This is a genomic window from Tenacibaculum sp. MAR_2009_124 (assembly GCF_900105455.1).
Lineage (GTDB): Bacteria > Bacteroidota > Bacteroidia > Flavobacteriales > Flavobacteriaceae > Polaribacter.
The window spans coordinates 115,343-576,715 of record NZ_FNSF01000008.1 but is presented as its reverse complement, the minus strand read 5'-3'; the positions used below and the strand labels follow the sequence as shown (position 1 = coordinate 576,715).

The 461,373-nt window shown below is 32.2% G+C and carries 440 protein-coding genes, 4 tRNA genes and 1 pseudogene (2 of these 445 only partly in view); 173 read left to right on the top strand and 272 right to left on the bottom strand.

Annotation, left to right across the window (positions count from 1 at the left end):
* On the bottom strand, nucleotides 1–965 hold the 5' portion of the coding sequence (locus tag BLW23_RS22575; protein WP_093674211.1) for a polyprenyl synthetase family protein. 7 nt of this gene lie to the left of the window's left edge; only the first 965 of its 972 coding nucleotides appear in the window; the start codon lies at nucleotides 963–965; its stop codon lies off the left edge, out of view.
* 139 nt (nucleotides 966–1,104) lie between these two features.
* Between BLW23_RS22575 and BLW23_RS22570 the strand changes: the two genes are divergently transcribed.
* The 5 genes from BLW23_RS22570 (at nucleotide 1,105) to BLW23_RS22550 (ending at nucleotide 8,866) form a co-directional block, all read left to right on the top strand.
* Nucleotides 1,105–1,710 (top strand): TetR/AcrR family transcriptional regulator, encoded by a 606-nt coding sequence (locus BLW23_RS22570; RefSeq protein ID WP_093674209.1) that lies wholly within the window; start codon nucleotides 1,105–1,107, stop codon nucleotides 1,708–1,710.
* A gap of 7 nt (nucleotides 1,711–1,717) precedes the next feature.
* Nucleotides 1,718–3,061 carry a TolC family protein gene (locus tag BLW23_RS22565; RefSeq protein ID WP_093674207.1) on the top strand — a complete coding sequence of 448 codons (1,344 nt, stop codon included), beginning with the start codon at nucleotides 1,718–1,720 and terminating at the stop codon, nucleotides 3,059–3,061.
* Nucleotides 3,062–3,068: 7 nt separating this feature from the next.
* Nucleotides 3,069–4,247, top strand: a complete 1,179-nt coding sequence (locus BLW23_RS22560) for an efflux RND transporter periplasmic adaptor subunit (protein ID WP_093674205.1) — start codon at nucleotides 3,069–3,071, stop codon at nucleotides 4,245–4,247.
* Nucleotides 4,248–4,259: 12 nt separating this feature from the next.
* Nucleotides 4,260–7,721 (top strand): efflux RND transporter permease subunit, encoded by a 3,462-nt coding sequence (locus BLW23_RS22555; RefSeq protein WP_093674203.1) that lies wholly within the window; start codon nucleotides 4,260–4,262, stop codon nucleotides 7,719–7,721.
* Nucleotides 7,722–7,942: 221 nt separating this feature from the next.
* Complete coding sequence (locus BLW23_RS22550; RefSeq protein WP_093674201.1) at nucleotides 7,943–8,866, top strand: hydroxypyruvate isomerase family protein; 924 nt, start codon at nucleotides 7,943–7,945, stop codon at nucleotides 8,864–8,866.
* Between the two features lie 39 nt (nucleotides 8,867–8,905).
* Here the strand turns inward: BLW23_RS22550 and BLW23_RS22545 are convergent, their stop codons facing one another.
* The gene (locus BLW23_RS22545; protein ID WP_093674199.1) at nucleotides 8,906–11,233 is read right to left on the bottom strand and encodes a TonB-dependent receptor; all 2,328 of its coding nucleotides are present in this window, start codon (nucleotides 11,231–11,233) and stop codon (nucleotides 8,906–8,908) included.
* 213 nt (nucleotides 11,234–11,446) lie between these two features.
* On the opposite strand from BLW23_RS22545, the gene BLW23_RS22540 reads away from it, so the two are divergent.
* The 3 genes from BLW23_RS22540 to BLW23_RS22530 are packed head-to-tail and all read left to right on the top strand — an operon-like array spanning nucleotide 11,447 to nucleotide 13,755.
* Entirely contained in the window at nucleotides 11,447–12,520 is a 1,074-nt protein-coding gene (locus tag BLW23_RS22540; protein WP_255362866.1) for a sensor histidine kinase, read from the top strand.
* A gap of 11 nt (nucleotides 12,521–12,531) precedes the next feature.
* Complete coding sequence (locus BLW23_RS22535; protein WP_093674197.1) at nucleotides 12,532–13,248, top strand: LytR/AlgR family response regulator transcription factor; 717 nt, start codon at nucleotides 12,532–12,534, stop codon at nucleotides 13,246–13,248.
* Nucleotides 13,249–13,278: 30 nt separating this feature from the next.
* Nucleotides 13,279–13,755, top strand: a complete 477-nt coding sequence (locus BLW23_RS22530) for a regulatory protein RecX (protein WP_093674195.1) — start codon at nucleotides 13,279–13,281, stop codon at nucleotides 13,753–13,755.
* 47 nt (nucleotides 13,756–13,802) lie between these two features.
* Here the strand turns inward: BLW23_RS22530 and BLW23_RS22525 are convergent, their stop codons facing one another.
* Together BLW23_RS22525 and BLW23_RS22520 are read right to left on the bottom strand one after the other, a co-directional pair.
* On the bottom strand, nucleotides 13,803–17,228 hold the full coding sequence (locus BLW23_RS22525) for a T9SS type A sorting domain-containing protein (protein WP_093674193.1): 3,426 nt from the start codon (nucleotides 17,226–17,228) through the stop codon (nucleotides 13,803–13,805).
* Nucleotides 17,229–17,340: 112 nt separating this feature from the next.
* Complete coding sequence (locus BLW23_RS22520; protein ID WP_093674191.1) at nucleotides 17,341–17,883, bottom strand: hypothetical protein; 543 nt, start codon at nucleotides 17,881–17,883, stop codon at nucleotides 17,341–17,343.
* Between the two features lie 144 nt (nucleotides 17,884–18,027).
* Here BLW23_RS22520 and BLW23_RS22515 point away from each other — a divergent pair, with 144 nt between their 5' ends.
* The 3 genes from BLW23_RS22515 to BLW23_RS22505 all read left to right on the top strand — a co-directional run bounded on the left by BLW23_RS22515 (nucleotide 18,028) and on the right by BLW23_RS22505 (nucleotide 20,221).
* Complete coding sequence (locus tag BLW23_RS22515; protein ID WP_093674189.1) at nucleotides 18,028–18,984, top strand: NAD-dependent epimerase/dehydratase family protein; 957 nt, start codon at nucleotides 18,028–18,030, stop codon at nucleotides 18,982–18,984.
* 98 nt (nucleotides 18,985–19,082) lie between these two features.
* Nucleotides 19,083–19,673 carry a thioredoxin family protein gene (locus tag BLW23_RS22510; protein WP_093674187.1) on the top strand — a complete coding sequence of 197 codons (591 nt, stop codon included), beginning with the start codon at nucleotides 19,083–19,085 and terminating at the stop codon, nucleotides 19,671–19,673.
* Nucleotides 19,674–19,741: 68 nt separating this feature from the next.
* The gene (locus tag BLW23_RS22505) at nucleotides 19,742–20,221 is read left to right on the top strand and encodes an ABC transporter ATPase (RefSeq protein WP_093674185.1); all 480 of its coding nucleotides are present in this window, start codon (nucleotides 19,742–19,744) and stop codon (nucleotides 20,219–20,221) included.
* A gap of 4 nt (nucleotides 20,222–20,225) precedes the next feature.
* Here the strand turns inward: BLW23_RS22505 and BLW23_RS22500 are convergent, their stop codons facing one another.
* Nucleotides 20,226–20,762: a hypothetical protein gene (locus BLW23_RS22500; protein ID WP_093674183.1), complete on the bottom strand. Its 537-nt coding sequence runs from the start codon at nucleotides 20,760–20,762 to the stop codon at nucleotides 20,226–20,228.
* Nucleotides 20,763–20,853: 91 nt separating this feature from the next.
* On the opposite strand from BLW23_RS22500, the gene BLW23_RS22495 reads away from it, so the two are divergent.
* A complete protein-coding gene (locus tag BLW23_RS22495) occupies nucleotides 20,854–21,351 on the top strand; it encodes a hypothetical protein (RefSeq protein ID WP_093674181.1) in 498 nt (165 codons plus the stop codon).
* Nucleotides 21,352–21,353: 2 nt separating this feature from the next.
* Here BLW23_RS22495 and truB read toward each other — a convergent pair whose 3' ends face one another.
* The 8 genes from truB to BLW23_RS22455 all read right to left on the bottom strand — a co-directional run bounded on the left by truB (nucleotide 21,354) and on the right by BLW23_RS22455 (nucleotide 26,443).
* On the bottom strand, nucleotides 21,354–22,043 hold the full coding sequence (truB, locus tag BLW23_RS22490) for a tRNA pseudouridine(55) synthase TruB (RefSeq protein ID WP_093674179.1): 690 nt from the start codon (nucleotides 22,041–22,043) through the stop codon (nucleotides 21,354–21,356).
* Nucleotides 22,044–22,838: an undecaprenyl-diphosphate phosphatase gene (locus BLW23_RS22485; RefSeq protein ID WP_093674177.1), complete on the bottom strand. Its 795-nt coding sequence runs from the start codon at nucleotides 22,836–22,838 to the stop codon at nucleotides 22,044–22,046. It lies immediately after the preceding gene.
* A 1-nt stretch (nucleotide 22,839) separates the two neighbouring features.
* The gene (locus BLW23_RS22480; RefSeq protein ID WP_093674175.1) at nucleotides 22,840–23,082 is read right to left on the bottom strand and encodes a DUF3098 domain-containing protein; all 243 of its coding nucleotides are present in this window, start codon (nucleotides 23,080–23,082) and stop codon (nucleotides 22,840–22,842) included.
* Between the two features lie 2 nt (nucleotides 23,083–23,084).
* Nucleotides 23,085–23,963, bottom strand: coding sequence for a cell division protein FtsX (locus tag BLW23_RS22475; protein WP_093674173.1), 879 nt, complete (start codon nucleotides 23,961–23,963; stop codon nucleotides 23,085–23,087).
* 150 nt (nucleotides 23,964–24,113) lie between these two features.
* A complete protein-coding gene (mce, locus tag BLW23_RS22470) occupies nucleotides 24,114–24,527 on the bottom strand; it encodes a methylmalonyl-CoA epimerase (protein WP_093674418.1) in 414 nt (137 codons plus the stop codon).
* Between the two features lie 41 nt (nucleotides 24,528–24,568).
* Nucleotides 24,569–25,114, bottom strand: a complete 546-nt coding sequence (locus BLW23_RS22465) for a hypothetical protein (RefSeq protein ID WP_093674171.1) — start codon at nucleotides 25,112–25,114, stop codon at nucleotides 24,569–24,571.
* Nucleotides 25,115–25,116: 2 nt separating this feature from the next.
* Nucleotides 25,117–25,788, bottom strand: coding sequence for a hypothetical protein (locus BLW23_RS22460; RefSeq protein ID WP_093674168.1), 672 nt, complete (start codon nucleotides 25,786–25,788; stop codon nucleotides 25,117–25,119).
* 61 nt (nucleotides 25,789–25,849) lie between these two features.
* On the bottom strand, nucleotides 25,850–26,443 hold the full coding sequence (locus tag BLW23_RS22455; protein WP_093674166.1) for a DUF2589 domain-containing protein: 594 nt from the start codon (nucleotides 26,441–26,443) through the stop codon (nucleotides 25,850–25,852).
* 635 nt (nucleotides 26,444–27,078) lie between these two features.
* On the opposite strand from BLW23_RS22455, the gene BLW23_RS22450 reads away from it, so the two are divergent.
* From BLW23_RS22450 to BLW23_RS22420, 6 genes are all read left to right on the top strand, one after another.
* A complete protein-coding gene (locus BLW23_RS22450) occupies nucleotides 27,079–27,702 on the top strand; it encodes a hypothetical protein (RefSeq protein WP_093674164.1) in 624 nt (207 codons plus the stop codon).
* A gap of 216 nt (nucleotides 27,703–27,918) precedes the next feature.
* Complete coding sequence (locus tag BLW23_RS22445; RefSeq protein WP_093674162.1) at nucleotides 27,919–28,596, top strand: hypothetical protein; 678 nt, start codon at nucleotides 27,919–27,921, stop codon at nucleotides 28,594–28,596.
* Nucleotides 28,597–29,198: 602 nt separating this feature from the next.
* Nucleotides 29,199–29,945, top strand: coding sequence for a sensor histidine kinase (locus BLW23_RS22435; RefSeq protein ID WP_093674158.1), 747 nt, complete (start codon nucleotides 29,199–29,201; stop codon nucleotides 29,943–29,945).
* A gap of 61 nt (nucleotides 29,946–30,006) precedes the next feature.
* Nucleotides 30,007–30,654, top strand: a complete 648-nt coding sequence (locus tag BLW23_RS22430; protein ID WP_093674416.1) for a response regulator transcription factor — start codon at nucleotides 30,007–30,009, stop codon at nucleotides 30,652–30,654.
* 248 nt (nucleotides 30,655–30,902) lie between these two features.
* Complete coding sequence (gene rbfA, locus BLW23_RS22425; RefSeq protein ID WP_093674156.1) at nucleotides 30,903–31,298, top strand: 30S ribosome-binding factor RbfA; 396 nt, start codon at nucleotides 30,903–30,905, stop codon at nucleotides 31,296–31,298.
* Nucleotides 31,299–31,429: 131 nt separating this feature from the next.
* On the top strand, nucleotides 31,430–32,635 hold the full coding sequence (locus tag BLW23_RS22420; protein ID WP_093674154.1) for an ABC transporter permease: 1,206 nt from the start codon (nucleotides 31,430–31,432) through the stop codon (nucleotides 32,633–32,635).
* Nucleotides 32,636–32,707: 72 nt separating this feature from the next.
* Here the strand turns inward: BLW23_RS22420 and dusB are convergent, their stop codons facing one another.
* The 5 genes from dusB to BLW23_RS22395 form a co-directional block, all read right to left on the bottom strand.
* Nucleotides 32,708–33,685 (bottom strand): tRNA dihydrouridine synthase DusB, encoded by a 978-nt coding sequence (gene dusB, locus BLW23_RS22415; RefSeq protein ID WP_093674414.1) that lies wholly within the window; start codon nucleotides 33,683–33,685, stop codon nucleotides 32,708–32,710.
* Nucleotides 33,686–33,764: 79 nt separating this feature from the next.
* Nucleotides 33,765–34,616, bottom strand: coding sequence for a DUF5777 family beta-barrel protein (locus BLW23_RS22410; protein WP_093674152.1), 852 nt, complete (start codon nucleotides 34,614–34,616; stop codon nucleotides 33,765–33,767).
* Nucleotides 34,598–34,990 (bottom strand): hypothetical protein, encoded by a 393-nt coding sequence (locus BLW23_RS22405; RefSeq protein WP_093674150.1) that lies wholly within the window; start codon nucleotides 34,988–34,990, stop codon nucleotides 34,598–34,600. Before BLW23_RS22405 ends, BLW23_RS22410 begins: the two co-directional genes overlap by 19 nt.
* Nucleotides 34,968–35,507, bottom strand: coding sequence for a YceI family protein (locus BLW23_RS22400; RefSeq protein WP_255362865.1), 540 nt, complete (start codon nucleotides 35,505–35,507; stop codon nucleotides 34,968–34,970). The genes BLW23_RS22405 and BLW23_RS22400 overlap by 23 nt, the downstream gene beginning before the upstream one ends.
* A complete protein-coding gene (locus BLW23_RS22395) occupies nucleotides 35,497–35,862 on the bottom strand; it encodes a hypothetical protein (RefSeq protein WP_093674146.1) in 366 nt (121 codons plus the stop codon). Before BLW23_RS22395 ends, BLW23_RS22400 begins: the two co-directional genes overlap by 11 nt.
* A 359-nt stretch (nucleotides 35,863–36,221) precedes the next feature.
* On the opposite strand from BLW23_RS22395, the gene lepA reads away from it, so the two are divergent.
* Together lepA and BLW23_RS23445 are read left to right on the top strand one after the other, a co-directional pair.
* The gene (lepA, locus tag BLW23_RS22390) at nucleotides 36,222–38,018 is read left to right on the top strand and encodes a translation elongation factor 4 (protein ID WP_093674144.1); all 1,797 of its coding nucleotides are present in this window, start codon (nucleotides 36,222–36,224) and stop codon (nucleotides 38,016–38,018) included.
* 29 nt (nucleotides 38,019–38,047) lie between these two features.
* Nucleotides 38,048–38,200, top strand: a complete 153-nt coding sequence (locus BLW23_RS23445) for a hypothetical protein (RefSeq protein ID WP_176829911.1) — start codon at nucleotides 38,048–38,050, stop codon at nucleotides 38,198–38,200.
* A gap of 93 nt (nucleotides 38,201–38,293) precedes the next feature.
* On the opposite strand, the gene BLW23_RS22385 is transcribed toward BLW23_RS23445, so the two are convergent.
* From BLW23_RS22385 to BLW23_RS22365, 5 genes are all read right to left on the bottom strand, one after another.
* On the bottom strand, nucleotides 38,294–39,061 hold the full coding sequence (locus tag BLW23_RS22385; protein ID WP_093674142.1) for a LytR/AlgR family response regulator transcription factor: 768 nt from the start codon (nucleotides 39,059–39,061) through the stop codon (nucleotides 38,294–38,296).
* 38 nt (nucleotides 39,062–39,099) lie between these two features.
* On the bottom strand, nucleotides 39,100–40,104 hold the full coding sequence (locus BLW23_RS22380) for a sensor histidine kinase (RefSeq protein ID WP_093674140.1): 1,005 nt from the start codon (nucleotides 40,102–40,104) through the stop codon (nucleotides 39,100–39,102).
* Nucleotides 40,088–40,645 (bottom strand): hypothetical protein, encoded by a 558-nt coding sequence (locus BLW23_RS22375; RefSeq protein WP_093674138.1) that lies wholly within the window; start codon nucleotides 40,643–40,645, stop codon nucleotides 40,088–40,090. Before BLW23_RS22375 ends, BLW23_RS22380 begins: the two co-directional genes overlap by 17 nt.
* A 5-nt stretch (nucleotides 40,646–40,650) precedes the next feature.
* Nucleotides 40,651–43,026 carry a TonB-dependent receptor gene (locus tag BLW23_RS22370; protein ID WP_093674136.1) on the bottom strand — a complete coding sequence of 792 codons (2,376 nt, stop codon included), beginning with the start codon at nucleotides 43,024–43,026 and terminating at the stop codon, nucleotides 40,651–40,653.
* A gap of 178 nt (nucleotides 43,027–43,204) precedes the next feature.
* The gene (locus BLW23_RS22365; protein WP_093674412.1) at nucleotides 43,205–43,894 is read right to left on the bottom strand and encodes a zinc metallopeptidase; all 690 of its coding nucleotides are present in this window, start codon (nucleotides 43,892–43,894) and stop codon (nucleotides 43,205–43,207) included.
* A 99-nt stretch (nucleotides 43,895–43,993) separates the two neighbouring features.
* On the opposite strand from BLW23_RS22365, the gene BLW23_RS22360 reads away from it, so the two are divergent.
* From BLW23_RS22360 to BLW23_RS22325, 8 genes are all read left to right on the top strand, one after another.
* A complete protein-coding gene (locus tag BLW23_RS22360) occupies nucleotides 43,994–45,028 on the top strand; it encodes an asparaginase (protein WP_093674134.1) in 1,035 nt (344 codons plus the stop codon).
* A 250-nt stretch (nucleotides 45,029–45,278) separates the two neighbouring features.
* Nucleotides 45,279–45,995, top strand: a complete 717-nt coding sequence (locus BLW23_RS22355) for a MotA/TolQ/ExbB proton channel family protein (protein ID WP_093674132.1) — start codon at nucleotides 45,279–45,281, stop codon at nucleotides 45,993–45,995.
* Nucleotides 45,996–46,004: 9 nt separating this feature from the next.
* Nucleotides 46,005–46,445, top strand: a complete 441-nt coding sequence (locus tag BLW23_RS22350; RefSeq protein WP_093674130.1) for a hypothetical protein — start codon at nucleotides 46,005–46,007, stop codon at nucleotides 46,443–46,445.
* Between the two features lie 6 nt (nucleotides 46,446–46,451).
* Nucleotides 46,452–47,081 (top strand): ExbD/TolR family protein, encoded by a 630-nt coding sequence (locus BLW23_RS22345; protein ID WP_093674128.1) that lies wholly within the window; start codon nucleotides 46,452–46,454, stop codon nucleotides 47,079–47,081.
* Nucleotides 47,082–47,098: 17 nt separating this feature from the next.
* Complete coding sequence (locus tag BLW23_RS22340; protein WP_093674124.1) at nucleotides 47,099–47,569, top strand: ExbD/TolR family protein; 471 nt, start codon at nucleotides 47,099–47,101, stop codon at nucleotides 47,567–47,569.
* A gap of 173 nt (nucleotides 47,570–47,742) precedes the next feature.
* Nucleotides 47,743–48,372 carry an ExbD/TolR family protein gene (locus BLW23_RS22335; protein ID WP_093674126.1) on the top strand — a complete coding sequence of 210 codons (630 nt, stop codon included), beginning with the start codon at nucleotides 47,743–47,745 and terminating at the stop codon, nucleotides 48,370–48,372.
* A gap of 17 nt (nucleotides 48,373–48,389) precedes the next feature.
* Nucleotides 48,390–48,860 carry an ExbD/TolR family protein gene (locus tag BLW23_RS22330; RefSeq protein WP_093674124.1) on the top strand — a complete coding sequence of 157 codons (471 nt, stop codon included), beginning with the start codon at nucleotides 48,390–48,392 and terminating at the stop codon, nucleotides 48,858–48,860.
* A gap of 114 nt (nucleotides 48,861–48,974) precedes the next feature.
* Nucleotides 48,975–49,649, top strand: a complete 675-nt coding sequence (locus BLW23_RS22325; protein ID WP_093674122.1) for a porin family protein — start codon at nucleotides 48,975–48,977, stop codon at nucleotides 49,647–49,649.
* Here the strand turns inward: BLW23_RS22325 and BLW23_RS22320 are convergent.
* The 12 genes from BLW23_RS22320 to rplM all read right to left on the bottom strand — a co-directional run bounded on the left by BLW23_RS22320 (nucleotide 49,644) and on the right by rplM (nucleotide 65,305).
* Entirely contained in the window at nucleotides 49,644–50,243 is a 600-nt protein-coding gene (locus BLW23_RS22320) for a hypothetical protein (protein WP_093674120.1), read from the bottom strand. The genes BLW23_RS22325 and BLW23_RS22320 overlap by 6 nt on opposite strands.
* Nucleotides 50,243–51,706, bottom strand: a complete 1,464-nt coding sequence (gene rpoN / locus BLW23_RS22315; protein ID WP_093674118.1) for an RNA polymerase factor sigma-54 — start codon at nucleotides 51,704–51,706, stop codon at nucleotides 50,243–50,245. Before rpoN ends, BLW23_RS22320 begins: the two co-directional genes overlap by 1 nt.
* Nucleotides 51,707–51,789: 83 nt before the next feature.
* Nucleotides 51,790–53,223 carry an asparagine--tRNA ligase gene (gene asnS, locus BLW23_RS22310; protein ID WP_093674116.1) on the bottom strand — a complete coding sequence of 478 codons (1,434 nt, stop codon included), beginning with the start codon at nucleotides 53,221–53,223 and terminating at the stop codon, nucleotides 51,790–51,792.
* Nucleotides 53,224–53,459: 236 nt separating this feature from the next.
* Nucleotides 53,460–55,100, bottom strand: a complete 1,641-nt coding sequence (locus BLW23_RS22305; protein WP_093674114.1) for a RagB/SusD family nutrient uptake outer membrane protein — start codon at nucleotides 55,098–55,100, stop codon at nucleotides 53,460–53,462.
* 22 nt (nucleotides 55,101–55,122) lie between these two features.
* Entirely contained in the window at nucleotides 55,123–58,245 is a 3,123-nt protein-coding gene (locus BLW23_RS22300; protein ID WP_093674409.1) for a SusC/RagA family TonB-linked outer membrane protein, read from the bottom strand.
* Nucleotides 58,246–58,607: 362 nt separating this feature from the next.
* On the bottom strand, nucleotides 58,608–60,974 hold the full coding sequence (locus tag BLW23_RS22295) for an efflux RND transporter permease subunit (protein ID WP_093674112.1): 2,367 nt from the start codon (nucleotides 60,972–60,974) through the stop codon (nucleotides 58,608–58,610).
* Between the two features lie 96 nt (nucleotides 60,975–61,070).
* Nucleotides 61,071–61,625 carry a ribosome recycling factor gene (gene frr, locus BLW23_RS22290; RefSeq protein WP_093674110.1) on the bottom strand — a complete coding sequence of 185 codons (555 nt, stop codon included), beginning with the start codon at nucleotides 61,623–61,625 and terminating at the stop codon, nucleotides 61,071–61,073.
* Between the two features lie 47 nt (nucleotides 61,626–61,672).
* Nucleotides 61,673–62,383, bottom strand: a complete 711-nt coding sequence (pyrH, locus tag BLW23_RS22285) for a UMP kinase (protein WP_093674108.1) — start codon at nucleotides 62,381–62,383, stop codon at nucleotides 61,673–61,675.
* Nucleotides 62,384–62,495: 112 nt separating this feature from the next.
* Nucleotides 62,496–63,464 carry a translation elongation factor Ts gene (gene tsf / locus BLW23_RS22280; protein WP_093674106.1) on the bottom strand — a complete coding sequence of 323 codons (969 nt, stop codon included), beginning with the start codon at nucleotides 63,462–63,464 and terminating at the stop codon, nucleotides 62,496–62,498.
* Between the two features lie 88 nt (nucleotides 63,465–63,552).
* Complete coding sequence (rpsB, locus tag BLW23_RS22275) at nucleotides 63,553–64,317, bottom strand: 30S ribosomal protein S2 (protein ID WP_093674104.1); 765 nt, start codon at nucleotides 64,315–64,317, stop codon at nucleotides 63,553–63,555.
* A 146-nt stretch (nucleotides 64,318–64,463) separates the two neighbouring features.
* Nucleotides 64,464–64,850, bottom strand: coding sequence for a 30S ribosomal protein S9 (gene rpsI, locus BLW23_RS22270; protein WP_093674102.1), 387 nt, complete (start codon nucleotides 64,848–64,850; stop codon nucleotides 64,464–64,466).
* A complete protein-coding gene (gene rplM, locus BLW23_RS22265) occupies nucleotides 64,850–65,305 on the bottom strand; it encodes a 50S ribosomal protein L13 (protein ID WP_093674100.1) in 456 nt (151 codons plus the stop codon). The genes rpsI and rplM overlap by 1 nt, the downstream gene beginning before the upstream one ends.
* 233 nt (nucleotides 65,306–65,538) lie before the next feature.
* Between rplM and BLW23_RS22260 the strand changes: the two genes are divergently transcribed.
* A complete protein-coding gene (locus tag BLW23_RS22260; RefSeq protein WP_093674098.1) occupies nucleotides 65,539–66,576 on the top strand; it encodes a DUF5694 domain-containing protein in 1,038 nt (345 codons plus the stop codon).
* Nucleotides 66,577–66,651: 75 nt separating this feature from the next.
* Here BLW23_RS22260 and BLW23_RS22255 read toward each other — a convergent pair whose 3' ends face one another.
* On the bottom strand, nucleotides 66,652–67,500 hold the full coding sequence (locus BLW23_RS22255) for an OmpA/MotB family protein (protein ID WP_093674096.1): 849 nt from the start codon (nucleotides 67,498–67,500) through the stop codon (nucleotides 66,652–66,654).
* A gap of 126 nt (nucleotides 67,501–67,626) precedes the next feature.
* Here BLW23_RS22255 and BLW23_RS22250 point away from each other — a divergent pair, with 126 nt between their 5' ends.
* Nucleotides 67,627–68,619, top strand: a complete 993-nt coding sequence (locus BLW23_RS22250) for an FAD:protein FMN transferase (protein ID WP_093674094.1) — start codon at nucleotides 67,627–67,629, stop codon at nucleotides 68,617–68,619.
* Nucleotides 68,620–68,697: 78 nt separating this feature from the next.
* Here BLW23_RS22250 and BLW23_RS22245 read toward each other — a convergent pair whose 3' ends face one another.
* From BLW23_RS22245 to BLW23_RS22175, 15 genes are all read right to left on the bottom strand, one after another.
* Nucleotides 68,698–69,282, bottom strand: coding sequence for a TMEM175 family protein (locus tag BLW23_RS22245; RefSeq protein ID WP_093674092.1), 585 nt, complete (start codon nucleotides 69,280–69,282; stop codon nucleotides 68,698–68,700).
* 100 nt (nucleotides 69,283–69,382) lie between these two features.
* The gene (locus BLW23_RS22240) at nucleotides 69,383–69,829 is read right to left on the bottom strand and encodes a cupin domain-containing protein (RefSeq protein ID WP_093674090.1); all 447 of its coding nucleotides are present in this window, start codon (nucleotides 69,827–69,829) and stop codon (nucleotides 69,383–69,385) included.
* 12 nt (nucleotides 69,830–69,841) lie between these two features.
* Nucleotides 69,842–70,300: an SRPBCC family protein gene (locus tag BLW23_RS22235; RefSeq protein ID WP_093674088.1), complete on the bottom strand. Its 459-nt coding sequence runs from the start codon at nucleotides 70,298–70,300 to the stop codon at nucleotides 69,842–69,844.
* A gap of 94 nt (nucleotides 70,301–70,394) precedes the next feature.
* Nucleotides 70,395–71,888: a Dyp-type peroxidase gene (locus BLW23_RS22230; protein ID WP_093674086.1), complete on the bottom strand. Its 1,494-nt coding sequence runs from the start codon at nucleotides 71,886–71,888 to the stop codon at nucleotides 70,395–70,397.
* Nucleotides 71,867–72,295, bottom strand: coding sequence for a hypothetical protein (locus BLW23_RS22225; protein WP_093674084.1), 429 nt, complete (start codon nucleotides 72,293–72,295; stop codon nucleotides 71,867–71,869). The genes BLW23_RS22230 and BLW23_RS22225 overlap by 22 nt, the downstream gene beginning before the upstream one ends.
* A 35-nt stretch (nucleotides 72,296–72,330) precedes the next feature.
* Complete coding sequence (locus tag BLW23_RS22220) at nucleotides 72,331–73,467, bottom strand: ferritin-like domain-containing protein (RefSeq protein ID WP_093674082.1); 1,137 nt, start codon at nucleotides 73,465–73,467, stop codon at nucleotides 72,331–72,333.
* Complete coding sequence (locus BLW23_RS22215) at nucleotides 73,442–75,082, bottom strand: GMC oxidoreductase (RefSeq protein WP_093674080.1); 1,641 nt, start codon at nucleotides 75,080–75,082, stop codon at nucleotides 73,442–73,444. The genes BLW23_RS22220 and BLW23_RS22215 overlap by 26 nt, the downstream gene beginning before the upstream one ends.
* 2 nt (nucleotides 75,083–75,084) lie before the next feature.
* Nucleotides 75,085–75,612 (bottom strand): hypothetical protein, encoded by a 528-nt coding sequence (locus BLW23_RS22210; RefSeq protein ID WP_093674078.1) that lies wholly within the window; start codon nucleotides 75,610–75,612, stop codon nucleotides 75,085–75,087.
* A gap of 36 nt (nucleotides 75,613–75,648) precedes the next feature.
* Entirely contained in the window at nucleotides 75,649–77,256 is a 1,608-nt protein-coding gene (locus tag BLW23_RS22205; RefSeq protein ID WP_093674076.1) for a phospholipase D-like domain-containing protein, read from the bottom strand.
* Nucleotides 77,257–77,489: 233 nt separating this feature from the next.
* Complete coding sequence (locus BLW23_RS22200) at nucleotides 77,490–78,260, bottom strand: class I SAM-dependent methyltransferase (RefSeq protein ID WP_093674074.1); 771 nt, start codon at nucleotides 78,258–78,260, stop codon at nucleotides 77,490–77,492.
* A gap of 1 nt (nucleotide 78,261) precedes the next feature.
* Nucleotides 78,262–79,080, bottom strand: a complete 819-nt coding sequence (gene map, locus BLW23_RS22195) for a type I methionyl aminopeptidase (RefSeq protein ID WP_093674072.1) — start codon at nucleotides 79,078–79,080, stop codon at nucleotides 78,262–78,264.
* Between the two features lie 30 nt (nucleotides 79,081–79,110).
* Complete coding sequence (locus BLW23_RS22190; RefSeq protein ID WP_093674070.1) at nucleotides 79,111–79,641, bottom strand: thioredoxin family protein; 531 nt, start codon at nucleotides 79,639–79,641, stop codon at nucleotides 79,111–79,113.
* 11 nt (nucleotides 79,642–79,652) lie between these two features.
* Nucleotides 79,653–81,170: a 2,3-bisphosphoglycerate-independent phosphoglycerate mutase gene (gene gpmI / locus BLW23_RS22185; protein WP_093674068.1), complete on the bottom strand. Its 1,518-nt coding sequence runs from the start codon at nucleotides 81,168–81,170 to the stop codon at nucleotides 79,653–79,655.
* A 208-nt stretch (nucleotides 81,171–81,378) separates the two neighbouring features.
* A complete protein-coding gene (locus BLW23_RS22180; protein WP_093674066.1) occupies nucleotides 81,379–81,627 on the bottom strand; it encodes a hypothetical protein in 249 nt (82 codons plus the stop codon).
* Between the two features lie 76 nt (nucleotides 81,628–81,703).
* Nucleotides 81,704–81,979 (bottom strand): hypothetical protein, encoded by a 276-nt coding sequence (locus tag BLW23_RS22175; RefSeq protein WP_093674064.1) that lies wholly within the window; start codon nucleotides 81,977–81,979, stop codon nucleotides 81,704–81,706.
* A gap of 410 nt (nucleotides 81,980–82,389) precedes the next feature.
* Between BLW23_RS22175 and BLW23_RS22170 the strand changes: the two genes are divergently transcribed.
* The 4 genes from BLW23_RS22170 (at nucleotide 82,390) to BLW23_RS22155 (ending at nucleotide 84,804) form a co-directional block, all read left to right on the top strand.
* Complete coding sequence (locus BLW23_RS22170) at nucleotides 82,390–82,707, top strand: hypothetical protein (protein ID WP_143032260.1); 318 nt, start codon at nucleotides 82,390–82,392, stop codon at nucleotides 82,705–82,707.
* A 71-nt stretch (nucleotides 82,708–82,778) separates the two neighbouring features.
* Nucleotides 82,779–83,408, top strand: coding sequence for a hypothetical protein (locus BLW23_RS22165; RefSeq protein ID WP_093674060.1), 630 nt, complete (start codon nucleotides 82,779–82,781; stop codon nucleotides 83,406–83,408).
* A 36-nt stretch (nucleotides 83,409–83,444) separates the two neighbouring features.
* A complete protein-coding gene (locus BLW23_RS22160) occupies nucleotides 83,445–84,389 on the top strand; it encodes a hypothetical protein (RefSeq protein WP_093674058.1) in 945 nt (314 codons plus the stop codon).
* Between the two features lie 25 nt (nucleotides 84,390–84,414).
* Nucleotides 84,415–84,804: a thiol-disulfide oxidoreductase DCC family protein gene (locus tag BLW23_RS22155; RefSeq protein ID WP_093674056.1), complete on the top strand. Its 390-nt coding sequence runs from the start codon at nucleotides 84,415–84,417 to the stop codon at nucleotides 84,802–84,804.
* Nucleotides 84,805–84,837: 33 nt separating this feature from the next.
* On the opposite strand, the gene BLW23_RS22150 is transcribed toward BLW23_RS22155, so the two are convergent.
* Nucleotides 84,838–85,617, bottom strand: a complete 780-nt coding sequence (locus BLW23_RS22150; protein WP_093674054.1) for a M48 family metalloprotease — start codon at nucleotides 85,615–85,617, stop codon at nucleotides 84,838–84,840.
* Between the two features lie 114 nt (nucleotides 85,618–85,731).
* On the opposite strand from BLW23_RS22150, the gene BLW23_RS22145 reads away from it, so the two are divergent.
* Together BLW23_RS22145 and BLW23_RS22140 are read left to right on the top strand one after the other, a co-directional pair.
* On the top strand, nucleotides 85,732–87,489 hold the full coding sequence (locus BLW23_RS22145; protein WP_093674052.1) for an aromatic amino acid hydroxylase: 1,758 nt from the start codon (nucleotides 85,732–85,734) through the stop codon (nucleotides 87,487–87,489).
* 1 nt (nucleotide 87,490) lies between these two features.
* Nucleotides 87,491–87,799: a rhodanese-like domain-containing protein gene (locus tag BLW23_RS22140; protein WP_255362864.1), complete on the top strand. Its 309-nt coding sequence runs from the start codon at nucleotides 87,491–87,493 to the stop codon at nucleotides 87,797–87,799.
* A 72-nt stretch (nucleotides 87,800–87,871) separates the two neighbouring features.
* Here the strand turns inward: BLW23_RS22140 and BLW23_RS22135 are convergent, their stop codons facing one another.
* The 5 genes from BLW23_RS22135 to alaS all read right to left on the bottom strand — a co-directional run bounded on the left by BLW23_RS22135 (nucleotide 87,872) and on the right by alaS (nucleotide 93,057).
* Nucleotides 87,872–88,069: a hypothetical protein gene (locus BLW23_RS22135; protein ID WP_143032259.1), complete on the bottom strand. Its 198-nt coding sequence runs from the start codon at nucleotides 88,067–88,069 to the stop codon at nucleotides 87,872–87,874.
* Nucleotides 88,070–88,200: 131 nt separating this feature from the next.
* The gene (locus BLW23_RS22130; RefSeq protein ID WP_093674048.1) at nucleotides 88,201–89,151 is read right to left on the bottom strand and encodes a GSCFA domain-containing protein; all 951 of its coding nucleotides are present in this window, start codon (nucleotides 89,149–89,151) and stop codon (nucleotides 88,201–88,203) included.
* 11 nt (nucleotides 89,152–89,162) lie between these two features.
* Nucleotides 89,163–89,633, bottom strand: coding sequence for a hypothetical protein (locus BLW23_RS22125; protein WP_093674046.1), 471 nt, complete (start codon nucleotides 89,631–89,633; stop codon nucleotides 89,163–89,165).
* A gap of 9 nt (nucleotides 89,634–89,642) precedes the next feature.
* Nucleotides 89,643–90,362, bottom strand: coding sequence for a hypothetical protein (locus BLW23_RS22120; RefSeq protein ID WP_093674044.1), 720 nt, complete (start codon nucleotides 90,360–90,362; stop codon nucleotides 89,643–89,645).
* An 82-nt stretch (nucleotides 90,363–90,444) separates the two neighbouring features.
* On the bottom strand, nucleotides 90,445–93,057 hold the full coding sequence (alaS, locus tag BLW23_RS22115) for an alanine--tRNA ligase (RefSeq protein ID WP_093674405.1): 2,613 nt from the start codon (nucleotides 93,055–93,057) through the stop codon (nucleotides 90,445–90,447).
* A gap of 154 nt (nucleotides 93,058–93,211) precedes the next feature.
* On the opposite strand from alaS, the gene BLW23_RS22110 reads away from it, so the two are divergent.
* From BLW23_RS22110 to BLW23_RS22075, 8 genes are all read left to right on the top strand, one after another.
* On the top strand, nucleotides 93,212–94,180 hold the full coding sequence (locus BLW23_RS22110) for a M23 family metallopeptidase (protein ID WP_093674403.1): 969 nt from the start codon (nucleotides 93,212–93,214) through the stop codon (nucleotides 94,178–94,180).
* A 9-nt stretch (nucleotides 94,181–94,189) separates the two neighbouring features.
* Nucleotides 94,190–94,519 carry a MerR family transcriptional regulator gene (locus BLW23_RS22105; protein ID WP_093674042.1) on the top strand — a complete coding sequence of 110 codons (330 nt, stop codon included), beginning with the start codon at nucleotides 94,190–94,192 and terminating at the stop codon, nucleotides 94,517–94,519.
* A gap of 19 nt (nucleotides 94,520–94,538) precedes the next feature.
* Nucleotides 94,539–95,135 (top strand): LemA family protein, encoded by a 597-nt coding sequence (locus tag BLW23_RS22100; RefSeq protein ID WP_093674040.1) that lies wholly within the window; start codon nucleotides 94,539–94,541, stop codon nucleotides 95,133–95,135.
* Between the two features lie 5 nt (nucleotides 95,136–95,140).
* Entirely contained in the window at nucleotides 95,141–95,578 is a 438-nt protein-coding gene (locus tag BLW23_RS22095) for a TPM domain-containing protein (protein WP_093674038.1), read from the top strand.
* Between the two features lie 6 nt (nucleotides 95,579–95,584).
* Entirely contained in the window at nucleotides 95,585–96,388 is an 804-nt protein-coding gene (locus BLW23_RS22090; protein ID WP_093674036.1) for a TPM domain-containing protein, read from the top strand.
* Between the two features lie 251 nt (nucleotides 96,389–96,639).
* Nucleotides 96,640–97,710: a hypothetical protein gene (locus BLW23_RS22085; protein ID WP_143032258.1), complete on the top strand. Its 1,071-nt coding sequence runs from the start codon at nucleotides 96,640–96,642 to the stop codon at nucleotides 97,708–97,710.
* A gap of 18 nt (nucleotides 97,711–97,728) precedes the next feature.
* Nucleotides 97,729–98,115, top strand: coding sequence for a hypothetical protein (locus BLW23_RS22080; protein ID WP_093674032.1), 387 nt, complete (start codon nucleotides 97,729–97,731; stop codon nucleotides 98,113–98,115).
* A gap of 1,142 nt (nucleotides 98,116–99,257) precedes the next feature.
* Nucleotides 99,258–100,112: a hypothetical protein gene (locus BLW23_RS22075; protein WP_255362863.1), complete on the top strand. Its 855-nt coding sequence runs from the start codon at nucleotides 99,258–99,260 to the stop codon at nucleotides 100,110–100,112.
* Here the strand turns inward: BLW23_RS22075 and BLW23_RS22070 are convergent.
* Nucleotides 100,104–100,472, bottom strand: coding sequence for a DUF423 domain-containing protein (locus tag BLW23_RS22070; protein WP_093674028.1), 369 nt, complete (start codon nucleotides 100,470–100,472; stop codon nucleotides 100,104–100,106). The genes BLW23_RS22075 and BLW23_RS22070 overlap by 9 nt on opposite strands.
* A gap of 171 nt (nucleotides 100,473–100,643) precedes the next feature.
* Here BLW23_RS22070 and BLW23_RS22065 point away from each other — a divergent pair, with 171 nt between their 5' ends.
* Nucleotides 100,644–101,453, top strand: coding sequence for a hypothetical protein (locus BLW23_RS22065; RefSeq protein WP_093674026.1), 810 nt, complete (start codon nucleotides 100,644–100,646; stop codon nucleotides 101,451–101,453).
* 37 nt (nucleotides 101,454–101,490) lie between these two features.
* On the opposite strand, the gene BLW23_RS22060 is transcribed toward BLW23_RS22065, so the two are convergent.
* From BLW23_RS22060 to BLW23_RS22010, 12 genes are all read right to left on the bottom strand, one after another.
* Complete coding sequence (locus tag BLW23_RS22060) at nucleotides 101,491–105,153, bottom strand: ShlB/FhaC/HecB family hemolysin secretion/activation protein (RefSeq protein WP_143032257.1); 3,663 nt, start codon at nucleotides 105,151–105,153, stop codon at nucleotides 101,491–101,493.
* A gap of 4 nt (nucleotides 105,154–105,157) precedes the next feature.
* Nucleotides 105,158–105,850 (bottom strand): ion channel, encoded by a 693-nt coding sequence (locus BLW23_RS22055; protein WP_093674022.1) that lies wholly within the window; start codon nucleotides 105,848–105,850, stop codon nucleotides 105,158–105,160.
* Nucleotides 105,851–105,859: 9 nt separating this feature from the next.
* The gene (locus BLW23_RS23440; RefSeq protein ID WP_176829910.1) at nucleotides 105,860–106,540 is read right to left on the bottom strand and encodes a DUF4377 domain-containing protein; all 681 of its coding nucleotides are present in this window, start codon (nucleotides 106,538–106,540) and stop codon (nucleotides 105,860–105,862) included.
* A 1-nt stretch (nucleotide 106,541) separates the two neighbouring features.
* Complete coding sequence (locus BLW23_RS22045) at nucleotides 106,542–109,652, bottom strand: efflux RND transporter permease subunit (RefSeq protein WP_093674020.1); 3,111 nt, start codon at nucleotides 109,650–109,652, stop codon at nucleotides 106,542–106,544.
* 19 nt (nucleotides 109,653–109,671) lie between these two features.
* The gene (locus BLW23_RS22040) at nucleotides 109,672–110,757 is read right to left on the bottom strand and encodes an efflux RND transporter periplasmic adaptor subunit (protein WP_255362862.1); all 1,086 of its coding nucleotides are present in this window, start codon (nucleotides 110,755–110,757) and stop codon (nucleotides 109,672–109,674) included.
* Between the two features lie 20 nt (nucleotides 110,758–110,777).
* Complete coding sequence (locus BLW23_RS22035) at nucleotides 110,778–112,856, bottom strand: TolC family protein (RefSeq protein ID WP_093674018.1); 2,079 nt, start codon at nucleotides 112,854–112,856, stop codon at nucleotides 110,778–110,780.
* 478 nt (nucleotides 112,857–113,334) lie between these two features.
* A complete protein-coding gene (locus tag BLW23_RS22030; RefSeq protein WP_093674016.1) occupies nucleotides 113,335–113,916 on the bottom strand; it encodes a nucleotidyltransferase family protein in 582 nt (193 codons plus the stop codon).
* 1 nt (nucleotide 113,917) lies between these two features.
* On the bottom strand, nucleotides 113,918–114,931 hold the full coding sequence (locus tag BLW23_RS22025) for an XdhC family protein (RefSeq protein ID WP_093674014.1): 1,014 nt from the start codon (nucleotides 114,929–114,931) through the stop codon (nucleotides 113,918–113,920).
* 118 nt (nucleotides 114,932–115,049) lie between these two features.
* On the bottom strand, nucleotides 115,050–115,760 hold the full coding sequence (locus BLW23_RS23845) for a molybdopterin cofactor-binding domain-containing protein (protein WP_255362861.1): 711 nt from the start codon (nucleotides 115,758–115,760) through the stop codon (nucleotides 115,050–115,052).
* Nucleotides 115,742–117,199: a molybdopterin cofactor-binding domain-containing protein gene (locus tag BLW23_RS22020; protein ID WP_255362860.1), complete on the bottom strand. Its 1,458-nt coding sequence runs from the start codon at nucleotides 117,197–117,199 to the stop codon at nucleotides 115,742–115,744. The genes BLW23_RS23845 and BLW23_RS22020 overlap by 19 nt, the downstream gene beginning before the upstream one ends.
* Nucleotides 117,192–117,686 (bottom strand): (2Fe-2S)-binding protein, encoded by a 495-nt coding sequence (locus BLW23_RS22015; RefSeq protein WP_093674011.1) that lies wholly within the window; start codon nucleotides 117,684–117,686, stop codon nucleotides 117,192–117,194. The genes BLW23_RS22020 and BLW23_RS22015 overlap by 8 nt, the downstream gene beginning before the upstream one ends.
* Nucleotides 117,687–117,739: 53 nt before the next feature.
* Complete coding sequence (locus tag BLW23_RS22010) at nucleotides 117,740–118,357, bottom strand: hypothetical protein (RefSeq protein WP_093674009.1); 618 nt, start codon at nucleotides 118,355–118,357, stop codon at nucleotides 117,740–117,742.
* 282 nt (nucleotides 118,358–118,639) lie between these two features.
* On the opposite strand from BLW23_RS22010, the gene BLW23_RS22005 reads away from it, so the two are divergent.
* Nucleotides 118,640–119,164 (top strand): TetR/AcrR family transcriptional regulator, encoded by a 525-nt coding sequence (locus BLW23_RS22005; RefSeq protein ID WP_093674007.1) that lies wholly within the window; start codon nucleotides 118,640–118,642, stop codon nucleotides 119,162–119,164.
* A 1,189-nt stretch (nucleotides 119,165–120,353) separates the two neighbouring features.
* On the opposite strand, the gene BLW23_RS22000 is transcribed toward BLW23_RS22005, so the two are convergent.
* The 4 genes from BLW23_RS22000 to BLW23_RS21985 all read right to left on the bottom strand — a co-directional run bounded on the left by BLW23_RS22000 (nucleotide 120,354) and on the right by BLW23_RS21985 (nucleotide 124,129).
* A complete protein-coding gene (locus BLW23_RS22000) occupies nucleotides 120,354–121,919 on the bottom strand; it encodes a protein adenylyltransferase SelO (protein ID WP_093674005.1) in 1,566 nt (521 codons plus the stop codon).
* A gap of 109 nt (nucleotides 121,920–122,028) precedes the next feature.
* Complete coding sequence (locus tag BLW23_RS21995; RefSeq protein WP_093674003.1) at nucleotides 122,029–122,559, bottom strand: TPM domain-containing protein; 531 nt, start codon at nucleotides 122,557–122,559, stop codon at nucleotides 122,029–122,031.
* A 7-nt stretch (nucleotides 122,560–122,566) separates the two neighbouring features.
* Nucleotides 122,567–123,061, bottom strand: coding sequence for a hypothetical protein (locus tag BLW23_RS21990; protein WP_093674001.1), 495 nt, complete (start codon nucleotides 123,059–123,061; stop codon nucleotides 122,567–122,569).
* Nucleotides 123,062–123,070: 9 nt separating this feature from the next.
* Nucleotides 123,071–124,129 (bottom strand): metallophosphoesterase, encoded by a 1,059-nt coding sequence (locus tag BLW23_RS21985; RefSeq protein ID WP_093673999.1) that lies wholly within the window; start codon nucleotides 124,127–124,129, stop codon nucleotides 123,071–123,073.
* Between the two features lie 133 nt (nucleotides 124,130–124,262).
* On the opposite strand from BLW23_RS21985, the gene BLW23_RS21980 reads away from it, so the two are divergent.
* The 4 genes from BLW23_RS21980 (at nucleotide 124,263) to BLW23_RS21965 (ending at nucleotide 128,235) form a co-directional block, all read left to right on the top strand.
* Nucleotides 124,263–125,471, top strand: a complete 1,209-nt coding sequence (locus BLW23_RS21980) for a Pycsar system effector family protein (RefSeq protein WP_093673997.1) — start codon at nucleotides 124,263–124,265, stop codon at nucleotides 125,469–125,471.
* Between the two features lie 197 nt (nucleotides 125,472–125,668).
* Nucleotides 125,669–126,019, top strand: coding sequence for a hypothetical protein (locus tag BLW23_RS21975; protein WP_093673995.1), 351 nt, complete (start codon nucleotides 125,669–125,671; stop codon nucleotides 126,017–126,019).
* Between the two features lie 35 nt (nucleotides 126,020–126,054).
* On the top strand, nucleotides 126,055–126,888 hold the full coding sequence (locus BLW23_RS21970) for a type IV pili methyl-accepting chemotaxis transducer N-terminal domain-containing protein (RefSeq protein WP_093673993.1): 834 nt from the start codon (nucleotides 126,055–126,057) through the stop codon (nucleotides 126,886–126,888).
* Nucleotides 126,889–127,188: 300 nt separating this feature from the next.
* Nucleotides 127,189–128,235 (top strand): energy transducer TonB, encoded by a 1,047-nt coding sequence (locus BLW23_RS21965; RefSeq protein ID WP_093673991.1) that lies wholly within the window; start codon nucleotides 127,189–127,191, stop codon nucleotides 128,233–128,235.
* Nucleotides 128,236–128,318: 83 nt separating this feature from the next.
* Here the strand turns inward: BLW23_RS21965 and BLW23_RS21960 are convergent, their stop codons facing one another.
* The 4 genes from BLW23_RS21960 to BLW23_RS21945 all read right to left on the bottom strand — a co-directional run bounded on the left by BLW23_RS21960 (nucleotide 128,319) and on the right by BLW23_RS21945 (nucleotide 136,824).
* Nucleotides 128,319–130,706 (bottom strand): GAF domain-containing protein, encoded by a 2,388-nt coding sequence (locus BLW23_RS21960; RefSeq protein ID WP_093673989.1) that lies wholly within the window; start codon nucleotides 130,704–130,706, stop codon nucleotides 128,319–128,321.
* A gap of 187 nt (nucleotides 130,707–130,893) precedes the next feature.
* Entirely contained in the window at nucleotides 130,894–133,665 is a 2,772-nt protein-coding gene (locus BLW23_RS21955) for an outer membrane beta-barrel protein (RefSeq protein WP_093673987.1), read from the bottom strand.
* A 177-nt stretch (nucleotides 133,666–133,842) separates the two neighbouring features.
* Complete coding sequence (gene der, locus BLW23_RS21950; protein WP_093673985.1) at nucleotides 133,843–135,150, bottom strand: ribosome biogenesis GTPase Der; 1,308 nt, start codon at nucleotides 135,148–135,150, stop codon at nucleotides 133,843–133,845.
* 87 nt (nucleotides 135,151–135,237) lie between these two features.
* Nucleotides 135,238–136,824, bottom strand: coding sequence for a choice-of-anchor I family protein (locus BLW23_RS21945; protein WP_255362859.1), 1,587 nt, complete (start codon nucleotides 136,822–136,824; stop codon nucleotides 135,238–135,240).
* Nucleotides 136,825–137,202: 378 nt separating this feature from the next.
* Here BLW23_RS21945 and BLW23_RS21940 point away from each other — a divergent pair, with 378 nt between their 5' ends.
* Nucleotides 137,203–137,706, top strand: coding sequence for a hypothetical protein (locus BLW23_RS21940; RefSeq protein WP_093673983.1), 504 nt, complete (start codon nucleotides 137,203–137,205; stop codon nucleotides 137,704–137,706).
* 1 nt (nucleotide 137,707) lies between these two features.
* Here BLW23_RS21940 and era read toward each other — a convergent pair whose 3' ends face one another.
* Nucleotides 137,708–138,589 carry a GTPase Era gene (era, locus tag BLW23_RS21935; RefSeq protein WP_093673981.1) on the bottom strand — a complete coding sequence of 294 codons (882 nt, stop codon included), beginning with the start codon at nucleotides 138,587–138,589 and terminating at the stop codon, nucleotides 137,708–137,710.
* A gap of 139 nt (nucleotides 138,590–138,728) precedes the next feature.
* Here era and BLW23_RS21930 point away from each other — a divergent pair.
* The 7 genes from BLW23_RS21930 to BLW23_RS21900 all read left to right on the top strand — a co-directional run bounded on the left by BLW23_RS21930 (nucleotide 138,729) and on the right by BLW23_RS21900 (nucleotide 146,706).
* Nucleotides 138,729–138,801 (top strand) — tRNA-Met (locus BLW23_RS21930).
* Nucleotides 138,802–139,179: 378 nt separating this feature from the next.
* Nucleotides 139,180–139,755 carry a hypothetical protein gene (locus BLW23_RS21925; RefSeq protein ID WP_093673979.1) on the top strand — a complete coding sequence of 192 codons (576 nt, stop codon included), beginning with the start codon at nucleotides 139,180–139,182 and terminating at the stop codon, nucleotides 139,753–139,755.
* Nucleotides 139,756–139,766: 11 nt separating this feature from the next.
* Nucleotides 139,767–140,516 carry a prolipoprotein diacylglyceryl transferase gene (locus tag BLW23_RS21920; RefSeq protein ID WP_093673977.1) on the top strand — a complete coding sequence of 250 codons (750 nt, stop codon included), beginning with the start codon at nucleotides 139,767–139,769 and terminating at the stop codon, nucleotides 140,514–140,516.
* A 4-nt stretch (nucleotides 140,517–140,520) separates the two neighbouring features.
* Complete coding sequence (locus BLW23_RS21915; RefSeq protein WP_093673975.1) at nucleotides 140,521–141,183, top strand: putative metal-binding motif-containing protein; 663 nt, start codon at nucleotides 140,521–140,523, stop codon at nucleotides 141,181–141,183.
* 54 nt (nucleotides 141,184–141,237) lie between these two features.
* Entirely contained in the window at nucleotides 141,238–142,845 is a 1,608-nt protein-coding gene (locus BLW23_RS21910; RefSeq protein WP_176829909.1) for a leucine-rich repeat domain-containing protein, read from the top strand.
* A gap of 261 nt (nucleotides 142,846–143,106) precedes the next feature.
* Nucleotides 143,107–145,971, top strand: a complete 2,865-nt coding sequence (locus BLW23_RS21905) for a sensor histidine kinase (protein WP_093673971.1) — start codon at nucleotides 143,107–143,109, stop codon at nucleotides 145,969–145,971.
* 3 nt (nucleotides 145,972–145,974) lie between these two features.
* Nucleotides 145,975–146,706: a LytR/AlgR family response regulator transcription factor gene (locus BLW23_RS21900; protein ID WP_093673969.1), complete on the top strand. Its 732-nt coding sequence runs from the start codon at nucleotides 145,975–145,977 to the stop codon at nucleotides 146,704–146,706.
* 25 nt (nucleotides 146,707–146,731) lie between these two features.
* Here the strand turns inward: BLW23_RS21900 and BLW23_RS21895 are convergent, their stop codons facing one another.
* A complete protein-coding gene (locus BLW23_RS21895) occupies nucleotides 146,732–147,442 on the bottom strand; it encodes a LytR/AlgR family response regulator transcription factor (RefSeq protein WP_093673967.1) in 711 nt (236 codons plus the stop codon).
* A 388-nt stretch (nucleotides 147,443–147,830) separates the two neighbouring features.
* Here BLW23_RS21895 and BLW23_RS21890 point away from each other — a divergent pair, with 388 nt between their 5' ends.
* Genes BLW23_RS21890 through BLW23_RS21855 form a run of 8 tightly spaced genes read left to right on the top strand, consistent with a single transcriptional unit; the run spans nucleotide 147,831 to nucleotide 156,361 of the window.
* Nucleotides 147,831–149,360, top strand: a complete 1,530-nt coding sequence (locus BLW23_RS21890) for a pyridoxal phosphate-dependent decarboxylase family protein (protein WP_093673965.1) — start codon at nucleotides 147,831–147,833, stop codon at nucleotides 149,358–149,360.
* On the top strand, nucleotides 149,353–150,912 hold the full coding sequence (locus BLW23_RS21885) for a phenylacetate--CoA ligase family protein (protein WP_093673962.1): 1,560 nt from the start codon (nucleotides 149,353–149,355) through the stop codon (nucleotides 150,910–150,912). Before BLW23_RS21890 ends, BLW23_RS21885 begins: the two co-directional genes overlap by 8 nt.
* Before the next feature lie 9 nt (nucleotides 150,913–150,921).
* A complete protein-coding gene (locus tag BLW23_RS21880; protein ID WP_093673960.1) occupies nucleotides 150,922–152,487 on the top strand; it encodes a pyridoxal phosphate-dependent decarboxylase family protein in 1,566 nt (521 codons plus the stop codon).
* A 7-nt stretch (nucleotides 152,488–152,494) separates the two neighbouring features.
* Complete coding sequence (locus tag BLW23_RS21875) at nucleotides 152,495–154,087, top strand: acyl-CoA synthetase family protein (protein WP_093673958.1); 1,593 nt, start codon at nucleotides 152,495–152,497, stop codon at nucleotides 154,085–154,087.
* 37 nt (nucleotides 154,088–154,124) lie between these two features.
* Nucleotides 154,125–154,541, top strand: a complete 417-nt coding sequence (locus tag BLW23_RS21870; RefSeq protein ID WP_093673956.1) for a hypothetical protein — start codon at nucleotides 154,125–154,127, stop codon at nucleotides 154,539–154,541.
* Between the two features lie 18 nt (nucleotides 154,542–154,559).
* On the top strand, nucleotides 154,560–155,378 hold the full coding sequence (locus tag BLW23_RS21865) for a hypothetical protein (RefSeq protein ID WP_093673954.1): 819 nt from the start codon (nucleotides 154,560–154,562) through the stop codon (nucleotides 155,376–155,378).
* A gap of 11 nt (nucleotides 155,379–155,389) precedes the next feature.
* Nucleotides 155,390–155,803 (top strand): hypothetical protein, encoded by a 414-nt coding sequence (locus BLW23_RS21860; RefSeq protein ID WP_093673952.1) that lies wholly within the window; start codon nucleotides 155,390–155,392, stop codon nucleotides 155,801–155,803.
* 3 nt (nucleotides 155,804–155,806) lie between these two features.
* A complete protein-coding gene (locus BLW23_RS21855) occupies nucleotides 155,807–156,361 on the top strand; it encodes a hypothetical protein (protein ID WP_093673950.1) in 555 nt (184 codons plus the stop codon).
* A 957-nt stretch (nucleotides 156,362–157,318) separates the two neighbouring features.
* Here BLW23_RS21855 and BLW23_RS21850 read toward each other — a convergent pair.
* The 3 genes from BLW23_RS21850 to BLW23_RS21840 all read right to left on the bottom strand — a co-directional run bounded on the left by BLW23_RS21850 (nucleotide 157,319) and on the right by BLW23_RS21840 (nucleotide 167,807).
* Nucleotides 157,319–158,152: a hypothetical protein gene (locus tag BLW23_RS21850; RefSeq protein ID WP_093673948.1), complete on the bottom strand. Its 834-nt coding sequence runs from the start codon at nucleotides 158,150–158,152 to the stop codon at nucleotides 157,319–157,321.
* An 850-nt stretch (nucleotides 158,153–159,002) separates the two neighbouring features.
* The gene (locus BLW23_RS21845) at nucleotides 159,003–159,917 is read right to left on the bottom strand and encodes a PorP/SprF family type IX secretion system membrane protein (protein ID WP_093673946.1); all 915 of its coding nucleotides are present in this window, start codon (nucleotides 159,915–159,917) and stop codon (nucleotides 159,003–159,005) included.
* A 3-nt stretch (nucleotides 159,918–159,920) separates the two neighbouring features.
* On the bottom strand, nucleotides 159,921–167,807 hold the full coding sequence (locus BLW23_RS21840) for an HYR domain-containing protein (RefSeq protein ID WP_093673944.1): 7,887 nt from the start codon (nucleotides 167,805–167,807) through the stop codon (nucleotides 159,921–159,923).
* Between the two features lie 263 nt (nucleotides 167,808–168,070).
* On the opposite strand from BLW23_RS21840, the gene BLW23_RS21835 reads away from it, so the two are divergent.
* From BLW23_RS21835 to BLW23_RS21820, 4 genes are all read left to right on the top strand, one after another.
* On the top strand, nucleotides 168,071–168,490 hold the full coding sequence (locus BLW23_RS21835) for a hypothetical protein (RefSeq protein ID WP_093673942.1): 420 nt from the start codon (nucleotides 168,071–168,073) through the stop codon (nucleotides 168,488–168,490).
* 210 nt (nucleotides 168,491–168,700) lie between these two features.
* The gene (locus BLW23_RS21830; RefSeq protein WP_093673940.1) at nucleotides 168,701–170,698 is read left to right on the top strand and encodes a tetratricopeptide repeat-containing sensor histidine kinase; all 1,998 of its coding nucleotides are present in this window, start codon (nucleotides 168,701–168,703) and stop codon (nucleotides 170,696–170,698) included.
* Nucleotides 170,688–171,332, top strand: a complete 645-nt coding sequence (locus BLW23_RS21825; protein WP_093673938.1) for a response regulator transcription factor — start codon at nucleotides 170,688–170,690, stop codon at nucleotides 171,330–171,332. The genes BLW23_RS21830 and BLW23_RS21825 overlap by 11 nt, the downstream gene beginning before the upstream one ends.
* Nucleotides 171,333–171,790: 458 nt before the next feature.
* Nucleotides 171,791–173,023, top strand: a complete 1,233-nt coding sequence (locus BLW23_RS21820) for a DEAD/DEAH box helicase (protein WP_093673936.1) — start codon at nucleotides 171,791–171,793, stop codon at nucleotides 173,021–173,023.
* A gap of 269 nt (nucleotides 173,024–173,292) precedes the next feature.
* Here the strand turns inward: BLW23_RS21820 and BLW23_RS21815 are convergent, their stop codons facing one another.
* From BLW23_RS21815 to BLW23_RS21685, 26 genes are all read right to left on the bottom strand, one after another.
* Nucleotides 173,293–174,549: a transposase gene (locus tag BLW23_RS21815; protein WP_093668298.1), complete on the bottom strand. Its 1,257-nt coding sequence runs from the start codon at nucleotides 174,547–174,549 to the stop codon at nucleotides 173,293–173,295.
* Between the two features lie 338 nt (nucleotides 174,550–174,887).
* The gene (locus tag BLW23_RS21810; RefSeq protein WP_093674397.1) at nucleotides 174,888–175,154 is read right to left on the bottom strand and encodes a hypothetical protein; all 267 of its coding nucleotides are present in this window, start codon (nucleotides 175,152–175,154) and stop codon (nucleotides 174,888–174,890) included.
* A 5-nt stretch (nucleotides 175,155–175,159) separates the two neighbouring features.
* Complete coding sequence (locus BLW23_RS21805) at nucleotides 175,160–176,101, bottom strand: L-histidine N(alpha)-methyltransferase (protein WP_093673934.1); 942 nt, start codon at nucleotides 176,099–176,101, stop codon at nucleotides 175,160–175,162.
* A gap of 40 nt (nucleotides 176,102–176,141) precedes the next feature.
* Nucleotides 176,142–177,299, bottom strand: a complete 1,158-nt coding sequence (egtB, locus tag BLW23_RS21800) for an ergothioneine biosynthesis protein EgtB (RefSeq protein ID WP_093673932.1) — start codon at nucleotides 177,297–177,299, stop codon at nucleotides 176,142–176,144.
* A 19-nt stretch (nucleotides 177,300–177,318) separates the two neighbouring features.
* Nucleotides 177,319–177,600 (bottom strand): DUF427 domain-containing protein, encoded by a 282-nt coding sequence (locus tag BLW23_RS21795; protein WP_218134072.1) that lies wholly within the window; start codon nucleotides 177,598–177,600, stop codon nucleotides 177,319–177,321.
* Between the two features lie 49 nt (nucleotides 177,601–177,649).
* A complete protein-coding gene (locus BLW23_RS21790) occupies nucleotides 177,650–178,870 on the bottom strand; it encodes a bifunctional alpha/beta hydrolase/OsmC family protein (RefSeq protein WP_093673928.1) in 1,221 nt (406 codons plus the stop codon).
* Nucleotides 178,867–179,394 carry a peptide-methionine (S)-S-oxide reductase gene (locus tag BLW23_RS21785; protein ID WP_093673926.1) on the bottom strand — a complete coding sequence of 176 codons (528 nt, stop codon included), beginning with the start codon at nucleotides 179,392–179,394 and terminating at the stop codon, nucleotides 178,867–178,869. Before BLW23_RS21785 ends, BLW23_RS21790 begins: the two co-directional genes overlap by 4 nt.
* Nucleotides 179,395–179,787, bottom strand: coding sequence for a hypothetical protein (locus BLW23_RS21780; protein ID WP_093673924.1), 393 nt, complete (start codon nucleotides 179,785–179,787; stop codon nucleotides 179,395–179,397).
* A gap of 3 nt (nucleotides 179,788–179,790) precedes the next feature.
* The gene (locus tag BLW23_RS21775; protein WP_093673922.1) at nucleotides 179,791–180,267 is read right to left on the bottom strand and encodes a TlpA family protein disulfide reductase; all 477 of its coding nucleotides are present in this window, start codon (nucleotides 180,265–180,267) and stop codon (nucleotides 179,791–179,793) included.
* On the bottom strand, nucleotides 180,258–181,217 hold the full coding sequence (locus tag BLW23_RS21770) for an aldo/keto reductase (protein WP_093673920.1): 960 nt from the start codon (nucleotides 181,215–181,217) through the stop codon (nucleotides 180,258–180,260). The genes BLW23_RS21775 and BLW23_RS21770 overlap by 10 nt, the downstream gene beginning before the upstream one ends.
* Nucleotide 181,218: 1 nt before the next feature.
* The gene (locus BLW23_RS21765) at nucleotides 181,219–181,680 is read right to left on the bottom strand and encodes a carboxymuconolactone decarboxylase family protein (protein WP_093673918.1); all 462 of its coding nucleotides are present in this window, start codon (nucleotides 181,678–181,680) and stop codon (nucleotides 181,219–181,221) included.
* 2 nt (nucleotides 181,681–181,682) lie between these two features.
* Entirely contained in the window at nucleotides 181,683–182,183 is a 501-nt protein-coding gene (gene msrA, locus BLW23_RS21760; RefSeq protein ID WP_093673916.1) for a peptide-methionine (S)-S-oxide reductase MsrA, read from the bottom strand.
* Nucleotides 182,184–182,428: 245 nt separating this feature from the next.
* Entirely contained in the window at nucleotides 182,429–182,701 is a 273-nt protein-coding gene (locus tag BLW23_RS21755) for a peptide methionine sulfoxide reductase (protein ID WP_317039342.1), read from the bottom strand.
* Between the two features lie 55 nt (nucleotides 182,702–182,756).
* Nucleotides 182,757–183,200: a hypothetical protein gene (locus BLW23_RS21750; protein ID WP_093673914.1), complete on the bottom strand. Its 444-nt coding sequence runs from the start codon at nucleotides 183,198–183,200 to the stop codon at nucleotides 182,757–182,759.
* Nucleotides 183,201–183,215: 15 nt separating this feature from the next.
* Nucleotides 183,216–183,701 carry a hypothetical protein gene (locus BLW23_RS21745; RefSeq protein WP_093673912.1) on the bottom strand — a complete coding sequence of 162 codons (486 nt, stop codon included), beginning with the start codon at nucleotides 183,699–183,701 and terminating at the stop codon, nucleotides 183,216–183,218.
* Nucleotides 183,702–183,704: 3 nt separating this feature from the next.
* Nucleotides 183,705–183,944, bottom strand: coding sequence for a DUF6787 family protein (locus tag BLW23_RS23840; RefSeq protein ID WP_317039344.1), 240 nt, complete (start codon nucleotides 183,942–183,944; stop codon nucleotides 183,705–183,707).
* Between the two features lie 198 nt (nucleotides 183,945–184,142).
* Complete coding sequence (locus BLW23_RS21735) at nucleotides 184,143–185,246, bottom strand: cytochrome P460 family protein (RefSeq protein WP_093673907.1); 1,104 nt, start codon at nucleotides 185,244–185,246, stop codon at nucleotides 184,143–184,145.
* 79 nt (nucleotides 185,247–185,325) lie between these two features.
* Nucleotides 185,326–186,144, bottom strand: a complete 819-nt coding sequence (locus BLW23_RS21730) for a helix-turn-helix domain-containing protein (protein WP_093673905.1) — start codon at nucleotides 186,142–186,144, stop codon at nucleotides 185,326–185,328.
* 99 nt (nucleotides 186,145–186,243) lie between these two features.
* Complete coding sequence (locus BLW23_RS21725) at nucleotides 186,244–187,092, bottom strand: helix-turn-helix domain-containing protein (RefSeq protein ID WP_093673903.1); 849 nt, start codon at nucleotides 187,090–187,092, stop codon at nucleotides 186,244–186,246.
* Nucleotides 187,093–187,227: 135 nt separating this feature from the next.
* Nucleotides 187,228–187,698 (bottom strand): heme-binding domain-containing protein, encoded by a 471-nt coding sequence (locus BLW23_RS21720; protein WP_093673901.1) that lies wholly within the window; start codon nucleotides 187,696–187,698, stop codon nucleotides 187,228–187,230.
* Entirely contained in the window at nucleotides 187,674–188,138 is a 465-nt protein-coding gene (locus BLW23_RS21715; protein ID WP_093673899.1) for a heme-binding domain-containing protein, read from the bottom strand. Before BLW23_RS21715 ends, BLW23_RS21720 begins: the two co-directional genes overlap by 25 nt.
* A gap of 34 nt (nucleotides 188,139–188,172) precedes the next feature.
* Nucleotides 188,173–189,504 carry a beta-propeller fold lactonase family protein gene (locus BLW23_RS21710; RefSeq protein ID WP_093673897.1) on the bottom strand — a complete coding sequence of 444 codons (1,332 nt, stop codon included), beginning with the start codon at nucleotides 189,502–189,504 and terminating at the stop codon, nucleotides 188,173–188,175.
* Between the two features lie 311 nt (nucleotides 189,505–189,815).
* Nucleotides 189,816–190,349 (bottom strand): N-acetyltransferase, encoded by a 534-nt coding sequence (locus BLW23_RS23835; protein WP_255362858.1) that lies wholly within the window; start codon nucleotides 190,347–190,349, stop codon nucleotides 189,816–189,818.
* On the bottom strand, nucleotides 190,349–190,834 hold the full coding sequence (locus BLW23_RS21695) for a peroxiredoxin family protein (protein WP_093673895.1): 486 nt from the start codon (nucleotides 190,832–190,834) through the stop codon (nucleotides 190,349–190,351). The genes BLW23_RS23835 and BLW23_RS21695 overlap by 1 nt, the downstream gene beginning before the upstream one ends.
* A gap of 91 nt (nucleotides 190,835–190,925) precedes the next feature.
* Nucleotides 190,926–191,384 carry a peptide-methionine (R)-S-oxide reductase MsrB gene (msrB, locus tag BLW23_RS21690; protein ID WP_093673893.1) on the bottom strand — a complete coding sequence of 153 codons (459 nt, stop codon included), beginning with the start codon at nucleotides 191,382–191,384 and terminating at the stop codon, nucleotides 190,926–190,928.
* Between the two features lie 84 nt (nucleotides 191,385–191,468).
* Nucleotides 191,469–192,311, bottom strand: coding sequence for a helix-turn-helix domain-containing protein (locus BLW23_RS21685; RefSeq protein ID WP_093673891.1), 843 nt, complete (start codon nucleotides 192,309–192,311; stop codon nucleotides 191,469–191,471).
* Between the two features lie 159 nt (nucleotides 192,312–192,470).
* Between BLW23_RS21685 and BLW23_RS21680 the strand changes: the two genes are divergently transcribed.
* A tRNA-Met gene (locus BLW23_RS21680) sits at nucleotides 192,471–192,543 on the top strand.
* A gap of 72 nt (nucleotides 192,544–192,615) precedes the next feature.
* On the opposite strand, the gene BLW23_RS21675 is transcribed toward BLW23_RS21680, so the two are convergent.
* The 5 genes from BLW23_RS21675 to BLW23_RS21655 form a co-directional block, all read right to left on the bottom strand.
* Complete coding sequence (locus BLW23_RS21675; protein WP_093673889.1) at nucleotides 192,616–193,593, bottom strand: hypothetical protein; 978 nt, start codon at nucleotides 193,591–193,593, stop codon at nucleotides 192,616–192,618.
* A complete protein-coding gene (locus BLW23_RS21670; protein ID WP_093673886.1) occupies nucleotides 193,587–194,228 on the bottom strand; it encodes a hypothetical protein in 642 nt (213 codons plus the stop codon). Before BLW23_RS21670 ends, BLW23_RS21675 begins: the two co-directional genes overlap by 7 nt.
* A gap of 18 nt (nucleotides 194,229–194,246) precedes the next feature.
* Nucleotides 194,247–195,089 (bottom strand): arylamine N-acetyltransferase, encoded by an 843-nt coding sequence (locus BLW23_RS21665; protein ID WP_093673884.1) that lies wholly within the window; start codon nucleotides 195,087–195,089, stop codon nucleotides 194,247–194,249.
* A gap of 41 nt (nucleotides 195,090–195,130) precedes the next feature.
* The gene (locus tag BLW23_RS21660) at nucleotides 195,131–199,087 is read right to left on the bottom strand and encodes a protein kinase domain-containing protein (RefSeq protein ID WP_093673882.1); all 3,957 of its coding nucleotides are present in this window, start codon (nucleotides 199,085–199,087) and stop codon (nucleotides 195,131–195,133) included.
* A 73-nt stretch (nucleotides 199,088–199,160) separates the two neighbouring features.
* A complete protein-coding gene (locus BLW23_RS21655; RefSeq protein WP_093673880.1) occupies nucleotides 199,161–200,105 on the bottom strand; it encodes an FHA domain-containing protein in 945 nt (314 codons plus the stop codon).
* Between the two features lie 546 nt (nucleotides 200,106–200,651).
* On the opposite strand from BLW23_RS21655, the gene BLW23_RS21650 reads away from it, so the two are divergent.
* Both BLW23_RS21650 and BLW23_RS21645 read left to right on the top strand, forming a co-directional pair.
* Nucleotides 200,652–201,773, top strand: a complete 1,122-nt coding sequence (locus BLW23_RS21650; RefSeq protein WP_093673878.1) for a helix-turn-helix domain-containing protein — start codon at nucleotides 200,652–200,654, stop codon at nucleotides 201,771–201,773.
* Between the two features lie 127 nt (nucleotides 201,774–201,900).
* On the top strand, nucleotides 201,901–205,134 hold the full coding sequence (locus BLW23_RS21645; RefSeq protein WP_093673876.1) for a T9SS type A sorting domain-containing protein: 3,234 nt from the start codon (nucleotides 201,901–201,903) through the stop codon (nucleotides 205,132–205,134).
* 44 nt (nucleotides 205,135–205,178) lie between these two features.
* On the opposite strand, the gene BLW23_RS21640 is transcribed toward BLW23_RS21645, so the two are convergent.
* From BLW23_RS21640 to BLW23_RS21625, 4 genes are all read right to left on the bottom strand, one after another.
* Nucleotides 205,179–206,426: an NAD(P)/FAD-dependent oxidoreductase gene (locus BLW23_RS21640; protein WP_093673874.1), complete on the bottom strand. Its 1,248-nt coding sequence runs from the start codon at nucleotides 206,424–206,426 to the stop codon at nucleotides 205,179–205,181.
* 3 nt (nucleotides 206,427–206,429) lie between these two features.
* Nucleotides 206,430–207,437 carry a 4-hydroxyproline epimerase gene (locus BLW23_RS21635; RefSeq protein WP_093673872.1) on the bottom strand — a complete coding sequence of 336 codons (1,008 nt, stop codon included), beginning with the start codon at nucleotides 207,435–207,437 and terminating at the stop codon, nucleotides 206,430–206,432.
* Nucleotides 207,438–207,524: 87 nt separating this feature from the next.
* Nucleotides 207,525–209,132: an aldehyde dehydrogenase (NADP(+)) gene (locus BLW23_RS21630; protein WP_093673870.1), complete on the bottom strand. Its 1,608-nt coding sequence runs from the start codon at nucleotides 209,130–209,132 to the stop codon at nucleotides 207,525–207,527.
* A 29-nt stretch (nucleotides 209,133–209,161) separates the two neighbouring features.
* Entirely contained in the window at nucleotides 209,162–210,070 is a 909-nt protein-coding gene (locus tag BLW23_RS21625; RefSeq protein WP_093673868.1) for a dihydrodipicolinate synthase family protein, read from the bottom strand.
* Between the two features lie 135 nt (nucleotides 210,071–210,205).
* Here BLW23_RS21625 and BLW23_RS21620 point away from each other — a divergent pair, with 135 nt between their 5' ends.
* Nucleotides 210,206–211,045, top strand: coding sequence for an AraC family transcriptional regulator (locus tag BLW23_RS21620; RefSeq protein ID WP_093673866.1), 840 nt, complete (start codon nucleotides 210,206–210,208; stop codon nucleotides 211,043–211,045).
* Nucleotides 211,046–211,133: 88 nt separating this feature from the next.
* Complete coding sequence (locus tag BLW23_RS21615; protein ID WP_093673864.1) at nucleotides 211,134–212,114, top strand: PorP/SprF family type IX secretion system membrane protein; 981 nt, start codon at nucleotides 211,134–211,136, stop codon at nucleotides 212,112–212,114.
* Here BLW23_RS21615 and murI read toward each other — a convergent pair.
* The 8 genes from murI to BLW23_RS21575 form a co-directional block, all read right to left on the bottom strand.
* Entirely contained in the window at nucleotides 212,111–212,905 is a 795-nt protein-coding gene (gene murI / locus BLW23_RS21610; protein ID WP_093673862.1) for a glutamate racemase, read from the bottom strand. The two genes, BLW23_RS21615 and murI, sit on opposite strands and share 4 nt — an antisense overlap.
* A gap of 72 nt (nucleotides 212,906–212,977) precedes the next feature.
* Nucleotides 212,978–213,487: an OmpH/Skp family outer membrane protein gene (locus BLW23_RS21605; RefSeq protein ID WP_093673860.1), complete on the bottom strand. Its 510-nt coding sequence runs from the start codon at nucleotides 213,485–213,487 to the stop codon at nucleotides 212,978–212,980.
* Nucleotides 213,488–213,526: 39 nt separating this feature from the next.
* Nucleotides 213,527–214,333: an OmpH/Skp family outer membrane protein gene (locus BLW23_RS21600; RefSeq protein WP_093673858.1), complete on the bottom strand. Its 807-nt coding sequence runs from the start codon at nucleotides 214,331–214,333 to the stop codon at nucleotides 213,527–213,529.
* A gap of 64 nt (nucleotides 214,334–214,397) precedes the next feature.
* Entirely contained in the window at nucleotides 214,398–216,968 is a 2,571-nt protein-coding gene (gene bamA / locus BLW23_RS21595; RefSeq protein ID WP_093673856.1) for an outer membrane protein assembly factor BamA, read from the bottom strand.
* Complete coding sequence (locus BLW23_RS21590) at nucleotides 216,961–217,713, bottom strand: isoprenyl transferase (RefSeq protein WP_093673854.1); 753 nt, start codon at nucleotides 217,711–217,713, stop codon at nucleotides 216,961–216,963. Before BLW23_RS21590 ends, bamA begins: the two co-directional genes overlap by 8 nt.
* Nucleotides 217,714–217,718: 5 nt before the next feature.
* Nucleotides 217,719–218,399, bottom strand: coding sequence for a type IX secretion system protein PorG (locus tag BLW23_RS21585; RefSeq protein ID WP_093673852.1), 681 nt, complete (start codon nucleotides 218,397–218,399; stop codon nucleotides 217,719–217,721).
* A gap of 105 nt (nucleotides 218,400–218,504) precedes the next feature.
* Complete coding sequence (locus BLW23_RS21580) at nucleotides 218,505–219,401, bottom strand: NAD kinase (RefSeq protein WP_093673850.1); 897 nt, start codon at nucleotides 219,399–219,401, stop codon at nucleotides 218,505–218,507.
* A 33-nt stretch (nucleotides 219,402–219,434) separates the two neighbouring features.
* Nucleotides 219,435–220,094: a CBS domain-containing protein gene (locus BLW23_RS21575; protein WP_093673848.1), complete on the bottom strand. Its 660-nt coding sequence runs from the start codon at nucleotides 220,092–220,094 to the stop codon at nucleotides 219,435–219,437.
* Between the two features lie 84 nt (nucleotides 220,095–220,178).
* On the opposite strand from BLW23_RS21575, the gene BLW23_RS21570 reads away from it, so the two are divergent.
* The 3 genes from BLW23_RS21570 to BLW23_RS21560 all read left to right on the top strand — a co-directional run bounded on the left by BLW23_RS21570 (nucleotide 220,179) and on the right by BLW23_RS21560 (nucleotide 222,401).
* On the top strand, nucleotides 220,179–220,895 hold the full coding sequence (locus BLW23_RS21570) for a pyridoxine 5'-phosphate synthase (RefSeq protein WP_093673846.1): 717 nt from the start codon (nucleotides 220,179–220,181) through the stop codon (nucleotides 220,893–220,895).
* 10 nt (nucleotides 220,896–220,905) lie between these two features.
* Complete coding sequence (locus BLW23_RS21565; RefSeq protein ID WP_093673844.1) at nucleotides 220,906–221,670, top strand: alpha/beta fold hydrolase; 765 nt, start codon at nucleotides 220,906–220,908, stop codon at nucleotides 221,668–221,670.
* A 215-nt stretch (nucleotides 221,671–221,885) separates the two neighbouring features.
* Complete coding sequence (locus BLW23_RS21560) at nucleotides 221,886–222,401, top strand: hypothetical protein (RefSeq protein ID WP_093673842.1); 516 nt, start codon at nucleotides 221,886–221,888, stop codon at nucleotides 222,399–222,401.
* A gap of 158 nt (nucleotides 222,402–222,559) precedes the next feature.
* Here the strand turns inward: BLW23_RS21560 and BLW23_RS21555 are convergent, their stop codons facing one another.
* The gene (locus BLW23_RS21555) at nucleotides 222,560–222,817 is read right to left on the bottom strand and encodes a hypothetical protein (protein ID WP_093673840.1); all 258 of its coding nucleotides are present in this window, start codon (nucleotides 222,815–222,817) and stop codon (nucleotides 222,560–222,562) included.
* 142 nt (nucleotides 222,818–222,959) lie between these two features.
* On the opposite strand from BLW23_RS21555, the gene BLW23_RS21550 reads away from it, so the two are divergent.
* Complete coding sequence (locus tag BLW23_RS21550; protein ID WP_143032256.1) at nucleotides 222,960–223,355, top strand: hypothetical protein; 396 nt, start codon at nucleotides 222,960–222,962, stop codon at nucleotides 223,353–223,355.
* A 37-nt stretch (nucleotides 223,356–223,392) separates the two neighbouring features.
* On the opposite strand, the gene BLW23_RS21545 is transcribed toward BLW23_RS21550, so the two are convergent.
* The gene (locus BLW23_RS21545) at nucleotides 223,393–225,510 is read right to left on the bottom strand and encodes a M48 family metallopeptidase (protein ID WP_093673836.1); all 2,118 of its coding nucleotides are present in this window, start codon (nucleotides 225,508–225,510) and stop codon (nucleotides 223,393–223,395) included.
* Nucleotides 225,511–225,892: 382 nt separating this feature from the next.
* Here BLW23_RS21545 and BLW23_RS21540 point away from each other — a divergent pair, with 382 nt between their 5' ends.
* Nucleotides 225,893–226,315, top strand: a complete 423-nt coding sequence (locus BLW23_RS21540; protein WP_093673834.1) for an alpha/beta hydrolase family protein — start codon at nucleotides 225,893–225,895, stop codon at nucleotides 226,313–226,315.
* A gap of 34 nt (nucleotides 226,316–226,349) precedes the next feature.
* Here BLW23_RS21540 and BLW23_RS21535 read toward each other — a convergent pair whose 3' ends face one another.
* The 4 genes from BLW23_RS21535 to BLW23_RS21520 form a co-directional block, all read right to left on the bottom strand.
* Nucleotides 226,350–226,973, bottom strand: coding sequence for an NAD(P)H-dependent oxidoreductase (locus BLW23_RS21535; protein ID WP_255362857.1), 624 nt, complete (start codon nucleotides 226,971–226,973; stop codon nucleotides 226,350–226,352).
* A 33-nt stretch (nucleotides 226,974–227,006) separates the two neighbouring features.
* Entirely contained in the window at nucleotides 227,007–227,573 is a 567-nt protein-coding gene (locus BLW23_RS21530; protein WP_093674389.1) for a Crp/Fnr family transcriptional regulator, read from the bottom strand.
* Nucleotides 227,574–227,592: 19 nt separating this feature from the next.
* A complete protein-coding gene (locus tag BLW23_RS21525) occupies nucleotides 227,593–228,549 on the bottom strand; it encodes an endo alpha-1,4 polygalactosaminidase (protein ID WP_093673832.1) in 957 nt (318 codons plus the stop codon).
* Nucleotides 228,550–228,630: 81 nt separating this feature from the next.
* Nucleotides 228,631–229,617, bottom strand: a complete 987-nt coding sequence (locus tag BLW23_RS21520) for an endo alpha-1,4 polygalactosaminidase (protein WP_093673830.1) — start codon at nucleotides 229,615–229,617, stop codon at nucleotides 228,631–228,633.
* 142 nt (nucleotides 229,618–229,759) lie between these two features.
* Between BLW23_RS21520 and BLW23_RS21515 the strand changes: the two genes are divergently transcribed.
* The 4 genes from BLW23_RS21515 to clpX all read left to right on the top strand — a co-directional run bounded on the left by BLW23_RS21515 (nucleotide 229,760) and on the right by clpX (nucleotide 233,659).
* On the top strand, nucleotides 229,760–230,113 hold the full coding sequence (locus BLW23_RS21515) for a phage holin family protein (RefSeq protein ID WP_093673828.1): 354 nt from the start codon (nucleotides 229,760–229,762) through the stop codon (nucleotides 230,111–230,113).
* Between the two features lie 147 nt (nucleotides 230,114–230,260).
* A complete protein-coding gene (gene tig / locus BLW23_RS21510; RefSeq protein WP_093673826.1) occupies nucleotides 230,261–231,595 on the top strand; it encodes a trigger factor in 1,335 nt (444 codons plus the stop codon).
* A 124-nt stretch (nucleotides 231,596–231,719) separates the two neighbouring features.
* Nucleotides 231,720–232,379: an ATP-dependent Clp endopeptidase proteolytic subunit ClpP gene (gene clpP, locus BLW23_RS21505; protein ID WP_093673824.1), complete on the top strand. Its 660-nt coding sequence runs from the start codon at nucleotides 231,720–231,722 to the stop codon at nucleotides 232,377–232,379.
* A gap of 41 nt (nucleotides 232,380–232,420) precedes the next feature.
* Complete coding sequence (clpX, locus tag BLW23_RS21500; protein WP_093673822.1) at nucleotides 232,421–233,659, top strand: ATP-dependent Clp protease ATP-binding subunit ClpX; 1,239 nt, start codon at nucleotides 232,421–232,423, stop codon at nucleotides 233,657–233,659.
* A gap of 46 nt (nucleotides 233,660–233,705) precedes the next feature.
* Here clpX and BLW23_RS21495 read toward each other — a convergent pair whose 3' ends face one another.
* Nucleotides 233,706–235,043: a leucine-rich repeat domain-containing protein gene (locus tag BLW23_RS21495; RefSeq protein ID WP_093673820.1), complete on the bottom strand. Its 1,338-nt coding sequence runs from the start codon at nucleotides 235,041–235,043 to the stop codon at nucleotides 233,706–233,708.
* A gap of 121 nt (nucleotides 235,044–235,164) precedes the next feature.
* Between BLW23_RS21495 and dnaG the strand changes: the two genes are divergently transcribed.
* Together dnaG and BLW23_RS23830 are read left to right on the top strand one after the other, a co-directional pair.
* A complete protein-coding gene (dnaG, locus tag BLW23_RS21490; RefSeq protein ID WP_093673818.1) occupies nucleotides 235,165–237,180 on the top strand; it encodes a DNA primase in 2,016 nt (671 codons plus the stop codon).
* Between the two features lie 108 nt (nucleotides 237,181–237,288).
* The gene (locus BLW23_RS23830) at nucleotides 237,289–237,420 is read left to right on the top strand and encodes a hypothetical protein (protein ID WP_255362856.1); all 132 of its coding nucleotides are present in this window, start codon (nucleotides 237,289–237,291) and stop codon (nucleotides 237,418–237,420) included.
* Here BLW23_RS23830 and nadE read toward each other — a convergent pair.
* Nucleotides 237,412–238,200 carry an NAD(+) synthase gene (gene nadE, locus BLW23_RS21485; protein WP_093673816.1) on the bottom strand — a complete coding sequence of 263 codons (789 nt, stop codon included), beginning with the start codon at nucleotides 238,198–238,200 and terminating at the stop codon, nucleotides 237,412–237,414. The two genes, BLW23_RS23830 and nadE, sit on opposite strands and share 9 nt — an antisense overlap.
* A 93-nt stretch (nucleotides 238,201–238,293) precedes the next feature.
* On the opposite strand from nadE, the gene gldB reads away from it, so the two are divergent.
* A complete protein-coding gene (gene gldB / locus BLW23_RS21480) occupies nucleotides 238,294–239,247 on the top strand; it encodes a gliding motility lipoprotein GldB (protein ID WP_093673814.1) in 954 nt (317 codons plus the stop codon).
* Nucleotides 239,247–239,585, top strand: a complete 339-nt coding sequence (gene gldC, locus BLW23_RS21475) for a gliding motility protein GldC (protein WP_093673812.1) — start codon at nucleotides 239,247–239,249, stop codon at nucleotides 239,583–239,585. Before gldB ends, gldC begins: the two co-directional genes overlap by 1 nt.
* A 27-nt stretch (nucleotides 239,586–239,612) precedes the next feature.
* On the opposite strand, the gene folK is transcribed toward gldC, so the two are convergent.
* Nucleotides 239,613–240,740 carry a 2-amino-4-hydroxy-6-hydroxymethyldihydropteridine diphosphokinase gene (gene folK / locus BLW23_RS21470; RefSeq protein WP_093673810.1) on the bottom strand — a complete coding sequence of 376 codons (1,128 nt, stop codon included), beginning with the start codon at nucleotides 240,738–240,740 and terminating at the stop codon, nucleotides 239,613–239,615.
* A gap of 665 nt (nucleotides 240,741–241,405) precedes the next feature.
* On the opposite strand from folK, the gene BLW23_RS21465 reads away from it, so the two are divergent.
* A protein-coding gene (locus BLW23_RS21465; protein WP_410529759.1) for an IS3 family transposase occupies nucleotides 241,406–242,634 on the top strand; the annotation gives its coding sequence in 2 pieces (ribosomal slippage) (nucleotides 241,406–241,766 and nucleotides 241,766–242,634; 1,230 coding nt in all).
* A 60-nt stretch (nucleotides 242,635–242,694) separates the two neighbouring features.
* On the opposite strand, the gene BLW23_RS21460 is transcribed toward BLW23_RS21465, so the two are convergent.
* The 5 genes from BLW23_RS21460 to BLW23_RS21440 form a co-directional block, all read right to left on the bottom strand.
* Complete coding sequence (locus BLW23_RS21460; RefSeq protein ID WP_093673808.1) at nucleotides 242,695–244,875, bottom strand: polyribonucleotide nucleotidyltransferase; 2,181 nt, start codon at nucleotides 244,873–244,875, stop codon at nucleotides 242,695–242,697.
* 172 nt (nucleotides 244,876–245,047) lie between these two features.
* Nucleotides 245,048–245,317 carry a 30S ribosomal protein S15 gene (gene rpsO, locus BLW23_RS21455; protein WP_093673806.1) on the bottom strand — a complete coding sequence of 90 codons (270 nt, stop codon included), beginning with the start codon at nucleotides 245,315–245,317 and terminating at the stop codon, nucleotides 245,048–245,050.
* 148 nt (nucleotides 245,318–245,465) lie between these two features.
* On the bottom strand, nucleotides 245,466–246,950 hold the full coding sequence (locus tag BLW23_RS21450) for a tyrosinase family protein (protein ID WP_093673804.1): 1,485 nt from the start codon (nucleotides 246,948–246,950) through the stop codon (nucleotides 245,466–245,468).
* An 84-nt stretch (nucleotides 246,951–247,034) separates the two neighbouring features.
* Nucleotides 247,035–247,466 carry a hypothetical protein gene (locus BLW23_RS21445; RefSeq protein WP_093673802.1) on the bottom strand — a complete coding sequence of 144 codons (432 nt, stop codon included), beginning with the start codon at nucleotides 247,464–247,466 and terminating at the stop codon, nucleotides 247,035–247,037.
* A 9-nt stretch (nucleotides 247,467–247,475) separates the two neighbouring features.
* Nucleotides 247,476–248,453 (bottom strand): multicopper oxidase domain-containing protein, encoded by a 978-nt coding sequence (locus BLW23_RS21440; protein WP_093673800.1) that lies wholly within the window; start codon nucleotides 248,451–248,453, stop codon nucleotides 247,476–247,478.
* 444 nt (nucleotides 248,454–248,897) lie between these two features.
* Here BLW23_RS21440 and BLW23_RS21435 point away from each other — a divergent pair, with 444 nt between their 5' ends.
* Nucleotides 248,898–251,030, top strand: coding sequence for a T9SS type A sorting domain-containing protein (locus tag BLW23_RS21435; protein WP_093673798.1), 2,133 nt, complete (start codon nucleotides 248,898–248,900; stop codon nucleotides 251,028–251,030).
* 171 nt (nucleotides 251,031–251,201) lie between these two features.
* On the opposite strand, the gene BLW23_RS21430 is transcribed toward BLW23_RS21435, so the two are convergent.
* From BLW23_RS21430 to BLW23_RS21400, 7 genes are all read right to left on the bottom strand, one after another.
* The gene (locus tag BLW23_RS21430) at nucleotides 251,202–252,326 is read right to left on the bottom strand and encodes a formylglycine-generating enzyme family protein (protein ID WP_093673796.1); all 1,125 of its coding nucleotides are present in this window, start codon (nucleotides 252,324–252,326) and stop codon (nucleotides 251,202–251,204) included.
* 89 nt (nucleotides 252,327–252,415) lie between these two features.
* Nucleotides 252,416–253,978: a sulfatase family protein gene (locus BLW23_RS21425; protein ID WP_093673794.1), complete on the bottom strand. Its 1,563-nt coding sequence runs from the start codon at nucleotides 253,976–253,978 to the stop codon at nucleotides 252,416–252,418.
* 23 nt (nucleotides 253,979–254,001) lie between these two features.
* Nucleotides 254,002–255,414: a sulfatase gene (locus tag BLW23_RS21420; RefSeq protein ID WP_093673792.1), complete on the bottom strand. Its 1,413-nt coding sequence runs from the start codon at nucleotides 255,412–255,414 to the stop codon at nucleotides 254,002–254,004.
* Nucleotides 255,415–255,440: 26 nt separating this feature from the next.
* Complete coding sequence (locus tag BLW23_RS21415) at nucleotides 255,441–257,243, bottom strand: right-handed parallel beta-helix repeat-containing protein (protein ID WP_093673790.1); 1,803 nt, start codon at nucleotides 257,241–257,243, stop codon at nucleotides 255,441–255,443.
* A gap of 22 nt (nucleotides 257,244–257,265) precedes the next feature.
* Entirely contained in the window at nucleotides 257,266–258,897 is a 1,632-nt protein-coding gene (locus tag BLW23_RS21410; protein WP_093673788.1) for a RagB/SusD family nutrient uptake outer membrane protein, read from the bottom strand.
* A gap of 1 nt (nucleotide 258,898) precedes the next feature.
* Nucleotides 258,899–261,934: a SusC/RagA family TonB-linked outer membrane protein gene (locus tag BLW23_RS21405; RefSeq protein WP_093673786.1), complete on the bottom strand. Its 3,036-nt coding sequence runs from the start codon at nucleotides 261,932–261,934 to the stop codon at nucleotides 258,899–258,901.
* A gap of 101 nt (nucleotides 261,935–262,035) precedes the next feature.
* Nucleotides 262,036–263,925, bottom strand: coding sequence for an alpha-1,3-galactosidase-related protein (locus tag BLW23_RS21400; protein ID WP_093673784.1), 1,890 nt, complete (start codon nucleotides 263,923–263,925; stop codon nucleotides 262,036–262,038).
* A gap of 363 nt (nucleotides 263,926–264,288) precedes the next feature.
* Between BLW23_RS21400 and BLW23_RS21395 the strand changes: the two genes are divergently transcribed.
* The 7 genes and pseudogenes from BLW23_RS21395 to galE all read left to right on the top strand — a co-directional run bounded on the left by BLW23_RS21395 (nucleotide 264,289) and on the right by galE (nucleotide 275,785).
* Complete coding sequence (locus BLW23_RS21395) at nucleotides 264,289–268,239, top strand: hybrid sensor histidine kinase/response regulator transcription factor (RefSeq protein ID WP_143032255.1); 3,951 nt, start codon at nucleotides 264,289–264,291, stop codon at nucleotides 268,237–268,239.
* Between the two features lie 34 nt (nucleotides 268,240–268,273).
* A complete protein-coding gene (locus BLW23_RS21390; RefSeq protein WP_093673780.1) occupies nucleotides 268,274–269,806 on the top strand; it encodes a sulfatase family protein in 1,533 nt (510 codons plus the stop codon).
* A 13-nt stretch (nucleotides 269,807–269,819) separates the two neighbouring features.
* Nucleotides 269,820–270,896, top strand: a complete 1,077-nt coding sequence (locus tag BLW23_RS21385; protein WP_093673778.1) for an aldose epimerase family protein — start codon at nucleotides 269,820–269,822, stop codon at nucleotides 270,894–270,896.
* Nucleotides 270,893–272,541: pseudogene (locus BLW23_RS23950) on the top strand (sodium/sugar symporter). The gene BLW23_RS21385 and the pseudogene BLW23_RS23950 overlap by 4 nt, the downstream one beginning before the upstream one ends.
* A 14-nt stretch (nucleotides 272,542–272,555) precedes the next feature.
* Nucleotides 272,556–273,707, top strand: coding sequence for a galactokinase (gene galK / locus BLW23_RS21375; RefSeq protein WP_093673776.1), 1,152 nt, complete (start codon nucleotides 272,556–272,558; stop codon nucleotides 273,705–273,707).
* 2 nt (nucleotides 273,708–273,709) lie between these two features.
* Nucleotides 273,710–274,723 carry a UDP-glucose--hexose-1-phosphate uridylyltransferase gene (locus BLW23_RS21370; RefSeq protein ID WP_093673774.1) on the top strand — a complete coding sequence of 338 codons (1,014 nt, stop codon included), beginning with the start codon at nucleotides 273,710–273,712 and terminating at the stop codon, nucleotides 274,721–274,723.
* Between the two features lie 33 nt (nucleotides 274,724–274,756).
* Complete coding sequence (gene galE / locus BLW23_RS21365) at nucleotides 274,757–275,785, top strand: UDP-glucose 4-epimerase GalE (protein ID WP_093673772.1); 1,029 nt, start codon at nucleotides 274,757–274,759, stop codon at nucleotides 275,783–275,785.
* A 294-nt stretch (nucleotides 275,786–276,079) separates the two neighbouring features.
* Here galE and accD read toward each other — a convergent pair whose 3' ends face one another.
* The 3 genes from accD to BLW23_RS21350 form a co-directional block, all read right to left on the bottom strand.
* Nucleotides 276,080–276,937, bottom strand: a complete 858-nt coding sequence (gene accD / locus BLW23_RS21360; RefSeq protein ID WP_093673770.1) for an acetyl-CoA carboxylase, carboxyltransferase subunit beta — start codon at nucleotides 276,935–276,937, stop codon at nucleotides 276,080–276,082.
* A 96-nt stretch (nucleotides 276,938–277,033) separates the two neighbouring features.
* A complete protein-coding gene (fbaA, locus tag BLW23_RS21355; RefSeq protein WP_093673768.1) occupies nucleotides 277,034–278,095 on the bottom strand; it encodes a class II fructose-bisphosphate aldolase in 1,062 nt (353 codons plus the stop codon).
* Nucleotides 278,096–278,185: 90 nt separating this feature from the next.
* The gene (locus BLW23_RS21350) at nucleotides 278,186–280,669 is read right to left on the bottom strand and encodes a translocation and assembly module lipoprotein TamL (RefSeq protein WP_093673766.1); all 2,484 of its coding nucleotides are present in this window, start codon (nucleotides 280,667–280,669) and stop codon (nucleotides 278,186–278,188) included.
* Between the two features lie 71 nt (nucleotides 280,670–280,740).
* On the opposite strand from BLW23_RS21350, the gene BLW23_RS21345 reads away from it, so the two are divergent.
* Nucleotides 280,741–281,469, top strand: coding sequence for a TrmH family RNA methyltransferase (locus tag BLW23_RS21345; RefSeq protein ID WP_093673764.1), 729 nt, complete (start codon nucleotides 280,741–280,743; stop codon nucleotides 281,467–281,469).
* A 22-nt stretch (nucleotides 281,470–281,491) separates the two neighbouring features.
* Here BLW23_RS21345 and BLW23_RS21340 read toward each other — a convergent pair whose 3' ends face one another.
* From BLW23_RS21340 to BLW23_RS21330, 3 genes are read right to left on the bottom strand one after another with little or no spacing between them, the layout of a single operon-like run.
* Complete coding sequence (locus BLW23_RS21340; protein ID WP_093673762.1) at nucleotides 281,492–282,109, bottom strand: deoxynucleoside kinase; 618 nt, start codon at nucleotides 282,107–282,109, stop codon at nucleotides 281,492–281,494.
* A 55-nt stretch (nucleotides 282,110–282,164) separates the two neighbouring features.
* Entirely contained in the window at nucleotides 282,165–282,845 is a 681-nt protein-coding gene (locus tag BLW23_RS21335; protein ID WP_093673760.1) for a response regulator transcription factor, read from the bottom strand.
* On the bottom strand, nucleotides 282,838–284,445 hold the full coding sequence (locus BLW23_RS21330; protein WP_093673758.1) for a sensor histidine kinase: 1,608 nt from the start codon (nucleotides 284,443–284,445) through the stop codon (nucleotides 282,838–282,840). The genes BLW23_RS21335 and BLW23_RS21330 overlap by 8 nt, the downstream gene beginning before the upstream one ends.
* A 122-nt stretch (nucleotides 284,446–284,567) precedes the next feature.
* Between BLW23_RS21330 and BLW23_RS23435 the strand changes: the two genes are divergently transcribed.
* The 4 genes from BLW23_RS23435 to BLW23_RS21315 all read left to right on the top strand — a co-directional run bounded on the left by BLW23_RS23435 (nucleotide 284,568) and on the right by BLW23_RS21315 (nucleotide 289,531).
* Nucleotides 284,568–284,714 (top strand): hypothetical protein, encoded by a 147-nt coding sequence (locus BLW23_RS23435; RefSeq protein WP_176829908.1) that lies wholly within the window; start codon nucleotides 284,568–284,570, stop codon nucleotides 284,712–284,714.
* Between the two features lie 120 nt (nucleotides 284,715–284,834).
* A complete protein-coding gene (locus BLW23_RS21325; protein WP_093673756.1) occupies nucleotides 284,835–285,671 on the top strand; it encodes a GLPGLI family protein in 837 nt (278 codons plus the stop codon).
* 86 nt (nucleotides 285,672–285,757) lie between these two features.
* Complete coding sequence (locus BLW23_RS21320) at nucleotides 285,758–286,639, top strand: GLPGLI family protein (protein ID WP_093673754.1); 882 nt, start codon at nucleotides 285,758–285,760, stop codon at nucleotides 286,637–286,639.
* 141 nt (nucleotides 286,640–286,780) lie between these two features.
* Complete coding sequence (locus BLW23_RS21315) at nucleotides 286,781–289,531, top strand: TonB-dependent receptor (RefSeq protein WP_093673752.1); 2,751 nt, start codon at nucleotides 286,781–286,783, stop codon at nucleotides 289,529–289,531.
* A gap of 65 nt (nucleotides 289,532–289,596) precedes the next feature.
* Here BLW23_RS21315 and BLW23_RS21310 read toward each other — a convergent pair whose 3' ends face one another.
* Nucleotides 289,597–292,581, bottom strand: coding sequence for a zinc-dependent metalloprotease (locus BLW23_RS21310; RefSeq protein WP_093673750.1), 2,985 nt, complete (start codon nucleotides 292,579–292,581; stop codon nucleotides 289,597–289,599).
* Between the two features lie 66 nt (nucleotides 292,582–292,647).
* On the opposite strand from BLW23_RS21310, the gene lipB reads away from it, so the two are divergent.
* The gene (gene lipB / locus BLW23_RS21305; RefSeq protein WP_093673748.1) at nucleotides 292,648–293,361 is read left to right on the top strand and encodes a lipoyl(octanoyl) transferase LipB; all 714 of its coding nucleotides are present in this window, start codon (nucleotides 292,648–292,650) and stop codon (nucleotides 293,359–293,361) included.
* Nucleotides 293,362–293,392: 31 nt separating this feature from the next.
* Here lipB and BLW23_RS21300 read toward each other — a convergent pair whose 3' ends face one another.
* From BLW23_RS21300 to BLW23_RS21275, 6 genes are all read right to left on the bottom strand, one after another.
* The gene (locus BLW23_RS21300; protein ID WP_093673746.1) at nucleotides 293,393–294,037 is read right to left on the bottom strand and encodes a YceI family protein; all 645 of its coding nucleotides are present in this window, start codon (nucleotides 294,035–294,037) and stop codon (nucleotides 293,393–293,395) included.
* 76 nt (nucleotides 294,038–294,113) lie between these two features.
* Complete coding sequence (locus BLW23_RS21295) at nucleotides 294,114–294,830, bottom strand: tRNA threonylcarbamoyladenosine dehydratase (RefSeq protein ID WP_093673744.1); 717 nt, start codon at nucleotides 294,828–294,830, stop codon at nucleotides 294,114–294,116.
* Nucleotides 294,827–295,468: a TatD family hydrolase gene (locus BLW23_RS21290; protein WP_143032254.1), complete on the bottom strand. Its 642-nt coding sequence runs from the start codon at nucleotides 295,466–295,468 to the stop codon at nucleotides 294,827–294,829. The genes BLW23_RS21295 and BLW23_RS21290 overlap by 4 nt, the downstream gene beginning before the upstream one ends.
* A 1-nt stretch (nucleotide 295,469) precedes the next feature.
* On the bottom strand, nucleotides 295,470–295,922 hold the full coding sequence (dtd, locus tag BLW23_RS21285; RefSeq protein ID WP_093673740.1) for a D-aminoacyl-tRNA deacylase: 453 nt from the start codon (nucleotides 295,920–295,922) through the stop codon (nucleotides 295,470–295,472).
* Between the two features lie 21 nt (nucleotides 295,923–295,943).
* Nucleotides 295,944–296,885 (bottom strand): ribosome small subunit-dependent GTPase A, encoded by a 942-nt coding sequence (rsgA, locus tag BLW23_RS21280; RefSeq protein ID WP_093673738.1) that lies wholly within the window; start codon nucleotides 296,883–296,885, stop codon nucleotides 295,944–295,946.
* Between the two features lie 38 nt (nucleotides 296,886–296,923).
* A complete protein-coding gene (locus BLW23_RS21275) occupies nucleotides 296,924–297,679 on the bottom strand; it encodes a DUF5995 family protein (RefSeq protein WP_093673736.1) in 756 nt (251 codons plus the stop codon).
* Between the two features lie 328 nt (nucleotides 297,680–298,007).
* On the opposite strand from BLW23_RS21275, the gene BLW23_RS21270 reads away from it, so the two are divergent.
* Nucleotides 298,008–298,460, top strand: a complete 453-nt coding sequence (locus tag BLW23_RS21270; RefSeq protein WP_093673734.1) for a hypothetical protein — start codon at nucleotides 298,008–298,010, stop codon at nucleotides 298,458–298,460.
* 36 nt (nucleotides 298,461–298,496) lie between these two features.
* Here the strand turns inward: BLW23_RS21270 and BLW23_RS21265 are convergent, their stop codons facing one another.
* From BLW23_RS21265 to BLW23_RS21230, 8 genes are all read right to left on the bottom strand, one after another.
* On the bottom strand, nucleotides 298,497–299,579 hold the full coding sequence (locus BLW23_RS21265) for a bifunctional 3-deoxy-7-phosphoheptulonate synthase/chorismate mutase type II (protein ID WP_093673732.1): 1,083 nt from the start codon (nucleotides 299,577–299,579) through the stop codon (nucleotides 298,497–298,499).
* Nucleotides 299,580–299,589: 10 nt separating this feature from the next.
* The gene (locus tag BLW23_RS21260) at nucleotides 299,590–300,447 is read right to left on the bottom strand and encodes a prephenate dehydrogenase (RefSeq protein WP_093673730.1); all 858 of its coding nucleotides are present in this window, start codon (nucleotides 300,445–300,447) and stop codon (nucleotides 299,590–299,592) included.
* Nucleotides 300,448–301,590, bottom strand: a complete 1,143-nt coding sequence (locus BLW23_RS21255; protein ID WP_093673728.1) for a pyridoxal phosphate-dependent aminotransferase — start codon at nucleotides 301,588–301,590, stop codon at nucleotides 300,448–300,450.
* Nucleotides 301,587–302,411 (bottom strand): prephenate dehydratase, encoded by an 825-nt coding sequence (locus BLW23_RS21250; protein WP_093673726.1) that lies wholly within the window; start codon nucleotides 302,409–302,411, stop codon nucleotides 301,587–301,589. Before BLW23_RS21250 ends, BLW23_RS21255 begins: the two co-directional genes overlap by 4 nt.
* A gap of 367 nt (nucleotides 302,412–302,778) precedes the next feature.
* Nucleotides 302,779–305,049 (bottom strand): CocE/NonD family hydrolase, encoded by a 2,271-nt coding sequence (locus BLW23_RS21245; protein WP_093673724.1) that lies wholly within the window; start codon nucleotides 305,047–305,049, stop codon nucleotides 302,779–302,781.
* Nucleotides 305,050–305,266: 217 nt separating this feature from the next.
* Nucleotides 305,267–305,340: transfer RNA gene (locus tag BLW23_RS21240), tRNA-Asp, on the bottom strand.
* Nucleotides 305,341–305,436: 96 nt separating this feature from the next.
* Nucleotides 305,437–305,510: transfer RNA gene (locus BLW23_RS21235), tRNA-Asp, on the bottom strand.
* A gap of 55 nt (nucleotides 305,511–305,565) precedes the next feature.
* On the bottom strand, nucleotides 305,566–306,489 hold the full coding sequence (locus tag BLW23_RS21230) for a DUF58 domain-containing protein (protein ID WP_093673722.1): 924 nt from the start codon (nucleotides 306,487–306,489) through the stop codon (nucleotides 305,566–305,568).
* 207 nt (nucleotides 306,490–306,696) lie between these two features.
* Between BLW23_RS21230 and BLW23_RS21225 the strand changes: the two genes are divergently transcribed.
* Complete coding sequence (locus BLW23_RS21225) at nucleotides 306,697–307,992, top strand: T9SS type A sorting domain-containing protein (RefSeq protein ID WP_176829907.1); 1,296 nt, start codon at nucleotides 306,697–306,699, stop codon at nucleotides 307,990–307,992.
* A 334-nt stretch (nucleotides 307,993–308,326) separates the two neighbouring features.
* On the opposite strand, the gene BLW23_RS21220 is transcribed toward BLW23_RS21225, so the two are convergent.
* Both BLW23_RS21220 and trxA read right to left on the bottom strand, forming a co-directional pair.
* On the bottom strand, nucleotides 308,327–310,876 hold the full coding sequence (locus tag BLW23_RS21220) for a M1 family metallopeptidase (RefSeq protein ID WP_093673718.1): 2,550 nt from the start codon (nucleotides 310,874–310,876) through the stop codon (nucleotides 308,327–308,329).
* A 93-nt stretch (nucleotides 310,877–310,969) separates the two neighbouring features.
* Complete coding sequence (gene trxA / locus BLW23_RS21215) at nucleotides 310,970–311,287, bottom strand: thioredoxin (protein ID WP_093674387.1); 318 nt, start codon at nucleotides 311,285–311,287, stop codon at nucleotides 310,970–310,972.
* Between the two features lie 289 nt (nucleotides 311,288–311,576).
* Here trxA and metK point away from each other — a divergent pair, with 289 nt between their 5' ends.
* Nucleotides 311,577–312,830, top strand: coding sequence for a methionine adenosyltransferase (metK, locus tag BLW23_RS21210; protein ID WP_093673716.1), 1,254 nt, complete (start codon nucleotides 311,577–311,579; stop codon nucleotides 312,828–312,830).
* A gap of 4,612 nt (nucleotides 312,831–317,442) precedes the next feature.
* Here the strand turns inward: metK and BLW23_RS21200 are convergent.
* Nucleotides 317,443–318,144: a hypothetical protein gene (locus tag BLW23_RS21200; RefSeq protein ID WP_093673712.1), complete on the bottom strand. Its 702-nt coding sequence runs from the start codon at nucleotides 318,142–318,144 to the stop codon at nucleotides 317,443–317,445.
* A gap of 368 nt (nucleotides 318,145–318,512) precedes the next feature.
* On the opposite strand from BLW23_RS21200, the gene BLW23_RS23085 reads away from it, so the two are divergent.
* From BLW23_RS23085 to BLW23_RS21175, 6 genes are all read left to right on the top strand, one after another.
* Nucleotides 318,513–318,698, top strand: coding sequence for a hypothetical protein (locus BLW23_RS23085; protein WP_143032253.1), 186 nt, complete (start codon nucleotides 318,513–318,515; stop codon nucleotides 318,696–318,698).
* Nucleotides 318,699–318,738: 40 nt separating this feature from the next.
* Nucleotides 318,739–318,915, top strand: a complete 177-nt coding sequence (locus BLW23_RS23430) for a hypothetical protein (protein WP_176829906.1) — start codon at nucleotides 318,739–318,741, stop codon at nucleotides 318,913–318,915.
* A 130-nt stretch (nucleotides 318,916–319,045) separates the two neighbouring features.
* On the top strand, nucleotides 319,046–320,587 hold the full coding sequence (locus BLW23_RS21195) for a tetratricopeptide repeat-containing sensor histidine kinase (RefSeq protein ID WP_143032252.1): 1,542 nt from the start codon (nucleotides 319,046–319,048) through the stop codon (nucleotides 320,585–320,587).
* Nucleotides 320,588–320,589: 2 nt separating this feature from the next.
* The gene (locus tag BLW23_RS21190; RefSeq protein WP_093673708.1) at nucleotides 320,590–321,291 is read left to right on the top strand and encodes a response regulator transcription factor; all 702 of its coding nucleotides are present in this window, start codon (nucleotides 320,590–320,592) and stop codon (nucleotides 321,289–321,291) included.
* A gap of 54 nt (nucleotides 321,292–321,345) precedes the next feature.
* Nucleotides 321,346–321,564 (top strand): hypothetical protein, encoded by a 219-nt coding sequence (locus BLW23_RS21185; RefSeq protein WP_143032251.1) that lies wholly within the window; start codon nucleotides 321,346–321,348, stop codon nucleotides 321,562–321,564.
* Between the two features lie 531 nt (nucleotides 321,565–322,095).
* A complete protein-coding gene (locus BLW23_RS21175) occupies nucleotides 322,096–322,377 on the top strand; it encodes a hypothetical protein (RefSeq protein ID WP_143032250.1) in 282 nt (93 codons plus the stop codon).
* A 42-nt stretch (nucleotides 322,378–322,419) separates the two neighbouring features.
* On the opposite strand, the gene BLW23_RS21170 is transcribed toward BLW23_RS21175, so the two are convergent.
* The gene (locus tag BLW23_RS21170) at nucleotides 322,420–323,397 is read right to left on the bottom strand and encodes a polyprenyl synthetase family protein (RefSeq protein WP_093673700.1); all 978 of its coding nucleotides are present in this window, start codon (nucleotides 323,395–323,397) and stop codon (nucleotides 322,420–322,422) included.
* A gap of 226 nt (nucleotides 323,398–323,623) precedes the next feature.
* Between BLW23_RS21170 and BLW23_RS21165 the strand changes: the two genes are divergently transcribed.
* Nucleotides 323,624–324,136, top strand: coding sequence for a hypothetical protein (locus BLW23_RS21165; protein WP_093673698.1), 513 nt, complete (start codon nucleotides 323,624–323,626; stop codon nucleotides 324,134–324,136).
* Nucleotides 324,137–324,161: 25 nt separating this feature from the next.
* Nucleotides 324,162–324,440 carry a hypothetical protein gene (locus BLW23_RS21160; protein WP_093673696.1) on the top strand — a complete coding sequence of 93 codons (279 nt, stop codon included), beginning with the start codon at nucleotides 324,162–324,164 and terminating at the stop codon, nucleotides 324,438–324,440.
* Nucleotides 324,441–324,573: 133 nt separating this feature from the next.
* On the opposite strand, the gene rlmN is transcribed toward BLW23_RS21160, so the two are convergent.
* The 31 genes from rlmN to BLW23_RS23825 all read right to left on the bottom strand — a co-directional run bounded on the left by rlmN (nucleotide 324,574) and on the right by BLW23_RS23825 (nucleotide 340,733).
* Nucleotides 324,574–325,611 carry a dual-specificity RNA methyltransferase RlmN gene (gene rlmN / locus BLW23_RS21155; RefSeq protein ID WP_093673694.1) on the bottom strand — a complete coding sequence of 346 codons (1,038 nt, stop codon included), beginning with the start codon at nucleotides 325,609–325,611 and terminating at the stop codon, nucleotides 324,574–324,576.
* Nucleotides 325,612–325,708: 97 nt separating this feature from the next.
* Entirely contained in the window at nucleotides 325,709–326,758 is a 1,050-nt protein-coding gene (gene queA / locus BLW23_RS21150; RefSeq protein WP_093673692.1) for a tRNA preQ1(34) S-adenosylmethionine ribosyltransferase-isomerase QueA, read from the bottom strand.
* A 108-nt stretch (nucleotides 326,759–326,866) separates the two neighbouring features.
* A complete protein-coding gene (locus tag BLW23_RS21145; RefSeq protein ID WP_093673690.1) occupies nucleotides 326,867–328,093 on the bottom strand; it encodes a 3-phosphoshikimate 1-carboxyvinyltransferase in 1,227 nt (408 codons plus the stop codon).
* A 5-nt stretch (nucleotides 328,094–328,098) separates the two neighbouring features.
* Nucleotides 328,099–328,347 (bottom strand): hypothetical protein, encoded by a 249-nt coding sequence (locus BLW23_RS21140; protein WP_093673688.1) that lies wholly within the window; start codon nucleotides 328,345–328,347, stop codon nucleotides 328,099–328,101.
* A complete protein-coding gene (locus BLW23_RS21135; protein ID WP_093673686.1) occupies nucleotides 328,348–328,674 on the bottom strand; it encodes a nucleotide pyrophosphohydrolase in 327 nt (108 codons plus the stop codon).
* Nucleotides 328,675–328,945: 271 nt separating this feature from the next.
* Nucleotides 328,946–329,329: a VOC family protein gene (locus BLW23_RS21130; protein ID WP_093673684.1), complete on the bottom strand. Its 384-nt coding sequence runs from the start codon at nucleotides 329,327–329,329 to the stop codon at nucleotides 328,946–328,948.
* Nucleotides 329,330–329,338: 9 nt separating this feature from the next.
* Nucleotides 329,339–329,782, bottom strand: coding sequence for a lipocalin-like domain-containing protein (locus tag BLW23_RS21125; protein WP_093673682.1), 444 nt, complete (start codon nucleotides 329,780–329,782; stop codon nucleotides 329,339–329,341).
* 45 nt (nucleotides 329,783–329,827) lie between these two features.
* Nucleotides 329,828–330,067, bottom strand: coding sequence for a helix-turn-helix domain-containing protein (locus BLW23_RS21120; protein ID WP_093673680.1), 240 nt, complete (start codon nucleotides 330,065–330,067; stop codon nucleotides 329,828–329,830).
* 3 nt (nucleotides 330,068–330,070) lie between these two features.
* Nucleotides 330,071–330,232 (bottom strand): hypothetical protein, encoded by a 162-nt coding sequence (locus BLW23_RS23425; protein WP_176829905.1) that lies wholly within the window; start codon nucleotides 330,230–330,232, stop codon nucleotides 330,071–330,073.
* Nucleotides 330,233–330,244: 12 nt separating this feature from the next.
* Nucleotides 330,245–331,816: a P-loop NTPase fold protein gene (locus BLW23_RS21115; RefSeq protein ID WP_093673678.1), complete on the bottom strand. Its 1,572-nt coding sequence runs from the start codon at nucleotides 331,814–331,816 to the stop codon at nucleotides 330,245–330,247.
* Nucleotides 331,817–331,930: 114 nt separating this feature from the next.
* Nucleotides 331,931–332,608: a DUF6904 family protein gene (locus BLW23_RS21110; protein ID WP_093673676.1), complete on the bottom strand. Its 678-nt coding sequence runs from the start codon at nucleotides 332,606–332,608 to the stop codon at nucleotides 331,931–331,933.
* Nucleotides 332,609–332,848: 240 nt separating this feature from the next.
* Nucleotides 332,849–333,430 (bottom strand): hypothetical protein, encoded by a 582-nt coding sequence (locus BLW23_RS21105; protein ID WP_093673674.1) that lies wholly within the window; start codon nucleotides 333,428–333,430, stop codon nucleotides 332,849–332,851.
* Between the two features lies 1 nt (nucleotide 333,431).
* A complete protein-coding gene (locus tag BLW23_RS21100) occupies nucleotides 333,432–333,806 on the bottom strand; it encodes a hypothetical protein (RefSeq protein WP_093673672.1) in 375 nt (124 codons plus the stop codon).
* A 10-nt stretch (nucleotides 333,807–333,816) separates the two neighbouring features.
* Nucleotides 333,817–334,026, bottom strand: a complete 210-nt coding sequence (locus tag BLW23_RS21095; protein ID WP_093673670.1) for a hypothetical protein — start codon at nucleotides 334,024–334,026, stop codon at nucleotides 333,817–333,819.
* A gap of 21 nt (nucleotides 334,027–334,047) precedes the next feature.
* Nucleotides 334,048–334,440: a hypothetical protein gene (locus tag BLW23_RS21090; protein ID WP_093673668.1), complete on the bottom strand. Its 393-nt coding sequence runs from the start codon at nucleotides 334,438–334,440 to the stop codon at nucleotides 334,048–334,050.
* A 22-nt stretch (nucleotides 334,441–334,462) separates the two neighbouring features.
* On the bottom strand, nucleotides 334,463–334,777 hold the full coding sequence (locus tag BLW23_RS21085; RefSeq protein ID WP_093673666.1) for a hypothetical protein: 315 nt from the start codon (nucleotides 334,775–334,777) through the stop codon (nucleotides 334,463–334,465).
* Nucleotides 334,778–334,787: 10 nt separating this feature from the next.
* A complete protein-coding gene (locus BLW23_RS21080) occupies nucleotides 334,788–335,120 on the bottom strand; it encodes a hypothetical protein (RefSeq protein ID WP_093673664.1) in 333 nt (110 codons plus the stop codon).
* Between the two features lie 15 nt (nucleotides 335,121–335,135).
* Entirely contained in the window at nucleotides 335,136–335,366 is a 231-nt protein-coding gene (locus tag BLW23_RS21075) for a hypothetical protein (protein ID WP_093673662.1), read from the bottom strand.
* A gap of 21 nt (nucleotides 335,367–335,387) precedes the next feature.
* Complete coding sequence (locus BLW23_RS21070; RefSeq protein WP_093673660.1) at nucleotides 335,388–335,609, bottom strand: hypothetical protein; 222 nt, start codon at nucleotides 335,607–335,609, stop codon at nucleotides 335,388–335,390.
* Nucleotides 335,610–335,786: 177 nt separating this feature from the next.
* The gene (locus BLW23_RS21065; RefSeq protein WP_093673658.1) at nucleotides 335,787–336,068 is read right to left on the bottom strand and encodes a hypothetical protein; all 282 of its coding nucleotides are present in this window, start codon (nucleotides 336,066–336,068) and stop codon (nucleotides 335,787–335,789) included.
* 13 nt (nucleotides 336,069–336,081) lie between these two features.
* The gene (locus tag BLW23_RS21060; protein WP_093673656.1) at nucleotides 336,082–336,699 is read right to left on the bottom strand and encodes a hypothetical protein; all 618 of its coding nucleotides are present in this window, start codon (nucleotides 336,697–336,699) and stop codon (nucleotides 336,082–336,084) included.
* A 38-nt stretch (nucleotides 336,700–336,737) separates the two neighbouring features.
* The gene (locus tag BLW23_RS21055) at nucleotides 336,738–336,938 is read right to left on the bottom strand and encodes a hypothetical protein (protein WP_093673654.1); all 201 of its coding nucleotides are present in this window, start codon (nucleotides 336,936–336,938) and stop codon (nucleotides 336,738–336,740) included.
* 29 nt (nucleotides 336,939–336,967) lie between these two features.
* On the bottom strand, nucleotides 336,968–337,207 hold the full coding sequence (locus BLW23_RS21050; protein WP_093673652.1) for a hypothetical protein: 240 nt from the start codon (nucleotides 337,205–337,207) through the stop codon (nucleotides 336,968–336,970).
* Nucleotides 337,208–337,258: 51 nt separating this feature from the next.
* Nucleotides 337,259–337,756, bottom strand: a complete 498-nt coding sequence (locus BLW23_RS21045; RefSeq protein WP_093673650.1) for a hypothetical protein — start codon at nucleotides 337,754–337,756, stop codon at nucleotides 337,259–337,261.
* Nucleotides 337,757–337,777: 21 nt separating this feature from the next.
* The gene (locus BLW23_RS21040; protein ID WP_093673648.1) at nucleotides 337,778–337,969 is read right to left on the bottom strand and encodes a hypothetical protein; all 192 of its coding nucleotides are present in this window, start codon (nucleotides 337,967–337,969) and stop codon (nucleotides 337,778–337,780) included.
* Between the two features lie 60 nt (nucleotides 337,970–338,029).
* Nucleotides 338,030–339,286 carry a hypothetical protein gene (locus BLW23_RS21035; protein WP_093673646.1) on the bottom strand — a complete coding sequence of 419 codons (1,257 nt, stop codon included), beginning with the start codon at nucleotides 339,284–339,286 and terminating at the stop codon, nucleotides 338,030–338,032.
* A gap of 77 nt (nucleotides 339,287–339,363) precedes the next feature.
* Nucleotides 339,364–339,690, bottom strand: coding sequence for a hypothetical protein (locus BLW23_RS21030; RefSeq protein ID WP_093673644.1), 327 nt, complete (start codon nucleotides 339,688–339,690; stop codon nucleotides 339,364–339,366).
* A gap of 14 nt (nucleotides 339,691–339,704) precedes the next feature.
* On the bottom strand, nucleotides 339,705–339,914 hold the full coding sequence (locus BLW23_RS21025) for a hypothetical protein (RefSeq protein WP_093673642.1): 210 nt from the start codon (nucleotides 339,912–339,914) through the stop codon (nucleotides 339,705–339,707).
* 152 nt (nucleotides 339,915–340,066) lie between these two features.
* The gene (locus BLW23_RS21020; RefSeq protein ID WP_093673640.1) at nucleotides 340,067–340,375 is read right to left on the bottom strand and encodes a hypothetical protein; all 309 of its coding nucleotides are present in this window, start codon (nucleotides 340,373–340,375) and stop codon (nucleotides 340,067–340,069) included.
* 12 nt (nucleotides 340,376–340,387) lie between these two features.
* Complete coding sequence (locus BLW23_RS21015) at nucleotides 340,388–340,594, bottom strand: hypothetical protein (RefSeq protein ID WP_093673638.1); 207 nt, start codon at nucleotides 340,592–340,594, stop codon at nucleotides 340,388–340,390.
* A 7-nt stretch (nucleotides 340,595–340,601) separates the two neighbouring features.
* Nucleotides 340,602–340,733, bottom strand: coding sequence for a hypothetical protein (locus BLW23_RS23825; RefSeq protein WP_255362855.1), 132 nt, complete (start codon nucleotides 340,731–340,733; stop codon nucleotides 340,602–340,604).
* 1,383 nt (nucleotides 340,734–342,116) lie between these two features.
* On the opposite strand from BLW23_RS23825, the gene BLW23_RS21010 reads away from it, so the two are divergent.
* From BLW23_RS21010 to BLW23_RS20975, 8 genes are all read left to right on the top strand, one after another.
* Nucleotides 342,117–342,422 (top strand): hypothetical protein, encoded by a 306-nt coding sequence (locus BLW23_RS21010; protein WP_143032249.1) that lies wholly within the window; start codon nucleotides 342,117–342,119, stop codon nucleotides 342,420–342,422.
* Complete coding sequence (locus BLW23_RS21005) at nucleotides 342,422–342,775, top strand: hypothetical protein (RefSeq protein WP_093673634.1); 354 nt, start codon at nucleotides 342,422–342,424, stop codon at nucleotides 342,773–342,775. Before BLW23_RS21010 ends, BLW23_RS21005 begins: the two co-directional genes overlap by 1 nt.
* Before the next feature lie 5 nt (nucleotides 342,776–342,780).
* Nucleotides 342,781–343,143 (top strand): DUF2829 domain-containing protein, encoded by a 363-nt coding sequence (locus tag BLW23_RS21000; RefSeq protein ID WP_093673632.1) that lies wholly within the window; start codon nucleotides 342,781–342,783, stop codon nucleotides 343,141–343,143.
* A 158-nt stretch (nucleotides 343,144–343,301) separates the two neighbouring features.
* Nucleotides 343,302–343,643, top strand: coding sequence for an HNH endonuclease (locus BLW23_RS20995; RefSeq protein WP_093673630.1), 342 nt, complete (start codon nucleotides 343,302–343,304; stop codon nucleotides 343,641–343,643).
* Nucleotides 343,631–344,065: a hypothetical protein gene (locus BLW23_RS20990; protein ID WP_093673628.1), complete on the top strand. Its 435-nt coding sequence runs from the start codon at nucleotides 343,631–343,633 to the stop codon at nucleotides 344,063–344,065. Before BLW23_RS20995 ends, BLW23_RS20990 begins: the two co-directional genes overlap by 13 nt.
* Nucleotides 344,062–344,415: a hypothetical protein gene (locus BLW23_RS20985; protein ID WP_093673626.1), complete on the top strand. Its 354-nt coding sequence runs from the start codon at nucleotides 344,062–344,064 to the stop codon at nucleotides 344,413–344,415. The genes BLW23_RS20990 and BLW23_RS20985 overlap by 4 nt, the downstream gene beginning before the upstream one ends.
* Nucleotide 344,416: 1 nt before the next feature.
* Nucleotides 344,417–344,665 carry a hypothetical protein gene (locus BLW23_RS20980; RefSeq protein WP_093673624.1) on the top strand — a complete coding sequence of 83 codons (249 nt, stop codon included), beginning with the start codon at nucleotides 344,417–344,419 and terminating at the stop codon, nucleotides 344,663–344,665.
* A complete protein-coding gene (locus BLW23_RS20975; RefSeq protein ID WP_093673622.1) occupies nucleotides 344,665–345,075 on the top strand; it encodes a hypothetical protein in 411 nt (136 codons plus the stop codon). Before BLW23_RS20980 ends, BLW23_RS20975 begins: the two co-directional genes overlap by 1 nt.
* Here the strand turns inward: BLW23_RS20975 and BLW23_RS20970 are convergent.
* Nucleotides 345,064–345,621 carry a hypothetical protein gene (locus BLW23_RS20970; protein WP_093673620.1) on the bottom strand — a complete coding sequence of 186 codons (558 nt, stop codon included), beginning with the start codon at nucleotides 345,619–345,621 and terminating at the stop codon, nucleotides 345,064–345,066. The two genes, BLW23_RS20975 and BLW23_RS20970, sit on opposite strands and share 12 nt — an antisense overlap.
* A gap of 95 nt (nucleotides 345,622–345,716) precedes the next feature.
* Between BLW23_RS20970 and BLW23_RS20965 the strand changes: the two genes are divergently transcribed.
* From BLW23_RS20965 to BLW23_RS20890, 17 genes are all read left to right on the top strand, one after another.
* Nucleotides 345,717–346,484 (top strand): Ig-like domain-containing protein, encoded by a 768-nt coding sequence (locus BLW23_RS20965; protein WP_093673618.1) that lies wholly within the window; start codon nucleotides 345,717–345,719, stop codon nucleotides 346,482–346,484.
* A complete protein-coding gene (locus BLW23_RS20960) occupies nucleotides 346,477–347,244 on the top strand; it encodes a hypothetical protein (RefSeq protein WP_093673616.1) in 768 nt (255 codons plus the stop codon). The genes BLW23_RS20965 and BLW23_RS20960 overlap by 8 nt, the downstream gene beginning before the upstream one ends.
* 14 nt (nucleotides 347,245–347,258) lie before the next feature.
* Entirely contained in the window at nucleotides 347,259–348,227 is a 969-nt protein-coding gene (locus tag BLW23_RS20955) for a hypothetical protein (RefSeq protein ID WP_093673614.1), read from the top strand.
* A 9-nt stretch (nucleotides 348,228–348,236) separates the two neighbouring features.
* A complete protein-coding gene (locus tag BLW23_RS20950; RefSeq protein WP_093673612.1) occupies nucleotides 348,237–348,725 on the top strand; it encodes a phage holin family protein in 489 nt (162 codons plus the stop codon).
* Nucleotides 348,718–349,140: a TIGR02594 family protein gene (locus BLW23_RS20945; RefSeq protein WP_093673610.1), complete on the top strand. Its 423-nt coding sequence runs from the start codon at nucleotides 348,718–348,720 to the stop codon at nucleotides 349,138–349,140. Before BLW23_RS20950 ends, BLW23_RS20945 begins: the two co-directional genes overlap by 8 nt.
* Nucleotides 349,140–349,769: a hypothetical protein gene (locus BLW23_RS20940; RefSeq protein ID WP_093673608.1), complete on the top strand. Its 630-nt coding sequence runs from the start codon at nucleotides 349,140–349,142 to the stop codon at nucleotides 349,767–349,769. Before BLW23_RS20945 ends, BLW23_RS20940 begins: the two co-directional genes overlap by 1 nt.
* On the top strand, nucleotides 349,770–350,366 hold the full coding sequence (locus BLW23_RS20935) for a hypothetical protein (protein WP_093673606.1): 597 nt from the start codon (nucleotides 349,770–349,772) through the stop codon (nucleotides 350,364–350,366).
* Nucleotides 350,350–350,964, top strand: a complete 615-nt coding sequence (locus tag BLW23_RS20930; protein ID WP_093673604.1) for a hypothetical protein — start codon at nucleotides 350,350–350,352, stop codon at nucleotides 350,962–350,964. The genes BLW23_RS20935 and BLW23_RS20930 overlap by 17 nt, the downstream gene beginning before the upstream one ends.
* A gap of 10 nt (nucleotides 350,965–350,974) precedes the next feature.
* Nucleotides 350,975–353,224 carry a hypothetical protein gene (locus BLW23_RS20925; protein ID WP_255362854.1) on the top strand — a complete coding sequence of 750 codons (2,250 nt, stop codon included), beginning with the start codon at nucleotides 350,975–350,977 and terminating at the stop codon, nucleotides 353,222–353,224.
* The gene (locus tag BLW23_RS20920; protein WP_093673602.1) at nucleotides 353,221–355,575 is read left to right on the top strand and encodes a hypothetical protein; all 2,355 of its coding nucleotides are present in this window, start codon (nucleotides 353,221–353,223) and stop codon (nucleotides 355,573–355,575) included. The genes BLW23_RS20925 and BLW23_RS20920 overlap by 4 nt, the downstream gene beginning before the upstream one ends.
* 84 nt (nucleotides 355,576–355,659) lie before the next feature.
* The gene (locus BLW23_RS23820; RefSeq protein ID WP_255362853.1) at nucleotides 355,660–355,791 is read left to right on the top strand and encodes a hypothetical protein; all 132 of its coding nucleotides are present in this window, start codon (nucleotides 355,660–355,662) and stop codon (nucleotides 355,789–355,791) included.
* A gap of 89 nt (nucleotides 355,792–355,880) precedes the next feature.
* Entirely contained in the window at nucleotides 355,881–356,780 is a 900-nt protein-coding gene (locus BLW23_RS20915; RefSeq protein WP_093673600.1) for a hypothetical protein, read from the top strand.
* Between the two features lie 17 nt (nucleotides 356,781–356,797).
* On the top strand, nucleotides 356,798–358,171 hold the full coding sequence (locus BLW23_RS20910; protein ID WP_093673598.1) for a hypothetical protein: 1,374 nt from the start codon (nucleotides 356,798–356,800) through the stop codon (nucleotides 358,169–358,171).
* A gap of 46 nt (nucleotides 358,172–358,217) precedes the next feature.
* On the top strand, nucleotides 358,218–359,195 hold the full coding sequence (locus BLW23_RS20905) for a hypothetical protein (protein ID WP_093673596.1): 978 nt from the start codon (nucleotides 358,218–358,220) through the stop codon (nucleotides 359,193–359,195).
* Between the two features lie 129 nt (nucleotides 359,196–359,324).
* The gene (locus BLW23_RS20900; protein ID WP_093673594.1) at nucleotides 359,325–360,011 is read left to right on the top strand and encodes a hypothetical protein; all 687 of its coding nucleotides are present in this window, start codon (nucleotides 359,325–359,327) and stop codon (nucleotides 360,009–360,011) included.
* Nucleotides 360,011–360,832, top strand: a complete 822-nt coding sequence (locus tag BLW23_RS20895) for a hypothetical protein (protein WP_093673592.1) — start codon at nucleotides 360,011–360,013, stop codon at nucleotides 360,830–360,832. Before BLW23_RS20900 ends, BLW23_RS20895 begins: the two co-directional genes overlap by 1 nt.
* A gap of 2 nt (nucleotides 360,833–360,834) precedes the next feature.
* Entirely contained in the window at nucleotides 360,835–364,704 is a 3,870-nt protein-coding gene (locus BLW23_RS20890) for a hypothetical protein (RefSeq protein ID WP_093673590.1), read from the top strand.
* A 5-nt stretch (nucleotides 364,705–364,709) separates the two neighbouring features.
* On the opposite strand, the gene BLW23_RS20885 is transcribed toward BLW23_RS20890, so the two are convergent.
* The 8 genes from BLW23_RS20885 to BLW23_RS20860 all read right to left on the bottom strand — a co-directional run bounded on the left by BLW23_RS20885 (nucleotide 364,710) and on the right by BLW23_RS20860 (nucleotide 369,064).
* Nucleotides 364,710–365,714: a helix-turn-helix domain-containing protein gene (locus tag BLW23_RS20885; RefSeq protein ID WP_093673588.1), complete on the bottom strand. Its 1,005-nt coding sequence runs from the start codon at nucleotides 365,712–365,714 to the stop codon at nucleotides 364,710–364,712.
* A gap of 99 nt (nucleotides 365,715–365,813) precedes the next feature.
* A complete protein-coding gene (locus tag BLW23_RS23420; RefSeq protein ID WP_176829904.1) occupies nucleotides 365,814–365,981 on the bottom strand; it encodes a hypothetical protein in 168 nt (55 codons plus the stop codon).
* A gap of 14 nt (nucleotides 365,982–365,995) precedes the next feature.
* Entirely contained in the window at nucleotides 365,996–366,166 is a 171-nt protein-coding gene (locus BLW23_RS23415; RefSeq protein ID WP_176829903.1) for a hypothetical protein, read from the bottom strand.
* A gap of 5 nt (nucleotides 366,167–366,171) precedes the next feature.
* On the bottom strand, nucleotides 366,172–366,408 hold the full coding sequence (locus tag BLW23_RS20880; protein WP_093673586.1) for a hypothetical protein: 237 nt from the start codon (nucleotides 366,406–366,408) through the stop codon (nucleotides 366,172–366,174).
* Nucleotide 366,409: 1 nt separating this feature from the next.
* Nucleotides 366,410–366,664 (bottom strand): hypothetical protein, encoded by a 255-nt coding sequence (locus BLW23_RS20875; protein ID WP_093673584.1) that lies wholly within the window; start codon nucleotides 366,662–366,664, stop codon nucleotides 366,410–366,412.
* A 5-nt stretch (nucleotides 366,665–366,669) separates the two neighbouring features.
* Entirely contained in the window at nucleotides 366,670–366,882 is a 213-nt protein-coding gene (locus tag BLW23_RS20870; RefSeq protein WP_093673582.1) for a hypothetical protein, read from the bottom strand.
* A gap of 15 nt (nucleotides 366,883–366,897) precedes the next feature.
* Nucleotides 366,898–368,451, bottom strand: coding sequence for a DNA cytosine methyltransferase (locus tag BLW23_RS20865; protein WP_093673580.1), 1,554 nt, complete (start codon nucleotides 368,449–368,451; stop codon nucleotides 366,898–366,900).
* 199 nt (nucleotides 368,452–368,650) lie between these two features.
* Complete coding sequence (locus BLW23_RS20860; protein WP_093673578.1) at nucleotides 368,651–369,064, bottom strand: hypothetical protein; 414 nt, start codon at nucleotides 369,062–369,064, stop codon at nucleotides 368,651–368,653.
* A gap of 104 nt (nucleotides 369,065–369,168) precedes the next feature.
* On the opposite strand from BLW23_RS20860, the gene BLW23_RS20855 reads away from it, so the two are divergent.
* From BLW23_RS20855 to BLW23_RS20840, 4 genes are all read left to right on the top strand, one after another.
* Complete coding sequence (locus BLW23_RS20855) at nucleotides 369,169–369,759, top strand: hypothetical protein (protein ID WP_093673576.1); 591 nt, start codon at nucleotides 369,169–369,171, stop codon at nucleotides 369,757–369,759.
* Between the two features lie 16 nt (nucleotides 369,760–369,775).
* The gene (locus tag BLW23_RS20850) at nucleotides 369,776–371,470 is read left to right on the top strand and encodes a hypothetical protein (RefSeq protein ID WP_093673574.1); all 1,695 of its coding nucleotides are present in this window, start codon (nucleotides 369,776–369,778) and stop codon (nucleotides 371,468–371,470) included.
* Nucleotides 371,470–377,721: a hypothetical protein gene (locus tag BLW23_RS20845; RefSeq protein ID WP_093673572.1), complete on the top strand. Its 6,252-nt coding sequence runs from the start codon at nucleotides 371,470–371,472 to the stop codon at nucleotides 377,719–377,721. Before BLW23_RS20850 ends, BLW23_RS20845 begins: the two co-directional genes overlap by 1 nt.
* Before the next feature lie 71 nt (nucleotides 377,722–377,792).
* Nucleotides 377,793–378,044, top strand: coding sequence for a hypothetical protein (locus BLW23_RS20840; protein WP_093673570.1), 252 nt, complete (start codon nucleotides 377,793–377,795; stop codon nucleotides 378,042–378,044).
* 180 nt (nucleotides 378,045–378,224) lie between these two features.
* Here the strand turns inward: BLW23_RS20840 and BLW23_RS20835 are convergent, their stop codons facing one another.
* The 22 genes from BLW23_RS20835 to BLW23_RS20740 form a co-directional block, all read right to left on the bottom strand.
* Entirely contained in the window at nucleotides 378,225–378,497 is a 273-nt protein-coding gene (locus tag BLW23_RS20835; RefSeq protein ID WP_093673568.1) for an RNA-binding protein, read from the bottom strand.
* Between the two features lie 5 nt (nucleotides 378,498–378,502).
* Nucleotides 378,503–378,733, bottom strand: a complete 231-nt coding sequence (locus tag BLW23_RS20830; protein ID WP_093673566.1) for a hypothetical protein — start codon at nucleotides 378,731–378,733, stop codon at nucleotides 378,503–378,505.
* Between the two features lie 251 nt (nucleotides 378,734–378,984).
* Complete coding sequence (locus tag BLW23_RS23410; protein ID WP_176829902.1) at nucleotides 378,985–379,134, bottom strand: hypothetical protein; 150 nt, start codon at nucleotides 379,132–379,134, stop codon at nucleotides 378,985–378,987.
* Complete coding sequence (locus BLW23_RS20825) at nucleotides 379,112–379,426, bottom strand: DUF551 domain-containing protein (RefSeq protein WP_093673564.1); 315 nt, start codon at nucleotides 379,424–379,426, stop codon at nucleotides 379,112–379,114. The genes BLW23_RS23410 and BLW23_RS20825 overlap by 23 nt, the downstream gene beginning before the upstream one ends.
* A 124-nt stretch (nucleotides 379,427–379,550) precedes the next feature.
* Entirely contained in the window at nucleotides 379,551–379,787 is a 237-nt protein-coding gene (locus BLW23_RS20820; RefSeq protein ID WP_093673562.1) for a hypothetical protein, read from the bottom strand.
* 41 nt (nucleotides 379,788–379,828) lie between these two features.
* A complete protein-coding gene (locus BLW23_RS20815) occupies nucleotides 379,829–380,200 on the bottom strand; it encodes a nucleoside triphosphate pyrophosphohydrolase family protein (RefSeq protein ID WP_093673560.1) in 372 nt (123 codons plus the stop codon).
* A 26-nt stretch (nucleotides 380,201–380,226) separates the two neighbouring features.
* Complete coding sequence (locus BLW23_RS20810) at nucleotides 380,227–380,706, bottom strand: hypothetical protein (RefSeq protein ID WP_093673558.1); 480 nt, start codon at nucleotides 380,704–380,706, stop codon at nucleotides 380,227–380,229.
* 14 nt (nucleotides 380,707–380,720) lie between these two features.
* On the bottom strand, nucleotides 380,721–380,921 hold the full coding sequence (locus BLW23_RS20805) for a hypothetical protein (RefSeq protein ID WP_093673556.1): 201 nt from the start codon (nucleotides 380,919–380,921) through the stop codon (nucleotides 380,721–380,723).
* Nucleotides 380,922–380,934: 13 nt separating this feature from the next.
* Nucleotides 380,935–381,189 (bottom strand): hypothetical protein, encoded by a 255-nt coding sequence (locus BLW23_RS20800; protein ID WP_093673554.1) that lies wholly within the window; start codon nucleotides 381,187–381,189, stop codon nucleotides 380,935–380,937.
* 5 nt (nucleotides 381,190–381,194) lie between these two features.
* Nucleotides 381,195–381,479 (bottom strand): hypothetical protein, encoded by a 285-nt coding sequence (locus BLW23_RS20795; protein ID WP_093673552.1) that lies wholly within the window; start codon nucleotides 381,477–381,479, stop codon nucleotides 381,195–381,197.
* 52 nt (nucleotides 381,480–381,531) lie between these two features.
* The gene (locus tag BLW23_RS23405; RefSeq protein ID WP_176829901.1) at nucleotides 381,532–381,705 is read right to left on the bottom strand and encodes a hypothetical protein; all 174 of its coding nucleotides are present in this window, start codon (nucleotides 381,703–381,705) and stop codon (nucleotides 381,532–381,534) included.
* Nucleotides 381,706–381,734: 29 nt separating this feature from the next.
* On the bottom strand, nucleotides 381,735–382,442 hold the full coding sequence (locus tag BLW23_RS20785) for a hypothetical protein (protein ID WP_093673548.1): 708 nt from the start codon (nucleotides 382,440–382,442) through the stop codon (nucleotides 381,735–381,737).
* A 13-nt stretch (nucleotides 382,443–382,455) separates the two neighbouring features.
* Nucleotides 382,456–382,611 carry a hypothetical protein gene (locus tag BLW23_RS23400; protein ID WP_176829892.1) on the bottom strand — a complete coding sequence of 52 codons (156 nt, stop codon included), beginning with the start codon at nucleotides 382,609–382,611 and terminating at the stop codon, nucleotides 382,456–382,458.
* Between the two features lie 9 nt (nucleotides 382,612–382,620).
* A complete protein-coding gene (locus BLW23_RS20780; RefSeq protein WP_143032247.1) occupies nucleotides 382,621–383,106 on the bottom strand; it encodes a hypothetical protein in 486 nt (161 codons plus the stop codon).
* Between the two features lie 73 nt (nucleotides 383,107–383,179).
* Nucleotides 383,180–384,160 carry a DUF1376 domain-containing protein gene (locus BLW23_RS20775; RefSeq protein ID WP_093673544.1) on the bottom strand — a complete coding sequence of 327 codons (981 nt, stop codon included), beginning with the start codon at nucleotides 384,158–384,160 and terminating at the stop codon, nucleotides 383,180–383,182.
* A 189-nt stretch (nucleotides 384,161–384,349) separates the two neighbouring features.
* Nucleotides 384,350–384,634 (bottom strand): helix-turn-helix domain-containing protein, encoded by a 285-nt coding sequence (locus BLW23_RS20770; RefSeq protein ID WP_093673542.1) that lies wholly within the window; start codon nucleotides 384,632–384,634, stop codon nucleotides 384,350–384,352.
* A gap of 22 nt (nucleotides 384,635–384,656) precedes the next feature.
* Nucleotides 384,657–385,067 carry a single-stranded DNA-binding protein gene (locus BLW23_RS20765; protein ID WP_093673540.1) on the bottom strand — a complete coding sequence of 137 codons (411 nt, stop codon included), beginning with the start codon at nucleotides 385,065–385,067 and terminating at the stop codon, nucleotides 384,657–384,659.
* A gap of 5 nt (nucleotides 385,068–385,072) precedes the next feature.
* The gene (locus tag BLW23_RS20760) at nucleotides 385,073–387,163 is read right to left on the bottom strand and encodes a PD-(D/E)XK nuclease family protein (protein WP_093673538.1); all 2,091 of its coding nucleotides are present in this window, start codon (nucleotides 387,161–387,163) and stop codon (nucleotides 385,073–385,075) included.
* Complete coding sequence (locus BLW23_RS20755; RefSeq protein WP_093673536.1) at nucleotides 387,160–387,840, bottom strand: RecT family recombinase; 681 nt, start codon at nucleotides 387,838–387,840, stop codon at nucleotides 387,160–387,162. Before BLW23_RS20755 ends, BLW23_RS20760 begins: the two co-directional genes overlap by 4 nt.
* Nucleotides 387,840–388,268, bottom strand: a complete 429-nt coding sequence (locus BLW23_RS20750; RefSeq protein WP_093673534.1) for a hypothetical protein — start codon at nucleotides 388,266–388,268, stop codon at nucleotides 387,840–387,842. Before BLW23_RS20750 ends, BLW23_RS20755 begins: the two co-directional genes overlap by 1 nt.
* A 20-nt stretch (nucleotides 388,269–388,288) precedes the next feature.
* Nucleotides 388,289–388,651: a helix-turn-helix domain-containing protein gene (locus BLW23_RS20745; RefSeq protein WP_093673532.1), complete on the bottom strand. Its 363-nt coding sequence runs from the start codon at nucleotides 388,649–388,651 to the stop codon at nucleotides 388,289–388,291.
* 372 nt (nucleotides 388,652–389,023) lie between these two features.
* A complete protein-coding gene (locus BLW23_RS20740; protein WP_093673529.1) occupies nucleotides 389,024–389,350 on the bottom strand; it encodes a hypothetical protein in 327 nt (108 codons plus the stop codon).
* Between the two features lie 91 nt (nucleotides 389,351–389,441).
* Here BLW23_RS20740 and BLW23_RS20735 point away from each other — a divergent pair, with 91 nt between their 5' ends.
* Nucleotides 389,442–389,834 carry a hypothetical protein gene (locus tag BLW23_RS20735; protein WP_093673527.1) on the top strand — a complete coding sequence of 131 codons (393 nt, stop codon included), beginning with the start codon at nucleotides 389,442–389,444 and terminating at the stop codon, nucleotides 389,832–389,834.
* On the opposite strand, the gene BLW23_RS20730 is transcribed toward BLW23_RS20735, so the two are convergent.
* From BLW23_RS20730 to ruvC, 13 genes are all read right to left on the bottom strand, one after another.
* A complete protein-coding gene (locus BLW23_RS20730; RefSeq protein ID WP_093673525.1) occupies nucleotides 389,835–390,020 on the bottom strand; it encodes a hypothetical protein in 186 nt (61 codons plus the stop codon). It abuts the gene before it with no gap.
* Nucleotides 390,013–390,798 (bottom strand): hypothetical protein, encoded by a 786-nt coding sequence (locus BLW23_RS20725; protein WP_093673523.1) that lies wholly within the window; start codon nucleotides 390,796–390,798, stop codon nucleotides 390,013–390,015. Before BLW23_RS20725 ends, BLW23_RS20730 begins: the two co-directional genes overlap by 8 nt.
* Nucleotides 390,785–390,967 (bottom strand): hypothetical protein, encoded by a 183-nt coding sequence (locus BLW23_RS20720; protein ID WP_093673521.1) that lies wholly within the window; start codon nucleotides 390,965–390,967, stop codon nucleotides 390,785–390,787. The genes BLW23_RS20725 and BLW23_RS20720 overlap by 14 nt, the downstream gene beginning before the upstream one ends.
* Nucleotides 390,968–391,214: 247 nt before the next feature.
* Entirely contained in the window at nucleotides 391,215–391,454 is a 240-nt protein-coding gene (locus BLW23_RS20715) for a hypothetical protein (RefSeq protein ID WP_093673519.1), read from the bottom strand.
* A gap of 437 nt (nucleotides 391,455–391,891) precedes the next feature.
* A complete protein-coding gene (locus BLW23_RS20705) occupies nucleotides 391,892–392,263 on the bottom strand; it encodes a hypothetical protein (protein WP_093673515.1) in 372 nt (123 codons plus the stop codon).
* 6 nt (nucleotides 392,264–392,269) lie between these two features.
* A complete protein-coding gene (locus BLW23_RS20700; protein WP_093673513.1) occupies nucleotides 392,270–393,580 on the bottom strand; it encodes a tyrosine-type recombinase/integrase in 1,311 nt (436 codons plus the stop codon).
* A gap of 213 nt (nucleotides 393,581–393,793) precedes the next feature.
* On the bottom strand, nucleotides 393,794–395,029 hold the full coding sequence (locus BLW23_RS20695; RefSeq protein ID WP_093673511.1) for an MDR family MFS transporter: 1,236 nt from the start codon (nucleotides 395,027–395,029) through the stop codon (nucleotides 393,794–393,796).
* A 245-nt stretch (nucleotides 395,030–395,274) separates the two neighbouring features.
* Entirely contained in the window at nucleotides 395,275–396,096 is an 822-nt protein-coding gene (locus BLW23_RS20690) for a zinc metalloprotease (protein WP_176829900.1), read from the bottom strand.
* A gap of 360 nt (nucleotides 396,097–396,456) precedes the next feature.
* Nucleotides 396,457–397,278: a zinc metalloprotease gene (locus BLW23_RS20685; protein ID WP_176829899.1), complete on the bottom strand. Its 822-nt coding sequence runs from the start codon at nucleotides 397,276–397,278 to the stop codon at nucleotides 396,457–396,459.
* A gap of 2,787 nt (nucleotides 397,279–400,065) precedes the next feature.
* Nucleotides 400,066–400,821 carry a cyclase family protein gene (locus tag BLW23_RS20675; RefSeq protein WP_093673503.1) on the bottom strand — a complete coding sequence of 252 codons (756 nt, stop codon included), beginning with the start codon at nucleotides 400,819–400,821 and terminating at the stop codon, nucleotides 400,066–400,068.
* Nucleotides 400,822–400,835: 14 nt separating this feature from the next.
* Nucleotides 400,836–401,975 (bottom strand): radical SAM family heme chaperone HemW, encoded by a 1,140-nt coding sequence (gene hemW, locus BLW23_RS20670; protein WP_093673501.1) that lies wholly within the window; start codon nucleotides 401,973–401,975, stop codon nucleotides 400,836–400,838.
* A gap of 2 nt (nucleotides 401,976–401,977) precedes the next feature.
* Complete coding sequence (locus BLW23_RS20665; RefSeq protein ID WP_093673499.1) at nucleotides 401,978–403,297, bottom strand: hypothetical protein; 1,320 nt, start codon at nucleotides 403,295–403,297, stop codon at nucleotides 401,978–401,980.
* Between the two features lie 13 nt (nucleotides 403,298–403,310).
* Nucleotides 403,311–403,868 (bottom strand): crossover junction endodeoxyribonuclease RuvC, encoded by a 558-nt coding sequence (gene ruvC / locus BLW23_RS20660; protein WP_093673497.1) that lies wholly within the window; start codon nucleotides 403,866–403,868, stop codon nucleotides 403,311–403,313.
* Between the two features lie 46 nt (nucleotides 403,869–403,914).
* On the opposite strand from ruvC, the gene BLW23_RS20655 reads away from it, so the two are divergent.
* From BLW23_RS20655 to BLW23_RS23395, 9 genes are all read left to right on the top strand, one after another.
* Entirely contained in the window at nucleotides 403,915–404,658 is a 744-nt protein-coding gene (locus BLW23_RS20655) for a Bax inhibitor-1/YccA family protein (RefSeq protein WP_093673495.1), read from the top strand.
* A 172-nt stretch (nucleotides 404,659–404,830) separates the two neighbouring features.
* A complete protein-coding gene (locus BLW23_RS20650; RefSeq protein WP_143032246.1) occupies nucleotides 404,831–405,277 on the top strand; it encodes a hypothetical protein in 447 nt (148 codons plus the stop codon).
* Between the two features lie 80 nt (nucleotides 405,278–405,357).
* Nucleotides 405,358–407,136: an ATP-binding protein gene (locus BLW23_RS20645; RefSeq protein ID WP_093673491.1), complete on the top strand. Its 1,779-nt coding sequence runs from the start codon at nucleotides 405,358–405,360 to the stop codon at nucleotides 407,134–407,136.
* Nucleotides 407,129–407,875, top strand: coding sequence for a LytR/AlgR family response regulator transcription factor (locus tag BLW23_RS20640; RefSeq protein WP_093673489.1), 747 nt, complete (start codon nucleotides 407,129–407,131; stop codon nucleotides 407,873–407,875). The genes BLW23_RS20645 and BLW23_RS20640 overlap by 8 nt, the downstream gene beginning before the upstream one ends.
* Nucleotides 407,876–408,287: 412 nt before the next feature.
* Nucleotides 408,288–408,677 (top strand): DUF1842 domain-containing protein, encoded by a 390-nt coding sequence (locus tag BLW23_RS20635; RefSeq protein ID WP_176829898.1) that lies wholly within the window; start codon nucleotides 408,288–408,290, stop codon nucleotides 408,675–408,677.
* Between the two features lie 147 nt (nucleotides 408,678–408,824).
* Complete coding sequence (locus tag BLW23_RS20630) at nucleotides 408,825–409,220, top strand: DUF1842 domain-containing protein (protein ID WP_093673485.1); 396 nt, start codon at nucleotides 408,825–408,827, stop codon at nucleotides 409,218–409,220.
* Nucleotides 409,221–409,296: 76 nt separating this feature from the next.
* Entirely contained in the window at nucleotides 409,297–410,625 is a 1,329-nt protein-coding gene (locus BLW23_RS20625) for a beta-1,3-glucanase family protein (protein ID WP_093673483.1), read from the top strand.
* A 51-nt stretch (nucleotides 410,626–410,676) separates the two neighbouring features.
* Nucleotides 410,677–410,985: a hypothetical protein gene (locus BLW23_RS20620; RefSeq protein WP_093673481.1), complete on the top strand. Its 309-nt coding sequence runs from the start codon at nucleotides 410,677–410,679 to the stop codon at nucleotides 410,983–410,985.
* A 241-nt stretch (nucleotides 410,986–411,226) separates the two neighbouring features.
* Entirely contained in the window at nucleotides 411,227–411,376 is a 150-nt protein-coding gene (locus BLW23_RS23395; protein WP_176829897.1) for a hypothetical protein, read from the top strand.
* 118 nt (nucleotides 411,377–411,494) lie between these two features.
* Here BLW23_RS23395 and ade read toward each other — a convergent pair whose 3' ends face one another.
* The 3 genes from ade to BLW23_RS20605 form a co-directional block, all read right to left on the bottom strand.
* On the bottom strand, nucleotides 411,495–413,117 hold the full coding sequence (gene ade, locus BLW23_RS20615) for an adenine deaminase (protein ID WP_093673479.1): 1,623 nt from the start codon (nucleotides 413,115–413,117) through the stop codon (nucleotides 411,495–411,497).
* A 159-nt stretch (nucleotides 413,118–413,276) separates the two neighbouring features.
* Nucleotides 413,277–414,890 carry a phosphoenolpyruvate carboxykinase (ATP) gene (pckA, locus tag BLW23_RS20610; RefSeq protein WP_093673477.1) on the bottom strand — a complete coding sequence of 538 codons (1,614 nt, stop codon included), beginning with the start codon at nucleotides 414,888–414,890 and terminating at the stop codon, nucleotides 413,277–413,279.
* A gap of 84 nt (nucleotides 414,891–414,974) precedes the next feature.
* Nucleotides 414,975–415,358, bottom strand: coding sequence for a DUF423 domain-containing protein (locus BLW23_RS20605; RefSeq protein WP_093673475.1), 384 nt, complete (start codon nucleotides 415,356–415,358; stop codon nucleotides 414,975–414,977).
* Between the two features lie 78 nt (nucleotides 415,359–415,436).
* Here BLW23_RS20605 and BLW23_RS20600 point away from each other — a divergent pair, with 78 nt between their 5' ends.
* Nucleotides 415,437–416,807, top strand: a complete 1,371-nt coding sequence (locus BLW23_RS20600; RefSeq protein ID WP_093673473.1) for a saccharopine dehydrogenase family protein — start codon at nucleotides 415,437–415,439, stop codon at nucleotides 416,805–416,807.
* A 65-nt stretch (nucleotides 416,808–416,872) separates the two neighbouring features.
* Complete coding sequence (locus BLW23_RS20595; protein ID WP_093673471.1) at nucleotides 416,873–417,955, top strand: C1 family peptidase; 1,083 nt, start codon at nucleotides 416,873–416,875, stop codon at nucleotides 417,953–417,955.
* A 15-nt stretch (nucleotides 417,956–417,970) separates the two neighbouring features.
* Here BLW23_RS20595 and BLW23_RS20590 read toward each other — a convergent pair whose 3' ends face one another.
* The 4 genes from BLW23_RS20590 to BLW23_RS20575 all read right to left on the bottom strand — a co-directional run bounded on the left by BLW23_RS20590 (nucleotide 417,971) and on the right by BLW23_RS20575 (nucleotide 420,589).
* Nucleotides 417,971–418,690 (bottom strand): tRNA1(Val) (adenine(37)-N6)-methyltransferase, encoded by a 720-nt coding sequence (locus BLW23_RS20590; RefSeq protein WP_093673469.1) that lies wholly within the window; start codon nucleotides 418,688–418,690, stop codon nucleotides 417,971–417,973.
* A 235-nt stretch (nucleotides 418,691–418,925) separates the two neighbouring features.
* Complete coding sequence (gene mnmD / locus BLW23_RS20585) at nucleotides 418,926–419,582, bottom strand: tRNA (5-methylaminomethyl-2-thiouridine)(34)-methyltransferase MnmC2 (protein WP_093673467.1); 657 nt, start codon at nucleotides 419,580–419,582, stop codon at nucleotides 418,926–418,928.
* Complete coding sequence (locus BLW23_RS20580; RefSeq protein WP_093673465.1) at nucleotides 419,579–420,001, bottom strand: hypothetical protein; 423 nt, start codon at nucleotides 419,999–420,001, stop codon at nucleotides 419,579–419,581. The genes mnmD and BLW23_RS20580 overlap by 4 nt, the downstream gene beginning before the upstream one ends.
* 84 nt (nucleotides 420,002–420,085) lie before the next feature.
* Entirely contained in the window at nucleotides 420,086–420,589 is a 504-nt protein-coding gene (locus BLW23_RS20575) for a DUF4920 domain-containing protein (protein WP_093673463.1), read from the bottom strand.
* Nucleotides 420,590–420,708: 119 nt separating this feature from the next.
* Between BLW23_RS20575 and BLW23_RS20570 the strand changes: the two genes are divergently transcribed.
* Both BLW23_RS20570 and BLW23_RS20565 read left to right on the top strand, forming a co-directional pair.
* Nucleotides 420,709–421,758, top strand: coding sequence for a branched-chain amino acid aminotransferase (locus BLW23_RS20570; protein ID WP_093673461.1), 1,050 nt, complete (start codon nucleotides 420,709–420,711; stop codon nucleotides 421,756–421,758).
* 63 nt (nucleotides 421,759–421,821) lie between these two features.
* Nucleotides 421,822–422,649, top strand: a complete 828-nt coding sequence (locus tag BLW23_RS20565) for a TlpA family protein disulfide reductase (protein ID WP_093673459.1) — start codon at nucleotides 421,822–421,824, stop codon at nucleotides 422,647–422,649.
* Between the two features lies 1 nt (nucleotide 422,650).
* On the opposite strand, the gene BLW23_RS20560 is transcribed toward BLW23_RS20565, so the two are convergent.
* Together BLW23_RS20560 and BLW23_RS20555 are read right to left on the bottom strand one after the other, a co-directional pair.
* Nucleotides 422,651–423,037, bottom strand: coding sequence for a pyrophosphohydrolase domain-containing protein (locus BLW23_RS20560; protein WP_093673457.1), 387 nt, complete (start codon nucleotides 423,035–423,037; stop codon nucleotides 422,651–422,653).
* Between the two features lie 8 nt (nucleotides 423,038–423,045).
* Entirely contained in the window at nucleotides 423,046–423,726 is a 681-nt protein-coding gene (locus BLW23_RS20555; RefSeq protein WP_093673455.1) for an HAD family hydrolase, read from the bottom strand.
* Between the two features lie 156 nt (nucleotides 423,727–423,882).
* Here BLW23_RS20555 and BLW23_RS20550 point away from each other — a divergent pair, with 156 nt between their 5' ends.
* A complete protein-coding gene (locus BLW23_RS20550; RefSeq protein WP_093673453.1) occupies nucleotides 423,883–424,074 on the top strand; it encodes a hypothetical protein in 192 nt (63 codons plus the stop codon).
* On the opposite strand, the gene BLW23_RS20545 is transcribed toward BLW23_RS20550, so the two are convergent.
* From BLW23_RS20545 to BLW23_RS20530, 4 genes are all read right to left on the bottom strand, one after another.
* Nucleotides 424,071–424,991 (bottom strand): ion channel, encoded by a 921-nt coding sequence (locus BLW23_RS20545; RefSeq protein ID WP_093673451.1) that lies wholly within the window; start codon nucleotides 424,989–424,991, stop codon nucleotides 424,071–424,073. The two genes, BLW23_RS20550 and BLW23_RS20545, sit on opposite strands and share 4 nt — an antisense overlap.
* A gap of 86 nt (nucleotides 424,992–425,077) precedes the next feature.
* A complete protein-coding gene (locus BLW23_RS20540; RefSeq protein ID WP_093673449.1) occupies nucleotides 425,078–426,337 on the bottom strand; it encodes a right-handed parallel beta-helix repeat-containing protein in 1,260 nt (419 codons plus the stop codon).
* A 185-nt stretch (nucleotides 426,338–426,522) separates the two neighbouring features.
* Nucleotides 426,523–428,559 carry a dipeptidyl-peptidase 3 family protein gene (locus tag BLW23_RS20535; RefSeq protein WP_093673447.1) on the bottom strand — a complete coding sequence of 679 codons (2,037 nt, stop codon included), beginning with the start codon at nucleotides 428,557–428,559 and terminating at the stop codon, nucleotides 426,523–426,525.
* A gap of 41 nt (nucleotides 428,560–428,600) precedes the next feature.
* Entirely contained in the window at nucleotides 428,601–429,170 is a 570-nt protein-coding gene (locus BLW23_RS20530; protein ID WP_093673445.1) for a DNA-3-methyladenine glycosylase I, read from the bottom strand.
* 102 nt (nucleotides 429,171–429,272) lie between these two features.
* On the opposite strand from BLW23_RS20530, the gene BLW23_RS20525 reads away from it, so the two are divergent.
* From BLW23_RS20525 to BLW23_RS20510, 4 genes are all read left to right on the top strand, one after another.
* Entirely contained in the window at nucleotides 429,273–429,680 is a 408-nt protein-coding gene (locus BLW23_RS20525) for a DUF6146 family protein (RefSeq protein ID WP_093673443.1), read from the top strand.
* Between the two features lie 48 nt (nucleotides 429,681–429,728).
* Nucleotides 429,729–431,474, top strand: a complete 1,746-nt coding sequence (gene sppA, locus BLW23_RS20520) for a signal peptide peptidase SppA (RefSeq protein WP_093673441.1) — start codon at nucleotides 429,729–429,731, stop codon at nucleotides 431,472–431,474.
* 127 nt (nucleotides 431,475–431,601) lie between these two features.
* Nucleotides 431,602–432,567, top strand: coding sequence for a transporter (locus BLW23_RS20515; RefSeq protein ID WP_093673439.1), 966 nt, complete (start codon nucleotides 431,602–431,604; stop codon nucleotides 432,565–432,567).
* A gap of 2 nt (nucleotides 432,568–432,569) precedes the next feature.
* Entirely contained in the window at nucleotides 432,570–433,643 is a 1,074-nt protein-coding gene (locus BLW23_RS20510) for a DUF3179 domain-containing protein (RefSeq protein WP_093673437.1), read from the top strand.
* Nucleotides 433,644–433,700: 57 nt separating this feature from the next.
* On the opposite strand, the gene BLW23_RS20505 is transcribed toward BLW23_RS20510, so the two are convergent.
* The 10 genes from BLW23_RS20505 to miaB all read right to left on the bottom strand — a co-directional run bounded on the left by BLW23_RS20505 (nucleotide 433,701) and on the right by miaB (nucleotide 444,030).
* Entirely contained in the window at nucleotides 433,701–434,132 is a 432-nt protein-coding gene (locus tag BLW23_RS20505) for a hypothetical protein (protein ID WP_093673435.1), read from the bottom strand.
* Nucleotides 434,133–434,196: 64 nt separating this feature from the next.
* Nucleotides 434,197–436,368: a hypothetical protein gene (locus tag BLW23_RS20500; protein WP_093673433.1), complete on the bottom strand. Its 2,172-nt coding sequence runs from the start codon at nucleotides 436,366–436,368 to the stop codon at nucleotides 434,197–434,199.
* Nucleotides 436,369–436,624: 256 nt separating this feature from the next.
* Nucleotides 436,625–438,259 carry a chaperonin GroEL gene (gene groL, locus BLW23_RS20495; RefSeq protein ID WP_093673431.1) on the bottom strand — a complete coding sequence of 545 codons (1,635 nt, stop codon included), beginning with the start codon at nucleotides 438,257–438,259 and terminating at the stop codon, nucleotides 436,625–436,627.
* 78 nt (nucleotides 438,260–438,337) lie between these two features.
* Nucleotides 438,338–438,613, bottom strand: a complete 276-nt coding sequence (locus BLW23_RS20490; RefSeq protein WP_093673429.1) for a co-chaperone GroES — start codon at nucleotides 438,611–438,613, stop codon at nucleotides 438,338–438,340.
* A gap of 165 nt (nucleotides 438,614–438,778) precedes the next feature.
* A complete protein-coding gene (gene secG / locus BLW23_RS20485) occupies nucleotides 438,779–439,117 on the bottom strand; it encodes a preprotein translocase subunit SecG (RefSeq protein ID WP_093673427.1) in 339 nt (112 codons plus the stop codon).
* Nucleotides 439,117–439,845, bottom strand: a complete 729-nt coding sequence (locus BLW23_RS20480) for a hypothetical protein (RefSeq protein WP_093673425.1) — start codon at nucleotides 439,843–439,845, stop codon at nucleotides 439,117–439,119. The genes secG and BLW23_RS20480 overlap by 1 nt, the downstream gene beginning before the upstream one ends.
* 12 nt (nucleotides 439,846–439,857) lie before the next feature.
* Nucleotides 439,858–440,364 (bottom strand): LptE family protein, encoded by a 507-nt coding sequence (locus tag BLW23_RS20475; protein ID WP_093673423.1) that lies wholly within the window; start codon nucleotides 440,362–440,364, stop codon nucleotides 439,858–439,860.
* 31 nt (nucleotides 440,365–440,395) lie between these two features.
* Nucleotides 440,396–441,622: a sigma-54 interaction domain-containing protein gene (locus BLW23_RS20470; RefSeq protein ID WP_093673421.1), complete on the bottom strand. Its 1,227-nt coding sequence runs from the start codon at nucleotides 441,620–441,622 to the stop codon at nucleotides 440,396–440,398.
* A gap of 74 nt (nucleotides 441,623–441,696) precedes the next feature.
* Entirely contained in the window at nucleotides 441,697–442,551 is an 855-nt protein-coding gene (locus BLW23_RS20465) for a DUF4595 domain-containing protein (RefSeq protein WP_093673419.1), read from the bottom strand.
* Between the two features lie 24 nt (nucleotides 442,552–442,575).
* Nucleotides 442,576–444,030 (bottom strand): tRNA (N6-isopentenyl adenosine(37)-C2)-methylthiotransferase MiaB, encoded by a 1,455-nt coding sequence (gene miaB, locus BLW23_RS20460; protein ID WP_093673417.1) that lies wholly within the window; start codon nucleotides 444,028–444,030, stop codon nucleotides 442,576–442,578.
* A 206-nt stretch (nucleotides 444,031–444,236) separates the two neighbouring features.
* On the opposite strand from miaB, the gene topA reads away from it, so the two are divergent.
* From topA to BLW23_RS20420, 8 genes are all read left to right on the top strand, one after another.
* The gene (topA, locus tag BLW23_RS20455; RefSeq protein ID WP_093674383.1) at nucleotides 444,237–446,711 is read left to right on the top strand and encodes a type I DNA topoisomerase; all 2,475 of its coding nucleotides are present in this window, start codon (nucleotides 444,237–444,239) and stop codon (nucleotides 446,709–446,711) included.
* Between the two features lie 61 nt (nucleotides 446,712–446,772).
* Nucleotides 446,773–447,927: a formimidoylglutamase gene (locus tag BLW23_RS20450; protein ID WP_093673415.1), complete on the top strand. Its 1,155-nt coding sequence runs from the start codon at nucleotides 446,773–446,775 to the stop codon at nucleotides 447,925–447,927.
* 102 nt (nucleotides 447,928–448,029) lie between these two features.
* A complete protein-coding gene (gldK, locus tag BLW23_RS20445) occupies nucleotides 448,030–449,394 on the top strand; it encodes a T9SS ring complex lipoprotein PorK/GldK (protein ID WP_093673413.1) in 1,365 nt (454 codons plus the stop codon).
* 58 nt (nucleotides 449,395–449,452) lie between these two features.
* The gene (gldL, locus tag BLW23_RS20440; protein WP_093673411.1) at nucleotides 449,453–450,103 is read left to right on the top strand and encodes a type IX secretion system motor protein PorL/GldL; all 651 of its coding nucleotides are present in this window, start codon (nucleotides 449,453–449,455) and stop codon (nucleotides 450,101–450,103) included.
* 44 nt (nucleotides 450,104–450,147) lie between these two features.
* Complete coding sequence (gene gldM, locus BLW23_RS20435) at nucleotides 450,148–451,680, top strand: type IX secretion system motor protein PorM/GldM (RefSeq protein WP_093673409.1); 1,533 nt, start codon at nucleotides 450,148–450,150, stop codon at nucleotides 451,678–451,680.
* 18 nt (nucleotides 451,681–451,698) lie between these two features.
* Nucleotides 451,699–452,562, top strand: coding sequence for a type IX secretion system ring subunit PorN/GldN (gene gldN / locus BLW23_RS20430; RefSeq protein WP_093674381.1), 864 nt, complete (start codon nucleotides 451,699–451,701; stop codon nucleotides 452,560–452,562).
* Between the two features lie 96 nt (nucleotides 452,563–452,658).
* Entirely contained in the window at nucleotides 452,659–452,952 is a 294-nt protein-coding gene (locus BLW23_RS20425; protein WP_093673407.1) for a hypothetical protein, read from the top strand.
* A gap of 9 nt (nucleotides 452,953–452,961) precedes the next feature.
* Entirely contained in the window at nucleotides 452,962–455,439 is a 2,478-nt protein-coding gene (locus tag BLW23_RS20420; RefSeq protein ID WP_093673405.1) for an Hsp70 family protein, read from the top strand.
* A 100-nt stretch (nucleotides 455,440–455,539) separates the two neighbouring features.
* On the opposite strand, the gene BLW23_RS20415 is transcribed toward BLW23_RS20420, so the two are convergent.
* Nucleotides 455,540–457,558, bottom strand: coding sequence for a hypothetical protein (locus tag BLW23_RS20415; RefSeq protein ID WP_143032244.1), 2,019 nt, complete (start codon nucleotides 457,556–457,558; stop codon nucleotides 455,540–455,542).
* Between BLW23_RS20415 and BLW23_RS20410 the strand changes: the two genes are divergently transcribed.
* Entirely contained in the window at nucleotides 457,559–458,596 is a 1,038-nt protein-coding gene (locus tag BLW23_RS20410; protein ID WP_093673401.1) for an NAD(P)/FAD-dependent oxidoreductase, read from the top strand. It abuts the gene before it with no gap.
* On the opposite strand, the gene BLW23_RS20405 is transcribed toward BLW23_RS20410, so the two are convergent.
* Nucleotides 458,593–458,997 carry a DUF983 domain-containing protein gene (locus BLW23_RS20405; protein ID WP_093673399.1) on the bottom strand — a complete coding sequence of 135 codons (405 nt, stop codon included), beginning with the start codon at nucleotides 458,995–458,997 and terminating at the stop codon, nucleotides 458,593–458,595. The genes BLW23_RS20410 and BLW23_RS20405 overlap by 4 nt on opposite strands.
* A gap of 122 nt (nucleotides 458,998–459,119) precedes the next feature.
* Between BLW23_RS20405 and BLW23_RS20400 the strand changes: the two genes are divergently transcribed.
* On the top strand, nucleotides 459,120–461,039 hold the full coding sequence (locus BLW23_RS20400; protein WP_093673397.1) for an ABC-F family ATP-binding cassette domain-containing protein: 1,920 nt from the start codon (nucleotides 459,120–459,122) through the stop codon (nucleotides 461,037–461,039).
* A gap of 147 nt (nucleotides 461,040–461,186) precedes the next feature.
* On the top strand, nucleotides 461,187–461,373 hold the 5' end (the start) of the coding sequence (locus tag BLW23_RS20395) for a 1-aminocyclopropane-1-carboxylate deaminase/D-cysteine desulfhydrase (RefSeq protein ID WP_093673395.1). The gene runs 740 nt beyond the window's last position; only the first 187 of its 927 coding nucleotides appear in the window; its start codon is at nucleotides 461,187–461,189; the stop codon falls past the right edge of the window.

Genomic DNA, 461,373 nt, shown 5'->3' with positions numbered 1-461,373 from the left:
TTTCTATTCATTAAATTCAATCCGAATTTACGCAGTGCCTCCTTGGCTTTACTGCTAATTGAAAGCTTGTCAATATATTCAAATGATTTATTTGTGTAACTTTCAATAAGTTGCTTTGTAAAGTCAGGAATGTTGTTACGTTCAAAGATAGCAGAAACCTCACTAATCTTTTTTTCAATATTTTTTTCTTTGTTATTGTAAAAAGAAATTAAATCTGTCTTATCAGAGTCATTGGCAACTTCCAACGCTTTTAAATATAAATAGGTTTTTTTATTTTCAATAATGTCTCCGCCAACCTGTTTTCCAAAAGTGTCTGGATCACCAAATGTATCCAAGTAGTCATCCTGTAACTGAAAAGCAATGCCCAAATTCATTCCATAGTCATACAAGTGTTGTGCTTGCTCTTCATCGGCTTCCGCCACAATAGCACCCATTTTTAAAGCAGCTCCCACTAAAACAGATGTTTTTAGTGTAATCATTTTGATATACTCTTCAATAGTAACATCATTTCTGGTTTCAAAATCTACATCTAACTGTTGCCCATCACATACTTCTAGTGCAGTTTTACTAAATAACTGTGCGAGTCTTCTAAAAATAATGGGTTCATAGTTCTCAAAATACTGATAGGCTAAAATTAACATGGCATCTCCAGAGAGAATACCTGTATTGATATCCCATTTTTCGTGTACCGTTTGCTTTCCTCTTCTTAAAGGAGCGTCATCCATAATGTCATCATGAACCAAGGTGAAATTATGAAAAACTTCTACAGCTAATGCGGCAGGTAAAGCTTTTTGAAAATTCCCAGAAAAAATATCAGCAGCAATTAAAGTAAGAATTGGTCTTATGCGTTTTCCGCCTAATTGTAAAATATAATCTACAGGTTCATAAAGGTTTTTAGGTTCTCTTTTGAAGTCTTGCTTGGCAAGATAAGCCAAGAAGTCTGAGTGATACTTTAATAAATCCAAATTTCAAATTTTTGGTAAAAATAAGGTAAACAAAAAGTATATGCATAACTGTATGTTAAAAAATAGCTAAAACTATGGAAACTTTTTTTGTTTCTAAAGTTTCCTGATGTACATTTGCATACGAAATGAAGGATATATTATGGAGGATAAAATTTTAGAAAAGTCGGGGGACATGTTTTTGAACTATGGATTTAAGAGTGTGACAATGGATGATATAGCTTCGGAAATGGGGATATCGAAAAAGACTTTATATAAGTATTTTTCTAATAAAGCTGCTTTGGTTGACGCTTCCACGGTTTCCGTTCAAGAATCAATAGATAAAGCAATTTTGTTTATCAAGTCGCAAGAATATAATGCTATAGAAGAAGAGTTTACGGTGAAGGCTGTTTTTAACGAAATGTTTAAAAATGCAAAAAACTCACCGATGTTTCAGTTGAAGAAATACTACCCTGAAACTTATGAAAAACTCATGGAAAGGGAAGTGTGTATTTTTCGAGATTGCAATTTAGATAATCTAGAAAAAGGAATTGAACAAGGATTGTATAGAAGTGAAATAAAGAAAGAATTAATTGGCGGGTTCTATTTTACTTTAATCTTCGGGATTTTTGAAGGAGATAACGGTTTAGACATGCAAGAAATAATAAAAGCAGAATATGAAGTATTAGAATATCACATAAGAGCAATTGCAACTGAAAAAGGAATTAAAGAGTTAGAGAAACAATTGAAAATCATAAATCAAAAATAGGGAAACAATGAGAAAATACATATACGGTGTATTTGTATTCTTTTTTACGAGTGTATTACTCGCACAAGAAAAAGAGATGCATTTATCAATGCAAGATGCAATTGATTATGCGATAAAGAATAATTACGATAATAAGGTAGCTACTAAAAACATTGATGCAGCGAAGGAAAGAAAATGGGAAACAACCACCATTGGATTGCCTCAAATTAATGGTAAACTGGACTATCAAAATTGGTTAAAGCAACAGGTTTCGTTTTTACCAGCTGAATTGGCAGGAGGAGAGGCCGGAACTTTTGTTCCAGTAACTTTTGTTCCTAAGCAAACAATGAATGCTTCGCTAACTTTAACTCAGTTAATTTTTGATGGTTCGTATTTAGTGGGTTTACAATCAGCTAAAACCTATTTGAAAATTTCAGAACAAGCAAAAGAAAAAACCGAATTAGCAACAAGAGAAGCGGTAATTAATGCTTATGGTAATGTTTTGGTAACTGAAAAGACCATTGAAATTTTAGAGAAGAATCGAGGTGTATTAAAAAAGAATTTAAATGAAACTGAGAAAATCTATGAAAATGGATTGACAGAGCAGGAAAACGTGGAGCAGTTACAAATCACTTTAGGGAACGTGGAAAATAACTTGAGCAACGCAAAAAGAATGAAATTCATTGCTTATAAAATGTTGAATATAGCTCTTGGAAATTCTATCGAGAAGAAATTGGTTTTGACTGATACTCTAGATAATTTGGTTCTTTCGAATACAAATCTAAGCCTTTTGTCTCAGAAGTTTAATGTAGAGAATCATATTGATTTTAAAATGGCTGAAAACGATCGCGAAAGTAAAAGGCTGTTAATGAAATTAGAGCAAAGTAAAGCATTGCCGAGTTTATCAGCTTTTGTAAACTATGGAGCGAATACCAACGCGAACAGCTTTACTTTTTTCAATGCTAGCCAAAGATGGTTCGATTATTCGTTGTTAGGAGTTAGTTTAAATGTTCCAATCTTTAGTAGTTTGGGTAGGCAGTCAAAAACGGCTAGGGCGAGAATTGAATTAGAAAATTCTGAAATAAGAAAAGAAGAAGTTCGTCAAAAACTGAATTTACAGGTAGAGTCATCAAAAAGTGAATATCAGTTTAGTATTGAGAATTATGAAACGGCAAAAAAGAATTTAGGATTGGCAGAGCGTATAGAAAAGAAACAACAGGTAAAGTTTTTTGAAGGGATATCAACTAGTTTCGATTTACTTCAAGCGCAAAACCAACTGTATTCACAGCAAAATAGTTACGTTCAGTCAATGTTAAACGTAATAGCCAAAAAAGCAAAGTTAGAAAACGCATTAAACTTACCAATAAAATAATCAACTAATGAGAAGGATTGTATCATATATAGTTATTGCTTTAGTTTTAGCTTCATGTGGAAGCAAAGAGCAATCAGTAGAGTCCGTAATAGGTACGCAGGATTTACAACAAATTAGAACAAAAAAAGATCAATTAAGCGAAAAACAGCAAGGTTTAGCTGCCCAAATTAAGTTGCTAAATGATGAAATAGCGAAGTTAGACACAAGTAAAAAAGTTCCATTAATTACTACTTTTACGGCCGAGGAAAGTGTTTTTACACATTACTTGGATCTTCAAGGGAATGTTAAAACGAAAAAGAACGTATTGGTGTATCCAGAAATGCCTGGACAATTGGTGCGAATTTATGTGAAAGAAGGTCAGCGTGTTGCCAAAGGACAAGCATTGGCTAAGATTGATGATGGTGGACTTGGACAACAGTTAGCTCAAGTAGAGGCTCAAGTAAGTTTAGCGAAAACAACTTATGATCGTCAAAAAAGATTATGGGATCAAAAAATCGGATCTGAAATTCAATATTTACAGACAAAAACGAACTATGAAGCTTTAACCAGATCAGCAAATCAAATAAAACAACAATTAGGTAAAAGTGTTATTAAAGCACCCTTTACTGGAATTGTTGATGATGTAATAAAAGAGCAAGGAACTGTAGTAGCTCCAGGTCAAGGTTCAGAGGTTTTTAGAGTCGTGAATTTGAGTAATATGTATATAGAAACAGATGTTCCTGAAAGCTATATTAGTTCAGTTAAAAAAGGAAAAGAAGTACAAGTAGAATTTCCTATCCTTGGGAAAACAGTAACTTCTCAAGTTCGTCAGGCAGGAAACTTTATTAACCCAGCAAATAGAACATTTAAAGTAGAAGTAGGTGTTTCAAATAAAGATAGAAGTATTAAACCAAATTTAACTGCAAAACTTAGAATTAACGATTATTCGAATCCAAAGTCAATCTTAATCCCACAGAGTATTATTTCTGAAAATGCAAAAGGACAGCAATATGTATATGTGGTAAAAGATGTAAAGAACAATTTAGGAAAGGCGCAACAGGTAATTATTACAACAGGTAAAACTCAAGGAGATATCATTGAGGTATTATCGGGATTGGAAGTAGGTGCTCAGATTGTTCAAGAAGGAGCTCGTAGTGTTAAAGATGATCAGGAGGTTAAAATATTAAAGATTGCTAAAGAATCATAAAATTGAAAACGAATGACTGAAAAGCAAAAAAAACAAGTCGATAAAGAATTTGGTTTATCTTCTTGGGCAATCGGTAATAAAACTACTATTTATGTTTTAATTACATTGATTTTCATTCTTGGAATATCGGCTTTTATCAGCATGCCAAGAGAAAATTTCCCCGAGATACGAGAAACCAAAATTTATATAAGTTCCATATATCCAGGGAATACAGCTGAGGATATTGAGAAACTCATAACAGATCCTTTAGAGGATAAATTGAAAACAGTGAGTAATGTGGTGAAGGTTACATCAACCTCACAAGAAGATTACTCTATGGTTATTGTTGAGTTTGATGAGAAAATAGCTGTTGATCAAGCAAAACAAAAAGTTAAAGATGAAATTGACCAGGAAGTTTCGGGAGAAGACTGGCCAACGTTTAACGGAGCAAAAGTAGAACCTAATGTTTTTGAATTAAGCCTTTCAGAAGAAATGCCTATTCTTAATATTAATATTTCAGGTGACTATCCAGTAGATAAACTGAAAGAGTTTGGAGAGTACTTGGAAGATGAAATCGAGAACTTAGAAGAGATTAAGAAGGTAGATATTCGTGGGGCAGAAGAGAAGGAAGTTGAAATAGCTGTTGATATCTATAAAATGATGGCGGCCAAAGTGAGCTTCCAAGATGTTATTGATGCTGTAAGTCGTGGAAACTTGACAATGTCAGCAGGTAACTTAATTGCCAGTGGGCAAAGGCGTACTATTCGTATTTTAGGCGAGATCGAAGATCCACAAGAATTGCAAGATTTTGTAGTGAAATCGGAAAGAGGGAATTCTATTTATCTAAAAGATATTGCTTTAGTTACTTTTAAGGATAAAGATAAAACTACCTATGCCCGCGAATTTGGAGAGGCTGTAGTTATGCTTGATGTGAAGAAGCGTTCAGGGAAAAATATGGTGGAAGCGGCTGAGAAAATTCAAGTAATCGTTGAAGAAACGAAGGCTAATGTATTCCCAACTAATTTGAAAGTAACAACAGCAAACGACCAATCTTCTAAAACTATTGGGCAGGTTGATGATTTAGTAAACAATATCATTTTTGGTGTTATCCTAGTGGTATTGGTACTGATGTTTTTCTTAGGGTTTAAAAATGCCTTATTTGTTGGTTTCGCTATTCCTATGTCGATGTTTATGTCCTTAATGATCTTAGATTGGTTAGGATATACTATGAATACCATGATTCTATTTGGTCTGATTATGGGGCTAGGAATGTTAGTAGATAACGGTATTGTAGTTGTTGAAAACGTATATCGATTGATGGATGAAGGTATGTCGAGAATTGAAGCGGCGAAAAAAGGGATTGGAGAGATTGCTTTTCCAATCATTATTTCAACCTTAACTACGGTTGCAGCATTCGTTCCATTAGGAATGTGGCCTGGAACTATGGGGCAGTTTATGATTTACTTCCCAATTACTTTATCGGTAGTATTAGGATCTTCGCTTTTTGTAGCAATTTTCTTTAACTCGGTTATGGTATCTCAGTTTATGAGTACCGAAGATAAAGGGATGCCATTAAAGAGAATCATTATTTTATCATCGATTGTTGGTGGTTTAGGATTGTTAATCGTAATTGCTGGGGGGGCTTATAGAGCTTTAGGAACTATCATGTTGTTTACTGCAATTATGTTGTGGGTGTATAGAATGGTATTAAGACCTATGGCTAATGCTTTTCAAAATAAGGTTTTACCACGTTGGGAGCGTTTTTATGAAAGAATTTTAAGAGCAGTTTTAAAAGGGTACCGCCCAGGAATTATTGCTTTCTTAACAATTGTATTGTTGTTTCTAGCATTTGGTGGATTTGGTGCTTCTATTGGAAGTCAAAGAACAAAAGTTGAATTTTTTCCTGATAATACACCGAATCAAATTATAGTGTATATTGAGTACCCACAGGGAACGGATATTGAGAAAACAAATACAATAATGAAAGATTTAGAAGAGCGTGCTTATGCTGTTCTAAATTCACCAGAGTATGTTGATAACGGTTATAATTACTTAGTTGAAAGCGTGGTTTCTCAGGTTGGTGCAGGTTCAGGAAACCCTCAGACAGATGGAGGTTCTACAGCTGAAATGCCACATAGAGGTAAAATAACGGCTTCTATGAGAGAATATAAATATAGAAGAGGAGCCGACAGTAAAGAACTTCAAAAGAAGGTAACTGAGGCTTTAAAGGGTATTTATCCAGGTTTATCAATTTCTGTAGAAAAAGAAGCGGTGGGACCACCAGCGGGTTATCCAATTAATATAGAGTTGGAAGGTAAAGATTATGATGAGTTGATCGTTACTGCAGAAAAAATGCGTGATTATTTGAATACGAAGAGTATTCCTGGTATTGATGAGTTAAAAATAGATGTAAATAAATCAAAGCCTGCTATGTTGGTAAACGTGGATAGAAAGAAAGCAGGAGAATTAGGAGTGAGCTCGGCGCAGGTTGGTCAGCAATTACGTAATTCTATTTTCGGTTCTAAGGCTGGTGTGTATAAGGAAGATGGTGAAGATTATGATATCTATGTGCGTTTTAACAAGGATAATAGATACAATACGAGTGCTATTTTTAATCAGAAAATTACCTTCAGAGATCCTTCAAATGGTCAGGTAAAAACGATTCCAGTATCTGCAGTTGCTAAACAAAAGAATACTTCAGGGTTTAGTGCTATTAAGCATAAACAAGCAAAACGTATTGTAACAGTATACTCTGCTTTAGCACCTGGATTTACCGATGCGGCAGCTATAGTTGCAAAAATCCAAAATGAAATGAAGGCCTTTACAGAAAAACCTTCGACTGTAAAAATTGATTATACAGGTCAGATTGAAGAACAAAATAAGCAGATGAAGTTCTTAATGGGAGCATTCTTTGCCGGACTAGGATTGATATTCTTCATTCTTATTTTCCAGTTTAATTCAGTATCGAAACCAGCAATTATCATGTTGGCGATTTTCTTGAGTTTAATTGGAGTGTTTGGAGGGTTAATCATTACAGCAAAGCCTTTCGTTATTATGATGACAATGATGGGAATCATTTCGTTGGCAGGGATTGTAGTAAATAATGGAGTAGTACTACTTGATTATACCCAATTATTAATTGATCGTAAAAAAGTAGAACATAATATTGCTGAAGATGATTATTTGAATGTAAGTGTTTTAAGTGAAGCAATTATTAGAGGAGGTAAAGCCCGTTTACGACCAGTATTATTAACTGCAATTACCACAATACTCGGGTTAATTCCATTAGCGACTGGGTTGAATATTAATTTCTATACCTTAGTTTCTGAATTCAATCCGCATATTTATGTTGGAGGAGATAATGTTATTTTTTGGGGACCATTAGCTTGGACCGTAATCTACGGATTATTCATAGCAACGTTCTTAACATTAATTGTTGTGCCAATTTTATTTTATTTAGTAACTAAGTTTAAAATGTGGTTACGAAGTTTTTAATAAAAAAATATTAATAGAACTCGCTTAAATCCAAAAAGTTTAAATGGGTTCATTAATAGGAAAAGCTAAAACAGTCATGTTTTAGCTTTTTTTTCGTTCTAAAATACTGGGCTTTTGAGGTAATGTGTTGTTGTTTAGTTTTTTGTGTACATTTATAGAAGTGTTTCGTCTTATTTTGAAAAACAAGAATACTAACATAAAATAAACAAAATAACTAGCTTATGAATCGAAGGAAGTTTGTGAAAAGTGGAGCCGCTTTGGGAGCTCTTTTAACTTTTAGTAATGATTTGTTTGGAAATAATACTTCTCGCAGAATGGTAAAACCTAAAAATCAATTTCAACTGAATTATGCACCACATGAAGGTATGTTTAAAGAACATGCAGGAGAGGCTATTGTTGATCAGATAAAGTATATGAATAGCTTAGGATTTAAAGCTTTTGAGGATAATGAAATGAGGAATCGTTCAGTTTCTGAACAAGAATATATAGCCAAAACAATGGCTAAACTGGGTATGAATATGGGAGTATTTGTAGCTCATAAAATTTATTGGAAGGAACCTAATTTAGCAAGTGGAGATAAAACTTATAGAGAGGAGTTTTTGAACGATATTAAAAAATCTATTGAGGTTGCCAAGCGTGTCAATGCAAAATGGATGACAGTAGTGCCTGGTCATGTTGATTTAAGGAAAAATATGAGTTTTCAAATGGCAAATGTTATTGAAACATTGAAACAAGCTTCTGAAATACTGGAGCCTCATGGGTTAATTATGGTGCTTGAGCCGCTTAATTTTAGAGATCACCCAGGAATGTTTCTTTCGGAATCTCCCCAGGCTTATGAAATATGTAAGTCTGTAAATAGTTCGTCCTGTAAAATTCTTTTTGATATTTATCATCAGCAAATTCAAGAAGGAAACCTTCTACCTAATATAGAAGCATGCTGGGATGAAATAGCTTATTTTCAAATTGGTGATAATCCTGGAAGAAATGAACCTACCACGGGAGAAATAAATTATAAAAATGTATTTAAATATATTCACGGTAAAGGTTATAAAGGTATTTTGGGAATGGAGCATAGCAATTCGGTGTCAGGGAAAAAAGGAGAACAATTACTTATTGAAGCCTATAAATCTGTCGATGACTTTTAGTAATTGAATCTCCTTGTTTTGGGAATAATAGTAATAGGATTAGTCAGGTAAGCGATCCCTATCTTTTTTTGTTCTGTTAAATCTATAGGTAAATGTAACCGTACTGTTTCTACCCATTCTTCTAAAACTTGTTCTAGAGGTGTAATTCTCACCCGTGATTAATCTTTCTGTAATCCTTGAATCGAAAATATTATTCATATTTAAACTTAAGGAAGCTCTATCATTCCAAAAGTCTTTACTGAAGCCGATATTGGCAAAATAAATATCATCGGTAAAAGTTTGCCCACTTTCTCTTGCGCCTTGATAGTTTAAACTGGTTTGAATACTAAATTTAGAAAATCTAAAACGTGAGTTTAAACGAGAAGACCAAGCATCGTCATTCACATCATATAGCCCTTTTTGTTGATAGGTGGAATAATTGAATTCACTTGATAGTCGTAACCATTTAAATGGAGAATATCTTAAAGCAAGTTCGGCTCCTGCTCTGCTTTCGGTTCCTGAGTTTACAGGCATTGAAACAAGAGCGCCGTCAGTTTCTATGAATATTTGCGTCTCAAATAAATTTGTAGTTCGTTGAAAATAAATAGATGGATTCACAGTAAATTTATTCCACCTTTTTAAGGTCCCAAGCTCAAAAGAGTTAGTGTACATTGGATTTAAATCTGGATTTCCTATGCGGTAGTTTTTGCGATCGGAATATCCTCCAAAAGGATTCAATTGCCAAAACCTTGGACGACGAATTCTTCTGCTGTAACTTAATTGTAAATTAGTCGATTTTGTAAAATTATAGGTCAAATGAACTGTAGGAAATAAATCAGTGTAGTTCTTGTCGGTCGTAAAAAATCCTTTTGTATCAGTACTTCCAGTATTAGAATGTTCAGCACGTAAACCTAACAAATATTGAAATTTGTTTTCTTTGTTTCCATATTGTAAGTAAGCTCCATAAATCCCTTCATTATATTTTAAAAGGTTGTCAAATCTGTTAATAACATTTCCGTTATCCCATACTGTATAGTCACTATCAATATTTCTAACTTCTCCTTTAATACCGATTTCAACATATGATTTTGGAGTAATAGGCATTTTGAAGTCAGATTGGAAAAGAAAATCTTTGCTACTTTCAATATCTCGAGATGAAAGATTTCCAGTAGCTACTTCAGTAGGGAAGGTTTGACTTTCTTCAATAAATTCGTTCTCATCATCATTCCAAAATTCATACTGAAGATTTACAGTAAGTTTTTGCCCTTTTTTATCGAATGTTTTGATATAGTTTAACTCTAATTGATTGGCTTTTTGTGGTTCTCTATAACTTTCACGATTGAATAAACTTTGGGTTAACTCTCTGTGTTTATCCAAACTATTAAAGCTGTAATCGGTGTTTCGATAACTTACATTTCCTCTATGATAATAGCTTAATGTTATGGTGTTGAAATCATTGATATAATAGTCTCCTCCAAAATAGATGTTTAAAACCTTGTAGGTAGATTCTGTTTCTGTAGTTCTTTCTAAAAATGATTCAATTTCGTTGTTGTTAAAGTCTGTTCTAAATAATGAACTATTTCCATTAAAAGAAATATGGCGGTATCTAAAATTAGAGAACAAATTAAACTTTTCCTTTTTGTAATTTACATTATAATTGATACCATGATTATCGGGAATCCCTGAGGTTAATTGAAGTGAGCTACCAAAGCCTCCAATTTTGTTCTTTTTCAAAATAATGTTAATGATACCAGCGGTACCTTCTGCATCATATTTTGCAGATGGATTTGTAATTACTTCTACTTTTTCAATGCTTTCAGAAGGAATTTGCTCTAGACCGTTATTATTGGTTAATACTGATGGTTTTCCGTTAATAAGGATTCGGACACTTGAATTTCCACGTAAACTAACACTTCCTTCTGCATCAACATTTACAGAAGGAACATTATTTAAAATGTCGTTTACGTTTCCACCTTTTGATAGTAAATCTTTTCCTACGTTAAATACACGCTTGTCCAATTTATATTCAGTGGTCGATTTTTCTGCAATAACTTGAACCTCTTCTAATGCTTCCGCATCTTCCTCTAAAAAGATGGTTGGGAGATTAGTGTTTTTTTTGAAATGGACATTTTTATTAACGTAATTTCTAAAGCCTATAAATTCTACTTTTAAGTCATAAATTCCTGGTTTAAGAGATAAAGAGAATTCACCAGTTTGATTTGTTGATTCTCCGGTTATAATCTCGTTGTTTAAGGGGTTAGTGATTATAACTGTAGCATACTCCAGTGGAATATTCCCCTTTTTTTCAAGGATTTTACCTCTAATTGATAACTGCGCTATGCTAACAAAGGAGGTAAGAAATAATAAAGTAAATAGTTTGCTTTTCATTCTGTAATAATTTAACTGCTGTTTGAGAAGCAAATATGAGAGGACTTACTGGGCGCTTTTGAGAGAGTAGATGAATGTGTCAGAATAATCGACGTATTCAAAAAATTGGTAAGAATCCTGTATTCAAGGGGTGAAACTTAGGTTTTATGCGAAAAAGAAGGAAGTTCGTCTTTTTTAACAAAAATTGAGGGTTGAGTTTCTATTTTTGTTGTTATGAATAAATTTAACGTTGTTATTTCCTTTTTTCAGAAGAATAGAATAGTAAGGCATATATTATTTTGGTTATGTGTACTAATGGTGACTGTTCCAAAAGGTTTACTTGAGCATCATGAGTCTGTTTTTAAGCTTTCCGTATACAATACCAGTTTTTTGGTGAGTCAAATTTTGGCGTCTTATTACTTTGCCTATTTCGTTATTCCTAAATTTATTTTAACGAAAAAGTATGTCGTAGCGGCTTTACTTTCGCTTTTAGGTTTGTATTTTTTCAGTGCGTTTGCAAGAATAGTTATGGTTCATATAGCGGAACCGATTGCACGAGAAGGAGTTTTTGTGCAAGAAACGATACTTCAAATTTTAAGTGATTTAGGGAAATTGTTTATTCATTATATGCCTCATGTTTATTCTGCAGTTTTGGTTTTTTTATTTGTTAAATACTTCCTGGATTATCGAAAGGTGAAGGATAAAGATCTGAAATTCCAAAAAGAGAAAAGTGAAAATGAGCTGAGGGTGTTAAAAGCTCAATTAAATCCACATTTCTTATTTAATACCTTAAACAATGTTTATACGTTGGCTTTAAGTAATTCTCCAAAAACGGCAACATCAATAGGAAAGCTATCGGAAATCTTAGATCATGTTTTATACAGGTGCAATGATAAGTATGTAGCTTTATCAAATGAAATTGAGCTTTTAGAAAATTACATAGAACTAGAAAAGTTGAGGTATGATGAACGGCTTAAAGTTACCTTTGAAAAAGAGTTAAACAGTAATCTCAAAATACCACCATTAATTTTACTATCATTAGTGGAAAATGCTTTTAAACATGGAGCCGGAGAAGATAGTGGTTCTCCTGAGATTAACATAAAAGTGGTTAGTGATAGAAATGAATTGTTTTTTTTAGTTGCAAATACTGTTTCGGTTGATTATGTCGTAAAAAAAGAAAGCATTGGGTTATCTAATATTCGTAAGCAACTGGATTTGGTATATCATAATTTTTATGATTTAGATTTAGAAGTGAAAGGCAATTGGTTCAATGTTGAGTTGAAAATAAATCAATTAGAAATTAGATAATTTGAATTGATATGAAAGTAAGATGTTTAATAGTAGATGATGAACCTTTAGCAGTTCAGTTGATTCAAAAACATATTGAAAGAATCGAAAGTTTAGAGGTTTCTACAACCTGCAATAACGCCTTGAAGGCTTTCGAAATTTTAAATACTCAGGAAATAGATTTAATGTTTTTAGATATTAAAATGCCTAATATTACAGGTCTAGATTTCCTGAAAACAATAAAGAATCCGCCAAAAACTATATTTACAACAGCTTATCGAGATTATGCCATTGAAAGTTATGATTTGGATGTGGTCGATTATCTCCTCAAACCAATAACTTTCGAACGTTTTTTTAAGTCGGTTGATCGATTTTTAAGAAATAAAAAGCAAAATGTTTCAGAGTTAGAAGTACTATCTGAAGAAAGAGAATTCAAATTTTTAAAGTCAGGTAATAAGCATCATAAAGTTTTTTTTGATGATATTTTGTTTGTGGAAAGTATTAAAGATTATGTTAGAATTCATCTTGTGAATGATAAACGTATCGTTGTGAAGTATAAAATAGGAGACATGGAGAGGGATCTAAAAAAACAAGATTTTTTTCGAGTTCATAGATCATATATTATTAATAAAAAAAGAATAACTGCATTTTCATCGAATGAAATTGAAATAGACTCAATAGAGGTTCCTATTGGTGCGAGCTATAAAGAAGAAGTGAATACGTTTTTAAATACAGTAAAGGAGTTGTAAAATTATATTAAAAGATATTTTTGTGCTAGAATGAAGAAGGTTTTTACAGTAGAAGAAATTAAGAGAAAGATAGAACAGTACTGCGTTTATCAGGATCGATGCCATAAGGAAGTGGAAACAAAGATGAGGGAATATCAACTAATACCCCAGGCGAGAGAGTTGATTATGTTGCATTTATTTGAACATAATTTCTTAAACGAAGAACGTTTCTCAAAAAGCTTCGCAAGAGGAAAGTTTAGGATCAAGAAATGGGGAAAAGAAAGAATAGTTAGAGAGCTTAAGCTAAGAGATATTACTACAGCTAATATAAAAATAGCATTAAAAGAAATTGACAAAGAGGACTATATAAGGACATTGAATGAGTTAGTGGAAAAGAAAAATCGTTCAATTAACGAAACGAATATCTACAAAAGAAAAAAGAAGTTGTTTGATTACCTTAAATATCGTGGTTATGAAACTGATTTGATTATGGGGGTTTTGAATGAGATAATAAAAAATCCTCTTTAATATAATTTATATTAAAGAGGATTGTAGCGGTTAAGCAAAAACTTGGTTTAGTTTAAAACCAATTTCTTAGTTGCTATTTTATTATTTGTTTTCAAATTAAGTAAGTAAATACCTTTGGTGAAATTACTTAAATCAATATAGAAGTTATTTTCGTTAATGTTCTTTTTCGTAACAATAGTTTTTCCGGTAATATCAAAGATTGTGAAATGCATATTAGCGCCTTCTGACTTCCATCTAACGTTGAAAATGCCTTCTGAAGGGTTTGGAGAAACTAATACGTTATCAAGTAATTGGATATCACCACTAGATAAAGTACCTTCTATTACTAAGTCATCAATTACAGCTCCTTCTTCATTAGTTGCTGCATCAGCATGAAATGCAAATCTAAAAACAATTTCAGTTTCACTTTGGAGGCTCGCTAGGTCATAACTATAATCATGACTTGTCGCGTTTGTTCCTCCTAAAGGATTACTGTCTTCTCCTTCACCCGTCCATTGCTTACCAGGTAATGGTACATTATATGGAGGAGGAGAAGCTGTAGCACTGCTATTATACCAGTTAGCGTCATTCGCAGACCCTAAAACGCTCCAGTTAAGGCCTTTATCTATTGAGTGCTCAACAATCATATAATCCCAATCTTGTTCAATATCAAAAGCCATTTTAAACCTTAAAATAGGATTAATAACATTAGATAGGTTATAGTATTTCGTATAGAGATATCCTGTAGTATTATCAGGGTGATTTCCAGCTAGTTTTGTAGCATACGCTTTCTGTCCATTAGGGGTCGATAATAAAGTCTTATTTACAGTTCCTAGTTCCCATAAATCATTTTGTGATAGCAAGGCATCCTCTGCGTTTTCGAATGAATTAACCGTTGTAGGTGTTTCGTTCAAATGATTAACTGAAAACATTTTTCTTGAGCTATTATTGGTAGAATAAGTATCATTAGCAATTTCTGCCGTAACATTTATTTCATAAGTACCAATAGCTAAATTTTCAGTAGGTAAGGTTATTTCAGTTGTTTGCTCTGAGGCTAAAGAACCAGTCCAGTTCTCGTTTTTAACTGTGCCTCCATTAAAATTATAACTTATAGTAGCACTGGTCATGGTCTCTGTTCCCTGATTTTTAATGGTTATTTTAGGAACTATTGAACCAGACGTATTAATAATATCATTTGAAGGAGCATTGACAGAGATCAATCGAACATCATTGGCAGGTAACTGCTTAGGTATATCTGTAACAAAAATCCCTCTGCCGTAAGTAGCTGCATACAATTTTGAATCTTCTTCGTTTACCTCAAGATCAGTAACTTTTGTATTTGGTAAGTTATTGTCAAAAGTTTCCCAAGTTGTTAAATCATCATTTGTATAATATACACCTAAATTTGTACCAACATAAATAGTACTATTACCGCTTCGTGTATGATGTTTTATAACATTCTTTCCTTCAGAAGGTAGGTTTCCTGTAATATTGGTAAATGTAGGAGCAGGACTCTTGATATTTGTACTTTTAAATATAGAGCCTGAAGCAACAATCCAAGCTATATTAGCATCAGTATTACTAATTTCAATTGAAGCTATTTCTCCTCCTGAAAAATTAATTCTAGAGAAAGTACTTGCTTTATCTGTAGTTCTGTAAAGGCTAAAAGAATTAGAAACTAACATGAAGTTATCATCATTTGGATCAATTTCAATGTTGTCTAGGTTACCTCCAAAAGAATGATTTGATACTTTTGTCCATGCTCTGTTTTCTAACTTGTAAATTTGACTGAATCCTGAAAATAGTTCTCCCGAACTGTTCATAGACATTGGAGTAATCCATTCTCCACCACTGTCACCAGGGCCAGTTTCGTCACTGGGAGCTCCAACCCAATACGACGGTGTTTTTCCTCCATCTTGAGATACATTTAAACTTCCTCCAAATTGAGTGAAGCCATAAAAAGTACCTGAGTCATTTATATCAACAACTCCTTCCATACCGTCTCCACCATGATAGTTGTACCAGTTTCCGTCAGTTAAACCAAAACCTCCGTTATCTTGTAATCCTCCCGCTATAGTGTTAACTTTTTGCTGAGAGATCGATATTTTGTAAAATTGACTAATAGCAATTTTCTTTGTTAAATCGGTAAAACTAGATCCTTCATTAGTGGAAACGTAGATTCCTCCATCGGTACCAGCGAAAAACTTACCATCGATAAATCTTAAAAAATGGATATCAGCATGAGTATAGCTTGTTTGGTTGTAATTACTCCAACTATTTATTTTGGAGAAAGATCCGCCACCATTAGTAGATTTCCATATGTCTAAAACACCAACATAAACAATCTCTGGGTTTGAAGAAGAAACAGTAAGAGCAAGGTCATACCATGCTTGAGTACTTGCAAATATATCATTTGTTTCAGCAGTTCTTGTAAAACTATCTCCACTGTTTGTAGATTTATAAATTCCATTAAAGTTGCTACGGTTGTTACCAGCACTAATTATATATACATAATTAGGGTTTGCAACAGTAACATCCATTGTCATTCTTGTAGAGTTAGTTAATCCGGTTATTGTGACCTCATTGAACGACTCTCCTCCATTACTTGATTTGTAAAATTTAGTTTTGGAAAGTGCGTACCAAGTATTAGGGTCACCTGGTTTCATCTTAATGTCTATAATTTCGGCATTCAATTTTGTAGTCCAACTGGTACCTCCATTAGTTGTTTTTTGAACTCCAGAGCTTGTAGCCACCAAAACTGTTTCAGGAGAGTTTGGATGAATATAAATTTCGTTAACTGAGCTAGTCGGATTTCCAGGAATAGCTCCAGTACTTTGCCAAGTGCTTCCTCCATCTGTAGTTTTCCAAACTCCAACAGAATATGAATCATCGGCGTCATCATCACCTGTGGCAATATAGATGATTTTTGAATCATTCGGATGAACAGCAATTCCAGAAACACCAATTTGAGGTAGGTAATCAGTTAGTGGCTGCCAGTTTAAACCAGCATCGGTAGATTTCCAAATACCTCCAGCAGGAGAACCTACGTAATAGGTGTTAGAGTTGTTAGGGTCAACAGCGATAGCATTAACTCGACCTTGTCCAGTTTGTTGGAAATTTCTTGCTCCAAATCTATTAGAGTTTTCATAGGGGCCAAGAGGCTCCCATTGACCATTATTATTCGGATTTCTTCTGCTCATGTTATTTTTCTCTCGCCATGCGGCCCATAAATCACTTGCTGGAGCAATAGAACCATCAGGTTTAAGGTAGTCAGACCAATGGTTTTCCCATCTTTTAAAAGGTTTGTATCCACTTCCTTTTTTCTCTTTATCTATTGTTTCGAAATAACGTTCTGCTGTTTCAGAAATTTCTTTAAGAGAATTATTAGATCTTCTTTGTTGATTATTATGCATCCAAGGAGCATTCGTTTGAATTTGTCCAAAAAATGAATAGGGTACAACAAGTAGTAGTAAAAAAGTAATTGTTTTCTTCATTCTGTGTATTATTATATAGTACTAAAACCTTATTTTTTGTTAAGGAAGAATTAGGTTTTAGAGAGTTATTCTAAAGTATAGTAACAAGCTAATTTGAATTAACCCGACTAAATTAACGTATTTTATTGAAAATACTATCTATTTTAACAGAATTGTCAAATGATTTCTTTCGGAAAGTATGCTCAATTTTTGAGTTTAAACTACTAAATGTAGAGAATACATTTTTTACTTGTAAGTCTATTTCTTTGGCTGTAATTGCAGGGATGTAAGTCATGTCAGCTAATCTTAATACTTCGTTTTGAAAAACATTAATTCTAGCTTTAAAGGCAGGTGCTTTTAATTCTTCAATGTCAATACTATCTTTGGCTAACTTAGTTAGTTGTTTTAACTCTAAAGCATTATTGAGTGCTTCACGAGAGGATATTTCTTCATAAACTTTTAAAAAGTCTTTTAAATCGAAATATTCTTTCCATAATCGAATATTATTTAAAGAAAGGCTATCTAGTTTTTTTGAGGTGTGCTTTTTCGGAATATCCATTTTCGAATTTACAGTAGTGTTTTGTTCTATGGCCTCTTTTTTTTGCGATTTACAAGAGAATAACAAAATGACTATTATAATACTAAAAAAAAACTGAAAGTGTACCTTATTGCTCATGGTTGTAAAAATACGGCTTTAAAAATGTATACCAAATCGATACGAAAATTTTATGGTTTTGTTAATACTCAAAAAAGCATATTTTTCTTTTGTGAAATCTTAAATTTAATACCTTTGTAAGGTCGTATTTTTGAATAATTAATAATGAGTAAGATATTAATCATAGGAGCTTGCGGGCAAATTGGGACAGCTTTAACTGAAAAGTTGAGAGAAGAGTTTGGAAATGAAAATGTTGTAGCTTCTGATATAAGGGAAGGAAGAGAAGAGATGATGGGATCAGGACCATTTGAAATCGTTGATGCGACGAGTAAAGAGCGGATTTTAGAAGTAATTAAGAAGCATGATGTAAAACAGGTCTATTTAATGGCCGCTATGCTTTCTGCTACAGCAGAGAAGTATCCTCAGAAAGGATGGGAATTAAACATGACTTCTTTATTGGCTGTGCTTGATTTAGCCAAAGAAAAATATATTGAAAAAGTTTTTTGGCCTAGTTCAATGGCAGTATTTGGAAGTACATCTCCAAAGATTAATACTCCTCAACAAACTGTAATGGAGCCAACAACAGTTTATGGAATAAGTAAAGTGGCTGGCGAACATTGGTGTAATTATTACTATGAAAAATATGATGTCGATGTAAGAAGTATTCGTTACCCTGGTATCATTAGTTGGAAATCATTACCTGGCGGTGGAACTACAGATTATGCGGTAGATATTTATTTCGAAGCTCTAAGAAAAGGGAATTTCGAGTGTTTTTTATCTGAAGATACGAGATTACCTATGATGTATATGGAGGATGCTATTAAAGCAACAGTGAACATCATGAAAGCAGATTCTCAGAGTATCAAAACAAGAACTTCATACAATCTCGCAGCAATTAGTTTTACACCAAAAGAAATTGCTCAGGAGATAAAAAACTACATTCCTGATTTTGAAATCGTTTATAAACCAGATTTTAGACAAGATATAGCAGATTCTTGGCCTCGAATAATTGATGATTCGGCGGCGAGGAAAGATTGGGGATGGGAACATGCATATGATTTGCGATCAATGACAGAAGATATTGTAACTAACCTAAGAAAGCATGAAGAACTACTATCGTAAGAACTATTAAAATTTTACGTCTAAGATTACGCAATTGTAACATTAGTAATGTATAAAAGTATTTTTAATAAATACTTTTGTGTAAAAAGATAAAATAGATGAAAGACATAATTGAAAGTAGTTTGCAAAAAGCAATATCTTATACAGAATATAGATCTTTAGTTAGCACTTTGATTAAAGAAAAGAAATCAACTGGAGATGTGCAATCCGAAGATTTGTTAAATTATAGTGTTTTAAACGATAGGAGAATGAGTCGTTTGGATAAGACTATTAAGATTTCAGATGATGTAAAAAGTAAGGTGCAGGAATACCAAAACGAACAAACTTGGCTAGTATTGACAGAAGGATGGTGTGGAGATGCAGCACAGAATATTCCAGTTATTAATAAAATTGCAGAAGAGAATTCGAAAATTAGCTTGAAATTTGTCTTAAGAGATGAAAATGTAGAGTTAATGAATGAGTTTTTAACCAACGGGGGAAAGGCTATTCCTAAGCTTATTGCTTTAGATAAAAATAAGAATGTAATAGGTACTTGGGGACCTCGTCCGAGTGAGGCAACATCGATGGTTAAAAATTATAAAGAAAAAAATGGAAAAATAGATGCAGAATTCAAAAAAGATTTGCAACTTTGGTACAATAAAAATAAAGGTAGGAATACCGAAGAGGATTTATTATCGTTATTCAACTAATTAAAATTAAAAGTTATATTACCGTTTGATGATTTTATCATCAAACGGTTTTTTAATACAACAATAGTATGTTTATAGAACATGATACGTTATCAGATGAAGCTAGAGTGTGGATATATCCAGCAAGTCGAAAATTTTATCCACAGGAAATAGAAGATTTAAAAGGAAAACTACAAGCTTTTGTTTCATCTTGGAAAAACTCTGATGAAGAATTTAAAGCTTCATTTGAGATTAAATACAATCGTTTTATTGTGTTTTATGCAGAAAAAAATGTTTCACTAAAAAGCACGGATATAGATGAGCAAGTATCTTTTATATTGTTACTTCAGAATGAATATGAAATAGATTTACTGGATAAAATGAATGTGTGCTTTAAACAAGGTGAATTTGTTCAGTACAAAGAAATAAAAGCTTTTAAAAAGATGTTAAAAGAAAAATCGGTTTCATCCAAAACTATTGTTTTTGATAATCTTGTTCAGTCAAAATATGACCTTGAAAATTATTGGGAAGTCCCAATGTCAGAGAGTTGGTATAACCGATTTTTGTAAACTTTTAAAAGAAACTAAAGCCAATTCCCAAGGAAATACTGTCGAGATTTCCATTTCGAAATCCAGCAATTTTTTTTCTATGAAATTCTAATTTAATGATTCCATTCCAACGGTTGTCACTTAGTCCTAAAAGACCGATTCCCGCCTTATAGTAGTTTCCGTTTGAGAACCTTCTAGACGGGCGGAACATTTGGCCATAACTGCCTTCTAAAAACCAAGCTTGGCTATCATCCACAATAAAATTGTATCGTAAACTACCGTACATAGGGATAGAATTAATTGCGTAAGAAAAGTGATGATCATAACCAATATTTATACTTGAAGCCCATCGTTTATCAAATTGATATCCAATTCCAGTTCTTATTAAAACAGATTTTGGTTCTATGAATGTTTCGTCATCGTCGTTATTGAACAATTCATAATCTTGATTTACCCCAAAGGTAGTGCTAATTGATCCTGTGAAAAAAGGATGACCTTTGCTTGTTTGGCAAAAAGTATGAATTGCAAATAATAAAGCAGTAGTTAGTAGGAGGTTTTTCATTTTATATTAAGTTTTCATCAGAATTAACAAAAACTGTTCCATTAATTGTAACACTATGCTCTTTTTAATACTAATAATATAAAAGCTATAAATGATTAGAAGAAAAGAGATTTACATCACACAGCCAATACTTAGAAATAATAGAGAATTATTTCGGAAGAAACATTTGTTTGAAAGAACTAGGGCAGATACATTAAAAGAAGCAAAAGGAAAGTTAAGTTTTAAAATAGTTTCATTAGACAAACTTCAAACGATCAAAGAAAAAATTATTAAAAAAAAATATTTTGATAAAGTTTTGGAATGCATAATAGTATTGACGGTTACTTTAGTTTTCATAATTCTGACAACCTCTGTAATTATTCAAGAAAAAGGAAAGAGAAAGGAATTAAAAGAAATGGAAAGAGTGGCGTATATGAAATTAAATATACCCAAATATAGGTTTTATATTGATGATGGAAATAAATGGCTTAGAGAAGGACATTACAAAAATGCCCGATATCAATTTCGAAAAGCACTGGAGTTATTTCCAGAAAATGAATTGGCTAAAGAAAAATTGAATATAGCGAATTTTAAAAGTAAAAACAGATAATTTTAACTTTCTAATGAGGCAACAAATTCATCAATAGATTGAGCGTTGTCGACTGAGAAATCACCAATTTTAGTTCTTCTTAAGCTTGATAAATGCGCTCCGGAATTTAGAGCTAAGCCAAAATCATATGCTAAAGATCTAATATAAGTTCCTTTGCTACAAACAACTCTAAATGCTACTTTAGGAAAATCTATTTTGGTTATTTCAAACTCTTTAATTTCTATTTCTCTAGATTTTATTTCTGTAGTTTTTCCGGCTCTTGCGAGTTCATATAAACGTTTCCCCTCTTTTTTGATTGCTGAGAAAATAGGCGGTTTCTGTTGAATTTTTCCTACGAATTTTGTTGTTGTTTCCTGAATTAACTCAGGAGTAATGTGCTCCGTAGGAAAAGTATGATCTATTTCTGTTTCTAAATCATAGCTAGGCGTTGTAGCACCAATGGTAAATGTACCGGTATATTCTTTTATTTGCCCTTGATAGGTTTCAATACTTTTCGTTTGTTTACCCGTACAGATAATTAGTAAACCAGTAGCTAAAGGGTCTAATGTCCCTGCATGTCCTACTTTTATTTTTTTCAGATTATAGTGCTTTCTAATATGCCAACGCAATTTGTTAACTACTTGGAAAGAAGTCCACTCTAAAGGTTTATCAATTAATAAAACCTGTCCGTTTTTAAAATCTTCAACTGTCATTTAAAAAAATAAAGAATATACAATCGCAATAACACCTACAATTGCGCAATAAATAGAAAAATAAGAAAGTTTACTTCTTTTAACTAAAGCAATCATCCATTGACATGCTAAAAGTCCAGAGACAAAAGCAGCGATGAACCCAACTGATAAAGGAAGTATTTCCGAACTTTGAAGGTTAATATCTCCTCCAAGTATATCTTTAGCAACCTTACCTAAAATTAAAGGAACAACCATTAAAAAAGAAAAACGAGCAGCTTTTGTTCTGTCAACTCCTAATAAAACAGATGTTGAAATTGTAGCACCAGAACGAGAAATACCAGGAAGCATCGCAATTGCTTGTGAAATACCGATAACAACAGAATTGCTAAAAGATACTTTTTTATCTGTGTTTTTGGCTCTGTCTGCTAATAAAAGAAGCAGAGCTGTTACTAGAAGCATGCAACCCACTAAAAGAATTTTCCCTCCAAAAAAACTTTCGAGTTCATCTTCGAAAGCCAAACCAATAATTACAGCAGGAATCATTGATAAAACTATTTTAACTGAAAATTTGGTTTGCTCATTCCATTTAAATTGAAACAATCCTGATAAAATTTCAATAACTTCCTTCCTGAAAATTACCAAAGTACTCAATGCAGTAGCAGCATGTAAAACCACCGTGAAAGTTAAACTTTCCTCAGGAACAGAAGTGTTACCAAAAATAGCTTTTGCTATTTCCAAGTGTCCACTTGATGATACTGGTAAAAATTCAGTAAGCCCTTGAATAATACCAAGGATAATTGCTTCTAGTAAATCCATTTTATTTTTTTGGGTTGGCTAAAATAGCATAAATTTCTATACCAAATCCAATAAGCACTAAAGTAGGGGCCAAACGAATTCTTCTCCAGCTATAAAGTTCAGGGTTGAATACATTGGGGTCATCACTACCTCCTCCTGCCATGAGTATGAAGCCAAGAGCAATTACAGCTAAACCAATAAGCATGATAATGTAATTTCTCTTTCCGAAAAGAAAGCTACTTTCTGTTTCCTTGTTATTTTTCATTTTTAATAATATAAATCGTTCGTTTGTAGGTTTAAAAAGCGTTGAGTTGCAAAAAATGTACTAATCCAAGTAATAATAAATGCACTTAATAACACTCCCCCTGCAATATAAGTTAATGATAAGTAGTCTTTCAATAAAGCTAATGTCGGAACATATTTATCGACATAATAAATGATAATAAATAAACCGATTAGCGAGATAAAGGCGCCTAAAACGCCTAGTTTAATGCTTTGCCAAATAAAAGGTTTTCTAATAAAACGTTTTGTTGCTCCAACCATTTGCATGGTTTTAATGTTAAAACGTTTGGAATAAATAGCGAGTCTAATTGAACTGTTTATTAAAATAATGGCAACTAAGCCGAAGAAACCACTTAAAACTAACAACCAAAAACTCATTTTCTTTATGTTTTTAGTCAATAAGTTTACCAATGGCTTATCGTAATTTACTTCAGCAATCAAACTATTTTTTTGATAAGTATTTTCAATTTCACTCATTTTTTCAGGAGTGACAAAATCAGCATTTAAATAAATATCAATCCCATTTTTAAGAGGGTTATCTCCAAGAAACTGTAAAAAATCTTCACCTAAATCCTTTTTATAGGCTTTGGCAGCTTCGTCTTTCGTGATGTAAAGAATATGTTTGGTATACGCCTCTTTTTTTATTGAGGCTTGCAAATTTTCTAATTGTTTTTTAGAAACATCGTCTTTTAAGAATAAAGTCATCACAACTTTTTCTTTAAAATGGTTGGCAACATTTGTAGATTTAAGCAAAACAAACCCAAGTATGCCAATCATGAAAAGTACCAAAGCGATACTTACGACAACAGATACATACGAGGATTGCAATCGACGTTTTTGAAAAGAATCAAAAGATGTGCTCATTTTAGATGGCTGTTTTAACTCCGCAAGATATAAAATCAAGAATCAAATGTCAATCATTGACCAGACAATTATTCTTCAATTCTAAATCTTTCGGTAGGATGAAAATAACTCCATTAAATTAAATGAAAAAGTTCAAACTTTATTGTTCTTTTATTTAAAATTCGAAGGAATTTCTTGGCACAATTCAATAAGAACTCCATTGGTAGTTTTAGGGTGCAAGAATGCAACTAATTTATTGTCCGCTCCTTTTTTAGGTGTTTCATTTAAAACTGTAAATCCTTCTTGTTTTAAACGAGTAATTTCCATTTCAATATTATCAACCGCAAAAGCAATATGATGAATTCCTTCTCCTTTTTTATCGATAAATTTAGCAATGGGACTATCTGTTTTTGTAGCTTCTAATAATTCGATTTTATTAGGACCTGATTTAAAAAAGGAGGTTTTAACTCCTTCACTCGCTACTTCTTCAATTTTGTAATGTGCCTCTCCAAAAAGAGAAGCAAATAGCTTGTTTGATTTATCTAAATCTTTAACCGCTATTCCAATATGTTCTATTTTATTCAAATTCATGGGCTAAAAATAGGGGTTTTGGAAGTATTTTTTTGTTATAAATTTTCTAAATCTATCTCATTGGCCATAATGATAATTATATCTGATTTATTAACCAATGAAAGTATTTGCCCAGTTATTCCTTTTAATTGTTCGTGTTGGTGGCAAAAACTCCAAAGCTCATGAATAAAAACTGTGAAATCTTCATTGGGGTCGTATTTAAATTCATTGGTTTGGTATAACAAGCCTAAAAGTTGATTAATTAACTTTTTAGCATTTTCAAGCTTTTCGTTGAAACTGGAAAAAACGTCCCATAGGTCTTCTTGTGCTCGAGTTAACAAAGTAGCAGTAAAAAAAAGATGTTCCTTTTTTTTACTTCCGCCATTTGATGGAATAAAAGCACTCAATTCAGCTCGTTTGGCAGAGAATTTAGAAGATTCTGGTAGGTTTAAATTTTTTAAAACGTCCTCTGTTGTCGTAAGCCATTTCGAAAAGTTACGAATACTTACGGTGCTTTTTTTCTGAATTTGATCGGCAATAGGTGAAATATTATTTAGTTGTAAAGTAATATCGGATGTTATTTTTGTAATGGACTTTCTCATGATTATTCAGGAAGTAATTTTGATTCTATTTCTCCATTATCATTTTCTGAAGTATACCATTCCATGCCTTCTTCGTTTAATGTCATTTTTATTTGGACAATATTTTCTGGCTTGATTTCGTTTAGTTTATGGGCTTCAACAATTACTTTAGTGTTTTGTTTTACAACTTGTTTAGAGGAAATAAGTGATTTCAAATTCAACTGAAGTTGCTTAGTAAGAGAATTGTAATCCAATTTTTTGGGATAAATAGATAAAAATCGCTCAGCAACTCTCATTGAAAATTGATTCAGAAACTCGTTGTTATTTTCATTAGCTTTTAAATTCTTTTCTAAGATGTCGGTTTCTTCGGCAATTAGAGATCTCAAGAGTGTCGAAGTTTTTCGATCAAAAGAATTTACTTTAGAGGTGTTTTTGAGAATATTATAGGCTTGAGAATTAAACTCGATATTATTAATGGGTTCATAATCTTGTTCATAATCATTCGAGAGTTCGCTAATGGCAACGGGAATGGTAAGTTCGATATTTTGAGCCTTGAACCTAGGAATGGTAAAATGCTTTAGCAAATCGTGCTTTGCAAATTTCTCTGCAATTTCCAAAGATTTTAAATCAGACATTAATCGAGCTTCAGCGATAGAGGTGGCAATTCCGCCAAGATATTCATTTAAATTAACCATAATAAAAAGTTTAAAAAGAGACTGATTTCGTATATCTTCTTCAGTCTCTTATGTGTTATACTTAAGCTACTGTTGCAATGCTATCTTCAAGCATGTCCAATATTCTACTTAGCCCTTCTGGTAACTCGTCGTTTACCGCTCTTACCTTTACGCCTAAGTTGTAAGTCTTATCTACTTTTACTCCCTGAGAAGTGTTTCTCTTGTAAGAAGCCGAAGCCTTAAAGTTTACAATCTTATAATTGATTCCTAACTCAGCACTTGCGGCAAATTCGGTAGAAATATCTCTGGTTTCTGTAGAACTTAAACGCGCATTGAAATCAATATTTACTTCATCAATTCTTATAGAAGGAATCGTAAGTGTTGTTAAAAATGGCACCTTAATTTCTACTTCGTTCTCTATAAATTTTTGGTTATTTGGTCCGGCTGCGGTATTAGGATCGTAATCAGGATTAGGAACAGATTTCTTGTATTGAAAATCTACATAACGAAGTGGAGCTGTTCCACCACCTGGTGGGGTGTTTTCAAAACCAACTTCTTTAATAAAGTTAACAGTTGCCATTGAAGCGGCAGTTTGTGCTTGAATAGCAGCTTGTAATGGTCCTCCTACATACACGTTAAAATCTAAACTATTTAATTCTGGAACTAAATTTGGCATTTTATCTATTTGTTTTGTTTGTACCTACTCTCTCTAGGCTTTTCGGTTTTCGCCTTTGTTATTTCGAAATACTGAATGCAAAGTTTGTGGATTGTTGAAGTTATTTTTCCAGTAGAACAACGCTATTTGAAACTAGAATTCCTGTTGTTTTTTACCGTTGTTTTCCTTGAATAAAATAGGGGAAAGAGAAGGAGAGTTTAAAGTGGAGACATAGGAATGACTGATTTCAGTAATTTATTTCTGTCAAGAGTAGTGCAGTCTATTAAGTGATAATAATACATTCTGAATTTAGATTGAGGTGTCAATTAAATTATTTGATTAGATAATTTAGTAAGGAATAACTAGACCTCACAGGTTTCAAAAACCTGTGAGGTCTAAATTTCTAATTATTGATAATAAGAGAATGGAACCGGTTTAGGTGAAAATTTTATTTTACTTCGGTTGGTATAGTTATTTTTTAACAGAGCTGGTTTCTGCTTATAAAAAAAGTGTTAAATTGCTTCAAAATGCTGGCTATGAGTTTTCTATAAAAAATAATGATGTTTTAATACGTTTTATACCAACTATATTGAATTTATAGTGGCTTTGTGCTATGCAGTGGTCAGTGAAATAATAACCAATTAAAAATTTTAATGATGAAAAACAAATTGATGTTGGCCTTTATGGCTATTGCCTTAACTATGGTGTCTTGTTCTCAAGATAGAATTGAAGAGCCTTCTCAAGATGAAACGGCAAATGTTTCACGTCCGTATAATGCTTTAAATTACTTGGAGTTAGTCCCGATGTTAGAACATTATGATAAAACTAGAAAGCCAGTTTTGGAGAAAGCATTAGGCTTTGAGGATACTCGTATGAATTACTACAGTATTGAGACCCTAGAAAATTATATTAAATATGTAAAGACTCTTTCTAGAGAAAAAGGTATAAAGTTTACTGGAATAAATTTTGTTTCTGCGGCTTATCCTGAAAATACTGATCATGGTGTCCCGAATTATCAGAATTTATTATTTATGCCAACAACGGAAATTGGTGGTAAAAATATATGTTTTGACCCAGTACAATCAACTTCCGAAAAGACGGTTACGGTAAAAGAAATGTTAGCGAGTTATGGTTATAATTGGGTATATGATTCTAAAGAGGATTATGATAACAGGAATAAAACTAACGGATTGGTCAAGCGAAACTCTCAGAACAGGTCTAAAAGTACAGATGTTGAAAGTGGAGCGGGTAATAGGGGTCAAATATCTCCACCATACTAACATAAGAATGCGGAAAAAGGTCAGTCATACACTGACTTTTTTTTATATAAACAACCGTTGAAGTCTTTAAATTCCTTTAGTGTAAACGCTGATGGCTTTAGGGTGGTTTTCCTGAATATTCTTTTGAAAGCGTTTATTTACTTAGGGGTATGAAAAAAATGTTGGTTTTAAAATATATAGCAATGTATATTTGACTCAAACAAACCAAATAGTATCATGAAGGAACAAAATTTTATTACACGATTATTTAATGCTATCAGAAATTTTTTCAGAGGCGACTGTGATTGCGATGAATGTATTGAAAACGGAGCTGATAAAGGCATTTTCTGTTATAAAGATGAGGGGAGGACGAAAGAAATGCTTGCATATCCTGAGGTTATTGAAATGCTAAAGAGATACGATGGCACGAGAATTGAGCCTTTTGAACAAGCTTATGGCTATGAAGACACACGTATGAATACCTTTAATTTTTACCAGTTTAAGAAATATTTAGGTCATATAGAGAATTTGAGTAAAAGGGCAGGTATACGTATTTCTGGAATTTCTTTTATTTATGGCGCAAAGAATCATGAAGGAGCAAGACACGGATATAATAGTTTGGTTTATTTGCCATCTACTGTAATTAATGGTAAAGAAGTTCTTTTCGACCCTGTACAAAGTGCAAGGCAAGGAAAATTAGTTACATTTAAAGAAATGCTAGAAAGATATGGATATCAATGGATATATGATGATGCTGAAGATTATGAGCAAGGAAAAAGAAAAGATAATAATTATGATTTAAAATCGAATCAAGAAAAATCATCGGAGTTTAAGATGATTTCCAATGATGATTTTGATCAAGAAGATGAAAGTGGAACTGGGAATCATTCTACTTTAGCACCTCCTTATCATTAAACTATATTTAATAGAATGATTACATTATTTTCCTTAGGTATTTTATCTCAAGTAATAGTAGCAATTGTTAGTGGAGTAACTTTAACAAAATTCAAGTTAAGTTTTAGTAGATTTTTATTTTTGTTCCTCCTTATTACAGCTTTTATAGAAGTTTATTGCTTCTTTCTTTTGAGAAAAGAGAAACCTACTTTTATCTTTCATCACATATATTCATTTATAGAATATTCATTAATATTTTGGATGTATTTAAAACTTATCAAAGAAAAAAAGTGGTTGATTCTACCAAAATTACTTTGGGCGGTAATTGTCATTCTATGGTTAATAGTTTTTTTTTATAGGAACATATTCTCTTACTTGATAATATTAGGCTCAATAAATGTAGCTATAGTTCTTTTATTGTATTTAAGAGGGGTTCTTTTATCAGATGAAATTCTAAATTATAAGAAAATGTTACCTTTTTGGGTTTCAGTTGGTTTTTTAGTGTTCTATCTTCCTTCGATTCCTTTTTTTTCTTTATTAAAGTATATTAAATCTAGAGGTATTTTCTCTGTGTTGAGTGTGCTAATAATCTTACGTAGTTTATTTATATCTTTCGGATTAATATGGAGCAAGGAGGAGAAATATTAATAGTTACTACGGTTATAATAGTTGTTGTAGTAGCTTTTCTAGTGATATTATTCACAGTTTTCCAACGACGAAAAAATAAGTTGTTGTTAGAACGAGAAGAAATCAAAAAACAATTTGAGCGAGAAATAGCCGAAACACAAATAGAAATCCGAGAAGAAACTTTAAGAAATATTAGTTGGGAGTTGCACGATAATATCGGGCAACTCTTAACATTAGCTAAAATTCAGTTACAACAGGCAACTCCAGAAAGTTTGGAAGATATTACAGAAACAATAGGGAAGAGCTTAACTGAAATTAGAGCACTTTCTAAATTGATAAATCCCGAGTTTATCAATAATATAAAGTTTATAGAAGCCTTACAATTAGAAATTGAGCGTTTTAATAGGTTAAATTATATTAATTCGAGCTTAACTGTTCTCGGAGAGGAAAAAGAAGTGAGTCAAAAGCATGGGATTATTATTTTTAGGGTACTTCAAGAATTTTTTTCCAATACCATAAAACATTCAAAAGCAACTGATTTAGAGGTGAAACTACACTTTAAAAAAGGAGAGTTAGAAATTAAGGCCTGCGATAATGGCGTAGGTTTTGAGGTTGATAAGGTGGGGCTAAAGGGAATTGGTCTTCAGAATATTAAAGCTAGAGTTAAACTAATAAACGCAAAAGCGACCTTAAAATCGGAACCTCAAAAAGGTACAACTTTAACAATTAATTATTATTTTTAAGCATTTCCCTATGAATTCGTTTAAACGAGTTCTATATGCAGAGATTAACCTAAACTTAGTTATTATGAAATATTCAGTAGTTGTTGTTGACGATCATACGTTATTGTCACAAGCAATCGAAAGTATGGTAAATACATTCGATAAATTTAAAGTATTATATACTTGTAAAAACGGGAAAGAATTGTCAGATAAGTTTTTGGGGTCGCCAATGAATATTCCTGATATTGTTTTGGTAGATGTTAATATGCCCGTGATGAATGGCATTGAAACAACAGAATGGGTTGTCGAAAACTATCCTGACGTGCATGTAATGGCATTATCAGTAGAAGATGCTGATAATACGATTTTAAAAATGCTAAAGGCTGGCGCTGTTGGGTATTTGTTAAAAGATACTCAAAAGGAGGTTTTGGAAAAGGCACTACTAGAGCTTATGGAAAATGGATTTTACCATACACGAGAAGTTACCAGTTTGTTGATTGATTCTGTTTCTGGAAAAAATAAAAAATCGAATATTCAGTTTAAGGATAATGAATTGACTTTTATGAAGCTGGCTTGTTCTGAATTAACCTATAAAGAAATTGCTGAAAAAATGTTTTTAAGCCCTAAAACTATTGATGGTTATAGAGATAGTTTATTTACTAAACTAGATGTTAGGAATAGAGTAGGACTAGTAATGTATGCTATTAAAAACAAAATATATACACCTTAAAACTTCTTTAATAGCTATTTAGAAAATTACATGTTGTGTTTCTTTTTTGTTTATCGACTTCTAGGGATAATTATAGACCATGTATTTACTGTTGAGGATTTAAGTCAGAAGAGAGTAGTTGAATTTCTTTTGAAAGATCTTAGCGTTCTTTTTTACAGTAATTTTAAATGACAAATGGTATAATCAAGGAATAAGATTAAAAAAACACAAAAATTAAAAGGTCTGAAAATATTCCGTAAATTTGCGGCATGGAAGAAACAAACAGACAGCGTAAAATTGCAGGTGTACTGCAACAAGATTTAGTAGATGTTTTACAGCGTGCTGCTCAAGATGGAATGAGAGGGGTAATTATCTCTGTATCGAGAGTTTCGGTTACAGCAGATTTAGGTGTAGCGAAAGTGTATTTAAGTATATTCCCTTCGGATAAAAGAGACGAAATTATTGAAGGAGTAAAATCAAATACGGCTACTATACGTTATGAGCTTGCTCAAAGGACTAGAAATCAATTGAGAAGAATGCCTGAGTTGTTGTTTTATGGTGATGATAGCTTAGATTATATAGAAGAAATAGATAAATCGTTAGACGGTGAAGACGAAAACCCTATTAAAAATCCTGATATACTTCCAAGACGACAGAAGCGATAATAAATAAACAGTGACCTCTAGATAATCTTGAGTTTAAAGAAACTGTTTTTTTATTGAATTAAGTTCTCGACGATCGTTCTGTGATTAAAAAAAGACCTACATTTGAATATAATCTTTTTTAAAAAAGTCTATTGAATTTTCCTTTATACATAGCGAAAAGATACTTATTTGCTAAAAACAGCACAAATGCAATAAACATTATAACATTTATAGCCACATTTAGTGTTATTGTTGGAACTGCAGCTTTGTTTATTGTATTGTCAGGGTTTTCTGGACTGAGAACTTTTAGTGATTCACTGTTGGAGGCCTCTGATCCAGATATGAAAATTCTTCCAGTGAGAGGGAAAACGTTTAAAGTTTCTGATAAACTTGTAAATTCACTTGTTGACAACCCTAAATTAAATGCGTTTTCTTGTGTTGTTGAAGAGAGAGTTTCTTTGAGTTATAAAAGTAAAAATTACATTGCATTTATAAAAGGCGTTGATAAGTATTATACGGATGTAGTTCAAATAGATTCAGCTTTAAATATAGGAGTTTGGCTTGATAAAAAGTATGCAAATACAGCTGTTATTGGGGCAGGAATTTCGTATAAATTATCATTAGGAGCTTTTAATTTTGGTGATCCTTTGCAAGTTATGGTTCCTAAGCCAGGAACTAAATTTATTACAAATCCGAATAAAGCATTTACATCTATTGATGTTCAGATTGTTGGTGTATATACTGGATCTGAAGAGTTCCAAAATAAATTTGTTTTTACACATATTGATGAAGCACAAAAATTACTTAATTATGACGATAACGATATTTCGGCTATTGAAGTTAAAGTAAAGGATGTATATGATGTTGAGGATATAAAAGAAGAATTAGTTGCGAAGCTTGGAGATGAGTTTGAAGTAAAAACAAAGAAGGAGCTAAATGCACTATACTACAAGGTTGTAAATACGGAGAACTTTATATCTTATCTTATTTTTACGTTAATTATCGTAATTGCTCTTTTCAATGTAATTGGGTCAATTATTATGATGATTATTGATAAAAGAAAAAACTTAAAAACGTTATTGAGTTTAGGTACAAGTGTAAAGGACGTTAAAAGGATATTCGTTTACCAAGGTTTTTTATTGGTGTTAGTAGGGTTGTCTATTGGACTGTTTATTGGAGTTGCTCTTGTTTTTATACAGCTTCAATTTGGGGTTTTTATGATTACAGATAGTTTACCTTATCCAGTAGAATTACAATGGATTAATTTCTTCGTAGTACTTTTTACAATAGTAGTACTTGGTTTTATAGCATCGAAAATTGCAAGTTCTAGAATTAATAGAGCTTTTATAGAGAGATAATAAATAGTTAAGCTAATAGTAATAAAAGCTATGTTCTTAAATTAGGAAGATGAATAAGAAACTTGTTTTATTCTATCCAAACTTCTCTTTTACCAACTCAAACGTATCGAAAACATCTTTAGGGTCGTCTGAAGTAACCATTTTTAAACGATATTCTTTAAAATGAGGAATTCCCTTAAAGTAATTCGTGTAATGCCTTCTTGTTTCAACAACTCCCAAATGCTCTCCTTTCCAATCAATAGACATTTCAAGATGTCTTTTAGCCATTTCTGCACGTTCTATGATTGTTGGTTTAGGTAAATGTTCTCCAGTTTTAAAATAATGTTTTATTTCGTTGAAAAACCAAGGATATCCAATAGAAGCACGGCCAATCATACAACCATCAAGCCCATAAACATCACGCATTTCTTTTGCTTTTTCGGGAGAATCTACATCACCATTACCAAAAACAGGAATATGCATTCTTGGATTGTTTTTAACTTCAGCAATGGGTTTCCAGTCGGCATTGCCTTTATACATTTGGGCGCGTGTTCTACCATGAATGGAAATGGCTTTACAACCTACATCTTGCAGTCTTTCTGCCACTTCAACGATACGAATAGAATCATGATCCCAGCCTAAACGAGTCTTTACAGTAATGGGGAGTTTGGTATGTTTAACCATGGCTTCGGTTAACTTTACCATTAAATCGATATCCTTTAAAATTCCTGCACCAGCTCCTTTTGAAACTACTTTTTTAACAGGACATCCGAAGTTGATATCGATAATATCAGGGTTGGTCTTTTCAACTATTTCAACCGATTTTAACATAGAGTCAAGATTAGCACCAAATATTTGAATACCTACAGGTCTTTCTTTTTCGTAGATGTCTAATTTCATAACGCTTTTAGCGGCATCGCGAATTAAACCTTCCGAAGAAATAAACTCAGTATATACAACATCGGCACCATTCTCTTTACATAAAGCTCTAAAAGGAGGATCGCTTACATCTTCCATGGGAGCTAAGAGTAACGGGAAATCAGGTAATTCTATAGTATCTATTTTAACCAAACCAAAAAATTTTGGCAAATTTAACCTTTATTTTTTAGGTAGGAAAGTTATATAATTTCATCCATAAAAAGTAGCTAAGTCAAAAGACTCTTACAACATTAAAACCAAAAGCAATATCTCCTTCAGCCTTACTTATAAAACCAGGTTCGTTGGTAGATTGAGCATTAGAGAAAAGTAGCTGAAAAACATGACCACCAGTTTCAATATCTAATCCAAAAGTGTATGGATTCGAAAATCGAGAATCTTTATGACGATTAAAATTATGAACATATTCAGCATTAAAACTCATTCGTTTGCTGATTTTGTAACGTCCTCCGAAGCCTAAACCAAGTTGACCATGATTGGCTTCTACCGTATTTCTTAAGTCTTGCAGATTTTCTCTTATAAACGTTGGAGCCGCTTGTAATGTGAGTTTTTTTGAAAACCTTTTTGAAACCAATAATTGTAACGAGTAACTATAACGATCAGCATCTTTTAATTCAGGGAAAGCTTGGGTGTTTATTAAAGTATTTCTGTATATACCCGCATATCCAGTAATGTTTAACGGGAATCGATGGGATTGCTGTGTTATTCTGAATTTTGATGTAGCGGCCAAAGTTCGATCAAAAGATTCTCTGGAGATACTAAATTGTATGCCATCCCAAAAACTATAAAGAAGCTCCATTTTGGTATTAGCGTTGTCGAGTCCTAAAAAAGTATCGAAACCTTCCTTGAGTGGCCCAAATCGATGTGAGACAATTAAATATAAATCTCCCTTTTCGGCTACTTTTGTTGATTGAAGATTTCCAATTTTAAGCGTTTTAAAAGCGGGTAAAATGAACGTAGATTTGTTTTTATTATCATTTTCCAGTTCTTCAAGTAGGTCGTCTTGTGCATATATAGTTACAGTAAAGAGAAGAAGTAAAGTGCAGGTTAATTTAGTATAATACATTGATTGATTTTTAGTTCGTTTAGTAATTCGTCGTAGCCAATAACAATTCCTTTAATTGTTATTGATGTATTTAATTGATTGGACAAAAACGGCTCAGAATTTTCTTTAAGTTGACAAAAAATGAAATTATCCATAACAAAGTTGTTTCCAACAAGTTCAGTTACTGTTCCAGATATCTCTATCGATACATTGTTCCATTTTAAGGAATCTTCTTGTAATAAAGTGATGAAGTTTATTGATGTTCCTTTGTACGCTGCTTCTATTTCTTCAATTTGCTTTGGAGCCCTATATAAGTACTTGATACTGGCTACTAAACCTCCAATTAAGAGAATTAAAATAAGTATAATCCATTTATTTTTTTTTAGAAAGTTCATAATCAAGAGATATAGTTACGTGTTCAGCTATTTTTTTTCTCACAATACTTGGAATCTTAATGTTAAAATCTTTCGGTGATACTGCGAATACTCCTTTTAAAACGATTTTGTCGTTTGCAGACTTTTTTATCTTAACTTTTGTTTCAATCGATTTAGAAATACCTTTAACGGTTATGCTGCCCTTTAAAATATAGGAGTCTTTCAAAACTCCTATATCAAACTGTTCTATTGTACCTTTAAAATTGGCTTTCGGGAATTCATCGGACTCCATATAGTTTTCATTGAAATGTTCTTGCATAAGAGCCACTTTAAATGAAAAGGCACTGATGTATAATTGCGCCGCTATTTTACCTTCACTATTTACAATAACAGAAGTGCTTTTATTTATGGCTTCAACGGCTTCAAAAGCATCAATTGATGCTTTAAATTCCGTAATCCCTGTTCTTGTAAATAACTTTTGCGAGAAACATAAAGATGTAATAAATAAAAATACGAGAACAGTAATTTTAATTTTCAAGGTACCCATCATTTTTCCATTGATCAATAATTGAAATAACAGTATTGTTTTGGCCAGTAGGAGGCATTGGATTTGAACTACTATTAATTCTGGTAATTAAGTTTCCGTTTTCAGCAGCATTCTTCACTTGAGTATAGTTCGTTAATGGTAATCCCGCTTGAGGAGCGTTGGCGTCGTGACAAGCAGACGTTGCACAACTATTATTAATTAACGTTTTTACATCTTTGTCGTAGGTAGTTTTTTCCGCTGGTGGATCTACAGGAGTTACATCTGGATCTTCTATTTCAGAAGAAGAGCAGCTAAAAATAAAAAGACTGAGGGTAAGGGTTAAGATTAATTGTGTTGATTTTTTCATTTTTATTACGTTTTTAAGAAAAAGCTTTTAGATGATAATTATTTTACACCACCAAAAACATTGTTTTTATCAAATATGTGTTAATTCCTTGTTTAGTCGTCTCTTAAATTTACTAAAAAGGAATTTAAGTTGGTTAAAAGGGAAAAAAAAGCTTTAAATAAATCAAGGAAATCATTAGAAATAACTCAATAAAATAGAAGAAGGTTTACGATTGTGCCAAGCGAAAAAGATAGAAATCAAATTGTAAGAATTAGCGATATTCAGGTTTATATATATTTTTAATTGATGTATTTACTTTTATTTGTGAAAGGAGTTAATTAGCGTATCTTTGTGGGTCACGAGATGTTAGAATTTGATACATGAAAAATATAAGAAACTTTTGCATTATAGCACATATTGATCACGGGAAGAGTACCTTGGCTGATCGTTTGTTAGACTTTACTCAAACGGTTACAGAAAGAGAAAAACAAAATCAGTTACTTGATAGTATGGATTTAGAACGTGAGCGTGGTATTACAATTAAGTCTCACGCAATTCAAATGGACTATGTTCATAATGGTGAACCATATATTTTGAATTTGATTGACACTCCAGGTCACGTTGATTTTTCTTATGAAGTATCTCGTTCTATCGCAGCTTGTGAAGGAGCTTTATTAATTGTTGATGCAGCTCAAAGTATTCAAGCACAAACCATATCTAATTTATATTTAGCTTTAGATAATGATTTGGAAATTATACCAGTAATGAATAAGGTTGATTTACCAAGTGCAAACCCTGAAGAAGTAACAGATGATATTGTTGATTTGTTAGGGTGCGATCCAGAAGATGTGATTTCAGCAAGTGGTAAAACGGGTTTTGGAGTTGATAATATTTTAGAAGCCATTATTGATAGAATTCCTGCGCCTAAAGGAAATCCTGATGGGCCGCTAAAAGCCTTAATTTTTGATAGTGTCTACAATTCGTATAGAGGAATTGAAACCTATTTTAGAGTGATTGATGGTTCGATTAAAAAGAATCAGAAAATTAAGTTTATGGCAACTGGAAATGATTATTTTGCTGATGAGGTAGGAACCTTAAAGCTAGATCAAGTGCCTAAGAAAGAGATAAAAACAGGTGATGTAGGATACTTAATTACAGGGATAAAAACAGCGAAAGAAGTAAAGGTAGGTGATACAATTACAGATTTTGTTAATCCAACAACTGATATTATTGATGGTTTTGAGGATGTAAAGCCAATGGTTTTTGCAGGAATATATCCAGTAGATACTGAAGATTATGAAGAACTAAGAGGTTCTATGGAAAAACTTCAGTTGAACGATGCTTCATTAGTTTTTCAGCCAGAGAGTTCTGCGGCTTTAGGTTTTGGGTTTCGATGTGGGTTTTTAGGAATGTTACACATGGAAATTATTCAGGAACGTTTGGAGCGTGAGTTTAATATGACGGTAATTACAACGGTTCCCAATGTGTCATACCATGCTTTTACGAACAAGGAGCCAGATGAGGTTATTATTGTAAATAACCCAACCGACTTGCCTGAGCCTTCTAAATTAAATAGGGTTGAAGAACCTTTTATAAAGGCATCTATTATAACGAAATCTGATTTTGTTGGCCAAGTAATGAGCTTGTGTATAGAAAAGCGTGGTCAAATTATAAATCAAACGTATTTGACTACGGAAAGAGTTGAATTAATTTTTGAAATGCCTTTGGCTGAGATTGTTTTTGATTTTTATGATCGTTTAAAAACAGTTTCTAAAGGATATGCATCTTTTGATTACCATCCGATAGGATTAAAATCTTCAAAATTAGTGCGTGTAGATATGTTATTAAATGCGCAACCAGTAGATGCTTTATCGTCTTTGTTGCATGTTGATAATGCGTACACAATAGGTAAAAGAATTTGTGAGAAGTTAAAAGAGTTAATTCCACGTCAACAGTTTGATATTCCTATACAAGCAGCTATTGGAGCTAAAATTATAGCGCGTGAAACTGTAAAAGCCTTAAGAAAGGATGTAACAGCCAAGTGTTATGGAGGTGATATTTCACGTAAAAGGAAACTTTTGGAAAAGCAAAAGAAAGGTAAAAAGCGTATGCGTCAGGTAGGTAATGTAGAAATCCCTCAACAAGCATTTATGGCGGTGTTGAAGCTAAATGATTAACTAAGTTCTTGATTTTGAATAAAACTCAAATGAGAATATTAGGACTGTTATTAATTCTAATATCTGTTGGCTTTATGGCTTTTGATTTTGCAGGAGGTTTTCTAGGAGGTATGTTTCTTGGAGCCGCTACAGCAGGAGGTATCGTGCTAGTAATTTATGGGAAATTCAAATTAAATAACTAAAAATATATTTTTTTGATAAAAAAGCTCTTTCAAATTTGAAAGAGCTTTTTCTTTTAATATCATTTGTGATTTCAATTTGTAAATAGTAGCGAACTATTGTTCCAACCATTTTCGGAAATCGGAAGTTGTTGAGGAACTCGTCATTACTTTATCCTTTCCTCCACTATAAGTAATCAGTAATCTGTTTTTAAAATGACTTTCTATATTTTCGATCGTATCAATATTTATAATTTCACTTCTGTTGATTTTAAAAAATTTATTGGGATTTAGTTGTTTAAATATAGTTCCCAAGTTTAATGAAATTGTATGGCGTTTCCCTGAATTATCAGTAGCAATACAGAAATCACCTGAGGCTTCGATTAGGCTAATATCACTTACATTTAATAATTGTATTCCATTTGATTTTTTAATAACAAATCTCTTTTTGAAACTTGTACCCTCGCTGTGTAAGGCCGATTTTAAACTATGAATTGTTTTCTTGTTGAGCTCATTGTATTTTCCATTTTTAAAAAGTGATTGGTATTTTCTAATGGCTTTGGAGAAATCAGATTTCGTATACGGTTTTAATATGTATGCAATACCATTGGTGTCAAATGCTTTTAAAAGATAATTATCATGTGCCGAACAAAAAATAATTGGGCAATTTGTTGGAATTTCATCGAATAGGTCAAAAGATATTCCATCTAATAATTGAATGTCAGAAAGAATAAAGTCATAATTTTCGTTTGATAGAAACTCCTTACCATCATTTATTGATCGAGACCAATCATGATTATAAGAATTGTCCATAAAAAAATCATCTAGATACGATATTAGTTTTTTATAGGCAGGGATTTCATCTTCTAAAATCAATATCTTCATTTTGTTCGAATTGGTTTGTTTAGTTGTATTAGTTAATTTTAACTGGTCAATTTAATCAATGGAATGGTAACCTTAAACTCTTTTTCCGTGTTTACAATTAATACTTCTTTATTAGAAAGATAACCATATCTAATTTTCAAATTATCGAGCCCTGTACCAAAAGAAACGTTACTAGGTTTAACATTCGATTTTGTATTGAGAATGGTTAGCGATTTGTTATCGATTTTAATTGTTGTGTAAATCGGGTTTCTGTTGGGTTTGTTATGCTTTACTACATTTTCCAATAATGTTTGGATGGCTCCTGTAGGTAAAAATGAATTTGATACATCTATTCCTTTATTCTCTATCTTAAATACATAATCACTTTCAAATCTTGTTTTAATTAAGAAGATATAGTTCTCTGCAAAATTTAACTCTTCAGAAAACTCCATAACTTCGCTGTCTTTTGTTTGAATTAAATATCGATATATTAATGAAAGACGATTAATGTATTCTTTAGCTTTTTCGGGATCGCTATCAATTAAAGAATCTAAGGTATTCAGATTATTAAATAAAAAGTGAGGATCAATTTGAGATCTTAATAATTTTAATTCATTCTCTTTTTGTTGCTTCTCTATTTCTAGCAAATTGTTTTGTCCTTCGTAAAACTTTTTAGTTAGAAGCAAAGCAAAAGGAAAAGCTACTTGTCTTGAACCGATATCTAACATTTTTAAGATAAAATCGAAACCAGTGGGAAATCGTTCCCAGTTACTGTTTCCAGACCAAAAGCCTAAAGTGTAATCGATTCCAGTGAAGACAATTAGGATTGAAATTCCTACCAAAGCAAAGAATATGTATTTTTTTTCTTTCACAATTTTCGGAATTAGCCAGAAAACGAATATAAAAATAGTGCTACAAATAGAGAGTGTATCGATGGGAAAATCGATGAGATATTCCCTTAGAAGAGCATCTCTAGCAATATATTCTTGTATTTGAATTATGTACGAAACAACAAAGTATATGCTGAGAATATATAGGTCAGATCGGTTAAGTTTGGTATTCATTACTTAAAGTTGTTTTGGTGAATAATAAAAAGGAAAAGCCAATAGCATAAATGAAATAAGCATATATTAATCGATTTGGAATGAATCTCATAAAGAATACAATCAACGTTGCTAAAGCAATCAATACAAATCCAACTTTACTCTTTTTAAAATAGGGAATACTCATAAGTAATAATCCTACATTTAAAAAGTTGGGGCCAGTTGTAATAAAAGGTTTCCAAATCGATGGAAATTTAGAAAGATGTGTTGCAAATTCAACACGTACTTCTTGATTTGGTTGACTCCACCATACGAAGTCTAAGACACACATTCCAATAATACAAACAATTCCAATTAAGGTTGTGAGGGTTCCTATTTTTGTGAAAAAACTATTAGAAAAAGAAAATAGCTGAGGTATTAGGAACACAGCTCCTAATAATAAAAACCAATGCGCAAAATCTATTGGTTTTTGCGCATATACAAATTCAAGACCTTTCGATAATAAAATTTGGCCTATGCATTCAAATAGTAAGCCCAAAATAAATAAAACTCTATAGGTCATAATGTTTAATTATTGTTTTCTATTCTATTTTCTTCATCTCTTGATGAATTTCTTTTAGATTTTTTCTTGCCAAACTTAGAACCAAAACTATAACTTACTCTTAATTGTATGTTCTGTCGTGATCCATTACTTTCAACATTTGCTGTGCCGTTTCCGTAATCAATATTACCAACAAACCCTCTGTTAAGCATTTTATTAAACCCTAAATTCACTTTTAACTTATTGTCTAAGAATTTCTTTCCAAGAGAAAAATCCAATCCAGCTAACCAATCTACTTCAATTTGACCTTCTAGGGCTCCTGTACCGTAATTCCCGCTTACCTCTAAATTTATTTCCCAAGGTAATTTGTAGTTTGCTTGAATAAACCATAGTAAGTTCCATTTTGACAAGTTTACTTCGTGAGTAGCTGAATTAAAACTATTTCTATTTACAATGAAACCAGTAAAACCATCTAGGTTCTCTATAAAGTCTAAGGGGCCGAATAGTCTAAAATTCCAATTCTCAAAATTTTCAACGTTAACAGCTTGTTGCCTTATTTGAGCCGTTTCATTGTTTTGTTTAATTAAATCGAAAATGACATCGTTTGTTTTGCTATATCCAACAGAAAAAAATGGCTGACCTTCATAGGTTAAGTTAAATTGATAGTTGTTAGTGAACGCTGGTCTTAATCTTGGATTTCCTTCGCTTGCTGAAAATGGATCCAAAAACTCTTGAAATGAATTTAAACTACCGTAAGAAGGTCTTTCAATTCTGTAGCTATAAGAAAGGCTCGCTCCTATTGCTTCGGTAATTTTTCGACTAATAGAAGCACTAGGAAATAATTTGCGAATAGGTCTTTTGTTTACTTCATTTACCATTTGTCCATTTTTTAGGTAGATTGAGGTACCGTCTGTATTGCTGTCTTCATAACGTAATCCTCCCGAAAAAGACCATTTCCCAAAGCTTGTGTTAAGTTTTGTGTATAGAGCGAAAATAGTTTCATCGATTAAAAAACGACTGCTGGTTTCTGGGTCTAAATTGAAGCCATTAGAGTCATTTTCAATAAATGATTGTAAATCATTATCTGTATTTACATCGGAAAATTTACTTCCAAAACTCAATTTAAAGTCATCTGTAAGATTTCTAGAGTAATCGATTCTGTAGGTTTTGATGTTGTATTTTCCATCTTGAATATATCTTCTATCTTCAAAAGGAATGTTGCTGCCTGCAACGTCGTATAGGGTATTGATATCATCATTTAAATAATCGATATAATTGAAATCAATGAGCAATTTATCTTTATCCGTTTTATATTCGTAATAAGGATTTATATTAAAGTCTACTCGATTTCTGTCAAAGGTATTTTCCGAAAATAAAGTGTTCGAACTATTAGCATCTGTGACTATAGTTCGGCTAGTTGCAATTCGATCAGACTGACGTTTGTTCCAGCGACCTCCAATTCCGATAGAATGGTGTTGATTAATATAGTAATCTAAACTACCTCCAAAATTTAAGTTCGTAGGGTCGTATGGTTCTCTAGTAACTTGGTCATATGTTTCATCACCAACAGTTCGTATAAGGAAAAGATCATCTCTCCATGTAGGTTTTGAGTGACCAATGCTTGCTTGCCAGTTTAATTTGTTTTTATAGCTAGCTATGGAAGCTCTTGTACCATATTCGAAACCTTCATCTTCTCCAACCCAGAACATGGCACTTCCATGTGTACCTAATTTTACATTCTTTTTAAGGATAATGTTAATTACAGCACCAGTCCCAGAAGCATCGTATTCTGCACCGGGCTGTTCTACAACTTCAACTTTTGCTATATTATCAGCAGGAAAATCACGAAGCAAGGTGTCTACATCCATATACTCCGTAGTTTTTCCATTAATTAAGATACGAACTCCACTTTTACCAGCTACACTAATTCCATTATTAGTTACTAGTATTCCGGGAACTTTTCGCATTACATCTTGTAAATTAGAATTGATCATTTCTGTTTTTTCAAGATCTACAATTAATTTTTCGGCAGTTTGTTTTATTACTGGGCGTTTGATTTTTATTTCAACTTCACTTAACGTTTGATTTTCTTCTTTTAAGGTAAAGTTGAATGTTTTCTTACTTTCTAAAGAGAACGTATCTGACTTTTCAATTTTAAAACCGAGTACAGATATTTCTAATTGATAGATTCCTTTTTGAATGTTTGAAAATTTGAATTGACCTTGATCGTTAGTGATTTCTCCTTTTGGAGTTCGGTTTTTTTCTTGTTGAAAATGTAGAATAACATTGGCAAAAGGAATAGGAATATTATTGTCATCGGTTACTGTGCCCTCAACAGTGTGTTGACCGTATGATGCAAAAATTCCAATAAAAATGATAATAACAGTAATTAAGTTTTTCATGATTGAACAATTGATGGATTGCGGAACAAATTTGTAGGAAAATCAATGTTTTTGAAAACCAATTCTGCTGAATAAGGTTTTTTTTCCGTTTAATGATTTGATTTCGCTGTTCAATTTGTGAAAATAAAAAAAGACTCGTTATTATTACAAGTCTTCTCCATATTATATGTTTGTTCTTTTAATTTCTGTTTGCAGCCATTAATTTCATAACCCAATAGGCAAGCATGGCAAGTGACCCCAACGCAGCTACTAAATAAGTTCTAGCAGCCCATTTTAAAGCATCTTTTGAACCAGCAAGTTCTTCACGTGTCACAATATGCTTGTTTTCCAACCAAGCTAAAGCTCTATTACTTGCATCATATTCAACAGGGAGGGTAACAAAACTAAATAAAGTTCCAATTCCCATTAAAACTACACCAGCAGCCAATACCCAATAACCCATGCTTGAAGTAGCTCCTAAAACGAGTCCACCTAAAACAAGGTATTGTGAGAATTTAGATGAAATACTTACCATTGGAACTAAGTTCGATCGCATTTTAAGCCATTTATAGGCTCTTGCATGTTGAACGGCGTGTCCGACCTCATGAGCGGAAACAGCGGCAGCAGCAGCATTTCGTTGATTGTAGACCCCTTCACTGAGGTTTACTGTTTTATTTCTTGGGTTATAGTGGTCGGTTAACATCCCTGGAGTAGAAACAACTTTAACATCATAAATTCCATGATCCTGTAACATTTTTTCTGCAATTTCTGCTCCGCTCATTCCATTTCTGAGACTTACTTTGGAATATTTTTTAAATTTTCTTTTAAGTGTATTGCTTACGATCCAGCTAATTACAGTGATAACTCCTATAATTACATAATACTGCATTCCCATATTTTCGATTTTTTTGGTTTAAATTCTGATTAAGTTAATAAATTTACAGCACAAATTATTCCATAATATATCATCATATAATAATATGCCAAAATGACAAAGAAACCAAATATTCTTATCGTTTATACAGGAGGAACCATTGGAATGGTAAAAGACTACGGAACAGGTGCCTTAAAAGCATTTGATTTTAGTCAGATATCCAATAAAATTCCAGAGTTACAGCAATTGAATTGTACGATTGAAACAATTTCATTTAAAGAACCTATAGATTCTTCTAATATGAATATTGATTATTATGTTGAAATCGCCGAAATAATAGCAAGTAACTATAATAGTTTTGATGGGTTTGTTGTATTAACTGGCTCCGATACGATGTCCTATATCTCTTCTGCAATTAGTTTTATGTTTGAGAACCTGCAGAAGCCTGTAATTTTCACTGGTTCACAATTACCCATTGGTGATTTAAGAACCGATGCGAAAGAGAATTTGATTACCTCTGTGCAAATAGCAGCTTCTTCAAATAATGGAGAGCCAATTATACAAGAGGTGGGGTTATATTTTGAATATAAATTGTACCGCGCGAATAGAACAACAAAAATTAGTGCGGAGCAATTTGAAGCTTTTACCTCCATGAATTACCCGCCTTTAGTTGAGAGTGGGGTTCACTTAAACTTTAATTATCCTTTATTGTTGCGATTAAGAGGAGATGAGAAGGAATTAGTTTTTAGAAAAAAGTTTGATAACAATATAGCTGTATTAAAATTATTTCCAGGGATTACAGAAAAGGTCGTGAGAAGTTACTTAGGTATAGAAGGATTGAGAGGGTTGGTTTTAGAAACTTATGGGGCAGGAAATGCGCCTACTACGAAATGGTTTTTGGATATATTAAGAGAATTTGTTGAAAAGGGTGTGTATGTTGTGAATGTAACCCAATGTGCTGGAGGAAGTGTTATATTAGGTCACTATGAAACAAGTTCCGATTTAAAAAACCTTGGGATAATAGATGGAAAGGATATAACAACAGAAACGGCGATAGCCAAAATGATGTATTTATTAGGAGAGAACCTGACCAAAGGACAATTTAAAAGATATTTTGAACTCCCATTAAGAGGAGAGATTCGTGAATAAGTAAAAAAAAATGTTAATTTCTATTTCTTAAATGCTTGATGATCTTGAAATAATAGGTAATATTCTATTGTTAATAGATAAAATATCTATTTTTTTTTTAAGAACCAACATTTTTTTGTTACTTGCCACTCTGAAAATAAAAAATGCAATAAGTGGGCGTGAAACCTGTACTTATTCTAGAAATTTTATTAGAATCATAGTAAAATTTGTATTTTTAACCCGTTAACTATTTAAAATTAATTATAACAAAATGAAAAAAGTAGTAAATATCCTAACTATCGCAGGATTTATGTTCTTAGGAGCTATTCAGTCGACTTACGCTCAGGAAGCAGCGGAAAAAACTTTTCACCAAGAGTTAAAACAACGTTTTATTGAAGGAGGTCCTGGGTTTATGGGGATAGTATTAGTAGCTTTAATCTTAGGATTAGCTATAGCTATAGAAAGAATCATTTACTTAAACATGGCTACAACTAATACTAAAAAATTAGTAGCTAATGTAGATGAAGCTTTAAGTTCTGGTGGTGTTGAGGCTGCTAAAGAAGTTTGTAGAAACACAAAAGGTCCTGTTGCTTCTATCTTTTATCAAGGATTAGAAAGAGCTGATGAAGGATTAGATGCTGCTGAAAAAGCTGTAGTTGGATATGGTGGAGTTCAAATGGGATTATTAGAAAAAAATATTTCTTGGTTATCTTTATTTATCGCATTAGCACCAATGCTTGGGTTCATGGGAACGGTTATTGGTATGATTGGAGCATTTGACTCGATCGCAATTGCTAATGATATTTCTCCAGCGGTTGTAGCAGGTGGTATTAAAGTTGCACTTTTAACAACAGTATTTGGTCTTGTTGTAGCAATTATTTTACAAATCTTTTATAACTATATCGTGTCAAAAGTAGATAGTATTGTAAACACAATGGAAGATGCTTCTATCTCTTTAATCGATTTGTTAGCTAAGTATAAAAAGTAATCATAAATTATGAATAGTAAAATTTTAAAAATTATAGTTGCTGTTTTATCAGTGATCGGTCTTGTGCTTTTCTTTAGAGTAGCAGGTATTGACGCTGAAGATAAGCCAGCACTTTCGGTAGCAGTATCACCATTGGTGACCTATTCATTAATTTTGATGGGAATAGCAGTAGTAGCTGCAGTAGTAGCTTCATTATTAGGAATAATGAAAAATCCAGCTGCTTTGAAGAAAACATTATTAGGAGTAGCCGCTCTTGCAGTTGCTTTATTAATATCGTATATTTTAGCTTCTGATACAGTTGTTTTAGATGCAAATAGCAGTGTTATTGCAGAAGCTGGATCGGATGTTTCAAAGTATACAAGTACTGGTATATGGATTAGTTTAATCTTATTAGTAATAGGAGGAGGGTTTTTCGTATATGACTTATTAAAAGGTTTAATTAAATCGTAAATAATTATGGCAAGAAGAGAAACCCCGGAAATTAATGCAGGTTCTATGGCAGATATTGCCTTCTTGCTACTTATCTTTTTCCTGGTAACAACAACAATGGATGTTGATTCAGGAGTTTCGAAGAAATTAGCTGAGAAAACACCACCAGATGTTGATTTACCAAAAATTAAAGAAAGAAATATCTTTGAGGTAAATATTAACCGTAACAATCAATTATTGGTTGAAGGTGAATTTATGGAACCAAAGGATTTAAAAGATGCCGCTGTTAAGTTTATAGATAATGGTGGAGGAGTTGGTAATCCTGTTGGAGATGAAGAAGGTAAGGAATGTGATTATTGTCAAGGAGACAAAGATCCTGAATCATCAGATCATCCTAATAAGGCAATTATTGCTGTTGAAAGTGATAGAGCTACAGAATACGGTACTTATTTAATAGTTCAAAATGAATTGCTTTCTGCGTACAGAGTTTTACGTAATAGGTTATGTCAACAGAAGTATGGAATGAGCTTTACTGAGTTGGAGCAAGCTTTTAAAGACAGCCAAAGAAAGGATGATGATTTGAGAAAAAAACTTGAATTAGTTAAAAAGAGTTATCCTCAAATTATTACGGATGTAGATCCAACAAGTGTTCAATAATAATTAAAACAACAATTATGTCTAAGTTCAGAAAGAAGAAAAAAGGACTACCAGCCTTATCAACGGCGTCATTACCAGACATTGTTTTTATGTTATTATTCTTCTTCATGGTAACAACAAAAATGAGAGAAACTAGTTTGTTAGTTGACACTCCGAGGTTACCAAGTGCTACAGAAGTTAAGAAACTAGAGAATAAGAGCTTGGTAAGTACTATTTACGTAGGTAAAGCAAAAGATACTAAATATGGAGGTGGATACGAAAGTATTCAGCTAAATGATAAGATAGCAACTGCTGATGAAGTTCCTGCTTTTATTTTAAAGGCAAGAGGTGATATCGCTGAATCGGAGCACCCGTTTATGACAACTTCGATCAAAGCAGATAAGGAATCTAGTGTTGGAACCTTAGCCGATATCCGTGAAAAACTAAGAGATGTAAATGCTCTTAAGTTGAGTTTATCGACTCATAAAGGTGACGCTATTAAGAAATAGTTAATAGTATACAATAGTATAAAAAAAGTGCAATCATTATTTGATTGCACTTTTTTTTGTTTTGGCCGCGATTTATCTATTTACACCTGTGATATTTGATATCTCGATTAATTAATGGCATATTCTTTGCTGCGTTCTAGGAAAGAATAATGTTTAATTAAATTGTTATAGCTATGGCAAAAAGAGAAATCCCTGAGATTAATGCGGGTTCTATGGCGGATATTGCCTTTTTACTACTTATTTTCTTTCTTGTAACTACTACAATGGAGCTTGATTCTGGAATCTCCAAAAAGCTTGTAGAAAGAACTACTACAAATCCAATAGTAACTATAAAAGAACGGAACATCTTCGAAGTAAGTCTAAACCATAAAAACGAACTGTTTGTGGATGGAAAGGTTGTGGAAATACGAGATTTAAAGGAGGCTGCTATTAATTTTATTGATAATGGATGGGGTGTTGGAAATCCAATTGGAGACGAAAAGGTAGGTAAGGAATGCGATTATTGTCAAGGAGACAAAGATCCTGAATCATCAGATCATCCTAATAAGGCAATTATTGCTGTTGAAAGTGATGGAGCTACGGAATACGGTACTTATTTAATAGTTCAAAATGAATTGCTTTCTGCGTACAGAGTTTTACGTAATAGGTTATGTCAACAGAAGTATGGAATGAGCTTTACTGAGTTGGAGCAAGCTTTTAAAGACAGCCAAAGAAAGGATGATGATTTGAGAAAAAAACTTGAACTAGTTAAAAAGAGTTATCCTCAAATTATTACGGATGTAGATCCAACAAGTGTTCAATAATAATTAAAACAACAATTATGTCTAAGTTCAGAAAGAAGAAAAAAGGACTACCAGCCTTATCGACGGCGTCATTACCAGACATTGTTTTTATGTTATTATTCTTCTTCATGGTAACAACAAAAATGAGAGAAACTAGTTTGTTAGTTGACACTCCAAGGTTACCAAGTGCTACAGAAGTTAAGAAACTAGAGAATAAGAGCTTGGTAAGTACTATTTACGTAGGTAAAGCAAAAGATACTAAATATGGGGGAGGGTACGAAAGTATTCAGCTAAATGATAAGATAGCAACTGCTGATGAAGTTCCTGCTTTTATTTTAAAGGCACGAGGTGATATCGCTGAATCGGAGCACCCATTTATGACAACTTCGATCAAAGCAGATAAGGAATCTAGTGTTGGAACCTTAGCCGATATCCGCGAAAAACTAAGAGATGTAAATGCTCTTAAGTTGAGTTTATCGACTCATAAAGGTGATGCTATTAAGAAATAGTTAATAGTATACAATAGTATAAAAAAAGTGCAATCATTATTTGATTGCACTTTTTTTGTTTTTATAGAGTTATCTTTACAATGAATTATACCAGCTATAAATCGAGTTTTTTATATGAATAGGTTTTTATACATAATTATTTCATTACTATTTGCTGTGGCTGTTAATGCTCAGAAAGATTCTTTACAATTAAGAGATAAGTATTTAGAGGATCAATTATATCTTGACATTTCGTATAATGGTCTTCGAAAACAACCAAGTAATGTTAGGTCAAGTAGCTTTTCTTATGGTATTTCAATAGGTTATATTAGAGATATTCCTTTAACTAGAAGTGGAAAGTTTGCGTTCGGACTCGGACTCGGGTATGGTTATGATTCATTTACCCACGGGCTAAAGGTGACTGAAAATGCTTCGGAGTATACTTATGAAATTACTTCGTCAGTAGATAATAAGCTGCGAATTCATAACTTAGAAATGCCAATACAGTTTAGAATTAGAACTTCTGATTCAAATACCTATTCATTTTGGAGGGTATATTCAGGGGTTAAATTGAGTTATAATTTAACCAATCGATTTACCTATCAAGATAACGATGTTGCAATTCCGGTTACAGATGTGAATGTTTATAATAAATTTCAGGCGGGATTAACATTATCTGCCGGATATGGAACCTTTAATTTTTATTTATATTATGGGTTAACACCTATTTTTAAATCATCGGCAATATTGAATCAATCTTCTATTGACACAAAGATATTTAAGCTAGGTTTAAGCTTCTATATTCTATAATAAGTAATATACTGCAAATTGGGATAAAAAGCCTATAAAAAAGCCTGTATAGACTTCTTTAGGGGTGTGGGCTTTTAAAAATAACCTTGACGTGCCTAAGATTCCTGAAAGGATAACAAAAGTAATAATAACAGGCATTATATTTACTTGATGTATTTGTTGAAAAATGATAAAATAACCTAAAGCACCTCCCATAGAGAGTAAATGTAAACTTGATTTTAATTTTGTAAAGAATAAAAAATAGGTAATAATTAAGCCAAGGACGATACCATAAAAAAGATAACTAAGGTCTTTAACAATGGTTAGTTTTCGGAAAAGTTCTGCAAGGAAAAACAAAAGGGTTATCATAAAAAATAACGGGACTTTCCTTTCTTTTATACTAAATACTTGATAGGAGTTAATATATCCAACAGCTTTTAAAAAAATTAAAAGCAACAAAGGAATAACGTAAGTAGCAATAAAAACAATTGCTAAAACGGTTAGTTGCTGGTTTCTGTTTAGTTGAATTGGTGACAGAAAGAAATAAACAAATATTCCGATTGTTGGCATTACAATAGGATGTAATAGTGCCGAGATGAATTTATGGAGCTTCATTAGATTTCTTTTCTTAAACGAGCAACAGGAATGTCCAATTGTTCTCTATATTTTGCGACGGTTCTTCTCGCTATCGGATATCCTTTTTCTTTTAATAATTTAGAAAGTTTCTCGTCCGTAAGAGGTTTCTTTTTGTCCTCTTCTAAAATAACGGTTTCTAATATTTTTTTTATTTCCCTAGTTGAAACGTCCTCTCCTTGATCATTTTTCATAGATTCAGAAAAGAACTCCTTTATAAGTTTTGTTCCATATGGTGTTGATACATATTTACTGTTGGCAACTCTTGAAACAGTTGAAACGTCCATGTTAATTTCATCAGCAATATCTTTAAGAATCATAGGTCTTAATTTTCGTTCGTCACCCGTTAAAAAATATTCTTGCTGATAGTGCATAATTGAGTTCATGGTAATTAAAAGAGTCTGTTGACGTTGCTTTATTGCGTCAATAAACCATTTTGCAGCATCCAACTTCTGCTTGATAAACATTACAGCATCCTTTTGAGCTTTTGTTTTATCTTTCGAGTCTTGATAGCCTTTTAACATGTTATTGTATTCCCTAGAAACTTTTAATTCAGGTGCATTTCGTGCATTTAAAGTTAGTTCTAAATTCCCTTCTATAATCCTTATCGTAAAATCTGGAACAATTTGTTCGGCGATTTTGTTGTTTCCGTCATAAGAACTACCAGGCTTAGGGTTCAATTTACTAATTTCAGAGACAACTTCTTTGAGTTTCTCTTCCGTTAAATTAAACTTTTCAAGTAGCTTTTTATAGTGTTTCTTAACAAAATGGTCAAAAGAATCTTCTAGTATTTTAATAGCCAGTGTTCGACATTCTTTTTCAGATTTGGCCTTTAGTTGTATTATTAAACAATCTTTCAAGTTCAATGCGCCAACCCCAATTGGGTCTAATTTTTGAACTACTTTAGTCAAAATTTCGAGAACTTTTTCTTCATCAGTGAAGATGTTTTGAGTAAAAGCCAAGTCATCTACTAAATCAATTATTTCACGCCTTATATATCCGCTATCATCAATACTTCCAACTAAAAACTCAGCAATGGCACGTTCATTTTCGTCCATTCTAAAGGTGTTTAATTGGTTTTTTAGTGATTGGTGAAAGGAAGTACCGGCCGCATAAGGAACCTGTTTATCATCATCGTCGGAAGAATAATTATTGGCTTGAGTTTTATAGCTTGGATATTCATCATCGCTTAAATATTCATCTATATTAATATCGTCAGTCTCTATCTTTTCATTTCCAGAATCGTCATATTCTGAATCATTTGAATAGGGATCGTCAAAGTTGTCATTTTCTTCTTTTCCTGTATCCAAAGCAGGATTCTCTTCAATTTCCTGTTTTAGCCTTTCTTCGAAGGCTTGTGTAGGTAATTGAATCATTTTCATCAGCTGAATTTGCTGAGGAGATAATTTTTGTAGTAATTTTTGATGTAAACTTTGTTTTAACATAAATACAAATATATGAATTCAATAAAAAAAAATCGCCACTCTGTTAAGAATGACGATCGTTATTATTGAGATTTATGATTTTTTTAGAAATCAGCATTTTGAGGAGTCCTTGGAAAAGGGATAACATCTCTAATATTACCCATTCCAGTGGTGAATAATACCAAACGTTCAAAACCTAAGCCAAATCCAGAATGAACTGCAGTTCCAAATTTTCTAGTATCTAGGTACCACCACATTTCTTTTTCTTCAATGTCTAGTTCTGCCATTTTCTGTTTTAAAACATCTAAACGCTCTTCTCTTTGAGAACCACCAACCATTTCTCCAATGCCAGGGAATAATACATCCATTGCACGAACAGTTTTTCCGTCTTCATTTAAGCGCATATAAAAAGCTTTAATATTGGCAGGATAATCGAATAATATCACAGGACATTTGAAATGTTTCTCAACTAAAAAGCGCTCATGTTCAGATTGTAAATCTGCACCCCATTCATTAATAGGAAACTTGAATTTTTTCTTTTTATTAGGCTTCGAATTTCTCAAAATATCGATAGCTTCGGTATAAGAAACTCTTTTAAAATTATTGTCTACTACGAAATGAAGTTTTTCAAGCAAAGACATGTCACTTCTTTCTGCCTGTGGTTTTGTTTTATCTTCGTTGATTAAACGATCGTTTAGAAAGTTCAGATCATCTTGGCAGTTTTCTAAAACATACTTTAAAACATGTTTGATAAAGTCTTCAGATAAATCCATATTCGCATCTAAATCATTAAATGCTACTTCAGGTTCTATCATCCAGAATTCAGCTAAATGCCTTGTTGTATTCGAGTTTTCAGCTCTAAATGTTGGGCCAAAAGTGTAAACTTTACCTAAAGCCATAGCATATGTTTCAGCTTCTAGCTGACCAGATACTGTTAAGTTTGTTTCTTTACCGAAAAAATCTTGACTGTAGTCTATATCTTCGTTTTCATCAACGGGAGCTTTATTGATGTCAAAATTCGTCACTTTGAACATTTCTCCAGCTCCTTCAGCATCAGATCCTGTAATAATTGGAGTATTTACATAAAAGAATCCGTTCTGTTGAAAATATTGGTGGACTGCAAACGATAGGGCAGAGCGCACTCTCATTACAGCACTGAACGTATTTGTTCTAACTCTTAGGTGAGCATTTTTTCTTAAGAACTCAAAACTGTGTTTTTTAGGCTGAATAGGATATTCTTCTGAGCTAGAATCTCCTAAAATATCTAGATTCGTAACATTTATTTCAACACGCTGTCCTTTACCTTGACTTTCAACTAAAGTTCCAGTAATACTTACCGCCGCTCCAGTCGTGATTCTTTTTAGTATATTTTCATCTGTATTTTCGAAATCTACTACACATTGGATATTATTTATAGTAGAACCATCATTCAATGCGATAAATCGATTACCTCTAAAAGTTCTTACCCATCCTTTAACATGTACAGCTTGCAAGAAGCTTTCACACTGTAATAGTTCTTTTACGTTACTTCTTTCCATTATTTTCTATATTCTTTGATCAAAATACGCAAAGATACTTTTTTGAGTCTAATTCACAAATGAACAAATGGTTATTTGAGCTATGAAGTTTTTATAAAAGAGATGTTGGTTATTCGTTCTAGAAAAGGGTAAATATTTTTTATGTATTTATAATAATAAAACCAGAAAAGAAAATCGCCTAAATAAAATTTAGGCGATTTCTTATGAGATAAATAAATTATTAATTTCTTTTAAAATTAATTTTGATCATCAGGTGTAAGATTTGGATTAGCATCTATTTCTGCTTGTGGAATTTTAAAAATCCATGCATCGTTTACCGAAGGTCTATCTTGAACATAAGCATCTTGGTACAAAATCTCAGACGCACCTGAACCTCCATTTGCTCCATGGTCAATACCATCATCCCAACGGATTTTGTCAACATATAAGAAACCTTCTCCCCATAACTCAACTCCTCTTTGGAATTTGATATGCTCTAAAAACGTTTCTTGTGTATTAAAAGCCGATCCATCATAAGCATTATCTCTTGCGCTAGCTAATGGTAATAATGACGCTTGGGCACCTGGAACATCGTTCTTCATGGCTTTAGCTTCTGCTTCAATTAAATACATTTCAGATGTTCTCATGTAAATGATATCATCTGGTAAAATTCCACCCGGTGTTTTTTGACGCATCTTTACATGCATATAAGGATGAGTATTATGTCTTGAAGTCCATCCCCATGTACTTGATAAATCAGAAATGGCAGCATCAAATTCAGCTTCTGTAGTATACAATGGGTTTACATTGTTAGCCCATCCACCTTGACCATTGGCAGCAGAAGTGTTTGAGTTAGGAGCATCGTTTAAGAAAGCATCTTTTCTATAATCAGTATTAGGAATAGCATCTACTAACCTTCTATCTGCAAATTTTGGGTTATTTCTTACTTGACTTCCATTAAAAGTATTAGACATTAAATAAAAGTACGAACGGAAGAAAGTAGTTTCAGTATCAATTACTACACTACCCCAAATAACCTCATCTAGGGCAACAGTGTTAAATCCTGATTTCCATGCAGCTTCACTCATTAATGGGTAGCCATTCCTGGCTGCAGTAGCGGCTTGAATAGCCTTATCCCAATCTCCAGAATTTAATGCAGCCCTTGCTTTTAAACCATGTGCAACATTTACATTCAATTGAGATTTATCCGATCTAGCAGAGGCACCATTAAAAGTAGTAATAGCGGCTTCTAAATCATCAAATATTTGATTATAAACTTCTTGAACAGTTGATCTTGGAGAACTTGTAAATGGTGCTTCAGTTGAAAATAATAAAGGAACCCCTGGATCGGTATTAGGGTTACCTATTAAATAACCTTTTGCATAGTGCTGTACTAAAGACATATATGCATATGCTCTATAAGTATAGGCTTGAGCTAAAATCTCCTTTAAACGAGCATCTAAAGTTAAACTTCCTTCATTAATTTTATTAATAATACTGTTTGCGTTGGCAATGATATTATATCTATGATACCAGAAAACTCTTACAGTTAAAGAAGTTGGTAATGTATGGGAAACCCATTGCATTTCGTTTCTCCAACCTAAATTGTTTGCATTAGCACTATGTAAAAGGCCCCCAGCAATGTTATCGCCCATAGGAACCCAATAATGCTCTCCTGCTCTCTGTGTACTTCCAGTTCCACCTGGTAAAATAGTTTGAGATTGAGTAAATAATGACCTGTGCATACCATTAATAATTAATGACATGTTTTCAGCGGTTGCTAAGGCATCTGCAGCCGAAATAGCATCCGTTGGCTTGGTGTCTAGAAAATCTTCTGAACATGAAGTTACCGTAACAGCCAAAATTACAAGTAAGATGTTTTTTATTTTTAATAACATTTTAAATATGTTTTATTTTTTACTAAAAAGCTAGGTTTACACCAAATGAAATAATTCGAGATGGATTAAATGAATTTCCTTCTGAAGTACCAGCTAAGCTAAATTGAGGATTCAATCCTGATCTAGCAGTATTAAGGTATAAGTTTTCTCCTGATAAAGAAAGTCTTAAGTTGTCAATTCCTAACTTATCAGTAAGTTCATTGTTAAATGTATAACTAAAATTCACATTTCTCAAACTTAAGAAAGAAGCATCTGTTAAAAACCTTGATGATTGCCTCCTAACTTGAGTAGTACTTCCACTTTCTAACCTAGGAACATCTGTGATGTCTCCTGGTTGACGCCAAGCATTTAAAATATCTGGGTGATAAGAACTTCCAAAATTACCTGTATGCATCATAGCAGAATAGGCATTGTCTAGAACTTTTCCTCCGATACCATATGTAAATAATATATCTAAGCCAAAACCTTTGTATGTGAAATTGTTAGAAACTGAACCTAATACATCAGGAACTGTTGTATCTCCTGTGTAAGCTCTTTCAGTTTCAGTCCAATCATTTGTAGTTTCTTGATTCCCATCTGCATCTAAAACAGGAATGCTATTTCCGTCATTATCAAGCTCGTACATATAATACAATGCGTCACCATTATCTGAGTCGACTCCAGCAGAATGCAATAAATAGAAGTCAAACCTCGATCTACCTACTTCCCATCTCTTAGAGTTACTAATGAAAGGGTTAGGGATATTAGTAATTTCATTCTTAAAAGTAGAAGCTTGAATACCTAAATCCCATTTGAAATTATCATTTCTGAATAAATGTGCAGTCAATCCAACTTCAATACCTGAGTTACTCATATCTCCAATATTGGTAACAAATTGGTCAAAACCATTACTTAGGCCTAAAGGAAGTTCAAAAAGTAAATCTGTAGAATTTCGTTTGTAATATTCTACACTTCCATCTAAGAAACGATCAAATAATGTAAATTCAAGAGCTACATCAAAGTTTTCGATAGTTTCCCATAATAGATCTTTATTACCTAAGTCAGACCACCATATTGCTGGTTGACCTGCGTTTGAGGTTAAAGAGTATCTTGCCTGTGATAAGAAAAAGTCGTTTAAATTATCGTTTCCAACTTCACCATAAGAAGCTCTAAGTTTTAAGTTATCGATAAATGATACGTTTTTCATAAAGTTTTCTTGGTCAATTCTCCAAGAACCTCCAATCGAATAAAATGTACCCCATCTAGAATCTTTACTAAAAACTGAAGAACCATCTCTTCTTACAGAGGCGCTTATGTAATATTTACTATCATAATTGTAGTTCGCTCTAAAGAAGTATCCTTCCAGGGTTTTACTCGTTGTAGAACCGTTAATTCTAGTTGGGCTAGAGAAGTTATCAAATTCGAAAATTCCTTCAGCAACCTGTTCTGTAGCCAATGCATCCAGGGAAGAAAAGGTTCTGTCGAAACTTTCATGCCCTAATGTTAAGTCAAAATTATGAACATCGTTAAAGCTTTTATTATAGGTTAGCCTTTGAGTAAAGTTTTCAACTTCTCTTCTAAAACGAGTTTCTGAGTATCGTCCAGTTGGTTGGGCATCACCAATAATATTGTTTTCATATTCTTTTTCTAGGCCTTCATTAATATCTCTACCATAATCAAGTCTAAGATTTAATCCATCCAAGATTTGGAAGTCTGCGTAGTATCTAAAACCATAGGTGTTGTCATTATCCCTTTCATCATTAAGTAGTAATTCTTGTAGAGCATGTCTACCTTGACTAACAGGTCTTGAACCAATATTGTATTCAGAAAATCCTTCACCACTATCAAAAACTGGATTCCCGGCAGCATCTAAAACAAGGTTTCCGTTTAAATCGTTTACATAAACAGGGTAGATAGATCCGATGTTTTTAGCAAATCCGAAAGGGTTTGCAATACTAGTAGCTCCAGCAGCACTTGGTGCAGTCGCTTCGGTTATAGTAATATTGGCACTACCTCCCATTTTAATCCAATCATTTACTTCGAAATCTCCGTTAACACGAGTAGTTAAACGCTCGAATTTACTTTTTACGAGATAACTTTCTTCATTAAGATAAGAAGCTGAAAAATACACTTTACTTTTTTCTCCACCACCTGATATGTTCACGTTATAATTTTTTCTAATACCGTCACGCTGCATGGCATCGTACCAGTTTAAACTTTTGTAAATAACCTGAGCATTTGGGTTTATTTTTCCATCAAGTCCAACAATTTGATCGTTAGGCACATTGAAAGGGTTATACCCTAAACTATTATATATGTTTTGAGAGGCGAAAGCAGGATCTCCACCACCAGCGGTTGAATTCTTCAAAGCTTCCCACATTACTTCATAATATTGTCCAGGAGTAACCTCGTCGTAAAAAGGAATTCCATTCGATACAACCCCTATCTGGGCAGTAGCATTTACTTTAATATCTCCTCTTTTACCTGATTTAGTTGTAATGATTACCACCCCATTTGCAGCTCTCGATCCATAAAGAGAAGTAGAAGCAGCATCTTTTAAAACTGTAAATGAAGCGATATCTTCTTGGTTAATTGTATTTAGAGCTCCTTCATATTGCACCCCGTCTACAATAAATAATGGATTTGTACTCCCCTGTAAAGTACCAACTCCCCTAATAACAATATTAGGAGAAGAACCAGGACCTCCTGATCCTGTAGTGAATTGGACTCCTGTTGCTTTACCTTCAATTGCTGCAATAGGAGAAGTGACATTCCTAGTCGCCAGTTCTTCAGAATTAATAAAACTTGCAGATCCAGTAAAACTTTCTTTAGTTGTTTGACCATAAGCAACAACAACAACTTCTTCCAAAAGATTGTCGTTTTGCATTAAAATATTAATGGTGTTTTGAATACCTACTGTTTTTTCAATAGTTTTCATCCCCACGAAACTAAATACTAAAACATCTCCCTTTTTCGCTTTTAATGAGTATTTCCCATCAAAGTCGGTTTCCGTCCCCGAAGTGGTTCCCTTCTTTAAAATAGTAACACCAGGTAACCCCCCTGTTTCGTCAGAAACAATACCCGTTATTACTTTTTCCTGCGCGAATGAAATTTGCGCAAGAAATGTTAGTAAGAGTATAAAAACCCTTTTCATTTTTGTTCTCATTTTTACTGTTATTTGATTATACAGGGCGGAAATTTCCAAAATAAAAAGCAATTAAACAATATAATTAACAAAATGATTTATGGTGATATGTAAAGGAATCAAAGTAGTAATATCACTTGTAACCAAAGGGGAAGTCTTAATCTTTTGAAACCAAGTTCTTTGTGTTTTTTTTGTTTCGAATTACTCAAAAATCAGGTCCGAAATATTGTAGCTTGTATTCTAAATTTAATAGCAACTATTTGATGATTTTGACAAAAATAAACGAGAAGTTTTACGTAATTATTCTTAATTTAAAATGAAACATAACTTATTTTTTGTTATTTTCTAGTTAACATAGCAATATCTCTAATCAAAGATGTTATTTATTTATCTTCTTCTTTTGGTGGAAGTATTTTGAAGTTTGTTTCTTTAAGTACCTTTTTATTTGCTATTTTCTTCTCAAATGATAAAAGTAGCGATGGAAGTAACAATAAATTAGAGACCATGGCTAATAAAAGTGTAACGGAAACCAAACCTCCCAGAGCTATAGTTCCTCCAAAACTAGATACTGTAAATACAAGGAATCCAAAGAAAAGTACAATGGAAGTATAAAACATACTCACACCTGTTTCCTTTAAGGCGGCATAAACGGCTGGTTTAATTTTCCAGTTATTAGCTAGTAGCTCTTGTCGATACTTGGCTAGGAAATGAATGGTGTCATCAACGGAAATACCGAAAGCAATACTAAAAACTAAAATTGTCGAAGGCTTGATTGGAATATCGAAAAAGCCCATTAATCCAGCAGTTATAAGTAAAGGTAGCATGTTCGGGATTAATGAAATTAAAATCATTTGTGGCGATCGGAACATCCAAGCCATAAAGATAGAAATAAGAACAATAGCTAATGATAAGGAAATGACTAAGTTTTTAATTAAGTAGTTAGTTCCTTTCAAGAAAACTAAAGCTTTTCCTGTTAAAGAAACTTTGAAACGTTCATCAGGGAAATTTTTCTTTATAACCGCATTAAGGCGTTCTTGAATGATATCCATTTTATCTGTACCTATATCCTTCATAAAGGTAGTAATACGAGCATATCGACCTGTTGAATCGACAAAGTTCTTTAGCATACCAGAGTTACTGTCTGAATTTTTTGTGTACGAAAGAATGTAACTTTTTTCTTGACCTGTAGGAAGCTGGTAATATTTGGGATTTCCATTGTAATATGCCTGTTTGGAATACTTAACTAAATTATTGACAGAAATTGGCTTAGATAGTTCAGGGAAAGTTTCAATGGTTTCGTTAAGTTTTTCTATCTTTTTTAATGTTGATAGTTTCATAACTCCTTTGTCTTTTTTAGTATCCACTAAAATCTCTAAAGGCATAATACCGCCAAACTCACTTTCAAAAAATTTGATATCTTTATAAAACTGTTTGCCTTTTGGCATGTCTTCAATTAGACTACCTGAAACGCGAATTTGATAAAGACCAATCATACTCAATATAATTACAACAACTGTAGTGATATATATACTGATACGATTTTTTTTCACGGTTCTTTCCATCCAGTTTACAACATCTTCCATCCATCTTTTTTCGAGGTGGCTTAGGTGTTTTTTCTCGGGAAGAGGCATAAAACTGTATATAATCGGAATGATTAATAATGCAAGTATAAAAATACTTATGATATTGACAGAGGCGAGAATCCCAAATTCTCTTAAAAGTTGACTCTTTACAAATACAAAAGTAGCAAACCCAGAGGCCGTAGTGATATTGGTCATCAAGGTGGCATTACCAATTTTTGAAATGACACGTTGTAAGGATTTCGCCTGATTTCCATGTTTTTTTACTTCCTGTTGGTATTTATTAATGAGGAAGACAGCATTAGGAACACCAATAACAATAATTAAAGGTGGAATTAAAGCAGACAGTACAGTGATTTCATATCTAAAAAGCCCAATAAAACCAAAAGCCCAAACGACTCCAATACCAACAACTAATAAAGTAATAAATGTTGCTCTAAATGATCTGAAAAAGAAAAAGAATATGATGGCAGTTATTAATAAAGCACCAATCACAAAAATTCCCATCTCCTTGGTTATATTCAGAGAGTTTAAGGTTCTTATATAAGGCATTCCTGATATCCTAACATCAATATTATTAACTTCTTCAAACGCTTCTATACGAGGTTTTAAAATCTCTGTAATAAAATCAGCTCTTTCTGGAGTATTTACTATCGCTTTTTTTAAATAGATAGCAGTTTGTAGAACTCCTTTATCGTTGTAAAGAAGATTTTCGTAGAATGGTAAATCTTCAAAAAGTTGTTTTTTTATCTTAGCGATATCCTCGCTCGTTTCAGGGGGGGTATTGAAAAGAGGTTCAACTTCAAATTTTCGTTCTTTTCGATTCGCCTTCAATTTTTTTACATCAGAAATGGAAACAGTAAAATCTACTTGAGATGCTTCATCGAAAGATTTAGTAAGTAAGTTCCAAGCTTTGAATTTTTCTGGAGTAAATATGGTACTATCTTTAACTCCTAAGATGATAAGATTTCCTTCTTCTCCAAAAATTTCTAAGAATTTATCGTATTGAACGTTGGCCTCATGATCGTTAGGTAACAGATTTGCTTCTGTATAAGAAAAGCGCATGTATTTTGTTTGGGTAAGTAGTAGCCCCGTGATAATGGCAATGAGTACTAGTACTAAATAACGATTTCGTAATATAAACCCGGCGATCTTGGTCCAAAAAGTCATTCAAAAAAATTTTTGCAAAGGTAGCTAAATGAGAGGAATAAAAAGAAAAAAGAGTGTTTAAAAACACTCTTATAATTTGTATGAATAATTGAGAAATTAAACAGTCATTATTTCAGTTTCCTTAACTGCAAGTGTCTCTTCTATATCCTTTACGAATTGATCTGTTAATACTTGAACATCGGCTTCTGCATTTTTTTTCATATCATCAGAAACATCTGTTTTTTTGATGTCATTATTAGCTTCTTTTCGCGCGTTTCTTATCCCAACTTTAGCGTGTTCGGCTTCTGCTTTCGCTTGTTTTGCTAATTCTCTACGTCTCTCTTCAGTTAACGGAGGAACGTTTATAATGATATTTTCTCCATTATTCATTGGGTTGAATCCTAAATTAGCGATCATAATGGCCTTTTCAATTGCTTGAAGCATGTTTTTTTCCCATGGTTGAATGGAAATTGTACGTGCATCAGGAGTGTTTACATTGGCTACTTGACCCAAAGGAGTTGAAGCTCCATAATAATCAACCTGAACGTTTGCAAGCATAGAAGGAGATGCTTTTCCAGCTCTAATACTTCTTAATTCTTTTACTAAATGATCAATAGCTTTAGTCATGGCCTCCTTGGCTGTATCTATGATAAAATTAATCTCTTCGTTCATTATGTTAGTATTTAGCAACCTCTCTTTTCAAAGAGGTGATTAATGTTTTATTTATTGTCAACAACTGTTCCAATTTGCTCACCAGAAACAAGTTTTAATAAATTTCCTTTTTTGTTCATATCAAAAACAATAATAGGAAGTTTGTTTTCTTCACTTAAAGTAAAGGCAGTCATATCCATTACTTTTAACCCTTTTTCAATAACGTCTTTAAAGGTAATATTATTAAATTTAATAGCGTTTTTATTTTTTTCGGGATCCTCGTTGTATATTCCATCAACGCGAGTTCCTTTTAAAATGGCGTCGGCATTTACTTCAATAGCTCTTAAAACAGCAGCCGTGTCAGTCGTAAAATATGGATTACCAGTTCCAGCACCAAAAATAACTACTCTTCCTTTTTCAAGATGTCTATTCGCTCTTCTTTTTATATAAGGTTCGGCTATTTCTTTTATTTCAATAGCAGTTTGCAATCTGGTTTGAACTCCTTGGTCTTCCAAAGCACTTTGTAATGCTAGTCCATTAATACATGTGGCAAGCATGCCCATATGATCCCCTTGCACTCGATCCATTCCGTTGCTAGCACCAGCGACTCCTCTAAATATATTTCCACCACCGATAACAATCGCTACCTCAATGTCTTGTTCAATAACTTGTTTTATTTCAATGGCGTATTCTTGAAGCCTTTTAGGATCAATTCCATATTGTTTTTCACCCATTAAAGCTTCACCGCTTAGTTTTAAAAGAATTCTTTTGTATTGCATAATTTTATAGAAAGTTGCGCAAAATTAATCATTTTTTTTAATTATTGTTTTTTAAGCGCATAAAAAAACCATCCTTAACAAAGGATGGTTTAAAATATTTTAAAGATATAGATTACCCTAAAGTAACTCTTGCGAAGGTTTTAACTTCAACATTACCGAAAGATTTAATATATTCAGCAACAGTTTTCTTTTCGTCTTTTATAAATTTTTGATCTAATAAAGCTTGCTCTTGATCTAAAGTAGTATTGTCAGAAATAAATCTTTCAATTTTACCAGGAACAATTTTATCCCAAATTTGTTCAGGCTTTCCTTCAGCTTTTAATTGATCTTTAACTTCTTGCTCTGCATTTGCTATAGCCGCATCAGTTAATTGTAATCTAGAAACGAATTTAGGTACGTTTTTAAGAGTTTTTCCTAAACGAACTAGTTCTTCGTTATCTTTTACAATAGCAGCGATTCTAGCTTCAGTTTCAGAAGCAACATAAGCAGGATCAAAATCTTTGTAAGATAATGTGGTTGCTCCCATCGATGCAGCTTGCATTGCTAAGTCTTTAGTTAATACGTCTGCTTTATCAACAGCCTCTGTTAAACCAACAATAGCAGCAATCTTACCAACGTGTGTATAAGATCCTACATAAGGTGCTTCAATTCTTTCGAAAGAAGTAATATCGATCTTTTCACCGATAACACCAGTTTGCTCGATTAATTTTTCTGATACAGGAACACCATCAAAATCTGCAGCTAAAAATTCTTCTTTAGTATTGCAGTTGAAAGCAACATCAACAAATTTAGAAGCTAATTGTTTGAATGAATCATTCTTCGCTACGAAATCTGTTTCACAAGCTAATACAATAGCAACACCAAAAGTATTGTCTTCACTAATTTTAGTGATAGCTACACCTTCAGTAGACTCACGATCTGCTCTCTTAGCCGCGATTTTTTGTCCTTTTTTACGTAAAATTTCAATAGCCTTATCGAAATCACCTTCTGCTTCTACCAATGCATTTTTACAATCCATCATACCAGCACCAGTGGTTTCTCTTAGTTTTTTAACGTCTGCAGCGCTTATTTTTACTGACATTTCTATCGTTGTTTTTTAGTTGTAATTATTTGTTGTTGAAGATAAAAAAAACTAAAGGTTTCATTGTAATGAAACCTTTAAATTTATATTATTTTGTTTCTTCAGTAGTTGTTGCTTCTGTCTTTGTTTCTGACTTAGCTTCTTTTTCAGCCTTCGCTTTTTCTTTATCTGCTTTTCTTTCAGTTAAACCTTCAGCGATAGCACCAGTCACATGTGACAATACTTTATCGATAGATTTAGAAGCGTCATCATTCGCAGGAATAACGAAGTCGATCGGTCTTGGATCAGAGTTCGTATCAACCATAGCAAAAATTGGAATATTTAATTTTTGCGCTTCAGCTACTGCAATGTGTTCTTTCTTAACGTCAATTACAAATAGAGCACCTGGTAAACGTGTCATATCAGAAATTGAACCTAAATTCTTTTCTAATTTTTCACGTTGACGGTTAATTTGTAATTTTTCTCTTTTAGATAATGCATCAAAAGATCCATCTTGCTTCATTCTATCAATTGAAGCCATTTTTTTAACAGCTTTTCTAATAGTAACAAAGTTAGTTAACATACCACCTGGCCAACGCTCAGTAATATAAGGCATGTTTACAGCTTTTGCTTGCTCAGCAACGATGTCTTTAGCTTGTTTTTTAGTTGCAACAAATAAAATCTTGCGACCCGAGTTAGCTATTTTTTGTAAAGCTTTAGAAGCTTCGTCAATCTTAGCTGATGTTTTATACAAATCGATGATGTGAACACCATTACGTTCTGTGTAAATGTACGGAGCCATGTTTGGATTCCACTTTCTAGTTAAGTGACCAAAGTGTACTCCATTTTCTAATAATTCTTGAATGTTTGCCATTTTAATAAATGTGTTTACGTTCTGTTTTTTCAATATTTCAGTAGTTCTTACGTCTGAAATATTTAGATACTAAACTGTTAATAAAAATAAATTTTAAAAATAACAGTCTCGAAACGGTTAAGTACTGAAGCAAGTTCAGTAAAATATTAACGCTTAGAGAACTGGAATTTCTTACGAGCTTTCTTCTGACCGAATTTCTTACGTTCAACCATTCTTGGATCACGAGTTAATAATCCTTCAGGTTTTAATACGGCTTTGTGTTCTTCATTAATAGCTACTAAAGCTCTAGTAATAGCTAAACGAATAGCTTCTGCTTGACCAGTAACACCACCTCCATAAACGTTTACTTTAACATCATAACTTTCTAAGTTTTCAGTTAACATTAAAGGTTGTTGAACCTTGTATTGTAACGTTGGAGTTGTAAAGTATTGTTTAAACTCTCTCTTGTTAACGGTAATGTTTCCACTTCCTTGTGAAACATAAACACGAGCTACTGCCGTTTTTCTTCTACCTATTTTGTGTACAGTTTCCATTATTTAAGATCGTTTAGGTTAATTGCTTTTGGGTTTTGAGCGTCTTGTTTGTGCTCTGCACCTACATAAACATATAGGTTTCTGAATAAAGCGCTACCTAATTTGTTTTTAGGTAACATTCCTTTTACTGCTTTTTCGATAATTCTCGCAGGATCTTTTTCGAAAAGTTCTGTTGCAGTAAGTGATCTTTGACCTCCTGGGTATCCAGTGTGACGGATGTAAGACTTGTCAGTCCACTTTTTACCAGTTAAATTGATTTTTTCAGCGTTGATAATTACAACGTTGTCTCCACAATCAACATGAGGAGTAAAATTTGGCTTGTACTTACCTCTAATAAGTTTTGCAACTTTAGAAGCTAGACGACCTAAAGTTTGCCCGTCCGCATCAACTAAAACCCACTCTTTGTTTACGGTAGCCTTATTAGCTGATACTGTTTTGTAACTTAATGTGTTCATAATTACACGATTAGTTTTTGTTAATAAATGTTATTATTATATAATTTTCCCTTAAAAAAGGTCTGCAAAGGTACAATTATTTATTTTACTGACAAATAGTAGTTTAGGATAATGTTGGTTGTTCTTGTGTTTTTTTAACATAGTTTTTAACTGTTAAACCTAATTTATTATGGTAACAAGTGTGTTATTTGTGCGTCGATACTTTATATAAAACCAAAACTAAACTAAGTATTATGAGAAAAACATTAAACCGTCTACTAATTATAATTTGCTTATTCCCATATTTAACGAAAGCTCAAACTCAAAAAACTGAGATCCTTATTTTGGGTACTACTCATTTACATCATATGAAGAATTTTAAGGAGTCAATGCTTACAAATGTCATAGAGAAGCTAGATAAATTTGATTTTGATGTTATATGTGTCGAAAAAATGTCTGGAGAGCTTTTAAATGACATTGCATCTCGAAAAGATAAAGCCTTTGACGGAATTACTAAAGGTTCATTTGGAAATAGGTATTTGACTGTGGCTGATACTGTTCAAAAAGTTAAGGGTATTACTTTTTTAGAAGCTAAAAGAAGTCTAGAAACTCAAAAAAACATAGAAGAACTATCTTCAAAGGAACGAAAAAAAATACTTTTTAATTATTTAGCTGTGACCGACCTTCCCTCTGCAGTCTTACAATATCGATATATTAAAGATAAAAGTGTATTTGAAACAGATTTTGAAAAGTATATTGTTGATTTGATAAAACGTGAGGGCAGCGGTAACAGTGAGTATTACAGTCTTGCTGCTTCTTTAGCCAAACTTGAAAATATTCATAAACTAGAGCCCATTGACAATTTTCAGGATGAATCTCTTTTATTGAAGTATTATCCTGGATTTATGGATGATTTTAAAAAACAGTCTAAACTTTTCCAGAACATGGATAAACTTCCAGTTTTTGTGAAAAGTAAAAGGCTAACTCAAGAAGGGGTTGCAACTAATGATTTGTCTGGGTTATATGCATTTGTGAATAGTGACGAATTTAAAAAACAGGATTATGATGCCCAATGGGGAATTTGGCATACGACAAACTTTGAATCGGGATCTGATCGCGCCAGACATGCTTTATGGGAAATGAGAAATTTGCAAATTACGGGTAATATTATGAAGGTAGCGGCACTCAATCCAGGGAAAAGAATACTTGTAATAATTGGAGCTTCACATGGAGGGTTTCTTGAAAAGTATTTGAAGCAAATTAGAGATGTTAAGGTATTAAAATATAACTAATACTGTTTCGTTTAACCAATAAAAAAGGGATTACAATATAATATTGTAATCCCTTTTTTTTTAGTCAGTAAAAATTTATTCAACCTTTTGGTCTAATAAATCAAAGAATTGATTTAACCTTGGAAGGATAATAATTTTAGTACGTCTGTTTTTTGCTTTATTGGCAGGGCTGTTATTTTCAACTAAAGGAATATAACTACTTCTACCCGCTGCGATTAATCTGTTTGGAGCTACTTTGTATTTACCTTGTAATTCACGAACAATTGCGGTTGAACGTTTTACACTAAGGTCCCAGTTGTCTTTAATACTAGAATTTTCACCAACTGGGGTGTTATCAGTATGACCTTCAATCATCACATCCATTTCTGGTTGACCATTAACTACAGTTGCTACTTTTTCTAATACTTTAGAAGCTTTTTCATTAATTGTATAACTTCCGCTCTTGAATAATAACTTATCAGAGATAGAAATAAAAACAACGGTTTTTTCAACGTTAACCTCAATGTCTTCATCATCAATTCCCGCTTGCAGTTCTTTCTTTAAGTGGAAAGCAACTACTAAATTTAAAGAATCTTTCTTAGAAGCTGCAGCTCTAATTTTGTTTATATATTTGTCTTTTTTACCCAATTGAGCCAACGTTTCTTTAATGTTGTCATTAGCACCTTGAGTTAAAACTGTTAAGTCTCCTACCTGTTTAAGGGTTTGTTTTTTATCTTTTCTTAAATCATCAACAGTGGTTTCGAGTAAAGCAGACTTCTCTTGAAACCTTTCTTTTTCTACTAGACACTTTGTTAAGTTTGTTTTTGCTGCTAGTAGCTCTTCTTTCGTTTTTTCATGTGCCGCTTTTGCTGCTTCCAACTCTTTAGTTGAAGCACATGAAGCAAGCAATGAAGTAATGGTGAATAGTAAAAATACTCTTTTCATTGTAAAAAAAATTTATTCTGTTTGAAAAATGATAAGACAAATTTATAAAAATGAGAATACAAAAAAGATAATTAACAATCTTTTATGAGGAGGGAAAGCATTATTTTTGCCTATAAATTTAATATTATGATACAAAAGTACTTTTTCTTTATAATAACACTCACCGCCTTAAGTTTTGTTACTTGTAATAAAAAGGTTGAAAAGAAGCTAGATAAAGAAGGGATAACAAAGTTAGAAGGAGCTATTTTTGGAACAACATATCATATTAAATACCTTGATAGTATAAATCATCAAGAATCTATTGATAGTTTATTTGAATTGATGAATAAATCTCTTTCCACCTATATTCCATCTTCTGATATTTCTAGGATTAATAGAGGAGATTCTACAGTAATTGTGGATGATTTGTTTGTGGAAGTTTTTGAGAAGGCGAAGAAGATTTATAATGAAACCGATGGTTATTTTGACCCGACGATAGGAAAATTAATTGATGCTTATGGTTTTGGTTCAGGAAAAGAAAGAAAAAGCATCTCTAATGAAGAGGTAAAAGAATTAATGGAGGGAGTTGGTTTTGATAAAGTTCGTTTAAAAGACAGAAAAGTTTATCGTGAGAATAACAATATCGAATTTAATGTAAATGCATTTGCCAAAGGATACGGAATTGATGTTGTAGGAAGGTTTTTAGAAACGAAAGGAATTCAAAACTATTTAGTTGAGATAGGAGGAGAGATTAGGGCAAGAGGGAAAAAACAGGATAAGGTTTGGAAAGTGGCGATTGAAAAACCAAATATTGATGGTACTAGGTCTCTACAGAAAGTAATTGAATTGAATGATGAATCGATGGCTACTTCTGGAAATTACAGGAAATTTAAAATAAATGAAAAAGGGGAGAAAATTGTTCATACAATAAATGCGAGAACAGGATTAGCGTCTGAGAGTAATTTATTAAGTGTTTCTGTAAGAATGAAAGGTGATTGCGCCGATGTAGATGCATATGCTACGGCATTCTTAGCGATGGGGTTGGAAGAAACAAAAAAATTCTTGCAAAAACATCCCGAGCTAAAAGTAGTTTTGCTTTATAATGACGAAAACAACGAATTAAAAGAGTTTGTAAACTAATCAAAATAATTTGAACTCGTTTGTTTAAAAAAATTCATTGATAAAATGCAATAAAAAAACCTACTATAGTAGGTTTTTTTATTGCATTTTGTTTAGCATGAAATCATATATTTTTTTGAGTTCAACAATCTTTACTATACCGGCTATTAAGAAACAACATAGCGGAAAGTAATCGTTGATGCTCATAAGGAGTAGACCGCTTATTTGAATGGCAAAAAAAAGTAAGTTTTTTTTACTCATTCTAAGATCCCTTCCAACTTTAGAGGTTTTTCCATGCAACTGAATAATATTATGTTTTAGGAAAAGAAACGAAATTTCACTCATAAGAAATACAATTCCATAAAAAGCAACTGGCACATCTTCAATATGATTATTTCCAATCCATGAAGTTGTAAATGGAATTAGCGATAACCAAAAAAGTAGGTTTAAGTTAGCCCAAAGAACTTTGCCGTTAATTTTCTTTGCTATCTTGAATAGTTGATGATGATGGTTCCAGTATATACTTATGTAAAGAAAGCTTACTATATAGCTTAAAAATACGGGTGCTTTTTGTAATAAACATTCAATAGATGTTCCTTCAGGTGCTTTTAATTCAAGAACCATGATGGTAATAATTATGGCAAGAATTCCGTCGCTAAAAGCTTCCAGTCTTTCTGATGTCATTCGAGAATCTTTTTTATGCAGTAGTTAAGATAAAATATACCGCTCTTTTTTGAGCGGTATATTTTTGTTTTAGTATTTGGATAACGTACTAAAAAAAATATTAATACGATCCTTCTTCAAGAACTTCATGTCCATACTTTTTTGAATACGCTTGAATTTCTTCAAAATCATCAGGAGACAATTTTGTTAATTTGTCAAAGAAGTCGAAAGTTCCCGCTGGAGTGAATGTCCCAATCATTTTACCTTCAGTACTACCAACATTGGTAAACTTGTGAGCAACTCCTCTTGGAAGGTATAAAAAGGTTCCTTTTGGAGCTTTGTGCTCTTTGTCTCCTATTTGAAAGGTAAATTCACCTTCAATTACATGTAAGCTTTCATCATTTTTATGATGAATATGTAATGGAGCTCCTTTTCCTGAAGGAACTGTTAATTCAAAATAATCTAACAGATTTCCTGTGGTTTTAATATCCGTTCTATATAGTGCGTCAAAACCCGTAATTTTTGTTTTTTCTCCTTGTGTAGGGTTTAATAAAACTGTTTCTACCATAATATGTTGTTTTTATATAGTGTTGGCTGATTCTTTTACTAATGGAAATAACTTTAACAACTCGTCAAAACCTCGTTGATAAAATTCAGAGATAGCATCTTCTTTATAATAAAAAGTAGCGACCCATTGTACAATACTAGTTCCTCCTTTAACATCAATAACTCGCAAATCAGAATAGTATTTGTGAATAGCTTCTCCCCATTCCCCCCAATGCCATTTATAGCGATAGTGATGGTTTGCGTTGTCCATTGAAACTAATTCTTCAATTGCTTGAGGTTGTCCAGGAAAAGTAAGTAAACGTCTTAATTGACGAGTGTCTGTTTGATCGTTAATAACATCAAGTTGTGTAATATCTGGATGCCACTTATGAATAGTATAAAAACCACCGATAACATCCCATACCTGTTCTGCCGTAGCTCCTAACTCTACCGATTGTACAACTCTCCAATCTTTGTAATCTTGTTCGTTCATAATATATTTGGTTTGATTTTAAGGTTAATTCCTTTCTTTATTTTAAACATTCGGTGTAACTACCGAATTCCATGATAATTCTTTTCGAAACTTATTAAATATCACTATTGAATGATTTATTTGTTAAATTTTTGAAGAATGAAATGCTAGGAGCAAAGAAATATTCACCGCCCAGCACCTTTACTAAGTTTTTATATCTAAAATCGAGATCAATAAGTTTTCCATCGATTTCATGTTGCCATTTATTGTTGTTTGGTTTTGCGTTTTGATCTCCTGTTATAGGATCATGCCCTACATTGTTTGCAGGAAAGTTTGAATTGTCTGACCATCCGCATTGTGTTACTAAAAATTGCTGTTCAATATCACTTTGACACGACAAAAAGAGTAAGCCTGCATCGGTCCATTCTTTTTCAGGACTTAAGTTTTTAGATCCGTAACTAATTCCTCTTCTTACGATTCTGTGACTTCTTTCATTTCTAAGGAGGGTACCCTTTAATCTGTTGGTGTCTCCTCTAGGGTTTGTTTTTCGAATATGGGAATGAAAAGGGCATTTTGCCCCTTTCATGTCCTCTTGATAACTAAAATTATTGTCGGAAGGGGTTTTAGTTGACTGTATTAATGGAGAACCATCTTTATTTCTGCCGAAAGCAAGTGATTCTGAATATTCTGTATTGATCTGTACTCCTGATTTTTGAGAGATTTCAGTAGCTAATTTTTTGGCTTGATCTTTAAAACCTTTAATGTTTTGTTGCATTTTCCTATAAACAACATAGCTTCCAAAGCTTAAATCCTCATCGAAACCACCTGGGTCGTTTAGTGCGACTAGGTCAAAAGGAGCAGTTGGGTCATAATATGTTGTTCCTTCTTTATTTTGCCAATGGTCGAAATCTGATTTAAAAAATGTAGGATTGCTAAGACCATCTACGAATCCGAAGTGCTCTATGACATCATTGTTACTATTTCTTAAAGTGTATCCTTTTTCTATAGACAGAATAGAAGCGACTTCAACCGAGGTGCTTTTTATGTTGTTAATTTTACTTTCCAGATAGTCATTGCATATATTTTCATCTGCTGTAATACCTCCATAGGCTAAAACAATCAGAAGGTCTACTTGATTATTAAAGGGATTTTTCCAAGTGTTTGGATTGTCATTTAAAGGATTACTAGTTCTTTCATGAACACCATTGGGACCTGTATCATATAAAAAATCTAAATCTTTCATTCCCGCTCGAAACGCTTTGTCATCTGGGGTTTGATACTCTGCGATTCCTAGAGCTTTATAGCCAGTGTTGCTTAGCAAGATTCCTGTAAATAAATGCTCGGTTCCGGTACTTTTATAATTTAGAGACGTTTGATGTTGTTTATAAGCTGATGTCAGTTTAGAAGCAAGTTTTTCAAGCCAAATTCGGTTGTCTTGGGGGTTACCTGTAAACTTTAGAAAAATATGACGAGAATGCGAACGACCATGACTCTTTAAAATATTGCCCTGAATATCATCAAGAACAGTTTTTAAATTAGGGTCGTTCACATCTAAGTTTTTTTGACTTAGTCTAATACTTGGTTTATTTACACCTGAGAGGTTTGACATACTTCTTGTTTGAAATAATTTCGATCATCTGGAGCTTCATTCAATGTAAAAGTGTGTTGGTATTCTGGATCATAAACATTTAAAATTGTATAGGTTCCAGAGGTAATCCATGATTTACCATCCCAACTTCCGTCTTCGTTGAATTGTTTTTCTATTTTTTGTGTTTGGATTAAAACACGTCCCCAGAAAAGCCATTTTCCGTCAATATTATGAGCATAAAACACTCTTACGGGATCCAATTGAAAAATTCTTGCACTTGGTTTGTTTTTAAATTCAAAAACCTTACCCTCAACGTTTTTCTGAGTGACTGGATTTTTTTTATGGTTTTCTAAGTTGAATACATCAACAGGAAACCCTTGTTCAGTAGTAAGTTCAAGCGTGTCATTTATTTCTATGAAACTTCCCATGTTTTTTAATTTTTATTGTTTGATTATTTATTTTTTTATATCATTCTAAAGCAAGGCCCGTAATGCAGTCCTTCCTCGTGATTAGGAATCGGAGTTTTTACTAAGGGTATAGCATATCTTTCCAATTTAAACATAGCTTCTATGGCATTAACTAATGCAGCTTGACCTCGTCCGTTAATTGCCCATGCTTCTTCTAGTAATTGAACAACTGATGTATAGGCTTTGTCAAATTCAGTTAATAAATGCCATACCTCGTTTGATACTTCTGATTGTTGATAGCCTCCTTTAGGGACTCTAGCTAAAGGGTAAGTTTCGGGTCTTGGCATTGGGTCTTTGAAGTAGTATTTTTCTTCTTCTTGAACTATTTTCTTTTGGTAAAATACTTCCCAAAATCTGTAAAAGTGTGCTAAATTATCCATTCCAGTGCTTGCTGGGGAAACATCTTCTGATCCTTCTCCTTGCTCTTTAATCATATCAATTGCTTTTGAAACACTTTCTGCATCTGCCATCACCCACCAAGAAAGTGGACCTGCAAGTTGTCTTTCAACATTCATTTTTGGTTGAAGATCTTGAAAAAGTTCGTTAACACGATCATATAATTCCCCAATGGTAGTGTTATGTTCAAAGTTTTGAATTTTGTTCTCGGTGAAATTTCCTGCTTGATCACATAATCCACCAATAGTGATGAGTTCCTTTGTTTCGTAATCGTAGATGTCTGCTATTTTTTCAGGAAGTTCAATTTCCATAAAGTTTCTTAAAGAGCAATCGCTTAATCCTTCTAAGTATAAAAATAGATCAGGATGTACTCCTCCAGGTAGACCAGATGGGAATTTTAAACTATTTTCAGGATCGTATATTTTCGGTTCACCACCCAAGCCAGCAATCATATTACAAACCATGGCCATGTGTAACATTTCTTCTTGAAAAACATTACGAATCGATTTAGCTACTTCGCAATTGTTATCCTTAATACTCCACATGGTTTGCATGTATATTGGAATGGTAGCAAATTCTAAAACAACTGCTTGATTTAAGAGCTCTTTTAAAACATGTAATTTATCTTCATGATCATCTTCAACAAGTCGAGAATGATCAATCAGCTCTTTTGTGTTTTTGAGCTGAGAAGCTTTTTCTTGGAAGGCATTTTTATACTTCAGTTGTGTCGTAGGCATTTTTATGTTTGATTTTTGTTGATTGTTTGTTCGTTAAATGTTCTACAAGTCTAAAAGCTAGGGCAGTTAGTGTAAGAGTAGGGTTTACTGCACTCCCTGTAGGGAAAGCAGCGTTTGAGCAGATATAAAGATTGTTTGTGTTGTGGACTTTCATGAATTTATCGGTAACACTATTTTCAGGACTAGTTCCCATTCTAGCGGTTCCAGTAGTATGATGGCCTCCAGGTTTATCAACTCTTGAAGAAGTAAGCTCTAATCCCATTTTTTCAATCACTTGTTCCATTAACTTTAAGCGATCGTTGGCATTTTTAATTTCATCTTCGGTTCTACTAAAATGAACAGTTGTTTGAGGGAGTCCAAAACGATCAGTTCCTGGTTTGGCTTCCAGTCGATTGCTAAATTTGCCTTTCTCTTCTAAAAAAGCCTGTAGATTTATAGTCATTTCTCCATAAACAATAGCATCGATTTCTTCTCTCGTTTTACCCTCAATCATTAGTTGGGCTATGTCTGTATTCGGAGTAACTCTATTTTTGAACATGAAAATCTTTCCTTTTTTCTGATGTTCTTTGGTATTATAACTATGAGTCATCAAAGTAGGAAAGTCGTATTCTTGAAACCAACCATTTGGATTTGATTTAGCTTTTCCTTCAACATTTAACATAGAGTGAGAAACTACAAAACGCCCTACAAGATCAAAGTCGTTTCCAATACCTTGTTCCCAAAAATCATTTTTTGAAGCTCTTAAAAGTTTTGGAACATTATATGCGCCTGATGCCAGAATTATGGTATCTCCAGAAACAGTAAGCTGCTCCCCTGATAAATTATCAGTATAAGTAACTGATTCAATGTCCGATTTACTGGAAACATTTACCTGATGAACAGGAGAGTTTACACGCACTTCAAAGTTGATAAATCGAGAGTCATTCTTTAAGTCGTCCAAAACATATTGTGCATTGAACCTTCCTCCAATTGGACAATATTTACAGGTTCCTGTAGCCATACATTTTCTATACCTTGCAATCGGCATTTTTCCTGACTTTATTTTTGTTTTAGAGCCAGGGTTAATGTCACCGTCCTGATAAATCACATCTAATTGTTCCCATGCTTTGATCATTTCTCCATCAGCAGCCGTCCATTCGAATGGAGGTACTGGGTATGGTTTTGATCGAGGAACCCAATTGGCTTCGTTATCTCCACAAACTGAAAGATATTCTTCGGCGTGATTGTAATATTCTTCAAGATCTTCATAATTAATTGGCCAGTCAGCACCTTCACCGGTATTTGTGAAAAGGTTGAAATCTTCAGGGCGAAATCTTAAGGACCAAGCCCCCCAATGCATGGTGGAACCACCATAAGCTTTTACGCGTACACCTTCGGTTTGGTAATCAATATTTCCTGTTGAATCTGCTTCCCATTTTTGATCATAGGTATGGGTATAGGGCCTTTCTCCTTTGGTTATGTAATCCCACCAAAACCTTCTGTCTTTAGCTTGTACTTCAGGACCAGCTTCTAGTATTAAAATAGAAGTATGATTGTTATGTTCAAGTAATCCTTTTGCAATGGTTGCAGCGGCTACACCAGCGCCAACAATAATATAATCATAGTATGTTTTCATAATTATTGGTTTTGATTAGTTTCAGGCGTGTAGTTGCGTACTATGGCAATTCTGTTATAACGTGTTCCTGCTATAAAACCATGATAATTTCGAGCTTCTTCGCCATTATATTTTGTTCCCCAACTTTTAAATCCTCCTGCCATTACTTGCATTCGAATGAATTCGTTGACAACATATATTTTGCAGTGTGCTATTCGTGTAATAGGAGGTTCGTTGTTGTTTATTCCACTTTCAAATAGTAATCTTCTATAGGCTTCACCTTTGCCATACATGGATTTAAGTTCATTTATTACATAAATGGCATTTACATATTCTCCGGTATAGTTTGGTGCGTTTTCAGTTTTGGCTTTAACCATTTCAAACCATGAACTTCTTTGGTTATTTGAATCGTAGTTGGTGTTGCTCCAATTGATTCCAATTGCTTCAAAGATTTCCCAAAGAGCTTCTTTATTATCATGAGTTAAATGCTGTCCCTCCGCAAATATTAATTCAGCGGAAAGAACCTCATTACAGACAGGGCCTCCAATCATAAGTATTTTATTTAATGTTTTTGTTAGATTCGTTTTTTAGCGAAACAGCTCGCGTTGCTTGCTATGCTGCGTTCCTTCTTTATAATGGACGTCAGACCAAGATGAGTTCGGAGTTAAATAATCGCTGAAATACTTTTCATCGTAGCCATGATGTGCCATTTGGTCTCGGAATTCATAATGGTTAAACAAGCGCATGAACTCGCTTAAATAAACATCTACAACCCCCGTATTCCCTTTTACAATAATCATGTTTTCATCATTGCTATGTGTTGAGGCATTGGAAAAGTTCGCGGAGCCTGTTATAAGTATTGGAGTGTCTGTTAAAGGATCGATGAAAAGGTATTTTGTGTGTAGATACTTTACATGATCATTTAATCCAGTTAGGTGTTCTTCTTCCCAGTTTTTTAATCCTTCTTTTTTAATTTCATCTTCATTTAAAGTAGCACCAATAGCTATTCTATTATTAGGTGTGCTTTTAAATGTGTCGAAGGTTTTTCCTTTGTGTTCTAGTAGAATGTATCGAAGACTATCATCTTCTTTGCTCATAATTTCAGCGAACTCTTCATTCACTCCAAAGGCAGCAGTAAAGCCTACTGAATCTTGAGCTTTTTTAATTTGTTGTCCATACCAATCTAAGGCACTAAGATCTTTTCTAGGACTAAAAATTGGAGTAATTCCTTCTTTTAAACTGCCGTTAGGTGTTGGGGATAATTGATCGTTTAAAGGACGGATTTCTTTTAAATCTGGATTTTTAGATAGGTGTTCCCAGTACTTTAGATACTGCTGAGCAATCTCCACGTCTCTAACAATATGTCCCACATTTGATTGACCAAATATACCTCCTTTTGTGAAGTTAGTAGAACCAGTCCATACTTCAATAGGTTTATTTTTATAGAGAAGGATAATGTATTTATTATGTTTTATTGAAGAGTTGGCTGATCTTGGGATCATCAATTTTTCAATACCTGGAACTTGGGCAACTGCTTTGTCTGTGTTCTCCCAAGGACCTCTTTTCGATCTGTCGTACAGAATTTGTATATCTGCTCCGCTTTCTGAAGAATCAAATAGCGCTTTAAGAACAGGAACATAATCAAATTCGTAAGCCGCAACTCTAAGACCGTAATCTTTACCCTTTGCTTTTGCTATAAATGACAAAAGGGCTTCTTCAAGGCCTCTTGATAACCATTTATAAGCTTCATTATTGGGAACTTTATCTGGGTTTTGGTTGTTGAATTTTTTAGCATATGCCTGTCCAACGGTTCCTCTGTTAAAGAATACACCATGTGAACCTTTTTCAGGGTTTTCTGTTGTAATATTTATAGCGATCTCTTCACCTTTTTCTTGTTTTTCAGGTGAGCCGTAAACAGGAGTTGCAGAATATTCATATTGAGTGTTTGGCAGTGCCGTATAATCCGCCCAAAAAAAGGCTTGGATTAGATTGAGATCTTCCTTTTTACCATTGTTTTTAAATTGTTTGAAGCCTTTTAAAGGAGTTGTTTCTCCAGTAGTAATTTCTTTACGATTAAGCTTAAACCCTAATAGTTTTTCCCTAGATTCAGCATTAGCATCTAGGCAAAGTAGCACCACATGGGTTCCAGCTATGACATGTAAAGAAACCCCATTTTTATGGTCTCTTACTCGCATATTTATGTTTGGTTAGTTAGTAGTAAGATAAAAATAGGAAAATATTTTTAATCTCAAATAAAATAATTTTCAGAGAGAAACCTCTTTAAAGGTTTTGTAGTGTTTTCTGTTTTTTTTATAGAATAAATAATAATTTGGTTATCTTTTTTAAACTGAGAAAAGTAAAGGAAAAGGGAAGGTAGTTAATTTCGTTAGGCTATAGATAAAAGGTGTTATTTAGTTCAATTCTAAATTTAATATTTATAGCAAACAGGTAGAATTTCATCTTTAGCTAGGGCATATTTTCGAACAAGTTCAGGGTTCATTGTTTTTGCGTAATGAGCTTCTTCAACCTTAAAACCAATAGATTTAAGTTTGTCAAAATAATCAAGCCCATAAATCCTAACATGATCATATTGTCCAAAAATTTTTGCTCGTTCTTTAGGATCAGTAATAGAATTGTCTTCAAAGGTTTCTGCTCTATGAACATCTTGAGGTATTTGAAAAATTCCAAAACCATCTTTTTTAAGAATGCGATGCAATTCTTGCATTGCTTTTGTATCGTCTGGAATATGCTCTAAAACATGATTACAAAAGACAACATCAAATTCTTCATTTTTAAAAGGTAAGTCACAAATATCTGCTTTGATATCCGCTATCGGAGACTCGAGATCGGATGTGATGTAGTCGAGATTTTCCTGTTTTTTAAAAATATCTAAAAAGCATTGTTCAGGAGCTATATGTAATACTTTTAGCTTTTTTTCTGAGGTAAAAAAAACGGTTTCATTTTTTAAATACAACCATAAAAGTCTATGTCTTTCAAGAGATAGGGTAGAAGGAGATAGTGCGTTTTCTCTTTGGGTTTCATATCCATAAGGAAGTAACTTCTTAAATGATTTTCCATCGATCGGATCGGTGAAGTTATCACCTTTTAACCACCAGGCAATAAAAGGACGCACAACATAACTTATTTTAATAAGAAATGGTCTCGGTATGGTGTTAAGAATAGTTTTAAACACGGACAAATTATAGAACTAATGGTTGTTGTCTAAACTCATCTTCTTCAGTGCTTTCAATTCCTAGAGCGTCATAGATATATTTAAACGTAGAAAGAAGTTCTGGTTTCCCCTCTACAATCGCAATATTATGTTCAAAATGTGCACTTGGTTTATTGTCAAGAGTGGTAATAGTCCAGCCATCGCCGTGCTGTCTTATTTTGTGAGTTCCTAAGTTCGTCATAGGTTCAATAGCAACTACCATTCCTTCAACAAATTTTTTACCTCGTCCTCTTCTTCCATAATTAGGCATTTCAGGATCTTCATGCATCTTTCTACCTAAACCATGGCCAACCAGTTCTCGAACTACACCGTAACCGTGTTTTTCTGTGAAATTTTGAATAGCGTATCCCACATCACCAACTCTATTTCCAGCTTTGAATTCTCTGATACCCACATATAAACTTTCTTTCGTTACGTCTAATAGCTTTTGGGTTTCAGGAGTTACTTCACCAATTGGAAATGTATAAGCGTGGTCTCCATAAAAATCATTTTTTAAAGCTCCACAGTCTATAGAAATAATATCACCTTCTTGAAGAGGTGTGTTATTCGGTATTCCATGAACTACTTGAGAATTAGGACTCATACAAAGTGAATTTGGAAAATCATAAAGCCCTAAAAAGCCTGGGATAGCACCTTCTCCTCTGATAAATTCTTCGGCTAATTTGTCAAGGTATAATGTCGTTACGCCTGGTTTAACTTCCTTTGCTAACATCCCTAATGTTTTTGATACAATTAGGGCGCTTTCGCGCATGATTTCAATTTCTTCTCTAGTTTTTGGTTTAATCATGGATAAAAATATTGTGGCGCAAATTTACGTTTATTTTTGATACGGATGCTTATAAGGTTTACCAGAAATAATGGTTAAAATATCTTTTTCGATAGTTGATCCATCAATAGCATGCTCAACGAACCTGCCTATTTCTTTACCATTCTTATAAAAGATAAAAGTCGGTACTCTTTCAATGTTATATTCTTTTTCTAAGCCTTTTGCTTTTTTACTTCTATTAACAGCTACCAGCTCCAGTTTTTTATAGTTGAAGTTAGTATTATCAAGCAGCTTATAAAAGTTGGGAATTTCTCTTTGGCTATCTCCACACCAAGTTCCCATGAATCCTTTTATAGTTACGTCTTTTAAATAGCTTTTAGCTTCTTCTAAAACAGGTTTGTCAACCTCGTAATACGAATAAAAATCGTTAAACCATTCACTTCCGTAGGGTTCTTGTTGAAAATTACTTTTGGTAACAATACCGACTAAGTCTCCATCTTGATTTTTCTCTGCTGGAAATTTATTAGTTGATGCACAACCAATAATAACAGTAGAGAGTAAAATGTATAAAAAGTTCTTCATTGTGTATTATTTTATACTAAAGAATGTTGTGTCATTTCTTTTGGTTTCTCTACTCCTAATAAATGTAAAACTGTAGGAGCAATATCTCCTAAGATACCATTTTTAATTGATTTTAAATCTTTGTCAATTAAAACCATAGGTACAGGATTTGTAGTATGGGCTGTATGCGGAGTACCATCAGGATTTATCATAGTTTCACAATTTCCATGATCGGCAATTAAAATAGTAGTGTAGTTTGAGTCTAAAGCGGTGTCTATGACATTCTTTACACATTTATCGACTACTTCACAGGCCTGTACGGCGGCATCGAAATCTCCAGTATGACCAACCATATCACCATTCGCGAAGTTCAAACAAACGAAATCAACCTCTCCTTGTTTTAATTCAGGAATAATAGCATCTTTAATTTCGTAGGCACTCATTTCTGGTTTTAAATCGTAGGTGGCTACTTTTGGAGAAGGGCATAGCAGTCTTTTTTCTCCATTAAACTCTTTCTCTCTACCTCCAGAGAAAAAGAAAGTAACATGAGGGTATTTTTCAGTTTCTGCAATTCTAATTTGAGTTTTTCCAGCCGCTTCAAGAACTTCACCCAAAGTGTTTTCTATATTTTTATTGTCATAAACGACTTTTATCCCCTTAAATGAGTCATCATAACGTGTTAATGTTACAAAGTATAAAGGTAGTTTTGTCATAGAGAAATCTGAAAGATCTTCTTGATTTAGAACTTGAGTTAGTTGTCTTCCTCTATCAGTTCTGAAGTTGAAAAAGATAACAACATCGTCTTTTTCAATAGTGGTGCGAGGCTGTTCGTTTTCGTTAACCATAATAATTGGTTTAATGAACTCGTCCGTTATACCTTCGTCATAACTAGCTTGAATACTTTTTTCTGCATTTTCAGAAAATGAACCCTTTCCTTTGGTAAGAGCATTGTAGGCTAACTGAATTCTTTCCCAACGTTTGTCACGATCCATACTATAATAACGACCTGTAATGGATGCTAACTGTCCCGTAGTTTGGGCCATATGTTCTTCAATTGATTTAATGAAAAACTTTCCAGATTTAGGGTCGCAATCACGACCATCTGTGAAAGCGTGAAGAAAAACATTTTCTAAACCTTTAGAATTAGCTGCAGAGAGCAATCCTTTTAAATGATTTATATGTGAGTGAATTCCTCCATCAGACACAAGTCCAAGAAAATGAACATTTTTATTGTTGGCTTTAGCGTAGTCAAAAGCATTTAATAATTCCTGTTCTTTTGCTAAAGTCCCTTCCGTTACTGCCTTGTTAATTTTAGCAAGGTTTTGATAAACTATTCTACCCGCTCCTAAATTCATATGTCCTACCTCAGAATTTCCCATTTGTCCTTCAGGAAGTCCCACATGTTTACCGTCAGTTCTTAATTCGGCGTTTGGGAAGTTTTCATATAACGAATTTATAAAGGGTGTTTTAGCATTATAGATGGCAGAAACTTTAGGGTCTTGTGTAATTCCCCAACCATCAAGAATCATTAAAATTACTTTTTTCTCCATTTCGATAAAATTGAAAGGTAAAAGTACTAAAGATTTTTGGGGATGTCTTAAGAAAATAACGAAACCGATTAAGCATTGTTAATATTGAATTCGTGAATTTAATTGATAAAATGGCAAAAATCCAAACATGTCCAAGGTAGAACGAAACTATAATATGCTACAATGCAATTGTTCATCAATGCTGAAACTTTTAAAAATCGATTTTTTTCTAAAAGAAATACAAGTATAATAGTACAATACTAACAAATGAAATTATAGCAATAGTTAAAATGTTCTGAATTCTATTTTGTCTTTGTAATTTCTCTCGTATTCTCAATACTTGCTTTCTTGTTGCTTTTTTGTTAAAGTATAAAGGTTTGTTTTTGTTGTTAAGGTACTTTTCTAATTTTTCGAAAACGACTTTACGCTCTCTCTTATTATTCTTTAATGTTGTAATCATTGAGCTTATTCCTCCCATAGCATTTTATTTTAGAGTTATATTTATAAGTCGCTTAGGATGGTTTTTTGTTACATAAGATCAATTTACCTTGGTTTTAATTTTTGTAGAAGCCTAAAAAGTAAATAGAAAGAACTAAGAGAATAAGGAAGAAACTAGCTTTTAATATGAAATTTCGTTTGTTTTCCTTTTGAAGTCTTTTGCGAATTTCTTCTAATTGTTCGGGAGAAGCTTTTTTGTTTTTCAAACTAGAGTTCTCATTCGGATTATTAGTCCCAAGTTCTTTAATTTTTTTAAGAGTATTTGGTCTTTGTCTTTTTAAACTCTTCGCTTTTTTATGCATTTCTGCGGCTGGTCCAAATCCGAAGCTCATAGTATCAATTTTTTTGTTTTAAAAAGCAATATACTGTTTTTAAAAAATCAAAGTATTATTTATGATTTAAATTGATATGTTATGTTCAAAGAAGCAAGGGGTATGTTTGTTTAATGAAATCTTTTTTGAGTAAGGTTGTTTGGTGTTTTTTTTAGTTTGATGGTTTGTAGTTAGTTATCATGTTTATGTAAGTGTAAACCCTTATAGGTGTAAGGGTTTTTGAGGTGTTGTTGACTAGGGGTTTTACTAGTTGTGTTTTAACGTTTTTGGAAGGTGTTGTTATCGTTGAATTTTTAAATTTGGTCATTATTTTAACCGGTTATAAATAAAAACCTTTCAAGAAAACGAGTCTTGGACGTCTTATTTCGTTTACGTTAACAACGAACCAAACTTAATTAAAACTACTAATTATGAAATTTTTTTCAAAAAATGCTTTAGTCATTTGTATGACTGGAGCTCTTATGGTGGGTGCATTAAACCTAAATTCAGAGCAAATAACAACTGGGCAAGTTAAAGAAGCGAGTGTTGAAATAACTGACATGACTGTTGCAGAAAAAGCTGGAACTCCTTTCTTAATGTTAACGTTTAGAATGGGGATGGCTGCTTATCGTTATTACCGATTCGTAGGTGAAATTCCTCAGCCTCAGCCTAACGAGCAAGTATATATTGCTATGAATAAAGAACTGAAACAAGAACTTATGGATGAAAGATTAGCAATGCTAGACTAAAAGTTTTGAAGAGAGGTGTTTAACATCTCTCTTGATTTGTTCTTATAATCAAGTAATTATATGAATCTTGTATGAAAAAAGTATACTATTACATCATATTATTGGTGTATTCTTCTTACTGGTTGATGACATTTTTTTTTAATGCACCAGATAATTATATTAAAATCCAGTTTTTTCAGGAAGGAGACGCTTTTAATAAATTTTTCTACCAAAAATGGGGTTTTTTCGCTCCTCCTCCTCAATTCGATGAAAAATTATATTGTTTAATCTTAAGTAAAAAAGATACTTCGGAAGTGAAATCTTTTGAATTAATGCAGGCAATCATAAAAGAAAAAGTTGACAAGGCTCCTTTTAATAATAAAGCTGATGTTCTCGATTATATTCTGTCTAATTCTTGTATTTCGATAAATAATCAGATAGTTGAGTTGAAAGATCGAGTGGAGTATTTAGAAAAGAAAAGAAAGTTAGAAGCCTTTGAAAAGGATAGTATTCTCAATCGAGGATTGGAGGTAACTTCTTATTATAAGGTCTTGAAAAATTATGTTCAGGAAGTCGCTAGAAAAAAGAACGTAAATAGTAAAGATTATTTGGTTTCCTTTATGATAACAAATACTCCAATTCCTAAGTTTGTTAATCGTAATAAAGATAGTGTAAATGTAGAAGAGTCTTTAGTTTATAGGAGTAAACCTTTTGATATTTAAAGGTTGTTTATTTAATTTTTTAATAATAATACACTCATGATTTTAAAAAAAAGAATAGATAACTTAATTGAGAGGTTGTCTATCACTCATAATTTTTCATTTTATTCAAGTTGTTTAAGAATATTTGTTTGTTTTTATTTAGCCAAGGATATCCTAATAAACAATCAGTTTCATGTGGCTTTATTTAAAGGAGGCGATCATTTAATGCAAAGAGAAGCTCCTTGGCTGTCTCTGTTTGGAATTTCAAATCAACTAATTTCTGATAATATTGGTGTTTTCAATATAGTTTACTTGCTGTTAATTGTGCTTTTTTTCTTTGGGGTTGGTAAAAATTTTGTAGCGTTATTATTGTTTTTCTTTTTAGATGCTTCGCAATCGCTAACGTCTGTTATTTTGAATGGAGGTGATAACTACATGAAGTTTATTCTTCTTTATCTCATCTTTTTGAATTCTTATGAATACTTCTCTATGAGCAAGCAGCGTTATAAATTAACAGAATTAAATAGATTAAATACTTTTTTATCAAATTTGGCAGGATATTCTATCTGTATTCATTTGTGTTTGATATATTTTGTATCGGCAATGCATAAAATTCATACAGATGTATGGTTTAATGGAGTCGCTACTTATTATACGTTTTCATCTGAGCGATTTGGAGGAACAAATACAATTAATCAATGGATGTCTAAAAATGGAGTTTTGGTAACCTTAACAACGTATGGAACAATTATTATTGAGTTATTTTATCCAGTTTTGGTTTGGTTTAAAGAAACGAAATTACTGTTTATATTTTCAGCCATAGCATTGCATCTTGGAATTGCGGTTCTTATGATGTTGTATGATTTTCAAATATTGTTTATTGTCGTTCAAGGAATGTTTATTAGCAATAAATATTGGTGTTCATGGTTTGAGAAAGTTAAAGCGAAGACATGGGTTCAAAGAATACTAGTTTTAAAAGAAGGAAATAAATCCTTGTCTTAGAAAAGGATTCAATACATATAGGGCAATGAAAATAATTTTGTTTGATGGAGTTTGTAATTTATGTAATGCTACGGTAACCTTTATTATCAAAAAGGATGTTCGTAATGAGTTTAAATTTGCCTCTCTACAATCAGATTATGCAAAAGAGAAACTAGAAGGTACAGAAATAAAAGATTTGTCTACTTTAGTCCTAATTGATAATAATTGTATTCACATAAAATCCACAGCTGTATTAAAAATATGTAAAGAACTAAAAGGGTACCGTTGGATGAAAATATTATTATTCATTCCAGTACCTATTAGAGACTTTTTCTACAAGTGGATAGCATCCAATAGATATGTTTTTTTTGGAAAACAAAATAGTTGTATGCTTCCTTCAAAAGAACTTTTAGAAAAGTTTCTTCATCAGGAGTAAAGTGCACGATTTTATGAATCTATGTCGTTTTTATTATTGATATCTTCGAATGGCTTCTTTTATTTTTTCAATTCGATTTTCAGGATCGGGATGTGTGCTCTGGAATTCCGGGACTCTATTAGGACCAGCTGCGGCTTTTAAAATTTTCATTACATTAATTAGGTAAATAGGATCATAACCAGCATCAATCATCAAACGTACCCCCAATTCATCACTTTCTAATTCGTCACCTCTTCCGTTTTTTAGTAATGTTTGTTGCCCAATACTATTTGCTAGTGATCCTAAATCAGCGCCTACAGAAGCACCCATTGTCAAGAGTTTCCAGAAATTAGCTTCGGTAATTCGTTCATTAGAATGTTTCCCTAAAACATGTCCTATTTCATGCCCTAATACACCCGCCAGCATGTGTTCGTTTAAACGCCCGGCTTCATCAGTTAATTTAGAAAACAAGGCATACGTAATAAATATTTGCCCTCCAGGTAAAGCGAAAGCATTGATTGCTCTGGCATCTTTCAATAAGTGAAAATCGTATTGGTACCCTGATTTTTTAGCGATGGTGTTATTAACTAATTTCTGTCCAATATCATCCACAATCTTTTGATATCTATTATCAGGATATAACCCACCATGTTGCTGTGCCATTGATGGGGCTTGTTGGAGCCCTATAGCTATTTCCTGCTTTGGTGTTAGACTTATTGATTGGGTTTTACCTGTATACGGGTTTTCTGTTTTTTGGCTACATTTTCGTAAATAGGCAAAAGCGACTATTACCAGCCCTATTAACAGCCGTATTTTTAATCCACCTCGTCTCATTTTGTTTTTGATTTTTTGTCAGTATTTAAAGATACGAAATATAGTTTTTTTAACGAATATCAATTTTTTGTAAAATATAAAAAACTTAACTTTACGAAGTTTAAATAGCTATATATGAGTACTCACTTTGAATTGAATGAGGTAACGGAGAAGTTACCTAAACATTTACATAAATTTATTGTTCAGCAACCTTATAATGAATATACGGCACAGAACCAGTCTGTATGGCGTTATGTGATGAGAATGAATGTAGATTATTTGAGTAGAGTAGCACATAATTCTTATGTTAAAGGGTTAGAAAAAACTGGTATTTCTATAGAGAATATTCCATACATGGCCGGGATGAATCGAATTCTGAAAGAGATCGGTTGGGCGGCAGTTTCTGTTGATGGTTTTATACCTCCAAACGCTTTTATGGAGTTTCAGGCCTACAACGTTTTAGTAATTGCTTCCGATATGAGAACAATTGATCATATCGCATATACGCCTGCTCCAGATATTATTCATGAAGCTGCTGGGCACGCACCTATTATTGCAAACCCTGAATATGCGGAGTATTTGAGAAGGTTTGGCGAGATTGGGGCAAAGGCCATTTCATCATCAAAAGATTATGAGATGTATGAAGCCATTCGATTGTTATCTATTTTAAAAGAGAATCCGAATGCTGCTGTTAAAGAAGTTAATGAAGCTCAAGAAAAAGTAGAATGGTTACAGAATAACCTAGGAGAACTGTCTGAAATGGCAAAAATACGTAATCTACATTGGTGGACTGTAGAGTATGGCTTAATCGGAACTGTTCAAGATCCTAAGATTTATGGCGCAGGATTATTATCTTCAATAGGGGAAAGCAAATGGTGCATGCAAGACCAAGTTAAAAAGCTTCCTTATAGTATAGAGGCAGCGGATGTTAGTTTTGATATAACCAAGCCGCAACCTCAGTTATTCGTTACTCCCGATTTTGCGCATTTAAGCTTGGTATTGGAACAATTTGCGAATAAAATGGGAATTCGTAGCGGAGGATTGAAAGGAGTTGAAAAATTAATTGATTCAAAAAATTTAGGAACGATTGAATTAAGTACAGGTATTCAAATTTCAGGAACTTTTAGCAATGTAATTTCCGATGAAAAGAATCGTCCAATATACATTCAAACTGCAGGTCCAACTTCTTTAGCGAATAGAGATAAAGAGCTAATAGGTCATGGTATCAACTATCATGCGGAAGGTTTTGGTAGTCCTGTTGGGAAGTTAAGAGGGATTAATATTCCTATTGAAAACATGAGCCCGAGAGATTTAGAAGCGTACGGGATTTATGAGGGTAAAAAAGTAACTCTTGAGTTTGAAGGGAATATTAAAGTTGAAGGAGAAGTAATTACAGGAACAAGAGATTTAAGAGGTAAGATTTTACTAATATCATTTAAGAATTGCAAGGTAACACATGGTGATACTGTGTTGTTTCACCCAGATTGGGGAATTTATGATATGGCGGTAGGTGTTGAGGTGGTTTCTGCATTTGCAGGACCGGCAGATGTAAACTCTTTTGGAGATTTAGGTCAGGTTTCTGAAACTAAAACTCATAAAATTCAGTACTCAGATTCAGATAAAGAGTTATATGCTTTATATGAAAGAGTTAGAGATATGAGAGAAAACAATACGGTTTCGGAGAGTAAAGTTCAAACTATTTTTAATCGATTGAAGTCAGAATATAAAAATGATTGGTTATTACCTTTGGAATTATTAGAATTGGCATTAGAGAAAGATTATACAATAAAAATAGAACTATCTGCTTATCTGGAAATATTGAAAAGTAACAAAAGCTACCAAACATTAATTGAAAACGGCTTAAATTTGCTTCAAAATTTCCAACAAGCCTAGCATGGGATTATTTAACTTATTTAGAAAGAAAAATATGAGTAACGAAATTAAAGAATATTTAGAAAAAGGAGCAGTTGTTTTGGATGTAAGAACAATACCAGAGTGGAATGAAGGGCATTCGGAAGGTGCTAAACATATAGTGTTAGATACAATTCCTAATAATGTAGAAGAAATAAAATCATGGAACAAGCCAGTAATAGCTGTTTGTAGAAGTGGGGCTAGAAGTGGACAAGCAACAGAGTTTTTAAATGGACATGGTGTTGATGTTATTAATGGAGGTCCTTGGCAAAACGTAGATCAACATTTGTAATAGTATTCAAATAAAAAAATACAGAAGGTCGTCTGAATAGCTTCAGACGACCTTTTCTTTTTTTAACGTTTTTTAGAATTGAGGGACACATACATATCCCGTACCATTAAAATTACACAAGCCTGGTTCCTGATATTTTCCAAAAATATTATTAAAATATACAGTACACTCTTGGTTGTGGTATTCGCATGGTGTAGCATGCGAATGACCTCCGTTTACCTTTTTTAATTCTTGTTTTGATAATTTTTGAGCGTTAGTTGCTTTCAACATTTTTTTTAGCATAGTAGTTTAAATTTAGATTGGTTAAAAATAATTTCAATGAAAATACTATAAACTATTTGAGTTGTCAATTATTTAACATTTTTAAAAAGTTATTTAGGTATTGTTTAACAAACGGCAAGTTAGAATTTAATACTAGGGAAGTGTTGTTGTATGTTTTTCAGTTTATCCGATAGTTTTTTTAAAAAAACTTTGTGTTGATCCGATTCTGGATTGAAAGGTTTATGAGCTAACCCTTTTTGAATAGTATCAACAGTTTTCATAGTGGCTTGAGTGTCTTCAGAGATCCATACATTTTTAAAACGTTCCCATATATAATTGATGGCAACATTATTTGGATGAATCATGTCTTCTTTGTAAAAACGATAATCTCGAAGTTCGTCCATCATAATTTCATAAGAAGGAAAATAATGAATATTCTTTCTTTCATCAACAACTTTGTGAATAGCGCTGAGCAAGTGAGCCTTGCTTCGTTGGTTTTCTATAAAGCCATCTTTAAGATGTCTAACGGGAGAAAGTGTGAAAATTATAGAGGTTTTTGAGTTCTCTGACCTTATTAATGAAGTTAAAGCATCTAAGCTTTCCTTAATCTCATTAATTGATAAGATTTCCTTTAAGAATTTTTTCTGAGGAACCTTATGGCAATTGGCTACAAGTTGGTCTTTCTCAATAAATCGATATACCCATGCCGTTCCTAAAGTAACGATTATATGAGAGGCGTTATTCAAGCTATTTTGCGTTAAAGTAATAGCTTCATTTAAATTATCGAGAAGCCTTTCTTTCGTTGGAGAGCTAAGCTTAGAGTGAGCATTAAAGGAATGCCATTGTTCATTGTGAAAAAGAATGTCATTCTCTTTATAAACTTTTTGATTAATAGCATCAAGTACGAGGTTTTCGATTGCTTTGGGTTGAAACAAAATTCCAAAAGGGTTTTGAACTGTTTGAAACTTAAAATAAGAAAGTTTATTCCCTATGTTTTCCGAGAAACACGAGCCTAATAATAGTAACTTCGATTGATAAGTAATTGGATTGTACTGTTGTTGTTGTAAAGGTATTTGTGTTTGTAGGATCATAAACTTAAAAGCTATTGGTCGTTATAAGAAATCGTATACTTTATCAGTAGTAAAATTAAAGAATACTTGATTAAATATTCGTTTTTTGTGTTGAAGTTTGTAATTGTATTTATACCGATGCTAAACAGTTTAGATTTTCCAGAAGCTATTACGTTATTATTGAAATATATTTTAAACCTACCGAAAGGTAATATTGGTGTTTCAATTTTTAAAAAATTCTTACAAGGGAGTTCAAGATTACGGTACCCACCAAATAACAATGGCTTTTCTTTATAATAGGAAGGGGTGAAGTCTTCGATTTCGAAATCGTTCGTAAGTATCCCATGATCTTTTAATGTTAATATACGTTCATTGTGATAATCGTAAATTTCAATGAAATTTTTCTTTAATAATTTCCCGTGATATTTACTATGAAAAACAATCGAGTTTTTATGGTGAGCAGTTAAGCCATTGTTTCTGGAAGCCTTGATTGTATATTCCATGTTTGCAATTTATTTTTTGATTTTATTTTTACAATTATTCTTGTTTTTTACTACTTCAGCATGCGGTAGTTGTTTTTTCAACCAAGAAATAATGTCATTTAAATCTTTTTCCTTGAGTTCTAAAAAAGCAATCAAATGCTCTTTATCTCGATAGTCTAATGTTATCTGATTTTTAAAAATGACAATAAGTTCGACATCAGATAATACAAAACGCCTTTTCTCTTTTTCATTTTCATAAAAAAGAAAACTACCTTCTTTTATAAAGAAAGCCGTTGTTTTTGCTTTTCTATTATGTATTGCTAATGTTAGAATTATTAAAACTAATAGAAAGGGATTGGTGTTAGATGTTGGAATGAAGTATGCATATGCTAATGCTGCCAAAATGGATATCGTAGAAATACCGATCATTCCGTTCAAACGTGAATAATCATTTTGACTTGATAGTTTCAAAATACTGTTATTATGAACCTCTTGCTTTTTTAAAAGTGGTTGAAAAATAGAAGAGATAAGAATGATCGAAAGTAGTATCGTAAAATATTTGCTTGGAATTTTGTTTAAATATTCTCTAAAATCGATGCCGAAAAGTTCATTAGAGAAAAGAATGGAAATGTAGAATACTAATGAAATAATTGAGCTAAGAATCCTTCTCCATTCCTTTTTAATTTTAATAAGCGAGTTTTTTAAGTAAAATTTAATCTCTTCGATAGTGCTTTTTAAATCCTTATCCATCGCACAATTTTTTTACAAATATAAAAAAGGTTCAAAGAAATAATTCTCTGAACCTTTTCGTATATTTAAATTGAATCTCTTTTTATAGATAATCAACCGCTTTTTCTAATGCTTTAGGAATTCCTCCTGGGTTTTTACCTCCTGCGGTAGCAAAGAAGTTTTGACCGCCACCGCCACCATGAATCAGTTTTCCTAATTCTCTTACTACTTTACCAGCATCATAACCACGATCGTTAGCCAAATCTTTAGAAATATAGCAAGTTAACATCGCTTTTTCTTTTGATGGAGCTGTAGCAAATAATAAGAATAAATTATCTATTTCTCCACCCAATTCAAAAGATAAGGTTTTAATTCCATTTGGATCTAAATCAACTTGAGTAGCTAAAAAATGCACACCATTAACTTCTTTTAATTGATTTTTAATATCACCTTTTAAATTTTTCGCTTTATCCTTTAAAAGCTGTTCTATTTGCTTTTTAAGATTGGTGTTTTCATCTTGTAATGAACTAATTGATTTTACAAGATCCTTTGGATTCTTTAACTGTTGCTTAATATTGTTATAAGTACGTTCAACATCCTCGAAATAGTCACCGACGGCAACGTTTGTGATGGCTTCAATTCTTCTAATTCCAGCAGCAACGGCACCTTCAGATTTTATTTTGAAATACCAAATATCACCAGTTTGTTGTATATGAGTTCCTCCACATAATTCCATTGATTTCCCGAAGCGAATGGTGCGAACACTGTCCCCATATTTTTCACCAAACAAAGCAATAGCACCCTCTTCTATGGCCTGTTCCATTGGAATACCTCTTTGTTCTTCTAACGAAAGGTTTTCGCGAATACGTGCGTTTACAAATTCCTCAATTTCTTGTAATTGATCAGCATCAACCTTAGAGAAATGAGAGAAATCAAAACGTAGATATTTAGGGTTTACTAGCGATCCTTTTTGCTCAACATGATCACCTAAAATAGCACGCAATGCTTGATGCAATAAGTGTGTAGCAGAGTGATTGCTTGCAGATAATCTTCTAAATTCATCATTTACAACAGCCTTAAAAGTTTCATTTAAGTCTTTTGGAAGGTTCTTAGTAAAGTGGATTATTACGTTATTTTCTTTTTTAGTATCAGTAATGTAAATGACATCGCCATTGGTAGCTTCCAAAGCTCCTTTATCACCAACTTGCCCTCCTCCTTCTGGGTAAAACGGAGTTAGATTGAATACCAGTTGATATTGATCGCCATCTTTTTTGGTGGTAACCTTTCTATATCGTGTAATTTTTACGTTTGAAGTTAATGTATCATAACCAACAAACTCTTCAGTATCGTCTTCCTTTATAAAAACCCAATCTCCTGTTTCACTTGCAGAAGCAGCTCTAGAACGATCTTTTTGTTTTTTTAGTTCTGTATTAAACTCTTCAACATGAATATCAAAACCTTTTTCACGAGCAATTAACTCTGTTAAATCCAAAGGGAAACCAAACGTATCGTATAATTCAAACGCTTTTTTACCTGATACGGTTTTACCCTTTGTAGTTTCAATAACTCTATCTAATAATAACAAACCTTGATCTAAAGTTCTGAGGAATGATAGTTCTTCTTCCTTAACTACATTATGAACCAAAGTACTTTGCTTTTTAATCTCAGGAAAAGCATTTCCCATTTGGTGAGATAAGGTGTCTACCAATTTATAAATAAAAGCTTCTTTTTGATTTAAGAAAGTAAATCCATAACGGATTGCTCTTCTTAAAATTCGTCGAATCACATATCCAGCGCCATTATTACTTGGTAACTGTCCATCGGCAATAGCAAAAGAAACGGCTCTAACATGATCGGCAATTACACGAATAGCAACGTCAACTTTTTCATCTTTACCATACGTTACTCCAGTAATGGTTTCTATTTCTCTGATTAAAGGAGTAAAAACATCAGTGTCATAATTCGATTGAACATTCTGTAAAACCATACATAAACGCTCAAAGCCCATTCCTGTATCAATATGTTTAGAAGGAAGTTCTTCCAAGGAACCATTGGCTTTACGGTTATATTGCATAAATACAAGATTCCAAATCTCAACCACCTGAGGATGATCTTCATTGACCAAAGATTTCCCGTCTATTTTCGCTTTTTCTTCTTCAGATCGAATGTCTACATGAATTTCAGAACAGGGACCACAAGGACCTTGCTCTCCCATTTCCCAAAAGTTGTCTTTTTTGTTCCCCATTAAGATTCGATCTTCTGGAATAATTGCTTTCCAGAAATCATAGGCATCTTGATCTATTTTTGTTCCATCCTTTTCGTCTCCTTCGAAAATGGTAACGTATAAAATATTCTTGTCAATTTTATAAACTTCAGTAAGAAGCTCCCATGCCCAAGCAATGGCTTCTTTTTTAAAGTAATCACCAAAACTCCAGTTTCCAAGCATTTCAAACATGGTGTGGTGATAAGTATCGTATCCAACCTCTTCTAAATCGTTGTGCTTACCTGAAACACGTAGACATTTCTGAGAGTCGGAAATTCTATTATTTTTTGGGGTGGCGTTGCCTAAAAAGAATTCTTTAAACGGAGCCATACCTGAATTCGTAAACATCAGCGTTGGATCGTTTTTTAATACCATTGGTGCCGAAGGAACTATGTCATGTTGTTTTGACTTGAAAAACTCTAAAAATTTAGTTCTTATTTCTTGTGATTTCATACCACTACCCATATCTTAAAATTGTTAATTTTTATCTAAAAAACTCCTAAAAAAATGAAGTTTTAAAACATTTTGTAAATTTGTGGGTTACCAATTTATAACCCCCTTAAAAATGGTGCTCTTTAAAGAGCACAAAAATAGTATATTTAGCATTATGGCGAAAGTAAAATATTATTATGATCCGGATACGCTTTCTTATAGGAAAATAGAGAAAAGAACGAGTGAAAAATATAAACAAGCTTTCTTAGTAACCTCTGGAATTTTTTTGATAGCCTTTTTAGGTTTTATTGGCTTTAGTCAGTTTCTACTTACCCCGAAAGAGCGATCGCAAAAAAGAGAACTTGAAAATTTAAAATTACATTATGAACTCTTATCAAAAAAAATGGAAGAGAGTTCTCAGGTTTTAACAGAATTACAAGATAGAGATAATAATATATATAGAACATATTTTGAAGCAACGCCAATAGCCGATGAACAAAGAATAGCAGGTTTTGGAGGAGTAAACAGATACAAACATCTTGATGGTTTTGAAAATACTAGCATGATTAGGAATGCAACAAAACAACTCGATGTATTATCAAAACAGATGGTCGTGCAATCGAAGTCTTTAGACGAAATTGTTTCATTGGCGAAGGAAAAAGAAAAAATGCTAGCATCAATACCCGCAATTCAACCAGTTAAAAATGAAGATTTGACAAGAATGGCTTCTGGTTATGGAATGCGTTTACATCCTATATTAAAATCATGGCGTATGCATAATGGTATGGATTTTACAGCACCTTCTGGTACACCAATTTTTGCTTCAGGAAATGGTAAGATAATAAGGTCGGAAAGAAGTGCAACATTTGGAAATGTTGTGTATATTGAACACGGATATGGTTATAAAACAATTTATGCTCATATGAGTAAAATTGTAGGAAGAAAAGGACAGAAAGTAAAGAGAGGTGACTTAATAGGTTATGTTGGAAATACAGGTCGTTCGGCGGCTCCTCACTTACATTATGAGGTTCATAAGAATAACCGCCCCGTAAACCCGATATATTATTATTACGGAGACTTAACGCCGGAGGAGTTTATTGCAATGCAAAAAGCCTCTCAGCAAAAAGGGCAGTCGTATGATTAAACAATAGAAATGCATGTAGATTTACCTGATAAAAGATATTATAAAATTGGAGAAGTAGCTGAAGCCTTTGGTGTCAATACTTCTCTAATTCGTTTTTGGGAAAAAGAGTTCGATGTTATTAAACCCAAAAAAAATGCGAAAGGAAACAGATTGTTTACAAAAGAAGATGTAGAAAATTTTAAATTGATATTTAATTTAGTAAAAGAAAGAGGTTTTACTTTGGATGGAGCTAAGAAGAAGCTTGGTAAAAATCTAGATAAAGTAGTTAGCAATCACGAAATTATTAGTAGATTAGAAGCTGTAAAAGCAGAGCTTATCAAAATAAAAAATCAATTGTAAATACAAAAAATCAAATATTATGAAAAAATGGTTAGTGCCTTTAATTGTAATAGGTGTTATAGCGTTCGTTTTATATAACTGGGCTGTTGGGTTTAATAATACGGCGATTGAGCATCAAGAAAATGCGAAAACAGCTTGGTCGAAAGTAGAAAGTTCTTATCAAAGAAGAAATGACCTTATTGGGAATTTAGTAAAAACTGTGCAAGGGGCTGCAGACTTTGAGAAGTCTACCTTGACCGAAGTAATTAATGCCAGAGCAAAAGCTACCTCTGTAAATATTAATGCTGGTGACCTAACTCCTGAAAAAATGGCGCAGTTTCAGCAAGCGCAGCAAGGTTTAACAGGTGCTTTATCAAAGTTGTTGGTGTCAGTTGAACGTTATCCAGAGTTAAAGGCAAATCAGAATTTTTTAGAGTTACAGAGCCAATTGGAGGGTACTGAGAATCGCATTAATGTAGCGAGAGATCGTTTTAATGAAGATACTAATGTTTATAATAAACATATTAAAAAGTTTCCAGGGTCAATTTTAGCTGGAATTTTTGGTTTTGAAGAAATGACTCGTTATAAATCTGATCCGGGAGCAGAAAATGCACCTAACGTTGACTTTAAATTTTAAGTTGGATGTCAAGAGTTGAAGATTTTCTTTCAGCAAAAGAAGAGCAAGAAATAGTGAATGCCATAAAACAGGCAGAAAAGAATACTTCTGGAGAAATCAGAGTACATATTGAGGCAACGTCAAAGTTGCCTCATTATCTTAGAGTTCAAGAGGTATTTCAAATGCTTAAAATGGATAATACCAAAGAGCATAACGCGGTGTTGTTCTATGTTGCTGTTGAAGATCGGAAGTTTGTGGTGTATGGAGATGAAGGAATTAATAAAGTAGTTCCGGATAATTTTTGGGATACAACAAAAGATGCAATGCAGGAGGAATTTCAACAAGGTGATTTTAAGCAAGGGATCATCAATGGAGTGTTAAAAGCGGGAGAGGAGTTAAAAGTGCATTTCCCATGGCAAACAGATGATGAGGATGAATTGTCGAATGAAATATCTAAAGCTTAAAGAAAATTGAAAAAGACCATTTCTACTTTAATCCTTATATTTTCACTATTTAGTGTTTTTAATATCTTTTCTCAAGGTTTTGAAATTCCAAAGAAGCCGAAAAAAGAAAAAGATCAGACTAGTTTATATGATTATATAAACTTATTAACTCCGCATGAGAAAACTACATTAGAACAAAAGTTGATTAAGTATTCAGATACAACTTCAACACAAATTGTAGTTGCAGTAATTAATTCTACAGAAGGCGAAAATATTGGGTATTTAGCTACCAATTGGGCACATGAGTGGGGAATTGGTCAAGAGAAAGAAGATAATGGAGTTTTTATATTGTTAGCAAAAAACGATAGGAAAATTACTATAAGGACAGGGTATGGAGTAGAGCACTTACTTACTGATTATACATCAAGACAAATTATTGAATACGATATACTTCCTTACTTTAAACAAGGGAATTATTATGGAGGTTTAAATAAAGGAGTTGATACTATTTTCAAAGTTCTTCAAGGTGAGTACAAAGGGACTCGCAAAGATTCAGGGCCTATATTCGATTCTGGATGGATTATTTTTTTTATTATCCTTATCATCTTTTTTATCATTGTTTCAAATGGTAATAAAAATAACAGAGGAGGAGGTAGAAGGTACCGAGATTCAGGAGGAAGTGTCTTTGATACCATAATTCTAAGCAACTCAGGACGAGGTGGTTTTGGAGGCGGTGGCTTTGGTGGAAGTTCATCTTCTGGCGGAGGCGGTTTCGGAGGGGGCTTTGGTGGCGGAGGCTTCGGTGGAGGTGGAGCTACTGGAGGCTGGTAGCGATATGAAAGGGGGTAAAACCATTCACTCCTTATTTAATTCAAAAAATAATTTTACTTTTTTAACTCTTCTGCAGTATATAGTAAATATTGTGGAGGTATTACCTATTTCTTATTCTAGGATTTCTGAATAGAAACTATATGTTCCGTTTCTTAAAAGGTGTTGCATAAATACCTATCCATAGGGATATAGCGCTCCCTTTTTATCAACTAGTTTTGGATGAATAATATCAAAATCAAAAATCACTAGTCATGATAAAAAATAAAAAACTACTCTGGTATATTATGCTATGCTTTACCTGTACATTTCAAAGTTGTATGGTGCATAAGCTAAAAGTAAATAAGTCTAAAAAAAACTTTTATGGTATTAAGAAGTTTCTGTCTGAGAATGATCAGATAGATGTATTTGTGACTCATGGAATGGGGATAAATAATATGAATTTTGCTGATGATTTGGTAAAAGGGATTGTTGAGAAAGAAGGATTTAATTTATTAAAAGATACTACACATCATTTAATATATAGTAAGCGTAGAGTAATTACTTACCGTAAAGGAAGTAAGCAGTTGAGGTTTACAGTTCATGGATGGTATCCAGCTACGGGATTAAAATTTATACTCCATTTTATGGATGTTATTCCTGATCGATTAGAAACGATGGATCAGTTTAAGGCATCTTTAATGAATCAGTCCGTGTCAGATGTGATTATGTATCAGGGGAATTTTAGAGATATTATACGCAGAGAAATGAAAAACACCTTACAAAGTATGGTGAATGAAGAGGGAAGTATACCAATTGTTGGGATCACCGAAAGCTTAGGTTCAAAGATTTTTATTGAAACCATTAATAAGAGTATAAATGATGGTGAGGTTTGGGCTAAGAAATGGAAACAATCGATTACATCAATTTATATGTTGTCTAATCAACTTCCTTTATTATATATGGGAGATCTTAGTGTGTCTGAAAATGTAGATAAAGAAGGGGTTGCTTTTGATAGAAAAAATAAAGCTATGCGAGATAAACTCATTCAAAATATATATAATCCTTTGAAACAGTTTACACAAAGCTTAAATGGGGATAAGAAGTATAAGCCCCAATTAATAGCGATATCCGATCCTAATGATTTATTGTCATACCCAGTTCCTGAAGATGTTTTTTATACATCAGCATATAATGTTAATAATGTTTTTGTGAGTATTGCAGCGAAGGGGTATTCTTGGCCTTTTGGAAAACCGAAGATAGTAAACCCAATTAAAGCTCATCTGAATTATCAAAAGAATCCATTAGTAATAAACTACATTCTTAATGGAAGTATAAACAAGTAATAACAAAAGTTTTAAAATATGAGTATTAAAGAGCAAGGGAATAGTATTCCTGTAGAAGAATTTGCTGGGGCTGACGTCAGTGGTACTGGTTGTGGGTATAACTTAACATCAGATCAGCGATTTGAATTGATTAAAGAAGGTTTTCTTCTTGAAGATAAAAATAGCCTAGGTTTTAATTTTTTTTCAAAGTTAAATTATGTCTACAATGACGAAGTTTATGCAAAGCATTATAATGGAGAGATCTGGAGAATCGTTTATTTAGGTCAGCCCGCTATTATAAAACACTATGTGGGAAAGCAATACACTTGTGGAGGAGCATACGGTTACCCTCTAAATACGGATGGAGGATATCTTAAACATGTAAAATTAGGGAGTATAAAATTTTTAAATAACTATACACCATAAAAACAAGCAGGTATGGTAGGTTTTGTATAAATATCTATTTTGTATTCATGGGTTCGTGTATGATCAATCATTTAATTTAATAGTAAGAGTTAGAAAAGTGATAAGTTTTGGAGAGCCTTAAATTATTTTTTTTATTAAATTTTGCATTTATTACAAAAAAAATAGGCGTTCATAGTTAAATGTATGTCGTTTAGGATATTTCTTATTGCCAAAACAAATTACTTTATTACATTAGCTATGATTAAAAAATTACTTTACTCAACCTACTATACCCAATAACCAAGCGTAGTATACACCAATACTACTTAAGAGACCACAGTTTTCGAACTGTGGTTTCGTTTTTTTGTTGTGTTTTCATTTATTTTTGAAATTTGTAAAATTTGCAAAATATAATATTTGTTATGTATTCTTGATAAAGTAATGAAAGAAATAAAAAAACCCGTAATATAAATTACGGGTTACTAACCAAACTTACATAAAAACTACTCTGTGTAGAGTACTAATTATATTGTAGGAGTTGGAAGAAAGCCAACTCTATTTTTTATTTATAAAAATCAATATTTTACTAACTCTAATGTAATTTATAGTTTCTGTTATAAATTATATTAGTTGATCCTTTTTCTAAGAAAGCGTTGTTTTAAAAATTTGAACTTAGCAAAATGCTAGTAAAACAATTTTTTGCATAATTAACTTATTAACAAAGCGAACAAACATATCCTCATAGCGGGCGCAAGATACAGGGAAATCTTCGCTTCAAAAAAAAAAAAATGTTAAAAAAGAAAGGCTGTATTACGGATTTCCGTAAAGAAATTTATAATCAAATAGTTATATTAGCAATGTACAATTATTTAGGGGAAATTTTAATTGTCAAAGGCTACTCCTGCTATATTCTTCCATATAGCAGGCTGTAGTCAAATTTTAGCGGGGGCAGCAATAGAAAAAATAGGCGTAATTGTCTTATTAGATAAATTAACTTAGTCTTTTATGATATGTTTTTTTTAGTGTAATATTTTGACTTTAAGCATGTAAATCATGTGTGCTACGTTGCCCCTCGAACTCTTTTTTATATGGCCTTCATTTTTTCTTTCCTTATGAACAATAAATTTATATAATTTTATGTTTTGATAGTTTAACAATTATATATGAAGAAGTATTCCTTGTTTTTGTTTATGATCTTAGTTTCTTTTGGATGTACATATTTTGGTAAACTTAAGTTAGTGAGTGTGTTACCAGGTGGTTTGAAAGAGGTTTCTGGTGTTGAGTACCCCATGAAATCAAATATTTTATGGATGCATAATGATAGTGGTAATAAATCGGAGGTATTTGCAATGGATGTTTTTGGTAAAAAGCTAGGAAAAATTAAATTGAAACAAAAAAACAGAGATTGGGAGGACATTACCTCAGATAGTGAAGGGAATCTCTACATAGCTGATTTTGGAAACAATGATAATAAAAGAAAAAACTTAGTTATTTACAAAATTGGACAAGAAAAATTGACCATGGATGGAAAGATTGATGCAGAAGAAATTACATTTTCATATCCCGATCAAGAAATGTTTCCACCTAAAAAGAAAGATCGGTTTTTTGACGCTGAATCGATTTTCTATAATAATGGTTATTTATATATTTTTTCGAAGAGTAGAGTGAAAAACAAATATGGAGAAACAACATTGTATAAAGTGAGAGCTACTCCTGGGGAGCACATGGCAATTCTTATGGGTAGGTTTAATACTTGTGATGATGATTTGAGTTGTTGGATAACAGCGGCTGATATTTCCCCAGATAGAAACAAGGTAGCTTTATTAAATCATAACACTGTTTTTATATTTAGTGATTTTGAAGGAGACAATTTTTTTGAAGGTAAACTCGTCAAATATAACTTGGGTCATACATCTCAAAAGGAAGGACTAACCTTTAAGGATAATAATACTTTATATATTGTAGATGAGAAATCCCATGGAACAGGAGGGAACTTGTACGAGTTTAGTTTAAACTAAAACCTTAACGAGAAGGAGCACCCAGCCTATGATTAAGAATAAGCCCCCTATTGGAGTAATTGGGCCTAAAAACCGAAGCTTTTTTCCTTTTGAATCCGATAAAACAAGACCGTAAATGCTGAAGGAAAATAAGAAAATTCCAAGAATAAAACTTATTCCTAAAAAATAACTTGGATTCGTAATATTGAAACCGATAATAAGTAAAACAATTGCATGGTACATTTGATATTTTACACCAGTTTCAAAAGATTTCAATTGATCAGCATTTAATCGTTTTTTTAGAGCATGCGCTCCAAAAGCTCCAAAAAGAACAGCTAACATCCCGAAAATAGAGCCAAATAATAAAAGAGTATGATTCATCATTTTTTTAACAAAAAAAGGAAAACTTAATGTGTTATGCTAAATTTTTTCATATTACTTTTTAAGATCCTTCTTTCGAGAATATTAAAAACATTAAATTAGAAAATTTAACTTTGGTTAACAGATAATTAAACGTAAATTTACAATAGAAAACAAGAACCTCTTTTTTACATGTATTCAACAATACCTGAAGATTACTCAGAATTTTTATTTTGGGTAAAGGAAAGGACAGAATCTTTTTGGCGTGGTAGTCAAAAAGGCAATTCCTCTCATATAGTATGCGATGACTGGCTGAAAGACGCAAAGTGGATCGGAATGACCGACGAAGAAATTCAAAATGCTGAAATTACCCATAACATTAAATTTACCGATCATCATAAACTCTTTTTGAAAATATTGCATACAGTAAACAAAAAACAAATTGTTGTGAAGTATGATTCAGAAGGAAATGAAATCGAAACGGAAAAATCACTGTTTTATAATTGGAATACGGATCATGATAGAATTGATGAGTATTTAAAATGGCCCCATGATATTTTACTAAAGAGTGTTTTAGATGGAAATATTTGGTTGAATTCTTGGGGAGGAGAACCAAAAACAAATAAAGAAAAAAAGGATGTTTTCTTAAAATGGTTTGTTGAACTTCCAAAGCTTATTCCTCTAAATTCACATAGATTTCTTATCAGTGAACCTGTAACGTCTGATAATCTAATTTTATCTGTACAAGGGATAAATACCATTATTTATGGAAGAAATATGCGCCATTATTTATTAAGTGAATTAGAAGGGAGTTTGGGGTTGCTTAAATATGTTTATGACGATGACGAAGAAGTATGGCATGAAGAACCAACGGATCAATTACTACAAATTCATAAAAAAGAATTTAATCTCTTAAAAAGCAAGGAAATTTTGGGATGGAGAGAATTTCTTAGTTCTAATGGATTCAACGATTATTTAGAAGTTAAAAATAAAGTGATATAAATAAAAAGCTCTACATTATGTAGAGCTTTTGTGTTTTCTAAAAATTAAATCCAACACTAAAGGAAAGTCGATCTTCATTAGAATTTCCTTGAAAGTATGAAATGTTTAAAGTGAAGGCATCAATAGCGCTTATCCAAAATGAACCACCATAACTCGTATGCCAAATGGTGTTTTTTGATTCAAATGGGCTCCAAACACGACCATAATCAAAACCTGCAGTAATACCTGTTTTTAAGGGTAAGAATGTAGATTTTATTTCTCCAAATCGCAGACGTAAATCGTTACTATGGTAAAAACTTTCTCTTCCTGTAAATCTTTGACGGTTAAAACCTCTCAGGCTTTTATCTCCACCTAACGTAGCGGCCTGAAAGAATTCGAAACGATTACCAATATTAATTTGTGTTCCTATTTCAGAAGCAAATACTAAAGAACGATTACTAACTAAGTTTTGATACATAGCTAAAGAACCTTTAAAGTAACCAAAACGTCTTTCAAAATCATCAATTTTTGATTTAGCACCAATAGCCAAGTCAAAGTTCATCCCTTTTGTAGGGAAGCTTATATCATCCACGCGGTTATGTCCGACACTAAGTTCTCCTCCTATAAAGTAATTCGTGTCAAAAATATTGATAGCACTTTGGTCAAATTCAGTAATATTTCTATTTGGAGTATTTTGCACTTCAATACCTTCAATAGAAGAACTAAATTGAAGTGTGTTTCCTCCTCTAAAACGCCTTAATAATGAAGGAGAAAAGTATAATTCACTTCTTTTAACACGATAGTAATCTAGGTTGAAGTTTTGGTCGAAAATCGTTTGGTTTCCCCAACCAAAAAAATTGATTGCATAATTGTCGCTTGTTACTCTTGCGTTTAAAACTAAATTCCAGTTACCAATAATTTCATTGAATTCACCATTATATTCAAAATCATATCCTTGAATGGCAGAGTAATAATTAGCAGCCAAAGTATGTTGACTAGAATATGGTGTTTTTTTGAAGCCTTGACGAGTATGAGTTAAGGTTGCACCAAAGAAGAATCCGTCGTCAGGGTTGCTTCCAAGATTTGGAAAAACTAACGTTGTATTGTTATTAATATCCCTATGATTGTAAGTGTTTCTAAAGTAATTATCAGAACGCAAATCGGCGGTTTCTTTACTTTTATTTACCGTATTCTTTTTCGACTTATAATCGTATATTTTCGTTTTTTTACTCCATCCAGCAACCGAAGATTCATCAGTATAAGTATCGTTATCCTGACCTCCAATTAAACGGATAAGAATCCCATTTTTTACCTTTCCTTTAATGTTAAACGTATCATCACCATTTAAACCGTATAACTGAATTTCTTTTGTTTCTTTAGTAGAGAAAATACGTTTATAGATGGTATCATTTTTACGAGTAACAACAATCGAAGTTTCATTGTCATTTACCCTATCAATAACAAACACATCCTTTTTATCCGTGCCGACTATATAGGCAGTTTTTGCTTGCCTTTTGTAATATCTCTTTGTTATTTCTTTAAGTTTGTTTCTTCTAGATTTAATCTTATCAATAGTTTCCTTTCCATCAATGTCAAAAATCTTTTTTGGAAGTTTTTTTATAGATGCTTCAATCACTTCATCGGTTAAATGTTGTTGAATATATTCAGCTTGAGATAACCACTCATTAAGAGTTAATTGATTGAGGAATTCTGCATCAAAGAAACGAGGATAGTTGTTATACCATTTCATATCTTTAATGTCGTGGTCGAAACTTTGCATGTTTTTCACTAAAGGAACAAATTGTTTTACCAATGGAATCATAACTCCGTCAAATTTGGAAAGTGGTTGATCTCTATCTCTAGGAATAGGACGGTAATAAGTTTTTCCTGATTCTGTTTTAAAAGAAGCCCAACGCCATTGATCTTCATGTCTGTCCCAGTCTCCAATCACCATATCAAATAAACGTGAACGTATTGCCCATTCCTGATCTATATAATGCTTTCCATTTTTTCGGATCTTTTCTAAAACATCAAAGGTGCTGATAATCTTTTTAGAATTACCAAAACTATTAACATCATCTCGATTTCCTGCTGGGCGTTCTTCTAATAAATACAGCCCACCTCCAAATATATCATTGAATGCATCGAGAGCCGGTTGCTTCGGCATATAATAGAGTTTCGGATTGGTATGGTAAATGTTTACACTTTCGGCCATATCAGGAATAATAAATGCTGCATATGGATGTGACATAGTAAAAATATCTTGAACAACATCAATAAGAAATGTTCCTTTTAAAATACCACCCATAATGCGGCTTCCATCTTTTAACATAGAACGCAATACGTATTGTTTTCCATTGGGGTTTTCAAGACGTAAAGAGTTGGTTTGATTACCACCACCGCGGCGAATTGGTTTTAACCCTCCGAAAGCTTTATTTAGGTCAAGTACAGGTACCTGAATTTCTTTCCCATATTTTTCTCTGTGTAAATCTCCCCACATAAACTTATGAAATCCGCTAACATCTGTTTTCTTTGGTGGATAAATTGATGCCGTAACAAAATCTTTTTGAATATTATATTCCGAAAAATCAAAAGCTAATTGAGAAGAAGGTGTTTTTGGGCTAATAATTTCTTTACTAAACAAAAGCTTGTTTTGATCAGTATCATTAGCTGAATAATATTCAATGACAGCAGAACCATCTTGATAAAAATTTAACTTAGAATATCCAAGATTCCCATAAGTAAATTGTGCTCCATAACCAGCTAAAGCTGGAGATTGTTTTGAGCCTGAGCCACTAATTACCTGCTTAAATCCGTCATTTTCGATGTATTGTAAATTATGTTCGTGGCCACCAACGAAAACAATATTATTTTTAAAATCATCAGCAATAAGTTCTATTTGTTGAACGAATTCATGATAACTCTTATTAAAATTATCTGTTTGAATTCCTACATGCGAGCGGAGTGCATTTTTAAAAGTTCCAAGCACTGGTATTGGAGTCATATGATCTTTAAACGAAAAACTACCGCCATGAGGTCCATTACTATATAATGGATGATGCATGGCTACTACAACATTTTTATAACGATTCTTTTTAAATAGTCCCCATAGTTCATCAATGAATCGTTCACGAGTTCTTATTTCGCAATTTTCATTAATTGTTGGGTGATTGTTCCAATCGGTTAAAAACCATTTAGAATCAATAATGATTAATGTAAGATTGTCGTTGATGTTTATTTTGTCTAAACCACATCCATTTTCAGGAAGGAACGTGTTTTCTCCTAAAGCCTTTTTAACCATTTTTTCCTGACGTTTAAGTCCTTTAACACCGTTATTATACCAATCGTGGTTTCCAGGAATAAAAATAGGATTGCCTTTGAAATTTTTTACAGCATCTAATTGAATTTGTAGTCGATGTTCTGCTAAAGGTCTATCTGGACTATTTTTCTTCGGCATTCCAATAGGGTAAATGTTATCACCTAAAAAGATAGCGGTAGCGTTTTTTTCGGCATTTACTAGCTCTTTTTGAAAATAATTTAAAGAAGCTAGATTTTCTCCCATTTTAGCATTACCGGCATCTCCAATCAAGTAAAACGAATGGTCGAGTTCTTTGTTAACTTTAACAGGTTTCGCATCTCTATCATTGGCATATTTAGCTTTGTAAGAAGCACATGACGCTATAAATAGAAAGAGTAGTATGTATAAGTAATTTTTTTTCATGTTGTTATTTTTCACTTTTAATAATTGAGTGATTAATGTATTTGGTAACGATTATTGCCGTAACTATAGTTATGTAAAATTGTCCAAGTAAACCCAACAAAATTGCTGCTTTTTGAGCGATAGGTATTGCAGGAATAATTTCACCATAACCAATAGTGAGCAAAGTTATAAAAGAATAATACAATAAACTCTCTGCATGAAATCTAAAATCTGTAGACTGATCAACCAATACACCAGTAAAAGCCTGGGAGTGGGTTAGGTCAATTGATATAAACAAAAAGAACCCTAAGAATCCAAGGGAAATATAGCCAGAGGTTAAGCCTAAAATAACTTTTCTATCTACCTTTTTCTCCTTCCAAACTTGTTTTATAATATTCCAAGTAACGATAATGTTAATAATAAAATAGACTAAGAGTCTAATCAATAAATACTCGTCTGTTTGGGCTTTTCTTATGAGCATGTCTCCACCAAACATTAATAAAGAAACAAAAAATAATCCCGTACAAAACCAAAGGGATTTTTTGCTTTTAGAAATGATTAGAATTCCAGTAAGGGTACTCAAAGAGTACAAAAATGGAAGTAATACATTTTCGAAAAGAACGTCAGGGAATATCAATGAACCGAACAATACTATTGTTTGAATAGATAAGTAGAATTCAAATCGTTGTTGATACAAATATTTATAGACGTTAATCATGTTTTATTACTAATCTGTTTTTTTGAAGCGAGCAATTTCTTTTTTACCGCTATCAAAAAGGTATAAATGATTGTTTTTTATTTGATATGAATTCGTTTGAGCAAGAATCTTGAAAAAAGCATCTTCTAGTTTCATGTTTTGACACATCATTTTAGTACTCATCATTCTTTCGTCGAATTTTAGAGTGTTTCCTGAAAGCTTTTTTATGCTTCCATTAAATCTATTGCATGCACCTTTTCCAAAAACTCTATTTTCAGAAAGATTAACTTCCATTTGAGGTCTTTCATTCTCACTATTAACGGTAATTTCCGTTCCGTTTAAGTGCGTAAAAACCCAAATATCATTGAGATTTAGTTTAACGTCTGGTGTTTTTGAAATCACTTCGATTAGTTTATATTTTTTGGTGGATGCATCAGCAGGTACTAAATCCGGATCTAAGGATATAACTGATACTTTCAGTTTATAAATGTTTCCAGGAATATAATCGAACCCTTCAATAGAGTCGTAAAAAAGAGTCCAATTATCTTGATTTAAAACATTTCCAGTTTGAATTTGCATACAATGCATAGGAGCAACTCCGGTGCAAGGAACTTTGCTACTATTTACCCATATTACTTGATGAGAATTTGTTTTGTTAACGGCACAAGAAACTGATATTAATAGCAGAATTAAATAAAATATTTTGTTCATATTATTCATTTAAAAGGTTTTTGTTAAAAGTATAATTTTTATAATTGACCTTAAATAAAATGCTATATAAAGATGGAATGAATAGTAAAGTAATTACTGTCCCAAACAGGAGGCCTACCATGATACTTACTGCCATACCTTCCCACATTTCACCACCAGAAAGGTATAATGGAATTAACCCCAAAACTGTTGTGAATGTAGCTAATAAGATAGGTCTGAATCTTTGTAAACAGGCCGCAATTACAGCATCTTGATCGGTTTTTCCAGAGTTTTGTTCAATTTCCATTCTATCGATTAGTACAATAGCATTGTTAATTACAATTCCAGCCAAAGATATCACTCCTAAAAAAGGCATAAAACCAAAAGGTTCTCCAAAGGTTAATAATCCAACAACAACACCAATAATACCTAAAGGAATTGTGAGTACTACCATTCCCATTTTTCGAAACGAATTAAATTGAACGATAAGTAATAATAAAATAATGAATCCAGATAAAGGTAAATATTGAATTACAGACCCCATACTTTCAGCCGATTGTTTAGCATCTCCACCTAGTTCATAGGTATAGCCTTGCGGCCAATTGTTACTAACTTCTTCTAGCCAAGGAGTTACAACCAACATAATTGCACTAGCATTGGCTCCTTCTCGCAGTTTAGAAGAAATATTTACAGTTCTTCTTAAGTTAAGTCGTTTAATTTTTGAGAATTGCCATTGAGGAACAATATTCGCAACTTGTAATAAAGGAATACTTTTTCCACTTCCCTGGGCAAATACATGTAAAGTTTCAAGTGAGGCCAGCGTTTGTTGTTGGCTGTTGTCACTTCGGAGTAAAATAGGAATAGATTTATTTTCTTCCCTATATTCTCCAGTATTGAATCCATCAAGAACCGTTTGAAGTGAAATAGCAATATCTTGACTTGAAATACCAGCTTTTTGAGCGCGGTTCTGATCTATCTCAATTAAAAACTTTTTACTTTTCGGTCCCCAATCATCTTTAATATTTTTTGTGCCAGCTACTGAAAAAAGTTTTGCTCTAACTGTTTGCGCAATATCGGCAAGTTGGTCAGGGTTTTCTCCTGATATTTTAATTTCTATAGGGTCTCCACCACCACCAGCACCAAGGGCGCCAACTTTGATATCTGCATTCGGGAAATTTTCAAAACAATAAGCGTCTAGTTTTGTAATCATTTCTTTATTTTCTTCGAAGGAAGAAGTATTAACTAAGATATGAGCATAACTTGAATTGGCTTCATCTTGTGTATAACCAAGGTCATACGATTCTGGTCCTTGTCCAACATAGGAAGACCAATCTTCGATTCCTTTTTTGTTTTCTTCTGAAGTTTTTAAAGAGTCTTGCATAAATTGTTCTATCTGACCAACAATTTCTGAAGTCCTTTCAATTTTAGTTCCTAAAGGTAGATTTACATCAATGGTAATCATATTTCTATCACTATCAGGGAAGAAAACAAAATCTACTTTTGTGAATCCATATAATGATAAAAAGAAGGCGACAAATATGGTAATGATTACTTTCCATTTGTTCGACAAAGCGAATAATATAAGGTCTTTATAATATACCTTAAGTGCGTTAATTGTTTTGTCTATGATACTGTCTTTTTTATCTTCCTTTGTATTTACTTTGAAAAATAAATAACAGAACATGGTAATCACTGTTAACGCTATGACCCATGACGAAAGTAATGCTATTGTTATAACTACGAATATTGGTCCGACAATATCACCCATGGTAGTTGGAGACATATAAAATGCTAAGAAAGCAGCCGATGTGGTTAAAGTAGAAATTAAAAGAGGCATCCATAATTCAGAAAATGCTTCAATGGCCGCATTATATTTCTTTGTTCCTTTTTCCATTTTTACCATGATAGTTTCCGCAACCACAATAGCATTATCCACGAGCATTCCTAACGCCATAATTAATGCTGCCAAGGTAACCTGATTCAACCCCATATTGATAACTCCCATAATCATTAAGGTCATAATAGTTACAATTGGAATGAGGCTAGCAATAACAAAACCTGTTCTGAAACCAAGAAAGATTAACATTACCGCTAATACAATACCAATTGATTGCAAAAGATTGGAAATAAAATTGTCAATTTTAACATCGATGTATGTGTCTAAAGAAGAAACTCTCGTGAGTTCCAATCCTACTGGAAGTTTGGTTTCCCATTGGTTAACTACTGAGTTTACGGCTTCACCTAATTTGATAACATTCGCTCCTTTTTTTAAATTAACATGAAGAGAAATTGCTGTTTTACCATTTATTTTTACAATTTGTGTAGATGGATTGATGTATCCTTTTTTCACATTAGTAATAAGTCCTAGTTTTACTAATTGACTACCATTTCCTACTGGAATTAATAATTCTTTTATATCATTTACAGAATTAAAATTCCCTGTAGGCTCAAGAATAATTCGTTCATCACCAACATTCACTTGACCACCAGAGCTTAAAATATTAGTGGAGGAGATAAATTGTTGTAGTTTAGAAGAAGAGAGTCCATATTCCTTTAAACGAGCGTTATCGAATTCAATGAAAACTCTTTCATCCTGAACACCACCAAGAGTTACTTTGGCAGCGTCTGGCAACTTTATCAAATCATCTTTAATATCGTCGGCATAATCTTTTACCTGTGCATAAGAAAAACCATCGGAAGTTAAACCGACAACAATGCCGTAAACATCACCAATTCCATCGTCGTTAAGGTTTGGTGTGACACCTTGAGGTAACCCTTGCATTGCGTTTAGTTTTCGTCGTAAGCGATCCCAAACAGATTGCATGTCCTTTTGCTTTACTTCGTCCTTTAAGAATACTGAGACTATTGATAATCCGGTTCTTGAGGTACTTGAAACATCTTTTAACTCAGGTAATTCTTGAGCTATTTTTTCTATTTTGTCACTTACGAGTTGTTCAACTCTTTCAGGACTTGCTCCGGGAAATATTGAAACGACCGTAGCAACGCGAACCGTGTATGGAGGCATACTATCTCTGGAAAGTCCTGAATACATCACAATTCCCATTAAAATAATAGTCGCCAAAACAGTAAATGTAATTCTGTTTTTATCTATTGAAAATTTTGCTAAATTCATTTGATTGGTTCGTTTTAGGTTATTGAAGTTTTATCTCTTGGCCATCTAATAGTGTTTGTAATCCTGCTGTGGCAATTTTTTGACCAGCAGTAAGCCCAGACTTTATAATAAAACCATCTGATGTTAACTCTCCAATCGTTACTTGTTGTTTCGTAACCGTACTCTTATCTCCTTCATTAATCAGAAATACAAAATTCCCTTTACTGTCCTCTCCAACTGCATTTGCCGGAACTACCAATTCTTTAATTTCTTCTTTTGTATCATTACCAAAATGAAAAGTAACATTCGCAGCCATGCCGCTTTTAATTTCATTAGTTGCATTTAACAATGCAATTCTAACTGGATAAGTAGCCGTATTAGCATCTACTGCTGGGGAAACTTCGGTAACTTTTCCATTAAAATTGTTTCCTTCGAGTGAAGAAAAAGATATATCAACCTGCATGTTTTCTTTTACTAGATTGATAATGTTTTCTGGTAATCCTAAAGAAATCTCCATATCCGTCCCTGCATTGAGTGTTGCAATTGTTTGACCAGGACTAACATTTTCATCTATTTCAGCATTTACAGAAGCTATAATCCCATTTTCTGGAGCAATTAAGTATCCAAACTTTATTTGTTCTTTTTGGAGTTCAACGCTTTGTTTTGCAGAATTGTAAGAATTTTTTGCTGAGGTGTATTGATTTTTAGCAGACTCATAATTACTTAAAGCAACGCTCCCTTTTTCAAATAGAGTTTTTGTTCTGTCTAAGCTTAACTTTGCTGTATTCATTGATGATTCAGCACTATTTAATGAAGATAAAGCACTTTGATAATTTAATCTAGCTTGAACGTTATCTAAGGTAGCTAATTGTTGCCCTTTTCTAACTCTTTGTCCAATTTTAATATTGAACTTTGTAATAATTCCAGAACTTCTAAAACTTAATTTTATAATCTTGTCTGTACGTGAAGTTCCGCTGAATGATTGAGTTTTGTCCCCACCAAAATATCCTACAGTTTTATATAATACCGGACGAACTAATTTTTTTTCCTGTTTGATTTCTTTACCACAAGATATGTAGGCTAGGATAAAAAAAGAATATGTGAATAATTGAATTAAATATTTCATTGGTAAAAGTTTTAGGCTGGTTAATTTTTTGATAATAGGTATTCCTGAAAACGTTGTGTAAACTGATTGTTTTCTGCTTTTGAGTGTAACAAAAAGAAGTATCCAATAGTACGTTCTAATTGTATGGCATTGCTCAGAAAGTTATAAATAGCATTCGCTTTGGCTAATTGAGCGTTTAAATAGTTGTTTTGTGCGTCGATTAACTGTACAAAATTAACAGCGCCTTCTTGGTATGAAGATTGAATGAGTTCCAAAGATTCCTTAGCAGTTGCTTCAGATACTTTCGATAAGCCTATATTGGATATTTGATTAATCAAATTAAGAACCCCGCTTCTAACATTTACAGAGATAGCTAACTCACTATTTTGCTGATTGTATTCAATTTGTTCTTTTTGAATAATGGCAGTTTGTTTATCAATATTATTTGTATTTCGGTTAAAAATAGGAAGTGAAAGATTCAACCCAACATTATAATTAGTATCTACTAAATTGAAACCTATCGGAGGAGTACTACCTGCGCCACTTCGATTGAAAGTATGATTATACTGTCCTTGAAGAGCAACAGTAGGTAAAAATCTATTGTTTCCATTTAGTTTAATTGATCGTTTAGTAGCTGTTAAATTATAACCTAAAGATTTTAATTCAGGTGCATTGTTTTTAGCTTCCTCAATTAGAAAAGCAATAAAAGGTTCTCTGGTAGTTGGGTTATCCAATAACTGGGTTAATTGCTGATAATTGTATTCTTTATAAATACCTTTATCTAAATAAGCATCATCAACATCAATGCGCATTTCTATAGGATTATTTAATACTTGATTCAAACTAATAAATCCTTGTTCCAATTGGTTAATGGCTTCCACCATAACCTGAGTATTCTGTGCTAATTCACTTCGAAATCGTAAAACATCAGATTTACCCGATTGCCCTATTTCAAAGTTTTCTTGAGCGATTTGAAGATTTCGCTTGGTAAAGTCTAAATTTCGTTGCCTAATTTGCGCGTTTGTTTTTAATATTAGGGTATTGAAATAGGTTTGAGAGGCGTTTAAAATAGTATTTAGTTCTTCCGAGTTATAAGATTCTATTTGTGCTTTTTCAAGGTTTTCTTGAATCGTTATATTGGCATTCGCAGCTGGAGAAAATACGGTTTGTTGTAAACTAAGATTTCCAGAAACGGAAAATTCTGGATTTTGCCCGTTACTAATTTCAGCTAGTTTTGGATCGATATAGGTTCCAGTAACAGAAGAAGTAAGGCTTGGTAAATAGTTACTTTTTGCAGATTTTACATTTTGTTTACTCAGTTCAATGTTTTTTTTGTTGGCTAATAAACCTAAGTTTCTTCCCGTAACTTGACTCATCACGTCGAGCAAATTATATTGTTTTTCAGCCAGAACATTTTTCATTTCGCCAACAAAGTCCGTAGTATTAATTAAGCTATATTTTATGGGGACACCAACGGCAGTTGCAGTATTATAATTCACGGTTAAGCGAGGACTAGATTCTATATATACAGGCATTTCAGAAAGAGGCGTTCCGTTAATATAGGTTTCAACGGTTAAGGCAACACGACGGATAAACTGAGCGGAATTGTTTTCTGACTGATTTGTAGCCATAATACCATTTCGGACATCTTTGATACTATTGATTGTGAATGAAGGTAGTTTTTTCTCAATTAAAATGGTTGATAATTGCTTCACTTCAGTGTCCGACATAAAAAAACCACCAGCTATATATACGGCATCAATATTTTTTAGGTTAGAAACAATATCGTTATTATTTCGATAAGGAATTAGTTTATAACTAGTGTTTAGCAGCTGCATTTCTTTATCGAGTATTTCTTTAAAAGAAAGCATCTTTAACACTTGCTCTTCAATTATAATCCCCACCTTTTTAAAATTAGTAAGCTGTTGTAAGCTCTTTAAATCGGTTAGATACGATTGTGAGTTTATTAAATAGGTGAAATTTTTGACGCCAGAAGTGGCTTTGGAAAAATCAATAGTATTGAAATCTCGGTTAATGGCTCCAAATAAAATGGTCGGTTTTTTATAAGATCTTTGTTCTTCTACAATTTTGCTATTAACAATACCAAAAGCAAGAATCATGTTTACAGATTCGTTGTTTATGAGGTTTTGATAGTTCTTTTTGGCAGTATCAATACTATAATTGTTAACCAGAAAATTGCCGTCTTTGAAAAGAATGTTCGCATCTTCACCAACAATTGTAACTATCTGTTTTTTAATTGTTTAAGCAGGGGAGTAATCTCTTCAGTGTAATTGTCCATTAGGATACCAATGTTGTAGCTTTTTTTCGTTTGTGCGTACGAAATAGATAGCCACAACACTAATAAAAGTGTGGGTAGTTTTCTCATGTATAAATGTTTTTTGTTAGAAAAGGACTTCTGAATGGGGGAGTTATTTAAAAGTAAAAAAAAACAATTGAATAAAAAAATGTTTAGTATTATTACAATTTGTAAAATATTGTTTTCTTTTGCTAGGGGTTATTTCAGTTGTGTTTTCGTGTTGTTTTGTGGTATTTGTTAATATGATTGTTGATTCAAAAAATGTCTTTTATGAATTTATTTTAGTGCTTTCTGACATAATGTTCATATTCTTCTTGTGTGTCAATATCTATCAAGTTCACCTTTGGCATTTTTAGAATGTTATCACTATGTTTACTTAATAGTTCTTTAGCTCCTTTATCTCCAGTTAATTTTGATAGATGTTGATAAAAGCGTCGAGGGAATAATGCAGGAACGCCTATTCTGTTTCCGTAATTGGAAGCTATAATCTTCTCAGGATCCATGCAGGATTTAGAAATGATTTCTTTTAAATACCCATTTGTTACAAAGGGTTGATCGGCCAGTATGATTAATACGTTGTCAAAATCTTTTTGACTAACATAACGAATACCTACTTTAATACTAGCACTCAGTCCATTTTGAAAGTTAGAGTTGTGTATAATTGTAATGGGATAAGTCGATATACTTTTCTCAACTATTTCTCGCTTTGCTCCCGTAATACATATAACTTCTGTATTTACTATTTTCAAAGCCTGTTCTATAGTCCATCCTAACAATGTAGTATGTCTATAAGGTAGCAACTGCTTTGCAGTTCCCATTCGAGAAGATTTTCCTGCTGCGAGTATTACAATAGCGGTTTTCATATCATGAATGAATATTACCTATAATTTTCTTTAAAGAAAATACTTCTTTATCACGAACTACTGATAGAATTTCTGCGACAATCGAAAGGGCGATTTCTTCAGGCGTAATCGCTCCGATATTTAGTCCAGCTGGAGTATGAATTCTATCTAAAAACTCCTCAGATACATTTGGAGTCAATTCAAAAAGCTCGTTAAATAGCTTTTCTCTTCTTTTTGCGGCACCCAATACACCTATGTAAGCAGAATTCGTTTCCTGCAATCTGACCAAGTATCTTAAATCATATGAAAAATTATGATTCATGATAACAATTGCGGTATACTCATTAATTTCTTCTAATTGAACAATTTCGGGAGTTTGTGCAATTACGGAATTGGCTCCAGGAAAATCTTTTAGTTGTTTAGGATCTTTTATAGATGTAATTACATCAACCTGCCACCCTAGTATCTTTCCTTGCTTGCAAAGTTTTACAGCATCATGTTCACCACCAATAATTAATAATCTAAAAAGTGGTGATAAATTTTGTTTAAAAATACCCGATAAAGAGGTGTCTATTTCGTGTTGATCGTTCAATGAGAAGGGGTGTTTATTCAATGTAACAATTGAGCCAAATGAACCTTCGCTTTCATCACCTAAATTATAAAAAGACTCTATGGAAAACTGATCTCTATTATTAATTATTTTTAGAAATTCTGAGATGAATTCTTTTGATATCCGTATTGGTTCCAAAAGAATATATAAAATTCCTTCGCATCCCAATCGGTATCTTCCATCGTAGGCAATTACCTTTGCTATTTGAGTCTCAAAAACAGATTTAGCGCGTCGTTGAACTTCTTTTTCCACGCATCCTCCACTCACGGCACCAGTAATAGAATCATCTGATGATAATAACATTCTAACGCCAGGTTTTCTATAGGAAGAACCTTCTAAATGTACAACTGTAGCCAATACATTGGCGATTCCCAGTTGTTGATTTAGTAGTGCCTGCTGTATAATGTGTTTAAATTCGTGAGTCATATGAATGGTTAAAAAAATGTTCTTTTTTAAAAATAATGATATTTCTATTGCATAGATAAATTAGGAGTAATCTTTAACAGTATTTTAATTCGATTACTCCTAAAGTACAATCCTAAAACTATCCTTCCAATTTTAACGGTAAATCTGTTAATCGCTTTCCAGTAATTCTTCTTATAGCATTCCCAATAGCTGCTGCAATGGGACCCATAGGTGGTTCTCCAACGGGTAATGGGATATCTTTCCCTTGTATAAAATGAACATCTATCTCTTTTGGTGAATGTTTCATCAAAGCCATGTCATAGGGACCATATATTGTTGGATAAAGCTCTCCATTTTCTAAAGTCATTTTTTCAAACATTGCTGCGCTCATTCCCATTATTATCGCCCCTTCGCATTGCGCTTTTACTTGATCTGGATTTACAATTAAACCACAGTCAAAAGCACAAACTACCTTGTGAACTTTAATTATATTATTCACTACAGACACATCAACAACATGAGCCGCTGGAGAATTACTATCTGTTGAGGCAGCAAAGCCCATAGCGCGGTTTCCTTTTATTTCGTCCGAGTAATTGGCTTTTTCTGAAGCCAATTTTATAACGTTTTTTATTCTTTCGGGAAGCTCTTCATCAGTAAGCTGAGCAAGTCTAAAGTCTACAGGATTTTTATTCGCTTTAATAGCCATTTCATCTACAAAACTCTCTATAGCAAAAGTATTGGCCAATAAACCTAAACTTCTCCACCAGCTGGTAGCAAAAGGCAAGGTTGTATGCCATTGCACCGCACGGTAATTAGGAATATTGGTATACATTATATTTCCTCCGCGCATAGCCCAACATCAGTTCCTAATACTGAATGTAAAGCATTTGGAATGATAATAGAGCCAACAGCAACATCACCACTTGCATAATGATGCTCTAGATTTTCTAAAAATCCATTACTGTTTAGTTTCCCTTTAACAATATGGTGGGTTGGAGGTCTGAACAAATCGTTTTGAAATTCCTCTTTCCGGCTGAAGATATATTTAACAGGCTTGCCAACTTCCTTTGAAAGTGTAACCGCATCAATAGCATGATTCGTGTTTAATCTTCTGCCAAAACCACCTCCTAAATAAGTAGGAACAATGTTTACATTTTCTGGGTCAATATCGAAGGCTTTAGCCACATGTTCTTGTGTTTTTCCAGGAACCTGAGTTGACAAGATAACGGTGATGTTGTTTGCGTCGTAGGAAGCTACAGCGCCATTAGGTTCAATTTGAGCGTGAGCACCAATAGGGCTAGAAAACTCCATGGTGACCATGTTACTGTCATTGTCATCAAGTTGCTCACCTTTCTTCTGAGTGATCATTTCATTTCCTTTACCTACTTTTAATACATTTCTAATTTCTGCTTCAGTCCATTTTTTTGGAATGTCCCATTCTATGGTTAAAAGATGCTTAGCAGCCAATGCTTGGGCATATGATTCGGCTACAATTCCTACCCAATCATTATTTTGAACAATTTTAACAACTCCATTTGCAGTTTTAGCTTCGGTATCGTTAACATTCTTTATGGAAGCTCCAATAGCACTTGGTCTAACAATAATAGCATACAGCATATCTGGTAACTCAGCATCCAAGCCAAATATTGGATCTCCAAAAACCTTTGCATCTAAATCAATTCTTTTAATCGGTTTACCAATAAATTTAAAGGAGGATTCTTTTAAAGGAGGAGTATCTGGAATATCCCATGTTGTAACTCCTTTAGCAGCTTCTGAATACGTAATTGTTTTTCCTCCACCTGAAATAATACCTTCTTTCGTAGTGAGTTTAGAATGGTCAATACCTAATTTTTTACCTGCCTCAATTTTAAGCATTTCTTTCATGGTAGCTGACAATTCCCGCAACGGTTTCCATAATCCACCAACCGAGAGACTGCCACCTGTACTCATACCGTCAATAACTCCAGTTTTGGTAGCAGCACCAATAACATCAATTTGCTCAATGGTTACATCCATTTCCTCAGCAATCATTTGAGCGAAACTAGTAAAAGACCCTTGTCCCATTTCAACTTTAGGAGAATGAAAGATAACTTTATTGTCTTCGGTTAGTTCAAACCATAGGTTGGGCTCGGTTCCATTACCCATATATATAGGAGCCATGGTTTCTGCCATTTCTAGCATGCCTCTTCTTAGAGGATTCCTGAAAACGTAAGTTCCGACAGCTAAAACACCCAAAGTTCCGAGGCCACCACGAACTAAAAACTTACGACGTGAAATATTTTTACTCATGGTTTTCGACTTTTGTTATTGTTAATTTATTGTTCAATTCAGCTGCTCTGTGAATAGCTTTTCGCATGCGATAATAGGTTGCACAGCGACAGATGTTAACAATATTGTTATCAATGTCATCATCCGTTGGATTAGGGTTTTCATTTAATAAAGCCGCTGTGGCCATCATGAAGCCAGGTTGACAGTAGCCGCATTGTGGAACTATTTCATCAATCCAAGCTTGTTGCACAGGATGAGGTTTTTCTTTAGTTCCTAACCCTTCAATGGTTGTGATGTTTTTTCCTTCTGCAAATTTCACTGCATACGAGCAAGACCTTACAGCTTGGTCATTGACATGGAGTGTACAGGCTCCACATGCAGCTTTTCCACATCCGAATTTTGTGCCTTTCAGATTTAATAAATCTCGAATTACCCAAAGCAAAGGTGTATTAGGATCATCTATTTCAATCGTAGAAGGTGTATTGTTTATGTTGAATGATATTTTCATCTGTTTTTTTGGTTTATGATAGTTAAATCTAGCTAGTCATATGTTGTTAATTTTTATTCCTCAGGTATGACAGCACCATTTTTGAACCATTTTTTAACAGCTTTAATGTATTCATTTTTAGGGATAGGTGGTTGCTCTCGAGGTGTTCCATTGGCATTTACTCCAGGGGTCCATGCCCATAAAACAAGTGCGTGTTCTGTTAAATGATGCATGACTTCTTCGTGAGTGCGATTGCCATTGTTTTCGTGATTTAACATAGATTTGGCGATCTCTGTTCTAGATAAACCTTCCCAGCGCATACTTTCTGGAGCCAAACTCCATTCTGGGGCTCCAGGAACACCAGAGAAGTTGTTGTTTTCATTTTGATGGCAGGTAGTACATTTTGTTGCTTGAAAACCTAAATTGTTTTGGCCTCTGGTCATTCCGAAGTAGTGAGGATGGCTATCTTCTCCTTGTTTTGGAACGTTGTCATTTGGATGGCAATTAACACAACGTTTATGTGTTAAGACATCCATCATTTTATCAAAAGCTTCATGATTTTGTTCATCTTGCATTACTTTAGTAGAGGATATTTTGCTATACTTTAGTTTTTCATTATTAATTGTTGAAGCATATAGTAAACCTGTAATTAAAAGTAAAGGAATGATTAATTGTAAAACGTTTTTTTTCATTTGGTGTTGGTTTTTTAGAGTCAAATGTGAGAGACGTTAAAATGATGCTACGCATTTAATATATCTATTTCAAGGTTAATTTAGATTGTAAGTGAGTACTCACTTACTTTTTAAGTTGTAAGAATACAGATAATTACCTATAAAACTAGCTTTTTTATGTTGGTTTTTTTATATCAATTAAAAATTTGGAACAATTCTAAATAATAATGGGTTATTTTTGTGAAAATAGATATGCTCTAAGTAAAATTAAGGTTTCAATAAGTTTTCATCCCCCTGAAAAATATGACAGACAAGCAACAAAGAATATTAGAAGTGGCTTTGCAGCTTTTTGCAAAAGAAGGTTATAATTCAGTAACAACGGCTAAAATTGCAAAAGAAGCTTGTGTTTCTGAAGGATTGATATTCAAACATTTTAAAAACAAGGAGGGCTTACTTGAGGCTATTAAACAATTACTTAAGGAAAAGTTAGATAAAATAGGAGAAGAGCTTCTCTTAATAAAGGACCCAAAGCTGATTTTAAAAAGAGCCATTGAAATTATATTTGAAATAGATAAAGAGGATTATGATTGCTGGAAACTGCAGTATCAATTAAAAATGGATCCTAATTTCAATGCCTTTGAAAATAAAAAGCCTTTTATTCATTTGCTCACGGGAGTTTTCGAAAAACTCGGATATGAAGATCCAAGTCAAGAAGCTTTTTTGTTTTATTATATAAATGACACGACTTTTTTACAATTGTTAGAAGGGAATATTTCCGATAAAGAGGGTTATAAGCAGTTTCTATTTAAAAAATATAAATTAATCTAAGGATTAGGAAGAAAGGATTTATCGTCGAACTTTTTTTATTATTGAGCTGACTTTAGATTTTTTTTGGAGAATTTGGGTTGTACATGACATAGCTTTTTTTAGCGGGTGGTATAGTTCATTTATAGGTTCAGATTTATCTTAATTTACGTTATCAATTTCAACTACACTATTTAAATTTTCAATACATACTTAGGGATAATATTATTCATCATATAGTTTAATATGCTACCTATATGAAAACGTTTTTTTATGGACGTTTTATTAGAGTTTTAATCAAAAGTTCACAATGTCATTTTGTTTTTCTTTTGCAGCTTATCTTATTACCTAGAGTTTGCTTAATCTTTCTAAGCTACTGTCTGTTCTTTTACTTAACGTTAAACCTCTAAAGAAAAGAATGGTGTTTGTTTCAATTGGAAATGATGTTCTTCAAGTTTTAAAAAAAATGTCTTTAGATTCTATTGATTTTAAACTAATTTTTCCGAAAATTGATTGCTAATAGTACTATTTGATGATTATAACATTCGAACTCTAGTTTTTCTGTAGGATGAACCATCTAAATATGTAACTTTAATGAATGAATAACGGATTTATTTTGAATTATTAAGTAATGTTTGATATGTGATTTTTTTAAATTCGTATATCGCTGATACTGTTTTTATTGAGAGGAATGTAGTTTGTTTAAATTATTTTCGACTAGTTTTTTTCTTTGAATTTCCCCGAATTATCAAGGGTGTAAAGAAGGAAAAAGATCACATTTAAGACATTTTTTTGCTGTATTTTTCTAAAACTATACTACAATTATACTCATAGATTATTTTTCAAGGGGAAATAATTTTTCTTTATGCAATAATCCCCTAAAATCTTTATTATGTTATTCGTTTACCTTTCATCTAATAAGAAAATTAATATTTACATTCCAAATCCTCAAGAGACTAAATTTTATTTAGATTTTAGTTTGAACTAAATTCCGAATCGTATTTATAGGTATTTTACCATTTACCAATTGAAATTACCGCAATAAAACATCTTTATTCTTTACAGTAATTTCAAATCATAACTGGTACTAGACTTTGCTTGAAGATAGAATAAAGAAAGGACGACTTGAAATTTCACAATCTTTAACTATTAATTCTAAAAGAAGAATGGTTAAAAAGAAAAGGTTTTGAGTTGTGCTTTTAGAATTCTATTTTTAAGAACTACAAGAAAGCATTGAGCATCCAACTTTGTTTCTAGCCCATTCTGGTCGTTTTGCAAACCATTTTTGGAATACAGGTTGTTCGTCATATGGCTTTTTTAGTAAGGTATATAGTTCATTTATGAGCTCATATTCCCCTTTATCGGCTTTATCAATTGCCAATTGCGCCATATAATTTCTCAATACATATTTCGGGTTTATGGTATTCATATAGGTTAATCGCTCTGTATCTGAGAGTGTCTCTTTTTGCAGACGTTCTATATAAAGTTTGAACCAATCTTCCCAATGTTGTTTTGTTTCTCCTTTGTACTCTATTTCACTATAGAAGGCTTCCTTAATTTTTCCGATGGCATCTGAATTACTGTCTGTTTTGTTAATTTGACCTAAGCTTCTAAAGAAAATGGTCATATCCGTTTCAATTAACTGAAGTGTTTCTTCAAGTTTACCAATAATCTCTTTGTCGTTTAATTGTGCTGATTTCAATCCAAGTTTTCCTCGCATCATGTCCAAGTACTTTTCTTCGTAAATAGGATTGTATTCTTCCAATAATTTTTGAAGAGGGTCAACTTCTTCTACTAAAGGATAGAGAGCATTGGCCAATTGAAATAAGTTCCATAGTCCAATATACGATTGATTCCCATAACGATAACGACGATGTTGGGCATCAGTAGTATTAGGAGTCCAACTCAAATCATAGCCTTCTAACCATCCATATGGACCGTAATCAATGGTCAGTCCCATGATAGACATATTATCGGTGTTCATGACACCATGAACGAAGCCAACACGTTGCCAATGAATTATCATATCAATGGTTCTATTTCTTACTTCTATAAAAAAGTCAAGATATTTGTCTTTACCAGAGCTCTTAATTTCGGGATAAAATTGGCTAATTGTATAATCGGCTAATTGTTTTAATATGTCGTTGTTTTTTCTTGCTGAATGTATTTCGAAACTTCCGAAGCGTATAAAGTTAGGGGCTGTACGACATACAATCGCTCCCTTTTCATATGCTGGGTTTCCATTATATAAAACATCTCTTAATACTTTATCTCCTGATAAGCTTAAAGAGAGTGCCCTTGTTGTAGGAATGCCAAGATGATGCATGGCTTCGCTACATAAATATTCTCTTATAGAAGAACGTAAAACAGCTAATCCATCAGCTGATCTTGAATAAGGGGTTTCACCTGCACCTTTTAATTGAACGGCCCATTGTTTATTATTATAATTAACTTCGAATAAATTAATAGCACGTCCGTCACCAAGTTGTCCAGCCCAATTACCGAATTGATGTCCGCCATAACACATGGCATATGGATGGGTATCTTGATACACTGTATTTCCAGTAAAAACATGAAGAAAATCGGAAGAAGAACTTTCCTCTTTGGAAATGCCTAATTCGTTAAGCATTTCATCCGAGACATGCAAAACTTCTGGGTTCTCGGTTTTTTTTGGAGTAACGTAAGAGAAGCATGCGTCTGTCACTTGTCTTCTTGAATTTTCCAAGTTTTTATCAGCTGGTAATTCTTTGCTAAAGGTATTGTTAATCTGGAGTTTCATAAAAATCAACTGGTTTTGTGCCTTATACAAAGATACAGAAGAATTGTGAGCTTGCACAGGTATTTATATGTAGGTCAGGGAAAATAGTACCATGATTAAAAAGTTTATTTTATTCCCATTTTTGGATTATTTCTTCAATGCCTTTTTTAATCCCAAAGTAATAATTACCCTCTTTGAATTGAGGAATAATCGTATTTTCTATAATGTCAGAACATATTTTATCTGTGAGTACTTTTTCTGTTCCATATCCAGTTACGATACTTACTTTTCGACAAGGCTTACAAAGCACAATAACGAGTCCGTTATCTTTTTCAGCGTTGCCTATTTTCCAGTAGGTAGCCAAGTCGACGGCAAATTTTTGTAAATCATTATAAGGTTCAATAGAGTCAACAGTTACAACAACAATTTGATTTGTTGTTTTTATATTGTAATCATATAAAATTTCACTGAGTTCTGTCTCCTCTTGATGTTTGAAAACAAAATCGTAATCGTTAATAATTGTACCGTTCTCTTTAGTGGTTTTATATCTTTTAATAGTTTTAAAATCAAGTTTTTTGTTTTCTTTTTGAACAGTTTTCGTTTTGCAAAAAGAAAAGTTTAAACAGATGATTATTAATAAAAAGTATTGAACGGTTTTCATAGCTATATTATCTTAGAATTTTTTCATTATGGATAACGAATATAACTCCTGACATTTTAAATTCTATATTAGTTATTGTTTTTTTGCCTAAATCCAGTTCTTCTGCAATCAGTATTGAGGTGGATTTTTTGTTACTAAAAGTTAGCTTAACTCGAGAAGGGATGTATCCTGTTGAATCAATGTACATGATTTTGAAATCAATAATTGGCTGATTTGAAACATGAATCCATCTTTCCGTAGCATCCCAAGTTTTAATTTTATCTAGAACAATATGCTTATTTGTTGGGTAATGTCCTTCTCCGAATTCAAAATATTCTTCATCTTTCCATGCCAAATGCCACCAAATGTCATTCTCCATTTGAATGTTTATCGAGAAATCGAAACAGTCAAAACCGTCATAGTAAAATTCTCGAAAATGATGGTTTACTTCGCGGTATTCGATCTTTTTGATTTTGTAACCAATGATATTCGCAATAATTGTATTTTCGCTTTTTTGTTGCAATTTTTTACATTACTTGGATAAGTATTCTTCCTTAAACTTTTTCTTTTTTCCCTTGAGAGTTCCTTTTGAGAATTTTTTTCCGTTTTTTATGAATAGTACTTCACCATATTTACCTCTTTTGATGCTTGAATCGACACCAAAGATTTTATGATTATATAATTGAACGACCTCTTTGTTTGAACAATGCCCAACAACAATATGATCGGAGTTCGTGCCATTTAAAATAGAATCTATTTCACTTTCAGCTAAGTTATCTCTAAAATATCCTCGGTACCAAATAGGTCCGTATTTACCGAAATAAGTAGCGTAAAATTCTGTAGCCCTCATTTCTTTTTTACTACGATCAATGGAGTTTCTCATGGTCTGGTTAACCTTTTCATGATTGTATCCGTTTGAAATAAACTTTTTCGAAATACCGCCATGTACGAAACTGTTACCATCAATTTTTAAAATGGTAGATTTTGAACGAAGCCATCTTCCTAAAACGGTTTGTTTTCCATACAAATCCTTATATTCCTTATTGAGCAATTTGCAAGTTTTTTGGTATTTCTTGTTTACATAACGGTCATCTCCAAACAACACCATATATTCGTGATTTCCGAGTAAGAAATGAACTTTCCCTTTTTTCTTTTTTGCTTGTTGCTCTAGTTTGTATATCAGCCAAAGCATTTCGTTTACTTTCGGACCTCTATCAAAAATATCACCAACAATAACCAAATGCCCTTTGCCGAGATTCCAATTTAAATTCTTATCGACAATTTTGTTGTTTTTCAAAAGCTTTATCGCTAAATCATATTGACCGTGAATATCACTAAAGGCTACTACTTTTTTTATGTTTTGAAAAGTGCTCTTTTCATTTCTAAAGTGAAGGGGGTAAGTGCCTTCAGCTAATTTTTTTGAAATGACTTTACCATTAATTATATTTTTTTCGATGAGTTGTTCATTTTCAATAAAAACATAAGGGCCATCGGTAAGGTTTGTATAGGAACTTTTTTTTTCAATTTGTTGAGCAAACAAATTGAAAGTTACAAAAAGTAATAGTAAGGTTTGAGTAAGATATTTCGTCATTATATAGTTGTTTCTTTACCAATATTTACTGGTAAGCACGGTTTTAATAAAATTTATAGTGAGGGTGATTTGTAAGCGAATATATTAAAAATGCTAAAGATTAGTTACATTTACATCTTAAAGTAGATAAATAATGAGTATTTTTTTAGAGAAAGCGGAGAATTATGCATTGGATTATTTAAATAATAATTTAGAAAAGAAATTTGTTTATCATAGTATAGCGCACACCCAGAGAGTTGTTGAAAAGGCTAAAGAACTTGGAGAATTAGAAAAGATTGAAGGAGAAGATTTAGAAGCATTAGTAATTTCTGCGTGGTTTCATGACACGGGCTACTCTAAAAGCTTAAAGATTCATGAGGAAGAAAGTGTTAGCATTGCTTCTGAATTTTTAACAAAGCAAGGAAAGGATAATTTAATACCTAAGGTTAGCGAAGCTATTCTTGCAACTCGAATGTCAGCTATACCTGAAAGTTTATTAGGTAAAATTTTAAGAGATGCAGATAGTTCTCATTTAGGGAGCAAGAATTACGATGAGTTTTCGGCATTGTTGAGAAAAGAATTAGAGCTTACTAAAGGTATTAACTTTACTGATTCTGAATGGATAGCGAATAATATTAATTTTTTGAGTTCAGGCCATCAATTTTATACCAAGTCTGCTATTAAATCATGGGAGAAACAAAAAGGAAAAAACTTGGCGCAACTTCTAAAATCTGAAAAGAAAGTAAACCAGGAGCTTTCTAAAATGAAACAAAAGAAAGAAGAATTAGCTTTAAAAAAGAATAAAATAGAGTTGCCAGAAAGAGGAATAGAAACCATGTTTAGGGTTGCTTTGAGAAATCATATTACTTTAAGTGATATTGCTGATACTAAAGCCAATATTTTACTGTCAGTTAATGCAATTATAATTTCAATGGCCTTATCTACTTTAATACCTAAGCTAGATAATCCATCAAATTCTTATTTAATAATACCGAGTATTATTTTTATAATTTTTACTGTAGTTTCGATAGTGTTGTCAATATTAGCGACGAGACCTAATATTACACAAGGAAAGTTCACTAAAGACGATGTGGCTCAGAAGAAAGTGAATCTTATTTTTTTTGGAAATTTCCATAAAATGAGTCTGTCAGAATTTGAATGGGCGATGGACGAGATGTTAAAAGATAGAGACTATCTTTATGGCTCTTTAACGAAGGATTTATATTTTTTGGGCTTGGTATTAAATAGGAAATATAATATTCTACGAACAACATATACCGTTTTTATGATTGGTATCATTGTTAGTGTCATTGCTTTTGCGGTTGCTTTTTATAATCAAGGACATGTAATCCCTAGGGTTTAGTATTGAGTTCTTATTCAATTAAGACCTTCATTGTTTATAAGGAATAGGAATAATCTTTTTTTAAATCTTTATGCAGACTTCCGTTAGTCTATAGATTAATGTGTTTAGTCGAAGGTAGTGTGTTGAAACAAAGAGAGTTTGTCTGTGTTTTGATAAAATAAATTACCTTCGATTAATTCAATTAATCCCCCCGAAACATGAAGAAATTAATTTTTATTTTATTTCTTTCGACCTCTGTGTTTTCTCAAACCGAAGAAGATTATAGTAAGACCTTGGACTTCATTAGTAAAGCTTTCAATGAACAAAAAACAGAAGCTATTTTTAAAAAGTTTAGTCTATCTCTCCAACGAAATTTTAGAGAAGAGGTGTTGAAGGAACAACTTGATAGCCTACTTAAAGATAAAGGGAGAATATCGAGCTATGAACTTATTTTTAAAGAAAAAGGTTTACAGAATTTTTTAGTGGAACTGGAAAATGCTTCGATGTTGCTTCTTATCAATTTATCTTCAGATGGAAAAATTAAAAATTTTGAGATAAAAGACTACTGATAACCTCATTTACTCAACAGAATAAAATACGTATTATGAAAATATCAATAAAAGTAACCTATACTTTTGTGCTTTTGTTTGCCATACAATTGTCTATTGCACAAACTGAATACGGAACATTAAGTTTTAACAAAGCCGTAAATATTTCCGGTAAGCAGAGAATGTTGACCCAACGAATGGGGAAGATTTATTTGTATTTATTAAATAACCCAACAGATTATATGGCCAAAAGGGATATGAAAATCGCACAAATTATTTTTGAGAAGCAAAATAATATCTTAGAAGAAAATACATCATCCAATGTTACAAAAAATAATATAAAAGAAGTAAAAAATACATGGGTCAAGTATGATAAATTCCTTAAATCATACCCTAATAAAGGAGATGCCTTAAAAATTATCAACACAAATTCTACCATATTAAGCTTTACAAATAACGTAGTGAATGCCATTATTTTAGAAGCTAATATTAAAAATAATAATGTGGGTATAGATATCGCAAATGAAGACAATGAGTTAAAACAAATAATTAATAAATCGGGGAGGCAAAGAATGTTGTCTCAGCGATTAGTATTGTATTATTTTGCAAATGGAAATGGGTTAAAATCTTTGAAGTCGCAGAATATGCTTAGAGATGTATATGAGGAGTTGGATAGTACCTTAAGCGATCTTTTGATTTCTAGTTTTAATAATGACAGAATAGATAATGCTTTAGGAGATGTAATGGCGAAATGGGAGGGTATCCAAAAAAGTAATGAGCGTTTATTTAAACAAGGCTATGAAGACAAAGAAATCTATGACTTGAGTAATGATTTAACAAAGTTATTCAATAGAGTTACAAATTTATACGAAAAATTGAAAGTCGAATAATACAAATAGCAATTTTGGATTTTACTAATATCTTAAAGAAATAAATTCAAGAAATAAGATGCGTAAGTGTTATTGATTGTAATTGTGTGTGTGTTTTTTTTTTTTTTTTTTTTTTAGCTCATTGATCTTTAGCAACTTGTGTTTTGCCGATGATTTGTTTCCGAAGAAAGAATAAATGAAGTATTATTAAAATGATATCATAAATTTATGTTTTAAATTAAAAAGGCACAACTGTCTTTACTTTCTAAATAAGGCGAGACTTTCGGTTGTTTTTTAACCCCCAAAATCAAAAACTAAGCCATGATTTTAAAAACTAACCTAACCATTTATTTTGCATGTGTTTGTTTATCCATTGGAGCACAAGAGAAACTGTGTGAAGAAAAAGAGCATATTGAAGATTTGAATGCAATTAGTAAATGTGTCATAGAAAACTTCAAAAAAAATAAGAACGATGGATATTTAAAGATTACTGCCAGAAACCGAATTGTACGATCAAGGAATAAAAGCGATGATAACGATTTGGAAAATATTAGAATAAATATAGCAAAGGTTTCTGTTGAAAAAAGAATTCTAACTATTGAAGAGGTAGATCGTTCTCCTATTTTCGAAAACAGTAATTCATTTGCACTAGAAGAACAAAATTTATCTTTTGAGGAGAGAGTGGATAAATATATAAAATCTACTTTGATATATCCTTACAACGAATTTAAGGCTGGATTTGAAGACGAGGTGCTAATTACTTTCGTTGTCGATAGTAATGGTAGTATATCAAATATTACTTCAACAAGTCCAAAGAAAAATAAATCACTGGAAGATGCGGCAAAGAAGACAGTAGCTAATTTACCAAAATTAAAACCAGCAATGCATGAAGGGGAGGTGGTAAAAATGAAATATGAGGTTTGTGTTGACTTTAATTTAAACCATGAAGGAGCTATTCAAGACAGTTCTCTAGCGGTAGAGGTAAACTTAATACAATTACCTAACGATTTTATACGCTTTGATCAAGTAACAGAAGAACCTACTTTTATTACATGTGCTCATTATTCTGATTTTAAAAAAGAGAAATGTGTAAAAGAAACGATTGTGAATAACATCATGGAGAATATGGTGTATCCATTTGATGCGGCATCTGAAGGAATTCAGGGTAGAGTTTGGGTTCGTTTTATTGTTGATAAAGAAGGTTATGTTACTAGGATAACAACCAGAGGTCCAGAGAATGGAAGTTTATTAGAAAAAGAAGCAGAAAGATTGGTGAAGTTATTACCGAAATTCTTGCCAGGAAAGCATAATAATCAATACGTGAATGTAGAGTTTTTTATGCCTATAGATTTTGAATTAGAACAATAGATTATTAGTTGATAATAAAAATGAAAGATCCTTAAACAATGTTTAAGGTCTCTCATTTTTTAACTTTTAAGTATATTATGTTACTAGTTTAATTCATGTAAAAGTTCATCAAGAGTAATAGTTTGCTCTTCTGAAAAATCAGACGAATATATAACCTCTACTCGAATAGCTTTTAGCCCAGAAACACCTTGTAAATCCTCTAGTTCGAGCATTTCTACAGAACCCAATAGATTTTTAGACTGTAGATATTTTATGTATTTTAAATACTCAAGAGCATCCTTATCTTGCGAATAAACAATTGAAATTTTCCCAGGAATAGTTAAACGTTCATTCGTGTTTTTTATATGCGATTTATCAATTCTTTTTTTGATAATTTCATACCTAATATTATAAGCTCCATCAACATCAAATTGTTTCTCTTCCATCCTAAATTTAATGGCTAAAGAATTGCTATGAACTAATATAAGAGAAGCTACTTCTAAATCATGTGATAGTGACTTCCTCGTTTGATGAGCTAGATTTTCCATTTCACACATGGTCTGTAGTTGCCATAAACGAAGATTGTATAAGTATAAATTGTCGTATTTTTTTTCTTTTGTAAGAGATTGCCCTATATACATGTTATATTCAACGCCATCAGTTTTATATCTCTCAAAATAATGAGGAAACATAGCTTGGGCTTCTTCCTGCTTATTATCTAAAAACCGGGCGAGCTTATCATTAATTTTAGTAACACTCTCTTCATAAGATTTTCGTTTGTTATAAACAACATGCAAGTTTTCATCCAAACAGGCAGTGTAGTCATTAACAAGCTCTTCTAGCTCATCGCTAACTTCTTTTATGTGGTTGAAAACTGGATAAATATCTTTTTTTAAAAAATCTAATATACCTACTTCATCACCGGCTTTTAAGCCCGTTTCAACATCAGTTAAATATTGATTTACTCTAAAAATTAACTCCTCATAAATTGGAAGACTTTCTGTTTTACAAGCTTCGTTTAAAACTTTTATGGCTAATGAAAGCTGTGTTATTAAATCTTCTTTAATAGCTGTGTTTCTAGCAATAGAAGATCCTTTTATGTCTATTTGCCCGTATAAAGGATAAACATCTTCAAATACAATTTGTTCAATTTTAGCATCTTCCTTTTTGGCATAAATGGCATTTTGATAATTTTCCGCAGCTTGGTAAAAACGCCATTTAACTGATGGATGAATTGAAGTATAATGCTCTTGAATAGTAGCTTCCAATACATTCATAAACTCCTCTGAGTTTCTTTCCGCAGCGGCTTCAAAAACAGGAATAATATCCTTCAGCTTTTGCTTGTTCACAGAATTCAACTCATATGCTCTTGGAGAAGCTATTTCTAAAAGTATTAAATCTTTATTATTGGAAGTTTTAATTGGAATTAAAATAATGCTACCCACGTTAATTTTCTTTAATCGTTGGTAAAATTTGTTTTCCGTTGAATAAAAGCCATATGTTTCAATGTCAGAGATAACAACATCTTCATTTTCATTGAAAAGACTTGAAACTATCTTATCACAAAAGAAATCATTACAAGTTAATATTGTTCCTTCTTCGATAATAATACTCTCCGATTTTTTTACTCTTGGAGGCTCAATTTCCATATTACTAACATCAAATACTGAGAAACCAACTTTTAAATCTTTAATAGCGTAAAATTCACTTAAGTTGCCTCTAAGTTTATCAATGATTTTACCATCATCTTTTTCAAGAAGATTTGTTCTAATGGCAGTTAGTGTTTCGTCTGAGGTTACATCAAAAAGATTCATAATACCAAAACCTTTAAAAATATAAGAGTTTGGAGGGAATTTTTCGCGCCAAATATCAAGATTACCAAAATTATCGAGAAGTAATTTGATATCTTCATCAGTAATTTTAGGAGCATTTTTAGTTGGAACAATTTCCATAAAATCACCATTAAATGCTACTCTATAGTGTTTGGTAACACCAAGATTTTGATCTGGGATATCAAAGAAAAAAGGACGTTTTAAATCTACAGGACGATTGTATACCGCAGCTAAAATTAATGTACAAGCATGTATATACATTAAATTATCCTCTAAGTTTCGAACTTGTAAGTTATAATCTTCTCCAGCATTTGCCAAAACACTCTTAAAGCGTTCTGTAAATTTAAACGATGTGAATGAAAAAGGTATAGTTGCCGCCTTAATTTCATTATTCGTTAAAATTTCTGGAAAAAGGGCGTCTAAAAGTAAACTGATAATTTCCTCATGCTCATTTAACAATGAAAAGTCAGAAAAACCATCAATTAACGCAGGATATTTTTCAATTTCTCGAATCATAACTTTGGATGACTCATGAAAAGGATGATCTTTAAGTTCTTCGCTTCCGTATTTTACGAATAAATCAAAAACTTTTTTGAAGCTTATGTGCAGCTGCAAAGGAAGCTCAAGGTTTTGAGTATCGTTTGTGTTTCTAATCTCCATTATAGTAGTTTTTCCCCATGTGCAAATTTACAAAATACTATTGTATAGTCGAAATAGCTTCTTATGGCTTGCTAAAAGATACGAAATTCTTACAAAATCATTTTATTGTTAACAAAAAAGCTTCATTAGATTAAAGAAAAAGCCATTACTGAAACGTAATGGCTTTGATACAATTTAAATGATTTTGCTAGAAGCGAAAATTATGATCTCTAATGTTTCCTTTTTTTCCTAAACTGTTAAATTTCCAGCTAAAACCGAGCATCAAATATTGTTGTAAAACAGTACTCTCTGAGTCTTCTATATAGTTTTGTGTAGCTCTTCTTCGTACATTGTTGTTTTGATTGAGGAGGTCGTACGCTTTTAGGCTAATACTACCTTTATCTTTTAATACGGAGTATGAGAGAACAGAGTTCCAGAACCATGCGGATTTATTAAATCCAATTACATCTGGGTTATAACTGTATCGAACATCATTATTCCATTCAAGTTTTTTGAAGAAATTGGCTCTTGATCTTATATTCAGATTATGACGGGTAAAGTTCTGATTTGTGAAATTATCCAAATCAAAAGTCGTTTTAGATAAATTTACAGTATATCTTGGTTCAATCATAAAAACTTTATTCCATTCTAGTGTAAAACCAATATTTGGTGAAATTGAGGTCGTAGTCGATTTGTATTGCACATCGTTAAAGAAGTTAATATTTCTATTTCCACTTAAATTAAGTCCAGTTCTTATATTAATTGTAGTAATAGTATCGATTTTAATTTTTTTGTTATAGTTCGCTCCTCCCCATATGTTGTAAAACCCATCAACATTTTCAAAGGTTGTTGTTCTTTTAAAATTGCTGTCTACAACACTTTTTGAAACCACTTGGTTATTTACAAGGCTTCCGCCAAAATAAAGATAAAAACCTGTTCTTTTTTGCCAATTGAATTTATTGAAACTTAAATACATTCTGTGTCTTTCGGTTGGCTTTAGAAAAGGATTACCAGTAACAATATTTAAAGGGTTACTTACGTCTGAAAATGGATTTAATTGTCGGATACTCGGGGCATCACTATCCAAATTATAACTCAGGTAAATTCTAGCTTTTGAATCAAATCTATATCTGAAATCTGAATTGAATATAAAAGAATTAAAATCTTTCTGGAAGTTTAATTCAGGCCTTAATTCATCTTCATTTTTTAAGTTACGGTTTAGCACTCCAGTGTTTATATTGAATCGAAATTTTTTCGATTTATAGGCTACGCCAGCCGTAGGAGTTTTAGAAATATCGTTAGAAGTAAAGTTAGAACTTAACTCCGTGTTGAACAAATCATATTGGCCGTTGGAAGTGTTTAGGTCAAACGTACTTTTAATGTTTTCTCTCTCATAGCTTCTATAATTGTACTTAACATCAAAGAACAATTTTTTTGAAACAATGGCATAGCGATAACTCATTCGAGTTCTTAAACTTGTTAAATTATTACGTTGATCGCTAAATTGGTTTCTTTCTATAATAGAAGGACTTGTTCCAAATGTTTCAGCTGAGGAAATTACATAGTCATCGGTATCAGATTTGTCAATTTGATTGGTAATCGAAGTTTTTATAAATGATCCGTTTTTACCAATTCTTTTTGTGATATCAATATCATTCTGAAAGTTTTTGGCTGTCGATGATGATCGTGAATTAATGTCAGATTGATTGGTTAGTACTCGATTTTCATCGTAAGTTTCCTCGGTACTTTGATATGTTCCTGATCGGTCATTTAGTACGAATTTTGGTGAAACATTGATTAAAAATGTGGAATCAATTTCAATGTCAAATTCGGCATTTACACTATGGTTATCATTCTCATCGAAGGAAGAGGAGCTATTATTGGAAAAATATCGACTATCAGGAAGAATATTTTCTCTGTTGTTTTTTGAATCATTGTTTGATGAACTCCCAGAATAGAAATAATTTAAGTTAACATCCAAGCCTTTTTTATAAGTGTCAGCATAAGTCATTCCAGCTGTTTTCGATTTTATAATACCACTTCCACCTCCAAAGCTACGTCCGTTCACATTAAATGATCCATTACCATTAACCCATATATTACCGCCACCGCCGAACATTTTTCTAATTTCTCCAAAACTAAATCCTGGAGAGTTAATATTGTTTGTACTAGCAAGAACACTTATTCTTTGATCATTATCAAAACGATTGACCATAGTGGCTCCTTCATAACGCTCATCTGTTCCAGCTCCAGCGGATACTCTACCAAACCATCCTTTGTTATTTTCCTTTTTTATGGTCAGGTTTATGGTTTTATTATCACCATCGCCTTTTTCACCACTAAATGCTTCAGATTTGGTTTTGGTGTCAGTAACCTGAATTTTTTCAATAATCTCTTTTGATAAATTCTTAGTTGTAATAGTTGGGTCATTACCGAAGAAAGGTTTGCCATTCACTAAAACTTTATTTACAGTTTTCCCATTTACGGTAATTTTGCCTTCTTCATCTACATCAACACCAGGTAGTTTTTTTAATAAGTCTTCAACATTTGCGTCTTTTTTAGTTTTAAAAGACTTTACATTAAATTCCAAAGTGTCTTTTTTTATGGTTATCGGCGCTGAAGATTTTACTATAACCTCACTTAAAAGATTGTCTTCAGTTAAATTAATAGAGCCCAAATTATGACTAGCATTTTTTGATAAGTCTAAAGTCTTAGAAAAGTTTTTCATTCCAACGAATGACACTATAAGCTTTAAGTCTTTGTAAAAAGACTTTCCTTCTAGTTCAAAATTTCCTTTATCGTTCGAAATGGTGTAAGATACTACTGAACTATCTTTTATTCTTTCTAAGTATACTGTAGCTGATTCAACGATTTTTTTATCTGTTTCTGTTTGTATTGTCCCAGATATATTGAATGGAAATGATTGAGCAAAAGTAATCGCAGATGTAAACATTGCGATAGCAATAATCAATTTTTTCATAAATCCCCCGTAAATATTTTAAATTAGTTTTGTCCAACCTAAACAACGAAGGATTTTTTTTTTTGTTTCAAATAAGAAATAAAAAAAATCCTATTACGAGTTTTGGCTTAAGCTTTTGTTTTCTTGGCCAAAACTCGTAATAAGATTGTATATCTCTGAGTTAAAGATGTGTTAAAGTTATTTTTGTCTAAAATAAATAGTAATTGGAACTCCCGTAAAATCGTAGTGTTCTCGTAATTTATTTTCAATAAAACGTCTGTAAGGATCTCTAATATACTGTGGTAAATTAGCAAAGAAGGCAAACTGAGGAGTTTGAGTAGGTAACTGCATACAGTATTTTATTTTTATAAACTTTCCTTTCGTTGCTGGAGGTGGCGTCTGTTGAATGATTTCTAACATAGTTTCATTCAGCTTACTTGTAGGAATACGACGTTTTTTATTTTGATAAATTTCTACTGCCGTTTCAATTGCCTTGAAAATACGTTGTTTAGTTAATACTGAAATAAAGATTATAGTAACGTCTGTAAAAGGAGCTGTTTTTTCCTTTATTTGTCGTTCAAAATCTCTCATGGTATTGGTTTCTTTCTCAACCAAATCCCATTTGTTTACCAAAATAACAATACCTTTTCTGTTCTTTTCAGCAAGCCAAAATATTTTTTCATCCTGTCCTTCAAAACCTCTTGCAGCATCAATAACTAAAAGAGCAACATCACAATACTCAATTGCTCTTACCGCTCTCATAACAGAATAAAACTCGAGATCTTCTTTTACTTTCGATTTTTTTCTAATTCCAGCAGTGTCAACAAGATTAAATTCGAAGCCAAAACGATTGTATTTGGTATCAATCGTATCGCGAGTGGTACCAGCTATGTTGGTAACAATATTTCTGTCTTCTCCAACAAGAGCATTAATTAATGAAGATTTTCCGGCATTTGGACGTCCAACAACCGCAAATCTTGGTAACTCATTATCTACTTCTTCTTCATCAGGTTCAGGCATTTCATCAACAATGGCATCCAATAATTCTCCTGTTCCACTTCCATTTACTGAAGAAATAGTATAGTAATCTCCCAATCCTAAGTTGTAGAACTCTACAGCATCTGCATCACGCATGGCGTTGTCAACTTTATTAACAGCCATAAGAATAGGCTTTTTTACCCGACGTAATATTTTTGCAACAGCATCATCCATTGGTGTAATACCTTGCTCAACATCAACTACAAATAATATGATATCGGCTTCATCAATGGCAAGTTGAACTTGTTTTCTGATTTCTTCTTCAAAAATATCATCAGATCCAACAACATACCCTCCCGTATCAATAACAGAAAATTCTTTACCATTCCATTCTGATTTTCCATAGTGTCTATCTCTAGTAACACCACTCACAGAATCTACAATGGCTTCGCGACGTTTTATTAAACGATTGAATAGTGTAGATTTTCCTACGTTAGGTCTTCCTACTATTGCTATAATATTACTCATTTTGCAAAGGTAGTGTTTCTATAAAATAAAACAACTATTGATTCATAATCAATAGTTGTTTTATTATCAATAATTTCCGAAATCTTTTTATTTAGAATAGATGTTTAAAGTAGCATCGTCTGGATGCTCGTTAGAAACTATTAAAAGAGTTTTTCCATTAGGGCTATCAGTTGCATTAACTATAAGTAATCCTTCTGGTGAGGTATTTCTTAATCTTTGTACAAAAATTGGATTGTGAATATCTTTAATATTGTAAACTAAAACATCTCCACTTCTTTCCAGTCCTATTACGGCATATATATTGTCTCCTTCAATAAAAGTTGTTACTGCTTCAGGTTCTGTTCCTTTATCATCGGATCTTCCTTCAGGGTAATTTCCGAATTCGTATAACGCTTTAATGGTAAAGTCATTTCCAGAATCAAACATTAAATTACCTGTCGTATTCCAAATAGAGAAAGAACGAGCTCCATATCCGTAAATTTGATCAATATCACCATCGTTATCCGTATCTCCATTAGCAGTAGTAACTTTTAAACGACCAAGATTTTCCTTTTCTTGCAATTCCGTAGCATTAGGGTAAGCCGCTGGGTCTAGCGTTAGGTCATCAACTCTTACTTCTTCTGAATAACCGTCATAATCTCTCGAATCTCCTTCATTGGCAGTGATAATATAACCGATACCATTTATCTCGAAATAATCGATAGCGTCAGGTTGATAAAAGCTTAAAACTGGCCATGTTTTTAAATTACCTACAGTATCGTCTTTATCACTTAAATCAAAAAGAAATTCAGAATAATCTTTTGTTCCTAAAGGATAAATGTCGGTAATTATTTTCGAATCAATATCTAGCTTAGCAATACCGTTATTTTCTTGCAAGGCAATAAATGCAGTTTTAGAATCTGATGAAATTGTTATATACTCAGGCTCTACATCTATACTTAGATCAGCGCTAGGACCAAAAACTCTAAATCCTTGAGCTTCCAAAGTTGCTTCTTGAGAATTAAAATTATCGAAGAAAATTTGATTTGCAGTTTTGGCCTCTACGTCAATTAATGTTATTGACCCTTTGGGATCAATAGTATAGTCATCATTAGGTTCTCCTTCATTGGCTGCGAGTATGTATTTTCCGTCTGGTGTAAAAGTAACCATGTCAGGCAAAGCACCAGCAGAAATTTCTGCATAAGGAGATGTTAAATTGTCTGTTTTAAAGATAACTACCTTACCATTATCTGTTTTTGTAACAGCTTCTACGGCAATAGCTAAGTAGCCATTGTTACTTGCCACACTGTTAACATTTCCTCCAAAGGTGGTTACATCAATAGCCGTTTTGATTTGAGGAGAGTTTATATTCGAAATATCAATTACTTCAACTTCTTTGGCTTCAGAGTTGGTAGAAAAAATAGTTTTGGTAGCTGCATCATATGCTGAGATTTCTGTAATACCATCTCCTAAAGCGATTTTGGCAACAGTAGAAAAGTAAGTAACATCTTTCCCGTCCGCGCCATCATTTCCATCATTTCCGTTGACACCATCGGTTCCATTTATGCCATCTACTCCGTTAATACCGTCTTGACAAGAAGTACATAAAAATGTAGTTCCTATTAGAACTATCCCCCAAATTTTTACATTTTTTAAATTCATAATTCTATCTGTTTTTAAGTTGTTAAAACTCATTCTTATAAATGAATTTAAGGTTAGCTAATTCGAAATTTTAGATTATACTTGGGACGTATACTACTTTACATTGTTAACTATGTTTTTCGTTTTGGTTAATAAAGGGTTATTAAGGGATTTAAAAATTGAGATCGGGTCTTTCTGATATGCCGATAATTTTTTAAATTGTAAGTCATACCAGTTGTATTTTAAAAAATTGGTAGATGTTTGTTTTATATCAGAATGTAAGAGGTTTTTAAGAAGTGAAAATTGAATTGAGAACAGTGTTTTAGGTTTAAAAATTATTTTCCGTTTCTAATAATTCCACTAAAGTTTCATCATATTTTATACGAAATGAATGCTCTAAAATAGTGGACGAAAAAATTAATACTATAAATTATGGATGATAAACTGTACAACCAAATTTTTTTAAAACCAAGGTTTCAAATGGATTTTGATATGAATGCTAGTGACTTATTAGAGGAAATAAAAAAACTCGTTAATGTGGAGCAACGATATAAAATGAAGGTTAGAGATCAACATATTATTATTGATATTCCTGAAGAAGACAGTCACTATTGGTCGCCTCAATTACAAATAGAGGTTGAAGAGCTAATAGGAAATAAAAGTAAACTAAAAGGGCTGTTTGGTCCAAAACCTCAGGTTTGGACCCTTTTCATGTTTATTCATTTTGTGATTGGAACAGCTTTTTTAATTTTTTCCATTATCGCTTATAGCAATTGGTCATTAAATAAGAGTATATTTTTTCCTATTGTAATGTTAATAGCCTTACCAATTTTATGGATACTCCTATATTTCATCGGAAGCGTAGGAAAAGCAACTGGTGAAAAGCAAATGCAGGAATTAAAAAAGTTTATAAAACAGGTTTTAAAAAAAATATAAACTAATCTTTATAACCAAAACGTTTCAATTGACGATCGTTGGATCTCCAATTTTTATTCACTTTCACATATAAGTCCAGAAAAACCTTTTTCTTAAAAAAGTTTTGAAGGTCTTTCCTTGCATCCGTTCCAACTCCTTTTATAGCACTTCCCTTATGACCAATAATAATTCCTTTTTGAGTGTCACGTTCTACCATAATAACGGATCTTATTTTTATGATATTTTCTTCTTCCACAAAATCTTCAGTTTCTACTTCTACTGAGTATGGAATTTCTTTTTTGTATTGTTGAAGTATTTTTTCTCTAATAGTTTCGTTTACAAAAAAACGTTCAGGTTTATCAGTTAATTGATCCTTAGGGTAGAAAGGAGGTGCTTCTGGTAAAAGTTCTATAATTTTATAGAAAACGGTTTCTACATTAAATTTTTCAAGAGCAGAGATTACATAAACAAAAGAGTTGGGAACTTTTTTTCTCCAAAATTGGATTTTTTCTTCAACTTCCGCCTGAGAAGATTTGTCAATTTTATTTAATAGTAATATAACAGGAATGTTGCTATTGATTATTTTTTTGAAGAAGTCTTCATTTTTTAATTCCTTCTCACCAATTTCAACCATATAGATTAAAACATCAGCATCTTCAAAAGCAGATTTTACAAAATCCATCATAGATTCCTGTAACTCATATGCAGGTTTAATAATGCCTGGTGTATCTGAAAAAACAATTTGGTAATCGTCATCATTAACAATCCCAAGAATACGATGTCTTGTTGTTTGTGCCTTTGATGTAATGATTGAAAGTTTTTCACCAACTAAGGCATTCATTAAGGTTGATTTTCCAACATTTGGGTTTCCAATAATGTTTACAAATCCTGCTTTGTGTGTCATGCTACAAAGATACATGGTTTTTAAAGAAGAAAACGTTTTTTTAATGTGTTGTTATTGTTTTGGTTATGTTTTTTTTATATAAAATCGTCCTTATAATTTGGGTAGAACAGAGAAAAGTACGTACCTTTGCAGAACAAATCGCGGGATAGAGCAGTAGGCAGCTCGTCGGGCTCATAACCCGAAGGTCACTGGTTCGAGTCCAGTTCCCGCTACTAGAAAAGCTTCACAAATCGTGAAGCTTTTTTTATTGCTCTCAACTTAGGGTTTAAAAGGATCAAGACTAAGAATGGATCAAGACTAATAGTTGTGTTTAAGCAAAGACTTTTGTTAATCTAAAATAAAGAAGTCCTAATCTTACTTTCCTTACAAAAAGAAATCGTAGCATAATGCTATTTGGTATTCTGGAAAAATGCCGTTTGGTTAAACGGCAGTAAAAGTGCAGAAATCATGAATTTATAGTAATATAGAAAATAGTGAAAACTATTTAATCCACTCAAACTAATCGTTCCTCATATGAAATAGGCCTTTACTTTAATCATTTGTTTTTAATGGTTTAAAGCAAAGTAAGTTTGCCTTAAAGTAATAATCATATGAACAATAGTAAGAAGGTACTAAACTTTATTTCCTTAAGTGTAATAGCGATATTCTTTTTAATACATATAACGAGTTGCAGTGATAGTGATGGTACGATTACACCAACAAATAATACACAAGAATATTTTAAGTATACTATTAATGGAACAGAAAGGATTTTTGATGTAAGTATGACGGCATATCGCGTTATAAATCCTAATCCAAATTATCAAAAGTTTTTTTTTAGAGCTGGAGCCACGCAACCTGGAGGAGCGAGTATTTATGTGGATGGAAACTTTACGTTTTCCGATTTAAGTTCTTTTTTAGCTACGACAAATGTACCTTGGGGAGCCCCAGATCCGAACACAAGTGTATTGGGTTTTTATTTTGCTGAACATACTGCTGCAAATAAATTTTTCCCAACAGCTTTTTATGCAACGAGTCCAATAGATTGTACTATTGTTATGAATGCAAACAATGTAGGAGATTATTTAGAATTTACTTTTTCAGGGACTTATACAGACGCTATAGATAGTTCTATTAATGGACCAATTACAGGTTCAGGAAGAATGAAAAGAGGCGCTGACCAATAAAAATTACAGTTATGTTTCCAAAGTTATTTGAATTTCAAAACATAATAGTTTATACGTATGCTTTTTGTGTTGTTTTAGGGACATTACTTTCCATTTTATATACAAAAAGACAAGCTAAAAGAGAAAGAAAAGTTAATCTGCAAAATTCTTTTTTCTATCTGATTTTTATAGCAGGGTTTATTGGTGGAAAGCTATTTCTGTTTTTTGAAAAACCATTTTATTATATTCAAAATCCGGAAAATATCATTAATATATTTTCTGGCGGATTTGTCTTCTATGGTTCTTTTTTATGTTGCGTGTTCACTATTATTTGGTATTTGAAAAAACATAAAATACCTGTGTTACCTATGTTAGATATTTTAGCGGTTACTACTACCATCGTACATGTAATTGGCAGAATGGGATGTTTTTTTGCTGGTTGCTGTTTTGGTAAACCAACCGATATAGCTTTTGGAATGGTTTTCCCTAAAACCAACAATATAACCGTTCATCCTTCACAATTATATGAAGTTTTTTCAATACTTCTAATTTTGATTACACTGCTTATAGTGAAACAAAAAAAACAATTTAACGGACAAGTATTTCTTTTGTACGTTTCATTTTATGCGATAATAAGAGGTGGATTAGAAATCTTTAGAGGCGATAAAAGAGGTTTTATAATAGAAAACTGTCTTTCTCACTCACAATTTATAGCCTTATGCTTATTGGTAATTACAGGCTTTTTTTATTTCAAGTTAAAAAACAAGAATCATTTAATATAAAATCATGAAAAATTCAATTATAAAAATTATTCTTCCAGTAACATTATTAATAACCGCAATTCTTATTGTAGGTCCGGGATGCACTCAAGATAATATTCCTTGGTGGTATAAAGATGCAGATGGTGACGGATTTGGAATTTATGAAGATAGACAACAGGCTTCGAGTCAGCCTAGTGGATATGTTGATAATACAGATGATTGTGATGATACCAATGCCAATGTGTTTCCAAACGCTACAGAAATTCCTGATAATGAAATTGACGAAGATTGTAATGGGAAATTTGCTTATACATTTTATAGTGATAAAGATGGTGACGGATTTGGAAGCCCTTCTCCAATAGTTGTAGAAATAGATAATCATACTACAGCACCTAATAATCATTCGTGGTTTGCTGGAGATTGCGATGATAATGATATAGCGATTCATCCTAAAGCAAATGAAATTCCTAATAATGGAATTGACGATAATTGCGATGGAGAAACTGACGTTATAGAGTATTATATAGATGCGGATGGAGATGGATATGGTTCGCAACAATTTTCTGCTGCACAAGGTGTACACAACAAGTTAGACTGTAATGATACAAACAATGAAATTCATCCATATACTAGAGAAATTCCTAATGATGGTATAGATAGTAATTGTGATGGAAATGATAATACTTAAAGATAAAAAAGCACTGGTTTTAAAACTGGAGAAGTTTAAACGAAAATGAAGATTATGAAAACAAAATTACTTTTTTTTATAATAACTAGCCTTTTTACTATTCAGTTTTTTAGTCAATCGACGACATATGTACCTGATGACAATTTTGAACATTTACTAATTGCTTTAGGTTATGACTCTGGTGCTTTAGATGATTATGTATTGACTTCTAATATTAATACACTTACAACTTTAAACATTTCATCAGCTAATATTGCCGACTTAAGTGGTATTGAAGATTTTATTGCTCTACAAAATTTATATGCAGATGATAATAATTTATCTAATGTTAATTTATCCCAAAATACCGCATTAGAATTGCTGTGGATAGATAATAATCAGCTAACAAATTTAGATGTTACATTGCTTACAGGTTTACAAGACTTATCTATTGAAAATAACCAGATAACAACTATAGATTTGAGTCAGAATCCTAATTTAATGTACTTAGGAGCTTACAACAATCAACTAGCAAGTTTAGATTTAAGTTCAAATACCAATTTGCAAGAAGTATTCTGCTATAATAATCAATTAACCAACTTGAATATTAAAAATGGGAACAATGCCAATATAACTGGTTTTATTGCAACTGGAAACCCAAACTTAATTTGTATAGAGGTGGATGATGCTGCTTGGAGTGCTTCAAATTGGGTAAATATTAATAGTACAAGTAGTTTTAGTGAAAATTGTACAGTTTTTAACTCAACCTATGTGCCAGATGATGTTTTTGAAAATTATCTAGAAACCCACAATGCATATGGAAATGTGGTTACTATTGGAAACCCAACAAGTATGGGTAATGGCATTGCTAGTGACAATTATGTTACTACGGCAAATATTAATACAATAACTGACTTAATGTTAAGAAATTTACCTATTGCAGATTTAACAGGTATTGAAGATTTTACAGCACTAACTAAATTACATTGTATTAATAACCTGTTGACTAACTTGAATTTGTCTGCTAATACTGCTTTAACAGAATTAAAATGTTCCCGTAATCAATTATCCAACTTAGATTTATCTGCAAACATACTTTTAATGAAATTAAACTGTAGTGATAATCAACTATCTGATTTAGACTTGTCATTAAATACGGCTTTAATAGATTTAAATTGTTCTAATAATCATTCTATGAGTAGTTTAGATATGACACTAAATAGCTCTTTAACCAGATTAAATTGCTATAATAACCAATTGACTAGCTTACATGTTAAAAATGGAAATAACGCTAACTTTACAAGTTTTAACTCATCAAATAACCCAAATTTAATTTGTATCGAGGTCGATGATGCTACTTGGAGTGCTACAAACTGGACTGATATCGATGCTGCTTCAATTTTTGTAAACAATCAAGCAGAGTGCAGTAGTTTAAGTGTTGATGAATTTCATGCTACTAATTTTAGTACGTACCCAAATCCATCACAAGGAATTATCACTATTCATGCTATAAAAGAAGTAAGTCTTATTATTTACACTATTCATGGAAAAAAAGTTTTAAAAAGAAAGTTAACTAAAGGTAATAATGAGTTATCTAATTTAAACCTTGCTAGTGGAGTTTATTTATTCAGATTAAGTAGTGAAAATGAATCTATCACCAAAGCAATAATAATTAAAAAATAAATAAGTTGAAAACATTATAAACTCTTATAGTTTTAACCCAAACCCTAATATAGTTTTACTAATAAAAAAGGAACCGTAATTGCAGGTCATTATAACGGGAGTTTAGAAGGTGTTTTTGATTAGAAATAAGATTGCACTTCTTTTCTAAACTTTAAATATTTTAATCTGTTAGTTTAAATAAATGAATCAATTATTAAAAAAAACATACTTTTAGTTAAATTTGAATAAACACGAAGGTTTTAATATTTAAAATCTATTTCCTTGAGACTACAAAAATATCAGAGTACATTACTTTTATTATTAATATGGGGTTTTTCATATGCGCAGCAATACACTAATTTCTCAGTAGAAAACGGATTGCCAAGTAACCATGTATATAGAATAACACAAGATTATGAAGGTTTTATATGGTTTATTACCGATAAAGGAATGGTAAAATACGACGGAAAAACCTTTAAAACATTTACTACAAAAAACGGATTGCCTACCAACGATATTTGGAATATTAGAATTACACCCGATAATAAAGTTTGGTACTTCTCTAAATCAAATAAATTGGGTTATATTAAAAATGATAGTGTATATGCTTTTGCTACCAAAACCAATAAAACATTATACCCTAGAGCTATATTTCAAGTTAAAAATAAGGTTGGGTTTAATGATGGAATTTTTCACTATACCTTAAAGGATTCACTTTGGAAAGCTACAAAAAATCTTATATCCAACAACGAACGCTATTCAAAACAAAAAGTAATACATCCAACAATTCGTTTTCACAGTGTTGGTAAAAAAGGAAATAATATTGTTTTTTATAAAGAAAAAAATAAAAAAATATTTCCAATCGAAAAAGAAATACTTGAAACAACATCAGAAAATGGTCAGATTAACGATAGCTTATATATTAGCATAGCTAAGCAGCATTATGTTATTGAAAATTTTAATTCAGAAAAAATACATACGCATACTTATGCTTCTCAAAATTTACCTCGTAATCTTAAATATTTTAGGTTTCATAATGTGAATAATCATATACAACTTACAGGGATGAATTTTGTGAGTTATTTAGATGTAAACGGAAGGCTAAAAAATACGGTATCTATTCCTGAAAAGAGGAACAGTCATTTTTCTTTTGTGGATAAGACAGGTAATATTTGGTCAGCAACTTTTAACAAAGGTGTTTTTATGCTCCCAAAAGAAAAACAACAGCTACAAATATTGGGAGAAGGTAAAAAAATTCAGCAATTAAAATATATAGAAGATAAGATATATGCGGGTGTTTACAAAGAAGGTTTTTTTATTTTAGAAGACAACAACTTACGTTCTTTGATAAAGAATAGCGGATTTCAATATGGAATCAATTATATTGATACTCTTAAAACTACTTTTTTTTCTTCGGAATATGATGTTTACAGCTATAAAAATAAAACGATTAAAAAAGTAAAAGTAAGTACACCAAAATATGAACATTTTAAAAATGAATTTGCTCGTAAATTAATTGGTTTTAAAGGAGTATTATATGGTAATAATTCTTTCGGAGTTCATAAAATAAATAGTAAAAATTTTATAGTTGAAAAAGAATATAAATTATTTGGCGTGTCTTCTTTTTCAAAAACTAATACGCAGTTATTTATAGGGAATCAATCTGGTTTGTATTCTTTACAAAATGATGTTTTTTTTAAATTAGAGAAGCATTCTTTATTTCAAAAACCTATACTATTTCAAACACAATTTAATAATAATTATACTGTAGTAGGTACAGATGGCTTTGGTGCTTATTTCACTGATGGGAAAGAAGTAATGTTTATTGATAATTCTGAAAACTTAAGTGTTCAAAATATTTTTATTAACACCGATAAAAGCGTTTGGTTAGCAACTGAAAAAGGAGTTCATAAAGCTATAAAACAAGAAAACGGATATCAAATAACACAGTCTTTTTTTGAAACAGATGGGTTGCTATCTAATAAAACAAACAGCGTGACCGTTAAAAACGACTCGCTGTTCGTAGCTACAGATATTGGTGTTTCAGTAATTTCATTACGACGAAAACCAATTAATCAACTTCAAAAGTTATACATAAAGGCACTAACTGCTAGTGGTATTTCTTATAAAGGTGACACTATTTCTTTTCCATATAAAGAAAACAGTAGCTTAAACATTTCTTTTGGAGCAGTTAATTATAGTAACCAGAAAAATTTAAGATATCAATACAAATTGAATCCAATTCAAAAAAAATGGATACATACAAATACTTCTGAAATAAACTTTAGTCAATTAGCTCCTAAAACCTATCGTTTACATTTAAAGGTAAGCAATCATAAACAGCAATCAATAACCAAAGTCATTACCTTAATAGTGCTTCCATTATGGTATCAAACATATTGGTTTAAAGGAACTGCTTTCTTTGTATTCTTAGTATTTCTATACTTTTTGTACCAATGGAATAAAAAGAGAATAGAGGAAAAATCAAAACAAGAAGTTAAAGTTAAACAACAATTAGTAGAGCAAGAATTATATGCATTACGTTCGCAAATGAACCCTCATTTTGTATTTAATTCGTTAAATGCAATTCAGTATTATATTACTAAAAATGAAATTGATTTATCAGAAAAATATTTGGTTAAATTCTCCAAATTAATACGAATGTTTTTCGATTTTTCCGCGGAAAAAACAATTACCTTACAGCAGGAAATTGATTTACTAAATGGGTATTTAGAAATTGAAAAAATGCGTTTTGGCGATGGTTTAAACTATCAGTTTATAATTGATAAGAGCATCAATTTAAAAACGAGTATTCCTACGATGTTATTACAGCCAATTTTAGAAAACGCGGTAAACCATGGAGTTTTTCACAATAACAGAAAAGGAAATATTATTATTTATATTGAAAATATAACTAAAAACGAGTTTAAAATAACAATAGAAGATGATGGAGTTGGTTTTAAAAAAGCACAGGAAATTAAGGAAAATTCAATTAAAAAGCATACTTCAAAATCTACCAAAATCATGAAAGATAGAATAGCGTTAATCAATCAATCTAAAAAATGGAAAGTAGTAAAAAAAATAGTACATTTAAACAACAATAAAATAACCGGAACTTCGGTAACGCTAACTTTTAAAATGTTGTAGTGAATGAAATTAACCGCCATTTTAGTAGATGACGAGGAAAATGCACTTGAAAGTTTAGCCTTAAAGATAAGTCGTTTTTTTCCGAATATTAGTATTATAGGAAAATTTCAGAATCCACAAGAGGCTATTGTTTTTATCAATAGAAATAATCCTGATGTTTTATTTTTAGACGTTGAAATGCCTGTTTTAACAGGGTTTGACGTTTTAGCAAAACTTACAAATCCTAATTTTGAAATTATTTTTGTTACTGCATATAGTAATTATGCAATAGAAGCTTTTAAGTACAGCGCTATCGGTTATGTGTTAAAACCAATTGATAATGATGAGCTAAAATCTATGATAAATAATGCATTAAAAAATGTAAATCAAAAAAATAAACTAATTAAAAACGAACGGTTGTTAAATCATTTTGCAAAAACGACGTCCAACTCAAATAAGTTGGTGATTCCTACAAACAAAGGATTGCTTTTTATTCCACATAATGAAATTTTACATATTGAAGGGTATGATGGTTATACGAAAATACATACAAATACTTCGGAAATTATAAGCTCTTACAATATTGGAAAATATGAAAAAATGCTAAGTGATAGTTTCTTTAAATGCCATAAATCTCATATTATAAATCTTCAAAAAATAAGAGCTTTTGAAAATGAAGGATATATTGTTTTGGAAAATGAAAGAAGAGTACCTGTTTCGAAGATGAATAGGAGCAAATTGCTGAGTTTATTTTAAATGCTGTTTTATTTTTTAAAAATACCTAAAACGAAAAAGTAGATTCCTTTACTTGCGATAAAAAAAGTTCTTTATACGCTCTTCCAATAGGTAACTTTTCTCGATTTACTTTTACATATTGACTAGAGTACCCTTGAACATAGTCTTTGTTAATTAAAATAGATTTATGTATTCTGATAAAAGCAGAAGGTAATAACTCTCTTAAGTTCGATAAAGATTTTCGTACAAAGTATTGTTTCCCACAACTACTAAATAATTTAATATAGGCTCCATCTGATTTTGCGTGACTAATGCTGGCTAACGAAATTTGCTGTTGCATCCCTTTATATGAATAGCTGAGGTAAGAGTTACTATTACCTGAATTCAGAATGATTTCTATTTGAGCAAAAATTGAGTTTGTTGTAAATGGAGGGATGATAAAGGTGGAAGGATTCGTTTCCTTAACCTTATCAATAATATCCATAGTTCCTTGGTCTGAAATATACACATGTTTAAAGCTACTTTTTTCCGACAAGTATTTTATCAAGTCTATTCCGTTGGTCTTATTTGACTCATTCAGATAAAGATCAACCAATAATAAGTCGTACTCGTTTTTTTCAACAAGTTTTATAGCTTCTCCTCCCGAAGTAACCACATCTACATGATAATAAGGTTTTCTTTCTAAGCTTTCTTTTAAACGATTAGATACCTCTATTTTTTTACGTATAACGAGTATTTTTTTTGTTTCTGTGTACAAATCCTTTGGTATTAATTGTGTTTAAAATTGATAGAGAAACTCTGATAAGTATTTTAATATTCATCCTTAAAATCGAGCTAATTACTCCTTTAATTAATGTGTTGATGATGGAGCTCGATGTCTAAATTATTGAAATATCAACCCCTGTTTTTTAGAAAACCCTTAAGTGTTTGTATTTCGAACTTAAGTGTGAGTTTTTTGATGTTCATATTGTTTTTTGCTGTTTGTAAACAAAAAGTTGTTGTTGGTGTCATTTATTCTTTAACACATTTTTTTTACTATAATTTTAAACAAGTATTACAAGATAATTCCATGAATTATGGAGTAAGATTTTCTTTTCTAAACAAGATATTGTTCAGAAAGGAGAACGATAAATGAACCAAACAACATGTACAAAAACAACTCTTTTGATGAGGAGCTAATGCTTCTTGATCATGATATATCTATACCTAAAACTCAAAAAGCATTTGATGCTAATATCCTTAGAGAGGCCGTTTCTGTAGCGGTTAAAAAGTTAAGTAAGAATATAAACAATACTTCTTCTAGAGGATTACAGTTAATTCGACCAAATCGTTTAGAAGAATTAGTAGAAGAGTACACGAAAAGAAGTCATAAAAATTTTGACGGAGAGGTAAGTATGAAAATTTATGAGGAAATCGTAGATCTTTATATTGCAACTGGAATTCCAGTGTATTCAACAGGATATATGGGGAGGCAATTTTCAGGTGTGGTGCCAATTGCAGGGCTAACTGATTTATTGACCTCTATGATGAGTCAGCCTTCCTCTTTTTATGAATCGGCTCAATTGCCAAGTATTGTTGAAAAGGTTATTTCTAATGAATTTGGAAATTTACTAGAGTGGAAAAAAAACACATATGATGTTGTTACTACTTCTGGAGGGTCTTTAGCAAACATAACAGCGTTGTTAACGGCCAGGAATTGTAAAATCCCGAACTTTTATTATTTAAACAATTCATCCAAAGGAGTTCCTGCCGTAGCCATGAGTTCAGATGTTCATTATTCAGTAAAAAGAGCTGTTGGTATTCTTGGAATAGGAGAAGACCAAATAGTGTCATTACCAGTGAATAAAAAAGGTCAGATTTGCATGATTCAGGCTGAACAAAAACTAGAAGAAGCGGAAGCCAGTGGGTTGTCTGTTTTTTGTCTAGTGGCTTCGGCGGGAACTACTCCAGTAGGCGCTATTGATCCGTTAAATGATTTGGCAGAATTATGTAAAAAAAAGAACTATTGGTTACATGTAGATGGAGCGCATGCGGGAAGTTTTTTAGTGTCAGAAAAATTAAGAGGAAAATTACAAGGAATCGAATTGGCAGATTCTTTCACCTTAGATGCGCATAAAACAATGTTTTTACCTGCATCCTGTACGCTTTTATTTTACAAAAATAAAGAGGCAGCTCAGCAAACATTCTATAAAAAAGCGAGCTACATATTTGAAAGCGATTCGAACAATTTAGATGGAGGGGAGAAGAGTTTCGAATGTACAAAACGACCTATGATTATGAATTTATGGATTCCATGGGTATTATATGGAAGAGAATTTTTCGCTCAAAAATTGGAAGAGTTATGCGCTACAACCAAGCAAGCGTATTATAAACTAAAATTAGAAAAAGATTTTTATCCATTGCATAAACCAGAAGCAAATATTCTGTGCTTTAGGTATTCACCTGAGAATATAAATGATCTAAAAGTAAAAGATGTACAATTAACTATAAGAGATATTATAAAAGAAGATGGAAAATTCTTTATTTCTAAAGTTGAAATCGAAGGGGAAACTGCTTTAAGAGTAGTGTTCATGAATCATGAAGTAACTATGGTTCATTTCAATGAGCTTCTAACTGAAATTAAGAGAATAGGAGAAAGCCTAGTACCAAACAAAAAAACTACATTAAATGAGTAAGAAAACAAACCCAGAAGCTGATTACAAAGCTTTCCTGAAAAAAATATACCCAGCCAATCAGCTAAAACCAAAATCTATAAATCAAGTAATAGGATTGTCTCGATTTTCGGAAAAATTACATCAAGTTGAACAACATTTTAAAGGAGCTTCTTTTGATTCTTTAAACTCTGCCATTCAAGAGGAGATTATCTTATTGAGATTACAACAAATAAAAAATATTTTAGAATTAAACCCACATTGGAAACAACGATTTAAAGATTTTGAAGTTACCAAACCGATAAAAAGTTTTGAAGATTGGCAAAAGTTACCTGTAACCGATAAAGAAACGGCGATTTCTTTTTTCTCAGAAGATAGAAAAGGAATGGTAGTGCCGATTGAAAATGGCGGGTTCGAAATTGTAGCGAGTGGAGGCACCAGTACCGGAAAACCTTCGGAAACGGTGTATTCATTAAAAGAGTTAGAAGATACCTATGATATTTCGGGGAAGTTTATGGCGAATCAACTTTTTAATCGATTTTTTGATAAAAAAGAAAAGGCACCTTTGGTAACTACCACCTATGCGGATTATCAACTTTGGAGTAGTGGAACCATGGTAGGAGGTGTTTTACAAAAAATACCAGGAGCTAATTATATTGCTGCGGGTCCTATCGACAAAAAGGTATATCATTTAATGATGAATTATGAAGGTCCAAAAGTGTTTTTAGGTACCACCGAGCAAATAGGAAGTCTTTATGAGTATGGAAATGATTTAGACGAAGAAACCAGAAATAGCCTGCGTTTAGGATTGTATTGTAGTGGTTTATTACCAGCAAAAAAACAAGCAGAATTAAAAGAATTATATCCAAATCTTGATATACTAAGTTATTTTTCTGCATCGCAAGCGGAAGCTATTGCTATTCAGTTAGATAAGAATGATAATGCCTTAACGACTGTTCCGGGGTTACATTTTGTGGAAATCGTTGATGAAAATGGAAAGTGGGTAAAAGAAGGAGAAGAAGGCGAGTTAGTAATTACAAGATTACATTGTAACGAAGCTCCTTTAATTAGATTTAAATTGGGTGATAGAGCTGTTAGATTACCGTTAAGAAATGAGAAAGAGTTAAAAGCATTTCAATTTGAATTTAGAGGAAGAAGTGGTGATGTTATTCATTTAGATGATCATCAGTTTTCAGCGTTAAATACCTACGAGTATTTAAAGAATGCCTTAAAAAACGTATATGCTTTTGATGTGGATATGATAGCCTCACATGTTCAAATAGTGAATCGTAGAAAGGAAAGAAAGCTATCGGTTTTATTGACTTCTGAAAATGCTATCCAAAATCAACAAATTATAGGAGGAAAACTAGGTGTGTATGGAATGCAATGTTTAGTGAAAGACGCTCTAGTAAACTCAATGGGCTTGTATAGTAAATCCTCTATCAACTTCGATACTGTTGAAAAATTAGGATATCAATTTGAAATAAAATTTGTAGAAAAGGATTCTTCTGAAATTCATAGGACAGAAGTAGGTAAAGTACCCTTCTTCAGAGATATTCTTGATACCAATTTATAAAATTGAACTATGGAAGTGACAGTGAAAAAAAAGGAGTTGGTTGAAAATTATTCAACGGCAGTCCATGAGTTGGAACAAAAATTAGTCGATTATAAAAAGGTTTTCGATACCCTTTTATTTGAAGAACAATCCGAATTGATTCTTACCAAAATAGAAAATTATTTAACCCAAAGTAAGAGCGAGCTTCGAGGAGTTAATGTTCAAAATCCGCAAGACTTAATGACGGAGGTTTTGGGTGTCATGAATTCACAAAATGATAAGAACCTAAACGAAAAATTAAGCAACATTGTTGATTTGTATTTAAAAACGGGTGTCCAAGCGAATTCACCAGGATATATGGGACGACAATTTTCTTCGGTATTTCCAATTGCTGGAGTGTTTGATTTTATTAGCTCTATGCTAAGTCAGCCCTCGTCTTTTTATGAGGCAGCTCAATTACCAAGTGTGGTAAGAACCTTTATGGCGAAAGAGTTAAATAAGTTCATTAAGTATCCAGCGAATGAGTTCGATATGGTTACTACTACTGGAGGGTCTTTGGCAAATTTAACAGCGTTGTTATCGGCAAGAAATTACTACTTCCCAGAGTTTTGGAAAAAAGGAATTTTAAGTATAAAAGAGGGAGAGGTTCCTGCTATTGCTGTAAGTGAAGAAGCCCATTATAGCATTATTAGAACCGTTGAAATGCTCGGTTTAAGCAGACATAATATTATTTTATTACCGATAAATGATAAGCGACAGGTAGATGTTTCTAAAGTAGGAGAAACATTATCCGCAGCAAAAGAAAATGGGTTTAAAGTATTTTGTATCGTGGCCAATGCGGCAACAACAGCGGTAGGCGCCTTTGATCCGATTGATAAACTTGCTGAGGTTGCTGAAGAAAGAGATTGTTGGTTACATGTTGATGGTGCACATGGCGCTAGTTTTTTACTTTCTCAACAGCAAAAAGAAAAGTTAAAAGGAATTAATAGAGCCGATTCTATTACTTGGGACGCTCACAAAATGATGTTTATTCCAGGAACTTGTAGCATGCTTTTTTATAAAGACAAACGTAAAAGTAAATTGGCTTTTCGTCAAACAGCAAGTTATGTTTTTGAAGAAGAAGAAGACGAGTATACCAAATACGATGGAGCAAAAAAGAATATTGAATGTACCAAAAGACCTATGATTATGAATTTATGGGGTGTTTGGGCATTTCATGGAGTATCGGTTTTTGAGGAGAAAATAGATTATCTATACAACCTTACACAGAGAGCATATCAAGAACTCAATAAAGAAGACGATTTTGAAGTACTTCATCAGCCAGAGGCGAATATGCTGTGTTTTCGATATATACCCTCCGAAGAAAACGCCATCCAAATAACCGATTTCCAATTAAAAATTAGAGATCAACTCAAAGCACATGGAAACTTCTTTATTTCAAAAGTAAGTCTCGATGGAAAAATAGCTTTAAGAGTGGTGTTCATGAATCATAACACCGAATTAAATCATTTTAAAACATTACTTCAAGAAATTAAAGTAATAGGAAAAACAATTATACAAACCTCTTCAATACCAAATGGTATTATAAAAACATAAGTTAACGATGAGCACTAATATTTCAACGCCAGATACTTTAGAAAAGGAGGTATCAATAAAACAAAATAAAATAATAACAATAAAAAATAGTGATGAGGTAACGCTTGCCGAAAAACTAATTCCTGAAAAGGAATTGTCGGTAAAAAACATTCAAGAAGTTATTCAGCAACCTCATTTCTATCATAAAATAAAAGAAGTTGAAAAGCAACTTGGAAAGAAGTTTTACGAGTTCGATTTCGATATTCAGGAAGCCATTATCTTAAGAAGATTGCAACAAATGACCAACAATTTGTTTTTTAATCCATTTTGGAAAAACAGATTGAAGGAAGCAGGAATCACCGAAGTACCCAAAAATTTTGAAGCATGGCAAAGCATTCCGTTAACGGATAAAGAAACCATGGTTGCGGCTTTTAACGGCAAGCGAGAGGGGATGATTGTTCCTTTTAGTGAAGGTGGTTTTGAAATCGTGGCAAGTGGAGGTACTTCATCAGGAGTTCCTTTAGAAACGGTGTATGAATTAGAAGAACTTCAAGAAACCTATGAAATGGCAGGAGAATTCATGGGGAAGTTTATTACCGATAAATACCTTTCAAAAGAAGGACCAAAATGGATGGCTACGACATTGGCTGATTATCAAATGTGGAGTAGTGGAACCATGGTAGGAGGTGTGTTACAGAAAATTCCGAAGGTAAACTTTTTAGGAGCAGGGCCTTTAAATACTAAGGTGTTTCAGCATATGATGTCTTATAAAGGAGAAAAAGCTATTATGTCTACTTCCAATGCAATTGCTCTACTGGCTGATTTCGGTCGAGGGATGGATGAAGAAAGAAGGAATAGCTTTAAAATTGCCATGTATGGAAGTGGATTGATGTCGAATAAGCAAGAAGAAGCATTACGAGAAGTATATCCTCAAGTTGAAATACTCAGTTATTTTGCGGCTACACAGGCAGAGACTATCGGTTTACAACTAGACCATGCAAATCAGGCTTTATCAACCGTGCCAGGATTACACTTTGTTGAAATCGTTGATGAAAATGGAAAATGGGTAAAAGAAGGAGAAGAAGGAGAGTTGGTTATTACTCGATTACATACCAATAAAGTACCCAATATTCGCTATAAACTAGGAGATCGAGTGGTGCGATTAAAAAGATTGAATACTCCTGAACTGAAAACAGAACAGTTTTTATTTAAAGGAAGAAGTGGTGATGTAATTCATTTAGGAGACTCTCATTTTTCGGCACCAAAAGCAGAAAAGAAACTTTTTGCAACACTAGAAAAAGAAGAGATTCCTTTAAAAGAACAGGCAATTGAAATTCAGTTTTTAAATGACCGAAAATCAAAAGAACTTACCTTGATAGTATCAGCATTAAAAGCAGATGAATTTCAAAAGAGCATTGCCAATTTAGGAGAAGAAACAATCAATACTCTTTTTGTGGAAGCACTTATACAATCACTTCCTTTGTTTAATACTTGGGAAGCCAATAGAGGGTATATTGAAAAAAGTAACTATCAATTTTTTGTAGAAGTAGTTGAAAAAGGGTCGAATAAAATTTTCAGAACCGCCCATGGAAAAACACCATTAATCAGAGATAAATTTTAAATAAAATAATGCATTAGATTAACTAACCAACAATAATATGTCAAATCAAATTAACATTATGATCATGGTAGATGCTATCAAGGCTTTGTTAGATCAAAGTCTTGAAGGAAACTGCGTGATGGTGGATGATAGCCCTTTTGCGAATAAGAATCAGGGAGGATCAAAACTGGTAACGTCTTGCGTACCCTATCAAAAAATACATTGGACTGTAAAAGCGGTTGATGTGCAAACACCTGTAAGTATCAAAGAAATTTCATTTTCATCGAATCCATCGGAACCTCGAAATACTGATGATGAAAATTTAGATGCTCTAGTATGGACAGGAATTGTTCCTCGTGTTGCAGATCATGCCGTACAATATCACTACAATCTTGTGCTGCAAATTGGTAAAGGAGAAAAGAGTGTATTGGAAATCCAGACACCTGCATTAAAAATTTTACCGGCACATTATTAATCATTAAAAGCTAAAATTATGAGTCAACAATTCGGAATTATGGTGATGGTCGATGTAAAAGCGGCTTTAAAAACCAAAGATTTGCAGGAGCATGTGTACCTTATTGGAAACATGAAAGGTTTTGGGTCTGAGCATGAAGGAACAAATCATTTAGTATCTAAAGTAAATGGAACCTATTGGTACGATGGAAGTCAAGCGGGAGAAGAAGTAATGAACTGGTTAGCCATCGACATTAACGATTTACCAAGATCTGTTCAAAGAACGGCACATCATAAAAGCAAAACTATTGAGTCGGTATTGAGTAAGTTACCTTTATTAGATAATAAAAATTTAAAAGGAGAAAAGGCAAAACAAAATAAAGAAGACCAGCTAGTTGATTTAAGAAATCACTTGCAAGAGAGCACACTTGGTGCGGCAGGGCTTCATATAAGTAACGATGCAAAAACGGGCATTCAATCAGCATGGCCTTTAATTAACACAAAAGGTGAATTGGTAGAAAAAGTAGCAGGGAATAAAGACGATATTGTATACCATCCGCCCGTTATCACCAATATTACAGGAGAAGCAGTAGATCTAGGTATTATCTTTCCAGCGCAATACGGTTCCCCGAACTTTTCAACGGAAGGATGGTATTGGTGCGCAACTGTAAATACAGCCCATGAGGGACAGTTTTCGTATACTGTGGATGTAACCTTGTTTGATTTGATAGAAGAAACCAAAGACGCACCAGCCTATTGGAAGCCAGTAACAATGTCTTTTGATGCGTCAATTCTTATTTCAAGAGATCCTATGAAAAACGGATTCACTGGAGCAGGAGATTCTTATTTACCAATTTAATAACCAGAAACATGAGCATTATAAGTATAAAAGCAATTGTAGATGTTGTAGCAGTATTATCAAACAACACACTTGAAAAGAACCTATATCTTATGGATAACAATAAGTTAAATGGGTCAGATAAAGAAGGAACGGCAAACTTAGAAACCGCTATTGAAAAAGGTGATGAACTGGTTTGGAGTGCTTTTGGTTTAGAAGTAGAATCGTATGTTGAAATAAATACCATCAAGGTAAACAAAACCTATGTTACCCAGCCCGTAAAGTCTTATTACGACGGAACGAATATTCCATTTTGGACAGCGACAGTTTTGAAAGCACCAGCGAAAAAATTAGGATATACGATCGATTTTAATGTGGGGGATACAAAAACAGTGTTTTCCGTTACTAACGGACCAAGTATTAAATCAATCATTAAAAAGAAATAAGACATGGCAACAAAAGATAGTAAACGATTAGGTGTTGCTAACGGAATTCAATTGAATATTGTTACGACCATCGATTTAAAAACGATTTATAGAACGAAGTCTTTAGAAGATGCTGTGTATTTAACGGATAATTCATTTCACAGTGAAAATAAAGGGACACCAGCCTTAGAAACAGTTTGTACCCAAGGACAGGTATTAAACTGGTTACTATATCCAGTGAATATGGATGAAATGGTGAACCCTTATGTTTACAATCCTTCAGCGAGAATTAGTAATATCGTATTTATTAAAGAAGACGGTACGGTGATTAATGAGAAAATATGCGATAACCTTGAACCTTATGGAACTCAAGAAAAAGGGAGGCCATTTTTACAACCTCCAGTTTTTTATTACTGGGCGGGAGCTGTAAAAGCAACCTTACCTCCAGGGAAATATAGATATCGATTAATTTTTGAAGTGGACGATCCGTTGTTACCAGGTGTAAAATCTTATTTGAACCTTGATAGCTTAAGTTTAAATGTAGTTCCGCTAACAAGCGAAGGAAAAGAGTTTTCTTAGTCCACGTAGAACAATAAATCAAGGGGATTAATCGCCCTTGGCGAAATTCTCATAACGAAGTAAAAAAGCTTCAAAAAACAATGTTTCAATTGTTGTTTTGAAGCTTTTCTTATTATTTAAAATATATAAAAATCAAGACCCAGCGTCATTCCAAATTTATTTCGGAATCCCATCCTACTTAGAACAATTGTCAATTAACAATGATCAGTGATCATTGTTAATTCCAGTTCTGTCATTTCGAAGGAGGCAACAACTGAGAAATCTGATTGCTATTTTTTGTGTTGATGTTGGTGTAGATTTCTCCTAAGGTCGAAATGACGCGGAATTCAAAATTCAACATTTAAAATTAAAAAGAACTCAACACTTAAAATTGATAATTATTAATTAGTAGGTCATTGCGAGGAGTATGCAACGAAGCAATCTGTTTATTGATATTTCCGATTAACTTTAGAGCTCGGTTTTGGAAGATTACTTCACTTCGCTTTGGCTACGTTCGTAATGACGATAACAAAAAACTAGATACCTAAAATTGAGCATTCATAATTAAACATTGATCACTGATAATTAAAAAAAATAACAAAAACCTTTCCCAGCCACGCTGGCATGACTTCAGGAATAGAAGCTATAAACAGTTAGTAATTCAGTGATCAAAGAATAAATAAGATCTATTGATAACAGAACATTGATAATTAAAAACGCTCGACTATGTTAAGCACCTTCAACACTTAGAAAACCTAATACGTTATTTAACCTTATTATAAGATTGGAAGCCTTCAAGAAGTAATACCGATTACGTAGCTAAAACATGATGCTGCAAGCACCCGTCAAAGACGAGCACTAGCAGAAACATCAACTATTGAAAACTAAAATCTAATTATGTATTGTTTTATGCTTGTTTAAAATCAAATACCCATTTCAAATAGGATTTAATTAGGGGTCATGAAATTGACTAATTCATTATTTAGTATGACCATCAGTTATAGGTGTTTCAGTAGGAGAAACTACGTTGTTATTTGGGGTGTCACTAAGGCTAGGTTTCAATAAACCTCCTACAATAATACGTTGTTTAACGTCTTTATAATTGCCAGCTTCGTCAGTAATACGATAGGTTCTGGTAATGGTTTCAGGATTACTCATTTCATCGCTTACATCATCTACAAAAGTAACTATTGGTTCAGTATTACAATTGTCAATAGGATCAACTGTGTATATATCAGCCGCTGGAATATCATCAATAGTGGTAACCATGATATTAGCTAAAGGAATTGCTGTCGGTTTAACGGTATCATGGATAATGATTTTCTGTCTGAGGTTCATAAAGTTTCCAGCTTTATCACTTACACGATAAACTCTTGTAATGGTTTGCGGGTTACTTAGTCCATCACTGGTGTCATTAACAAACGTTACCGTTGGATTTGTGGTATAGTTGTCAGTTGCATTCTTTACTACCGAAATATCTGGATCAGGAAGGTAGGTAAAACAACAAATCCTAACATCAGGGAGTTTATCGGCTGTGGGTTTTGTGTTGTCTTTTGTCGGAATGTTTTGTTGTACGTTGGTATAGTTTCCATAGGCATCACTTACACGATAGGTTCTATCAATTGTTTCAAGATTATTTCCTGTGGGAGGCACAGTATCATTTGTAGCCTGGGGGGCAATTGTGTTTATTTCTTCAATTGTATTACTTACATCAAATTCTTGGGCTTTGATGCTAGAAGTATACAATACATTTAAAAACGTAAGTACGATTAAATATTTATAGGTAGCAGTATTTCCTGTGATACTCTTCATGATTAAGATAGTGGTTAATTCTCGAATCAAAATTACAGCCACATTTAAAAATTTATGTCACCATAAATGGGGTTTTTAGCAGTATTGTGTCCCCCTGTTTTCAGGGGTGTTATTTTTACCGATAATGGTATTTTGTGTTTTTGAATTAGTAAGTTATTTGTTCGAACTAAATCTTTGCTAGAATTCGTCGTTGACGGGTGCCGTTACAGTTAAGAAAAGTTATTTTTATTTATAGTGATGTGTTTTATGTGCACTCGTCGAAGACGAGCGCTAACGTATTATTGAATTAGTAAGTTATTTGTCTAAAACTAAATCTTAGCTAGCGCTTGTCTTTGACGAGTGCCGTCACAGTTAGTTAAAGTTATTTTGATTTATTTTGATATGTTTTATGGGCACTCGTCGAAGACGAGCGCCAACGTATTATTGAATTAGTAAGTTATTTGTCTAAAACTAAATCTTAGCTAGCGCTCGTCTTTTACGAGTGCCGTCACAGTTAGGTAAAGTTATTTTGATTTATTTTGATATGTTCTATGTGCACTCGTCGAAGACGAGCGCCAACGTATTATTGAATTGTAAGTTATTTACCTAAAACGAAATCCTTAGCTAGCGCTCGTCTTTAACGAGTGCCGTCATAGTTAGGTAAAGTTATTTTTATTTATTTTGATATGTTTTATGGTCACTCGTCGAAGACGATCGCTGACGTATTATTGAATTAGTAAGTTATTTGTCCGAATTAAATCTTTGCTAGTGCTGTCACAGTTAAGCTAAGTTAAATTATTTTTTATGAAGATATGTGTAATGAGCACTCGTCGAAGACGAGCGCGAACATACTATTTAATGTTTAAACTATTTACCTAAAACGAAATCCCTCATTTAATCGGAAATTCATTACAATGCCATGTGTACTCATAGGACTGTTGTTGAGTGCTTGATTATAGTTATAGGCAACTCTGCAATTGTTGGATATTCTAAATCCAGCTAAAAAATTAACAGAAGCATTTGTTCTGTATCCCACTCCAACTTCAAATTTGTTTTTGTAGTTTATTTTCGTGTTTAAATCTACTTGCATTGGAGCTCCAGCAACATATTTAATAAGCATGCTCGGATTAATCATTAGTTCTTTAAATCGGGTAGCAAAAAAACGATAACCTGTTAACAAATAAAAAGGACTAGAGATATTGACATTATTTTCTGATGACAATGAGTTTCCTAATAAATTGGGAGCGGAAAATCCAATATAAACACGCTCTCGGTTATAAAACACCCCAGCGCCTATGGTTGGTACGAGAGTATTAATATTTCGAGCAAAATTGGGGTCGTTTTTAATTTCTAAGGACAATAAATCTTCACCATAAATAATCATTCCACCAGTAATTCCAAAAGATAATACATGAGGATTATAGTCCCACCAAGTGCTGCGATCGGAATTAAAAAATAACTTATAGGAATATGCACCAAAGATATTGGTCATCTGACTCACACCAATTTGATCATTATACACACCACCACCTAAACCAACATTTTTTGAGTTTGTAGGCATATTAAAACTTAATCCAATGTTTCTAGGGCTCCCTTCAATATCATTTAAATGCCCTCGAGCGTTTATGATGATGTCAGTACTCTCGTAAAAGCCTGCGTGAGCTGGGTTAAATACCACACTATTATAATTGTAATCCGCAAAAATGGGGGTTTGCTGTCCTACAATAGTATGTGATAAACCTGACGATATGAGTATCGTTATGAGTAGTATAAATCGTATGTTCATTGTTTAGCGTTTTAAAACAAGAAATCCTGTTTGTTCTTTTTGATGTTGAGGATTGTCAATTTTGATTTGAAAGAAATAAGTTCCTTCGGGAAGTTCATCGGCTCCTAAACTTCTTTTTTTGTTGGCAGTTCCTCCAAAAACATTAGAAGAATTATTATAGTCAGAAATTTCGAAAACCAAATCGCCCCATCTGTTATAAATGAATACCTTGTTTTTAGGGTAATTTTCAATACCAGGAATTTCCCAATACTCATTAATTCCATCGTCATCAGGAGAAAATCCGTATTTGTCCTTAAATGGGTTTACATCTTCTATTGTAATATTGAAACTACAAGTACTAGTATTTCCTTTTAAATCTGTTGCTTCGAAAGTGATGATGGTCGTTCCTATGGGGAACTCAGATCCGGAAGACAATCCCGCTATTTGATTGATGGTAGTAGTAGAACAATTATCAGTTGCTACAGGAGAATTGTAATGTACAATAGCTGTTGATAAACCACCTTCTACATTTTGAACGATATCATTAGGACATTCGATTTCAGGTGCTATGTTATCGTTTACGATAATTGTTTGCGTTACATCAATGTGATTACCTGATTGATCAGTAACCCGATAGGTTCTTATAATAGTTTCAGAATTGCTCGCTCCATCACTCACATCACTAATAAAAGTTACTGTTGGATTTGTGGTACAGTTGTCAGTTGCATCGTTTATTAAGCTGATATCAGCAGGGGGAATATCAGAAGAACAAGTTACCGTAATATTTGGAGGATTACTCGCAGTAGGATTGATGCTATCTTGCACGATGATTGTTTGCGTTACATTAATGAGATTACCTGCTTGATCAGTAACACGATAGATTCTGGTAATAGTTTCAGGATTGCTCGCTCCATCGCTCACATCACTAATAAAAGTTACTGTTGGATTTGTGGTACAGTTGTCAGTTGCATCGTTTATTAAGCTGATATCAGCAGCAGGAATATCAGAAGAACAAGTTATTGTAATATTTGGAGGATTACTTGCAGTTGGATTGATGCTATCTTGCACGGTGATTGTTTGCGTTATATCAATTTGATTTTCCGCTTGATCGGTGACACGATAGGTTCTGGTAATAATTTCAGGATTGCTCGCTCCATCGCTCACATCACTAATAAAAGTAACTGTTGGATTTGTGGTACAGTTGTCAGTTGCATCGTTTATTAAGCTGATATCAGCAGCGGGAACATGATCAGAACAAACTACGGTAATATTTGGAAGATTACTCGCAGTTGGATTAATGGTATCGTTTACAATAATGGTTTGTGTTACATCGATAAAGTTTCCTGCTTCATCTGCAATACGATAAGTTCTGGTAATTGTTTCAGAACGACTAGCCCCATCGCTCACATCACTAATAAAAGTAACTGTTGGATTTCCGGTACAATTATCGGCCTCATCAGTAACAACAGTTATATCGGCAGCGGGAACATCATCAGAGCAAACTACCGTAATATTTGGAGGATTACTCGCAGTTGGATTAATGGTATCGTTTACAATAATGGTTTGTGTTACATCGATAAAGTTTCCTGCTTCATCTGTAACACGATAAGTTCTGGTAATAGTTTCAGAACGACTAGCCCCATCGCTCACATCACTAATAAAAGTTACCGTTGGATTTCTGGTACAGTTATCAGCCTCATCATTAACAACAGTTATATCGGCAGCGGGAATATCATCAGAACAAACTAAGGTAATATTTGGAAGATTACTCGCAGTTGGATTAATGGTATCGTTTACAATAATGGTTTGTGTTACATCAATAAAGTTTCCTGCTTCATCTGTAACACGATATGTTCTGGTAATAGTTTCAGGATTGCTCGCTCCATCACTCACATCACTAGTAAAAGTTACCGTTGGATTTACGGTACAGTTATCAGCCTCATCAGTAACAACAGTTATATCGGCAGCGGGAACATCAGAGGAACAAGCTACCGTAATATTTGGAGGATTACTCGCAGTTGGATTAATGGTATCGTTTACAATAATGGTTTGTGTAACATCGATAAAGTTTTCTGCTTCATCAGTAACACGATATGTTCTGGTAATAGTTTCAGGATTGCTCGCTCCATTACTGATCTCATTGATAAAAGTTACCGTTGGATTTACGGTACAATTATCAGCTTCATCAGTAACAACAGTTGTATCGGCAGCAGGAATATCAGAAGAACAAACTACCGTAATATTTGATGGATTACTTGCCGTCGGGTTAACAGTATCCATAATTACGATAGTTTGTGTGATATCGATATAATTTCCAGTTTGATCAGTAACACGATAGGTTCTTGTAATGGTTTCAGGATTTCGAACACCATCACTGATATCACTGATAAAAGTTACCGTTGGATTTGCGGTACAGTTATCAGCTTCATCAGTAATAACAGTTGTATCGGGAATAGGAATGTCAGAGGAACAAACTACTGTAATATTTGGAGGATTACTCGCCGTCGGGTCAGCAGTATCAATTATTACAATAGTTTGTGTTATATCGATAAAGTTTCCTGCTTGATCAGCAACACGATAGGTTCTTACAATAGTTTCAGGGTTGCTCGCTCCATCACTAACATCACTAACGAAAGTAACTGTTGGATTTGCGGTACAGTTATCAGCTTCATCATTTACAATAGTTATATCGGCAGCAGGAATATCAGAGGAACAAGCCACCGCAATATTTGATGGATTACTAGCAGTTGGATTAATGGTATCGTTTACAATAATTATTTGTATTACATCGATAAAGTTTCCTGCTTGATCAGTAACACGATAGGTTCTTACAATAGTTTCAGGGTTGCTCGCTCCATCACTAACATCACTAATAAAAGTAACTGTTGGATTTGCGGTACAGTTATCAGTCTCATCAGTAACAACAGTTATATCGGCAGCAGGAATATCAGAGGAACAAGCTACTGTTTGATTTGGTGGATTACTCGCGGTTGGATTAATGGTATCGTTTACAATAATTGTTTGTATTACATCGATAAAGTTTCCTCCTTCATCAGTAACACGATAGGTTCTGGTAATAGTTTCAGGGTTGCTCGCTCCATCACTAACATCACTAACGAAAGTAACTGTTGGATTTGCGGTACAGTTATCAGTTTCATCAGTAACAACAGTTATATCGACAGCAGGAATATCAGAGGAACAAGCCACCGCAATATTTGATGGATTACTCGCGGTTGGATTAATGGTATCGTTTACAATAATTGTTTGTGTAACATCGATAAAGTTTCCTGCTTCATCAGTAACACGATAGGTTCTTGTAATAGTTTCAGGGTTACTCGCTCCATCACTAACATTACTAATAAAAGTAACTGTTGGATTTGCGGTACAGTTATCAGTCTCATCAGTAACAACAGTTATATCGGCAGCAGGAATATCAGAGGAACAAGCTACTGTTACATTTGGTGGATTACTCGCAGTTGGATTAATGGTATCGTTTACAATAATTGTTTGTATTACATCGATAAAGTTTCCTGCTTCATCAGTAACACGATAGGTTCTTGTAATAGTTTCAGGATTACTCGCTCCATCACTAACATTACTAATAAAAGTAACTGTTGGATTTGCGGTACAATTATCAGTTTCATCATTTACAATAGTTATATCGGCAGCAGGAATATCAGAGGAACAAGCTACTGTTACATTTGGTGGATTACTCGCGGTTGGATTAATGGTATCGTTTACAATAATGGTTTGTTGTACATCGGTGTGGTTTCCTGCTTGATCAGTAACACGATAGGTTCTTGTAATAGATTCAGGATTGCTCGCTCCATCACTAACATCACTAATAAAAGTAACTGTTGGTGTAATCATGCTGTCATCCGCCTCATCAGTAACCACTAAAGGATCTGGAGTAGGAACATCACTAGAGCACTGAAAACTCAGTGATAATGGATTACTGGCTGTAGGAGGAACCGAGTCAACAATTTCATTTACAACAAAAGTACAATCATTAGTATTTCCTTTCACATCGGTTGCAATGAGGGTAATGGTCATTCCTGGAGTATAGGTGCTGCCTGCAGTAGGAGATTGAGTTACTATTGGATTTACATCACAATTATCGCTTACAGTTGCTAAGGAAGTATAGTCTGGCAATAAATTTCCAGAAGCTAAGATTTGATCAGATGGACAAGTAATTACAGGCGCCTCTGTATCTGGAACTGAAAAACCATAAATAACATAAGCATGACCAGGATCTAAACTAGAACTACTATCATAGTACAACCTTTCTTTTTCTCCAATTATGATATCAGTAATTCCATCACCGTTTATGTCCCCTAAATTTGCTAATGGATATTCTCTAAGAGAAGAACGAATTATAAATGCTTCAGAAGGAGGTAATGAATATGGAGAGATAGTTGCATTCCACGGAGTATTTTTTCCAAAAACAATAACACTTCTTCCATAAGTTCCTAAAAGAAGGTCATCAATTCCATCGTTATTAAAATCACCTCCAGAGCTGGCAACAGTAGGAGTTGATGAAACCTTAAACCCATTAGTCCCATTTAAGGTCGTTATATCTTCTTCAGCAGAAAAAGGAGTATTCTTTCCAAAAAACAGATAGGAATTTCCGAATAAAATATCATTAATTCCGTCATTATTAATGTCACCAACCCCGTTTATTAATGTCTTATATCGGTTTGATGTAAAAGAAGAAACATCAACATAAAATCCGTTAGTACCATTTATTTCACCAGTAGAAATAGTACGTGGATGGTTTCCTGTTTTTCCGAAAAGGATAAAAGTTTTATTTGTTCTTCCCCCTTGAAAACCAAGATCATCAATGCCATCACCGTTAACATCTCCTAAACCGGCAACAAAATTTCCGATAGCCTCTCCATCGGCATTCCCTTTTATGGTAAATCCATTGGTACCATTTAAATCGACAGCTTTTAATAAAGCAGGGAAAGGATTAGAACTTCCATAAACAATATAACATTTACCAGTGGTATCCGTCCATCTTGCTGATCTAGCACCAATAATAATATCATTAATACCGTCATTGTTGATGTCTCCTGCAGAATCAATAGAAAGTGCAGATTGATCAAAAGCAGCTCCACCTAAAAATACGAATCCGTTTGTACCATCAATATCAGAAACATTAAACACTGGAGGAAAAGCGCTTCTTTTACCAAAAATAATATAGGTTTCTCCCATTTCACTTCCCAAAGCATGACGACGGAATGGATCACTAAACATTAAATCATCAATTCCATCGTTATTAATGTCTCCAGCTGTGCTTACCTGATAACCTGAAAATTGAAAAGTTCCACCTGGAATATCGTTTGTTATTTTAAACCCATTAGTTCCATTCAGTAATTTAGTGTCGAGGTTTGGAAGGAAATTTCCTCTTTTTCCGAAAACGACAAAAACATCACCTGGGAAATTCCCCCTTTCTATACCTCGTAAGGTATTCATCCTATAGGCTTTTCCAGGTGAACCCACTAAAAAGTCTTGAATACCATCGCCATTTACGTCACCAGCGTTTCTTACATCATAACCAGTTTCACCTTTTATTCTATCTCCTTCAATGGTAAATCCATTGCTACCATTTAAATCATTTAAGTTCAACGAAGCTGTTGTACAATCTATAGGAGGAGGTGAAGGACGTGTTGTAACTAAAAAGGAACAACTCTCGCTGTTTCCAGCCCCATCAGTTACGGTTACAATTACATTAGTGTCTGAGGTAAACACGGTTCCTTGTGCAGGAGTTTGAGTATAAGTGAAATCGAAAATAGAAGTACAGCTGTCAGAAACTGTTAGTTTTAAAAAATAATTAGGGAGGGTAGCGTTTACAAATAAAGATTCTGATGTTAAACAGGTAATCACTGGTTTTTCGGTATCTGCCCCTCTATTTAAAATAAATGTACAGGTACTACTATTTGAACTAGAATCAGTGGCCGTCATGGTAATTGTCATTCCATCTGTAAATCGAGTTCCTGCAGCAGGACTTTGCGTAACAGTAGGCGAAGGGTCTATGGCGTCTGTAACCGTAACCAAACTTGTAAAATCTGGAACCTCATGCGTATGGCAAGGCACCTCTTGATTTCCTGGACAAGTAATCGTTGGGGGGGTAGTATCTCCACTGGACAACGTTTTAGCATTATCTATTTTTTCGATCACTCCTTGGTTCCCTGAACCATCTTCTAAGAAGATATAAATGTCATATGTGGTATCTTCCGATAAAGATGAAATTACTTCATCAATACTTGTGTTTGCGGTATTCATTAAAAAACTACCATTAGTTATTGCTCCCGTGCCTCCTGTAATAATATCGTGTGTTACACTTGTAGAAAACGTACTTAGAAAAATGGCGTAGTGTATGGTTCCTGTTTCTGGACCGTTAACAGTAATGGTAAAACCAGAAGTTGTTTCATTATTGACTTGTGGGTAGGTATCGTTTAAAGGTATGGCATAATGGTCTCCTCCTAAGATTACATATGCTTCTCCCGTTCTTAAGCCACTTCCACTAAGTACTTCATTTGGACTACCAATAATAAAGTCCGAAATTCCGTCATTATTAAAGTCGCCACCACTTATAGGTCTACCAATATTTGATGTTTTGAACCCAGGAACGATAAAACCATTCATACCATTCAATGTGGTTTCATCAATAGGATTGGGAAAACCAGTTGTGCTTCCAAAAATAACATAAGCGTTTCTATCAGATCCACTTCCTCCATAAACAGATATAAAATCGTTAATTCCGTCTTGGTTTATATCACCAATGCTTGCTGAAGTTAACGTACCTGGCAACACAAAACCATAGGTGCCATCATGAATACTGCTCAATGGAATATGGGAAGGAAAAGGATCGGTTAGTGATTTTCCGAAAATAGCTGCCCTTTCAGAAAAGAAATCGTCGATTCCATCATGGTTAATATCTCCTAATGATCCTGTAAAAGCTAAGAAATTACCACCAGAATGGTCTACAGTAAAGCCTTCGGTAATCGACATGGTTTCTACATCTAATACAGAAGGAAAAGAGTTTCTTCCGTAAATTAAATGTGTTCTTGCTCCAGTTCCAGATTTCCAATCGCCTAAATTAATATCGTTAATACCATCATTATTAATATCGCCTGCACCACCTGCTAAATAGCCAGGAATGGATGAATTGGAATATCTTTTGATGCTAAATCCTTTTATGCCATCTAACCAAGAAGCATTAATAATAGCAGGGAAATTTGTAGATCGTCCAAAGTATATTTGTGCGACACCACCAGCCCTACTTAATATAAAATCGTTTATAGTATCGCCATTTACATCTCCAAGAGCACCTGCTTCGTTAGCGCTGCCTTGAATAAGAAAACCATTTACACCATCAGCATAATCAACAGTATAGGTAGCATTAAAAGGGGTGGCTTTTCCGTAAATAACCATGGTGCCTCCAGAGTATACAACCACTAAGTCGTCAATAGTATCACCGTTAATATCACCAACACCTTCAATAGAACCTCCCATTCGTTTGCTTCGATCTTTTCCTTCTACGACAAATCCATTTGCACCATTAAGAGTGGTAATGTCAAAATTAGGAGGGAGGCCAGCATTTGTTCCAAAGATTATGTAAGCAGCTCCTGCGAGATCCAACCCATTTATATCTGCATTGTTAACACCAATACCAATATCTTCAAAACCATCATTATTGATATCGCCAATGAATTTAGTTTCAGCACCAAATTGAGACTCTGGATCAATACCAGGTATTGCAAATCCATTGGTCCCTTTTAAAGTATTTATATCAAAACTAGCAGGATATAACTGCTGCGCTTTTATTGTAGAAGTATATAGTGAATTTAATAAACTTAGTAATATTAAATACGTAAGCTTAGCAATATTTTCTGGTATACTTTTCATGGTTAAAATAGTAGTTAATTCAAGGCAAAACTAAAAATGAGCTTATGAACCTATGTCACCATAAACAGGGTTTTTAAATATATTAAATACCCCTGTTTTCAGGGGGTATACTTTCACTAAAAAGGGTGTACTATTTTTAATGAACTCCTCTGATCTTTGCCTTGTGATTTTTGATCAACTATTAACCAAGTAAATACCATGACCATACTGATTCAGAACTTTCACAAAAAACAAGTATTAACCCTATTAAAACTATTTATATTATGATTTGGGGAATCACATTAATCTTATTAAGTATCATCGCAGTGCCATCATTATTATTAGCAAAAAAACCAAATGCTAAAGAACTTCTAGAAAAAATTGAGCCTTATCAAGGTTGGATTGGGTTTGCTTTTTGTTTTTGGGGTATTTGGGGAGTTATATCTTCTTTATTAAATATTGGAGGACTTAGCACGTATCCTATTTGGTGGATTACTTTATTAGCAGGGAATATCGTTGAAGCGGTTTTAGGTTTTATGTTAGGTTTTGGCTTAATAAATAAATTCGTTTTATCTAGAACAGAAGCAGGAGAAGAAAAAGGAAATCGTTTAAGAGAAAAGTTAGCTCCAAAACAAGGACAATTAGGTGTTTTCGGTTTAATCGTTGGTGCTTGGATGATTGTTGCTTCCTTTTTATTTCTATAAACAAGAATACTACTAATACTACTACTATATGTAATAAGAAGCCAATTAGAAGGGGGCTTTTAAACATCTTTTTCGGTGCGCTAACAAGCATTGGGAAGGATGTTTTGCTCGTATAGAATGAGCATAATTATTTCTCTTTGCACCGGTTTTATTTGATCGGTGTAAAAGGCAAAAATTTATACAGGTTTAAAATACTTAGAACTCTCTAAAATGAATACATTTGCTCACATGCTTCAAGTTTTACAAAAAATTGTTTTAATCAGTATTTATCTATTCTCTTTTTGTGTGTATGCTCAAGAAATGGGAGCAGATAAAGTACCTATAAAAATAAAAAAAGAGATAGTCTATAAAGAAAAAGCAAGAATTGATCAGGCATTTCATTTTTTAAATAATAATGAGAAAGAGAAAGCATATAAAATAGCCCATAAATTATTAAAGAAAAAGCTAGATCCACATTCTAAAGTGAATACTTATTTATTATTGAGTTTTTATTTCAATTCTTCTGAGTTAATTGATTCTTCTTTGTTCTATGGAAGAAAAGCCTTGAGTCATAAGAAATATGTTAAAAATGATTCGTTACAAAATAAGTTAAGTGCTCTTGTTTATAATTTATTTGCCTTAAATGATAAAAGAAAAGGCTTAAGTAGCGAAAGTAAGAAATGGCACCTTAAAGGTATCGAAGCAGCTCAAAAGTATAACGAAGAAAATCTTTACTATACCCATACTCATGGTTTGGCTCATGCGTATATGAATATGGGGGAATATCAAAAGGCCTTGGAGTTGTTTCAAAAATGTATAAAATATAACGGTGAAGAAGAAATAACTTTTGGAAGTTATATTAATATAGGGATTATCTATTCGCTTTTGAAAGACTTTAAATCGTCTAGTAAGAATTTAGAAAAAGCCTTGAATCTTGCCAAGGAAAATGATTATGCTATTGGCACAATAAAAGTAAATCTTGCTAAAAATTATGAAGAATTAGAGGATCTGGATAAGGCATTTTCATTCAACAAAGAAGTACTTGCAATCGCAGAAAAAAAAGGATACAATAAACTCGCTATTGAAGCACGTCTTAATATTGCGAATATTTATTTAAAACTGAAGCGATATAAAGATGCGGAATTAATGTTTTCTCTTAGTTTAATTAATGCCATTGAGTTGGGATACTTAAATCAACAGGAGCTTATATATGAAAAACTTAAAGATATTTCTATAGCAAAGAACGAGTACAAAAATGCCTTTCAATTTTTAAATCGAGTTTTTAGTGTGAAAGACTCTATAAGTAAACTACAAAAGGATAAGGAGATTAATGAGCTAGAGGTAAAGTATAAAACACTGCAAAAGGAAAATGAAATTACACTTTTAAAGAAAAATCAAGAAATTCAAGAAGCAGAGTTGGTAAGGGAGAAGAGTATTAAAAACATTATTTTATATTCTTTCTTAATTATTTTGATACCCGTTTTAGGATTGCTTGTGATTTATTATCAGAAGTTACAAGCACAGAGTGAGCTTAATAGGAAACAAGAAGAGATAAATAATCAAAAAATATCTTCACTGATAAAAGATCAAGAATTAAAGGTAATCAAGGCCTCCATTAAAGGTCAGAACAAAGAAAGAAAGCACATTGCTCAAGAGTTGCACGATAGTATTGGAGGGAATTTGGCCGCTATTAAATTAAAGCTAAACGGCTCTGTTAAAGAAAATATGAAAACCGATTTTTTAAGTGAACTCAATACTCAAATAGATTGTACTTATGAAGAAGTAAGAAATATTTCTCATAACCTAATACCAAAACAGTTTAATGAGAATAATTTTTGTGATATTCTCGAAGAATATACGAATAGTATTTGGGGGGCCAACAGTTCCTTTACAGTATACCCAAGAGATGAAGTAAATCTTTTAAACGAAAAATTGCAGATTGAAATTTTTAAGATTATAAAAGAATTAACAACCAATACCATTAAACATGCCAAGGCTACATCGATCGAATTACAATTGAATGTGATTGATGGCGCATTAAGTATTTTGTTTGAAGACAACGGTGTAGGCTTTATTCCGAAGAAGAGTATTGAGGGTATTGGCTTTTCAAACATTAAAAGTAGATTAAAGAAATTTAGCGGTGTTTTACACATCGATTCTAGACTCAATAGAGGTACTATAATTAACATTGAAATACCTGTTGCAAAAGAAGTTGAATATGAAGTATAATTTAATAATTGTTGATGATCATAAGATGTTTTTAGACGGCGTTCTGAGTATCTTAAATTCCGAAAATGACTATAATGTTGTGTTAACTTCAACAGAAGGCAAAAATGTAGTCAAATACTTAGAGATTAATTCTAAAGATACAATAGATTTAATAATCACAGACATTTCCATGCCGGAGTTAGATGGAGTTGCTCTTAGTAAAATCGTAAAAGAAAAAAGGAAGGATATTAAAATTCTTGTGGTTAGCATGCATACCAATGCAGATGTTATTGATAGCCTTATTAAGTCGGATGTAGAGGGATATGTTCCTAAAAATGCTAAAAAAGAGGAATTGTTACATGCCATAAAAACAATCTTAGAAGGAGATAAGTATTTTTCCAAAGAGATAAAAGATATTTATTTTGAAAATAAGTTGTCAAAAAAGAAAGAGGAGGAGATTAAACTAACGCAAAGGGAAATCGATGTTATTACCTTAATTGCACAAGAGCATACTACCCAAGAAATAGCGGATAAGTTGTTTTTAAGTAAACATACGATTGAAAGTTATCGAAAAAATATTATTGGAAAGCTAGGTGTTAGAAACCTCGCTGGTTTAACAAAATATGCTCTGAAGATGAAGTATGTGGAGGATTGATTGGTATGGATTAGCTATAGAGGTTGGGTAATTACGAATTTTTTTCTGCATTATATTATGACGCAAACATTTTGAGTGAGAATCTGAAACAAGTTAAGGTTGACAATTATGGATCACGGATTTATATGTGACTCTGTTCGTAAGTAATTGGTTTTGATTTAATTAATTGTTTCAGCTGAAAGGAGAAATCTTTTGACTTTATTACATAACATATTCTCTCGTTCTTGTCTTTGACAGCACTCGACACAGTTAAGTGTCAGCCTCTAATATAAAAAGTTAAATTGCCGCGATTCAGTCATTCTAAATGAATTGAGATTGTACCAGATAATGGCTTTCTTTTATAAAAAAACGTAGGAAGTAATAATATAATTACTGCTACATTTTAACATTAGTAATAATACTATCTAATAATAAAGAAGTCTTTACTTTTAAATTATCTTTGCAAAAAAAAATAATCAATGAAGTTTTCTGACTTACGTTTAAACAAATCTATTTTAAAAGCACTAACCGAAAATAAACACCATACACCAACTCTGGTACAAGAAAAGGTGATTCCTTTAGTGTTAAATAAAAAAGATGTTATTGTAACAGCACAAACGGGTACAGGTAAAACGGCTTCATTTGCGTTGCCTATCATTGAAGAATTATTAGAAGAACAAAATGCTGAAAAAGGGGAGAAAACAATTAAATCCTTAATTTTAAGTCCAACACGCGAATTAGCAATTCAAATTGATGAGAGTTTTAAAACGTATGGAAAATATACAAATCTAAGAAGTACAGCTGTTTATGGAGGTATGTCTCTAGCACCTCAAAAGGATGTGCTAAAAAAAGGAGTTGATATTTTAATTGCTACACCTGGACGATTCATTGACTTGCATAAACAGGGAGTTATTGATCTGAGTTTTTTAAAAACTTTTGTTTTAGATGAAGCTGACCTCATGTTAGATATGGGGTTTATAAATGATGTTAAACAAATTGAAAGCTTTTCTCCTAAGAAAAAACAAACATTATTATTTTCTGCAACCATACCTCAAAAAATTGATGAATTAGCTAAAAGACTACTTTATAAGCCAGAGAAAATAACAATTTCACCAAGTCATACTACATCTAAGAATATTGGTCAACTGCTGTATTATGTTCCAAAAAAGAATAAAACAGATTTGTGTTTACATCTTTTGCGAAATACAATTAATGGAAAAGTTATCATTTTTAGACGAACAAAAATTGGCGTTGATAAGCTTGAACAAACATTACTTAAAAACAATTATAAAGTAACTAGTTTACATGGTGATAAAACTCAGGTAATTCGTAACAAAGCAGTACAAGATTTTAAGGATAAAAAATCAACTATATTAATTGCTACTGATGTAGCTGCAAGAGGTATTGATATTAGTAAGGTTGATGCTGTTATTAATTTCGATTTGCCTAATGTTCCTGAAACCTATGTACATAGAATAGGAAGGACAGGAAGAGCAGGGAAGTCCGGTATAGCATTTTCCTTTTGTAGCGCTGATGAAACTTCTTATGTAAAAACTATTGAAGAACTTTTACAAAAACCAATTGCTATTATTGAAGATCACCCTTTTCCTTTATCAAAACCCAAGCCTAAAAAACAACCCAATACGATTAGTAAGCATAAAAAAGGAAGAAAATCATCAAATTCTAAAAAGAACAAAAAACGCTGGTATTAGAAAAAAAGAAGTTTTATGTTTCTTTCTAAGTTGTTTTCAATTAAACAATCGTAATAAATTAGATCTGGACTTGGTTTTTTGATTTTTGAAATTCATATCAAGGCACTTTCAGAAAACAGTCTATTTTTTAAAATACATTGAAAATAGAGGATAAAATTATATAAATTCTATCCTCTATTTCTGTTTAAAAGAGGTTTTATTGATTGAATCTCCTAAAAACGTACCTACAAGACGTAGCTCTCCCATGAAAAAAATACTAAGATTTTATTTTAGGCTATTTGTTGGTCTGTTTGAGCTATTTTTCTTCGACCAATTTCTAATGCATTTCCTGTGTGTATACCAAAGAATATCCATAGAATTTCATTCTTTTTTGTTTTGGCTTTTATTTTCCGTAGGTGATAATGTTCTTTATCCTTACCAAAAGAGCCTTCTAATCTTGTTGCTCTTTCTTTAGCAATGATAGCCCTAAGTTGCTTTTTCTCTTTATGATTTTTAGGTTTTCTACCCTTGGGGATAAAGTCTGTCTGTATGGTTTTTGAGCTACTATATGTTCTGTTTTTATTGGTAGCATAAATTTTATCTCCACCGGCTACTTTTACCTTTTTTCGAGTTAACCCTTGCGCTTTTTGAACTGTTTGTATAAAACGGTTTCCTTCGTGAAACGCATTAAAATTAATATGTTCTATAAAGCTAATTCCATCAATTTGAACTTTGTTAACTTTTGCTCCAAACTCAACAGGCTTTACTTCTTTTCCGCGAACAATAGGACGGATATAATCCTTATGAATACTTACAATTCTATCTTTGATTTTTTCTCCTGTATCAAAATGATCTTTTTGTTGTTTGTAAATTCTTTGGATTGTGTCGATTCGCTTATAATACAAGGGCTTAAACTCGATATTGTAGGCCTTGGATAATTCCTTTTCAAAATCGATAAACTTACTTAATAGCTTCAGTAAAGCTCGGGTTAATGAAGTACGTTTAGACTTGGTTTTTCTTCGCATTTTACTAAATCCTTGGTAACGTTTTTTCCACTTGTTATATCTACTTCTGATCATCTTAGTTCCTAAGATGGAGCAAGTTTTACGTAATTGATTGTACAACCAGTGAACAGATTCCCAAAGTAATTTCTGGATGGTAGGATAACGAACTTCACTTTCGTAACAAGTAGCATCCATTACGATTTGGTCGGTACTATCAATATGATTTTTCCAAGAATTAAAAAGAACTTTTTCTACTAAATTAATATCTAGTTTCTCTGCTAATTCACAACGTATTTGACTTATTATTTTATAGTTTGTTAAACGTTCAAAACCTAATTCTATATCGCAGAAAAATTGATAGTCTAAATTTGAGTTGAGTTGTTCAATCATTTTCCTATCCGAACAATTGGCATAATGCTTTAAAAACATCAAGCCAAGTCTTCCTTTAGGGCTAAAAAGATAGTTACGCCCTTTTTTTTGTTCAGTAATATTTAAAGTAGTAACCAAGTCATCCCAATCAATAGCAGAATAGATTTTGCCCAAATCTCCCTCTAAAAAACGTGTGTAATGAGCATCATAATTCTCACTGAGGGGAAAAAATTGAAATGCGGTGTTGCATTTCAGAAATTCTTCGTATTTTCATAATTACACAAATGGAAACCCCGTTTTTTACCTTTTTTGGTGATTTTCGGGGTTTATTATGAATATAAGATACAACAAAACCCTCGTAAAAACAAGGGTTTAGCTATTTTATGACAGTGCCTATCAAAGATAAACTGGTTTTACTAACAAATGGCGTTAAATTAAGTATTAGCACCAGGTACCTTGATCAATTAGTAAAGCTATACCCAGCGTTTTCGTAGATGAGTATAGCCTTAATTTTATTTATACTTTACCTTACAAGTCTCACATGTATAGGTATTCTTATTAATGGTGATTTTATCGAGTTTCCTGGTGACATCGGCAATAAAGTTGTTGTATATGTCTTTACTAGGGTTATTGTTTTGCCCTTTCATAAAAGAATAAAACTCACCATCATATTCATGTTCTCCCCAACAGTTAGGACAAACACCTTCAGGAGCTTTTTCAGTGGTTTCATTTTTTCTTTTTCTATTAAAGAAATCTCTTACATTTTCAATTAAACTCATATGAATTACTTTTTTAAAATTATGTTCGTGAAATAATGTTTGCAATCTAAAAAGTGTTGCTCCGTAGTAAAATTAGTTGATTGTGCTAGCTGGTTAATTTCGTTTAAATTGTATTTCTTGGAAAGCTCCGTCCAAATCAATTCATCGTAATTAAAATGAAACCCTTTATTTAGTTTCTTTAAAAAAACACTTTGCTTTCTCAAACTGATGAGGTAGCTATTTACCTCTCCATTTTCTGGATTGTAGTGGCAGTAAAAATCAAAATCATCCAATCTGAAATCACCATCAAATTCACGATTTATTCTTGAAAGTAAGTTCAAATTGAATTTTTTAGTAATTCCATAAGAGTCGTCATAAGCGTTCTTTATAGTATTCGGGTTTTTTTGCAAATCGACGCCAAGCAATAGTTTATCTCCATCTTTCATGTTTTTATTAAAAAGAGATAGTAAATTAACAGCTTCGTCATAAGAGTAGTTCCCAATATTACTTCCTAAAAACAATAGAAGACTCGGAATATTTGTTTGTACATTTTCTTTTGAAAGAACCTCGAAGTAATCTCCTATTCTCGGATGAATATTTAATGTTGGAAGTTTTGCTTTTAACTTTTCTTCCAAGCTATTCATAGCTCCCTGTGAAATATCAATTGGAACATAATAAAAATCAATATTATGGTTGACTAAATATTCCAAAAGCTTAAAAGTTTTCATACCATCTCCAGCACCTAGTTCTACAATATTAAAAGGTTGATTGAAGTTTACCGCATCAATTATTTGCTTAGCCTGAAGAGAAAGAATTTCAAATTCACTTGAGGTTAAATAATACTCGGGCATTTCCATGATTTCCTGAAAGATTTTACTTCCAGTATCGTCATAAAAATATTTTGAAGATAGATGTTTGTTTTCCGAAGATAGGCCTTCGATTAAGTCTTTAGCAAATATTTGATTCATAGATAGATTGATTTGTTTGAAGGAGCTTTTTATTGTTCGTTTACTTTACCAGTCGTATTCCTGAAAACATCCAACGTAATTCAGGATGGAAAAAGTTTCTGTACGTTTTTCTGCTATGGTTTTTAGGTGTGGCTATTGAGGCTCCGCGTAAAACATGTTGATTCACCATAAACTTACCATTATATTCACCAAGGGCTCCGTCAGCTTTTTTAAAATTAGGGTAAGGTAAATAAGCACTAGAAGTCCATTCCCATAGCTGCCCCCAATTGAAATTGTTTGAAGCCACTTCCCATTCAAATTCGGTGGGAAGACGCATTTTTTTCCATTCAGCAAAAGCAAAAGCTTCATAATACGATATGTTCATCACAGGTAGTTTCATATCTATGTTTGTAAAACCATCGGTATGGTAATAATGCCACTTTCCTTTAAAAAAGTGCCAATATAACGGTGCAAGCATTTTATTTTGTTGAACCCAATCCCACCCAGCGGCATGCCATAAATTGAAATTTTGATAACCTCCATCTTCAATGAAGTCAATGAATTCTTGATTAGTAACAAGTTTGTTTGCAATAGAAAACGGTTGGATATAGGTTTTATGCACTCCCAACTCATTGTCAAAACAAAAACCATTTGATCTATGTCCGATTTCATAAACGCCTTCCTCTATTTTGAGAAACTCTAATTCTTGAATTTCCTGTTGTAAAGAATAGTTGAGAGGAATGCTAGGAAATGTAGGTTGGTGTCCTAAAATATATTTAATATCATAGGCAAGTAATTCTTGATGTTGTTCCTCGTGATTAATTCCTGTTTCTACAATGTTTTTAACTTCACTAGATACATTTGTTGATAGGAAAGCTGAAATTTCCTGAGTAACATAATTTCTATATTCATATACTTCCTTAACCGTTGGACGTGTCATTAGTCCACGATTCGGACGTAAAACACGATCGCCAGCATTGTTATAATAACTATTAAAAAGAAAGGCAAAATCGTCGTTATATACTTTGTAGTTTTTATTGAAATGAACAAGAATAAACTGCTCAAAAAACCAGGTAGTATGTGCTAAGTGCCATTTGGGTGGTGACACATCTACTATGGGTTGAACCGAGTAATCTTCAATTTCTAAATCTTTACAGATAAATTCCGACTGCTTTCTACATTGGAGAAATTTATCTCTTAAATATTCAGTATCTATCATTTTGATTTCCGCTTAGGTATTATTCTTCAATTTTTACGCCTCTCCAAAAAGCAATATGATCTTTTATTTTAGAAGCTCTTTCTGAGGGATGAATATAATACCAGGCAGCGTCCTTATTTTCTACGCCATCAACAGAAATGGTATAGTAAGAAGCCTGTCCTTTCCACGGACAAGTGCTATGGGTTTCTGTACTTTGAAAATATTCTTTATTGATGCTTTCAGGAGGGAAGTAATGATTTCCTTCCACCACAATAGTGTTATCACTTTCAGCAATGATTTTGTTATTCCAAATAGCTTTCATAATTATAATTTTAAAATGAATTAAATAGTATTAGCGATAGCAGTTGTTTTTAGTTTAATAGTTCGGTGTCGAAATAAACCTCCTTAGCAACAGTTTTATGAACAGGACATTTTGATGCGATTTCTTTTAATTTTTGTTGCTGACTTTCATCGAGGTTTCCAACAAATTTTAATTTTTTAGAAATATGATCTATTCTTCCTGGTTTTTCAACATCTAAGCTCAATTCATCGCTGTGTTTTTTAGAGTAGGTAATGTACACGTACACTTCCTGTAAATCCCATTTTTTTCGTTGCGCATAAAGTTTTAGGGTCATTGTGGTACAAGCAGCGATACTAGCGCTTAAATAATCATAAGGAGAAGGTCCGAAGTCATCACCTCCAAAAGTTGTGGGCTCATCTGCTAAAAACGAATGATTTTTAGTTTGCAAAGAGGTCGTGAAATTATCTTCTAATAGATTTAAATGACCAATTAACTGTTCTCCATTAGTGTCAAGCATAGTGTTTTCTTTGGGGTCAAAAAAACGCTGCGCCCAAGAACCAATCATATTCCCTGCATACAAACTATCTCTATTTTGAGATAGTAAATGATCAGCATTGTCTAAACTTATAAAACTTTTGGGATGTTTTGCATTGTGATATAAACTATGGGCATTACTAATTTCAACAACAGCGTCGACTGGAGAATGCATAATTAAGATGGGTTTTCTCAATTTTTTGGTGATTTCAGGTAAATCAGTTTTATGGAAATCCTCTACAAATTCTTGATTGATTTTAAAGGGACGTCCACCAATATTTACCTCAACTTCACCCTTACTTTTTACCTCTTCAATTGCATGTGAAAATAAATGGGTAACGTGATTAACAGTGGCCGGTGAACCGATAGTGGCTACAGCTTTGATATTGCTTAGTTTTGAAGCGGCTACCACAGCAGCAGCCCCTCCTAGGGAATGACCAATAATTAAGCTTGGTGCGCTGAAGTTTTCGGAAATATACCTGTTCACAGAAATTAAATCGTCAACGTTTGCTGAAAAATGACTTTCTGCAAAACCTCCTTCACTTCTTCCCAATCCAGTAAAATCGAATCTAACTACACCAAATCCATGATTGGTCAATGCTCTACTAATGTTTTTAACGGCGTTTAAACTGCTAGAACAAGAAAAACAATGAGCGAAAATAGCATAATAATGAGGCTTTTGATTTGCAGGAAGTTCTACATAAGCTCTTAATTTATATTGTTTGCTATTTTCAATGTCTAGTCTGATGGTTTTCATAATGCGGTTTTGTTTTTTAAATGATTCAATTCCTTAACATTTACATCTTCTGAAAATCGAGTCAATAAGATTCTTAGTTTCGGATTGATAAAGGTTTCACAAAATGGTTTGGTCGGATTTTTTTTATAATAATTTCGAATTTCTTCCCGAGAAGCCTTAAATTCTATAAAAGGAAGGACTTGCGTAATTATTTGGTGATCAAAATCTACTTGAAACGAGTTAACATACTCTTTGCAAATTTCTTCCTGCTTTTTAGAAAATGTATAAATAGCCGATCTGTATTTTTTCCTGAAGGAATGGCTGCTCGTACTTTTATGCGTGTGCAAGTGAATTTCAATAAGCGTTTTTAAATCGATAACGTTCTCGTCAAAATAAACGATAACGGCTTCTGAAAAACTTTCGTTCTCATTAGAGGAAGCAATCCAACCTTGTTCAACGAGAACAACTCCATTTAAATGTTGAAAAACGGCTTCCGTACACCAATGGCAACCGCCACCAAATCCTATTTTAATTTCATTATTCACTTATAAATTATGATTGTTTTCAAATTGAAACTTTCTAATTCCTACAGCGCGGAAGGCATAAATAATTAGAATAACAAAAGCAATAAACATGAAAATCGTTCCAGTGTATAACAACAAACTAGGGATGTCATAAAACGACTTGTTTTCAAATATGGCTCCTAAAATTCCAGATAAAACATACACTCCTGAAGCTAAATATAGCAGGGCGCTTGCCCTAGTTAATAAACCTAGCTGCTTTATTTTTTTGCTAGATATTAAATGTTGAAAATCGTTACATTTATTACTTAATAATTGATTTAGTTCAGTACTTAAACTTGTAATTTGACTAGTAGTAGATAAAATTAGCATACCTAAGGCAGGTAAAATAGTTATGGGTAGATACCAATCGTGCATTGTTTACGAGTTTAAGAGTTCATTAATTTTTAAGTCGAGTCTATAAAGAGCATTGTTTGGGTCTGAACCAAAAATTGAATAGACTAGGTTGCCTTCTTTATCTGTCAATAGCCAGTGCGGAGTTCCACCCGCTTGATATTTTCTGAAAGTATTTGTATCGTTGTTATCTTTATAAAAAGGAAATCGAATGTAAAATTCTTCTTTTGCGTTTTCAAAATCACGAAGCGTATACTCAGGTCCTTCAAATCTAGAATGGATGCCTATGACATGGATGTTATCTCCATTTTCAACAACAATTCTATTGGCATAAGGTAAAGCTCTACCTTTACAGCCTGGGCACCCCAGGTTAAAAAAAAGAACCAAAATAGGTTTACCTTTTAGTTTTTCAATAGAAGGAACAAGGTCTTGAAAAATAGATTCTAATTCCCAATTAAGAAGTAGTTTGCCAAGTTGTAAATCGTTCGTGTTCATTAATTCCATGTCAGTTTTTTACGTTCATTCCAGTAAAACTCAGCAGCTACTTTAAACTTAGAAAGTTCATCAATTTGAGTACCTGTAAGTTTTACTTTTGGTGCATTTAAGTTACTAGATAAATGTGTTTCATTATTGGCACCACTTAAAACAATAGCGTTTGGGTAAATAGTTGAGCAATAACTTAAAATAATAGCATCTCTACCTACTTGTAATTCACTTTCAAGTTTTTCCAAATAAGCATAAAATGAATTGTATTCGGGGTAGTTACTATTATTGAAAACTCTCCCATTGGCTAAAGCTTCTTTAATAATGAGTTGAGTTCCGTTTTTAAATAACTGATCAACTTTTCGTATACTTTGCTCAAGCATATTGAAGGTACATTGGTACACTGAAAACAAGATTTCATTATCTATTGAAATAGCGCTAGCTTTTTCGAGTATTTCCAATTGATTTGCTCCTGATGCTGTAATTCCAACTTGAACACTGTACTTTTTTTTAATTTCATGAAGACGATTTAAAATCTTTTCATTTTCAAGAACACCAGTATCTAAAGTGGCTGAATGAATTTGATAAAAACTCAAATAGGGGAGTAGTTGTTTTGACACTTCCCATTGTTCATTCAATTTACTTAAGCTATGTTCTTTTATCTCATGAACATCTGCATTAGAATCAAAATTAGCGACATACGTATAGCCCCATTTTGTACCGATTTTAATTGTAGGATCATTTTTTTCTTGAAGCCACTCTATCAGTAATTGTTCAGAGAGGCCATATCCAGGTGCTGTGTCAAAATAGCGAATACCTTTTTGATAGGCAGATTCTAAAACTTGCATTCCTTCTTGCTTGAACTCAGTAATATTAAAAACACCACCAGTTTGAGCGGTGTTTTTAATATTGATATAAAGTGGTCTCCCAATAGCAGCGGTTCCAAGACCTATATTGGAAATTTTTGTCATATTATTCTAGATAAGGTATTTGACCTTGGGCAAGTTTTAAACGAGTCCAAACATTCATGTTAATAACGATTGCCGCGATTTCTGCGATTTCTTTTTCCGAGAAAAACTTGGTCATATCATGGTGATATTGCTGAAAGTTTTTATGAGTTCCTTCTGTTAACACATCACAGTAAGCTAAAGCAAGCTTCTCTTTTTCGGTAAATAATTCACTATTCCACCAAGAAGAAATATTATCAGTTTTCGCTTCGTTAATTCCAACTTCTCTGGAGGTTTTGGCATGTAAAATAACACAGTACGCACATTCGTTTTTCTGAGCAACACGTAATCGTAACAATTGAGCTAGCTGTTTGTCTACTTCCAAGTCAGCAGTATATCCGAAAGCTCGCGCCATTTGTTTGGCTAAATCATGAAAAGGAGTTACATCAGGGTTAAAGCGAATGTTTTTGAATTTGGTTTCGTTCATAATTATGCTGGTATAAATGAGTTGTCAAATCTTTCAAAATGACAGGTATATCCATTTGGGTTCTTTACTAAATAGTCTTGGTGATAATCTTCAGCAACCCAAAACTTTGTAAAAGGTTCTATAGTTGTTACCACTTTACTTGGCCATCTGTTTGAATCGTCAACAATTTTGATAAAATCCCCAGCGATTTGCTTTTCTTCATCATTCTGATAAAAAATAGCCGATCGATAGCTTGATCCACGGTCATTTCCTTGTCTATCAATTGATGTTGGGTCATGCATTCTGTAGAAATAATCTAAAATTTCTTTAAAATTAGTTTCATCAGGATTATAGGTAAGCTCAATTCCTTCAGCATGCCCTGGATGATTTCTATACGTAGGGAAATCATTTTCTCCACCTAAATAACCAACTTCGGTATTTACAATTCCTGGTCTTTTTCTAAAAAGGTCTTCCATTCCCCAGAAACAACCTCCTGCTATGTATGCTTTTTTGTAATTGCTCATTGTAATATTTTACTGTATAAGATTAATAATTACTCACTAAGTGAAATTTAAAAGCTTCGACTTGATGTCGAAATTTTTAAGTCAGCTTCTTAAAGGAGCCTCATTGACTAGGTCAAAGTTACGATCAAGATGTTGTTTTGTCCATATATATTAATCATATATACTTGTTTATTTTACTCACTAAATTTACTGTTTGTATTGTGTATTTCAAAGAAAAGTCTGATAATAAGATTTTTATGTTTTAATTAAGTATTCTTTTGAGAAATTGGTTCTACATTATGCAAGAAGTGCAGTACTTTTTGTTCTGGCATTTCACAAGGTTTCAATTTTTCTGCGGTGGAGGTTATATAGTAGTTCAAACTAATAACATCCGTTCCTCCTAATTCCTTAGCATATATTTTAAATGATTTTCCTTTGTTAAAAGAAGCTTTGGAAATTCCATACTTTTTCTTCATGTATATACCTTCTGAATATCCTTCTGGTAAATCTTTAATTGTTTTTAAAACTATTGAATTCAAAGAGCTTTTTTTTAAGATGAATCGTTTTAGGAAATTAGTAAACAAAATACAAGGTTTAATATACAGTTTCTATTTTAAAATTATTCCCATTGAAAACAAAAGATTCTCCTGCTTTTTTACCAGCCAATTCTTTATATATTGGGGCATTTGTAGAGATACCGATGAATTTTCTGCCATCAATGGTGAACACAGGCTTCGAAACAGCTATAACCATACACCTGCCATTAACACTTACAACAGCTCCAGGTTCTACCACTGTTTTAGCCGTGAAAGAAATATTTTGAATCGTTTTAAAGTGTTCTAAGTGTACATGTGCTTGCTCCTCTAACTGATCTGATATTTCAATACTTTGTCGATGATGTGATTGATCATCATCATCAATAACATCGGTTTTATCAAGTAGATTTCCAAGTAGGAAATCGTCATATTTCATTTCGGCTTCATCAATATGATGCTTTTCTAAAGCAATTAAGGTGTCTTTTAATTTTAATTTATCCATTATTTAGGTTTTAGATTAGAATTCGTAACTAATATGCAGTCCTCCAAATATTCTAAAGTCATCTCCTGCAAGTACTCCAACAGTAGGACCAAAATGGATTTCACCTACATGAAAAGCAAATTCACTTTCGAGATAAGCTGATACTTTCGTGTCGTTATGTTCATTGGGCAAGGAAAAACTTGGTCCGAAGTTTAGTGTAAGAAATTTATAAGGTTTATGACTTACAAGTGCAGCAATTTCGTGTTCGAGTTCATCTTCAAAAATAATAGAATACCCTATACCGAAGGCCCATTTATGAGTGGTCCAATAGGTTAAATGGGTTTCGATAGCGCTATTCCAATGCTCGTGTTCTGGACTGTAAATTCCAATTCCTGATAATACCACTTCAAATCCAGGATTCTTTTCGGTTTTAAGGGTTGTTTCGATGTGTTGTGAGTTCTCTTGGGCGGAGCATATTACTATTGCAAAGAGAAAAAACAGATGTATAATTGTCGTTTTCATTTTTTATTTGTTTTTAAGTAAACCAAGCCTTACCAGCATTTTTTTTTCCATGTTCCAAAAAAAATCGAACTGACCAGCCAGCCAGCCTATGGTAACAAGAAGAATTTGATAGATAATAAACATGATAAGGATTCTTATCGGCCAGAACAGGAATGGAGACAAAGATTCTTGAGTTATATTTACCATACTTAGTAAAGGTTTAACTAAGAAAACAGATAGAGAACCGTTCACTGTAAATACCATAAGTATAACAATGAGTTGAAGGTTAGAGGTGATATTCCATTTTTGTTTGAGCTGTTTCATGTTTTTAATTAATTGGATTTGTAAAAGGAAAGTAAAAAAGAGACTCACTTAACTAAAGCAGTAAGTTAAATGAGTCTAAAGTTGTACTTCAAAAGAAGTACTCAATCAATCTATATAAACTAAATAAGACTCTAGTTTCTAATTTAAAAATGTTGCTCGAACCATGTCGTTTCCAATTGAATGGCAAGAAACACAGCCTTTTACACCGTTTCCATAGGCAGCTTTTTTCGAAATATCATTTCGATCTAACGTTTCATACCAAAACCATCCACTTCCATTGTCTGTTTTATCTTGGGTTTTAAGCATAACCGCCCAGCCTAATTGTTTTCCATCTTTATATTGTTCTTTAATAGCATACGATCCAATTGGATGTTCTTTATTACCCGCCTTTACCGATTCTGCTAATTCATTACTAATATAGCTTCGAACCGTTTCATGAGGCCCTGCTGATTTGTGAGTTTCCTTTTCTTGATACTTTAGTTTTTTATAACTTTCAGTATTTAGGAAAGCAAATAGCTTTTCTTCGTTAAGTGGAATGTCAAATTTCTTATCTGTTGGAGTTGGAGCTGTTGCGTCCCATATCCCTAACTTTTTTGAGTCGTCTTTTTTCTCGGCGGTACGCTTTGCACCATCTTCAGGGTTTATGGCACCAGCGCCTTTTGCAGCTCGTAGTACTGGATAAAATTGGGTAAAGACAAAGTCGTCATCAGCATTGGTGTCATGACAAGCAGCACAGGCGGCGTAAGGAAACTGTTTTGCTCTTTCTTTAAGAATTCCTGTTTTTGGCTCTGTGAAACTAAAAATTGCCCAGTTTCCAGGTTCGTTTGGAAAGTGTTCTTTACTTTTTACGGAGGCTTCTAAACCAATGAACTCACCTTCGAAATATCCATTTCCGCTAACTGCCGAAGTTGCTCCAACGCTCACGAGTTCTTTTACCAGTATAGTTCCTTCTTTAAACTTTCCTGACTTTTTGTAATGATCATAACTGGCTGGATCAATATATACATTATGCATCTCTGGGAACGGAGCTTTACCACCATTTAATTCATTAGGAGTAACAGGAGTTCCAACGAAAATCCAAGAACGATACCCGGTAGGTCTAATAAGTTCTCCGTTTTCCATAGTGTAAAAGCTTTTGTTTTCATAGCTATTATCACTCATTCCTTTTGAGCCACCATTGGAACAAGATGTAAAGACTAGTAAAATAAGCGCTATTTTATATAAAGTTAGTTTAATTTTCATGTGAAATGTGTTTTAATTATTTATTGAGTTTTGTTAATTTTATGTTAAAGATAATGAGTAGGTTAATGTTTTCGTTGGACTATTTTCCAATAGACTCGTTGTTTATATTTATTAAAAGTTGTTTGTGGTTTTTTTTAAATTCCATAGCGGAAATTCCTGCGTATTTTTTAAAAAAACGAGAAAAGTATGCGGGGTCATCAAACCCTAGTTCAAATCCAATTTCTTTTACACTTAACGACGAAGCCATTAGTTTTTTTTGAGCTTCAAGAACAATAAAATTGTTAATAATTGCACTGGGTTTATTATATCCTTTTTTGGTGAATTGCCTCAGTAATTCTTTCGGAGGAGTATTTAGTTGATTACCATAATACTTTACAAAATGAGTTTCTTTTTCTTCAAAAGAAAATAGTTTTTTAAATTGAGTTACTTTCAGATCAACAGTATCCAAAAATTTAGCATGTAATAGGCATATAACTAAGTTTAATAGATAGTGAGTTTTGAAATATGGTGTGTTTTTTGTATTGAAAAAAGACAATTTTATCTGTCGTACTATGTGATCAACTTCGTTAACAATCTCCTTGTTTTTTATTTTAAAAAGACTGTAGAATTCGTTGACCTGATTACAAAAGGCAGTGTTAAAAAAGCTTTTAATCGATTCTTCTTTGGGCTGGTTAAAGGAAATTCGATATAATTTTTGTGCACCATCAGGTAAATGAAATACATCGTTAGGGTTTAAAGCTATTAATGTATTTGATGGGATTTTAATTTGTTTATAGTTAAACCAACAGTTTTCAATAGTGTGTTTATTCCATAGTATTTGATAATCGGTTCCGTTTTCTATTTGGATTGCTGACTTTGTAACTATTTCTTGATATTCAATATCTCGAATCAATATCATATGTTCAGTTTGCGTTTCATGGCAAATTTATGAGAACAAGGTCTGCAAGGAAATGGATAATTTTCCTAAATAGTTGTATATATTCCTGTTAGGAGGTGTTTAACTGTTTTGAAGTAAGTTGTTTTTAAAAAGAACAGGGCTCATTCCTTTATGCTTCTTAATGAATTTAGAGAAGTGAGAACTACTACTGAACCCTAATTCAAAGGCAATTTCAGATATGTTTTTATCTGAATGAGTTAACAGTCTTTGCGTTTCGAGTATTATTCTGTCGGTAATAATAGAACTAGGTGTTTTGTAGTTGTTTGAGTTAAAAACGTTGGTAAGTGTTTTCGGTGATTTGTTTAAGATTTCCGCGTATTCTTTTACTTTATGCTTTGTTTTAAAATGTTGTTCAACAAGTAAATTAAAACTTCGTATTAAATCAACATTTTCTTCAGCTTCCATAGAAAGGTTCAGGTTTTGTTTCATTAAACGAGTTGAAAGAATTAGAATTTGTTTTAGTATTGTTCTTAGCATTTCACCCTGAAGAGAATCGTTCATCATAAATTCTTCTTCCAACATGATATAATACATATTGAATAAGTCTATTTTTAATTGAGAAAGTTTTAGCTCAGTAGGTAAAGAGGAGCCATAAAAAAGAAGACCATTACAAGAAACTTCTTTATCATGATCTCGAATACAATAAAACTCTCTATTAAAAATGAAGGCAAGAATTTCCTGATTAGTATTGTCTTTTAAGTCTATTTGATTTTCAGGAGTACAAAAAACGAGGCAATTTTTATTCAAGTCTATTTTATATCCATCGATAATAAAATAGGAGTTATCTTTTTTTACCCATAGAATTTTAAAGTAATTGTTGCTTTTTACAAATTTTTTATATGAAATATCACTAAAATCGGTGATGATAAACTCACTTTGATTAGATGTTTTTTGGAATTTAAAGTTCATGTGAATTCTTATTGTGGGAAACGTACTTCTAAAGGTACTAAAATTAGTTGGTTATAAATGAGTGTTTTATGTTGTTTGGTTTCTGGAGTGGAGAATATTAAAATCTCAAATATTAGATAAACACAAAACAGTAGTTTACTCTAAAGTGGTTCTGCTTATGGTCTCAAACCATTTGGTAAGGTATTGTCTTTCGCTTTGTGTAAGCTTTTTACTTGGGTGTGCTATAAGATAATTCTCAGGTGGCATTCTTAAGTTTTTGATATTGAAAGTGCTGGCGGATAAAGTGGAGAGTTTTCTCCATTCTTCATAACTTTTCCATTCTGAAAAATTAACAATTGTTTTTCCTCTCTCAATATTGGTGTTTACATACCAAGAAATAGGAGAAATATAATCGAACCATGCGTAATTTGTGTTGTTTGAATGACAGTCATAACAACTATTAATAATAAGATGTTGTACTTTTTTTGGAGCGTTTAATGCTTTAAAAAAATCATATGATTCCTTTTGGTTTTTATTGAGAATGTATGGACGATAGAGTTGAGCCAAAAGAGCAAATCCTAAAATAATTACAATAAAGTATTTTATTTTACTAAAGAATTTATCCATTCGGTTATTTTGTTTTGTTGGGCTTTTGATAAATTAGATTTGTGGTGAAGTTTAGTATATATTGGTAAAGGCATCTTTCCTTCATACATTTGAAACATAATGTTTCCAGCTGTTTCTATCTTTTTTTTATGAGGATAGGTTTCCCAATCGGAAAAGTTGAGTTTTTCTTTTCCTTCTTTAATGTCATAATCAATCAGCCATGCCACTGGCACAATGTTGGAATACCAGTACTTTTTGGTTTCGTTTGAATGGCAATCATAGCAAGCATTTTTTACAAGGTTGGCAATCTCTTTTGGTGGTTTGTTTGAATAAATAATATCGTTAGGAGTAAGTTTCTTATAAATTGGTTTTTGGGGTCTGTAAAATTGGATTCCTATTAAAATAGTTGAAAGTATTAGTATCACATACTTTTTCCTAACGATATTATTTTGCTTTATCATTTTGAGCTTTATTACTTCAAACGTTGTTAATTTATTAGTTGGCTATTATTCCAAAAGAACCAGTTTTAGGTAATAAAGGTTCATCGTGCATTAAAATTGGTTTTAGGTTTCCATTGGAAAGTATTTTAAATACATAAATAGCCCCTTTATTACCAATTAATTGGTAAAGGTATTTACCGTCTTTACTATGTATTAAATCCCCAAAGAATAAACTCTCATCCTTTACTTTAAAAGCAATTCTTTTATCTAGTTTTAAGGCTCCTGAATCGTTGATGTCATATGAACTGTACGAACTAGATAATGCGTTTGCTGCCCATAAATGTTTTTTGTCTGGACTTACTTCAATCCAACAATTGGCAATTTCACCACCTTCAGAATGGGTTCCAGTTAAAACATCAGGAGACAACACAGAAATCATACCGTTTTTATCAATTTTATATGCTGAGGTCGACCCCGTTTGCCATGAGTATTTTGGCGATTGAGGTACAACATTGGCTTCTTCTCTTAGCATTCCTTTATTGTTCAAAAAACGAGCTTCGGCGGCATATAGAACATGATGATCTTTAAAAGAAACGATGTCAAACCCAACGGGTATTGCTAACCACCTTCCATTGGTTCCATTATTAGGCGATTGAACTTTAGAGATTGGAGACTCTGATAAACGTCCAGTTTTATTGTTTACTTGGTAAACTTTGGTTAATCCTGTTACCAGTTCGTTTACCGCTAGGAATTTTCCGTCTTGAGTAAACATAGTACATGAAGGGCGAGCATTTAAATTTCTTATAGAATTTTTAATAGGAGTTAATTTCCCTTGATTGTCAATAAAAAAACCAGACAGGTTTCCTGTGAACGGAGGTGTTGGAGGAGAAGTACTTCCAGCACTAGCTACATAAACCATATTTTTATGTACCGCAATACTCAATGGATGAATATCTCCAGTCTTGGTTTTACTAGCAAAAGAAAGTTTTCCATTTTTTTTAATTTTAAAAGAAGTCAAAGAACCATCTCCAGGGTTTACTGCAAGAAGAAACTTATTGTCGTCTGTTTTGAAAACACTATATGCCGAAATAAGAGGGTCTATTCCATCTTTAAGCGGATGGGTAGTATCATACCCCCAGTCAAAAATTTCAATGTTACCGGTTCCTTTTCCTTTCGTTTGGAATTCTCCGATTTCCTCAATTTTATTGTTTGAGTGTTTAAAAGCAACTATTGAGTTTTCATGCTGATCATTAGTTGCTACATAAATATAATTAATTTCTTTATTAGCATCATGTTTTTGACTATAAAGATTGCCTAATGTTGCTAATAAGAGTATTAGCAAAGTGTTGGTTCTTATTCGTGTAAAAGAATTGTTCCTATTTTTCATGGTTGTAATTGGTTTTCGTTAATTTTCTTAAATGTATTTCAAAAGAATCCGATTTTCGGATGTAGAGATTAATGTATCATGTATGTGAATTTTAAGAAACCGTTGAATATTGCTATCCAACGGTTATCAAGTGTTTCTAGATGTTAATAATTAAGAGAGTTTTCATACCTCTTATGATTCAAAGTTAGTAGATCAAATTCGAGATATGTGGTACTATTTTCTAAGAATTACAAGAGCAAGTCTTAAGATCGAAAGAATAAAGAATTGTATGAAAGGGCATTGAGAGTTGGTAGATACCTATACCTCAGAGTTTATTCGATAATGTTTTTCCAGTACTCGTTTCTATTTTTAACCAGTTTAATATAACTACAAACTGCTACAGCTTTGTGCCCTTCCTCGTGTAACTTTTCAAATGATTTTAAAACAAGTTCTTTTCCAACTCCTTTACCTCTGAGGTTATATGGAACCTCAGAATGCACTAAGTACATTTTACCATTTTTCCATACATATTCAACTTTTGCTTCCTCGCCGTTAATATGAAGAGTGAATTTTTTGTTTACTGTGTCGTGTTTTATTGGTAACATGTTTGGTATTAATTTATGCATCCATTTAATAAGGTCTTCCTTATACGGATTTCTTAATTTCTTACTTCCTATTGTAATAGTCGGGAAATTTAACTTTCTGTTTTCATAAAGACTTTTGAGCTCTTCGGCATGCTGCTTATTGGCTTCAACATCTAAAAAAGCATAAGGCAAGCCAATATCATCTAAAACAAGTTTATAATACCGTGTTTTATGACATCCTTCGGCACCATATAGTTTAATTTCAGGAACATTTCTAATCATTATTTAACAGTTTTTAAAACTTCAATGGCCGCATCAACGTTTAAATGAAAATCTGCAAAAACAACATTGTCATTTTGATCGATTAATATAAACCATGGAGTTCCTCCCGTCTTATAATTAATCATAATGTTCGATCGTGATTTACCATCATCTCCTGCATCATGACCAAATGGAATTTTAAGCTCATACTTTTTTTGAGTTTCTAACATTTTCTCGTAAGTGTTTGACTCGTGTCCTTCAAAAACAGTTTGAACCGCTAAGAAAGCTACTTTATCATTTCCTTCAAGTGCCTTTACCATTTTTTGAAGATTAGGTAAGCCAGCGCTATGGCAGCCAGGGCACCAACTTTGAAAACAATATAAAACTTTAAATTTACTTTTAAAGTCTGATAGCTTTATTTCATTAGTTTTATTTCCATTGGCATCAACCCAATGTTTAACATTGAATTCGGGAGCCTTGAATACTTTATTTTCGGTACTATTCATTTTCAATTAATTTTAATTTAGACAATAATTTTCCTGGCTATCTAATTTATAGATAGCCTAGAATGTTAACATAGCTCAAAAGAATATGGTATTATTCCTTTTGTAAAGTCATGGATTCTGAGTTAATACAGTATCGTAGCCCACTTGGTTCTGGACCATCTGGAAATATATGTCCGAGATGGGCATCACAGGTATTACACATTACTTCAACTCTAACCATTCCGAAGGAAGCATCCTTTTCGTATTTTATGGCATTTTCTTGAATAGGTTGTGTAAAACTTGGCCATCCTGTGCCTGAGTTAAATTTAATTGTTGAGTCGAACAATGGCGTGTCACAACATACACAATTATACTTACCAGCGTCATGGGCGCTACACAGAGCCCCAGAATGAGCTCTTTCCGTTCCTTTTTGCCTTGTAATTCTATATTGCTCTGGGGTTAAGAGTTCTTTCCATTCTGCCTCAGTTTTTTCAACCCTTCTGTCAGGAACAGGATTTCCATTTACAGCGAAACTAATAATGTTTTTCCAAGTTAGTGTTTTGTCTTTCATTGTATTATCCTTTCTTTTGTTATGCAAAGATACAGAGGAAGAAGAGTTTATAACGTAGCTATTTTCCATCTGTTTTTATATATTTTACTCACGGTTGATATTCGCCTTTTTATAAAAGTTTGGAGATTTGCCAACATGAGTTTTAAAAAACTTTGAGAAATGTGAGGCTTCTTCAAAACCCAATTCGAATGAAATTTCGTTGATGTTTTTTTCTGAAAAAGATAGGAGTCGTTTACTTTCAAGAATTATACGTTCATTAATAATTTTTAGAGGAGATTTGTTATAATACCGAGTAAATATATTAGATAATGATTTCGATGTTAAATTCATGATATTCGCATACTCAGAAACTTTATGTTTCTCTCGAAAATGCATTTCTACCAATAAATTAAACTTTCTAATGGTGTCTAATTTCGGCTGGGGCATATCGGGATGCGGCAAGGTTTTCTTGGCTATTCTTAGGGATTTAATGAGTAACCTTTTTAGAAGAACTAAAAGCATTTCTCCTTGAATATGATCTATGGTTTCGAATTCTTCTATAAAGAAGTTATATAATAAACTGAAACTTTGTTGTTCTTTTTCATTTAGTTTAACCACAACAGGAGCCGAAGACCCAAGAAATAATAAACCATTGCAAGAAACTTCATTATCATGATCGCGAATACAATAAAACTCTCTGTTAAAAGAATAAATTACAATTTCTTTGTTTTGAACCTCAAAATCTAAAAGATTTAAAGGTGTACAAAATAACATCTGATTTTTTTGCAACAATACACTGTAACCGTCAACACCTATATGTAGTTCATCGTTCTTAGCCCAAATTATCTTATAGCAGTCTCCTCTCATTTTAGGAGCGCTATAGCTAAGGTTAGTAGTGTCTATTAAATCGAATGTGGCTTCGTCTTCTCCGGTATAACTAAATTTCATAAAAAAAATGGAACTGGTTTAAGATTAAAGTAAATCGTTATTGAGTTGAAAATTAAGGTAAAAGTATTAAAGAGATATACATATTGTATTAAAAAATAAAAAAGAAGCTTAAATGTTTGGAGGTAATTAATAAAAAGAACTATCTTTGCAACCGCAAATCGCGGGATAGAGCAGTAGGCAGCTCGTCGGGCTCATAACCCGAAGGTCACTGGTTCGAGTCCAGTTCCCGCTACTAGAATTGACAAGGCTTTCAAGAAATTGGAAGCCTTTTTTGATTAAAAAAAATAAGTTTCATCTATTAATTTTAAAACCCAAACAAGCTGGTGTAACTCGGAATAAGCTGCACATATACTTTATATTCAGGTGCTGTATCATTTTTAATAGTGAATTTAAAATGACTCAAACTTCGTCGATAGCGATAGTTTTCTGTTGAAACTTTATTTGTAGTAAGAATATCTTTTATGGCAAGTGTTCTTTGTGTTGAGCAAATTTCTTTTTTGATGAAGTCTGAAAGTAAGATATCGGAATGTTGTGTGCCTTTTTTTAAATGTAATTCAATGCCAATGGTAGGTTTCCAGACACTAGTAAACTCCAAAGCTACGCTAATATATTCTATAGAATGATGCTCATTTAAATGTTCTTTTACAAGTTTTTTATTTCCATTCCATTGAACTTTTTCTAAATAGGCGAGAAGTGTAGATTTATTAAAGCCTCTAATGTATAGTCTAGTTGTTTTATTAGTAGTTCTAGAATGCATTACACCAATATGTTCAATATATTGACCTTTATCCAAAGCATTTTTACAAATTTCAAGCATTTTGAAACTATTGCGATCAGTATATTGAAAACTCAAAACGGTAACGAGTTTTTCTAATGTTGTTTTGGTAATCGCTTCGGAGGTTAAGCTGATAAATAAGCTTGGTATATTGGTAGTTTCCTGCCCATCAAGATCAATTTCTAACCAAAAACTTTTGATGTTGTTATTGGTTGTTTTTAGATGTAAACAGTTTTTTAACCAGTTTTGAATTTCAATATTTTTATAAATAGAAGGGAAGTGTTCTTTCAAAAAATCGATGTCATCTTTTTGATCGAATGCAATAGCCAAGTCTACTTGATCTTCTTCATTCGAAACACGAAATTCAAAAACGTAGGATAAATGTTGCTTGGGATAAAAATAAGAAAGTTGTTTTTCTAATCGATTCGCGGCCAAAGATGAAACCATACATTCTTCCCCTATGGGAAAAATGCATGGTATGATTTTATTTAATTTTTTAGTTACCAAGTTTTAGGCTCTACTAAATTGTCAAATAATGTTTCTAGTTCAGCCTCAGAACATGGATAGCTTGATTTTTGAACAAGCGTATCTACGAGGTGTTGACTCATTGTTGGGTCAATTAACTTTTGAACTCCTTCAATATATTCAATAAATTCATTACGATATTTTTTCGAGTTTTCTTCTGAAGACCTTAATTTAATAGCAAGACTAGCAAAGGTATTCTCTTTGTCTTTTGCAACTTCGTTAATGAAGGCGATAAAAGCATCTTGATCAGATGATGTCCAAGTATATCCCCAGATTAATCCTGTTGTAGAGTTTCCTATTACTTTGTTAACTGCCCACCAGTTTGAATCTAAGTTTCTAATATCAGAAAATATGGCTGAATACATTTTTTCCGCAGCTTCTTTTAACGGAATATTATCGTTTAACAAGTCAACAATTTTATCTTGGTAAAATAAGATGTCTCCTTCATTACCGTTTTGAACAGCTTTTGCTAATTCTTTTTCAAAACCTTTCATTGTGGTTTTTGTTCCATTTGTGTCATTAGCTAAGATCTGCATAAAGTTAATTAATGCTCGATTAATGTCGTTTGTAGACGGTGCTAGTGTTTCAGTTTTTTTTACTGCTGTTTGTGTTTCCATGGTATACTAATTTTTAAATTAACTGGTAAGACTTATTAAGTGAGATTCACTGGGTATATTGAATAATGTCGTTTTTTCAATATGAGTAATGATTTCGTCAGATAAGCCCATAACATTAGATAAAACTTTTTCTATTTCTTCTTTATTAAGAGTAACTTTTTTTATTTCATTTTTTGTTTTCGTATATAGGGTGTTACCTATGATGGTGTTAATTCCAAATTCATTATTCTTTTTGATATATACGCAGTCATTAAATAAGCTATTGGTGTAACTTTCTTTATGATGTTTTTGAACGTTTTCTGAAGAAAGTGTGTTATTATAGATAGCGCATTTCATGAGATCTTTTTTCGAAGGGAATTCGAATAAGATTGAGAGCTTTTCCTGCTCATCAATAAGTTGAATGGAATGTGGGGTGTTATCAATAGTATTTGGAATGATTTCTATTGGAACTTCATTAGAAATAGAAGTGTCTACAATAAATTCTCGCTTATCATTGGTTGTTACGATTAAGCTACCATGATTTACAAGTCCCATATCGCCCATCGATCCACCAACAAATTTAACTTGAAAGCCCATGTCAATAAGTAAAGCTTGTAAGGCATTGGTAGTTGTCCAACAAGTTCCTCCGATTCCATGTTCTAGCCAAGCTTCGAAAAAAGTAGTTGCATCAATTTGATCTTTTTCAATAAATGGAGATTGTTCTAATTCTAGACGTTTCCAAAAGTTGTCAAAGGGAATGTTTCTGCACCAAGCTTGGTATACTTTTTTTAATCCTTCTTCATTACATTCTGTTGTACTTAGTTTAAAACGATTCAGAAGTTTATGGAGAACTTCAGGAGATATCACTTTTTTTTCGTTCATACTGTTATTTAAGTTGGGTATTAGTATAATATTCAATCATTTTATGGCTTATTCCATAAAACTTTTGGAATTTGTTTCTTTTGATAAAAAAATACAAATTCATTCGTAACAAATGATTTTATCCAAAGTGCTTTTTGACTTTCAGCAATTTTTATTGCTTTGATAAATGCATTAAAAGCTTCGTCTTTTTTATTTAAATTAAAAAGAGCTTTACCTTTAAAACAATAAGCATAAGCAAGGGCATAAATGATTTTATTCTTTTCGGCAAAAGTAATTGATTCGTTTGTTATTTGAAGGGCTTTTTTAAATGCTTTATTTTTTATGAGAGCTACAACTTCAATTAGATTGTAGTAAGGAATTGAAGAGGTTTTTGGTGCCCATTTTTTTCTTGCTTTTTGAAAAACCAAAGTTGACTCGTCATTATTACATAAAGAAAGACTCGCTGAGTTATTTAAGTGGATAGCGCTTTCCCAATAAGGAAAAGCTCCCTTTTGACCGAACAACTCTACATTATCATTTAAATCTTTAAATAATGATTCAGTCTGTTCATTTATATGCGAGAAAGAACAGAGGTATAAATAAAGTCGGGAAGTTTGAGCAAAAACCCCCATGGTCAGATTCGACCAACGATAGGACTTCGCTTTATTCAAAGCATCTTTCATTAAGTTAATAGACTGTTTTTTTTCGCCTAAAAATAATTGAGATAAAGCTTCGAAAGTCATGCATACAACGTAAGGATCTAGGCCGTCAGATATTGGTTTTCTTTTACCTTGATGCTGATCATAAGAATTATAGCAGTCATGACAAGATTGAATGGACTCTTTAAATTGACCATTAAAAAATTGTGTTTGACTAAGACAATCATAAGCCTGAGCTAAACAATTAGAATCACCAATTGCTCTGGCTGTTTTTTTCATTTCTTCAGCAAGTTTGAACATACGTGGAATGTTTCCTTCCGTACATTCATATACCCACATTCCTTTTGCCAAAGCAAAATTTACTTCGTTATTAAATTGCGTGTTTTTAGCTAAGGACTCTACAATTCTATAATTGTCAATAATTTCAGGGTGCTTCCAACCAGATTTATATGTTAAAACGGCAGCTTTGTGAATTCTTAATTCGGCTTCTACAAGAGGCATATAATCTGAAGAACCTTCACTCTTTAGGTTTTCGTTTAGGAATAATGCTTTATCCGTAAGATAAATAGATTCCGATTGCCCTAGTTTTTTTAGAAGTTCCAAGTTTGCTGCTTGTTTATAAAAACCAATAGCATGCTTATATTCTTCTGCTTCATGATAATGATAAGCTAGTCTTTGAATATTCTGTTCACGAAGTTTTAGTGGATAATTTTTTATGTTTTCTCCAATCCTTTTATGAGTTTCCTTTTTAGGAAATGAGGCAATACTTTCAAAAGCGGCATCTCTAATTAAAGCATGTTTAAAAATATAATTTTGAGTGTTTTCCGAATTTTTGTATACAATATTTGATCTAATCAGTATATCGAGATCGTCGTTAACGAAGTTTTTTTCTTTTAAAGAAGAGTTAACAAGTAAGTTATACGAAAATTCTCTACCGATAATTGAAGCAATTTGAGCTGTTTCAATAGCCAATCCAACACTTTTTAATCTTGATTGAAGTAAACCCGTTAAAGAAGATGGTATGTTTAAATCCTCAATTCGTTCCGATAGCTCGTATTTATTGTTTACTTGTTTTATAAGTTTTTTATCAATTAACATTGTCGTTAATTCCTCAATATAAAGCGCAATTCCGTCGGTTTTGTTATAAATTAGCTCAACTATGTCATCGCTAAGCTCTAGCCCATTAAGTAAACTCTCTGCTAAACTCTTTACAAAAAACTTATTTAATGGAGATAGTGCAATTTCTTTAATTAAGGTTTTTTGAGAAAAAAAATGTGAGTTGGATCGAGATGAAAGTAATAGAAAACAATTATTTCCTGAACTTTTTGTAATCAACTTCTCAATAAAACTTTCACTTGTTGGATCAATCCAGTGAATATCCTCTATTAAGATTAGAAATTTCTTGCCATTACCAAAGCTTAAGAATAACTCCTGAAGTAAGTTTAAAACAAATTCTCTTTGATTTTCTGGAGGAACAGAACTTGTTTTTTGAGTTTTATAAGAAATAGAAAACCATGAGCAGAGAATAGGAAGAGAAACTTCAATATTGTAGGTAGTTAGCTTTACAGCTTCCTCTAGCTTTTTAATGATGTTTTCTTGCAGAGTATTCTCATCAATTTTCAAATGATTTTTTAATAAATTAAAAATCGGGTATAGAGTGTCGTTTTGATGTTCAGGTGAACATTGACTATGAAAAATGAGGTTATTTGATTTTGCTACTGATGATTTAACTTCTGAAACAAGTTTAGATTTACCAATACCAGCTTGCCCAGAAACTAAAATTGTATTGTTTGATTTTGTTGAGCTCCAGTGTAGCAATACTTCTTTAAATTCTTTTTCTCTCCCATAAAGTGGTTTTTGAATTGAATTGAATTCGAATTCTTTGTCTTTTCTATGTTCCAAGACAAAACCATTTTTATGTGATTTTAGAACGAAATACTTTTCAAATAGATTTTTTGAGCTTTTATGAATTAAGATAAGCTCTTCGCTTGAATTATGGAGTAACTTCAAGGATTCGTTTAAAATAGGGCCACTAGGAACTTCATCTTTGTTTGATAATAGGGTTCCGGAGTGGATTGCTATTTTTGCACTCAATATTATTTTCTTTTGAAGAAATAAATCGCTTTTAAAACTATTTACTTGATTAAGAACTTCGATAGCGGCTTTACCAGCCATTCTGGTATCATCATCCCCAGCAGAAGGGTATCCAAAGTAGATAACAATAATATTAGCAATTTGTTCGGCTACATGGCCACCGTATTTTGTAACAGTGTCAATGCAATTGTTAATTTGATTTTTTTGGACAATATCGAAGGTTTCTAAATCTAAATGATCATTAGTTTCATTGTTGATGTTTATTTCTATACAAAGTATGGATAAAAATCGCTTCTCTGCTTTTATATGTTGCCAACCAAGCGGGTTTGCTATGGTTAAACAATCATCATTTGAATAAACAGTTGCAGCTCCATATGGAGACATATCTAATGTCTCTAAATTAATTTCAAGAAACTCTTCGTAAATACGTTTGGGGTCTCCAGCTCTTAAAGCGGGAGTTTTCATTAATACTTTTCTTAAAATTGAACCAATAGGGTGTTTTAAAATATAAGAAGGTAATGAAACATGGTCATTACTCAATTGTTGTTGTAAAATATGAGAAATACTTTCACCTTGAATGGCCATTTCACCAGTTAAACATTCGGCTAAAATCAATCCCCAAGAATAAATGTCTGATTTTATTGATGGGGTTTCTCCTCTCAATTGTTCTGGAGAACAGTAGTTTGGGGTTCCTTCAATATTACCCGATTGAAAAATATTGTTTTTCCTACTTTGTTCTTTGTTCTCAGAAAAAGTGCCAGTTCCGAAATCTAATATTTTTATATGATTTCGCAAACCGTTATTTAAGACCATTATGTTTTGAGGTTTTAAATCACAGTGGACTATCCCTTTTTCAAAAGCATGATTTATACCATCCAGTAATTGACTCATGATTTCTTTTATAGAAGAAAAAGAACGAAGTTTTTTATCGGTAATAATGTCTCTTAAACTAAGCCCTTCAATATATTCAAATACAAAAAAAGGTTCGTTTTTAGCTGTAATACCTTTGTCTAAAAGTTTTACAATATTGGTGTGATTCATTTTTGAATAGAGACGAACCTCTTTATCAAAATGGTCTGTTTGAAATACATAATTTTCATGGCTAGCACCGTTGGGAGGTTTTAATAACTTTATTGCTACTACCTGACCAGTACTGGTTTGTTTTGCCTTGTAAATGACGCCATAAGTGCCTTCACCAATAATATTTTTAAGTTCATATGTATTGGCTGAGTGAGTTGTAATTTTTGTTACAAGGACTTCCTTCATTTAAATTTCTAGAATACTTTTAATTAAAAAGATGATATACTTTTTATTGTTTTTAATAAACATTATTAACTATCTAAGCGATAGATAACTGAGATTCTTTTGAAATATTAAATAGAGGGTGAGCGAAACGAATTTTCCCTTTTTTTCGTTCTATAACTTCTGAAAATAAGTAACCATAGGGTTTTAAACCGAATAATTGCTTTCTAAATCTGTGAATTAAAATATTGATGTAATACTCGTCAACACTTTTATATAGTTCTTTAGAAAGTTGAGAAACAAGACCATCTACATTCACCCAACCGTCATTATTAGTTGGTAAATCTTCTTTTGAATCGGAAAACCTTTTTCTTGCTAAAATCAAAAGTAAATGATGATGACTACGTTCTCCTAAATTAAGTTCAAGACCGTCAATCATAATATTTACATGAACGCTTTCTTCATCCTCGCTAATTTTAAATTGAAATTCTGCTTGATCAACTAAGTTTCTTGTATCAACGGTTGCATTTAGTGGTTCATTTTCAATAAACAACCAATCCTCATTGTTAAGTCTGTATTTTTTTTCATGTTCAAATTCGATGGAGTAGGATACAGTTTCAGCCTTCCAGCTCATATTACTCGAATAATAGAACAGAATTTCTTCGTTTTGATCATCTGTGATTTTTTCAAAATTACCTAACTCCATAATTGTATCTGGGTTCGATAATGAAATTAAATAACTCACAGGAGGGTTTAGGTTTACTATTTGATATTTTGTCGACTCATCTTTTCCGAACTGAATAATATCATTTTCCTTTAACTTTGTAGAGGCATGGTGAAGATATTTTTTAGAAATAAGAGTTCCATTTCTACTACAATCTTGAAGATACCAGTCTCCGTTTTTCCACTCTATTACAGCATGTGATTGAGAAATATCGCTTTCGGCTATATGTATTGTAGAAACTTTTTGGTTCCTCCCAATTCTATTTTGGGTATGAAGTATTATAGCTTTATTAGAATGTATGCATTTAATAATTGCCATGGGTTTGAGGGGTAATAATTAGTAATAGTTTTACTTTAATTTGGTTAAAAAAAATAAAAACTCCAAGGGTCGTAATCAAAGTTAATGAAAGTAAGCAAATATTACAAGTGTAATTGTTTAATTTTGAAAACTTTGTGTTCAACAAGTTTGGTTTAGGATGGCATGTTTAATGCTTAATCGCCTTAACCGATGCGAAACATTTATAACCAGTAACATTACTTTTTCCAAGAACTAAGGGTACAAATTTAACTAGAAATTTTCATTGTTTTCTTGAAGCTGCTAAAGAAAAAAGAGATAAATCTTAGTAGTAATGTATATGTGTTTGCTATTCAGTTGTTTATTTAGGTTGTTTATTTGTTTATTTTTCTCCCCATAACTTATAACTAAATAACCTCAAAAACTTGAGGGGTACCTGTGCGAAATAAAATTATCGTTTTTATTGAATCTATATTCTCTTAATTATCAGGTATTTTTTATTTTTATATCAGGATATGGAACTTGTCTAACAATAAGAAGGGATAACTTTTAGCAAGAAAGATAAACAATATGGGGAATGGTTTTTTTTCGTCCTTGTTAATTGCGGGTGCAATTCAAGGTTTCGCATTTAATATTTTTACAATATCGAAACAGAAAAAAGTTAGTAAAGTTATTTTGTATCTAAATCTAACAGTTTTTTTTCTATCACTAAATAATTTGCAAGCTTGGTTGATTGATAAAGGCTATAGTGTTCAAAACTATTTTATTCAGCAATTTGAAGTGGCTTGGTATTTACTATTGTTTCCTATGTTTCATATGTTTTTACTTCACTATTTAAAAGTAAAAAATAGAGGAAATAGAGTTTTACCATTTTTTTTGAGTGTTTTTGTGATAGAATTAATAGTCCGTTCGGCTTTTATAATTCACTCTTATTTTTTTACAGATAATTTTGACCAATCTTTCATCCAGGTATATGAAAGAGTAGAAGAAGTGTTTAATGCTGTTATAGGTATTGGTATTATTACTAAATCAGCCTATTTGGTATTTCAGCAGAAAGAACTATACACGTTTATTACAGATTATGATGATATATATTGGATAAAAATCTTTTTGAAATTAGGAGGTTTGGTACTGATGTTTTGGGTTTTTGCCATATTCATTAATAATATTACTGGAAAAAATTGGGCTTATTTACCCTTAAGGTTAGGAACATCAGTGTTGTTATATTGGATAGGGTATCAAGGTTTTTTTAGGTATAGAATTGTTAAGGATAGAATTTCATTGAGAAATCATTTAATTAAAGAAGGTCATGAAAAAAGCAGTATTCTAGAGAGAAAAAAATCACCACTTACAAAGCATGAAAAGGACTTTGATAAAATTCATAACTATATTTCGGATAAACAGCGCTTTTTAGATCCAAAGCTAACCATGAATACTTTGGCCGATGAGTTAAAAATGAGTCCGAGTCATTTTTCGAAAATAATAAATGGTCATAGCAGTTCAAACTTTTCAGATTACATAAATTCTTTTCGAGTTGAGCAGGCAAAAAAGTTACTTTCCGATAATCATTTCGGAAATTATACGATAGCATCAATTGGTTTGGAATGTGGATTTAATTCAAAGTCTACCTTTTATTCGGCTTTTAAAAAAATGACGTCAATAACACCTACAGAATTTAGAAAGGTTAATTAAGAACTCATTTTGTCCTATTTGATTTAAAAGCATCCTAATTTATATAATTTAGATAATTCTGGACTTTCAAGTTTTTGATTTGTAGTAGTTTAGGTTTGTAGAATTAAAACTATAAACTAATTTAACTATGAAGAAAAAACTATTATTAATTAGTACATTTCTTATTTGTAGTATTGGGTATGCTCAAATAACCATTGAAAAAAGCACTGAGAAAAGCTTGGATCAAATGTTGAAAAAAGTTGACAAAACAAGCTTGAAGTCAGGCGTGTTATTAAATAGGTCAATGAATTTCTCAAAGATTCATCTATTTAACTCTGATGAAAATGATAAGCCAGCCAATTTTGCTTATATGCGGCAGGCTTTACTAGACCTTTACAATGCCTCAAAAGGAGAAAAATTCATTTCTTACTTAAATTTAAAAGAAAAATTAAAGAAAAGTGAAGAAACTGAAAACGTGGTGTCTTTAGGTTTGGTAAATACCGATTTTGAAACTTTGAATTACTCTGAAAATTCAAACAAAGAAAGTGGGGTGAAATTAAACGGAGACTCTTTTACACAACTTGTAGGGAAAAAACCATTTATTTCCCATCATAGTTTGCTCATATCTCCAATGAAAGATGCTGTCAAAGGAAATGTTATTAAGTTCAAATTATCAAAGGAATACTGGTATGAGAATTCAGATAAGAAGATTCAAAATTTGAGTATAAGGTTTAATGAAGAAAACTTTATAACACTGGTTGAAGCAGGAAAGATTGTTAGAAATACGATCAGTTATTCATTTAAAGAAACAGGAGTAAAAACACTAAAATTTAAAACTACATTTAAGGATGGAAGTATAAAAGAAACTAAGGGGAGTTTATATGTAATTACTGATGATATCCTTAGACGACCGCCAACTTCTAGTAGTGGATGTAGTTTAGGAGGAGCTATTGAAAATGGAACCGTAACGGCGGATATTCCTTTTAGGGGATATGACGAATCTTCTCCGTTATACGGTAAAATTGATTATAGAATATTCTTTAGAACGAGTGGTGGGAATACTTCGAGTACTTTAAGAAAACCTGTTATCATTATTGATGGATTCGATCCGCAAGATCGCAGAAGAATTCAAGATGCTGATTGTGCTGCGGATCCAGCATGTGCGTCAAGATATATTTCAGGAGGCCAGTTTAGCGCAGAAGAGCATCGATCTATTAAAGATATGATGAGCTATCAAGATACAAGTGGCGCTCAACAAAACTTAATTTGTGTATTAAGAAGCTTGGGATATGATGTTGTTATTGTTAATCACGCTACTTATACTTCAGGAGGAAGAACTATTGACGGAGGGGCTGATTATATTGAAAGGAACGGATTAAACTTAACGAGGCTAATTAGAAACCTAAATACTAGGTTGTCTAACAATAGTTCAAATGAAGGTTTGGTAATTGTAGGGCCAAGTATGGGAGGGCAAATTTCAAGATATGCTTTGGCTTATATGGAAAAGAAATATGCACAAACAAATCAATCACAATGGAATCATAATACGCGTTTATGGGTAAGTGTTGATAGCCCACATTTAGGAGCAAATATTCCATTAGGCTTACAAGCCTTAATCAATCAAGTAAAAGGAGATAGTTCTGCTGCGCAAGATTTTGCTGATAACCAATTAGGTTCTGCGGGAGCAAAACAACAATTAATTGAACAGTACAATGGTACGAGTGGAAGTTATTTGAACGCAAGGACTGTATCACAAGGGTATTCATATTCAAGAGGGGCTCCGTTTTTTAAGAATTTCTATAACAGTTTGTTTAATAATGGCTTGCCAGGATCTAAAGGATATCCTCAAAACTTGCGTAAAATATCGTTGGTAAATGGTTCTTTAAAAGGATCTCGAGCTTATGAAAATCCATTTACAGGCAATGCAAATGATGCTTTTGCAAATCATAGTCAGCAAGCGGTTAATTTAAGAGCATTTCAACGTATAATTACGGCAACCGTTCATATTGGAAGTATCGAAACATACTTTTTACCAAACACCTCTGGATATGGGAAAATATCAAGATTTAAAAAGGGATTTAACGATACTAGTATTTATACAACTAATAACAATTCTCGTGGAAATATGGACAATGTCCCTGGTGGCTGGTTCCCTGGACAATATGAGCTTGCTGCACCAGTTGTAGGAACAAGTCCTGTTGGTGTAAATGGAAGTTTTTGGACTTCATTTGAAGATGCTTTCGATAATATTGTTTCAGGCTTATTAAATTTACTTGGAGGGAATTATTGGAGTTTGAGAACATTAAAACATTCACATTCTTTTATAGCATCATTTTCTGCTATTGGACATTTAAGTCCAGATAGAAGTTGGGCGGGGCGATTGGATAAAAATTTGGTTTGTCAAAACCTGACCCCGTTTGATTCGTATTTCGGGCATGATAAAAATACTCAACATACAAGCTTCAACAAAGAAAGTGTTCCGTGGTTATTAGCTGAATTAGCAGGAAATGCACAACTACCTTACTTTCCTGTAAATGTTAGTAATTTGGTTGGAACATCAACCATTTGTAGAAATGAAACCAAAACCTATACGTTTACTAGTTGTTCAACTCCAGGAAACGTGCAGCAGTGGACTTCATCTTCAAATTTACCGATTATAAGCAGTACTGGAAACTCAGTGACAATAAGACCTCCAGCGGATAACAGAACTACTGGATGGATAAAGGCACGATTTACTAATGGGGTAACTGTTCAGAAAAATATTTGGGTAGGAAGACCAGGAAGCCCAGCAAGTCTTTCAGGACCAACAAGTGTTAATACGGGAGCACTGGTACGATATAATGGAGGGATTTCCCAAGGAGCGACGAGCTATGTTTGGTGGCTACCATACCCATTTGATGTATCAAGTCCGATTGATTATTTTGCTCAAAATTGGCAAATGGCTCCAACAAATCATAGAAATTTAACAGCAATGACAGGGTATGCTAGGAATAGTGGTTTAGTTCAGTTAATGGGTAATAACCGCTGCGGTAGAGGAGGAGCTAAATATTTAAGAGTATCTCATGCTTCATCTGGTGGAGGTGGAGGAGGATCTGGTGGTGGTGGAATTCCAAGAGTTGGCCCTCAGGGTCCAAAAGATGCTCCCGTTTTAAGAGTATATCCAAACCCGGCAACAGAGTCTATATTTGTTAACTTACCAAAAGTGCAACAAGATGAGGTTTTTGAGGTTGTTGTTTCTGATTTATCAGGAAGAGTAATTTATCAAAGAGAAACGATTGATGAAAGAGTAACTCTTGATGTATCAAAGTTTTCAAGAGGGTATTATATTGTGAGTGTTGGAAGCGAACATCAACAATTAAATAAAAAGATTTCTGTAAAATAGAATCTTGTTTTCAAAAACAGGTTGGTGCCATTCCAACCTGTTTTTTATAGATATCTTTCTGGTTTAAAAGAGGCTATGTTAATACTTGTGTTTTGATTAGAAATTAATTCAGAGACTAATTTTCCTGTTGCTGGCCCTAAACTCCATCCCATCATGGCGTGTCCGGTTGCAAGAGTAACATTATTAAAAGAAGATAGTTTTCCTATATAGGGCAATCCGTCTGGGGAACAGGGTCTTAACCCATAATCTGCATCATTGATAAATTCTTCATTAATTTTCAAATCTGGATAATACTTTTCAGAAGATTGAGCAATGGCTCTAACTCTTTTCATATTAATTTTGGTATTAATTCCTGCTAATTCCATTTTACCAGCGAATCTTGTAAATCCATCCATTGGAGTTACCGCTACTTTAGCTTCAGTTAATATCGCAGGAATCGTAATCCCTGTTTTCTTTTTTACATTAATTCTATAGCCCTTTCCTGGTACAACAGGAATTCTTAGTCCTAATTGTTTTACTAACATAGGAGTCCATGATCCTGAAGCCATTACTAATTCATCAAATTGAATTTTTTGTTGTTTTGTTTGGACGGAAGAAGCTTTTTTGCCAGATACATTTACAGAGATAACTTTCTCATTTGTAATAATATTTACTCCATTTTTTAAGAGGTATGAGGTAAACTCTTTCATGAAGTCTGAAGGCGTGGTATGTGAATCAGAATGATAATAAACAGCTCCTTTAATATTTAATTTAGCATTAGGTTGTAATTGTTGAGCTTCGGAAGCTTTTAAATGTTCGACATGCAATCCTTCTTGTATTGCTTTCTGTCCAATATTCCATTCTTCTTCTCCCATTTTATCAGATTGGTACAACATCATGAGCCCTTTCTTTTGGTAATAAAAATTGAAATCATCAGAGGTTTTTATATCCTCGTACAGTTCCTGACTGAACACATTAATGTTTTTTATTATAGGAATCGATTTTTCTACTTTTTGTTTGGTAGATGCTTTTTTAAATAACCATGCCCATCTAAGAAAATGAGAATTTAAAGTTGGTTTTATGGATAGAGGACTTGTTGAACTAAACATCCATTTAAGCCCTTTGTTTATAACACCAGGAGCGGCTAAAGGAATTATATGGCTAGGTGTTATAATTCCTGCATTCACATGAGATGCACCCGAAGTTAAATCCGATTGATCAACAATCGTTACATTGTGTCCTTGTTTTTGTAAGTAGTAAGCAGAACTTAAACCTATAATTCCACCACCTATAATTAATACGTTTTTATTCATAGTTTAAATTACTTGAAATCCGTGAGCATATGGATCGTCTTGATCGTCTATAGTTATGGTATTGTAACCATATACCTTTGCCCATCCTTGAATACTCGGGATGATAGCTTTTGCACCATTTAAGGTAGTTTCTTCTTCAACTCTCCCAATAAACTTACTACCTATATAGCTTTCATGAATAAAGTCTTCGTGTAACTTCAATTTTCCTTTGGCATATAACTGAGCCATACGAGCCGAAGTTCCAGTTCCACAGGGACTTCTATCGATTGCCTTATCTCCATAAAAAACAGCATTTCTACTTGATGAATTTGAGTCTATCGGGTTACCTGTCCATAAAAGATGAGTAACGTCTTTTATACTTTCATTTTCAGGGTGAACAAACATGTTGGGAAATTTTTTGTTGATTCTAGATCTGAGGACTTGAGAGTACTGAACTATTTTTGAAGCTTTGAAATTATGTACACCACCGAAATTAGCTTGAGGATCAATAATCGCATAGTAATTTCCGCCGTACGCAACATCAAAAAAAAGTTCCCCCAATTCAGGACAGTCAATTGATAAGTTCTCGGCAGCCAAATAACTTTTTACATTCGTTAATTTTACCCATTCAACCTTTCCGTTTGTTTGTTTATACTCAATGTCAACTAAACCAGCAGGAGCTTCCATCTTAAGTTTTCCAGAGATTTTGGGTTTGATTAAACCTTCTTGTATGCCTATGGTAATAGTACCTATGGTTCCATGGCCGCACATTGGTAAACATCCTGAAGTTTCTATAAAAAGAATGGCAAAATCGTTATTAGGATTATGAGGCGGAAAAAGAATGGAACCACTCATCATATCGTGTCCTCTAGGTTCAAACATTAAACCCTTACGAATCCAGTCATATTCTTTTAAAAAGTGTTGGCGTTTTTCACTCATAGTGGCACCAATTAAAGTGGGGGTTCCTCCAGTAACAAGTCTAACTGGATTACCGCAAGTATGAGCATCTATGCAAAAAAATGTTGTCTTCATGAGTAAGTTTTTTACCCCAACCTAACCTCCCTTAAGGAAAAACACCCTTCTAAGCTTTTCCTTTCAGGAGAGGTGTAGGTCAGTATATTATATTGGTTGATTCGTTAATTGGTTATTAACTAATCGTAATATACCTAATGAATTTTCATTTTTTAATTCTTCAGGTAATAACTCATTTGGCCAATTTTGAAAGCTAAAAGGTCTTACCCATCTTTTAATAGAACTTGTTCCAACAGCTGAGAATCTCGAATCTGTTGAAGAAGGATAAGGGCCACCATGAACCATAGACGGGCATACTTCCACGCCTGTTGGTACACCATTGAAAATGATACGCCCTACCTTAGAATATAAGAGCGAAAGTAAATAATTATACTTATTTATTTCTAAAATATTTCCTAAAATTGTACCTGTAAGTTGTCCTTCTAAACAAGAAATGGCTTTTTCTAGCTCCTGTTTGTCTGCACATTTAACTAATAACGAAAAGGGACCGAATACTTCTTTTTGTAGATTAGGGTTGCTTATAAAGTTTTCACCAGAAACAATAGCTAGTGTTTGTGGGGCGTAGTTTTCATTAGATATTTCTTTATTATAAGTAACTTTTACGGATACATTTTTTTCTTCAACTACTTTCTTCTGATTGTTTGAAAAAGCCTTTTTAATAGAAGGATTTAACATACAGGTTGGATTTATTTTTATAATCTCTTTACTTAAATGATTAATGAAGTTATTAAAATAATCACTTTCAATTCCAAGAATTAAACCAGGGTTTGTGCAAAATTGCCCTGTGCCTAAGGTAATTGAGTTGGCGTAGGTTTTAGCTAATTCTTCTCCACGAGTCTTAAGGGCATCAGGAAGTATAACAACAGGGTTAATGCTACCCATTTCAGCAAATACTGGAATTGGAATATCTCTTTTAGAAGCGATATCAAATAATGCTCTACCTCCTTGTATACTACCTGTAAAACCTATAGCTTTAACTTGTGAATGAGCCGCTAGTTTTTGACCAACTTCGATTCCTTTAGAATTTAAATTTGAAAAAATACCATTTGGCATTCCTGTTTCTTTTGCAGCTTTTATAATTGCGGAGGCAACTAATTCTCCTGTGCCTGCATGCATTGGATGTGATTTTACAATAACAGGGCAGCCGGCTGCAAGAGCGGCAGCTGTATCTCCTCCAGCTGTTGAATAAGCAAGAGGAAAGTTACTTGCACCGAAAACAACTACTGGACCTAAGGGGATATTCATTCTCCTTAAATCGGGTTTGGGCATTGGTTTTCTGTCTGGAACCCCAGTATCTATACTAGCTTCAACCCATGATCCATTACTAACAAGTTCTGCGAAAGATCTCAATTGAAAAATGGTTCTTGTTCTTTCACCAATAGCTCTTCCTGGAGGAAGCCCTGTTTCTGAACAATAGGTTGTAACTAAAGTGTCTCCAAGATTTAAAATTTCATCAGCTATTTTATTCAAAAACTCCGATTTTTTTTTACCAGGAAAAGTTTTGTAGTCCTCAAAAGCTTGATTAGCTATAAATAACGCTTGATTTATTTCATCGTTGGAAGCTTCGTAAAAGAGCGTGCTGTTTTCTTTTTGTAATTCAGGATTATATGTTTTGTATGTTGTTTTACCTGTTGCTGATAACTTATTTCCTATGTAGTTTTGACCTGAAATTTTTGTGATGGTAGTTGTTGCCATGAGATTTTTAAGTTTTGTTGTTGAATAGTTTATAACTTAGATAAGTTAGGTCTGGTTTTTATACCATTTTCTATTATTTGAAGAACATTTTCTCGCTCTTTATCGATAAGGGGCAATCTTGGAGCACGAACATTTTCCGTACCAATTCCAGTTGCTACTTCTGCTAATTTTATATTCTGTACTAATTTAGTATTAATATCTAGTTCTAACAATGGTAAAAACCATCTGTAAATCTGTAATGCTTTGTCGTATTCTTTTTGCTTCATTAAGCTATAAATGGCCACGGTTTCTTTAGGAAAAGCACAAACTAATCCAGCTACCCAACCGTCTGCACCTAACGCCAAACTTTCAAGGGCAAGGGTGTCAACACCACTTAAAATAGCAAGTCTGTTGCCAAAGCGATTTTTTATTCTAGTTACATTAGAAATATCTCTGGTTGATTCTTTAACGGCTTGAATATTTGGACAAGAATCTAGCAAACTTTCGAACATATCTAGTGTGACTTCTGTTCCATAATCAATAGGATTGTTATATACCATAATTGGTAATGAGGTAGCGTTCGCGGTTTGTTTAAAATATTCTATTGTTTCCCTAGCATCAGCTTTGTATCGCATTGGAGGCAACATCATTAAGGCAGAAGCCCCATCCTCTTCAGCTTTCTGTGCTGCTGATATAGCGTTTTTGGTGGTCTGCTCGGCAATATTCATAACTACGGGAATGTTTCCCTTAACAATACGAACAGTTTCTTTAATTAAGACACTTTTTTCTTGGCCGGATAGAGTAGAAGCTTCCCCTAAAGTCCCTCCTAAAATAATACCATGAACTCCAGCTTTTAATTGAGCTTCGATATTTACCTCAAACATTTCTAAATCTAAAGAATCAGTATTTGTGAATTTTGTGGTTACAGCTGGCATAACCCCTTTCCATTGAATATTCATATTTTAGTTTTTAACAAATTTAAAATCAAATTGAAATATATTTTAGCCTTAAATTACCTGATAGTAATAGTATATTATCTTTTTATTGATATGTTTAAATGTTTATTAGCATATATTTTATAGTTTTATAGGATTATGATCGTTTTACCATTTAAAATTCCAAAGACTAAAAATTTAGGAGTAACCTATCAGGAAGATAGAGGAAAGTTCTTTTTCGATAAATTACATGAGCACGATGAAATACAAATAACTAGAATTGTAAGTGGAAAAGGAACGGTATTAGTTGGAAATGCAATTCATGAATATTCCGACGGCGATATTTTTGTGATTGGGTCGAATCAGCCGCATATTTTTAAAGCAGAAGTGTCTTCAGAAAAGGAATCGTTTATGCAATCGTTGTTTTTTACAAAATATTCGTTTGGGAAGGAGTTTTTTGAATTGGATGACTTTAGAGAAATGGACGAATTCTTTTTGAATTCTCGCACAGGGTTTAGGGTAAAGTTTGATAAAGGAAAACTGTATACTTATTTTGATTTATTGATGGCTGGTAGTGATTTCGACCGTTTTCTCTACTTCTTTAGTATCTTAAAGTTATTGAGGAAGGGGAAAATAGAGAAACTGTCTAGCTTTATTGATAATAAAGAATATTCGGATAATGAAGGTAAGAAAATGCGGAATATTATGGATTTTACATTAGAAAATTACTCGCGAAAGATTGATTTGGTAGATGTGGCTGAGATAGCAAATTTAACCGTAAATGCCTTTTGTAGATATTTTAAGCAACGAACGAATAAAACATACTTCACTTTTTTAAATGAAATTAGAATTGACAGAGCTTGTAAACTTTTAAAGAATAAAGAATATTTAATTACTGAAGTTTCAGAGATGGCTGGCTTTAATAATTTGTCTAATTTCAATAGAAAATTTAAAGAGTTAAAGAAAATGACACCATCTGAATACCGTATTAGTTTCTAAAATGTTAAGGAGAAGTGTGGTTTTTTAAAAAATTAACAATTTTTTGAATGCGGTTGTTTATATTTGACATCCTATTACTATATGCTACATGAAAATTAACGTAACTCTTCTCGTTTTGCTGGTTTCGTTTGGACTTAAAGTTCGGGCTCAAGAAACATTACCAATTTATTTCGATTATTTATCTGATAATGTGTTTTTAATTCACCCGGCAGCAGCTGGTGTTGGTGAATGTGCAAAAATTAGATTAACTGCGAGACAGCAGTGGGCAGGAGTAAGAAATGCTCCTGAATTACAAACATTGAGTTTTCATTCTAAAGTAGGACCAGATTCTAAAGCAGCTTATGGTGTTGTTTTGTTTAATGATAAAAATGGTTTTCATTCACAAAAGGCACTTCAAGGTACTTATGCATATCATTTACTTTTAGGAAATGAAAATCAGTTTAATCAATTGTCGTTTGGATTATCAATGTCGGTTGTGCAAAATCAGGTGGATCAAACCAATTTTTTTAATGATCCGACGGTAAGTCAGGTAGTGGAGAGTAATTTGTATTTCAATGCTGATTTTGGGATGGCTTATCATTATGGTGGATTTTCATCATATTTAACGATAAAAAATATTTTGCTTTCGGCAAAGGGTCAATTAAATGAGGAATTTGAGTCTTTAAACTTAAGAAATTATGTTCTTGGTGCGGGATACTTTTTCGGAGACGAGGACAAAATTCAGTTTGAGCCATCATTTATGTTTCAATATAAGGATCAAACAGGTGAGAAACTTGTTGATTTGAATATGAAAGTATATAAAACACTTGAAAATAGTAAAGCACAACTATGGGGTGGTATTTCGTATAGAAAAGGTTTCGATGGGAGTATATTCGGAGATTCAAATTACGTGTCACCATTTGTAGGTGTAAACTATAAAAGGTATATGTTTGGATATACATTTACAAAGCAATCCGGAGATGTTGTATTTGGAGACGGAAACTTTCATCAATTATCTTTTGGTATGAATGTATTGTGTAGAAAAAGAAGAGGATCTGCATGTCCAAATATTAATGGTAGATTATTTTAAAAATCTACTTCTTCGATACTTATTGAAGGTAAATAATCACTTAATATATTGCTTAAAACGGATTTGTTTTTGTTAATTAGAAACAGATTTGTAGCGGTTCTTTTTTGCGTATTTAAGAGCTGATGTTTAGATAATACATTTTTAGTTTGTATTGCTACGGCATGCCCAGAGTCGATAATTGTAACTGAAGAGCCCACAATTTTTTGTATTTGAGGTTTTAAATAAGGATAATGGGTACAACCTAATACTATATGATCGGCATTAGCTTCAATCATAGGGTTGAGGTATTTGTTTAAAAGAGCATCCATTTCTTCAGATATTATCTTTCCATTTTCTATTAAATCAACAAGACCTTCGCCAATTTGTTCAATTATTTTCGGGTTAGATATTAGATTTGAAGATGTCGTTTCAAACAGTTCGCTATTTAAGGTTCCTTTGGTAGCTAGAATACCTATAATATTTGTTTGTGTGCGCAATGCTGCGGGTTTTATTGCAGGTTCTATACCTATGATAGGTACATCGTAATTTTGTCTTAAAACCTTTATTGCGTTAGTAGTAGCGGTATTGCACGCAATAACTATGATTTTAGAGTTTTTCTCTAATAGGTATTCAGTGTTTTTAATAGCTAAATGAACAATTTCATCCTTTGTTTTATTTCCATAGGGTGCATTTTTACTATCGGAAAGATAAAGTGTGTCTTCAAAAGGTAAGAGGCTGTGAATTTCTTTCCAAATAGAGGTGCCTCCTATACCGGAATCGAATATGCCAATGGGATGAATTGTTTTTGTCATAGTGTTACAAAAATAAAAAAACCTGCTCTATTGTGGAAAGCAGGTTTTTTTATTATATGAGTTTAGAATGTATTAAAAACCTAATTTAGTTTTTACAGCATTGTATATGTCTTCACCTTTATCGTATACGATTAACCCTTTACCTGGAGCAGCGTCAAATACATAGATAATACTTTTTTCTGCTGCTACTGCTTTAATTGCATCTTCAGCTTTCTTTAAAATAGGAAGAGTTTTCTCTTGATATTTTTTCTGTAATTCTTGCGCTGCTTGTTGTTCAGCTTGAGCAATTTTTTGTCTATCTTGTTGAACTTCAATAGCTCTTTTTTGATTCTCTTCTTGAGTTTGACTCTTACCCTCAGCTTCGTATTTAGTTATTTTAGCTTTAAGTTTATTAATTAAACTCTCAATATCGTCGTTATAAGTCTTCTTTAATTTTTCTAATTCTGCTTGCATAGCCTTAGTTTCTGGCATGCTAGATAACAATTTATCAGTGTTAATATGTGCAGTTTTTTGCGCGTTAGCAACACCACCTAATCCAACTGTAAAAATTGCAACTAATAATAACTTTTTTAAATGTTTCATTTCTGTTGTTTTGATTTAATAATTATCTCTATTCTTGATTTATTTGTTTTTTTCTTCTTGCTGTTTCTTTTCTAATTCTTTCTTTTTCTTTTCAGCTTCTTTGGCTTTTCTCAAGGCTTCTTTTTTCTCTTTAAGAAGCTTCCTTTTGTCAGCTTGAGCCTTTAAACGAGATTTCCTTTGTTCTTCAATTTTTTTAATTCTTTCTTCTCTTTCTTTTATTTTTTTCTGTTTAAGAGCTTCTCGTTGTTTTTGTTTGTCGCTTAAATCACCTTTATTACTTAAAAGTTCTTTTTTAGCTTCAATTTTCTCCTTTTTCGCTTGTTGTTTTTGATCAATTTTGATCATTTTCACAATAAGGTCGCTAATATCGTGTTTTTTATTAGAATATAACATTACTAATTCAGAAGATTTGTCAAAAACAAAATCGTACTTCTTTCTTTTTGCAATATCTTGAATCGCATTGTATACTTGGTCTTGTACAGGTTGAATAAGTTGTTTTCTTAAATTAAACATATCTCCTCTCGGACCAAAGTATAAAGACTCTAAACGTCTCAATGCTTCTTGTTTCACTTGTATATCTTCTTCACGCTCTTCAATAAGTTCTTTCGTTAATATTGCTTTTTCATTAGCTAAATCGGTTTTTTGAACTTCAATATTACGAGCTTCTTTATCTAATTTATTGCGCCATTTTTCAACCTTCGCATTTAATGCATTTTGTGCGTCTATATATTCAGGAATATTCTGAAGAATATAATCCATGTCAATATAGGCTAAGCGTTGACTTTTTTGTGCAAAAGATACAGTTACTATAAGTAAAAGAACGATTGTAAGAATGTTTTTTTTCATCTTGTATATAATGTGTTTAGAAAAAACCGTGCCAAAAAACCAGACACATTACAAATGTATGGTTTTAGAACTGTCTTCCAATAATAAAATGTGTTTGCCAACCTGAATTAGTCGGGTCAATTGTATCTTCAAATCCTGGTAACGGATCAAACCCATAACCAAAGTCTATACCTAGCAATCCAAAGGCAGGCATAAAGATACGTACACCAACTCCAGCTGAACGTTTTAATCTAAACGGATTAAAGTCACTAAAATTGTCATAAGAATTACCTGCTTCTAAAAATCCTAATGTATAGATAGACGCTGATGGTTTATCGGTTATTGAATAACGTAATTCTAATTGGAATTTGTTATAAATAGCACCTCCATCAACTGAAGAGATTCTGTTGTTTTCATATCCTCTAAGACCAATTACTTCTCTTCCATCTAACTGCCCTTGAGCAATTCCATCACCTCCTACAAAATAACGTTCTACTGGTGTTAAACCTAATTCATTATTATAAGTTCCTAAATATCCTAATTCGAAATTAGACATTAAAACTAATTTGTTAGCTAATTGGGTATACCATTTACCTTTAGCAGATAACTTATAATACTCTAACCACTTATACTTATCGGCAAAATAAGACTGCTCTTTAGGTGATCCAGGGAAGGCATCATCAGGTCTGGTATAATCTTTTCCGTTTATTAATGAGTATGGTAAAGTAGCTTTTGCGCGAATTGTAAATTCAGAACCATAGGTTGGGAAAATTAAACTTGGTCCTGCCGAGTTTCTGGTAAGCGCAACTGTATATGCTAAATTGTTAAGATCACCTTCACTTAAAAATGCATCAGTCGAAGCCCCTACTCTATATCCATAGTTTTGAAGCTCGATACGTTGGTAACTGATCGATTGAGACAGGCTGAAATAATCATCAGGCCATCTTAAACGCTTTCCTAAACCAACTTGCGCACCAATAATACTTAAACTTTGATTTCTGTCTACTGTATTTGTTCTAAAATCAAAACGATATTGATTAGACATATATACAGAGAATGATAATGATTGTGGTGTTTTTCCTCCTAACCATGGTTCAGTGAATGAGAAACTATAGGTATTAAATGTTCTACTCGCTTGTAAACGCAATGAAAGGCTCTGACCATCTCCCATAGGTAATGGTTTATAAGCTTCTTTATTGAATATGTTTCTTACCGAAAAATTGTTGAATGATAAACCTAAAGTTCCAATGAAAGATCCTCCACCGTAACCTCCTTGAAGCTCTATTTGACTCCCTCCTTTTTCAACAACTGAGAAGTCAATATCGGCCGTTTTATCTTGGTAATTAGGTTTTACATCAGGAGTAACATTCGTGTCGAAAAATCCTAATTGACCAATTTCACGAATAGATCTAATAATATTTTGTCGGCTAAAAAGATCACCTGGTTTTACACGAAGTTCTCGGTAAATAACATGATCATTCGTTTTGTCATTACCTGATACGGTAACCTTTTTGATGGTAGCTTGCTCGTCTTCTCTAATACGTACTTCTACGGTAATTGAGTCGTTTTTTACCTTTGTTTCAACCGCGTTTACTTGAGAAAATAAGTAACCGTTGTTGTGGTAAAGAGTTTGGATATCTTGAGAAGAGGGAGTTCCATCACCAGAAATTCTTTCCTTAAGAACTTTTCCGTTATAAATATCTCCTTTTTCAATTCTCAAAAGAGCCTGTAACTGCTTATCAGTATAACTTTTATTACCAACGAAAAGAATATCGGCAAATCTATATTGACGACCTTCTTCTAAGTCTATTTCTAAGTTAATCGTATTATCATCGTTCCAAGTAACTTTATCAGCTAAAACTCTTGCATCTCTGTATCCCTTTTCGCTATACATTTCAAGAATCTTCTCTAAATCTTCCTTGTAGTCTTCGATAACATATTTAGAAGATTTCCAAAAACGCCCTAAAAACTTACGCTTAGTGTTTTTCATTGCACCTCTTAAAGAGGCATCAGAAACGGCTTCGTTTCCAGTAAAGTTTATCTCTTTAATTTTAACACGATCTCCTCTATCAATAAAAATACTCATTGTAACCGTATTTACATCTGAGGTGTCTTTTTTCGTGTCAACAGAAACTTTGGCCTTTAAATAACCCTTATCTGTATATTTTTTCTTGATATAATTTCGAGTGGTTACAATTAAGTTATCAGTAACCATTACACCTTTTCTAAGTTCAGTTTCTTTCTGTAAATCTTTAGCTTTTGATTTACTAACACCGTTTATGTTTATTTCAGTAAGTTGAGGAAGCTCTTCAACATCAAATTGAAGGTACACTGTTTCACCGTCTCTTTTTGATAGATAAACGTCTACTTCACTAAACTGTTTACTTTCATAAAGTTTTTTAATTGCACTCGTAAGTTTATCCCCTGGAAGTCTGAGTGGTTGACCAGTTACTAGTCCCGTATAAACTCTAACGGTTTGCTCACTGAACTTCTGTAATCCCGTAACTGTAATACCCCCTAAAACATATTCTTTCCCTTTTTCGTATTCAATAACACCTGTTGTACTTGTGCTATCTTTAGCTATTTCTTGTGCTTTTAAATTAACTGCAAAAAAAGCAGTAATTATTAGTGCAAATAAAAATGAATTTCTATTCATTGGTTTCAATCTGTTCACTTGTTTTTCCAAATCGTCTTTCCCTGTTTTGATAATCTAATATGGCATTAAAAAGGTGTTCTTTTCTAAAATCAGGCCACAGTACATCTGTAAAATATAACTCTGCATATGCCATTTGCCATAGTAAAAAATTACTTATTCTATGTTCCCCACTTGTACGTATCATCAAATCAACGTCTGGCAAATTAAACGTATATAAATGATTATTTATAATTTTCTCGTTAATTTTTTCGATTTCTATTTCATTATTAACAACTTTTTTAGATATGTTTTTAATAGCGTTAACAATTTCCTCTCTTGAACCATAACTAAGGGCAAAAGTCAATGTAATTTTCTGATTGTCTTTGGTTTTGTCTATTACATTGCTGAGAACTTTTTGAGCAGATTTAGGCAAGCTTTCGGTGTTTCCGATAGCATTCACCCTCACATCTTTTCTCATAAATTCAGGTAGTTCTTTTTTCAGAGTAGTAATAAGCAAGCTCATTAAAGCATCTACTTCAAGTTTTGGTCTATTCCAATTCTCAGTAGAAAAGGCATACATTGTTAAGAATTTTACGCCTAAATCAGAAGCTGTATCGGCAGTTTCTCTAATAGCGGTAAGAGCATTTCTATGCCCAAAAACACGTTGCATTCCTTTACCTTTTGCCCATCGACCGTTGCCATCCATGATGACGGCAATATGATTAGGAACCTTATGTAAATTAATGCTTCGTAATTTTTTTTCCATATGTGTTATTCTGTTAATCCACTATAACATTGTGGTCTTCCAAAGGTATAAACAATTGATAAACCTGTAAAGGTATATAAATCATTTCCATTTCCTCCAAAATTTAAGTTGTTAATTTTTGGGGTGCTATAGTCGATATCGTCAGTGAAGGTATATCTAGCGCCTATTTCAAAAGCAATAGCAAGATTGTCAAAGAGTAACCCCTTAACACCAATTCCAAAAGGAATGGCATAAGAAAATTTACTTTCAAGACGAATGATATTATTAGAAACCATTTCAGCAGGGCTTTTGTAATTAAAAAGAGCTATTTGAGTAAATATATATGGAGTATAGGTAGTTCTATAATCGCTAATATTATAGTCGAAAAAGTTGAATTCTGCTCCAGCCGCAAATTCATGAACGGTGTTTGAAAAACTTCTTCCTTGAGTTTGCCTGAAAGGATTATCAGCATCTGCATCATTGGCTGAAGTTGGAATGTATGTATAATTTCCTCTAAGCGCTATTCTTGGGTTAATATTGAATTTGTAAACAATTCCTCCCGCTAATTTATTTGGATAAATGTAGTTGGTTCTACCAATATCACCAATGAAATTAGAGCCACCGATAAAAGCCCCTATTTCATGGCTTTGAGCTAGGGTAATAGTCGAAATTATTGTAAATAATATAAATGTAACTCGTTTTCTCATTGTAAAATTAGCGTGCAAATATAGTAATTTGAATTTGCTTTAAAAAGTTAATAAATTGTCTTTTCTGATTAACTTTTTTTTCATCAAATTATTGTGGAAGGAGCGTTAAAGTGCTTCATTTCGCGTGTCTTCTCCCCATAATAGTTTACTCCTGAGTGTTTTTAAATACGATTGATTTTTCAAGACAATGCTTTTAATGGTAAAAGGAGCTTTTTTAATATAAATGCTAGTTCCTATATTTACTGTAGCAATTCTTGAGTCTAGCGAAACTAAATAGTCCTTCTCTCGTGCATTTACTTTTAACTCAATTGATGTGTTGTCAGGGATAATCATGGGGCGAGCGTTAAGATTATGTGGCGCGATAGGAGTTATAATTAAACTTTTTGAGTTAGGTAAAATTACGGGGCCATGACAACTCAGTGAGTACCCCGTTGATCCTGTTGGTGTTGCAATTATTAGTCCATCAGCCCAATAGTTCGTTAAATACTCGCCATCTAAGTATGTTTTTACGCCGATCATAGAAGTTGTGTTTCTTCGGGCGACGGTTATTTCATTAAGTGCGAAATTAATTTCAGAGAATTCCTTTGTTTCTGGATTCGTTTTAATTTCTAACAAGGTTCTTTCTTGAATTGTGTATTCCTTATTAAGTAATAAGGCAATAGCTTCATTTATTTGATTTTTTTGAACAGTAGCTAAAAAACCTAGTCTTCCCGTGTTTATTCCTAAAATAGGAATGTTAAGATCTCTAATATAGGTAACAGCCCTTAATATGGTTCCATCTCCTCCCATAGTGAATAGTACATCGAATGAGTTTGAAAGATCGTTAAAATGCGCGTATGTTGGGTACTTTTTATCAAGCGACAGCTGTTGCGTTAATAGATTGTAGAAATCTTGCTCAAAGAAAACCACAACATTGTGCTTATTTAAAATAGAAAGTAATGTTTTAATTTCTTTTTCAGAAGAAATTGTATAAGCTTGGCCGTATATAGCTACTTTTTTCAAAATATTGGTCTAATTTAGGTTAAGATACTTTGATTACATATCTAGGTACTTTCTCAAATACCTTGCTCTGTCTTTAAGTTCTTCTAAGTAAGAGTCGTCTTCATGTTGCGTAACTACAGTATAATCATATCTTCTAAAAGTTTGGATAATATCATTAATAACATCTGTTGAAACTTTTAACGTAATTTGAATAGTTTCTGGGCTTTCAAATGAAATATACATTCCTAAAAGTTTTCCTTTGTTACTCTCAATTATTTGAGAAATTTCACTCATGGAGTAGTCCGTATTATTCTTCTCAACAATTAATGTATCACTATCTAAATGTAGGAATGGACTATCGGCTAAAACGTCTAAGATATCACCCAATTCATAATATCCAATGTAGTTGAGTTCTTTGTCTAAAACCGGAATTAAGTTACTATCATTATCAGCGAACAAAGAAATTAAGTCGAGTAAAGTTGCGTTTTCACTGGTGTAAAAATGGTCAAGAAGGTAATCATATTCTTTTAAAAGAGCTTCTTTATTATCAATCGTTTGAATATCACTACCAGGCAAACAGCCAACCAATTTTCCGTTTTTTACAATTGGTATATGTGTAATTGGCAGTTCTCTACATAATTCCTGAGCAGAACCCACGGTGTGATCAAGGTGAAGTTCTCGGATTTCGTTAAGTATAAAATCGTTAATATTCATTAGCACGAATATAGGTTAAAATGATTTAATGATTTACTTTTGCATAGCAATAAAGCTTTACTAATATACCAAGCAATTTTTATAATGACAAAGTTAAGTGTAAATATAAATAAAATAGCGACGTTACGTAACTCGAGAGGAGGGAATGTTCCAAATTTATTACAAGTTGCTAAAGATGTTCAAGAGTTTGGTGCCGAAGGTGTTACTATTCATCCAAGACCCGATGAAAGACATATTCGTTATCAAGATGCATATGACTTAAAGCCAGTAGTTATTACTGAGTATAATATTGAAGGTAATCCAATTCCGAAGTTTAAAGACTTGGTATTAGATATAAAACCAACACAGGTTACTTTGGTGCCTGATGGAAATGATGTTTTAACATCGAATGCTGGTTGGGATACTGTAACTCATCAGTCGTATTTAAAAGATGTAATAGCTGAGTTTAAAGAAGCTGGAATAAGAACATCAATTTTTATTGATGCAGATTTGAAGTTGATAGAAGCGGCTGGAACCATTGGAACAGACAGAATTGAGTTGTACACTGAAAATTTCGCAACGGAATTTGCAAAAGGAAATAAGGATGCTGTTAAAACTTATACTGATGCAGCTATTTTGGCTCATGATTTAGGATTAGGTATTAATGCAGGGCATGATTTAAATTTGGATAATATTGAGTTTTTTAAGAAAAGTATTCCAAATTTAGCGGAAGTTTCGATCGGGCATGCTTTAATTTCTGAGAGCCTCTATTTAGGGATAGAAAATGTAGTGAATATGTATTTACATCGACTTAAAGGATAATTTTTTAAGTATGGATATTTTACATTCAAGAATTGTTGGTGAGGGGAAACCATTACTGATACTTCATGGTTACTTTGGTATGGGAGATAACTGGAAATCTCACGCCAATAAATTTGCGGCAGAGGGATACCAAGTTCATCTAATTGACCAAAGGAATCACGGTAGAAGTTTTCATACGGATGCATTTGATTATGAGTTATTGGTTCAAGATCTATTTCGTTATATAGAGTATCATTCAATTGAGAAACCTCATGTTCTAGGTCATTCTATGGGAGGGAAAACTGCCATGTTATTTGCTGTCGAAAATGCTGATTTATTGGATAAATTAGTGATAGTAGATATTTCTCCGAGAGATTATCCTCCGCATCATCATGATATTCTTGGAGCACTGAATTCAGTTGATTTTAGTAAGCAGAATTCAAGAAAATTAGTTGATGAGAAAGTTTCTGAATTGATTCCAGAAGTTGGAGTGCGACAGTTCTTGTTGAAAAGTGTTTATTGGAAGGAAAAGGGGCTGTTAGATTTTAGGTTTAATTTAAAGTCGTTAACTGAAAATAATAGAGAAGTTGGAGTAGCACTTCCATCGTTTACTATGTTTGAAGGGAAGGTTTTATTTTTGTCAGGTGAAAAATCAAACTATATTACCTCTGATGATATTCCTTTAATAAAAGCTCATTTTCCAGAAGCCAAAATAAAAGATATTTCAAATGCAGGTCATTGGCTACATGCAGAAAATCCAAATGAGTTTTTTAAAGCTGTTATTGATTTTATTTAGAAGTAAATTAATTTTACAATATATAATTCCGACCAAATGGTCGGAATTTTTTATGCTCAAATAAATTAATAAATAACTCGGTGTTCTAAGTGTTTTTACTAGGTATCGTTGACTTTTTACTGAGTTTAGTTTTAGTAAAATTCCCAATTGTTTTAAATAATAGTTTTAAGTTGTTTTGCAGGCTAATTATAACCAAACTAAAAATATTATTTAAAATGAAAAACAAAAAAGTACTACTATTGTTTGTCTTTGGGCTATTTCTAATTTTAGGAGCTACAGCTCAGTGTCGAGTTTACAAAAAAACGAGTGTTTACTATAGCGGAAACCCCGAAGGAGGTAAGGAGCTTGGGTTTCTTAGTAATGATAGGGTTTATAAGAAAACCAGTGTTTATTATAGTGGAAATCCTGAAGGGGCTAAAGAAGTTGGTTTTATTAAGAACAACAGAATTTACCAAAAAACCAGTGTGTATTATAGCGGTAATCCAGAAGGAGGAAAAGAGCTAGGATTCATACAAAAGAATAGAGTTTACCAAAAAACAAGCGTGTATTATAGTGGAAACCCAGAAGGAGGTAAGGAGCTTGGTTTTTATGCAAGTAATCATGTGTATCAAAAAGCCTCAGTTTACTACAGTGGGAATCCTGAAGGAGCTAAAGAAATTGGTGTGTTAGGAACAGTTGGGAGTGATGGAGCAAAAGGAGCAGCTGCTCAGTTACTGTTGCTTGCTGATTAAAGCTAAACACTAATATTTTAGATTCAGTTTTAAGTCAAGGTCGCTTAGTTTCTAGGCGGCCTTACAAAAATAATAATTAGAAGAATGTTTTAGGAAGAAACGAGGCGGAAAACCTTACATTTCCACCCCGTGTTGCCCCATCCATAAAATGCTAATATTTAAGAGATATCTTTTGGAGTATCGGCAATAATTGTATTTATCTTAGAGGTTATGTTATCTGCTTCTTTTTTATAACGGCTAAATACTTCATAAATAGCTTCTGTTATGATGATATTGTTTCTTTTACCCGAATAAACTTTTTGAATGGTTTCTATGGAAAAGCAATGCCCATTTTGGGCTAAATATTGCCTGACCCTTTCTCTGTACTTTGGTGGTTTAATTCGTTCTAATTCTTTTCGTTGAGTTGATGATATCATAAACAGCAAGTCTTTTTTTGGAAAATGATAGCACTTTTAATTTATATTTGTACGAGTTTTGTACTTAATGCTTTTCAAATATACAAACAAAATTCTAATTATAAAACAAAATTATAAACTTTTAGAAAAAAGTTATTTCAAAATGGTTGATTTTATAGATGATACTTACAAAAGAGTAGCTAAAATTATTGAAGTAAATAAGTTGAACATTAGGTCTTTTGAAGAAAAGATTGATGTATCGAATAATTCAATAGGTACAGCTATTAGAAGAAAGGCTTCTTTTAAAAGTAATGTGTTAAACAAAATTCTCCATGCTTTTCCAGAAGTGGATCCTACTTGGCTACTAACTGGCAGAGGAACTATGTCTTTAGAGAGAGGTATCGATGGTTTAGTGCAAGAACCGTCTTCTTCTTATGAAGTTTCATTATTAAACACTAAAATCAAAGAAAATCTTCTGGAATTACTATCAAAAGATGAAGAAATTGGTAAAATGTTAAATATTCAAATTGAAAATTTCATAAAAAACAAAACCTCATAAGAATGAGGTTTTTAGTTGTTTGTAATGTGTTTAATTTTTAGTTAAAAGCTTTAACTTTTTCATGAAGCTGATGATGAAACATTAAAATCAGGCCAATACTTTTTTGTTCTATTCGTTGACAATTATTGATAGCATTATCTATTTTTATTACGGTTTTGTCAAAACCACCATTTTCCAAAAGATTACCTTCTTCTTTTCTAAATATCCCATCATCAACAATAGCTTCCTTGAATTCCTGAACATCATCAATATTTGACATTGGAATAAATTCTATTTTATCGATAGCATCTAAAATAGTGTTGTTTGATTCAGTAAGCTGTTTAACGTTACTAATAAACTTTGCTATTTCTGATTGCTCTACTTCTGACTTAGTTTGCAGTTGTTGTAGATCTTCAAAAATTGTGTTTTTTACAGCAACTATACCTTTATAAATTTCAATGATAACTTGGTGTTGTTTGTATATCTTTAATAGCTCATCTTGTTTATTGTTTTGAATGGCTAAGTTCAAATGAATAGCACAAAAGCGAGTATCCCAATCTTTAAAGTTTTCATTAAATATTTTTTCGCGTTCTGCAACCATTGTTTCATATCCTTCCTGAAGATCTTTTTTATTGTATTCCTTACCTTGAAAGTTAAAAGAAACATCTTTTGTAGTTCCTTGAGAAATTTCAACAGCTTTGTTCATTAAGTTTTCAATTTCTTTTACAGGATTCATTAATGTTGTCAGGCTTTCTTTCAAATACGTGATGTCATTTTGATAAACCGCCTCTCTTTCTTTGGCTCTTTTTAGTAATTCGTCATGAGCATCAATAAACAAAAACCTGTTTAAAAAAGTGTCTTGATATTCCGCAAGAAGTTCTTTTCCTTGCATTTCTTGAATGATAAAGTTTTCAAAAACGGTTGAAGTTGAGAATTCAAGAGATTCTTTACCTATATACTGTTTGTAAACAAGCAAGGTCATTTCTTCTTGAAGTTCATTGGCTTTTTCAAAGAGTAACCAAGGAGAACGATCATCTGAACCGCATTCAATATATGGAGACTTTGCATTCTCTTGTCTCAAATTGTTAGGTGGATGGCTAGCATACATACTTACTTTTGAGTTTTCGGAAGAAGAAAAATATTTTTTTCCACCCATCGAATGCTTAGGAAGGTTTGTTAGTTTTTCTAACTGAGAATCTTTTACTTTGTCATGAGCAATTTGGTTGTGAGTATATAAATTTTTAGTGAATACTTTCTTTTTTGAAGCTAAATAGGCATGTTCAATGGTGTTATTCCAGTTTTCGAAACCGACATCAAGTTTCCATAGAGCGGCAATAATTGCATCGCTTCCGGAGGTACTTACAGCAACTTTGTCTGCGTTAAACTCCATTTCCCTTGATAAGGAAGAATACATGATGTTTAAGAATTGATAAAACAAAGCAAGTGTTTGTCTAATTATCCAAATAACAGGTGTAATAATCCAAGCAGCAAAAGATAAACGAATATCTGAGGCTCTCCATTCATCAAGTAAATTGTCCCAGCTATCTCTATTGTATATCATATCATGAATAATAGTATTCGCCGAGTTAATATAACTTCCAATTTTCATTGCTTTTTGGGCAAAGTGGCCGAACTCATGGGTGATAACAGCTTTAAATTCAGTAAGGTTAAGCGAGTCTATTAAGCCTAAACCAATAGTAAGTTCTTTTTTTATGGGTAAAAATAAGCTAAGCCAAATATTGGAATATGCGACATAAGCATTTACATCAGGATCGATGAAAATATTTTTAGGTTTTGGTGCGCCTGTTTCTTCGCAAATTTTAATTACAAAATTCCAGAGATTTTGGTGTTTTGTTTTGTTCAGTTTAATCCGATTCTGTGGTTTGGGATTTTTAAGTTTAAATATAAATTTTAATGTAAAAACAAAAAGCATTGCGCTTCCAGCAACAGCTCCTATTTTCATTAAAATAGTAGCTTTATTTACCTGCCCGATATCGTAAATCAAGGCAATATATGCTAAGTAGCCTGTAGCGAAAACCAAGCAAGCGTATAAAACAAAAAATAATATAATAGCAATAATCGCTAAGATTGATTTTGTAATATAAGATGATGGAAGTTTTGTGAAATTTTTTGAAATCCCCTTAGGGCTTTTTGGATAGTAATTAACAGCAATCATTTTTAATTTTCTTTTTTTATCTAGGTAAATATACTAAAAATGAATTACTACGAAGTTTGTGAGATGTAGTTTTGATAATTCTGTATTTCATATTTTTAATTCGGAATTGTAATAAAAATTAGTAGTACGGGGCTTATTTTAAAATAGTTAATCATGGAGGTTCTGGAATTGTTAAAAAGGTTTTTTGTTTATTGCTGTAGTGGTATTAGGTGTTGCTTTTTCGATTTTATTGTTAAGTGTTTCTTCGGTTAGTAAAGAGGTTTTATTTAAGAACTCGGAAGAGTTAAGGGAGAATTTTGGAGACTTCCGTTAAAATGAAATTTTAAAGAAAAAAGAGTTTACTGGGTTAGGGTATGAAATTTTAAAATCATTTGGTAGTTTCATGGCAGCTTATAAGAATGTTAAGAATGCAATGTTGTATGCAATAGCCTTTAATTCGGTTCAAAATCGACCGGAGTTGGAAAAGAACATGCATTCGCAGATAATTCCAAATTATAAAGAGGATAAAGAAAATCAATTGAATAAACGTTCGGCGGTTCTATGGGATGCTGAAATTAATAGAATTCCACTTCTTATTCTGCATGGTACTGCCGATCAATTAGTAAGTTATGGTCAGTCAACTGAATTGGTAAAGAAGTTTGAGGTTAGTGGGTTTCCGTATCAGTTTGTAAGTTATGTTGGCGATAATCACAAATTAAGCAAGAATAGGAGAGATGTTGAGAAAAGAGTTATTGAATGGTTTGATAAATATTTACGCGAGCAAAATAAATTTAATAAGATCATAAAAAAGGTCGTGAAAGAATAAAGCTTTCGAGATGATTTTTTTATCTCGAAAGCTATTAGTTCATATGAACACCTAGCTCAAATACTTTATCTAGCCATTTGTTTCTTTGGTTGTCTGATGAATCTTTGATGACAGACAAAAAGGTGACTTTCACTGGAGAAATTCCGCAAAACTCTAGCACTCCTTTTTTGAATTGATTTATGGTTGGCCTTTTCATAAATAAATAGTCATACCATGAAGGAGTATCAGATGTTATTATTAATCTAGCGGTTTTACCTTTTAATAACTTCTTAGGAAAAGGCTTTCCTTTGATAGGTTGAAAAGTAATTCCAGGTAAAAATGTTCTATCAATAAAGCCTTTTAGAATAGCAGGGTAACCACACCACCAAACGGGGAAAACCCAAACTAAATGATCTGCGTTTTTTATCTTTTCGAGAGCGTTTAGTAAATCTGGTTCAAGTTCCATTCTTTTTCTATAGCCAAACTTTAATATTGGGTCAAAATCCAAATCAATCAAGTTAATTTGATCGGTAATGGCATTCGATTTTTCCAATCCTTTTTTATAGGAGTTTGCCAATGCATGGTTAAAGCTGTCCTTGTCAGGATGCCCATTGATTATTAATGTTTTTTTTATGATGTCTTCTAAGTTTGAATTATATGACAAAGAAAGATGTAACATAAAACAAACGAAAGGACATATGTCTAATTAATATCACTCCATCAAAGAATCTTTTCGTATTCTACTTAAATGTCTTTGCGTAATTCCTAAATAAGAAGCCAAATAGTTTAATGGAATTGTCTGTATATATTCAGGATGGTTTTTTAACATATGCTTATAACGCATTTCGGCAGATTCTCGTTGTAGTAGAAATACTCTGTTTTCCAGGTTTATGTATTCCTGCTCAGCAAGGGTTTTCATGAATTTTAACCAATTAATATTTGATTCCTGAAGATTTAAAAGATCTTCTCTTGAAATACTTAGTATTTCAACATCTGTTAAAGCTTGAATACTTTCTGTGGTTTTTGTTTGAGTAATAAACGAAGAATAGGCAGTAACAAAATTTCTTTCCCAGAAAAAACAATAGGTAACATCTTCACCTGTTGATGATATATAGAATGAACGAAGCATGCCTCTGTTTATAAAAGCAACTTCATTACACATATTTCCGGCTTCTATAAAATAATCACCCTTTTTTAATTTTTTAGGAGTGGTTAATTTACTAAATTCTGAAATGTCTTTTTCATTTAAAATATTAAAGGACGCAAGGTAATTTCTCATTTTTTTAAGGTTTAAATAGTTAAAATTCATCAGAAAATAAATAATGATATGATTTTACATTGTCTAAATACGCACCATCAAAACCAGCATCAATTATTTTCTTTAAATATGAATCGTCATTACCATAAATAATGGAATGCCATTCATTAGACCAATATTTTACAAATATTTCATTTTCATAGCCTTTATAGGGTTTAGCCAACCAATGAGGATTACTTACCTCCCAATTGTTGTTGAAATAGTAGCGGTATTTCTCAGCAGAACCAATATTTACATAGGATATAACTAGGCGTTTACCACCGTTTTCTTTTACTTTAATTTTTTGTAAATCTTCCCGAGTGAGTGCTCTCCCATGGAAGAATAAATCAATCAGAATAACATCAAAATTAGTAGTAGTTAAATTATCAATTAACTCTTGTTTTGTTGAAAAATTACTGGCATTGATTAGGTACAGGTAATTTTTAGCATCATTTAGAGTTAAAATGTTTTCACTATTTTCATTTTGAATTGTATTTGGAATATGTGTATAATCATAATTAAAACTCATTCGAGGAAAGCTTAAAAAACCTTCTCTAGCATTTTTATAAATGACTTCCTCAAGTAAAGCGTCATCGGATAGGTAATCGGAGACTAAAACTTGTTTGTTTTCTGAAAACTTTTGTAGCATTGTGAGTCTGTCATAAATGGGAAGCTCATCGCTATCGTAAAATAAAGCCTCAATACCAAAACCATCAATTGCATTAGTGAACTCTGTGCTAAAGGTGCTTGCGGAATGATATTCAGTATAAGCAAGCTCTATTCCATTCTGAGGAATGATAATGAAGTCAGATTTCAATCTTTTTGCATATTGCGAAATTTGAACAACGAATTCTCGCATGCTATCTTCACGATTTTCAGGAGATTTCATTTCAATTTTTGAGCAAGATTCAATAACAATAGACATTACTAAAATTAGTAAATAATTTTTATTAGACATGGGGGAGTATTTAGGGGATTACTATGTAAAATTACTTAAAGTATTTACAATTGCAATTGCGATAATTGCATATTTTTTTATTTAGTCAAAATTTAAAAAGTAATAACATTCTACATTGTCTAAATAAGCTCCATCGAAACCTGTGTCTAAGATTTTCTTAATATAAGACTCTCTGTTGCCATAAATTATTTTCTGCCAGGGCCTTTTCCAAAATTGAACCCAAAATTCGTCGTGATAACCTTCATATTCTTTCCTTAGCCAAGATGGTGAGCCTAGTTTCCATTTTGGTTTCCAATAATACCTGAAATTTTCCGCTGCCCCAATATTAATATAGGAGATAAGAAGACGTTTTCCTCCGTTTTTCTTAATTTTTAGCTCTTTAATTTCATTTAGAGTAAAAGGAGTTTCGTTGAAAAATAAATCTATTAATAGTAGGTCGTAATTCGTGTTTTTAAGCTTTTCTAAAACTTCTTTTTTCGACTTGAAATTTGAAAAATTGATTAGATATAAAAAGTTTTTAGCATTATCCAAAGATTTAATATCTCGGTTGTTCTCGTTATTTAGTTGAGTTGGTATAATGGAGTAATCATAGTTGTTTTTTGTTCTAGGAAAGCTTATAAAATCTTCATTACTATTTCTTTGATTAGAATAACTAATTTGTTTGAGACTTTTTGTATAATCACTCACTAGAATTTGCTTCAAATCCTTAATTGAATTCAATGCCTTTAATTTTTCTTTTGTATTCGCATTTTTAGTGGGGTAAAACAAACTTTCGATCCCAATACCATCAATAGAGTTGATATATTTTTGGTGAGTTCCTTGTGAAAACTCAAGTTCGTTAAAGCATAATTCAATACCATTTTGAGGTATAATGTAGAATTCAGGATTATGTTCTTTGGCATATTTAGAAATCTTCATAATGAAGGACCTCATTTTTTCAGCTGAACGATCTATTTTGTGAGAAGAAGTATTACTATTTCTTTCGATAAAAGCAGTATTATCTTTTTGGTTTATGAAGTAAAAAAAGATAGAATGAGCCAATAGAAATGTTAATGTCAATTTTTTCACAGAAATACGTTTAAGGGATTATGTGTTGTAAATTTCGGTCAAAAAGGTATGACTAAAAGCTGATAATCTGCCAAAAATGCAGGAGAATTGTTTTGGTATAGTTCTGGATAAAAACAAACTATAATAAAATAGAAAATTACAAATGAAATTTTTTTTAAAGCTTTTGTTAACTGCTTTTGCCGTAATTATATTAGCAAATATTTTGCCTGGTGTGGCATTAACTAATTATGTGACGGCTCTAATTGTTGCTTTTACAATAGCGATATTGAACATGATAGTACGTCCAATTTTGATATTTTTTACACTGCCTGCCACTATAGTTACTTTGGGTTTATTTCTCTTTGTAATAAATGCTATAATTATCATTTTGGCAGATAAGCTGGTTCAAGGTTTTACCGTTAATGGATTCTTTACAGCGCTTATATTTAGCGTGCTGTTATCAATATTTAGATCGTTTCTGTTTTCCCTGCTAAAAGAAGAAAAAAGTAAAGAATAAATAAATAAAAACAAGGAGCTTAGATTCAAGGAGTAAGAGTTGAAATAAGTAGTAATTACTAAAGTAATAATTCTTATGTCTAAAAGTCTTGGTTCTCAATAAGAAAAGTAGTAATTTTGCCCCCGATTTTAAAGAAACAAATTTAAGATGAACATAACAAAAGAAAATGTAGATGCATTAAATGCAATTGTAAAAGTTGATATTGTTGCAGACGATTATAAAGAGAAAGTAGCAAAAGTATTAGGTGATTACCGTAAAACAGCTAATATTCCTGGATTTAGAAAAGGTCATGTACCAATGGGAATGGTAAAGAAGCAATATGGGAAAGCGGTAATGATTGACGAGGTAAATAAACTTTTACAAGAATCATTAAATAAATTCTTAGTTGAGGAAAAATTAGATATTTTAGGTAATCCTTTACCAAAAGTAAATGAAGGTTTTTCTTGGGATACTGAGCAATTTTCTTTCGAATTTGAGTTAGGATTAGCACCAGAATTTGATGTTGATTTAAAATCAAATAAAGTAAAGTCTTACAATATTGTAGCTAATGAAGAATTAATTGAAAAAGAGTTAGAAAATATCCAAACTCGTTACGGTAAATTAATTACTCAAGAAGAAGCTGAAGAGCATTCGAATGTTACAGGTACTTTTGTTAATGAAGAAAAAGAAATCAACAAGAAGTCAACTTTCTTAGTAAACGATTTAAAAGGAAAGAAAAACGAAAAGAAATTAATCGGAGCGAAAGTTGGAGATGTTATTGAATTAGACACTAAAAAACTTTTTGAAGACGATCATAATTTACAAAATGTTTTAGGAGTTTCTCAAGATGATGCTAAGGATTTAGACGTAAAAGTAACATTTACCGTTGAAGAAATTAGTATTACTGAAAAAGCAGAATTCGATCAGGAATTATTTGATAAATTGTTTACTGATGGAAGTGTAAAAACGGTAACGGAATTAAAAGAGAAAATAAAGGAAGATGCTGAAAAGCAGTTTCAACAACAAGCAGATCAGCAGTTATTAAATGCTGTAACTGAATCTTTAGTTGAAAATACTAAGTTTGACTTGCCTAAGGACTTTTTACAAAAGTGGTTACAAACTGCTGGAGAAAAGCAATTAACAGCAGAGGAAGCAGTAAGTGAATACGAAAAGTCAGAAAAAGGATTACGTTACCAATTAATCGAAGGAAAGATTATGAAGGATAACGATATAAAAGTTGACTATGCTGAGTTAGTAGAATATGCTAAAGGGTTTATTAAATCGCAAATGGCTCAGTTTGGAAATGCAAATCCTGAAGAAAAAGAATTGGATGAAATTGCTGGTAGAATTTTATCTAATCAAGAAGAAACTCGTCGTTTACAAGAACAACTAGTATCTCAAAAATTAGTAGGTTTCTTTAAAGGTAACATGGAGTTTGATGCTAAAGAAGTATCTTATGAAGAGTTTATTAAAGAAGTGTACAATGTTGATGCAAAGAAGTAATAGACAATAAAAGAATAAAAAAAACCTGAACAATTGTTCAGGTTTTTTTTAGCGAAAAACTCTACTACGATATTAAGGTAATACTTCTTATATTTACATTTTATAACCAAAAAAACTTTTAACAATGGATTACGGAAAAGAGTTTGAAAAATTCGCAACAAAACATCATGGTATTAATAGTACTTATTTTGGTGAAATAACTAGTAGTCTTACTCCATATATTATGGAAGAGCGCCAGTTAAACATCACTCAAATGGATGTTTTTTCTCGTTTAATGATGGATAGAATTATTTTCTTGGGAACGGGAATAAACGATCAAGTTGCGAATGTGATTCAAGCGCAATTATTATTCCTAGAAAGTGTTGATGCAACGAAAGATATTTCAATTTATATAAATTCACCAGGAGGAGGTGTGTATGCAGGTTTAGGTATTTATGATACCATGCAGTTTATAAAACCTGATGTAGCTACAATTTGTACAGGTATGGCTGCTTCAATGGGAGCCGTATTAATGTGTGCAGGAGAAAAAGGTAAACGCTCGGCATTACCGCATTCACGTATTATGATTCACCAACCATTAGGTGGTGCTCAAGGGCAGGCTTCTGATATGGAAATAACGGTGAAAGAAATAGGTAAATTGAAAAAAGAATTATACAATATTATTTCACATCATTCAGGACAATCTTACGATAAAGTGCATGAAGATTCTGATAGAGATTATTGGATGAAGGCTGAAGAGGCGAAGGAATATGGAATGGTTGATGAAATTTTAACAAGAAAATAAAGATAAAACCAGTCAGATGAAGCTGACGAAAAGTTGATAAAATGTCGAAAGAAGAAAACTTACAATGTTCCTTTTGTGGGAGAAAAAAACCTGAAACAGATTTGTTAATTGCAGGTTTAGACGCTCATATCTGCGACAAGTGTATTGAGCAGGCCTACGGAATTGTTCAGGAAGAAATTGCCGAAGCAAAAACAAGTAGCTTGTCTTCTGATTTAACACTTAAAAAACCTAAAGAAATTAAGGCTTTTTTAGATGAATATATCATTGGTCAAGACGAAACTAAAAAAGCAATGTCAGTGGCAGTTTATAATCATTACAAACGCTTATTACAAGTTGTTGAAGATAGTAATGATGTTGAAATTGAAAAGTCGAACATTGTTTTAGTTGGTGAAACAGGTACAGGAAAAACTTTAGTGGCTAGAACCATTGCTAAAATGTTAAATGTTCCTTTTTCTATTGTTGATGCTACAGTTTTAACACAAGCTGGTTATGTAGGTGAAGACGTCGAAAGTATTTTGAGCCGTCTTTTACAAGCAGCAGATTACGATGTAGACAAAGCTGAAAAGGGAATTGTATTTATTGATGAAATAGATAAGATAGCTCGTAAAGGCGATAATCCTTCAATTACTAGAGATGTATCTGGTGAGGGCGTTCAACAAGCACTATTAAAGCTTTTAGAAGGAGCTGTGGTGAATGTAGCTCCTAAAGGAGGAAGAAAACACCCAGAGCAAAAATTTATTGAAGTTAATACTAAAGACATTTTATTTGTTGCAGGAGGTGCTTTTTCTGGTATTGATCGAGTTATTAGCAAGCGTTTAAATATGCAAGCGGTTGGCTATAGTGCATCTATTGATGAAGATAAGGTTGATGAAAGTAATTTATTACAATACATTATTCCTTCGGATTTAAAAAGCTTTGGTTTAATACCTGAAATTATAGGGCGTTTACCAGTATTAAGTCATATGAATCCATTAGATGCTAAAACCTTAAGAGCAATTTTAACGGAACCTAAAAATTCTATTATAAAACAGTATACCAAGCTTTTTAAAATGGACGGTGTTGAGTTTTCTGTAACAGAAGAAGCTTTATTGTTTATTGTTGAAAAAGCTATTGAATATAAACTTGGAGCACGTGGTTTGCGTTCGCTTTGTGAAGCTATCTTAACAGAAGCAATGTTTGAATTACCTAGTACAGACGAGAAAGAGTTTACTGTTGATAAAGAGTATGCGGAAGCAAAAATAACGAAGAATGCTTTAACAAAATTGAAAGCCGCTTCCTAGTTAAAAAATACTATAAATAAAAAAAAGCCTCATATGAGGCTTTTTTTTATTTATAAATTCTACTTAGTTCATGAATCCAATCACCAAGTTCTTTTGCATTCAGTTTATATTTATGTTGGATAATTTCCTTCTTACTTAATAAATGAGCTTGACTCAGAACAGCACGTTCATATTCCGAAACAACCGATTCTTTAAATTTGGCTAAATAGCTATCTGCACTTTCTCCAATATGATTAGGCTCTGAAAGTTTTCCGTATTTTGAAACCCAATTGTTAAATTGCTCAGGTTTTATATGGTATTTTTTTCTGATTTCTTCTTTTTTCTTTTCAAGATAGCTTTGTTCTAAAACTAACTGTTCATATTCTTCAACTGCAGATTGTTGGAACTTTTTATAAAAACTAGTTGAACTGTCAACTGTATATAATGTTTTTGATTGATTGACATGGGCCATATTTAGTTTTCCATTTTTAGTAACCCAATTGGTAAGTTCTTGCGGATCGATATTGTATTTCTTACTAATATCATCAATGTGGTTTTTTAAATGGGTTGGATCCAAAACTAAGGTATCATACTCTCCAACTACCGATCGTTTAAATTTCTCGAAGAAGCTTGACGCAGATTGAGTTTCACTTGAATTTGATGAGTTGGCATTAGGTTGCTCATTATTACCTAAGAGATCAGCAATGTTGGCATTGCTATCAGCAGTATCGGTAACTTCAACTTTTGCCGCTTCTTCTACAATAGTTCCACTTTTTTCTTCGTACGACAACTTGTTGTCTTTATACCAGCTATCAGAAAATTTATCGTATATCTCTTTCGATATTAATATCTTTCCATCTTTGTTACCGCTGGCATCCATGTTCTCTAGAATGTTACATTCGCTAATGTCCAGTAAAGTCAATCTATTATTATTACAAAACAAATCTTTAAGGTCAGGTTTACTGCCTAAAACAAGTTCGTTTAGTCTATTATAATCGCAGCTTACGGCAAAAAGTAGAGGATTGTTGCTAATATTTAATTCCTCAATTTTATTATTACTACAATTCAAAAAAGAAAGTTTAGGATTATTAGATAAATCTATTTTCTTAATTTCATTACCAGAGCAATCCAATCTAGTTAAATTAGGGAAATGTTCAATTCCCGTTAAGTCTTTTATTTTTGAGTTAACGTTTGTCAGATATTTGTTTTCTAGTGGAGAATTAATGTTTAAGTTGACGATATATTGTGCGTCACTCACTAAAATAGTACCATTTAAACCATTTGAATCATAATTTAAATCAATTAGAGCTTCTTCAAGTCCTAAATCAGGAATCTTAATAGTTTCTTGTGAGAAAGCATTAATCGAGAGTAAAATAAAAATGCAGCAGGTATTTATTAACTTCATAATTTAAAAGAGATTTTGCGCCAAATTTATATATTTATATGGTTTTAGACAATTAAAAATAGACTAGGTTTAAATAAGGGAACAAAACCACTATATTTGCGAACTATTTTTTTGAGATTTTATGATAACCCAATACACCATTGATAAAGTTTTTGATGTTGCCAGAGTAGAAGAGGTGATAGGTGAGTTTGTGCAGTTAAAAAAGACAGGAAGTAACTTTAAAGGTTTGAGTCCTTTTACAGATGAAAAAACACCTTCATTTGTTGTATCGCCTGTGAAGCAAATTTGGAAGGATTTTAGTACAGGTAAAGGTGGGAATTCTGTTTCATTTTTAATGGAACACGAACATTATACCTATCCAGAAGCTATTAAGTGGCTTGCGAAAAAATACAATATAGAAATAGAAGAGACTGAGCAATCTGATGAGCAGAAGCAGCAACTTAATGAAAGGGAGAGCATGTTTCTTGTTTCAAAGTTTGCAAAAGATTATTTTCACGACCTTCTTCTGAATTCTCAAGCAGGAAGAGCGATTGGACTTTCTTATTTTAAAGAAAGAGGCTTTAGAGAAGATATTATTCAAAAGTTTGATTTAGGATATTGTAAGGATGAGTGGGATAACTTCACCAAAGCTGCTTTAGCAAAAGGGTACGACTTAAAATATTTGAAAGAAACTGGGTTAACCATTGTAAAAGAGGGAGGAACTCAAGATAAAAAATTCGATCGTTTTAAAGGAAGAGTTATGTTTCCGATACACAGTATGTCTGGAAGAATTCTTGGTTTCGGAGGTCGAATATTAACAAACGACAAAAAAGCAGCAAAATATTTAAACTCTCCAGAAAGTGATATTTACCATAAAAGTAAAATATTATATGGTTTGTATCATGCAAAAAAGGAAATAGCAAAGTTAGACAATTGCTTTTTGGTGGAAGGATATACCGATGTAATCTCTTTCCATCAATCGGGAGTGGAAAATGTGGTAGCGTCATCAGGAACGGCATTAACTCCAGATCAAATTCGTTTAATTAATAGATTAACGAAAAATATAACTGTTCTATTTGATGGAGATGCTGCGGGTATAAGAGCGTCTCTTCGTGGTATTGACTTAATACTTGAGCAAGGATTAAATGTAAGAGTGGTTTCTTTTCCGGAAGGTGAAGATCCTGATAGTTTTGCGAAAGCGCATTCAAGTGCCGAGTTAAAAAAGCATCTTGAAGATAAAGCACAGGATTTTATTGAGTTTAAGGTGTCCTTATTGATGGAGGACGCTCAGAACGATCCTGTAAAAAAAGCTGGACTTATTAGAGATATTGTAACGAGTATTTCTAAAATTCCTGATGGTATTCAAAGGGAAGTGTATGTACAAGAGTGTGCAAGAATTATGGATATCTCCGAACAGGTGTTGTTTAGTGAGTTGGCACAATTATTGCAAAGAGGATCAACAGGGACAAGTTCAAAAAGCAATCTTTCAAGGCCTAATAGAGTTTCTGCATCAGATGATGTGAATTCTACCAAGGGGAAAGGATTAGAGGTTTTAAGAGCTAAAGGTAAAGGAAAACAAACTCATAATATAGATCAAGTATCCATTCTTGAGAAGGAGATTATCAGAATCCTTCTGTTATACGGAAATGAAATAGTTGATTTTATAAATTGGGTGGATGCTCACGATAAATACGGTAAGCCAATTTTAGAAAAAGAGGAATATCAAAGTACGGTTTTTAATGAGTTGTATTTGAATTTACAAGAAGATGAAATTGAATTTTCAAACGAACTGTTTAAACTTACATATCACGCATTGGTAAATCAATTGAATCAGCGAGAAAAGATAGTTATTGATGAGCTAATAATGCATGAGAATATGGAGGTGTCTGGCTTGGTAACGAATATATTGATGGATGAAGAACGATATATTTTGAGTAATTGGGAGAAAAAAGAGGTGCGTATTACAGCAATAGAGAAACTTTTACCAAAGTTAGTTACTGATGCGATATTAAATTTGAGAAGAGTATTGATTGACAAGAAGATTAAAGGTGTAATGGAAGATATTAGAAATGAGGTTATAGAAGTAGATTTAGAAGAGATAAACAACTACAATACACTTAGAAATCTACTTTCAGAGAAGTTAAATAGAGTAGTATAAGTGCTTTAAATATTAGAAAGGGTGATTTTCTTTTGATGAAAATTGAATTTATTTATACTTTTTTTCTAAATTAGCACCGAAAAGAACAAGAAATCAAACCAAAAGATCATGAAAAAGTTATTGCAGTTTTTTGAACTAGTTAGATTATTAATCGTACTTCCGTTTAAAGTATCTAATGGGAAAAAAAAGCAGGCATACAAAAAAATAAAGCAACAGATGATTTCTGTAAACTTACTTTAATTCAGTAGGTATTTCACAAACAGGAATAGGAATCATTTTGTGTTGATTTATTAAATTTAATCGAGTGTAAATTTTATACACTTCCGCTTGCCTTCCGGTAAAGTCAGTTAAGACCTTGCCGTTATTTTGCATTTGCATAGCCCATTCAAGCTCATCGTAGGAAGCTCCAATTTGATCTTCATCTGTACGACTATCGCCAAATAGACCATCGGTAGGTTGTGCCTTTTGAATAGATTCAGGAACTTCTAAATGAGCAGCCAGTTGGTAAACTTCAGATTTTACTAAATCAGCAATAGGACTTAAATCTACTCCACCGTCTCCATACTTAGTGAAAAAACCAACACCGAAATCTTCAACTTTATTACCTGTACCTGCCACTAAAAATCCATGAAGACCAGCAAAATAGTACAATGTTGCCATTCTTAACCTGGCTCTTGTATTCGCTAAAGCTAGATCTACCTTAGGAGAAGAATCAGTTTTTGGTACTACTGTTTTAAAATCTTCAAAAGTACTTGTTAAGTTTACTTCAGCTTCACTAACGTTACTAAAACGTTCTTTTAGTTGTTTTATATGCTCGTTGGCACGATTAACCTGACTTTTTGCTTGGTGAATAGGTAATTCAACGCATAAGGTAGGTAAACCAGTTTTAGCACATAAGGTTGAAGTAACCGCGCTATCGATTCCTCCCGAAATCCCAACCACAAATCCTTTCACTTTAGCATTGGTAGCATAATTCTTTAACCAATTTACAATATGATCTATAACTTTAGGTGCGTCCATATATTCCGATTTTCTTTTAGATGTGTTTTCCTTTGATGAAACTAATTTAGTAATTTCGACGTTGTAAAAGATAAATGTAAATAATTATAGTTAATGCGAAAAATTATAGCTCTTTTTTTAGCCATTATTTTAATGTCATGTGAAAAAGAAAGTAAACCAGAAATAGATGTTTCAGAGGTTAAAGTGAGTTTTAACATAGATAGATTTGATAAAGATTTTTACCAGAGTGAAAAAAGTTTAGAAGAACTTAAGAGCTCCTATTCATTTCTTTTTCCAAGGTATGTTCATGATTCTATTTGGGAAAGTAGAAGAACGAATCTGGATGAACAGGAACTGTTTGAAGAAACTCAGAAGTTATATAATGAAGTAAATGAATTAGAAGAGCAGTTAAAAATGTTGTTCAAGCATGTGAAGTATTATAATCCGAAGTTTAAAAGTCCTGAAGTGATTACTATGCTTACGAATATAGATTATGAGAGCAGAGTGGTTTATAGTGATACTTTATTATTTGTTTCATTAGATGCTTATTTAGGAAAGAATCATAAGTTTTATGGAGATTACCCAGCTTATGTAAAGCAAAATAATACAAAACAACATATTGTAGTGGATGTTGCTTCAAAAATTGTGAGCGAACAAGTGTTTCCTAAGACTAATAGAACCTTTATCGATAAAATGATTTATAAAGGGAAAAAAATGTATTTAAAAGATGTTTATTTAGGGAAGCTATCGGATCATGTTAAGATTGGTTATAGCAAAGAAAAATCTTTATGGGCTAAAGAAAACGAAGAGGAAGTATGGCGTTATTTCATTGAAAAGGATTTGTTATTTAGTACTGATAAAAGTTTGGATAAGAGATTCTTGGATATGGCTCCTTTTTCGAAGTTTTATTTGGGACAAGATAACTTGTCTCCGGGAAGGATTGGAGAGTTTATTGGATGGCAAATCGTTAAGTCTTATATGAAAAATAATGACGTATCTTTGCATGAGTTAATAAGAACAAGCGAAGAGGAAATCTTCACAAAATCTAAATACAAACCAAGAAGATAATGAGTATTGAACATAATTCAAAGATTACATTCACTGTAGGACTAGATGAAAACAGAGTGCCAGAGGAAATTTCATGGAATGCTGAAGATGGAGGTATAAAAAATGAAGCTTCTAAGGCTATTATGTTATCAGTTTGGGATCATAAGAAAAAAGATACCTTACGAATGGATTTATGGACAAAAGATATGCCTGTTGACGAAATGAAGCAGTTTTTTCATCAAACACTAGTATCAATGGCTAATACCTTTGAAAGAGCTACAAACGATGAGAAAATGAGTGCTACAATGAAAGATTTCTGTGATTACTTTGCAGAAAAATTAGAACTGATCGATAAATAATATAAAAAGCTGTCATTGACAGCTTTTTTAATGTTTTTTTATTAGGTTGATAACATATTTGTAATCTTCAATATTGTTTACAAAATCTAATTGAGAAACATCTACAATTAAAACATTTAAGTTTTCTTGTTGCGTATTGATGAAATTGATGTATCCATCGTGTATTTTCTGTAAATAACTTGCTTCAATATTCTGCTCATAATCTCTACCTCTCTTTTTAATATTTTGAAGTAACCTATCTGTATTTTGATAGAGATATACGTATAAATCAGGCTTTGTAATTTCTTTGTACATCAAATCAAACATTTTGCGATACAGTTTATATTCATCATTTTGCAATGTAATCTGAGCAAAAATTAAAGATTTGAAAATATAATAATCGGATACAATAAAGTTTTTAAACAAATCGAATTGGGCTAAATCATCCGATAATTGTTGGTATCTATCGGCAAGAAAGCTCATTTCCAAAGAGAAAGCATAACGCTCATTATCCTCATAGAACTTTGGTAAAAACGGGTTGTCTGCAAATCGTTCTAAAACTATTTTAGCATTAAATTCATCGGCCATCATATTGGTTAATGATGTTTTACCAGCGCCTATATTCCCTTCAATAGCAATGTAATTGTATTTTTCAGTGATTGGAACTGGACGTAATAGTTTATTTGAAATAATAGTTATTTCCGATTTATCATCACAATTTTTTAGACAATCACTGAGTTTTATTTTTTGTATCGGATGCAGTACCTTCTCAGCGATTTCTGCTAGTGGTGCAAGAGCAAACTTACGTTCTAACATTCTTGGGTGAGGAACAATAAGGTCTTTTGAAAAGATAATTTCGTCTTCAAAAAGTAAAATGTCTATATCAATGTTTCTATCGGAATAGCCGTTTGTATTATTGCGTTCTCTTCCTAGTTCCTGCTCAATAGCTAATAACTCCTTAATTAAGAAGTCAGGTGGTAAGTAGGTAGAAACTTCAATACAAGTATTATAAAAATTGTCACTATCAAAACCCCAAGAAGATGTTTCGTAGACAGAGGCCACTTTGAGAACTGAACCAATTTTATCTGCAATTAAGTTTACAGCGTTTTGAAGGTTTTCAAACTTATTTCCTTGGTTAGTTCCTAGTGAAAGGTATGTAATTCGTTGTATTTTCAACCGATAAAATATTATTTAAGTTTTTGTTATGTTTATTAATAGACTGATAGTTGTACTAATTATATCCCTATGATATATATAGGAATTAATTATAAATATCCAATTCTAAAATGAGAAGTCTATTTGTAGAGTGCAAAGAAAAATAAAACTGAGGCAAATCAACCATAAAAAATTATTTTTTTTATGCTGAATTTATAGTAAGAAAAGTTGTTGAGGAGCGTATGAGTGTTTTAAGAATAATTGATTTCTTTATTCCAAGCGTAGTTATTCTGAAATTAAAGTCTTGCAAGCATTTGTTCTGAATACTTGTAAAATTTAATGAATGTTTAGTTTTACAATACTGATTATTATTAAAAAAACTGAGTCATTTCCTTTTAATAATACTTGAGTTTTAAATACAGATAGGCATCATATATCTAAATAATTAGGGTGTAAATTAACATCAGAAATCGTATAATTTGTGATAAAGGTAGGGTAATTACATTTCCAGTTGTTTTATTGGTGAATTTCTTAATAGAGTAAGGTTTTTTGTAGGATTTTAATTGGGGAATTATAATCTTGTTTTCGCAAAAATCTCTTAATTTAAAAAAGGCTACCAATTATTGGTAGCCTTTTTATTTTATATTGTCCCGTCCTGAAATAAGTTGACACAAAATCGACTTATAATGAGAGATCAAACAAACAAGTGGGTTAAGCGCACCCAACGTGATTACAATCTAGGCTTTAAATTAGCATTAGTAGCGGAAGTAGAAAAAGGCAATTATACTTACAAACAGATACAAAAAGCTTATGGAATTCAAGGTAGAAGCACCGTTTTGGTATGGTTACGAAAATATGGTACATTAGATTGGAATACTCCAAATCTTCATCATATGCCAAAATCAAAAGAAACACCAGCACAAAAAATAAAACGATTAGAGAAAGAGTTAGAAGATGAAAAACTAAGAAACCTTCTACTAAACACCATGATAGATGTTTCAGACAAACAATTTGGTACTACTATCAGAAAAAAGCTTTTATCCCAACAATCCAAATCATCCGACAGAATAAAGAAATAACCCTTTCTTGTTCTTGTAGATTGTTAGGAATTAGTAGACAAGCTGTTTATCAAGGAATCAAACGTAAAGAGAATCGAGCGAAAGTTTTATCACAAATAAAGCCACTAGTACTATCCATTCGAAGAGAAATGCCTAGAATCGGAACTCGTAAACTCTATTACTTACTAAAAGAAGACTTTGATAGAATGCAAATAAAAATAGGGAGAGATGCCTTATTCGCTTATTTAAAATCCGAACATTTATTAATAAAGGCTAAAAAGAATTATATAAAAACAACACACTCAAAACATTGGTTAAGAAAACATCCTAATTTATTAAAAGACATCGTTCCCGAAAGACCGGAACATGTTTATGTTAGTGATATAACATATATAAAAAGTAGAGAAAAAACGCATTATTTATCGTTAGTTACAGATGCTTATAGTAGAAAAATAGTAGGCCATAAACTTAGTGATGATATGGGAGCAGATAATGTGGTACAAGCTTTTAATATGGCTGTCAAAAACAGAAATAGTGATAAAGAGTTAATCCATCATTCTGATAGAGGGCTACAATATTGTTCAAATATTTATCAAAAGGCATTATTAAAAAACAAAGTAAGACCATCTATGACTGATGGGTATGATTGTTATCAAAATGCCTTAGCAGAACGTATAAATGGTATATTAAAACAAGAGTTTTTAATATATAAGTGTAATAATCAGAACGAGTTGAAACAGTTAATTAAAGAATCTATAAATACTTATAATAACAAAAGACCACATTTAAGTCTTAATATGAAAACTCCTAACTTTGTACACAATAAAAAACCAGAGAAGTTAACTTCTCTGGTTTAATTAAATTTTATAAATAACTGTCAACCTATTTTAGGACGACTCATATAGAATTAAGAGTGTTTAGCTTTTCTTTGCTTCTTTCTCTCTATCTTGATCTTCTCTTGGCTTTCTCTCCGGTCTTGGTGGTCTTGGGAGTAAAGCTTTTCTTGATACTTTTTCTTTTCTAGTTTTAGGGTCAACACCGAAGTATTTTACATCAATAACATCACCAAGATTAACTACATCAGTAACATTATTAGTTCTTTCCCATGCTAATTCAGAAATGTGTAATAAAACTTCATTACCTGGAGCTTCTAAATATTCAACAACAGCACCAAAGTCAAGAGTTTTTACAACTTTTACTTCATAAACACTTCCTTTGTTAGGTTTGAAAGTAATAGCTTTAATTCTTTCTAAAACACTGTCTATTCCTTGTTGATTTGTTCCTAAAATTTCAACAATTCCTTCTTCAGTAACTTCATCTTCATTAATTACGATAGTAGTTTCTGTTACTTTCTGTAATTCTTGAATATGTTTTCCTCCAGGTCCTATGATAGCACCAATGAACTCATTAGCAACTCTCTTTGTAACCATTTTTGGAGCATGAGCTTTAACATCCTCATTTGGTTGAGCAATAGTATCAGTTAACTTCTCTAAAATATGTAAACGACCATCACGAGCTTGTTTTAAAGCTTTAACTAAAATCTCGTAAGACAATCCTTTAATTTTTATATCCATCTGACAAGCAGTAATACCATCAGCAGTTCCAGTAACTTTAAAGTCCATGTCTCCTAAGTGATCCTCATCACCTAAGATATCCGATAAAACTGCATAACGTTCACCATCTGAAATAAGTCCCATTGCAATTCCTGAAACTGGTTTTTTTAACTTAACACCAGCATCCATTAACGCCATTGTTCCCGAACATACAGTAGCCATAGAAGAAGAACCGTTTGATTCTAATACTTCTGCTACTACACGAACAGTGTAAGGACAGTCATCAGGAACCATTCCTTTTAATGCACGTTGTGCAAGATTTCCATGACCAACTTCACGACGAGAAGTTCCTCTTAAAGGACGTGCTTCTCCCGTTGAAAAAGGAGGGAAATTATAATGTAAATAAAAACGTTCTTCATCTTGAACCGTTGGAGAATCAATCATGTTAGCATCTCTAGATGTTCCTAAAGTAACAGTAGCTAAGGCTTGAGTTTCTCCACGTGTAAATACAGAAGATCCATGTGTTTTTGGTAAATAGTCTACCTCACACCAAATTGGTCTAATGTCAGTAGTTGCTCTACCATCTAAACGTAAACCTTCATTTAATGTTAATTCTCTTACGGCTTCTTTATGAGCTTTATTAAAATACTTAGAAATTAAATCTCCTTTCTCTTCTAATTCTTCTTCAGAATAACCCGCTAAAATTTCTTCCTTTACTTCAGAAAAAGCTAAACCTCTTTCCTGCTTAGAAGTACCTTTTTTAGCAATGTCATAACACTTTTGATATGCAGCTTCTTTAATCACTGCTTCAAGATCAACATCACTTTCTTCTTCGTCGTATTCACGAGTTTCTTTTTTTCCTACAGCTTCTGCTAATGCTATTTGAGCATCACATTGAACTTTAATTGCTTCATGAGCAAAACGGATAGCGTCAGCCATTTCTTCTTCAGAAACTTCATCCATTTCTCCTTCTACCATAGCAACGAAGTCTTTAGAAGCCCCAATCATTAAATCCATATCAGCTTCTTTCAACTGATCATAACTTGGGTTAATAACAAACTCTCCGTTAATTCTCGCTACACGAGCTTCAGAAATTGCAGTTTCAAAAGGAATGTCTGATAATTGAATAGCTGCAGATGCAGCTAAACCTGCAAGAGCATCAGGCATAACATTTTCATCATGAGACATTAACTGAATCATAACTTGAGTTTCAGCATGATAATCTTTTGGGAAAAGAGGACGTAGTACTCTATCAACCAATCTCATGGTTAAAATTTCTTCATTACTAGGTCTTGCTTCTCTTTTCATAAAACCTCCTGGGTATCTACCAGAAGCAGCAAATTTTTCTCTGTAATCTACTGTTAAAGGTAAAAAGTCGATACCTTGCTTCGAAGTTCTTGCTGACACAACTGTAGCAAGTAACATAGTATCTCCCATTCTAACAACAACAGAACCGTCTGCTTGCTTTGCTAATTTTCCAGTTTCTAACGTAATGGTTCTTCCATCTCCAAGTTCAATGACTTGATTAAATACTTTTGGAATCATAAATGCTTTTCTAAAATTTTAATTTGTTGTTTGTGTTGTTGTGTTGTTGTATGTTGTTGTTTCAATGGAAGTTTGAACACTTTTTTTTAGAAAGAGTTCGATTTAAAGGTAGGTAAAATATTTGAAATAGTTGCAATAAAAAAGAGGCAGGGAATTCCTGCCTCTTAAAGGATTATTTTCTAATACCTAATTCTTTGATAATCGCACGATATCTAGTGATATCTTTTTTCTTCAAATAGTCTAATAAGCTTCTACGCTTACCAACCATCTTTACTAACGAACGCTCTGTGTTATAATCTTTACGATTTTTCTTTAAGTGCTCAGTTAAATGGTTTATTCTAAATGTGAATAATGCAACTTGACCTTCTGCCGTACCAGTATCATTGTTTCCTTTACCGTGTTTAGCAAAAATTTCTTGTTTTACTTCTTTTGTTAAATACATGCCAATATTATTTAAATGATTATTATGTATTCAATGATTTTTCATTGAAGCTGCAAATGTACAAATATTTTTTAATAAAACTTAGAGGTTTAGATAACATTATTAGACTTGTAGAATCTGATCATATCACTTCTTTTTGGAACTGAGATTATTGACGGATTCTAGAAATACTCATTTTTTCTAATGTAACTTTAGCATCGCCTGCTCCATTTTTTTTAATGATTATTTCAAAATTTTTAGCTGAATCTATTAAGTCATCAGTAATGAAATAAGAAAATTTTAAATTAACTCCTGCTTCTCCAATAGTATGGTTCTCTCCAGTACCGTGATCATGAGCTACTCCAAAAAAGGTCATTGAGCCAACATATTCGTCTTCTTTATTAGGATAACGCAAAAAGACAGTATAATAATCATCTGGTTCTTTATAAGTTACTACATTTAAGTTTAAAATAAGGTAGGGTTTGGTAGATTCACTTTTTAATATTTTGTTCGTTCTTCTTGTAAATTTGTTACTTACTTTGTGAGAAAAGGTCGCTCCTTTAATGACTTTACCAACTTTTTGCTCCCATACTATTTTACCATTAGAGTCTTGAAGAGGGATTTTTTGTTCTTTAGATAGGTTATTGGATGCTAATAGAGGAGGAGTATCTGAAGTATATAAAAAGGAATCGTATGTATATCCTAAATTGAAAACAATATCATACATTTCTTTTACGGTATAGGTAATTTGTTCTCCATTTGGTTTAATAAAGTTATATTCCCAAGGGTAGGCCTCTAACTCTTTTAATGTGGGACGAGGTTTACCAGGTAGGCGATCCCAAGACTCCCAAATACGATCAACCATACTATGGTGTAACCAAAACACGGGGTCGAAACCAGCTGAAGGAACTAATGCCATTAAACCAGCCTCTTCTTTTTGGTAGATTTGGTTAAAGAATAATTCTGGTTTCGGTTCTGCATATGTTCCTCCGATTAGATCATGCATAAAGCCATGAGGGTTAATTTCCATCATTTTGCTAAATCCAGCATCACTTACAAAGAAAGGGTTGTTTTTTAATTCTCGAATATTTAAACGTATCGTATCTGCTTTTCCTTTAGGTATAGCTTTTCCTTCATTTAAAATAGTGTATCTCGCAGATTCAAATAAGGACGATCCTTTCTGCCTTATTTTTTTTGGCATGATATTGTCTCGGCCATAGTTCCAATAAGGGAGAGCGAAGTCTTTTTTTCCGGATAGTTCTCGTACTATTTTTTCAAAATACCAGATATACATTCTATGCCATAGTAAAAAATGCAAGGAAGCAGCTTTTTTCTTATCTTCTTCGGAAGCACCATGGGTGCAATTTCCCCATGCAAATAATTTGTTTTCACTTGTTTGATATTCTGGACATAATTTATTTTCACCTTTAATAGTGTCAGGAATGTTGTGTATAGCTCCTTGGTAATACCAAGATAATCCATTTTCGCATTTCATTTCTCTCATTTTTTTAAGAGCAATTTTCATAGCTTCTAAATCTGCTTGACCTTCTGGCGAAGAAGCATTTTTACGGACATACTGAATTCCGTTTTGGTTTTGACCATAGCTTAAACCGACGGTCAAAATTGTTAAAAATAAAAGGATAATTTTTTTCATTTGATTGATTATTATTAGTAGACGATATCTTAAAATTGATATAGTACAGTTAGTTTTTATGTAAACCGAGGTGTTGTATAAATCTTAAAGGAATGCAACTTCAAAAGTTAGAATTTCAAAATAACTTGGATTTGAAGTATCATAGATTTTAAATTTTACAATTCCGGTACCTTTTTTTTTAGGAGACATCACATGAATTGCAATGAAACCTTGTTGGTCTGGATTCAATTTTTTGAAACTGGAACCTTTGGGAATCCCAATTTGACAGGCACCATGTTGACACATAGAACTATCCCAGTTTTTTGGAAAAGAATTATAAACTGTTTCCCATTTTAAAAAAATGGGCTCATCTGAAGTGTTTTCTACATTAATTTTAGAAATTTCTAACCGATCTTCTTTAGCTAATGATTCTTTGTTTATGTCATTTCCTACTACTTTAAAGGTCGGATTGTTTTGAGCTGATGCTATAACAGTTAGCAATAAGGTAAATATAAATGATGTAATTGTTTTATTCATACTTGCTTTTTAGAGGTGAATGAAAATAGGTATGCTTGCTTTGTAAATAGTTTTTTCTGAATCGTTTTTTATAAATTGATATATTATTTTTTGACGTTTAGAGACTTCTTCTAAAGAAACTAAAAGGTCAATGCTATCGCCAGTATATAGTTCAATTTTTTTGTGTTTTTTCTCTTCTCTGTATGCCTTTTCCTTACCAGAAATAAATTGAATATTAACATTATTAGGAAACAGTATTTCATGTTTACACAATCCAGCGTTGACTAATCTTAGTAAAACTGGGTTTTTCTTTTTTTCATAACTCTGTATCCCTTTTAATGAGTTTATTTTTTTACCGTTGATTAAAAATGTTTTGGGTTTGTACGGAGGAGGTGTGATAGGATTGTTTAGTTGGCTATGATCAACGTCCATTAGTTCATTCGCATGCCAATATTTATCAATTTCATGGCTACAAAATAGTTTTTCGACGATGTTTTCTTTTATTAAAGATTTATTGTTTTCAGATTTTACAATTATTACTCCAAACATACCTGCTTGTAGGTTGAATGGATAATTTTCAGGACTATAATAAAGAAAAGTTCCTTCTTTGTTTGGAGTGAACGAATAATAGCCGTGTTCCATGTGGTCAATTGGTATGGTTTGAATCACTTTCCCTTTTTTATTAAACTGTTCGAATATGATATCTTTACAGAAGAGGGATACTGGATTTCCTTGTGAAATATTCCAGAAATCGATTTTTACTTTTTTATTTTTTTCTGTTTCGATTTTTGCTCCGGGTAAAGTAATTTCCCCCGAAAGAGATTTACTAAACCCGAAAACTCTAACTTGTTTATTTTTTGCAATTGAAAGTTTCCCCGTTGTTCTTCCTATTAATAATAATTCTTCTTGGGAGAACGAATAGTTGCTAGATAATAATAGAAGTGTTGTAGTTAAATTAATCAATATTTTTAAAGATGGAGAGGTAATAAATTTGATAAGATTTAACATTTAGCTTTACTTTTTTAGTTAAAGTCAGGGAATTTGTTTTTGGTAGTCGTTTTCTTAATTGATTGGAAATAAAAGTATCGTATTATTTTGTTCATTTTTAAGTGGATACCATAAGTGTTCTGTTTTTAATCACAAAACAAAAGAATACGGGTATGAGTTTGTTTGTATGTTGATTACATAGTTTTTTAATATTCCTTGATAAAATTAAATCCAAAGTTTTTGATCGTCCGTTCCTGCTCAAGTTGTTTAGATATTAGAAGAAAACGAATTTCAGAATTTCTTTAAATGTATGCTTTTGTCTCAGTTTTTATGCAAGGGCATCGAGGATGGGAGAAGAACATGTTTTAATAAATAAAATAGCGTGTAATATTTTGTTAATTAAATGTTTATATGTATTTTGAGGGCTGGGAGACTTCGGCGAATTAATAACTAAAAACTTAACAAATGAAAAATTTTCTAGTTAATTTGCTATTCATTTTTTCTATTTTCACTTTACATGCTCAAAATCAAATGGATCTTTCAATTTTCGATGATCCGAATACATTACAAGTTTATGTCAATGATTTTGGTGCGACACCTAACGATATCGTTTTCGATGATTCTGCCGTAATTAACGCTATTGATTATGCTTTAGAGAATTTTGGGGAAAATAAAACGGTTGTCATTAATTTTGAAGAAAATGGTATTTACCGTTTTAACTCAGATGACTCAAGTTTAATGATGTTTCGATTTAATGGTTTCGATTCTACTATTAATATCAAGTTTAACGGTAACGGGGCTACTTTAATGTCACACCAACTGAATAAAGGTTTTTTTCGGATGACTCGATTTAATAAGGTTTGTTTTACAAACTTGAATTTTGACTTTATTGAAATGCCACATTCCATTTCTAAAATTACGAGTATTGACAGAACCAATAATTCAATAATGGTGGATTGGTTATCAGACTCGAATACAATTAAGCCTGATCATTCTATTTTCGCTAGTGGAACTTTGAGCTCCGATTATGGCTACTTTTTAAACTCTGGAGATAAGTATGCTCATTTAAGGGGAAAAATAGTAGACAACTCTCTAATTACCGTTCCTACTAGAAGTATTACAAATGTATCTGGAAATTCATATAAGATCGATTTTGCTCAAGAAGATCATATCGAAGGCATTTCTGAAGGAGATTTATTTTTATTGAACGCTAGAACTAATGGAACAACTACGTTTAGATTGGATAAAATTAACAATGTAGTATTTGATAATATAACAATTTATGCGTCGTCTACAGGAACTTTTAATGTTAGTGAAAGTAATAATTTAAGTTTTGACAATGTAAAAGTGAAACCAAAATCAGGAAGAATATACGCTACGAATGCAGATGGTTTCCATTTAAAGAATAACCGAAGGATAAGTATTACTAATTCTCATGTCGAAAGTATTGGAGATGATATTGTTAATATATCACAATCTACGAAATCGAGAATTGATTCTATTTCAGGAAATGTTGCCACACTGCCATTACATGCTTATTATACTTATAAGGTTAATGATAATATTGCTTTTTATGATGCTATTGAAGCTAATATTCTTAAGAGAGCAAAAATTGTGGCAATTGATACGATAGGAGGGAAACGTACTTTTACATTTTCAGAATCGATTCCGACCCAATTTTCTGATAATTTGGAAGGAAGATATTGGATGCAAAACTATAGTTTTAAGAATGTAACTATTTCGGGTAATAAATTCTTAAAAAGCAGAAGACATGGAGTTTTAGTAAGACATGGTGATGTTAATATAACCAATAACGTGGTACGACTAAATTCAGGAAGTGCGGTTTCATTAAATATTGAAAACGGAACAACGGGAAGTTTTAAAGAAGGTTTTTTAAGTAATAACGTGACAATAGCAGATAATTTTTTCCAAAGAAACGCATTTAATTCGCGGTACCTTTCATTAGATGAGTCAGTCTATAATGCCGACATAAGTATTTTTGTTAGAGGAAATGGTGTTCCCACCAATAATATACTGATTAACAAAATAAATATTCTCAATAATCAATTTAATAATTGGAATAGGAAAGCAATATATGCAACAAGCACAAGGAACTTAATCATTAAAGGTAATTCATTTGAAAGAAGATTAAAATTGGGGGTAAATGACGCGGTGATTGAATTAGATGCTATATGGAAAGGTGAAGTATCAGGTAATGTTTCGTTTAAAGATTCAGAAGATAATCGGGAGTTGGTTACCATAACAACGAATACCAAGAGGGTGACTATAGAGGATAACTGTGTAACGGCGGGCCCAACCCCTGATTGCATTAATGAAGCGAAATCGATTTCAAAGACTAAAAAAGCAGAAAAAGTAGGTGCACTAATTTATCCAAACCCGAGTAATGGCTTAATTCATTTTAGTGAGTTGGGATTTGTGCAGTTGTATACAATTCAAGGACGTTTGGTATCGAGTTTTAATGTTACAAGTAACCGAAGTTATAATGTTAGTGATTTACCTAAAGGAATGTATATACTAAAGTTAATTATTTCGGAACAAAAGCAGTTAATTACTCGGAAAATTATTATCAATAGATAGATTATTCAGCAGAAAGTAAGTTTAAAAGCATTCATGTAATGTATGGCGACTCCTTTTTAGTAGGTTGAAACATAAGGAAAATAGAAAACCCCGATAAAGATTTTAAATTGATCTTTTTCGGGGTTTTCATTTGAAAACAAAAGTATAATGAAGAGTTTTTCGAATTTATCTTTAGTTATTTTCTAACATTTTCGGTGTGACTACTGTTCTAAATCCTTTATGATCAGAAGCAGAATCAAAACTTGATCCCATTCTTGCTGAAATTCGGAAACTTGCACAATAAGAGGCATGACATAAAAAGGATCCTCCCTTTATAATATGTTCTTTTTCATAAGGGTTATTTGGATTAAATGATGTATTCGCTCCTTTTGGATTCGATATAATCTCAGAAGTACCTATTTCATTATAATAGTTTATATTGAATAAATCACTTGTAATTTCCCAAACGTTTCCTAACATATCATAGATACCTATGCTATTAGGAGGGAAGGATTTGATTGGAGCAATAAAAGCAAATCCATCTTTAGCTTCGTTTTTGATAGGAAATTGTCCTTGCCAAGTATTTGCATTACCATTTAGCTTTTCAAAATCATTACCCCATGTAAAAACAGAATTGCCTAAACTTCCTTGGGCAGCCGATTCCCATTCGGCTTCTGTTGGCAGTCTTCTATTAGCCCATTTACAATAAGCAATAGCATCTTCGTAGGCTATATGAACTACTGGATAGTTTTCTTTTCCTTTAATAGAGCTTTCAGGACCTTGAGGGTGTTTCCAATTAGCACCGATTTTCCATGTCCACCACTGAGCATAGTTTCCCATATTAGCTACTAGGTTTACATTTTTATTAAAAACAAGACTCCCTGGTTGTAAAATTGAATCATGGGGTCTAGGTGTTCCTGGTGGAAGCGTTTTTTTCATTTCTTCCCAATCGACAGCCCTCTCAGCAACGGTAACATAGCTTGTAGTATTAATGAATCTTTCAAATTGCTTGTTTGTGACTTCCGTTTCATCAATAAAGAAACCGTCTATCACAACCCGATGAGCAGGCTTTTCTCTGTTCATGGCATAGTTGTCATCATCTTTAGCTCCCATTAAAAATGATTTGGATGGAACCCAAGCCATTCCCTTAGGAGTTTTAATATTTTCGTAATTAGTGTTTCCTGTCTTTTTAGCTTGTAAAGACCTATCATTTTTGCAGCCTATTGGCAAAATTGAAATCGAAAGGATTAAAAGTGTAATTTCTATGTTAAAATGAATACACTTGAGATAATTTTTATTAGATCTATTACGAGCCATGAGAAATATAATTTATACTAGCCAAATTTAAAAAATTAAGGAGCCTATTAAAGTTTTAACGATAAATAGTTGAAATGTGCATTTCGGAGTTATTGTTTTTCAAAGTCAGAGTCATTTATCCAACCCGATCTAACTTTTTCTCCGCGCATGTAACGCTCATAGAAATGCACATTTCTATCTGGAACATAATTGTCAAAAACATCTCCTTTTCCATAGCTCCTTGGGTCGTTTTGTTTTTTCAATTCAGATTCCAGTAAGCTCCTTAATTCTGTTTTAATTTTTTGATATTGTTCTAGCAAGGCAATATTGTTTAAACAATTTTCATCATCGTCAAGTTTAAATAGTTCTTCCTTTGGGTGTTTTCCGAAATTTTGTTTCCAATATTCTTGATTTTTACCGCTTCTATTAAGATTTAAAATTTCTGTTTTTGTTGGGCTTCCATCTGTGTTAGTGTATCCAGTTTCAGGGTTCCCCGCTGGCCATCGATCGTTTTTATAATTCATTAAATACATAAAGCCGTTTTTTACAATCCCTCTAATGGGGTACCCAGTATCGTTGGGTCTTCCTACATCGTGTCTTTCTTGACCGAGTAGTACGTAATTATTTTTAGAAGGAGTAATATCACTCTTATTAGAGTTGAAAAAGCGTGTTAAGCTTTTACCTTCAATTGGTTGCATTCCTAAATCGTTAGCACTATATCCAGCCAAATCAATAAAGGTAGCGGCAAAATCAATGAAACTAACATAATCCTTAATAACTCTCCCTGGATTTTTAATTCCTTTAGGCCACATTATAGCAAGTGGTAAATGATTTGAATGTTCATAGCTTAAACCTTTTACTCTTGGAAATGGCATTCCATTATCGGACGTTACGACAATGATTGTATTTTCAAGTTCTCCAGATTCCTTCAGTACTTTTAGAAACTCTCCTAATTGTTTATCAAAATATTCTAATTCAAAGGCATAATCCAGAACATCATTTTTAACAACATCAGATTGCGGCCAATAGGGAAAAACTTTATCTAATTCCGATAATTTTTTATTTCCTATGCTCACTCCTGAACCATATTCATAATCTCTATGAGGCTCTTTTCCTCCATACCAAAAGCAAAATGGAGTATTGTCTTTTTTTTGTTCTAAAAACTTCTTAAAGTTGGCGGCATAGTCAATTTTAGAGATTCCAGTTGTAGGAGCCTTTCTTTTAATTTTATTGTATTGTTTTACAATAAGTTCTCGTTTACTGCCATCTTTGTTTAAAGAAGATCCTGGGGCCCATCCTTTTCCTGTATACCCTACTAAATATTCTTTTTCAGAAAGGGCTTCAGGGTAGGTTTTAAACTTTGTTGGAAAGTAAGCTAAGTGATTCGCGGCAGCTTCAAGTTGCCAAGTATTTCTACCCGTAAGAACGATTGATCTTGAAGGGCCACATTTTCCATTAGGGGTATAGGCATTTTCGAACAATAAACCCTTTTTGGCAATCTCATCGAAGGCAGGCGTACTACACCAAGTGTTACCGTATGCACTCATGTGTTTCCACGTGGCATCATCTGCAATGCAAAAAAGAATGTTCGGTTTCTTTATTGTTTTTTTTACTTGTGTAAATCCGCACGAGCTGAAAAAAAATAGACTAATTATAAGTAAGAAAGGTTTCATAAGATTATGCTTTTTTATGATGGTTATTGTACACCTGAATAAGATGCAACTCCCATTTTGGCTTCCCATTTGATTAATTTTTTAATGAGTTGTTTTACAACATCAGGTTTTTCTTTAGAAAGATCATTCTGCTCTTTAATATCGTTGGTGATGTTAAAGAGTTGAACTTTTCCGCTTCTATATGCTAGTAGCTTCCAATCCTTTTCTCGAACAGAAACATATAGGTCTTCATAGGCTCTATATCCGTAAATTGGGTCACGCTCTAAATAATTATTAGTTTTAATTATAGGCAGTAAAGAGATTCCATCGATATTTTTATAATCTGAAGTATTTCCCTCTGCAATTTCTATGAGAGTAGGGAATAAGTCGGTTGATTGAACTAAAGAATTATTGATGCTATTTGAAATTGTAACCCCGGGCCAGTGCAGAAAAAAAGGAACTCTGGCTCCCCCCTCAAATAAGGTCTCTGATATTTTTCCTCCGCGAAAGGGTAGGTTTTCAAAATAACCACCTTGGTCTGAAAGAAAAATGAAGATGGTTTCTTTTTCTATTCCTTTTTCTTCAATCGCTTTTACAATGCTACCAACTGATTCATCTGTAGCTTTTACCATAGCTGCATAATGAGCGTACTTGCCCTTTAAACCTTTTGATTTAAAATGGTTCACTAAATCTTTACGTCCTTGATGTGGTGAATGAACGGAGTAATAAAAGAACGATACCATAAAAGGTTGTTGTTTATCGTATTTTGAAATAAAATTTATGGTTTCGTTGGTAAGCTTGTCTGTTAAGTAAGTGCCTTTTGTATCAGGATAAACGTTTTCCTGTCTAAAATAAGGAGGGTAGTATGCTTTTGGATGCCCAAAATTTGAGGTTCCTATTTGTTTATTAAAGCCTTGTTTAACAGGATGAAAATTTTCATGTCCTACATGCCATTTACCAACAAATAAATTATAATAACCTAGTTTAGATAGAGCTTCCGCATATGTGATGTTTTCAAGAGGAAGCCAGTTTCTAGATGGAAACTGAGCTGGATCTCTTTTTAAAGTATGAAATTCTTTTGTTGTTCGTCCGAATCGATCAAATCCTTTTTTCTCACCATGAGGAATATGACGAACTAACTTTAATCGAGCAGGATGTTTACCTGTTAGTAATGTTGCTCTGCTAGGGCTACAAGTTGGACTGGCTATATAAGCCTGCTCAAAACTGACTCCAGATTTAGCTAGTTTATCAATGTTTGGAGTTTCAAATACAGGGTTTCTCATCCCTAGATCAGACCAACCTAAATCATCAACAAAAAAGAGTACAATGTTAGGTCGAGTTTTCTTTTTATCGACTATGTTTTTTGTTTGCCCACAGCTTTCAAGTGTAAATAATAAAGACAACAGAAAAAACACATAACAAATGGTAGCGATTTTCATTATTTTTTTTGTGTGCATAATAAGTTCTAGTTTTTGATGAAAGGTTAATTTTCGAATACCAAATTTGAGTTGTTGTTTTTATAAATAATATTACTCTCTACAGAGAGGTCATTCGGGTTTCTATTAAATGTATTTGATTTAATAACTGTGTTTATTGAACATTCAATAGAGAGTGCGTGCTTATTATATGAGAATGAATTATTAGTGATTGATATGTTATTTAGCCCTTTCCAATCGGTTGTTGTTACACCGTACCATTTTCCTTTTCCTTTTAGGTTTTTTAGCTTTACAACTCGTAAAGTTATGGCCGCGGCATTAGGGTTGCTGAGATAAACTGAATCATATCCACAATTGGAAAAGGTATTGCTATGAATTGTAATGTTATGAGCTACAAAACCTTCTCCCCAGTCTACGCCATTATTTATAGTTATAGCGGATTGACTAAGGTTTTCAAATATGTTGTTCTCAATAACACCATTTGAACTTTGCAATAGAATACCATATCTCCGAGCATTTTTAAAAACATTATTTCTTATAACAAATGATTCATTAGATTCAGAATCTAAATAGGCAATATCATGTTTTTTTGTAGCTCCCACATCTAAGGTCGCTTTCAACGCATTGTTTAGAGTAATTTTGACTTTTTCTTTACCTATTTTTTGCGAGCGAATTACTTTAAATTTTCCAATTAAGATACCTTCTCTTGGATTGTATATTCTAAGAATACTACCTTTTTTTACTTTTTTATTTAAAACGATTTCTGTTGGCGAAACTTGATTTAAAATATATCTTTTTGAAGATTTTAGATTGACAGCATCGTCGCTATAGCCTTCAAAAAGACAATTTTCAACCCAAGGTCCGATTGAACTTCCTTTGATGTGTAAACAATCTGCATTTGCACTGTGAATTCTTCCTTTTTTAAGCTTCACCTTGCATCCAATAATGCTCCACTCTTTCATATTACCTGCGTTATAGGTTCCTGCTGGACTGCTATAACTTGTAATGTTTAAATAAGTGACATCTTTGCTTCTATCAGTTTTAAAAATGGTTCTACCATTTGTTCTCGCTATATGAACATAGGAGTCATTTATTTCCATATGTTTTAATAATTTTTGGGACTTTACTGTAATTCTGAAAATCCCCCCGGACAACTCTTCAAATTGCTTTGATTGATAGAGGTTGGGAGCTCCGTCTTTTAACTTGCCGGGGGTTTTTTCATCCATGAGCATACCCCACACTCTGGAAGCCTTCTGAAACATTTTATGTTTTAGACTAGGAAAACCATGATCAATTTTTAAATCGAATGTTCTGTTTTTTAAATGTACACCCACAATTCTTCCTTGTGTGAATGGAAGAGGATCATAATCGATATATAAGTTTTTAACGATAATGTTTTTACTATTGAATAGAGAAAAGAAGCCTTTAAGCGGATCATGAATAATAATTTTAGCATCGTTTCCTTCTATTAATATATTATTCGCTTTTTTTAAGTTTATTAAATGAGTTTTGTTAGCATTTGTATGCAGGTTATATACACCTTTACCAAATATTAATTTTATAGCTTTAGTATTATTCGCAGTTTTTTTACAAAAATCTAAAGCTTTTTGTATTCCTGGTGTGTCATCATTACCATCATTTGGAATCGCGCCATAATCCGAAACATGAACATTTATTTGGGTATCTAGTTGTGTTATTGGAGGGTTTCTTTTTGTTCTTAGGTTCGTAGGAACCTCAAATTGATATTGTCCAAATATTGTGGATGTACAAAGAAACCAAATAATTATGACCAAATGTTTTGAATTGTTTTTATCTGTTTTTAATGACAGTATGTTGTTTAACCAGTTCATAAGACTAACTTATTTCGTTATATTAATATCCTTGATTTTGTAATAGGTTACTATTAAGGTCTAACTGGGTTGTAGGAATAGGAAACCATATACGTTCTTCTTTCCAGTTTGATTGGATAACAGGGGCAGTACGTCTATTAAAAAAACCATGAGTAGTTGAAAGGTTGGTAATTGTTTCATTAAGCTTGTTGAATCTAGCTAAATCAAAACGTCTCCAACTTTCATAGCACAATTCACGAGATCGCTCTTCAAGTAATTCATCGACGAAATTATCTTTTCGATAGGCGTCGTCTAAATCTGAAACTGTAAATCCATCCTTAATAGCGCGTGATCTTACTTCAGATAAAGTAGTTCTTGCACCAGTTTCGTCTCCGGTAAAAAATTGACATTCTGCGTGTAAAAGTAATATGTCTGCATATCTTAAAATTGGCAAGTTGATACTTGATGCCCAGTTTGGAATTACTTTCAATGCTGGGTCGACCATTCTATATTTCCCAATAGACATAAAACCAACATTGGGATGTGGTATCGTTCTAGGAACAAAATATTTGACCCCATTTATAAACTCGAAACGAGTTGAAGAGTTCATATTTCCAGTAACATTATGATCTTTTCTAAAATCACCACTATCGTACTTGTCATATAATTCGCTTGCGGGTCGATACCATCCATAACCACCACCTCTTGTGTTTAAATTTCCTTGTGGAATAAAAGCGTTAACAATAATGTTCACCGCATTAATAGAAGCATCACTGCTGGCTTCAGAGGCAAACATAAATTCTCCGTATTGTTCTTCTTTTGTCGATTCTCTAAAGAGGTAATCGTAATTATCAATTAGCTGATAACCGCTGTTTAAAATGACATCTTGAGTATAACCTAATGCAGCCGTGTAATGATCATTACTATTTACCCAATCGAAACTATTGATGTCAAGAAAACCCTGTAGTCCTGAGTTTTTAGCGCTTCCTAAATAAGTATGAGCTTTGGCTAACAAACCAGCGGCAGTCCATTTGTTTACACGCCCAAGAACTTCACTTCTATGCCCGAGGTTATTATAAGCGAACTCGTAGTCAGAAATAACTAGTTTATATACATTTTCAATGGTGTCTCTAGGTAAACTGTCATCCAGATTTTCAGAATCATATATCGGAATTCCTCCATGCATCATAGATAGAATCATATGATAGAATCCTCTTAAAAGTTTTGCTTCAGCAATAATTTCGTTTTTTCTATTTCCGGAAAAGCCCTCAATGCTTCCTATTCTTTCGATAAGGACATTTGCTCTGTTGATACCTGCATAAAAGAAAACCCACGATTGATTTACGAAATCACTTTGAGCGGTAAATGTACCATCTCCCCAAACTGAGAAATTAGGATTTACATTTGGCGATCTTAATAAAGCTTCATCCGTAGCTCCGTTGAGCATAATCATTAAATTTCTTGAATAAGTACCATTGTTCCCAAATCCATTAATACTATTTGCAGAAAGAATATTATATACACCAGTAAGAGCTATTTCAGCTTGGTCTGGTGTTTTATAAAAAGTATCTGTAGATACAAATGATAAAGGTTCGTTGTCTAAAAAATCATCACTACAAGAAGTGAAAACTACAAGAAGTAAAATTGCTGTGGTTTTAATTAATTGTCTCATCATCTTAAAATTTTATGTTTACTCCCATAGTAACTGTTCTGCTTCTTGGATAAGAAAATCTTTCAAATCCTCTAATCAATGGGTTGTTTGAACTTACTTCAGGGTCGAACCCAGAGTAATTAGTGAAAGTGAGTAAATTATTGGCAGAAACAAATAACCTTACTCCTTGAATTTGTACATTTTTAAAGAACTTTTCAGAAAACTGATATGAAAAATTCACGGTTTTTAGTCTTAAGAATGAAGCATCTTCAACAAAGTAACTTGAAGGTACTGCAGCAACATTTCCAAAAGCAGGTGCGGTGTTTGAAGCATTCTCTGGGGTCCACGCATTATCATAAAAATCTCTTGTGATATTCATATAAGGTTGAAGGCCATTAGTACGAAGTTTTGCAGCATTGAAAACATCATTACCGTAACTCCATTGGAAGAAAAATGATAAGTCAAAGTTTTTATATGAAAAATTATTATTAATCCCTCCAACATGTTTTGGGTTAGAGTTACCAATAATTGTCCTGTCATTAGCTTCATCAATTGTTCCATCACCATTTAAGTCCTTATACCTTATAGTTCCAGGAGTTGCTCCTTCAGTATTTCCTTCTTGATGAATACCATCAAATACAAAACCATACATAACACCAATGGGTTGACCAACAATAACTCTTCCTGGATTGGTAATCCAACCGCCAGAAACAATGGTGGGTATAAATTCAGTATTACCTAAATCTTTGACTTTGTTTTTATTGGTGCTTATATTAAAATCAGTTCTCCAAGTAAAATTTGGCTTTTTAATATTTACAGTGCTCACGCTAAGTTCATAACCTTCATTTTCTACAGAGCCAAGGTTACGCCATTGTGAATTAAATCCTGATTGCGCAGGTACTGGAGCATCAATTAAAAGATCTTCAGTTAATTTGTTGTAATAGTCAAAGGTTAGTCTTACACGATCATTGAATAAAGCGACATCTAAACCAGCGTCAAATTGGGTTGTAGTTTCCCATTTTAAATTGGGGTTCCCAGCTGATACAGGAGATAGTCCAAAATCTAATCCATCATTACTGGCATAAAAGGTATTATCTAATCTTGAAGCAAAGGTAAATGGAGGAATTCTCTCATTACCCGTTTGCCCGTAACTTAACCGTACTTTTAATTCATTGATTTCTTTTATGTTTTTTAAGAAATTTTCTCTGTGGGCTCTCCAAGCAAAGGCTCCTCCTGAAAAATATCCCCATCGATTGTTTTCTCCGAATTTATCTGAACCATCCGCTCTGAAGTTAAATGTGAATAAATATTTTTCATCAAGACGATAATTCAAACGAGAGAAGTATGACATTCTCTTTGATATAATTCGGTCTGAACCGTAATTTTTAAAAACTTGGCCTATACTTATATCGTTTACACCTAATTCTTGATTTTCAAAATTGGTAATATCATTGAAAAAACCTTCTCTATTGTATTTAAAGAATTCAATACCTCCAAGTAAATTTAAACTATGGTGATTATTAAATTTTTTGTTATAAGTAATGGTGTTTGAAAAGTTATAAGAATAAGTGTCTATTTGTCTTAAAAGAGCGCGCCCATTCCATCTATTTCCAAACCTACTGGCTGAACTGTGAAATTCTTGGAGTTTAGATCCAGATATACTTGTTCCAAGTGTTGATCTAAGTTGTAATCCTTTTGCTAATTTATATTCTCCATATAAAGATCCAATAGTTCTATTGAAACGTAACTTTTTTTCTCCTTCATGTATTAGTGATAATGGAGATAAAAAATCATTACTAGCTAATTCATCTTCTGATAAATCTTGAAGCTCCCAAGGGTTAGCGATTACTAAATATTGTACGACACCATTAAACTCATCTCCACCACCACCGCTGTTGGCAACTCCATCAGATTCTGTAAATGCCGTACTAAGGTTAAATCCAAATTTCAAGTTTTTACTTTGTCTATGTATTGCTTTAAGACTAAGGTTATATTTACTATAACTATTTTCAATAATTACACCTTCTTGCTCCAAAAAACCTGCAGTAGCCGAGTAACTTGTTTTTCCAGTACCACCAGTGGCTGATATGAAATGATTGTTTATTAATCCAGTTCTAAGTGCTTCATCTTGCCAGTTATGACTAGGGATGTTTGTGAAATCTCTAGGACTACCATCTTCTAAATTATTAAAGGAATTTCCAGGGTTTCTCAACTCCCTATAAATTAAGTATTCTTCTGGTGAAATCACATCTATTTTTTTGGTAGGTGTTGTGAACCCTACAGAACTTGTATAATCGAATGTTAGTTTTCCTTTTTGTCCACCTTTGGTTGTAATCAGAATAACGCCATTTGCACCTCTCGATCCGTAAATTGCTGTAGCAGAAGCATCCTTTAACACTTCTATAGATTCAATATCTTGCGGGTTAATGGTCGCCAATGGATCAAAATTAGAAACTGAACCAACACCAGAACTTGCTATTTCATTGGGTTCAATATCGATTTGTACTCCATCAATAACAAATAAAGGCGATCCTGAACCATAAATTGAATTAGAACCTCTAATATTAAAACTTACCTGAGCTCCTGGTTCACCTGACTGAGAGGTAATATTTACTCCAGCAATTCTTCCTTGTATGGCATCAAATAAATTAGGAGTTTTAGATTTTTTAATTAAAACATCCTTTACAGAGCTAACAGAACCCGTTATGTCTCCTTTTTTAACAGTTCCATAACCAACAACAACTATTTCGTTAAGTCGATTAGCACTTTCTTTTAGTATAACATTAATTGTTTTTTGACCGGTATATTTTACTTCTCGAGTTCTCATACCGATATAACTATAAACGAGAATAGCTTTATTTAAGTTGTTCGATACTTTGAAATTATAGTTTCCGTCAAAATCTGTACTTGTACCAATATTGGTGTTTTTTATAAGGATGGTTACTCCAGGTAGTCCATTGCCTTCAATGTCTTTAATTTGTCCCTTGATGCTTTTTTGAGCACTAAGGTTTTGTAGTGAGAAAATGGTTAGTATGATGAAAATAAAATTAGTTTTAAGCATGTGATTAATTTTTAAAAAAGATAAAAACGATGAGTAATTGATGTAGCATTCGTTTGAAACATTATGGACTAATGATTTAACTTTCCAATTTATTATTACTCCTATTTAGAAGACACGTCTTCAAATGCACTTCGTTTTGAAACTTTTATATTAGTTGTTTTCTTATCAATTAAAATACTTCCTTTTCTTCCATCTAATCTTTGGTATGTATTACCTTGAATGATAGCATTGTTACAGTTAATAATTCGAACATTTTCAATATGAGGAAAGATTGGTTTGTAAGTATCTGTTTGAATTATTTTATTGTTTTCAAATATTAATTCATCAACAGACATTGCTAGTAAAATAGAGCTATCAAAAGTTTTAATCGTATTGTTTCTGATAGTGATTTTTCTACTATACTTTCCTTTGAAATCATTCTTGTCTCTATACTGAGGATCTATTAAAAAAATAGATTGAGGTCTATTTCCTCCATAAACTGAATCTTCAATTAAATTATCTTCAATAAGTAAATCGTCACACGGTCCTGACTCATTCCAGAGTCCTAGATCTCCAGTAATTCTGAAAGTAGCCATTTGAGAAGACAAATGGTTTTTTCTTACTACCACTTTTCTAGGAGTTGATATTAAAAAACTACGGGCTCTATTATTTCGTACAATATTATTTTCTAATACTGCTGAAGCATGCCATGAAATATTCTCAACACCATCGTATATATTTACTTTATTAGTAATAGGTTTATTAAAAGTGATATAGGATATTTTTTCATTAATCCTTTCCACTTTTTTTAGAATCATTGGTTGTGTTGTAGGTAGTAAGTTTTTTTGATCGATAATTTGAACAATATCTCCTTTTTCACCAAATAAATAACCATTTTGATGTGGATGATAGGTTTCTATCGCTAGTGTGTAGTCGTTAATAATTTTATTTACTCTTACGTATGTACCATGAATATTCGTGGCATCGTCGAGCATATTTTCGAAAATACAATTTTTTATTGTAACCGTCCCTTTTACATTACAAAAATGGGTAGCATCTGCCGTGGTGGTAATCATACGTTTAGAACCTTTTTTAAGAACAACATTAAAGCTGTTTAACGTGATGTTTTCTGACCTTTCAGCAATAAGTCCCATAGCTCCCGCATGATGAACATTAACATTTTTGAATTCGAGATCTTTTGATTTGAATACTCTGAATGCTGGACTGGTTCTATTCTGTAAATACTCTCCTTTAGATACCATAACAGAACCAATGGGAGGGAGCTTTTTCATCTTAGTCGAAATTCTGATCAATCCTTTCTCTAATTCTTTTGCTTTAACACCAATTTCTGGCATGCTATACTGTTTTGTATTGTATAGAGGTGCCATTGTCTTTGGATCCCAAAAAATATTTTGCCCCACTTCAAGATTGTAGTGTTCCCAGGTGGCAAAACGTTTTCCATAACGCTGTTCATATGGCGAGTCTTCTCTTTCTAAGGAAAGATACAAACGGTTAAATTTGACTACATAGGGTGTTTCTACTTTGATATCGAAAGTCTCACTTTTAGAGTCAATTGCTACGACTAAACCTTCAATAACAAAAGGAGTTTTCCAATCAATGCTTAGGTTTGTAACAGTAATGTTTTTTGATTCCTCAATTATAAAAGGAATCATTTTTCCGTGAAAAATAAAATCTGACCCATTTCCGTCGATAACAAAATCATTAAAGTCAATGATAGGAAAAGCTGTTCTTTTAAGGCCATTATCATTGTTTGTGATTTCACAGTATTTTTCTGGTGCAAAGGTTGGGTAGAAGTGGTAAGTGCCTTTTGGAAATACTAATTTACTAACTCCCTCTTCCTTGCATTTCTTTAGAGCCTTTACAACAATAGGAGTAACATCTTTATACTTTTGAATATCGAAATCTTTTAAGTTTAGCGTTTTTTGACCATAACCGCTAAAACCAATGATTAAAGAAATTGATATTAATAAAGTTTTTAATAAGTATCGCATAAATCTACTATTTTACTATTTGAGATTAACATTGAAACTAGAATGGATAGCGATTGCCATTTTTATTAGATTTTTTTTGAATAGTTATTTTCAACTTGTAGTAAACTTAGAGTAAGGTTTAGGTAACTATTCTTTGTTTTCTAATATAATTCACATGATATCTTAACAATGCATTTCGTGATATGGCATGTACTATATTTTAGTCAAGTTCAAAATTATAGAAAACAATTCCTGACGATATTTTGTGATGTAACAATATTTTTTAATTATGTAACAATGAGTGTTTTATGTTGTTTTTTTGCTCTTTTAATCCTTTTTATTTAGTTACATTAGTTCTGTATTTGAATTTAAACACAATATATTTTGAACAAATCATTAACTTCTTTTTGGGTAATTGTAATGTTAACCGCAACTCTTTTAGGGCAGCAGTTGCAATTCAATTCACTAACCGTTAATGATGGTTTGTCTCAAAATGATGTGAGTTGTGTAATGCAAGACTCAGAAGGGTTTATCTGGATTGGTACCTACGATGGGTTAAACCGTTTTGATGGATATGATATTGAGAGCTTTTTTCATGACAATAAGAATGAAGCAAGTTTATCGAGTAATAGAATTAAATGTTTGTTTGAAGAAAAAGAAAAAAGAATTTGGATTGGTACTGATGGCTATGGATTGAATTACTATGATTTGAAAACTGACAGTATTATCAGGATAAACACTCCAAATAACTACAAGATAATTAATGATATCAAAAAGAATGAAAAAGGAGATGTTATTGTTGCTACGAATCATGGTTTATTAAAAGTTGTAAAGAAAGAAGGTTTTTTTTCAGTAGAAGTATTACAATCGGCTTTAACAGGCTTTCGGGTAAGGTGTTTTGAAATACTAAAGAATGGTGAGGAAATTTACTTAACAGATAAAGGTATTTGGGTAAACCGAAATGATTCATATGAATTAATTGAAGGCTCCAATTCGATAAACTTTTTCGCAATGGATGAAACCTCTCAAGGTGAGATTTGGTTAGGAGGAGGTGGAGGGCTTTATCAAATAGTGAATGATACTTTGGTTTCGAAAAGAGATAAATTAAGAGGAAGGATTCGTTCTATTCAGGAAGGGATTGATAACGATTTATGGATTTCTATTTTTGATAAGGGTATTTTTCATTTTGATTTAACTAAGAATAAAGTTTCGAAAGAAGAACTTAAAGATGATTTTTCAAAACATGTTTTTAAAGATTCTTCTAATACTTTATGGGTTGCATCTAGAAACGGAGTTTTATACTCCAACTTAAATAATAAAAACTTTAGAACACTTTCAATTCAAAGAAAAGGTCTTGTAAGAACTCTTTTAGCTACTAATGAGAAAGTGTATTATGGACTTCGGACAGATCGATTTTACACATATTCTTTTAAAGATAAAATTAATAAGCCCATAGGTATTCAAAAGGATGCGAGGCCACTTCGTGTCGATACCCTTAATGGTAAAATTCATTTGGCAACCACAAAAGGTTTGTATAAAAAACGCAGTGACGATAGTGATGAGTTCGACTTAGTTCCAATTTTTAACGCAAAAAAGGATAATAACCTACTTATTACAAGTTTTTGTAAAGATGCTTTTGGTAATCAGTTTTTTGGAAGTTTTAAAGGGTTAATTATAAAAAGTAAAAAATATACCAATTGGGTTCATGATCAATTCCAAAATTTAAGAACACTTCGAAATGTTCGCGTATTTTCACTTAAGGCCGATTATTTTAAGAAATGTCTTTGGGTAGGAACTATAGCAAGTGGGCTTTTTAAAATAAATTTTGACAACTCCGGAAATATAATTTCTGCTGAACATTACAGTGAAAAAATATCGGGTTCCTATCATATTCCGAATAATTCAATATGGTCGTTTTACCAAGAAAAAGATGGATCATTATTTGTCGGAACAGGTACGGGTTTAATACATAAGAAAATAGAAGAAAATCAGTTTAAGCTTGTCGATTCTCCAGAAATTCAAAACAAAAAAATAATGGGAATTATTAACGATGATTCTTCGAATCTATGGTTAACTAACTCTCAGGGAATTATCAAGTATTCTCTTGTTAATGGAGAAACCCAAAAATTTAATCATTTTGATGGGTTGTTGACGAATACATTTACTGAAGCAGTATCTAAAAATAAAAAAGGAGAACTATTTTTTGGAAGTATTGAAGGAATAAACTCAATTAAACCCTATGAAATGGAGTACAATCCTTTTCCATCGAAAATTGCTTTCACAAATTTAATAGTTAACAATACTAAAATAGGTGTAAATCAAAATTTTAAAGGTTCTAGATTATTAGAGAAGAGATTGAATAAAATGGATGAGCTTACTTTCAGTTATAAGCAAAACGATTTTTCAATTGAATTTACCAGTACTAATTACGCTAATGTAAACGTAAATAAGTACCGATATAAATTGGATAACTATGATGATACTTGGCAAGTTGTTAATAATGATAAGAGATATGCCAGTTATTCGAATTTAGAAAGTGGTAGTTATAAATTGCATGTTGAGGCAACCAACTCTAATGGTCAATGGTCAAACCAAATAAGAGCATTAAATATTAATATTGAGCCAGCACCTTGGAGAACTTGGTGGGCTTACCTTTTATACTTACTTGCATTTTCAGGACTCTTAATTACTTTTATTTATTTCTGGATGAATAAACAAAAGCTTAGAAATCAAATGCAACTTTCTCAGTTTAAGAGCGAGCAAGAAAAAGAAATAAATGAAATGAAGTTAACTTTTTTTACTGATGTTGCTCATGAGTTTAAAACACCATTATCATTAGTTATAGGTCCATTAAACGATTTAATAGAAGGGAAAGTTACAGATGAACACAAGGAGTTTTGTTTCAATATTGTATCAAGAAATACAAATCGAATGATGAACTTAGTAAATCAACTTCTTGATTTTAGAAAAGTTAATTCGGGTGTTAATATTTTAAAAGTATCAAGAAATGATATCAGTTCTTTTGTTCGAGGTGTCGCAAAATCTTTTGATTGGCAAGCTAAAAATTCAGGTGTTCAATTCAATATTATTGCTCCCGAGAGTTATTTCTGCCATTTTGATAAAGATATAGTCGAAAAAGTACTATATAATTTGTTATCAAATGCTTTTAAATATACTCCGAATAAAGGTGTTGTAGAGGTTGAAGTAAAGCTTACATGGAAACAAGAATTGGAGTACTTAGTTATTTTAATAAAAGATAATGGAAAAGGTATTTCTCAATTAGATAAAAAGAAAATTTTCGAAAGACATTTTCATGGGAAAGATAGATTTTCTTCTGGAATAGGATTGCATTTGGTTGTTACGTTAATTGAAGCGCATAGAGGAACAATAAACGTTTTTGATAGCTCTATTGGTGGTACTGAATTTATGATTTCGTTGCCTGTATCTTCAAAAGTTTTTTCAGAAGAAGAGTTTTTAACAAAAGAAGATATTCCTGATAATTTAACTTACAATTACAGTCCAGGAGAAATTCCGCGTACAAAAGAAGAGGAGGAAGAGGAAGATGTCGGAAAAGAAAAGGTGTTATTGGTTGAAGATGATTACGATTTAAGAAAATATCTTCACAAGATATTAACGCAAGATTATATCGTTTTTGAAGCTGTAAATGGAAAGCAAGGTATAGAAATCGCTTTAAATGAAATTCCAGATATAGTTGTAACTGATGTTATGATGCCAGAATTAGATGGAATTGAAATGTGCAAAGAGATTAAGAAAAATAAATTAATATCCCATATCCCAGTATTAATGCTAACGGCTAAAACAGGTGCTGAGTTTTATAATGAAGGATTAGAAGCAGGGGCATGGGATTACATAGCGAAACCATTTAATAGCTCTCAACTTCGAAAAAAAATTGACAATATCATTGAAACTAGAAATAGTTTTAGAAAGCATTTAGCAAAGGGAACAACAAGTAAAATTAAAGACCACTACGTGTCTTTTGATCAAAAATTTGTTACCAATGCTATAAAAATAATTGAAGAAAAAATGCCTGAATCTAGTTTTTCTGTAAAAGAACTATCGGAAGAACTAGGGTTAAGTAGAATGCAATTGCATAGAAAATTAAAATCTTTAACAGGATTAAACACCACGGCTTTTATGAACTCAATTCGGATGGAAAAAGCAATCATTATGTTTAATGGAGGATGCGATCGTGTTCAAGAAGCAATGGATGCCATTGGTATCAATAGTTACGCGCACTTTAATACTTTATTCAAAAAAGAAAAGAATGTTACCCCAAGTAAATACATAGAACAGGTAAAAAATATGAAACGGTAGGAGTTCAAAAACATTCATTCAAAAACAATAAAAAATGGGAAAATATTTTATGACACTAATCATATTAGTGGCTTTTTCATGTAATTCATCGAAAAATAAGCAAAACAATAAAAAGGCTCAAATTAAAGAAAAACCGAATATAGTAGTTTTCTATGTAGATGATCTTGGGTATGGCGATTTAAGTTCTTATGGAGCCGTTGGTGTCGAAACTCCAAACGTAGATAAATTGGCAAAGGGAGGAATTAAATATACGGACGCCCATAGCTCGGCGGCAACTTGTACTCCCTCAAGATATTCACTTTTAACTGGAAATTATGCTTTTAGAAATCAAGCAGCTATTTTACCTGGTGATGCACCTTTAATTATTAATCCTTCAGTGCCAACATTACCTAAAATGCTTAAAAAAGCAGGATATAGGACTGCTGTTGTTGGGAAATGGCATTTGGGGTTAGGGAATGGTTTTGTGGATTGGAATACTGAAGTAAAACCAGGACCCTTAGAAATAGGTTTTGATTATAGTTTTTTATTACCAGCAACGGGGGATAGAACTCCAACAGTGTATTTAGAAAATCATGGAGTCGTTGGTTTGGATAATTCAGATCCATTAGCGGTGAATTATAAAGAGGCATATGTAGGAGAACCAACAGGGATTAAAAATCCAGAAATGCTAAGGCAAAAAGCAGATAGACAGCATAGTCAGGCAATTACGAATGGAATTAGTCGTATAGGGTATCAAAAAGGAGGGGGAAAAGCAATGTGGATCGATGAAGAGTTTCCCGATGTTTTTACAGGAAAGGCCATTGATTTCATCAGAAAAAATAAAGACGACCCGTTTTTCTTATTCTTTTCATTTCATGATATTCATGTCCCAAGATTACCAAATAGTAGGTTTTCAGGAAAATCAACAATGGGACCAAGAGGTGATGCTATTGCTCAAATGGATTGGATGACGGGTGCTATTGTAAATGAGCTGGAGAAATTAGGAATAGATCAGAATACGATGATAATTTTTACAAGTGATAACGGACCTATTTTAGATGATGGTTATGAAGATTTAGCAGAAGAAAAACTTGGAAGCCACAGACCTACTGGCCCTTTTAGAGGAGCGAAATATAGTGCTTATGAAGCTGGAACTAGGGTTCCAATGATTGTCTACTGGCCTTCTAAAGTAAAATCGGGAGAGAGTAATGCTTTGGTATCTCAGATAGATTTTTATGCTTCTTTCGCTAGTTTTTTAGGTGTAAAACTAAAAAAAAATGAAGCAGTTGATAGTTATGATATCATGAGCTCATTAATGAATTCAAGTGAGAAGGCTCGAGAGGTACTTTTAGAAGAATCTTTTACTTTGTCAATTCGAGAAGGCAATTATAAATATATAAAGCCTATTACCACTAAAAATTTACCAAAATGGCTAAAAAATAAAAAAGTTGAAACTGGACTCGTTGAAGAAATTCAACTTTATGATTTATCAAAAGATATTGAAGAAAGGAAAAATATAGCAAAAGAGAATGTGGTGTTAGTGAGGGAGTTGGAAGAAAAGATAGACAGTATAGTGAATATAAATTAAGATCAAAAGGGGGATGTATATAACAGCAAATAAGGGGGCTGATTTTAAAGAATTAAAAGGAATCGGGTTTTTTACATTGGCAAATAAGAACAATGTTTCTATAAAGATCACAAATTATGGCTTACGGATACTCACTTTAAATGTGCCGGATAAAAATGGTCATATTGAAGATGTTGTTCTTGGATTTGATAAGCTTGATGATTACTTAACTGAATCAGGTCAGTATTTTGGGTGTATTATTGGGCAATATGCCAACAGAATTGAAAATGGAAGGTTTATTCTTAATGGAAAGAAAATTCAATTAGACAAAAATGAGAAAGGAAACCATTTGCATGGAGGATGTTATGGGTATCATAATGTTATTTGGGAAGTAAGTGCTGTATCACATAATAAACTAAATTTTCAATATACTTTTAAAGAAAGTGAAACAGGGTATCCTGGTACTACTAAAGTTGAGGTATTTTATGAATTAACAGAAAATAATGAGTTCATTATAACATATGAAGCTAAATCTGATAAAGACACGATTATAAGCTTAACCAATCATGCTTATTTCAATTTAAAAGGAGAAGGAAACGGTACAATTGAAGATCACTTTGTTAAGATAAATGCCAATCATTATTTATCAATTAATGAAAGTTGTATTCCAAATGAAATTCAAGAAGTGGACAGCTTACCATTGGACCTTAGGGATTCGACAGAACTGAAAGATGTTTTGAGATCTGAATTCTCACAAATTACTTTAGCAAATGGTCTTGACCATTGTTATGTTCTAAAAAAAGAACTCAATAATCATCTTAATTACACCGCTACTGTTGAGGATAAATCTAGTGGTAGAATACTAAATGTTTACACAACTGAGCCTGGTGTTCAGTTGTATACAGGGAATTTTTTAGATGGAACTTTAGTAGGGAAATCTCAAAAAGCCTACCAAAAATATGCAGGATTGTGTATAGAAACACAACAGTTTCCAAATGCACCAAATGAAAAGGAATTTCCAAGCCCAGTATTAAAAGCAAGTAAAAAGTACACTTCTACAACCGTTTATCAATTTTTAGTTAATAATCAAATAAAACCATTACAAGAATGAATGCAGGTTTTCAATTTTTAGATTATGTTATTTTTATTGTTTATGCGATAATAATTTTGGGTATTGGGCTCTGGGTTTCAAGAGATAAAAAAGGCGAACAGAAGAATGCTGAAGATTATTTTTTAGCAAGTAAATCACTTCCATGGTGGGCCATTGGAGCTTCACTAATTGCCGCAAACATTTCAGCAGAACAGTTTATAGGGATGTCAGGCTCGGGGTTTGCCTCTGGTTTGGCTATTGCCTCTTATGAATGGATGGCCGCAATTACTTTAATTATTGTTGGAAAATACTTCTTGCCTATTTTTATTGAAAAGAATATTTATACTATTCCTGAATTTGTGGAAAAGCGATTTTCTTCAAATTTAAAAACAATTTTAGCGATTTTTTGGATAGCTTTATATGTTTTCGTTAACCTCGCCTCAGTACTCTATTTAGGGGCGTTGGCTTTAGAAACAATCATGGGAGTTCCTATTGTTTATGGAGTGATAGGATTGTCTCTTTTCGCAGCGGCCTATTCATTGTATGGAGGACTGTCAGCTGTTGCATGGACGGATGTTGTTCAAGTAGTTTTTTTGGTGTTTGGAGGTTTGGTAACTACTTATTTAGCGTTAGATTATGTGTCTGGCGGAGATGGCTTTTTTTCAGGGCTAAAAACTGTTTATAATGCAGTGCCAGAAAGATTTGAAATGATTTTAGATAAATCCAACCCAGAGTATAAAAATTTACCTGGTATTGCCGTATTAGTAGGTGGTATGTGGGTAGCGAATTTATATTACTGGGGTTTTAATCAGTATATTATCCAAAGAACTTTGGCAGCTAAATCACTTAAAGAAGCTCAAAAAGGAATTTTATTTGCTGCTTTTTTAAAGCTGTTGATTCCGTTAATAGTGGTGCTACCGGGGATAGCAGCGTTTGTCATGATTAATGATCCTGAAATAATGAAGAATTTGGGGATGTAGCACAGCAGAACATTCCTTCATTACAATTGGCAGATAAAACATACCCTTGGTTGTTACAATTTTTACCTGTAGGACTAAAAGGAGTTGCTTTTGCTGCACTTACGGCCGCAATAGTAAGTTCTTTGGCATCGATGCTTAACTCTACTTCTACCATATTTACAATGGATATTTACAAGGAGTATATAAACAAAACAGCTACTGATAAACAAACAGTAAATATGGGGAGGATTTCTGCTACGGTAGCTTTAATTATTGCATGTATCATGGCACCTTTATTAGGAAGTTTAGATCAGGCATTTCAATTCATTCAAGAATATACCGGTGTGGTTAGTCCAGGTATTTTGGCAGTATTTCTTCTAGGATTATTTTGGAAAAAAACAACAAATAAATCTGCAATTATTGGAGTCGTTTTATCAATACCTATTGCAATGTATTTTAAAGTAGCTCCTAAGGGATGGTCAAAGTCGGGGTTATTTATAGAGATTCCCTTTATGGACCAAATGGGGTATACGCTTTTGTTAACAATGCTGATTATTATAATTTCAAGTTGTATACAGCATAAAGGAAGAAACGATGAAAAGGGAATAGAAATTACAAAGGAACTTTTCAAAACATCACCAATTTTTAATATTGGAGCATTTGCCATCATGTTAATATTAACGGCATTATATGCTCTATTCTGGTAATTAAATCAATAAAAATGGAACAAGCTTTAATCAATAAAATTAAAAATAGTTTTGTGTCTGAGTTTTCTCAAGAGCCAATAATGGTCTTTTCTTCTGGTAGAATAAACTTAATTGGCGAGCACGTAGATTATAATGATGGTTTTGTATTTCCGGCAGCAATAGATAGAGGAATTGCGCTTGCAATACAAAAGGCGAATGGAGAAAAATCTACGGTAATAGCCAGTGATTTTGAAGAATCTTTTCAATTTGAAATTGATAAAATACATGTAATTGATGGAGGAGGGTGGCGTAATTATTTAATAGGGGTTATTAAAGAATTACAAAAAAAAGGAAAGGTGTTAGATAATGTGAATGTCGCTTTTAGCGGAAATGTTCCCGCGGGGGCGGGATTGTCATCTTCTGCTGCATTAGAAAATGCCATAGTGTTTGGATTAAATGAATTGTTCGGCTTACAATTAACCAAAAAAGAAATGATTTTAATCTCCCAAAAGGCAGAACATGATTATGTAGGAGTTAAATGCGGGATTATGGATCAATTTGCAAGTATGTATGGAGAAAAAGATCATTTTTTATTACTAGACTGTCGGACGTTAGAATATAAAACCTACCCAGTAAATCTAGAAAACTATGAATTAGTACTTATCAATTCTAATGTCCAACATAATCTTTCTGAAAGTACTTATAATCAAAGGAGAGAACTTTGTGAAAGAACCGCAAAGATGTTTCAAAAAAACAGTCTACGAGATCTTAAAAAAAAAGAATTATGGCAAAGAAAACATGAGTTCTCTAATGAAGAGTATAAGATGGTTCTTTATGTTATTGAGGAAATAGAAAGAGCAATGCTGGCAGCAAAAGCTATAGAAAATAAGAATATTAAACAATTGGGAATGCTGCTTTATGAAACTCATAATGGATTGTCCAAACAGTATAAAGTAAGTTGTGAAGAATTAGATTTTTTAGTTGATTTCGCTAGAAATTCGAAAAGGGTTGTAGGGGCTCGAATGATGGGAGGAGGATTTGGAGGTTGTACCATTAATTTGGTAGAAAAAGAGTTTGTAGAACAGTTTATAGAACTAACATGTAGTTCATTTCAAGAAAAATTTGGGTTTGAATGTACGCCTATTTCGGTAGAGCTTTCTGCAGGAACCCGTGTTATTAAAAATTAAGTATGAATTTTCAAGAATATTCACATAAAAGGTACAACATACTCACAGGAGAGTGGGTTTTGGTTTCCCCACATAGGTCAAAAAGACCTTGGCAGGGACAAGAAGAAGAGGTTGTAAAAGAGAAAAGATTTAAGCATGATCCTAATTGTTACTTGTGTGCAGGGAATACTAGAGCAAATGGGGAAGTAAACCCTAATTATGACCAAGTTTTTATTTTCAATAATGATTTTGCGGCACTACAAGAAAATGTTGAAGATGGCTGTATAAATAATGGTTTGTTGCGTGCAGAAACGGAAAAAGGAATTTGCAAAGTTATTTGTTTTAGTCCTGACCATTCGAAAAGCTTGGCGGAAATGACCGCAAATGAGATTCTATATGTTGTTGAAGCATGGAAGAAAGAATACCAAGAATTGGGAGCGAAGGAATTCGTTAACTATGTTCAAATTTTTGAAAATAAAGGAGCCGTTATGGGGTGCAGTAATCCTCATCCTCATGGTCAAATATGGAGTCAATCAACTTTGCCTAATGAGGTGATAAAAAAAGATACGTCTCAAAAAGAGTATTTTCAATCTAATGGAAGGTCTTTGTTACTTGATTATCTCGATCAGGAGACTTCTCTTGGAGAAAGAATAGTTTATGAAAACGATGAATTTTTAGTGTTTGTTCCCTTTTGGGCGATATGGCCATATGAAACCATGATAGCTCCTAAAAACCATTTGCAAAGTATTGATTTGTTAAATTCAAAACAAGAATTTTTATTTGCGGACGCAATTTCAAAGATTACGAGTGCCTATGACAGAGTGTTTGATTGCTCATTTCCTTACTCGGCAGGAATACATCAGGCACCAACTAGCAAAGAAGATAACTTACATTGGCACTTTCATATGAGTTTTTATCCACCATTGTTGAGAAGTTCGTCGGTGAAAAAATTCATGGTAGGGTATGAGATGTTTGGTAGCCCTCAAAGAGATATTACACCAGAATTGGCAGTTGAAAGATTAAAAAGACTAATTTAAATAGGATGATTAAAACAAGTAAAACATAAATTTATGAGTAGAGGCAAAGTTATTATTACAGGAGGTTGCGGGTATATTGGTTCTCATACAAGCGTTGAGCTAATTAAGAATAAATTTGATGTGGTAATTTTTGACGATTTATCGAACTCGAAAGAGTTTATAATGGATAGAATTTATCAAATAGCAGGAGTTAAACCAGCTTTTGAAAAAGTGGATTTATCGAACCCGATTGAAGCAGATAGGGCTTATTACAAGCATTCTGATGCGCATTCAATTATCAACTTTGCCGCGTTCAAAGCAGTAGGAGAATCTGTTGAAAAACCTATTTTGTATTATAAAAATAATTTATATACGCTCATAAACTCTATTGAAGCTCAAAAGAAGTATGGAATTAAGAACTTTATATTTTCTTCTTCCGCTACTGTTTACGGTAATCCAAATAGGTTACCAATTACGGAGAGTTTTCAAACGAAAAGAGCTTTTTCGCCCTATGGAAATAGTAAGAAAATAGCAGAGGAAATTTTAGAAGATTTTAGTAAGGCATACCCCGAATTTAAAACAATTTCACTCAGATACTTTAATCCAATTGGAGCACATGAATCCGGACTTATAGGCGAATTACCAAATGGAATACCTAATAATTTATTACCGTATGTAACTCAATGTGCAGCAGGAGTTTTAAAGGAATTACAGGTGTTTGGTAACGATTATAACACTAAAGATGGAACGCCTATTAGAGATTATGTTCATGTAGTTGATTTGGCAAAAGCTCATGTAAAAGCTTTGGAAAGATTGTTGTCAGGAAACATGAAGGAGAATTATGATGTATATAATTTAGGAACGGGAAAAGGAGTTACAGTGATGGACATTATAAATACTTTTGAAAAGGTAACGAAAGAAAAAATAAACTATAGAATTACAAAGAGAAGAGCAGGAGATGTACAAGCTTTATTTGCGTCAGCGGAAAAAGCAAAAAATAATCTAGGCTGGGAAGCTACATTAAGTCTCGAAAATATGATTGAAACTTCATGGAATTGGGAAAAAACATTTCGTGATATGTGATAAAATTGTTGTTTTGAATAATTTTAAACATATATCAGCCTTAAATAAACTATTAAGAAATAAATGGATTGTTTAATAAATAAACGGTAATTTTTTAAGCAAAACAATGAGTGTTAGGTACAGCAATCTTGTTAAGGTTTTGCTTTTCAAAACTTTAAAGAATAATTAATTATAGGCTAATTTTAGTAAGATTAAGAAAAAATCACTAACTTTTCGCCGTTACTCTGTGAAGATACGGGTAACGATTTAATTTTTTAGGGGAAAAAAGAAAGCCAGCGAAAGCTGGCTTTTGTTTTATGCTCTGACAGGTTGATTCTGAATTAAATCAATGTACAGATTTATTTGTTTCTTTAAATTCTTTCTTTCGTAGATAGCATCTAAAAAACCATGTTCTAATAAAAATTCAGAACGTTGGAAGCCTTCAGGAAGGTCTTTTCCAGTAGTGTCTTTTACTACACGAGGTCCAGCGAAACCAATTAATGCATTTGGTTCAGCAATATTAATGTCACCTAGCATGGCAAATGAAGCAGTTGTTCCTCCTGTGGTTGGATCCGTACATAATGAAATGTAAGGCACATTTGCATCTGCTAATTGAGCAAGTTTTGCTGAAGTTTTTACTAATTGCATTAATGATAAAGAAGCCTCCATCATTCTTGCCCCACCAGATTTAGAAATCATTAAGAAAGGAATATCGTGTTTGATTGAATAATCAATTGCTCTAGCAATTTTTTCACCAACAACACTTCCCATAGATCCTCCAATAAAAGAGAAATCCATTGCAGCGATTACCAAGTCTTTTCCTAAAGATTTTCCCACTGCAGTTCTAACAGCATCTTTTAATCCTGTTTTCTTTTGAGCGGCTTTTAATCTGTCAGGGTACTTTACTGTATCTTCAAATTTTAATGGATCTTTTGATGATAATTTAGCGTCAAGTTCAGTAAACTCATTGTCGTCGAAAAACAACTCAAAGTATTCTTTACTACCTATACGTACATGATAGCCATCTTCTGGACTTACGTATAAGTTGCTTTTTAACTCATCAGTATCTATTATTTTTCCACTTGGGGTTTTGTACCATAACCCTTTAGGAGTGTCTTTTTTTTCTTCGGTAGGAGTTTGTATTCCTTTGTCTTTACGTTTAAACCAAGCCATAAATTAGTCTTTAGTTATTTGTTTATAGTATGTGACAAGTTTAATAATAATTACGTTTGCCACATACTTTTCTGGTGCAAATATCTAAAAAAAAAATTACGATAAAGTATTTACATTGTTTAAATCCTCAAAAGCTTGTTTTAATCTAGTTTTAAAAGTTAGTTCACCTTCACGAACCCACTTTCTTGGATCATAATATTTTTTGTTTGGAATATCACTTCCGTCAGGGTTTCCAATTTGTGATTGTAAGTAATCTGCTTTTTCAGCCATATAATCACGAATACCTTCAGTAAAAGCATATTGTAAATCAGTATCGATGTTCATTTTAATCACACCATAACCAATTGATTCACGAATTTCTTCTAATGTTGAACCCGATCCTCCATGGAATACAAAGTCAATAGTATTACTTGGAACGTTATATTTTTCAGAAATATATTCTTGAGAATTTTTTAAAATTTTCGGAGTTAATTTAACATTACCTGGTTTATAAACACCATGAACGTTTCCAAAGGCTGCAGCAATTGTAAATTGGTCACTTACTTTCATTAACTCTTCATAAGCATAAGCAACTTCTTCTGGTTGAGTGTATAGTTTTGAAACATCAACATCGCTATTATCAACACCATCTTCTTCACCACCTGTAATACCTAATTCAATTTCTAAAGTCATTCCCATTTTACTCATACGAGCAAGGTATTTTTTACAAATTTCGATGTTTTCCTCTATAGGCTCTTCACTCAAGTCAATCATGTGAGAGCTATATAAAGATTTACCAGTTTCAGCGAAGTGTTTTTCACTAGCATCTAATAATCCATCAATCCAAGGAAGTAACTTCTTAGCAGCATGATCCGTATGTAAAATTACAGGAATACCATAAGCTTCCGCTAATAAATGAACGTGTTTAGCTCCTGCTACAGCGCCTGCAATAGCGGCTTTTTGATCTTCATTAGAAAGACCTTTACCAGCATTAAATTGAGCTCCACCATTTGAAAACTGAATAATCACTGGTGAGTTTAATTCTTTAGCAGCTTCCAAAACTGCGTTTATAGTATTTGAACCTACAACATTAACTGCAGGTAACGCAAAGCTTTTTTCTTTAGCTAATTTGAAAATTTCTTGAACCTCTTTACCAGTGGCAACTCCAGCTTTAATCATTGTATTATGTTTTAGTTTATGTCAATTATTAAGTAACAAATCTACACTTTTTTCAGAAAGTAAAGTGGATTTTTTACTACAACGTTTTTGTTAGAACGGATAGTTAATACCAATGTTTAACACAGAACTTTGGAAGTTAAAGTTACTAAACCAACGATCTGCTCGAGGCTGATAAGGTTCATGCATTTTAAATCCTAAATCTAATCTCGCTATTAAAAATTTGAAGTCATATCTCATACCAAAGCCACCACCAACGGCAATATCTGTAAGAGATTTCAAACTATCGAATTTGGCATTGGTATCAATGAATTTAGAGCCTGTAATATCCCAAATATTACCACTATCTACAAAAAGAGCTCCTTTGAGAGACCCGATTAGGTCGAAACGGTATTCTAGGCTACTGATGAATTTTAGACTTCCAATATTATATTCTAAAGCTGGTGGTCTCGTTCCAGGTCCCAATGCATAGGTTCTCCAAGCACGAATATCATTAGAGCCTCCAGCGAAATAACTTCTAGAGAAAGGAACATCAGAATTGTTATATGTGAAAATGGCTCCTAAAAAGGTTCTATGAGCTAAAACGGAATTACCTCCTAAACTCCAGTATTTTTTATATTCAATATCTGTTTTGAAGTATTGAGCAATCGGAATTTTGAATAAAGTTTTTTGATCGTTATTATTGGTGTTTTTTGATAATAAACCCATAATATTCCCTGAATTAGCAACACGAATTTTAAAGAAAGAAAAGTCTTGATCTTTAACATTTTTCTGATTGTTATAGGTAAAGCTATAAGCAATTTCAGGAATTAAGAAATCAGAGGTAACAATGTTTAATCGCTCGGCAATATTTAGAGCAGTCAAAAAATAAGCAGGGTTGGTATCGGCATATTGATCACTCAATAATATTTCATCCAATGAATCTCTAATAGATTCGTAGTTACTCGGAATATTGTCTAGGAAGGAGTCACTATTTGAAAAATCCTTGTAAATTTCTTCTAACTTTAAAAATTCTGATCTATAAATAGAAAAGTAATTATCGACATTTAAATTTCGAATGTATTGAGCGTTCAATAATTCGAGTTGAATGGTTTTTGTCGCATCAAACTTCCATTTATAATCAACTCCAATATTCAGATTTTGTCGGTCAAGACCAATGTTTTTCTGAATATTAATACCTCCATAAAACTTCGTTTTTGGAAACATTCTTTTAGGAACGAATTTGTGCAATCCAAAAGGAGCAACGAATCGGGGAATTTCTAATGAAATGTCTCCACCTAATTCCCATCCAGGACCATTATTTGCATTAAAATAGGCTCCATGAGTTGAAACTTTGAAAATTTCAGCGCCTTTAAATGTATTTCTGTTGGTAAGTGAAAATCTACCAGAGATGTCGAAATTACGGATGTTTGATCTAGATAATTCGGTGTCAAAACCAAGTGTGTATTTTTCTGTCGGGGTCAGGAAGATATTGGCCTCTAATTCGTGATCATTAACTTCGCTGAATCTTATGGATGTAGCTCTAAAGTTTTTAAGTCCCCTTAGGTGAGTTCTTGTTAAAGTTCTTAGTGTATCGCTATAAATAGTGTTTGGTTTAATAAACAGCGATTGCGATAGAAATTTAGGATTGTATTTAAGCTTATTAAAGGCATAAAATTTAACTCCTTTATAAGTCGCAGTGTCGTTTATTGAGTTGTCCTTTTTGCTGTAAGTATAGTCTGTAAAAACATTAATGTTTTTTATAGTTTGAACTTTGTACGGTTTAGAAATATATTCTCCATTTGATTCAACAACTTTATCCGCTATAACTAATTCAACATTGGTTTTATATGAAGCGGTATCTCCAACATAAAAGTCAATGCTTTCGTTTTTGTCAAAATGATAAATACCATTGTTTCTAAACAATTTGGTAAGTCGTTTAGCTTCATTAATAAAATCAATGTCTTTGTACTGTTGATTTGATTTAAGATAGCTTTTTTCTTTACTGAGTTTATATATAGAGTCTAAAACAGGTGATTTAATATCTTTGATAATCGTGTCAAGAAAAAGGGGCTGTCCTTTCTGGATATGATATGTTAAGCTTCCTTTTTTAAAGGATAATGAATCTTTTGTTGCTTTAATTTTTGTTTTAAAATATCCTTCATTTTGATAATGTGTTTTTAAATTTCGTAGGCTAATATTTGTTTTTTTATCGCTGATAATTACTGGTGCTTGCCCACTATTTAAAAACCATTTATTTAAACCAATAGCTGATTTAGCAACAGCAATACTTTGCTTTTCAGAAAAAACACTTTTAAAGAAGTTATAAGTTTTAGGATGTTTTTTACCCCAAGTAGCTGAAGTTTTTGGACCGTCAGGATTCCCTAAGTTATAAAAATACAAAGCTAGAGGAAGTCCAAATGTTTTTTGATTTGGGCGTTGAATTAATAACTCATTTAACTCCTCTTTTGATGTTTTTACACTATCTACATAAATAGTGTTCTTAACTAAAAGTTGTTCGCTTTCTCTAACATATTTTATGGTACTACAACCAACTAATGCGATAATTAGTAAAAAATAAAAAAAGAGTTTTTTCATTAACTTAGCGTCCAGAATTTAATAATCAAAAATACTATTTTTTTGAGGGTTAAAGTGTTAAATATTATTTAATGAGCTTATCGAAAAACAATATTAAACTGATAACTAGTTTACAACAAAAAAAGTATAGACAAAAGTATAAATTATTTGTTGCGGAAGGAATAAAAGTGGTAAAAGAGTTATTGGCTTCAAATTTAACTGTGAATCAGGTGTTTTGTACGGATGATTCCATGACTTTTGACCAAGAGATTGTTGTTTCTCAAATTACAGAAGCAGAACTCAAAAAAATAAGTACGTTGAAAGCACCAAATAAAGTGCTTGCTCTTTTTGAAATTCCCGAAAATGATGTGCCAATAATTAATGATTTTACAGTGGTACTTGACGGAATTAATGATCCGGGGAATTTAGGAACCATAATAAGATTATGTGATTGGTTTGGTGTTAAGAATTTACTTTGTTCAAAAAACACAGTAGATTGTTATAATTCAAAGGTAGTACAAGCAACTATGGGATCTTTAACAAGGGTTTGTATTAGTTATACCGATTTGCCAGAAGTTTTAAAGAACTCAGATTTACCCAAATATACAGCCGATATGAACGGTGAAAGTGTATATGGTTCAATTTTACCTCAAAAAGCTATTTTGGTTATGGGTAATGAAGCTAATGGTATAACCGAAGAAATAGATTCAATTATAAATAATCAGTTAACCATTCCTCGATTTGGGGACTTAAAAGAAACGGAAAGCCTTAATGTAGCTACGGCAACCGCAATTTTGTTAAGTGAGTTTAAAAGGCGTTAAATAGTTTTTAAAAATAATTAGGCTATTGAAATAATCCATTTATCTGAGCATCGATCTTGTCGATAATAGCGCCGAGATCTTCTTGGTTTTCTACGAAATCCAAATTATCAACATCAATAATTAAAAGTTTTCCTTTATTATAGGTTGAAATCCAAGCTTCATATCTTTCATTTAATCTGCTTAAATAATCGATACTAATAGAATTTTCATATTCTCTACCACGTTTATGAATTTGACCAACTAAAGTAGAGATGTTTGCGCGTAAATATATTAATATATCTGGTGGTGTAACAAGGTTTTCCATTAGTTCAAATAACGAAGTATAGTTGCTATAATCTCTATTTGTCATTAAACCCATTGCATGTAAGTTAGGAGCGAAAATATGAGCATCTTCATAAATGGTTCTATCTTGAATAACTTTCTTACCGGTTTTTCTTAGTTCTAAGATTTGGCGGAAGCGACTATTTAAGAAGTAAACTTGTAAATTAAAAGACCAACGTTCCATTTCAGCATAGAAATCATCAAGATATGGATTTTCATCAACAGATTCAAAATGAGGCTCCCAATTGTAGTGTTTCGCTAGCAATTTTGTTAATGTTGTTTTTCCTGCACCGATATTTCCGGCAATAGCTACATGCATAATTTACAAATTTCGTAACGTAAAATTACGTAAAAAAATAATTAATGAAAACGATTTAACAAATCAATTTATACCCAAAACCTCTAATATTGACAATCTGTACATTAACATCTTCTTGTAGCTTTTTTCTTAATTTTGAAATAAATACATCCATGCTTCTGGCATTGAAGAAATCATCATTCCCCCATAGTTTGTTTAAAATATAGCTTCTATCAAGAACTTCATTCTTTTTTTGATAGAGGTGAAATAACAGCTCAGCTTCCCTGTGAGTTAAAAATATGGAAGAATCATTTAAGATAAGTAATTGTTTGGTATAATTGAAAATGTAAGCACCTAAGGGTATTTGTTCATGATTGGTTTTAAGAGATATTCTATTAAGTAAAGCATTAATCCTTACTATCAACTCTTCCATTGAAAAGGGCTTTTTTAGATAATCGTTGCCTCCTGAATTAAATCCTTCTAAAACATCTTTTGTTTGCGATTTGGCTGTTAAAAAAATAATGGGAGTTGTTTTGTCGTTTTCTCGAATTTCTTGAGCAACTGTAAATCCATCTTTTTTAGGCATCATTACATCTAGTACCAAAATATCAGGTTTTTCATTTTTATAGAACTCTATAGCTTCATTGCCGTTATCGGCATAAGAAACATCAAAATTTCTGGTTTCTAATGTTTCTTTGACAATTAACCCTAAGCTAGGTTCATCCTCTGCTAAAAGTAATTTAATCTTTTTAGTCATTTGGAATATTTATTTTGAATATGGTATGTTTTGTATTTGATGATAATGCGATATTACCATGATGCTTTTCGATAATTTTTTTTGTGTAAAAGAGGCCAATTCCAAATCCTTTTACATCGTGAGTATTCCCTTTAGGAACTCTGTAGAATTTGTCGAAAATTTTTTCTTGTTGATTTTTTTCAATTCCCTTGCCATTATCGGCAATGGCTATTTCAATTGAATCAAGAACTTTATTAATATTAATTTCAATAACATCACCTCCATACTTAACAGCATTATCAATTAAATTCGAAATTGCATTTTCAAAGTGAAACAAATCAATTTTCATGAAGCAAGTACTAACGCTAGAAGAGAAAGTAATGGTTTTATTTTTTGAAATAAGTTGATGTTTAGTTGTGTTTTTTTCAATGAGTTCAACGATATCTACTTCTTCTTTTTTTAATAGTAATTTTTCACTGTCTAAAGTAGCTGTTTCTAAAAGTTTTTCTACCATTTGATGTAATTTTTTCAGCTGTACAGAAGAAATTGATAGATATTTTTTCGTCTTTTCTTTATCATTAATAATATTAAAATTATCGATTGCCTCAATAGCTGTTGAGACTGTGGTGATAGGAGTTTTAAATTCATGCGTAATATTGCTAATCAAATCATTTTTGATTTCGGCGAGTTCCTTTTGCTTATTAATTACTTTTAGCATATAAAACAAACTTGCGATTACCGCTAGAGATAGAATTGATGATAATAATATTCCGATTGAACTTCTTTTTAATATTTCTATAGTTGGATTACTATAAAATACGGTTAATTTTTCATCAAGTTGCAAATATGTTGATTTGGCGTCTGCTGAAAGTTTATAATTGGGCTGCTCATTTTTTTTAGAATCAAAAAATAAAGAATCATTTTTTATATGATGTAAATAGAAAGATGAGCTAATCCCTTTTTTTGATAAAGAACGTGATAATATTGAATCGACTTTTGAGTGATTTAATGTGTCATTTTTTACTGTGATAAAAATAGTTTGTAACCCTTTTATTAAGTTTAAACTATCGTTCGCTTTTTTACCTGAAAATATTTTGATATCCTCAGTTTCTAATGGATCGGTAAGAAATATATCATTTGCTTTTTCTTTAATAATTAATTGCTCTTCTTTAGAATCTTTTGTTGAACTTTCGAGATGTTTCTTTTTACCTAAATTAGCATGAACATCGTCTAATAATGAATTGAAAAAAATAGAATCCATTTTTTTTAGTTCACCTGAATTATCGGTAGCGATTTCTAAGGAAGAGATTTGAAAAGAAAGGTTGTCTTTTGTAGATTTTGAGTTTTGAGTTACGGACTTGAGAACAGAATCAAGATTAAAACTTTTTGGTAAATAATTTTTCTTCTTTTTCTTAGGTTGAACAATAGTATACAAGCTTTCCTTGGTTAGTTTAGCAAAATACTCTTCAATAGAACTATCAAAGCTTTTTTGAATTTCGTTAATGATATACTGCTTGTTTTGTTTATAGTTTTTATAGTTCCAATACAGTTGGACTGCTATTGTGGTAACAATAGTAAGTGAAATTAAATAGAGTATCCAATTGTATTTTCTGTTATTCATAGTTCAAATATACTTACTAAAAACCTACAAATGAACTTGGTTAACATTAGTTAACATTGCTTAACTCAAAACAATAATAAGATAAAACATCTTTGTAGAGTGAATATTTAAAAACAATTCCAATGTTACATGTTTCTTTAATAATGTGGTTGTTCTTGACGGTGAAGTTAATAGATGTTCAAGACGGAAATACGGATGATATAGAAGTGTGTTTTGAAGACTGTCAACTTATTATTGGAGTTCAATATTATTTCTTAGGAAAAACTTGAAATGATTAATTCATAACATTTGAAATACGTTATTCAATAGAAGAATACAGCGGATGGAATATTACTAAATTAAATAAATAGAAATATTAAGAAAGACTAATAAAATAAAAAGACAAATTAATGAAAACTAAAATTTTAATGATGTTACTGTTGAGTACAGTAACCATGTTCGGACAAAAGTTTCAAGGAAAAGCAGTGTATAAAACTCATAGAAAGGTTGATTTAAAAATCGATAATGGTAAAGGAGCTCCTAATTCATCTATGCAGAAACAATTGCAGGCGCAACTTATGAAACAATTTCAAAAGACTTTTATTTTAAATTTCAATAAATCTGAATCTACCTACAAGCAAGATGAACAGTTGTCATCACCTCAAATAAGTACAAGCGGTGTTCAGGTGCAAATTATTGGAAGCGGAGGAGGAACGGATGTTTTATATAAGAATACGAAAGATAAGCGCTATGCCAATAAAACTGAAATTAGTGGTAAACGTTTTTTAATTCATGATAAATTAGAAGATTATGGATGGAAGCTTTCCGGAGAAACCAAAAATATTGGTAAATACACTTGTTATAAAGCAACCAGAACAAGAGAAGAAACAAGAATGTCATTCAGCATGACTGATGGTGAAAAAGAAGAAAAAAATGATAAGATAACTATTGAAACTGTAGCTTGGTATACTCCGGAAATACCAGTAAATAATGGACCTGAAATGTTTTGGGGATTACCAGGATTAATATTGGAAATACAAGATGGCACGTTAACAATTGCTTGTACAGAGATCATTTTAAACACAGACAATAAAATTGAAATAAAGGAACCTAAAAAAGGTAAAAAAGTAACCCAATCTAAGTTTGATGAGATCATTGAAAAACATTCTAAGGACATGATGGAACGATTTAAAAGTAGAAGAAGTAGTAAGGATGGAGAATCAATAAGTATTGAAATTCAAGGATAACAGATATTCAATATTGCCTAACAATTAAACCTTTTGGTTTATTCAATGTCTAAAATTAAAATAGACAATTAATAATACAAAAGGGAATGAAAAATATCTATATCTACTTATTTGTTTTTATAACAACATCAATTTGGTCTCAAAAAAATTTACAAGGTAAGGCGGTTTACCAAACCAAAACAACTGTTGACATGAGTTCTTGGGGAGCTGATATGCCTGAAGAAAGAAAAAAGCAAATTAAAGAACGTATGAAAAACTTTCTTGAGAAAACATATACGCTTCAATTTACATCAAACGAATCTGAGTATAAGGAAAATGCAAAGTTGGAAGCACCAGGAACAAAAGGGTTTCGGTTTGGAGGATTCACCGGTGGAGGAGTAAAATATAAGAATTTATCGGAGAGAGTATTGCTCGAGTCCACAGAGTTTTTTGGAAAACGGTTTTTAATTGAAGATTCAGCTGAGAAGCCAGAATGGGAACTAGGAGCAGAAACAAAACAAATAGGGAAATATACTTGTTTTAAGGCTACAATGATTAAAAAAGTTGATGCTTTCGATTGGAGAAATATGAGAAGAAGAAGAAGGGGAAGAAAAGGTTCGGATAAAGATAATAAAAAAGAGAAGGTAAGAGAAAATGTAAGTAAGGTTACTGAAGAGATTGAAACTCCAAAAACTGTCGAAGTTACGGCGTGGTATACACCTCAAATCCCTGTTAGTAATGGACCAGGAGGATATTTCGGATTGCCAGGGTTAATTTTAGAGATAAATGAAGGAAGAACGACTATTTTATGTTCTGAAATTATCTTGAATCCGAATGAAAAAATAGTTATTGAAGCTCCAACAAAAGGGGATAAAGTAACTAGAGAAGAATACAATGCCATTATGAAAAAGAAAATGGAAGAAATGAGAGAGATGTTTCAAAGGCGAAGAGGACAAGGAGGTAGAGGAAGAGGTAGAGGTCGTTTTTAACCTTTTGTTTCACAACTCATTAATTGTTTAAATATATTAACAAAGGATAGGGGATTGGAAGTTAGATGGTTCAATTCTGTCTTATACCAGTTATTTTAAAAGGTAAATGGTATTTCCAAACAAAAATTACAAATACGCATAATGAAGAAACTACTGATACTAGTCATTATCATGACTACATGGATTTCTATGGCTCAAGTTACAATGAAAGGGATTGTGAAAGATAGCATAGGAACGCCTCTTGAAATGGCAAATGTAATTGCTATTAACAAGCAAACTAAAAAGTTAGATTCCTATGGGTTTACTGATTCCCATGGGAATTATAAACTCAATTTAAAGAAGAATACCTCATACGCTGTAAAAGTAAGTTATATCGGAAAAAAAACGAGTCAAATAGAGATAATTACAAAAGAAGAAAGTGTTACTAGAGATATCGAATTACTTTCTGATGATGCTTTAGATGAGGTTAATATAACCTATAAAATGCCTGTAACTGTTAAAGGAGATACAATAGTATATGATGCAGATAGTTTCAAAAGTGGTACGGAGAAAAAACTAGGTGATGTTTTACAGAAATTACCAGGAGTAGAAGTTAATGATGATGGAGAAATAGAAGTAGAAGGGAAGACGGTTAAAAAGGTAATGGTCGAAGGAAAAGATTTTTTTGATGGAGATAGCAAATTAGCCACTAAAAATATTCCGGCAGACGCTATTGACAAGGTTGAGGTTTTAAAGAACCACAGCGAGGTTCGACAGCTAAGTAGTGTTACTGATAACGAGGATAATGTTGTTATCAATTTAAAATTAAAAGAGGGAAAGAAGAATTTTTGGTTTGGTGAAGTAACCGCTGGAGTCGGTATCGCTACTGAAGATAAAAGGTATTTGGCACATCCTAAGTTGTTTTATTACAGTCCAAAGTACAGTTTGAATATTATTACAGACGTAAATAATATTGGCGAAGTTGCTTTTACAATGAGAGATTATTTCAAGTTTACTGGAGGTTTTAGAAGTTTTGGAGAGAGCAATGGAACCAATTTTAATGTAGCCTCCAATGATATTTCCTTTTTAACACTTAGAAATAATAGGGCAAAAAATATCGAAGCTCAATTTGGAGCAGTAAACTTTAGTTATTCCCCGAAGAAAACTTGGGATATCAGTGGTTTTGCTATTTATTCTGGGAATACAACAGAAATGGAAGAAAAAACAAATAGTATTTATTCCAATGCAGGAATTGATATTGATAACCTACCTCCTACATCTCAGGAAATTATAGCAACTGAAACAAGGGAAGATAATACAATTCAAACAAGTGATTTAGGTTTGTTCAAGGTGAGCTCTACGTATAAACCAAATTCAGATAATCAGTTTGACTATGATGTTTTCGCAAAGGTATCAGGGCAAAGACAAACACAAACTACCTTGTCAACAAGAACTTATTTAAATGCTGATGATGAAGTAGTACCAATTAATCAATTAACTCAACAAAATCCATTTTCACTAAATCAAAATTTAAACTACTACTATACTTTAGATGATAAGAATATTTTTGCCTTCGAAGGACAACATCTTTGGCAAGATGAAGATCCTTTTTATAATGCAGAATTAGAAAGGTTATCATTTGCTAACTTAATCGGGTTAAACGTATCTGCAAATCCTTTTAATGTAGATCAAACGAAACGAATAAAAACCAATAAATTCGATGGGAAACTGGATTATTATTATGTTTTGAATTCAAAGAATAATATTAATTTAACGGCAGGGGCTACATTAAGTGATCAACAATTTGATTCAAATATTTTTGAAATATTAGATGGTAACAGAAATACTATATCAAATGTAAATAGTATAAATGATGTGAATTTTACTTTTGATGATTTGTATGCAGGACTTCATTATAAGTTTATAACAGGAATCTTTACTTTTAATCAAGGGTTTACACTTCATAATTATACAACCAAAAATATTCAATTAGGATCTACAGAACGTATTAACTTTACCCGTTTTTTACCAGATGCATCAATCAAAATAAACTTGAAAAAATCAGAAACACTTCGATTAAATTATAGCATGCAAACTAGTTTTACTGATGTAAATCAATTGGCTGAGGGGTATGTATTCAATAATTACAACAGCTTATATTCTGGAAATAGAGAGTTGGAAAATGCTCTGTTGCATAATGTGAACTTAAGTTATTTTAGCTTTAACATGTTTAATTATACCAATATTTTTGGGGTTATAAATTATACTAAAAGAATTGATGCTATTAAGTCAAACACTCAATTTATTGACGTAAACCAAGTAAGAACCTCCGTAAATTCGCAATTTCCAGATGAATCAATAAGTGCAAGATTTCGATTTGAGAAGAGTCATAGAAAGTTTAAGTATTCCTTGGGAGGAAATGTAACTTATGGTGAGTCAAATAGTTTGGTAACAAGTAGGTTAACAAACGAAGCTGTAAATCGTTTAGCTAAAACTTTTTCTCAAAGTTATGAGTCGAGATTTAGTACGAATTTTAGAGAAGCTCCAAATTTTGATATAGGTTATAATGTAGCAATTAATAATTCGAATATTGGTGGTGTTGAAAATAGTTTTACAACACATAGTCCTTATTTAAATTTCGATGCATTCTTTTTAAAGGAGTTTGCGTTTACCTCTAAATACACCTATAATCAGGTAATAAATCAAGGAACTACAATTGATAGATATGGTTTTTTAGATGCAGATGTAACCTATCAAAAGAAAAATAGTAATTGGGAATATAAGTTGGGAGTAACAAATATTTTAGATTCTTCAGGACTTAATCAGAATAGTAGTAATGATATTTTAGTAAGTAACAGCACTTATGTTATTCAGCCGAGAATTGCTGTTTTAAGTGTTAAGTATAATTTGTAGATTATTTGAATTGAAAACGGTGAGCATTGCTCACAGTTTTATTGTTTCAATTTTTTGTTTTGTCGTTATTTGACCATCAATTTTTTGGTTGTTCGAAACTTTCCATTTTGAATTTGTAATAAATAAAGACCAGTATTTACAGAATTAAAAGTGATATCCTTAGAAAACAAATTGGCGTTTTCTTTAAAATCTTTTCTTTCTATCAGCCTACCTCTAATATCATATAATTCTAAACAAACTTCTGTTTGATCTTTCAATTCAAATATAAGTCTGAAGTTTCCATCTGTAGGGTTAGGAAATAAATTAAACTTGTTAAAAACGTTGTCATTAACAGAGGCAGTAGGCTCGTTTACAATAACTGTATAATCTTCTACTTCACCGTCAAAGTTTACTTCACAAGCCTGTGGACTTCCGTCACCAAGATATTTTGTTGAAATACGCATTGTAGTAGATCCTGAAACTGCATTGCCTGGAATTGTAATAGACACAGGACTATTACTTGTAGCTCCATTAGAGTTATTAGTAACTCTACCTAAATCATATTTTTCATTTGACTCTAAAACACAGTTTTGATTCCAATCAATCCAAGCAAAAGTTTCCGTGGTCCAATCTCCGTCGGTATTGGTATTGACAGTTAATTGGTGAGTTGCTTCTTGGTCGACATTCGTTGAAATTGATTTAAAGTTACTGTATCCATTAGCATCTTTTGTAGTTGTTTGATTCTCTATTTCATTAAATTGTACGAATGTTGTACTTGTATTATAAGTTAAACTACCATTGGAATCACAAATATCACTAGCAACATCAAGCTTTAAATTAATGTTTTTTTCTAGCGAATCCGACTTTGCATTGAGAACAAAAGTATGACTACCGTCTGCAACAGCATTTAAGTTTGAAACAAGTACTTGGAAAGTTCCATTTGCTGAAATCGTAGATGGAGTAATTTGTGTTTGAGAACCAGTTACACTTTGAGTAATAGCGAAGGTAACAGTTTCTGCAAAACCATTTGAAGTTGCATACTCTAACTCAAAAATATGTTGAGACGTTGAGGAACTGCAAATGGATGCATCGCCAGATATATTGGAAATTATAAAATCTGGTTGTGAGTTAATAATGAATTTTGAAGTAATATTATAAAATACATTATCTGCAGCTTCAATCATTAAAATGGCCTCATCTGAATCAGGAATAGATGCAGGAAGCATTATAACTTCATTACCGTCATTATCAGTATTTGTAGCCAAATCAATATCAAATGAATTACCACCATTAGTTGATAATTTTATATTCACCTTTTGACAATTTATGGGAGCTGTATTACTTTCACCCACAGTCCAAGAAATAGTTCTGCTTGTGTTTTGAGCCCAAGTGGCTTGATCGTTCACGGTGAATGGAGTTGTATTTACAACAGTAACTTTAATGTCGTCTCTTGCCGTTGCACTTCCTCCAGGATTGTTATCTCTTACAGTAAATGAGAAGTTCATTTCTCTTGCAACTGACGGTAATACTTCCCAGGTAGTTGAAGAATTACCCGCAATAACAGTTTCTATATCTGGAAAATATCTATAAGGATTGGTTTTAGAAGGTAAGGATCTAAATAAAGGACCCCCTGAATTTGTTGCAACTGGTGGCATTACAGCTATTTCTGTGTCAATTTGCTCCCAGTTGTAGGTTAATGAAGAAACTCCATCTGAGTCAGTAGCTATACCATTTAGTAAAAATGGTGTTGATTTCGGAATTGAAACATCACTTCCTGCTTGAGCGGTGGGTGCGGCATTGTTCGAGTTTGTTTGCACGGCACAAGTTGCTGTAGATAAAATGACGTTCCACATTTGAGCAATACTTACGGAATGAAAATGAGCATCACTGTTACTTTGTACGTTTGGAGAGCAAATTCCTGCATAAGCCATAATTGTAGACCCACTTCCTGGCTCCACAGCTGTAGAACTCGTTCTATTTCCTTGACAAGAATTATTAAAAGTATGAGTTGCTCCAAATTGATGTCCAATTTCATGGGCTACATAGTCAATATCATATGGATCGTTTATGGGTTGGGGTCTTCCTGTTACTCCATTTGCTTTTCGAGCAGTGTTACAAACAACCCCTAATCCAGCCAATCCGCCAGCGCCTGTGCTGAAGGCATGACCAATATCATAATTGGCGGAACCAATAATATTATCACATACAGTTTGACTCTGACCTATCAGTGTTCCGGCGGAACCATTATCTAAATTATCGGTTGTTGCATTTAGGAAAATAATTTGATCATTATTATTAACAATGACCATGGTTACGGAAAGATCTCTTTCATAAATTTGATTCACTCTAGCCATGGTGGTATTCATGGCGGAAAGAACGGCAGCTTTTTTAACCGCATCTGTAGCTGTTGTTGGAATATTTTGATTTGTTAAATGGAATTGTGAATACTCACCTGTACTAGCAATTGCTATTCTATAGGTTCTAAGTTTCCCGTCGTTGGCATTTCTTGTTTGACCAAAAGATCTTGAAACTATTGCTCCATGTTTCTTCTCATTTACTAGACATTCGAAATTATCTTCAGAATGTATTGCGTCGCTCTTCTTATATCCTATATAAGTTTTATTATCTCTTGTATAAGGATCAATATAAAAAGATTCCTTATCAATATATGAAATAAGAATATGTACACCATCTGTACCCATTGTTATTTTTGCAGAAGAACCTTTACTATCTATACCCGTGGCGGTATAAGATTTAATGTCTGGAAACTTTTGAGCAAGCTCTTCTTGAAAAACTGGTGTTTCTTTTAAGCTATATAATTGAAACGTCCCATCAGCATTGGGTAGTTTAATTCTTTTATCAAGAGATCGACTAAAATTAGTAGTTAAATCAGATCTAAATTGTTCTAGATCAAGGGAAAATAATTGGTGTTCTTTCGGAGGTTCTTTTCGTATGTACTTTTCAGATTTAGGGGATTGTTTCTTTTGTTCTAATTTTTTCCAGTAATTTTGCGCATTAACCATACTCATGGAAGCTAATACAAATAACAGTGTTACGTATTTTTTCCTCATTTAAAAATGTTTAAAATCTGATTAAAAGTTGATTTTCAATCAGAAAGGGGGTTTAATGTTAAATTTATGAATAAAAAAATTTATATAAAAGATTTATTAAAAAAAGATTTTAAAGAAGTTTGGGACTTGCAAACCAGTTTGTTAGATTCAGTCGTAGTATTAAAGAGAGAAAAACGAAATTCTAATAAAGAAATTATTACTCCAAACTACTTTTTGTTTGTTGAACATCCACATGTGTATACACTTGGGAAGTCTGGTGATTTAAGTAATTTATTATTAAATGAAAATCAATTAAAGGATAAAGGCGCTACCTTTTATAAAATAAATAGAGGAGGAGATATTACGTACCATGGTCCGGGGCAAATTGTTGGATATCCAATTTTGGATTTGGAAAACTTCTTTACTGATATTCATAAATATTTAAGACTTCTTGAAGAAGCAATTATTTTAACTTTGGCGGAGTATGGTATAAAAGCCGAAAGAAGTGAAGGGGAAACGGGTGTTTGGCTTGATGTAGGTACTCCATTTGCACGTAAAATTTGCGCTATGGGAATTAGAGCAAGTAGATGGGTTACTATGCATGGTTTTGCTTTAAATGTTAACGCGGACTTAGGTTATTTTGATAATATTATACCCTGTGGAATACGAGGAAAAGCAGTTACTTCCATGCATGTTGAGCTTGGAAAGAATGTTGATGAAGAAGAGGTGAAAGAAAAAATATTAAAACACTTTAAAGAGTTATTTCAAGTGGAAGAATACATAAAAAAAGAGGTTGATTAGTCAACCTCTTTTTTATGATATGTAATGGGAATTATTTTTTCGCTTTAATATCGAAAGACATTTCCATTAAGTCATTGATGAATTTATCTTTTAAAGCAGCGTCAAACTTCTTAGAGCTATAAGTTACTCCGAAGTCAGTACGATCTACACTAAAAGTATCGCTTTTTAAAGTAGCAAGACCATCTTGTTCAGTAACGGTAACTGGAATTGTAATACTTTTAGTTACATCCTTAATAGTTAAGTTTCCAGTAATATGTAATTTACCTCCTTTTGTTTCAGAACTTGTTATTTCGAATTTAGCTGTTGGGAATTTCGCAACGTCAAAGAAATCGCCAGCTTTTAAGTGACCTTCTAATTTTTCTTTTCCATTTCCTGCTTCTAAATCAGAACAAGAAATCGTGTTCATATCAATAGTGAATTCTCCAGCTTTTAAAGTTCCGTTTTCAATATCGAAAACTCCATTTTGTAAAGAAACAACTCCATTGTGAGAACCTGTTGGCTTTGAACCTTTCCAAGATACTGTAGATTCAGCAATATTAGCTTTATATGAATTAATAACGTTTTCAACTTTTTGAACGTCTTTAACTTCTTCTTTAGCTTCTACTTTATTCTTATCGTTTTTACATGAAATAGCAGTTAATGCTATAAAAGCAATTGCTAAAATCGATTTTTTCATAAATATTAGTTTTAAATGATTGAATTTTCTATTCTAATTTAGAACAAATGTAGATAAAAAATAGTTTCCGTGGAAATTATTTTTTATTTATTAACTGATTGATAACATACGAAGCAGCTTGCAAACCAAACGCAGCGGGCATATAACTTATTGTTCCATAATACGATTTCTTGAAGTTTGTACCGTCGGTAAGTTTTAGACTTTGAGGTATTTGAATTTCTTCGGAATATACAGCTCTAACACCTTTGTCAACTTTTCGCGCTTTTAGTCGTTTTTTAAGGTTTTTGGCCATTCTACAGTTTTTAGTTTTACTTATATCTTTAACTTTAACTTTTGAGGCGTCCAGTTTTCCTCCAGCTCCCATAGAACTTATGATTTTCACTTTCTTTCTTCTGGCAGCTACGATAAGGTTTACTTTTGGAGTAATACTGTCTATGCAATCAAGAATATAATCGAATTCTGGGTTTATAATTTCGTAGGCTCTTTCTGGAGATACAAATTCTTCTAAAACCGTTAATTCAATATCTGGGTTTATATCTTTTATTCGCGACGCCATTACTAAAGCTTTCGACTTTCCAATAGTACTATTTAAGGCTGGTAATTGACGATTTTTATTTGTTTCATCAAAAAAATCACCATCAACAATAGTCATTTTATTTACTCCTGCTCTAGCAATAAATTCAGCAGCGAATGATCCTACACCACCCAATCCTACAACTAAAATATTAGCGTTCTTAATTTTATTTAAACCTTCTTCTTGCACTAATAACTCAGTACGTTCTAACCAACTCATACTATAAATATTTTATTGAAGTTTTTATTAATTTGTTTTATCACGAGTTCAATATTCTCATTTTTAATGGAGGCAAATGTATTATAAATGTCAGTAATAGACTCTTTTGAATTGTCTGTTTCTAGTAAAATTTTCGAAGAGTTAATTTCGGTTACAATGGTTTGAAGTTTTCGATTGGTTAATAAAGCACTTCCTAAAGAAATGCAGATGTCATTTTTTAATAAATCTTGGGCAACTTGAAGACTTTTGTTAAAGCCATGCAGAATCCAAGGTTGCTGAGGTTTTAATTGCTTTCTAAGTACTATGATGTCATTGTAGGCTTTTACACAATGAATAATTAGAGGCTTTTTAGTTTTCTCAGATAATTCTATTTGTCTTTTAAAAACGTTTATTTGGATTCCATAGTTTGTTCTAGAAAGTTTATCCAATCCACACTCACCTAATGCTAAACAATTTTTTAGTACAAGTTTCTTCTCCAGTAAATCGAATTCACTTTCTAATTTTTTTTCAGAAATGTACCAAGGATGAATTCCTACAGAAAAAAAGGAGTCTGTAAAAGGATCGTTAGGGTATTGATTAATAATGGAAAGTACACTTTTCTGAGGTTCTAAATTATGAGTATGAACGTCAAAAAACATCTTATTCTTTGTTTTTAGTGTCAATAATAATAGTTACTGGTCCATCATTTAAAAGTGCTACTTTCATATCGGCACCAAATTCTCCTGTTTGAATTTTTTTACCCAAATCATTTTCAATCTGTTCTATAAAACTTTCGTACAAAGGAATTGCAATTTTTGGTTTAGCCGCTTTGATATAACTAGGACGATTGCCTTTTTTAGTGGAAGCATGCAGCGTAAATTGACTTACAACAATAATATCTCCTTTGGTGTCCAGTATTGAAGTATTCATAATGCCTTCAGTATCATTGAAAATACGAAGCCCGGTTATTTTTTTTGATAACCAATTAATATCTTCTTGAGTATCTTCGTTAACAATGCCTAATAAAACTAATAAGCCATTATCAATATCTGCTACTATATCATCATTTATTGTAACACTAGCTTTTGTAACTCTTTGGACTATTACTTTCATTTAAAACAATTATTATTTTAACTATTTCCAGATGTCAGTTCTGTAGTTTTCTTCTTCTCCTTCTAAAATTTGCAAATAACTTTTATAACGAGACCAAGAAATTTCGTCCTTTTCCAGAGCATCTTTAACAGCGCAACGAGGTTCATTTATATGGATACAATTATTAAACTTGCAATGCTGTTTTAGAGCAAAGAACTCAGGGAAGTAATCTCCTAGTTCATTTTTATCCATATCAACAACACCAAAACCTTTTATTCCTGGAGTATCGATGATTTTGGCATCGAAACTCAAATCAAACATTTCAGCAAAAGTGGTTGTATGCTGACCTTGTTTGTGTTGTTCAGAAATTTCCTTCGTTTTTAGGTCAAGAGAAGGTTCTATGGCGTTAACCAGAGTAGTTTTTCCAACACCTGAATGTCCTGCGAACATACTTACTTTATTCAACATTAATTCTTTAACCAGGTCAATGTTTTTGTTTTCAAGAGCAGAAACATCAATACACTTATATCCAATAGTTTCATAAATATCTTTTAGATATAATACTTCCGCTTTTTCGTCTATTTCATAAGTGTCGATTTTATTGAAAACTAAAATAGCTTCTATAGAATAAGCTTCCGCGGTTACTAAAAAACGATCGATAAAAGTAGTTAATGTAGGAGGGTTGTTAATCGTAACTAATAGAAATACCTGATCGATATTGGCGGCAATTACATGAGTTTGTTTTGAAAGGTTAACCGATTTACGAACAATAAAATTTTTACGATCTTTAATTTTAGTAATAACACCAGTATTGTCATCAGTTTTGGTTTCAAGCTCAAATTCTACAATATCTCCGACAGCGATCGGGTTTGTACTTTTTATACCCTCGATTCTGAATTTTCCTTTAATTCTACATTTATAAAGTACTCCTTCGGACTTTACCCAATACCAACTTCCTGTTGATTTATAAACGGTTCCAATCATTTAGCAAAGATGAGAATAAAAATTGAATGTTGTAAAAGTTATTTTTCACTTAAATCTCTTATTTTATCGGCTATTGAACCTTTTTCACCGATTCTAATAAACATAAAAATTAGTTGTATAATTATTCCTGGTTTGGTAATAATGGAAGCTTTTTCAGCTACTTTTAAGTCCTGTTCTTCAATTAAGGCGTTAGTGATGTTTTGAGGAGAACTAGCAAGTTTTACAGCAAACTTCCAAGCGCCATCTCTGGCCAATTTCATGCTAAAGTCAATTAAGAAACTATCGATTTTATGGGTAAATCTTAAGATGGTTTTTAAAAAGGGCCAAATTTCAGATAAATCTTCTTCAACCTCATGAACAAGAGAGGACAGTATTTTGTTAATTCTGTTAAAATCTGTTTTAAGATCTTCAATGTTTTGACCTTTCATTACTTCAGCGGATGCTATTCCTAAATCTAAATTAATATGAGCATTCATTCCTATGAGCAAGTGTTGAAGTACTATATACCAGAATTTATTGGTTATATCAAAAGCCTTTTTCCATGAAAATGTTGTGGGTTTGTTTTCCTTGAAGTCAAAATAAGCTTGAATGTATCTTTTAGCGAAAATAACATCGAGTTTTTCCATTCTCTCTCCATTTTCGAAATAATCGTTTTCAATTCCTTCTTTTACTTTAATTGTTACATTTAGATAAAGAGCAGCGAAATATCCTAAAGTACTTTCATTTTTTATGGAGTCGTCTACAATTTTTTGTAGTGTGCTAATTACATCATCAATTGTATTGATTGGTGGCATGTTATATTAAGTTTGGTACAATGAATTTACTAAAATAAAAGAAATATGCAAAAGTGATTTCAATGTAGTTTGTATTGGTAAGATAAGCAGTGAAATATTCGAGTAATAGATTGAAGTCATTATGGCGTTTAGTAAGGAACAAAAAAGCAAGAAGAGTGTTTTGATTTGTTATTGCACTTATTATCAGGGTTGTATGTTTTTGGTTTAAAGTTTGTGTGGAATTAGTTTTGGGGATGTTTTTTTTTCTGCTCAAATAATGTTAAAAAAAGGATAAGGAAAACAAAAAAAAATATAGTTTTGTTGGCTGAAAAAAAATATACAAAAATTTATGAAGAAACTAGTAGTAACACTAATTTTATTTGTGTTCGTATCATTATCGGCAGTTGCTCAAAAGTATGAGTACAAAGTTATCACAAGTGTAGAATCAATTATTCCGAGTGGTTTAGGAAGATCAAGGTTAATCTCTTCTAATGACGACAGAAATTATAAAGATTTTACATCTGAACGTTCTGAAGAAGGTGATAAAAGAAACAAATCGGACAGATCTAAGATTCGTGTTAAGAATTTTGAAGAAACTAAATTATTGAACTTTTTCAATATTGGAGGTATCAGATTTCAAAATATTGTAGCGAATGACGCAATAATTACATCTAAAATCAACACTATGGTTGAAGAAGGATGGGATTTAGCTTTTGTAAATAGCGGTGTTGAAAGTTACGGAGGTAAAGGTGATAAAAATGGTATTTTTATTACAAGATATATCTTTAAAAGACTAAAATAATTAATGAAAGAGGCGCCAAATATGGCGCCTCTTTTTTTATCCTTTAATTATTTTTTCTTGATGATTAATACTTTCTTGGTGAATTGCTTTAAACATTTTTAAAACAAATTCTTCTCCTAAACCTCTACTTTCTCCTTCTAGAATCATATTTCCAAGAATTTCATTCCATCGTTTTGATTGTAAAACGGCTACATTCTTCTCTTTTTTAAGTTCTCCAATTTTGTCAGAAATTTTCATTCTTTTTCCAAGAACATCAATTAATTGATTATCGACTACATTTATTTGAGCTCTTAAATTGTCAAGACTTTCTCGGTAGCTTTTATCAGAAGCTGTTTCTTTTCTAACTCTTAAATCTACCATCATTTGTTTAAGTGAATCTGGGGTAACTTGCTGTGCGGCATCACTCCATGCATTATCTGGATCATTATGTGTTTCTACCATAAGACCATCAAAGTTTAAGTCTAATGCTGTTTGAGAAACATCAAAAACCATATCTCGGTTACCAGTAATATGTGAAGGATCACAAATTAAAGGTAAATCTGGAAATCTATTTTGGAATTCAACGGCGATTTGCCACTCAGGAATATTACGATATTTCGACTTTTCATACGTTGAGAAACCTCTATGAATAGCTCCTAGTTTTTTAATTCCTTTAGAGTATAATCTTTCGATTCCACCAAGCCATAGGGCTAAGTCTGGATTTACAGGATTTTTTACTAAAACAATTTTGTCGGTACCTTCAAGTGCTTCCGCAATTTCTTGCATAATGAAAGGACTTACGGTTGATCTTGCTCCAATCCATAATAAATCGACATCATTTTCAATAGCCAACTTTACATGGTTTGTATTCGCTACTTCAGTACAGGTTTTCATTCCTGTTTCTTCTTTAACGCGTTGCAGCCATTTTAATCCAAGTGCTCCAACTCCTTCAAAGTTACCTGGACGTGTTCTTGGTTTCCAGATACCAGCTCTAAAATAGTTTACATCAGAATTTTTTAGCTCATGAGCTATATTCAATACTTGATCTTCGGTTTCCGCGCTACAAGGGCCGGCAATTACTAATGGGTGAGATAATTTCATATCATCTAACCACGTTCTGAGTTGTTTAGAATTTTCCATGTGTTGTTACTTAGGCATCTAATAAAATACCGTTTAAAATTTGTTTTATATGATTCGTGTTTTCCATTTCCTTATAAATCTCTTCGAAATTGTCTTGTTGCATTAATTCTTTGAATTGTTGCAAGTTTAAAATGTATTCTTCGAGGGTTTCTATAACGTTGGTTTTATTTTGTTTAAATATTGGTGTCCACATAGCTGGTGAACTTTTTGCTAAACGAACAGTTGAGGCGAATCCACTGCCCGCCATATCAAAGATATCACGTTCATTTTTCTCCTTTTCTATCACCGTTTTTCCTAACATAAAAGAACTTATATGAGATAAATGAGATACATATGCAATATGTTTGTCATGTGATTTTGGATCCATATAGCGAATACGCATACCAATTTTAGAAAAAATTGAAAGTGCTCTTTCTTGAAGTTTGAAAGCTGTTTTTTCAACCTCACAGATAATGTTAGTCTTGCCTCTATATAAATTTCTTAAAGCAGCTTTAGGTCCTGAAAACTCGGTTCCAGCGATAGGGTGTGCCGCTAAAAAATTTCTCCGATTTGGGTGATTTTCAATATTTTTACAGATATCTACTTTGGTAGAACCTACATCAATAACTAAGGTGTTTTCAGAGATGTTATCTAACACTTTTTTAGTTAAGTCTAAAGAAACATCTACAGGCACAGAAATGATCACAACATCTGCTTCTTGTATAGAATCTATAGTAGCTTCTTTTTGAATAACCCCTAGCTCTATGGCTTCCTTTATATGATGATCATTAATGTCAATACCAAAAATAGTACTGTTTTTAAACTCCTCTTTAATATCGAGTGCTAAACTACCACCAATTAACCCTAATCCTATAACGTATACTTTCATCTAAAATCGTGTTATTGCTTCTTTTATTTGCGTTTCAGGAAGGCATAACGAAAAACGAATATATCCTTCTCCTTGACTTCCAAAAATACTTCCTGGTGCTACAAAAATGTTTTTATTATATAGTAATTCGTCGACCATTTTTTCTGAAGACTTTCCGTTTGGCAGTTTGGCCCAAACAAACATTCCAGAGGCGTTATTGTCATAATTACAATCAAGAATGTCAGCAAGTTGAAAGATTAACTGTTGTCTTTTCTTGTAAACTTTATCTTGTTCTGAAAACCAAGAATTTTCTAATTCTAGCGCTTTGATAGCACCTTTTTGAATTCCGTAAAACATTCCAGAATCCATTTGGGTTTTAACTTTAAGAACTTCTTTTAGAAAAGTTGAATTACCAATCAGTTTTCCAACACGCCATCCCGCCATATTAAATGATTTGCTCAAAGAGTTTAGTTCTAAAGCAATATCTTTTGCTCCTTCCACTTGTAAAATACTTTGTGGATTCTCATTTAAAATGAAACTATATGGGTTGTCATTTACAATAATTATATGATGTTTTTTACCGAAAGCTATTAGTTTTTTATAAGTTTCGTCCAAGCCTCTTGCTCCTGTTGGCATATGTGGATAATTGATCCACATGAGTTTTACGTTCGTTAAATCTAGTTTTTCTAATTCGTCAAAGTTCGGTTGCCATCCATTGCTAGCATCTAAATTGTAAAATATAGGGTCGGCTCCAATCAAATTAGTAACAGAACTGTAGGTTGGGTATCCTGGATTGGGAATTAGTACTTTATCTCCTTCATTCAAAAAAGCTAGAGAAATATGCATTATACCTTCCTTACTACCCATTAACGGTAGTATTTCATCATTGGGGTTTACAGATACATTATATTTATTTTGATAGAAATTGGCAATGGCATCTCTAAATTCAGGAAGCCCTTGGTAACTTTGATATTTGTGAGCTCCAATTTCAGTTAAACTATCTTGAATAGCCTTAATTACCGATTTAGGAGGTTGTAAATCGGGACTTCCGATCCCCATATTGATAATGGGATTTCCTTCAGCGGCAAGTTGTCGTACCTCTCTTAATTTTGTAGAAAAGTAGTACTCTTGAACAGTTTGTAAACGATTGGCAAATGTTATCATGATCTTCCGTTTTTGTATTCTCCTAATATTTTGAAATTATTAGCCATTATTTCAATAATCGATTTTGCTTTATTATAATCATCGTAATTATTGAAGGTAACATCCACAAAAAAGGCATATTTCCACGGAGTCTCTATAATGGGAAGTGATTGTATTTTTGTTAAATTCAGTTTACAATCACTCATCACATTTAAAACAGTAGCTAGGCTACCTCTTTTATGATCTAATTCAAAACGCAAGGATGCTTTACTTATGTGATTTGTTTGATTAATGGGTTTTTTAGTTTGGAGAATAACGAACCTAGTTTTATTATTTTTAATGGTTTGTATTTCATCTTCAATAACTTCTAAATCAAAAATTTCGGCAGCTATTTTAGGAGCAATTGCAGCGACACCTTTTAATTTTTGATTTGCTATATTTTTTGCAACAGCAGAAGTATCAACGCCTTCAACTAATTTAATAGAAGGGTAACTTTTAAAGAATTCTTTGCATTGTAAAAGAGCCATTGGGTGAGAACAAACTTCCTTAATGTCTTTTATATCCTGATTGGGCAATGCCATCAGATGATGGTGAATAGGTAAATAGTACTCTCCTGTGATGTGCAAATTGTATTTGTCGATTAGGGCGTAATTTGGTATTATAGACCCGGCTATAGTGTTCTCAATAGCCATAATTGCTTCATCAGAATCATTTTTTAAAAGGCTATCCGTTAAGGAATCGAACGATAAACATTCATTAAGTTGAATGTTGTCGCTGTAATACTTTTGAGCCACAATATGGTGGTTGCTTCCTTGTATTCCTTGAATGGCTATTTTCTTCATTTTTTAATGCAAAAAAAAAGCCTCGATGTTATCGAGACTTTACGTTTATATTATTATTTATGTTATTAACAATATGATATAAAGTCTCTCCTCTTACTAAAAAAGTAAAAGTAAAAATAGAAACCTTGCCATACGTTGTTTAACATCTCTTCGTGTCTTTTATTTATTGAACATGACAAATCTTGGCATTTTATTTTAAATAAACAAATTTTAGTAAAAAATATTTTTCAGTAATTACGATATCGTTTTCATTAATTGGAATTAGAGTGATATGTTTTAATCAATTTATTATGAGTTCTATAAAGGAAAAAGGGATGCTGTTTTTAAAAATGAACATCCCTTTTTTAGTTTTTATTTTCAAATAATATTATTCGGTTTTTTTGTTATAACCAATAGTTATATTGCTATCGTTAATTAATTTCACTAATAAAGGGGCTCCTGCATCTTTAATGGTTTCAGTACTAACTGTTTTACCAGTTCCATAGTTTATCTCCCAGTATTTAGATTTATTGACACCTAGAATTGCAAGGATTTTGCTCCCTTTAGAGATTTTTTTAGAGGTCATAAAAGATTTTTTTATTGGGAATTTATAGTTCTTGAAAGGTTCTAATAGTTCTCTTTTTTCATTATTCTTGGCATAACTGGCTCGTGCTAAGTATTCAGATAGATAAAAATAAGATCCATCGGGAAGTATTTCATATAGCTTGATAAATACATCCATATCCCTTTTATTTATAACTACATTTAGTGAACCTTCAAAAGTTCCGTTTATTGAAACATCTTGATCGAATGGATCTGAGATAAAGCTAATCGCATTTTCAAAGTTGATTTCCTTTCCTGTAATTGCTCCTGAAAAAAATCCATGTTTGTCTTTTTTATTTCTCTTGCTTAGATCTATTTCATACGATATTGAACCTTCCGATTTTGGTTGATTGGTTTGTAGCTTGAAATTTTGTCCATCCGTTATGTTTGAAAGATAAAATTTGAAGTGGTTTGAATTCATAGTTTCAAAAGAAGAGCAATGTTTCCATTTATCAGCTCCCATTACTTGATAGTTTATCCTATCTTTTAACAAGCTTGGCTTCTGTTTGTTTTTAAGAATATGATCAAACCATTGATACGCTAATTCATGAATACTAATTAAAGCGGTTTTATCTATGGTGTATCCAGATAAAACTTTGCTTGGATAGTGTTGCCCTCCTCCATGCGAATATGGACCAATAACTAGATAATGATTTGCTTTTGCATTGTGTTTGTAGTGTTGGTTAAAATAATATAGAGCACCAATCTGATCGGCGTCGTAATAACCGGTAGTTGTTAAAATAGGAATATTAATGTTTTTAAACTCTTCTTTATAAGGAACCATATCACTCCAAAAGCTATCATAACTAGGGTGCTTTAACCATTTTTGAAATATTTTGTTTTTTCCTTTATTTAACAAACTATCAAGTTTATTAAAAGAGTATCCTTTTTGATAATATTTGTCATAAGCTTTTACGTAATCTTTGCTTGCAAATACGTTTTCATCGGTAAACTTATTATTACGAACATAATTTATCCATTGAAGCATGTAACTCATGAATACGTTGTTTTGCATAGGGTAATCAATACCAATACCTACAGATACCTGAGGAACGATGGTTTTTAAAGCAGGATGTAGTTTTTTTGTTGCTGACCATTGACTAAAGCCAAGATAACTTCCTCCCATCATACCAACGTCTCCATTACACCATTTGTAATTACTTATCCAGTCTATTATTTTGTAAGAATCCTTACCATCAAATTCAAAAGGGAGGATTTCGTTTTTACTTAATCTTTTTCCTCTGGTATTAACAGCTATCCCAACATAGCCATTAACAGCGGCACGTTTAGCAACTTCATAGTCATAAGAACCTGCGTAAATATTATAGATAAATATGGCAGGAAGCTTTTTTTTGATTCCCTTTTTCCTGATGATTAAAGCTGTAACTTCTGCGCCATTATCTGTTTTAATGAGTACATTTTCTCGTATATCGAATATTTTTTTATCCTCATCATCCAGGAGCTTTTGAGCTAATTGACCAACTTGTGAGTACACAGAAAATTTGCTGTAAGCATTACATAAACCTTTGGCCTGACCTATGGATAAGCTATCAGTATCCTTGTATTCATTTAACGATTTATGAAATCTTTCTTTTAAATCAGAGATTTTTGTGTCGTTGTTAATACTTCTAGTAACTTCAGGTTTTAGTACATCTTTTAAATTAGTATATGAATTGATAAAAGTCTTTTTAAAAGATTGGTTAAATAAAATGTTCTTTTCTTTACTAAGTTGACCTGCTTTAGCGAAGACCTTGTATAAAAAAACGCGTCCCGTTCTAAGTTTATTAATTGTGTAGCTATCAATATATGTATCAATACTTTTATCTGCATTCTTGTATTCTTCCGCTAAGAGTTGGATATGAAAAATTGAATTGTAATATGATGTAATGGAATCTTTTTGATCTTTCGTTAGTATTTCTTCTGAAATTTTCTTGATCAATCCTGGTATAGAAGATGCATTGCTATGAATTTCTTTTGGGAGATGTATTTTTTGAGAAAAAATAAGAGAGGTAAATAGTAAAGTAGCGATTCGTAAAAAACAATTTTTAAATTTCATTCTTTATGTGTAATAGGTTAGTAGTAAAATAATGATTTAAAGATATATTATTTATGACGGAAAGATTACTAACAAAATGAAAAAAAATCCTTTTTTGAATTCTTTATTTTGGATGAATTCAAATCTTTGTTTTAAAACTTTTGGGCATGATTGGAGAAGAGAGAACTTCTAAAGTTTTGGTCATAAAAAAAGCTTCTCAAAATTGAGAAGCTTTTAGCGGTCTGGACGGGACTCGAACCCGCGACCCCATGCGTGACAGGCATGTATTCTAACCAGCTGAACTACCAGACCGTTGCTTTGATAAGCGGTTGCAAATATAAACTTGTTTTTTGTATCTGCAACAATTTTTTTAAAAAATATCGACTCATTTGTCGAGAGAACTTTTAGCGGTCTGGACGGGACTCGAACCCGCGACCCCATGCGTGACAGGCATGTATTCTAACCAGCTGAACTACCAGACCGTTGCGCTAAGCGGATGCAAATATATAACTTTTTTTTAATAATAAAAGGAAGTTTCTATAAAAAATTTCGCCTGCTGATCAAATAAGTTGAGAGTACCTGATGATAGCCATCATGAATGTTTACGGGCACATAATCTATTTTATATTGCAAGCATTTGTTCTTTAGGTTTTTAAAGAATTCGTTTGTTAGTTCCGTATACTTTTCTTTAATGTTTTCAGCGTATAAATTAATTTCTTCTCCAGTTTCAACATCAACGAATTTTTTTGGTGTATTATCGAAATTAAAATTAAATTCTAGCTCTTTATCGTAGGTGTGAAACAAAACAACTTCATGTTTATTGTGCTTCAAATGACGAAGAGCTTCGAATAATTCATGTTCACTTTTCGTAGTTTGAAACATATCTGTAAATAAAAAGATTAATGATCGACGATGCATTTTTTCCGCTATTTCGTGCAAATACTCAAAAGTATCTGTTGTAGTAGAGGAAGACGATTGCATTAATTTTTCTAATTGATGTACAATCATTTTTCGATGACGTTCACTTCCTTTTTCAGGAGCATAAAATTCGTAGCTGTCAGAATAAACACTTAATCCTACGGCATCACGTTGACGTTTAAGTATTTCTATTAATGAAGCAGCGGCTACTGAAGAAAAACCAATTTTATTTAAATTATCAATTTGTTGATTATTACTAATAGGGTAGTGCATTGAAGCGGAGTTGTCAATAATTATATGACAACGTAAATTTGTTTCTTCTTCATACTTTTTGGTGTACAATTTTTCCGTTTTTGCAAACAGTTTCCAGTCAATATGTCGAGTACTTTCTCCTTTATTATAAAGTTTGTGTTCTGAAAATTCAACAGAAAATCCATGGAAAGGACTTTTATGCATCCCAGTAATGAATCCCTCAACGACTTGTCTAGCTAGTAAATCAAGGTTTTTTATTTCTGAAGAAAGTGAGTTGTTTAAATCAATCATAGTCTTCGAAAATAACGAAAGACTTGTACATAGTCAAGTACTTTTTTATTTGTTCGCTTTTCAGGGAGATGGCTTTTTTGTTTTAAGGTAAACTGAGGAAGCTATTAATGGTAATTACTGAAATAGGTTTTAGGGTTTTTACCCATTTTCCATTAACGGAACATGTTACATATTTGCCGCTCAAAAGAACAATTACAAAGAATTATTATGAACAAAATTTTTACTTTTATTTTACTCTTGTGCGTAGGAGTTATAAGCGCTAATGAATTAAGAATTCCAGATGCGAATTTTAAGAATTATCTAATTAATGAATCAGGAGTTGATACCAATGGGGATGGTAAAATTCAGTTGTCTGAAGCTGAAAATTTTTCTGGAGGACTTTATTGTCAAGGAAAAGGAATTAAAAGCTTAAGAGGTATCCAAGCCTTTGTAAACTTAACCGGTTTATGGTGTAATGATAATGAAATTACGAGATTAGATTTGTCTAGAAACAAATCCTTGGTGTCATTATATTGTTATAACAATAAATTAAAGCAATTACATATTGGTCGAAATAGGGCTTTAAAATATTTGTATTGTTATAATAATGAGTTAAGACAATTGCATTTATGGGGAACTCCGTCGTTAACAATGTTACATTGCTACGAGAATAAACTTCGTTGGTTAAACATTTCGGGCAGTCGCAAGCTAACTGATATCTATTGTTATAATAATCAATTATTAAGTTTAGATGTTTCCAAAGCAAGGTCTTTACAACGTCTTTACTGCTATAATAATGAGTTGTATTGTTTAGATGTTTCTAAAAACTCGTGTTTAACGGATTTATATTGTTATGATAATAACTTGGTTAGTTTAAATGTAAAAGGAGCTGATTCACTTAGGTTATTATATTGCTATAACAATTTATTACGAAGATTAAATGCTTCGACAAACAGTTCGCTTGAGCATTTGTATTGTTATAATAATAGTATTCAGTCTCTAAATGTATCAGGAGCTACAGCTTTACAATTATTATACTGTTATAATAATAAAATTAAGTGCTTAGATGTTTCAAATAATAAGGAGTTAACAGATTTATATTGTTATAATAATGATCTAGTAACTTTAAATATAAGAAACGGAGCGAATACGAATTTGACGTCATTTAGTGCTACAGGAAATAAAGATCTTCGTTGTATTCAAGTTGATGATCAGGCTTATGCTGAATCAGAAGGATGTTGGTATATTGATTGTAAGGCTTATTACAGAGAAAATTGTTGCGGAGATGGTCAAGTAAGTCTGCAAAATGTGGTTGTTGGACCGAACCCCGTAAGAAATATATTGAGAATTGATGGCAGAGGTGCTACTATAGAAAGTGTTCGATTGTTGCATTTTTCAGGAAGAGAAATTTTACGAACTCAAGATACAGAAATAGACGTTTCAAATTTAAGGAGAGGTTTGTATTTAGTGAGAGTGCACGGGAGCGATACTAATTTTATTACTCGCATGATTATAAAAAGATAACATTAAGAGCCTACTGAAACTCTGGAGGTTTTTTATTGAAGTAGTTATAAGAAAAAAGGTTTAGCAAGTGCTAAACCTTTTATTCGAATGAAAAAAAATTACTTCACTTTACATTCCTACGGGAATAAGCTAAATGAAGATTTTGAAATTAAGATAAAACTCATTAAAAAATAATAAAATTTACAGAGCCTAAAACACCATTTTAACAAGGTGTTGATCTATGTCTGCAATTCAAAGTTATTGAAACCTTCGTGTAAATAAAATACCCGATTTTACTAAAAAAAGACTCAGGGCTTTCCCTGAGTCTTATAAGGTTATCGTACGAAATTTCTGATTACTGTTTTATAGTTTGAGCTCTTTCTAAATTATCAACGACTAGAAGTAATTTTTTTAATAAAATAGGGTTATAATACTCATTTATCTTTATGAAATTTTGTACTTCTTCATAGGCCTCCTTAGACGAATAGTTACCTAACGAGTTGGCTAACCATCTTTTTGGGAAAAAGATATCACCAGTTAACTGCACTTCCACCAAGAGATCTAATATTAGAGAAACATGTTTTGTTGATGCTTCATGGCGTAAAGGATGATGAAGGTTACTTAATGCTGCTTCTACCCACGATTCTTTTTCTCTGTTTTTAGCATCTTTTAATGAAAGCATGAAGTCATCTCTTGTTTTTTCATTTGCAGATAGTGAAGGGAGTAACCAAGAGAAGCGTTCTTTTTTATCTTTATTAGTAATAGCACTTAATTGCTCTTCAAGAATGTTCTGAGATTCAGGATGTTCATAGATAGCTAATTTCATAGCTAAATTGTTGAGGTCGCTCTCATTGAGTGTAAGATTCTTAATCTGTGTTTTTTGAATCCAAATATGGTAAAGTAACTGAGATCCATTTTTGTGATGAGAAACGTTTTTTAGTAGATTAAATAATGTTTTTTGAATATTCGCAGGGTTGTCCTTACTCAACTCTTGAAGAATTAAATTTGAAAGATCTTTATAATTATTTCTTGATTGCTCTGATAGGAAAGTCCAATAAATTGCATTAATTCTTCCGCAGATATAATTTAAAATTAGCTCATTGTTTTCATTTTTTAAACCAGCAATATATGTATTTAATGCATCAGTCACCGATACAACTCCTGATAACATATTTTCATACAAGTTTATATAGGTATGCCCTCTTGCTACGTCATCTTTTAAGGATATTATGTCTAAAGAATTAGAAGGAAAAACACCATATCCAATTCCGTTGTAATTATAAATAATTTTTTTGGGCCTTGGAAGCCCTTCCGCCTCCTTAACAAGAATTGATTTTTTATTTAAATCGATATTCAAGGTTTTTATTTCATTGTCATACACCAATCCAATGCTAAATAATTGACTCCATATTTTATGACTACCATCTTCGGCTTGCTGCTTAATAATAAATTTTTTTATTTTATTACCTTCATAAGTAACCTCGTCTGAAATTATAGGTCTCCCCGAAGTATTTACCCAAACCTGGCTCCATTCTTTTATATCTTTTTCGGATAATGAGTCAAAAATGTTTACTAAATCAGTCCAGTCCGCATTATCGTTGGCGAATTTAGAAATGTACTGTTGAATTCCTTTTTGAAATTTTACGTCCCCTAAAAGAAGTTCCAATTGACGCATCATAATAGGCGCTTTATTGTAGATAATACGACCATATAGTGCTCCAGCGTTTTTTAAATTTCCTAAATGTTGTTTAATTGGATTGGTTCCCTTGGTTCGATCTTCAGAATATGCACTCGGATAATGGGACATCATGAAGTTTAAATCATGATTTATTTCGGGAAATACAGGGTTCATAATTTTATCAGCCATGAAATTCGCAAAAACCTCCTTAAGCCACACATCATCAAACCATTTCATGGTAACGAGATTTCCGAACCACATATGCGAAGTTTCATGCGCAATTAATTTTGCTCTTCGTAATTGTCTGGTTATTGTAGCATCTTTATCTAAGAACAAAAGGTTTTCTCTGTATTGAATAGCTCCTGTATGTTCCATTCCTCCATATTGAAAAGGAGGTAAGGTGACGAAATCCATTTTTTGAAAAGGGAATTTATAGTTCGTGTAGTTTTCTAAAAATGTCAATGAGCTTTGGTGAGTTTGAAAAATAGGATCTAAACTCTCCTTAATTTTTTCTTTATTTGTTTCTCTGTACAATAGCTTCATATTGAAAGAACCCCTTTTATCAATTGCTTCTTGAAATTTCCCAGCAACAAAAGAGAACAAATAAGTACTCATTTTATCCGTTTTTTCGAATACATGTTCAATGAAATCACCTTTATTAATTTTTGATTTTATATGACCCCCAGATAATACTTTCCAATCTTTCGGAGCAGAAACAGTTACGTTGTAATAGGCTTTTATATTAGGTTGATCAAAACAAGGAAAAAGTGTACTAGCTCTGTCAGGAACTAATAAGGTGTAGAGATATTCTTTATTTCTGTTCAATGAAAGCTCTCCAGCTAAAAAATCAATGGAAACAGAATTTACACCTGGTTTTAATCTTGTTTTATCAATAACAATGTGCTCGTTTTTATGAGTAACTGGTGTTTCCTTATCGTTTACTACTATTTTTTGAATGTGCTCAGTTTTTTCGTTAAAATCTAAAACTAAGTCATTGGTGAGGTCATTCAATATAAAGCCAACTTTTAGTTTTGAGGGGATTGATTTGCTTTTTTCATTAGGAATTGAGAAATGAAGGTCGTAGATGACATCATTAATTTGTTGTTTGCGATAATTGGCGAGTGTTGAAGAAATTCCTTTTGTTATGAATAGCTTTGGAACCTCAGGTTCTTTTTTACAAGAAATGACAAAAATATAAAAACAGAAAACTAGTAAATAATTGCGCATAAATGTTTTGAATGTAGTTTGTTTGCTTGCTAAAAATAACAAAGGTTTGGCAAATGCCAAACCTTTGTTATTTATTTATAAGAGAATTGTCTCTTATAACTGAGCGTCAATTTTATCAGTATATGCTTTTTTAGGAGCTGCGCCAACTTGCTTATCAACAACCTCACCGTTTTTAAATATTAAAACTGTAGGAATGTTACGCACACCATATTTAGCAGCAAATTCTTGATTGTTGTCAACATCTACTTTACCAACAACGGCTTTACCATCGTATTCTGAGCTAATCTCATCAACGATTGGAGCTACCATTCTACAAGGTCCACACCAAGCGGCCCAAAAGTCAACTAATACAGGTTTGTCTGATTTTAATACAACTTCTTCAAAAGAAGCGTCTGTAATTTCTAATGCCATCGTATTTATATTTATATTTGAGGTTATTATCTTGTTTACAGTTACAAAAGTAAACAAATATTTTTCCAAAACAATTGTACAAAAATTACTTTTTATTATCAACTTATCAATAGTTTTTATGATAAGTTTATTTTTTAATACCTAAATTATTTCTATTTTTGTTCCCTCATAATGAGAGGAGAAATTTGTCTGATTGCAACCTCATAAAAAAATGCTAAAGCAGTAAGCCTACTTCTTTGTGCAGCAATCGTAAACTTTCTTCGAATAAAAATTTATAAAAAAGTAAAATATGTCATATTTTTTTACCTCAGAAAGTGTTTCGGAAGGGCATCCTGATAAGGTTGCAGATCAGATTTCTGATGCGTTAATAGATAATTTTTTAGCTTTTGATGCGGATTCTAAAGTTGCTTGTGAAACTCTAGTTACTACTGGTCAAGTGGTATTAGCGGGAGAAGTTAAGTCTAATACTTATTTAGATGTACAAAAAATAGCAAGAGACGTTATTAATAAAATTGGATATACGAAAGGAGAATATATGTTTGATGGTAACTCGTGTGGAGTACTTTCAGCAATTCATGAACAATCTGATGATATTAATAGAGGTGTCGATAGAGCTAGTAAAGAAGAGCAAGGAGCAGGAGACCAGGGAATGATGTTCGGTTATGCAACGAATGAAACTGAAACATATATGCCTTTGGCTTTAGCATTGTCGCACTTAATATTAAAAGAATTAGCGGCCATAAGAAGAGAAAATAAGGATATAGCTTATTTACGTCCCGATGCAAAAAGTCAGGTTACTATCGAATATTCTGATGATAATGTTCCTCAAAGAATTGAAGCCATTGTGGTTTCAACTCAACATGATGATTTCGATGAGGATGACGCAATGTTGGCGAAAATTAGAAAAGACATCGTCGAAATTTTAATTCCAAGAGTAAAAGCACAGTTAACTCCAGAAATCCAAACCTTGTTTAATGATGATATTAAGTATCACATAAATCCAACAGGAAAATTCGTTATTGGAGGACCGCACGGGGATACTGGATTGACAGGAAGAAAGATTATCGTTGATACCTACGGAGGAAAAGGAGCGCATGGTGGAGGAGCTTTTTCAGGAAAAGACCCGAGTAAAGTAGATAGATCTGCCGCTTATGCTACACGTCATGTTGCAAAAAATTTAGTCGCAGCTGGTGTTGCAGATGAGGTGTTAGTTCAAGTATCTTACGCGATAGGTGTTGTTGAACCAATGGGTGTTTTTGTAGATACCTATGGAACTTCAAAAGTTAACTTAACCGATGGTGAAATAGCTGAGAAAGTGTGTGAACTTTTTGATATGCGTCCATATGCGATTGAAACACGTTTAAATTTAAGGTCACCTATGTATAGCGAAACAGCAGCCTATGGTCATATGGGACGTGTGAATGAAGTTGTTAAGAAAACATTTACTCAGCCTAATGGAGAGAGTAAAACATTGGATGTTGAATTGTTTACATGGGAGAAACTTGACTATGTGGATAAAGTAAAAGAAGCATTTAATTTATAAGATCTTTTTTAAAAAAAATATTCAGACCTCAGTTTTTTACTGAGGTTTTTTTTGTGCACATAAAAAAGAAGTATCCCCCTGATGAACACTTCTTTTTTAAAAATTAACCAAACTATATGTTAAAGGTACTAGGGGATTTCAATTTTTTATTAAGGAATTAGTTTAGTAGCCTTTTTCAGTAGTCGGTTAGAGGGAATTTTAGCGAGAACGGTTTAACGATAGTTAAAAGTAATATTTAGAAGAGTCTTGTTGTTAATTGGTAATTGAGATTTTTACACTTTTTTTTAAACAAAAAAGGAATAAAGGAGAACTTGTTTTCTCTTGAGGTATTTTGTAGTTTTTAGATAAATAGAAGTAAGTAGAAAAGAAGGATATTAAACAGTGTAAAAACATAAATTGAAAACAATTACGAAAATGAATTTATCTTGTACTTTTCGGGAAGTAAGGAAGGTCTTATTAAAAAAAGAAAAGAAAAAAGTAAAATCCCCCCAGACTGTCACTTTTTTCTTAATTCTTTTAACCTTAAATCTTGTATCAAAGATAGATTATTAACGTTGGTTGCAAGAGAATAATTAGATCAGTGGTAGTTTTGGCGCGATAAGCTGCTAGTAGGTTGTGGTGAACAGTTGTTTTTTGTATAAATTGTTTGTTTTTATGTGTGTGTGGTTTTAAATTAACTGTATATTGTTTTGTTGTTGAGATCGAAGATTGTTTGGTGAATTTCTTTTTAAGAATGATTTGCTAAACATTTAAGTGTAAACATAACTTCAACTAGAAAATAAGGTAAAATAAAAAAAGAAGTAAAATCCCCCCGGATATTTACTTCTTTTTTTAATCTTTTAACCTTAAATGACACTTCGAAGATACAATGTATTTAGGGGTTGATTTTGTGAAAAAAGATGATTAGCCTGCTTTTAAGGTTTAAAGGGAGTGTTTGAATGGTTAATGGTTGTATTTATGTATAAAAGGGCTTTTTTTATGTGTGTATTGCTTTTTTTGTTGTTTTTAGGTGTTTTTAATTATAGCGATGAAGTTTTGAGTAGTTGAAGACGATATGCAGAAAGGGCGTTTTAATTAAAGGATAGTATAAAATAAAAAAAGAAATAAAATCCCCCCGGATGTTTATTTCTTTTTTTTATCTATTAACCTTAAATGACACTTCAAATATACAATGTGTTTAGAGTTTGGTTTTGTGAAAAAAGATGATTGACTTGCTTTCAAGGTTTAAAGGAATTATTTTAAGGGTTGTTTGTGTGTGTTTTGTTGTTTTTTTGTTATATATAGTCTGTTTTTACGTATGTATTGTTGTTTAAGGGTAATTTAAAGATTTGAGAATTTAAACTATAGGAAGAAGGATCGTCTATAATTTGAGAATAGCGTAAAACAAAAAAAGAAGAAAAATCCCCTCGGATATTTACTTCTTTTTTTAATTTCTTAACCTTAAAATGATACTTCAAAGATAGAATGTATTTAGAGTTTAATTCGTTGAAAAAAGTTAATTGACTTGCTTTTGAGGTTTAAATGAATTATTTCAAAGCTCAATGGTATTTTGAATGTGTGTGTTGTTGTTTTTTTTGTTGTGAGTGGTTTGTTTTTATGTATTGGTTGTTTTTGTGTAAAAAAGAAAGAAGTAAAATAACCCCCGTTTTTTACTTCTTTCATTATTATTTAACCTTAAATGACATTTCAAAGATACCTTAGATTTAGAGTTTAATTTGTAGAAAAAAGATGATTGACTCTTGTTGAAAGTTTATTTGACTCGTTTTATCGTTTAATGGGGTTTTTGTGTGTGTTCTGTTTGTTTTTGTGTATAAATGGTTTGTTTATTGTTATGTATCTCTTTTTAGCTAATTACCCCTGTTTAACTCCAAAACGTTTTTCAGAGACATTGTTAAAATACAATCTGCTATTAAGACCAACACTTAGCGTGACCTCGTTTAAAGAAATGAACGGTTTAATGTAGTTAATTGATATTTCTGTTTCTGTGATATGGGTGTATTTCTTGAGATACATTGACTATCGTTGTAATGGAAGAGTTAATATCATTTCGGTATTCATATATATATTATGAACTCATTCAATAAAGTCAGTATGTGATGCTGAATAATTGATATTGATTTCTTGAATATGTCATGTGGTATTCGAAACCCTCTTAGTTGTTTAAGTCGAAAATTTAAAGGTAGAGGTTTTCGTAAATTAGGTAAAGAATTTCTTAGACTTAATGATTCATGGTTTGGTCAGAAAAATTAAATCGGAATTGATTATTGAATTTGGAATCAGGTGGTGCTATAGCTCAGATGGTAAATTAAAAATTAAAGAATAATGAAAACCCTTAACTTAATATCTATATATAGTGGAACAAATAAGTTAGCTTTTAGTTTGAAGTATTAGTGGGGGTATATTTCTATTATTGAGTGACATTTTTTAAAAAAGTCAAGTACTTGTTTTACTTAAAAAATAAAGAAGTAAAACCCCCCCGATCCTTTACTTCTTTATTTTTTTAACCTTAAATGATACTACGAAGATACGTCGGAACTTAAGTTTATATTGGAATAAAAAGATAAAGGGAAAGTTTGAAAGACTAACGAATATTTTTAAAAGGTGAAGGGTAGTTTTTTGTTGTGTGTTGGTTTTATTTATGTATAAATGGGTTGTTTTGATGTGTGAAGTGTTTTTTTTAATGATTATAAAAAAGAAAAAAGAAGTAACATCCACCTAAATTGCTACTTCTTTCCTGAAAACTAACTATTAACTACATTTCAAAGATAATGACGATTTTAAACATTTAAATCCAAGAATAGTTGGGCTACTATTAACTGTAGTTGAATGGTAATATTAGCCAATTAAGTGTCTTTTTTACAGGTAATAAAGTTTGTTATTATTCATGAATGTTCAAGTGAAATAATATATTTTGGGATTTATAAATGAGAATGTTTACGTTTTATAGTTTTTATCTGTTTAGTCACGAGATTATTTCCCGTTAATCGATAGACGAATGGGTTTTGTCATGAAAAATGACTGTACTCAACAAAAAAGAAAAAACATACAGCAATCATAATGTAATTTTATTGAGTCTTTAGATAGTAATACCCCAAAAAAATACCCCGTTTTAGAAAAAAGAGTTCGATTTCGAACTCTTTTTTTTTGCAAAATAATTGATTTGTATTTTTTAATAATTTATTTTTTTAAGTATAGTTAGTCACCTGAATTTTATGATGGTGGCATTAGATGTTGGGTTGATATACAGATTGTTCTAACAAAGGTTGCAGGAAAAATTATAACTAGATACCTTTTAAATTCTTATTCGAAGAGTTTAGTTATAGCTGTTTATTACTAATTTTTACCTTTTCGAATAACGTTTTGGCAATTAATGGTAAGAATTTTTTGATTCAATTGTATAAGAAATAATCTTATAGAACCATTCATCGATAGATGATTAGGATTTGCCAAGGAAAGGAGTCAAGAGAACTAAAAAGTTGAAAATAAGAGCAAATGCATCTTATTTTTGACTTGAATGTTAGAAAGATAGTACCCCGAAAAATATCATAATCCCCCCGGTTGATATAAAAAAAGAGCTCCAAGTTGGAGCTCTTTTTTTTCGAAATAATTGATAGGTGTTTTTCAATAATTTTATTTTTATAGTCATAAATATTCATCTAAATTTTACAATGAAATTAGGCTTGATTTGTAGGTTGTATAATCGGAATTTTTGAGGTATTTGTAGCTAAATGGCTTATGTGCTTATATGTAATGAGTTCGTTTAAAGTCGTTTGGTAGTATAATATAGCCAGCTGGGGATTTAAATTCCGTGATTGGTAATTCCATTTAGTATGAACTTCCACCTTTTGAAATAACGTTTTGATTCAATTGTATAAGAAATAATCTTATAGAACCATTCATCGATAGATGATAGGGGCTTGCCAAGGAAAGGAGTCAAGAGAACTAAAAAATTAAAAATAATTGCAAATGCATCTTATTTTTGACTTGAATGTTAGAAAGATAGTACCCCGAAAAATATCAAAATCCCCCCGGTTGATATAAAAAAAGAGCTCCAAGTTGGAGCTCTTTTTTTTTCGAAATAATTGATAGGTGTTTTTCAATAATTTTATTTTTATAGTCATAAATATTCATCTAAATTTTACAATGAAATTAGGCTTGATTTGTAGGTTGTATAATCGGAATTTTTGAGGTATTTGTAGCTAAATGGCTTATGTGCTTGTATGTAATGAGTTCGTTTAAAGTCGTTTGGTAGTATAATATAGCCAGCTGGGGATTTAAATTCCGTGATTGGTAATTCCATTTAGTATGAACTTCCACCTTTTGAAATAACATTTTGATTCAATTGTATAAGAAATAATCTTATAGAACCATTCATCGATAGATGATAGGGGCTTGACAAGGAAAGGAGTCAGGAGAGCTAAAAAATTAAAAATAAGAGCAAATACATCTTATTTTTGACTTGAATGTTAGAAAGATAGTACCCCGAAAAATATCAAAATCCCCCCGGTTGATATAAAAAAAAGAGCTCCAAGTTGGAGTTCTTTTTTTTGCTTTAGATTTTGGTTAATTAAATACAGAGGAGTTAGGTCTTAACAACAAAACCGTTCTTAAATTACTTGCAAATATATTTATCAATCATATAGGTACTTATGGGTTTCAATGTTTTTCCATTCACGGGATGCAATCCTGGAGCTGTAAATAATTCTATTTTATTCTTTGAAACTTTACGATACCAAATTTTTGGTTCGTTTTCTTCATTAAAATAAATATCATCACAAATAGCTTCAATTTTTTTAAAATTCTCAATTTTTATCGCGTCGTACATTTCTAAGTGCTCAAGTTTGTATTTTTTTAAATTAAAATTTACCTCCTCATAATGATCAATTTTCCACGCCATCCAACGTTGCTCATTTACAGAAAAGACTGAAAAACCTATTATTGTTGTAATATATAGAAGAGCGGTTATAACTAATCGTTTTTTGTTAATTGGTTTTACTTTAACGTGTTTGATTTTCTTTTTAGATTCTTTTCCTTCAATGTTAGTCTCTTTTTGGTCTTCTTCTTTATCGTGCTTTTTTAGAAAGTCTTCATAATTTTCAAAATCTAAAAAATTGCAAAGCGCATTTAAAACTTCAGGTTTAGATATTTTAATTTGATCATTATATACATTTCTTAAACTTCGCTCACCATAAGTTACTCCGTATTCGTCAAATAAAAGTGAGGATAAGCATTCCGCTGCTTTCTTCGTTTTTATATGTGCCCCTTCGTTTTCCTGTATTTTCTTTAAAGCTAACGCTACGATTTCATTGTGCATAACAGTTTGTTTTTTGAGTGTAGTAATCAGTTTTTATAACTCTCTAAATTTCGGGATTTTTTGGGAAAAAAGACTTCCTGAAACTTTCCCTTTTCTTTCCTTCTATATTCCCACCATTCCTATGAATTCTTTTTTCATTTGTACCAGAGTTGATGAATAAACAACATCGATTAAGATACTAGTTTAATCATGAGTTCTACCTATTGAGTTGAGTGTTTAGCGACATGAACCGAGAAGTGCATCGTCACTTTACACTTAACTCATTCACTTCTCAAAAGGCCTTTTAAAACGTGTTTAAACGCGACCGATTAAAGTTCGATGAAATATTCGATCAGCAACACTAATGTCAAATTTTAACAATAAACAAAATGAAAAAAATATTTATAGTTATTTGTACGGTTTCCCTTAATTTAATGTTTTTGTCATGCACAGATAATGACGAATTAAAGGAATATCAAAATCAGTTAGAAAACGTAGAATCAGAAAAAAATTGTTGTGGGGATGATGGAGATTTATTGCCTCCACCACCTCCAAAAGATCCAAAAAAGAAATAGTTTGTTATTTTTGGTTTAAATAAAAATAAAAATAAAAATCATGAAAAGTTTAAAGTTGTTATTGCTATCCATTTCGTTTGTGTTATTATCATGTACTGAAAGTGAGTTAATTGAAAATAATGGCTCAGTGGAAAAAGATATTAATACCGAAAAAAGTTGTTGCGGGGAGGAAGAAGATATTATACCTCCACCACCTCCAAAAAAAGGAGATAGTTAATATAACTTCGTAGACGAAAATTGTATTTTAGAGGAATGATAAATTTAAAGAAATCATTCCTCTTTTTTTTGTTTTTTTTAGTCTTGGAATAATTGCTCAACAGGATAGTTTAACTATTTACACTTATAAAGTGTCTACGCCCAAATCTGAACAAGATTTAATTAGTTCTTACCTTTATTTTAAGAGATATTATGAATTAAAACAAGAAGAAAGAGATACTACTTCGATTATATATTCACTTAGCTATTTGGCTAATATTGAATACAAATGGGGAGCTTATTATGAGAGTGAAGAACTTTGTACTGAAGCGTTGTCTTTATTAGATGTTATAGAAAGTTCAGACTACAGAAAATCATTACGTAAGTCTATATTTCATCAATTAGGGTCTCTCTATAGAAAACAGCGAAATAAGGAGAAAGGATTAATATTATATAATAAAGCCTTGGCATACGCGGCTTCTTCTAGAGATAGTGCTACTATCCTCAACAATATATCTACAATATATAAGGATAAAAAGGATTTTATCAAATCTCAGGAAGTTTTACTGAAAGCACTAGAAGTAGTCAAGAGGTCTAATGATACAGTTAGTTTAGCTCTTATTCTTGACAACCTCGGTTTTGCCAAGTTCAATATTAACCTGAAAGCAGGTAAAGAAGAATTGGATGAAGCTTTAGAATTGAGAAAGAAATTAGATAAGTTTGATGCTCTTTTGCCTAGTTATCTGAATCTTGGTAAATACTACTATAAAAACAATGAAATAGAAATAGCAAAAAGTTACCTTCAAAAGGCTGATAGTATTGCGAAGAAAACTAAAAACAAGCATTACCGTATAAATACGCTCGGAGAACTAGTTCTATTAGAAGGGGATGACTTAAATAGAGAGTATGTGAGATTGAGTGAAGAGGTTAGGTTATTTAATCAAAGAAAGGATAACAAAAATGCTTATTTAAAATACAATACCAAAGCACAAGAACGAATAGCAGAAATGAAAGAATTAGAAGCTGAAAAGGCAAATGAAAAAAGTTTGCTCTTTCAACTCCTGACCATTTTTGTAATACTAATTTCAATAATTGGGTACTTTTTATATCGTGAAAAAAGTAAGAAGAAATTAGTGGAAAACGTTATTCAAACGGAAGGGCGTATCTCGAAAACAGTTCATGATGTAATTGCAAATGATATTTACCATATTATGACCAAGTTTCAGGTTGAGAAAAGCTCGAAAGCCGAAATATTAGATGATTTAGATGTTGTTTATAATAAAGCGAGAGATATTTCAAGAAATAATTTTGTGATTGATGATTCTATTGATTATCCTGAAATACTTGGAGATTTATTTGGTAGCTATGAAAACTCCGAGCTACGATTAATTACCAATGGCTTGAAGAAAATTAACTGGGAAATTTTAAGTATTCATAAAAAGAATATGCTTTACAGGGTTTTAAAAGAACTTTTAACAAACATGACCAAGTATAGCAAGGCTAGTTTTGTCACTATATTTTTTGAAGAAAAAGGGAATAAGGTTTTTATTAAATATAAAGATAACGGGGTTGGTTGTGATCTAATAAAGAAAAATGGTTTAATCAATGCGGAAAACCGCATAAATTCGGTTGGAGGAACTATTACTTTTGAGTCGGAACCTAATAAGGGGTTCACTTGTAAAATTAAATCATAATTATGTATAAGAAAGTATTGGTAGCGGAAGACATGGATGATATTAACAAAGGTGTATTATCAACTTTACAAGAAACAGGAATTTCAGTTGTTCATCAAGTACAGTATTGTGACGACGCTTTTTTAAAAGTTATGAAGGCAAATCAGGATAATGATCCTTATGACTTACTTATTGTAGATTTATCTTTTAAAGAAGATCATAGAAAACAAGAATACAAATCAGGAGAGGATTTAATAAAAGTATTAAGAGAAAAGGATATAGAAATTCCAATAATGGTGTATTCAGGTGAAGATCGTTTGCAGATGGTAAGGAGACTTATAAATGAATATGGAGTGAAAGCTTATGTATGTAAAGGAAGAAATGGACTACATGATTTAAAAAAAGCCATTAAGAGTATAGGTGAAAGTTCTTCTCCTTTTTTATCTATTCAAGTAGAAGGGGCCCGAAGGGATTCAAGCGATAATGACATTAGTCCATATGATATCAATTTAATGAAGCATTTATCGAAAGGGTTATCTCAACCAGAAATTAGTGCACATTTCGTTCGAAAAGGAATTAGCCCAGGTAGTCTAAGTTCAGTTGAAAAAAGAATTATCCGATTAAAAGATATTTTTAGAGCTAATAATACGGCACACCTAGTAGCCCTTGCCAAAGATTCAGGCTTTATTTTAAAAATACTTCGCTTAAGGGTTCCCTTAAAGTAAAGAGTTTTTCCTGTTTTAAATTTGAAGTATTAACCAATCTTTAAATTTAAAATGATGATAAGACTAAGAAATTTACTGGTAATAGTAGTTTTGCTTCTATTCAGTACCTCATGTGACTCAAAAGAAGATAATCTAATTGAGGATAATCTTGAAGAATGGGTTTGTGGTGAGCATAATGGACATGTACTGTATACAGGACCCAGAGGCGGATGTTATTACTATAATAGTAATGAAAATAAGACTTATGTAGATAGGTCAGAATGTGATTGTTAAGTAGTCGTCTATTGCAGAAAATCTATAATTTTATAAATACACAAAAGTACTTAAAAGAGGGTGTTTTTTTAATTGTCATACTGTTTTCTTCATGTAGTTATGGTCAAAAAGTTTATGTGACAAAAACAGGAGAAAAATATCATACCTATAAGTGTCGGTTTTTAAAATATTCGAAAAAAGAAATAGAGTTGGATAAAGCGGTTTACTTTGGGTATTTACCTTGTAAAGTATGTAAACCGCTTTCGGTAAAAAAGTTACATAAAGAAGTGAGGCAGTCCGAAAGTCAAAAACTTAAAATCAAATCTTTTGGTACGCAGCGTGTTGATTTAAAAAGAAGGCTTTCGGTTCAATGTTCGGGAAAAACTAAGTCGAGAAGAAGGTGTAAAAGAAAAACAAAAAATGCTAGTGGTAAATGTTACCAACATGAATAAATAGTATTCGGTTTAAAAGGTTTTTAATGTTGCGGAAAACTACATTTTTTTCTGCATAAATCACCTTTTAAATTTAGCCTGACATGAGTAGTTTTGATGTGTGGAAAAACTAATTATGGAAGAAGTTGCTTTTAAAGTGTTATCGGAAACACAAGATGTAATTAAAGTAGATAATTTTGTTAGACAAGTTATTGATTTTACAAATAATTCAGAGATTACGTATGAAGATGTTAGAGAGTCGATATTTAAATTTATGTTCTATAGATTTATTAAAGTAGAAAATACTTCTGCAGAAGAAAATTATATTTGTAAAGAACAGAATTTTTACCAAGCAAAGAAATTAGGAAGCGTAGGATCTTGGCTTAAGGAGAAACAAGTTTAACATACTTCTATATTTTTGTGCGTAGTTGTTTAGAGAATGAAATTATATTTTTCGTTCAACAACGTAATCGATCATTTTTAGTAAAGAGTCTTTGTATTCGGAATTTGGGAAGTTATTTAAAATAGCCAACGCCTTGTTTTTGTAGTCGTGCATTTTATTAGTGGTATATTCTAAACCACCATTTTTCTTCACAAAAGCAATAACTTCTTTTACTCTTTTTTTATTGTGGTTGTGTTTTTTTACGGAGTTAATCAACCAATCTTTATCTTTTTTAGAAACGTTGTTTAAAGTGTAAATTAACGGAAGGGTCATTTTTTGCTCTTTGATATCAATACCAGTAGGTTTACCAATTTTAGCATCAGTATAATCAAACAGGTCATCTTTAATTTGAAAAGCAATACCAATATATTCTCCAAATTTACGCATTTGTTGTACCGTTTTATTATTGGCACCAACTGAAGCTGCGCCAATTCCACAACAAGCGGCTATTAACGTAGCTGTTTTCTGACGAATAATTTCAAAATATATTTCTTCGGTAATATCGAGTTTTCTAGCTTTTTCTATCTGTAACAATTCTCCTTCACTCATCTCACGAACTGCGATGGAAATCAGTTTTAAGATGTCGAAATCTTCGTTATCAATGGATAAAAGAAGTCCTTTTGAAAGTAAAAAATCACCCACTAAAACGGCAATTTTATTTTTCCAAAGTGCATTAATAGAAAAGAAACCTCTTCGACGGTTACTGTCATCTACAACATCATCATGAACAAGAGTTGCAGTATGAATTAACTCAACAACGGAAGCCCCGCGATACGTACGTTCATCAAATCCTCCGTCAGAAACCATCTTCGCAACTAAAAAAACAAACATTGGTCGCATTTGTTTTCCTTTTCTTCGAACAATATAATAAGTTATTCTGTTAAGTAAAGGGACTTTAGATAACATGGCATCTTTGAATTTGGTTTCAAAGAGTTCCATTTCCTTCGTGATAGGTAGTTTTATTTGCTCTACTGGCTTCATATTAACCAACAAAAATAAGAATAAATTAGAAATTTAAAGTAAAGAGTTGACAAGTATAATTGAAATTCTGTTTACCAATCAATTATTACTTTTTAGTACACCTAAAAGTGTTTTTCATTAGCTTGTTTTTCGTGAGTAAAAGCTTTGTTTTTTAGTTATTTACAATCTTTTCTGGTAAAATATAAAATAAGCTTGTACTTTTGTCCTTTAAACACCCCTTATCCCCATGAAATATATTTTAAGCTTTTTTATAGCTCTTCTTACTGTATTTACTATTTCCGCGCAAGATTCAATTAACTTTCCTGATGATTATTTAGGAGTTTATGATGGAAATTTGGTTATTCATTCTGCAGGTAAAACTCAAAACATTCCCATGGAATTTCATTTATTGAAAACAAAGAGCACTGGGAAGTATCAGTATAAATTAGTCTATAACGGACAAGAACGTAACTATACCTTGGTGGTAAAAGATAAAGAGAAAGGTCTTTTTGAAGTTGATGAGAACAATGGTGTTGTATTGCCTTTTAAGTTTGTATCGAATACCCTATATAGTTTTTTTGAGGTACAAGGAAATTTATTGACTACACGTTTGGCATTTAATGACGATACTGTAGACTTTGAAATTTTGTTTACAAAAAGTAAAAATAAAACTACCACAGGAAAAGGAACGAAAGAAATACCTTTTGTTTATGGTTATCCTGTAACGGTTACTCAGAGAGCTTTGTTAAAGAGAAAATAACTTTACTTCATTAGAAATAATAGTAATGCTGTTATCCGTTGTGTTTTTTATTATTGTCTTACTTTCTTTAGCTAAGAAGAAAACGATGTTTTATGAGTACAGACTGGGAAAGAAAAAGATAATTTCAGAATTTGAAAAGTACGAGTTTGTTACGGTAAAAACCTCTAGAAACAATAGAGCTACAACATATTACCCTTTTGTGAGAATTTTTGAGAATGAAGATAATTCGTGCCTTATTAAGTTGAACTATTTAGGTTTCTTTGCGAAGGAGTTTAAGAAATCGGAGAAGGTTGCCGTTTTTTAGTGTAATAACGAACTTCATTATTGGTACGCTTATGATGTTGGAATTATGAAATATTTTTCAGAAAAATGGCCATTCTCAATAAAAAATAGATAAGGGTTAAAATTATCTTTTAGTAAAAATAGAGAATCAATTTTTAAGACTTATTGGCCAATTGACCGCAGGCAGCATCAATATCTTTTCCTCGAGATCTACGAACGTTTACAACAATATCGTTCATTTCAAGATTAGAAATATAATTGTTTAAAGCTCGCTCAGGAGCTTGTTGAAACTCGCCATCATCAATAGGGTTGTACTCAATTAAATTAACTTTACATGGAATGTGTTTGCAAAAAGCAACTAAAGCGTCGATATCTTCTTTTCTGTCATTAATACCATTCCAAACAACATATTCATAGGTTACCGAACTTTTAGTTTTGGCATACCAATATTCTAAAGATTCTCTTAAATCTTTTAATGGAAAACGAGTGTTAAACGGCATTATAGAAGTCCGTACTTCATCGATAGCAGAATGCAAAGAAACGGCTAAATTAAAACGAACTTCGTCATCGGCCATTTTCTTAATCATTTTAGGAACTCCAGAGGTCGAAACGGTTATTCTTCTAGCCGCCATTCCTAATCCTTCAGGAGAGGTAATTTTATCAATGGCTTTAAGAACGTTGTTGTAATTCATTAAAGGTTCTCCCATTCCCATAAAAACAATATTTGATAATTTGTGGTTATAGTAATGTCGGCTTTGTTGATCAATGGCGACTACTTGATCATAAATTTCATCTGGATTTAAATTACGCATACGTTTTAAGCGAGCCGTTGCGCAAAACTTACAGTCTAAGCTACATCCTACCTGACTTGATACACAAGCCGTGGTTCTCGTTTTTGTTGGAATTAAAACAGATTCAACGATTAACCCATCATGAAGTTTTATGGCATTTTTTACAGTACCATCATTGCTACGTTGCATGGTGTCAACCTCAATATGATTAATCACGAAATTCTCGTCTAACATATTTCTAGTAGTTTTAGAAATATTAGTCATATCATCAAAGCTATGCGCAGCTTTACTCCATAACCATTCATAAACTTGATTTCCTCTAAAAGCTTTATCATTATTTGAAATGAAAAATTCTCTGAGTTGATCCTTACTTAAAGCGCGTATGTCTTTCTTTTTATTCAAGTGATTGTATTGAAATTAACAATTGAGGCAAAGGTATAATAAAAAACTGGTAATCGAAGATGATTACCAGTTGGTCATATATTGAATGATGCTTTTGTTATATAATTAACATGGCATCACCGTACGAGTAAAACTTGTACTTTTCTTTAATAGCTTCTTGGTATGCTTCCATAACAAAATCATGTCCTGCAAAAGCAGAAACCATCATTAATAAAGTTGATTTTGGAGTGTGGAAGTTTGTAACCATACAGTTAGCAATGCTGAAATCATAAGGAGGGAAAATAAATTTATTTGTCCATCCATTATAAGGATTTAGCCTGTTGCTGGCTGATACTGAAGATTCAACAGTACGCATTACCGTAGTTCCAACAGCACAAATTTTACGTTTAGTATTTAAAGCATTATTTACAATATCTACACTTGCATCAGGAATGATAATTTGCTCAGAATCCATTTTGTGTTTCGATAAATCTTCCACTTCTACAGGGTTAAAAGTACCTAAACCTACGTGTAATGTCATTTCAGCAAAATCAACACCTTTAATTTCTAAACGCTTCATTAAGTGTTTAGAGAAGTGTAAGCCAGCAGTCGGCGCAGCTACAGCTCCTTCGTGTTTTGCAAAAATTGTTTGGTAGCGCTCTTCATCTTCTGGTTCTACACCACGCTTTATATATTTTGGTAAAGGAGTTTCTCCTAATTCAATTAATTTACGACGAAACTCTTCATATGACCCGTCAAAAAGGAAACGTAAAGTTCTACCACGAGAGGTAGTATTATCAATAACCTCCGCAACTAAACTATCGTCGTTACCGAAAAACAATTTATTTCCAATTCTGATTTTACGAGCAGGGTCTACTAATACATCCCATAAACGATTTTCAGCATTTAACTCACGTAATAAAAATACTTCAATACGAGCTCCAGTTTTCTCCTTATTTCCGAACATACGGGCAGGGAAAACTTTAGTATTGTTAAGCATCATTATATCACCTTCATCAAAATAATTGATTAAATCTTTAAATAATTTATGTTCAATTGTTTGTTTTTCGCGGTTCAATACCATTAAACGCGCTTCGTCTCTGTGCTCTGAAGGGTATTCTGCCAACAATTCCTGCGGCAATTCAAAATCAAAATTTGATAATTTCATTTGTAAAAATTTCTAAACGAGGGGCAAATATACAATATCAACATAGGGGATGTCAAGCGATTTTCTATTTATTTTACATGGAATTAGACCCTTTAAATTTACTTTCCATTAGAGCTCTTGAATTTGTAACCCGATTTTGTTCATATCATTCCAAAAGTTTCTGAAAGATTTGGTAACCACTTCCGCTTCATTTATTTGAATAATTGTTTTAAACGCTAAAGGTGCAAATGCCATCGCCATTCTATGATCGTTATAGGTTTCGATATCAATATTCTGATGTATCTGCTCACTATTCTTTAAATGTAAACTTTCGTTTGTTACATTAATAGTAGCCCCGAGTTTTGTAAGTTCTTCTCTTAAAGCTTCTAATCTATCTGTCTCTTTGATTTTTAACGTGTGTAAACCTGTTAAATCGCATGCAATACCTAAACCGAAACATGTTACGGCGATGGTTTGAGCGATGTCGGGAGCATTTTTTAAATTTTCAACTAAGAGGTTATTGGAATGTTCGGAAGACTTTGTAAGGATAATACTGTTTTCTTCAAAAGTAGTTGTAACTCCAAAATGGTTATAAATTTGGGATAGAACGGCATCACCTTGCAGACTATCATTTTTATAGGCAGTTAATTTAACTTTCGAATTTAACTTGCTTAAAGCTATTAATGAATAAAAGTAAGAAGCTGAACTCCAATCAGACTCAACTACTACTGTTTGATCGTTAACATTTGGTTGGTTGTTAACTTGTATTAAGTTTCCTTTGAAATTGGCTTTAATACCAAGTTGATGAAGTAAACTCAATGTCATTTTTATATAAGGAATGGATGTTATTTTACCAGCTAGTTCAATACTTAAGCCGTTAGGTAAACTAGGGGCAATGAGCATGAGAGCAGAAATGTATTGACTGCTAACATTCCCATTAATTGTAACCTTATCTTTTGTTAGTTCTTGCCCAACAATTTTTATGGGAGGATATCCTTCTTTTTGTAAATAGGTAATATCAGCTCCTATTGAACGCAAAGCATCTACTAAAATTTCAATGGGGCGGTTATGCATTCGCTCTGACCCTTGTAATACTTTGGTAACTCCTTTTTGAGCAGCAAAAAAAGCGGTTAAAAATCGCATTGCCGTTCCTGCATGACCAATGTCCGCAATTTCATTTGAAGAAGAAAGAGCTTCATGTAAATGATGTGTGTCGTCTGAATCAGAAAGGTTTTCTATAGTTATATTAGGATATAATTGTTGTAAAATTAATAACCTATTTGATTCACTTTTTGATCCTGAAACTGTGATCTCAGCTTGTATAGCCGAGCTTTGTGCTTGTAATTGTAAATTCATGGTAATTACGCCATTTTTTTATTAGTAATCCAAACTCCATAGGTAACGCTGATAAAAAATTTTAATCCCCAAAAACGCATCCATTTTCCATTTGAAAAATTGGTTTCGTTAACGGCATTAAAGTTCCCTGAAAAAATATCTTTGGAACTATTTAATACCAATGAAAAAATAGTAACAACAATGAAAAAAGGAATAGCTACCTTGACTACGTTTCTCCAAAATATTGGCTGTTGTATTTTTTTAAGTATGCTCATTTATTTTAGCTTTTCATTATTATGATGACGATCGTGATCGCGTTTGGTTTTTATATCGAGTTTTTTATCAAATGCTTCCTGTAAGTTCACTCCAGTTTGATTTGCCAAGCAAAGAACCACAAAAACTACATCTGCTAACTCTTCTCCTAAATCCTTTTGTTTATCGCTTTCTTTTTCGCTTTGCTCTCCATAACGACGCGCTATGATTCGGGCAACTTCACCAACTTCTTCCGTTAGTTGCGCCATATTCGTTAGTTCATTAAAGTAACGGACTCCATGGTTCTTAATCCATTCATCCACCTGCTTTTGTGCGTCTTGTATGTTCATCTATAGTATTTTTGTCATTAATTTCTAGTAAGCCAAAAATACATGATTTTTTTCATTAAACTTTGGGCTATAACGACTTTCGTATACTCTTTTAATGATTTTATAGTACTAAAAAAATAGACTTTTACCTAAAGTATATTCAAATCAAAATTCCATTAAAAATGAATGATAATCGGCAGTATACATTGAACTGATTACAATTATGACTATATTTTTAATTTATCTTATGAAACTTTAGCTTTCTTTACTTTAAAAGACCTAAATAGTTAAACTATTGAACTCTCCAAGGTGGATTTTTCCTGTTTTCTCCTGCTTTGAATAAAATAAGTCTATTTCCATCAGGATCATTTAATCGGGCCTCTCTCCATAGCCAAGGTTGATCGGTAGGGAGTAATGTGAATTCAATGCCTTTGTCTTGAAGGTTTTTTACCTCTTCGTCCAAATTTTCGTTTTCAAAATAAACAACGATATTACTTTCATCGGGTAATTCGTTAACAAGGTGCAGAGATAAAGTACTTTCTCCTGAAGGAAGTTCAAATCGAACATAATTTGGACTTGCATCTACAATGAGATGCGGAGTTAAAACGACAAGCCCTTTTAAAACAAGGGTTTGCCGTTTTAAAACGTTGTCAAAATTACTACATTTTGACGACATTTAAAAGTTTTAATTGGAACGTACCCATACATCTTTAACTCCTTCGAACTCACCAGCTATGCCATCTTTCTCGTCAACTACTTCAGTAAATTCAAAAGTATTTTCATTTGGAAAGTTGATCCAAGCTTGTTTAACTTCTCCATCTTGGAAGCTAATAATCATTCGACCATTTTTGACTTCGAAATTTACATTGCTTACTCCTCCATCGGCTTTACACTCACCATTAATTGTTCTAAAATTATTAGTGTCATAAGTGCCATTGGTTTTGATAATTAATGTTGATTTTCTATCACAATCATCAATGTTATACGAATTCCCTTCGTAAAATCGATCTTGCATTTTCCACGTTCCGAAAAGAAGCTCGTTGTTATTGTTAGTTTCTTTTGCTTCATCGCTGTTTGAGCATGATACAAAGAATGCTGTCATGATCATAGTTGCTAGTAATTTTTTCATAATAAGGTTGGTTATTAAATTTTAATTAAAAATACTTGTTTTGAATTAATGCTCAATGAACTCTATGGAAGAATTTAAGCGTTTAAGTATATAACTCATCGTTTCTAGGTTTGGCTCTCTCTTTCCGTTTTCTAGTTTACTTAAATAGCCATTCTTGTTTTCATCTTCATAGATGAATAAAGCAAATTCTCTTAACGTTAATCCTAAGACAGTTCTTTTTTCTTTTAAGAATTTTGAAAACCTCATGCCTATTTCGCTTAATTCTGGATTGTTCTTTTCTGGCATATGTTATTCTATTGTTAACGCTTTTACCGATACTACATTTAATCTCTGGTCATCGGTGTAAAATCGCTTTCCTATTGAAAATTTGTTTCTAATTTCTGGGTTTGTTCCGGATACCTGGTATCTATGAATACAACCATCAGAATAAAATATTGTCGCTGTTCTCATTCTTTATTGTTTTTATGGTCTTTCTTTTGTTAAGGATAGATATTTATCAAATGCCAATTTTAAAATAGGAGCGAAAGGGAAATCGATTGCCGTTATTCCTTTTACTGGGATCGTTTGATCATCACATGTCAATTGCTTAAATTGCCCATAAAATTTAATGCCATAGTTTGTCCCTTCTTTGACTATGAATATTTCACTTTCTATTTTTAAGATTTTATTATTATAGGGGATTATAAAAGAGTTACTGAAAGAGTCATTTCTTATATCACCATGAATAATAGCATCACAGTTTGAAAGGTTTATAAAGTGAGTGTAATAATCTACAATATCTGTATTAACTCTTTTCAATGGTTTGATTTCAGCGAATTTTTTCAACACTTCCTTTAAATTCTTTCGACCCCCATAGAAAGAGGCTAGAAAGTCAAAAATAAAAGTTGCCAGAAATAGTCTACAAGAAGTAGCTCTATTATACATAGTGGTGTAGAATTCGAAATAAATTAGGTTATAATTACTCCCATATAGCTTTAATAAATTTCGGAAGTTTAGTAAATTATTCTCAATCAAGTCAGAAAGAATATCTTTTATTAATATTGTTTCCATTTTGTTTGAGTCTTTTAGATTTATATAACTGTTACTATTATTTGAAATGGTAATAGATTCTAAAATGTTAGATATAGCTTGATTGACTATTTTTTTATTATTGAGATGAAAAATTTCCCTACTGTAAAATTTATCAATATATCCAGTAAAATCAACATTAGTTCCATACTTTGTGTGAAAGATGTTTCTAATATTTTCTACATCACATACCAAAATTATTTTATCGACCCCAAACTTATTACCATTGTCACCGTCTAAATCAAAGTGACATGCAAATACGTTTAATATTCTGAAAATATGTTCTGGGTCTAATCTGTCTAAATCGTCAATTATTAGAACAGTTTCTTTCTGTTTATAATCTTCATTCTGTTCTTCCTCCTCATTCTCTTGTTCATCGCTTTTTAAACTTTCTATGAGCTTTGAAATTAATTCTGTAATCGTATTTTCCTCAACAATTGAACCTTTTCTTTCTTTCAATTCTTTTAAAAAGCTCGTAAGTTGTTTTTTTTCGTCAATATTGATATCTTCTTGGTTTTTTTTAATTTTACTATATATACTTGAACCAAAATCAAGTGCGACCTTTGCTGGTTTCTTTATTTTGCTAGCAGCCTTAATAAGTGAGCCAAAAACATCAAAAATATCTGTCCCTAAGTAATAATCTGCCGTTTCTAAAAATGTAAAATCGGTTTTTTCAAAACTCTCTTTTTTTGATAGTAAATTGAATATAAGGTCATATTTGATGTATTCAATAATGTCTTCATTTTTTGAAATTGAATAGTTTACTGGAGACAATCTTAATTCTACATATTTGTCCTCATTTTGTTTAAAAAACTCCTTTATGAAGTGAGTCTTTCCTATTCCGAAGATTCCAGATAAAATAGTTTTGTCGTTGAAAGGAATGTTTAAATGATTGTAAAACCTTGTGTTTTCGTCTGAGTTTTCAATATTTTCAAATGAGGTTGTTTCTGTTTCTGTTTGTATCATAGTATTTATGGGTTGAATGTTAGTTGTTAAAAATAATTAGTTGTATTCGTTGGTTAAATTTTATTTACATGAAACATCTTGTAAAATGTATTTTTGGCAAGATTAAAATTATTTTTACCATTTCAAGTTTTCATAATCAATATCGCTATCATCTATCTCTAGTTGGGATATTTCACAATTCAACCTTTTAAGATCAGATTTTATAAATTTCTCATATTCTTGATATTCGGGAGTAAACATTACTCCTCGTTTCAATAATTGAGGAAGTTTACGAAAAGCTCTCTTTCCTCCTTTTAATCTTAAAAAATCAGCATCTATTGACCACAATAATAGATAGATGTATTGATCTCCACCATTAATAGCTCCGTTAAAAAACGGTTCTAAATTCATTCCATTTTTTCCGTCATAAGCTATTGCGGATTTCTCAAGCCAATATTCAAATTGCATTAGAATAGAAAGTTCTAATTTATTGGTTTCAGAATATCTCATATTATATCTTAATGCTGATAGCGAAAATATTATATGAACCCAAGAAATTTTACATCCAAAATGTTCAATTTCTTCAAATGAAAAATGACTATTCTTTCGTTTGAGTCGACTTCCCTCGTGAGCTTTTCTCAATTCTCGTGAAAGTCCACTTATGGTATTATCTCGTTGATCCGAGTTTTTTATGTTGTCATTGTTTTCATTTCCCCAGAATTTTTGAATGATAGAATGAACTGTATATATATCATCATGAGTACCCCAAATTTCAATTCCAATCCCGTTTTTTGTAGGTTTCGTGTAGAACATAGTTTTTTTACTTTTAAAGTTTGGTTATTATTTCAAAGCTATAATTAATTTTTTATTTGATTACTTAAAAGTGAGTTAATAAGGTTAACGTCAAAGTCAGTTAGTTTATCTCTATCAGGAAATTCGAATTTCATTATTTCTCTGAACCTTAAACCTCTTATAGTGTTATAAGATTCAAAAACGGTATTATCTTCTGTCCAAAAATGATCATGTCTATCAGATTTTATAAGTTGGCTTGTGTTACTCGTTGCTTTCTTTTTTTGAGTTTTGTTTCATTCTTCTGCACATCTCATCAAAAGCATCAAATATTATCTTTAATCGAACTTTCGTATCTTTTACATAAGGTATGTTTTCGTAATCAATACTGGTTGGGTTCGATCCTCTAAAAGCTTCATAAGTGTATTCCAATTCATCATCAGTATAGGATAATAGTTTTTTAAACCAATCTTTTCCTTCTTTCAATATGTCATCCTGATAGCCATACTCTTCTAACCCTGATTCAATCATTTCTTTAAGTTCTTTTTCTGTGGCATCGGAATCATACTTTGAAATTTCTTGAGAACTTCCAATGGTAAGTTTTTCACACCAATAATGATCACATACGTATGATTCTGCGGATGGATGAAATTGTCTGCAAAAAATCCAGTTTCCAAAATCACCAAAGACAGATAGCCCACAGGTATCATTGACAAATCTTATATAGCCGTTTATAGTGCCAGATTGTTTAAATTCATCAACACGTATTTGGTTGTTATTACTTTTAAAAATCTCAGTAGTATGGATATGTTTTGAAAAATCCCAGTTTGTTCTTTTTTCTCTCATGTTATAGTAATTTAAGTTTACCTTCCTTTTCTAATTCGACTAATTCTAAACCTCTTTTTAGCTCTGGATTAAAGTCTAAAGTATCTTTGTTTAAATCGGCGCAATTATCCATAAGGGTTGTTAAATTGAACATTACACATTGGTGTCTAATACCATCAACATAATTGCAAATGTCTCTTAAAAGTGTTTCGGGATCTGAATGATCTAATGAGGATAATACTTTAAAGAATTCATTGTCTTCTTTAATTACATCTATAACTTCTTCGCCTCGGTTATATCTTCCTATACTTTCAAGTTCATTTAGGAGGTCATTTACTTGTTTTATTTCTTTGTTCTCTGCTCTTGCAATTGTCATTCCTTTTGTTTCTGTTGGCATTTTTGTTGGTTTAAGATTTGATACATTTAGACCATGGCATGTATTCCCATTTTTCTTTTTGAAATTGTTCTAAAGAGATTGTTATTACTTCGCATCCTGCCGCGATATATTCACCATGCTCTCTTTTTTCTTTCAAAGTAGGAGTGTTGTTTGGTTTTCCTGCTAAGATGTATTTTTTGTCTCCGCAAGGGCATTTAAATATTCTTATAGGGTCTTTCATTGTATTTATTTTATTGTTTGGTTAAAGTTTAATGCCGTGTTTAATCACGAAATAATATTTCCCAGGTTCGGCTCCCCATTCTTCTTTTCCTAATCCTATATTTATTCCTTTGTGCTTAACCTCGAACTGTGATCTATCTTTAGAGTATCCATTTGATAAAGTAGTAGAATCAAATTTTTTGAATCTAGATTGAAATACCTTATTTCCATGATTCCAGTAAGTTTTTTTGTTTTTAGGAATATTAGCATTTATGATATAAGACTCCAGTAATATCTTTTCGTGAAAATCAAGATCATTAACTCTAACAAGTCTCTTATACCAGTAAATAGTCAACTCCCTATAATCTTCTGGTTTTATGCCTTGTTCTGTCATATCAAACCATTTTCTATGTAAGTTAAGGTGTAGTGTCGGCATTGTTAGTTTTACTTTTTATAGTTTAATTAGTTAGCTTGTTATAAGGAGTATATCCTTTTGAAAAGTGTCCAATCATATATTTTTCATTGTTAAACTCTATAACTGAATATTTAATATTTGTTTTAGTTTGATGGTTGTCTTTTCTTTCGTGCAAAAAATGTTTTTCTCCGTACTTTTTAAGAAACCATTTTTCAAAATCATTTTTTGGATCTACCGTATATATAGCTTGTGGCTTTTTATAGCCGCTCGAAGAGTCGAATCCTAAGTACTGATTTCTTCCTTTTCTTTTGTTCTTAATTAAAGCTCTTGTATGCTTCATCATTTTATCGTAACTCATTTTTTAGATTTTAAAAAGATTGTGAATAGGTAAATTGATGTGAATTAAATTTGTGTCTTACTCTTTCAATTTCGTCTTCTTCGTATTTAGACAGAATTTGAGTTTTTTTTAGTAAATCATCCCATAAATCTAATTGTTGATCTGTCAAAATTTCAACATTAACGGAGCCGTTCGGGAGTCTCTGGCACGTTGCGTAAAATCCTGTCAATGGTGCATATAATCCTTTTTGCGCTTGGTCGTATTTTTCAATTTTCTTTATTAATTGATATTCACTTTTTGTTAAGTGTTTATAACTTGGTGTTATAGATTTTTTATGAGCTCTATTTATTCGTCGTTGACACATAATGTTTTATTTGAATTAAACGAAACGGGTGTAAAATTGAACACCTCTATTAGTTAGTTCTGCTTTTACTTTTTCGGCTTTTTCTTTGGTTTTCTCGTATGGAGGATTCCATACTTTAAGCCTATGATAAGAGCGCATTCCGTAGCCAAAATTTATATCGTTATGACTTGTTATTTGCTCTTTGTATTTTTCATCATAGCGCTCTAATCTTTTTAAGAGTGTTTCTGTTTTATATCTTGTTGGCATAATTGTTTTCTTATTGGTTATTTATATTTCACATAATTTATTATATAATGTTTCTGTTATAGAAACATATTCACTCCATCCATTAAATGCCTCTAAAAGTGATACTGAGTGAGTATGTCCTTCCTCAAAGCAAAAAACACTATAATCTCCATTTTCTTTACAAAATGAAATTACTTCTTCGTCGCTGGTATTTTCATTTATTAAGTTGCTAATTTCTAACCCAAAAGCGTAAAATGTTTTCATGACTTTATTCTTTTAATTATCGGTTTATTTAACTTTTAATTCTGTAATATCTATTTCTTTAAGTAAACTTTTATCACTTAATTGTATAGTACATTTACCCGCAAGATTTATATTTTTAAGAGTTGCGTTTAATCCCTTCCAAATCACTTTACTATTTATACTTGGTGTCATAGTATCTTATCCTTTTATTATTTTTTCTAGTCCTTCTTCTTCGACATGGATATCAATAGCAAACCAAATTTGATCCATGGTAGCTTCATTAGTTAAAGCAGCTTCCAATGTTTCCATTGCTTCCTCATCTGTACAATTATATTTACTTTGCACGTCTTGAATCTGCCAAAGGTTTTCAGTTTGATATTCTGTGCAGATTTTTGGTAGATTTATATTGCTGCTCTGTATCAACTCTAGTAAGTTTTCTATCTCTTTTTCCGTTCCCTCTAGTATTACTTTTCTAGTCATTTTAAAGGAGTTTTTAGTTTTTTAAAAACCTGAATTGATCAGATGTCCTAGTTCCTGTCGAATTTTCAACCATGTATAAGGTAAATCCGTTTTCATCCTCTTTAATTTCGGAGATAGTACTGATTTTTGAAAAATCGCCATTTGCATCTCTGTATGCTACTGTAGTATTTTTCTTTAACTCCTCTTTTTTAGGTAAATAAAAAAGCATTACTTCCATAGGTTTAATGTCAAATATTACCCCATCTGAACTATACTTACAGGTATAGAGAACTTTTTCAAACTCCTTTTTTATCCTTTCGCATTCTTTATAATAGCATTCGTCTTCGTCAAAAGTATCCCAGATCTTTTTTATGTGAAGCGGTTGTATGTCGTATTCTTCGACTCCATATTTTTTTATGTCATCTTCCCTAATTATTTGAATAAAAAAGATTTTATCACCTAGATACTGAAGAATATTATCGCTCTTAAAATTAAATGATTGATCAAAAGTTTTATTGCCTTTAAAATGAGGTGTAAAAAACAATAATACTTCATCTTTTTTTAGCTCTTCGGCTTCTTCTTGATTCACTTCAAACCAATAGGCATATGTATTGCTATCTGGAGAAGCTTTTACTTTTTTAATTAGTTTCATTCTGTCGCTGTTTTTTATTGGTTAATTATATTTTTAACTTAAGAAGATTCAGGAATAATACCTCCTATTAAACTATTATAAGCTTCAATCGCATCTTTATATCTCAATATATTGCCATTTACCGATACAGAAACTGTATTATCAAATTGATTCCACCCATTATAACTGAATCCCGCTTTGTTCAACTCCTTAATGCAATAGTTGCATTTATGTATTTTAATTTTTAATTTTTTTTTCATAATACTTTTCTTATCAGTTATTTTATACTTTAATTTCCAGTTTTTTTCATAACACCTAACTCACAAGCTTTTTCTACCCATTTAGAAACAAGAAATTCAGCAGACACTTCATTCATGTTAAAAAACATAATACATGAAGTTTTATTAAGGTCTGCCACCTCTTGAACAGGCATATTTTTTTCAATTCCTATAATTGCGTTAATAGCGAAAATTTCAAGGATTTTATTTAGTTTTTTTTCACTTGATAAAGAATTTTCTAAATGTGTCATAATTTCTTGTTTTTGATAGGTACGAAAACCTACTGTTATTTTTGATTTCGATTAATTGTCTTTTTTAATACTGTTGTATAGGTGGTTATAAGTTTTGGCAAATAATTTCCATTGATCTTTGTCTTTAATTTCATTAAGATAACGGTGTGCTACTGTCTTTTTTTTTGAATCCCAAACAATGCGGGCTTTATCTACACCATTAACAAAAAATGTAGTAGGATGCTTTCTCCATTGGTTAAGTGTGCCGTCTTCAAGTTTTTTTATAATTGAGATGGGTAATATGTTTTTTATATATTCAGACTCTGAAATTTTATTTTTTTCTTTTCTTATGGCGTTCTCTGTTTTTTTTATGCTTTCTTGGAGATTGCGTAAAGAATTATTTTGTCTTTCCCATTTATTTAAGGTTGCTCTGCCGTTTCTCTTGTCATTTAAAGGCTGTCCGTTTGCTTGTTTAACTGTATTGATGTGATTTTGTAATTTGTCGTTAAATGCTTTGTTTTTCTTTTCTAAAGAATTTTCTAATATTTCAAGTCTTTTCGTTTTTTTCATTTTGTCGCTTTTTAAATGAGGTTAGTTTTTGACTCTTTCTAATTTGTAAATATTATCATCAGCAAGACAAATGAATCCTTTTACTTTTTCTCCTTTTATTTCTCCTATGAACTTTTGATATTTATGAGGTTCTCCGAACTTCTGAAAAATTTCGAATTGGTTTTTTCTTTCAAAGTTTTCTATTACTGTATATGGGTTTACTTGGAATGTCATTTGATGAGTTTTAACGCTCCCCAAACTAGTTGAGGAGGTGATTAATTATAGGTTTAAAAGTTACTTAACTTCTTCTTGTTTTGTTTTTGGAAATATCCATCCAGCCCCGCAGGATAATCTGAAGTTAAACCTTCCGCCAAGTTTTTTTAAGTCGTCTTTAATTGGCTTTGTATCTCCTATAACTGCAATAGCTTTTTCAGAGTAGTCAATTATTTGAAAGTCTCCACTATTTAAATTGTGGTTCTCTTGGGTTGGTTGATCGGTAGGGAAGTGACAACGATTTTCTGCTGCTGCGATGTATAATTTATTTCTGTTTTCTGTTCGGGTTAAGTCAAACGAGTAAACTTTTTTATTTACTTTCAAACCATACCAATTACTAGAACCGATATAAAAGTCAGGTAGATAACTGTTTCTTTCTCTGTGTTCTCCTGTTTCACTATCATTTAATAGTTCTTTTGTCTTTTCCCAGTTTTCACAGGCGTTTTTTAGTTCGTTCATGTTGTTGCGAGTTGTACGGGAGAACGCCAAGTAATTCGTTTCTTTGATGCTTGTTGCAAAATAATCCGTCATTGTATCGCTGTCATTTTGGTAATGATCGGCAACTATAACAGCCTTCGCCCATTCAGGGATAGTGATAAGTTTCTTTCCTTCCTCAATTTTTGCGCTTATTAATTGTTGTTCTAGTAGTCTCTCAGATTCTGCCGCCTTTTTGTCCTCTTCCGCTTTTTTATGTGCAGCAATTACGAGGTTATTTATATCGTCCTGCGTGCCTTCGTATTTATACTCAGGTAAAAAATAGCTTCCAATACCAAATAAATTGTTATAATTTTTAATATAGCTTTGTGCTTGAAGGTCAAGCGTTGTTTTTTCTACTGTTAAATATTTAACACCCCATTCAGTATGCTCTATTTTGTATACAATGTGTTCGTTTTCTGCACTTCCTTTCGTTTTCCCATAGCCATCTAAAAAAATGATCGTTCCAATTTCTGGTTCTGCCTTTGCATTTGGCTGTAATTCTTTTATTACTTCATCGAATTTTAATAGAGCTTTTGCGTGTGCTTCTTTTATTGCTTTCTCCGTTGCTTTTCCTTCAATTTTTACTAGATCCCCACCTTTTGCCCCGAACATATCCCATGAGTATGAGCCGTTTGGCAAAAGTGTTATTTCATGGTAACTATTAACAATTTTTTTATTACTTCTTTTCATCGTAGTAATTTTATAATCTTGTTTGTTGTGTGTTGTGATAGTTTCACCACTCCAGCCTCTAGTACATTTTTCGAATGTTGTTTTTTCCGTGTTTGTTGTTATATTTGCCATGTCTTAAAATCTTTTTTATTTATTGGAGTTTGAGATTAAAACCCGCATTTCGTCGCTGTTCTGCGGGTTTATTGTTGTTATACTTTTCTTACTTCTGAGTTTTTACCGTACTGGTTAATTATCCAATAACCTTTTTTTAGTTCTCCGTTACTCTCGAACCCTTTAAAGTGTTTCGTGTAGTCTTGATGGATTTCGTCGATTTCTAATCCTGCGTTAAACATTGTATCTAATAGATATAAAAAGTCGTCTTGATAATCGGATGTAAAACCATAATTAGCTGTAAATAAATGATACCCTTCTTTATGGTATGTTAAATGCGGGGTTTGTTCTTCTCCGTCTCCATCGGTTATAGGCTTAAAGGTTATTATTCTGCCGTTTTCAAAATTGTTTCCCATTGTATCCATACAAATTAGTTCAGTTATCTTCTTGGTAAAGTATTTTCTAGCCATTCCAGCAGTTGAAGTCCTGCGAGCTTTCCGTCGGCTGTTTCAAATCTTTTAGTTTTTTGTTTTTCCGTTTTTGGATCTTCATAACGTAGGGTTATAGCGTTTAAATCTGTAACCTCTAGCCCAAGAGTATCAGGATAAGTATCCAAAACTTTTGATATTGTTTCTAGTGCTTCTAACATTCTGATTTAATTTTGATTTATTAATGACTAAGTGCATATCCTGCACCTTTTCCGAATTCTGCTAATAACGCTGATAACTTTACTAATTGTTTTCTGATAAATTTTGCGGTTTTTCTCATGATTAAAAATTTTTGTTTGTTGTTGTTAATTGGTTAATAGATTTTATTTATTTTCTCTTCGTGTTCTTTTTTAGCCTTTTCAAATGCTTTTAAAATCAATTCATTTATTTTTAGTTGAGCTTCGTTAAGTTGTTCTTCAAGTATTTCATTATACTTATAGAATACGTGAGCCTCTTGTATTGTAAATTCTGTCTTAAACATGTCATAAACAAACCCCTCTCTTTTGTATAGGATTTGTAAGGTTTTCCTTAACCATTGCATGTAAATATGCAGTTCTGAATCATTTCTTTTTTTTGTGTTTATTGCTTTGAATTCCTGATAATTAATATTGTTTAAGCACATGAGTTGATTGTTTTAATTGTTGTCGAATTGTTGATATATTCCGAAGTAAGGACACTTATTTTCTGTGATTGTCTGTTCTAAATCTGTAATTGATAAAAGAGTTAATCCTTTTTCGCTTCCCCAAATTTCAGCTTCTTGAAAGGCTTGTCCTAAATTCCAAGCGTAAACGGTTTTTGAAATCCCTATATAATTAGCTTTGTATTTATTAATAGTGTCCATAAGTGAGTTAATTATCCAAGTTATTTACTACTTCGCAAGCTTTGTAACCTCGTTCAAAGATTATAGAAGCCTCAAACTTTGTAATAGGTAAATCTTTTTCTATTTCGTTCCATAGTTGGTTAAATTCTTTGTCCTTCATAAGTCTATTCTTTTACTGTTCTTTTGCTATACAAATATACAGCATTATTATTCTAAAACAATACTTAATCTATACTTTTTAAATATGAATTATCTATTTTGAATAAAAAAAAGATAGAAATAAGTTATTTAGAATAGAGTTTTGGCTTTATCAGGGCGCTGAGAATTGAATAATTATAAAAAGAGAAGGGAAATGTACGTGTAAGCCAAAGAAACGAGCTTAGAAGCACTTAAAAACAAATCAAAGGAACTAATACAAAGACTAAATAGAACTACAATAGAAAAGAATAGTGTTAAGGCAGACAAAAACCAAATACAATAAACACTCTAAACCCTTGTAAATAAAAAGAAAGTATAAAAAAAGAATAGCTGTAATATAAAAGAATCAACACTACAAAAACAAACGGACAGGATAAATAAAAAAACTCTTCACTAAACAATCAGCCATAGAAGAAACAACCAAAGAATAAACCAAGGGGAAACATAAGGAACAAACAACTATTAAACCAAACAACCAATAGCAACAACTCTCTATAACTACATAGAACTATTACAACACTACATAGCACTAATACAACACATACAACCAAACAAAAAAAAGAATCAACCGAAGGTTTTATCTATGCAACAAACCAAATTTAAAAAAGAGTATCGCGCAGTTACTCGCAGATAAAAAAAGAATATTTGTATAACTGAACTTTCAGAATAGAAAACTAATAGCAATTGTACAAATGGTTGTCAAAATGGAATCCTTAAAATAAGTTTCCCCAGTAAAAACAAGGCTTTAGAAAAATAATAGTGAATCCTATAGGGAGTCGAACCCGAGCTAATGCCCGTAATAGGGTAAAGCATAAAAGTCAAAAAACATATAGGATCACAACACAAATAGCACCCCCATACCCTTTAGAAATCCGTTTCCTGAAACAGCCCTTTTATTTGTAGCGCCCCACACACTCCCAAAGATACTCACATAGATCATTTTTTATTTATTGGAAAGGAGCTTTAGAATTAGATAAAGAGTTTAATTTTTAAGTTGCTGGTAATTAACGAGTTATTCTACTTTCTTCACCGTGTGGATACAACTTTATTAGAAGTCTTTTAGAATTGTATTTGAACCTTTGTTAAAAGTTAAATTTATTTAATTATCTATAATCTATTCTAAATCTATTCTTTTTTTATTCTATATTTGTTGAGTAGTTCGACTCAGATATTACTCTTTGCTTGTCGGCAAGGTTGCTATCAGTTATGTACTCACAGGAGTATTGTTAAAGGTTGAGTCGGAAGGTTTACTTTTTTACCTTCATATCAATTGCCTTTAGAGAATAACTGTAAGACTGACTTTGGTTGTGGGAAAGAAACAACATTTAACTGGAAAAACAATAAAATGAAGTTTACTAAAAAACAATTCATTGAAACAATAGAAGCGATTAAAGGTCAACTTGACTACGACAAGAATAAGACTGAATCTATAGAGGTTAATTTAAAAGCCCAATACGAATTAGAAGACTTGTTAGTTGGTCCTTATGATAATAGTAGATTAACGAATCAAATTTTTAAACTTCTGCATTCTCAGTTTCCTCCATCGAATGAGGGTTGTAAAATTCAACAGTATTGTTTCGATCATAATTTCGAAAGAGGATCTATAAGTGATCTGTGGGAAGAATTACTAAAAGAAAAAGAATTAGTGTAATGGGAAAAGATGTAATAGTTGATGGTCTAAAGGTTGTTATGTTGAGCGCGCTTTTGAGCGAGGCTATTGACGATATGAAAGGAACTAATCTTTATAAGCAAAATATTAAGAAAGCAGGTAATAATTTTCAAAAGATGTTAGAGCCTTTTGTAAGGCAAGTGGATGGCGTATACGAATCGAATCCTGAATTAGCTACAAATCTATTCAGAGAGACCGAGGAGTTCATTGAGAAGATAGCGAAATTGAATTTAGTTGATTTTGTAATGATGAATCGATTACGCGAGGCTTACATAAAAGACCCAAGGAAGTTTCAAGAAGATTTCCCAATTGAATTAAAGAAAATTAATACTTAGAATTTATGGATAATAACACAAGTACAGTTGGTACAGGGCGAAGTTTAGTTGATTTCGGAGAGGCTGTTAAAGCTTTAAAAGAAGGAAAGAGAATCCAAAGAAGAGGATGGAATGGTAAAGGAATGTTTGTTTTTATGCAAGTACCTTCTTCTGTTCCAGCTGAATTTGTACCAAAGATGTCTTCTTTGCCTGAAACTGTTAAAGAGGCGTTTTCGAGAAGATTCGATTCAATGAGTAAAGATTTGAAGGGAGATGCAGATATAAGATATCAAAATCAGTTAGCAATGGTTTATCCTGACAACAATATTTATGGATGGTTGGCCTCACCTTCAGATTTACTCAGTGAAGATTGGATGATATTAGATTAGACAGATGGCTAAACCTACTATATGCAGTTTAGCAGAATCATTTAGAACTCTTTGTTGTCGAGTGAAAGTATATCCTATAATCGGGGGAAAGTATAGGTGTATGAAATGTGGAGGAGATACAACAAATGAGTTCTATTTGTTTTTAAGGGAGGCGACAGATGCAGAGTTACACTAAAGTTTATTTAAAAGCATTTCGCTTGGATGAATCCGATTTTTGTCAATGCGAAACATGTACGGAAAAGGTTAGAGCTACTGATATTCATCATATTTTAACTAGGAAGAAACATCCTGAAGGATTAGATCAGATTGAGAATATAATGGCAATATGCCGAGACTGCCATGAAAAGTATGGAGATAGGATTTATTTAATACCTATTTTATTTCGAATTCATAGAAGAGTATTGCAATTATGCAGAATAAAGCATAACAGGATATGGATTAAAGATCAAATAGAGAAGTACGAAAATTTAACAGCTTTAAAAGACCAATGCACATTTTAATCGGAATTGATCCAGATGTAGAGAAAAGTGGTGTAGCGTTCAAGATTAAAGATCATATTGAGCTATCTAACCTTTCTTTCTTTGACTTGTTTGAGTTTCTAAGTGAGAAAAGAGATAGAGTTAAGAAAACCTCAGAAGAGATTTTGATTGTTGTTGAGGCTGGATGGTTGAATAAAAGTAATTGGCATAAAAAGAAAAATGGTTCTGCTGCGGTTAACGCAGAAATAGGAAAGCGAACTGGAGCTAATCTTGAAACAGGAAAGAAGATTGTTGAAATGGTTAGGTTTTTAAAGCTACCGTATAAAATAATTAAGCCGAAAACATCCAAAATAAATAGCGAGTTCTTTAAAAGAATTACGGGGATTAAACGAAGTAATCAAGAACAGCGAGACGCATATATGTTAATACATGGAATAAGATGAAAATATCCTTTGATTTTGATAGTACATTATCCGAACCTGAAATGCAGGAATTAGCCTTAAAGTTTATTTCAAAAGGGGTCGATGTTTCTGTTACCACTTCGAGAAGAGAGAAGATGCAAGGATTAAACTTTTCAAACGAAGACTTATTTGAGGTAACGGATAAGCTTGGTATTAACAGAGACAAGGTGGTGTTTACCAATTTCAATCCAAAATATCAATATTTAAAGGACTTTGATATGCATTTCGATGATGATGAAGTAGAAATAAATGACATTAATAATTTCCCCATTAAATGCATTGGATTTTTTTTCGAACCCAAAGTAAATACTAATTTAGAAAAACAATATTAAGATGAAACTTTTAGGAGAAAGAGTGTTAGTTAAACCGATAAAAACTGAAAACAATAAAAACGGAATCATATTACCCGAGTCGGAAAAAAATAAGCAATTAGGCGAAGTATTGGAGGTAGGAGTTAAATGCCAGGTTGTAAAGAAAGGAGACATGGTTAAGTATTATTCAAATACAGGTATTCCCTTCGAATATAAAGATGTCAAAGGTTTGGTTTTTCAAGAAAGTACTGGTTTAATAGCTGTGTTGTAATGGAGTTATTTTATGAAGAAAAGGAAATAGAGTTACCAATTTATCATGGAACCATTGTTTTTATTGATTCCAATGATATTGGTAAGATAAATGAAAGACATAAGCTTGATGCAAAAAGAGAACCTTTTGCGTCAGCTTATGAAAATTACAAAAAGCTTGATGATGGAAGTACTCAGACTTATTACCTTATAGTCTGTAATTCTAAAACTAAATTGGATTTTACTGTGGGTTCAGTGGCACATGAGTGCTTCCATATAACAAACTTTATCTTTGAAAATAGAGGTATAAAAGCTGATTTAAATAACGATGAACCTCAAGCTTATTTGCTGGAGTATCTCATGGATATTGCTTATGGTTTTTACTTTGCTAAAAAAACAACAGAAGCCTTTGCTCATGCTTTAAGTGAATAAAGACTTCTTATGTTCTGAAACATCAAGTTGATTTAACTTTTTAATAGCATCCATTTTCTTTTTATCAAAGGGTTTTTGTGTCTTTTTATTTGCCATTGGATTATGAACACTATCTTCTGGAATTTTTTCCTCTCCGGATAGATACTTATAGAACTTAATCACGATGTTCCTTCCTTTTGGGTTTAAGGTGTAAATTCTTTCTTCAACGTTATAATGATCCATTAATATGTTTAAATAGCCGCTATTCAATATAGAGTCCCATCTTGAATAAGTGAAGCTTTTGGATATTTCAGAATATTGAGCACGGGTAAATATTTTCATTCCCATCAATTTTAGAAGTATTTCCAAAATATGCCTATCTAAACTATATCTCTTTTGAATATATGTTCTTATCACATATAAGTTTTCTAAGAAGTCAAATCCTTGATAGATATAAGCAAACCTTTTCTTTGAGTAATGGTCGTTATCATTTGCATAAACAGGATTAATATGCGTGCCTTTTAACAGTTTCTGAGCTTCTTTATCTAATTCTTTTCTTACACTCATGGCTCAAATATACTTATAAGAATTAAATAAGTATTAAAATGGAATAGAATTATAAAAATATTTTATATTTTTGTTTAGATAGATAAAGTTACTCTATGGCAAAGACAAAAAACTTAAAAATATATCCAATTAAGACCCCAGAAAAGGGTGATTTTGTATTTGGAATCGATGCGAAAACAGGAAAAAATGTTAATTTTTTAGTTGAGAGTTTTTGCGGTTTATGTGAAGATGATACGCCAACAGCATATGATGATAACTTTACAATAAACATGAACGAAACACTAAACGAAAATGTTTCATTAAATGATTTGTTTGGTGTTGGAGAAAACACTTTCAATCAATCTATAATAACAAGTAATGGATCTCTAACGTTCAATAACGATGGAACTTTTACTTATGTTCCAGATGTTGATTTTGTAGGAAGTGATCAATTCGGGTATAATATTATAGATGCGAATGGCAATGAGAGTTCAGGAACGGTTAATATTAATGTTACCGATGTAGCGATTGTGCCTAAAATGGAATATTATAGTTTCCAGTTTTCTGAAATCTCAAAGGACATCACGAATATTACAGAAATTACTGATTTATTTTTATCTACAAATGGAATGAGTCATACTGAAGACTCAATGTTAGCGGGTAAGGATTTTCCTTTTTCTAATGTTGCGAGGTATGGATTTGTAATAAAAAACTTAACACCAGGTAACACAATAAGAATCTTTAACTTCTTTAATACTGACGTGACAACAGAGGTGTTTAGTAGTTCATACGATGCTTTAAATCAAACTCTGTATTTCGTAAGTAAAGATTATATATCTCCATCTCAATTATTTTATAAACTTTTAAAAGTTAGGAATGAGTAAGGTACAATTAGGAAGTTCATTGGAGGCAGCAGGCCAGTATCCACTTGATGGTAAAACATTCTTTTTATCTCTCGCTAAAATGAGACAGAATATTGCTGTAAATGCATTTAAATATCACGAGGATATGTCGGTTCGTTGCGTGGAAACCCACAAAGATTATATCTGGAGAGAAGTGAAGTCAACCGATAAAGGTTCTGATAAAATTTTGACAGAGGACTTCATTTACCCAACTGGAGCAGTAGCGTTTGGCATTACCTATTCAAATAGGAAATTTAATTTTTTTGAAATTATTAATGAAACATCGGGAAATGGAGGATTACCTAATAGGTTTTATGAAGAAGGTAATTTTACCCCTATTTTAAAAGACAGGCAAGGTGAAGCTGCTTACACCTATAGTAAAGCTTATGGGCATTATGTAAGGGTAGGTAACATGGTAACTTTCAACATCACCTTTGGTCAAATAAATGCAGACAACCAACCAACAGGTTACTTACAAGTAGTTAATTTTCCTGACAGTATAAGAATACCTACTAACTTCGAAATACGTTCCTATTGTTTGGCAAAGATAATCAGAAGTGGAGTAGACAGATCAGAGGTTAAAACTATACTAGGGGTGGGGCAAGGGATTGGTATTTCCTTTACCGATTCTATATCTAAAGTCGATGACCCTATTAACGGTGTATACAAAAGTTTAAACTTTACTAATGGCTCACTGTTTCTATCTGGTTCTTATATAACTGATACATACTACCACATATAAATAATACAGCTTAAATGATTAGAGTAGAATTAAATAAAAATGACAATAGTACTTTTTTAATTGATGAGGCGGTATATCCAAGGCAATATCAGGTGAAGTCAAATTCACTAGGCGTTCTTTTAATTTCTGAAAAGTCAAATATTGAATTAGGCCCATATGACAAGATAGAAGTAGAGGGAGTTGTTCATTTAAAATTACAAGATTGTTTAAATGCTTTGCAAGAAATATCATTTGGAAGCACAACAAGTCCTTCCTCTTCTGGGGGGCAGTTTACACCTGAAGAGTTTCAAAAAGTTTTACTCTTATTGGAAACATCCACTAAAACAATTGAATATTCAAGTGATGCTGATGGGGAAGCTGAAATAGATACTGGGCTTGGGTTAAATTCGGAAATACTTAATATATCAACAATAAAGGAAAAGGAAATAACACTTGTTTATACAATTCAGCTGGTTTTGGAAGCCGTGGTAATAGGTGACCATATTACTATTCGATTGACAAAAGCTTTGGCAACTAATGTCGATAGTGGAATTCAGGTTATAGAGCCTTTTATAAAAGTAGGTCTTACAGGAGAAATTAAAATAGAAACCGTCGCGCCTGAAATACCCGATTTTCATCAAATTAATTATTCTGGAGAAGGAACGCTGGATATCATAACTATGCCAGTTGCGGAGTTTGAAAACTCAGGGCGTGTTATTTTAAAGGACTTAGTTCCATATAACCCAGATTACCCCAATCATTGGATTGAAGGATCTTTCGGTTTATCGAGTATCCCATGGGTTAATAATGAAATAGATCATTTAGCATATTTCAGTAGGAAAGCCACAGAAATGCCTTCAGAAATCTCAAAAGAAGTTTCATATGAAAAGCTGGTTTATAATTCAGTTTGGCAAACCTATGCATTAAAATTCTACGCAAATAGAAATACGTTGTATAGAACAACAATAGCTTACAGAGAAAAGGAGATCTACCCATCAAAATAGAAATAAAAAATGAAAAATATTGAAATAGATCTTAGTCTAAAGGGAATAGTTCAAGCTATAAGTTATTTGTTTATCGGTTTTTATACATGGTTAAATAGTGTCGGTATAAATGCATATGCTTTCCATGTATTGGTTTTTTTTATGGTGTTAGATATGTGTTTTGGAGCGTGGAAAGCAAATCGAGTACCAGAGTTAAGTAATCCTTCATCCAGAGAAGCTAAGAAGGGAATAGTTTCAAAAATCATAATGTTTTCCATTCCAGTAGTGGTCGGTTTTATGTGGGGATTGTTTGATAAAGCCAATGCCTTAAAAGTGGTCAATACATCTTTAATGGCTTTAGCTGTTGCTGAAGGATATTCCGTTGTCGCGAACGCAGGATCGGTTTATTCCAGAAAAAACTTGGTTGAGTATGATGCAGTAACTTTTGTTTTTAAAACTACATCTAGAATAATTAAAAATATTCTTGAAAAAATATTAAATAATCTGAAAAATGAATAGAGCTATTGAAATAGGCCTTTCTCAAATTGGGATCAAAGAGATTAGAGGAAGAAAAGATAATCCAGAAGTAATAAAATATTTTACTGAAATTGGATTTGATGGGGGAAAATTTAAAGATGAAACAGCATGGTGTTCGGCATTTGTGAATTGGTGCTGTAAAAAAGCAGGCTTAGAAATTTCTGGGAAATTAACGGCTAGAAGTTGGCTGAAAATGGGTGAATCTGTTCATAGTGCCCCTAGACTTGGTGATATCGTTGTTTTATGGAGAGAGGATATTGAAAGCTGGAAAGGTCATGTGGGTTTTTTTGTCAGAAAAGACAAGAATTGGATTTGGATTTTAGGTGGGAATCAGAATAACGAAGTGAAGATTAAAGCGTACCCACAAAGTAGATTACTTGACTTTAGAAGATTATAATGCATAAAGAGCGTATCACATACATACTAATCATAATTATTCTAGTATTCTTTCTTTATAAAAAAAGAATTGGAAACTATAATTCTTCCAGTTCTAATCTTGTTAGTGTTGATAGCTCTTTGGTGATTAAAAGAATTCCTGTTAAATCGAATTCATTCAAGATAGATAAACCAAGAGAGATTATTAAGTATAAGTATGTGTCCAATGACAAGAAATACAAAAAAATGTTAAATGAGCTTGAAGAAAAACATGATCAAAAAGTCGATTCTGTTATACTCTTACGAGAGTTATTACAAGCTATGCAATTGCGAGAGTACGAAGAAGTTATTTCGGATAGTTTACTTACGGCTACATTCTTGGTTAAGACGAAAGGCTCTTTGGAAAGTATTGATTTTTCATATAAGACATTTCCTCAAGAGGTTAAGTATTATGAAAAAACAATAAGAGTAAAACCTAAATATTCAATTCTTGCCGGTACAAGTATTATAACATCAGAATTACTAAATAAAGCTTCAATAGAGTTAAATGCTGGCTTTCAGAATAGAAATGGAAATATGTTGGAATTGGGTATTAATTCAAATAAAGGATTCAGGGTTGGATATAAGTGGAACCTATTTACAAAATATTAAATGCAAGGATTAAATAATTATATCATAGAATTAGAATCTCCCTACAATGAGAAGTTCAAAACGGAAAGTGGAATTGAACTTTTTGGGAATGTCGATTTTACTCCAGAGAGGTTATCGAATAGAGTTGCAATTATAAAAGGGATTCCTGCACTTTGCAAAGGAGAGATAAAGGAAGGTTACGAGGTTTTAATAGACTTCACAGTTTTTTATAGACAAATCTATCATGGTGTTAAGCAATGGTATAATAGTGTTATTGATGCGGATAAGAACTTGTATCATATAACACCTAACATGATAGTTTGTTACAGAGAATCGAAAAGGCATGAGTGGAAAGGATTTGACAAAAACTTACTTGTTGAACCAATACTTGAAGGAGATGAAATCGAATCAACTTTAATTCTACCAGATACTGTTTCCAGTGCTAAGGAATTTAAAGGTAAAGTTAAAGTCCTGTTTGTAAATTCTCAATTAAAGAAACTAGGAATTCAGAATAAAGATGTTGTGTTAATGAACCCGAATGGAGGTGTTCAGTTTTGGATAGAAGGGAAAGAGTATTGGTGGATAAGAACCAAAGATGTTTATGGACAAATCGCATAGTTATAGAAAAGAAAAGCTTCCAAGCTATGTAAGGAAGTTAAAAAGTATGGTAGCCTTAAACTACGAGGTTATGACTAAGGAAGTAGACAATGTTATTTCTGAAGACAAGTATCACAACATAGTAAAAGGAAGAAGACAAGCGGCTGAACAATCTATTTGGGGAATGAAAGAGGTAGATAGGTGCTATAAAGAAATGGATAATTTGTCAGAAGATGAATTATCGAGTTATTACAAAAAAGAGCTTCCTGAATTGATTGAGCGTTTGAAAACCATGTGTGATTTTAATTTAGAAGTTATCGATATAGAGTTAAACCCTCACGAGGATGATTATAATGAATTGCTCTCGGTTGAAAAAGAATTAAAGGAAATGGTAGGTCCAGATGTAACGAAGGCGGTTATGAGAGCAGGAAAAAACATATCTGTAACTGAAGATCGACTGCATAATGTGATTAAGTCAAGACAGATGGCTGCTATTGATTTTGATTGGGGTATTAGTAAAATCGATGAGTTAGAAACAGAGTTACATTCTAAAGAGGAAGCTGGACAGATAAAGAGCTGGGCAAAGAGAACAGCTTCCAAAAATAAAGAAACAAGATAGATAGGTGTAGATGATATTTTATTTAGGGGATAAAATAACGGATAAAGTTGATGAAAAGGTACGTTTAGGAAAAAACAAACTCAAGTCATGGGAATATGGTTACGACCAGGAACATGATATTATCATTATTTCAAAAGATGGAACGCTCGGTACTGTTTTTTTTGTAAATGGTATTTATATAGGTTTACCAGAACCTCCTTCTGATAGAAAGGGAATTATCAATTGGGATAAAACTACGAAGGGCCAGAAATGGAAAAGAGAGGAATTACCCAAGGGGTTAAATTCAAAAACCCAATTTGACCCTAAATATGAGGAGTTTATAGAGAGACAAATAAACCTCCGTCTCTACGGATCATTTATTTTAATAAAAGGAGAACTTGTTTATATGACAGGCTCTTCTCATTTCTTCTATCAATGGAGCAAGTTAGATGAGGGATATCCTGCTTTTAGAATAATTCAAAACGAATTACTCATTTATTGGGAAGCCTGTAAAGCTGACCCAAGGTGTTACGGAATTGACTATGTTAAAAACAGACGTTTTGGGTGGACTTCTCTTTGTAACTCCGAAGGAATTAATCTAGGAACTTCTAATGAGAATAAGGAAATAGGGATTATTTCTAAAACAGGAAAAGATAGTCGAAAAAACTTTGGAAAACTAGTAAGAACTTTTAAGAAACTTCCTGCCTTTTTTAAACCTTCATGGGATGGTTCTACTACTCCGAAGAAGGAATTAGTTTTAACAGAGCCTACTCGTAAAAAGAAATTAGGGGATGATGAAGATGACTTTGAAGAAGGATTAGACACGACAATTGAGTGGCACAATACTGTTCTGAATTCCATGGACGGGGATAAAATTTTCCTTAGTTTAATTGATGAAGGAGGTAAATTTCCTAAAGAATGTCCCTTTGACCAATATTGGAGAATCGTAAAAACTTCTCACAGACAAGGGAAAAGGATTGTTGGTAAATCCATGGTAGGTTCAACTGTTAACTCGAAAAAAAAGGGAGGGAGAGAGTTTGAGACTGTATTTATGCAATCGGACCCTAGGGTAAGAAGTAAAAATGGACAAACGGCAAGCGGTCTTTATAACTTATTTATTTCAGCTGCATTTGGTTTGGAAGGGTTTTATGATATTTATGGGTTTAGTATTATAGATGATCCGGAGAAACCAGTTCTTAACGATTTAGGAGAATGGATAACTGTTGGAGCAAATACGCATTTAGATAATGAGTTAGAGGCATTAAGGGAAGACCCAGATGCATATAACGAGCAGTTACGACAATTTCCAAGAACGGTTAAAGAGGCTTTTAGGGATGAAAGTGAGGATTGTGAATTTAATCTACCTAAGATATTAGAGCAAATAGATTACAACAAAGAAGAGTTAGAAGAGAAGTTTACAGGTAATGATCCAATAACAAACAATGATATTGAACGCGGGAACTTCACATGGGAAAACGGAGTTCAAGACACCAAAGTAATTTGGAATCCAGATCCATTAAATGGTCGTTTTTGGATAAGGAAAGGTTGCCACCCTCCATTGGAGTTTAGAAATATTAAGGAAAAGAAATTTAAACATGGGGTTACGGCATGGGCTCCGAAAGGAGAACATTTAGGTTGTTTTGGTGTGGACCCATATAACAGAGATAAAAGTGCTGATGGAAGGGGGTCAAAAGGAGCTATTCATTTATCAACAACCTATAACACATCTACGTTGCCTAACGATGCATTTATTCTAGAATACATTGATAGGGCAAAAAAAGTAACGATCTTTTTTGAAGAAGTTTTAATGGCTATGGTTTACTATTCTATACCTATGTTGGGAGAGCTTTCAAACGAAGCTTTTTTGCAGTATATCGCAGATAGAGGATATCGTCATTATTCATTGAATAACCCATTTAAAAGCTATAACGATTTAAACCCAACAGAAAAGAAATTGGGGGGCGCACCTCCTCAAAATTCAAAAATTGCAGACCAACAATTTTATGCTATTGAAAGTTATATCGAAGATCATATTGGTGTGGCCAGAGATGAAAGAAATAGACCTAAAGGAACTATAGGCGATATGCCATTTACTAGAACTTTAGAACAATGGAAAGATGTTGACTTAAAGGATAGAACAAAATATGATGCTTTTATTTCAAGTTCATTAAGCCGACTTGGTTGCCAGAGAAGAATAAAGAAGCCAGATGAAAAGAAAAAGCCAAGAAAAATTCCATTTAAAAAATATGATAATTCAGGTAACATATCCCAAGCAGTATGAATAAAAACACAACATTTCCAGATCCATTAGCAAAATGGGGTGACAAGATAGATGACACATATGGTTTAGCATTTGCTAAATCCATTTCTCAAGATTGGTTTAATGGAGGGCTGATTGATGGTAAGTGTGAATATTCATCTCGTTCATCGAAAATTAGAGAAAATAGACTTTATACCAGAGGAGAGCAAGACACTGAAAAACACAAAAAATTATTTGTACGACAAGACGGTGATTTAAGTTTGGCTAATTTGGATTGGCGTATTTTAAATTCAGTTCAAAAGTTTTGCAGAGTAGTAAGTAATGGAATTAGAGATGATCATTACAGGATTGACATTAGAACTAATGATCGAATGTCATTAAACATAAAGGCTAAGGAAAGAGAAAAGCATCTAAAAAACATGAGAGCGATGCCTTTATTGAAGTCAGCGTCAAAATCATTAGGTGTTAATTTAATGCCTCAAGGCTTTGTACCAAAAGATTCCGAAGAGCTTAATCTTTTCGAGCAGTTAAAAGAAAAGACTAAAATTGAAATTGCGGAGGAAATTATTATTGACTATGTTAAAGAAACAAATAGATGGTCTAATATTGAAAAGAAGAAAAATCAAAATTTAGTAGAAAATGCTATTTGTGGGGTTCGAGTTTATACGGATAATAGGGAAGGTTTAAAAATTGATTCATTTGACATTGAAGAACTGGTTCATAGTAATGTGAAAGAAAATGATTTTTCAGATGCCTTTTACTTTGGTGTAGTCGATTCAATTACGATTAATGATTTACAACGTGAATCTAATTTAGATGTTGTTCATTTAAAAAAGATATCAAAGACCTATTTAAGTAAAAATAAAGACAAGAGCAGTAAAGATATTAGTGGGCATAAGGTTGATGTTTTGCGATTTGCTTTTAAAACAACAAAGGAAGAGAATTACAAGGCTATTATTAAAAAAGGGAAAACCATTCATGTTTCTAAAAAAGATGATGATTTCGAACCACCGAAGCGTTCAGATTACAAAAAAGTTACTTCTTATAAAGATACTTGGGTAGAAGGGTCTTACATTATAGGTACTGAATTCATATATGATTATAAAGAAAGTGAGCATATTGTTAGAGATGAATTAAATAAGCCACAATCACCATTTGTTGTGTTCTCTTCTGATATTTATGAAAATCGTTTACATTCATTCTTAGATGACATTAAACCTTTGGCTGATGAATTACAAAATATTCATATAAAGATTCAACACTTGCGATCGGAATTAAAACCTGATTTAATTCATATTGATTTAGACCAGTTGGCAGAGTTAGAGGTTGAAGGAAATAAGGAAAAGAATTGGCAACATTCCTTGTCTATTTTAAATGTAAAAGGAGTTGTATTTAGTCAGCGTACTGACATGGGGGAAGACGGAATGAAAGATGGTGCTGCTGTGAGCCCTATGTCTCAGCAACAAGGAAGTGGTTTAGTTCCTCTCTTAAATCTATATGCTCATTACTATAATCAAATACGTGATATAACGGGAGTTAATCCTGCTCGTGATGGTAGTATGCCTCATGACGCTCTTTTAGGAGTTAATCAGTTAAATCTTTCAAGTAGCAACACGACAACACAGCATATTGTAGATGCAGCTTTAGGTTTTAATAAAAAAGTAGCGGAAGTAATCAGTAGCCGAATCCATGCAATTTTTAGAAATCCAGAGGCGAAGCATTTAAGAAAGTTGTATGAGAGAGCAGTTGGAAAACAAAATTTAGATGCATTAGAAAGCTTAAAAGATAGGCATTTACATGATTTTGGTTTTACAGTAGAAATTCTTCCAAGTCAAGAAGAAATGACTGAGTTTAAAGAAGATTTAGGTCTGTATTTGCAACAAGGATTGATATCACCCGAAATTAAAAGTGAAGCCGTAAGAATAGCCAAAACTAATGTAAAATTAGCTGTTCAGTATTTAGCCTACATGTCTAAGAAAAGGTTGGAGCAGATGAATGAAGAAAAGAGAGCTACAATGGAGATGAAAACACAAAGCGATATTGCAGCCGCGAATCAAGCGTCTTCTGGCAGGATTAAAGAAGAGGCGATAAAAGCTAAGATGAAAATTAATCTAGAAACTTCAATGAGTAAAATCAGGGTCTTTGAAAAACAAGCAATGCAAGAGATTGAGGCTCCAGAAAAGGATAAAAAATTTAGACAGGAGGTGTACTTAGAACAACTTAAGAATATAACACAAACCGATATGGCTAAGTTTAAAGAAGATTCAAAAGACAAAAGATTAAATGTACAATCATCTCATCAAAGTAAATTAATAGATCAGCGTAAAAAGGAATCTGAACCGCATGATTTTAGCTTAGATATTAATTTGTAATACTTTTTTAATTCTTAGTTAATTCTTTTATTGTTATTATTAATATATTTTATTAGTTTTGTGTAAACTATAAATTACACTTATATGGCTTTTGGGCTTCAATTTGGTAAAGAAGAAACTTCAGAAAGTGGAGACAATTCCAATCCTTTCGGGAGTGCGGCTACTTTAAAAGGGCAGCAAGAAGAGAAATCTATTCCTCCAGGGGGAAAGAGATAGAGAATAAAATTATTCCTGATTTAACGGATGAAGTCGTTCTTAGTTATATAAATGAAAAGTCGGGTAAGGAATATAAAGCTTTTGATGACTTGTTTCAAGTTCAAGAAAAAGAAGTTGAGAAGATTGTTGAAAAAACGGTGAACCCTTACGAGGGGCTTATGGATCAAAATGATCTTAATTACTTCGAATTCAAAAAGAATACAGGAAGATCAAGAAAAGAACATGATTTTATTCAAAAAGATTTAGATAGTGTTCCTGATCTCGATTGGGTGAAAAAGAAACTTCAACGAATTGATCCTAATAGGAAAATTACCAATGAAGAGGTAAATGAATACTTGGAACATAAGTTGAATGTTGATTTGGCTGATGAAGATAAGAGTCAATTTAACAATTATGAAATTAAAAACTTCATAAAGGACATCAAAGAGGAATCAAAAAAATTACAAGAAGAATATAAAAAACCCACGGAAAACTATATTCCTAATCAGCAGCAAGAGGACATTGTAACTCTGGAAAACGGTCAAAAAATGTTTAAGTCTCAATACGAAACTTTAATGAATGAGCGTAAAGAATATGTCGATTTAGTCAAGCAAGGTGTGAGCAGTGCTACATCATTGGCGGTTGAGTCAATTATTGAAAATAACGGAGAGAAAATGCCTCTAAATTTCACTTATGAGTTTACAGATGATGACAGGCATAGTATGCTGTCAGATGCTTCGGATGTAGACGGTTTTCTTAAAAAGAATTTCATGGGAGAAAAAGGGTTGGATCATCAAAGATTGGCAACCTTTATTCACAAAGGAATGCATTTTGACAAGTATATGGAAATGGCAATGAAGGAAGTTAGAGCTAGAACCTTAGAGGAATTTATTTCTAACTCAAATAACGAAGACTTCACCCAGAAAGAAATCAAAAAGAATAAGACTAAAAAGGATGGTTATGGAAGTTTTCCGGATAAACAAAATAACGGGTTTGGTGTTCAATTGTAATTAATTTTTTAAAAAAAATGGCAGAGTTAAAACAAAATACAGTAACGGGAGAATCGTCTTTAGTGTCTCCTTCAGGTCAATTAGCAACATCGGCTAATTTTATAGATGCATATACTTATGGGATGGTATATAATCCTGATGTAAAGAAAGATATCCACTTACAAAGAGGAAAGGGGAAATTACTACCTTTCTGCGCTATAACAGGGAGTTTACTTCCATTTGCTTCTGATCAAGTACAACACGCGGAGTTGGGTGAATTACATCAATCACATCGTGATGTTATGTTTAATCCAGTTGATAGTACTTTTACTACAACCTCAAAGCATAATTTACGTTCAGGTGAAATTATTATTATTTCCGACGGAACAATTGAAAGACAGGCTGTGGTTGATCAAATTACTTCAGAAACATCTTTCACAGGAAAGAATAAACAAGCAGGGGTTTTTGGATTTAATGGAGGTTTAACAATTTCGAAATTTTCTAATAGTTGGGGTAAAGGAGAAGGTAATTTTACAAAAGGACGAAGAGATACTCCTGAATTCAAGTATAATTACGCACATATCATAAAGGAATTTTATGATACTCCTGAGTCAGATATGGCACATCATACTTGGTATGAAACACCAGGTTATGGAAAAGGAGAAGGATGGAACACAACAGAGGTTCAGCGTACAATTGATTCACATGCGAACTTAGAAGAGTTAACTCATCTGTTACATAGACGTTCAGATGAAGCCTCCGATGCAACAGTTGCTGGTTATGCAAGAGGGATGAAAGGAATTGTACAGCAAATAGAAGAAGGTGGGAATATAGGTAATGGTGTAATAGAGGATATTGAGGAGCTTTCTGACATTGCTTTTAGAATTAAGCAGCAAGGAGGAGCTACTGCTTATTCATGGTGGCATGATCATAAACAAAGCGCAGCCTTTAGAAGAATGCTCGCATCAGTTAATGCCAATTATTTAAATGGTGGGAATTATGGAATGTTTAACAACAGTAAAGAAACTGCTATAGAACTTGGATTTAAGGAGGTCTTTATAGATGGTATTACTTTCCATTCTTCAGAGCTAACTACCTTGGATGAACCAGAATTATTAGGTTCGCAAAAATTTCGAAATACTAGTGTTCAATCTCTAATGATGCCTTTAGGGGAAGCGAATGTTTTAGAGTCAGGAGATCAATATTCAAGACCTCATTTGACAATCAGATATCGTCAAAAGAATGGAATTAATAGATACCGAAAAACGAAGATTTTTGGAGGCCCTTATGGAACAGATCATAAAAGGGATACTATGGAAATTCACGTTGAATCCGAAATGACTAATCAGGTTATCGGAGCAAATCAATTCTTTGTATTCAGAAGAGGGAATGGAATTTATTTAGGAAATTAAATTTAAGAAAGGCAGTCATTATGACTGCCTTTAATAAAGTATTATCATGGGAGAAAAAATATATAGATTAAAAGAATTTAAAAAAGCAAAAAGTTTCCAAATCCCACTTAGAGGTCTGACTTTGGAAAAGTTTGTGAAGGAATATAATGAACTTAAGTCTGTTGGTCAAAGAAGGGTTAAGTATGTTCCAGGGGCTAATTCAATTTTTGAAGAGGATCTGAAAGGAGATTATAGAGCTGTTCCCTCTATTTGGTTTGAAAATGGAGAGAAAAGAGTTCCTGAGTCGAATATGCTGCTTAATCAGATTTTAGAAAAACACCCATGGTATGGGGTGTACTATGAAGTTTGGTCAGAGGAAGCAGAGGTAAATAAAAAATTAACCGAACATAAAAAGAGAGACGAAGTTTTAGCTGTTATCAACGAAACTTCTGATGATCAAAGAAAAGCTATTGCATTGGCTGTATTCGGTGTTAATGCGATTCAATGGACAGATAGTAAGGCTGAACTTGAATTGCGTGAGTATGCTAAGTTAAAACCATTTGAACTAAAAAAAGTTTTGGAATCAAAAGATTATCAAAGCAAATACTTGGCAGCCTTGGCGTTTAATAAGGATATCGTAAAGGATAATATTGGAAGCACAGCTGTAATTTGGAACGACACTACCCAAGGTGAAATACTTTCTTTAGCTCGTGGCGAAAATGGTTTGGTTAAGTTCGGAGATTTTCTTTCTCAAAATACGGAAGAGAGTTTGTTAGTATTGAACTCTTTGAATCAAAAAATTGATAGCTTGGTTATTTCAAACCAAAAGGAAAGTATAGAGAGTAGTAAGTTAGAAAAGGAAAATGCTGAGTTAAGGGCAGAATTGGCGAAACTTCAGAAGCAATCTAAAGTTTCGAATGATACTCAAGAACAAACCGAAATAGAAGAGCTTAGAGAGCAGTATTTGGAGAAAACTGGCAAAAAAGTTCCTAATGCCTTTTCAAATAAGGTAGATTGGATAAAAGAAAAATTAAAAGAAAGTTAAACGAGATTCTTTTAATATTCCTTGATTTATTGTTTTAAAGGTCCTTTCATTTTGAAAGGGCCTTTTTTAGTATTACATAAGTGTTACAAAAGAATAGATTTATGATTATATTTGTTTAAATTTAATTAAATGGTTTCGATAAACTTAATTCATAGACTCGTCAAGCAGTGGTCAAATACTGATAGTATTGGTAATGCAAAACCTGAAACAATTGATGGGTTGGTTAATGCTTCCGTAGATGAATTATATGAGGAAATGTTTTTTGATGTTAATAGATCAATAAACAGGCAGAATCGAGGTTTAGTAAATACAATGACTGAAAATACCACTGAAAAAATAAGAGAAAGAATTCAATACTATGTGAATTCTGAATCTATACCTTTGGTGAATAATAGCATTGAACTTCCAAGAAACTTAAGATATATCGATGTTATTTATGTTGGATCAAACGAAGTTGAACTTTGTAAGAATAGAAGATCATATCAATTGACGAAAGAGGATGCTAATCAAACCTATCCTATAGGGTTAAGAAGTAGCAATAAAATAGAGGTGTTTCCAGAACCTCAAAGTACTATTGAACTGTCATATTTGAGAGAACCAAAACTTGCTAAATGGACGTATCGAGAACTTAATGAAGCAGCTTTATTCGATCCTTCTAAAAATGATTTTTCAGATATAGATATTCACGCATCACAGAAGTATGAATTGATCATTAGGATACTTAAAAAATTAGGTGTAAACCTTAAGGACAAAGACATAACTGTGATAACTCAAAATGAGGAACAAAAAATGTTTAACAAAGAAATTGCTAACTAATGAAACTAACCCCATTTCAATATCATAACGACGAAGATTTACATGGAAGTTACCAGTATGTTCCAATACAAAAAGTAGTTCAACATTTTGAAAGAATTTCTTTAGACGATGATAGTATTTTAAAGCATACCCGAAGGTCGCAAATACTCAAATCGGTAAAAGCTGGAATTTCTGATTTAAGCTTAAACAACTTAAATGAGGTAAAGTTAATGGAAATAGATGTTCCTGAGAATCTTAGAGTGACATTGCCTCATGACTTCGTTTCATTTGCAAGGTTAAGTGTTGTAGTTCATGATAGTCTCAGTAATTCATATAGGCTATTTCCCTTAGATAAAAACGATAACATGCATACAGCGGTAGCTTATTTGCAAGACCATAATCATGAAATCTTATTTGATCATGATGGATATGTATTAAAGGCAGATGCTTATAATGCCCAGAATATACCATATAAGAGGTATGTTTTTCATTGCGGAGGCGATGCAAAGCAATATAGCCGAAATGGAGAGTATAGTATAACTGGTAAAGAAATTGTCTTTAGTAGTAATTTGCTCGATGAGCCAATTGTATTGGAATATTTTTCTGATGGTTTAGCTTATGATACTTATGGAGAGGAAGATATTAAAGTTCACAAAGAAGTGTTACCAGTATTAATTGATTGGGTATATAATGATCTCATCCAGTTTAAAAGGAATGTATCTCAATCAGAGAAAAGAAGAGCTTCAAATAAACTTAAATCAAGCCTGCACAAAGCAAAAATAAAAAGAGCCAAGTTTAACTTACTTGAAATCGCTAGGAAAGCAAGAAACTCAAATTATTAAGTATGCCAAGAATATCGAATAATTTTGTTCAGTCACGTTTAAATAAAAATGTAGATGAACGACTATTAAAAAAAGGCGAATTAAGAGATTCTTTAAATGTTCGAATTATTAATAGTGAGGGAAGTGACGCAGGAGCCATTGAAAAGAGTTTAAGTAATAAACAACTTACAAATTTAAACCTTGGGGATAATATGCATACTATAGGTGGAGTGTCAGATGAATTTAATGAAACCTTATATTGGTTTGTTAAAAGTTCACTTGGATCTTTTATCATAGAATATAACATTTTAACTCAAACTACTCAATTCGTATTAAAGGATACTAGAAATCACAATGTATTAAATTTCAATGAAGAGTATCTTATAAATTCATCAAGGATATTAATAGACACGGATAACAATTCCAAGTATCTTTTAATAACAGATAATTATAATCAACCATTGTTAATTAACATTGAAAGGGCAAAAACTTATGATGAAAATGGATTTGATTTAGATGATATTATTTTAATTAAAAGACCGCCAATTAATAGCCCAGAAATTAATTTAAGATCAAATGGAAGTAAGGAAAATAACTTAGAGGAAAAGTTTTTAAGATTTTCATATAGATACATTTATCTTGATGGTGAATATAGTGCGTTATCACCTTATAGTGAAATAGGGTTTAAACCTAAGTCTTTCGAATTCGATTATTATACTTCCACCAATAAAAGTATGATTAACTCATTTAATGAGGTGGAGATAGAATTTAATTCAGGAAGCAAAAATGTTAAGGCTATTGAAGTGGTATTTATCGAATGTGGAAAGAATATTCCTTATGTAATTGATAACTTTAATAAAAAGAATAAAGGTTGGCTGGATGATACCGATTACAAAATTTCCTTTTCTAATAATAAAATTGTAAGAAACCTTCCTGAAGAAGAGTTATATCGATTGTTTGATGCAGTGCCATTAAGAGCGAAAGCATTAGAATTAATTAATAATACACTTGTTTTCGCGAATTATACCGAGAACTATAATTTAGTTAACGATAACGGAGAAGAAATTTATATTGATTTGGAATTGAATCAAGAAAATGTTCCTGTTTCTGATGCAAGTGAGAGCTGCAAAACAAATAGAGATTATGAAGTTGCTATCGCATATCTTGATAGTTACGGAAGGCAAACTACACCTTTAGTTAGTGAGAATAACACAACTTATATTGAGCATTCAAATAGCACTGATAAAAACAGTTTGGTGTTAAAAATTAAGAACAAAGCACCCTATTTCGCTAAATACTATCGAGTCTATATCAAACAAAATAAAATAGGATATCATACGATTGTTCCTAATATTTTTTACGAAGATAACGGTTATGTATGGGTGAAGCTCGAAGGAAATCAAAAAGATGCTATTATCGAAGGACAGTATCTTAATGTAAAATCTGATACAAGAAAAATATTAGATGACATTGTAAAGGTTAAAGTACTCGAAGTAGTATCTCAGGATAAAAACTTTTTAGACACTTCTGGTTCCAACGAGTTTAAGCAATTGTCTGGTTTATACATGAAGATTAAACCTGAAAGATTTAGTTTAGACTTGGAAGATTTGGCTCGTTATTATTTCAATGGTTTTGAATGGAGTACACGTTCATACCACCCCGTTAAAAATAATGTAAACGTTTTGCAGCCAGCAATATTTTATGGGAATAGTTCACTCAATGATGCAACCGTAATAGGTAATTACTCTGGAGATAGGGATAAGAGCTTTTATGTTCAAATAACTTCTGAAGGGGATGGAGTAACAACCAAAGACAAATTCATAGTGGAGTACGATAATACCACTGTGGTTCCAGAACAAGATATTCAGGTTAATGTGGAAATTCCCATGATTGATGGATTATCAGTAAAATTTCAGAATGATACAGGACACACTTACGGAGATCAATGGATTGTTCGAGGTAAATCTTATCATACAGTTAATCATGATTGGTCAGGTAAAGGTATGGCCGTTTACAAAGGCATTGAAGGAGATACAATTGAAACAGGAGCGATTATTGATATTATTTACGACGAGTATAATAACAAAAATCAATATATCCATTTTCATTTTATTTCAACTAAGAAGTATTCTAATTTGGAAGAATGGTTTTATGGTGACGATATCGATGCAAAGTTTGCTGAAAAAGGTATTGACTCAATAAGAGTTTCTTTTAGAAGAGGGAATGTTGGTTGGCATGGAATTAAAGACCCCGAAGTTTATGTAGATATTAGTTCTGATGGAGTTTCGGGAACAATGAACTTATTAATTGCTTCATTAGGTTTTGAGAAGAATGGCGGTGAGGATTCGGTAAGAATAAAGTTTAGTATTGAAATCAAACAGTTTAATAACAGGGTAATATTCGAAACAGATCCGGTAGAAGAAAATTCAGATATATTTTACGAAATAGGGAGGACCTATAAAATAGAGCAAGACTTGCACTTTGGCTTCGACAATTCGGACACATCACAAACGATAAATTTACCAGCAGTTTTAAAACTTCCTTTTTATAATTGTTTTACCTGGGGGAATGGTTTCGAGAGCTACAAAATAAAAGACCAGTTTAACGCGAAAGAATTATCAATTAAAACTAGGCCGTCGGCACCAATAGAGGATTATCGTGAGAATATTAAAGTTTCTGGATTAACGTATAGTAAACCGTATGACCAAAGTTTAAATTATAACGGTTTGAATGAATTTAACCTATCTACATTAAACTTTAAAGATTTAGATGATAAGTATGGGGGGATTCAGATAATTATGGCTTATAACACCGATTTAGACGTATGGCAAGAAGATAAAGTTCATAAGGTGTTTTATGGTAAATCCTTAATCTATTCCGAAGATGGGAGTTCTAATTTAGCAAAGAGTGATAATATATTGGGAGCAGTCAAAGCTTATGCAGGAGAATTCGGAATTAGTAATAATCCTGAAAGTTTGGTTTCTTATGGCAATTACAGATATTGGGTAGATTCGAAAAGAGGTATCGTTTTAAGAAAAGGACAAAGTGGTATAGAAATTATATCTAATAGGGGAATGACTGATTGGTTTAGAGATTATTTTAAAACCAATCGGAATTCAATTAATTTGTGTGGATATGATCCGTACTATGGACAATTAACTCTATGTTTAAAAAATCACACCTTAACCTTTGATGAAAAGATAAAAGGATTTACTTCTTTTCATTCATTTTTACCAGATTGGGTTTTAAGAATGAATAATAGTTTCTATACATTTAAAAATGGTCAATTATGGGAACAAAATAGTTCAGGGAATGGATATAATAATTTTTACGGTGTTCAGTATGAATCAAAAGTAACAACGATATTGAATGATTTTTCCAATGCAGATAGCATTTTTAAAACAATGGTGTTGGATGCTTCAAATAGTTGGAATGTTAAGGTAAAATCTAATCTCTCAAAAGGGCATTTAAAGGCTTCCGATTTTAATAAAATAGAATCTCGTTGGTACGCGCATTTCTTTAAAAATGAAGATTTGCAGAACCTTCATGGAAACACTCAAGGACTTGGCAGTCCAATTGAAGTATATAACAATAAATTGAGCTTTCATGCTGTACCATCAAGTGTAAGTATTGGTGATGATCTTTGTTTGATAGATGATAACGAAAATATTATAGTTCTGGGGCAAGTTTTAGATGTTGATTCAAATATTGTTTCTGTAGATTTTTATGAATCTATAGATTTAAATAAGTTCTATTTTACAAAGAAAAATAGTAGAATAGAAGGTGGTGAAATTAGAGGTTATTACATGGAAATAGAATTATATGACTCTTCAAATGAAGCAAATGAATTATTTGCAATTAGCTCAGAAGTGGTGCCTTCTTTTATTAAATAGTTTTTTTAATCAAAAAAGTTGAAAATAGATTTTTTATTATTGAATTTACCTTCATTGAACATGTCTTTAGCTTTTGGGATCAATTTTTGAATAATAAAATCTTTAGTTTGTTTAGCGTTTAGAAAAGTACCTTTCTTGATATATTCTACATTTCTCCCGTTATCAATTTCAAGCCTCCACCCAATATGAATTAAACTTCCTTCTTGTTTTAATTTTTTGAATTCAACACTGAATGTATTTTCTGCCGTCAAACTATTTTCAGGATTGTATATCATTATATTCGGCGAATGTTCTATGTGGTTAAATTTGAAGAAATCATTATTAGGACTATCGAGGTCATAATAACGTGATAGGCTTTTAATCAAATTCCATTCGAATTCAGGAATATAGCATATAAGAAAATAGCTACTTTGATTATCTATTCTTTCGAAACCTACGATACCATAAAACTCTTTGAATTCCTCTAATTTCTTAAAGTAATGTCCTTTGAATATTTCAAGCATATTAATGAAAGAGAGGTATTCTTTTTGATTAAAAAGAATTCTACTTCCAAAGAACTTAGCAAATTTTCTGCTTCCCGTGTTTAAATTTCCTTCTACATAGTTTTCAATACTTAACTCAGAATTAATAAAGTCATGAAGATTATTATTGTTGGATGTAAAAATCGTTGTTTTATTTTTTTTAATATCCAACAGGAAACCACCTTCAAGCCTTTTTTTTATGTGTGGTAATGATCCGTTTAAAAAGAAGTGGTCATCGTTGTAAAGAAATAAATTGTCGTTTTCATCATACGTTAATTTTAATTCTTTTTCACCATTTTTAGTTATGTTCATATTGATGGAATAACCTAAATCTTTAGCAATCTTATGGAGGATGTCTAGTTTAGGTATTCTTGATTCACTTACCCATTGAGAAAATCGTGATTTTTGAATTCCTGTTTTACTAGATATTTCGTTAGCAGACAATCCAGATAGATTAATTATTTCTTTTAAAATGTCAACTGTATTCATTTTTTTTGTTATTGTTGTTTAACAAATGTATTGAAAAGTTTACAAATTAAAAAATAGTTAATAACACAATTCCTGTGTATAATTACCACAAGGACATATCTAACCCTTTTTTGTTGGGATTAAAACACCATCTTTATGAATATCTCTTGGCGTTTGTTTAACTTCACATTCATCATGTTTTCGATCACATGTATAAGGATGAAATCTAGAATCGTTTTGTAGATCTTTTAATTTTTGAATTTCTACTTCGCTCCAAATTATTTTCATTATAATTACACTATTTATTTAATTCGTTTAGTTTCTGATTTCAGAAAAATCAAGTCCCCATTTTTTACAGTTGCAATTACTTCCGTTTTGAAATCCCCCTCTATTGCAAAATCCATGAACATTTCAGACTTCTGAAAATCCTCAAACTTGTAACCATGATATTTTATATCTTCTGATTTTATCATACTAACTACAGTTTAATTTGTTTTTTCTCTATTACGTATTTATGAAAATCTTCTTCTCCTAAATAATATTTTAGCACATCATCAAAACTTTCTTTTATTTTATTTGAAGGGGCATTTCTTTTTTTTATTAAGTCTTCAACTGTAATTTTTAAAACTTGGCGCCAATCAATTTTTACGCTTACGTCTAAACTGTCTTTTAATTTTTGATTATGTTTTAGTAATTCTAAATCTCTATTCTTCATACTACTGTATTAATAAGTTTACTAATTGTTTAATTTGATCTATACTTTTAGCTGGACCTGCATATACATAATCATAATCCTTTCCGGGTACTCCGATAATAGTCCCTCTTGTAAATAGTATGTTATATTCTTCTCTGCACCTTACTTTTTCTATATGCAGTTCTGAGTCGTGACCATTAGGTATAGGCCAAACCATATCTGATTCTGATCCTATGAATCCAATTGCTTCTAAATTCTTTTTATTTATATCGCTCATTATTTCTAAAGTTTGTTAAGTGATGATTTAATATCTTCTAACGTTGATAATGCCCACTTTTTAGTTGAATGTTCGATGTTTTCAATTGATAGAAAACCTTCTAAAGCTGCTTTCAATTGAACTAAATCTCCCATAGATAACTCAACGTTGGCCGTAACTTCTTTTTGCTCGCAAAGAGTTCCTTTGTTATGTGATTTGATATTGTCTGAATACCTCATATTCTAATGTCTTTTTTATATTGCACATTTTAACTCCGAATTAATCAGAGCTTCATATAACGCCTTGTTATTGGCTTTTGCCTGACCAGGGGAAACACTATTTCCTATGAACTTCTTTGAACGAGTTGAGCTTTTATCTAAGATGTAATCTGAAGGAAATCCTTGAGCAGCTGCTAATTCATAGTCATATAATTGTCTTATTTTTATGTCAACAATACCATGTTTTCTCATAAATTCCCTTAATGCTCTTCTGGCTTCGCAATCATCCACAATAGGTAAAGAATGGTCTATTGTTCCTACACTTAAGGCATTGGCCAAGTACAAAGGTTTTTTATCTTGTCTAGCAATTATTGTAGGGCAAGGTTTGTGAATAGAGCTACCTTTATTTTTGAATTGAGTATCAAACAACCAAGAAGTAGAAACTAATTCTTGTTTGGGAACGGTGGTTATTGTCTGAAGAGGTTCTTCGGTAGAGGAATATACTGGTTTTCCGTAAGCATATTGAACGTAGTGATAGGCAAATCTATCTTTACAAGTAATTGTGTTTAATGGTTGGTCAATTTTATAAACTCCTTGTCCGTTTTTAGAGGCACCGTAATAACTGCTAATAAAATGTTTTTCACCTATGAATTTTTTCACACCTCCGAGTGTTCTCCAGATCGTGTTGGACGTATATTTTTTACCATTTTTATTTAACCCGAAGATTGAATTCCCGTGATCAGCAAGGTTTAGTTTGTCTCTCACGGCATTATGAATCTTAAGCTTAGGATTGAGATGATGTTTTTCTTTGGCTATATGAGTAGGGGATGGAAATTCTATCGGTAGGTTATTTAAAGCGAAAACACCGAAGTACCTAACTCTTCGGGTAAATTCTCCAAAATCAGCGGCATTAAGAATTCGATAGTCATAATTATATCCTTTGTCAATAAAAATCTTTTTCCACTTGTTGTAATCTTCGCGTTCTCTTTCTTTTATTGGAAGGGTGAACTTTGGGTATTCTTGACAGTTTGGATTGTCTAACCAATAAACTCTGTTTCCTTTTTTATACTTCCATTTTGTAATACCGTCGATTTTTTTAGAAACATGATAAACTGGCCCCCACTTGAGGAATTCCTTTACATTTTCAATTGTGATATAATCGGGTGAAAGTCTTAAATATTTCTCAAGATGATAACCTAATGTTCTGCTATCTTCATCTCTTGATTCGCCTCCTTTAGCTATGGAGAAATAGGTGCATTCAAGACTGGCATGAAGCCCTATGTATGCATTCGGAAATTCATTTTTCAATTGCTTGGCTAACGATTCTAACTTCCAAATTACTCCCCAATCTCTAACATCTTCTATGTAATGTAAGCAATTAGGATGGTTAAGCATGTTGTTTTCTATTGCTTTGGGATCATGATTGACACCCGCGACAATAAAGTTGTTTTTAACTTGTTTATAGCCTTCTGCAACTCCTCCAAATCCACAAAACAAATCAAACCATAAAATTAAAGGAAAATCTGGGTCATAGTTACTTGATATATATTTAACGAGCCTCTTAACGTCTGTTTCCGTGAATAAGTCCATGATATGATAATTGATAATTTGAGTTAGTAAAAAAAATGGGGTCTTGATACTATCGCCACCCCTTGCATATTTGTTGGGAAATTATTGCTGCTATATTCGAAAGAAACCTTTTACTTAGGTTGTATAATTCTCAAAAGGCGAAAGTAAAATTATACCCACTTAACCATTCTAACCAATACATAACACCCTTCTTTCAAGTTCAGAGTTTACAAATGAGTTCAGTTGTTTTTTTTGATCCTATGCTAAACTCACAATCTAAATAATGCTTAATAAGATTTTCATTTCTAACACTGGACCATATATATTGAACACCGTTGTTTTTTGCTACTTCCTTTAAGCAATTAATGAGGAATTCAATGGCCTTTTTTCTTATAACTTTATCTCTTATCTTATATGTTGAAACAATAAATTCAAGCATACCATAAGCCTTTGCATTTGTAAAGTATATAAACCCAGCACAAATATTATCACCTCCATAGCTTACCATTAATCCATATTTTAACCCATCTAATAATTCAATATTCGGAGGAGGGAATCGATGCCAATTCCACCATTCTTTCAATTCCTCATAATCTGTAATTTTTGTGCTTCTTATGTTTAGTTTTAATTCCAAATCTATTCTTTAATAATGCTAAAATAATACTTAAATTATTCTAATGTGTTCTTTTGCTATTCTTTTTATTTATTATAATTATATTTGTAATAAATAGGAATTATATGGCAGGAGTTACAACGACATTATTGGGGGCGGCCTCAGCAGCGTATTCTATCGTTAGTGGTGAACAGCAAAAGGCAGAAGCAAAAGAGGCAATTGCCAATTTGGAAGTACCTGAATTAAACAATCCTTATGAAGATGTTCGTGTTAGCACAGTGGGAAGTGATTTAATTAAAGAAGAAGGGCAAAGAAGAACTGCTAATATTTTGAATTCACTTCAGGGTTCTGGTGCAAGAAACATGTTAAGCGCAGTGCCGAAAATTGTTTCTATGAATAATCAGATTAACAAAGAAGCGATGAGGGATATAGATTCTCAAATGATGAAGAGAGAGTATGCGATTGCTTCATACGAAGAAAAGAAGAATAGATTCGAAGAGAATAGATATCAGAATGAACTTTCTGGTTATGGACAAATGTATGATGTAGGACAACATTCAGTCTGGAACGGTATTAAGACAGGGATAACTTCATTGGGAAGTTTAGGAAGACAAGTGAACTTTGGAGGAGGAGCTTCGAATGGTTTCGAAAGTGGAATGTTTGGAGGAACAAGTAGTGGTGGGTTTAGCTCTGAACTTCCTCCTCTTTCTTTTTAATTAAAATTTTTATAAAATGGTTTCAGGAAAAGGTACAGCTTGGGATAGGTTATCTAAACCAAATAACGATTTATCCAATGTTATATTAACCCAAGAAGGGTTGAATGATCAAAAAAGGAAGGAAGAACAAAATCGTAAAGATTTAGAAAATGCAAAGAAGGAAAAAAACTTAAATAATCAGGCTAAGGCTTTAAGTGGTATTAATTCTGGTAAAAGAACGAAGTACTTGCATTTTGAGCATTCGTTAACTGATGCTTTCAGGAAACAAGGTGGACTGATTGACAAATTTACGGAAGCTCAAAAAATCTTAGAGAACGATCCTGCTAATACTGAAGCATTAGCTATTAAAACTAATATAGAAAAACAAGTTCAAAGAATAGCTGGTATAAAAAACACCATTTTAGGGTATAATAAAAAACTCGCTGAAGGAATTGCTAGTGGTAAAATTAGTAAAAAATTGAATGAGGGTTATCTCACCAATATGGATAGAATCAATAATGGCGAAGTTGAATTTGAAATTGGTGATTATGGTGATGTTAGAATATTAAATAAAGGAAATGTTGACTTGGATGGTGATGGCCTTCCTGACGAAATTTCATTAGAATCTCTTTCTGATATTAACAACTTCGGAGTTTGGGAGGCTGATTTTAATTTAAATGGCTTAAACGAAAACCTTAAAAAACAATTCGCAGAACAACACACCAAAAATGACAATGGAACATTTACTACAACTGAGAAATCAGGTTATAATCTTGGGCATACCGAAGATGTAAGAAATAAATATCGAGAAGTTCTAGGCTTAGATGCAAATTCATTGACCAATCAAGGAAAGTCTTTTTTATATCAAAAGGGTTTAACACCACAACAAGTAAAAGAAAATCCAGCGCTTTACGAAGGATTGATAAATGATTTAGAGTTAGGTTTCAGGAACCTTTATAAATCAAAGGACTTCGAAACTACTGATCATGGTGCCATAAATTCTAGAGAAAGGAATGCAATTTCGCGGTCGAAATCAAAGAAGGAAGATAAACCTAAAAACAGTTTAAGAACAACAGTAGATGGCATTATGGTTGGAGATTATAGATTTTTAAAAAATCTTGTAGATCAGAAATTAGAAGAACAAGGGAGTGATGGTAAGGATATTTATATTCGAGATATAGAGTATGCAAATGGCAAAATAATAATGGCTCTTAGTGATAAGAGAATAAAAGAAATTGATACAGGAAATGAGCAGCAAGCTGTGGCAGAAATTTTAAAGTTGGTTAGACCAAATGATAAACCAGATCTCAGGGAAGAAGAGTATCGTAAAGGAGTTGTCGAAGTTGAATATAAACCGTCCAACAATAAATACAGTCGGTTAACATTTCTCAAGGAAATAAATTCTTTGCCTGAGACATCTTCTGAAGATGAAATTATTCCCTTCCTTAAAGAAAGAGGAGTTAAAGCTAAAGCAAAAGGTGTAATTAATAATGTTGTAGAAGTTAATGGTAAAGAGTTTAAAATTGGGTATGAAAAAGGAATGGAAAGTTTTAAACAATATCTAAAAGATAACTACAGAGATCTTTTTAAGAAAAAAGAAAATGAGGATAGTAGCCTTCAAGATAATGGTGTAAAAAGGAAGAGGAAATTTGAAGAATCTAGTGACACTAATGACTTTACAAAAGTTAATTCAAAAAAGGTAGAATCCTTAAGAAAAAAATACAATTACTAATGGAAGATGAATTAATTTTATCAGAGGGTCATAGAAGTAAACTCGATGGGATTCTTAATGAAATGATAAAGAATAAAGAATCTGAAAAGGACATAAATTTTGTTGTTGAAGATTATAAAAAAAAGTATGGAGTTCCTAAAGTAGAAGATTCTGTTACTAATGAATCTTCTCAAGAGAAGAATCATAGGTTAATGAAAAAGAATCTACCAAGTTATAGTGAATCAATTGATAAGTACAATAAAGAAACTCAATTAACACCCGATGACCGCAAAAGCATATCTGATGGGGTTCAAAAAGATATTGAGGGTAAAGGATTATGGAATACCGTTAAAAAAGGAGCAAAAACATGGTGGAATAATGTTTTTGATGAAGAAGGTTTAAAAGTAGATACTGATCCATTAGCCCAATCTAAAGAAGAGGTTATAAATCACTTAAAGGAACGTAAGGAATTAGATAAATATTCTGAAGTTCAAATAACTGATAAAACCAAAGAGTTAGAGATTCTTAAAAGAGAGACGGCAAAGCAAGAAAAGAAAAAGCAGGAATACATTGAAAACATACCAGAGAGTGAAAAAACATTTTTATCCGTTTATCAAAATTTCGAAAGAAAAAGTTTTAATCGAGAAGACAAAAGGCTTCTTACAGAACAAGAATTATTGCGTGGTAAATTAACATCGTTAGCTAGTGATATTAATGAAATAGGAAAAAGAAGAAAAGAAGGAAATAATTCAGAAGAACTCGAACGAGAACTGGTCCAAAAGAATCAGGAATATTTAAAGACGTTAAATGAGACAAAAGATAATTTTATAAAGTATTCCGATAATCGTGAAAAGTTAGGAAGTGCAGCTGATAACCTTGATTTGTTCAAAAGAGATTATGGTTTCTTTACAAATTTTACTGAAAATTTAAGGGCAACAACAGCAGATTTAATCGGTGGAGGTGTTGGAAGTTTAGCTTATTTGACAGAAATGAAGGAAATGTCAGAAGGAGCGCAGCATAAATATGCGCCTTTAAAAAAGAAAATATTAAGCTATTCCGATTATTTCAAGAAAGATGCAGAAACCATAAGGAAAGGCGTTAAGCGTCCATTTAGCGTTGAAAATGTTGAGTCAATGACCGATTTTGGTAATTGGTTCATGAATACAGTGGTGGCACAACAATTACCAATATTAGCTGTAACGTCAACAGGAATAGGAGGCGTTGGTTACATTGGGGCTTCGAGTATTGGAAATAAGTATGGAGAAATGACCCAAGAGGGAAATTACAGTAGTATGGAGAAGATGTTGGTTCCCTTTGCCTACGGTGGAGCAGAAGCCGTTGGATCTCTTGTTGATTTATCAATAATGAAAAACGCGGGGAGGGTTATCAATTCGGCTACAAAAGTTGAAAGAAAATCAATTGCTCAAGGAATGTTTAATAGAACGAAAGAATATGCAAAAGATTCCTTTAAAATGACTTCTTTTGAAATGGCAGAAGAATCGGGTACTCAGTTCTTTCAAAACGTATTGGATAAATATGCTCTTGGTAAGAAAGAAGTTCATTTGAGTGATGGTATTAAAGATGCATTGGCTTCGAGTGGGGTATTGGGTATGAGTATGGCTTCAGGTTCCCATGGAATCAAATTACTTAAAGAAACGATTAGGCCTTTTTTAAACAAAGAGTCTAAATTAAATTCCATTATAGAAGAGATTTCTGTATTAGAGAAAGAACTCAATGAATCGGATAATATACCTGAAGATATACAAGATAAACTTAAAAATAAGATAGATAAAAAGAAATCTAGTCTTCAAGATAATTTTAATGAAGTTAGTGATTCTGTATCGAATTTATCGGATGAAAATTACAACGAGGTTTTAAAAAAGGAAAAGGAAAAAGAGCAAATAATACAGGATCTTGATAAGGTAAAAAACAATGATCAAATTTCAGAAAACGTTCAGAAAATTCTTATTAAAGATAGTAAGGAAGATTTTAGAAAGTTAGAAGAGGAACAAAAAGAAATTCTTACAACTCCACTAAAAAAGGAAGAGGGATTAGGCTCTGACCAAATAAAAGAAACGAGTAAATCTTCTACATTAAAATTATCTGAAAAAGGGAAAACATATAACGTAGTTTTTAATGAAGAAGGTCTATCAATAACCGGAACAAATAAAGAACAAATAAGTCAACCGACATTCAGAAAGGTAAGAGATAAGTATGCTGAAAGTTTGGACTTTACTCAGGGTGAGATTGCCAATGCAATGCAAAATGAAGATTATCACAAGGGTATTGCCGAAAGTTCTTTAAATCCTAGTGAGGTTGCAGAAAGTTTATTGTCAATTAGAAATACAAGTTTTATTGAAAATAACATAGATTATAAACAAAGGATTATCGCTGAAAATATTGGGTTCATAGATAGAGATCAATTCATTAAATTTGGTGATGAGAACTTAATTAATCAGTCTCTAGCCAAATCCTATTTAAGGAAAGACGGTAAGGCCATAGATGTATTAACTCAAGAATTGTCCGAGGATCATAACATCCAAGTATCTGAACAAGATATTATTGATTTTATAGTTGATAACCCTAATGGAAAGGAAGAGGTGTATCGTAAATTAAAGAATGAACATTTTAAACCATTAGAAAATAAATTTAGCGAGTTAACAGGTTTACCTGCCAATGACAAATATTTGGAAATGGCAATTAACCAAAAAATTAAAAAGGAGAATGATTCCCATTTAATTGATAACTTAAGTGATGATCAAATTTTAGAACTTGCAAATGAATATTTAGACTTTAATAACAACTTTTACAATGGCAAAACAAACACACAGCAAAGCAATGATTCAGAAGTTAAAATTGGATTTACTTCAGAAGCAAAAGGAGAACCCGAAACTAAGGGAGAAAATGGAATCGCTAAAGAAGAAAAAGAAGACGGAAGAGGAGGAATAACTCATACTCTGGAGACTTGGGATAAAAAGTTAAAGGAAATTGATGATTATCTTAAAAAGTCTGGATCTGAGACTTTAGGAATGAATATGCCTATTGTTGTTGCAAGAGGTATGATTCAAGCTATGAGGTTGGCTGTTAAAACAGCAAAAACGGGTCTTGATATAATTGAAGCAGGACGTAAATATGTAGCTTCAACTGATTGGTATAAAAATTTAAACGAAAAAGATAAAACAAATGTTCTTTCTGTCTTGAATGATGAAAATACCGTGTTTAATAACTTAGATAAAATTGTAGATGATGTTGTACAGAGAGAGAAAAAGAAATCAGATATCCGTGCTGAAAAGCTAAAACAAACTACAAAAAGGCTGAGAAAAAAGTATTCGGATGTAATAGACTACAAAAATGCTTTGATTAAAAATATTAGAGAAAGAATCGATTCCGAAACAATTTCAAACCTTACAAAAACAGATATATCTACTATTCTGCATAACATGAATAAAGCAAATTCGTTTAAAAGAGTGGATGCTTTAACAGAAAAAGTAGATTACATTCTTTCGTTGGGGGAGTATCGAAGTATTGATAAGAAACTAACGAATCTATTAAAGATTCCGAGAAAGTTTTTAAAATCGATTAATGGAAAACCAAAAGCGGCAAAGGTAGATAATGAAACTCGTAAATTGTTCAACAAGGTTTTTCGTTATTTAAAAGAAACAAAGGAGTCAAATACGCTACATAGTTTAGATTTAGATAAGAAAATTAATAACGGAGATGTTTCCGATAAGACTTTAGATGAAAAAGTTGTCATTGAAACAGTTATAAAAATACAAGAAGCTGAAGAGCTGTTTGAACTTTCGAAGAAAACAGAAAACAAAAAAAACAATAAGGAAAACGCTGAAAGAATTCAAATAGCATCGCATTTAAAAGAAAATGTCTTTTATGATTTAGAGACCTTGCTTAATGAAGGGAAATACAAATTAAAAGAACTACTGTTTGAAGAATCGATAAGATTAAAAGGGTTGTCGGATGCCTTTATCGAGGCAACTAATCATAAATGGAATGATATCAATAGTAACAATCAGAAAGCTTTCGAATCATACAAAAAGAAAAACTCCATTTTAGGTAGAGTATTTGAGAAAAGTAAGAATATAAAATCTTTTTTTACTCAACCAGTTACGAATTCTTTTGAGTATTTATTAGGGTATTTTGACCAAATAAATGACCACGGAGATGGAGACATTTACAAACATTTCTACTCTGGAGAAAACGGGATAGTTCAGCTCGATGAAAATTTTAAAAAGGATCAGAAAGAGATAAAGGAAGATGTAAAAAATGCATTTGAAAAAGTATTAGGTAAAAAACTCAATTCTTTATTAAGAACTCATAAATATGATAAAACAATTAATCGTCCTCAGAAGACAGATATTAAATTATTAATTAATGGTAAAAGGAATGAAGCAATAGAGAAACTTTCTATAGGGCAGGCACTTTATATTCACCTTGTTTCTAAAATGGAAGTTGGGAGAGGTAAATTAATTAAACAAGGCTGGGATGAGTTGGCTTTTGATAATCTCAATAAATTCTTAGGAAAAGAATATGTTGAGTTGAGTGATTTTATGACTAATTATTTAAAGGAGAAGTATGAAAAATATAATAAGGTTTATAATAAATTATTAAGAACAGATTTGAATTTCGAAGAAGGCTATTTTCCTTTAAAATATCGCAAAGAAAATTTGAACATTATTATAGCTTTAGGTGAAAGTAATTTTACATTACCTAATGTGTCTAGTAGCCATTTAAAAAACAGGATAAAGAATAACAACGAAATTGACACAAATACAAATGCTTTTGATGTTTTTGATGGTTATTTAAATTCAATGGAGAGGTTTTACCACTATGGAAGATTTACAAAAGATTTAAATGCGATTCTCTCTAATAGAAAGATTAGTAGAAATTTAGAGACTTTAGATAAACGGTCGTTCGATGATTTTAAAAAATTAAGTAAAGCCGTTATTGGAGATGTTTCAGAAATTAGGGCAGATCAAGATGAGCATAAGATCTACAAATTTAACTCGGCTATTGCCGCAGGGTATATTGGTTACAAGGGATATACAGCTTTAAAGCAATTTCTTTCAATGCCTGCCTATACTGAAAAAGCAGATGATTTAACTATAAGCTTAAATGGGAGTCAAATTAGGCTTCCTTTTGTTGGAAAAATAGTTTTTGGATCTAAAATGTTAGTCAATTTAAATCCTGTATCCGTGTTGAGTTCTTACAAGTTTTTAAAGAAAAATTCATCACACTTTAGAGATAGGATAAGCAAAGGAACCATAGGGGATGAGTTTATTGATAGTCTATTCAATCAAAAGTCAAAGTTACTTTATCAAAAGGCATTAAAAAAAATAACGAAGCTAGGTATTACCCCCAACAAGTTTATTGATGCCATAACAATTAGTACCGGAGGAAAGGTGTATTATGATCAACAGTATAAAAAATATCTTAAATCTGGAGTAAAGGAAAAACAAGCCCATAGAAAAGCTATTCGTGATTTTGAGATAGGCTTCAAATTATCTCAACAGTCTTCGGACGCGTCGGATTTAAGTATTATTCAACATGGTAGAGGTGTTTTAACCATCTTGTTTGTTCCTTTTAAAAATTCTCAGTTCAGTTATTTTAGAAGAATTTCTGCAAACAGTAATAATATTTTGAGAAGGTACCGAAAGTTTAAAGAAACACAACTTTCAAAAGGAGCAGGAGAAAGTAAAGCAAGTTTAATAGCATTGGCTAAAATAGCGAAAGAAGGTGATACATTTAGAGATTTGGAAAATGTATTACTTTACACCCATATATTGCCTATGCTATGGCAATATGTTGCAAGCGGTGTTCCTGGTGTTTTAACTGAATGGGATGAAGATGATACTGATGAAATGATAAGGTCAGGAGTACTGGGATTGTTTGATGGGGTTTTTATTTTGAATGATGTTTTAAAATGGGGATATAATAGCGCAGTACTTGATAAAAATTGGAATTACCAAACTACAATTGTTTTTTCTGAAATGGAAACAATATTTAAGGATATAAAAAAGACTTACGAGGAGTCTGGCGAGGTAAACGAGGATATCCTTTTCGAATTATTAAAGGGGTACTTAAAAACGAAATCAATAAATACAGATACTTTCAAAAATATTTATGACGGTGTTGAAAGTATGATTTTGGAAGGAGATTATAACCAAGAAAACTTAATGAAACTTTTAAATGCTCCTAAGGAGTTAAAGGAAGGGAATAAAGAGAAAATGGATAGAAATAAGAGTTTGGGATTCGTTTAGATTTTTTGCTGTAAAATATTTTGCTAAAAATACAAGCAAGATTTGCTACAAGTATAACTTAACTTTGCAGCATGTATGCAGAATATTTTTCCCGAATTGTAAAGTTGCGCGGTGTCCCTAACTTAAATAAGAATCAATTTATCCGATATCAAAAAATTGTAGCTATTGAGTACTATCTGAAGCAATTAAAAAATGAAAATAATAATCCTAAAGATGCGGATTACACAAAAATGTTTGAGGTGGAAAATCAATTGCAGAAGTTTACAGGAAATAAACCACCTGCACAGTTACTAGAAGAAATGCTTAAACTATCTTTAGAGTAAAAAACGTCCAAGTTAGGACGTTTTGTTTTATTGTGATACTGTTTTGCTTCCATCCTCTAATGTTATTTTAAAATCATTATATTTATGTTCTTAGTGTTGTTCACTGCGTATTAATCAAACTTGACTAACTCTACAACTCCCCCCCACAAGTCGAATTACATTAATGCGCAGTTCTTTTTACTACTCTTTTTGTGTAATTCTGGTTAATGACTTTAAGTTACTAGACCCATGTTTTTCTGGGGCTAAAAACATTAAATAATTGAAGTAAACATTATTCTTTTTCTGAAGAATAATCTCATTACAACTCGCCTTATTCTCTTGTATTTCATAAGCGGCAAAACGAGTACGTTTGTTTCCTTTGTATGTGTCTCTATGAAATTCACAAACAACTAAATCTCCTTCTTTTAAAGATTCAAATTGCTCGAATGTGTTTATAGTTTCTCCTTGTATCATTGTTTCTACTGTATTAATGATTTTACTTTCTGAGGATTCATTATCGGCTCTGAACTTCCTTTTGCCTCTGCGTCAAGAATTCGTTGCTTAATAGCATAGGCAATGATTTTACCCCATCTTTCTTCTGGTTCTTTTTCACAATATGCCTCTAATGCCCAAAAAATTACATTTTCTACTTGTTCTGGATGACCTTGTTCGATTAATTCATCCAATAATATTTCTTTTGCTATACTCATTATTCTACTGTTTTAAATTGTTTATTAAAGAGGTAGCAATTGTTCGGAGCTATTGTTGTTCCTTCCAAATTATCGCCACTTGCACGTTCTACCTCTTTGGATGTAAGCCGAAACCTACTCTTTTTATAATTTTTAAGAGTATCTATTTTCAGAAAAAGACTTCTAATAATAAACGTCTTATATAATTTTTTGAACTCTTGAGATTAGTAAAACCCATTATTCAGGGTTTTGCTAATTTCAATTTCTACAGATTAAATAGCTTCACATTTAAGACAAGAGTGTACTCCCTTGTATATTTCATTTTCTAGAGCTTCTTTCATTGAGCCTTGTTCTTTGTCGGTAACACCTTCAAAGATTCCTCCGTTGCCATCTGTTGCTTTAAATTTGTATTTTCTCATCATATTTTTGCGTTTTTGGGTGATTAGGTTTCTCCATCCAATGAGTTACATTACTAATAGGGTATCTATATTCTGATTCCCAACTCATGTCGTGCCATCCTTCTTTAATGAAGTATTCGTCTTTTTCTTCTGAGTAATCTTCATCTTCAGCATAATCTTCTCCGGAACATTCCATTGTATGTTTTGCTGCATGAAATCCGATTGTTACTCTAGTTTTACCATTGCTATTTAGATAAGCAATCAAGATATTTTTCCCTGATTCTGGCATTTTCTCTGTAATTGGTGTCCAATTCATATACTACAGGTTTATTATTACTATCATTACTGTAATCCAATAGCCGAAAAGTAAACCTAGAAAGAAGTCTAGTGAAATTCTGTCAAATATTATGTTCAATATTTTTTCCATGGTATCGGTTTAATTACTCTTTTTCTAATATTTCAATTTCATGTTCCCATTGGAAAGCATCATTTTCTTTAATATTTTCATCTAACCAATCTTTGGTTTCACCATATTTTAAGCAACAAGGTGTATCTTGAATTAATTTATTTTCTTCATAAATTTCTTCTAGTTGTTCCATCACATTTTCAGGAACTTCTATATTCCCCAGTCCAACGACATACGATACTTTTACGTGTATGTTTTTTATTTTTTTCATGTCTTTTGTTTTTAGGTTAGTATTAGTTAACTACTGTATTATTAATATCTCTTACCGTGTTTATATTCACGCATTTTATTATATCTGAGCTTTCCCTTTATATGCTCTTCAAGGTTAATTTCTTTGTGAGCTGCTAAATCCATAACTCTAATCATAATATCGGCTAATTCATCTTCGAAAGTGTCTTTTACGAGTTCTGTAAAATCCGATTTAAATTCGCTATCGCTTTCTAAATCATTTAACCAGTCTATTCTATTTTCAATTGGAACATAGAATCCTTTTCTGTCAGCTTCTAATGCTTCACTAACTTCTGAATGAATAAGAGCTAACATTTCTCCTATATTCTTTTCATCTTCGTAAAAACCCTTTTTCACGTTGTTTTGATGTATTTCTTTTGCTAATTCGTTTATCATTTCGTATCGTTTTTATTACACTATTTTTAATATGTTATTCCTAATTTATCTGCTTTTGATTTTTCGATACCCATTAAATCATCTCCAAACCCCGAAGGCATTTCATCTTCGTTGTCGATATAATCATACTCTTTTGAATTAGAGTAATTTTTCATCCCTTCAAAATCGACGCTCCAAGCAATTGGGCAAGTAAAACTGAAACAAAGTCCAATAGTCTTAACTCCTATTTTAGTAAGTTCCATTCGTAAATCTGATTTTCTTGCTTTCTTCAAAAACTTTTTAGCTAATCTTCGATTGCATTTAATGTTCCTTTTTGTAAAGGATTGGGCAACCAATCGTATAGCTGTGTTGTTTTCAATTTCCGTTGTATAACCATCGTTATCAACGGTAACCCAATCACTACAATCTGAATGAGAGCAAGCATAACCATTATTTGCGTTGGTGTTCGTATTAAAATAGCTACATCCATTACAAACAGAATTCAAATCAGTTATAACACATTCCATATTCTACACTAATTTTATAATTCAACTTTTTCTAAGAATCGGGTCGCGAAATATCCGCTTACTCCTTCCAAAAAAACAACTTCTTCAGGATTGTATCCTTTTCTTTCCATGAAGCTATCAGTTGTACATTTTATTAATTTCCCTTTGTATTTTGGATTCGTAGCTTCAATACATGAATGCATCACTACACTATCACCTTCTTTTAAATTTTTCATGGTATTGGTTTAATTACTGTATTAATAAGTTTACTAATTGTTTAATTTGATCTATACTTTTAGCTGGACCTGCATATACATAATCATAATCCTTTCCGGGTACTCCGATAATAGTCCCTCTTGTAAATAGTATGTTATATTCTTCTCTGCACCTTACTTTTTCTATATGCAGTTCTGATTCGTGACCATTAGGTATAGGCCAAACCATATCTGATTCTGATCCTATGAACCCAATTGCTTCTAAATTCTTTTTATTTATATCGCTCATTATTTCTACAGATTGTTTGATAATAATTCCTTAATTCTCATTTCTTCTACAATAGATTCTGGATAAACAACTATATACCCTGACTCCTCTAACTCCTTTATCATATCTTTATCTGAATAATCCGTTAATTCATCACGTTCAAAATGATCCTCACTTGTCATATTAAGATTAAATTCAGCATAATTTTCAATATCACTTTCATCTATGTTGTCAAGAATTAATTCATCGAAATCCCCTTCATATTCATTTCTATCAATTAATTTATTGTCAATTTCTATTTTGGTTATCATTTATCAAGTTTTAAAGGTTTGTAATTCTTAATCTATTTGCGTAGCGGAATAGCTACAGTTTTAATTTTCTTACGTATTCGATTGATTCTTGAGCTTTAGGAATAGCTTCTTTAATATGCTCATGAATCTGCATGAACTCCTCTGCTGATTTCGTTCCGTCGAAATATTCACCGACCAAACAAATCAAATGACTTGCGGGTGAAAGTTTATTTCTGATGTCTGCCAATAAATCTTCATTTTTCATTGTAACTACAGTTATTCTTTTATATTTTTTGGATTCATTTTACATTTATCTATATGAGGATTCAAAGCCTTTTTAGACGGAAATGTTGTTTCGCAGTGCGGGCAAGTTCTTTCTTTCATCTCTTGTTCCATTGCTGCTTTTTCTTGTTCTGTTTCCGCTTTTTCGTGTTTTACTTTATTGAGAAGTTGTTTTGCCGCAATAAGGTTTTTCTCAATGTTGCTTAAGTCTTGTTTTCTATTGTTAGCTTCCTGTTCTAGCTTGTTAAGAGTTTGTTTTACCTCTTCGAATTCTTGTTTTCTTTTTGTTACAAAAGTGTTGATTAGATTAAAGCCAACGAAGGCCATAAACACGCTAAGGAAACTGGTTGTTATTATATCAGTTCCTTTTGAGTTTAAAACATCGAATAGCAGGAACAATGCAATAGCATCCATCAATGCTATCAAATAAGGTGTTTTCTTATTGTTTTCGTTGACAGAAACAATAAGCAGACCTACCGATAATGCTAATGCGGTAAATAGTGAAGTAGGTATTCTAATATAGTCGTTGGGTATTTTAGCGTTTAAAGCATCGCTAAAGAGCACCGTAAGTTTAGCTGAGTAACCAATAATATAAAAAATTACTGCGACTGAAACAGCTCTCAAACTTGTCATTCTATCTTCTAGTGATAGGCCAAACGACGTATCAAAATAACCCTGTTCTTTTTTTTTGTTTTTTGACATAGTTTTTTAGAATTTAATTTCTGAACCCCTTTTGGTAGGCTTGTATTTTCCATCCTTTTTCCTTGGCTTTTTGGAACATTTTTTCATACTCTGTAATTGTCATGTGTTTGGTCATTACTACCTCTATTTCGGTATATCTCGGAAGTTGGAATGGTTTTGGTTTGGCCACTATAGATATTTATTTTTCATTGAATTTTTGCTGAGTAATTTTTATCCTTTTTTCAGTTTCAATTCTTTCTTCATTCTTTCTAAGAAAAGTTTTAGCTTCTTGTATTGAGCTTCTGAAATCCATTTTTTCAGTATTTCTTGGAACATCTGAAAAAAAGTTCTTGGATTGCAAATGTTGTTTATAGTTGATTTCAGCTACTGTATTGCATCTTTCATTAAAATATTCAATAAACCAACTTATAATAATATCAGGTCTTAGTCTACCATAAAGCTTTCCATAATCTCCAGCATAAGCTTTTTTAAAGACTAAACTTAAATCCGCGACAGTTATGTTTGAAAATTCTAAGCGATCTGAAAGAATATCCGCTGTATTTTCTATCTGAAATTCTGATAAAGCTTTGTTTCTATCATTTCCATATATAAATTCATTCAGTCCCGCTATCCAAATAGAAATAGTTGATTTAACGAATTCGATTCCTTTATCCCTCTTTATCATACCAAAAGATTTTAATTCGTTGTTTTTTACAAAGGTTAGTACTCCCGAAATGTTGTTGGCTCTGACTAATTTGTTAACTATCATTGGTGCTAAATCCAGTGGCGTGTTTGCGGTAGAAATCTTGTGAATAGATAGATTCTGTTTGTTCTGAGTTGTTATCTGATTTGTTTTGTTTCGCATTTTTAATGAATTTTTCGTGGAAAACGACAACATATGGTAGTTCATCTCCATTATTCTTTCTTAGTTTAGGTATACTTAAAAAGGTTTTGTTCCAAAAACTATCAGCTCTAGCTTTTTCTACTATTTCTTCAATGAGCTTAAAAGGGATTCTATCAATTCTATTCAGTTTGTCTATGGTGTCTTTCCATTTACTAGCGACTCCGTTCTTTGGGTGAAGATTTTCAGGGAAATGTTTTAAACAATTTTGGAAGCACTCTTCGATTTCTTTGCTAAAAGATTTTTCACGAAAATTGTTGGTACCTGTTTTTTTAGATTTTTCACTCTCAATATCATTTACATCTTCATTTACATTTACATCTCCATTTACTATATTGTTAACGGTTGGTTGAACCGTTGGTTCAACGAGTCGATTAAACCATTGTCTAATATTTTGTTTAATTTTTGAATGATCAGAAATCAATTCGTTGTTCTTGTCAAAAATGAAATTGCTTACATCAAAGGCGTTTTTAATACGTGATTCAGCTTCTTTTGGTAGGTTGTTCGCTCTCTTTTTAGCCGAAATTAAACCAGCTAAACATCCACTGGCTGTCGATTTCTGTGTTTTTCCATTGCGATTTTCGATTTCTTTTTTCAACCGTTCGTTGAACCATCCGTTGTCCGATCGCTTGAATTTTTGTTCAAGGACTAGTTTAATCGTTTCTATACTGCAACCTGAACAATACATTTGAATTCGTTTCAACTCTAACGGAATGATTTTATGTTGATGTTGATACAACAACAAATCCATATAACAAGCTCTTTCTTCGGGTAGCAGAGTTCTAGTACCCTCATAAAAATCCTTGGAGTATAGAAGAAAAGCTGGGTCCTTACTCATGATATTATATCTTTTATGTAATTTGAAGTTCGTTTATGCTCTTTCATAAGAGCTATTAGTTCATCTCTACTATGTGTTACAGTTCCTAAGTGGGAATGAATGTAAATTAGTAGTTCGTCGAGGTATTTAACGTATCGCAAATATTCTTCAGCTGTAATCGGATCACCTGACTTAATAACTGTTGTGTATTTACATGTAATACTCTTTGTATCTGCTGCCATCTGTTTTTACCCATTTATCTTTAATGTTGATTTTATGGGTGTCTTTTAAGTCCTTAATCCTTCTTCTTAAATCACCTATTTGGTATTTGAGAAGGGCTGAAACGGTTGTAAGTCTTTTACCTCTTAAAAGTGCGTCATAAACTTTTTGGCATTGTTTAGAGAAGCGTTTTTTGTTTTTATCCAAATTGTCTTGACTCTCGGGATTATTCTCTTTTCTTGAAACTGGCCTGTTAAAATCAACTACTGTTTTCATAATTCATGTGTTTGGATAAGTTTTAAAATGGTAAATCATCATCCTCACTATTATTTTGAGATGTGTTGTTTACTTTGGTAGGCATATTGTCTAGTGGTGTAGATCTTTCTACTTTGTCTAAAAAAGCAAAGTTTGTTAAATGAGTTTCGGTAATGTATTTTTTGTTATTGGCTTCTCCGTAACTTCTATGTTTTACTTCGCCTTGGATAAATACCTTTGAACCCTTTTTTAAAAATTCGTAAGTGAGTGAAGAATATCTTCCGTTAGCTACAATATTATGCCATTGTGTATCTGTCTTCGTTTCTCCTGATTGTTTGTCTTTCCATTTTTTTGAGGTCGCGACTGTAAAACGTGTTATTGAGTTATCATTTGTGAATTTGTGCTGTTCGGGGTCATTTCCTAAATACCCAATTATTGAATGTTGGTTAAGCATGGTTATTATTTTTTATAAAATCCTTGAAATCTTACTAAATCTGTATACTCTGGAGAATTGATTAAACCATCACCTTTTCCAGTTAAGGTTTCCGCTCCTGGTTCTCCTAAAACAACGTTAGAGTCTATTTCTTTAGGTACTCTAAAGCATATTTGTACAGGGAAATTTACCTTGGCATCACCTGATATTACTTTTACAGAAGCTCTCTGAGTTGCAGCAGCGATTCTTAGTCCTGTAGATCTGCCTTTTTGTAGTAGTATTTTTAAATTTTCTTCTAATGATTTTTTGGTGTCAACATGAACTAATTTTGTTTTTTCACGACCATCTTTATAATGTCCTATAACTTGAAGGTCATAAACTTTTAAATCTTTTCCTTTTTTTGAAGAGGCAACGGCATCAGCAAACTCATCGAATATTACTAGACGAAGGTTTTTCTTATGACTTCTAACATATCTATTCATTTCATCGACTAGCAGTTCCATCATTGATTCTATATCGTCAATATCACTATAAACACTAATGTTAGGATTGTTTTCATACTTTTCAAACTCGTATTTTGGATCGAAGATTACAACATCATCAATCCCTGAAGCAAGTGCGTATTCTAGAGTGCTATCCAAGCAAACTGATTTACCCGAACCTGTCGCTCCACAAATAAGAGCATGTGGTGTAGACTGGTTTTCAAGATCCCAAAAAACTACTTCTTTAAAATTGTTTACACCAATAGGAATCTTTTTATCTTGTAGGTGTTTTAGATCGAATTCTAATAGGTCTTTTCTCTTCTTAGGTGCTTCTATGGCTAAGAAAGACTGTTCGTTATGAATAACGAGTTCTTTCTTTATCATAATACTAGGAACATTTAAAGCATGAGCTAAGTCTAGCTTATATTTATGAATACTTCCTAAGTTTGTTCCGGAAGAAGCTTCTAGTAAATAGGTGTCACTAGAATACCCTTCCAGTTTTGTGTTTACTTTCACAATGACATTTAGCGTTCTTAAAACATGTTCGATTTTATCTTCATTAGTCATGTCCTTATCGTTTAAATTGAATTGAATAAATTCAGAAGCATTTTTTTTGAATTTTTTTATTGCTACTGGTGAGATGTTATTTATTGATGTGTCTCTTATTTTTTTTAACCTCTTTTCTATTATCTCTTTTTTTGATTCTGGAATATTGAAGTCATCTACTTCGGCAATCATTGTTCTGCTCCAGAATGCATGTATTTCGGCTTTGTCTACAAAATTGTCGCTGTCATTAAGTAGGTATACATAGTCAGGGTTTGAAACTGCATCAATCATCCTTTTTAGCGGTTCATATAGTAAGGCCTCGTATAGAGCTCGTGTATCTTCGTTTAATTCTATTTTGAAACAAGCAAGTTGATTGTTTCCATTTCTGTTTTTACTGTATTTGTTTTCTATAAACCATACTTCATCTACTTTTTCATTTATTATAGATTCTAAACCTTTTGCGTAGGTAATTGCTTGTTTTCCTGAAGAGAGAGCTATCTCTTTTTCATCGGAAAATTTGTTTTTCGATTTATGATCAATGATTATTATTTTGCCATCCTTTTTAACAACTAAATCAATTTTTAAATGACAAGGAAGAGGAATGTCAACACCATTTATATTGATAAATTCTTTCAGATACGGTTCAACATGCAAAATTTCATCGAACTCATAAACATTTTTTTCTGATATGAAGTTCGCTAAGAGTGAGGTGGCGTTTTTGGAAGCTTGTGATATGCATTGTTCAATGGTGGGTGTAGTTTTTTGCAACTTCCACTCATTCGATGGTACTTCTTTTATATATTGATATGCTACTTCTTGTAACTCAACAATATCTTTTATAAGTCCTACTTTTAAGTTAGTGAAGTAAAACTCTAAGGCTTCATGATAGGCATTACCAGCAATTGTTGAGCTAGATCTTTTTGTTGTTTCGTTATACAAATACTGCATTTCAAAAGCTTTTTCATTTCTTGAAAAAGTGTTTACTTTTGAGTAGCTCCAACTGTTTATTAAATAATTACTGAACAATTCTTCATATTGATCAGTAGATAAACCTTTAAACTGGTGTACTTTCCTATCTTCTGCTATCATGGTAAATCAATCTGTGTTACTTTATTTTTTAAAGCTTTTTTCTTTTCATCAATGGTTAAACTATTGTTCGGTGTAGCGACGTTATTTTTTACATTAAACTCATATTCAGATTGTATTCCACTAATACCAAAAGCTTTTTTTAAGGCGTGTGTCTCGGCGACCTTTTTAATCATTTCAGCTGGGTGAGTTTTCCAAGTGTTGTATCCTTTGTTATAGGTTTCAAAGTCAGCAAATTCAATAGTTGGTTCACCTCCTTTTCTAAAAACGAAACTATATCCTAGAATGATTTGCCCTCTTTCTTTTAATGGTTTAGTTATTTTATGTTTAATGGAGCCATTCGGAATGTCTATAGCCCATTCATCTTTTTCGCGAACTTCCGCACTTCTTATTCCGTTGAATAACGGGTTTTTTTGAGCTTTGGAAAGGAATCCATCTCTACCAGCGAAAATTAGCAAGTTGCCTTTTTTGTCTTTATAGCACCATACTTCTTTATTAAATGGATTCAACTCCATTGTTTTGCAAACATTAATGAAGTAGGCAAGTTCTACTTTAGTGGTGTTCTTAGCTACACTTTTTTGAATTACAGCTATTTCAGAAGGTGAGTAGCCGAAAGTATTAGCTATACTCATTTGTGTTTCGGTCGGCTCAACAAGAGAAAAATCCTTTTTATCTTCCATTAGGCTAGAGCTTGTTGGTGTGCAGTTTGTAAGAAGTTAATACATGTTTCTCCGTTGGTTTTCGTAGTAAACCACATTGTTTTATTTATGTGATTAACGAATAAACAGTTCCCTTCCAAAAATGATGTATGAGTATTATCTAGTTCATAATATCCTTTTGCTTCTAACTCTTCGTAGTTTTCCCAAGGATCAGAAGCTTTAAACTCGAATGCTGTTTCTACCCCTTTCTCAGATTGCAGGTTTTTAATGATGGTTAATCTTCCTCCATTGTCTATTGTTGTTAACCACATTTTTTTACTTTTATGATCAACAAATAGAGAATTACATTCATTGATAGAATGAGTAGGATTTAATTCCTGGTAGTTTGCTGTTTCTAAATTCTTACGAGCTTTAAAGTGGTTTGTATGTATTAATTCAAATTCTTTCATTTTTCTTTAATTTTTTATGTTTATTGTAATAGAGTATTCATTAACTCTTCTGAGTCTTCATATCTACCATTTATGTAGTCTTTATATGCTGAAGCTGTAATGCGGTTTTGTGAACCAGGACCGAAGGCTTTTAGATAACCGTGGTCTATATGACGACGTATTGTTGATATTGATATTTTGGTGTTTTTAGCTATTTCTTTTATAGTAAATACGGGTTCTAGAATTTCAGATTTTTTTATCTCTATTACCTTAGCGGTAATCGTAGTAATGAGGTTCTTTTTACCTTGTTTAAGTACTTCTTGAGCTAATGTGTGAGTAAACTTGTCCGATAAGTCAAGAGATACAGATAAGTTATTAGGTGAAAATGTTTCTTTTTTGTCCATGTCTTTGTTTTTGTTGCTTTTTGGTTGAAAGAAAAAGGAGAAGGGGAGTAGGCTGCCCCAGAATATGTGTTTAAAGTCCTTTTTTATCTACTTTTATCTCCTTTTTAACTAACCAAAATCTTAATTGTTATTTATTTTTTTGATTCTATATTTACTTTTGAGTTGCTTCTTTATGCCTTTTTTTTGTGAGTAAAGGACACTTATTAAGTACAATGAGAGTGCGTTTGATACGATAAGGGTTGAACTTATCATTCTTAAGTAGCTGCTATTTTGTAATTCATTTAAAAAATCATCCATAATTATTGGTTTTAAAAGATGGAGGGGAGACAAACCCCTCCTCAACAACTAAACAAAAATGTTGGGCTACAAATTTTAATCGGTAGTTCCAAACTTCTTAAAATCAACGGATGAATAATCCGTGTTAATATTGTTAATTGGTTTTTCTGAGATGAAAACCTTTAAGGTGTCAAAATTGTGTTTTAATGCTTCAGTAACTGAAACAAGAGAATTGATGTTTCTGGCCGTATTGTTTAACGTTAAGAAAATTTCAATTTGTTGATTTGATTTTTTAGATAGCTCTTGGAAGCTTGTAATGAACAAATTGAAGTTAGTTTGTTCTAAACCATTTAGCTCTAACTGTTTCGAACTTAATAACTGTTTATGTGTTAATATTAAATTATAAGTAGCAAGAGTGTCCATTTTTTTTATACTTTTGTTATTGTTGTTAAAACAAATATAGTACACTTTGTGTCACTTTACAAAACTTTAGTTAACTTTTTGTGTTAATTTTATGAAAACAATAGATAAAACTTTTGAAAATGCTTTGAAACACCTTATTGATAAGGGGGTTACGGCTTATGAAGTTCATAAGTTTTCAGGGCAGAGTCAGACTGGATTAAGAAAGGTTTTTGAAGGTGTAGTGGAGAATCCAAGAAGGAAAACGAAAGAAGTAATTATTGAGTTCTACAATGATTTATTAGAAATTGATGATAAAATCAATGAGAAGAATGTTGAATATACTAAAGGATTAGAAAAATTTACTTCTCACCAAATTAGCACGTATATTGTTAATAATCCAAATGAATTTAATAAGGAAGAATTAATGAAAGTCTTATTTGATAAGTCTGTTTTAGAAGAGGCTAATAAGATTGTTGAGAGAAGGTTAAAAGAGGTCAAGAATTAACTATTGATTTATTAGTTTAGTGATATTATCAACGAGTTTATTTTCAAGTCTTTCCTTTTCTTTTTCTAGTTTTTCTATATTAAGATCATGTATACTTTTCTCAAAGAAATCTTCATTAATTTCTTTAGTGTAACCTTTTTCTTTTAACTTCTTGTAAATGTTATATCTTCTAATCAAATCATTCATTATCTGCAACTTTTTCTAAGGTATCTAAGAGATCATTTTCGAATTTATTACTAATTTTTTCTATGCTTTCACCGTTCTTTAAGGCTTTATCATGGATTTCTGCATAAAGTGCTTTTGAAGCTACTTCTGGGTAGTGTTTGTTTCTTGTTCTATATATAAAATCTACTAAGTTTTGGATTGATATTTTTCTATTAACAATAAATTTAATCGCTTTAAAAATGATAAATGTTGCAATAAAACTAGTAATTAAAAAAAGATAGAAATAGTTTTTTTGATTAAGATTAATGAGATCATTAAAGAATACCCAAAAAATCCAAAATAAAGAAATACTTCCTGTTAGATATGACGCTTTTCTTATTATTTTATTTAATTGGATGTCTTTACTGTAGCTAGAAATAATGCTTATTATTGAGGCATAAAACCCAAGAAGAATTAAAAATAGAGTAAAAGTAAATTGCCTTGCTGAGTAAAAATTAAAATATGAATATTTCGATTTGATTTCTGCCTTTTTTTTGTAGTACGTCTTTTCTTTTTTATTACTGTTCCTTAAAGACTCATCAAATTTTACAGCAAATACCTCTTTTGATATTTCATTGGTAACTAATTTATCTTTAAGTTCAATTAAAGCATTTATTTTGGCTTCCTTAATTTCTTTTTTAAACGATTTTTTATGCTTGGCTAATTCATCAGGAATTTTTTTTTGAAAATAATGAAAAAAAGTCCCTGATGAAACTAAAAGAGTGAATAGTATTATTGCAATAATACTAACCTTCTTCATCATCGGATGGGTCAGTCCCAGGGTTTCCAACTTCAACTGGGTCAATAAGTTGAATTTCTTGTTCTGTTTCATTTCTTGTTTCTAATTCTTCAAGCGTGTTATCTTCTGTACAAGAGTTAAATAATAATGTTCCTAATACTAATACGGCAACTGCTAATAATTTTTTCATATTACTTTGTTTTAATAATTTATCTAATTTTAAACAAAGTAAATAATAAATGAATTAACAGTCTATGTCTTCATAAGAATTATGTATTATTAGGTCTTTTAATTCCGCGTAAGAAGCTATTTTTTCTGTGTTTTTTTCAAATTTATGGTTTAAAACAATATTATAATGTCAATTTTAACATTTTAACATTGTTTCTAAGGGTTTTTACTATATGCTTTAAGTGGTTTCCCTAGGTCGTTTCTTGTTGTCAGAATTCAAAACCCAAAAAGTAAAAATTATTTACTGATTTCCTTTGCGGATATCCGTAAAACGAGCAAGTTTTTTGATATTTTTCGTTTAAATCTGGAATACCGTTGCAATTTCGGTCGTTTTCTGGGCAATCCTTTTCTGGATCTATTTTTATTTGAACAGAGGTGTTTTGTTCTTTTAAGAGTATTGAATTACTCGATAGAAGTAAAAATAAGGTAGTAATAGTTAGTGTTTTCATTTTGTTAGTATTGGTTTTTGTTTATTTTGTTATTTGAAAAAATAAAAGGAAGCACAGAATTATAAATAGACAGAAGAGTATAATGCCAATATAGCTGTATGATTTTTTATGTTTCAAAGTTTCATTTTGAATGTTATCTTCAACCTTTTCTAAATTTTTTAGTCCCCATTTAACTGAGTAATAAACATACCTTAAAATAAATACTGGTATTGATATTACAATTAAGACTACAAGAACTAGTTGAAAATAATAAGGAAAACGAAAATCACGATCGTTAATAATTATTTCCAAGACAGCTATTAAGGCTGATGTCGTTAAGGTAAATAACAGGATAAGAAATTCCCTTGCAATTATTTTTTTAGTTTTTAATTTCATTTTACTTTTTGGTTAGAAAGTAAAAATAACATTAAAGATTAAAACTAAAAAGATATCTCTGGTTAGTTCTTGTTCACAAATTCACTTAAAAGTTCGTTGGTTCTTTTTTGTTCTTTAATTAATTCGGCTATTAAAGTGGGTAAATCATTTAATGTATAATTGGAATCATTTATTGAATGCGATTCCAAAGAAACTTTCTCTTTTAAAACACTTCCTTCTCCTTTTCTAAGATAAAACTCTTCAACTAAAGGATACCTATTGGTTATTTTGGTGATTAGTTTTTCAGAGATGTACTTTCCTGACTCTCCCCTGAGAATATTTGAAATAGCAGAGCCATTGGCATAGCCTAATTCTCTAGCAAAATGACTAGCGTTGGTTATACCTAGCTCTTGCATTACTTCATTTAAAATTTCTCCGTCTGATTTATTGTTCATTATTGTTTATTTTATTATCGGTTTGTTAGATACTTGTTCCCAATATTCTTTGAGTTCAATAGCGTGTTCCATTGGAAGCTTATTTACGTATTTCAACATCATTGTTTTGCTTTTCCATGATGCAATTTCCATTATTACTTCGTCCTTGACTTTTCCATAATGATTGGTAGCAAATGATCTCCGTCCTATATGCGAAGTTACTAATTCATATTTTTTATACCAACCCCGAACATTTCGTTTTTCACCCGAATCAAGAACCTTATAAATGCTTCCTTCCATTTTTTCATCTAAACCAGCTAGTTCGCATACTTTTTTGATTTGTTTATTGAAAAGAGCATTATTGACCTTTTTAGGAAGTTTTCCATTACGTTTTTCTAGTACTTTTTTTACCGTTAGATGTAAAGGAATTATAATCTCGCTATCTGTCTTTGTGGTTCGTATTTGTATAAAATCATTGTTAATAATATTGTTTTCTGAGAGTTTCTTGTTAAAGTCTGAAATACGAAGCCCTGTCCATGCTGCAATTAGTAAGTTATCTCGTGCATTATCAAGAGCTTCATTTTTAATTTCCATATTAAAAATTTTACGTAACTCACCTGTGTTTAAAATAGGATCAAGAATTTCTTTTTGCCTAGGAATATGAACTTTGTTGGAATAGCTCGAATTTATTTCTAGTTTTTCTTCAAGAGCTCTATTTATAAAAAAACGGAATCTAGTTTTGTGTCTGTCGATGGTCTTAGTTGAGTAATTTAGGTTGCTAAGAAATTGAATAAACTGTTCAAGTGTTTCATGGCCACATTTCCTAATCATAATCTTTTTGTTAGGGAAGGTAAATACAACGAAATCCTCGAAAAGTTTAATAAATTGATTATATGAAGATAGTGATCGACTTGACATTGGTTTTCCCGATTTTGTTCTCCATTTTTCGGATTTTTCGGTCATCCACCATTTGGAAAAATGTATAAAGTAAATTTTATAATCATTAATGGTTTTGTTTTCTTTTTCTTGTTGAGGCCTTTGAAAAAAATCTTTTATTTGGATTTCTAACCAATGCTTGTCTATTAAGACTCCTTCGGAGTAACATTCGTTAAAACTGTCTATTATATGTTGTCTTAGAAGGTTTAGTTTTTTATTTATAATATTTTTGTTTTTTACTTCTAAAACATTTTTTATTTTTTGTTGTTTTGAGTTCCAAAATTTAGGGTTAATGAAAATATTAACCCTTGCCCTGAATTGATAATTTCGGGTATGAACAAAACGACAGTAGATATTGGATGGATTACTTTTTCCAAGTAATTCGAAATTGATAGTTGCCATATTAATATTGTTTTGTTGTTAAGAAAAAAATTACGCCATTTTGACGACACACTAAAAGAGTAATGTTCCGTGTGATTCTTTGTTAATTCTTTTCTATTGTCAAAAATATAAAAATATTATTAAAGTATCAAAAAAGAATTAATTTAGTCAAAATTTGCATCTACAATGAGATGCAAGCCTAGTTTTTTATAAAATGCTACTGCCTTTAGAAGATTAACTGAGGGCAGTGTTACTTGATTTAAGTTCATTTTTTTCTTTTTTAATCATTTTTATAAGTATTAAAATCAATACCATTCCTATGGCAGAAAGTAAAATCATAATGTTCCAAGTATCTACAAATCCATGAACATCAACAAACTGCATTCCGAAATTGTGCGCGAAAATATGAGATACTGAAAAGGATATACTATAATATGCCATGTACTCTCCTTGATTTCCTTTTTTTGCTCGTTCTAATACAAAGGCATTTGAAAAAGGAAAGGCGATCATTTCTCCTACAGTTGCTAAAATCATACTGATTACTAATATCTCTGTCCAACTAGCTAAATTTAAAACAATAAAGCTTAATCCAGTTAAAAACAAACCGACAAACATGAGGATTTCTTTAGAGAATTTACTTTTCTCTAACCACGATATTAACGGCATTTCAAGAACTACAATAATAACCCCATTCAACCCCATTAACAATCCGATTTGGTATTCAGTGAGGTGGTGTGCATCTTTATAAAATAAAGGCAATGTTGATAAGAATTGTAGAAATACAATTCCAAACATTAACATACTGGCGAAAAATATCCAAAATGCACGATCCTTAAATATTGAAACGGGGTTTTCATTTTTAACCTCGTCAACAACCCTTGCCTTTTTCGGATGTAATACATTTATCAATAAAAAAGTAGCAAGGATACAGGTAATTCCATCGACCCAAAATAAACCACTATAACTTAATGTAGTGATAATAATTCCACCGACTGCTGGCCCCGCAGAAAAACCAAGGTTTATGGCCAAACGAATTAAAGTTACTGAGCGCGTTTTATTTTCAGGTTTACTATATGCGCTTAAAGCGACAAACATGGCAGGCCTAAATGTATCAGCAACGAGGATTACTAAAAATATTCCTAAACAAATTCCAGTAAAAGAAGTTACAAATTGTAACAAAATAAAAAGAAGTCCCGTTAGAAATAAACTGGCCTTCATTACTTTGTAGAAGCCAATTTTATCGGTTAATTTTCCTCCAAGCCATGATCCAACAACAGATCCTAATCCAAAGCAAGTCATAATCCAACCAACTTCTTTTAACGAAAAGTTTAAATTTTTCGATAAGTAAAGTGATAAAAAAGGTATCACCATAGTTCCAGCTCTGTTGATCAGTGTGATCAAAGCTAACCACCAAACCTCTTTTGAGAGGCCTTTAAAGTTGTTTAAATAGTTAAAATAGAGTTTTTTCATAGTGTTTGAATTAAAAATTGATTGTATAATAAAAAAGAAAGAGTCCGACTGTGAAGTCGGACTCTTTATAATAGTTTATATCTTATTTATAGATAATCATAATACATAAAAGGTCCGTTTACTCCTGTACTTAACAGTAGAACATTGTTTATATGTATTAAAAATTGTCATTATAATTATTTCTTTTGCTGTAATTGAACTTCAAACTTATAAAAAAAATGAATAGGTTTTACAAAAACTAAAAATTAATTTAAACGACAGTTCTCAAAGAGTTTTCTTCTGAGTCCTCCTTGAGCGAATAATGCCCACATTCTTTCTTTTTGCCCCTTCGTAAACATATACATAGAATCATCGTCACTATAATCCATATAATTCATAGTCATATCAATAGAACCACAAGAAACTCTGGGAAAGGTGGGTTTACCATGACTTGAAGCAAATTGAGAAGGAGTGTCGTCTACATAATCACCATTTTCTGGGGTGTTTTCACAAGCACCATTTTTTCCATATGTATGTATCAAGTTTAACCAATGCCCAATTTCATGAGTGGCTGTTCTACCAAGGGTGTGATTTTCATCTAAAGGAGGTAATAGTCCAAAAACTCTGGGATCAATGACAACACCATCTATTCTATAGTCACTTCCTGGTGGATTGGCATATCCAGCAAATCCAATCTCTCCATTACGATCGATGAAGTCAGCAATCCAAATATTAAGATATTTATCTTTAGGCCAGGCATCTTGACCTCCTTTTTCAGTAAAGTATAAAGGAAGGTCCTCTATAACAGGGTTGGGGTCAAGACTTTTTCCATCACCACTGATTAAGTCACTTTCGTTTCTAATAATACCTGTGGTTGGAGTTCCATCGGGCGCAGTGGTTGCCAGATAAAACTCTATTTGAATGTCAGCTACAAGATCAATGAAGATATTAGGTGTTTTTTGCCAATCGTCATTTAGTTTTCTAAAGTCTTTATTTAAAACCTCGATTTGAGATTTTATTTTTTCATCACTAATTTCAAATGGATCTGGAGCATAATTTACCACATGAACAACAATTGGTATTTTCATTTTGGGTTTATTCGAATCTATGGGAGGAGAATTTGGTTTATCATCCTTAGAGCAAGAATAGAGTAATAGTGATAAAATAATAACACTAATGTAGTGGGGAATTTTTTTTATATTCATGGTTATTGCATATGTTTTGACGAATCTATAAAGTTTCAATAATGATAATAGTTAAAGAAAAGTGAAGGTTATCATAATATATTTTCATTGAAAATTGTTTTATTCGGCAGTCAATTAGTTAAGAATAAAAGAGCTTTTAATCATAACTTAAAAAATAGATTGATTATTCATAATATCTTAAAGTATATATGTCGTATAAAATACACTTTGTAGTATAGATGCAGGTTTTATAAAAACTGAAAATTAATTTAAACGACAGTTCTCAAAGAGTTTTCTTCTGAGTCCTCCTTCGGCAAATAATGCCCACATTCTTTCTTTTTGTCCTTTCGTAAACATATACATAGAATCATCATCACTATAATCCATATAATTCATAGTCATATCAATAGAACCACAAGAAACTCTGGGAAAGGTGGGTTTACCATGACTTGAAGCAAATTGAGAAGGAGTGTCATCTACATAATCACCATCTTCCGGGGTATTTTCGCAAGCATCATTTCGTCCAAATGTATGTATCAAGTTTAACCAATGCCCAATTTCGTGAGTGGCAGTCCTACCAAGGGTGTGATTTTCATCTAAAGGAGGTAACAATCCAAAGGCTCTTGGGTCAATGACAATACCGTCTTTTCTAGAGTCACTTCCTGGTGGGTTAGCATATCCAACACGTGCAAGTTCTCCGTTACGATCCGTGAAATCGGCAATCCAAATATTAAGATATTTATCTTTAGGCCAGGCATCTTGACCTCCTTTTTCAGTAAAGTATAAATGAAGGTCTTCTATATCATGGTTTGGGTCAAGACTTTGTCCATCACCACTGATTAAGTCACTTTCGTTTCTAATAATACCTGTGGTAGGAGTTCCATCGGGAGCGGTGGTTGCCAGATAAAACTCTATTTGAATGTCAGCTACAAGATCAATGAAAAGATTAGGTGTTTTTTGCCAATCGTTATTTAGTTTTCTGAAGTCTTTATTTAAAACATCAATTTGAGATTTTATTTTTTCATCACTAATTTCAAATGGATCAGGAGCATAATTTACTACATGGACAATAATTGGTATTTTCATTTTGGGTTTGTTGCAATCTATGGGAGGAGTGGTTGGTTTATCATCTTTAGAACAAGAAAAGAGTAATAGTGATAAAATAATAATACTAATGTAGCAGGGGAAATTTTTTATATTCATGGTTATTGCATATGTTTTGACGAATCTATAAAGTTTCAATTGCGATAATGGTTAAAGAAAAGTGAATGTTATCACAATAAACAAGTCTTTCTATCATTAAAACTGTTAAATCCTTTAAGTGCTCATCAAGGGTTAAATTGTTTAGAAGTCTAAAATGTCTATGGTATCTTTAAGTTGTAAGTGAAGCATAAAGTAAATCTCGCCGAACAGATAGAGATCCCTAAAAAGAAACATTTACAAAACATTCTGCAAGTGTTAAAAAATAGTAATTAAAAGCATGTTACTTTACTTGAAGCCATGTTTGTATAATATTACATTGCTAAACCTACTTATTAAAATCATTCTGTGCACAGAGCCTTTAAAGAGCATTTAATAGTGCTCCTTTTTTATTCCAATAAATTCTATCTTTTTCTTAATTTTTGGATTGTATTTTTAGTCTGAGCTAATCCGATTAATTATGCTTTTTAGTTATTACTTTTTGAGTTTGTTTTATAGATAGTTTCGATATGAGTTAATTTCAATGTTGGTAATTGTTATGAGCTTAAATGTTTCTTGAAATGCAATTCATACATTTTTAATTGTATTTCATAATTAAAAATAGGTTATTTACTTGTTTTTTGAACTGTTTGTCTATTTGCTGATTTAACTAATCTTTACAAATACGCGAATCACCGATCTTTACTTAAATATGTTTGAATGCTCTATATCTTTGAAGTGTAGATGAAACATAAAGTAAATCTCGCCGAACAGATAGAGATCCCTAAAAAGAAACATTTACAAAACATTCTACAAGTGTTAAAAAATAGTAATTAAAAGCATGCTACTTTAATCGAAACTATGTTTGTATAATATTACATTGCTAAACCTACTTATTAAAATCATTCTGTGCACAGAGTCTTTAAAGAGCATTTAATAATGCTCTTCTTTTATTCCAACAAATTTTATCTTTCTCTTTAATTTTAAATTTTATTTTTCGTCTGAACTACCCTATAATTATGTTTTTTAATTATTATTTTCTCAACGCGTTTTATTGAAGGTTTATGCGTGAGTTAATTCGAATTTTAGTAATTAACATAATTTAAAATTCCTTCGACAATGCAATTCATACATATTTAATTGTTGTTTGTAATTAAAAATAGGTTATTTGTGTGTATTTGTAAACGTTTTGTCTTTGAGCTGCTTCAACTAATCTTTACAAATATGCGAATCACCTATCTTTAGTTAAATATGTTTGAAAGCTCTATATCTTTGAAGTGTAGATGAAACATAAAGTAAATCTCGCCGAACAGATAGAGATCCCTAAAAAGAAACATTTACAAAACATTCTACAAGTGTTAAAAAATAGTAATTAAAAGCATGCTGCTTTACTCGAAACTATGTTTGTATAATATTACATTGCTAAACCTACTTATTAAAATCATTCTGTGCACAGAGTCTTTAAAGAGCATTTAATAATGCTCTTCTTTTATTCCAACAAATTTTATCTTTCTCTTTAATTTTAAATTTTATTTTTCGTCTGAACTAGCCTATAATTATGTTTTTTAGTTATTATTTTCTGAACGCGTTTTATTGAAGGTTTATGCTTGAGTTAATTCGAATTTTAGTAATTAACATAATTTAAAATTCTTTCAACAATGCAATTCATACATGTTTAATTGTTGTTTGTAATTAAAAATAGGTTATTTGTGTGTATTTGTAAACATTTTGTCTCTTTACTGGTTCTACTAATCTTTATAAAGAGGTGAATCGCCTATCTTTAAATAAATATGTTTGAATGCTCGCTATCTTTGAAGTGTAGATGAAACATAAAGTAAATCTCGCCGAACAGATAGAGATCCCTAAAAAGAAACATTTACAAAAAAAATCTACAATTAACACAGATACTACGTTAGTTTATAGCATATATGCATTACTCTTTAATGAGAGAGTTACAAATAATATCATTAAACTCACCTATACTTTAAAACAATTTTATGTTTAAATTGTTATGAGAGTTGTCTTTCGATAATCCTTTTTCTTCTATATTTTTTCCCAGTTATTCTTTTAAAGCTTTATGCTAATAAAGGTTTAATTCCCAAACCTAAAGTTTTTGAAATAATTTAAATTAGATACCCTGTATACTCGGATAGAGATAGTTATAGTTTGGTTTTGAGTTTGTTAGGTGTTTTAAATAGCGATTTGCTGACATTCACCGTTCACCGATACCGTTCATCGATGTTTTAGAGCTCTAAATATAGGTGGCGAGTAGTTTTAAATGCTTTTTATAGTCAAAAAACAACCATTCATAGTTTAAAAGGTGTCATTTATGTGTTTTCGATGAAAGCCGTTCGTCGATATTTATATGCGGCTAATCGCGTCGAGAATGTCAGTCAACTTTTTTTAATAGCAAGGATTTAAGTGTTTTATATCTTTGAAGTGTAGATGAAACATAAAGTAAATCTCGGTTAACAGATAAGAGATCCCTAAAAAGAAACATTTGCGAGGATACACTTCTACAAGCGTAGAAAAACAACCTAAAAGCGTACACACTTAACCCAATTAACATATGTTTATGTAACATTACATAACAATCCTACACCTACTCAAAACAATTGTACAATTGGGTTTTAAGGAACATTATTTTAAATATTCGTTTAACGATTTAGCCTGTCATTGGACAGGCTACATTGTTTAAGGGGTATGTATTTTATATAAGATAGGTTTACTTGGGCTTGCATCATTTTCAAAAGGAGCAATCATGAGGTTTACGAAATAAGAACCATCTTTAATATTGTTTGGAACATATATAAATTCGGTAATGGTAGCATTTAACCTAATCACTCCTTCAGTATTCCAAAAGGAATTATGAGAAAGTAGTTTACCATCGTCTTTTTCTTTGTCAACAGAAGGAAGGTCTATTAGCAAATGTTTAATCCCTTTCTCTTTTAAATATTCAGCAGCTTCTTGAAGTAGATAAGGAGGGTTCGTATTTGAATACCTATATGTTTTCTTTTTATCTGTATTAGGCAAGGTTCTGATGATAATGGCTTCAACTTCTTTCTCATCAATCAGCGATTTTAGTACTTTTCTATTAATGACGAAATCACCGTTAGGCATTTCCTTCGGAGTGATGCTGACTACTTCGGCAAGAAAGAAATAGGTATTTAGATTCTTATTAATTGAATAAAATTCTTTTGTAATATGGCCTACACATTCTGTATGGGTGACATGCGCATGTGGATTAAAAGCTATATTGTTAAAGTTAACATCAGCGCCTTTTTCAATACTTCCCGTCCAATTACCTAAAGCAACAGGCGATATTTTTGGATCATCAATATACCAAGCGTTTAAGCATTGTTTTGAAACATCAATTGGGATTGAGATATCTAGTGGTTGAGATAAGTCAATGGTATATTTTTTTTTTAGGTATTCGATGGTTGTCTTCATTGAAGTAAAAATAATTAAATTATAAATAAATCACTAGCCAGTCCATCTGCTAAAAATTTTCCTTTTTTAGTGGTTTTAAGTATTTTATGATCGATAGAATCTGTTTCAATGATTAGTAGTCCTTCATCTATGAATTTTTGAGAGTTTAACATAAGTTTTAAATAATTGCTTTCACCAAAATCTTCTTTTATCTTCGATAGTGATAGTCCCCAAATAGTTCTCAATCCTGTCATTAAATATTCATTAAAGCGATCTTCTATACTTAGTTTTTCTTTTTCATTTGGAAGCTTACTGGCTTGTATTTCTTTAATATATTTATTGTTGTTGGCAATATTCCAACTTCTATGGCTTTTATTGAATGAGTGAGCAGAAGGACCAATACCTATGTATTTTTTACCAAGCCAATAACTGGTGTTGTGTTGTGAAAAGTAATTAGGTTTTCCGAAATTAGATATTTCATAGTGTACGAAGCCTTTTTTTTCTGTTTCGTTAACCAAAATTTCAAAATGCTCTCGTGCTACTTTTTCCTCAGGAGCAGGATATTTTCCTTTTCGAATGAAAGTATCTAAAGCCGTTTTAGGTTCAACGGTTAAAGCATAGGAAGAAATGTGATTGATTCCAAAATCAAAAGCGATTTGTAGGTTCTCCTTCCATCTTTTGTTACTCATATTAGGAACCCCGTAGATTAAATCGATAGTAATATTATCGAAGTGGCGAATTGCCATTGAAAGACAGTTCTTTGCTTCTTCGGCATTATGGGCACGATTCATCATTTTTAAATCTTCTTCAAAAAATGATTGTATTCCAATACTCAATCTATTTACTGGAGAAAGTGATAATAGCTTAATTCTATCTTCAGATAAATCATCAGGATTGGCTTCTAAAGTAATTTCGGGTTGATCTATTACCTCATAATATTGACGTATTATGTTGATTAATAGTTCAATTTCTCCAATAGCTAATAAAGAAGGAGTTCCGCCTCCAAAATAAATAGTTTCAATGGTTTCATTGGCTAACTCATCTTTTCTTAAGATTAACTCCTTTATTAGACAATCCAACAACTCATCTCTATTTTTTAATGATGTCGAAAAATGAAAATCACAATAGTGACACGCCTGTTTGCAAAATGGGATATGTATGTAAATTCCTGCCATTGTTATTTAATTTCTATAAATAACTTTTCTTCTAAATCATTTTGATTCGTCATATTTTTCCTCAATTGATGCTGCTGAATTACGTACCCTTTAAAGCCTATTTCTTGTAAAATTATTCTAGAAATTAGTGTGTAGATGTGATAATAATAAGACAAATACAGTAAATTTAATTCTACAATATCACTTTCATTAGATATTCTATTACTAGTTTTAGTTGTAAAACTACCATGCAATAGTTTATTTCTTAGACAAAAAACCTTCCTGTCTTCTTCACTAATTTCTTGTCCTAATCTTATAAAAGTATTTTGGTATACTGGAGTGTTAATCGGTTTTAAAGCATCTTTAATACTTAGAAAATCTTCTTGGCTAATTTCATCTTTGTATCTTTTGAGGATTTCTAGACATCTATATTCTTTCAATATTTTGTCTTTTTCGTTAATTTTTCTTTGATTAATTGTCTTACACAAACTTTCAAAAGCTGGGTAAAGAATAATAGGTCGTGTTAAAACCCCTGAAACAACGGTATCTCTAATTAAAGAAAGACTCAAATAAAATATTTTCTCATTAAAGACTTTATTGACTAAAACTTCAAACTGTTTAGTCGTTATTTTTGAGTTAAATTTTTCTAAACTCGTATTATGATCAATAAAACGATCATAACTTCCTTTTATATTGTTGCTTATAGGTTTTAAATAACTCAATATGTTTTCCTGAGAATTTCTGAATAAAAACTCAACTTCAGAAAAATCTAAATTATCCGATTGAAAATAAAATTTCTCTCCTCTTAAAAAAGATCCTGTAAGATATCCCAAACTAAGAATAATAGAATTTACAATATGCTTAAAAGCTTTAAGAGTTACCCTTCCATAGGTTTTTATAGTTAATCTTTTTTTTGAATATGAGTCATTGTCATAATTTTCTTTAACTACAACTAAAACTTTTTTACTTTTACTAATGTTAATACTTAACTTTTCCTCTTCAATAACTCCTAAGAAATCAAATAATTTGGGATGAGAAGGCAAAATACATTTATAAAACTTTTCTTTCTCCTCGTCAAAAAGAAGTGTTTTAAAATGATAAAATTTAGAATTATGTTTTAAAAATATTTTTTTAGTTATGTTTACCTCAAGGTCTTCTTCTATATCTTTGATAAGAAAAGTCTCTTCTGAAATACTATTTTCTCTAAACCTATTCTGTTCGAATATAAAACCTTGTTTAGCACTTTTAAAAAATAAATATTTGTTTTCCTTGTAGTTATCTTTCAATAGGTATTCTTTTCTACCTTCCTTAACAAGCCATTTATATGCTTTTTCAAAATTCATACCTATAAAACCTTTAAGATTTATTAACTTTATTTTCGTTCTGTTTTACAAATGCAGCCCATCCTGTATAGTTTTTCCCGCCCACTTTTGTTCCTGAGTTGTAATAATGACATACCGCTGCAGCCAATCCATCAGTGGCGTCTAAGTTTTTAGGGATTTCTTTTAGGTTTAACAAAGACTTTAGCATTAGAGCAACTTGCTCTTTACTGGCATTACCATTACCAGTTATTGCCATTTTTATTTTTTTAGGTAAATATTCCGTTACTGGAATTTCGCGGGAAAGTCCAGCAGCCATAGCAACTCCTTGAGCTCGTCCCAATTTTAACATCGATTGCACATTTTTCCCAAAGAAAGGAGCTTCTAGCGCAATTTCGTCAGGATTATAGGTGTCAATGAGTTCAATAGTTCTTTCAAAAATAAGTTTTAATTTCAAATAAGGATCCGCGTATTTTTTTAAGAGTAATTCATTCATTTGAACGAATTCCATTTTCTTACCAACCACTTTAATAATCCCGAATCCCATAATGGTAGTACCTGGATCAATACCTAATATTATTTTTTCTGTCTTCAAATTTTTGTACTTTGAACAAATACAAAACTAATCAATTATATCGTTAATGAGTGTCTTCGGTTTAAGAACTTCTAACCCTGCATTTACCAGTTATTTTTGGAAAAGATCGAGTTATCATTCTAAAAATAGAATGTCAATTTCAGGTATCGTTTTTAAATGTTTTTTGATGTTATTATTGGTTTGTATGACAGCTTTTTATACTTGGCATATTTATTTTAATGGTGTAAGTGTTAAGTGGTATACATCAATAGGAGCTCTGGTAGCGGTGTTTTGCAGTGTGTTCATTTCTTATAAACATAGTTCGGCAAAATACATGTTACCTATATATGCTTTGGCTAAAGGATTTTTTTTAGGAGGAATAAGCGCTTATGCTCATAAACGTTTTCCAAATTTACCATTCCAAGCCATAGTAACGACTCTAGTAACATTTTTTGCAATGCTTTTTCTATATAAGTTTCGTTTGATACGCGTAACTAGAGAATTTAGAGCAATAATTATTACGGCATCCTTGAGTATTTTTATGTTGTATTTTATTGGTTGGTGTTTTTGGCTATTTGGTATTACAATTCCGTTTTTATGGGGAAACTCATGGTATGCAATTGTTTTTAATATTATTACAGCGATAGTAGCATCTTTAAGCTTATTATTAGACTTTGATTATATTCACAGATATGTAGGAAAAGCTCCAAAAAGTAGAGAATGGTTAGCTACATGGGGATTTTTAATAACACTTATTTGGTTGTATGTTGAGGTGTTACGATTACTAAGGAAACTTGCTTATTGGAGGTAAGAAAGTTCTTTGTTCCATGAAAAACTGTCTTTGTGCTGATAAAAACTTATTTAATCCCTTTTTTTTGCTTTGCGTATTATTTTATTGTTTTCTTTGGTATAGAGAAAAACAAAATGAACTCTTGTTTATATGAACAAGAAAAATGTATAATTCTAACTTTAAATTATTAGTTATGGGAACAACACCAACGATTTCAATTCCAGGAGAAAAATTAACTATAGTTTCACAAGCTACAAATATGAATGCTCAGATAGTCTTTGGGGCAGGATTATCAAGCTTTACAGCAAGCTCTAAACCTTTAGCACCTTTGGCAATGGCTTCTTTTGATGAAAATGGAAATATAAATGTTTCAGCTTTTATTTATATTCCGAATTCCAAAAATGGAAACGATGTAAACTTTCAAGTTAATGTTTTGCAAACTAACTCGAATAAATTAGCTTTTTATATATCGCATAATGCCTCACCAAAAAAATCGAATACTCAATATCCTTATGGGATTTCGTTTTCAACTTCAGGTGTTAATTATCAACAATTAGGTATAACCAAAGTAAAAGTATATACTTGGGATGATGATCCAGAAGGGTCTAGAGGAACGGAGACAACAGTAGAACATTCGTAAATAAATATGCTTTGCTTTTTAAATATAAAAACCTTGTTTTTTTAAACAAGGTTTTTATATTTTAGTGTTTTTAAACATTTATGATCAGGTTATATTATCTGTTTTTTTTCTTTTTATGTAACGGTCTAATTGGTCAGCAAAAAGATAAACTTTATGTAGATCATATTGAGATAGAAATTTCCGTTTATTTCGATCAACTTGATTTCAAAAAAGCATTTAATTTTTTTAAGCTTAGAGAATGGGATTCAGTTCTAGTATATTCAAATAAACAATTAATAAGAGATAAGAACGAATCAAGATTATTGGATTATTGCCATTTTTTTAGGGGGTATAGCTTTAAACGAAAGAAAGTTTTTAATCAAGCTAAAAGGGAGCTTGAATTGATATCAAACAATTTTGAATTTAATATTTTGAAATTTTTGTCTTTAGGAGATATAGCTTTAGAGAAAAATAAATTTGAAAAAGCTGTTGTTTTTTTTCAAAATGTAATGAATGCTCCAAATAGAAAAAAAATACTGGTCAATAAAAACTCAATAATTCATAACTTAGGGTTATGTTATTTGTATTTGAAGAAATTTGATAAAGCTGAAAAGTATTTAAATGAAAGTATTCTCTATAAGGAAAAAAATAAAGATACTTTGAATTTAATTGGAGCTTATGGTAATATAGCAAATCTTTATTATGAGCAGTATAAAGATGATTTAGCAATACCTTATTTTGAGAAGGCTTATAGTTTATCTAAAAAGCTAAAAATTAATCAAAATGATCTAACTCGTTCTCAGTTAAATAATAAGAAAAGATTAATTTTTAAGAACAGAAGAATATCTTCTAAAAATATGGCAGTTGTTGAAGAAAACCGGAAAAACTTTAATAAAGCTTTGGTTTATAGAAAAGAGATGGAAAGATGGGTAGATTCTCTGAATAATCAAAATACAATATACGCTGTGGCAGAAAAAGAAAAAGAGTTCGCAGTCCAACAAAAACAGAAAGAAGTAGATCTTTTACATATAAAAAATGAACTTCAAGAAACACAAAGAAATATCTTTTTATATTCGGCAGTCGGTCTATTAATCCTTTTGGGAGGAAGCCTTTATTTTTATCGTGAAAAAGTGAAAAATAATAGAATTATCACGGAACAAAAGGAAACTTTAGATGAGTTAAATGCAACAAAGGACAAACTTTTTTCAATCGTTAGTCACGATTTAAGATCATCCGTAAATGCTTTGAAAAACAGTAATAAAATACTGGTGTCTAATTTAGAATCGAAAAACCTCATTGCTTTAGAAGATTTACTTAAAAAAAACAGTGCCATTGTTAATGGAGCTTATGGATTGTTAGATAATTTGTTGAATTGGGCTTTGCTACAAACCAAACAACAGTACTTTTATATAGAAAAACAACGCTTGTTTATTATCGCAGAGCATGTATCTTATAATTATCAACCTTTATTATTAGAAAAAGAACTTTCATTTGAAAACACGGTGTCTAAAAAAAACGTTGTTTACGCCGATCAGGAGTCTTTGAAAATAGTGTTGAGAAATTTATTAGATAATGCGATTAAGTTTTCTAAAACTAGAGGAAGTATTAAAATATATACCAGAAACACTTCGGAAAATTATTGCGATTTGGTGATTGAAGATACTGGTTTAGGAATGAGTGAAGAGACTCGCTTGAAGCTATTGGAAGATAATGTTCTTTTAAATAAAAAAGAGCATGAAGATGTTATTGGAACTGGTTTAGGACTGCAATTATGTAAATCGATGATTACTAAAAATAATGGAAAATTTGATATTGAGAGTGAATTAGGAAAAGGTACTAAAATGATTGTATCTTTACCTAAAATACCTCTTAATGGATAATGTAAATATTTTAATTATTGAAGACACTCCTCAGGAAAGTGATCGCTTAGTTAAAGTGCTTGAAGCCAATAATTATAGCGTGTCTGGTGTTGCACCTAGTTTTAAAGAAGCCTTGGCTTTATATTATAAGGTAAAGGTAGACATTGTAATAATCGACATTTTTTTGAATGGTGTTCCTGATGGAATTACTTTTGCAGAAACCATTAATACCGTACCTGAAGCTTCCAAACCTTTTGTTTTTTTGACGAGTAGTACAGATCGTAAAATCTTTGAGCGAGCAAAACTCACGCAACCTTTTAGTTTCTTAATGAAGCCTTTTAACGAACTCGAAGTTTTGTACGCCATAGAAATGGCAGTTGAAAAGTTTTATGATCAAGAAGATGTCTTTATAACGGAAGAAGAAGATACAGTTATAAGCAGTGACTATTTGTTTATTAAAAAAGGGAAGTCTCTCAAAAAAGTTCAAATAAAAGAGATTATCTACATTGAAGTAGAAGAAAAATACTGCAATATTATTACAGAGAAAGAAAAGTTTGTTATTCTTATTTCCCTTACCAAACTACTAACCCTTCTCGATAATGCCATTTTTGCAAGAACGCACCGAAACTTTATTGTTAATATTGAGAAAATTATAGAGATAGTTCCTGCCGATAATTTGATTCTTGTATCAGGAAATCATAAAGTTACTTTGAGCGATCGTTATAAGGATATTATTAAAAAAGTTAGAACTTTAAAGTAGGGGAGAGTCTAAAGTCCAAAGTCCAAAGTCTAAAGTTTAAAGTTGAAGATGTAAATCTAGAAATATCGTTGTTGATTTCTAATTTCCAAGTAATTCTTAACTCAGTGCTTAAAATTTAATATTTAAGAGCATACAACTTACCATTCAAGATTCGCAATTCAGCATTTAAGATTATAATGAACGCTTAAAAACTTCGTTCCATAGATTCTCTATTTTATGGAAATCAATCCTGCTCTTATTCCATTTTAAATAATAAGCCTTCAATTCTGAGATACTTTTACCTCAGAAATGTAAGGTGTTTGATGTTTTTAAGAAAACAAAAACACGACCTTTTAAAGTGGAGCAGCAACCACTACATCAAACGAGGCGGAATCCGAAAAGCCTAATGAGTAGGAAACAAAAACCAAATATTATGTCAACTCAAACTGAAATTACTACTAACGTACAAACGATGCAAGGAACTTTAGGAAGCTTAGTTAATTTAAATGGCTCTTACGTAAACTTCAATTTAATAGTTGATGAAGAAACTCATCAAGTACATGGAACTGTTCGTATTCATATGAATCCTCCAGTAGAAAAACCATATGTAGGAAATGTTAAAGGGACTGTTTATGCTACGGGCTATGGGGCTTTCACAAAAGTAATCACTTTGGAAGGGGCAATTCCTTCAAATGATGCTATATCTACTATAGTATTTCCATTTAATGCTCATTTTGCTTTAGAAGCTAATAGTAAGGGGTTAGGAGGTTTTAATTTCCGAGGTAAGCATTACGAAAATTTACCAGTAGAAGTTAGATCTTAATCTCAATTTCAATTTCAATAGAGTGGAGAGGTAACCACTATATCAAACGTGGAGGAATTTGAAACCTTTTATAAATAAAGCAGGAATAGCAATTGTATTAGCAGAATATATTGCTATCCCGTTTAACAATCAACAAAAAAGTATAGTATGACTACATCAACAAACACCGCAGTAGAAACAATTTATTACAAGGGTACCATGGGATTTGTTCCTAACCTTTTAGCAACCATCGTTAATTTTTCATTATTAGTGCATCCAGATGATCATACAGTAAGTGGAACTGTAAGAATTAGTGATGGAACTGATAAAAAGACATATGTAGGTAAAGTGTCTGGTACTGTTTACGCTGCTGGAGTGGGAGAAATTGTAAGAGTATTGCATATAACAGGAAACATTCCTGCCGATATAAAGGATGCTCCACTTCAATTGTCTTTTGAAGCGAACATGGCTTTAAAGGCAGACTGGAATGGCGAAGGAGGGTTCTCTTTCTTAGGGAAACATGAAGAGGGAGTTCCTGTGAAAGCAGATGTTTTTAAACTATAAAATATAGTTTACTAGTAAGCTCTTTGTAGTATTACTTGGAGCTTTTTTAATTTTTTTAACCTTAACTATTACTATTATGAATGTATTAACTGTAAAATTTTCGAAAGGGAGTGATGTTGCCCATAAAGACATTTACATTGGTTTTGTTCCTGGAAGTACCAATGATAAATTTGATATAAGTTACCATGCAGGTGAATTTGAACCTTTAGAGGTAGAGGTTCAGCCGTTAAATGCAGAAAAAGGAAAAGGAAACTGGTTAACCTTAGAACAGTTGCAGAGTGGAGTTCAAATGAAACACTTTAGCGGTAGAATTTATATTTGTTATGGTCAGCCTTGGGAAGTTTTGGATCCTTATTATGAACCAGCTCAAAATATTACCGATCCAAATTTCTTTTTAAGATATGACAAAATGGAGTTAACTTTTAATGGTGCTTCAACAGATGTTGCGGATTTAACAAGTATAGATTACTGGAGTATTCCAATGAAATTAGAAACTTCTTTAGATGGATTAATTCCAGTGCAAATTGATTATGGTTTAAAGCAGGGAGTAACGTCTAGTGAGGTTTATAAAAGGTTAGATAAGTTAACTTCAACGCCGAAATCTGGATTAAGTAATGCACTTCCTGCTTTGGTTCCAGGAAAGTTTACCCAAAACCCGAATCAACCAGGATCAGGTTTCGCTAGAATTATAGGACCATCTTCTTATCCACCAATTGGAGGTGTACCTGTAACACCATATCATTTGTTTGCGGCTTATTTAACTTATTTAAATGAAAATTTTGGAACAAATTCTAAAAATAATGCTGTTTCTATTAAAGGATTAGGAAATGGAGTTATCGCTAAAATAGCAGGGCATTTTAATGGAGTAGGGCCGAATGTACCACCAACGGGATCTCAGAGTGCGCAGAATTATGATTTAACGGCATCTATTGATGAGAGTTTAGATATTACGCTAACTGGTAAAATAGGAGGAGTAGAAACAACTCTTTTATATAAAAAAGAAGATTTAATAAATCCTGATGGGATTTATGGAGCAAATGCAATGTTCTCACTAAATGGTGCAGCAAAACAGAACCCAGCGAATGACGTGTATGGTTGGATTACTGGTGATCTATTAGCAGGGTTTAATATTGGTGCAATTGGATCAATTACATCTTTTGGAGGCACAATGGCAGGAACAATGACGAGTAGTGAATGGTTTAGTCAAATACCAAATACATCATTGTTTAGTAATCTTCAAAGTAATGATGCATTTTACAATCAATATGCAGCGGCATTACAAGGATTGTCTCAAGCCTACAATTTTGCATACTCCGATCGTTTCTCGGCAGTTCAAGTTTCACTTGATCCTGCTAAGGTGAATACATTAACTATTTCTTTTTACGATGTAAATACTTCAGAGTAAAAAATAATTATTCAAGAAATAAAAGCAAAATTAATTTTGAAAAGTAAAAACATGTCAAATAATACAGCGACATCAACAATAAAAGGATCTAGGTCCATAGAAAGATTTGTGTTTGATTATACTATAAATACAACTACAAACGAAATTACGGTTAATGCTAGTATCAATGGAATCAATTTAGGAACCAGTAATTTGAATCCTGAAAATTCAAATCAAGATTTCGGGCAAAATACAGAGGTGCTGGAATTTTCAGGAACGGTATCCGCTAATTACGAAACTTCAGAGTTGCATTGTACTACTGAAATAAAGGAATATGGTAAAGTTGTTTATCAAGGCAAAGGAACCATTGCTACTTGGTAGTAGGTAGTTCGTTTCTATCTAAGAATAAACAAGTGGAGCGGTAGCACTATAAAAACGAGGCGAAATCTGAAAAGCCTTATACGAGTAAGAACCTAATGCCAGTTGGTGTTTGAAATTACCCTAAAATAAAATGAAGATTTTTTTCTTTATCTAAAGGAAAAAAGAACGTTTTAACCCGGTAATTTCAAATTACAAATGGTATAACTTTAAGATTATGAAAACTGTAGAATAAACAGAAGTATTGGTTGATTACGAGATCACTGTATCGAAACCCAAAACAACAGGTGAGTTTATTGGATTTTTAAGAGACCAAGGCTTTAAAGGGAATGTAGCAACAAATACTAATTATCCTGGGAAAATATGGTTAGGGACTAATACTAATGATGAATAGATTAACGTATTCGAAAAGTATAATAAAAAGAAAAAGAATATGCTTTTATGTGAAAGCCTATGATGCGCTTCTAAATTAAATAGAAGCGCATATTTTTTATATTATAACTGTTATAAGTTTACTTCACCTCCAACGAAGTAAACTGAAACGAATTCCCATCAAACAATCCTTTATCAGATAGCTTTAAAGATGGAATAACGAGTAAAGCCATAAAAGACAAAGTCATATAAGGAGCTCTAAGTTCACTACCCATGTTTTTTGCTATGGCATCAAGTTTTGCATAGGCTTTACCAATTTCGTCAGCAGGCTTGTCACTCATTATTCCAGCAATAGGTAGCGCAACTACTTTAGATTCTTTGTCGTTTACTGCACAAATTCCACCTTTGTTTTCTATTAACAAGTTGACGGCTTTACAAATCATTTTATCAGAAACACCTACGGCAATAATATTATGAGAATCATGCCCAACAGAACTTGCAATGGCTCCTTCTTTTAAACCAAAGCCTTTTATAAAAGCAACGGAAGGTTCGCTATTTTGGTAGCGATTTACCACAGTCATTTTTAAAACATCACTTTCAGTATTAGAAACTAAATTTCCATCTTTAATTAAAGAATCAGATTCTATTTCATTTGTCACTAACTCTCCATCAAGGGCTTCAATAACTCTAATTTTTTCTGATGATGAATGAAACTCAAAATCTTCTATATTTTTCTTTTCAGTATCAAAATTGTTTAAAACATCAAAATCAACATGCTTCACAAATGAAGCTCCATTTTTGGCAACCAATTCACCGTTAATATAGGTTTGGAGTACTTTAAAGTTTTCTAAATTTTCAACAATAATAAAATCGGCATCATCTCCATTTTGTAATAATCCAACATCCAAATTGTAATGTTTTACGGGGTTGATGCAAGCAGCTTGAAGGACTTTAAATACATCAATATCTTTCTTTACCGCTCTTTCGCATAACTGATTTATATGGCCTAACAATAAATCATCAGGGTGTTTGTCATCAGAACAAAACATCATGTTTTCGTAATGTTCAGGAAGTAATTCAATTAAAGCTTCAAAATTCTTAGCGGCACTGCCTTCTCGGATAATCACTTTCATTCCTTTTTGAAGTTTTTCCAATGCTTCTTCATAAGTAAAACATTCATGATCGGTATAAATTCCAGCCGCAATATATTTATCTAGGTCTCCACCTCTTACTCCAGGAGCATGCCCATCAACGGGTTTGTTGTAATGTTTTGCCCAAGCTATCTTTTTCAGCACTTCTTCATCTTGATAAATAACACCTGGGTAATTCATCATTTCAGCCAAATATTTAATATCTGGATTGGACATCATTTTTTTAATATCATCAGAGTTGATAATTGCTCCTGCACTTTCAAAAGAAGTGGCTGGAACGCATGAAGGTGCTCCGAAGTTGAATTTCAAGGGAACTTTTTTCCCATTTTCAATCATAAAATCAACTCCTTTTACGCCTAAAACATTGGCAATTTCATGCGGGTCAGAAACAGTAGCTACGGTTCCATGTGTTACGGCAATCTTAGCAAACTCTGAAGGAACTAACATAGAGCTTTCAATATGAATATGAGCATCAACAAAGCCAGGTAGAATGAATGTTTCATTGGAATGTTCCTTTTTTATAATTGATTTAACTTTTCCGTTTTCAATTTCAAGTTCTCCTTTAAAAACCTTTTTGTTTAGTATGTCGACAATATTTCCTTGTATAAGCATTGTTTACTCTTGTTATTAGTGGTAATGGGTGAAATATAATTATTTTTTAAGACAAAATATCTTTGAAAGATAAAAAAGAAAGGAGGTTGAAGGGAAGTACTAGCTGTGGATAAGCATAAAATAAAAAAGCATCCTGGAAAGGATGCTTTTTAAAAAAAATTATTTTTTTATGATCGGTGGTCCACCAGCTAAAATTTCTTCACTAGCGAACTCTTCAAATTGTTTAAAGTTTTCTCTAAATGAATCAGCAAGTTTATGAGCTGTTTCATAATAACCTTTATCATTATTCCAAGCCTGACGTTGACTTAATAATTCAGATGGAATACCAGGGCATTTTCTTGGTTGAGCTAATCCGAACACCGAATGGATATGGTAATCTTCATGAGTAATTTCAGAAGGCAATCCACCGTTGAGGGCAGCATCAATCATTGCACGAGTATATTTTAACTTCATTCTATCACCAACTCCGTAAGGTCCTGCAAACCATCCAGTGTTTACTAACCATACGTTAACACCAGTTTCTTTCATTTTCTCGCTTAACATTTCTGCATAACGAGTTGGATGCAAAGGCATAAAAGGCGCACCGAAACAAGCTGAAAAACTTGGTAGAGGCTCAGTAACTCCTGCTTCAGTACCGGCAACTTTAGCAGTATAACCTGAAATAAAGTGGTAAGCTGCTTGACCCGGTGTTAACTTCGAAATAGGAGGTAACACACCAAAAGCATCAGCCGTTAAAAAGAAAATGTTTTTTGGATTATTACCTATTGAAGGAGTTTTAATATTTTCAATATGATGAATTGGATAACTTACACGTGTATTTTGAGTAATAGAAGTGTTTCCAAAATCTACATCACCTTTTTCGTCAGTAACGATGTTTTCTAAAATAGCACCTCTTTTAATCGCGCCGTAAATTTCAGGTTCTTTTTCCTGAGACAAGTCAATTACTTTTGCATAACAACCTCCTTCAAAATTGAAGACACTGTTTTCTGCAGTCCATCCGTGTTCATCATCTCCGATTAAACTGCGATTTGGATCAGTAGACAATGTTGTTTTTCCTGTTCCTGATAGTCCAAAGAAAATAGAAGTATCTCCTTCCTTACCAACATTAGCAGAACAGTGCATTGGTAATGTGTTTTTAAATACAGGTAAGATAAAGTTTAAAGCAGAGAAAATCCCTTTTTTAATTTCACCTGTATAACCAGTTCCTCCAATTAAAGCTATTTTTTTACCAAAATTTAAAATGGCAAAATTGTGCTGACGAGTTCCATCTTCTTCTGGTTTTGCCATAAATCCAGGAGCATTAATTACAGTCCATTCTGGAGAAAAAGTTTTTAATTCTTCAGAAGTTGGTCGTAAAAACATGTTATAGGCAAACATATTACTCCAAGGATACTCATTAACAACTCTAATGTTCAACTTATAGTTTTCGTCTGCACAAGCGTAACTATCTCTAACGAAAACTTCTTTGTCAGAAAGGTAGTTTGTTACCTTTACGTATAACTTATCGAATTTTTCCGAATCAAAAGGTAAATTGATATCACCCCACCAAATTTCATCTTTAGTTATATCGTCTTTTACAATAAAGCGATCCATTGGAGAACGGCCCGTAAACTCACCTGTTTTAACAGCTAAAGCCCCGAAGCTAGTGTTTTCTCCTTGCTCTTTTTCGATAGTAATATCATGTAACTCGTCTGAAGTCAACTGATAACGAACTGTGGCATTTTTGACACCAAGATTGTCTATCGAAATCGTTTTCGCATCAAGATTTGTCATCTCTAAATATTTTAGTTGTGTTTTATATAGGACAAAAATAGTTCTTTTTGTTAAACGAACTAAAACAATATGTAAATTTATTAACTATTCATTTTTAATAACTTTTCTGGAAAAATTGAAGGCAACCATAAACCAAGCAATAATTAAAAACACACCTCCTAATGGAGTTATAAACCAAATTGATTTAGCGGGAATTCCCAATAGATGAATACAATAAATAGATCCAGAAAAGAAGAGGATACCGATAAATGTTGTGATGGATATTTTATTTTTTACTGAATTCGTTAAATGTTGGCTGAGGTTAACAAATAATAATAGTAAAACATGGTAAATTTGATAGCGAACGGCGGTTTCAAAGCTGTTTAACGCCTCGGGAGATAATTTACTTTTTAAGGCATGTGCGCCAAAGGCTCCGAGAATGACTGCGATGGCTCCTAAAACACTACTTATTGTTATATTTTTATACATTTTAATGTTTTTTGTTTGAAATTAAACTTTTTTACCGATATTGTGATCAGAAAATAACATAACAAAAGTACGCCTAAAATGAGAAATATATTGATTATAGGAGCAGGTAGATCGAGCTCATCACTTATCAAGTATTTAATAGATAAATCAGAAGAAGAGTCACTCCATATTACCATTGGAGATGTATCACTAGAAAATGCTTTATCTAAAGTTGAGGGATCTGTAAATACATCTGCAATTAAACTAGATGTGTTTGACCAAAAGGATAGGGAAGCGGCAATTGAAAAAGCCGATATTGTAGTGTCAATGCTTCCAGCTCGTTTTCATATTGAAGTAGCAAAAGATTGTATTCGATTTGGAAAGAGTATGGTTACCGCCTCGTATATTTCTGAAGAAATGAAAGCCTTAAACGATGAAGCAGTAGCGAAAGGGTTGGTTTTTATGAATGAAATAGGACTCGATCCAGGAATTGATCATATGAGTGCTATGCAGGTAATTGATAGAATTAAAGAGAACGATGGTAATATGTTATTGTTTGAATCTTTTTGTGGTGGTTTAGTAGCTCCCGAAAGTGATTCCAATTTATGGAGTTATAAATTTACATGGAACCCAAGGAATGTGGTTTTAGCAGGACAAGGTGGAGCATCAATGTTTGTTCAAGAAGGAACTTATAAATATATACCTTATCACAAGTTATTTCGAAGAACTGAATTTTTAACGATTAATGGAAGTGGAAGATTTGAAGCATATGCAAATCGTGATTCTCTAAAATATAGGAGTATTTACGGATTGGAAGATATCCAAACTATGTATAGAGGTACTATTCGTAGAGTTGGTTTTTCTAGGGCATGGAATGTTTTTGTTCAATTAGGAATGACTGATGATAGTTATGTTATTGAAGATTCTGAAAATATGAGCTACCGCGATTTTACGAACTTATTTTTAGCATATTCTCCAAGTGACTCGGTTGAATTAAAGTTTCGATCTTATTTGAAAATTGATCAAGATGATTTAATGTGGGATAAGTTTTTAGAGTTAGATTTGTTTAGCTCTAAGAAAAATGTTGGTTTGAAAAGCGCCACCCCAGCTCAAATATTACAAAAAATATTGATGGAATCGTGGACATTAAAAACTGAAGATAAAGATATGATTGTAATGCATCATATTTTTGGGTATCTACAAAATGGCGAAAAGAAACAGATAGAAAGTAGTATGGTGATTAAAGGAGATGATCAGATATATACTGCAATGGCTAAAACTGTGGGGCTTCCAGTTGCAATGGCTACCCTTAAAATTTTAAATGGTGATATTACAACTCCAGGAGTGCAATTACCAATTAAGAAAGAAGTATACGAACCTATATTAAAAGAATTGGAAGAATACGGTATTACGTTTGTCGAAAAAGAAGTTCCTTATTTAGGCTACAATCCAGATAGTGTGAAGGGGTAAATAATAAACATACAAAAAGAGTAACATTTTATTTTTATGAGTGTCTTTTGTTTAAAAGACTTAAAATGAAGAAAATATCAGTTACTCTTTTTTTCTTATTCTTATGTATTCAATTACTCGGACAAGCAACAAATGAATATAAAATTCATTATTTTATAAAAAGCTCGCCATTAAAAAACCAACAATCTTCAGGAACTTGTTGGAGTTTTGCTACTACTTCGTTTATCGAAACCGAAGCAATTCGATTAAGAAAAGAACCTATATCGCTTTCTCCCATATTTTACGTACACCCAACTTATATAGAAAAGGCAAAGAAATATATTGACTCTGAAGGTAAGTCGCGGCTCGATAGTGGAGATTTAACGTTTAGTGTTTTAAAAGGTTATAGTAAATACGGAGCCATACCTGAAATTGTATACAACGGAATTATTGAAGAAGATTGGCAGCATGACCATGTTGAAATGGATAATGCAATTGAAGCAATGATAAAATCGATAGCTACTAGCGGTTATGGAAGAATAAAGCCAAGTAGTTGGAAAAAAGCATTGCAAGGTGTTTTAAATGCATATTTAGGGAAAATACCTGATACATTTATATATGAGCAAAAGGAATATACTCCGAAGAGTTTCGCACGGGAGTTTGTTAGCATTAATACAAACGATTATATCGAAATTACGAGTTATAGTCATTATCCGTTTTATGAAAATTTTATTTTGAATATTCCTGCAAACTGGGGTGAGAATCTATATCTCAACGTTCCAATAAAAGATTTTGAACTTTTAATTGATAATGCACTTAAAAAGGGGTATTCATTGGCATGGGATGGAGATGCCTCAGAGCCAAACTTTAATTTTAAGAGTGGAGTTGCTAAACTCACTTTAAAAGAGGAGTTAATTGCAGTAACACAAGAAATGCGACAAAAAGCTTTTGAAGATGGAACTACTAACGATGATCATAATATGCATTTGTTAGGTAAAGCAACGGACGAAGCAGGAAAAGAGTTTTACATTATGAAAAACTCCGAAGGAATGAATGATAAAGGAGGATATGTGTATATGTCGAAAAACGCCTTAATGTTAAAGACAATATCTGTTCTTGTGCACAAGAATGCATTGCCTAAAGAGATTAGTAAGAAATTGAAAATTTAGCAAAGTAGCATAGTTCTACATCTTCAAATAAAAATCCTTAGTTAAATCAATATAGGCGTCGGTATACTGGTGCCTTTCCTTTTCAATAATTAATTCTTCATTAACTAGATCGCTCTCTTGAAAAGAAAACTCCAGTAAACTTCTTTTTATTTCCGAAGTGCTATTTCCTTTTACATGACAAACTCGTTTGAGTTTTAAATGATATTTATTTGCTAACGCTACAAAATTAGACTCTTCTTTATACGGAATTACTACAGCAAATATTCCATTTTGATTAAGTATTTTACTACTGCCTTCAATTAACTGATTGAAAGGGAGAGATTCGGTAAAACGAGCTTTATTTCGTGAGTCATCTTCTGTTTTATAGTCATCGGTATAAAATGGAGGGTTTGAAATTATCAGATCGTAGGTTTCTTCCTCCTCTTGAATTTCTTCTATAAGCTCATTGAAATTACCATGATAACAAAACAAACGATCACCCCAATTGGAGCGTTCGAAATTTTCAACAGATTCTTGATAGGCTAATTCATCTATTTCAATAGCTTCTATAGTACTAGCATTACATCGTTGCGCTAGCATCAAAGATATAACTCCCGTTCCTGAACCGATATCTAAAATAGTATCAGGATAGTTTTTTAAATCACACCAGGCTCCTAAAAGGACGGCGTCTGTCCCAATTTTCATGGCAGATTTTTCTTGGTATACGGTAAACTCTTTAAATGTAAATGGCTTCATGAGGCGAGGTTTTAACTTCCTTGTAGTTTATAGAAAGCGTCCTATTAGTCTTTCGGCATTAAACCATAAAAAAAGTACTATAGCTAAAAGTATAATAAGTATTAACCCTTTTTTTGGGTTTGCTTTTTTGGGACTTCCAAATCGTCTTTGAAATTTCATCTTAAATGTTTTTCCTACAAAAGTAGGTTGCAAATATACACGCTAATATCGGTTCTTTTTCTAATTTAGATCGAACTTATTTCATTTTCGTTGCTCTTAGCATTTCTCTTTTTCCGGGAGGACCGGGTAATCTTTCTACTGAGAAACCAACAGCTTCCATTGCTCGCCTAGTACTTCCTTTTGCCGAGTATGTAACTAAAACTCCTTCATTTTTTATAGCCTCAAACATTTTTCTGAAAATATCTTCTGTCCATAGATCAGGCTGAACACGAGCACCAAAGGCATCAAAATAAATCAAATCATAACAATCTGAATCCTTAATTTCTTTAAAGAATTTTTGTTGCTTTTTTAAAGAAAATAGTTTCGAAATATGGTGTTCTTTTTCCCATGAAACCTCATGTAGCTTGTCAAAGATATTCTTGTACTTCTCAGCATTTAGTTCAGATACATAATTCAATTTTTTAATTTCATCTTTTTCGATGGGATAGGCTTCAACACCCGTATAGTTAATTATCCTTTTTGATTCTAGAAATGTAATAAAGCAGTTTAGCCCAGTTCCAAAGCCTATCTCAAGAATAGAAACTTCTTTTTTTTTAATGGATTCTAATCCATATTTAATAAAAACATGATACGCTTCTTGAATAGCACCATGTTTAGAATGATATTGTTCATCCCAGTCTGGTAAATGTATGGTTGTTGAGCCATCTGAGGTTATAATTATTTCTCGTTTCATTTGATTAATAATTTTTTAATTCTAGAGATTGGACCTCTGCATGAAGTTTGATGACATGCAATACAACTTTGTACAGCCTTATTGAAATTACTTTTTTGATTTTGAGGGTTCTCTTTATAGAGCAGCTTCATATTATCAATATATTTAAGCGAAAATTTCTCGAAATCACTTGTTCTATCATTATTGTCTGTAAGTTTGGCCGTATGAATGGTTAAATATCTCTCAGGAAAAGAACCAATATTTTCATTATTCAATATTTTCTTTTTTATATCAGCATTCATATAATACATGGTATTCATTAAAGAAGCCATTTCAGAAGGTTGATACATAACTAATTCAGAGCTCGTCGTATTCTTTTCCTTTTTGTGACAAGAAGCAAATAGAAAAGCTATAAAGATCAATCGAAAATAAAATTTCATTCGGATATAGTCAGATTTAAATATGAAAATATTGGGTACATTGGATATAATCTTCTAATTACCTTATGTTGTTCAGAAAATGAGCTATTCTTTCATTAGAACACCATCTGCTTCAAAAGCATATGTGTATTCAGGTTCAGTAATTTTGGCTATTTCTTCTTCGGGTTTACCAGCGTCTTTAGCATAATGTTGTAATTCATCAACTGAAATTTCGGTAACAAAAGCTTTACCATTTACAATAACTTCTTTGTCTTCCGAGTTTAACGGCATGAAAAAACCATAATCCTTAAAGCGAACCATCGATTCTTTGTTTTCTCCAAGGTCTAATTTCATCCAACATCCTTTTTTCTTACAAACAGAATTTATGGAAGAAGTAAATTTTAGGTCTAATGTGTCTCCAGATTTTAAATTTTTATACTTGTTTAACAGCTCTGTTTTTGTAATTGGAGCGTTAGAGGAAATTTTTTCTCCAAATGATACATATTCAGCTTTTTGAGTCTTTTCTTCGGTAGAATTTTCTTTATTGGTTGGTTTACATGCTCCAAATAAGCTAGCAACTACTAAACTAGTAAATAACAATCTTTTCATAATCAGTTGTTTATGTTGATGTGGATAGTAAAGATAGAAATATTTGTTTGATTCTTTAAGTAAATGATTTTTGTACTAGTTGTTTTTGTAAATTTGTTACAAACTAAAACTTTAATTTTATGGATATTAAAATTCAGCAAGTGGAAGCTTCAAAAATCGAGGGTGTAGATTTTAGTAATTTGTCTTTTGGACAAGTGTTTACAGATCATATGCTTGTTTGTAGTTATACAAATGGTGAATGGGAAAATCCAGAAATTATTCCATACGGGCCAATGACTTTTGAACCGTCAGCCAGAGTTTTTCATTATGGACAAGCAGTTTTTGAAGGAATGAAGGCATATAAAGATGATGCCGGAGATATTTTCTTATTTAGACCTGATGAGAGTATTAAAAGGTTAAATGCATCTTCGGAAAGATTGGCAATGCCTGCTTTACCGGAAGAAATATTTCACAAAGGATTAAAAAAGTTACTTCACTTGGATACTGAATGGATTAAAGAAGGTTTTGGTAACTCTTTATATATTCGACCTTTTGTAATTGCTACAGAACCAGCTATTTCAGCATCGCCTTCAAATGATTATAAGTTTATTATCATTTGTTCTCCCGCTCAGTCGTACTATGCAGGTGAAGTTAGAGTAGTTGTAGCTGATAAATTTAGTAGAGCAGCTAATGGAGGTGTTGGTTACGCAAAAGCGGCTGGTAATTATGCTTCTCAATTTTATCCAACAAGTTTAGTTAATAAAGAAGGTTATCAGCAAATAATTTGGACAGATGCTAATACTCATGAATATATGGAGGAAGCTGGAACTATGAATATTTTCTTTAGAATAGGAGATAAGTTAATTACAGCACCTACCAATGATAGAATTTTAGATGGTATTACAAGAAAATCAATAATTCAATTAGCAATAGACAATAATATTGAGGTTGAGGTAAGAAACATACAAGTGTCTGAAGTTAAAGAAGCGGCTGAAAAAGGGGAGTTAAAAGAATTGTTTGGTTCAGGTACTGCGGCAGTTGTAAATCCAATTAAAGGGTTTAAACATAAAGATTTTACTTACGAGTTGCCAGAATTAGAGTCTACTTATGCATCATTCTTCAAGGAAAAACTTATGAATATTCAGTATAATAAAACTGAAGATGTTCATGGTTGGAGAGTAAAAGTTTAACATTTACAATATTTTCCCTACATTTATAGTTAGTTTGTTATAAATTAACATTTAGAGGGGGGCATGAAAAATATTTTAATAGCAGTCATATCTGTTATTGCTGGGTTTGCAATAATAGCATTTGGCTATAGTTTCTATTCTGATACGAACAGTTCAGGTATAGATTCAATTGCTGAAAAGACTGATAATACTGCAGCAAATAATCCATTAGAATCGATTCAAGGTAGTTTTGATCTTTGGGATACTTATTCAAAAAACAATATTGATTTAATGTCTAGTTTTCATCCGTTGGATGAGAATGGAAAGACCATAGGAAAAGGAATGTTTTTAAGTTTATTAAGAACTGGATTGTTTTTGCCAAATAGTGGATTAAAAAATGGAAAGAAATCGTATCGTCTTGTTTCTTTGAAAAAGAATGCTGATGAAAAAGTAAAAAAGAATATTATTAGTTTAGCGAATACAGCAAACCATTACTTTAGACTAGAAGGTAAAAAACTACCTGACTACAATTTTGTTAGTTTGAAAGGGCAAGCTTTTAATAAAAAGGATACCAAAGGGAAATTGGTTGTTATAAAATGTTGGTTTATTACTTGTAAAATTTGTGTGGAGGAGTTTCCTGAATTAAACAAGTTAGTTGATAAATATAAAGATAAAAATGTAGTGTTTGTTAGTTTAGCTTTCGATAAAAAAGACAAATTAGAAGAGTTTTTAAAGACTAAAGAGTTTAAGTATCCAACCGTTCCATCACAAAAGGAGTACATGGTGAAAAAGTTAAAATTAAAACAATACCCTACCCATATTATTGTTGACAGTAATGGTGTTATTATGAAAATGGTAAGTAACGTCCATACATTAGCTTCTGAACTGGATAGGATAAAAGGAAAATTTTAGACTAATTATCTAAGATTTTTTGAATATTAGGCTTAAAGTAATTTGGACCTTTTAATACTTTACCATCTTCACGGTAAATAGGGTTACCATCTTCACCTAGTTTACTCATGTTACTGCGTTGAATTTCGTTAAAAACTTCTTCAATTTTATGTTGCATTCCATGTTCAATAATAGTACCACATAGAATATATAGCATGTCTCCTAAGGCATCTGCAACCTCAATTAAGTCGTTGTTTTCAGCAGCTTCTAAGTATTCTTCATTTTCTTCTTTCATTAAGTTGAAACGAAGTAAATTTCTATCCTTACCAATATCAGCAGTAGGTTTGTTTTTTATACCTAAACCAAAAGCTTTGTGAAACTCATGAACAGCATTAATTTTATCTTTCATCTGTATGTTTATTTAATTCCTAGTTTTTTCTCAGTTTCCTCTAAGCTGAATTCTGACCAATCGTTAATGTGGTGCTTTATATTCATTTTAGTAAAATCTTCAATGTTTTTCTTGTTAACACCAACAAAATGAATTCCTAAATTTTGGGCGGTAGTAACATCCCACAGAGCGTCACCAAAAGAGATGATATGATCGAATTCGTTAACTCCATAATATTTTTTAGCCTTGTTCATTGCAGAAGTAACAATACCTTCTCTTGTAAATATTTCATTTGAAGATTCCAGAACTTCAGGGATCATATTAATACCAGCTTGTTGTAATTTAAGTAATGCGGGTTTTAGTATTGATCCTGTAGCAAAACAAACACCGTAGTCGGTTTCTTGAATAAAGAAATCTATAATTTTATGAGCATCCAAAATTTCAGGTGTGTCTGGAAAAGTTAAAAAACGATCAGTCATTACTTTTTCAAATTCAGGAATTAAATCAAAACTAAAATCTTTTCCATGGGTTTTAGAATAATTTACGGCGAAAATATAACTGTCGGAGGCATTCTTATAGGTTCTCCAGTCAGTGTTTACATCTGTAATTCCAAAATGGTTCATTGCAAATAAAAGTGAGTCGGTATGTTTTTCTTCACTTTTAGTAAGTGTGTCATCAATATCTAAAACAATAAGATTTTTCTTTGTCATTATATTCGAAGTTTACTTTTTAAGAGTTTGCGATACTCGAAATGAATTTCTAAAAGTAGTATGCTTATGATAAAATATGGGCATATTTTTATAATTCTATAGTAAAGAGTTTATCATAATAAAATCATTCTTTAACTTTGCTAAAAATACAATTTTATGTTTACTCCAGGACGAATAATATTTGCAAGTTTGTTTGTTGTTGTTTTTGTATCGATAATGATATTTAGCTACAAAAAAGATGCAAAAAGAAATAAAAAATACTATCAAAATGGAGCTTTATATACGGCTATTGGTATTATAGCAACAATTTTACTCCTATTTTTATTTAAATATATAAATAAGCATTAACTCATTTCTTCTACATCACTAAGTTTATGATGATCTAAAATAGTATAACCTTCCTGATTAAATTCTGATGAAGGCTTATACTTCGCGTTGGTTATTAACTGCATAAAATCATAGGAAGTTGCTTGATAAACAACTTGTCCGAACGATTCTTCATGGTATTTTAGTAATACATATAATTTAGCATCCAGTGCTTTAATTTCTTTGGGCGAGTATTTATTTAATGGGCTAACATTATCAATTTCATGAACAATTGTCCATACGGTTGGTAAGTACATTATTTTATCTCTTTCAAGAGATAATTGATAATAGTTTCTGCTATAGCTATCGTCTTCATTTTTTTCGTTCATGGACAGGGTAACTGTTATTTCAGGTTCGATCATTACCGTTTTTCTACTATTCATTAATCGAAACATTATAGCTTTTGTTTCTTTAAAATCTCTATAAATAAAGTTTTTACTAAATAGAATAGCTGCTTTGGGTTTGGAAAACCTACCGTATAATAAACCTGTAATAAAAGAGAAACTCAGTAAGCCGATCATAGCTTCAAATGCAGCTACAATATTTGCGGTTATTCCTTGTGGAGCAATGCCTCCATATCCAACGGTTGTTAATGTTTGTGCACTAAAGAAAAAACCATTTAAACAATCTTCCATCAAATTACCTTTTGACGGAGTTATCTCATCAATTCCGATCATTATATAAACAAAACCGAAGAGAATATTTAAAAGGATATAGCCAAGAAAAACAAAGAAGAAGAATTTATACCAAGACAAATCAATAAAATAAGTGTACAAATCATCAACATTAAACTTCTTGTTTATGTGAATTACATTAGAACTCCCATCTTTATTAATCATTCCACGAATGTTTTTCTGAGAGTTATGTCCGAATCCAGGGTCTTTTGTCTTTTTAGCCATTGAATAGATTTTCTGGTTAAAAATACAAAACCGATTCTAATTTAGAATCGGTTTCTTCATAGTATGAATATATAGTTATATAAAAATTAATTACACGAAGGTATTTCATATGTATTTCCATCAGAATCTTCAACGCGATCATTCCTTACAACAAGGTTTGTTTGACATACCTGTTCTGGAATAATTTGCCCTTCATGTCTGTAGATTAATATACCTCGAGCAAAATTGTTATTGACTCTAGTATTAATAATTTCTACATTTCTCACTTTGAATAAACCAATGCCGTCATCGCCAGAAGCGGCGAAATAACAGTTTCTAAAGGTTACATTTTGAGTGAAATCGGTATCGTTTTCACGCCCAATTTGAGGGCCACCACCTGGGCTTGATAAATAAGACCAAGCTCCATTAACCCTTGTGCGAAGAACTTTACAGTCTTCAAATAGAATATCATTTGATCCCCAGCCAACAACACCTCTTGTAGCCAAACGCCAAGTTACATCAATAAAACTAATGGAGTTGGAGCCATTGATAATGAAGGATTGACCGGTACATTTTGATTTAATACCTATATTATCACCTGCAGAAAAATAATCTAGTGCTTCTTGTTGCATCCTTTGGTTACCAAGTACTTCTAGCCTCCATGTTGTGCCTGATAATAATGTAGGATTGTCCCAACGCCATTGGTTCGTGCCGTTTTCTACTCGAGGCCAACTATGATCAGAATATCTTCGAATATATCGTCCTGCAGCTAAGTTTTGAGAAGCTAGTGGATAAATGTTTTGTGGAGAAGGGTATCCTTGTTCAATATTAATATCTGCATATGTTTTTCCGTTTGATTGATATAAGTCTCTCAGCAATTCACCTTGAGAAATAGTTAATTCATCTCTAACCATTAGCATTCCTTGGAATATAATATTAGAACAGTTTCTCATAAAAATTTCATGTGTTACCCTATCTGTAAAATTGATTGTAGTGTTTTTACTTCCTTCTCCTTTAATTATTAATTTTCCTGCATAGTTGAAATTAATAAAATTAATAGAGGCACGATCGTTAAAATAACCTACATTATGCTTACCAGAAGGTATGTTAATAGTGTAGGTGCTAGAACTAGCATTATTATTATTTAACCAAGTTCCAGCCTGATTTATGGCATTGTTAAGTGTTTGCTCATTAACATTAGTTAAAGTGATTTCATTTGATCTTGAATTCTTTGTTACTCTGTTAAATTGTTCATTGCTTTTTGCTGAAAGAGATTCTTCGACATGTAACTCTGAGCAAGAAACTAAAAGAATAGTAGTAATAAATGTAATGAATGGTAGAACCAAGAAATGTGCTTTTTTCTTCATGATTTTAAATTGTTTAATAAACGATTTTGTGTTTTTAAATCACGAAGCTCCCAATGACAAGGTACATATAAATTATTGATTATGCAAAAAGTAGAGCTTTTGGAGGTTGTTTTTTGAGGAGTTAGAAATTAAAAATCGTCTAAAATAAATTTCAGACGATTTTTAAAAATAAGATTAAGTACTAATTATTTTTTTACTGGTAAAAAACTGTAGTTTTTAGCATAAAAATACATTTGTCCTTCAAAAGTTTCAGGTTGTGTTATTTTTATGTTAGTTGTATTTCCTGCATCATCTTTTTCAGGAACCAATACAGGGTTTACAAAACCGCTATAAGGAGCAGCAGTGAATTGAGCATTTCTGTCTAATACTTCTTTATGAATTGCTTGATTAACTTTAACTCCGTAGCCTTCAACTAAAGCTTTAGCAGCTTCAAAATCTCCTTCCGATTTTATTCTTTGTGTTTCTTTTAAAAGACGCCCAAATATTTCACGAAGTTTAGCATAGTCATTAATTTTAAAGAAAGTTTTACCCTCTTTAGTAACCTTTTCGATAATATTTTCTTTTTCTCCTTGTTCAAATGACCAAGCAGATACCCATTGGCGGTTTACCATATGATCTTCTTCAATATCATCACCAAGGTTAATTCTGATTAATTGTGTCATCAAGCCATTTCTAATATATCCATCATAGGCAGCTTTACCAACATTCTCCCAATTATCAACTAAACCTAATTCTTGTAATTTTGGATCCATTAAATAATATAAACCTACTAAATCTGCTCTACCTTCTTCCATTGTAGAAGCATAGTTTTTCAAAGTTTCTTTTGGCTGACCAATTCCATCATTTATTTTTCCTGAAGCGTGACCAATTACCTCGTGTAATGCAGTGTGAAGTTTGTCTGCAAGTTTACCGTATTTAATTTCTAAATCGATCTCTTCTTGACTATAAGCAAATTCTTTTAACCTTCCAGTTCCCCCAGCGTTGTTATATGAACCAATAACATTTCCTAATGACACAGATTTTGAACCATGTTCCTGACGAATCCAGTTATTGTTGGGCAGGTTTACTCCGATGGGTGTACTCGGAGAAGCATCACCAGCTTCACCAGCTATATTAACTGTTTTATAAGAAACTCCAACCACGTTTTCTTTTTTGTGCGTTGGATCTAATGGAGAGTTGTCCTCAAACCATTGGGCGTTATCAGATAATACCTTCATTTTTTTAGACATATCAAAGTCCTTAATTTGAATAATTGATTCGTAAGAACCTCTATATCCTTTAGGATCATTATATACTTCGATAAAACCGTTAATCCAGTCAATATTTCCTTCAGTAGAACCAACCCAAGAAATAGCATATTCATCCCATGTATCTAGGTTTCCTGTTTGGTAGTATTTAATTAAAAGTTCGAGAGTTTTTGCCTGCTTATCATTTTCAGCAACTCCTTTAGCTTTTTCAAGCCAGTATATAATTTTGTCAATAGCTTCTCCATAAAGTCCGCCAGACTTCCATATTTTTTCAACTAGTTTTCCATTTTCACGAACTAAAGTCGAATTCAAGCCAGCCTCAATAGGTCTTCCTTCAGGACCTTTATATGCTTTTTTGTAAAAGTCTTCAACATCTTTGCTTGTAATGTCTGGACTATAAAAGTTGATTGCTGAGGCCAAAACATTGTCTACGCCTGCCTTTTTATTTACTTTTTTATTGTCTTTATCGTTAAAAATAACTTCTAAAGCTTCAGTAGACAGAACTGTATTGGTTTCCATTAATAATTGTTCTAAATATTCTTTGGAAAACTCAGGTTTAATTTTATCATTTGAATAATGATGGTGAATCCCATTTGAAAACCAAACTCTTTTTAGGTAAATTTTGAAAGCTTTAAAGTCGTTAGATTCTTTATTTCCTGAAAAGGTAGAGTTTATGTTTTCAAGAGCTCTTCTAATTTCTAGGTTGTGACGGTAATTTTGATCCCACATAATATCCCTGCCAGATAACCCCGCTTGAGTAAGGTAATAAACAAGTTGTTTTTCTTTTAAACTTAATTCATTAAAACCTGGGATTTGGTATCGTAGAACTTTAATGTCGGCAAATTGCTCAACAACGTAATTAAATTCTTTTTTAGGTTTGGCTTCGGTTGTTTCTGCTTCTTTTTTTTTGTCAATATTACAGGATGCTAAGAGACTTGCAGCTGCAATAACGCAAAGTGTTTGTTTGAGTTTCATTATTAAAAAATTTAATTGTTTTTTAAAATCAATTGCTAAAGTTACAAATTTTGAACTTCCTTATAGCGAAAGCAATCGGTTGTATGATCATTAACCATTCCTGTAGCTTGCATGTATGCATATATAACGGTAGAACCAACAAATTTAAATCCTTTCTTTTTTAAATCTTTTGATATTTTGTCTGATAAGTCGGTTGTAGCTGGGACTTCATTTTTTGTTTTAAAAGAATTTTGAATTGGCTTGTCATTAACAAAACTCCAATAATATTTAGAATACGAACCATACTTTTCCTGTATTTTCATAAATATTTGAGCATTGGTTATAGTGGCTTTTATTTTTAACTTATTTCTTATAATTCCTTCATTTTGTATAAGTTCTTCATATTTTTTTTCGGAATAATTTGCTATCTTTTTGTAGTTAAAATTGTCGAAAGCACTTCTGAAGTTTTCTCTTTTTTTTAAGACTGTAATCCAGCTTAATCCAGCTTGAAAAGTTTCAAGAATCAAAAATTCAAATAAGGTGTCATCATCATATACCGGAACTCCCCATTCTTCGTCATGATATTTTGTATATAATTCGTCATCACTTACCCAAAAGCATCTGTTTTTCATGATATTAGTTTTGTTAGTGTTTGAAAATTTTGTTAAATACGATAAAAATAGTGTAAAAAAGGAATAATTTTTGCAATTTTAAGAAAGTAAACATCCTTGATTATGAGTTTTTTAAAAAATGTTTTAGGAGTTATAGTAGCGATTGTTATTATTATTAGTTGTAGCTCGATTCCTTCAGAGTCAAGTACAAAAGAAAAGGAGAAGCCCGTAGTTATTGAAAATGACAGTTTAGAATATGAGATAATAATCATAGATCCAGGGTTCAATAATCATCTTTACTCGATAGCAAGACCTAGAGGTTACCATTCGTTAAAGTACTTAGAGATCCGAAATAGATTCCTTGTTCCAATATGGAACCAAAGGGTCAATAATCCGAGTCAGTTTAACCCTAATATTTATGAAAATAGAATAAACTATGATCCATATGTTGAATATGGGTATGAGGTAAACTATTTATTGTTCCAGTATTTTCAATTTGCTCAACGTAAATATCGAATGACTTTGAGGTAGTTTTTACTCACAACAAAACCTTATATTTGCTTATAAAAATATTTTAAAATGAAGTTTTTAAGAAACTTACTGGCCTCTATTTTAGGCTTTTTTATCGCGCTGTTTTTACTTTTTTTACTTTTTGTATTCATAGCTTCGGTAGCAGGATCCTCAAATGATGTAGAGGTGAAACCAAACTCGGTGTTAAAGCTTGATTTATCCATGAAAATAAAGGATTATTCACCAAAAGATAAAAATCCTTTAGTTGATGCCTTAGGGTTTTCATCAAGTGGTTTAGGGTTGAATAATGTTATTGCCGCTATTGAAAATGCTAAAAGTGATGATAAAATTGAAGGAATTAGTATTAATACGACTTTTGTAAATGCAGGAATCGCACAAGTACAAGCAATCCGAAACAAATTAGTAGAATTTAAGGAAAGTGGAAAGTTTGTTTATGCTTATAATGATTTCTATGATCAAAAAAATTACTACTTAAGTTCAGTTGCAGATAGTGTTTTTGTAAATCCTGTTGGTTTAATTGATTTTCGTGGACTATCTACTGAAATACTTTATTATAAAGATTTCGAGGATAAGTTCGGTGTAAAAATGGAAGTGATTCGACACGGTAAGTACAAGAGTGCGGTTGAGCCTTACCTAAGTAACGAGATGAGTGAAGCGAATAGAGAGCAAACTACTTCTTTCTTGAAGTCTATTTGGTCTGAAATTATAGAAGATATTTCGGTGAATCGTGAACTTTCTTCAGATGTTTTGAATAGTGTTGCAGATAGTGTTAATGGTAGAACACCTCAATTGGCATTGGATAATAAATTGATTGATGGAATTATTTATGAAGATGAATATGAAGGGAAACTAGAATCGAGTGTTGGGAGCAAGCCGAAATTGATCTCTTTGGAAGATTATGTGAAAGCAGGAAATGGTAAAATAAAATCATCTTCAAAAAATAAAATTGCTGTCATTTATGCACAAGGGCAAATTTTCTATGGAGAAGGAACTCTAGATATCATTGGACAAGGTTTGATTAATAAAGCAATTAGAAAAGCGAAAAAAGATAAGAATGTAAAAGCAATTGTTTTAAGAGTAAATTCCCCAGGTGGAAGTGCCTTAGCTTCTGAGTTAATATGGAGAGAATTAGAACTTGCCAAGAAAGAAAAACCTTTGGTAGTATCGATGGGTAATGTAGCAGCTTCTGGAGGGTACTATATTGCATGTAATGCCGATAAAATTGTTGCTGAACCAACAACAATTACTGGCTCAATAGGTGTTTTTGGAATGCTTCCAAATGCCAATGAGTTGGCAAATAAGTTAGGTATAAATGCAGAGCAAGTATCTACAAATAAAAGTCCTAATTATAGTCTTTTCGAACCTATGGATAAACGATTTTATGATGTAACGAAAAAAGGCGTAGAAGAAACGTATAAAATATTCGTTGATAGAGTTTCTTCTGGTAGAGGTATGAACTTTGAAGAAGTGGATGCAATTGCTCAAGGTCGAGTTTGGACAGGTAAGGAGGCATTAGCTAACGGATTGGTTGATGAGTTAGGAGGATTAAATGATGCTCTTGCACTAGCAGCAGAATTAGCTGAAGTTGATGATTATAGAGTTAGAAATTATCCAAATTATAAAAAGGAATTAAAAGAATCTCTTAAGTTATCTCCTTTTGGGAAAAGCTCAAAACAGGAGGTTTTAGAAGAGTTATTAGGAGAGGAAGAATTGAGAGCTTACAAAGCTATTAAAGACTTTAAAAACTTAAGAGGAATTCAAGCAAGGATGCCTTTTCTTTATGATATAAAATAAAATAGGGAAAGTTAAATACATAAAATATAAACACCATTATAGTTTACTATAATGGTGTTTTTTATTATGAGACGTTAAAATTTTGTAAGGAATGGGGTTTTAATCGACTAACAGTCAAACTTTAAATATGGTTTTAAGAATATTGTTTTTTTGGAGTATTCTTTGTTTTTCTTTACCTAATGTAGCTCAAACTTGTTGTTCAGGAGGCGTCCCATTATCAAACAATATTGGGCTGCCTATCCTAGAAAAAGGGACTATTCAAGTGGGGTTGTTTTATGACTACAATAATTTAAACACTTTAAACAGAGGAAGCGAAATACTTGATGATAGTAATCGCCTGAGAACAACTCATTCTGTATTGTTAAATTTGGGATATAGTATAACTTCTCGATTATCGGTGGAGACTTTATTGACATGGGTTAACCAACAAAGAAGAATTTTATCGAATAATAACATCGATGAGTCTTTTGGAATTGGAGATGCAATTATTTTGGCTAGGTACCGACTTTTAGAGTTTAAAAATTGGAATTACTCAATAGGTGGAGGTGTAAAACTACCTTTAGGAGCAACGGATAGAGAAAATAATTTAGGTATTACTTTAAACGCGGATTTGCAGCCAGGAAGTAATACTTATGACGCTATTTTGATGAGCTCAATAGGAACTTATTTTAATTTTCGAAAAAGCTTAAATCTTACAATGAGATATACATTTAGAGCAACAGGTGTAAATACTTCTTATTTGGGTGATAATGATTATAAATTCGGAAATGAACAACAATTCTTTTTTATAATATCTGATCAGTTTTTATTATTTAAGGAGTTATTTGAGTCGAGTTTGCAATTAAAATATCGAAACGCAAATAGAGATGTTTTAAATGATAATGATATAATTAATACAGGAGGGGATTGGTTTTTTATTAGACCAACTATTACGTACAATTTATCCAAAAGTTTTCATGTAAATTCAAGCGTAGAGGTTCCTCTTTATAGCAATGTTGACGGGATTCAGTTAACACCGACATATCGATTAAATGTTGGATTGACATTTAGATTTTTGAAGAAAAGAAAGTCAAATAACAACTTAATCTATTAAAAATGAAATCAAAGTTTATACTAATTGTCATAGTACTTTTTATAATTTCATGTTCGGGTGGTGATTCTAGTGAAATGGATAATAGCAACCAAAATGGAGGCAATTCAAATACTACTAGTTCATGGCTAATACCTAAAGATGAAGTGATAGATGGAGGTTCTGGAAAAGATGGAATTCCATCAATTAATTCACCTGTGTTTTATGGAGCTAATCAGGCGGTGTATTTATTAAATGAAGACTTGATTATAGGAATTGTTAAAAATGGAGAAGTGAAAGCTTATCCCCATCGAATTTTAGATTGGCATGAGGTGGTAAATGATGAAGTAGGAGGAGATAAAATAGTTATATCTTATTGTCCGTTGACAGGAACTGCGCTAGGTTGGAATAGAAATATTGAGGGAAGAGAATTGTCTTTTGGGGTATCTGGATTATTATACAATACGAATTTAATACTATATGATAGACAAACGGATAGTAATTGGAGTCAGTTAGAAGAAAAGTGTGTAAATGGAGAGTTTATTGGCGAGACTCCGGAGAATATTAATTTGATAGAGACTACTTGGGAGCTTTGGAAAAAAGAATATCCAAATACATTAGTGCTATCAGACGAACAAGGTTTAAACAGACATTACGATTTTTATCCATATGGACCCTATAAAGAAGACCATGATTTTTTTGTTTTCCCAATTCCTAATTTAGATACTAGATTACCTTCAAAAGAAAGAATACATGTTCTAAAAATTGAGAATCAAGTAAAGACTTTTAGATTCTCAGATTTTAATGGTGGAAAAGTAGTGAAAAAATCTATTTTAGGAAGAGATGTTTTAATTGTTGGGAATGAAAATATCATTCAAACCTTTATATTGAATGATGAGCAAAAAGATTTAATCTTTGAAATGAATGATTCCACAGATTCTTTTTTTCAAGATAATGAAGACAACCGATGGTCGATAAATGGAAGAGCGATTTCGGGTAATAGGAGTGGAGATAAATTTGAAGATACGAACTCATATATGTCTTTTTGGTTTGCTGTTCCTGCCTTTCATTCAAATGTAGATATTATTAATTTGCAATAAGAATATTGGCCTTTTGTTGAGCCAGCAAAACAAAAAAACTGAGATATTTCTCAGTTTTTAAATTTGTTTTACTCGGTAAATGTATATTTCGTTGTCATAAGAAGGTTGAGTTCTTAATACTCTAGACACCTCTTTCATTCGCATTTGATCTAAAAGGTAAAGTCGATTTATTCCTTCTCCGAGAACAACTTCATTATCAAGAAAAATTTTTGTTATAGTAGGACTGGGCTTACCAAATCTTTTTAATTTTCTAGTATTTGCGGTTTCGAAGTTACTGGAATTTGTTCGCATCTGATGATCGATGAGTTTGCGCAATTGATGGCTACGGATTCGAGAATCTGTTCTTAAAAAATCAAGAACAAATTGATTTGATTTTCTTTCGTCAGTTTCAATAACTACATCGAAGGTTTTAGACTCTTTTCTTTCTTGAGCAAAAATGTTAAATGAAATCATAATTGCTACTAATAATATTGAGTTTCTGTAATTCATAAGTTGATATTTTATAGTAAACTAGCAAAAATTATTCCAAGGATGATAGTTATAGTTTAACTTTTTAATTAAGCACTATTTTCTTTGAAATTAATCCACCTGATTCCGATACTCCTTCGAGATGCATTTTTATATCATTTTGAAGTTTTGTTGGTATTTTAAATGTTTCAATTGAGTTTGGGGCTATAGAAATATCAGGAATCCAAAAAACAGATCCAAAATGCCTGAAGGTATCACCACTATACGTGTAGAATTCAGGTGAATAATATTCCTTTGTTTTTGAAAATCCTTTTTTTATTTTAGATTCTTTTAATTTGTTGTTTCTTCCTCTATGCTCATCGGAAGTTAAAGTGAAGATATGAATTTGTTCGACCGGATTAAGACCAAGAGTTTCTCCAAAATAAATAGCTTTAATACTTTTAAGGCTTATGTCATTGAACATCCATAGAAACTGTGGTTCAACCAATCTATTGTTTAAAAATAAATTGACAACACCACTTCGTGTTTCTGTAGCTCTTGTAGAACGAATACTATATCCTTGACTTGTGTTAACAACAACATATTTTTTTCGTAAGAATTCAAATACATTCTTATCCGAATTCAGATCTAAATCAGTCATTTTTCTAACGGGAATAGTGATTTTTTTAAAAGATGCTTCATCAATATCTCTCTTTTTTTTAACTACGACTTCATCAAGAATTTCTGTTTCCCTAAATGTTGATTTTAAGTTTTTTATTTCGTAGTTCAATTCATTTATAGGCTTTGTGCTATGATTAAAATTTTGGGGTAATTTTTCAAATGAAGTTCGTTTTGAGAATTGCAAGGAAGGTGAAACTTTCTTTATATTCGTTCCTTTTTTTGATATTCCAAATTTTATTAGAGAGTTTTCTTTGATAAATGTATTTGAAAGTTTGAAGTTACCTTCAACAGGGGTGATCATTTCGATAATATCGTTTTCATCTGAAAAAATTAAAAGTTGCTCATCCTTTTTTAAAGGTTTATTAAGTTTTCCCTTAATGGTAATACCATTTTCAAATTGATAATTTGTATTTGGAGGATGGTTAAATATATTATTCCAACTGTACTTACTCCAACCTTGTGTTAATAATAGTAAATCTAAATCGCGTAGCTTTTTATGATTAATGTTTTTTAAATAGTAATCAATATTTTGAATATTCCCTTTAATATAAGGAGCAAATAGAAATGAGTTATATATACTATTAGTTGAGTTATAGGCCTTTGTTTGTGAAGGAAGAAAAGAAGAGCTTAAATATAACTTTTGATCACTTATATTTTTGATTTGAAATACTAATGAATCAATTGAAGAACTTATTTTGTGAATACTAATATCTGAATATAATTCTTCCTTGTGATTATATATAATTCTTTCCAGTACTGGCTTGAAGCTTTCATTAAATACAGTAATTGTATTAACACCTTTGGCTAACCGATTTTTGTTAATAATAAGTGAATATACCGTATCCTTTTTGTTGAATGTGAATTCATGTTTTTGATATTCTCTTGTATTATGAATGAAGATGGTATATGTTTTTGAAGAAAGACTAATTGTTGATTTCTTATTGGTTCTAACTTTAATGAATAAGTTGTCCGGATTACTATTAACCACTCTCATTGTAATTCCTTGCTTATTAGGAATAGATGTTTCTTGAGAAATTACAATACCGTTTTCTAATGTTGCCTCAAAGGAATAAATTTCATTTTCGTTAACTAATAAATTAATATCACCGAGTCCAAACCTGTTTGTCTTAAACTCTTTAATAATGTCTCCTTTCTTGTTTTTTACCACTCCTTTATTGATAGCGATTCCGTTATTGCTTTTGTCTTTTATTAGAATACCGAGATTGTTTATTGTTTCTGCCAATAAATGACCTCCCTCAGGAAATAGTTTAAACTCGTAAAATTTGTCTTGTGAAAAGTTTTTTATAGACCTCTTTTTTCTATTAGAAACAATTTCAATTTTTTGAATATAGGAAATGTCTTCATGGAAATTTTTCATCCAATTTGTTGATGCTTTTAAAAAATAGATTTCTTCGGTAAAAGTTGAATCAATTTTAATATTACCTATTCCCATACCATTAGTTACCTGAAATAGTTTTTGGTCTTTTAGATTTCCTTCCTGATCAAAAATAGAAACGTATAAGTTAGAAGTAGTTGTATGCAGTTTTTGAGAATTTTGTTCAAGAATATATGACTTGAGCCAAATCTCTTCTCCCATAATGAAAGATGTTTTATTCAAATGAAGGTAAGGTATTTCCCTTGTATTCTGAAAGTACTTTCTGTAAGTAGCTTCGAGGTTTTTATTTTGGGAGTGTATCGATGAACATAAAATGAATAAAAGAAAGGTTAAAAGTAAAGATCTCATAGCTAGTGGATATTTAATTAGTTTCGAATAAAATTATCAAAAATTATTCCAAAAAAAGCCTCGAGAAATTATTCTCGAGGCTCTAATAAATATATTTAAGAATTTTTTCTTACATCATTCCTGGCATTCCACCACCCATTGGAGGCATTGCAGCAGCAGGAGCATCTTCTTTAATATCAACTAAAGCACACTCAGTAGTTAAGATCATACCAGATACTGAAGCGGCATTTTCTAAAGCAACACGAGTAACTTTTTTAGGATCAATAATTCCAGCTTCTAACATGTTTACATAAGCTTCTGATTTAGCATCATATCCAAAATCAGCTTCTCCTTCTAATACTTTATTGATTACAACAGACCCTTCACCACCAGCATTTTCAACAATTGTTCTTAATGGAGATTCAATAGCTCTATTAACAATTTGAACGCCTGTAGTTTCGTCTAAGTTATCAGTAGTTAAAGTTTCTAAAACCTTTTTAGCTCTAACCAAGGCAACACCACCTCCGGCAACAATTCCTTCTTCAACTGCGGCTCTTGTTGCGTGTAAGGCATCATCAACTCTATCTTTCTTTTCTTTCATTTCAACCTCTGAAGCAGCACCAACGTAAAGAACAGCAACTCCACCAGCTAATTTAGCTAAACGCTCTTGTAATTTTTCACGATCATAGTCAGAAGTAGTTGTTTCTATTTGAGCTTTAATTTGATTAACTCTAGCTTTGATTTGAGTTTCATCACCAGCACCATTAACAATAGTGGTATTGTCTTTATCAATAGTTACAGTTTCAGCAGTTCCTAAAAGATCTAAAGTAGCATTTTCAAGAGAAAAACCTCTTTCTTCTGAAATAACTGTTCCTCCAGTTAAAATAGCAATATCTTCTAACATCGCTTTTCTTCTATCACCAAATCCAGGAGCTTTTACAGCGGCAATCTTTAATCCACCACGTAATTTATTTACTACTAAAGTAGCTAAAGCTTGTCCATCAACATCTTCAGCAATAATTAATAAAGGCTTTCCTGATTGAGCAACAGGCTCTAAAATAGGAAGTATTTCTTGTAAGTTAGAAATCTTCTTGTCGAATAACAAAATATAAGGATTGTCTAAATCAGCAATCATTTTGTCAGCATCGGTAACAAAATATGGAGATAAGTAACCTCTATCAAATTGCATTCCTTCTACAACATTTACATAAGTATCGGTACCTTTGGCCTCTTCAACAGTAATAACACCTTCTTTACCAACTTTTCCGAATGCTTCAGAAATTAAGTTTCCGATAAAAGCATCATTATTAGCAGAAATAGAAGCTACTTGTTGAATTTGTTCAGAAGTATCACCAACTTCTTTAGATTGCTTCGTTAAATCTTCAGTAATTGCTTTAACAGCTTTATCAATTCCACGTTTTAAATCCATTGGATTCGCGCCAGCAGCAACATTCTTTAATCCTTCTTTAACTATAGATTGAGCAAGAACAGTAGCAGTAGTAGTACCGTCACCAGCTAAATCGTTTGTTTTAGAAGCAACTTCCTTTACCATTTGAGCTCCCATATTTTCAAGAGCATCTTCTAGTTCAACTTCTTTTGCTACAGAAACTCCATCTTTAGTTACGTGAGGAGCTCCAAATGATTTTGAAACAATTACGTTACGACCTTTAGGTCCTAATGTTACTTTTACTGCATTAGCCAATGCATCAACACCACGTTTAAGACCTTCGCGAGCGTCAACATCAAATTTTATATCTTTTGCCATTGTGTTTTTTCAATTTTTTAACCTTGCAAATGAGTCAAGGTGTTCGTTAATTTAGTTTTAGTTTTTTAAATGAGTTTATTAGATAATAGCGAATACATCACTTTCTCTCATTATAAGGTAGTCTTTACCTTCAAATTTCAACTCAGTACCAGCATATTTACCGTATAAAACAGTATCGCCAACTTTTACAGTTAAAGGCTCATCTTTGGTACCAGTTCCAATCGCAACAATAGTCCCTTTTTGCGGCTTTTCTTTAGCGTTATCAGGAATAATAATTCCAGAAGCCGTAGTTGTTTCCGCTGCAGCTGGTTCAACAAGAACTCTATCAGCTAAAGGTTTAATGTTTAATCCCATTTTATATTTTTTTAGTTATTATTTTTTTGATTTACGTTTGAAATGACAGAAACTATGCCATTGAAATGACTCTGACAAATTTTCAATAATTTTATATAATAGTAAAAAAAAATGCCAACGATTATGACACGTTGGCATTTTTAATATTTTAAAACTAATGTTGGTTTATTGAACACTATCTTTAGTTGTATTTGCGTCAGATGCAGGTGCGCTTTGAGTTGTTTCAACTCCACTTAGCGTTTCTTCTAATTGAGGAGCATTCCCTCCATTACCTCTTGGGATAGCAAAGTTTGCTAATAAAATTAAAGCAAACATAGCAATAGCTAAAGTCCAAGTTGTCTTATCTAAAAAAGTATTTGTGTTTTGAACTCCTCCAATATTTTGAGCACCTCCACCAAATGAAGATGATAAACCTCCTCCTTTAGGGTTTTGTACCATTACGATTAATATTAGAGCAACTGCTACTATCAAAATTAAAATTAAAAGTAAAGTATATGTAGTCATTATTTATTGTTTTGTAATATTTTAATTTTTTTTACTTGGTCAGCAAAGAAACCACTTTTTTCTGGATATTTCAAACTTAATATTTTATATGCAGTGATAGCACTATCATATTTTTTTTGTTCAAGATAAACTTTAGCCAAAGTTTCGGTCATTAATTGAGTGTCTTCTTTCATTTCAGCAGGTTTAAAGCTAGAAGTATTCAATTTTGAAGGCCTTGATATTTTAGGAGTATTCTCAATAAATTTATCAATTATTGAGTCCTGTGGTTTCTTCTTAGGTGTTTGGTTTATTTCAGATTCTCTAACAATCAATTTTTTAGATGAAAGATCTAACCATTGATTAAAGGAAAACGATTCACTTTTAGTAAATACTATGGGTTTACCTATAGAAAGTTCTTTAATAGCTTTATCTATTTTCGTCTCTTTCGACTGCGATAAAATATTAATTCCTTTTGTGGAAATCTTTCTTTTCTTCTTTTTATTTGATTTTTGAAAGTTACTAGAGGTAATAAAATCGAAAAGAACTTTTCTATCTGTGGTATATGCTGCGGTAATTTTAAGCTCGTTATTATATCTGAAACTTTCGTTGTTTTTTAAAGTTTTCAAATACAATGCTCGAGCCGCGTGAAAGTATGGATATTTTTCTACTAAAGATTTTAGTTCATTACGATCTTCATCTTGAATAGTATTGGCTTTTATTATTGATTGTATGTAATGAGAATTTGTCAAATTAAGTTAGTATTACCATTTACCTACTGAAGCGTTAAAAATATCTTGAGTAATTCGTTCTATGATTTCATCAAAAGCAGCGTCTAATTGAGAACCCGTAAGCTGAGCTGCCGCATCGAAATCAAAATAAAAAGAAAATTGTTTTTCAAAATTTTTCTTTTCATCCAAACTGTTATTATATCTAGTGTTAACAACAATAGTTAATCTATTTTGTGCCGCTGTTTGATTAGCCTGTGCACTCATAGGTGTAATTCTGTAATCAACAATTTCTCCATCAAAATGTAAATCTCCATTAGCCGAAACTAACGTTAAATTTGTTTGTCGAGTAAAAAGATCCTGAAGATCTTGAGTAAAACGTTGTCCTAGAGCTGGTTCAATTATTGGAGCTTGATTAGGAAAGAAATCTATTTGAATTGTTTTAGCATTTCCAACATCTCCACCCGTAAAAGAATACACTCCACAAGAAACAAGAGTAATTGTTATGAAACTAAAGAAGAGTATTTGAAGTGCTTTTTTCATGATGATATTTTTGTAAAAATAACTAAAAGTTTTAGAGGTCGTATTGTTTAATCTTACGATATAGTGTTCTTTCTGAAATTCCCAATTCTTTTGCTGCTAGTTTTCTCTTACCACTATTCTTTTCAAGAGATTTTTTTATCATTTCTATTTCTTTCTCTTGCAATGATAAGTTTTCGTCTTCTTCTATTGTCTCAATAAAATCATAATTATTTTGATTTGTTTGTTGAGGAATTTGAACGACTTCTACTTCTGGAATGACTTCAGTTTCTTGTTCTTGGTAGATTTTTTGAATTAATCTATGATTTTCTTCTTTTACTTCTTGAGAAGTACCATCTTTTAATAGATCTAAGGTGAGTTTTTTAAGATCATTAATATCATTTCGCATATCAAACAAGATTTTGTACATAATATCTCGTTCATTAGCAAAATCACTATTAGAATTATTATTCCCAACCACAGCAGGTAAATTACCTTGCATGTCGGGTAGGTATTGTGTTAATTTCTGAGAAGAAATATTTCTATTTTCTTCAACCACAGAAATTTGTTCAGCGATGTTTCTCAATTGCCTAATATTTCCAGGAAAATTATAATTTGTTAAAACTTTAACAGCGTTGTCTTCCAATCGGATAGTAGGCATTCTGTATTTTTGGGCAAAATCAGCTGCAAATTTTCTGAAAAGTAGATGAATGTCCTCACCCCTTTGTCTGAGAGGAGGTAAAGGTATTTCAATAGTACTCAATCTGTAATATAGATCTTCACGAAACTTACCTTTCGAAATGGCATCATGCATATTTACGTTTGTCGCAGCAACAATTCGTACATTCGTTTTTTGAACTTGAGATGAACCCACTTTAATAAATTCACCATTTTCTAAAACACGCAATAAACGCACTTGAGTGGTAAGAGGAAGTTCTCCAACTTCGTCTAAAAATATGGTTCCACCGTCAGCAACCTCAAAATATCCTTTACGAGTTTGGGTAGCCCCTGTAAAGGCCCCTTTTTCATGCCCGAAAAGTTCACTGTCAATAGTACCTTCTGGAATTGCACCACAATTTACAGCTATGTATTTAGCATGTTTTCTATGAGAAAGCTGATGGATAATTTTAGGAACACTTTCTTTTCCAACACCACTTTCACCGACAACCAAAACGGATATATCAGTAGGCGCAACTCGCAGAGCTTTTTCTATAGCTCTGTTTAATTGAATGTCATTACCAATAATACCGAAACGTTGTTTTGTAGCTTGTAAATTTTCCAATATTTTTTAGTCTTTAGGTTGTTTTTAGTCGTATTTAGTTTTTCAGTGTTTTAGTTTTTTTTCGGTTTGTTGTGTTAATAACTGTATTCTAAAGAATGAGATTTATTTCCTGTGGAAGTGTCAAAGGCTTCTCCACTTATTGGGTATCCATTTGAATTATAAATATATTCGAAGTTAAGCTCAGGGCTTTTTATAACAGTGTTATTACCAAAGTTTACAATTAATGAAATAATGTCTTCTTGTAAAAACTTGAAGTCACCATAAACTGCAAAATAAGGAATGTAGCTAGTTGCATAATGGTTTTTCAAAGGATTGTTTTTATCACTGTATTGTAAATTTATGTTTTTTTCAACAGCTCCGAACCCGTAGTCAATATTAGCAAATATAAACGTACAGTTATCATTGTTATCATATGTAAACTTCACCAAAGCTTCAATTTCGTTATTATTCAAGTTGATCTTTGTTAACTCTTTAACAAGCCCTTTCTCATTTAATAAGAATGTAATTTTATAAGTGTCATTAGAGTTTTCGTCAGGTATTATTGATGAAATTGAGTTATTAGAGTAGGTGAAGTTTCTTGTATACTCAAATGAATCTTTTTTGTAAACTAAAGAAGTTAGTTTTCCATTTGAGTCATAATTGAAATTATAAGATTGTAAAATGTCTCCAAGACCATTGAGGTATTCGAATTTTGACATTAAATTATTTTGATATTCAAAATTATAAAAAACAAAATCGTTAAAACCAGGTCCAGTTCTCACACTTTCAATAGCTTGTGAATCATTAAAGTAATGAATAAAGCCTTGATCTCCTTGGTATAATAATTTGTAGTTTTTTAAAGAAGTTCCTTCATCCGCTATTTCATTGCTCTCATTATTAGAGCAAGAAACTAGCAGAATAGCAATAATTATAAAGTATAACTTTTTCATAATGTATAGATGTATATTAAAATATTAGTTATTATCAGAATACTCAATAGCAGTTCCTTTTAAAGTTGTTGATGTACAGTCTTGAATTTTTACATTAACAAAGTCTCCCATTTTATAGTGTTCTTTAGGGAAAACTACCACCGTATTTTGAGTATTACGTCCTTTCCATTCGTTAGGGTTCTTTTTTGAAGTTCCTTCAATAAGTACCTCCTGAATTTTTCCAATTTGTTCTTGAGTTCTCAATAAACTGTGTTCTTGTTGTATATCTATAATTTCCTGTAAGCGACGTTTTTTTATGTCTAAAGGAATATCGTCCTCCATTTTTTTAGCAGCCAACGTTCCAGGTCTTTCTGAATAAGCAAACATAAAGCCGAAGCTATATTTTACTTGCTTCATTAAATCCAGTGTATCCTTATGATCTTCTTCAGTTTCTCCACAGAACCCTGCAATCATATCCTGACTTAAATTCATTTCAGGAATTATTTCATAAATATTTTTAACCAAGTCTAAATACTCCTCACGTGTATGTTGACGATTCATAGCTTTCAACATAGCATTACTTCCACTTTGAATAGGAAGATGAATATATTTACAAATGTTTTTATGCTTTGCCATAACATGAATTACATCAAGAGTCATGTCTTGAGGATTCGACGTTGAGAAGCGAAAACGCATTTTAGGAAATTCATTTGCACACATGTCTAACAATTGTGCGAAATCAACTGCAGTGGCTTTAGCCATTTCTGAAGCCTTGGCAAAATCCTTTTTCAAGCCACCTCCATACCATAAAAATGAATCGACATTTTGACCAAGTAGGGTAATTTCTTTGAAGTTTTTTTCTTGCATCGAGCGAATTTCGCTTATGATACTTTGAGGATCACGACTACGCTCACGACCACGTGTAAAAGGAACAACACAAAAGGTACACATATTATCACAACCGCGAGTAATTGAAACAAATGCCGAAACGCCGTTAGAGTTCAATCTTACAGGAGATACATCTGCATACGTTTCTTCTTTAGATAATAAAACGTTAATTGCATCTCTTCCAGCTTCTACTTCCTCAACCAAATTTGGCAGATCTCTATAGGCGTCTGGACCAACTACCAAGTCAACAATTTTTTCCTCTTCGAGAAATTTAGTTTTTAACCTTTCTGCCATACATCCCAAAACACCAACTTTCATTTTTGGATTGTGCTTTTTCCAGTAGTTGTATTTTTGCAATCTATTTCTAACAGTTTGTTCTGCCTTTTCACGAATAGAGCAAGTGTTCATCAGTACAAGGTCTGCTTCTTCTATATTACCAGTAGTATTAAAGCCTTGTTCTGCAAGAATAGATGCCACAATCTCGCTATCATTCATATTCATTTGACATCCATAACTCTCAATAAAAAGCTTTTTGCTATTACCTTTTTTTTGATCAGTTAATAGAGGCTTTCCTTGTTTTTTTTCATCAATTACTTTCTCAGCGTGTTCCATAAAATCTAAATCGTAGTAAAAAATAGACAGCAAAGATACAACCAAAATAGATATAATATGACAAGATGACAGAAATTAATTGAAGGTGAATTTGATTTCAAAAGTAAATTTCATCAATAAAAGGACAAATAAAAAAAAAGTGGCTACTTTTGCAAACTGAAAAGAGCCACTTTTTATTTAGTGTGCCTATTTTAAGAGTTAGAAAAATGGCAAAGAATTTAGTTATAGTAGAGTCACCAGCAAAAGCGAAAACTATTGAAAAATTTTTAGGTAAAGATTTTCGGGTAGAGTCTAGTTTTGGGCATATTGCGGATCTTCCATCAAAAGAGTTAGGTATTGATGTTGAAGGAGATTTTAAACCCAATTATGTTGTTTCGACAGATAAGAAAGCTGTAGTGAAAAAACTAAAAGATCTAGCTAAAAAAGCAGAGACTGTGTGGTTAGCTTCCGATGAGGATCGGGAGGGAGAGGCAATTGCTTGGCACTTGTTTGAACAATTAAAATTGAAAGATGATTGTACGAAAAGAATTGTTTTTCATGAGATTACTAAAAATGCTATACTAAGAGCTGTTGATAATCCAAGAACTATTAATTATAATCTTGTAAATGCACAGCAAGCAAGAAGAATCTTAGATAGGCTCGTTGGTTATGAGTTATCACCTGTACTTTGGAGAAAAGTAAAAGGAGGGCTTTCAGCTGGTAGAGTTCAGTCAGTAGCTGTTAGGTTAATAGTTGAGAGAGAAAGAGAAATAGAGGCCTTCAATGCTCAGGCTTCTTATCGTGTTGACGCAGAGTTTATAAGTCAAGAAGGGAAGAAGTTTAAAGCAAAATTAGGAAAAAATTTTCCTTCTAAGGAAGAGGCGGAAGCATTTTTAAAATCGTGTTTGAACGCTGTATTTAATGTAGCTGATTTGCAGAAAAAACCTGCTAAAAAATCTCCAGCAGCTCCGTTTACAACATCAACATTACAGCAGGAGGCATCGAGAAAACTTGGTTTTCCCGTGGCAAAAACAATGATGATGGCGCAAAGGTTATATGAAGCTGGATTAATAACATATATGAGAACAGATAGTGTAAATCTATCTAATGATGCTAAAAAAGCTGCCCAGAGCGAGATAACTAGTTATTACGGAGCTGAATTTAGTAAGCCAAGAAACTATTCAACCAAATCAAAAGGAGCACAGGAAGCTCACGAAGCGATTCGCCCAACAGATATGTCACGCCATGAGGTTTCTGTAGATTATGATCAAGATAGATTGTATAGTTTAATTTGGAAGAGAACATTAGCTTCTCAAATGAGTGATGCTCAATTGGAAAGAACTTCAGTTAAAATTGATAATAATAAAAACGATAAAACCTTTTTAGCAAATGGAGAGGTGATTAAGTTTGAAGGTTTCCTAAAGGTATATTTAGAAGGAAATGACAATGAAGACGAAGAGCAGGAAGGAATGTTGCCTAAAATGGTAATTGGTGAAGGTCTTACCAATCAAGTTATTTTGGCAACGGAAAGATATACGAGACCTCCAGCTAGATATACTGAAGCGGCACTTGTTAAAAGATTAGAAGAACTTGGTATTGGGCGTCCTTCTACCTATGCACCAACAATTTCTACAATCCAAAGAAGACAATATATAGAAAAAGGAACGGTAGAAGGTAAAGAAAGAAAATATGCTCAATTAGTATTAAGTGATGATAGTATATCAGAAAAAGAATTGAGTGAAAAAGTTGGTTCAGATAAAGGGAAATTAGTTCCTACAGATATAGGTAATATTGTAAATGATTTCCTAGTTGAAAATTTCGAATCGGTATTAGATTATGGCTTTACTGCGAAGGTGGAGGATGAGTTTGATGAGATAGCGTCAGGTAAAGAAGATTGGACGGCTATGATCAAAGATTTTTATAAAAGCTTTCATTTACATGTAGAAGATGTTGCCGCGAATGCTGATAGAGCAAGTGGTCAACGTTTGTTAGGGATTGATCCCGATAGTGGTAAAAATGTATATGTACGTTTAGGACGATTTGGTGCGATGGTGCAGATAGGCGAAGCAACAGATGAAGAAAAACCTAAGTTTGCAAGTTTACAAGGAGATCAAACTATGAGCTCTATTACTTATGAAGAAGCAATGGATTTGTTTAAACTTCCTAAAACTTTAGGTGATTATGAAGAGAAGGAAGTAGTTGTAGCAAATGGGCGTTTCGGACCATATATAAAGTTTGATGGGAAGTACGTTTCTCTTGAGAAAGGAGAGAATCCAATGTCTGTTGATTTAGATAGAGCCGTTGAGTTAATTGAAGAAAAGAGAAAGGCTGACGCACCAATTGGAACCTATGAAGGGATGCCAATACAAAAAGGAGTTGGTCGTTTTGGTCCTTTCATAAAATGGAATTCAATTTTTATCAACGTAAATAAGAAATATGACTTTGATAACTTATCTCAAACGGATTTAGAAGAATTAATTGAAGATAAGAAACGTAAGGAAAGAGAAAAACTGATTCACAATTTTGAAGAAGTTGGTATTAGAGTAGAAAAAGCCAGATGGGGACGTTTTAACGTTATCAAAGGAAAAATAAAAGTGGAACTTCCGAAAACAACGGAGATAGAGAAACTTACTCAGAAAGAAGCTGTTAAAATGATTGAGGCCAAAACTCCTAAAAAGAAAACAACCAAAAAAAAGAAATAAACAATTCTAGGTTGAAATAGTTTTTTTAGTATATTGCGATACTTTTAATCCCCTTAAATAAATGAATGTCGAATTCTTTTCACCATTAGAAAATTCGGTAGTTACCAATATTATGTCATGCCCAGCTATGGTGCTTGGTAAATTGGTGCAATTGCATACTGAAGAAGGCTTTCCAGAATTATCTGGAGTGAAAATTGCCGTCATAGGAGTTGCTGAGAGCAGGGGAGCTGAGCAATTTAATACTTATGAAGGTTTGTATAGTGTTCGTAAAGAATTGTATCAATTGTTTTCAGGAGGTTGGCATGTTTCAATTGCTGATTTAGGAAATATAGAACAGGGTAGCACAATACAAGATACTTACTTTGCAGTTTCTAAGACTGTGTCATTTTTAATCAAACAGGGAATTATTCCTATAATTATTGGAGGTACTCAAGACTTAACATATGCCAATTATAGAGGATATGATGAACTTGAGCAAACTGTAAACTTAGTTTCAGTTGATAGTCGATTTGATATTGGAACTTCGGAAGAAGATTTAATGTCAAGATCTTTCCTTAGTAAAATAATAATGGAAGAGCCCAATAACTTGTTTAATTATAGTAATATTGGATATCAAACATTTTTTAATTCTCAAGAAGAAATTCAACTAGTTGATAAGTTGTATTTTGATGCTTACAGGTTGGGTGAAGTTAAGGATATTACCTTGGTTGAGCCAATTTTGAGAGATGCAGATATTGTTAGTTTTGATATCGGATGCGTTCGACAAAGCGATGCTCCAGGTAACACGAATGCTTCACCAAATGGATTTTATGGCGAAGATGCTTGTGCTATAGCGAGGTATGCTGGAATAAGTGATAAGGTAACTTCTTTTGGAGTTTATGAATATAATGGAGCTATAGATGTTAATAATCAAACAGCAAAATTAATAGCCCAAATCATTTGGTATTTTATAGAAGGAGTAAATAAAAGAGCAAACGATTATCCTTTTGCTTCAAAGGAAAGTTATGAAAAATATACAGTGATTTTAGATGACGATGATCCACTAAATTTTTACAAAAGTGATAGAAGTGGTCGTTGGTGGATGGAAATAAATTTAATATCGAATAATAAACATAAAAGACATGCGTTAATACCATGTAGCTATCGAGATTATGAAGAAGCTCTCAAGTTAAAGATTCCCAAAAGATGGTTTAAAGCATTGCAAAAGCTTGCGTAAAAGGAAGTTAAGTTAGTTAGGGGCATTTTTTGTAACTCGAAATTGTTTTTTAATAAAAAAAATAATAGGTTTACGCCTCTTTTTATAAGAAAAGAATAAAGTATGAAGAAATTAGCAGTATGTGCATTATTAGTGTCTATCGTATACGCCTGTGGTTCTAGCGGCGATAGAGGAGAGTTGGTTGGTGTGAAATCGAAAAGAAAATGGTTTGCTGAAAAACCATTTGGAATGGCGAAAATACCAGGAGGTTCTTTTACTATGGGTAAGCAAGATGAAGATCCCTTAGGAACTATGAATGCTCCAACAAAAACTGTAACAGTTCAGCCTTTTTATATGGATGAGTCTGAAATTACAAATAGTGAATATAAACAGTTCGTTTTTTGGGTAAGAGATTCTATTACTCGAACTAAATTAGCGATGCAAGCAGAGTTTGCCTCTTCAGGTGAAGGTGATGAGAAGCCAGAAGGTATTCAGTTATATGCTTTTGCTTCAAAGGATACTGTAAATGAAACTCCGTATGAAAAATATATGCGTGAGAATTACTATGAACTAGGAGAAGGTTTAGATTCATTAAAACCTCTAAACTGGAATGAGGAAATTATGTGGGAAAACCAAGAGTTTCCTGATGCTGATTACGTTGAGGTAATGGATTCTTTATACATTAAGAAAGATGAAGCCTTGGATGGAATTAGAACATTTAATACAAAATTATTAAATTACCGCTATTATTGGTTCGATAATGAAAATGCTGCGAGATTTGGAAAAGATAGAAAAGAATTCATGAAAGATGAGGTAATTAATATTTATCCTGATACCACAGTTTGGATTAAAGACTTTAATTATTCATACAATGATCCAATGCACCAAGAATATTTTGCGCACAAAGCTTATGAAAACTATCCAGTAGTTGGTGTGAGTTGGCGTCAAGCAAAAGCGTTTTGTCATTGGAGAACCAAATGGAAAAATGGATATCAACGTTCAAAGAAAAAATTAGGATTAGTCCCAGCATATAGATTACCAACAGAAGCTGAGTGGGAATACGCAGCTCGTGGTGGATTGAACTATGCTAAGTACCCATGGGGAGGTCCAAGTACTACAAGTGATAGAGGTTGTTTCTTAGCAAACTTTAAACCAGTAAGAGGAGATTATGCTGCGGATGGTGCCTTATACACAGTTGAAGCGAACTCTTATAATGCTAATGAATATGGATTATATAACATGGCAGGTAATGTAGCTGAGTGGACAAATACAGCGTACAACCAAATGTCATATTACATGGGATCAACAATGAACCCTAATGTAGAAAATAGAGAAAATAGAAGAAAAATTATTCGTGGAGGATCATGGAAAGATGTAGCTTATTTCTTGGAAGTAAGTTCGAGAGATTGGGAGTATGCAGATACCGCTAGGAGTTATATTGGATTTAGAACTGTTCAGGATTATTTAGGAACAAATAAGAGCCAATAAAAAGAAGTACCCAAATTAAACTTAAATATTAATTAAATTCCCTTAAAAATTAAAAATTATGGCACAATCAAGATCAGCTAAAAAAGTATTTAACATGGCCTACGGGCTTGGAGCCTCTGTAGTAATCTTAGGAGCTTTATTCAAAATTATGCACTTTAAAATTGGTCCATTAACAGGTGGCGTTATGCTAACGGCTGGATTAGTGGTAGAAGCAATTATTTTTGCTATATCGGCTTTCGAACCAATTGAAGAAGAACTAGACTGGACAAAGGTTTATCCTGAATTAGGTGGAGGATCTTCTTTAGGAGGTAAGGACAAGGAGGCATCTCCTGATGAAGCTCAAAGTATGTTGTCGCAAAAGTTGGATAACATTTTAAAAGAAGCTCAATTAGATTCTGAATTAATTTCAAGCTTAGGAAGTAGTATTAAAAATTTCCAAGGAGCTGCTGAAGGATTAACAGCAACATCAGAAACTGTTTCTTCAACGAACCAATACAACGAACAAATGGCAATGGCTGCTGCAAAAATGGAGTCATTAAATAGCTTATACTCTACTCAGGTGGACAATGCTTCAAGACAGGCTGAAATTAATTCAGCAATGGTAGAGAATACACAACGTTTACAAGAGCAAATGGATTCATTAGCTACAAACTTATCGTCTTTAAACGGAGTTTATGGTGGAATGTTATCTGCAATGTCTAATAAATAATTAGATTTTTTATCTAATTATTAACTTAAAAAGTTTTATAAATTATGGCAGGAGGAAAACAATCACCTAGGCAAAGGATGGTAAACTTAATGTATCTTGTTTTTATTGCAATGTTGGCAATGAATATGAGTAAGGAAGTTTTATCAGCTTTTGGATTAATGAACGAAAAGTTGTCTGAATCGAATACTAGGACAACTAAATCAAACCAAGCTTCTTATGAAGCGTTAGCGTTAAAAGCTTCAGAGCAGGCTAAACAATATGGAAAAGCCAAAGAGGACACGGATAAATTACGTGTTATGGCTGATGAGTTGTTTAATTATATCGAAGACCTTAAAGGTAAAATGACTGCTGATTTAAAAGATAAGAAGGCTTATGAAGCAATGGATAAGTCAGGTTATTTAGATCAGTACTTTTTTGCAAATGGCAAGATATCAAAGAACGGTACTGAATTTGTAAAAAAGATACAAACCTTTAGAGATAAAGCTCTTGAAGTTTTAGGAGAAAATGATTTAGCAAAAGTTATTAAAGCACGTTTTAGTACTAATGATGTTAAGGATAAAGAAGGAATTAAAAAATCTTGGTTAAGTTATAACTACGAAGGATTTCCTTTAATTGCATCTCTAACTAAAATGACACAGATTCAATCTGATATAAAAACAACAGAATCTGATGCATTGGCTACATTATTACAAGGAGAGCTATCGAAAGCAGTATCGATGACGAATTACGATGCGATGGTAGTTTTTGAAAAGAATGCTTATTATCCTGGAGAAAAATTATCTGGTAAAATTGTACTTGGTAAAAATGATCCTAATTTAACTGCAGAGAGAGTAGTTCTTAACGGAAAAGAAATCGCGGAAAGTAAAATAAAGGCAGGTCAGGTTATTTTAGATGGTCCAGCTGGTGGTGTTGGTGATAAGGATTTAAAAGGTAGTTTCTTTTTCAAAGAAGGTGACTCTTTAGTTGAAATCCCTATTAAAGGAGGTTACTCTGTAATTCCAAAGCCAAACGATGCGGTTATATCTGCTGATAAAATGAACGTGGTGTATCGTGGTTTAACAAACCCGTTAACAATTTCTATTCCTGGAATATCAGGAAATAAGGTAACGGCAAGCGCACCAGGTCTTAGTAGAGTTAAAGGTAATAGCTATGCGATGAGACCGAAAGCTGGTAATGAAGTTTCGATTAGAGTTAGCGGTAAATTACCAAGTGGAACACCTGTGAGCTCATCAAAGAAGTTCAGAATAAAGGATATTCCATCAGCAAATGGTATGGTGAGAAATCAGTTTGGTACTGTAAGAATGCCGAAGTCAAGTGTTGCTAAAATAGTTGTAGGTGCTGGGTTACCAGATTTCTTATTTGATTTGAAATTAAACGTATCTAGTTTTAAAATTAAAATACCGGGTCAAATTACAATACCTGTAACAGGAACACGTTTAAATGCTAGAGCTAAGAAAGCACTAGCTAAGGCAAGAAGAAATGATTTAATATCTATATTCGATATTAAAGCATCGGTTTCAGGGTCTAACTATAAACTTAAGAAGGTTTTACCCGTAAATATTGAGATTACAAATTAATAAGAAAAATAGATGAGTATGAATTGGAAGCGTTTTTATTTGGTTGCATTAACACTTGTATCAACAAGTTACGCAAGTGCCCAAGCAAACCTTTTAAATGCTAAAAAGGTAAGCGAAATTGGATTTAAATCGGAGGCTCAAATAGCTTCTGAAGATGAAAAACCATTACCATACGGAAATATAAGTGATAGAGATGTATTATGGTCGAAGGTAGTGTGGGAATACATTGATTTAAATCAAAAAATTAATTTACCTTATTACTATCCAATTGATACCGTTAGTGCTGGTAACAATAGACGTTCATTATATGATTCTTTATTGAAAGGAATTAGAGATGGTGAAATTAAAGAGGTGTATGACGACTCATATTTCACTTCGAAAATTGGAATTGATGAAATCAAGGAAAAGACCTTAGATTTAAGAGATGATGGATATGGAAACATAGATCCTTACGAAATCAAGTCTGAGCAGGTAAAAGGCTATATGCTTAAGGGTATCTGGTATTTCGATAAGAGACAAGGTGAGTTAAAGTATCGTTTACTTGGTATTGCTCCAATGGGACCTGATGTTCAGGTTTTAGGAAGAGAGGAAATCGACGATGGTGATAATATCTATGCATTATTTTGGGCATTCTATCCAGATACGAGAGAAACATTACATAAGTCTAAAGTTTTCAATGCAATGAACTCGGCGAGGCCAATCTCTTATGATAACCTATTAAACGCGCGTAGATTTAATGCTGTTATTCAGAAAGAAGAGAATCTTTATGGTGACAGATCAATTAAAGATTACGTAAGAGGTAATTCATTATTCCAACTATTAGAAGCTAATAGAATTAAAGAAGGAATCAGAGATAGAGAAATGGACATGTGGAATTACTAGAAAGTTCACATTTAATAATTTCAAAAAAAGAGTGTTTGTACTATGCAAACACTCTTTTTTACTTTTTGTATATTTGAAAAGCTTCTAAAAAATGTTATGATAGAAATAGTAAATCAAGTGTTTGAAATAGAACAGAAATCCGAACGTGAAAATTTCAACAATTTTAAAAGAAATATTAGACGTATATACCATGAACTTGACGAGTTAGGATACTACTTGAAAAATCCATTGGGAGAACCATATACCGAAGAAAGAACTGATGTAAATGCGTCTTTAGAAAATGATATCCATAGTGAGATGCAAATTACTAAAGTATTAAAACCGATTATATATAAAAGAGAAGATGACGGTGTGTTTATTGTTCAAAAAGGTGTTGTAATTGTAACTTAATCATTAAAAATGAATACAGTTAATTTTGGTATAGATTTAGGGACTACTAATAGTATGATAGCTTCCTATATTGATGGTAGTCTGGAAGTATATAAAAACCCGTTAGGACTTAAATCTACGTTGGCATCTGCGGTGGCTTATAGAAAGAATAAAATATTTGTAGGAGATAAAGCAAGAGATTTATATGAACGTGACCCATTAAATGTTTTCACTTGTTTTAAGAGGAAAATGGGTACATCAGATAGATATTGGGTTCCTAATGTTGAAAAAGAATTAGGACCTATAGAACTATCATCTGAAGTATTAAAGGAGCTCCAAAACTTTGTACATACTGGTACTACCATAAATGAAGTTGTTATTACCATTCCTTCTTCTTTCGATACAATTCAATCAAATGCTACCAAATTAGCGGGCCAACAGGCAGGATTTCAGCAGGTATATTTATTACAAGAACCAATTGCAGCTAGCTTATCTTTTGCGAATAAAAGCAATTTGGATATTGAAGAAGAAAAGTATTGGCTAGTGTATGATTTTGGTGGAGGAACTTTTGACGTGGCTTTGCTCAAAATAGATAACAGAGAGATTAATGTTGTAGATAACTCAGGAGATAACTATTTGGGAGGTTTGGATATTGATAATCTTATAGTAGAACACCTTATAATTCCAGTAATACAAAAAAAGTTTGCTATTGAAAATTTATGGGAAGAATGCCGCAAAAAAGATAGTAAATATAAAAGATTGTATTATGAACTTTTATTTAAGGCAGAAGAAGCTAAGAAAGAATTGAGTGTTTTTGAGACGGTAGAAATAGAAGTAGAGATAGAAGAAGAAGATTTTTATGAAACCATTGAAATAAGCAGAATTCAATTTAATGACCTAATTAACCCATTAGTTCAACGAACTATTGAGTTTATCTTAGACTTGCTAACCAGAAATAATATTAATCCAGAGCAGGTAGAAAGAATGTTAATGGTAGGCGGTACAACTTTAATTCCGTATGTAAAAAAGAAGTTATTAGAAGAGGTTAAGATACCATTATCTTCAGAAGTTGACCCTACGGAGGCTGTAGGTAAGGGCGCGGCATATTTTGCAGGGTCAAAATTCAAAAAGTTTAATGAAGATATCTCACAAGGAAAGCCTAGCGATTATAAAGATGCTGATTTTACAATTCTTTACGAAAGAAACTCAAGAGATGATGAAGAGCTTATCCATATAAAAGCTGATGTGGAGTTCAGGGGAACTTATAGAATCATTAGAAAAGATGGAGGATTTGATTCAGGAAAGGTTCAATTTGCCAAAGAAGCTTATATTTATGTTGATTTGTTGGAAAATGAGTTGAATACATTTCAATTAGACATATATGACGAAGAGAATAAGGTCATTTATACTAATCAAACATTAGTAATAAATCATGGAAAGTACCAAGTAAAAGGACAGGTACTTCCAATTGATATTTGTCTGGAGATAGATGATATGGAGTATAATGAAACAAGATTAGAGCTTGTTTTTAAGAAAAATAGTATACTACCGCTTAGAAAAATGATCTATAAAACCATTTCTAAGACTATTTTAAAAGGTAGTGAAGATAGTTTAAGAATTAATATTGTTGAGGGGAATAATGCAGGATTACCCAGTTCAGGGCTTACAATAGGATATATTGAAATTCCAGGAAAGCTATTGGAAAGTGATTTAATAAAAGGAACAGATATAGAGTTGGAGATCAAACTTTCAGAATCTAGAGATTTGGAAGTTGATGTGTTTTTAAATTCGATAGAGCAAGATATTATAAATAAGTTCACACCATCAGAACGTTATCTAAGTAAAGATAAACTAGAAAGGGAACTTGATAAAGGAGTTCGTAAACTAGAAAGAGAATTAGAAGCTAATGGAGATGATTATGATTTTTTAGCAAAATTAAAGAAGATTAAAGACCAATTAATAGAATTGCAAATAGCTCTAAATTTAAGTCCGGACGAAGACGTTAGTGACACTAAATATTGTATAGATAATCAGAAGAGAGAGTTAATGAATGAGTATGATTTGTTAACTCGAAACAGAGTGTTAAATGAAGACATAACAGAGTATAGATTGGTAAAAAGCTATTTGGAAGCTAAATTAAATGAAGAAGTGAATGAACAGTTTATGTCTAGGTATGAAAACATTATAAAAGACGAAGTTGCTATACTGAATTCTGGAAATAAATACCTAATTAAGGCTAAAATTAAAGAGTTAAACTCCTTAGATAACACTATGTTTAATTCTGATGAAAAAAACTTCATAGATGTATATCTTCATTTTAAGATGAATGCTGATATTTTCATTGATAAAATAAAAGCAGAGCGCATGTTTTTGCATGGAGATAAGGCCCTAGAAGATAAAGACTATAGAGTGTTAAAATCAATTGTCTATCAATTAAACTCTTTATTACCGCAAGACAATGATACATCTAAAGATTTAGGAATAGATAATCAAACCGGAATTCAATAAACCAGTATCTAAATAAATAAAGAGGGTAAAGCCGTAAATACTTACTAATAACTCATGAGTTTTCTTTGTTATTAATAAGTATTTGTTTTTTTAGGTAACTTTACATGCTAATTTTAATGGTTTCATTCTCAGTGTAGAATCGAATGCCATTGAAGAAAGTGGAACCCATTATAAATGGTTTTTTTGAAAGTTTTCTGGTATTACTATTTAACTGTATAATGGTATCCCCTTTTTTGTTTTCCCATAATTTTTCCGCTATATAAAAAAATAAAGTGTCATTTTTAGGAGAAATCCTTATTCTAATTGCCTTATTAGGCTTCACATAAGCGGCAAAGTCTCTTTGCTCTCTTAAATTTCTATTAAATACAATTAGGGGCTTTTTATTATTATTTTTAATTATGACAGGAGATCCTTCAATAGCTTTATGTTTTCTATTCCTGAAAAATTTAGGATAGGGGTTAGCCCCATTCTTAAGTTTTATTTCTTTGGAGATTTTTGAGGGTAGTTTCGAATTTTTATAAAGTTTTCGAAAAAAGTCATGCTTAGTAGAATTAATAATACTTAGATCTTCCGGTATTCTTTCTTTGGTAAGAAGCTCGTTTTTCAAAGTATCAACCAATATATTTTTAAAAGCGACCCCTTTGTTATTAATTGTGACAAGTGTAGAATCATTAGAAGCAAAAAGAACAAACTTTTTAGATAATAATTGAATGTCTGTTAAATCCATTTTCTTGAAAGTATATTCACCTGAATTTTCATAAGAAAGCAAAGAGAATTCGAGACCTCTATAAAAAATATATTCGTTTTCTAAGGTATGGGAGCATTGTAAACTATCTTTAGAACGAATAAAGGCACCATGAAAAAAATTGCTTTTTTTGTCTAAGTAAAATAGGAAAGCATCTTTTTCACTAGAGTTCTTTATTGTTATTAGTGGCCTATCGACTTTAGAGTTTTTTTGCAGAAAATTGAAAGGATTACTACCCGTTTTTAAATTATAAGCGGTACTGTCATAATATACTTCATTAAGAATATAACTTCTTCCAAAAAACTTTTTTAAATAGATAGCCTGAAAGTTCTCTTGAATAGTATTTATATTAGAATTGTAACTATTATTATAAGTATTTGTTCTATTTGAAGTTGAACGAGTATTTGAATTAGAAGCCTTAGCAATGAACATAATAATTGCAACAACAAAGGCAATGGCAGAAATTAAATTTTTACCAGAAAAATAATCTAAGTAAGATTCTTCGTAAGAGGATTCCTCATAGCCTATTTCTGATATTTCCTTAACCTTTTCAGTAACATCAGGATTATCGAATTCTAATTTAAAAAGGTTTCTGTATGCATATTTTATTTTTAAATACTCAGCGTTATGTTGTCGAGTTCTTCTATAATATTTTAAGAGTGCGTTAACATAATCAATTTTTCCAGATTTAACTAGACCAATAGGTATTTGGTTTAATAAGTTTATGAATCCGTTGTAAGTAATTTGAGGGCATTTTTTATATAAAGCTCTTGGTTTCGCTTGTTCAATTACCTTAACCAAGATTGTTAATTGTTGCAGAACATAACTGTAAAGAGTATGAAGAAATTCTCGCGTAAAAATATAATCATTATCTAAAGCTTGATTAATAATGTCGTAATTTTTGTTTTGAAATGAAGATTTAAAAACTGGGATAAAATAATCTTCAAGATAGGGAGCTAAAAAATTAGCAAGTCCATCTGGAAGTTCATTTTGGTAGTTTTTAAAATTAAAACATTTAGGAGCAATACATTTACCAGTCTTTAAAAATTGCTTAAAATTAGGATGATTTTCAATAAAAAGAATACAAGCTCTTTTCTGAGGATCTTTTAATTGTTGAAGCAGTTGAAACTGTAAATCCCTGTTAAAGGAAGAGTTCTCATTTTGAATTTGAAGTAAGCGTAGGCGCTTTTCCAACCGAACAAGAATTTTATGGTCAATACTTTCAAGTTCATCTAAAGAAATTTCTAGTAAATCAATAGGAGATTGATACATGGCAATTTTGATACAATTATTTGTAGACCAAAGTATGAAAAATAGATTAAGTTTAAAGTACTGAATAAATTTATTTACGAGTAATGTTCGTACTTTTGGCATATGAATGTTGATTATATTATTGTTGGTCTTGGTTTAGCAGGAATTGCTTTCGCTGAAAAGCTAAGTGAAAATGGTAAAACGTTTGTGGTTTTTGAAAATAATTCGCAAACATCATCTTTGGTAGCTGGGGGTATGTATAATCCTATCATTTTAAAACGATTTACACCAGCTTGGAATGGGCATGATCAATTACAATATGCTATGCCTAAGTATGAAAAACTGGAGCAGAAGCTAAGAGTTAATTTTGATGTTAAATTGGAAACAAAGAAGGTTTTTAATTCAATTAAAGATCAGAATAATTGGTTTACCGCTATAGATAAACCTAATATGTCAGTTTATATGCGGTCTAAAATTGAAAATGGAGAAATTGACGGGGTATTTTGTAATCATGGATTTGGTACTTTAAAAGGAACAGGAAGGCTTAAAACGGAAGAGTTAATCAATGCTTATAAAGACTATTTGAGAAAGGAAGAAAGACTCATTGAAAAGGATTTTATTTATGATGATTTAAATATTAGTGCTACCATTAGTTATAACAATCTCATTGCTGGAAATGTTGTTTTCTGTGAAGGTTTTGGATTAAAAAAGAATCCATTTTTTAATTATTTACCTTTAAATGGAACAAAAGGAGAAACATTAACAATACATGCACCAGAGTTAAATATTGATTTTGTATTGAAGTCATCGGTTTTTGTAATGCCACTTGGTGATCATAATTATAAAGTTGGCGCAACTTTCAATTGGACGGATAAAACGTCCTTATCCACGGAGGAAGGAAAAAAAGAGTTGGTAGAAAAGCTTAACAAAGTAATTTCGGTTCCATATAAAATTTTGAAACAATCAGCCGGAATTAGACCTACAGTTAAGGATAGACGTCCTTTAGTAGGGAAGCACCCGAAACACGATAACCTAGCCATTTTAAATGGACTAGGAACACGAGGAGTTATGATTGCACCAACAATAGCAAATAGTCTATTTAACTATTTGGAAAAGGGAATTCCGCTAGAAAAGGAAATATCTATAGCTAGATTTTCTTAAGCAGGTTCTTTTCTGAGTGAGTTTAGTTCCTTTTTCTTTTTATAAGAAACAAAAAGATTAATCCAAACAATTCGAGAAAGCCTTAGGCTTACAGGGGTCAGAACAAGAGAAACTAAAATAATGGCAATAAAACTTTCGAAGATAGACAGACCTATTAATATTTTTGCAATTATAAAAACCACCACAAACAGGGCAACTGCTATTGCATAATTTACATACATTGCTCCAAAATAAAATGATGGTTCCATCATATACTTTAAATCGCAATTAGGGCAATTATCATGTAGTTTTGTTACCTTTTTAGGGTTAAAGGAAATTTTATGTTTAAAAAAATCACCTTCATGACAGCGCGGACATTTATTTCTAAAAATACTATATAATTTGCTTCCTTTTCCGAACATATAATTAAGACTTTCAAGTTAAATAAACTGTTTCGTTTTCGTAAGTTTGTGCAAATTTCAATATTTGTAATCAAACTACATATAACAACGGTTACAAAATTACATTAATTATAGTTTATAAAATGTTAAACGTACATAATTTAACGGTTTCATTTATGGGAACCGATCTGTTTTCAGGAATTACTTTTAAATTAAATAAAGGTGATAGAGTTGGCTTAATAGGAAAAAATGGGGCGGGAAAATCAACGTTATTAAAAGTTTTATCTAAAGATATTGAAAGCAGTGGTGGAACCATGGCATTTGATAAAGAGGTTCGTATTGGATTTTTGCGACAAGATATTGATTTTGTTCATGGAAGAACAATTTTAGAAGAAGCTTATCAGGCTTTTATTGAAATTAAGGAAATTGAACAAGAAGTAGATGTTATTAATAGCCAGTTAGCTGAAAGGACAGACTATGAAAGCGAGGGATACAATCAGTTAATTATAGATCTAAATGAAAAAAATGAGCGATATGAGTTAATTGGTGGATACAATTATCAAGGAGATACTGAAAAAATACTGCAAGGATTAGGATTTAAACGTGAAGATTTTGATAAGTTAACAGATACTTTTTCTGGAGGTTGGAGAATGCGTATAGAACTGGCGAAATTATTATTACAAAATAATGATATTTTACTGCTGGATGAGCCAACAAACCATTTAGATATTGAATCTATAATTTGGTTAGAAAACTTCTTAAAGGGGTATCAAGGTGCTATTGTATTGGTGTCGCATGATAAAATGTTTTTGGATAATGTAACCAACAGAACCATTGAAATTTCCCTTGGCCAAATATATGATTATAAAAAACCATATTCTGAGTTTTTAAAACTTCGTGCTGAAATAAAAGAGAAACAAGTACAAGCGCAAAAAAATCAGGAAAAAGAGATTGAGCATACCCAGAAATTAATTGAAAAGTTTAGAGCGAAAGCAAATAAAGCATCGATGGCTCAATCATTAATTAAAAAGCTAGATAAGGTTGAACGTATTGAGGTCGATCAGGATGACAATGCTGTGATGAATGTACGATTTGAAATATCTAAAGAACCTGGTAAAATTGTTGTTGAAGCTGAAGATTTATGTAAAAATTACGGCGATAAAAAGGTTTTAGAGAATGTTGACTTATTAATTGAACGTAACAGTAAAATAGCGTTTGTAGGGCAAAACGGACAAGGAAAATCTACTTTAGCCAAAATGATGGTAGGAGAAATTCCTTTTGAAGGGCACTTGAAGTTAGGACACAATGTTGAAGTAGGATACTTTGCTCAAAATCAATCAGAACATTTACCACCAGAGAAGACTGTTTTGGAGATCATGGAAGATGCTGCGACTGATGGAAATAGGATAAAAGTTAGAGATATGCTTGGAGCCTTTTTATTCGGTGGTGAATCAGTTGATAAAAAAGCGAAGGTACTATCTGGAGGTGAAAGAAACCGTTTAGCATTATGTAAGTTATTGCTCTCTCCATTCAATGTTTTGATTATGGATGAGCCGACGAATCACTTAGATATTGCATCAAAAAATGTACTGAAGCAAGCCCTCAAAAACTTCGATGGAACTTTGATCATAGTATCGCATGATAGAGATTTTTTACAAGGCTTAACAAGTTCAGTATATGGGTTCAAAGATAGAGAGATTAAGGAGTATTTAGGAGATATTGATTACTTCTTAGGACAGCATCAATTGGAAAATCTAAGAGAAGCTGAAAAACAAACAGTAGTTAAAGATAAGAAGAGTTCTTCAAAAAAGGTTGCGTATAAACTTTCCAAAGAAGAAGAAAAAGAACTTAAAAAATTAAGGAATAGATTAAATAAGATAGAGAATTTAATTCAGGAGTTGGAGGGAGATATAGAAAAAGCAGACCTTGAATTGGCTCAAAATTATGATGAAGTTTCTTCTAGGCCCAATTTCTTCGAAAAGTACAAGGCAAAAAAAGCAAAACTTGATGATTTAATGTTGGAGTGGGAAGAGGTAGAAGAAAAGGTAACTGCGTTTGGTTAGAGGATTTTATATGATGAAGGATATGTGAGGTTGTGAATCTAAGTGTTATTGACGTTTTGTACGATTAGATAATGATGACGTTTATTAAAATAATATCTTATGTTGGAGATTTAGCCAATTATCAGATCTAAACTTTTGGAATTAATAATGTTCAACTTAAATACATATAACCAACAAATAAACCTACCAATTCTCGATGAAAAGGAAATAGGACTCTTTATTAAGCGAGAAGATTTGATTCATCCGAGTATTTCTGGGAATAAATACAGAAAACTTAAATATAACTTACTAGAAGCAAAAAGGCTAAAATTGGAAATTATTTTAACCTTTGGTG

What these genes read in the sequence shown, in the direction of transcription:
- der (WP_093673985.1), bottom strand. Translation starts at nt 135,150, where the DNA reads ATGAGTAATATTATAGCAATAGTAGGAAGACCTAACGTAGGAAAATCT.
- BLW23_RS21590 (WP_093673854.1), bottom strand. Translation starts at nt 217,713, where the DNA reads ATGGAAAAAAAATTACGAAGCATTAATTTACATAAGGTTCCTAATCAT.
- rpsB (WP_093674104.1), bottom strand. Translation starts at nt 64,317, where the DNA reads ATGGCAAACATTCAAGAATTATTAGAAAATGGAGTACACTTTGGTCAC.
- BLW23_RS22110 (WP_093674403.1), top strand. Translation starts at nt 93,212, where the DNA reads ATGGCGAAAGTAAAATATTATTATGATCCGGATACGCTTTCTTATAGG.
- BLW23_RS21655 (WP_093673880.1), bottom strand. Translation starts at nt 200,105, where the DNA reads ATGGCAATTATTAAATGCATACATTCTAATAAAGCTATAATACTTCAT.
- pyrH (WP_093674108.1), bottom strand. Translation starts at nt 62,383, where the DNA reads ATGCAATACAAAAGAATTCTTTTAAAACTAAGCGGTGAAGCTTTAATG.
- BLW23_RS21085 (WP_093673666.1), bottom strand. Translation starts at nt 334,777, where the DNA reads ATGAGTTACGATAAAATGATGAAGCATACAAGAGCTTTAATTAAGAAC.
- BLW23_RS22120 (WP_093674044.1), bottom strand. Translation starts at nt 90,362, where the DNA reads ATGGATAAGGATTTAAAAAGCACTATCGAAGAGATTAAATTTTACTTA.
- BLW23_RS21130 (WP_093673684.1), bottom strand. Translation starts at nt 329,329, where the DNA reads ATGTCGTCAAAATGTAGTAATTTTGACAACGTTTTAAAACGGCAAACC.
- BLW23_RS21695 (WP_093673895.1), bottom strand. Translation starts at nt 190,834, where the DNA reads ATGAATAGTACCGAAAATAAAGTATTCAAGGCTCCCGAATTCAATGTT.
- BLW23_RS21890 (WP_093673965.1), top strand. Translation starts at nt 147,831, where the DNA reads ATGTACAAAAACAACTCTTTTGATGAGGAGCTAATGCTTCTTGATCAT.
- BLW23_RS22335 (WP_093674126.1), top strand. Translation starts at nt 47,743, where the DNA reads ATGGCAAAAAGAGAAATCCCTGAGATTAATGCGGGTTCTATGGCGGAT.
- BLW23_RS22130 (WP_093674048.1), bottom strand. Translation starts at nt 89,151, where the DNA reads ATGATCCTACAAACACAAATACCTTTACAACAACAACAGTACAATCCA.
- BLW23_RS22045 (WP_093674020.1), bottom strand. Translation starts at nt 109,652, where the DNA reads ATGAATTTAGCAAAATTTTCAATAGATAAAAACAGAATTACATTTACT.
- BLW23_RS21795 (WP_218134072.1), bottom strand. Translation starts at nt 177,600, where the DNA reads ATGAAAGCTATTTGGAATAACAAAATCATTGCTGAAAGTGATAACACT.
- fbaA (WP_093673768.1), bottom strand. Translation starts at nt 278,095, where the DNA reads ATGATTAAAGCTGGAGTTGCCACTGGTAAAGAGGTTCAAGAAATTTTC.
- BLW23_RS21185 (WP_143032251.1), top strand. Translation starts at nt 321,346, where the DNA reads ATGATAAGACTAAGAAATTTACTGGTAATAGTAGTTTTGCTTCTATTC.
- BLW23_RS22000 (WP_093674005.1), bottom strand. Translation starts at nt 121,919, where the DNA reads ATGAAACTCCAGATTAACAATACCTTTAGCAAAGAATTACCAGCTGAT.
- BLW23_RS21190 (WP_093673708.1), top strand. Translation starts at nt 320,590, where the DNA reads ATGTATAAGAAAGTATTGGTAGCGGAAGACATGGATGATATTAACAAA.
- dtd (WP_093673740.1), bottom strand. Translation starts at nt 295,922, where the DNA reads ATGAAAGTAATAGTCCAAAGAGTTACAAAAGCTAGTGTTACAATAAAT.
- BLW23_RS22540 (WP_255362866.1), top strand. Translation starts at nt 11,447, where the DNA reads ATGAATAAATTTAACGTTGTTATTTCCTTTTTTCAGAAGAATAGAATA.
- BLW23_RS21780 (WP_093673924.1), bottom strand. Translation starts at nt 179,787, where the DNA reads ATGCACGATTGGTATCTACCCATAACTATTTTACCTGCCTTAGGTATG.
- BLW23_RS22040 (WP_255362862.1), bottom strand. Translation starts at nt 110,757, where the DNA reads ATGAAATATTTAATTCAATTATTCACATATTCTTTTTTTATCCTAGCC.
- BLW23_RS21530 (WP_093674389.1), bottom strand. Translation starts at nt 227,573, where the DNA reads ATGAGAAATTACCTTGCGTCCTTTAATATTTTAAATGAAAAAGACATT.
- BLW23_RS20535 (WP_093673447.1), bottom strand. Translation starts at nt 428,559, where the DNA reads ATGAAACTCAAACAAACACTTTGCGTTATTGCAGCTGCAAGTCTCTTA.
- BLW23_RS20640 (WP_093673489.1), top strand. Translation starts at nt 407,129, where the DNA reads ATGGATAATGTAAATATTTTAATTATTGAAGACACTCCTCAGGAAAGT.
- BLW23_RS21600 (WP_093673858.1), bottom strand. Translation starts at nt 214,333, where the DNA reads ATGAAAAAAAACATTCTTACAATCGTTCTTTTACTTATAGTAACTGTA.
- BLW23_RS20715 (WP_093673519.1), bottom strand. Translation starts at nt 391,454, where the DNA reads ATGAAAACACTAACTATTACTACCTTATTTTTACTTCTATCGAGTAAT.
- BLW23_RS23410 (WP_176829902.1), bottom strand. Translation starts at nt 379,134, where the DNA reads ATGATGAGAAAATACAAATTTAAAGCAACAGATGGCAACGGAGGAATC.
- BLW23_RS22525 (WP_093674193.1), bottom strand. Translation starts at nt 17,228, where the DNA reads ATGAAGAAAACAATTACTTTTTTACTACTACTTGTTGTACCCTATTCA.
- BLW23_RS20400 (WP_093673397.1), top strand. Translation starts at nt 459,120, where the DNA reads ATGTTAAACGTACATAATTTAACGGTTTCATTTATGGGAACCGATCTG.
- BLW23_RS21525 (WP_093673832.1), bottom strand. Translation starts at nt 228,549, where the DNA reads ATGTCTAATAAAAATTATTTACTAATTTTAGTAATGTCTATTGTTATT.
- miaB (WP_093673417.1), bottom strand. Translation starts at nt 444,030, where the DNA reads ATGGAACACGCTGAGAAAGTAATTGATGAAAAAAAACAAGGAAAGCCT.
- BLW23_RS21095 (WP_093673670.1), bottom strand. Translation starts at nt 334,026, where the DNA reads ATGAAAGACCCTATAAGAATATTTAAATGCCCTTGCGGAGACAAAAAA.
- BLW23_RS20625 (WP_093673483.1), top strand. Translation starts at nt 409,297, where the DNA reads ATGAATGTATTAACTGTAAAATTTTCGAAAGGGAGTGATGTTGCCCAT.
- BLW23_RS21995 (WP_093674003.1), bottom strand. Translation starts at nt 122,559, where the DNA reads ATGAAAACCGTTCAATACTTTTTATTAATAATCATCTGTTTAAACTTT.
- msrA (WP_093673916.1), bottom strand. Translation starts at nt 182,183, where the DNA reads ATGAGCAATTACAAAAAAGCATACATAGCAGGAGGTTGTTTCTGGGGA.
- BLW23_RS20825 (WP_093673564.1), bottom strand. Translation starts at nt 379,426, where the DNA reads ATGAATTGGACACCAATTACAGAGAAAATGCCAGAATCAGGGAAAAAT.
- BLW23_RS22485 (WP_093674177.1), bottom strand. Translation starts at nt 22,838, where the DNA reads ATGGATTTACTAGAAGCAATTATCCTTGGTATTATTCAAGGGCTTACT.
- BLW23_RS23840 (WP_317039344.1), bottom strand. Translation starts at nt 183,944, where the DNA reads ATGGTATTTACAGTGAACGGTTCTCTATCTGTTTTCTTAGTTAAACCT.
- BLW23_RS22205 (WP_093674076.1), bottom strand. Translation starts at nt 77,256, where the DNA reads ATGCGAGTAAGAGACCATAAAAATGGGGTTTCTTTACATGTCATAGCT.
- BLW23_RS22190 (WP_093674070.1), bottom strand. Translation starts at nt 79,641, where the DNA reads ATGAAGAACTTTTTATACATTTTACTCTCTACTGTTATTATTGGTTGT.
- BLW23_RS22230 (WP_093674086.1), bottom strand. Translation starts at nt 71,888, where the DNA reads ATGTCAAACCTCTCAGGTGTAAATAAACCAAGTATTAGACTAAGTCAA.
- BLW23_RS22535 (WP_093674197.1), top strand. Translation starts at nt 12,532, where the DNA reads ATGAAAGTAAGATGTTTAATAGTAGATGATGAACCTTTAGCAGTTCAG.
- BLW23_RS20895 (WP_093673592.1), top strand. Translation starts at nt 360,011, where the DNA reads ATGAAACTAACCCCATTTCAATATCATAACGACGAAGATTTACATGGA.
- BLW23_RS20900 (WP_093673594.1), top strand. Translation starts at nt 359,325, where the DNA reads ATGGTTTCGATAAACTTAATTCATAGACTCGTCAAGCAGTGGTCAAAT.
- BLW23_RS22160 (WP_093674058.1), top strand. Translation starts at nt 83,445, where the DNA reads ATGATTTTAAAAAAAAGAATAGATAACTTAATTGAGAGGTTGTCTATC.
- BLW23_RS20730 (WP_093673525.1), bottom strand. Translation starts at nt 390,020, where the DNA reads ATGAATGATTTGATTAGAAGATATAACATTTACAAGAAGTTAAAAGAA.
- BLW23_RS22480 (WP_093674175.1), bottom strand. Translation starts at nt 23,082, where the DNA reads ATGAAAAATAACAAGGAAACAGAAAGTAGCTTTCTTTTCGGAAAGAGA.
- BLW23_RS22020 (WP_255362860.1), bottom strand. Translation starts at nt 117,199, where the DNA reads ATGAGTAAAAATATTTCACGTCGTAAGTTTTTAGTTCGTGGTGGCCTC.
- BLW23_RS22150 (WP_093674054.1), bottom strand. Translation starts at nt 85,617, where the DNA reads ATGAGACGAGGTGGATTAAAAATACGGCTGTTAATAGGGCTGGTAATA.
- BLW23_RS20650 (WP_143032246.1), top strand. Translation starts at nt 404,831, where the DNA reads ATGGGAACAACACCAACGATTTCAATTCCAGGAGAAAAATTAACTATA.
- BLW23_RS21160 (WP_093673696.1), top strand. Translation starts at nt 324,162, where the DNA reads ATGCTGTTATCCGTTGTGTTTTTTATTATTGTCTTACTTTCTTTAGCT.
- BLW23_RS22450 (WP_093674164.1), top strand. Translation starts at nt 27,079, where the DNA reads ATGAAAAACAAATTGATGTTGGCCTTTATGGCTATTGCCTTAACTATG.
- BLW23_RS20690 (WP_176829900.1), bottom strand. Translation starts at nt 396,096, where the DNA reads ATGAAAATACCAATTGTTGTTCATGTGGTAAATTATGCTCCAGATCCA.
- BLW23_RS20685 (WP_176829899.1), bottom strand. Translation starts at nt 397,278, where the DNA reads ATGAAAATACCAATTATTGTCCATGTAGTAAATTATGCTCCTGATCCA.
- BLW23_RS22545 (WP_093674199.1), bottom strand. Translation starts at nt 11,233, where the DNA reads ATGAAAAGCAAACTATTTACTTTATTATTTCTTACCTCCTTTGTTAGC.
- BLW23_RS20735 (WP_093673527.1), top strand. Translation starts at nt 389,442, where the DNA reads ATGAAAACAATAGATAAAACTTTTGAAAATGCTTTGAAACACCTTATT.
- BLW23_RS20945 (WP_093673610.1), top strand. Translation starts at nt 348,718, where the DNA reads ATGAATAGAGCTATTGAAATAGGCCTTTCTCAAATTGGGATCAAAGAG.
- BLW23_RS20965 (WP_093673618.1), top strand. Translation starts at nt 345,717, where the DNA reads ATGGCAAAGACAAAAAACTTAAAAATATATCCAATTAAGACCCCAGAA.
- BLW23_RS20500 (WP_093673433.1), bottom strand. Translation starts at nt 436,368, where the DNA reads ATGGGAGAAGAGATTTGGCTCAAGTCATATATTCTTGAACAAAATTCT.
- gldM (WP_093673409.1), top strand. Translation starts at nt 450,148, where the DNA reads ATGGCAGGAGGAAAACAATCACCTAGGCAAAGGATGGTAAACTTAATG.
- BLW23_RS21495 (WP_093673820.1), bottom strand. Translation starts at nt 235,043, where the DNA reads ATGAAGTTAATAAATACCTGCTGCATTTTTATTTTACTCTCGATTAAT.
- BLW23_RS21565 (WP_093673844.1), top strand. Translation starts at nt 220,906, where the DNA reads ATGGATATTTTACATTCAAGAATTGTTGGTGAGGGGAAACCATTACTG.
- BLW23_RS21820 (WP_093673936.1), top strand. Translation starts at nt 171,791, where the DNA reads ATGAAGTTTTCTGACTTACGTTTAAACAAATCTATTTTAAAAGCACTA.
- BLW23_RS22145 (WP_093674052.1), top strand. Translation starts at nt 85,732, where the DNA reads ATGAGTACTCACTTTGAATTGAATGAGGTAACGGAGAAGTTACCTAAA.
- BLW23_RS21570 (WP_093673846.1), top strand. Translation starts at nt 220,179, where the DNA reads ATGACAAAGTTAAGTGTAAATATAAATAAAATAGCGACGTTACGTAAC.
- BLW23_RS20415 (WP_143032244.1), bottom strand. Translation starts at nt 457,558, where the DNA reads ATGCCAAAAGTACGAACATTACTCGTAAATAAATTTATTCAGTACTTT.
- BLW23_RS21745 (WP_093673912.1), bottom strand. Translation starts at nt 183,701, where the DNA reads ATGAAAACGACAATTATACATCTGTTTTTTCTCTTTGCAATAGTAATA.
- BLW23_RS21980 (WP_093673997.1), top strand. Translation starts at nt 124,263, where the DNA reads ATGAGTATTTTTTTAGAGAAAGCGGAGAATTATGCATTGGATTATTTA.
- murI (WP_093673862.1), bottom strand. Translation starts at nt 212,905, where the DNA reads ATGACAAAAACAATTCATCCCATTGGCATATTCGATTCCGGTATAGGA.
- BLW23_RS21340 (WP_093673762.1), bottom strand. Translation starts at nt 282,109, where the DNA reads ATGCATGTAGCTATTGCCGGAAATATCGGTGCAGGAAAAACAACATTA.
- BLW23_RS22220 (WP_093674082.1), bottom strand. Translation starts at nt 73,467, where the DNA reads ATGCCTACGACACAACTGAAGTATAAAAATGCCTTCCAAGAAAAAGCT.
- secG (WP_093673427.1), bottom strand. Translation starts at nt 439,117, where the DNA reads ATGACTACATATACTTTACTTTTAATTTTAATTTTGATAGTAGCAGTT.
- BLW23_RS22355 (WP_093674132.1), top strand. Translation starts at nt 45,279, where the DNA reads ATGAAAAAAGTAGTAAATATCCTAACTATCGCAGGATTTATGTTCTTA.
- BLW23_RS22165 (WP_093674060.1), top strand. Translation starts at nt 82,779, where the DNA reads ATGAAAAAAGTATACTATTACATCATATTATTGGTGTATTCTTCTTAC.
- truB (WP_093674179.1), bottom strand. Translation starts at nt 22,043, where the DNA reads ATGACAGTTGAAGATTTTAAAAACGGACAGGTTTTATTAATTGATAAA.
- BLW23_RS22245 (WP_093674092.1), bottom strand. Translation starts at nt 69,282, where the DNA reads ATGACATCAGAAAGACTGGAAGCTTTTAGCGACGGAATTCTTGCCATA.
- BLW23_RS21670 (WP_093673886.1), bottom strand. Translation starts at nt 194,228, where the DNA reads ATGGAAACACAAACAGCAGTAAAAAAAACTGAAACACTAGCACCGTCT.
- BLW23_RS22330 (WP_093674124.1), top strand. Translation starts at nt 48,390, where the DNA reads ATGTCTAAGTTCAGAAAGAAGAAAAAAGGACTACCAGCCTTATCGACG.
- BLW23_RS20630 (WP_093673485.1), top strand. Translation starts at nt 408,825, where the DNA reads ATGACTACATCAACAAACACCGCAGTAGAAACAATTTATTACAAGGGT.
- BLW23_RS20940 (WP_093673608.1), top strand. Translation starts at nt 349,140, where the DNA reads ATGCATAAAGAGCGTATCACATACATACTAATCATAATTATTCTAGTA.
- gldL (WP_093673411.1), top strand. Translation starts at nt 449,453, where the DNA reads ATGGCACAATCAAGATCAGCTAAAAAAGTATTTAACATGGCCTACGGG.
- BLW23_RS21425 (WP_093673794.1), bottom strand. Translation starts at nt 253,978, where the DNA reads ATGAAACCTTTCTTACTTATAATTAGTCTATTTTTTTTCAGCTCGTGC.
- pckA (WP_093673477.1), bottom strand. Translation starts at nt 414,890, where the DNA reads ATGACAAATCTTGATGCGAAAACGATTTCGATAGACAATCTTGGTGTC.
- BLW23_RS23085 (WP_143032253.1), top strand. Translation starts at nt 318,513, where the DNA reads ATGAAAAAAATATTTATAGTTATTTGTACGGTTTCCCTTAATTTAATG.
- BLW23_RS23825 (WP_255362855.1), bottom strand. Translation starts at nt 340,733, where the DNA reads ATGAAGGACAAAGAATTTAACCAACTATGGAACGAAATAGAAAAAGAT.
- BLW23_RS21005 (WP_093673634.1), top strand. Translation starts at nt 342,422, where the DNA reads ATGGGAAAAGATGTAATAGTTGATGGTCTAAAGGTTGTTATGTTGAGC.
- BLW23_RS21170 (WP_093673700.1), bottom strand. Translation starts at nt 323,397, where the DNA reads ATGAAGCCAGTAGAGCAAATAAAACTACCTATCACGAAGGAAATGGAA.
- nadE (WP_093673816.1), bottom strand. Translation starts at nt 238,200, where the DNA reads ATGGACGCACCTAAAGTTATAGATCATATTGTAAATTGGTTAAAGAAT.
- BLW23_RS20675 (WP_093673503.1), bottom strand. Translation starts at nt 400,821, where the DNA reads ATGAAGACAACCATCGAATACCTAAAAAAAAAATATACCATTGACTTA.
- BLW23_RS21560 (WP_093673842.1), top strand. Translation starts at nt 221,886, where the DNA reads ATGAAAAACAAAAAAGTACTACTATTGTTTGTCTTTGGGCTATTTCTA.
- BLW23_RS20515 (WP_093673439.1), top strand. Translation starts at nt 431,602, where the DNA reads ATGGTTTTAAGAATATTGTTTTTTTGGAGTATTCTTTGTTTTTCTTTA.
- BLW23_RS20975 (WP_093673622.1), top strand. Translation starts at nt 344,665, where the DNA reads ATGGAGTTATTTTATGAAGAAAAGGAAATAGAGTTACCAATTTATCAT.
- BLW23_RS21710 (WP_093673897.1), bottom strand. Translation starts at nt 189,504, where the DNA reads ATGAAAAATAGGAACAATTCTTTTACACGAATAAGAACCAACACTTTG.
- BLW23_RS20870 (WP_093673582.1), bottom strand. Translation starts at nt 366,882, where the DNA reads ATGAGGTATTCAGACAATATCAAATCACATAACAAAGGAACTCTTTGC.
- BLW23_RS22240 (WP_093674090.1), bottom strand. Translation starts at nt 69,829, where the DNA reads ATGGTAGAAACAGTTTTATTAAACCCTACACAAGGAGAAAAAACAAAA.
- rplM (WP_093674100.1), bottom strand. Translation starts at nt 65,305, where the DNA reads ATGAACACATTAAGTTACAAAACAGTATCAGCTAATAAGGCTACCGTA.
- BLW23_RS23435 (WP_176829908.1), top strand. Translation starts at nt 284,568, where the DNA reads ATGTTACATGTTTCTTTAATAATGTGGTTGTTCTTGACGGTGAAGTTA.
- BLW23_RS22235 (WP_093674088.1), bottom strand. Translation starts at nt 70,300, where the DNA reads ATGAACGAACAAGATTACAAAGATTGGAGAGTTGTACAATCGGTAGAG.
- galE (WP_093673772.1), top strand. Translation starts at nt 274,757, where the DNA reads ATGAGTAGAGGCAAAGTTATTATTACAGGAGGTTGCGGGTATATTGGT.
- BLW23_RS21640 (WP_093673874.1), bottom strand. Translation starts at nt 206,426, where the DNA reads ATGAATAAAAACGTATTAATTATAGGTGGTGGAATTATAGGTTTAAGT.
- BLW23_RS21060 (WP_093673656.1), bottom strand. Translation starts at nt 336,699, where the DNA reads ATGAAACTAATTAAAAAAGTAAAAGCTTCTCCAGATAGCAATACATAT.
- BLW23_RS20820 (WP_093673562.1), bottom strand. Translation starts at nt 379,787, where the DNA reads ATGAAAAAAATAAAAAACATACACGTAAAAGTATCGTATGTCGTTGGA.
- BLW23_RS20960 (WP_093673616.1), top strand. Translation starts at nt 346,477, where the DNA reads ATGAGTAAGGTACAATTAGGAAGTTCATTGGAGGCAGCAGGCCAGTAT.
- BLW23_RS20930 (WP_093673604.1), top strand. Translation starts at nt 350,350, where the DNA reads ATGGACAAATCGCATAGTTATAGAAAAGAAAAGCTTCCAAGCTATGTA.
- BLW23_RS22505 (WP_093674185.1), top strand. Translation starts at nt 19,742, where the DNA reads ATGTTTATAGAACATGATACGTTATCAGATGAAGCTAGAGTGTGGATA.
- BLW23_RS20410 (WP_093673401.1), top strand. Translation starts at nt 457,559, where the DNA reads ATGAATGTTGATTATATTATTGTTGGTCTTGGTTTAGCAGGAATTGCT.
- BLW23_RS21825 (WP_093673938.1), top strand. Translation starts at nt 170,688, where the DNA reads ATGAAGTATAATTTAATAATTGTTGATGATCATAAGATGTTTTTAGAC.
- BLW23_RS22015 (WP_093674011.1), bottom strand. Translation starts at nt 117,686, where the DNA reads ATGAAAATATCATTCAACATAAACAATACACCTTCTACGATTGAAATA.
- BLW23_RS21055 (WP_093673654.1), bottom strand. Translation starts at nt 336,938, where the DNA reads ATGAAAAAAAAATTAAAAATTAAAATACATAAATGCAACTATTGCATT.
- BLW23_RS21245 (WP_093673724.1), bottom strand. Translation starts at nt 305,049, where the DNA reads ATGAAATTTAAAAATTGTTTTTTACGAATCGCTACTTTACTATTTACC.
- BLW23_RS20550 (WP_093673453.1), top strand. Translation starts at nt 423,883, where the DNA reads ATGTTTACTCCAGGACGAATAATATTTGCAAGTTTGTTTGTTGTTGTT.
- BLW23_RS21290 (WP_143032254.1), bottom strand. Translation starts at nt 295,468, where the DNA reads ATGTTTTTTGACGTTCATACTCATAATTTAGAACCTCAGAAAAGTGTA.
- BLW23_RS22065 (WP_093674026.1), top strand. Translation starts at nt 100,644, where the DNA reads ATGTATTCAACAATACCTGAAGATTACTCAGAATTTTTATTTTGGGTA.
- BLW23_RS20910 (WP_093673598.1), top strand. Translation starts at nt 356,798, where the DNA reads ATGGCAGAGTTAAAACAAAATACAGTAACGGGAGAATCGTCTTTAGTG.
- BLW23_RS20750 (WP_093673534.1), bottom strand. Translation starts at nt 388,268, where the DNA reads ATGAAAGAATTTGAATTAATACATACAAACCACTTTAAAGCTCGTAAG.
- BLW23_RS22460 (WP_093674168.1), bottom strand. Translation starts at nt 25,788, where the DNA reads ATGGTTAATTTAAATGAATATCTTGGCGGAATTGCCACCTCTATCGCT.
- msrB (WP_093673893.1), bottom strand. Translation starts at nt 191,384, where the DNA reads ATGAAAGACAAAACACTAACTTGGAAAAACATTATTAGTTTCGCTGTA.
- BLW23_RS22055 (WP_093674022.1), bottom strand. Translation starts at nt 105,850, where the DNA reads ATGATTAACGTCTATAAATATTTGTATCAACAACGATTTGAATTCTAC.
- BLW23_RS20805 (WP_093673556.1), bottom strand. Translation starts at nt 380,921, where the DNA reads ATGAAAAATTTAAAAGAAGGTGATAGTGTAGTGATGCATTCATGTATT.
- BLW23_RS21540 (WP_093673834.1), top strand. Translation starts at nt 225,893, where the DNA reads ATGGCAGCTTATAAGAATGTTAAGAATGCAATGTTGTATGCAATAGCC.
- BLW23_RS21910 (WP_176829909.1), top strand. Translation starts at nt 141,238, where the DNA reads ATGAAAACAAAATTACTTTTTTTTATAATAACTAGCCTTTTTACTATT.
- BLW23_RS23425 (WP_176829905.1), bottom strand. Translation starts at nt 330,232, where the DNA reads ATGAGAACAGCGACAATATTTTATTCTGATGGTTGTATTCATAGATAC.
- BLW23_RS20530 (WP_093673445.1), bottom strand. Translation starts at nt 429,170, where the DNA reads ATGAAAAACAGATGCTTTTGGGTAAGTGATGACGAATTATATACAAAA.
- BLW23_RS20510 (WP_093673437.1), top strand. Translation starts at nt 432,570, where the DNA reads ATGAAATCAAAGTTTATACTAATTGTCATAGTACTTTTTATAATTTCA.
- BLW23_RS21225 (WP_176829907.1), top strand. Translation starts at nt 306,697, where the DNA reads ATGAACAAAATTTTTACTTTTATTTTACTCTTGTGCGTAGGAGTTATA.
- BLW23_RS21000 (WP_093673632.1), top strand. Translation starts at nt 342,781, where the DNA reads ATGGATAATAACACAAGTACAGTTGGTACAGGGCGAAGTTTAGTTGAT.
- groL (WP_093673431.1), bottom strand. Translation starts at nt 438,259, where the DNA reads ATGGCAAAAGATATAAAATTTGATGTTGACGCTCGCGAAGGTCTTAAA.
- BLW23_RS21860 (WP_093673952.1), top strand. Translation starts at nt 155,390, where the DNA reads ATGAGCATTATAAGTATAAAAGCAATTGTAGATGTTGTAGCAGTATTA.
- BLW23_RS22305 (WP_093674114.1), bottom strand. Translation starts at nt 55,100, where the DNA reads ATGTTATTAAAAATAAAAAACATCTTACTTGTAATTTTGGCTGTTACG.
- BLW23_RS21260 (WP_093673730.1), bottom strand. Translation starts at nt 300,447, where the DNA reads ATGAAAGTATACGTTATAGGATTAGGGTTAATTGGTGGTAGTTTAGCA.
- rbfA (WP_093674156.1), top strand. Translation starts at nt 30,903, where the DNA reads ATGGAAGAAACAAACAGACAGCGTAAAATTGCAGGTGTACTGCAACAA.
- BLW23_RS22225 (WP_093674084.1), bottom strand. Translation starts at nt 72,295, where the DNA reads ATGGGAAGTTTCATAGAAATAAATGACACGCTTGAACTTACTACTGAA.
- BLW23_RS21420 (WP_093673792.1), bottom strand. Translation starts at nt 255,414, where the DNA reads ATGCACACAAAAAAAATAATGAAAATCGCTACCATTTGTTATGTGTTT.
- BLW23_RS21835 (WP_093673942.1), top strand. Translation starts at nt 168,071, where the DNA reads ATGATTTGGGGAATCACATTAATCTTATTAAGTATCATCGCAGTGCCA.
- BLW23_RS20720 (WP_093673521.1), bottom strand. Translation starts at nt 390,967, where the DNA reads ATGAAAAAATTATTAGCAGTTGCCGTATTAGTATTAGGAACATTATTA.
- BLW23_RS21035 (WP_093673646.1), bottom strand. Translation starts at nt 339,286, where the DNA reads ATGGCAAATATAACAACAAACACGGAAAAAACAACATTCGAAAAATGT.
- BLW23_RS22105 (WP_093674042.1), top strand. Translation starts at nt 94,190, where the DNA reads ATGCATGTAGATTTACCTGATAAAAGATATTATAAAATTGGAGAAGTA.
- BLW23_RS21770 (WP_093673920.1), bottom strand. Translation starts at nt 181,217, where the DNA reads ATGACAAAAATTTCCAATATAGGTCTTGGAACCGCTGCTATTGGGAGA.
- BLW23_RS21845 (WP_093673946.1), bottom strand. Translation starts at nt 159,917, where the DNA reads ATGAACATACGATTTATACTACTCATAACGATACTCATATCGTCAGGT.
- BLW23_RS21315 (WP_093673752.1), top strand. Translation starts at nt 286,781, where the DNA reads ATGAAGAAACTACTGATACTAGTCATTATCATGACTACATGGATTTCT.
- BLW23_RS21635 (WP_093673872.1), bottom strand. Translation starts at nt 207,437, where the DNA reads ATGAAGACAACATTTTTTTGCATAGATGCTCATACTTGCGGTAATCCA.
- BLW23_RS22360 (WP_093674134.1), top strand. Translation starts at nt 43,994, where the DNA reads ATGACAAAGAAACCAAATATTCTTATCGTTTATACAGGAGGAACCATT.
- rpoN (WP_093674118.1), bottom strand. Translation starts at nt 51,706, where the DNA reads ATGTTAAAACAAAGTTTACATCAAAAATTACTACAAAAATTATCTCCT.
- BLW23_RS21725 (WP_093673903.1), bottom strand. Translation starts at nt 187,092, where the DNA reads ATGAACTTTAAATTCCAAAAAACATCTAATCAAAGTGAGTTTATCATC.
- gldB (WP_093673814.1), top strand. Translation starts at nt 238,294, where the DNA reads ATGCGAAAAATTATAGCTCTTTTTTTAGCCATTATTTTAATGTCATGT.
- BLW23_RS21735 (WP_093673907.1), bottom strand. Translation starts at nt 185,246, where the DNA reads ATGAAAATTAAACTAACTTTATATAAAATAGCGCTTATTTTACTAGTC.
- BLW23_RS20745 (WP_093673532.1), bottom strand. Translation starts at nt 388,651, where the DNA reads ATGGACAAAAAAGAAACATTTTCACCTAATAACTTATCTGTATCTCTT.
- BLW23_RS22075 (WP_255362863.1), top strand. Translation starts at nt 99,258, where the DNA reads ATGAAGAAGTATTCCTTGTTTTTGTTTATGATCTTAGTTTCTTTTGGA.
- BLW23_RS20775 (WP_093673544.1), bottom strand. Translation starts at nt 384,160, where the DNA reads ATGAGTAAGGACCCAGCTTTTCTTCTATACTCCAAGGATTTTTATGAG.
- BLW23_RS22175 (WP_093674064.1), bottom strand. Translation starts at nt 81,979, where the DNA reads ATGAGCTTCGGATTTGGACCAGCCGCAGAAATGCATAAAAAAGCGAAG.
- BLW23_RS20700 (WP_093673513.1), bottom strand. Translation starts at nt 393,580, where the DNA reads ATGGCAACTATCAATTTCGAATTACTTGGAAAAAGTAATCCATCCAAT.
- BLW23_RS21065 (WP_093673658.1), bottom strand. Translation starts at nt 336,068, where the DNA reads ATGACTAGAAAAGTAATACTAGAGGGAACGGAAAAAGAGATAGAAAAC.
- BLW23_RS21650 (WP_093673878.1), top strand. Translation starts at nt 200,652, where the DNA reads ATGGGGAATGGTTTTTTTTCGTCCTTGTTAATTGCGGGTGCAATTCAA.
- lipB (WP_093673748.1), top strand. Translation starts at nt 292,648, where the DNA reads ATGAATAAAAAAATTTATATAAAAGATTTATTAAAAAAAGATTTTAAA.
- sppA (WP_093673441.1), top strand. Translation starts at nt 429,729, where the DNA reads ATGAAGTTTTTAAGAAACTTACTGGCCTCTATTTTAGGCTTTTTTATC.
- BLW23_RS21440 (WP_093673800.1), bottom strand. Translation starts at nt 248,453, where the DNA reads ATGTTAAATCTTATCAAATTTATTACCTCTCCATCTTTAAAAATATTG.
- BLW23_RS21940 (WP_093673983.1), top strand. Translation starts at nt 137,203, where the DNA reads ATGGATGATAAACTGTACAACCAAATTTTTTTAAAACCAAGGTTTCAA.
- BLW23_RS21960 (WP_093673989.1), bottom strand. Translation starts at nt 130,706, where the DNA reads ATGGAGATTAGAAACACAAACGATACTCAAAACCTTGAGCTTCCTTTG.
- BLW23_RS22510 (WP_093674187.1), top strand. Translation starts at nt 19,083, where the DNA reads ATGAAAGACATAATTGAAAGTAGTTTGCAAAAAGCAATATCTTATACA.
- BLW23_RS22095 (WP_093674038.1), top strand. Translation starts at nt 95,141, where the DNA reads ATGTCAAGAGTTGAAGATTTTCTTTCAGCAAAAGAAGAGCAAGAAATA.
- BLW23_RS22300 (WP_093674409.1), bottom strand. Translation starts at nt 58,245, where the DNA reads ATGAGAACAAAAATGAAAAGGGTTTTTATACTCTTACTAACATTTCTT.
- BLW23_RS20800 (WP_093673554.1), bottom strand. Translation starts at nt 381,189, where the DNA reads ATGAGCGATATAAATAAAAAGAATTTAGAAGCAATTGGGTTCATAGGA.
- BLW23_RS20970 (WP_093673620.1), bottom strand. Translation starts at nt 345,621, where the DNA reads ATGAGTGTAAGAAAAGAATTAGATAAAGAAGCTCAGAAACTGTTAAAA.
- BLW23_RS22340 (WP_093674124.1), top strand. Translation starts at nt 47,099, where the DNA reads ATGTCTAAGTTCAGAAAGAAGAAAAAAGGACTACCAGCCTTATCAACG.
- BLW23_RS22395 (WP_093674146.1), bottom strand. Translation starts at nt 35,862, where the DNA reads ATGAAAAAATCAACACAATTAATCTTAACCCTTACCCTCAGTCTTTTT.
- BLW23_RS22565 (WP_093674207.1), top strand. Translation starts at nt 1,718, where the DNA reads ATGAGAAAATACATATACGGTGTATTTGTATTCTTTTTTACGAGTGTA.
- BLW23_RS20580 (WP_093673465.1), bottom strand. Translation starts at nt 420,001, where the DNA reads ATGAAATTTTATTTTCGATTGATCTTTATAGCTTTTCTATTTGCTTCT.
- BLW23_RS22295 (WP_093674112.1), bottom strand. Translation starts at nt 60,974, where the DNA reads ATGACTTTTTGGACCAAGATCGCCGGGTTTATATTACGAAATCGTTAT.
- BLW23_RS21830 (WP_093673940.1), top strand. Translation starts at nt 168,701, where the DNA reads ATGAATACATTTGCTCACATGCTTCAAGTTTTACAAAAAATTGTTTTA.
- tig (WP_093673826.1), top strand. Translation starts at nt 230,261, where the DNA reads ATGAACATAACAAAAGAAAATGTAGATGCATTAAATGCAATTGTAAAA.
- BLW23_RS21090 (WP_093673668.1), bottom strand. Translation starts at nt 334,440, where the DNA reads ATGCCGACACTACACCTTAACTTACATAGAAAATGGTTTGATATGACA.
- BLW23_RS21550 (WP_143032256.1), top strand. Translation starts at nt 222,960, where the DNA reads ATGGTTGATTTTATAGATGATACTTACAAAAGAGTAGCTAAAATTATT.
- BLW23_RS22515 (WP_093674189.1), top strand. Translation starts at nt 18,028, where the DNA reads ATGAGTAAGATATTAATCATAGGAGCTTGCGGGCAAATTGGGACAGCT.
- BLW23_RS21665 (WP_093673884.1), bottom strand. Translation starts at nt 195,089, where the DNA reads ATGAACGAAAAAAAAGTGATATCTCCTGAAGTTCTCCATAAACTTCTG.
- BLW23_RS22060 (WP_143032257.1), bottom strand. Translation starts at nt 105,153, where the DNA reads ATGAAAAAAAATTACTTATACATACTACTCTTTCTATTTATAGCGTCA.
- BLW23_RS22125 (WP_093674046.1), bottom strand. Translation starts at nt 89,633, where the DNA reads ATGGAATATACAATCAAGGCTTCCAGAAACAATGGCTTAACTGCTCAC.
- BLW23_RS22085 (WP_143032258.1), top strand. Translation starts at nt 96,640, where the DNA reads ATGATAAAAAATAAAAAACTACTCTGGTATATTATGCTATGCTTTACC.
- gldN (WP_093674381.1), top strand. Translation starts at nt 451,699, where the DNA reads ATGAATTGGAAGCGTTTTTATTTGGTTGCATTAACACTTGTATCAACA.
- BLW23_RS20695 (WP_093673511.1), bottom strand. Translation starts at nt 395,029, where the DNA reads ATGAAAAAACTCTATTTTAACTATTTAAACAACTTTAAAGGCCTCTCA.
- BLW23_RS20795 (WP_093673552.1), bottom strand. Translation starts at nt 381,479, where the DNA reads ATGATAACCAAAATAGAAATTGACAATAAATTAATTGATAGAAATGAA.
- BLW23_RS21275 (WP_093673736.1), bottom strand. Translation starts at nt 297,679, where the DNA reads ATGCCACCAATCAATACAATTGATGATGTAATTAGCACACTACAAAAA.
- BLW23_RS20655 (WP_093673495.1), top strand. Translation starts at nt 403,915, where the DNA reads ATGAGTGTCTTCGGTTTAAGAACTTCTAACCCTGCATTTACCAGTTAT.
- BLW23_RS21310 (WP_093673750.1), bottom strand. Translation starts at nt 292,581, where the DNA reads ATGAGGAAAAAATACGTAACACTGTTATTTGTATTAGCTTCCATGAGT.
- BLW23_RS21385 (WP_093673778.1), top strand. Translation starts at nt 269,820, where the DNA reads ATGTATATAACAGCAAATAAGGGGGCTGATTTTAAAGAATTAAAAGGA.
- BLW23_RS20705 (WP_093673515.1), bottom strand. Translation starts at nt 392,263, where the DNA reads ATGAACAATAAATCAGACGGAGAAATTTTAAATGAAGTAATGCAAGAG.
- BLW23_RS23820 (WP_255362853.1), top strand. Translation starts at nt 355,660, where the DNA reads ATGGCTTTTGGGCTTCAATTTGGTAAAGAAGAAACTTCAGAAAGTGGA.
- BLW23_RS21320 (WP_093673754.1), top strand. Translation starts at nt 285,758, where the DNA reads ATGAAAAATATCTATATCTACTTATTTGTTTTTATAACAACATCAATT.
- BLW23_RS22495 (WP_093674181.1), top strand. Translation starts at nt 20,854, where the DNA reads ATGATTAGAAGAAAAGAGATTTACATCACACAGCCAATACTTAGAAAT.
- BLW23_RS20920 (WP_093673602.1), top strand. Translation starts at nt 353,221, where the DNA reads ATGAATAAAAACACAACATTTCCAGATCCATTAGCAAAATGGGGTGAC.
- BLW23_RS22475 (WP_093674173.1), bottom strand. Translation starts at nt 23,963, where the DNA reads ATGAGCACATCTTTTGATTCTTTTCAAAAACGTCGATTGCAATCCTCG.
- BLW23_RS21020 (WP_093673640.1), bottom strand. Translation starts at nt 340,375, where the DNA reads ATGTGCTTAAACAATATTAATTATCAGGAATTCAAAGCAATAAACACA.
- BLW23_RS22530 (WP_093674195.1), top strand. Translation starts at nt 13,279, where the DNA reads ATGAAGAAGGTTTTTACAGTAGAAGAAATTAAGAGAAAGATAGAACAG.
- BLW23_RS22100 (WP_093674040.1), top strand. Translation starts at nt 94,539, where the DNA reads ATGAAAAAATGGTTAGTGCCTTTAATTGTAATAGGTGTTATAGCGTTC.
- BLW23_RS21750 (WP_093673914.1), bottom strand. Translation starts at nt 183,200, where the DNA reads ATGGATAAATTAAAATTAAAAGACACCTTAATTGCTTTAGAAAAGCAT.
- BLW23_RS20810 (WP_093673558.1), bottom strand. Translation starts at nt 380,706, where the DNA reads ATGGAATGTGTTATAACTGATTTGAATTCTGTTTGTAATGGATGTAGC.
- BLW23_RS23835 (WP_255362858.1), bottom strand. Translation starts at nt 190,349, where the DNA reads ATGATTAGAAATGTTCCTGAAATTAAACTATATGGTGCCGAAGGATGT.
- BLW23_RS21070 (WP_093673660.1), bottom strand. Translation starts at nt 335,609, where the DNA reads ATGAAAACATTTTACGCTTTTGGGTTAGAAATTAGCAACTTAATAAAT.
- BLW23_RS22435 (WP_093674158.1), top strand. Translation starts at nt 29,199, where the DNA reads ATGGAGCAAGGAGGAGAAATATTAATAGTTACTACGGTTATAATAGTT.
- BLW23_RS22350 (WP_093674130.1), top strand. Translation starts at nt 46,005, where the DNA reads ATGAATAGTAAAATTTTAAAAATTATAGTTGCTGTTTTATCAGTGATC.
- BLW23_RS21685 (WP_093673891.1), bottom strand. Translation starts at nt 192,311, where the DNA reads ATGAAATTTAGTTATACCGGAGAAGACGAAGCCACATTCGATTTAATA.
- trxA (WP_093674387.1), bottom strand. Translation starts at nt 311,287, where the DNA reads ATGGCATTAGAAATTACAGACGCTTCTTTTGAAGAAGTTGTATTAAAA.
- BLW23_RS22345 (WP_093674128.1), top strand. Translation starts at nt 46,452, where the DNA reads ATGGCAAGAAGAGAAACCCCGGAAATTAATGCAGGTTCTATGGCAGAT.
- BLW23_RS20770 (WP_093673542.1), bottom strand. Translation starts at nt 384,634, where the DNA reads ATGAAAACAGTAGTTGATTTTAACAGGCCAGTTTCAAGAAAAGAGAAT.
- BLW23_RS20605 (WP_093673475.1), bottom strand. Translation starts at nt 415,358, where the DNA reads ATGTATAAAAATATAACAATAAGTAGTGTTTTAGGAGCCATCGCAGTC.
- BLW23_RS20505 (WP_093673435.1), bottom strand. Translation starts at nt 434,132, where the DNA reads ATGAATTACAGAAACTCAATATTATTAGTAGCAATTATGATTTCATTT.
- BLW23_RS21075 (WP_093673662.1), bottom strand. Translation starts at nt 335,366, where the DNA reads ATGCCAACAAGATATAAAACAGAAACACTCTTAAAAAGATTAGAGCGC.
- BLW23_RS22385 (WP_093674142.1), bottom strand. Translation starts at nt 39,061, where the DNA reads ATGAAGATATTGATTTTAGAAGATGAAATCCCTGCCTATAAAAAACTA.
- BLW23_RS20540 (WP_093673449.1), bottom strand. Translation starts at nt 426,337, where the DNA reads ATGAAGAAAAAAGCACATTTCTTGGTTCTACCATTCATTACATTTATT.
- BLW23_RS21630 (WP_093673870.1), bottom strand. Translation starts at nt 209,132, where the DNA reads ATGGCAACAACTACCATCACAAAAATTTCAGGTCAAAACTACATAGGA.
- BLW23_RS22520 (WP_093674191.1), bottom strand. Translation starts at nt 17,883, where the DNA reads ATGAGCAATAAGGTACACTTTCAGTTTTTTTTTAGTATTATAATAGTC.
- BLW23_RS21985 (WP_093673999.1), bottom strand. Translation starts at nt 124,129, where the DNA reads ATGACGAAATATCTTACTCAAACCTTACTATTACTTTTTGTAACTTTC.
- BLW23_RS22255 (WP_093674096.1), bottom strand. Translation starts at nt 67,500, where the DNA reads ATGAAAAGAGTATTTTTACTATTCACCATTACTTCATTGCTTGCTTCA.
- BLW23_RS20570 (WP_093673461.1), top strand. Translation starts at nt 420,709, where the DNA reads ATGGATATTAAAATTCAGCAAGTGGAAGCTTCAAAAATCGAGGGTGTA.
- BLW23_RS20995 (WP_093673630.1), top strand. Translation starts at nt 343,302, where the DNA reads ATGCAGAGTTACACTAAAGTTTATTTAAAAGCATTTCGCTTGGATGAA.
- BLW23_RS22445 (WP_093674162.1), top strand. Translation starts at nt 27,919, where the DNA reads ATGAAGGAACAAAATTTTATTACACGATTATTTAATGCTATCAGAAAT.
- BLW23_RS23440 (WP_176829910.1), bottom strand. Translation starts at nt 106,540, where the DNA reads ATGAACAAAATATTTTATTTAATTCTGCTATTAATATCAGTTTCTTGT.
- BLW23_RS20525 (WP_093673443.1), top strand. Translation starts at nt 429,273, where the DNA reads ATGAGTTTTTTAAAAAATGTTTTAGGAGTTATAGTAGCGATTGTTATT.
- gldK (WP_093673413.1), top strand. Translation starts at nt 448,030, where the DNA reads ATGAAGAAATTAGCAGTATGTGCATTATTAGTGTCTATCGTATACGCC.
- BLW23_RS21250 (WP_093673726.1), bottom strand. Translation starts at nt 302,411, where the DNA reads ATGAAGAAAATAGCCATTCAAGGAATACAAGGAAGCAACCACCATATT.
- BLW23_RS20590 (WP_093673469.1), bottom strand. Translation starts at nt 418,690, where the DNA reads ATGAAGCCATTTACATTTAAAGAGTTTACCGTATACCAAGAAAAATCT.
- BLW23_RS21915 (WP_093673975.1), top strand. Translation starts at nt 140,521, where the DNA reads ATGAAAAATTCAATTATAAAAATTATTCTTCCAGTAACATTATTAATA.
- BLW23_RS20840 (WP_093673570.1), top strand. Translation starts at nt 377,793, where the DNA reads ATGTATGCAGAATATTTTTCCCGAATTGTAAAGTTGCGCGGTGTCCCT.
- BLW23_RS21555 (WP_093673840.1), bottom strand. Translation starts at nt 222,817, where the DNA reads ATGATATCATCAACTCAACGAAAAGAATTAGAACGAATTAAACCACCA.
- BLW23_RS21265 (WP_093673732.1), bottom strand. Translation starts at nt 299,579, where the DNA reads ATGGAAAATTCTAAACAACTCAGAACGTGGTTAGATGATATGAAATTA.
- dnaG (WP_093673818.1), top strand. Translation starts at nt 235,165, where the DNA reads ATGATAACCCAATACACCATTGATAAAGTTTTTGATGTTGCCAGAGTA.
- BLW23_RS21080 (WP_093673664.1), bottom strand. Translation starts at nt 335,120, where the DNA reads ATGTGTCAACGACGAATAAATAGAGCTCATAAAAAATCTATAACACCA.
- clpX (WP_093673822.1), top strand. Translation starts at nt 232,421, where the DNA reads ATGTCGAAAGAAGAAAACTTACAATGTTCCTTTTGTGGGAGAAAAAAA.
- BLW23_RS20985 (WP_093673626.1), top strand. Translation starts at nt 344,062, where the DNA reads ATGAAAATATCCTTTGATTTTGATAGTACATTATCCGAACCTGAAATG.
- BLW23_RS20905 (WP_093673596.1), top strand. Translation starts at nt 358,218, where the DNA reads ATGGGAGAAAAAATATATAGATTAAAAGAATTTAAAAAAGCAAAAAGT.
- BLW23_RS21015 (WP_093673638.1), bottom strand. Translation starts at nt 340,594, where the DNA reads ATGGACACTATTAATAAATACAAAGCTAATTATATAGGGATTTCAAAA.
- hemW (WP_093673501.1), bottom strand. Translation starts at nt 401,975, where the DNA reads ATGGCAGGAATTTACATACATATCCCATTTTGCAAACAGGCGTGTCAC.
- BLW23_RS23845 (WP_255362861.1), bottom strand. Translation starts at nt 115,760, where the DNA reads ATGCGCGGAGGAAATATAATGTATACCAATATTCCTAATTACCGTGCG.
- BLW23_RS20575 (WP_093673463.1), bottom strand. Translation starts at nt 420,589, where the DNA reads ATGAAAAGATTGTTATTTACTAGTTTAGTAGTTGCTAGCTTATTTGGA.
- BLW23_RS21220 (WP_093673718.1), bottom strand. Translation starts at nt 310,876, where the DNA reads ATGCGCAATTATTTACTAGTTTTCTGTTTTTATATTTTTGTCATTTCT.
- BLW23_RS21450 (WP_093673804.1), bottom strand. Translation starts at nt 246,950, where the DNA reads ATGAAAAAAATTATCCTTTTATTTTTAACAATTTTGACCGTCGGTTTA.
- BLW23_RS22365 (WP_093674412.1), bottom strand. Translation starts at nt 43,894, where the DNA reads ATGCAGTATTATGTAATTATAGGAGTTATCACTGTAATTAGCTGGATC.
- BLW23_RS23830 (WP_255362856.1), top strand. Translation starts at nt 237,289, where the DNA reads ATGAAAAAGTTATTGCAGTTTTTTGAACTAGTTAGATTATTAATCGTA.
- BLW23_RS20990 (WP_093673628.1), top strand. Translation starts at nt 343,631, where the DNA reads ATGCACATTTTAATCGGAATTGATCCAGATGTAGAGAAAAGTGGTGTA.
- BLW23_RS20935 (WP_093673606.1), top strand. Translation starts at nt 349,770, where the DNA reads ATGCAAGGATTAAATAATTATATCATAGAATTAGAATCTCCCTACAAT.
- BLW23_RS22370 (WP_093674136.1), bottom strand. Translation starts at nt 43,026, where the DNA reads ATGAAAAACTTAATTACTGTTATTATCATTTTTATTGGAATTTTTGCA.
- BLW23_RS21435 (WP_093673798.1), top strand. Translation starts at nt 248,898, where the DNA reads ATGAAAAATTTTCTAGTTAATTTGCTATTCATTTTTTCTATTTTCACT.
- BLW23_RS22260 (WP_093674098.1), top strand. Translation starts at nt 65,539, where the DNA reads ATGAGAAAAACATTAAACCGTCTACTAATTATAATTTGCTTATTCCCA.
- BLW23_RS20835 (WP_093673568.1), bottom strand. Translation starts at nt 378,497, where the DNA reads ATGATACAAGGAGAAACTATAAACACATTCGAGCAATTTGAATCTTTA.
- BLW23_RS20885 (WP_093673588.1), bottom strand. Translation starts at nt 365,714, where the DNA reads ATGAATACAGTTGACATTTTAAAAGAAATAATTAATCTATCTGGATTG.
- BLW23_RS21010 (WP_143032249.1), top strand. Translation starts at nt 342,117, where the DNA reads ATGAAGTTTACTAAAAAACAATTCATTGAAACAATAGAAGCGATTAAA.
- BLW23_RS21875 (WP_093673958.1), top strand. Translation starts at nt 152,495, where the DNA reads ATGAGCACTAATATTTCAACGCCAGATACTTTAGAAAAGGAGGTATCA.
- BLW23_RS23420 (WP_176829904.1), bottom strand. Translation starts at nt 365,981, where the DNA reads ATGAAAATAATTTGGAGCGAAGTAGAAATTCAAAAATTAAAAGATCTA.
- BLW23_RS20880 (WP_093673586.1), bottom strand. Translation starts at nt 366,408, where the DNA reads ATGAAGAATAGAGATTTAGAATTACTAAAACATAATCAAAAATTAAAA.
- BLW23_RS20845 (WP_093673572.1), top strand. Translation starts at nt 371,470, where the DNA reads ATGGAAGATGAATTAATTTTATCAGAGGGTCATAGAAGTAAACTCGAT.
- bamA (WP_093673856.1), bottom strand. Translation starts at nt 216,968, where the DNA reads ATGAATAGAAATTCATTTTTATTTGCACTAATAATTACTGCTTTTTTT.
- BLW23_RS21620 (WP_093673866.1), top strand. Translation starts at nt 210,206, where the DNA reads ATGATCGTTTTACCATTTAAAATTCCAAAGACTAAAAATTTAGGAGTA.
- BLW23_RS20865 (WP_093673580.1), bottom strand. Translation starts at nt 368,451, where the DNA reads ATGGACTTATTCACGGAAACAGACGTTAAGAGGCTCGTTAAATATATA.
- BLW23_RS22560 (WP_093674205.1), top strand. Translation starts at nt 3,069, where the DNA reads ATGAGAAGGATTGTATCATATATAGTTATTGCTTTAGTTTTAGCTTCA.
- BLW23_RS21410 (WP_093673788.1), bottom strand. Translation starts at nt 258,897, where the DNA reads ATGATGAGACAATTAATTAAAACCACAGCAATTTTACTTCTTGTAGTT.
- BLW23_RS21880 (WP_093673960.1), top strand. Translation starts at nt 150,922, where the DNA reads ATGGAAGTGACAGTGAAAAAAAAGGAGTTGGTTGAAAATTATTCAACG.
- BLW23_RS22250 (WP_093674094.1), top strand. Translation starts at nt 67,627, where the DNA reads ATGATACAAAAGTACTTTTTCTTTATAATAACACTCACCGCCTTAAGT.
- BLW23_RS20890 (WP_093673590.1), top strand. Translation starts at nt 360,835, where the DNA reads ATGCCAAGAATATCGAATAATTTTGTTCAGTCACGTTTAAATAAAAAT.
- BLW23_RS22405 (WP_093674150.1), bottom strand. Translation starts at nt 34,990, where the DNA reads ATGAACTTTCTAAAAAAAAATAAATGGATTATACTTATTTTAATTCTC.
- BLW23_RS21330 (WP_093673758.1), bottom strand. Translation starts at nt 284,445, where the DNA reads ATGAATAACAGAAAATACAATTGGATACTCTATTTAATTTCACTTACT.
- BLW23_RS21920 (WP_093673977.1), top strand. Translation starts at nt 139,767, where the DNA reads ATGTTTCCAAAGTTATTTGAATTTCAAAACATAATAGTTTATACGTAT.
- BLW23_RS20665 (WP_093673499.1), bottom strand. Translation starts at nt 403,297, where the DNA reads ATGAATTTTGAAAAAGCATATAAATGGCTTGTTAAGGAAGGTAGAAAA.
- BLW23_RS21765 (WP_093673918.1), bottom strand. Translation starts at nt 181,680, where the DNA reads ATGAACGAAACCAAATTCAAAAACATTCGCTTTAACCCTGATGTAACT.
- BLW23_RS21350 (WP_093673766.1), bottom strand. Translation starts at nt 280,669, where the DNA reads ATGAAAAAACTCTTTTTTTATTTTTTACTAATTATCGCATTAGTTGGT.
- BLW23_RS21575 (WP_093673848.1), bottom strand. Translation starts at nt 220,094, where the DNA reads ATGAATATTAACGATTTTATACTTAACGAAATCCGAGAACTTCACCTT.
- BLW23_RS22455 (WP_093674166.1), bottom strand. Translation starts at nt 26,443, where the DNA reads ATGCCAAATTTAGTTCCAGAATTAAATAGTTTAGATTTTAACGTGTAT.
- BLW23_RS22210 (WP_093674078.1), bottom strand. Translation starts at nt 75,612, where the DNA reads ATGATTGGAGGCCCTGTCTGTAATGAGGTTCTTTCCGCTGAATTAATA.
- BLW23_RS21115 (WP_093673678.1), bottom strand. Translation starts at nt 331,816, where the DNA reads ATGATACAAACAGAAACAGAAACAACCTCATTTGAAAATATTGAAAAC.
- topA (WP_093674383.1), top strand. Translation starts at nt 444,237, where the DNA reads ATGGCAAAGAATTTAGTTATAGTAGAGTCACCAGCAAAAGCGAAAACT.
- BLW23_RS22570 (WP_093674209.1), top strand. Translation starts at nt 1,105, where the DNA reads ATGGAGGATAAAATTTTAGAAAAGTCGGGGGACATGTTTTTGAACTAT.
- BLW23_RS22465 (WP_093674171.1), bottom strand. Translation starts at nt 25,114, where the DNA reads ATGAGAAAGTCCATTACAAAAATAACATCCGATATTACTTTACAACTA.
- BLW23_RS20600 (WP_093673473.1), top strand. Translation starts at nt 415,437, where the DNA reads ATGAGAAATATATTGATTATAGGAGCAGGTAGATCGAGCTCATCACTT.
- BLW23_RS22375 (WP_093674138.1), bottom strand. Translation starts at nt 40,645, where the DNA reads ATGACCTATAGAGTTTTATTTATTTTGGGCTTACTATTTGAATGCATA.
- egtB (WP_093673932.1), bottom strand. Translation starts at nt 177,299, where the DNA reads ATGATAGATACTGAATATTTAAGAGATAAATTTCTCCAATGTAGAAAG.
- BLW23_RS21415 (WP_093673790.1), bottom strand. Translation starts at nt 257,243, where the DNA reads ATGAACTGGTTAAACAACATACTGTCATTAAAAACAGATAAAAACAAT.
- BLW23_RS20420 (WP_093673405.1), top strand. Translation starts at nt 452,962, where the DNA reads ATGAATACAGTTAATTTTGGTATAGATTTAGGGACTACTAATAGTATG.
- BLW23_RS20765 (WP_093673540.1), bottom strand. Translation starts at nt 385,067, where the DNA reads ATGCTTAACCAACATTCAATAATTGGGTATTTAGGAAATGACCCCGAA.
- BLW23_RS21660 (WP_093673882.1), bottom strand. Translation starts at nt 199,087, where the DNA reads ATGAAGGAAGTCCTTGTAACAAAAATTACAACTCACTCAGCCAATACA.
- BLW23_RS21430 (WP_093673796.1), bottom strand. Translation starts at nt 252,326, where the DNA reads ATGGCTCGTAATAGATCTAATAAAAATTATCTCAAGTGTATTCATTTT.
- BLW23_RS21850 (WP_093673948.1), bottom strand. Translation starts at nt 158,152, where the DNA reads ATGAAGAGTATCACAGGAAATACTGCTACCTATAAATATTTAATCGTA.
- rpsI (WP_093674102.1), bottom strand. Translation starts at nt 64,850, where the DNA reads ATGGAAACTGTACACAAAATAGGTAGAAGAAAAACGGCAGTAGCTCGT.
- BLW23_RS21885 (WP_093673962.1), top strand. Translation starts at nt 149,353, where the DNA reads ATGAGTAAGAAAACAAACCCAGAAGCTGATTACAAAGCTTTCCTGAAA.
- BLW23_RS20950 (WP_093673612.1), top strand. Translation starts at nt 348,237, where the DNA reads ATGAAAAATATTGAAATAGATCTTAGTCTAAAGGGAATAGTTCAAGCT.
- BLW23_RS21975 (WP_093673995.1), top strand. Translation starts at nt 125,669, where the DNA reads ATGAAGAAATTAATTTTTATTTTATTTCTTTCGACCTCTGTGTTTTCT.
- BLW23_RS20850 (WP_093673574.1), top strand. Translation starts at nt 369,776, where the DNA reads ATGGTTTCAGGAAAAGGTACAGCTTGGGATAGGTTATCTAAACCAAAT.
- BLW23_RS20925 (WP_255362854.1), top strand. Translation starts at nt 350,975, where the DNA reads ATGATATTTTATTTAGGGGATAAAATAACGGATAAAGTTGATGAAAAG.
- galK (WP_093673776.1), top strand. Translation starts at nt 272,556, where the DNA reads ATGGAACAAGCTTTAATCAATAAAATTAAAAATAGTTTTGTGTCTGAG.
- BLW23_RS21135 (WP_093673686.1), bottom strand. Translation starts at nt 328,674, where the DNA reads ATGAACATACAAGACGCACAAAAGCAGGTGGATGAATGGATTAAGAAC.
- BLW23_RS21810 (WP_093674397.1), bottom strand. Translation starts at nt 175,154, where the DNA reads ATGAGTTTAATTGAAAATGTAAGAGATTTCTTTAATAGAAAAAGAAAA.
- lepA (WP_093674144.1), top strand. Translation starts at nt 36,222, where the DNA reads ATGAAAAATATAAGAAACTTTTGCATTATAGCACATATTGATCACGGG.
- BLW23_RS21405 (WP_093673786.1), bottom strand. Translation starts at nt 261,934, where the DNA reads ATGCTTAAAACTAATTTTATTTTCATCATACTAACCATTTTCTCACTA.
- BLW23_RS21125 (WP_093673682.1), bottom strand. Translation starts at nt 329,782, where the DNA reads ATGAAAAAATTACTAGCAACTATGATCATGACAGCATTCTTTGTATCA.
- gldC (WP_093673812.1), top strand. Translation starts at nt 239,247, where the DNA reads ATGAGTATTGAACATAATTCAAAGATTACATTCACTGTAGGACTAGAT.
- BLW23_RS22320 (WP_093674120.1), bottom strand. Translation starts at nt 50,243, where the DNA reads ATGAAGCTCCATAAATTCATCTCGGCACTATTACATCCTATTGTAATG.
- BLW23_RS21970 (WP_093673993.1), top strand. Translation starts at nt 126,055, where the DNA reads ATGAAAATATCAATAAAAGTAACCTATACTTTTGTGCTTTTGTTTGCC.
- BLW23_RS21255 (WP_093673728.1), bottom strand. Translation starts at nt 301,590, where the DNA reads ATGATAACATTTGCCAATCGTTTACAAACTGTTCAAGAGTACTACTTT.
- BLW23_RS20490 (WP_093673429.1), bottom strand. Translation starts at nt 438,613, where the DNA reads ATGGGATTAAACATTAAACCTTTAGCTGATAGAGTTCTTGTTGAACCA.
- BLW23_RS20555 (WP_093673455.1), bottom strand. Translation starts at nt 423,726, where the DNA reads ATGACAAAGAAAAATCTTATTGTTTTAGATATTGATGACACACTTACT.
- BLW23_RS21050 (WP_093673652.1), bottom strand. Translation starts at nt 337,207, where the DNA reads ATGACACATTTAGAAAATTCTTTATCAAGTGAAAAAAAACTAAATAAA.
- BLW23_RS22135 (WP_143032259.1), bottom strand. Translation starts at nt 88,069, where the DNA reads ATGTTGAAAGCAACTAACGCTCAAAAATTATCAAAACAAGAATTAAAA.
- BLW23_RS22140 (WP_255362864.1), top strand. Translation starts at nt 87,491, where the DNA reads ATGGGATTATTTAACTTATTTAGAAAGAAAAATATGAGTAACGAAATT.
- BLW23_RS21515 (WP_093673828.1), top strand. Translation starts at nt 229,760, where the DNA reads ATGAAATTTTTTTTAAAGCTTTTGTTAACTGCTTTTGCCGTAATTATA.
- alaS (WP_093674405.1), bottom strand. Translation starts at nt 93,057, where the DNA reads ATGAAATCACAAGAAATAAGAACTAAATTTTTAGAGTTTTTCAAGTCA.
- mnmD (WP_093673467.1), bottom strand. Translation starts at nt 419,582, where the DNA reads ATGAAACGAGAAATAATTATAACCTCAGATGGCTCAACAACCATACAT.
- BLW23_RS21025 (WP_093673642.1), bottom strand. Translation starts at nt 339,914, where the DNA reads ATGTTAGAAGCACTAGAAACAATATCAAAAGTTTTGGATACTTATCCT.
- BLW23_RS22035 (WP_093674018.1), bottom strand. Translation starts at nt 112,856, where the DNA reads ATGATTCTTGCTTTTGGTATTGTTAATAGCAAAATTGTAGAAGAACAA.
- BLW23_RS21040 (WP_093673648.1), bottom strand. Translation starts at nt 337,969, where the DNA reads ATGACATTCCAAGTAAACCCATATACAGTAATAGAAAACTTTGAAAGA.
- BLW23_RS20620 (WP_093673481.1), top strand. Translation starts at nt 410,677, where the DNA reads ATGTCAAATAATACAGCGACATCAACAATAAAAGGATCTAGGTCCATA.
- BLW23_RS21605 (WP_093673860.1), bottom strand. Translation starts at nt 213,487, where the DNA reads ATGAAACATTTAAAAAAGTTATTATTAGTTGCAATTTTTACAGTTGGA.
- BLW23_RS21775 (WP_093673922.1), bottom strand. Translation starts at nt 180,267, where the DNA reads ATGGAATTAATGAACACGAACGATTTACAACTTGGCAAACTACTTCTT.
- BLW23_RS21865 (WP_093673954.1), top strand. Translation starts at nt 154,560, where the DNA reads ATGAGTCAACAATTCGGAATTATGGTGATGGTCGATGTAAAAGCGGCT.
- BLW23_RS23415 (WP_176829903.1), bottom strand. Translation starts at nt 366,166, where the DNA reads ATGATAAAATCAGAAGATATAAAATATCATGGTTACAAGTTTGAGGAT.
- BLW23_RS21645 (WP_093673876.1), top strand. Translation starts at nt 201,901, where the DNA reads ATGAAGAAAAAACTATTATTAATTAGTACATTTCTTATTTGTAGTATT.
- era (WP_093673981.1), bottom strand. Translation starts at nt 138,589, where the DNA reads ATGACACACAAAGCAGGATTTGTAAACATTATTGGAAACCCAAATGTT.
- BLW23_RS21730 (WP_093673905.1), bottom strand. Translation starts at nt 186,144, where the DNA reads ATGATATTGATTCGAGATATTGAATATCAAGAAATAGTTACAAAGTCA.
- BLW23_RS21105 (WP_093673674.1), bottom strand. Translation starts at nt 333,430, where the DNA reads ATGAGAGAAAAAAGAACAAACTGGGATTTTTCAAAACATATCCATACT.
- BLW23_RS21900 (WP_093673969.1), top strand. Translation starts at nt 145,975, where the DNA reads ATGAAATTAACCGCCATTTTAGTAGATGACGAGGAAAATGCACTTGAA.
- BLW23_RS21840 (WP_093673944.1), bottom strand. Translation starts at nt 167,807, where the DNA reads ATGAAAAGTATACCAGAAAATATTGCTAAGCTTACGTATTTAATATTA.
- BLW23_RS21545 (WP_093673836.1), bottom strand. Translation starts at nt 225,510, where the DNA reads ATGATTGCTGTTAATTACTATCCAAAAAGCCCTAAGGGGATTTCAAAA.
- BLW23_RS22030 (WP_093674016.1), bottom strand. Translation starts at nt 113,916, where the DNA reads ATGAAAACCGCTATTGTAATACTCGCAGCAGGAAAATCTTCTCGAATG.
- BLW23_RS21045 (WP_093673650.1), bottom strand. Translation starts at nt 337,756, where the DNA reads ATGAAAAAAACGAAAAGACTTGAAATATTAGAAAATTCTTTAGAAAAG.
- BLW23_RS22155 (WP_093674056.1), top strand. Translation starts at nt 84,415, where the DNA reads ATGAAAATAATTTTGTTTGATGGAGTTTGTAATTTATGTAATGCTACG.
- BLW23_RS21955 (WP_093673987.1), bottom strand. Translation starts at nt 133,665, where the DNA reads ATGAAAAAATTGATTATTGCTATCGCAATGTTTACATCTGCGATTACT.
- BLW23_RS20405 (WP_093673399.1), bottom strand. Translation starts at nt 458,997, where the DNA reads ATGTTCGGAAAAGGAAGCAAATTATATAGTATTTTTAGAAATAAATGT.
- BLW23_RS20465 (WP_093673419.1), bottom strand. Translation starts at nt 442,551, where the DNA reads ATGAAAAAGTTATACTTTATAATTATTGCTATTCTGCTAGTTTCTTGC.
- asnS (WP_093674116.1), bottom strand. Translation starts at nt 53,223, where the DNA reads ATGGAAAGAAGTAACGTAAAAGAACTATTACAGTGTGAAAGCTTCTTG.
- BLW23_RS22080 (WP_093674032.1), top strand. Translation starts at nt 97,729, where the DNA reads ATGAGTATTAAAGAGCAAGGGAATAGTATTCCTGTAGAAGAATTTGCT.
- metK (WP_093673716.1), top strand. Translation starts at nt 311,577, where the DNA reads ATGTCATATTTTTTTACCTCAGAAAGTGTTTCGGAAGGGCATCCTGAT.
- BLW23_RS22500 (WP_093674183.1), bottom strand. Translation starts at nt 20,762, where the DNA reads ATGAAAAACCTCCTACTAACTACTGCTTTATTATTTGCAATTCATACT.
- BLW23_RS21390 (WP_093673780.1), top strand. Translation starts at nt 268,274, where the DNA reads ATGGGAAAATATTTTATGACACTAATCATATTAGTGGCTTTTTCATGT.
- BLW23_RS21230 (WP_093673722.1), bottom strand. Translation starts at nt 306,489, where the DNA reads ATGATTGATTTAAACAACTCACTTTCTTCAGAAATAAAAAACCTTGAT.
- BLW23_RS23430 (WP_176829906.1), top strand. Translation starts at nt 318,739, where the DNA reads ATGAAAAGTTTAAAGTTGTTATTGCTATCCATTTCGTTTGTGTTATTA.
- BLW23_RS20560 (WP_093673457.1), bottom strand. Translation starts at nt 423,037, where the DNA reads ATGAAAGATAAAATTAATGCTGTTCATGAGTTTCACAAAGCTTTTGGT.
- BLW23_RS21720 (WP_093673901.1), bottom strand. Translation starts at nt 187,698, where the DNA reads ATGGATAAATTCTTTAGTAAAATAAAATACTTTATTGTAATTATTTTA.
- BLW23_RS22070 (WP_093674028.1), bottom strand. Translation starts at nt 100,472, where the DNA reads ATGAATCATACTCTTTTATTATTTGGCTCTATTTTCGGGATGTTAGCT.
- BLW23_RS21335 (WP_093673760.1), bottom strand. Translation starts at nt 282,845, where the DNA reads ATGACTAAAAAGATTAAATTACTTTTAGCAGAGGATGAACCTAGCTTA.
- BLW23_RS21100 (WP_093673672.1), bottom strand. Translation starts at nt 333,806, where the DNA reads ATGCCAACAGAAACAAAAGGAATGACAATTGCAAGAGCAGAGAACAAA.
- gpmI (WP_093674068.1), bottom strand. Translation starts at nt 81,170, where the DNA reads ATGGAGAAAAAAGTAATTTTAATGATTCTTGATGGTTGGGGAATTACA.
- BLW23_RS20645 (WP_093673491.1), top strand. Translation starts at nt 405,358, where the DNA reads ATGATCAGGTTATATTATCTGTTTTTTTTCTTTTTATGTAACGGTCTA.
- BLW23_RS21855 (WP_093673950.1), top strand. Translation starts at nt 155,807, where the DNA reads ATGGCAACAAAAGATAGTAAACGATTAGGTGTTGCTAACGGAATTCAA.
- BLW23_RS21925 (WP_093673979.1), top strand. Translation starts at nt 139,180, where the DNA reads ATGAACAATAGTAAGAAGGTACTAAACTTTATTTCCTTAAGTGTAATA.
- BLW23_RS20565 (WP_093673459.1), top strand. Translation starts at nt 421,822, where the DNA reads ATGAAAAATATTTTAATAGCAGTCATATCTGTTATTGCTGGGTTTGCA.
- BLW23_RS21270 (WP_093673734.1), top strand. Translation starts at nt 298,008, where the DNA reads ATGAAGAAACTAGTAGTAACACTAATTTTATTTGTGTTCGTATCATTA.
- BLW23_RS22170 (WP_143032260.1), top strand. Translation starts at nt 82,390, where the DNA reads ATGAAATTTTTTTCAAAAAATGCTTTAGTCATTTGTATGACTGGAGCT.
- BLW23_RS22550 (WP_093674201.1), top strand. Translation starts at nt 7,943, where the DNA reads ATGAATCGAAGGAAGTTTGTGAAAAGTGGAGCCGCTTTGGGAGCTCTT.
- BLW23_RS20740 (WP_093673529.1), bottom strand. Translation starts at nt 389,350, where the DNA reads ATGGACACTCTTGCTACTTATAATTTAATATTAACACATAAACAGTTA.
- BLW23_RS21370 (WP_093673774.1), top strand. Translation starts at nt 273,710, where the DNA reads ATGAATTTTCAAGAATATTCACATAAAAGGTACAACATACTCACAGGA.
- BLW23_RS20635 (WP_176829898.1), top strand. Translation starts at nt 408,288, where the DNA reads ATGTCAACTCAAACTGAAATTACTACTAACGTACAAACGATGCAAGGA.
- BLW23_RS20955 (WP_093673614.1), top strand. Translation starts at nt 347,259, where the DNA reads ATGATTAGAGTAGAATTAAATAAAAATGACAATAGTACTTTTTTAATT.
- BLW23_RS21445 (WP_093673802.1), bottom strand. Translation starts at nt 247,466, where the DNA reads ATGAATAAAACAATTACATCATTTATATTTACCTTATTGCTAACTGTT.
- BLW23_RS20830 (WP_093673566.1), bottom strand. Translation starts at nt 378,733, where the DNA reads ATGAGTATAGCAAAAGAAATATTATTGGATGAATTAATCGAACAAGGT.
- BLW23_RS21165 (WP_093673698.1), top strand. Translation starts at nt 323,624, where the DNA reads ATGAAATATATTTTAAGCTTTTTTATAGCTCTTCTTACTGTATTTACT.
- BLW23_RS21325 (WP_093673756.1), top strand. Translation starts at nt 284,835, where the DNA reads ATGAAAACTAAAATTTTAATGATGTTACTGTTGAGTACAGTAACCATG.
- BLW23_RS21300 (WP_093673746.1), bottom strand. Translation starts at nt 294,037, where the DNA reads ATGAAAAAATCGATTTTAGCAATTGCTTTTATAGCATTAACTGCTATT.
- BLW23_RS23445 (WP_176829911.1), top strand. Translation starts at nt 38,048, where the DNA reads ATGAGAATATTAGGACTGTTATTAATTCTAATATCTGTTGGCTTTATG.
- rsgA (WP_093673738.1), bottom strand. Translation starts at nt 296,885, where the DNA reads ATGATTGGAACCGTTTATAAATCAACAGGAAGTTGGTATTGGGTAAAG.
- BLW23_RS20785 (WP_093673548.1), bottom strand. Translation starts at nt 382,442, where the DNA reads ATGTCAAAAAACAAAAAAAAAGAACAGGGTTATTTTGATACGTCGTTT.
- BLW23_RS20755 (WP_093673536.1), bottom strand. Translation starts at nt 387,840, where the DNA reads ATGGAAGATAAAAAGGATTTTTCTCTTGTTGAGCCGACCGAAACACAA.
- BLW23_RS21715 (WP_093673899.1), bottom strand. Translation starts at nt 188,138, where the DNA reads ATGATAAAGCAAAATAATATCGTTAGGAAAAAGTATGTGATACTAATA.
- BLW23_RS21140 (WP_093673688.1), bottom strand. Translation starts at nt 328,347, where the DNA reads ATGAGCATACTTAAAAAAATACAACAGCCAATATTTTGGAGAAACGTA.
- BLW23_RS20855 (WP_093673576.1), top strand. Translation starts at nt 369,169, where the DNA reads ATGGCAGGAGTTACAACGACATTATTGGGGGCGGCCTCAGCAGCGTAT.
- BLW23_RS22555 (WP_093674203.1), top strand. Translation starts at nt 4,260, where the DNA reads ATGACTGAAAAGCAAAAAAAACAAGTCGATAAAGAATTTGGTTTATCT.
- BLW23_RS22180 (WP_093674066.1), bottom strand. Translation starts at nt 81,627, where the DNA reads ATGGGAGGAATAAGCTCAATGATTACAACATTAAAGAATAATAAGAGA.
- BLW23_RS21870 (WP_093673956.1), top strand. Translation starts at nt 154,125, where the DNA reads ATGTCAAATCAAATTAACATTATGATCATGGTAGATGCTATCAAGGCT.
- BLW23_RS21295 (WP_093673744.1), bottom strand. Translation starts at nt 294,830, where the DNA reads ATGAGTTGGTTAGAACGTACTGAGTTATTAGTGCAAGAAGAAGGTTTA.
- BLW23_RS20815 (WP_093673560.1), bottom strand. Translation starts at nt 380,200, where the DNA reads ATGATAAACGAATTAGCAAAAGAAATACATCAAAACAACGTGAAAAAG.
- BLW23_RS20760 (WP_093673538.1), bottom strand. Translation starts at nt 387,163, where the DNA reads ATGATAGCAGAAGATAGGAAAGTACACCAGTTTAAAGGTTTATCTACT.
- BLW23_RS21945 (WP_255362859.1), bottom strand. Translation starts at nt 136,824, where the DNA reads ATGAGTTTTAACAACTTAAAAACAGATAGAATTATGAATTTAAAAAAT.
- rpsO (WP_093673806.1), bottom strand. Translation starts at nt 245,317, where the DNA reads ATGTATTTAACAAAAGAAGTAAAACAAGAAATTTTTGCTAAACACGGT.
- queA (WP_093673692.1), bottom strand. Translation starts at nt 326,758, where the DNA reads ATGAAATTATCAAATTTTGATTTTGAATTGCCGCAGGAATTGTTGGCA.
- BLW23_RS20780 (WP_143032247.1), bottom strand. Translation starts at nt 383,106, where the DNA reads ATGATAAAGAGGGATAAAGGAATCGAATTCGTTAAATCAACTATTTCT.
- BLW23_RS21145 (WP_093673690.1), bottom strand. Translation starts at nt 328,093, where the DNA reads ATGAATTTACAATTACAAGCACAAAGCTCGGCTATACAAGCTGAGATC.
- BLW23_RS21790 (WP_093673928.1), bottom strand. Translation starts at nt 178,870, where the DNA reads ATGAAAACCATCAGACTAGACATTGAAAATAGCAAACAATATAAATTA.
- BLW23_RS21615 (WP_093673864.1), top strand. Translation starts at nt 211,134, where the DNA reads ATGAAAATTAACGTAACTCTTCTCGTTTTGCTGGTTTCGTTTGGACTT.
- BLW23_RS21200 (WP_093673712.1), bottom strand. Translation starts at nt 318,144, where the DNA reads ATGCACAATGAAATCGTAGCGTTAGCTTTAAAGAAAATACAGGAAAAC.
- ade (WP_093673479.1), bottom strand. Translation starts at nt 413,117, where the DNA reads ATGCTTATACAAGGAAATATTGTCGACATACTAAACAAAAAGGTTTTT.
- BLW23_RS22005 (WP_093674007.1), top strand. Translation starts at nt 118,640, where the DNA reads ATGACAGACAAGCAACAAAGAATATTAGAAGTGGCTTTGCAGCTTTTT.
- map (WP_093674072.1), bottom strand. Translation starts at nt 79,080, where the DNA reads ATGATTAAACCAAAAACTAGAGAAGAAATTGAAATCATGCGCGAAAGC.
- BLW23_RS22380 (WP_093674140.1), bottom strand. Translation starts at nt 40,104, where the DNA reads ATGAATACCAAACTTAACCGATCTGACCTATATATTCTCAGCATATAC.
- clpP (WP_093673824.1), top strand. Translation starts at nt 231,720, where the DNA reads ATGGATTACGGAAAAGAGTTTGAAAAATTCGCAACAAAACATCATGGT.
- BLW23_RS21400 (WP_093673784.1), bottom strand. Translation starts at nt 263,925, where the DNA reads ATGCGATACTTATTAAAAACTTTATTAATATCAATTTCTTTAATCATT.
- BLW23_RS22325 (WP_093674122.1), top strand. Translation starts at nt 48,975, where the DNA reads ATGAATAGGTTTTTATACATAATTATTTCATTACTATTTGCTGTGGCT.
- BLW23_RS22215 (WP_093674080.1), bottom strand. Translation starts at nt 75,082, where the DNA reads ATGAAAACATACTATGATTATATTATTGTTGGCGCTGGTGTAGCCGCT.
- BLW23_RS22410 (WP_093674152.1), bottom strand. Translation starts at nt 34,616, where the DNA reads ATGTATTATACTAAATTAACCTGCACTTTACTTCTTCTCTTTACTGTA.
- frr (WP_093674110.1), bottom strand. Translation starts at nt 61,625, where the DNA reads ATGAACGAAGAGATTAATTTTATCATAGATACAGCCAAGGAGGCCATG.
- BLW23_RS21110 (WP_093673676.1), bottom strand. Translation starts at nt 332,608, where the DNA reads ATGTTCTACACGAAACCTACAAAAAACGGGATTGGAATTGAAATTTGG.
- BLW23_RS20980 (WP_093673624.1), top strand. Translation starts at nt 344,417, where the DNA reads ATGAAACTTTTAGGAGAAAGAGTGTTAGTTAAACCGATAAAAACTGAA.
- BLW23_RS22025 (WP_093674014.1), bottom strand. Translation starts at nt 114,931, where the DNA reads ATGACTCACGAATTTAAACACATTATACAGCAGGCACTACTAAATCAA.
- BLW23_RS20450 (WP_093673415.1), top strand. Translation starts at nt 446,773, where the DNA reads ATGAATGTCGAATTCTTTTCACCATTAGAAAATTCGGTAGTTACCAAT.
- BLW23_RS22010 (WP_093674009.1), bottom strand. Translation starts at nt 118,357, where the DNA reads ATGAAAAAAAACGTTTTACAATTAATCATTCCTTTACTTTTAATTACA.
- BLW23_RS21805 (WP_093673934.1), bottom strand. Translation starts at nt 176,101, where the DNA reads ATGAATCAAATATTTGCTAAAGACTTAATCGAAGGCCTATCTTCGGAA.
- BLW23_RS20875 (WP_093673584.1), bottom strand. Translation starts at nt 366,664, where the DNA reads ATGAGCGATATAAATAAAAAGAATTTAGAAGCAATTGGATTCATAGGA.
- BLW23_RS20425 (WP_093673407.1), top strand. Translation starts at nt 452,659, where the DNA reads ATGATAGAAATAGTAAATCAAGTGTTTGAAATAGAACAGAAATCCGAA.
- BLW23_RS21120 (WP_093673680.1), bottom strand. Translation starts at nt 330,067, where the DNA reads ATGCCAGAAAAGAACAATCCAGAATTAAGCGAAATAGGCATGAGGTTT.
- BLW23_RS21460 (WP_093673808.1), bottom strand. Translation starts at nt 244,875, where the DNA reads ATGATTCCAAAAGTATTTAATCAAGTCATTGAACTTGGAGATGGAAGA.
- BLW23_RS20475 (WP_093673423.1), bottom strand. Translation starts at nt 440,364, where the DNA reads ATGAAAAAAGCACTTCAAATACTCTTCTTTAGTTTCATAACAATTACT.
- BLW23_RS21345 (WP_093673764.1), top strand. Translation starts at nt 280,741, where the DNA reads ATGAGCTTATCGAAAAACAATATTAAACTGATAACTAGTTTACAACAA.
- BLW23_RS21965 (WP_093673991.1), top strand. Translation starts at nt 127,189, where the DNA reads ATGATTTTAAAAACTAACCTAACCATTTATTTTGCATGTGTTTGTTTA.
- BLW23_RS20595 (WP_093673471.1), top strand. Translation starts at nt 416,873, where the DNA reads ATGAAGAAAATATCAGTTACTCTTTTTTTCTTATTCTTATGTATTCAA.
- BLW23_RS20725 (WP_093673523.1), bottom strand. Translation starts at nt 390,798, where the DNA reads ATGAAGAAGGTTAGTATTATTGCAATAATACTATTCACTCTTTTAGTT.
- BLW23_RS21625 (WP_093673868.1), bottom strand. Translation starts at nt 210,070, where the DNA reads ATGAATATTCAATGGAAAGGGGTTATGCCAGCTGTAACCACAAAATTC.
- BLW23_RS20545 (WP_093673451.1), bottom strand. Translation starts at nt 424,991, where the DNA reads ATGGCTAAAAAGACAAAAGACCCTGGATTCGGACATAACTCTCAGAAA.
- BLW23_RS21030 (WP_093673644.1), bottom strand. Translation starts at nt 339,690, where the DNA reads ATGGATACAATGGGAAACAATTTTGAAAACGGCAGAATAATAACCTTT.
- BLW23_RS21535 (WP_255362857.1), bottom strand. Translation starts at nt 226,973, where the DNA reads ATGTTACATCTTTCTTTGTCATATAATTCAAACTTAGAAGACATCATA.
- BLW23_RS21585 (WP_093673852.1), bottom strand. Translation starts at nt 218,399, where the DNA reads ATGAGAAAACGAGTTACATTTATATTATTTACAATAATTTCGACTATT.
- accD (WP_093673770.1), bottom strand. Translation starts at nt 276,937, where the DNA reads ATGGCTTGGTTTAAACGTAAAGACAAAGGAATACAAACTCCTACCGAA.
- tsf (WP_093674106.1), bottom strand. Translation starts at nt 63,464, where the DNA reads ATGTCAGTAAAAATAAGCGCTGCAGACGTTAAAAAACTAAGAGAAACC.